The 449,816-nt window shown below is 72.3% G+C and carries 428 protein-coding genes, 8 tRNA genes, 6 pseudogenes and 3 riboswitches (2 of these 445 running past the window's edge); of the genes and pseudogenes, 207 read left to right on the top strand and 235 right to left on the bottom strand.

Annotation, left to right across the window (positions count from 1 at the left end):
* The 6 genes from trpB to pyk form a co-directional block, all read left to right on the top strand.
* Window positions 1–249 carry the end of a tryptophan synthase subunit beta gene (trpB, locus tag AC3RJ8_RS09305; protein ID WP_489715610.1) on the top strand. Its footprint begins 1,023 nt before the window's first position, so 249 of the gene's 1,272 nt are visible here — the last part of the coding sequence; the start codon falls outside the window, past its left edge; it ends in the stop codon at window positions 247–249.
* Between the two features lie 8 nt (window positions 250–257).
* Window positions 258–1,091 carry a tryptophan synthase subunit alpha gene (gene trpA / locus AC3RJ8_RS09300; protein ID WP_489712367.1) on the top strand — a complete coding sequence of 278 codons (834 nt, stop codon included), beginning with the start codon at window positions 258–260 and terminating at the stop codon, window positions 1,089–1,091.
* Complete coding sequence (gene lgt, locus AC3RJ8_RS09295) at window positions 1,088–2,098, top strand: prolipoprotein diacylglyceryl transferase (RefSeq protein ID WP_489712366.1); 1,011 nt, start codon at window positions 1,088–1,090, stop codon at window positions 2,096–2,098. Before trpA ends, lgt begins: the two co-directional genes overlap by 4 nt.
* Before the next feature lie 123 nt (window positions 2,099–2,221).
* A complete protein-coding gene (gltB, locus tag AC3RJ8_RS09290) occupies window positions 2,222–6,790 on the top strand; it encodes a glutamate synthase large subunit (protein WP_489712365.1) in 4,569 nt (1,522 codons plus the stop codon).
* Entirely contained in the window at window positions 6,783–8,261 is a 1,479-nt protein-coding gene (locus AC3RJ8_RS09285) for a glutamate synthase subunit beta (protein ID WP_489712364.1), read from the top strand. The genes gltB and AC3RJ8_RS09285 overlap by 8 nt, the downstream gene beginning before the upstream one ends.
* A 77-nt stretch (window positions 8,262–8,338) precedes the next feature.
* A complete protein-coding gene (gene pyk / locus AC3RJ8_RS09280; protein ID WP_489712363.1) occupies window positions 8,339–9,778 on the top strand; it encodes a pyruvate kinase in 1,440 nt (479 codons plus the stop codon).
* Window positions 9,779–9,861: 83 nt separating this feature from the next.
* Here pyk and AC3RJ8_RS09275 read toward each other — a convergent pair.
* A tRNA-Leu gene (locus AC3RJ8_RS09275) sits at window positions 9,862–9,935 on the bottom strand.
* A 133-nt stretch (window positions 9,936–10,068) separates the two neighbouring features.
* Here AC3RJ8_RS09275 and AC3RJ8_RS09270 point away from each other — a divergent pair.
* Together AC3RJ8_RS09270 and AC3RJ8_RS09265 are read left to right on the top strand one after the other, a co-directional pair.
* On the top strand, window positions 10,069–10,734 hold the full coding sequence (locus AC3RJ8_RS09270) for an ANTAR domain-containing response regulator (RefSeq protein ID WP_489712362.1): 666 nt from the start codon (window positions 10,069–10,071) through the stop codon (window positions 10,732–10,734).
* Window positions 10,735–10,837: 103 nt separating this feature from the next.
* Window positions 10,838–11,527, top strand: coding sequence for a GNAT family N-acetyltransferase (locus AC3RJ8_RS09265; protein WP_489712361.1), 690 nt, complete (start codon window positions 10,838–10,840; stop codon window positions 11,525–11,527).
* Between the two features lie 25 nt (window positions 11,528–11,552).
* Here the strand turns inward: AC3RJ8_RS09265 and AC3RJ8_RS09260 are convergent, their stop codons facing one another.
* Window positions 11,553–11,975 carry a hotdog fold thioesterase gene (locus AC3RJ8_RS09260; RefSeq protein ID WP_489712360.1) on the bottom strand — a complete coding sequence of 141 codons (423 nt, stop codon included), beginning with the start codon at window positions 11,973–11,975 and terminating at the stop codon, window positions 11,553–11,555.
* On the opposite strand from AC3RJ8_RS09260, the gene polA reads away from it, so the two are divergent.
* Window positions 11,974–14,739 (top strand): DNA polymerase I, encoded by a 2,766-nt coding sequence (gene polA, locus AC3RJ8_RS09255; protein WP_489712359.1) that lies wholly within the window; start codon window positions 11,974–11,976, stop codon window positions 14,737–14,739. The two genes, AC3RJ8_RS09260 and polA, sit on opposite strands and share 2 nt — an antisense overlap.
* Window positions 14,740–14,746: 7 nt before the next feature.
* On the opposite strand, the gene AC3RJ8_RS09250 is transcribed toward polA, so the two are convergent.
* Window positions 14,747–15,538, bottom strand: a complete 792-nt coding sequence (locus tag AC3RJ8_RS09250; protein WP_489712358.1) for a class I SAM-dependent methyltransferase — start codon at window positions 15,536–15,538, stop codon at window positions 14,747–14,749.
* Between the two features lie 285 nt (window positions 15,539–15,823).
* Between AC3RJ8_RS09250 and rpsA the strand changes: the two genes are divergently transcribed.
* Window positions 15,824–17,326 carry a 30S ribosomal protein S1 gene (gene rpsA / locus AC3RJ8_RS09245; protein ID WP_489712357.1) on the top strand — a complete coding sequence of 501 codons (1,503 nt, stop codon included), beginning with the start codon at window positions 15,824–15,826 and terminating at the stop codon, window positions 17,324–17,326.
* A 157-nt stretch (window positions 17,327–17,483) separates the two neighbouring features.
* On the opposite strand, the gene AC3RJ8_RS09240 is transcribed toward rpsA, so the two are convergent.
* Complete coding sequence (locus AC3RJ8_RS09240) at window positions 17,484–19,412, bottom strand: ABC transporter ATP-binding protein (protein WP_489712356.1); 1,929 nt, start codon at window positions 19,410–19,412, stop codon at window positions 17,484–17,486.
* A 35-nt stretch (window positions 19,413–19,447) separates the two neighbouring features.
* Between AC3RJ8_RS09240 and coaE the strand changes: the two genes are divergently transcribed.
* The 6 genes from coaE to AC3RJ8_RS09210 all read left to right on the top strand — a co-directional run bounded on the left by coaE (window position 19,448) and on the right by AC3RJ8_RS09210 (window position 25,842).
* Complete coding sequence (coaE, locus tag AC3RJ8_RS09235; RefSeq protein ID WP_489712355.1) at window positions 19,448–20,086, top strand: dephospho-CoA kinase; 639 nt, start codon at window positions 19,448–19,450, stop codon at window positions 20,084–20,086.
* Complete coding sequence (locus AC3RJ8_RS09230; protein WP_489712354.1) at window positions 20,083–20,712, top strand: pyroglutamyl-peptidase I; 630 nt, start codon at window positions 20,083–20,085, stop codon at window positions 20,710–20,712. The genes coaE and AC3RJ8_RS09230 overlap by 4 nt, the downstream gene beginning before the upstream one ends.
* Window positions 20,713–20,762: 50 nt before the next feature.
* The gene (uvrB, locus tag AC3RJ8_RS09225; protein WP_489712353.1) at window positions 20,763–22,871 is read left to right on the top strand and encodes an excinuclease ABC subunit UvrB; all 2,109 of its coding nucleotides are present in this window, start codon (window positions 20,763–20,765) and stop codon (window positions 22,869–22,871) included.
* A 254-nt stretch (window positions 22,872–23,125) separates the two neighbouring features.
* The gene (locus AC3RJ8_RS09220) at window positions 23,126–24,130 is read left to right on the top strand and encodes a TerC family protein (RefSeq protein WP_489712352.1); all 1,005 of its coding nucleotides are present in this window, start codon (window positions 23,126–23,128) and stop codon (window positions 24,128–24,130) included.
* On the top strand, window positions 24,127–25,170 hold the full coding sequence (locus AC3RJ8_RS09215; protein WP_489712351.1) for a TerC family protein: 1,044 nt from the start codon (window positions 24,127–24,129) through the stop codon (window positions 25,168–25,170). Before AC3RJ8_RS09220 ends, AC3RJ8_RS09215 begins: the two co-directional genes overlap by 4 nt.
* 48 nt (window positions 25,171–25,218) lie before the next feature.
* Window positions 25,219–25,842 (top strand): hypothetical protein, encoded by a 624-nt coding sequence (locus AC3RJ8_RS09210; protein WP_489712350.1) that lies wholly within the window; start codon window positions 25,219–25,221, stop codon window positions 25,840–25,842.
* A 45-nt stretch (window positions 25,843–25,887) separates the two neighbouring features.
* Here the strand turns inward: AC3RJ8_RS09210 and AC3RJ8_RS09205 are convergent, their stop codons facing one another.
* Window positions 25,888–26,184, bottom strand: a complete 297-nt coding sequence (locus AC3RJ8_RS09205) for a YciI family protein (RefSeq protein WP_489712349.1) — start codon at window positions 26,182–26,184, stop codon at window positions 25,888–25,890.
* A 114-nt stretch (window positions 26,185–26,298) separates the two neighbouring features.
* Here AC3RJ8_RS09205 and uvrA point away from each other — a divergent pair, with 114 nt between their 5' ends.
* The 11 genes from uvrA (at window position 26,299) to AC3RJ8_RS09150 (ending at window position 39,164) form a co-directional block, all read left to right on the top strand.
* A complete protein-coding gene (gene uvrA / locus AC3RJ8_RS09200; RefSeq protein WP_489712348.1) occupies window positions 26,299–29,265 on the top strand; it encodes an excinuclease ABC subunit UvrA in 2,967 nt (988 codons plus the stop codon).
* Between the two features lie 17 nt (window positions 29,266–29,282).
* A complete protein-coding gene (locus AC3RJ8_RS09195) occupies window positions 29,283–29,792 on the top strand; it encodes an OsmC family protein (RefSeq protein WP_489712347.1) in 510 nt (169 codons plus the stop codon).
* Between the two features lie 41 nt (window positions 29,793–29,833).
* Entirely contained in the window at window positions 29,834–31,855 is a 2,022-nt protein-coding gene (gene uvrC, locus AC3RJ8_RS09190) for an excinuclease ABC subunit UvrC (RefSeq protein WP_489712346.1), read from the top strand.
* Window positions 31,852–32,787 (top strand): RNase adapter RapZ, encoded by a 936-nt coding sequence (gene rapZ, locus AC3RJ8_RS09185; protein ID WP_489712345.1) that lies wholly within the window; start codon window positions 31,852–31,854, stop codon window positions 32,785–32,787. The genes uvrC and rapZ overlap by 4 nt, the downstream gene beginning before the upstream one ends.
* A gap of 60 nt (window positions 32,788–32,847) precedes the next feature.
* Complete coding sequence (locus tag AC3RJ8_RS09180) at window positions 32,848–33,795, top strand: gluconeogenesis factor YvcK family protein (protein WP_489715609.1); 948 nt, start codon at window positions 32,848–32,850, stop codon at window positions 33,793–33,795.
* Between the two features lie 57 nt (window positions 33,796–33,852).
* Window positions 33,853–34,833, top strand: a complete 981-nt coding sequence (gene whiA, locus AC3RJ8_RS09175; RefSeq protein ID WP_489712344.1) for a DNA-binding protein WhiA — start codon at window positions 33,853–33,855, stop codon at window positions 34,831–34,833.
* 244 nt (window positions 34,834–35,077) lie between these two features.
* Complete coding sequence (gene gap, locus AC3RJ8_RS09170) at window positions 35,078–36,082, top strand: type I glyceraldehyde-3-phosphate dehydrogenase (RefSeq protein ID WP_489712343.1); 1,005 nt, start codon at window positions 35,078–35,080, stop codon at window positions 36,080–36,082.
* A gap of 144 nt (window positions 36,083–36,226) precedes the next feature.
* Window positions 36,227–37,426: a phosphoglycerate kinase gene (locus tag AC3RJ8_RS09165; RefSeq protein ID WP_489712342.1), complete on the top strand. Its 1,200-nt coding sequence runs from the start codon at window positions 36,227–36,229 to the stop codon at window positions 37,424–37,426.
* Window positions 37,427–37,499: 73 nt separating this feature from the next.
* Window positions 37,500–38,267 carry a triose-phosphate isomerase gene (gene tpiA / locus AC3RJ8_RS09160; protein WP_489715608.1) on the top strand — a complete coding sequence of 256 codons (768 nt, stop codon included), beginning with the start codon at window positions 37,500–37,502 and terminating at the stop codon, window positions 38,265–38,267.
* 175 nt (window positions 38,268–38,442) lie between these two features.
* Window positions 38,443–38,688 carry a preprotein translocase subunit SecG gene (secG, locus tag AC3RJ8_RS09155; RefSeq protein WP_407317919.1) on the top strand — a complete coding sequence of 82 codons (246 nt, stop codon included), beginning with the start codon at window positions 38,443–38,445 and terminating at the stop codon, window positions 38,686–38,688.
* 161 nt (window positions 38,689–38,849) lie between these two features.
* Window positions 38,850–39,164, top strand: coding sequence for an RNA polymerase-binding protein RbpA (locus tag AC3RJ8_RS09150; protein WP_489715607.1), 315 nt, complete (start codon window positions 38,850–38,852; stop codon window positions 39,162–39,164).
* 107 nt (window positions 39,165–39,271) lie between these two features.
* Here the strand turns inward: AC3RJ8_RS09150 and pgl are convergent, their stop codons facing one another.
* From pgl to tkt, 5 genes are all read right to left on the bottom strand, one after another.
* Window positions 39,272–40,036 carry a 6-phosphogluconolactonase gene (gene pgl / locus AC3RJ8_RS09145; RefSeq protein ID WP_489712341.1) on the bottom strand — a complete coding sequence of 255 codons (765 nt, stop codon included), beginning with the start codon at window positions 40,034–40,036 and terminating at the stop codon, window positions 39,272–39,274.
* Window positions 40,033–40,968 carry a glucose-6-phosphate dehydrogenase assembly protein OpcA gene (gene opcA / locus AC3RJ8_RS09140; RefSeq protein ID WP_489712340.1) on the bottom strand — a complete coding sequence of 312 codons (936 nt, stop codon included), beginning with the start codon at window positions 40,966–40,968 and terminating at the stop codon, window positions 40,033–40,035. Before opcA ends, pgl begins: the two co-directional genes overlap by 4 nt.
* A 28-nt stretch (window positions 40,969–40,996) precedes the next feature.
* Window positions 40,997–42,538 carry a glucose-6-phosphate dehydrogenase gene (gene zwf, locus AC3RJ8_RS09135; protein ID WP_489712339.1) on the bottom strand — a complete coding sequence of 514 codons (1,542 nt, stop codon included), beginning with the start codon at window positions 42,536–42,538 and terminating at the stop codon, window positions 40,997–40,999.
* 66 nt (window positions 42,539–42,604) lie between these two features.
* Complete coding sequence (gene tal, locus AC3RJ8_RS09130; RefSeq protein WP_489712338.1) at window positions 42,605–43,717, bottom strand: transaldolase; 1,113 nt, start codon at window positions 43,715–43,717, stop codon at window positions 42,605–42,607.
* 101 nt (window positions 43,718–43,818) lie between these two features.
* Window positions 43,819–45,930, bottom strand: coding sequence for a transketolase (gene tkt, locus AC3RJ8_RS09125; protein ID WP_489712337.1), 2,112 nt, complete (start codon window positions 45,928–45,930; stop codon window positions 43,819–43,821).
* A gap of 350 nt (window positions 45,931–46,280) precedes the next feature.
* Between tkt and AC3RJ8_RS09120 the strand changes: the two genes are divergently transcribed.
* From AC3RJ8_RS09120 to AC3RJ8_RS09050, 15 genes and pseudogenes are all read left to right on the top strand, one after another.
* A complete protein-coding gene (locus tag AC3RJ8_RS09120; protein WP_489712336.1) occupies window positions 46,281–47,249 on the top strand; it encodes a heme o synthase in 969 nt (322 codons plus the stop codon).
* Window positions 47,250–47,282: 33 nt separating this feature from the next.
* Window positions 47,283–48,236, top strand: coding sequence for a site-specific tyrosine recombinase XerD (gene xerD, locus AC3RJ8_RS09115; RefSeq protein WP_489712335.1), 954 nt, complete (start codon window positions 47,283–47,285; stop codon window positions 48,234–48,236).
* 87 nt (window positions 48,237–48,323) lie between these two features.
* Window positions 48,324–49,274: a ParA family protein gene (locus AC3RJ8_RS09110; RefSeq protein WP_489712334.1), complete on the top strand. Its 951-nt coding sequence runs from the start codon at window positions 48,324–48,326 to the stop codon at window positions 49,272–49,274.
* The gene (locus tag AC3RJ8_RS09105; RefSeq protein ID WP_489712333.1) at window positions 49,258–50,127 is read left to right on the top strand and encodes a segregation and condensation protein A; all 870 of its coding nucleotides are present in this window, start codon (window positions 49,258–49,260) and stop codon (window positions 50,125–50,127) included. The genes AC3RJ8_RS09110 and AC3RJ8_RS09105 overlap by 17 nt, the downstream gene beginning before the upstream one ends.
* Window positions 50,124–50,768, top strand: a complete 645-nt coding sequence (scpB, locus tag AC3RJ8_RS09100) for an SMC-Scp complex subunit ScpB (RefSeq protein WP_489712332.1) — start codon at window positions 50,124–50,126, stop codon at window positions 50,766–50,768. The genes AC3RJ8_RS09105 and scpB overlap by 4 nt, the downstream gene beginning before the upstream one ends.
* A gap of 19 nt (window positions 50,769–50,787) precedes the next feature.
* Window positions 50,788–51,597: a pseudouridine synthase gene (locus AC3RJ8_RS09095; protein WP_489712331.1), complete on the top strand. Its 810-nt coding sequence runs from the start codon at window positions 50,788–50,790 to the stop codon at window positions 51,595–51,597.
* Between the two features lie 42 nt (window positions 51,598–51,639).
* Entirely contained in the window at window positions 51,640–52,329 is a 690-nt protein-coding gene (gene cmk / locus AC3RJ8_RS09090; RefSeq protein ID WP_489712330.1) for a (d)CMP kinase, read from the top strand.
* Between the two features lie 119 nt (window positions 52,330–52,448).
* Entirely contained in the window at window positions 52,449–54,014 is a 1,566-nt protein-coding gene (gene der / locus AC3RJ8_RS09085; protein WP_489712329.1) for a ribosome biogenesis GTPase Der, read from the top strand.
* Window positions 54,015–54,100: 86 nt separating this feature from the next.
* Window positions 54,101–54,231, top strand: a riboswitch (FMN riboswitch).
* A 127-nt stretch (window positions 54,232–54,358) separates the two neighbouring features.
* On the top strand, window positions 54,359–55,483 hold the full coding sequence (gene ribD, locus AC3RJ8_RS09080; RefSeq protein ID WP_489712328.1) for a bifunctional diaminohydroxyphosphoribosylaminopyrimidine deaminase/5-amino-6-(5-phosphoribosylamino)uracil reductase RibD: 1,125 nt from the start codon (window positions 54,359–54,361) through the stop codon (window positions 55,481–55,483).
* Window positions 55,483–56,085 carry a riboflavin synthase gene (locus tag AC3RJ8_RS09075; RefSeq protein WP_489712327.1) on the top strand — a complete coding sequence of 201 codons (603 nt, stop codon included), beginning with the start codon at window positions 55,483–55,485 and terminating at the stop codon, window positions 56,083–56,085. The genes ribD and AC3RJ8_RS09075 overlap by 1 nt, the downstream gene beginning before the upstream one ends.
* A complete protein-coding gene (locus AC3RJ8_RS09070) occupies window positions 56,082–57,422 on the top strand; it encodes a bifunctional 3,4-dihydroxy-2-butanone-4-phosphate synthase/GTP cyclohydrolase II (protein ID WP_489712326.1) in 1,341 nt (446 codons plus the stop codon). Before AC3RJ8_RS09075 ends, AC3RJ8_RS09070 begins: the two co-directional genes overlap by 4 nt.
* Window positions 57,419–57,913 carry a 6,7-dimethyl-8-ribityllumazine synthase gene (gene ribH / locus AC3RJ8_RS09065; RefSeq protein ID WP_489712325.1) on the top strand — a complete coding sequence of 165 codons (495 nt, stop codon included), beginning with the start codon at window positions 57,419–57,421 and terminating at the stop codon, window positions 57,911–57,913. The genes AC3RJ8_RS09070 and ribH overlap by 4 nt, the downstream gene beginning before the upstream one ends.
* A 120-nt stretch (window positions 57,914–58,033) precedes the next feature.
* Window positions 58,034–58,107: transfer RNA gene (locus tag AC3RJ8_RS09060), tRNA-Pro, on the top strand.
* 240 nt (window positions 58,108–58,347) lie between these two features.
* A complete protein-coding gene (locus tag AC3RJ8_RS09055) occupies window positions 58,348–59,757 on the top strand; it encodes a copper resistance CopC/CopD family protein (RefSeq protein WP_489712324.1) in 1,410 nt (469 codons plus the stop codon).
* 171 nt (window positions 59,758–59,928) lie between these two features.
* Window positions 59,929–60,039 (top strand): annotated as a pseudogene (locus AC3RJ8_RS09050) (DUF2200 family protein); the annotation flags it as partial.
* Between the two features lie 19 nt (window positions 60,040–60,058).
* On the opposite strand, the gene AC3RJ8_RS09045 reads toward AC3RJ8_RS09050, so the two are convergent.
* The gene (locus tag AC3RJ8_RS09045; protein WP_489712323.1) at window positions 60,059–60,487 is read right to left on the bottom strand and encodes a ScoMcrA-related endonuclease; all 429 of its coding nucleotides are present in this window, start codon (window positions 60,485–60,487) and stop codon (window positions 60,059–60,061) included.
* A 112-nt stretch (window positions 60,488–60,599) separates the two neighbouring features.
* Here AC3RJ8_RS09045 and AC3RJ8_RS09040 point away from each other — a divergent pair, with 112 nt between their 5' ends.
* Window positions 60,600–61,205, top strand: coding sequence for a DUF998 domain-containing protein (locus AC3RJ8_RS09040; protein WP_489712322.1), 606 nt, complete (start codon window positions 60,600–60,602; stop codon window positions 61,203–61,205).
* A 1-nt stretch (window position 61,206) separates the two neighbouring features.
* Here AC3RJ8_RS09040 and AC3RJ8_RS09035 read toward each other — a convergent pair whose 3' ends face one another.
* From AC3RJ8_RS09035 to AC3RJ8_RS09020, 4 genes are read right to left on the bottom strand one after another with little or no spacing between them, the layout of a single operon-like run.
* Window positions 61,207–61,737, bottom strand: a complete 531-nt coding sequence (locus AC3RJ8_RS09035) for a gluconokinase (protein WP_489712321.1) — start codon at window positions 61,735–61,737, stop codon at window positions 61,207–61,209.
* A 2-nt stretch (window positions 61,738–61,739) separates the two neighbouring features.
* A complete protein-coding gene (locus AC3RJ8_RS09030; RefSeq protein ID WP_489712320.1) occupies window positions 61,740–62,663 on the bottom strand; it encodes a D-isomer specific 2-hydroxyacid dehydrogenase family protein in 924 nt (307 codons plus the stop codon).
* Complete coding sequence (gene yicI, locus AC3RJ8_RS09025) at window positions 62,660–64,975, bottom strand: alpha-xylosidase (RefSeq protein WP_489712319.1); 2,316 nt, start codon at window positions 64,973–64,975, stop codon at window positions 62,660–62,662. The genes AC3RJ8_RS09030 and yicI overlap by 4 nt, the downstream gene beginning before the upstream one ends.
* 39 nt (window positions 64,976–65,014) lie before the next feature.
* Entirely contained in the window at window positions 65,015–66,016 is a 1,002-nt protein-coding gene (locus AC3RJ8_RS09020; protein WP_489715606.1) for a LacI family DNA-binding transcriptional regulator, read from the bottom strand.
* Between the two features lie 176 nt (window positions 66,017–66,192).
* Here AC3RJ8_RS09020 and AC3RJ8_RS09015 point away from each other — a divergent pair, with 176 nt between their 5' ends.
* The 6 genes and pseudogenes from AC3RJ8_RS09015 to AC3RJ8_RS08990 all read left to right on the top strand — a co-directional run bounded on the left by AC3RJ8_RS09015 (window position 66,193) and on the right by AC3RJ8_RS08990 (window position 70,585).
* The gene (locus tag AC3RJ8_RS09015; protein ID WP_489712318.1) at window positions 66,193–67,398 is read left to right on the top strand and encodes a sugar ABC transporter substrate-binding protein; all 1,206 of its coding nucleotides are present in this window, start codon (window positions 66,193–66,195) and stop codon (window positions 67,396–67,398) included.
* A gap of 52 nt (window positions 67,399–67,450) precedes the next feature.
* Complete coding sequence (locus AC3RJ8_RS09010) at window positions 67,451–68,404, top strand: carbohydrate ABC transporter permease (RefSeq protein WP_489712317.1); 954 nt, start codon at window positions 67,451–67,453, stop codon at window positions 68,402–68,404.
* Window positions 68,405–68,412: 8 nt separating this feature from the next.
* Window positions 68,413–69,228, top strand: coding sequence for a carbohydrate ABC transporter permease (locus AC3RJ8_RS09005; protein ID WP_489712316.1), 816 nt, complete (start codon window positions 68,413–68,415; stop codon window positions 69,226–69,228).
* A 205-nt stretch (window positions 69,229–69,433) separates the two neighbouring features.
* A pseudogene (locus AC3RJ8_RS09000) lies at window positions 69,434–69,802 on the top strand (hypothetical protein); the annotation flags it as partial.
* 180 nt (window positions 69,803–69,982) lie between these two features.
* Window positions 69,983–70,183 (top strand): hypothetical protein, encoded by a 201-nt coding sequence (locus AC3RJ8_RS08995; protein ID WP_489712315.1) that lies wholly within the window; start codon window positions 69,983–69,985, stop codon window positions 70,181–70,183.
* Between the two features lie 84 nt (window positions 70,184–70,267).
* Window positions 70,268–70,585, top strand: coding sequence for a flavodoxin family protein (locus AC3RJ8_RS08990; RefSeq protein WP_489712314.1), 318 nt, complete (start codon window positions 70,268–70,270; stop codon window positions 70,583–70,585).
* 77 nt (window positions 70,586–70,662) lie between these two features.
* Here the strand turns inward: AC3RJ8_RS08990 and AC3RJ8_RS08985 are convergent, their stop codons facing one another.
* Window positions 70,663–71,214, bottom strand: coding sequence for a DUF2231 domain-containing protein (locus tag AC3RJ8_RS08985; RefSeq protein ID WP_489712313.1), 552 nt, complete (start codon window positions 71,212–71,214; stop codon window positions 70,663–70,665).
* A complete protein-coding gene (locus tag AC3RJ8_RS08980; protein ID WP_489712312.1) occupies window positions 71,211–71,894 on the bottom strand; it encodes a PAS and ANTAR domain-containing protein in 684 nt (227 codons plus the stop codon). Before AC3RJ8_RS08980 ends, AC3RJ8_RS08985 begins: the two co-directional genes overlap by 4 nt.
* Window positions 71,895–72,065: 171 nt before the next feature.
* Here AC3RJ8_RS08980 and AC3RJ8_RS08975 point away from each other — a divergent pair, with 171 nt between their 5' ends.
* Both AC3RJ8_RS08975 and AC3RJ8_RS08970 read left to right on the top strand, forming a co-directional pair.
* Window positions 72,066–72,836, top strand: a complete 771-nt coding sequence (locus AC3RJ8_RS08975; RefSeq protein ID WP_489712311.1) for a PAS and ANTAR domain-containing protein — start codon at window positions 72,066–72,068, stop codon at window positions 72,834–72,836.
* Between the two features lie 37 nt (window positions 72,837–72,873).
* Window positions 72,874–73,737, top strand: coding sequence for an SDR family oxidoreductase (locus AC3RJ8_RS08970; protein WP_489715542.1), 864 nt, complete (start codon window positions 72,874–72,876; stop codon window positions 73,735–73,737).
* A gap of 267 nt (window positions 73,738–74,004) precedes the next feature.
* On the opposite strand, the gene AC3RJ8_RS08965 is transcribed toward AC3RJ8_RS08970, so the two are convergent.
* From AC3RJ8_RS08965 to AC3RJ8_RS08950, 4 genes are all read right to left on the bottom strand, one after another.
* Window positions 74,005–74,727 carry a PAS and ANTAR domain-containing protein gene (locus tag AC3RJ8_RS08965; RefSeq protein ID WP_489715541.1) on the bottom strand — a complete coding sequence of 241 codons (723 nt, stop codon included), beginning with the start codon at window positions 74,725–74,727 and terminating at the stop codon, window positions 74,005–74,007.
* 93 nt (window positions 74,728–74,820) lie between these two features.
* Window positions 74,821–75,396, bottom strand: a complete 576-nt coding sequence (locus tag AC3RJ8_RS08960; protein WP_489715540.1) for an ANTAR domain-containing protein — start codon at window positions 75,394–75,396, stop codon at window positions 74,821–74,823.
* 121 nt (window positions 75,397–75,517) lie between these two features.
* On the bottom strand, window positions 75,518–76,204 hold the full coding sequence (locus AC3RJ8_RS08955) for a GAF and ANTAR domain-containing protein (protein WP_489715539.1): 687 nt from the start codon (window positions 76,202–76,204) through the stop codon (window positions 75,518–75,520).
* 98 nt (window positions 76,205–76,302) lie between these two features.
* Complete coding sequence (locus tag AC3RJ8_RS08950) at window positions 76,303–76,980, bottom strand: GAF and ANTAR domain-containing protein (protein ID WP_489715538.1); 678 nt, start codon at window positions 76,978–76,980, stop codon at window positions 76,303–76,305.
* A 180-nt stretch (window positions 76,981–77,160) separates the two neighbouring features.
* Between AC3RJ8_RS08950 and AC3RJ8_RS08945 the strand changes: the two genes are divergently transcribed.
* A complete protein-coding gene (locus AC3RJ8_RS08945) occupies window positions 77,161–78,948 on the top strand; it encodes an ABC transporter ATP-binding protein (RefSeq protein ID WP_489715537.1) in 1,788 nt (595 codons plus the stop codon).
* A 35-nt stretch (window positions 78,949–78,983) separates the two neighbouring features.
* Here AC3RJ8_RS08945 and AC3RJ8_RS08940 read toward each other — a convergent pair whose 3' ends face one another.
* Window positions 78,984–79,253 (bottom strand): acylphosphatase, encoded by a 270-nt coding sequence (locus AC3RJ8_RS08940; protein WP_489715536.1) that lies wholly within the window; start codon window positions 79,251–79,253, stop codon window positions 78,984–78,986.
* 65 nt (window positions 79,254–79,318) lie between these two features.
* On the opposite strand from AC3RJ8_RS08940, the gene AC3RJ8_RS08935 reads away from it, so the two are divergent.
* The 5 genes from AC3RJ8_RS08935 (at window position 79,319) to AC3RJ8_RS08915 (ending at window position 85,248) form a co-directional block, all read left to right on the top strand.
* Entirely contained in the window at window positions 79,319–79,774 is a 456-nt protein-coding gene (locus AC3RJ8_RS08935) for a MarR family winged helix-turn-helix transcriptional regulator (protein ID WP_489715535.1), read from the top strand.
* Window positions 79,775–79,817: 43 nt separating this feature from the next.
* Window positions 79,818–80,246 (top strand): organic hydroperoxide resistance protein, encoded by a 429-nt coding sequence (locus AC3RJ8_RS08930; protein WP_489715534.1) that lies wholly within the window; start codon window positions 79,818–79,820, stop codon window positions 80,244–80,246.
* Window positions 80,247–80,279: 33 nt separating this feature from the next.
* Complete coding sequence (locus AC3RJ8_RS08925) at window positions 80,280–82,721, top strand: glycoside hydrolase family 3 protein (protein WP_489715533.1); 2,442 nt, start codon at window positions 80,280–80,282, stop codon at window positions 82,719–82,721.
* Window positions 82,722–82,840: 119 nt separating this feature from the next.
* Window positions 82,841–84,247 (top strand): hemolysin family protein, encoded by a 1,407-nt coding sequence (locus tag AC3RJ8_RS08920; RefSeq protein ID WP_489715532.1) that lies wholly within the window; start codon window positions 82,841–82,843, stop codon window positions 84,245–84,247.
* Complete coding sequence (locus AC3RJ8_RS08915) at window positions 84,244–85,248, top strand: hemolysin family protein (protein ID WP_489715531.1); 1,005 nt, start codon at window positions 84,244–84,246, stop codon at window positions 85,246–85,248. The genes AC3RJ8_RS08920 and AC3RJ8_RS08915 overlap by 4 nt, the downstream gene beginning before the upstream one ends.
* Window positions 85,249–85,264: 16 nt before the next feature.
* On the opposite strand, the gene AC3RJ8_RS08910 is transcribed toward AC3RJ8_RS08915, so the two are convergent.
* From AC3RJ8_RS08910 to AC3RJ8_RS08900, 3 genes are all read right to left on the bottom strand, one after another.
* Entirely contained in the window at window positions 85,265–86,056 is a 792-nt protein-coding gene (locus tag AC3RJ8_RS08910; protein WP_489715530.1) for a PucR family transcriptional regulator, read from the bottom strand.
* Window positions 86,057–86,121: 65 nt separating this feature from the next.
* Complete coding sequence (locus tag AC3RJ8_RS08905) at window positions 86,122–87,606, bottom strand: LuxR C-terminal-related transcriptional regulator (RefSeq protein ID WP_489715529.1); 1,485 nt, start codon at window positions 87,604–87,606, stop codon at window positions 86,122–86,124.
* Between the two features lie 143 nt (window positions 87,607–87,749).
* Window positions 87,750–88,646 (bottom strand): alpha/beta hydrolase family protein, encoded by an 897-nt coding sequence (locus AC3RJ8_RS08900; protein WP_489715528.1) that lies wholly within the window; start codon window positions 88,644–88,646, stop codon window positions 87,750–87,752.
* A gap of 205 nt (window positions 88,647–88,851) precedes the next feature.
* A riboswitch (TPP riboswitch) is annotated at window positions 88,852–88,947 on the top strand.
* Between AC3RJ8_RS08900 and thiD the strand changes: the two genes are divergently transcribed.
* Window positions 88,938–89,855 (top strand): bifunctional hydroxymethylpyrimidine kinase/phosphomethylpyrimidine kinase, encoded by a 918-nt coding sequence (gene thiD, locus AC3RJ8_RS08895; RefSeq protein WP_489715527.1) that lies wholly within the window; start codon window positions 88,938–88,940, stop codon window positions 89,853–89,855. (Overlaps the previous riboswitch by 10 nt.)
* A 73-nt stretch (window positions 89,856–89,928) precedes the next feature.
* Here the strand turns inward: thiD and AC3RJ8_RS08890 are convergent, their stop codons facing one another.
* Both AC3RJ8_RS08890 and AC3RJ8_RS08885 read right to left on the bottom strand, forming a co-directional pair.
* A complete protein-coding gene (locus AC3RJ8_RS08890; protein ID WP_489715526.1) occupies window positions 89,929–91,320 on the bottom strand; it encodes a hypothetical protein in 1,392 nt (463 codons plus the stop codon).
* Between the two features lie 63 nt (window positions 91,321–91,383).
* Entirely contained in the window at window positions 91,384–92,013 is a 630-nt protein-coding gene (locus AC3RJ8_RS08885) for a class I SAM-dependent methyltransferase (protein ID WP_489715525.1), read from the bottom strand.
* Between the two features lie 54 nt (window positions 92,014–92,067).
* Here AC3RJ8_RS08885 and AC3RJ8_RS08880 point away from each other — a divergent pair, with 54 nt between their 5' ends.
* The 3 genes from AC3RJ8_RS08880 (at window position 92,068) to AC3RJ8_RS08870 (ending at window position 96,486) form a co-directional block, all read left to right on the top strand.
* A complete protein-coding gene (locus tag AC3RJ8_RS08880; protein WP_489715605.1) occupies window positions 92,068–93,945 on the top strand; it encodes an ABC transporter ATP-binding protein in 1,878 nt (625 codons plus the stop codon).
* Window positions 93,942–95,777, top strand: coding sequence for an ABC transporter ATP-binding protein (locus AC3RJ8_RS08875; protein ID WP_489715524.1), 1,836 nt, complete (start codon window positions 93,942–93,944; stop codon window positions 95,775–95,777). The genes AC3RJ8_RS08880 and AC3RJ8_RS08875 overlap by 4 nt, the downstream gene beginning before the upstream one ends.
* A gap of 112 nt (window positions 95,778–95,889) precedes the next feature.
* Window positions 95,890–96,486 (top strand): QsdR family transcriptional regulator, encoded by a 597-nt coding sequence (locus AC3RJ8_RS08870; protein WP_489715523.1) that lies wholly within the window; start codon window positions 95,890–95,892, stop codon window positions 96,484–96,486.
* A 2-nt stretch (window positions 96,487–96,488) separates the two neighbouring features.
* Here AC3RJ8_RS08870 and AC3RJ8_RS08865 read toward each other — a convergent pair whose 3' ends face one another.
* Window positions 96,489–97,415 carry a LysR family transcriptional regulator gene (locus AC3RJ8_RS08865; RefSeq protein WP_489715522.1) on the bottom strand — a complete coding sequence of 309 codons (927 nt, stop codon included), beginning with the start codon at window positions 97,413–97,415 and terminating at the stop codon, window positions 96,489–96,491.
* 95 nt (window positions 97,416–97,510) lie between these two features.
* Between AC3RJ8_RS08865 and AC3RJ8_RS08860 the strand changes: the two genes are divergently transcribed.
* From AC3RJ8_RS08860 to AC3RJ8_RS08850, 3 genes are read left to right on the top strand one after another with little or no spacing between them, the layout of a single operon-like run.
* Window positions 97,511–98,500, top strand: coding sequence for a threonine ammonia-lyase (locus tag AC3RJ8_RS08860; protein WP_489715521.1), 990 nt, complete (start codon window positions 97,511–97,513; stop codon window positions 98,498–98,500).
* A gap of 37 nt (window positions 98,501–98,537) precedes the next feature.
* Entirely contained in the window at window positions 98,538–99,158 is a 621-nt protein-coding gene (locus AC3RJ8_RS08855) for an L-threonylcarbamoyladenylate synthase (protein WP_489715520.1), read from the top strand.
* 58 nt (window positions 99,159–99,216) lie between these two features.
* Window positions 99,217–100,623, top strand: coding sequence for a UTP--glucose-1-phosphate uridylyltransferase (locus tag AC3RJ8_RS08850; RefSeq protein WP_489715519.1), 1,407 nt, complete (start codon window positions 99,217–99,219; stop codon window positions 100,621–100,623).
* Between the two features lie 3 nt (window positions 100,624–100,626).
* On the opposite strand, the gene AC3RJ8_RS08845 is transcribed toward AC3RJ8_RS08850, so the two are convergent.
* The gene (locus AC3RJ8_RS08845; protein WP_489715518.1) at window positions 100,627–101,286 is read right to left on the bottom strand and encodes an IMPACT family protein; all 660 of its coding nucleotides are present in this window, start codon (window positions 101,284–101,286) and stop codon (window positions 100,627–100,629) included.
* Between the two features lie 78 nt (window positions 101,287–101,364).
* On the opposite strand from AC3RJ8_RS08845, the gene AC3RJ8_RS08840 reads away from it, so the two are divergent.
* On the top strand, window positions 101,365–102,042 hold the full coding sequence (locus AC3RJ8_RS08840) for a tyrosine-type recombinase/integrase (protein ID WP_489715517.1): 678 nt from the start codon (window positions 101,365–101,367) through the stop codon (window positions 102,040–102,042).
* 71 nt (window positions 102,043–102,113) lie between these two features.
* On the opposite strand, the gene AC3RJ8_RS08835 is transcribed toward AC3RJ8_RS08840, so the two are convergent.
* From AC3RJ8_RS08835 to AC3RJ8_RS08800, 8 genes are all read right to left on the bottom strand, one after another.
* Entirely contained in the window at window positions 102,114–102,785 is a 672-nt protein-coding gene (locus tag AC3RJ8_RS08835) for a GNAT family N-acetyltransferase (protein ID WP_489715516.1), read from the bottom strand.
* A gap of 4 nt (window positions 102,786–102,789) precedes the next feature.
* A complete protein-coding gene (locus AC3RJ8_RS08830) occupies window positions 102,790–103,347 on the bottom strand; it encodes a hypothetical protein (protein ID WP_489715515.1) in 558 nt (185 codons plus the stop codon).
* A 190-nt stretch (window positions 103,348–103,537) separates the two neighbouring features.
* Window positions 103,538–105,013 (bottom strand): lipase maturation factor family protein, encoded by a 1,476-nt coding sequence (locus AC3RJ8_RS08825; protein WP_489715514.1) that lies wholly within the window; start codon window positions 105,011–105,013, stop codon window positions 103,538–103,540.
* A gap of 29 nt (window positions 105,014–105,042) precedes the next feature.
* A complete protein-coding gene (locus AC3RJ8_RS08820) occupies window positions 105,043–106,371 on the bottom strand; it encodes a DUF58 domain-containing protein (RefSeq protein ID WP_489715513.1) in 1,329 nt (442 codons plus the stop codon).
* Window positions 106,368–107,351 carry an AAA family ATPase gene (locus AC3RJ8_RS08815; protein WP_489715512.1) on the bottom strand — a complete coding sequence of 328 codons (984 nt, stop codon included), beginning with the start codon at window positions 107,349–107,351 and terminating at the stop codon, window positions 106,368–106,370. Before AC3RJ8_RS08815 ends, AC3RJ8_RS08820 begins: the two co-directional genes overlap by 4 nt.
* Window positions 107,348–107,830 (bottom strand): hypothetical protein, encoded by a 483-nt coding sequence (locus AC3RJ8_RS08810; protein ID WP_489715511.1) that lies wholly within the window; start codon window positions 107,828–107,830, stop codon window positions 107,348–107,350. The genes AC3RJ8_RS08815 and AC3RJ8_RS08810 overlap by 4 nt, the downstream gene beginning before the upstream one ends.
* Entirely contained in the window at window positions 107,827–108,537 is a 711-nt protein-coding gene (locus AC3RJ8_RS08805) for a DUF4129 domain-containing protein (RefSeq protein ID WP_489715510.1), read from the bottom strand. Before AC3RJ8_RS08805 ends, AC3RJ8_RS08810 begins: the two co-directional genes overlap by 4 nt.
* Window positions 108,538–108,544: 7 nt before the next feature.
* On the bottom strand, window positions 108,545–109,741 hold the full coding sequence (locus AC3RJ8_RS08800) for a DUF3866 family protein (protein ID WP_489715509.1): 1,197 nt from the start codon (window positions 109,739–109,741) through the stop codon (window positions 108,545–108,547).
* A gap of 35 nt (window positions 109,742–109,776) precedes the next feature.
* On the opposite strand from AC3RJ8_RS08800, the gene AC3RJ8_RS08795 reads away from it, so the two are divergent.
* The 10 genes from AC3RJ8_RS08795 (at window position 109,777) to AC3RJ8_RS08750 (ending at window position 121,540) form a co-directional block, all read left to right on the top strand.
* Window positions 109,777–110,850, top strand: coding sequence for a helix-turn-helix transcriptional regulator (locus AC3RJ8_RS08795; RefSeq protein WP_489715508.1), 1,074 nt, complete (start codon window positions 109,777–109,779; stop codon window positions 110,848–110,850).
* Window positions 110,843–111,838, top strand: coding sequence for a helix-turn-helix transcriptional regulator (locus AC3RJ8_RS08790; protein ID WP_489715507.1), 996 nt, complete (start codon window positions 110,843–110,845; stop codon window positions 111,836–111,838). Before AC3RJ8_RS08795 ends, AC3RJ8_RS08790 begins: the two co-directional genes overlap by 8 nt.
* Before the next feature lie 5 nt (window positions 111,839–111,843).
* Entirely contained in the window at window positions 111,844–112,218 is a 375-nt protein-coding gene (locus AC3RJ8_RS08785; RefSeq protein ID WP_489715506.1) for a hypothetical protein, read from the top strand.
* 47 nt (window positions 112,219–112,265) lie between these two features.
* Complete coding sequence (locus AC3RJ8_RS08780; protein ID WP_489715604.1) at window positions 112,266–112,574, top strand: twin-arginine translocase TatA/TatE family subunit; 309 nt, start codon at window positions 112,266–112,268, stop codon at window positions 112,572–112,574.
* Between the two features lie 10 nt (window positions 112,575–112,584).
* Window positions 112,585–113,358, top strand: coding sequence for a twin-arginine translocase subunit TatC (gene tatC, locus AC3RJ8_RS08775; RefSeq protein ID WP_489715505.1), 774 nt, complete (start codon window positions 112,585–112,587; stop codon window positions 113,356–113,358).
* Complete coding sequence (locus AC3RJ8_RS08770) at window positions 113,355–114,398, top strand: diacylglycerol/lipid kinase family protein (RefSeq protein WP_489715504.1); 1,044 nt, start codon at window positions 113,355–113,357, stop codon at window positions 114,396–114,398. The genes tatC and AC3RJ8_RS08770 overlap by 4 nt, the downstream gene beginning before the upstream one ends.
* On the top strand, window positions 114,395–117,274 hold the full coding sequence (locus AC3RJ8_RS08765) for a DEAD/DEAH box helicase (protein WP_489715503.1): 2,880 nt from the start codon (window positions 114,395–114,397) through the stop codon (window positions 117,272–117,274). Before AC3RJ8_RS08770 ends, AC3RJ8_RS08765 begins: the two co-directional genes overlap by 4 nt.
* Window positions 117,275–117,337: 63 nt before the next feature.
* Complete coding sequence (locus AC3RJ8_RS08760; protein WP_489715502.1) at window positions 117,338–119,005, top strand: amidohydrolase; 1,668 nt, start codon at window positions 117,338–117,340, stop codon at window positions 119,003–119,005.
* A gap of 4 nt (window positions 119,006–119,009) precedes the next feature.
* Window positions 119,010–120,800, top strand: a complete 1,791-nt coding sequence (gene lnt / locus AC3RJ8_RS08755; RefSeq protein WP_489715501.1) for an apolipoprotein N-acyltransferase — start codon at window positions 119,010–119,012, stop codon at window positions 120,798–120,800.
* A complete protein-coding gene (locus tag AC3RJ8_RS08750) occupies window positions 120,797–121,540 on the top strand; it encodes a polyprenol monophosphomannose synthase (protein ID WP_489715500.1) in 744 nt (247 codons plus the stop codon). The genes lnt and AC3RJ8_RS08750 overlap by 4 nt, the downstream gene beginning before the upstream one ends.
* 105 nt (window positions 121,541–121,645) lie before the next feature.
* Here AC3RJ8_RS08750 and AC3RJ8_RS08745 read toward each other — a convergent pair whose 3' ends face one another.
* Window positions 121,646–121,990, bottom strand: a complete 345-nt coding sequence (locus AC3RJ8_RS08745; protein ID WP_106269305.1) for an RNA polymerase-binding protein RbpA — start codon at window positions 121,988–121,990, stop codon at window positions 121,646–121,648.
* Between the two features lie 310 nt (window positions 121,991–122,300).
* On the opposite strand from AC3RJ8_RS08745, the gene AC3RJ8_RS08740 reads away from it, so the two are divergent.
* From AC3RJ8_RS08740 to AC3RJ8_RS08720, 5 genes are all read left to right on the top strand, one after another.
* Entirely contained in the window at window positions 122,301–123,461 is a 1,161-nt protein-coding gene (locus AC3RJ8_RS08740; protein ID WP_489715499.1) for an LLM class flavin-dependent oxidoreductase, read from the top strand.
* Window positions 123,458–124,093, top strand: a complete 636-nt coding sequence (locus AC3RJ8_RS08735) for an FMN reductase (protein WP_489715498.1) — start codon at window positions 123,458–123,460, stop codon at window positions 124,091–124,093. Before AC3RJ8_RS08740 ends, AC3RJ8_RS08735 begins: the two co-directional genes overlap by 4 nt.
* A gap of 69 nt (window positions 124,094–124,162) precedes the next feature.
* The gene (gene galE / locus AC3RJ8_RS08730; RefSeq protein WP_489715497.1) at window positions 124,163–125,185 is read left to right on the top strand and encodes a UDP-glucose 4-epimerase GalE; all 1,023 of its coding nucleotides are present in this window, start codon (window positions 124,163–124,165) and stop codon (window positions 125,183–125,185) included.
* A 60-nt stretch (window positions 125,186–125,245) separates the two neighbouring features.
* The gene (locus AC3RJ8_RS08725) at window positions 125,246–125,542 is read left to right on the top strand and encodes a hypothetical protein (protein ID WP_489715496.1); all 297 of its coding nucleotides are present in this window, start codon (window positions 125,246–125,248) and stop codon (window positions 125,540–125,542) included.
* A gap of 10 nt (window positions 125,543–125,552) precedes the next feature.
* Window positions 125,553–126,350, top strand: coding sequence for a ribonuclease Z (locus AC3RJ8_RS08720; protein WP_489715495.1), 798 nt, complete (start codon window positions 125,553–125,555; stop codon window positions 126,348–126,350).
* Here AC3RJ8_RS08720 and ald read toward each other — a convergent pair.
* Complete coding sequence (gene ald, locus AC3RJ8_RS08715) at window positions 126,334–127,446, bottom strand: alanine dehydrogenase (RefSeq protein WP_489715494.1); 1,113 nt, start codon at window positions 127,444–127,446, stop codon at window positions 126,334–126,336. The genes AC3RJ8_RS08720 and ald overlap by 17 nt on opposite strands.
* Window positions 127,447–127,681: 235 nt before the next feature.
* On the opposite strand from ald, the gene AC3RJ8_RS08710 reads away from it, so the two are divergent.
* Entirely contained in the window at window positions 127,682–128,140 is a 459-nt protein-coding gene (locus AC3RJ8_RS08710) for an Lrp/AsnC family transcriptional regulator (RefSeq protein WP_489715493.1), read from the top strand.
* A gap of 15 nt (window positions 128,141–128,155) precedes the next feature.
* Here AC3RJ8_RS08710 and AC3RJ8_RS08705 read toward each other — a convergent pair whose 3' ends face one another.
* The 4 genes from AC3RJ8_RS08705 to AC3RJ8_RS08690 form a co-directional block, all read right to left on the bottom strand.
* Window positions 128,156–129,013: an alpha/beta fold hydrolase gene (locus AC3RJ8_RS08705; RefSeq protein WP_489715492.1), complete on the bottom strand. Its 858-nt coding sequence runs from the start codon at window positions 129,011–129,013 to the stop codon at window positions 128,156–128,158.
* Window positions 129,010–130,029, bottom strand: a complete 1,020-nt coding sequence (locus AC3RJ8_RS08700) for a hypothetical protein (protein WP_489715491.1) — start codon at window positions 130,027–130,029, stop codon at window positions 129,010–129,012. The genes AC3RJ8_RS08705 and AC3RJ8_RS08700 overlap by 4 nt, the downstream gene beginning before the upstream one ends.
* Before the next feature lie 141 nt (window positions 130,030–130,170).
* Window positions 130,171–131,625, bottom strand: a complete 1,455-nt coding sequence (locus AC3RJ8_RS08695) for a site-specific integrase (protein WP_489715490.1) — start codon at window positions 131,623–131,625, stop codon at window positions 130,171–130,173.
* A gap of 45 nt (window positions 131,626–131,670) precedes the next feature.
* Window positions 131,671–132,192, bottom strand: a complete 522-nt coding sequence (locus AC3RJ8_RS08690; RefSeq protein WP_489715489.1) for a GNAT family N-acetyltransferase — start codon at window positions 132,190–132,192, stop codon at window positions 131,671–131,673.
* A 66-nt stretch (window positions 132,193–132,258) separates the two neighbouring features.
* Between AC3RJ8_RS08690 and AC3RJ8_RS08685 the strand changes: the two genes are divergently transcribed.
* Genes AC3RJ8_RS08685 through AC3RJ8_RS08675 form a run of 3 tightly spaced genes read left to right on the top strand, consistent with a single transcriptional unit; the run spans window position 132,259 to window position 135,043 of the window.
* A complete protein-coding gene (locus tag AC3RJ8_RS08685; protein WP_489715488.1) occupies window positions 132,259–133,080 on the top strand; it encodes an alpha/beta fold hydrolase in 822 nt (273 codons plus the stop codon).
* Complete coding sequence (locus AC3RJ8_RS08680; RefSeq protein ID WP_489715487.1) at window positions 133,077–134,537, top strand: PP2C family protein-serine/threonine phosphatase; 1,461 nt, start codon at window positions 133,077–133,079, stop codon at window positions 134,535–134,537. The genes AC3RJ8_RS08685 and AC3RJ8_RS08680 overlap by 4 nt, the downstream gene beginning before the upstream one ends.
* The gene (locus AC3RJ8_RS08675) at window positions 134,534–135,043 is read left to right on the top strand and encodes a DUF3291 domain-containing protein (protein ID WP_489715486.1); all 510 of its coding nucleotides are present in this window, start codon (window positions 134,534–134,536) and stop codon (window positions 135,041–135,043) included. Before AC3RJ8_RS08680 ends, AC3RJ8_RS08675 begins: the two co-directional genes overlap by 4 nt.
* Before the next feature lie 31 nt (window positions 135,044–135,074).
* On the opposite strand, the gene AC3RJ8_RS08670 is transcribed toward AC3RJ8_RS08675, so the two are convergent.
* Window positions 135,075–135,851 carry an alpha/beta fold hydrolase gene (locus tag AC3RJ8_RS08670; protein WP_489715485.1) on the bottom strand — a complete coding sequence of 259 codons (777 nt, stop codon included), beginning with the start codon at window positions 135,849–135,851 and terminating at the stop codon, window positions 135,075–135,077.
* Between the two features lie 175 nt (window positions 135,852–136,026).
* Between AC3RJ8_RS08670 and AC3RJ8_RS08665 the strand changes: the two genes are divergently transcribed.
* Window positions 136,027–137,046, top strand: a complete 1,020-nt coding sequence (locus tag AC3RJ8_RS08665; protein ID WP_489715484.1) for an LLM class flavin-dependent oxidoreductase — start codon at window positions 136,027–136,029, stop codon at window positions 137,044–137,046.
* A gap of 4 nt (window positions 137,047–137,050) precedes the next feature.
* Here AC3RJ8_RS08665 and AC3RJ8_RS08660 read toward each other — a convergent pair whose 3' ends face one another.
* The gene (locus AC3RJ8_RS08660; protein ID WP_489715483.1) at window positions 137,051–137,788 is read right to left on the bottom strand and encodes a phosphotransferase; all 738 of its coding nucleotides are present in this window, start codon (window positions 137,786–137,788) and stop codon (window positions 137,051–137,053) included.
* Window positions 137,789–137,968: 180 nt separating this feature from the next.
* Between AC3RJ8_RS08660 and AC3RJ8_RS08655 the strand changes: the two genes are divergently transcribed.
* The 8 genes from AC3RJ8_RS08655 (at window position 137,969) to AC3RJ8_RS08620 (ending at window position 145,853) form a co-directional block, all read left to right on the top strand.
* A complete protein-coding gene (locus AC3RJ8_RS08655) occupies window positions 137,969–139,351 on the top strand; it encodes an NAD-dependent malic enzyme (protein WP_489715482.1) in 1,383 nt (460 codons plus the stop codon).
* A gap of 81 nt (window positions 139,352–139,432) precedes the next feature.
* Window positions 139,433–139,864: an META domain-containing protein gene (locus AC3RJ8_RS08650; protein WP_489715481.1), complete on the top strand. Its 432-nt coding sequence runs from the start codon at window positions 139,433–139,435 to the stop codon at window positions 139,862–139,864.
* A 131-nt stretch (window positions 139,865–139,995) separates the two neighbouring features.
* Window positions 139,996–140,913, top strand: a complete 918-nt coding sequence (locus AC3RJ8_RS08645; RefSeq protein WP_489715480.1) for a methylenetetrahydrofolate reductase — start codon at window positions 139,996–139,998, stop codon at window positions 140,911–140,913.
* Window positions 140,914–141,007: 94 nt separating this feature from the next.
* Window positions 141,008–142,036, top strand: a complete 1,029-nt coding sequence (gene adhP, locus AC3RJ8_RS08640) for an alcohol dehydrogenase AdhP (protein ID WP_489715479.1) — start codon at window positions 141,008–141,010, stop codon at window positions 142,034–142,036.
* A 44-nt stretch (window positions 142,037–142,080) separates the two neighbouring features.
* Window positions 142,081–142,527 carry a helix-turn-helix transcriptional regulator gene (locus AC3RJ8_RS08635; RefSeq protein ID WP_489715478.1) on the top strand — a complete coding sequence of 149 codons (447 nt, stop codon included), beginning with the start codon at window positions 142,081–142,083 and terminating at the stop codon, window positions 142,525–142,527.
* Between the two features lie 10 nt (window positions 142,528–142,537).
* Window positions 142,538–142,948 carry a VOC family protein gene (locus AC3RJ8_RS08630; RefSeq protein WP_489715477.1) on the top strand — a complete coding sequence of 137 codons (411 nt, stop codon included), beginning with the start codon at window positions 142,538–142,540 and terminating at the stop codon, window positions 142,946–142,948.
* 3 nt (window positions 142,949–142,951) lie between these two features.
* On the top strand, window positions 142,952–143,476 hold the full coding sequence (locus tag AC3RJ8_RS08625) for a nitroreductase family deazaflavin-dependent oxidoreductase (protein WP_489715476.1): 525 nt from the start codon (window positions 142,952–142,954) through the stop codon (window positions 143,474–143,476).
* Window positions 143,460–145,853 (top strand): ATP-binding cassette domain-containing protein, encoded by a 2,394-nt coding sequence (locus tag AC3RJ8_RS08620; protein ID WP_489715475.1) that lies wholly within the window; start codon window positions 143,460–143,462, stop codon window positions 145,851–145,853. Before AC3RJ8_RS08625 ends, AC3RJ8_RS08620 begins: the two co-directional genes overlap by 17 nt.
* 102 nt (window positions 145,854–145,955) lie before the next feature.
* Here AC3RJ8_RS08620 and AC3RJ8_RS08615 read toward each other — a convergent pair whose 3' ends face one another.
* From AC3RJ8_RS08615 to AC3RJ8_RS08590, 6 genes are all read right to left on the bottom strand, one after another.
* Complete coding sequence (locus AC3RJ8_RS08615) at window positions 145,956–146,333, bottom strand: ArsR/SmtB family transcription factor (protein ID WP_489715474.1); 378 nt, start codon at window positions 146,331–146,333, stop codon at window positions 145,956–145,958.
* Window positions 146,330–146,791, bottom strand: a complete 462-nt coding sequence (locus AC3RJ8_RS08610) for an SRPBCC domain-containing protein (RefSeq protein ID WP_489715473.1) — start codon at window positions 146,789–146,791, stop codon at window positions 146,330–146,332. The genes AC3RJ8_RS08615 and AC3RJ8_RS08610 overlap by 4 nt, the downstream gene beginning before the upstream one ends.
* 452 nt (window positions 146,792–147,243) lie before the next feature.
* Window positions 147,244–147,420 carry a hypothetical protein gene (locus AC3RJ8_RS08605; protein ID WP_489715472.1) on the bottom strand — a complete coding sequence of 59 codons (177 nt, stop codon included), beginning with the start codon at window positions 147,418–147,420 and terminating at the stop codon, window positions 147,244–147,246.
* 98 nt (window positions 147,421–147,518) lie between these two features.
* Window positions 147,519–148,634, bottom strand: coding sequence for a glycosyltransferase family 2 protein (locus tag AC3RJ8_RS08600; protein ID WP_489715471.1), 1,116 nt, complete (start codon window positions 148,632–148,634; stop codon window positions 147,519–147,521).
* Between the two features lie 223 nt (window positions 148,635–148,857).
* Complete coding sequence (locus AC3RJ8_RS08595; RefSeq protein ID WP_489715470.1) at window positions 148,858–149,721, bottom strand: NmrA family NAD(P)-binding protein; 864 nt, start codon at window positions 149,719–149,721, stop codon at window positions 148,858–148,860.
* Between the two features lie 196 nt (window positions 149,722–149,917).
* Complete coding sequence (locus tag AC3RJ8_RS08590) at window positions 149,918–150,235, bottom strand: DMT family transporter (protein WP_489715469.1); 318 nt, start codon at window positions 150,233–150,235, stop codon at window positions 149,918–149,920.
* A gap of 12 nt (window positions 150,236–150,247) precedes the next feature.
* A riboswitch (guanidine-III (ykkC-III) riboswitch) is annotated at window positions 150,248–150,311 on the bottom strand.
* Between the two features lie 254 nt (window positions 150,312–150,565).
* Between AC3RJ8_RS08590 and AC3RJ8_RS08585 the strand changes: the two genes are divergently transcribed.
* The gene (locus tag AC3RJ8_RS08585; RefSeq protein WP_489715468.1) at window positions 150,566–151,675 is read left to right on the top strand and encodes a tyrosine-type recombinase/integrase; all 1,110 of its coding nucleotides are present in this window, start codon (window positions 150,566–150,568) and stop codon (window positions 151,673–151,675) included.
* A 4-nt stretch (window positions 151,676–151,679) separates the two neighbouring features.
* Window positions 151,680–152,966, top strand: coding sequence for a phospholipase D-like domain-containing protein (locus AC3RJ8_RS08580; RefSeq protein WP_489715467.1), 1,287 nt, complete (start codon window positions 151,680–151,682; stop codon window positions 152,964–152,966).
* Between the two features lie 36 nt (window positions 152,967–153,002).
* Here AC3RJ8_RS08580 and AC3RJ8_RS08575 read toward each other — a convergent pair whose 3' ends face one another.
* The 9 genes from AC3RJ8_RS08575 to AC3RJ8_RS08535 form a co-directional block, all read right to left on the bottom strand.
* Window positions 153,003–153,662, bottom strand: a complete 660-nt coding sequence (locus tag AC3RJ8_RS08575) for an MBL fold metallo-hydrolase (protein ID WP_489715466.1) — start codon at window positions 153,660–153,662, stop codon at window positions 153,003–153,005.
* Window positions 153,663–153,665: 3 nt separating this feature from the next.
* Window positions 153,666–154,253 (bottom strand): MerR family transcriptional regulator, encoded by a 588-nt coding sequence (locus AC3RJ8_RS08570; protein WP_489715465.1) that lies wholly within the window; start codon window positions 154,251–154,253, stop codon window positions 153,666–153,668.
* 182 nt (window positions 154,254–154,435) lie between these two features.
* Window positions 154,436–154,942 carry a bifunctional nuclease family protein gene (locus tag AC3RJ8_RS08565; protein ID WP_489715603.1) on the bottom strand — a complete coding sequence of 169 codons (507 nt, stop codon included), beginning with the start codon at window positions 154,940–154,942 and terminating at the stop codon, window positions 154,436–154,438.
* A 92-nt stretch (window positions 154,943–155,034) separates the two neighbouring features.
* Complete coding sequence (gene ftsR, locus AC3RJ8_RS08560; protein WP_489715464.1) at window positions 155,035–155,775, bottom strand: transcriptional regulator FtsR; 741 nt, start codon at window positions 155,773–155,775, stop codon at window positions 155,035–155,037.
* Window positions 155,772–156,245, bottom strand: coding sequence for an FHA domain-containing protein (locus tag AC3RJ8_RS08555; RefSeq protein WP_407317808.1), 474 nt, complete (start codon window positions 156,243–156,245; stop codon window positions 155,772–155,774). The genes ftsR and AC3RJ8_RS08555 overlap by 4 nt, the downstream gene beginning before the upstream one ends.
* A gap of 96 nt (window positions 156,246–156,341) precedes the next feature.
* Window positions 156,342–157,367, bottom strand: coding sequence for a DUF881 domain-containing protein (locus AC3RJ8_RS08550; protein ID WP_489715463.1), 1,026 nt, complete (start codon window positions 157,365–157,367; stop codon window positions 156,342–156,344).
* Window positions 157,364–157,696, bottom strand: a complete 333-nt coding sequence (locus AC3RJ8_RS08545; RefSeq protein WP_407317806.1) for a small basic family protein — start codon at window positions 157,694–157,696, stop codon at window positions 157,364–157,366. Before AC3RJ8_RS08545 ends, AC3RJ8_RS08550 begins: the two co-directional genes overlap by 4 nt.
* Complete coding sequence (locus AC3RJ8_RS08540; protein ID WP_489715462.1) at window positions 157,693–158,556, bottom strand: DUF881 domain-containing protein; 864 nt, start codon at window positions 158,554–158,556, stop codon at window positions 157,693–157,695. The genes AC3RJ8_RS08545 and AC3RJ8_RS08540 overlap by 4 nt, the downstream gene beginning before the upstream one ends.
* A complete protein-coding gene (locus AC3RJ8_RS08535) occupies window positions 158,553–159,152 on the bottom strand; it encodes a CDP-alcohol phosphatidyltransferase family protein (protein ID WP_489715602.1) in 600 nt (199 codons plus the stop codon). The genes AC3RJ8_RS08540 and AC3RJ8_RS08535 overlap by 4 nt, the downstream gene beginning before the upstream one ends.
* A gap of 292 nt (window positions 159,153–159,444) precedes the next feature.
* Here AC3RJ8_RS08535 and AC3RJ8_RS08530 point away from each other — a divergent pair, with 292 nt between their 5' ends.
* Window positions 159,445–161,256, top strand: a complete 1,812-nt coding sequence (locus tag AC3RJ8_RS08530) for a DEAD/DEAH box helicase (protein WP_489715461.1) — start codon at window positions 159,445–159,447, stop codon at window positions 161,254–161,256.
* Between the two features lie 12 nt (window positions 161,257–161,268).
* Here the strand turns inward: AC3RJ8_RS08530 and AC3RJ8_RS08525 are convergent, their stop codons facing one another.
* The 5 genes from AC3RJ8_RS08525 to rpe form a co-directional block, all read right to left on the bottom strand.
* Window positions 161,269–161,727 (bottom strand): PH domain-containing protein, encoded by a 459-nt coding sequence (locus tag AC3RJ8_RS08525; protein WP_407317803.1) that lies wholly within the window; start codon window positions 161,725–161,727, stop codon window positions 161,269–161,271.
* A gap of 2 nt (window positions 161,728–161,729) precedes the next feature.
* The gene (hisG, locus tag AC3RJ8_RS08520; RefSeq protein ID WP_489715460.1) at window positions 161,730–162,578 is read right to left on the bottom strand and encodes an ATP phosphoribosyltransferase; all 849 of its coding nucleotides are present in this window, start codon (window positions 162,576–162,578) and stop codon (window positions 161,730–161,732) included.
* A 97-nt stretch (window positions 162,579–162,675) separates the two neighbouring features.
* Entirely contained in the window at window positions 162,676–162,939 is a 264-nt protein-coding gene (locus AC3RJ8_RS08515) for a phosphoribosyl-ATP diphosphatase (protein WP_489715459.1), read from the bottom strand.
* 90 nt (window positions 162,940–163,029) lie between these two features.
* Entirely contained in the window at window positions 163,030–163,182 is a 153-nt protein-coding gene (locus tag AC3RJ8_RS08510; RefSeq protein ID WP_489715458.1) for a hypothetical protein, read from the bottom strand.
* Between the two features lie 323 nt (window positions 163,183–163,505).
* A complete protein-coding gene (gene rpe, locus AC3RJ8_RS08505) occupies window positions 163,506–164,168 on the bottom strand; it encodes a ribulose-phosphate 3-epimerase (protein ID WP_489715457.1) in 663 nt (220 codons plus the stop codon).
* 57 nt (window positions 164,169–164,225) lie between these two features.
* On the opposite strand from rpe, the gene AC3RJ8_RS08500 reads away from it, so the two are divergent.
* Window positions 164,226–164,651, top strand: coding sequence for a DUF1761 domain-containing protein (locus AC3RJ8_RS08500; RefSeq protein WP_489715456.1), 426 nt, complete (start codon window positions 164,226–164,228; stop codon window positions 164,649–164,651).
* 36 nt (window positions 164,652–164,687) lie between these two features.
* Here the strand turns inward: AC3RJ8_RS08500 and AC3RJ8_RS08495 are convergent, their stop codons facing one another.
* Window positions 164,688–165,833, bottom strand: coding sequence for an RNA polymerase sigma factor (locus tag AC3RJ8_RS08495; RefSeq protein WP_489715455.1), 1,146 nt, complete (start codon window positions 165,831–165,833; stop codon window positions 164,688–164,690).
* An 11-nt stretch (window positions 165,834–165,844) separates the two neighbouring features.
* Entirely contained in the window at window positions 165,845–166,252 is a 408-nt protein-coding gene (locus tag AC3RJ8_RS08490; RefSeq protein ID WP_489715454.1) for a YciI family protein, read from the bottom strand.
* 177 nt (window positions 166,253–166,429) lie between these two features.
* Here AC3RJ8_RS08490 and AC3RJ8_RS08485 point away from each other — a divergent pair, with 177 nt between their 5' ends.
* A complete protein-coding gene (locus tag AC3RJ8_RS08485; RefSeq protein ID WP_489715453.1) occupies window positions 166,430–166,966 on the top strand; it encodes a GNAT family N-acetyltransferase in 537 nt (178 codons plus the stop codon).
* A 4-nt stretch (window positions 166,967–166,970) separates the two neighbouring features.
* On the opposite strand, the gene AC3RJ8_RS08480 is transcribed toward AC3RJ8_RS08485, so the two are convergent.
* The 4 genes from AC3RJ8_RS08480 to fmt all read right to left on the bottom strand — a co-directional run bounded on the left by AC3RJ8_RS08480 (window position 166,971) and on the right by fmt (window position 171,628).
* Window positions 166,971–168,251 carry a type II toxin-antitoxin system HipA family toxin gene (locus AC3RJ8_RS08480; RefSeq protein ID WP_489715452.1) on the bottom strand — a complete coding sequence of 427 codons (1,281 nt, stop codon included), beginning with the start codon at window positions 168,249–168,251 and terminating at the stop codon, window positions 166,971–166,973.
* Window positions 168,238–168,489 carry a helix-turn-helix transcriptional regulator gene (locus AC3RJ8_RS08475; protein WP_489715451.1) on the bottom strand — a complete coding sequence of 84 codons (252 nt, stop codon included), beginning with the start codon at window positions 168,487–168,489 and terminating at the stop codon, window positions 168,238–168,240. The genes AC3RJ8_RS08480 and AC3RJ8_RS08475 overlap by 14 nt, the downstream gene beginning before the upstream one ends.
* Window positions 168,490–169,109: 620 nt before the next feature.
* Window positions 169,110–170,663, bottom strand: a complete 1,554-nt coding sequence (locus AC3RJ8_RS08470) for an RsmB/NOP family class I SAM-dependent RNA methyltransferase (protein WP_489715450.1) — start codon at window positions 170,661–170,663, stop codon at window positions 169,110–169,112.
* Complete coding sequence (fmt, locus tag AC3RJ8_RS08465; RefSeq protein ID WP_489715449.1) at window positions 170,660–171,628, bottom strand: methionyl-tRNA formyltransferase; 969 nt, start codon at window positions 171,626–171,628, stop codon at window positions 170,660–170,662. The genes AC3RJ8_RS08470 and fmt overlap by 4 nt, the downstream gene beginning before the upstream one ends.
* A 37-nt stretch (window positions 171,629–171,665) precedes the next feature.
* Between fmt and AC3RJ8_RS08460 the strand changes: the two genes are divergently transcribed.
* On the top strand, window positions 171,666–172,367 hold the full coding sequence (locus AC3RJ8_RS08460; RefSeq protein WP_489715448.1) for a hypothetical protein: 702 nt from the start codon (window positions 171,666–171,668) through the stop codon (window positions 172,365–172,367).
* A gap of 18 nt (window positions 172,368–172,385) precedes the next feature.
* Here the strand turns inward: AC3RJ8_RS08460 and AC3RJ8_RS08455 are convergent, their stop codons facing one another.
* The 19 genes from AC3RJ8_RS08455 to AC3RJ8_RS08365 form a co-directional block, all read right to left on the bottom strand.
* The gene (locus tag AC3RJ8_RS08455) at window positions 172,386–173,033 is read right to left on the bottom strand and encodes an HAD family hydrolase (RefSeq protein ID WP_489715447.1); all 648 of its coding nucleotides are present in this window, start codon (window positions 173,031–173,033) and stop codon (window positions 172,386–172,388) included.
* Window positions 173,033–175,195, bottom strand: a complete 2,163-nt coding sequence (locus AC3RJ8_RS08450) for a primosomal protein N' family DNA-binding protein (RefSeq protein ID WP_489715446.1) — start codon at window positions 175,193–175,195, stop codon at window positions 173,033–173,035. The genes AC3RJ8_RS08455 and AC3RJ8_RS08450 overlap by 1 nt, the downstream gene beginning before the upstream one ends.
* 32 nt (window positions 175,196–175,227) lie before the next feature.
* On the bottom strand, window positions 175,228–176,445 hold the full coding sequence (metK, locus tag AC3RJ8_RS08445) for a methionine adenosyltransferase (RefSeq protein ID WP_489715445.1): 1,218 nt from the start codon (window positions 176,443–176,445) through the stop codon (window positions 175,228–175,230).
* 75 nt (window positions 176,446–176,520) lie between these two features.
* Window positions 176,521–177,759 (bottom strand): bifunctional phosphopantothenoylcysteine decarboxylase/phosphopantothenate--cysteine ligase CoaBC, encoded by a 1,239-nt coding sequence (gene coaBC, locus AC3RJ8_RS08440; protein WP_489715444.1) that lies wholly within the window; start codon window positions 177,757–177,759, stop codon window positions 176,521–176,523.
* 19 nt (window positions 177,760–177,778) lie between these two features.
* On the bottom strand, window positions 177,779–178,126 hold the full coding sequence (gene rpoZ / locus AC3RJ8_RS08435; protein ID WP_407317786.1) for a DNA-directed RNA polymerase subunit omega: 348 nt from the start codon (window positions 178,124–178,126) through the stop codon (window positions 177,779–177,781).
* Window positions 178,127–178,223: 97 nt separating this feature from the next.
* Window positions 178,224–178,868, bottom strand: a complete 645-nt coding sequence (gene gmk / locus AC3RJ8_RS08430; protein ID WP_489715443.1) for a guanylate kinase — start codon at window positions 178,866–178,868, stop codon at window positions 178,224–178,226.
* A 22-nt stretch (window positions 178,869–178,890) separates the two neighbouring features.
* Window positions 178,891–179,202: an integration host factor, actinobacterial type gene (mihF, locus tag AC3RJ8_RS08425; RefSeq protein WP_489715442.1), complete on the bottom strand. Its 312-nt coding sequence runs from the start codon at window positions 179,200–179,202 to the stop codon at window positions 178,891–178,893.
* A gap of 265 nt (window positions 179,203–179,467) precedes the next feature.
* Window positions 179,468–180,340, bottom strand: a complete 873-nt coding sequence (gene pyrF / locus AC3RJ8_RS08420; protein ID WP_489715441.1) for an orotidine-5'-phosphate decarboxylase — start codon at window positions 180,338–180,340, stop codon at window positions 179,468–179,470.
* Window positions 180,337–183,717, bottom strand: a complete 3,381-nt coding sequence (gene carB, locus AC3RJ8_RS08415) for a carbamoyl-phosphate synthase large subunit (RefSeq protein ID WP_489715440.1) — start codon at window positions 183,715–183,717, stop codon at window positions 180,337–180,339. The genes pyrF and carB overlap by 4 nt, the downstream gene beginning before the upstream one ends.
* A complete protein-coding gene (carA, locus tag AC3RJ8_RS08410; protein ID WP_489715439.1) occupies window positions 183,717–184,997 on the bottom strand; it encodes a glutamine-hydrolyzing carbamoyl-phosphate synthase small subunit in 1,281 nt (426 codons plus the stop codon). The genes carB and carA overlap by 1 nt, the downstream gene beginning before the upstream one ends.
* Window positions 184,994–185,548 (bottom strand): PH-like domain-containing protein, encoded by a 555-nt coding sequence (locus tag AC3RJ8_RS08405; RefSeq protein ID WP_489715438.1) that lies wholly within the window; start codon window positions 185,546–185,548, stop codon window positions 184,994–184,996. Before AC3RJ8_RS08405 ends, carA begins: the two co-directional genes overlap by 4 nt.
* On the bottom strand, window positions 185,545–186,885 hold the full coding sequence (locus tag AC3RJ8_RS08400) for a dihydroorotase (RefSeq protein ID WP_489715437.1): 1,341 nt from the start codon (window positions 186,883–186,885) through the stop codon (window positions 185,545–185,547). Before AC3RJ8_RS08400 ends, AC3RJ8_RS08405 begins: the two co-directional genes overlap by 4 nt.
* Window positions 186,882–187,883, bottom strand: coding sequence for an aspartate carbamoyltransferase catalytic subunit (locus AC3RJ8_RS08395; protein WP_489715436.1), 1,002 nt, complete (start codon window positions 187,881–187,883; stop codon window positions 186,882–186,884). The genes AC3RJ8_RS08400 and AC3RJ8_RS08395 overlap by 4 nt, the downstream gene beginning before the upstream one ends.
* The gene (gene pyrR, locus AC3RJ8_RS08390) at window positions 187,880–188,491 is read right to left on the bottom strand and encodes a bifunctional pyr operon transcriptional regulator/uracil phosphoribosyltransferase PyrR (protein WP_489715435.1); all 612 of its coding nucleotides are present in this window, start codon (window positions 188,489–188,491) and stop codon (window positions 187,880–187,882) included. The genes AC3RJ8_RS08395 and pyrR overlap by 4 nt, the downstream gene beginning before the upstream one ends.
* A 163-nt stretch (window positions 188,492–188,654) precedes the next feature.
* Window positions 188,655–189,071 (bottom strand): transcription antitermination factor NusB, encoded by a 417-nt coding sequence (gene nusB, locus AC3RJ8_RS08385; RefSeq protein WP_407317776.1) that lies wholly within the window; start codon window positions 189,069–189,071, stop codon window positions 188,655–188,657.
* Window position 189,072: 1 nt separating this feature from the next.
* Entirely contained in the window at window positions 189,073–189,636 is a 564-nt protein-coding gene (gene efp, locus AC3RJ8_RS08380; protein WP_489715434.1) for an elongation factor P, read from the bottom strand.
* A gap of 88 nt (window positions 189,637–189,724) precedes the next feature.
* Window positions 189,725–190,096, bottom strand: coding sequence for a hypothetical protein (locus tag AC3RJ8_RS08375; RefSeq protein ID WP_407317774.1), 372 nt, complete (start codon window positions 190,094–190,096; stop codon window positions 189,725–189,727).
* 4 nt (window positions 190,097–190,100) lie between these two features.
* Window positions 190,101–190,847 (bottom strand): hypothetical protein, encoded by a 747-nt coding sequence (locus AC3RJ8_RS08370; protein ID WP_489715433.1) that lies wholly within the window; start codon window positions 190,845–190,847, stop codon window positions 190,101–190,103.
* A 60-nt stretch (window positions 190,848–190,907) separates the two neighbouring features.
* On the bottom strand, window positions 190,908–191,369 hold the full coding sequence (locus tag AC3RJ8_RS08365) for a type II 3-dehydroquinate dehydratase (RefSeq protein WP_489715432.1): 462 nt from the start codon (window positions 191,367–191,369) through the stop codon (window positions 190,908–190,910).
* 131 nt (window positions 191,370–191,500) lie between these two features.
* Here AC3RJ8_RS08365 and AC3RJ8_RS08360 point away from each other — a divergent pair, with 131 nt between their 5' ends.
* Window positions 191,501–192,892, top strand: a complete 1,392-nt coding sequence (locus AC3RJ8_RS08360; RefSeq protein ID WP_489715431.1) for an FAD-binding oxidoreductase — start codon at window positions 191,501–191,503, stop codon at window positions 192,890–192,892.
* Here the strand turns inward: AC3RJ8_RS08360 and AC3RJ8_RS08355 are convergent.
* Entirely contained in the window at window positions 192,864–193,127 is a 264-nt protein-coding gene (locus AC3RJ8_RS08355) for a hypothetical protein (protein ID WP_489715430.1), read from the bottom strand. The two genes, AC3RJ8_RS08360 and AC3RJ8_RS08355, sit on opposite strands and share 29 nt — an antisense overlap.
* Entirely contained in the window at window positions 193,124–193,813 is a 690-nt protein-coding gene (locus tag AC3RJ8_RS08350; protein WP_489715429.1) for a hypothetical protein, read from the bottom strand. Before AC3RJ8_RS08350 ends, AC3RJ8_RS08355 begins: the two co-directional genes overlap by 4 nt.
* A gap of 91 nt (window positions 193,814–193,904) precedes the next feature.
* On the opposite strand from AC3RJ8_RS08350, the gene AC3RJ8_RS08345 reads away from it, so the two are divergent.
* Window positions 193,905–194,480, top strand: coding sequence for a TetR/AcrR family transcriptional regulator (locus AC3RJ8_RS08345; protein WP_489715428.1), 576 nt, complete (start codon window positions 193,905–193,907; stop codon window positions 194,478–194,480).
* On the opposite strand, the gene AC3RJ8_RS08340 is transcribed toward AC3RJ8_RS08345, so the two are convergent.
* From AC3RJ8_RS08340 to AC3RJ8_RS08330, 3 genes are read right to left on the bottom strand one after another with little or no spacing between them, the layout of a single operon-like run.
* Window positions 194,468–194,908, bottom strand: a complete 441-nt coding sequence (locus tag AC3RJ8_RS08340) for a TIGR03668 family PPOX class F420-dependent oxidoreductase (RefSeq protein WP_489715427.1) — start codon at window positions 194,906–194,908, stop codon at window positions 194,468–194,470. The two genes, AC3RJ8_RS08345 and AC3RJ8_RS08340, sit on opposite strands and share 13 nt — an antisense overlap.
* A 5-nt stretch (window positions 194,909–194,913) precedes the next feature.
* Window positions 194,914–195,267: an iron chaperone gene (locus AC3RJ8_RS08335; protein WP_489715426.1), complete on the bottom strand. Its 354-nt coding sequence runs from the start codon at window positions 195,265–195,267 to the stop codon at window positions 194,914–194,916.
* Window positions 195,268–195,310: 43 nt separating this feature from the next.
* On the bottom strand, window positions 195,311–196,690 hold the full coding sequence (locus AC3RJ8_RS08330) for an MFS transporter (protein ID WP_489715425.1): 1,380 nt from the start codon (window positions 196,688–196,690) through the stop codon (window positions 195,311–195,313).
* A 99-nt stretch (window positions 196,691–196,789) separates the two neighbouring features.
* On the opposite strand from AC3RJ8_RS08330, the gene AC3RJ8_RS08325 reads away from it, so the two are divergent.
* Both AC3RJ8_RS08325 and AC3RJ8_RS08320 read left to right on the top strand, forming a co-directional pair.
* On the top strand, window positions 196,790–197,797 hold the full coding sequence (locus tag AC3RJ8_RS08325) for an alpha/beta hydrolase (RefSeq protein ID WP_489715424.1): 1,008 nt from the start codon (window positions 196,790–196,792) through the stop codon (window positions 197,795–197,797).
* Window positions 197,794–198,603: a glycerophosphodiester phosphodiesterase family protein gene (locus AC3RJ8_RS08320; RefSeq protein WP_489715423.1), complete on the top strand. Its 810-nt coding sequence runs from the start codon at window positions 197,794–197,796 to the stop codon at window positions 198,601–198,603. Before AC3RJ8_RS08325 ends, AC3RJ8_RS08320 begins: the two co-directional genes overlap by 4 nt.
* A 57-nt stretch (window positions 198,604–198,660) precedes the next feature.
* Here AC3RJ8_RS08320 and aroB read toward each other — a convergent pair whose 3' ends face one another.
* The 12 genes from aroB to aspS form a co-directional block, all read right to left on the bottom strand.
* Window positions 198,661–199,803, bottom strand: coding sequence for a 3-dehydroquinate synthase (gene aroB / locus AC3RJ8_RS08315; RefSeq protein ID WP_489715422.1), 1,143 nt, complete (start codon window positions 199,801–199,803; stop codon window positions 198,661–198,663).
* A complete protein-coding gene (locus AC3RJ8_RS08310; RefSeq protein WP_489715421.1) occupies window positions 199,800–200,327 on the bottom strand; it encodes a shikimate kinase in 528 nt (175 codons plus the stop codon). Before AC3RJ8_RS08310 ends, aroB begins: the two co-directional genes overlap by 4 nt.
* Window positions 200,324–201,541, bottom strand: coding sequence for a chorismate synthase (gene aroC / locus AC3RJ8_RS08305; protein ID WP_489715420.1), 1,218 nt, complete (start codon window positions 201,539–201,541; stop codon window positions 200,324–200,326). The genes AC3RJ8_RS08310 and aroC overlap by 4 nt, the downstream gene beginning before the upstream one ends.
* A gap of 66 nt (window positions 201,542–201,607) precedes the next feature.
* Window positions 201,608–202,489 carry a shikimate dehydrogenase gene (locus AC3RJ8_RS08300; RefSeq protein WP_489715419.1) on the bottom strand — a complete coding sequence of 294 codons (882 nt, stop codon included), beginning with the start codon at window positions 202,487–202,489 and terminating at the stop codon, window positions 201,608–201,610.
* Window positions 202,489–203,649 carry an endolytic transglycosylase MltG gene (gene mltG, locus AC3RJ8_RS08295; RefSeq protein ID WP_489715418.1) on the bottom strand — a complete coding sequence of 387 codons (1,161 nt, stop codon included), beginning with the start codon at window positions 203,647–203,649 and terminating at the stop codon, window positions 202,489–202,491. Before mltG ends, AC3RJ8_RS08300 begins: the two co-directional genes overlap by 1 nt.
* Window positions 203,650–203,693: 44 nt before the next feature.
* A complete protein-coding gene (ruvX, locus tag AC3RJ8_RS08290; RefSeq protein ID WP_407317758.1) occupies window positions 203,694–204,194 on the bottom strand; it encodes a Holliday junction resolvase RuvX in 501 nt (166 codons plus the stop codon).
* Window positions 204,187–206,883, bottom strand: a complete 2,697-nt coding sequence (gene alaS / locus AC3RJ8_RS08285) for an alanine--tRNA ligase (RefSeq protein WP_489715417.1) — start codon at window positions 206,881–206,883, stop codon at window positions 204,187–204,189. The genes ruvX and alaS overlap by 8 nt, the downstream gene beginning before the upstream one ends.
* 82 nt (window positions 206,884–206,965) lie before the next feature.
* Window positions 206,966–207,343, bottom strand: a complete 378-nt coding sequence (locus tag AC3RJ8_RS08280) for a hypothetical protein (protein ID WP_489715416.1) — start codon at window positions 207,341–207,343, stop codon at window positions 206,966–206,968.
* Entirely contained in the window at window positions 207,340–207,723 is a 384-nt protein-coding gene (locus AC3RJ8_RS08275) for a DUF948 domain-containing protein (RefSeq protein ID WP_489715415.1), read from the bottom strand. Before AC3RJ8_RS08275 ends, AC3RJ8_RS08280 begins: the two co-directional genes overlap by 4 nt.
* 97 nt (window positions 207,724–207,820) lie before the next feature.
* On the bottom strand, window positions 207,821–208,447 hold the full coding sequence (rpsD, locus tag AC3RJ8_RS08270; protein WP_407317754.1) for a 30S ribosomal protein S4: 627 nt from the start codon (window positions 208,445–208,447) through the stop codon (window positions 207,821–207,823).
* A 189-nt stretch (window positions 208,448–208,636) separates the two neighbouring features.
* On the bottom strand, window positions 208,637–210,049 hold the full coding sequence (locus AC3RJ8_RS08265) for a replication-associated recombination protein A (protein ID WP_489715414.1): 1,413 nt from the start codon (window positions 210,047–210,049) through the stop codon (window positions 208,637–208,639).
* Between the two features lie 66 nt (window positions 210,050–210,115).
* On the bottom strand, window positions 210,116–211,915 hold the full coding sequence (gene aspS / locus AC3RJ8_RS08260) for an aspartate--tRNA ligase (RefSeq protein ID WP_489715413.1): 1,800 nt from the start codon (window positions 211,913–211,915) through the stop codon (window positions 210,116–210,118).
* Between the two features lie 123 nt (window positions 211,916–212,038).
* On the opposite strand from aspS, the gene AC3RJ8_RS08255 reads away from it, so the two are divergent.
* The gene (locus AC3RJ8_RS08255; protein WP_489715412.1) at window positions 212,039–212,512 is read left to right on the top strand and encodes a PPOX class F420-dependent oxidoreductase; all 474 of its coding nucleotides are present in this window, start codon (window positions 212,039–212,041) and stop codon (window positions 212,510–212,512) included.
* Here AC3RJ8_RS08255 and AC3RJ8_RS08250 read toward each other — a convergent pair whose 3' ends face one another.
* A complete protein-coding gene (locus AC3RJ8_RS08250; RefSeq protein ID WP_489715411.1) occupies window positions 212,513–214,111 on the bottom strand; it encodes an Rv2578c family radical SAM protein in 1,599 nt (532 codons plus the stop codon).
* Between the two features lie 111 nt (window positions 214,112–214,222).
* On the bottom strand, window positions 214,223–214,471 hold the full coding sequence (locus tag AC3RJ8_RS08245; protein ID WP_489715410.1) for a hypothetical protein: 249 nt from the start codon (window positions 214,469–214,471) through the stop codon (window positions 214,223–214,225).
* Window positions 214,472–214,663: 192 nt separating this feature from the next.
* Between AC3RJ8_RS08245 and AC3RJ8_RS08240 the strand changes: the two genes are divergently transcribed.
* Window positions 214,664–215,047, top strand: coding sequence for a VOC family protein (locus tag AC3RJ8_RS08240; RefSeq protein ID WP_489715409.1), 384 nt, complete (start codon window positions 214,664–214,666; stop codon window positions 215,045–215,047).
* A gap of 9 nt (window positions 215,048–215,056) precedes the next feature.
* Here the strand turns inward: AC3RJ8_RS08240 and hisS are convergent, their stop codons facing one another.
* Together hisS and AC3RJ8_RS08230 are read right to left on the bottom strand one after the other, a co-directional pair.
* On the bottom strand, window positions 215,057–216,424 hold the full coding sequence (gene hisS, locus AC3RJ8_RS08235) for a histidine--tRNA ligase (RefSeq protein ID WP_489715408.1): 1,368 nt from the start codon (window positions 216,422–216,424) through the stop codon (window positions 215,057–215,059).
* 49 nt (window positions 216,425–216,473) lie between these two features.
* Entirely contained in the window at window positions 216,474–217,202 is a 729-nt protein-coding gene (locus tag AC3RJ8_RS08230) for an MBL fold metallo-hydrolase (RefSeq protein WP_489715407.1), read from the bottom strand.
* Window positions 217,203–217,349: 147 nt separating this feature from the next.
* On the opposite strand from AC3RJ8_RS08230, the gene AC3RJ8_RS08225 reads away from it, so the two are divergent.
* The 4 genes from AC3RJ8_RS08225 (at window position 217,350) to ligD (ending at window position 221,670) form a co-directional block, all read left to right on the top strand.
* The gene (locus AC3RJ8_RS08225; RefSeq protein ID WP_489715406.1) at window positions 217,350–218,150 is read left to right on the top strand and encodes a peptidylprolyl isomerase; all 801 of its coding nucleotides are present in this window, start codon (window positions 217,350–217,352) and stop codon (window positions 218,148–218,150) included.
* Entirely contained in the window at window positions 218,147–219,844 is a 1,698-nt protein-coding gene (locus AC3RJ8_RS08220) for a DUF349 domain-containing protein (RefSeq protein ID WP_489715405.1), read from the top strand. Before AC3RJ8_RS08225 ends, AC3RJ8_RS08220 begins: the two co-directional genes overlap by 4 nt.
* Before the next feature lie 107 nt (window positions 219,845–219,951).
* Window positions 219,952–220,584 (top strand): hypothetical protein, encoded by a 633-nt coding sequence (locus AC3RJ8_RS08215; protein ID WP_489715404.1) that lies wholly within the window; start codon window positions 219,952–219,954, stop codon window positions 220,582–220,584.
* A gap of 9 nt (window positions 220,585–220,593) precedes the next feature.
* Window positions 220,594–221,670, top strand: coding sequence for a non-homologous end-joining DNA ligase (ligD, locus tag AC3RJ8_RS08210; protein ID WP_489715403.1), 1,077 nt, complete (start codon window positions 220,594–220,596; stop codon window positions 221,668–221,670).
* 19 nt (window positions 221,671–221,689) lie between these two features.
* On the opposite strand, the gene AC3RJ8_RS08205 is transcribed toward ligD, so the two are convergent.
* The 17 genes from AC3RJ8_RS08205 to AC3RJ8_RS08125 all read right to left on the bottom strand — a co-directional run bounded on the left by AC3RJ8_RS08205 (window position 221,690) and on the right by AC3RJ8_RS08125 (window position 237,296).
* Window positions 221,690–222,235: a dihydrofolate reductase family protein gene (locus AC3RJ8_RS08205; protein ID WP_489715402.1), complete on the bottom strand. Its 546-nt coding sequence runs from the start codon at window positions 222,233–222,235 to the stop codon at window positions 221,690–221,692.
* Between the two features lie 29 nt (window positions 222,236–222,264).
* A complete protein-coding gene (locus AC3RJ8_RS08200) occupies window positions 222,265–223,440 on the bottom strand; it encodes an ATP-dependent DNA ligase (RefSeq protein ID WP_489715401.1) in 1,176 nt (391 codons plus the stop codon).
* A 40-nt stretch (window positions 223,441–223,480) separates the two neighbouring features.
* Window positions 223,481–225,823: a RelA/SpoT family protein gene (locus AC3RJ8_RS08195; protein ID WP_489715400.1), complete on the bottom strand. Its 2,343-nt coding sequence runs from the start codon at window positions 225,821–225,823 to the stop codon at window positions 223,481–223,483.
* A gap of 50 nt (window positions 225,824–225,873) precedes the next feature.
* Window positions 225,874–226,449: an adenine phosphoribosyltransferase gene (locus AC3RJ8_RS08190; RefSeq protein ID WP_489715601.1), complete on the bottom strand. Its 576-nt coding sequence runs from the start codon at window positions 226,447–226,449 to the stop codon at window positions 225,874–225,876.
* 10 nt (window positions 226,450–226,459) lie between these two features.
* Window positions 226,460–227,560, bottom strand: a complete 1,101-nt coding sequence (gene secF, locus AC3RJ8_RS08185) for a protein translocase subunit SecF (protein WP_489715399.1) — start codon at window positions 227,558–227,560, stop codon at window positions 226,460–226,462.
* Window positions 227,560–229,491: a protein translocase subunit SecD gene (secD, locus tag AC3RJ8_RS08180; RefSeq protein WP_489715398.1), complete on the bottom strand. Its 1,932-nt coding sequence runs from the start codon at window positions 229,489–229,491 to the stop codon at window positions 227,560–227,562. The genes secF and secD overlap by 1 nt, the downstream gene beginning before the upstream one ends.
* 81 nt (window positions 229,492–229,572) lie before the next feature.
* Complete coding sequence (yajC, locus tag AC3RJ8_RS08175) at window positions 229,573–230,010, bottom strand: preprotein translocase subunit YajC (protein ID WP_489715397.1); 438 nt, start codon at window positions 230,008–230,010, stop codon at window positions 229,573–229,575.
* 64 nt (window positions 230,011–230,074) lie between these two features.
* Window positions 230,075–231,178: a Holliday junction branch migration DNA helicase RuvB gene (gene ruvB / locus AC3RJ8_RS08170; protein ID WP_489715396.1), complete on the bottom strand. Its 1,104-nt coding sequence runs from the start codon at window positions 231,176–231,178 to the stop codon at window positions 230,075–230,077.
* Entirely contained in the window at window positions 231,171–231,782 is a 612-nt protein-coding gene (gene ruvA, locus AC3RJ8_RS08165) for a Holliday junction branch migration protein RuvA (protein WP_489715395.1), read from the bottom strand. Before ruvA ends, ruvB begins: the two co-directional genes overlap by 8 nt.
* Window positions 231,779–232,378: a crossover junction endodeoxyribonuclease RuvC gene (gene ruvC, locus AC3RJ8_RS08160; RefSeq protein WP_489715394.1), complete on the bottom strand. Its 600-nt coding sequence runs from the start codon at window positions 232,376–232,378 to the stop codon at window positions 231,779–231,781. Before ruvC ends, ruvA begins: the two co-directional genes overlap by 4 nt.
* A gap of 232 nt (window positions 232,379–232,610) precedes the next feature.
* A complete protein-coding gene (locus AC3RJ8_RS08155; RefSeq protein WP_407317727.1) occupies window positions 232,611–233,372 on the bottom strand; it encodes a YebC/PmpR family DNA-binding transcriptional regulator in 762 nt (253 codons plus the stop codon).
* A 7-nt stretch (window positions 233,373–233,379) separates the two neighbouring features.
* Window positions 233,380–234,024, bottom strand: a complete 645-nt coding sequence (gene pdxT, locus AC3RJ8_RS08150) for a pyridoxal 5'-phosphate synthase glutaminase subunit PdxT (RefSeq protein WP_489715393.1) — start codon at window positions 234,022–234,024, stop codon at window positions 233,380–233,382.
* Between the two features lie 43 nt (window positions 234,025–234,067).
* The gene (locus tag AC3RJ8_RS08145) at window positions 234,068–234,928 is read right to left on the bottom strand and encodes a hypothetical protein (protein WP_489715392.1); all 861 of its coding nucleotides are present in this window, start codon (window positions 234,926–234,928) and stop codon (window positions 234,068–234,070) included.
* Window positions 234,921–235,547 (bottom strand): LPXTG cell wall anchor domain-containing protein, encoded by a 627-nt coding sequence (locus AC3RJ8_RS08140; protein ID WP_489715391.1) that lies wholly within the window; start codon window positions 235,545–235,547, stop codon window positions 234,921–234,923. Before AC3RJ8_RS08140 ends, AC3RJ8_RS08145 begins: the two co-directional genes overlap by 8 nt.
* A gap of 17 nt (window positions 235,548–235,564) precedes the next feature.
* On the bottom strand, window positions 235,565–236,098 hold the full coding sequence (locus AC3RJ8_RS08135) for a signal peptidase I (protein ID WP_489715390.1): 534 nt from the start codon (window positions 236,096–236,098) through the stop codon (window positions 235,565–235,567).
* 9 nt (window positions 236,099–236,107) lie between these two features.
* On the bottom strand, window positions 236,108–236,644 hold the full coding sequence (locus tag AC3RJ8_RS08130) for an alternate-type signal peptide domain-containing protein (RefSeq protein WP_489715389.1): 537 nt from the start codon (window positions 236,642–236,644) through the stop codon (window positions 236,108–236,110).
* Window positions 236,645–236,741: 97 nt separating this feature from the next.
* A complete protein-coding gene (locus tag AC3RJ8_RS08125; RefSeq protein WP_489715388.1) occupies window positions 236,742–237,296 on the bottom strand; it encodes an NUDIX hydrolase in 555 nt (184 codons plus the stop codon).
* 117 nt (window positions 237,297–237,413) lie between these two features.
* Here AC3RJ8_RS08125 and AC3RJ8_RS08120 point away from each other — a divergent pair, with 117 nt between their 5' ends.
* On the top strand, window positions 237,414–238,112 hold the full coding sequence (locus tag AC3RJ8_RS08120; RefSeq protein WP_489715387.1) for a hypothetical protein: 699 nt from the start codon (window positions 237,414–237,416) through the stop codon (window positions 238,110–238,112).
* 127 nt (window positions 238,113–238,239) lie between these two features.
* On the opposite strand, the gene pdxS is transcribed toward AC3RJ8_RS08120, so the two are convergent.
* The 7 genes from pdxS to thrS all read right to left on the bottom strand — a co-directional run bounded on the left by pdxS (window position 238,240) and on the right by thrS (window position 245,357).
* Window positions 238,240–239,163: a pyridoxal 5'-phosphate synthase lyase subunit PdxS gene (gene pdxS, locus AC3RJ8_RS08115; RefSeq protein ID WP_489715386.1), complete on the bottom strand. Its 924-nt coding sequence runs from the start codon at window positions 239,161–239,163 to the stop codon at window positions 238,240–238,242.
* 91 nt (window positions 239,164–239,254) lie between these two features.
* Complete coding sequence (locus AC3RJ8_RS08110; RefSeq protein ID WP_489715385.1) at window positions 239,255–239,911, bottom strand: hypothetical protein; 657 nt, start codon at window positions 239,909–239,911, stop codon at window positions 239,255–239,257.
* Complete coding sequence (locus AC3RJ8_RS08105) at window positions 239,908–241,134, bottom strand: glycosyltransferase family 4 protein (RefSeq protein ID WP_489715384.1); 1,227 nt, start codon at window positions 241,132–241,134, stop codon at window positions 239,908–239,910. The genes AC3RJ8_RS08110 and AC3RJ8_RS08105 overlap by 4 nt, the downstream gene beginning before the upstream one ends.
* Window positions 241,131–242,087, bottom strand: a complete 957-nt coding sequence (locus tag AC3RJ8_RS08100; protein ID WP_489715383.1) for a phosphatidylinositol mannoside acyltransferase — start codon at window positions 242,085–242,087, stop codon at window positions 241,131–241,133. The genes AC3RJ8_RS08105 and AC3RJ8_RS08100 overlap by 4 nt, the downstream gene beginning before the upstream one ends.
* Entirely contained in the window at window positions 242,084–242,710 is a 627-nt protein-coding gene (gene pgsA / locus AC3RJ8_RS08095; RefSeq protein WP_489715382.1) for a phosphatidylinositol phosphate synthase, read from the bottom strand. The genes AC3RJ8_RS08100 and pgsA overlap by 4 nt, the downstream gene beginning before the upstream one ends.
* 65 nt (window positions 242,711–242,775) lie before the next feature.
* Entirely contained in the window at window positions 242,776–243,336 is a 561-nt protein-coding gene (locus AC3RJ8_RS08090; RefSeq protein WP_489715381.1) for an HIT family protein, read from the bottom strand.
* A gap of 2 nt (window positions 243,337–243,338) precedes the next feature.
* Window positions 243,339–245,357 carry a threonine--tRNA ligase gene (gene thrS / locus AC3RJ8_RS08085; protein WP_489715600.1) on the bottom strand — a complete coding sequence of 673 codons (2,019 nt, stop codon included), beginning with the start codon at window positions 245,355–245,357 and terminating at the stop codon, window positions 243,339–243,341.
* 188 nt (window positions 245,358–245,545) lie between these two features.
* On the opposite strand from thrS, the gene AC3RJ8_RS08080 reads away from it, so the two are divergent.
* Window positions 245,546–246,337 (top strand): uracil-DNA glycosylase, encoded by a 792-nt coding sequence (locus AC3RJ8_RS08080; RefSeq protein ID WP_489715380.1) that lies wholly within the window; start codon window positions 245,546–245,548, stop codon window positions 246,335–246,337.
* 9 nt (window positions 246,338–246,346) lie between these two features.
* Window positions 246,347–246,883 carry a DinB family protein gene (locus AC3RJ8_RS08075; protein WP_489715379.1) on the top strand — a complete coding sequence of 179 codons (537 nt, stop codon included), beginning with the start codon at window positions 246,347–246,349 and terminating at the stop codon, window positions 246,881–246,883.
* Between the two features lie 27 nt (window positions 246,884–246,910).
* Here the strand turns inward: AC3RJ8_RS08075 and AC3RJ8_RS08070 are convergent, their stop codons facing one another.
* Genes AC3RJ8_RS08070 through AC3RJ8_RS08060 form a run of 3 tightly spaced genes read right to left on the bottom strand, consistent with a single transcriptional unit; the run spans window position 246,911 to window position 248,957 of the window.
* Window positions 246,911–248,230 (bottom strand): chloride channel protein, encoded by a 1,320-nt coding sequence (locus AC3RJ8_RS08070; RefSeq protein WP_489715378.1) that lies wholly within the window; start codon window positions 248,228–248,230, stop codon window positions 246,911–246,913.
* Window positions 248,231–248,237: 7 nt separating this feature from the next.
* Window positions 248,238–248,534, bottom strand: coding sequence for an SHOCT domain-containing protein (locus AC3RJ8_RS08065; protein WP_489715377.1), 297 nt, complete (start codon window positions 248,532–248,534; stop codon window positions 248,238–248,240).
* Window positions 248,535–248,537: 3 nt separating this feature from the next.
* Window positions 248,538–248,957, bottom strand: coding sequence for a DUF6325 family protein (locus AC3RJ8_RS08060; RefSeq protein WP_489715376.1), 420 nt, complete (start codon window positions 248,955–248,957; stop codon window positions 248,538–248,540).
* Between the two features lie 233 nt (window positions 248,958–249,190).
* On the opposite strand from AC3RJ8_RS08060, the gene AC3RJ8_RS08055 reads away from it, so the two are divergent.
* The 6 genes from AC3RJ8_RS08055 to AC3RJ8_RS08030 all read left to right on the top strand — a co-directional run bounded on the left by AC3RJ8_RS08055 (window position 249,191) and on the right by AC3RJ8_RS08030 (window position 253,052).
* A complete protein-coding gene (locus tag AC3RJ8_RS08055; RefSeq protein ID WP_489715375.1) occupies window positions 249,191–249,397 on the top strand; it encodes a hypothetical protein in 207 nt (68 codons plus the stop codon).
* Between the two features lie 149 nt (window positions 249,398–249,546).
* Window positions 249,547–250,389 carry a DUF4397 domain-containing protein gene (locus AC3RJ8_RS08050; protein ID WP_489715374.1) on the top strand — a complete coding sequence of 281 codons (843 nt, stop codon included), beginning with the start codon at window positions 249,547–249,549 and terminating at the stop codon, window positions 250,387–250,389.
* On the top strand, window positions 250,386–251,120 hold the full coding sequence (locus AC3RJ8_RS08045; RefSeq protein ID WP_489715373.1) for a class F sortase: 735 nt from the start codon (window positions 250,386–250,388) through the stop codon (window positions 251,118–251,120). The genes AC3RJ8_RS08050 and AC3RJ8_RS08045 overlap by 4 nt, the downstream gene beginning before the upstream one ends.
* 81 nt (window positions 251,121–251,201) lie before the next feature.
* Window positions 251,202–251,783: an RNA polymerase sigma factor gene (locus tag AC3RJ8_RS08040; RefSeq protein WP_489715372.1), complete on the top strand. Its 582-nt coding sequence runs from the start codon at window positions 251,202–251,204 to the stop codon at window positions 251,781–251,783.
* Window positions 251,767–252,495 carry an anti-sigma factor gene (locus AC3RJ8_RS08035; RefSeq protein WP_489715371.1) on the top strand — a complete coding sequence of 243 codons (729 nt, stop codon included), beginning with the start codon at window positions 251,767–251,769 and terminating at the stop codon, window positions 252,493–252,495. Before AC3RJ8_RS08040 ends, AC3RJ8_RS08035 begins: the two co-directional genes overlap by 17 nt.
* A 149-nt stretch (window positions 252,496–252,644) precedes the next feature.
* Window positions 252,645–253,052: an LbetaH domain-containing protein gene (locus tag AC3RJ8_RS08030; RefSeq protein ID WP_489715370.1), complete on the top strand. Its 408-nt coding sequence runs from the start codon at window positions 252,645–252,647 to the stop codon at window positions 253,050–253,052.
* Window positions 253,053–253,074: 22 nt separating this feature from the next.
* Here AC3RJ8_RS08030 and AC3RJ8_RS08025 read toward each other — a convergent pair whose 3' ends face one another.
* Complete coding sequence (locus AC3RJ8_RS08025) at window positions 253,075–255,498, bottom strand: DUF5979 domain-containing protein (RefSeq protein WP_489715369.1); 2,424 nt, start codon at window positions 255,496–255,498, stop codon at window positions 253,075–253,077.
* Here AC3RJ8_RS08025 and AC3RJ8_RS08020 point away from each other — a divergent pair.
* Both AC3RJ8_RS08020 and AC3RJ8_RS08015 read left to right on the top strand, forming a co-directional pair.
* Window positions 255,491–256,561: an FAD-binding protein gene (locus AC3RJ8_RS08020; protein WP_489715368.1), complete on the top strand. Its 1,071-nt coding sequence runs from the start codon at window positions 255,491–255,493 to the stop codon at window positions 256,559–256,561. The two genes, AC3RJ8_RS08025 and AC3RJ8_RS08020, sit on opposite strands and share 8 nt — an antisense overlap.
* A gap of 16 nt (window positions 256,562–256,577) precedes the next feature.
* Window positions 256,578–257,327 (top strand): succinate dehydrogenase/fumarate reductase iron-sulfur subunit, encoded by a 750-nt coding sequence (locus AC3RJ8_RS08015; RefSeq protein WP_489715367.1) that lies wholly within the window; start codon window positions 256,578–256,580, stop codon window positions 257,325–257,327.
* Window positions 257,328–257,498: 171 nt separating this feature from the next.
* Here AC3RJ8_RS08015 and AC3RJ8_RS08010 read toward each other — a convergent pair whose 3' ends face one another.
* Window positions 257,499–258,362, bottom strand: coding sequence for an alpha/beta fold hydrolase (locus AC3RJ8_RS08010; protein ID WP_489715366.1), 864 nt, complete (start codon window positions 258,360–258,362; stop codon window positions 257,499–257,501).
* A gap of 66 nt (window positions 258,363–258,428) precedes the next feature.
* Here AC3RJ8_RS08010 and AC3RJ8_RS08005 point away from each other — a divergent pair, with 66 nt between their 5' ends.
* Window positions 258,429–258,977: a CGNR zinc finger domain-containing protein gene (locus tag AC3RJ8_RS08005; RefSeq protein WP_489715365.1), complete on the top strand. Its 549-nt coding sequence runs from the start codon at window positions 258,429–258,431 to the stop codon at window positions 258,975–258,977.
* Between the two features lie 83 nt (window positions 258,978–259,060).
* Here the strand turns inward: AC3RJ8_RS08005 and AC3RJ8_RS08000 are convergent, their stop codons facing one another.
* A complete protein-coding gene (locus tag AC3RJ8_RS08000; RefSeq protein WP_489715364.1) occupies window positions 259,061–259,996 on the bottom strand; it encodes a zinc-binding dehydrogenase in 936 nt (311 codons plus the stop codon).
* Window positions 259,997–260,061: 65 nt separating this feature from the next.
* On the opposite strand from AC3RJ8_RS08000, the gene AC3RJ8_RS07995 reads away from it, so the two are divergent.
* Window positions 260,062–260,769 carry a TetR/AcrR family transcriptional regulator gene (locus tag AC3RJ8_RS07995; protein WP_489715363.1) on the top strand — a complete coding sequence of 236 codons (708 nt, stop codon included), beginning with the start codon at window positions 260,062–260,064 and terminating at the stop codon, window positions 260,767–260,769.
* Window positions 260,770–261,332: 563 nt separating this feature from the next.
* On the opposite strand, the pseudogene AC3RJ8_RS07990 reads toward AC3RJ8_RS07995, so the two are convergent.
* The 3 genes and pseudogenes from AC3RJ8_RS07990 to AC3RJ8_RS07980 form a co-directional block, all read right to left on the bottom strand.
* A pseudogene (locus AC3RJ8_RS07990) lies at window positions 261,333–261,789 on the bottom strand (transposase); the annotation flags it as partial.
* Entirely contained in the window at window positions 261,786–263,102 is a 1,317-nt protein-coding gene (locus AC3RJ8_RS07985; protein WP_489715362.1) for an ISL3 family transposase, read from the bottom strand. The gene AC3RJ8_RS07985 and the pseudogene AC3RJ8_RS07990, both read right to left, overlap by 4 nt.
* A 109-nt stretch (window positions 263,103–263,211) precedes the next feature.
* A pseudogene (locus AC3RJ8_RS07980) lies at window positions 263,212–264,019 on the bottom strand (IS3 family transposase); the annotation flags it as partial.
* Window positions 264,020–264,227: 208 nt separating this feature from the next.
* On the opposite strand from AC3RJ8_RS07980, the gene AC3RJ8_RS07975 reads away from it, so the two are divergent.
* Together AC3RJ8_RS07975 and AC3RJ8_RS07970 are read left to right on the top strand one after the other, a co-directional pair.
* Window positions 264,228–264,698 (top strand): very short patch repair endonuclease, encoded by a 471-nt coding sequence (locus AC3RJ8_RS07975; protein ID WP_489715361.1) that lies wholly within the window; start codon window positions 264,228–264,230, stop codon window positions 264,696–264,698.
* Window positions 264,695–265,669: a NaeI family type II restriction endonuclease gene (locus AC3RJ8_RS07970; RefSeq protein ID WP_489715360.1), complete on the top strand. Its 975-nt coding sequence runs from the start codon at window positions 264,695–264,697 to the stop codon at window positions 265,667–265,669. Before AC3RJ8_RS07975 ends, AC3RJ8_RS07970 begins: the two co-directional genes overlap by 4 nt.
* Before the next feature lie 28 nt (window positions 265,670–265,697).
* Here AC3RJ8_RS07970 and AC3RJ8_RS07965 read toward each other — a convergent pair whose 3' ends face one another.
* The 12 genes from AC3RJ8_RS07965 to AC3RJ8_RS07910 form a co-directional block, all read right to left on the bottom strand.
* Window positions 265,698–267,053, bottom strand: coding sequence for a DNA cytosine methyltransferase (locus AC3RJ8_RS07965; protein ID WP_489715359.1), 1,356 nt, complete (start codon window positions 267,051–267,053; stop codon window positions 265,698–265,700).
* 393 nt (window positions 267,054–267,446) lie between these two features.
* Window positions 267,447–268,763: an ISL3 family transposase gene (locus AC3RJ8_RS07960; RefSeq protein ID WP_489715358.1), complete on the bottom strand. Its 1,317-nt coding sequence runs from the start codon at window positions 268,761–268,763 to the stop codon at window positions 267,447–267,449.
* Window positions 268,764–268,848: 85 nt separating this feature from the next.
* Complete coding sequence (drmB, locus tag AC3RJ8_RS07955; RefSeq protein ID WP_489715357.1) at window positions 268,849–270,786, bottom strand: DrmB family protein; 1,938 nt, start codon at window positions 270,784–270,786, stop codon at window positions 268,849–268,851.
* Window positions 270,783–274,376: a helicase-related protein gene (locus AC3RJ8_RS07950; RefSeq protein WP_489715356.1), complete on the bottom strand. Its 3,594-nt coding sequence runs from the start codon at window positions 274,374–274,376 to the stop codon at window positions 270,783–270,785. The genes drmB and AC3RJ8_RS07950 overlap by 4 nt, the downstream gene beginning before the upstream one ends.
* A gap of 40 nt (window positions 274,377–274,416) precedes the next feature.
* Window positions 274,417–275,982 (bottom strand): hypothetical protein, encoded by a 1,566-nt coding sequence (locus AC3RJ8_RS07945; protein WP_489715355.1) that lies wholly within the window; start codon window positions 275,980–275,982, stop codon window positions 274,417–274,419.
* Entirely contained in the window at window positions 275,979–276,830 is an 852-nt protein-coding gene (locus tag AC3RJ8_RS07940; protein ID WP_489715354.1) for a hypothetical protein, read from the bottom strand. The genes AC3RJ8_RS07945 and AC3RJ8_RS07940 overlap by 4 nt, the downstream gene beginning before the upstream one ends.
* Before the next feature lie 712 nt (window positions 276,831–277,542).
* Window positions 277,543–277,617, bottom strand: a tRNA-Val gene (locus AC3RJ8_RS07935).
* Window positions 277,618–277,708: 91 nt separating this feature from the next.
* Entirely contained in the window at window positions 277,709–278,575 is an 867-nt protein-coding gene (locus AC3RJ8_RS07930) for an aminotransferase class IV (RefSeq protein WP_489715353.1), read from the bottom strand.
* Between the two features lie 4 nt (window positions 278,576–278,579).
* Entirely contained in the window at window positions 278,580–279,212 is a 633-nt protein-coding gene (locus tag AC3RJ8_RS07925) for a dihydrofolate reductase family protein (RefSeq protein WP_489715352.1), read from the bottom strand.
* A 44-nt stretch (window positions 279,213–279,256) separates the two neighbouring features.
* Window positions 279,257–279,640, bottom strand: a complete 384-nt coding sequence (locus tag AC3RJ8_RS07920; RefSeq protein WP_489715351.1) for a VOC family protein — start codon at window positions 279,638–279,640, stop codon at window positions 279,257–279,259.
* 27 nt (window positions 279,641–279,667) lie between these two features.
* On the bottom strand, window positions 279,668–280,474 hold the full coding sequence (locus tag AC3RJ8_RS07915) for an AraC family transcriptional regulator (RefSeq protein WP_489715350.1): 807 nt from the start codon (window positions 280,472–280,474) through the stop codon (window positions 279,668–279,670).
* A gap of 9 nt (window positions 280,475–280,483) precedes the next feature.
* Window positions 280,484–281,623: a chorismate-binding protein gene (locus AC3RJ8_RS07910; RefSeq protein WP_489715349.1), complete on the bottom strand. Its 1,140-nt coding sequence runs from the start codon at window positions 281,621–281,623 to the stop codon at window positions 280,484–280,486.
* A gap of 128 nt (window positions 281,624–281,751) precedes the next feature.
* Here AC3RJ8_RS07910 and AC3RJ8_RS07905 point away from each other — a divergent pair.
* The 6 genes from AC3RJ8_RS07905 (at window position 281,752) to AC3RJ8_RS07880 (ending at window position 282,654) form a co-directional block, all read left to right on the top strand.
* Window positions 281,752–281,824 (top strand) — tRNA-Gly (locus AC3RJ8_RS07905).
* A 60-nt stretch (window positions 281,825–281,884) separates the two neighbouring features.
* A tRNA-Cys gene (locus AC3RJ8_RS07900) sits at window positions 281,885–281,955 on the top strand.
* 1 nt (window position 281,956) lies between these two features.
* Window positions 281,957–282,028, top strand: a tRNA-Val gene (locus tag AC3RJ8_RS07895).
* 74 nt (window positions 282,029–282,102) lie between these two features.
* Window positions 282,103–282,381 (top strand): DUF2277 domain-containing protein, encoded by a 279-nt coding sequence (locus AC3RJ8_RS07890; protein ID WP_489715348.1) that lies wholly within the window; start codon window positions 282,103–282,105, stop codon window positions 282,379–282,381.
* A gap of 121 nt (window positions 282,382–282,502) precedes the next feature.
* Window positions 282,503–282,578: transfer RNA gene (locus tag AC3RJ8_RS07885), tRNA-Gly, on the top strand.
* Between the two features lies 1 nt (window position 282,579).
* Window positions 282,580–282,654, top strand: a tRNA-Val gene (locus AC3RJ8_RS07880).
* A 3-nt stretch (window positions 282,655–282,657) separates the two neighbouring features.
* Here AC3RJ8_RS07880 and AC3RJ8_RS07875 read toward each other — a convergent pair.
* The gene (locus AC3RJ8_RS07875; protein ID WP_489715347.1) at window positions 282,658–282,924 is read right to left on the bottom strand and encodes a hypothetical protein; all 267 of its coding nucleotides are present in this window, start codon (window positions 282,922–282,924) and stop codon (window positions 282,658–282,660) included.
* Window positions 282,925–282,995: 71 nt separating this feature from the next.
* Here AC3RJ8_RS07875 and AC3RJ8_RS07870 point away from each other — a divergent pair, with 71 nt between their 5' ends.
* Complete coding sequence (locus tag AC3RJ8_RS07870; protein WP_489715346.1) at window positions 282,996–283,757, top strand: HNH endonuclease family protein; 762 nt, start codon at window positions 282,996–282,998, stop codon at window positions 283,755–283,757.
* A gap of 26 nt (window positions 283,758–283,783) precedes the next feature.
* The gene (locus AC3RJ8_RS07865; RefSeq protein ID WP_489715345.1) at window positions 283,784–284,077 is read left to right on the top strand and encodes a hypothetical protein; all 294 of its coding nucleotides are present in this window, start codon (window positions 283,784–283,786) and stop codon (window positions 284,075–284,077) included.
* A gap of 9 nt (window positions 284,078–284,086) precedes the next feature.
* Here the strand turns inward: AC3RJ8_RS07865 and AC3RJ8_RS07860 are convergent, their stop codons facing one another.
* Window positions 284,087–284,320 (bottom strand): hypothetical protein, encoded by a 234-nt coding sequence (locus AC3RJ8_RS07860; RefSeq protein WP_489715344.1) that lies wholly within the window; start codon window positions 284,318–284,320, stop codon window positions 284,087–284,089.
* A 174-nt stretch (window positions 284,321–284,494) separates the two neighbouring features.
* Here AC3RJ8_RS07860 and AC3RJ8_RS07855 point away from each other — a divergent pair, with 174 nt between their 5' ends.
* Window positions 284,495–286,165 (top strand): alpha-amylase family protein, encoded by a 1,671-nt coding sequence (locus AC3RJ8_RS07855; protein ID WP_489715343.1) that lies wholly within the window; start codon window positions 284,495–284,497, stop codon window positions 286,163–286,165.
* Window positions 286,166–286,175: 10 nt separating this feature from the next.
* On the opposite strand, the gene zapE is transcribed toward AC3RJ8_RS07855, so the two are convergent.
* Entirely contained in the window at window positions 286,176–287,270 is a 1,095-nt protein-coding gene (zapE, locus tag AC3RJ8_RS07850; protein ID WP_489715342.1) for a cell division protein ZapE, read from the bottom strand.
* 38 nt (window positions 287,271–287,308) lie between these two features.
* Between zapE and AC3RJ8_RS07845 the strand changes: the two genes are divergently transcribed.
* A complete protein-coding gene (locus tag AC3RJ8_RS07845; RefSeq protein WP_489715341.1) occupies window positions 287,309–288,103 on the top strand; it encodes a dihydrofolate reductase family protein in 795 nt (264 codons plus the stop codon).
* 64 nt (window positions 288,104–288,167) lie between these two features.
* On the top strand, window positions 288,168–288,659 hold the full coding sequence (locus tag AC3RJ8_RS07840; RefSeq protein ID WP_489715340.1) for a hypothetical protein: 492 nt from the start codon (window positions 288,168–288,170) through the stop codon (window positions 288,657–288,659).
* Between the two features lie 24 nt (window positions 288,660–288,683).
* Here AC3RJ8_RS07840 and cuyB read toward each other — a convergent pair whose 3' ends face one another.
* Genes cuyB through gndA form a run of 4 tightly spaced genes read right to left on the bottom strand, consistent with a single transcriptional unit; the run spans window position 288,684 to window position 293,509 of the window.
* Window positions 288,684–289,418: a cysteate racemase gene (gene cuyB / locus AC3RJ8_RS07835; protein WP_489715339.1), complete on the bottom strand. Its 735-nt coding sequence runs from the start codon at window positions 289,416–289,418 to the stop codon at window positions 288,684–288,686.
* Window positions 289,415–290,722 carry a carboxylate--amine ligase gene (locus AC3RJ8_RS07830; RefSeq protein ID WP_489715338.1) on the bottom strand — a complete coding sequence of 436 codons (1,308 nt, stop codon included), beginning with the start codon at window positions 290,720–290,722 and terminating at the stop codon, window positions 289,415–289,417. The genes cuyB and AC3RJ8_RS07830 overlap by 4 nt, the downstream gene beginning before the upstream one ends.
* Window positions 290,719–292,053 (bottom strand): carboxylate--amine ligase, encoded by a 1,335-nt coding sequence (locus AC3RJ8_RS07825; protein WP_489715337.1) that lies wholly within the window; start codon window positions 292,051–292,053, stop codon window positions 290,719–290,721. The genes AC3RJ8_RS07830 and AC3RJ8_RS07825 overlap by 4 nt, the downstream gene beginning before the upstream one ends.
* A gap of 7 nt (window positions 292,054–292,060) precedes the next feature.
* Entirely contained in the window at window positions 292,061–293,509 is a 1,449-nt protein-coding gene (gene gndA, locus AC3RJ8_RS07820) for an NADP-dependent phosphogluconate dehydrogenase (RefSeq protein WP_489715336.1), read from the bottom strand.
* Window positions 293,510–293,652: 143 nt separating this feature from the next.
* Between gndA and AC3RJ8_RS07815 the strand changes: the two genes are divergently transcribed.
* From AC3RJ8_RS07815 to AC3RJ8_RS07790, 6 genes are all read left to right on the top strand, one after another.
* Window positions 293,653–294,234: a DUF3000 domain-containing protein gene (locus AC3RJ8_RS07815; protein ID WP_489715335.1), complete on the top strand. Its 582-nt coding sequence runs from the start codon at window positions 293,653–293,655 to the stop codon at window positions 294,232–294,234.
* Window positions 294,231–295,466, top strand: coding sequence for an HRDC domain-containing protein (locus AC3RJ8_RS07810; RefSeq protein WP_489715334.1), 1,236 nt, complete (start codon window positions 294,231–294,233; stop codon window positions 295,464–295,466). The genes AC3RJ8_RS07815 and AC3RJ8_RS07810 overlap by 4 nt, the downstream gene beginning before the upstream one ends.
* A gap of 193 nt (window positions 295,467–295,659) precedes the next feature.
* A complete protein-coding gene (locus tag AC3RJ8_RS07805) occupies window positions 295,660–296,931 on the top strand; it encodes a thiolase family protein (RefSeq protein ID WP_407317667.1) in 1,272 nt (423 codons plus the stop codon).
* Between the two features lie 5 nt (window positions 296,932–296,936).
* Complete coding sequence (locus AC3RJ8_RS07800; RefSeq protein WP_489715333.1) at window positions 296,937–299,096, top strand: 3-hydroxyacyl-CoA dehydrogenase NAD-binding domain-containing protein; 2,160 nt, start codon at window positions 296,937–296,939, stop codon at window positions 299,094–299,096.
* A 271-nt stretch (window positions 299,097–299,367) separates the two neighbouring features.
* Window positions 299,368–300,918, top strand: a complete 1,551-nt coding sequence (locus AC3RJ8_RS07795) for an MSMEG_1061 family FMN-dependent PPOX-type flavoprotein (protein ID WP_489715332.1) — start codon at window positions 299,368–299,370, stop codon at window positions 300,916–300,918.
* 81 nt (window positions 300,919–300,999) lie between these two features.
* A complete protein-coding gene (locus tag AC3RJ8_RS07790; protein WP_489715331.1) occupies window positions 301,000–301,518 on the top strand; it encodes an ATPase in 519 nt (172 codons plus the stop codon).
* A gap of 16 nt (window positions 301,519–301,534) precedes the next feature.
* Here AC3RJ8_RS07790 and AC3RJ8_RS07785 read toward each other — a convergent pair whose 3' ends face one another.
* The gene (locus tag AC3RJ8_RS07785; protein ID WP_489715330.1) at window positions 301,535–302,212 is read right to left on the bottom strand and encodes an HAD family hydrolase; all 678 of its coding nucleotides are present in this window, start codon (window positions 302,210–302,212) and stop codon (window positions 301,535–301,537) included.
* A gap of 10 nt (window positions 302,213–302,222) precedes the next feature.
* On the bottom strand, window positions 302,223–303,083 hold the full coding sequence (locus AC3RJ8_RS07780; RefSeq protein WP_489715329.1) for an SGNH/GDSL hydrolase family protein: 861 nt from the start codon (window positions 303,081–303,083) through the stop codon (window positions 302,223–302,225).
* 120 nt (window positions 303,084–303,203) lie between these two features.
* On the opposite strand from AC3RJ8_RS07780, the gene AC3RJ8_RS07775 reads away from it, so the two are divergent.
* Entirely contained in the window at window positions 303,204–304,304 is a 1,101-nt protein-coding gene (locus AC3RJ8_RS07775) for a carboxylate-amine ligase (protein ID WP_489715328.1), read from the top strand.
* Between the two features lie 79 nt (window positions 304,305–304,383).
* Here the strand turns inward: AC3RJ8_RS07775 and dxs are convergent, their stop codons facing one another.
* Window positions 304,384–306,273: a 1-deoxy-D-xylulose-5-phosphate synthase gene (dxs, locus tag AC3RJ8_RS07770; protein WP_489715327.1), complete on the bottom strand. Its 1,890-nt coding sequence runs from the start codon at window positions 306,271–306,273 to the stop codon at window positions 304,384–304,386.
* 83 nt (window positions 306,274–306,356) lie between these two features.
* Here dxs and guaB1 point away from each other — a divergent pair, with 83 nt between their 5' ends.
* The 6 genes from guaB1 to AC3RJ8_RS07740 all read left to right on the top strand — a co-directional run bounded on the left by guaB1 (window position 306,357) and on the right by AC3RJ8_RS07740 (window position 311,664).
* The gene (gene guaB1, locus AC3RJ8_RS07765; protein WP_489715326.1) at window positions 306,357–307,814 is read left to right on the top strand and encodes a GMP reductase; all 1,458 of its coding nucleotides are present in this window, start codon (window positions 306,357–306,359) and stop codon (window positions 307,812–307,814) included.
* A 4-nt stretch (window positions 307,815–307,818) separates the two neighbouring features.
* Window positions 307,819–308,511: an NUDIX hydrolase gene (locus tag AC3RJ8_RS07760; protein WP_489715325.1), complete on the top strand. Its 693-nt coding sequence runs from the start codon at window positions 307,819–307,821 to the stop codon at window positions 308,509–308,511.
* Window positions 308,512–308,521: 10 nt separating this feature from the next.
* Window positions 308,522–309,424: an aminoglycoside phosphotransferase family protein gene (locus tag AC3RJ8_RS07755; RefSeq protein WP_489715324.1), complete on the top strand. Its 903-nt coding sequence runs from the start codon at window positions 308,522–308,524 to the stop codon at window positions 309,422–309,424.
* Between the two features lie 17 nt (window positions 309,425–309,441).
* Entirely contained in the window at window positions 309,442–309,873 is a 432-nt protein-coding gene (locus AC3RJ8_RS07750; RefSeq protein ID WP_489715323.1) for a DUF1801 domain-containing protein, read from the top strand.
* A gap of 67 nt (window positions 309,874–309,940) precedes the next feature.
* Entirely contained in the window at window positions 309,941–310,315 is a 375-nt protein-coding gene (locus tag AC3RJ8_RS07745) for a PadR family transcriptional regulator (protein ID WP_489715322.1), read from the top strand.
* Window positions 310,315–311,664, top strand: coding sequence for a permease prefix domain 1-containing protein (locus tag AC3RJ8_RS07740; protein ID WP_489715321.1), 1,350 nt, complete (start codon window positions 310,315–310,317; stop codon window positions 311,662–311,664). Before AC3RJ8_RS07745 ends, AC3RJ8_RS07740 begins: the two co-directional genes overlap by 1 nt.
* 21 nt (window positions 311,665–311,685) lie before the next feature.
* Here the strand turns inward: AC3RJ8_RS07740 and AC3RJ8_RS07735 are convergent, their stop codons facing one another.
* Window positions 311,686–312,336, bottom strand: a complete 651-nt coding sequence (locus tag AC3RJ8_RS07735) for a TetR/AcrR family transcriptional regulator (RefSeq protein WP_489715320.1) — start codon at window positions 312,334–312,336, stop codon at window positions 311,686–311,688.
* Window positions 312,337–312,413: 77 nt separating this feature from the next.
* Between AC3RJ8_RS07735 and AC3RJ8_RS07730 the strand changes: the two genes are divergently transcribed.
* The 5 genes from AC3RJ8_RS07730 to AC3RJ8_RS07710 all read left to right on the top strand — a co-directional run bounded on the left by AC3RJ8_RS07730 (window position 312,414) and on the right by AC3RJ8_RS07710 (window position 322,178).
* Window positions 312,414–313,313, top strand: coding sequence for an alpha/beta fold hydrolase (locus tag AC3RJ8_RS07730; protein WP_489715319.1), 900 nt, complete (start codon window positions 312,414–312,416; stop codon window positions 313,311–313,313).
* Between the two features lie 173 nt (window positions 313,314–313,486).
* Window positions 313,487–314,395: a sugar phosphate isomerase/epimerase family protein gene (locus tag AC3RJ8_RS07725; RefSeq protein ID WP_489715318.1), complete on the top strand. Its 909-nt coding sequence runs from the start codon at window positions 313,487–313,489 to the stop codon at window positions 314,393–314,395.
* 55 nt (window positions 314,396–314,450) lie between these two features.
* The gene (locus AC3RJ8_RS07720) at window positions 314,451–315,458 is read left to right on the top strand and encodes a multicopper oxidase domain-containing protein (RefSeq protein WP_489715317.1); all 1,008 of its coding nucleotides are present in this window, start codon (window positions 314,451–314,453) and stop codon (window positions 315,456–315,458) included.
* Window positions 315,459–315,622: 164 nt separating this feature from the next.
* Window positions 315,623–319,591 carry a ThuA domain-containing protein gene (locus tag AC3RJ8_RS07715; protein ID WP_489715316.1) on the top strand — a complete coding sequence of 1,323 codons (3,969 nt, stop codon included), beginning with the start codon at window positions 315,623–315,625 and terminating at the stop codon, window positions 319,589–319,591.
* 97 nt (window positions 319,592–319,688) lie between these two features.
* Window positions 319,689–322,178: an OmpL47-type beta-barrel domain-containing protein gene (locus tag AC3RJ8_RS07710; RefSeq protein ID WP_489715315.1), complete on the top strand. Its 2,490-nt coding sequence runs from the start codon at window positions 319,689–319,691 to the stop codon at window positions 322,176–322,178.
* Window positions 322,179–322,250: 72 nt separating this feature from the next.
* Here the strand turns inward: AC3RJ8_RS07710 and acnA are convergent, their stop codons facing one another.
* Window positions 322,251–325,022 carry an aconitate hydratase AcnA gene (acnA, locus tag AC3RJ8_RS07705; protein ID WP_489715314.1) on the bottom strand — a complete coding sequence of 924 codons (2,772 nt, stop codon included), beginning with the start codon at window positions 325,020–325,022 and terminating at the stop codon, window positions 322,251–322,253.
* A 259-nt stretch (window positions 325,023–325,281) separates the two neighbouring features.
* Here acnA and AC3RJ8_RS07700 point away from each other — a divergent pair, with 259 nt between their 5' ends.
* Window positions 325,282–325,941, top strand: coding sequence for a DUF5701 family protein (locus AC3RJ8_RS07700; RefSeq protein ID WP_489715313.1), 660 nt, complete (start codon window positions 325,282–325,284; stop codon window positions 325,939–325,941).
* Between the two features lie 4 nt (window positions 325,942–325,945).
* On the opposite strand, the gene AC3RJ8_RS07695 is transcribed toward AC3RJ8_RS07700, so the two are convergent.
* The 3 genes from AC3RJ8_RS07695 to AC3RJ8_RS07685 are packed head-to-tail and all read right to left on the bottom strand — an operon-like array spanning window position 325,946 to window position 329,707.
* Window positions 325,946–326,365: a hypothetical protein gene (locus tag AC3RJ8_RS07695; protein WP_489715312.1), complete on the bottom strand. Its 420-nt coding sequence runs from the start codon at window positions 326,363–326,365 to the stop codon at window positions 325,946–325,948.
* Between the two features lie 30 nt (window positions 326,366–326,395).
* Window positions 326,396–327,691 (bottom strand): class I SAM-dependent RNA methyltransferase, encoded by a 1,296-nt coding sequence (locus tag AC3RJ8_RS07690; RefSeq protein ID WP_489715311.1) that lies wholly within the window; start codon window positions 327,689–327,691, stop codon window positions 326,396–326,398.
* 18 nt (window positions 327,692–327,709) lie between these two features.
* Window positions 327,710–329,707 (bottom strand): APC family permease, encoded by a 1,998-nt coding sequence (locus AC3RJ8_RS07685; RefSeq protein WP_489715310.1) that lies wholly within the window; start codon window positions 329,705–329,707, stop codon window positions 327,710–327,712.
* A 93-nt stretch (window positions 329,708–329,800) separates the two neighbouring features.
* On the opposite strand from AC3RJ8_RS07685, the gene AC3RJ8_RS07680 reads away from it, so the two are divergent.
* Both AC3RJ8_RS07680 and AC3RJ8_RS07675 read left to right on the top strand, forming a co-directional pair.
* Complete coding sequence (locus tag AC3RJ8_RS07680) at window positions 329,801–330,460, top strand: potassium channel family protein (RefSeq protein ID WP_489715599.1); 660 nt, start codon at window positions 329,801–329,803, stop codon at window positions 330,458–330,460.
* Window positions 330,460–331,134 (top strand): potassium channel family protein, encoded by a 675-nt coding sequence (locus tag AC3RJ8_RS07675; protein WP_489715309.1) that lies wholly within the window; start codon window positions 330,460–330,462, stop codon window positions 331,132–331,134. Before AC3RJ8_RS07680 ends, AC3RJ8_RS07675 begins: the two co-directional genes overlap by 1 nt.
* 112 nt (window positions 331,135–331,246) lie before the next feature.
* Here the strand turns inward: AC3RJ8_RS07675 and AC3RJ8_RS07670 are convergent, their stop codons facing one another.
* From AC3RJ8_RS07670 to dut, 4 genes are all read right to left on the bottom strand, one after another.
* Window positions 331,247–332,029 (bottom strand): DUF3159 domain-containing protein, encoded by a 783-nt coding sequence (locus AC3RJ8_RS07670; protein WP_489715308.1) that lies wholly within the window; start codon window positions 332,027–332,029, stop codon window positions 331,247–331,249.
* Complete coding sequence (locus AC3RJ8_RS07665) at window positions 332,026–332,394, bottom strand: OB-fold nucleic acid binding domain-containing protein (protein WP_489715307.1); 369 nt, start codon at window positions 332,392–332,394, stop codon at window positions 332,026–332,028. The genes AC3RJ8_RS07670 and AC3RJ8_RS07665 overlap by 4 nt, the downstream gene beginning before the upstream one ends.
* A gap of 7 nt (window positions 332,395–332,401) precedes the next feature.
* Window positions 332,402–333,157 (bottom strand): DUF3710 domain-containing protein, encoded by a 756-nt coding sequence (locus AC3RJ8_RS07660; RefSeq protein WP_489715306.1) that lies wholly within the window; start codon window positions 333,155–333,157, stop codon window positions 332,402–332,404.
* Between the two features lie 91 nt (window positions 333,158–333,248).
* Complete coding sequence (dut, locus tag AC3RJ8_RS07655) at window positions 333,249–333,734, bottom strand: dUTP diphosphatase (protein ID WP_489715305.1); 486 nt, start codon at window positions 333,732–333,734, stop codon at window positions 333,249–333,251.
* A gap of 43 nt (window positions 333,735–333,777) precedes the next feature.
* Here dut and AC3RJ8_RS07650 point away from each other — a divergent pair, with 43 nt between their 5' ends.
* Window positions 333,778–334,272, top strand: a complete 495-nt coding sequence (locus AC3RJ8_RS07650; RefSeq protein WP_489715304.1) for a DUF3093 domain-containing protein — start codon at window positions 333,778–333,780, stop codon at window positions 334,270–334,272.
* A gap of 176 nt (window positions 334,273–334,448) precedes the next feature.
* Here the strand turns inward: AC3RJ8_RS07650 and AC3RJ8_RS07645 are convergent, their stop codons facing one another.
* The 3 genes from AC3RJ8_RS07645 to AC3RJ8_RS07635 all read right to left on the bottom strand — a co-directional run bounded on the left by AC3RJ8_RS07645 (window position 334,449) and on the right by AC3RJ8_RS07635 (window position 336,440).
* Window positions 334,449–334,748 carry a DUF4193 domain-containing protein gene (locus tag AC3RJ8_RS07645; protein ID WP_171784121.1) on the bottom strand — a complete coding sequence of 100 codons (300 nt, stop codon included), beginning with the start codon at window positions 334,746–334,748 and terminating at the stop codon, window positions 334,449–334,451.
* A gap of 187 nt (window positions 334,749–334,935) precedes the next feature.
* The gene (locus AC3RJ8_RS07640) at window positions 334,936–335,778 is read right to left on the bottom strand and encodes an inositol monophosphatase family protein (RefSeq protein ID WP_489715303.1); all 843 of its coding nucleotides are present in this window, start codon (window positions 335,776–335,778) and stop codon (window positions 334,936–334,938) included.
* Window positions 335,775–336,440, bottom strand: a complete 666-nt coding sequence (locus tag AC3RJ8_RS07635; protein ID WP_489715302.1) for a trimeric intracellular cation channel family protein — start codon at window positions 336,438–336,440, stop codon at window positions 335,775–335,777. The genes AC3RJ8_RS07640 and AC3RJ8_RS07635 overlap by 4 nt, the downstream gene beginning before the upstream one ends.
* Before the next feature lie 165 nt (window positions 336,441–336,605).
* On the opposite strand from AC3RJ8_RS07635, the gene sepH reads away from it, so the two are divergent.
* Window positions 336,606–337,850 carry a septation protein SepH gene (sepH, locus tag AC3RJ8_RS07630; protein ID WP_489715301.1) on the top strand — a complete coding sequence of 415 codons (1,245 nt, stop codon included), beginning with the start codon at window positions 336,606–336,608 and terminating at the stop codon, window positions 337,848–337,850.
* A gap of 15 nt (window positions 337,851–337,865) precedes the next feature.
* Here sepH and AC3RJ8_RS07625 read toward each other — a convergent pair whose 3' ends face one another.
* From AC3RJ8_RS07625 to AC3RJ8_RS07610, 4 genes are all read right to left on the bottom strand, one after another.
* Window positions 337,866–338,510, bottom strand: a complete 645-nt coding sequence (locus tag AC3RJ8_RS07625; RefSeq protein ID WP_489715300.1) for a thymidine kinase — start codon at window positions 338,508–338,510, stop codon at window positions 337,866–337,868.
* Between the two features lie 25 nt (window positions 338,511–338,535).
* Complete coding sequence (locus tag AC3RJ8_RS07620) at window positions 338,536–339,744, bottom strand: alkaline phosphatase family protein (protein WP_489715299.1); 1,209 nt, start codon at window positions 339,742–339,744, stop codon at window positions 338,536–338,538.
* Window positions 339,741–340,340 carry a DUF5998 family protein gene (locus tag AC3RJ8_RS07615; RefSeq protein ID WP_489715298.1) on the bottom strand — a complete coding sequence of 200 codons (600 nt, stop codon included), beginning with the start codon at window positions 340,338–340,340 and terminating at the stop codon, window positions 339,741–339,743. The genes AC3RJ8_RS07620 and AC3RJ8_RS07615 overlap by 4 nt, the downstream gene beginning before the upstream one ends.
* A 69-nt stretch (window positions 340,341–340,409) precedes the next feature.
* Window positions 340,410–343,124, bottom strand: coding sequence for a GNAT family N-acetyltransferase (locus AC3RJ8_RS07610; protein WP_489715297.1), 2,715 nt, complete (start codon window positions 343,122–343,124; stop codon window positions 340,410–340,412).
* A gap of 160 nt (window positions 343,125–343,284) precedes the next feature.
* Between AC3RJ8_RS07610 and AC3RJ8_RS07605 the strand changes: the two genes are divergently transcribed.
* On the top strand, window positions 343,285–343,782 hold the full coding sequence (locus tag AC3RJ8_RS07605) for a hypothetical protein (protein WP_489715296.1): 498 nt from the start codon (window positions 343,285–343,287) through the stop codon (window positions 343,780–343,782).
* A 165-nt stretch (window positions 343,783–343,947) separates the two neighbouring features.
* On the opposite strand, the gene AC3RJ8_RS07600 is transcribed toward AC3RJ8_RS07605, so the two are convergent.
* From AC3RJ8_RS07600 to AC3RJ8_RS07570, 7 genes are all read right to left on the bottom strand, one after another.
* Window positions 343,948–344,190 (bottom strand): hypothetical protein, encoded by a 243-nt coding sequence (locus AC3RJ8_RS07600; protein ID WP_489715295.1) that lies wholly within the window; start codon window positions 344,188–344,190, stop codon window positions 343,948–343,950.
* 59 nt (window positions 344,191–344,249) lie between these two features.
* Window positions 344,250–345,137 (bottom strand): RHS repeat-associated core domain-containing protein, encoded by an 888-nt coding sequence (locus tag AC3RJ8_RS07595; RefSeq protein WP_489715294.1) that lies wholly within the window; start codon window positions 345,135–345,137, stop codon window positions 344,250–344,252.
* 48 nt (window positions 345,138–345,185) lie between these two features.
* Window positions 345,186–346,502: an ISL3 family transposase gene (locus tag AC3RJ8_RS07590; protein WP_489715293.1), complete on the bottom strand. Its 1,317-nt coding sequence runs from the start codon at window positions 346,500–346,502 to the stop codon at window positions 345,186–345,188.
* A 370-nt stretch (window positions 346,503–346,872) separates the two neighbouring features.
* Window positions 346,873–347,292: a hypothetical protein gene (locus AC3RJ8_RS07585; RefSeq protein ID WP_489715292.1), complete on the bottom strand. Its 420-nt coding sequence runs from the start codon at window positions 347,290–347,292 to the stop codon at window positions 346,873–346,875.
* Window positions 347,293–347,843: 551 nt separating this feature from the next.
* Entirely contained in the window at window positions 347,844–348,296 is a 453-nt protein-coding gene (locus tag AC3RJ8_RS07580; RefSeq protein ID WP_489715291.1) for a hypothetical protein, read from the bottom strand.
* 380 nt (window positions 348,297–348,676) lie between these two features.
* Window positions 348,677–349,015 (bottom strand): hypothetical protein, encoded by a 339-nt coding sequence (locus AC3RJ8_RS07575; RefSeq protein ID WP_489715290.1) that lies wholly within the window; start codon window positions 349,013–349,015, stop codon window positions 348,677–348,679.
* A gap of 101 nt (window positions 349,016–349,116) precedes the next feature.
* Window positions 349,117–354,405, bottom strand: coding sequence for an RHS repeat-associated core domain-containing protein (locus AC3RJ8_RS07570; RefSeq protein ID WP_489715289.1), 5,289 nt, complete (start codon window positions 354,403–354,405; stop codon window positions 349,117–349,119).
* Between the two features lie 25 nt (window positions 354,406–354,430).
* Here AC3RJ8_RS07570 and AC3RJ8_RS07565 point away from each other — a divergent pair, with 25 nt between their 5' ends.
* Entirely contained in the window at window positions 354,431–354,766 is a 336-nt protein-coding gene (locus AC3RJ8_RS07565) for a hypothetical protein (RefSeq protein WP_489715288.1), read from the top strand.
* A 656-nt stretch (window positions 354,767–355,422) separates the two neighbouring features.
* Here AC3RJ8_RS07565 and AC3RJ8_RS07560 read toward each other — a convergent pair.
* A complete protein-coding gene (locus tag AC3RJ8_RS07560; protein WP_489715287.1) occupies window positions 355,423–358,980 on the bottom strand; it encodes a LamG domain-containing protein in 3,558 nt (1,185 codons plus the stop codon).
* Between the two features lie 331 nt (window positions 358,981–359,311).
* Between AC3RJ8_RS07560 and AC3RJ8_RS07555 the strand changes: the two genes are divergently transcribed.
* Complete coding sequence (locus AC3RJ8_RS07555) at window positions 359,312–361,801, top strand: DNA gyrase/topoisomerase IV subunit A (RefSeq protein ID WP_489715286.1); 2,490 nt, start codon at window positions 359,312–359,314, stop codon at window positions 361,799–361,801.
* A gap of 229 nt (window positions 361,802–362,030) precedes the next feature.
* Here the strand turns inward: AC3RJ8_RS07555 and AC3RJ8_RS07550 are convergent, their stop codons facing one another.
* Complete coding sequence (locus AC3RJ8_RS07550) at window positions 362,031–362,753, bottom strand: alpha/beta fold hydrolase (RefSeq protein WP_489715285.1); 723 nt, start codon at window positions 362,751–362,753, stop codon at window positions 362,031–362,033.
* 118 nt (window positions 362,754–362,871) lie between these two features.
* Between AC3RJ8_RS07550 and AC3RJ8_RS07545 the strand changes: the two genes are divergently transcribed.
* The gene (locus tag AC3RJ8_RS07545; protein ID WP_489715284.1) at window positions 362,872–363,294 is read left to right on the top strand and encodes a GNAT family N-acetyltransferase; all 423 of its coding nucleotides are present in this window, start codon (window positions 362,872–362,874) and stop codon (window positions 363,292–363,294) included.
* On the opposite strand, the gene AC3RJ8_RS07540 is transcribed toward AC3RJ8_RS07545, so the two are convergent.
* Together AC3RJ8_RS07540 and AC3RJ8_RS07535 are read right to left on the bottom strand one after the other, a co-directional pair.
* Window positions 363,282–363,971 (bottom strand): lysoplasmalogenase family protein, encoded by a 690-nt coding sequence (locus tag AC3RJ8_RS07540; RefSeq protein ID WP_489715283.1) that lies wholly within the window; start codon window positions 363,969–363,971, stop codon window positions 363,282–363,284. The two genes, AC3RJ8_RS07545 and AC3RJ8_RS07540, sit on opposite strands and share 13 nt — an antisense overlap.
* A 17-nt stretch (window positions 363,972–363,988) precedes the next feature.
* A complete protein-coding gene (locus AC3RJ8_RS07535) occupies window positions 363,989–365,113 on the bottom strand; it encodes a GNAT family N-acetyltransferase (protein WP_489715282.1) in 1,125 nt (374 codons plus the stop codon).
* A gap of 69 nt (window positions 365,114–365,182) precedes the next feature.
* On the opposite strand from AC3RJ8_RS07535, the gene metH reads away from it, so the two are divergent.
* Window positions 365,183–368,806 carry a methionine synthase gene (gene metH / locus AC3RJ8_RS07530; protein ID WP_489715281.1) on the top strand — a complete coding sequence of 1,208 codons (3,624 nt, stop codon included), beginning with the start codon at window positions 365,183–365,185 and terminating at the stop codon, window positions 368,804–368,806.
* Between the two features lie 382 nt (window positions 368,807–369,188).
* Here metH and AC3RJ8_RS07525 read toward each other — a convergent pair whose 3' ends face one another.
* Both AC3RJ8_RS07525 and AC3RJ8_RS07520 read right to left on the bottom strand, forming a co-directional pair.
* Window positions 369,189–371,255: an ATP-binding protein gene (locus AC3RJ8_RS07525; protein WP_489715280.1), complete on the bottom strand. Its 2,067-nt coding sequence runs from the start codon at window positions 371,253–371,255 to the stop codon at window positions 369,189–369,191.
* Window positions 371,252–372,649, bottom strand: a complete 1,398-nt coding sequence (locus AC3RJ8_RS07520; protein WP_489715279.1) for an SIR2 family protein — start codon at window positions 372,647–372,649, stop codon at window positions 371,252–371,254. The genes AC3RJ8_RS07525 and AC3RJ8_RS07520 overlap by 4 nt, the downstream gene beginning before the upstream one ends.
* Before the next feature lie 310 nt (window positions 372,650–372,959).
* Here AC3RJ8_RS07520 and AC3RJ8_RS07515 point away from each other — a divergent pair.
* The 7 genes and pseudogenes from AC3RJ8_RS07515 to AC3RJ8_RS07485 all read left to right on the top strand — a co-directional run.
* Window positions 372,960–373,158: pseudogene (locus AC3RJ8_RS07515) on the top strand (transposase); the annotation flags it as partial.
* Window positions 373,159–373,390: 232 nt separating this feature from the next.
* On the top strand, window positions 373,391–374,116 hold the full coding sequence (locus tag AC3RJ8_RS07510) for an HAD family hydrolase (RefSeq protein ID WP_489715278.1): 726 nt from the start codon (window positions 373,391–373,393) through the stop codon (window positions 374,114–374,116).
* Between the two features lie 7 nt (window positions 374,117–374,123).
* Complete coding sequence (gene phnD / locus AC3RJ8_RS07505; RefSeq protein WP_489715277.1) at window positions 374,124–375,143, top strand: phosphate/phosphite/phosphonate ABC transporter substrate-binding protein; 1,020 nt, start codon at window positions 374,124–374,126, stop codon at window positions 375,141–375,143.
* A gap of 225 nt (window positions 375,144–375,368) precedes the next feature.
* Window positions 375,369–375,986 (top strand): phosphonate ABC transporter ATP-binding protein, encoded by a 618-nt coding sequence (locus AC3RJ8_RS07500; protein ID WP_489715276.1) that lies wholly within the window; start codon window positions 375,369–375,371, stop codon window positions 375,984–375,986.
* Window positions 375,983–376,807 carry a phosphonate ABC transporter, permease protein PhnE gene (phnE, locus tag AC3RJ8_RS07495; RefSeq protein WP_489715275.1) on the top strand — a complete coding sequence of 275 codons (825 nt, stop codon included), beginning with the start codon at window positions 375,983–375,985 and terminating at the stop codon, window positions 376,805–376,807. The genes AC3RJ8_RS07500 and phnE (AC3RJ8_RS07495) overlap by 4 nt, the downstream gene beginning before the upstream one ends.
* Entirely contained in the window at window positions 376,804–377,631 is an 828-nt protein-coding gene (gene phnE / locus AC3RJ8_RS07490) for a phosphonate ABC transporter, permease protein PhnE (protein ID WP_489715274.1), read from the top strand. The genes phnE (AC3RJ8_RS07495) and phnE (AC3RJ8_RS07490) overlap by 4 nt, the downstream gene beginning before the upstream one ends.
* Window positions 377,632–377,635: 4 nt before the next feature.
* Window positions 377,636–378,496, top strand: a complete 861-nt coding sequence (locus tag AC3RJ8_RS07485) for a MurR/RpiR family transcriptional regulator (protein WP_489715273.1) — start codon at window positions 377,636–377,638, stop codon at window positions 378,494–378,496.
* A 57-nt stretch (window positions 378,497–378,553) separates the two neighbouring features.
* Here AC3RJ8_RS07485 and AC3RJ8_RS07480 read toward each other — a convergent pair whose 3' ends face one another.
* Window positions 378,554–378,958, bottom strand: a complete 405-nt coding sequence (locus AC3RJ8_RS07480; RefSeq protein ID WP_489715272.1) for a type II toxin-antitoxin system VapC family toxin — start codon at window positions 378,956–378,958, stop codon at window positions 378,554–378,556.
* Between the two features lies 1 nt (window position 378,959).
* Window positions 378,960–379,232: a type II toxin-antitoxin system Phd/YefM family antitoxin gene (locus AC3RJ8_RS07475; RefSeq protein WP_489715271.1), complete on the bottom strand. Its 273-nt coding sequence runs from the start codon at window positions 379,230–379,232 to the stop codon at window positions 378,960–378,962.
* A 253-nt stretch (window positions 379,233–379,485) separates the two neighbouring features.
* Between AC3RJ8_RS07475 and AC3RJ8_RS07470 the strand changes: the two genes are divergently transcribed.
* Window positions 379,486–380,943 carry an ATP-binding protein gene (locus AC3RJ8_RS07470; RefSeq protein ID WP_489715270.1) on the top strand — a complete coding sequence of 486 codons (1,458 nt, stop codon included), beginning with the start codon at window positions 379,486–379,488 and terminating at the stop codon, window positions 380,941–380,943.
* 50 nt (window positions 380,944–380,993) lie between these two features.
* Complete coding sequence (gene arfB / locus AC3RJ8_RS07465) at window positions 380,994–381,440, top strand: alternative ribosome rescue aminoacyl-tRNA hydrolase ArfB (RefSeq protein ID WP_489715269.1); 447 nt, start codon at window positions 380,994–380,996, stop codon at window positions 381,438–381,440.
* Between the two features lie 12 nt (window positions 381,441–381,452).
* Here arfB and AC3RJ8_RS07460 read toward each other — a convergent pair whose 3' ends face one another.
* The 5 genes from AC3RJ8_RS07460 to AC3RJ8_RS07440 all read right to left on the bottom strand — a co-directional run bounded on the left by AC3RJ8_RS07460 (window position 381,453) and on the right by AC3RJ8_RS07440 (window position 383,213).
* On the bottom strand, window positions 381,453–381,794 hold the full coding sequence (locus AC3RJ8_RS07460; RefSeq protein ID WP_489715268.1) for a type II toxin-antitoxin system PemK/MazF family toxin: 342 nt from the start codon (window positions 381,792–381,794) through the stop codon (window positions 381,453–381,455).
* Complete coding sequence (locus AC3RJ8_RS07455; RefSeq protein WP_489715267.1) at window positions 381,791–382,039, bottom strand: CopG family ribbon-helix-helix protein; 249 nt, start codon at window positions 382,037–382,039, stop codon at window positions 381,791–381,793. Before AC3RJ8_RS07455 ends, AC3RJ8_RS07460 begins: the two co-directional genes overlap by 4 nt.
* Before the next feature lie 75 nt (window positions 382,040–382,114).
* Window positions 382,115–382,249: a hypothetical protein gene (locus tag AC3RJ8_RS07450; RefSeq protein ID WP_489715266.1), complete on the bottom strand. Its 135-nt coding sequence runs from the start codon at window positions 382,247–382,249 to the stop codon at window positions 382,115–382,117.
* The gene (locus AC3RJ8_RS07445) at window positions 382,242–382,898 is read right to left on the bottom strand and encodes a DsbA family oxidoreductase (RefSeq protein WP_489715265.1); all 657 of its coding nucleotides are present in this window, start codon (window positions 382,896–382,898) and stop codon (window positions 382,242–382,244) included. Before AC3RJ8_RS07445 ends, AC3RJ8_RS07450 begins: the two co-directional genes overlap by 8 nt.
* 27 nt (window positions 382,899–382,925) lie before the next feature.
* Window positions 382,926–383,213, bottom strand: a complete 288-nt coding sequence (locus tag AC3RJ8_RS07440) for a hypothetical protein (protein ID WP_489715264.1) — start codon at window positions 383,211–383,213, stop codon at window positions 382,926–382,928.
* Window positions 383,214–383,362: 149 nt separating this feature from the next.
* Between AC3RJ8_RS07440 and AC3RJ8_RS07435 the strand changes: the two genes are divergently transcribed.
* A complete protein-coding gene (locus AC3RJ8_RS07435) occupies window positions 383,363–383,995 on the top strand; it encodes a dihydrofolate reductase family protein (protein ID WP_489715263.1) in 633 nt (210 codons plus the stop codon).
* Window positions 383,996–384,016: 21 nt separating this feature from the next.
* Here the strand turns inward: AC3RJ8_RS07435 and AC3RJ8_RS07430 are convergent, their stop codons facing one another.
* From AC3RJ8_RS07430 to AC3RJ8_RS07420, 3 genes are all read right to left on the bottom strand, one after another.
* The gene (locus AC3RJ8_RS07430; protein WP_489715262.1) at window positions 384,017–384,628 is read right to left on the bottom strand and encodes a DUF6580 family putative transport protein; all 612 of its coding nucleotides are present in this window, start codon (window positions 384,626–384,628) and stop codon (window positions 384,017–384,019) included.
* Window positions 384,625–385,050, bottom strand: a complete 426-nt coding sequence (locus AC3RJ8_RS07425; protein ID WP_489715261.1) for a DUF4430 domain-containing protein — start codon at window positions 385,048–385,050, stop codon at window positions 384,625–384,627. Before AC3RJ8_RS07425 ends, AC3RJ8_RS07430 begins: the two co-directional genes overlap by 4 nt.
* A gap of 75 nt (window positions 385,051–385,125) precedes the next feature.
* Window positions 385,126–387,252 (bottom strand): DNA gyrase/topoisomerase IV subunit B, encoded by a 2,127-nt coding sequence (locus AC3RJ8_RS07420; protein WP_489715260.1) that lies wholly within the window; start codon window positions 387,250–387,252, stop codon window positions 385,126–385,128.
* A gap of 144 nt (window positions 387,253–387,396) precedes the next feature.
* On the opposite strand from AC3RJ8_RS07420, the gene AC3RJ8_RS07415 reads away from it, so the two are divergent.
* Window positions 387,397–387,612, top strand: a complete 216-nt coding sequence (locus tag AC3RJ8_RS07415) for a DUF7455 domain-containing protein (protein WP_489715259.1) — start codon at window positions 387,397–387,399, stop codon at window positions 387,610–387,612.
* 199 nt (window positions 387,613–387,811) lie between these two features.
* Here AC3RJ8_RS07415 and AC3RJ8_RS07410 read toward each other — a convergent pair whose 3' ends face one another.
* From AC3RJ8_RS07410 to AC3RJ8_RS07400, 3 genes are all read right to left on the bottom strand, one after another.
* Window positions 387,812–389,395: an RNA polymerase sigma factor gene (locus tag AC3RJ8_RS07410; RefSeq protein ID WP_489715258.1), complete on the bottom strand. Its 1,584-nt coding sequence runs from the start codon at window positions 389,393–389,395 to the stop codon at window positions 387,812–387,814.
* A 247-nt stretch (window positions 389,396–389,642) separates the two neighbouring features.
* A complete protein-coding gene (locus tag AC3RJ8_RS07405) occupies window positions 389,643–390,002 on the bottom strand; it encodes a universal stress protein (RefSeq protein ID WP_489715257.1) in 360 nt (119 codons plus the stop codon).
* Window positions 390,003–390,060: 58 nt separating this feature from the next.
* Window positions 390,061–391,209 carry a DUF4192 domain-containing protein gene (locus tag AC3RJ8_RS07400; protein ID WP_489715256.1) on the bottom strand — a complete coding sequence of 383 codons (1,149 nt, stop codon included), beginning with the start codon at window positions 391,207–391,209 and terminating at the stop codon, window positions 390,061–390,063.
* Window positions 391,210–391,307: 98 nt separating this feature from the next.
* Here AC3RJ8_RS07400 and AC3RJ8_RS07395 point away from each other — a divergent pair, with 98 nt between their 5' ends.
* Both AC3RJ8_RS07395 and AC3RJ8_RS07390 read left to right on the top strand, forming a co-directional pair.
* Window positions 391,308–391,841: a hypothetical protein gene (locus tag AC3RJ8_RS07395; RefSeq protein ID WP_489715255.1), complete on the top strand. Its 534-nt coding sequence runs from the start codon at window positions 391,308–391,310 to the stop codon at window positions 391,839–391,841.
* Between the two features lie 63 nt (window positions 391,842–391,904).
* The gene (locus AC3RJ8_RS07390; RefSeq protein WP_489715254.1) at window positions 391,905–393,011 is read left to right on the top strand and encodes a polyprenyl synthetase family protein; all 1,107 of its coding nucleotides are present in this window, start codon (window positions 391,905–391,907) and stop codon (window positions 393,009–393,011) included.
* Window positions 393,012–393,041: 30 nt separating this feature from the next.
* Here the strand turns inward: AC3RJ8_RS07390 and AC3RJ8_RS07385 are convergent, their stop codons facing one another.
* Window positions 393,042–393,425, bottom strand: a complete 384-nt coding sequence (locus AC3RJ8_RS07385) for an Rv2175c family DNA-binding protein (RefSeq protein WP_489715253.1) — start codon at window positions 393,423–393,425, stop codon at window positions 393,042–393,044.
* Window positions 393,426–393,494: 69 nt separating this feature from the next.
* On the opposite strand from AC3RJ8_RS07385, the gene pknB reads away from it, so the two are divergent.
* Window positions 393,495–395,483 carry a Stk1 family PASTA domain-containing Ser/Thr kinase gene (gene pknB, locus AC3RJ8_RS07380; RefSeq protein WP_489715598.1) on the top strand — a complete coding sequence of 663 codons (1,989 nt, stop codon included), beginning with the start codon at window positions 393,495–393,497 and terminating at the stop codon, window positions 395,481–395,483.
* Here the strand turns inward: pknB and AC3RJ8_RS07375 are convergent.
* The 3 genes from AC3RJ8_RS07375 to AC3RJ8_RS07365 form a co-directional block, all read right to left on the bottom strand.
* Window positions 395,470–396,834: a class II 3-deoxy-7-phosphoheptulonate synthase gene (locus tag AC3RJ8_RS07375; protein ID WP_489715252.1), complete on the bottom strand. Its 1,365-nt coding sequence runs from the start codon at window positions 396,832–396,834 to the stop codon at window positions 395,470–395,472. The two genes, pknB and AC3RJ8_RS07375, sit on opposite strands and share 14 nt — an antisense overlap.
* Before the next feature lie 14 nt (window positions 396,835–396,848).
* A complete protein-coding gene (locus AC3RJ8_RS07370) occupies window positions 396,849–398,075 on the bottom strand; it encodes a pyrophosphate--fructose-6-phosphate 1-phosphotransferase (RefSeq protein WP_489715251.1) in 1,227 nt (408 codons plus the stop codon).
* A 75-nt stretch (window positions 398,076–398,150) separates the two neighbouring features.
* A complete protein-coding gene (locus AC3RJ8_RS07365; RefSeq protein ID WP_489715250.1) occupies window positions 398,151–398,948 on the bottom strand; it encodes a lysophospholipid acyltransferase family protein in 798 nt (265 codons plus the stop codon).
* A 42-nt stretch (window positions 398,949–398,990) separates the two neighbouring features.
* Here AC3RJ8_RS07365 and AC3RJ8_RS07360 point away from each other — a divergent pair, with 42 nt between their 5' ends.
* Complete coding sequence (locus AC3RJ8_RS07360; RefSeq protein WP_489715249.1) at window positions 398,991–399,497, top strand: hypothetical protein; 507 nt, start codon at window positions 398,991–398,993, stop codon at window positions 399,495–399,497.
* 97 nt (window positions 399,498–399,594) lie between these two features.
* On the opposite strand, the gene AC3RJ8_RS07355 is transcribed toward AC3RJ8_RS07360, so the two are convergent.
* Window positions 399,595–400,539 carry an ROK family glucokinase gene (locus AC3RJ8_RS07355; RefSeq protein WP_489715248.1) on the bottom strand — a complete coding sequence of 315 codons (945 nt, stop codon included), beginning with the start codon at window positions 400,537–400,539 and terminating at the stop codon, window positions 399,595–399,597.
* A gap of 212 nt (window positions 400,540–400,751) precedes the next feature.
* Here AC3RJ8_RS07355 and AC3RJ8_RS07350 point away from each other — a divergent pair, with 212 nt between their 5' ends.
* The 3 genes from AC3RJ8_RS07350 to AC3RJ8_RS07340 are packed head-to-tail and all read left to right on the top strand — an operon-like array spanning window position 400,752 to window position 404,627.
* Window positions 400,752–402,560 carry an AMP-dependent synthetase/ligase gene (locus AC3RJ8_RS07350; RefSeq protein ID WP_489715247.1) on the top strand — a complete coding sequence of 603 codons (1,809 nt, stop codon included), beginning with the start codon at window positions 400,752–400,754 and terminating at the stop codon, window positions 402,558–402,560.
* A 31-nt stretch (window positions 402,561–402,591) separates the two neighbouring features.
* Window positions 402,592–404,352 (top strand): DEDD exonuclease domain-containing protein, encoded by a 1,761-nt coding sequence (locus AC3RJ8_RS07345; RefSeq protein WP_489715246.1) that lies wholly within the window; start codon window positions 402,592–402,594, stop codon window positions 404,350–404,352.
* Window positions 404,346–404,627 (top strand): Lrp/AsnC family transcriptional regulator, encoded by a 282-nt coding sequence (locus tag AC3RJ8_RS07340; RefSeq protein WP_407317549.1) that lies wholly within the window; start codon window positions 404,346–404,348, stop codon window positions 404,625–404,627. The genes AC3RJ8_RS07345 and AC3RJ8_RS07340 overlap by 7 nt, the downstream gene beginning before the upstream one ends.
* A gap of 44 nt (window positions 404,628–404,671) precedes the next feature.
* Here the strand turns inward: AC3RJ8_RS07340 and trpD are convergent, their stop codons facing one another.
* Window positions 404,672–405,736, bottom strand: coding sequence for an anthranilate phosphoribosyltransferase (gene trpD, locus AC3RJ8_RS07335; RefSeq protein WP_489715245.1), 1,065 nt, complete (start codon window positions 405,734–405,736; stop codon window positions 404,672–404,674).
* A 52-nt stretch (window positions 405,737–405,788) separates the two neighbouring features.
* Entirely contained in the window at window positions 405,789–406,178 is a 390-nt protein-coding gene (locus AC3RJ8_RS07330) for a response regulator (RefSeq protein WP_489715244.1), read from the bottom strand.
* 202 nt (window positions 406,179–406,380) lie between these two features.
* Here AC3RJ8_RS07330 and ctaE point away from each other — a divergent pair, with 202 nt between their 5' ends.
* The 5 genes from ctaE to AC3RJ8_RS07305 all read left to right on the top strand — a co-directional run bounded on the left by ctaE (window position 406,381) and on the right by AC3RJ8_RS07305 (window position 411,426).
* Complete coding sequence (ctaE, locus tag AC3RJ8_RS07325; RefSeq protein WP_407317546.1) at window positions 406,381–407,034, top strand: aa3-type cytochrome oxidase subunit III; 654 nt, start codon at window positions 406,381–406,383, stop codon at window positions 407,032–407,034.
* A gap of 68 nt (window positions 407,035–407,102) precedes the next feature.
* Window positions 407,103–407,885: a cytochrome bc1 complex diheme cytochrome c subunit gene (qcrC, locus tag AC3RJ8_RS07320; RefSeq protein ID WP_489715243.1), complete on the top strand. Its 783-nt coding sequence runs from the start codon at window positions 407,103–407,105 to the stop codon at window positions 407,883–407,885.
* Window positions 407,882–408,928 (top strand): cytochrome bc1 complex Rieske iron-sulfur subunit, encoded by a 1,047-nt coding sequence (qcrA, locus tag AC3RJ8_RS07315; protein ID WP_407317544.1) that lies wholly within the window; start codon window positions 407,882–407,884, stop codon window positions 408,926–408,928. The genes qcrC and qcrA overlap by 4 nt, the downstream gene beginning before the upstream one ends.
* Entirely contained in the window at window positions 408,925–410,634 is a 1,710-nt protein-coding gene (gene qcrB / locus AC3RJ8_RS07310; RefSeq protein WP_489715242.1) for a cytochrome bc1 complex cytochrome b subunit, read from the top strand. Before qcrA ends, qcrB begins: the two co-directional genes overlap by 4 nt.
* Window positions 410,635–410,796: 162 nt before the next feature.
* Window positions 410,797–411,426 carry a superoxide dismutase gene (locus AC3RJ8_RS07305; protein WP_489715241.1) on the top strand — a complete coding sequence of 210 codons (630 nt, stop codon included), beginning with the start codon at window positions 410,797–410,799 and terminating at the stop codon, window positions 411,424–411,426.
* A gap of 102 nt (window positions 411,427–411,528) precedes the next feature.
* Here the strand turns inward: AC3RJ8_RS07305 and AC3RJ8_RS07300 are convergent, their stop codons facing one another.
* Genes AC3RJ8_RS07300 through ctaC form a run of 3 tightly spaced genes read right to left on the bottom strand, consistent with a single transcriptional unit; the run spans window position 411,529 to window position 414,676 of the window.
* The gene (locus AC3RJ8_RS07300; protein ID WP_489715240.1) at window positions 411,529–411,930 is read right to left on the bottom strand and encodes a cytochrome c oxidase subunit 4; all 402 of its coding nucleotides are present in this window, start codon (window positions 411,928–411,930) and stop codon (window positions 411,529–411,531) included.
* Window positions 411,927–413,750, bottom strand: a complete 1,824-nt coding sequence (gene ctaD / locus AC3RJ8_RS07295; protein WP_489715239.1) for an aa3-type cytochrome oxidase subunit I — start codon at window positions 413,748–413,750, stop codon at window positions 411,927–411,929. Before ctaD ends, AC3RJ8_RS07300 begins: the two co-directional genes overlap by 4 nt.
* A complete protein-coding gene (gene ctaC, locus AC3RJ8_RS07290) occupies window positions 413,750–414,676 on the bottom strand; it encodes an aa3-type cytochrome oxidase subunit II (protein ID WP_407317538.1) in 927 nt (308 codons plus the stop codon). The genes ctaD and ctaC overlap by 1 nt, the downstream gene beginning before the upstream one ends.
* Window positions 414,677–414,961: 285 nt before the next feature.
* Between ctaC and AC3RJ8_RS07285 the strand changes: the two genes are divergently transcribed.
* Window positions 414,962–416,119: a cysteine desulfurase family protein gene (locus AC3RJ8_RS07285; protein ID WP_489715238.1), complete on the top strand. Its 1,158-nt coding sequence runs from the start codon at window positions 414,962–414,964 to the stop codon at window positions 416,117–416,119.
* Window positions 416,116–416,364 (top strand): sulfurtransferase TusA family protein, encoded by a 249-nt coding sequence (locus AC3RJ8_RS07280; protein WP_489715237.1) that lies wholly within the window; start codon window positions 416,116–416,118, stop codon window positions 416,362–416,364. The genes AC3RJ8_RS07285 and AC3RJ8_RS07280 overlap by 4 nt, the downstream gene beginning before the upstream one ends.
* A 195-nt stretch (window positions 416,365–416,559) precedes the next feature.
* Here AC3RJ8_RS07280 and AC3RJ8_RS07275 read toward each other — a convergent pair whose 3' ends face one another.
* Both AC3RJ8_RS07275 and AC3RJ8_RS07270 read right to left on the bottom strand, forming a co-directional pair.
* Entirely contained in the window at window positions 416,560–416,910 is a 351-nt protein-coding gene (locus AC3RJ8_RS07275; RefSeq protein WP_407317534.1) for a HesB/IscA family protein, read from the bottom strand.
* 74 nt (window positions 416,911–416,984) lie between these two features.
* Window positions 416,985–417,545, bottom strand: coding sequence for a hypothetical protein (locus AC3RJ8_RS07270; RefSeq protein WP_489715236.1), 561 nt, complete (start codon window positions 417,543–417,545; stop codon window positions 416,985–416,987).
* A gap of 44 nt (window positions 417,546–417,589) precedes the next feature.
* Here AC3RJ8_RS07270 and nadA point away from each other — a divergent pair, with 44 nt between their 5' ends.
* The 3 genes from nadA (at window position 417,590) to AC3RJ8_RS07255 (ending at window position 420,039) form a co-directional block, all read left to right on the top strand.
* Window positions 417,590–418,795, top strand: a complete 1,206-nt coding sequence (gene nadA, locus AC3RJ8_RS07265) for a quinolinate synthase NadA (protein ID WP_489715235.1) — start codon at window positions 417,590–417,592, stop codon at window positions 418,793–418,795.
* A gap of 30 nt (window positions 418,796–418,825) precedes the next feature.
* Complete coding sequence (locus AC3RJ8_RS07260; RefSeq protein ID WP_489715234.1) at window positions 418,826–419,419, top strand: DJ-1/PfpI family protein; 594 nt, start codon at window positions 418,826–418,828, stop codon at window positions 419,417–419,419.
* 74 nt (window positions 419,420–419,493) lie between these two features.
* Window positions 419,494–420,039, top strand: coding sequence for an acyl-CoA thioesterase (locus AC3RJ8_RS07255; protein ID WP_489715233.1), 546 nt, complete (start codon window positions 419,494–419,496; stop codon window positions 420,037–420,039).
* A gap of 95 nt (window positions 420,040–420,134) precedes the next feature.
* On the opposite strand, the gene AC3RJ8_RS07250 is transcribed toward AC3RJ8_RS07255, so the two are convergent.
* Entirely contained in the window at window positions 420,135–421,517 is a 1,383-nt protein-coding gene (locus AC3RJ8_RS07250) for a dipeptidase (protein ID WP_489715232.1), read from the bottom strand.
* A 56-nt stretch (window positions 421,518–421,573) separates the two neighbouring features.
* Here AC3RJ8_RS07250 and AC3RJ8_RS07245 point away from each other — a divergent pair, with 56 nt between their 5' ends.
* Window positions 421,574–422,209 carry a DUF3043 domain-containing protein gene (locus tag AC3RJ8_RS07245; protein WP_489715231.1) on the top strand — a complete coding sequence of 212 codons (636 nt, stop codon included), beginning with the start codon at window positions 421,574–421,576 and terminating at the stop codon, window positions 422,207–422,209.
* Window positions 422,210–422,285: 76 nt separating this feature from the next.
* A complete protein-coding gene (locus AC3RJ8_RS07240) occupies window positions 422,286–423,299 on the top strand; it encodes an aldo/keto reductase family protein (protein WP_489715230.1) in 1,014 nt (337 codons plus the stop codon).
* 86 nt (window positions 423,300–423,385) lie between these two features.
* On the opposite strand, the gene yczE is transcribed toward AC3RJ8_RS07240, so the two are convergent.
* On the bottom strand, window positions 423,386–424,240 hold the full coding sequence (gene yczE / locus AC3RJ8_RS07235) for a membrane protein YczE (RefSeq protein WP_489715229.1): 855 nt from the start codon (window positions 424,238–424,240) through the stop codon (window positions 423,386–423,388).
* A gap of 61 nt (window positions 424,241–424,301) precedes the next feature.
* Here yczE and yczR point away from each other — a divergent pair, with 61 nt between their 5' ends.
* Window positions 424,302–425,738, top strand: a complete 1,437-nt coding sequence (gene yczR, locus AC3RJ8_RS07230) for a MocR-like transcription factor YczR (protein WP_489715228.1) — start codon at window positions 424,302–424,304, stop codon at window positions 425,736–425,738.
* A 28-nt stretch (window positions 425,739–425,766) separates the two neighbouring features.
* On the opposite strand, the gene AC3RJ8_RS07225 is transcribed toward yczR, so the two are convergent.
* The 4 genes from AC3RJ8_RS07225 to AC3RJ8_RS07210 are packed head-to-tail and all read right to left on the bottom strand — an operon-like array spanning window position 425,767 to window position 427,869.
* Complete coding sequence (locus tag AC3RJ8_RS07225) at window positions 425,767–425,976, bottom strand: hypothetical protein (RefSeq protein ID WP_489715227.1); 210 nt, start codon at window positions 425,974–425,976, stop codon at window positions 425,767–425,769.
* Window positions 425,973–427,052, bottom strand: coding sequence for a quinone-dependent dihydroorotate dehydrogenase (locus AC3RJ8_RS07220; RefSeq protein ID WP_489715226.1), 1,080 nt, complete (start codon window positions 427,050–427,052; stop codon window positions 425,973–425,975). Before AC3RJ8_RS07220 ends, AC3RJ8_RS07225 begins: the two co-directional genes overlap by 4 nt.
* Window positions 427,049–427,513 carry a hypothetical protein gene (locus tag AC3RJ8_RS07215; protein WP_489715225.1) on the bottom strand — a complete coding sequence of 155 codons (465 nt, stop codon included), beginning with the start codon at window positions 427,511–427,513 and terminating at the stop codon, window positions 427,049–427,051. Before AC3RJ8_RS07215 ends, AC3RJ8_RS07220 begins: the two co-directional genes overlap by 4 nt.
* Window positions 427,513–427,869 carry a hypothetical protein gene (locus tag AC3RJ8_RS07210; protein ID WP_489715224.1) on the bottom strand — a complete coding sequence of 119 codons (357 nt, stop codon included), beginning with the start codon at window positions 427,867–427,869 and terminating at the stop codon, window positions 427,513–427,515. The genes AC3RJ8_RS07215 and AC3RJ8_RS07210 overlap by 1 nt, the downstream gene beginning before the upstream one ends.
* A 63-nt stretch (window positions 427,870–427,932) precedes the next feature.
* Here AC3RJ8_RS07210 and AC3RJ8_RS07205 point away from each other — a divergent pair, with 63 nt between their 5' ends.
* Window positions 427,933–429,435 carry a leucyl aminopeptidase gene (locus tag AC3RJ8_RS07205; protein WP_489715223.1) on the top strand — a complete coding sequence of 501 codons (1,503 nt, stop codon included), beginning with the start codon at window positions 427,933–427,935 and terminating at the stop codon, window positions 429,433–429,435.
* Between the two features lie 16 nt (window positions 429,436–429,451).
* On the opposite strand, the gene AC3RJ8_RS07200 is transcribed toward AC3RJ8_RS07205, so the two are convergent.
* Complete coding sequence (locus AC3RJ8_RS07200) at window positions 429,452–429,817, bottom strand: oxidoreductase (protein ID WP_489715222.1); 366 nt, start codon at window positions 429,815–429,817, stop codon at window positions 429,452–429,454.
* A gap of 274 nt (window positions 429,818–430,091) precedes the next feature.
* Between AC3RJ8_RS07200 and sucB the strand changes: the two genes are divergently transcribed.
* The gene (sucB, locus tag AC3RJ8_RS07195) at window positions 430,092–431,870 is read left to right on the top strand and encodes a 2-oxoglutarate dehydrogenase, E2 component, dihydrolipoamide succinyltransferase (RefSeq protein WP_489715221.1); all 1,779 of its coding nucleotides are present in this window, start codon (window positions 430,092–430,094) and stop codon (window positions 431,868–431,870) included.
* Between the two features lie 70 nt (window positions 431,871–431,940).
* On the opposite strand, the gene AC3RJ8_RS07190 is transcribed toward sucB, so the two are convergent.
* Genes AC3RJ8_RS07190 through AC3RJ8_RS07180 form a run of 3 tightly spaced genes read right to left on the bottom strand, consistent with a single transcriptional unit; the run spans window position 431,941 to window position 436,776 of the window.
* Window positions 431,941–433,257: a hypothetical protein gene (locus AC3RJ8_RS07190; RefSeq protein ID WP_489715220.1), complete on the bottom strand. Its 1,317-nt coding sequence runs from the start codon at window positions 433,255–433,257 to the stop codon at window positions 431,941–431,943.
* Window positions 433,258–433,314: 57 nt separating this feature from the next.
* Complete coding sequence (locus tag AC3RJ8_RS07185) at window positions 433,315–434,421, bottom strand: Gfo/Idh/MocA family protein (protein ID WP_489715219.1); 1,107 nt, start codon at window positions 434,419–434,421, stop codon at window positions 433,315–433,317.
* Window positions 434,422–434,481: 60 nt separating this feature from the next.
* A complete protein-coding gene (locus AC3RJ8_RS07180) occupies window positions 434,482–436,776 on the bottom strand; it encodes an MMPL family transporter (RefSeq protein WP_489715218.1) in 2,295 nt (764 codons plus the stop codon).
* Window positions 436,777–436,803: 27 nt separating this feature from the next.
* Between AC3RJ8_RS07180 and AC3RJ8_RS07175 the strand changes: the two genes are divergently transcribed.
* From AC3RJ8_RS07175 to AC3RJ8_RS07160, 4 genes are read left to right on the top strand one after another with little or no spacing between them, the layout of a single operon-like run.
* A complete protein-coding gene (locus AC3RJ8_RS07175) occupies window positions 436,804–437,262 on the top strand; it encodes a MarR family winged helix-turn-helix transcriptional regulator (protein ID WP_489715217.1) in 459 nt (152 codons plus the stop codon).
* A 10-nt stretch (window positions 437,263–437,272) separates the two neighbouring features.
* Window positions 437,273–437,989, top strand: a complete 717-nt coding sequence (gene lipB, locus AC3RJ8_RS07170) for a lipoyl(octanoyl) transferase LipB (RefSeq protein ID WP_489715216.1) — start codon at window positions 437,273–437,275, stop codon at window positions 437,987–437,989.
* 26 nt (window positions 437,990–438,015) lie between these two features.
* Window positions 438,016–439,026, top strand: a complete 1,011-nt coding sequence (lipA, locus tag AC3RJ8_RS07165; RefSeq protein ID WP_489715215.1) for a lipoyl synthase — start codon at window positions 438,016–438,018, stop codon at window positions 439,024–439,026.
* Window positions 439,027–439,037: 11 nt separating this feature from the next.
* Entirely contained in the window at window positions 439,038–439,772 is a 735-nt protein-coding gene (locus AC3RJ8_RS07160; RefSeq protein ID WP_489715214.1) for a DUF4191 domain-containing protein, read from the top strand.
* Between the two features lie 36 nt (window positions 439,773–439,808).
* Here the strand turns inward: AC3RJ8_RS07160 and AC3RJ8_RS07155 are convergent, their stop codons facing one another.
* The gene (locus AC3RJ8_RS07155; protein WP_489715213.1) at window positions 439,809–440,255 is read right to left on the bottom strand and encodes an RDD family protein; all 447 of its coding nucleotides are present in this window, start codon (window positions 440,253–440,255) and stop codon (window positions 439,809–439,811) included.
* Window positions 440,256–440,389: 134 nt separating this feature from the next.
* Between AC3RJ8_RS07155 and glnA the strand changes: the two genes are divergently transcribed.
* Window positions 440,390–441,814, top strand: coding sequence for a type I glutamate--ammonia ligase (glnA, locus tag AC3RJ8_RS07150; protein ID WP_489715212.1), 1,425 nt, complete (start codon window positions 440,390–440,392; stop codon window positions 441,812–441,814).
* A gap of 179 nt (window positions 441,815–441,993) precedes the next feature.
* On the opposite strand, the pseudogene AC3RJ8_RS07145 reads toward glnA, so the two are convergent.
* Window positions 441,994–443,174 (bottom strand): annotated as a pseudogene (locus AC3RJ8_RS07145) (ISL3 family transposase).
* Between the two features lie 181 nt (window positions 443,175–443,355).
* Between AC3RJ8_RS07145 and AC3RJ8_RS07140 the strand changes: the two are divergent.
* Together AC3RJ8_RS07140 and AC3RJ8_RS07135 are read left to right on the top strand one after the other, a co-directional pair.
* Entirely contained in the window at window positions 443,356–443,829 is a 474-nt protein-coding gene (locus tag AC3RJ8_RS07140; RefSeq protein ID WP_489715211.1) for a DUF4265 domain-containing protein, read from the top strand.
* A 525-nt stretch (window positions 443,830–444,354) separates the two neighbouring features.
* The gene (locus AC3RJ8_RS07135; protein ID WP_489715210.1) at window positions 444,355–444,861 is read left to right on the top strand and encodes a hypothetical protein; all 507 of its coding nucleotides are present in this window, start codon (window positions 444,355–444,357) and stop codon (window positions 444,859–444,861) included.
* On the opposite strand, the gene AC3RJ8_RS07130 is transcribed toward AC3RJ8_RS07135, so the two are convergent.
* Window positions 444,789–445,754, bottom strand: a complete 966-nt coding sequence (locus AC3RJ8_RS07130) for an IS481 family transposase (protein ID WP_489712705.1) — start codon at window positions 445,752–445,754, stop codon at window positions 444,789–444,791. The two genes, AC3RJ8_RS07135 and AC3RJ8_RS07130, sit on opposite strands and share 73 nt — an antisense overlap.
* A 117-nt stretch (window positions 445,755–445,871) precedes the next feature.
* On the bottom strand, window positions 445,872–446,321 hold the full coding sequence (locus AC3RJ8_RS07125; RefSeq protein WP_489715209.1) for an AAA family ATPase: 450 nt from the start codon (window positions 446,319–446,321) through the stop codon (window positions 445,872–445,874).
* 189 nt (window positions 446,322–446,510) lie between these two features.
* Between AC3RJ8_RS07125 and AC3RJ8_RS07120 the strand changes: the two genes are divergently transcribed.
* Complete coding sequence (locus tag AC3RJ8_RS07120; protein WP_489715208.1) at window positions 446,511–447,380, top strand: GyrI-like domain-containing protein; 870 nt, start codon at window positions 446,511–446,513, stop codon at window positions 447,378–447,380.
* Between the two features lie 19 nt (window positions 447,381–447,399).
* On the opposite strand, the gene map is transcribed toward AC3RJ8_RS07120, so the two are convergent.
* Window positions 447,400–448,182 (bottom strand): type I methionyl aminopeptidase, encoded by a 783-nt coding sequence (gene map, locus AC3RJ8_RS07115; protein ID WP_489715207.1) that lies wholly within the window; start codon window positions 448,180–448,182, stop codon window positions 447,400–447,402.
* A 66-nt stretch (window positions 448,183–448,248) separates the two neighbouring features.
* Between map and AC3RJ8_RS07110 the strand changes: the two genes are divergently transcribed.
* The 3 genes in view from AC3RJ8_RS07110 to AC3RJ8_RS07100 are tightly spaced (at most 49 nt apart) and all read left to right on the top strand, a layout consistent with a single transcriptional unit that may run on beyond the window.
* Window positions 448,249–448,548, top strand: coding sequence for a helix-turn-helix domain-containing protein (locus AC3RJ8_RS07110; RefSeq protein WP_489715206.1), 300 nt, complete (start codon window positions 448,249–448,251; stop codon window positions 448,546–448,548).
* Window positions 448,549–448,557: 9 nt separating this feature from the next.
* Window positions 448,558–449,364, top strand: a complete 807-nt coding sequence (locus tag AC3RJ8_RS07105; protein ID WP_489715205.1) for a DUF429 domain-containing protein — start codon at window positions 448,558–448,560, stop codon at window positions 449,362–449,364.
* A gap of 49 nt (window positions 449,365–449,413) precedes the next feature.
* Window positions 449,414–449,816 carry the start of an ABC transporter ATP-binding protein gene (locus AC3RJ8_RS07100; RefSeq protein ID WP_489715204.1) on the top strand. 512 nt of this gene lie beyond the right edge of the window, so only the first 403 of its 915 coding nucleotides appear in the window; the start codon lies at window positions 449,414–449,416; its stop codon lies beyond the right edge, outside the window.

Here is a 449,816-nt window from a genome sequence, read left to right as displayed (position 1 = left end):
GAACCGGTCACGGACGCCGAGGCCATGGAGGCCTTCCGGCTGCTGTGCCGCACCGAGGGCATCATCCCCGCGATCGAGTCGGCGCATGCGCTGGCCGGTGCGTTGCGGCTCGGACGCCGGCTGGTCGCCGAGGGACGCTCGGACCAGGTCCTGCTCATCAACCTCTCGGGCCGCGGGGACAAGGACGTCGCGACGGCTGCGCGCTGGTTCGGCCTCCTCGACGACGACGCGACGGAGGGGGACCGGTGAGCGGGACGGTGACATCGTCGAAGACCGCGGCGCGCCTGGACGAGCTGGCCGGTGCCGGCCGGGCGGCGCTCGTGGGCTACCTGCCCGTCGGGTTCCCGGACGTGCGGCGCTCGATCGAGGCGGTGACGACGATGGTCGACGCCGGCGTCGACGTGGTCGAGATCGGGGTGCCCTACACGGACCCCGTGATGGACGGTCCGGTCATCCAGCGTGCCGCCGAGGCCGCGCTGCTGGCCGGCGCGCGCGTGCGCGACGTCCTCTCCGTCGTGGAGGCCGTCTCGGAGCGGTCGGGCGGCACCGTGCCGGCGCTGGTGATGTCCTACTACAACCCGGTGCTGCGGTACGGCGTCGGTGCCTTCGCCCGCGACCTGGCAGGTGCCGGCGGTGCGGGGATGATCACACCCGACCTGATCCCCGACGAGGCGGAGGAATGGAGCGCGGCGGCCGACGAGCACGGGCTGGACAAGGTCTACCTCGTGGCGCCGAGCTCGACGCCCGAACGCCTGCGGCTGACCGCGCGGGCGTCGCGCGGGTTCGTCTACGCCGCGTCGACGATGGGCGTCACGGGCGCCCGGGAGTCCGTCGGCCGACGGGCCGAGGAGCTGGTCGCCGACACCCGCGCCGCGGGCGCCCGGCACGTGTGCGTGGGCCTGGGCGTCTCCACCGGTGACCAGGCCGCCGAGGTGGGCCGGTTCGCCGACGGGGTCATCGTCGGGTCGGCGCTCGTGCGCACCCTGTTGTCGGACGACCCGTGGGCCGAGCGGCTGGACGCCCTCGGTAGGGTGACGGCCGAGCTCGCGGCCGGAGTCGCGCGCGCCCGCACGACCGGAGGAGACTCGTGACCGTCATCGGCCAGCTCGCCGCCTCGATCCCCAGCCCGTCCCAGCACACGTGGTACCTCGGTCCGCTGCCGATCCGGGCCTACGCCCTGGCGATCCTCGCCGGGATCGTCGTCGCGGCGTGGCTGACCATGCGGCGGTGGAAGGCCCGCGGCGGTGATCCGGACGACGTGCTCGAGATCGCCTTCTGGGCCGTCCCGTTCGGCATCGTCGGGGGCCGGCTCTACCACGTGATCTCCACGCCCGACCCCTACTGGGGCGAGGGCGGCGACCCCGTCAGCGCCCTCTACATCTGGGAGGGCGGCCTCGGGATCTGGGGTGCCGTCGCCCTGGGCGCCGTCGGCGCGTGGATCGGCTGTCGCCGGCTCGGTGTGCGGTTGTCGTCCTTCGCGGACGCCCTGGCCCCCGGGCTGCTCGTGGCCCAGGCGATCGGCCGGCTGGGCAACTGGTTCAACCAGGAGCTGTTCGGCGCCCCGACCGACCTGCCGTGGGGCCTGGAGATCGATGCCGGCAACCTGCCGATCGACCCGGCCACGGGGATGCAGTATGCCGAGGGCACGCTGTTCCACCCCACGTTCCTGTACGAGATCGTCTGGAACCTCGCCGCGGCCGCACTTCTCCTCTGGCTCGACCGCCGGTACAGGCTCGGTCATGGGAGGGTATTCTGGGCCTACGTCGCGCTCTACACCCTCGGACGGGTGTGGATCGAGATGCTCCGCATCGACACCGCCGAGATGGTGCTCGGGCTGCGGCTGAACGTGTGGACCTCGATCGTCGTGGGCCTGGGAGCCCTCGTCGCGTTCGTCGTCATCGGCCGGCTGCATCCCGGTCGCGAGGACGGTGTCGCGCTGCCGGGTCGTTCCGACGCCCCGGAAGCCGATGCGCAGACCGAGACCGACGGTGACCCCGACGGCACGGCCCAGGCCGCGACCGACGTGGACACCACCGACACGACCGACACGGAAGCGTCGGCGTCCGGGCCCGACCAGGACCCGGCACCGCGCGGCTGAGGCGTCGCCGACCGGGTCACCACCCGGAGAGCGTCACCTGGCAGAGTCCGACGGGCCGACGACGTCCCGATCCACCCTTGAAGCAGACGCGCCCGCGTGCGGGCGCACAGGAGGACGGTGTTGATGACCACGCCGCAGCACTGGGTCGCGCCACCCGAGGCGCAGGGCCTCTACGACCCCGCGACGGAACACGACGCGTGCGGTGTCGCGTTCGTCGCGACCCTGCGCGGGACGCCCGGACGGGACATCGTCGACGCGGGTCTCACCGCGCTGCTCAACCTGGACCACCGCGGTGCGGTCGGTGCCGAGGAGAACAGCGGCGACGGGGCGGGGATCCTCACTCAGATCCCCGACGCGTTCGTCCGTGACGTCGTCGCGGTCGAGCTCCCGCCGGCGGGGCGCTATGCGATCGGCATGGCGTTCCTCCCGCAGGACGCCGCCGAGGCCGACGCCGCCGCCCGGCGGTTCGAGGCGATCGCCGTCGAGGAGAAGCTCGACGTGCTCGCCTGGCGCGACGTGCCGGTCACGGCCGACCTCGTCGGGCCGACGGCACGGGCTTCCATGCCGACGTTCCGTCAGGTCATCGTGGCCGACCCGGCTCGAGAGCTCGCGGGCCTGGAGCTCGACCGGCGTGCCTACCGGTTGCGCAAGCGCGCCGAGAACGAGCAGGGACTGTTCCTCGCCTCGCTGTCGGCACGCACGCTCACCTACAAGGGCATGCTCACCACGGCGCAGCTCGAGCCGTTCTTCCCCGACCTGTCCGACCCGCGCTACGCGTCCGAGATCGCGCTGGTCCACTCACGCTTCTCCACGAACACCTTCCCGTCGTGGCCGCTGGCCCAGCCGTTCCGCATGATCGCCCACAACGGTGAGATCAACACCGTGCGGGGCAACCGGAACTGGATGGCCGCTCGCGAGGGCACCCTCGCCAGCGACGCCCTCGGCGACCTGGGCCCGCTGCTCCCGGTGTGCACGGCCGGCTCGAGCGACTCGGCCAGCTTCGACGAGGTGCTCGAGCTGCTCCACCTGTCCGGGCGGTCGCTGCCCCACTCCGTCCTCATGATGATCCCGGAGGCGTGGGAGAACCACGCCGAGATGGACCCGGCACGGCGGGCGTTCTACGAGTACCACGCCAACCTCATCGAGCCGTGGGACGGCCCGGCCTGCCTGACGTTCACCGACGGCACGCTGATCGGGGCGGTCCTCGACCGCAACGGTCTGCGCCCGGGACGCTACTGGGTGACGGAGGACGGTCTCGTCGTGCTCGGCTCCGAGGCCGGCGTGCTCGACCTCGACCCGGCGACCATCGTGCGCAAGGGCCGTCTCGAGCCCGGCCGGATGTTCCTGGTCGACACCGACCAGGGCCGGATCGTCGAGGACGACGAGGTCAAGTCCCAGCTCGCCGCGCAGCGGCCGTACGCGAAGTGGGTCGAGGAGAACTCGATCTCGCTGGGATCGCTGCCCGAGCGGGAGCACGTCGCCCACTCGCCGGCGTCGGTCCAGCGCCGCCAGCGCGCCTTCGGCTACACGTCCGAAGAGCTGAAGGTCATCCTGACCCCCATGGCGAACAACGCCATGGAGCCCCTGGGCGCCATGGGGTCGGACACGCCGGTGGCCGTGCTCTCCAGCCGTCCGCGGCTGCTGTTCGACTACTTCACCCAGATGTTCGCCCAGGTCACCAACCCCCCGCTGGACGCGATCCGCGAGGAGCTGGTGACCTCGATCGGCGGCGCCATCGGACCCGAGCCGAACCTGCTCGACGACACCCCGTTGCACGCCCGCAAGCTCCTGCTGCCGTTCCCGGTGCTGGACAACGACGAGCTCGCCAAGATCGTGCGCATCGACCGTGACGCGCGCCTCGAGGGGGAGTTCCGGGCGGCGATCGTGCGCGGCCTGTACGACGTCTCCGGCGGCGGCCGGGCGCTGCAGGCGCGGCTGGAGGAGATCTTCACGGAGATCGACGCCCAGATCGAGACCGGGGCGACGCACATCGTACTGTCGGACCGCGACTCGGACGCCGAGCGGGCACCGATCCCGTCGCTGCTGCTCACCAGCGCCGTGCACCACCACCTGCTGCGCCGGCACACCCGCACCCGGATCTCCCTGGTCGTGGAGGCCGGTGACGTGCGTGAGGTGCACCACGTCGCGCTGCTCATCGGCTACGGGGCGGCCGCGGTCAACCCCTACCTCGCCATGGAGACCGTAGAGGACCTCGCGCTGCGCGGCTACCTCGGCGTCGCGCCCGACCAGGCCGTCCGCAACCTGATCAAGGCGCTGGGCAAGGGCGTGCTCAAGGTGATGTCCAAGATGGGCATCTCGACGATCATGTCGTACCGCGGTGCGCAGGTCTTCGAGGCCATCGGGCTCTCCCAGCAGCTCGTCGACGACTACTTCACCGGCACCACCAGCCGGCTCGGCGGCATCGGCCTCGACGTGATCGCGGCCGAGACCTCGGCGCGCCACGCCGAGGCCTACCCGGCCTCGGGCAACCACGCCCCGCACGAGCGGCTGACGACCGGTGGTGAGTACCAGTGGCGTCGTGACGGGGAGGAGCACCTCTTCGACCCGGAGACCGTCTTCCGCCTCCAGCACGCCACCCGGACAGGCCGGATGGAGATCTTCCGCCAGTACACGCGCCGGGTCGACGAGCAGTCCGAGCGGCTCATGACCCTGCGGGGTCTGCTCCGGTTCAACCCCGACCGGGAGCCGATCCCGATCGACGAGGTCGAGCCGGTCAGCGAGATCGTCAAGCGGTTCAACACCGGTGCCATGTCCTACGGCGCGATCAGCCAGGAGATGCACGAGACGCTCGCGATCGCGATGAACGAGCTCGAAGGCCGGTCCAACTCGGGCGAGGGCGGCGAGGACCCCGAGCGTCTCTACGACCCGCAGCGGCGGTCGCGCGTCAAGCAGATCGCCTCGGGCCGGTTCGGCGTGACGTCCGAGTACCTGACCCAGGCCGACGACATCCAGCTCAAGCTCGCCCAGGGTGCGAAGCCGGGCGAGGGCGGCCAGCTCCCCGGACCGAAGGTCTACCCGTGGGTGGCCAGGACGCGGCACTCGACGCCTGGCGTCGGCCTCATCTCGCCGCCGCCGCACCACGACATCTACTCGATCGAGGACCTGGCCCAGCTGATCCACGACGCGAAGAACGCGAACCCGAGCGCACGTGTGCACGTCAAGCTCGTGTCCGAGTTCGGTGTGGGGACGGTGGCCACCGGCGTGTCCAAGGCGCACGCGGACGTCGTGCTCATCTCGGGGCACGACGGCGGCACGGGCGCCAGCCCGCTGACCTCGCTCAAGCACGCCGGTACGCCGTGGGAGATCGGCCTGGCCGAGACCCAGCAGACGCTCGTGCTGAACAACCTGCGTGACCGGATCACGGTGCAGGTCGACGGCCAGATGAAGACGGGCCGGGACGTCGTCGTGGCCGCGCTGCTCGGCGCGGAGGAGTTCGGCTTCGCCACCGCGCCGATGGTCGTCTCGGGCTGCATCATGATGCGGGTCTGCCACCTGGACACGTGCCCGGTCGGGGTCGCCACGCAGAACCCCGAGCTGCGCCGCCGGTTCACCGGCAAGCCGGAGTTCGTGATCAACTTCTTCGAGTTCATCGCGACCGAGGTGCGCGAGCACCTCGCGTCGCTGGGGTACCGCTCGATCGACGAGGCGGTCGGCCAGGTCCAGGCGCTCGACACGCGCAAGGCCGTGGACCACTGGAAGGCGCAGGGTCTCGACCTGGCACCGGTCCTGGACCGCGTCGAGCACTCGGCCGGGTCGGCGCTGCACCGCACCCGCGAGCAGGACCACGGCCTGGACAAGGCGCTCGACCAGCACCTCATCGCGCAGGCGGCACCGGCGCTCGAGGACGCCCGGCCCGTGCGCATCGAGGTGCCCGTGCGCAACGTCAACCGCACGGTCGGCACGATGCTCGGGCACGAGGTGACCAAGCGCTACCGCGGCGAAGGGCTCCCGGACGACACCATCGACGTCACGCTGACCGGTTCGGCCGGTCAGTCGTTCGGTGCGTTCGTCCCCCGCGGCGTGACGCTGCGGCTCTTCGGCGACGCCAACGACTACGTCGGCAAGGGTCTGTCCGGCGGACGCATCGTCGTGCGCCCGGACCGGGCGGCGGTCCTCGACGGTGCCGCGAACGTCATCGCCGGCAACGTCATCGGCTACGGCGCCACGAGCGGCGAGATCCTGCTGCGGGGCCGCGTCGGCGAACGGTTCGCCGTCCGCAACTCGGGGGCGACGCTCGTCGTCGAGGGTGTGGGCGACCACGGCTGCGAGTACATGACGGGCGGCGAGGTGGTCGTGCTCGGCCCGACGGGCCGCAACTTCGGCGCCGGGATGTCCGGCGGGGTGGCCTACGTGCTGAACCTGCGCGAGGCCGCGATGAACACGGCGTCCGTCGCCGCCGGCGAGCTCGTCGTCGGACCGCTCGAGGACGCGGACTGGACCCGTGTGCAGGAGCTGCTGGCCCGGCACCACGAGGAGACCGGGTCCCCGGTGGCCGCCGAGCTGCTCGCGGACGACGGGACGCGATCGAGGTTCTCCCGCGTCCTGCCCCCGGCCTGGGCGAACGTCCGCACGGCACTGGCCGAGGCGGAGTCCGCCGGCACGCCCTTGGGAGAGGGCGAAGACTTCGACCCCTCCCTCTGGGAGCACATCATGGAGGTGGCCCGTGGCTGACCCGCGTGGATTCCTGAAGGTGCGGGAGCGCGAGCTCCCGCCGAACCGCCCCGTCGAGGTACGTCTGCGCGACTGGAAGGACGTGCACGCGCACCGCAAGGAAGGTGAGCCGCTCCTCGGTGGTCGGCTGGCCGAGCAGGCCGGCCGGTGCATGGACTGCGGCATCCCGTTCTGCCACCAGGGCTGCCCCCTCGGGAACCTCATCCCCGAGTGGAACGACCTGGTCCGGACGGACCAGTGGGCCGACGCCATCGAGCGACTGCACGCGACGAACAACTTCCCCGAGTTCACGGGCCGGGTCTGCCCCGCCCCGTGCGAGACGAGCTGTGTGCTGGGCATCAACCAGCCGGCCGTCACGATCAAGAACATCGAGGTCTCGATCATCGACGAGGCGTTCGAGCGGGGGCTGGTGACACCGCAGGTGCCGCAGCGGCTCACGGGCTCCACGGTGGCCGTCGTCGGGTCCGGCCCGGCGGGGCTCGCGGTGGCGCAGCAGCTGACCCGTGCGGGTCACACCGTGGTCGTCTACGAGCGGGACGACGCGATCGGCGGCCTGCTGCGGTACGGCATCCCTGACTTCAAGCTCGAGAAGTCGCACATCGAGCGTCGGTTGGCCCAGATGGAGGCCGAGGGCACGCGGTTCCGCACGAGCGTCGACATCGGCAAGGACATCACGTGGGACGCGCTGCGCCGTCGGTTCGACGCCGTGGTCGTCGCCACCGGTGCCACCGTGCCGCGCGAGCTCACCGTCCCGGGCAAGGAGCTCGAGGGCGTGCACCCGGCGATGGACTTCCTGACGCCGTCGAACAAGGCCGTGGCGGGAGACCCCGTCGACGGGGCGCCGCACGCCGAGGGCAAGCACGTCGTCGTCATCGGTGGCGGCGACACCGGCTCCGACTGCGTCGGTACGTCGCTGCGGCAGGGCGCCGCCAGCGTGACGACCCTGGCGATCGGCAAGACGCCGCCGTCCGAGCGACCGCCGCACCAGCCGTGGCCCACCGACCCGATCCTGTTCGAGGTCTCGACCTCGCACGAGGAGGGCGGCGAACGGACGTTCCTCGCCTCGACGGTAGAGTTCGTCGACGACGGGCACGGTGCGGTCCGTGCCCTGAAGGTCGCGGAGACCGAGTACCTCGCCGACGGTCGGCGGGTGCCCAAGGCCGGGACCGAGCGGGAGATCCCGGCGGACCTGGTGCTCGTCGCGATGGGGTTCACGGGCCCGGAGACCGAGGAGCTGGTCACCCAGACCGGCGCCGAGACCACCAGTCGTGGGCTCGTGCGTCGCGGTGAGGACTACGCGAGCACGCTGCCGGGCGTCTTCGTGGCCGGCGACGCCGGTCGCGGCCAGTCCCTCATCGTGTGGGCGATCGCCGAGGGGCGCGCGGCCGCGGCCGCGGTGGACAAGTTCCTCCAGGGGAGCACGGAGCTGCCGGCCCCGGTGGGCCCGCGCACCGTCGCCCTGAGAGGATGAGCACGAACCCGGGCGCCGTGTGGCGTCCGGGACGGCCCCGGTCGGTACCGGGGCAGTACGACGACGAGGCTGGAGACATGCGCAGAGCGAAGATCGTGTGCACCATCGGACCCGCGACGGCATCACCGGAGAAGCTCCGGGAGCTGGTGGACGCGGGTATGGACGTGGCCCGGATCAACCGGAGCCACGGCGAGCAGTCGGAGCACGAGGCCGTCTACCACGGTGTGCGCGCGGCAGCGAAGGACGCGGGGCGAAACGTCGCCGTCCTGGTCGACCTGCAGGGTCCCAAGATCCGGTTGGGACGGTTCGGTGGTGACGAGAAGCACCTCCTCGACGAGGGTGACACGCTCACCATCACCACCGAGGACGTCGTCGGTACCCGCGAGCTGGTCTCCACCACGCACAAGGGGCTGCCCCAGGACGCCCGCGTCGGCGACCCGATCCTGATCGACGACGGCAAGGTGCGCGTCCGCGTCACGGCGGTCGAGGGCCCTCGCGTCGTGACGACGGTCGAGGTGCCCGGCCCGGTGTCGAACAACAAGGGCCTCAACCTGCCCGGCGTCGCCGTCTCGGTGCCGGCGCTGAGCGACAAGGACACCGACGACCTGCGCTGGGCCCTGCGGCTCGGCGCGGACATCATCGCGCTGTCCTTCGTGCGCAACGCGCAGGACTACGAGGACGTCCGCCGCATCATGGAGGAGGAGGGGCGCGTCGTCCCTGTCGTCGCCAAGATCGAGAAGCCGCAGGCGGTGGACAACCTCGAGGAGGTCGTCGCCGCGTTCGACGGCTTCATGGTCGCCCGCGGCGACCTGGCCGTCGAGATGCCCCTCGAGCAGGTCCCGCTGGTGCAGAAGCGCATCGTCGAGCTGGCGCGTCAGAACGCCAAGCCGGTGATCGTGGCCACGCAGGTGCTCGAGTCGATGACCACGAGCCCCCGCCCGACGCGCGCCGAGGCCTCGGACTGCGCGAACGCGGTGCTCGACGGGGCCGACGCGGTCATGCTTTCGGGCGAGACGTCCGTGGGCGACTACCCGATCCTCACGGTCGAGACGATGGCCTCGATCATCGAGGCCACGGAGGAGATGGGGCGCGAGCGCATCGCGCCGCTCGGCTCGACCCCGCACACCCGCGGCGGTGTGATCACGCGGGCCGCGGCCGAGATCGGCAACGCCCTCGGCGTGAAGTACCTCGTGACGTTCACGCAGTCCGGTGACTCCGCGAAGCGCATGTCGCGCCTGCGGTCGGGCATCCCGCTGCTCGCCTTCACGCCCGTGGAGTCGGTGCGCAACGTGCTCGCGCTCACCTGGGGCACCACGACGTACCAGGTGCCGCGCGTCGACTCGGTCGACGCGATGGTCGGCCAGGTGGACCAGACGCTGCAGGCGAACGGGCTGGCCGAGGTGGGCGACCGGGTCGTCATCGTCTCGGGCGCGCCGGTCGGGGTCCCGGGGACGACGAACTCGATCCTGGTGCACAAGGTGGGCAGCCACGGGGACGGTGGCGCCCTCTCCGGCTGAGCCCCGACGCAGCCGCGGTGCCGGTGAACCGGTGCCGGACGACGAGAGCCCGGACCGCTGTGGCGGTCCGGGCTCTCGTGCTGTGCCCCGGGCGGGATTCGAACCCGCACTGGATCGGGTTTGAGCCGATTGCCTCTGCCGGTTGGGCTACCGGGGCGTGTCGGCAGCGGCCTTATCGAACCACACCGGAGGGCGAGGTGCCCAACCGGTCCGCCGCGGCTCCGTGGGTGCGCACGGTCACACCGGCACGCTGCGGCAGGAGCACGCGACGCGTGCCCGTGGGGTCTACGATGGTCCCTGTGACCGACGAGAAGCTGCCGCTCGACCTGCCCCCGCTGATCGACGCCGAACCCGAGCCGGCGCCGCCCGAGACCCCGGCGAAGCCGGCCCGACGGGCCGTCGTCGCCGAGGACGAGGCGCTGATCCGCATGGACGTCGTCGAGACGCTCCGCGAGGCGGGGTTCGACGTCGTCGGAGAGGCCGGGGACGGTGAGACCGCGGTCAACCTGGCCACCGAGCTCAAGCCCGACGTCGTCGTGATGGACGTCAAGATGCCCGAGCTGGACGGCATCTCCGCGGCCGAGCGGATCGGCAAGGCGCACGCCGCGCCGGTCGTGCTGCTCACGGCGTTCTCGCAGACCGAGCTGGTCGAGCGGGCGCGGGACGCCGGTGCGATGGCCTACGTCGTCAAGCCGTTCACCCCGGCGGACCTCCTGCCGGCGGTCGAGATCGCGATCTCCCGCTACCAGCAGATCGGTGCGCTCGAGTCCGAGGTGGCCGACCTCCAGGAGCGCTTCGAGACCCGCAAGCGCGTCGACCGGGCCAAGGGCCTCCTCATGACGAAGATGGGTCTGAGCGAGCCGGAGTCGTTCCGCTGGATCCAGAAGACGTCCATGGACCGCCGCCTGACCATGCGCGAGGTGGCCGACGCGGTCATCGACCAGGTGGGCGCCTGAGACACGTTGTGCGACTCCCTGGCGACGGCTATTGTCGCCAGGGAGTCGTGATCTTTTCGTGACCTTCGTGCCGAGGTCACCAGGAGTGTCGGAAGGAGTGTCGATGCGTGCAGCGGTCGTAGTGCGGTCCGCGAACCAGGACGACCTGCTCGAGGTCGCCGAGCTGGCGGCGAGTGCCGCTCCGGACGGTACGACCACGGCCGCGGCCGACCCGGGACGCCTGTGCGAGCACCTCAGCGTCCTCCTGGCCGCGGGCGGAGAGGTCCTGGTCGCCGTCGAGGACGACGCCGTCGTCGGCTTCCTGCTGGCCAGGGTGCTCGAGCCGCACCTCTACTCCACGGCCCCGAGCCTGTACGTCGACGCCATCCTCGTCGCCCCGCGGGCGCGACGGCACGGTGTGGGGCGCGCCCTGCTCGGCTCCGCGCTCGGCCTCGCGACCACGGCGGGCGCCGAGAGCATCTACTGCGCCCCGGCGCCGGGCGCGCGCGAGATGCACCGGTTCCTCGCCCGCCTCGGCTTCGCGCCGGCGGCCGGGCACCGCGTGGTGGCGGTGCCCGTCCTGGAGCGGCGGCTCGCCCAGGGCGGCGCACCGGGAGCCACCGTCGTGCGCCGTCGGGACGGCCGCCGGCGGCGGGACGCGACGCGTGCCGCCATCGAGGACCTGGTCGCCCGTCGTCGGCGGGCACGCGAGGCGGGCCTGCCCACCGGCCCGGTCGACCTGCGGGCCTTCCAGGTCGAGCACGCGGCGGCCGAGGCCGCACGAGGGGCCGAGCAGGCCTCCAACGCCTCCTGAGCGCCTCGGCGCCCGGTGGCCCGCGTCAGCGGGCCTCGAGCAGCATGCAGGTGAGGCGCGCGGTCGCGACCCGTCGTCCGTCGTCGTCGGTGACGACGATCTCGTAGGCCGCGGTGGTCCGTCCCCGGTGCAGGGCGGTCGCGGTGCCGTGCACCTGCCCCGAGCGCACGCCCCGGTGATGGGTGATGTTGAGCTCGAGCCCGACGGCGGCCCGTCCCTGGCCGGCGTGGCTCTGCGCGGCGACCGACCCGAGGGTCTCGGCCAGGGCGGCCGTGGCCCCTCCGTGCAGGAGTCCGGCCGGCTGGGTGTTGCCGGCGACGGGCATGCTGCCTCGCGTCGTGTCCGCGCCCACCTCCGTCAGGACGATGCCGGTGCGCTCGATGAGCGTGCCCGAGGCTGCCTGCTGCCAGCCGGTGGTGTCCTGCGGGAACGCGTCGGTGTCGGTCATGGCAGATAGGTTGGCACCCGTGACGACCACAGCGCGAACCGGCAGCTCCAGCACCGCCAGCACCAGCCCGGCCGGCGGCACCCGTCCCCGGCTGCTGCTCATCGACGGCCACTCCATGGCCTACCGGGCGTTCTTCGCCCTGCCCGACACCCTGGTGACCTCGAGCGGCCAGGTGACCAACGCCGTCTACGGGTTCTTCTCGATGCTCACCAACCTGCTGCGCGACGAGGCGCCGACCCACCTCGCGGTCGCGTTCGACGCCGGGCGGGTGACCTTCCGCACGGAGCGGTTCGCGGAGTACAAAGGCAACCGCGACGCGACGCCCGAGGTGTTCCGGGGCCAGGTCCCGCTGATCAAGGAGGTCCTGGAGGCGTTGCGGGTCCCGGCGCTGCAGCGCGAGGGGATCGAGGCGGACGACATCCTCGCCACGCTGGCGCGCCAGGGCACCGGGGCCGGCATGGACGTGCTGGTGTGCTCCGGTGACCGCGACTCCCTCCAGCTCGTCACGGACGAGGTGACGGTCCTGTACCCCAAGAAGGGGGTCTCCGAGCTGGCTCGGATGACGCCGGAGGCGGTCGAGGCGAAGTACAAGGTCCGGCCCGAGCGGTACCCCGACCTGGCGGCGCTGGTGGGGGAGACGAGCGACAACCTGCCCGGGGTGCCCGGTGTCGGACCGGGCGTGGCCGCGAAGTGGATCACCCAGTTCGGAGACCTCGACTCCCTCCTCGAACGCCAGGGCGAGGTGACCGGCAAGAGGGGCGAGGCGTTGCGCGAGCACGCCGACCAGGTCCGGCTGAACCGAGAGCTCAACGCCCTGCTGACCGACGTCGAGCTGCCCCTCGGTGTGACGGACCTCGCGCTGGCCGGGTTCGATCGAGAAGCGGTGCACACCGTCTCGGACACCTTGCAGTTCGGTGCGCTGCGCGACCGCCTCCTGGCCGTCGACCCGGCCGCCGGAGCCTCCGACGACACGAGCCCGGCGACCGGCATCGACGTCACGCTGCACGAGGGCGCGCTCGCCGACTGGCTCGCCGAGCATCGGGGCAGGGCGCTGGGGCTCGACGTGACGGGGACCGGCGGGCCCGCCGGCGGAGACGCCTGGCAGGTCGCCGTGGCGACCGGTAGCCGCGACGGGTCGGCGAGCGCGGTCGTCGTCGACCTCGCCACGGCCACGGCCGACGACGAGCAGGCGCTGACCGCCTGGCTGGCGGACGGGGCGTCACCGAAGACGGTGCACGGCGCGAAGTCGGCGTGGCACCGGCTCTCGGCACGGGGGATCGACCTGGACCTCGGCGGCGTCGTGTGCGACACCGAGCTCGCGGCCTACCTGTGCTATCCCGACCAGCGCGGCTACGACCTGGCCGATCTGGTCGTCCGCCACCTTCACCGCGAGCTGACGGCCGTGGACGAGTCCGCCCAGGGTGCCCTGGACCTCGAGCTTGCCGAGGGTCCGCCTGCCGGCAGCGAGGCCGCTCACCGCGCGGTCGCGGTCGTGGACCTCGCCGACGCCCTCTCCGACGGCCTCGACGACCGGGGTGCCCGGGGGCTGCTCGACGACGTCGAGCAGCCGCTGTCGGCGGTGCTGGCGCGGATGGAGCACACCGGCATCGCCGCGGACACCGGCTTCCTCACCGAGCTCGAACGCGGCTTCGCCGACGCGGTCGCGCGGTCGGCTGCGGAGGCGTACGACGTGATCGGCCGGGAGGTCAACCTCGGGAGCCCGAAGCAGCTCCAGGAGGTGCTCTTCGACCAGCTCGGGATGCCGAAGACCAAGAAGATCAAGACGGGCTACACGACCGACGCCGCCTCGCTGCAGGACCTGTTCACCAAGACCGAGCACCCGTTCCTCGCGCATCTCCTCGCGCACCGCGACGCCGCCAAGCTGCGCACGACGGTCGACGGGTTGCTCAAGGCCGTGCAGACGGACGGCCGGATCCACACGACCTTCCAGCAGACGATCGCCGCGACCGGCCGGCTCAGCTCCACCGATCCCAACCTGCAGAACATCCCGATCCGGACGGAGTCCGGGCGGCGGATCCGCCGGGCGTTCCGGGTCGGTCCCGGGTACGAGACGCTGGTCACCGCCGACTACAGCCAGATCGAGATGCGGATCATGGCGCACCTGTCGGGCGACGCCGGACTGATCGCCGCGTTCCGGTCGGGTGAGGACCTGCACCGGTACGTGGGCTCGCGGGTGTTCGACGTGGAGCCGGCCGACGTCACGGCGGAGATGCGGGCGAAGGTCAAGGCGATGAGCTACGGGCTCGCGTACGGGCTCAGCGCGTTCGGGCTCTCCCAGCAGCTCGGGATCGCCACCGGTGAGGCGCAGGGCCTGATGGACGACTACTTCACCCGGTTCGGCGGGGTGCGTGACTACCTGGCCGGCGTGGTCGAGGAGGCCCGCGCCACCGGGTACACCGCCACCCTCCTGGGACGGCGCCGCTACCTGCCGGACCTAACCAGCGACAACCGTCAGCGCCGTCAGATGGCCGAGCGGATGGCGCTCAACGCCCCCATCCAGGGAAGTGCGGCCGACATCATTAAGCTGGCGATGCTGGGTGTGCAGCGCGAGCTCGACGACCGGGACCTGCGGTCGAGGCTGCTGCTGCAGGTCCACGACGAGCTCGTGGTCGAGGTCGCGGCGGGGGAGCGGGACGCCGTCGAGGAGGTCCTGCGCACCCGCATGGGGGCGGCTTACGCGCTGGACGTCCCGCTGGACGTGTCGGTCGGCGCGGGCGAGACCTGGCACGAGGCCGGTCACTGATCGCCTGTCAGTCCTTGGTCGTCACGAAGACCGCGGTACCCGGCAGGAGCGCCCCGCGCTCGGGGCCCCACCCGCCCCACGTCTGGTCGTTCCAGGCCGGCCACTCGGGTTCGACGACGTCGCGCACGCGCAGGCCGGCGGCGACCACGTCGCGGACGTGGTCGCCCACCGTCCGGTGGTGCTCGGCGTAGACCACCCGGCCAGACGCCGACTCCTCGACGTAGGGACGCCGGTCGAAGTAGGAGCGGTGGGCGGTCAGCCCGGCCGGGCCCGGGTCGTCGGGGAACGCCCAGCGCAGCGGGTGCGTCACCGAGAAGACCCACCGCCCGCCGTCGCGCAGCACGCGCGCCGCCTCCTCGTGGACCCGGCCAGGGTCCGGGACGAACGGGATGGCTCCGAACGACGTGAACACGACGTCGAAGGTGCCGTCGCGGAACGGCAGGGCGCGGGCGTCCGCCTCCACGAGCGGCACCCGGGCGCCGGTGCGGGCGTCCAGCCGGGCGGCGGCGTCGAGCATCGCCGGCGCCAGGTCGGTGGCCACGACCTGTGCGCCCTGACCGGCGAGCCACCGTGAGCAGTGCGCGGCACCGGCACCGACCTCGAGCACGCGGGCTCCGCGCGGGTCGCCGAGGAGGCGTGCCTCCGCCTCGGTGAGCCCCTCGGGGCCCCAGCGGAAGCCGGCGTCGCCGAGGAACGCGCCGTGGTCGTCGAGATACTCCTCGGCATGGTCGTGCCACCACCGACGCGCGGCGTCGTCGTCGTCGGGGGCGTCTCGGTAGCCGAACCAGGTCGCGGTCATCCCGCCATCGTGGCACCCGTGACCGGCGCCGGGGCACGTGGAAGCCCGGGTGACGGGGCTCTCAGCGGCTCCGCCCGGCTGGCGTTGACCCCTCGAATGCCCGCGGATAAGATGGTCCGCGGTGCAGTGCGCCCGTGCGCGCAGACCAGTGGTCGATCGGCCGGTCGACCCGGCAGCCTGTCCGGCAACGTGTCCGGCAGCCGCCGAACGGCTGGTCGCCGTGCGATCCGCCTGCACCACGACCCTGTCCGCACTATGCCCTGTCCGCATCGGAGCAACTACTCAATGACCATCTCCACCACGAAGTCCGCCCCGCAGGTCGCCGTCAACGACATCGGCACCGAGGAGGACTTCCTTGCCGCCGTCGACGCCACCATCAAGTACTTCAACGATGGTGACATCGTGGAAGGCACGATCGTCAAGGTCGACCGCGACGAGGTCCTCCTCGACATCGGTTACAAGACGGAGGGTGTGATCCCGTCCCGGGAGCTCTCCATCAAGCACGACGTGGACCCGGGCGAGGTCGTCACCGTCGGTGACGCCGTCGAGGCTCTCGTCCTCCAGAAGGAGGACAAGGAGGGTCGCCTGATCCTGTCCAAGAAGCGCGCCCAGTACGAGCGCGCCTGGGGCACGATCGAGAAGATCAAGGAAGAGGAAGGCGTCGTCACCGGCACCGTCATCGAGGTCGTCAAGGGCGGCCTCATCCTCGACATCGGCCTGCGCGGCTTCCTCCCCGCCTCCCTGGTGGAGATGCGTCGCGTCCGCGATCTCGCGCCGTACGTCGGCAAGGAGATCGAGGCCAAGATCATCGAGCTCGACAAGAACCGCAACAACGTGGTCCTGTCGCGCCGTGCCTGGCTCGAGCAGACGCAGTCCGAGGTGCGTTCCACCTTCCTGCAGACGCTGCAGAAGGGCCAGGTGCGCCCCGGTGTCGTCTCGTCGATCGTCAACTTCGGCGCGTTCGTCGACCTGGGTGGCGTGGACGGTCTGGTGCACGTCTCCGAGCTCTCCTGGAAGCACATCGACCACCCGTCCGAGGTCGTCGAGGTCGGTCAGGAGGTCACGGTCGAGGTGCTCGACGTCGACTTCGACCGCGAGCGCGTCTCCCTGTCGCTGAAGGCGACGCAGGAGGACCCGTGGCAGACCTTCGCCCGCACCCACGCCATCGGGCAGGTCGTGCCGGGCAAGGTCACCAAGCTGGTGCCGTTCGGCGCGTTCGTCCGTGTCGAGGACGGCATCGAGGGCCTGGTGCACATCTCCGAGCTGGCCGTCCGCCACGTCGAGCTGCCCGAGCAGGTCGTCCAGGTGGGTGCCGAGGTCTTCGTCAAGGTCATTGACATCGACCTCGAGCGTCGCCGCATCTCGCTGTCGCTCAAGCAGGCCAACGAGGGCATGGACCCGGAGTCCGAGGACTTCGACCCGGCGCTCTACGGCATGGCTGCCGACTACGACGAGAACGGGGAGTACAAGTACCCCGAGGGCTTCGACCCGGAGACCAACGAGTGGCTCGAGGGCTTCGAGACGCAGCGCGAGGCCTGGGAGGCGGAGTACGCCAAGGCGCACGCCCGCTGGGAGTCGCACCGCGAGCAGGTCCGCGCCGCACTGTCGGCCGACGCCGACGCCGCGGCCGGGGACGTCGTCTCCTCCTCGAGCGGTTCCTCGAGCAGCGGTCCGTCCGCGTCGTCGTCCTACTCCTCGGCTGCCCCCGTGCAGCAGGAGGAGACCGGCGGCACTCTGGCTTCCGACGAGGCGCTCGCCGCGCTCCGCGAGAAGCTGACCGGCAACTGAGCCGACCGTCACCGGCCCGCTGAGGGTCGTTGACCTCGGTGGAGGCCCGTCACCCCCAGGGGTGGCGGGCCTCCGTCGTACCCGGTGGGTGGTGGGCCCCTGCTGGGCCTGGACGGAGCGAAGGGCGCGTCGACGGGGCGCCACGGACGACGGGACGCTACGGCGAGGACGACGGCCGGTCGTCGAGGTCCGCGAACTGCGTGCGGTACAGCTCGGCGTAGAGCCCGCTCGACGCCAGGAGCTCGGCGTGCGAACCCTGCTCGACGACCGCGCCCTCGTCGAGCACCACGATGGCGTCCGCCGCCCGGACCGTCGACAGCCGGTGCGCGATCACGAGCGAGGTACGGCCGGCCAGCGCCTCGTCGAGAGCTGCCTGCACGGCCGCCTCGGACTCCGAGTCGAGGTGCGCTGTCGCCTCGTCGAGCACGACGACGTCGGGGGCCTTGAGCAGGAGCCGGGCGATGGCCAGGCGCTGACGCTCCCCGCCGGAGAGTCGGTAGCCGCGGTCCCCGACGACCGTCTCCAGCCGCTCGGGCATCCGGTCGACGAGATCCGCGATCCTGGCCTGCTCGAGGGCACGCCAGAGCTGCTCGTCCGTGGCGTCGTGGCAGGCGTAGCGCAGGTTCCCGGCGACCGTGTCGTGGAACAGGTGGGCCTCCTGCGAGACGACCCCCACCGTCGCACGCAACGACGCGGCGGTGACGTCGCGCAGGTCCTGGCCGGCGATCCGGACGGCACCGGAGGTCGGGTCGTACAGGCGGACCACGAGCTGGGAGAGCGTCGTCTTGCCGGCCCCGGACGGCCCGACGAGCGCGACCATCGAGCCGGCGGGGACGGCGAAGGACACGTCGTGCAGGGTCGCGCCGACAGGGTCCTTGCGGACCGCCGCGACGGACTCCAGCGAGGCGAGCGAGATCTCGTCGGCCCGCGGGTAGCGGAAGGTCACGTCGTCCAGCTCGATGCCCGCCCCGTGCGCTCTGACCGCCACCCGGAGGTCACGGGCGTCTTCCTTCTCGGCCACGGTCGGTTCGAGGTCGAGCACCTCGAGGACCCGCTCGAAGCTGACGAGCGCGGTCATGACGTCGATCTGGACGTTGGACATCGCGGTCAGGGGGCCGTAGAGCCGCCCGAGGTACGCCGTCAGCGCCACGATCGTGCCGACGGTGAGCTGGCCCGCGATCGCCTGGAGACCCCCGACGCCGTAGACGACGGCGATGGCGACGGACGCGAGGGTCGTCAGCCCGATCCGGAACCAGGTCGAGTACAGGGCCCTGGCGACGCCGACATCGCGCAGCGCCCGGGCCTGCTCCGCGTATCGGGCGGCCTCGCGCTCGGGGTCGCCGAACACCTTGGCGAGATGCGCCCCGGCGACGTTGAACCGCTCGTTCATGAGCTGCCCGGCGTCGGCGTCGAGCTCGTAGCCGCGGTGCGCCAGGGCGGCGATCCGTCGGCCGAACCAGCGCGCCGGGAGGACGAAGGCCGGCAGGAGCAGCAGCGCCAGCAGCGTCAGGCTCCACGACATGACGAACATCGCCGCGAGAGTGAAGACGACCGTCAGGCCGTTGGAGACGACCGTCTGCAGGGTCGAGGTGAAGGCCTGCTGCGCTCCGAGGACGTCCCCGTTGAGCCGCTGCACGAGCGCCCCGGTCCGCGCCCGGGAGAAGAAGGCCAGGGGCATCCGCTGCACGTGGTCGTACACACTGGTGCGCAGGTCGACGATTAGCTCCTCGCCGACCACCGCGGAGACCCACCGCTCGGCGAGCGACAGCACTGCCGTCAGCAGGGCGAGACCGACCGCCGCGGCCGCCATGACCAGCACGACGTCGCGCTGCCCGTCGCCGATGCCGACGTCGATGAGGCGCCGGAACAGCAGCGGGACCGCCGCGCCGGCCGCAGCGCTCACCAGGAGGAGGGCGACGAAGAGGATCAGCCGGCCCCGGTAGGGCCGGGCGAAGGCGAGGATGCGGCGCAGGGTCTCGCGCGGCAGCCGACGGCGTCGTACCGACGCGTCCTGCAGGTAGGACCGCATCGGCCCGCCCATCCCGCCCCCGGGCCGCCCGCCGGGTGCTCGTCCGCCCATGCTCATGGCGTGAAGCCTACGGCGAGGGCAGGATGTACCCCATGTTCCGCATCGGCCTCACCGGTGGTATCGCCGCAGGCAAGTCCGTCGTCTCCCGTCGCCTCGACGAGCTGGGCGCGGTGGTCGTCGACCACGACGTCCTGGCGCGCGAGGCGGTCGCACCCGGTTCGGTGGGGCTCGCGGAGGTCGTCGAGGAGTTCGGCGACCAGGTGCTGGCGGGCGACGGTTCGCTGGACCGGCCCGCGCTCGGACGGGTGGTGTTCGGCGACCCCGGCGCGCGGGCCCGGCTCGAGGACATCGTGCACCCGGAGGTCCGCCGGTTGGCGGCCGAGAAGGAGGCCGCGGCGGGGACCGCCGACCCGAGGGCCGTCGTCGTGCACGACGTCCCGCTGCTCGTCGAGACCGGCCAGAGCGGTCGCTACCACCTGCTGGCCGTCGTCGACGCGCCGGCGGCGCAGCGCGTCGAACGCCTGGTGACCGGCCGGTCGATGACCGAGGCGGAGGCCAGGGCGCGCGTGGAGGCGCAGGCGGACGACGAGGCGCGGCTGGCCGTGGCCGACGTCGTCCTGGACGGCACCGGTGCGGAGGCCGCGCTGAGGGCGCAGGTGGACGAGCTGTGGGCCCGGGTGGCCGAGGAGGTCGCGCAGGAGCTGGACGCCGAGGAGGACGAGCGGGCGTGAAGGTCCTCGTCACGGGGTTCGAGCCCTTCGACGGCGCGGCGGTCAACGAGTCCTGGGAGGCCGTCCGGTGCCTCGAGGACCGGTGGTCGGCCGCGGGCCACCCCGAAGAGCTGGTCGCCGCCCGCCTGCCGGTCACCTTCGAGGGCGCACCCGCACGTCTGCGGGAGCTGCTCGGCGAGCACGCGCCCCAGGTCGTGGTGTGCGTGGGGCTCGCGGCGGGTAGCGACACTCTGCGGCTCGAACGGGTCGCGGTCAACGTGGCCGACGCCCGGATCCCGGACAACGCGGGCCGGTCCCCGGTCGACGAGCCGGTGGTCGACGGCGGACCGGTCGCCTACCTGAGCTCGCTGCCCGTCAAGGCCGCCCTGGCGTCCGTGCGCGCGACCGGGGTCCCGGCCGCCGTGAGCAACACGGCCGGCACCTACGTCTGCAACGCCACGTTCTACGCCCTGGCTCACGCACTGGCCGCGTCGGACGCGCGGGCGGGGTTCGTGCACGTCCCCGCCGAAGACGTCCTCCCGGCGGCCGAGTCGGCGCGGGCGCTCGCGGCGGTGGTCCGCACGGCCGCGGACCACCGCGCCGGACGGATCGACGACCTCGTCCTGGCGGCCGGCGCCGAGCACTGACCGGTGCCCGCGACGCGGCGGGTGTCAGTGGCCCGGCCTACCGTGGGGGTATGCGACCCGTGACCGACCTGCAGCGCACCGTTGCTCCCTTCGAGGTGATCTCCGATTTCGAGCCCAGCGGCGACCAGCCCGCGGCGATCGGTGCGCTCGCCGAGCGTGTCCGGGCGGGGGAGAAGGACGTCGTCCTGCTGGGTGCCACGGGCACCGGCAAGAGCGCGACGACGGCCTGGCTCATCGAGAAGCTGCAGCGTCCGACCCTCATCATGGCGCCGAACAAGACGCTCGCGGCGCAGCTCGCCACGGAGTTCCGCGAGCTGCTGCCGAACAACGCCGTCGAGTACTTCGTCTCCTACTACGACTACTACCAGCCCGAGGCGTACATCGCGCAGACGGACACCTATATCGAGAAGGACTCGTCGATCAACGACGAGGTGGAGCGGCTGAGGCACTCCGCGACGTCGAACCTCCTGACGCGGCGCGACACCGTCGTCGTGGCGTCCGTGTCGTGCATCTACGGCCTGGGCACGCCGCAGGAGTACGTCGACCGGATGGTGCGGCTGGAGGTCGGCGACGTGGTCGACCGCGACGAGATGCTGCGCAGGTTCGTGCAGATGCAGTACTCGCGCAACGACATGGCGTTCACCCGGGGCACGTTCCGGGTGCGGGGCGACACCGTGGAGATCATCCCCGTGTACGAGGAGCTCGCGGTCCGCATCGAGCTGTTCGGCGACGAGATCGAGACGATCCAGACGTTGCACCCGCTGACGGGGGACGTGATCCGCAACGAGCAGAGCGTCTACCTGTTCCCCGCGACCCACTACGTGGCGGGCCCCGAGCGGATGGAGCGGGCGATCGGCACCATCGAGGCCGAGCTCGAGGCTCGTCTGGCGGACCTGGAGAAGCAGAACAAGCTGCTTGAGGCCCAGCGGCTGCGCATGCGCACCACCTACGACATCGAGATGATGCGCTCGATCGGGACCTGCAACGGCATCGAGAACTACTCACGGCACATCGACGGCCGTGAGGGCGGCACGCCACCGAACACCCTGCTCGACTACTTCCCCGAGGACTTCCTGCTCGTCATCGACGAGTCCCACGTGACGGTCCCGCAGATCGGCGCGATGTTCGAGGGCGACATGTCGCGCAAGCGTGCCCTCGTCGACCACGGGTTCCGGCTGCCGAGCGCGATGGACAACCGGCCGTTGCGGTGGGAGGAGTTCGTCGAGCGGATCGGCCAGACGGTGTACCTGTCCGCCACCCCCGGCGACTACGAGCTCTCGATGTCCGACGGCGTGGTGGAGCAGATCATCCGGCCCACCGGGTTGGTCGACCCCGAGGTGGTGGTCGAGCCCACCACGGGCCAGATCGACGACCTGCTCGGCGAGATCCGTGACCGTGTCGACCGCAACGAGCGGGTGCTGGTCACCACCCTGACCAAGAAGATGGCCGAGGACCTCACCGACTACCTCCTGGGCAAGGACGTGCGGGTGCGTTACCTGCACTCCGAGGTCGACACCCTGCGACGGGTCGAGTTGCTGCGCGAGCTGCGCATGGGGGAGTACGACGTGCTCGTCGGCATCAACCTGCTGCGTGAGGGGCTCGACCTGCCAGAGGTCTCGCTCGTGGCCATCCTCGACGCCGACAAGGAGGGCTTCCTGCGGTCGGAGCGCTCGCTGATCCAGACCATCGGGCGCGCGGCCAGGAACGTCACCGGTCAGGTGCACATGTATGCCGACAAGGTGACCCCGGCGATGCAGTTCGCGCTCGACGAGACGAACCGCCGGCGCGAGAAGCAGCAGGCGTACAACGCCGAGCGGGGCATCGACCCGCAGCCGTTGCGCAAGCGGATCGCCGACGTCACCGACATGCTGGCGCGCGAGGACATCGACACCGCGGAGCTGTTGGCGGGGGGATATCGCAAGGCTGCCGGCGATTCCCGCGGGAAGGCCCCTGTGCCCGGGTCGCCGAAGGAGGCCTCGACGTCGGGCAACCGGCTGGCGGGCCTGGCGGCCGAGGAGCTCGCCGAGCTCATCCAGGAGCTCAGCGACCAGATGCACGCCGCCGCCGCCGAGCTGCAGTTCGAGGTGGCGGCACGCCTGCGCGACGAGATCGGCGGGCTCAAGAAGGAGCTGCGCCAGATGAGGGCGGCCACGGGCTGACGAGGAGAGGTCGGGGGTGTGCCCGCGCCCCGGCCTCACGGCCACGCACATCGGACCGTCCGTGGGCGGCTCCCGTGTCGGCGTCCGGGCCTTCCTCGTGTCGTATGCTGGGCGCTCGTTGGAGGGGAGTATCTCCCAAGCGGTGAGGTCGTCAGTACGACCGGCGTCGGTGCCGGTCCGGTCTCACCCACCCGGGACGTCCCTGGGTGAGAGAGACCTCCGGTGCCTCGTTCTGCGTACCGGAAGGATCTGTCATGGACGTCCCTGGATGGGTATGGGTCGCCACCGTCGCCGCGATCCTGGCGATGCTGGCCGTCGACTACGTCGGGCACGTGCGCACGCCGCACGCGCCGACGCTCAAGGAGTCGGCCTGGTGGTCGCTCGCCTACGTGGCGGTGGCGGTCGCCTTCGGAGGGCTCGTCTTCGCCGGCTGGGGCAGCCAGTACGGCGGCGAGTACTTCGCCGGCTACATCACGGAGAAGTCGCTCAGCGTCGACAACCTCTTCGTGTTCGTCCTGATCATGACGAGCTTCCGCGTTCCCCGGGAGCACCAGCAGCGCGTGCTGCTCATCGGCATCACGATCGCGCTCGTGCTGCGGACGATCTTCATCCTGGCCGGCGCGGCCCTGATCGCGAACTTCGCCTGGATCTTCTACGTGTTCGGCGCGTTCCTCGTGTGGACCGCGATCGCCCAGGCCCGCGCCGGGACCGATCACGACGAGGAGTTCACCGAGAACGCGGTGCTCCGGCTGACCCGGCGGGTGTTCCGGACCACCGACGACTACGTGGACCACCGGATGACCGTCCGGATCGACGGCAAGCGCTACATCACACCGATGCTCATCGTGATGGTCGCGATCGGCAGCGCGGACCTGCTCTTTGCCGTCGACTCGATCCCGGCGATCTTCGGGCTGACACAGGAGACGTTCCTGGTCTTCGCGGCCAACGCCTTCTCGCTGCTCGGCCTGCGCCAGCTCTACTTCCTCGTCGACGGCCTGCTCGACCGGCTGGTGTTCCTCAACTACGGGCTGGCCGCGATCCTCGGGTTCATCGGTGTGAAGCTGATCATCCACGCCCTGCACACCAACGAGCTGCCGTTCGTCAACGGCGGCCAGCACGTCGAGGCGATCCCCGAGATCCCCACGAGCTACTCGCTGGCGTTCATCGTGGTGGTGCTCGCCGTCACCACCGTCGCGTCCCTCCTGAAGACCCGCCGCGACCAGCGCGTCGGCCTCCCGGCCGAGAAGGGCGACGGATGACCCACGAGCTGCCCGTGCTGTTCGAGGTGGTGGCGCTCGGAGCGATCGCGCTGATCCTGGTCGCGGACCTGGCGATCGTCGGTCGACGGCCGCACGTGCCGTCGATGAAGGAGAGCGGCATCTGGGTCGCGGTGTACGTGAGCCTGGCGGTCGTCTTCGGCGTCGTCGTGCTTGCCGTCGGAGGCGCCGCACCGGCAGGCGAGTTCTACGCCGGCTGGCTGACCGAGTACTCGCTCAGCATCGACAACCTGTTCATCTTCGTCATCATCATGTCCCGGTTCGCGGTGCCGAGGGAGCACCAGCAGAAGGTGCTGATGGTGGGCATCATCGTCGCGCTCGTGCTCAGAGCGGGCTTCATCCTGGCGGGCGCCGCGCTGATCGAGCAGTTCCTGGCCGTCTTCTACCTCTTCGGCGCGTTCCTGCTGTACACGGCCGTCAAGCTGCTCGCCGGCGACGGGGACGAGGAGTACAAGGAGAACGTCGCGATCCGTCTCCTGCGCCGGGTCCTGCCGGTCGCGGACGCCTACGACGGCGCCAAGGTCCGCACGGTCGTCGACGGCAGGCGTCTGTGGACCCCGATGCTCGTGGTGTTCGTCGCGATCGGCACGACCGACCTGCTGTTCGCCCTGGACTCGATCCCGGCCATCTTCGGCCTGACGAAGGACCCGTTCATCGTCTTCACCACGAACGTCTTCGCCCTCATGGGGTTGCGTCAGCTCTACTTCCTGCTCGGAGGGCTCCTGGAGCGGCTCGTCTACCTGCCCGTCGCGCTCTCGGTGATCCTGGGCTTCATCGGGGTGAAGCTGATCATGGAAGCCATGCACGGCAACACGCTGCCCTTCGTCCACGGTGGGGAGCCGATCGAGTGGGTGCCCGAGGTGCCGATCTGGCTCTCGCTGCTCGTGATCCTCGGCTCTCTCGCCGTCGCGACGGTGGCGAGCCTGATCAAGACCCGCCGGAACCCGGTGGTCCCTGCGCAGGTCCTGGTCGAGGGGGCCTCGGCGACGTCGCCCGAGGACTCCGGTCGCGACCTGCGCTGAGCAGGTGCGACATACTGGGCCGTCGTCGTCGACCTGAGGAGATTCGCCGTGTCCAAGAGCTCGCACCCGCCCCAGCCGCCCCTCGATGGTGCGGACGGACCTCCGCCGGCCGACGGCGGGCACCTGCCGGAGTACGGCCGGTACTTGCCCGCGGACGGATCCGCAGCCCCGTCGCCGACCCCCTGGTCCGAGCATCTCGCACCGGACGGGCCGCCGCGGCCGCTGCGCCTCGCCGTCTCGCTGATGTGGGTCGGCGCGGTGCTGAGCCTGCTCGGCGCCGTCGTCGCCTTCTTCATGGTCGACACCGTGAACGCGCTGGTGGCACAGGAGTTCGCCGCCCAGGGGATGCCGGAGCTGGCCACGCCGGAGTTCCTGTCCATGATGGAGGGCGTGATCGTGGCGGGCATCGTCGCCGGCGGAGTGATCTCTGCCGGTCTCTGGTCGTGGATGGCCGTCAAGAACGGCCAGGGCAGGTCGTGGGCGCGTGTCGTCGGCACGGTGCTCGCCGGGCTGTACGCGCTGAACTTCCTCTCCGGGCTCGCCCAGGCCGACGTGGCGGGCACGGCGGTGCTGGGCGTCCTCCAGCTGGCGCTCGTGGCCACGACGGTGGTGCTGATGTGGCAGCGCGCGTCCTCGGACCACTACGCGGCGCGCTCCGTCGCCCGACCCTGAGCACGAGGGGCCCCGTGGCCCGGGCGGGTGCCCGGGCCACGGGGATCACCCCGCGAAGCCGCCGATGACCGGCGCCCATTCCCGGACGGACATCTCGGCGACGAGTCCCTCGCGCCGGAACGGATCGGTGTCGAGCAGCGCGGTCGCCTCCGCGGCCGAGGGTGCGCTCACGACGATGAGAGCACCGTCCGGCTCGCCGTCGGTGGCGGGCAGCGGCCCGGAGACCAGGACCGCGCCGTCGGCGCACAGCGCCTGCAGGTGATCGCGGTGCGCGGGGCGCGCACGGTCACGGGCCGCGGTGCTGTCGGCGGTGTAGACGTAGGTGACGGCGTAGACACTCATGGCGTCATCAAAGCATCTCCGCGCGGCGTCCGGCGGAGGTGTCCGCAGGCAGCCCGCAGCACCGTGACATGGAACACCTGTACGAGTGTCGGTGGTGGGCCGTACGATGCTGCGGTGAGCAATCGCCTCGTCGTCTCCGGTGCCCGCGAGCACAACCTCCGCAACGTCGACCTGGACCTGCCGCGGGACGCGCTCATCGTGTTCACGGGCTTGAGCGGGTCCGGGAAGTCGTCGTTGGCGTTCGACACGATCTTCGCCGAGGGCCAGCGGCGCTACGTCGAGTCCCTGTCCGCGTACGCGCGCCAGTTCCTCGGGCAGATGGACAAGCCGGACGTCGACTTCATCGAGGGGCTGAGCCCGGCCGTCTCGATCGACCAGAAGTCGACCAACCGCAACCCCCGGTCCACGGTCGGGACGATCACCGAGGTCTACGACTACCTGCGACTGCTGTTCTCGCGCGCCGGGACGCAGCACTGCCCGGTCTGCGACGAGCCGGTCCAGGCGCAGACGCCGCAGCAGATCGTGGACAAGATCCTCGACCTGCCCGAGGGCACGCGCTACCAGGTGCTGGCACCCGTGGTGCGGGGGCGCAAGGGGGAGTACCTCGACCTCTTCGCCGAGCTGCAGGCGCAGGGGTTCTCGCGGGCGCGCGTCGACGGCGAGACCGTCCAGCTCAGCAGCCCGCCGGCGCTGGAGAAGAAGGTCAAGCACGACATCGAGGTCGTGGTGGACCGGCTCGTCGCGCGAGAGGGTGTGCAGCGCCGCCTGACCGACTCCGTCGAGACCGCGCTCGGCCTGGCCGGTGGTCTGGTGATGATCGACCTGGTCGACGCCGGCGGCCAGACCGGCGAGACCGGGGACGACGCCCCGCGGCTGCTGAAGTACTCCGAGAAGCGGTCGTGCCCCAACGACCACCCGCTGAGCCTCGACGAGATCGAGCCCCGCACGTTCTCGTTCAACGCGCCCTACGGCGCCTGCCCGGAGTGCACGGGCATCGGCTTCCGGCTCGAGGTGGATCCCGAGCTCGTCGTGCCGGACACGGAGCGCACGCTGCGCGAGGGCGCCGTCGCGCCGTGGTCGCAGACCTCGTCGGAGTACTTCGAGCGGGTCCTGGGTGCGCTGGCCGAGGAGATGAAGTTCTCGATGGACGTGCCCTGGCGCGCGCTGCCGCAGCGCGCCAGGGAGGCGATCCTGCACGGGCGCAACCACCAGGTGCACGTGAAGTACCGCAACCGGTGGGGCCGGGAGCGCCAGTACTCGACCGGGTTCGAGGGAGCGGTGACGTTCATCGAGCGCCGGCACGCCGAGACGGAGTCCGACTGGTCCAAGGAACGCTACGAGGCCTATATGCGAGAGGTCCCGTGCCCGCAGTGTCAGGGCGCGCGCCTCAAGCCGGAGGTCCTCGCGGTCAAGGTCGGCTCGAAGTCGATCTGGGACGTCTGCCGACTGCCGATCGGCGACGCGAAGGAGTACCTCGACGCCCTCGAGCTGGGCAAGCGCGAGACGGCGATCGCCGGTGAGGTGCTCAAGGAGATCCATGCGCGGCTGGGCTTCCTGCTGGACGTCGGGCTGCACTACCTCACGCTGGAGCGGGCGGCGGGCACGCTCTCCGGCGGTGAGGCGCAGCGCATCCGGCTCGCGACCCAGATCGGTTCGGGTCTGGTCGGCGTGCTGTACGTGCTGGACGAACCCAGCATCGGGCTGCACCAGCGCGACAACCGGCGGCTCATCGAGACGCTCACGCGCCTGCGCGACCTGGGCAACACCCTGATCGTCGTCGAGCACGACGAGGACACGGTGCGCGCGGCCGACTGGATCGTCGACGTGGGACCGGGTGCGGGCGAGCACGGGGGCGCCGTCGTGCACTCCGGCGACCTCGCCGGGCTGCTCGAGGCCGAGGGGTCGATGACCGGCGCCTACCTGGCCGGGAGGCGGAGCATCGCGCTGCCGACGGCACGCCGGGGCGTCGACCCGGAGCGTCAGGTGACGATCGTGGGCGCCCGGGAGAACAACCTGCGCGACATCGACGTCTCCTTCCCCCTCGGGGTCCTCACCGCGGTCACGGGCGTCTCGGGGTCGGGCAAGTCCACGCTGGTCAACTCGATCCTGCACACGGTGCTGGCCAACGAGCTCAACGGGGCACGCCAGGTACCCGGCCGGCACACCCGCGTGACCGGCACGGAGCAGCTGGACAAGGTCGTGCACGTCGACCAGGGGCCGATCGGACGCACGCCGCGGTCCAACCCGGCCACCTACACCGGCGTGTGGGACCGGGTCCGCAAGATCTTCGCCGAGACGGAGGAGGCGAAGGTGCGCGGCTACGGGCCCGGCCGCTTCTCCTTCAACGTCAAGGGCGGCCGGTGCGAGGCGTGCTCGGGCGACGGCACGCTGAAGATCGAGATGAACTTCCTGCCCGACGTCTACGTGCCCTGCGAGGTGTGCCACGGGGCGCGGTACAACCGCGAGACCCTCGAGGTCCACTTCAAGGGCAGGACGGTCGCCGACGTCCTGGCGATGCCCATCGAGGAGGCCGCGGAGTTCTTCGCGGCGTTCCCGGCGATCTCGCGCCACCTGAGCACCCTGGTCGACGTCGGGCTCGGCTACGTCCGGCTCGGGCAGCCGGCCCCGACGCTCTCCGGCGGTGAGGCGCAGCGCGTCAAGCTCGCCAGCGAGCTGCAGAAGCGCTCCACCGGGCGGACCGTCTACGTCCTCGACGAACCGACGACCGGACTGCACTTCGAGGACATCCGCAAGCTGCTCGGCGTGCTGCAGTCGCTCGCCGACAAGGGCAACACCGTGCTGGTCATCGAGCACAACCTGGACGTCATCAAGAGTGCCGACTGGGTCGTGGACATGGGACCCGAGGGCGGCTCGGGCGGCGGGCTCGTCGTCGCCGAGGGAACCCCCGAGCAGGTGGCCGCCGTCGCCGAGAGCCACACCGGACGCTATCTCGCCGAGTCGCTGGCCGACCACCCCGACGTCCCGGTCGCGGCTCCGGCGGCGACCTCGCCGGCACCGGCGGGACCGGTGCGGCGACGGAACGCGAAGAAGGCGCGGGCCACCAAGCGCGACGCGGCCTGAAGCTCTACGGTGTCGCCATGGGAGCCCACCACCAGTACACGGTCGCCGTCAGCTGGCCGGCATCCGGCATCGAGCCGGGCAGCCCGGAGGCGGTGACGTCGTCGTACACCGCCTACACCCGTGCCCACGACGTCGCCGTGCCCGGCAGGCCGGGGATCCCCGGCTCGGCGGACCCTGCGTTCCGGGGCGACCCCGCTCGGTACAGCCCCGAGGACCTGTTCGTGGCGAGCCTGTCCCAGTGCCACATGCTGTGGTTCCTGCACCTGGCCGCGGAGAGCGGCCTGGCGGTCCGGGAGTACGTGGACGACGTGACGGGCACGATGCGGGTCGAGTCGCGGGGGGAGGGACAGTTCACGGACGTGACGCTGCGTCACCGCGTCGTCGTCGACCCCGGGCCGCGGGCCACCGACGAGCACGTCGCCGACCTGCACCACCGCGCGCACGCGCTGTGCTTCCTGGCGCGCAGCGTGAACTTCACCGTGATCGTCGAGCCGGCACCGCTGCACGTCGCCGAGGCCGCCGCCTGAGCGGTTCTCGGGTTGTCGGTGTCCTGACCTAGCCTGGGCCCATGGCCGACCCCGCGACCTACCGTCCTCGACCGGGGGAGATCCCGACCTCGCCGGGCGTCTACCGGTTCCGCGACGCGCATCGCCGCGTCATCTACGTCGGCAAGGCGAAGAACCTGCGCCAGCGGCTGTCGAACTACTTCCAGGACGTCGCCAACCTGCACCACCGCACCCAGCAGATGGTGACCACCGCGGCCTCGGTCGAGTGGACCGTCGTGGGCACCGAGGTGGAGGCGTTGGCCCTGGAGTACTCCTGGATCAAGGAGTACGACCCCCGGTTCAACGTCAAGTACCGCGACGACAAGTCGTACCCGTACCTCGCCGTGACGATGGGTGAGGCGATCCCGCGGGCCCAGGTGATGCGCGGCGCCAAGCGCCCCGGGACTCGGTACTTCGGGCCCTACGGGCACGCGTGGGCGATCCGCGAGACCCTCGACCTGCTGCTCAGGGTCTTCCCCGTGCGGACGTGCTCGGCCGGCGTGTACCGGCGTGCCGAGCAGTCGGGGCGACCGTGCCTGCTCGGTTACATCGACAAGTGCGCCGCCCCGTGCGTGGGGCGGATCAGCCCCGAGGACCACCACGCGCTGGCGAACGACCTGTGCGACTTCATGGCCGGTGACACGGGCAGGTTCGTGCGGCGGCTCGAGCGGGAGATGGCCGACGCCGCCGCCGCCCTCGAGTACGAGCGGGCCGCCCGGCTGCGTGACGACCTGGCGGCCCTGCGGCGCGTGACGGAGAAGAACGCCGTGGTGCTCTCGGACGCGACGGACGCCGACGTCTTCGCCCTGGCGGGTGACGACCTCGAGGCGGCGGTGCAGGTCTTCCACGTGCGTGGCGGCCGGATCCGCGGTCAGCGGGGCTGGGTCGTGGAGAAGGTCGAGGACATCACCGACGCGGAGCTCGTCGAGCACCTTCTGCAGCAGGTCTACGGGGCCGTCGGCGACGTCCGCGACCCGGCGGTCCCCGCGCCCGAGGCGCGTGCCGCCGCGCGGGACGCCGTCCCGCGCGAGGTGCTCGTGCCCGTGCTGCCGACGGACCTGGAGCAGGTCAGCACCTGGCTGGCCGGTCTGCGCGGCGCCCGCGTCGACGTCCGGGTCCCGCAGCGCGGGGACAAGCGTGAGCTCGCCGCGACGGTCCGCACCAACGCCGAGCAGGCGCTCGCCCTGCACCGCACGCGGCGGGCCGGAGACCTCACCACCCGCAGCCAGGCGCTCGCCGAGCTGCAGGAGGCGCTCGGCCTCGAGGAGGCGCCGCTGCGGATCGAGTGCTACGACGTCTCGCACACCCAGGGTTCGTACCAGTCGGCGTCGATGGTCGTGTTCGAGGACGGTCTGCCTCGCAAGGGCGAGTACCGCTCGTTCTCCGTGCGCGGGCCGGACGGCGACGGTGCGGCCGACGACACGGCCGCGATGCACGAGGTGATCACCCGGCGTTTCCGACGGTACCTCGACGACCGGCACGCCTCCGGCGAGCTCGTCGCGTCGGGCGAGGTCGGGCCGCAGGAGGAGTCCGACGAGCGGCGACGGTTCGCCTATCCTCCGCAGCTCGTCGTGGTCGACGGTGGCCCGCCCCAGGTCGCGGCAGCGGCGCGCGCGCTGGCCGAGCTCGGCGTGACGGACGTCGCCCTGTGCGGTCTCGCCAAGCGTCTGGAGGAGGTCTGGGTGCCCGACGACGACTACCCGGTCATCCTGCAGCGTGCCTCCCAGGCCTTGTACCTGCTGCAGCGGGTGCGCGACGAGGCGCACCGGTTCGCCATCGCCCAGCACCGGCGGCGGCGCAGCAAGGGCATGGTGTCGTCCGTGCTCGACGGCGTGCCGGGGCTCGGGCCGGCGCGCCAGCAGGCGCTGCTGGCGAGGTTCGGGTCGGTCAAGCGGCTCCGCGGTGCGAGCGTCGAGGAGATCGCCGAGGTCAAGGGCGTGGGCGCGCGGACGGCGCAGGCCGTGGTCGACGCGCTCGCGAGCACCGACGCGCCCGGCCCGGCGAGCACCGGCGGGGGCGACCGGACTGGCATGCTGAGCACATGAGCGAACCGTCGCCCATCACCGTCCCGCAGGGCATCGCCGCGGCCGAGGCCTCGACGCCCGCACCCCCACGCTCCGACCCCGAGGTGCTCATCATCACGGGCATGTCCGGCGCGGGCCGCTCCCGTGCCGCCGGCGTCCTGGAGGACCTCGACTGGTTCGTGGTCGACAACCTCCCGCCGCTGATGATCGTGCCGCTCGTCGACCTGATGACCAAGGCCGGGTCGTCGGTCGACCAGCTCGCCGTCGTCGTCGACGTCCGCGGCCGCGAGTACTTCCCGGAGCTCGCCGAGGCCCTCGGTCACCTGCGCGAGGGGGGTGTCAACTACCGGATCCTGTTCCTGGACGCCTCCGACGCGGTCCTGGTGCGCAGGTTCGAGAGCGTGCGGCGCCCGCACCCCCTGCAGGGCGACGGGCGTATCCTGGACGGGATCGCCGCGGAGCGCCGCGTGCTGGCGTCCATCGCCGAGCGTGCGGACGTGGTCATCGACACGACCGGGCTGTCCGTCCACGACCTGGCCAAGGAGGTGCGGGACGCGGTCGCCGTCGGCGCGGTCGACGCGTTGCGGATCAACGTGGTCGCCTTCGGCTTCAAGTACGGGCTGCCGCTCGACGCCGACCACGTCGCGGACGTGCGGTTCCTGGCCAACCCGTACTGGATCTCCGAGCTGCGGCACCTCACCGGGCAGGACGAGGCGGTGCGCAGCTACGTGCTCGCCCGGCCCGGCGCCACGGAGTTCGTCGAGCGGTACGTCGCGGCGCTCGAACCCGTGCTGGCGGGCTACCTCGCGGAGGAGAAGCGCTATGCCACGATCGCCGTCGGCTGCACCGGCGGCAAGCACCGGTCGGTCGCCATCGCGGGAGAGATCGCCGATCGCCTGCGGGCGTCGGGCCAGCGGGTGACGGTCACGGCGCGCGACCTCGGGAAGGAGTGACCGCTGAGCGTGACGACACCCGGTGCCGGGACGGAGCGGCACCACCAGGGCGCCCGTGGCCTGGGCGGGCCCGAGGGACCTCGGACGGTGGCCCTCGGCGGGGGCCACGGCCTGTCCGCCAGCCTGCAGGCGCTGCGGCTCCTGACCGAACAGCTGACCGCCGTCGTGACCGTGGCGGACGACGGCGGGTCGTCGGGTCGGCTGCGCGACGAGCTCGACGTGCTGCCGCCGGGTGACCTGCGCATGGCGCTGGCCGCCCTCTGCGACGACTCGGAGTGGGGGCGCACGTGGAGCGACCTGCTGCAGCACCGGTTCACCACCGGTGGCGACCTCGACGGGCACGCGATGGGCAACCTCCTCATCGTCTCGCTGTGGGAACGCCTGGGGGACACCGTGGCCGGCCTCGACTGGGTCGGACGCCTGCTCGGTGCACGGGGCCGGGTCCTGCCCATGGCCTCCGTGCCGCTGGTGGTGGAGGCCGACATCGTCGACCACGGCGTCGCGACGACCGTCGTCGGCCAGAGCAGCGTCGCGCGCTGCGGCGGCCGGATCGACCAGCTGCGTCTCGACCCCGCCGAACCGCCGGCGTGCCCGGAGGCGGTCCGTGCGGTGCTGGACGCCGACTGGGTGGTCCTGGGCCCGGGCTCCTGGTACTCGTCAGTCCTGGTGCACCTGCTCGTGCCGGGTCTCGCTGCCGCGCTGCACGCGACGTCCGCGCGGCGCTGCGTCACCCTCAACCTCAGCGCGGAGCCGGGGGAGACGCACGGGCTGTCTGCGCCGGAGCACCTGGCGGCGCTGCGTCGGCACGCTCCTGACCTGAGCATCGACGCCGTGCTGGCCGACCCCTCGGCCGTGGACGATCTCGACGAGCTGCACGCGGCGGCGGACGCGCTCGGTGCGCGCCTCGTCGTGGCACCGGTGGCGCGCGGCGACGGCACGCCGCGCCACGACCCGTTGCGGCTCGCCGCGGCGTACCGGGACGTCTTCGAGGGCGCCGTCGCCCGGTGAGCCGATCGACCCGCGACCTCGACGGCGCAGGTCACGGGCGCGTGGCAGGATGACGCCATGGCGCTGACGGTAGAGGTGAAGGACGAGCTGTCCCGGCACATGGTGACCCGGACGTCGTGCCGCAAGGCCGAGGTCTCGGCGATGCTGCGGTTCTCGGGCGGTCTGCACATCATCTCGGGGCGCGTGGTGATCGAGGCGGAGCTCGACACGGAGTCGGCGGCGGCACGGCTGCGCCGGGCGATCGGGGACCTGTACGGGCACACGAGCGAGCTCATCGTGGTCCGTGCCGGAGGCCTGCGCAAGAACGACCGGTACGTGGTGCGGGTGGTGCGCGACGGCGAGTCCCTGGCCCGGCAGACGGGTCTGCTGGACTCGCGGGGGCGTCCGGTGCGGGGGCTGGCCCCGGAGGTCGTCTCGGGCGGGGTGGACGCCGCCGAGGCGGTGTGGCGCGGCGCGTTCCTGGCGCACGGATCGCTGACGGAGCCGGGCCGGTCGATGTCGCTGGAGGTGACCTGCCCGGGCCCGGAGGCCGCGCTGGCGCTGGTCGGCGCGGCGCGACGGATCGGGGTGCAGGCGAAGTCGCGCGAGGTGCGCGGCATCGACCGTGTCGTGGTCCGCGACGGCGACGCGATCAGCGAGGTCCTGCGCCGGATGGGCGCGGTGTCCACGCGCCGGACGTGGGAGGAGCGCCGGGCACGGCGAGAGGTCCGGGGCACCGCGAACCGGCTGGCGAACTTCGACGACGCGAACCTGCGACGGTCGGCCCGCGCGGCGGTCGCGGCGGGTGCCCGGGTCCAGCGTGCCTTCGAGATCCTCGGCGACGAGGTGCCCGACCACCTGCGCGAGGCGGGCGAGCTGCGCCTGGCCCACAAGCAGGCGTCGCTGGAGGAGCTGGGTCAGCTCGCGGCGCCGCCCCTGTCCAAGGACGCGGTCGCGGGGCGGATCCGCAGGCTGCTCTCCACGGCGGACAAGCGGGCGATGGACCTCGGTGTCCCGGACACCGAGGCAGGCCTGTCGCCGGACCTGCTGGACCTGTGAGGCCCGTGACGCCCACTGGTCGGACCACCTGTCTCACGGGGGACCGGAGTCAGCACCCGGCAACGGATGGGTATAGGCTCCGAGGTGTCAGGTGACGACGGTGTGACCCTGGGTTTGATGTCCCGGCCATGCGTCACGGGACCTCCGGGGTGGCTCCGTGTCTACCAGCGCGCCGAGTGCGCGCGAGAGTTGGCATCAACCGTGTGCGCCGGTTCGGATCCGGCGCGCCCTGAGGAGGGCTATCGTGACCATCCGCGTCGGCATCAACGGCTTCGGCCGCATCGGACGTAACTTCTACCGGGCTCTCGTCGAGTCCGGTGCGGACATCGAGGTCGTGGGCGTCAACGACCTGACCGACAACAAGACGCTCGCGCACCTGCTGAAGTACGACACCACCCTGGGTCGCTTCGGCAAGGCCGTCGAGTTCGACGACGACAACATCATCGTCGACGGCACCAAGATCCGTGCCCTGGCCGAGCGCGACCCGGCCAACCTCCCCTGGGGCGAGCTCGGTGCGGACATCGTCATCGAGTCCACCGGCTTCTTCACCGACGCCACCAAGGCCAAGGCGCACATCGACGCCGGCGCCAAGAAGGTCATCATCTCCGCCCCGGCGAAGAACGAGGACGCGACCTTCGTCATGGGTGTGAACAGCGACCAGTACGACCCGGCCGCGCACCACATCATCTCGAACGCGTCGTGCACCACCAACTGCCTCGCGCCGCTGGCCAAGGCCCTCAACGACTCGATCGGCATCGAGCGTGGCCTGATGACCACGATCCACGCCTACACCGGCGACCAGAACCTGCAGGACGGTCCCCACAAGGACCTGCGTCGCGCCCGCGCCGCCGCGCAGAACATCGTCCCGACGACGACCGGTGCGGCCAAGGCCGTCGCCCTGGTGCTCCCGGAGCTCAAGGGCAAGCTGGACGGTTACGCCCTGCGCGTCCCCGTCATCACCGGCTCGGCCACGGACCTGACCTTCGAGGCCCCGAAGGACGTCACGGTCGAGGAGGTCAACGCCGCGGTCAAGGCTGCCGCCGAGGGCCCGCTCAAGGGCGTGCTGTCCTACGTCGAGGACGACATCGTCTCCTCCGACATCGTGACCGACCCGCACCAGAGCATCTTCGACGCGAAGCTCACCAAGGTGATCGGCAACCAGGTCAAGGTCGTCTCCTGGTACGACAACGAGTGGGGCTACTCCAACTCCCTCGTGTCGCTGACGGAGCTCGTCGGCGAGAAGCTCTGACGAACCGCCACGCCCGAGCGTGACCACGACGTCCGCGGGTGCGCGGTCCGCCCGTCCCCGTGACGAGCGGGCCGCCGCACCCGCGGACGTCGTCGTGTCACGAGCACCCCGCCACCACCCGACCTTCCTGCACGAGGTGAGCTCATGAAGACGATCGACACTCTCGGAGACCTGCGCGGGCGACGCGTCCTGGTCCGCTCCGACTTCAACGTGCCGCTGGACGGCACGACCATCACGGACGACGGTCGCATCCGTGCGGCGCTGCCCACGCTCCAGCGGCTGGCCGACGCCGGTGCGCGCGTCGTCGTCATGGCCCACCTGGGGCGCCCGAAGGGCACCCCGGACGAGAAGTACTCGCTGGCCCCGGTCGCCGCTCGCCTCGGCGAGCTGCTCGGCCAGGACGTGGCGCTGGCCACGGACCTGGTCGGGGACTCGGCCCGTGCCACCGTCGAGGCGCTGGGCGACGGACAGGTGGCCCTGCTGGAGAACGTCCGCTTCGACGCCCGCGAGACCTCCAAGGTCGACGCCGAGCGGGCGGAGCTGGCCGGCGAGCTCGCCGAGCTGGCCGACGCCTTCGTCTCTGACGGCTTCGGCGTGGTGCACCGCAAGCAGGCGTCGGTGTACGACGTCGCGCAGATCCTGCCGTCGGGGGCGGGCGACCTGGTGCTCAAGGAGGTCCAGTCGCTCTCGCGTGCCACGACCGACCCGGAGCGCCCGTACGCCGTCGTGCTGGGCGGCTCGAAGGTCTCGGACAAGCTGGGCGTGATCGCCAACCTGCTGACCAAGGCCGACCGCCTGCTGATCGGTGGCGGCATGGTGTTCACCTTCCTCGCGGCGCAGGGCCACTCGGTCGGCGCCTCGCTGCTCGAGGAGGACCAGGTCGACACCGTGCGCGGCTACCTGGCCGAGGCGGAGAAGAACGGTGTCGAGATCGTGCTGCCGACGGACATCGTCGCCGCCGACTCGTTCGCCGCGGACTCGCCGCACACGACGGTCGCTGCCGACGCGATCCCCGACGGTAAGATCGGCCTGGACATCGGTCCGGAGTCCGGCAGGCTGTTCGCGGCCAAGCTGGCCGACGCCAAGACCATCGCCTGGAACGGCCCCATGGGGGTCTTCGAGTTCGAGGCTTTCGCCGGCGGTACCCGCGCGGTCGCACAGGGCATCGTGGAGGCCACCGCCTCTGGGGCGTTCTCGATCGTCGGAGGCGGCGACTCCGCCGCGGCGGTCCGGATCCTCGGCTTCGACGAGGACGGCTTCAGCCACATCTCGACGGGTGGGGGAGCGAGTCTCGAGCTGCTCGAGGGCAAGGAGCTGCCGGGCCTGACGGTCCTGGCGGACTGAACCGAAGACCCTCCACGATCCCAACCACCACGACACGAAGGACACGACTGTGGCCACGAACCGCACGCCGCTGATGGCGGGCAACTGGAAGATGAACCTGGACCACGCCGAGGCGATCGCGGCGGTCCAGAAGCTGGCGTGGACGCTCAAGGACGCCACGCACGACTACTCCGCGGTGGAGGTGGCGGTGCTCGCGCCGTTCACCGACCTGCGCTCGGTGCAGACCCTCGTGGACGCGGACAAGCTCGAGATCCGCTACGGGGCGCAGGACGTCTCCCAGCACGAGTCCGGTGCCTACACCGGCGAAGTCTCGGCGGGGATGATCTCCCGCCTCGGTTGCACCTATGTCGCTGTCGGGCACTCCGAGCGCCGCGAGTACCACGCCGAGAGCGACGCCGTCGTCAACGCGAAGGTCAAGGCCGCGTTCGGCAAGGGCGTCACGCCGATCCTCTGCGTCGGCGAGGGGCTCGACGTGCGCAAGGCGGGCGACCAGGTGTCGTTCACGCTGGCGCAGCTCGACGCCGCGCTGGACGGGGTGCCCGCCGCGCAGGCCAAGGACGTCGTCGTCGCCTACGAGCCCGTGTGGGCCATCGGCACGGGCGAGGTCGCCACGCCCGAGGACGCGCAGGAGGTCTGCGGCGCGATCCGCACCCGGCTCGCCGAGCTGTACGACGACGGGCTCGCGGCGGGCGTGCGAGTCCTGTACGGGGGCTCGGTCAAGTCGGGCAACGTCGCGCAGATCATGGAGCAGCCGGACGTCGACGGCGCACTGGTCGGCGGGGCGAGCCTCGACCCGGAGGAGTTCGCGAAGATCGCGCGGTACCAGTCGCACGTCGCGTGAGCCCGTCGGACGGCGCGCGGCGCGCACCGTCCACCCCGAACGCCTCTCGTGGCGGTCACCCCTCGGTCATGCGAGGGGTTCGCCACGAGAGGCGTTCGTCACCTAGTCTTGAGCCCGCCGGGCAATCCCGGCACCGTCAGCCCGCCGTGAGGCGGCCGAGAACTGAGGACACCCCATGTTCGCCGCGTTGACCATCTTCCTGAACGTCGTGCTGGTGATCACCAGCGCGTTCCTGATCCTGCTCATCCTGATGCACAAGGGCAAGGGTGGGGGCATGTCCGACATGTTTGGGGGCGGGATGTCGAGCGCGGCGGGCAGCTCCGGGGTCGCCGAGCGCAACCTCAACCGCATCACCGTGGGCATCGCCCTGGTGTGGGTCGTGGTCATCGTGCTCCTCGGTCTCGCCACCAAGGTGAGCTGACGGACCAACGAGCCGCAGCGGGGGCGCGGCGTCGGGCGGCATCGGGGGCGCCGTCAGGCACGAGGATCGTCCGTGGGCATCGCCCACTGAGTCGAAGGTGAGGACGACACGTGGCATCTGCTGGACACGCCATCCGTGGCTCGCGCGTCGGGGCCGGACCCATGGGAGAGCAGGAACGTGGCGAGATCGCGCCGCGGACCGCGGTCTCCTACTGGTGTCTCAACGGTCACGAGACACGCCCGAGCTTCGCCGCCGTGGAGGACATCGAGCCTCCTGAGCACTGGGACTGCCCGCGGTGCGGCTTCCCCGCCGGCCAGGACCGGTCGAACCCGCCGGCACCGTTGCGCAACGAGCCGTACAAGACCCACCTGGCGTACGTGAAGGAGCGGCGCTCGGAGGACGAGGGCGCGGCCCTGCTGGAGGAGGCGCTCGAGACTCTCCGGGCGAAGCGCTCGGGGCTCCGACAGGCGAGCTGACGGCTGGCGGTCGTCCGGGGGCTAACCTGCCTGCGAGGTAGCCCCCGGGCCGTCCCTGGTGATCCGGCGCCCCGGAGGCCCGTGGCGCCGGGGCGGGCAGCGCGTCGTCAGGCGGCGGAGGCAGCCGCGGCGGCGTCGAGCAGCCACAGGGTGCGATCGTGTCCCACCGCGCGGACGGCGGGGACCTGAGTCACCGGGCCGTCCGACAGGGCCGCAGCGGTCTGGGCCGCCTTCTCCGCACCCGCGGCGACGACCCACACCTCGCGGGCGGCGCCGATCGCCGCGAACGTCAGGGAGACGCGTTCCGGCGGTGGCTTGGGCGAGCCATGGACACCGACGACCGTGCCGGAGGCGCCCAGGGCGGGGTGCTCGGGGAACAGGGACGCCACGTGGCCGTCAGGCCCCATGCCCAGCAGCAGCACGTCGAACAGCGGCACGTGACCGCCGTCCGGCGCGAACGACGCCAGCTCGGCGGCGTACGCCGTCGCTGCCGCTTCCGGCGTGACGGCCTCGCCCGGTCCGTCGCCGGACGAGGGCATCGCGTGGACGTGGCGTGCGGGCAGGCCCGAGGACGCCAGGAGGTCGTCGACGAGCGCCTCGCGGGCCTGGGTCTCGTTGCGGTCGGGATCGCCGGCCGGCAGGAACCGCTCGTCGCCCCACCACAGGTGGACGCCGGACCAGTCCACCGCGTCGCGCAGCGGGCTCGCGGCGACGGCGGCGAGCGCCTTGATCCCGACGGTGCCCCCGGTGAGGACGAGGTGGACCGGTCTCCGCACCGACTGGACGTCGAGCACCCGGGTGAGCAGCCGGGCCGCCGCGGCCTCGGCGAGGACGGAGGCGTCGGGGTGGACCACGACGAGTCGGGTGCTCATGCGGTCTGGTCCACGGTCTCGACGCGGTTCAGGCCCTTGCCGAGCACCTGGCCGTAGATCTCGTCGGGGTCCAGGCGTCGGAGCTCCTCGATGAGTGCCTCGGACAGCGACCGGATCGGCAGCGACATGCGGCGCTCGGGCTTGCCGGACTGGCTGATCGTCACCAGGCGGCCGTCCGGGCGGTCCAGCACGATCGGACCGCTCTTGCGCTCGAGCGTGACCCGGGTGATGGCGTCGGCCCCCGGTGTCCGGACCACCGTGGCCGGGCACCGCAGCTTCAGTCCCAGCCAGGCGGCCAGCAGGTCGAGCGAGGTGTGCTGCGCCTGGCCCTCGACCCGGACCGAGGTGACCGGCTCGTACGGGGGTTGGTCGATGGCGGCGGCGATGAGCCCACGCCACAGGGTGACCCGCGCCCACGCGAGGTCGGTGTCGCCCTCGGTGAACGAGCCGGCGAGACGTCCGAGCATGGCCACGGGGTCGGTGGCCTTGGTCGTGTCGGTGATGCGCCGCTGGGCCATGGAGCCCAGCGGGTCGGCGGTCGGGTCGTCCGGCCCACCGGTGGGCCACCACAGGACGATGGGCGCGTCCGGCAGCAGCAGCGGCATGACGAGTGTGTCGGGGTGGTCCGTCAGCGGCTCGGCGCACCGCAGGACGACGACCTCCGAGGCGCCGGCGTCACCGCCGACCCGGATCTGGGCGTCGAGCCTGCCGGCCGTGGCCCGGGCCGCGAGCGGCGCGACGACGACGACGCGGCAGGGGTGCTCGTGGCTGGCCTCGTTGGCGGCGGCCACCGCCGCCTCGACATCCTCCTCGACGGCGACGACCACCAGGGTCAGGACGCGGCCGAGCGCGACGGCGCCGCCCTCGTCGCGCAGGTGGTCGAGCCGCTTGCTGACCGCGTTCGTCGTGGTGTCCGGCATGTCGATGATCATGGGTGTGCTCCTTCGTCGTGCCGGCGGGTCAGGGACGGCGCCACGTGCGGCCGTCGCGGGCCATCATGGCGTCCGCCGACGGCGGACCCCAGGACCCCGACGGGTAGGGCTCCGGGCGGCCCTTGTGCGCCCAGTGCGCGATGACCGGGTCCAGGATCTTCCACGACAGCTCGACCTCCTCGCGCGTGGGGAACAGCGGCGGGTCGCCCAGCAGGACGTCGAGGATGAGCCGTTCGTAGGCCTCGGGGGAGGACTCGGTGAAGGAGTGCCCGTAGCCGAAGTCCATCGTGACGTCGCGGACCTCCATCGCGGTTCCCGGCACCTTCGCGCCGAACCGCATCGTGACGCCCTCGTCCGGCTGGACACGGATCACGAGGGCGTTGCTGCCCAGGTCCGAGGTCAGCGAGCTCTCGAACGGCAGGTGCGGGGCCGTCTTGAACACGACGGCCACCTCGGTGACGCGGCGGCCGAGGCGCTTGCCGGTGCGCAGGTAGAACGGCACCCCGGCCCAGCGCCGGTTGTCGATGTCCAGGCGGACCGCCGCGTACGTCTCGGTGGTGGACTCGGGGTTGAAGCCCTCCTCCTCGAGGAAGCCCGGGACCTTCTCGCCACCCTGCCAGGCCGTGGCGTACTGGCCGCGCGCCGTGTGCCGGCCGAGGTCGCGGGGGAGCCGGACGGAGGAGAGCGCCTTGATCTTCTCCGCACGCAGCGCGTCGGCGTCGAAGTTGACGGGCTCCTCCATCGCCACCAGGGCGAGGAGCTGCAGCAGGTGGTTCTGGATGACGTCGCGCGCCGCACCGACGCCGTCGTAGTAGCCGGCGCGACCACCGATGCCGATGTCCTCCGCCATGGTGATCTGCACGTGGTCGACGTAGTTGCTGTTCCACAGCGGCTCGAAGAGCTGGTTGGCGAACCGCAGCGCCAGGATGTTCTGGACCGTCTCCTTGCCGAGGTAGTGGTCGATGCGGAACACCGACTCCGGCTCGAAGACCTTGGAGACCACCGCGTCGAGCTCCTGGGCGGAGGCGAGGTCGTGCCCGAACGGCTTCTCGATGACGACCCGGCGCCACGCGTCGTCGGCCGACTCGGACAGCCCGGAGCGGGAGAGCTGCTCGCACACCAGGGGAAAGGCGCTCGGCGGGACCGACAGGTAGAAGGCGTGGTTGCCGCCCGTGCCGCGCTCGGCGTCGAGGTCCTCCACGGTGCTGCGCAGGCGCTCGAACGCCTCGGGGTCGTCGAACGACCCCTGCACGAACCGGATGCCCTCGCTCAGCTGCTTCCACGTCGCCTCGCGGAACGGTGTCCTGGCGTGCTCCTTCACCGCGTCGTGGACGATCTGGGCGAAGTCCTGGTCGTCCCAGTCGCGGCGGGCGAACCCCGTGAGGGCGAACCCGGGCGGCAGCAGGCCACGGTTGGCGAGGTCGTAGACCGCGGGCATCAGCTTCTTGCGCGAGAGGTCGCCGGTGACCCCGAAGATGACCAGCCCGCACGGCCCGGCGATCCGGGGGAGCCGGAGGTCGAGCGGGTCGCGCAGCGGGTTCTGCTCAGCAGTGATCTTGGCCGGTCTCACGGTGCCCCGTCTCTCTCGTCGTGCGTTCGTGGTGCTGAAGAGTGGCTGGTGTCGTGCCGGGTCCGCTCACGCGCCGGCGGCGTCGAGCCCGGTCTTGGTGGTGGTGAGCAGCTCGTCCCAGCTCTTCTCGAACTTGGACACGCCCTCGTCCTCGAGCCGTGCCGTCACCTCGTCCAGCGAGATGCCCTGGGCCTCGACCGCGTGCAGGGTCGCGGCCGCCTCGTCGGCCGTTCCGCTGACCGTGTCGCCCACGATCTCGCCGTGGTCCGCGAAGGCGTCGAGGGTGGCCTGCGGCATGGTGTTGACGACACCCGGCGCCACCAGCTCGGTGACGTAGAGCGTGTCCGGGTAGGCCGGGTCCTTCACGCCGGTGGAGGCCCACAGCGGGCGCTGCGGCTGCGCGCCGGCGGTGGCGAGGCGCTGCCAGCGCTCGGACGTGAAGACTTCCTGGTACGCGGCGTACGCGAGTCGTGCGTTGGCGATCGCGGCGCGGCCGCGCAGGGCGAGCGCACCGTCGGTGCCGACGTCGTCGAGCGCGGCGTCGACCGCGGCGTCCACCCGCGAGACGAAGAATGAGGCGACCGACCCGATGGGGGCGAGGTCGTGCCCGTTGTCGCGGGCCTGCTCCAGCCCGGTCAGGAAGGCGTCCATGACCTGGCGGTAGCGCTCGATCGAGAAGATGAGGGTGACGTTGACGCTGAACCCGGCGGCGAGGGACTCGGTGATCGCGGGCAGGCCCTCGACCGTGGCGGGGATCTTGATCATGATGTTGGGGCGGTCGACCGTCTCCCACAGGCGTCGCGCGGTGGCGACCGTGGCCGCGGTGTCTCGGGCGAGCCGCGGGTCGACCTCGATGGAGACCCGGCCGTCGACGGCGTCCGTGGCGTCGTAGACGCCGCGCAGCACGTCCGCCGCGGAGCGGACGTCGTCGGTGGTGATGGCCTCGACCGCGGCCTCGACGTCGGTGCCGGCGAGAGCGGTCAGCGCGCTGTCGTACGCGGTCCCCGCGGAGAGCGCGGCGGCGAAGATCGTGGGGTTGGTGGTGACGCCGACGACGTCGTGGGAGTCGACGAGGCCGGCCAGGTTGCCGGTGTCGAGGCGCTCGCGCGAGAGGTCGTCCAGCCAGATGGACACGCCTGCCTCGGAGAGGCGTCGGGTGGGTCGGTTCGTCTCGGTCATCTCAGGTCTCCTGCCTCGACACCGGTGGCTTCACCACCGTGCTCGTCACATGGTGGGCGACGACGGCGGCCGACGCCTGTCGGCCGCCGTCGCCGGGGTTCTCACTCGCCGCGGGCCTCCGTGACGGACTCGCGGGCGGCGGCGGCCACGGCCTCGGCCGTGATGCCGAACTCGCGGTACAGCGTCTGGTAGTCCGCCGACGCGCCGTAGTGCTCCAGCGAGACGCTGCGACCGGCGTCGCCGACGATGTCGCGCCACCCCTGGGCCACGCCCGCCTCGACCGACACGCGTGCCTTCACACCGGTCGGCAGGACCGACCGGCGGTACTCGGCGTCCTGACGGTCGAACCACTCGCGGCTCGGCATCGACACCACGCGGGCGGCGATGCCGTCGGCGGCGAGGAGCTCGCGCGCCTCGACGGCGAGCTGCACCTCGGAGCCGGTGCCCACCAGGATGACGTCCGGCGTGCCGTCCGTGTCCAGGAGCGTGTAGGCGCCGCGCAGGGTGCCCTCGGCACCGGCGAAGCCCTCCGTGCCGCGCGGGAACGTCGGCACGCCCTGACGGGTCAGCACGAGCCCCGCCGGGTGGTCGCGGTCCTCGAGGATGCCCCGCCAGGCCCAGGCGGTCTCGTTGGCGTCCGCGGGACGGACGACGTCGAGCCCCGGGATGGCGCGCAGCGCGGCCAGGTGCTCGACTGGCTGGTGGGTCGGGCCGTCCTCGCCGAGACCGATCGAGTCGTGCGTCCAGACGAACGTCGACGGGATCCCCATGAGTGCGGCCAGACGCACGGACGCGCGCATGTAGTCCGAGAACTGCAGGAACGTGCCGCCGTAGGGACGGGTCAGGCCGTGCAGGACGATGCCGTTGAGGATCGAGCCCATGGCGTGCTCACGGATGCCGAAGTGCAGCGTGCGGCCGTACGGGTCGCCCGGGAACTTCTTGGTGGCGTGCTCGACCGGGACGAACGACGCCGCGCCGTCCATCGTGGTGTTGTTCGAGCCGGCCAGGTCGGCGGACCCGCCCCACAGCTCCGGGAGCACGTCGGCGAGGGCGGAGAGCACCTTGCCGGACGCGGCGCGCGTCGCGATGCCCTTGGTGGACTCCTCGAACTCTGGCAGTGCGTCCGTCCAGCCCTCCGGGAACTCGCCGGCCGTGAGGCGCTCCAGGAGAGCGGCGTGCTCGGGGCTCGCCGTCTTCCACGCCGCGAACGCCGTGTCCCATGCGGCTCGCTCGTCGGCCTGGCGCTCCGCGACGGCACGCGTGTACGCGAGCACCTCGTCGTCGATGTGGAAGGTCTTCTCCGGGTCGAGCCCGAGCGCGGTCTTCATGCCGGCGACCTCGTCGGCGCCCATGGCCGAGCCGTGGATGCCACCGGTGTTCTGCTTGGTGGGGGCGGGCCAGCCGATGATGGTGCGCAGCGCGATGATCGACGGCTTGCCGGTCTCGGCCTTGGCCGCGTCCAGCGCCGCGGCGAGCGCGTCCGTGTCCTCGGCGTAGCCGGTGCCGCCCTGCGTGAAGTCCACGCGCTGGGTGTGCCAGCCGTAGGCGGCGTAGCGGGCCAGCACGTCCTCGGTGAAGGCGATCTCGGTGTCGTCCTCGATGGAGATCTTGTTGTCGTCCCAGATCACCACGAGGTTGCCGAGCTGCTGCGTGCCCGCCAGCGACGAGGCCTCGGAGGTCACGCCCTCCTGCAGGTCGCCGTCGGAGGCGACGACGTACACGTGGTGGTCGAACGGCGAGGTGCCGGGCGCGGCGTCCGGGTCCAGCAGGCCCCGCTCGCGACGCGACGCGTAGGCCATGCCGACGGCGGAGGCCAGACCCTGACCGAGCGGTCCGGTCGTGATCTCGACGCCGGGGGTGTGGCCGTACTCCGGGTGGCCAGGGGTCTGGGAGTCCCAGGTGCGCAGCGCGGCGATGTCGTCCATCTCCATGCCGTAGCCGGCCAGGAAGAGCTGCAGGTACAGCGTCAGCGACGAGTGCCCCGCCGACAGCACGAACCGGTCGCGACCCACCCAGGCGGGATCGCTGGGGTCGTGACGCATCGTCTTCTGGAACAGCAGGTACGCGGCCGGCGCGAGCGAGATCGCCGTCCCGGGGTGACCCGAACCGCACTTCTCGACGGCGTCGGCGGCGAGCGCCTTGATGGACTTGACCGCGCGCGCATCGAGTTCGTTCCACTCGAGCGGCGACAGTGCGGGGTCGAACGCGTTCACGTATGCCTCTTTCCTGCCCGAGGCGATGCCCCGGGTGCTCTGCTGCTGTGGCCGGGCGCGGCAGGCCTCGCCGTGGCGGCGAGGACGGTCGCCGGCGCAGCGGACGGACCGGTGCGCACGACGGCACCAGTGCCCTGCGGTGTGCGTCTCCACACTAGCGGGGACGGCGCGCCGGTGCGTCCACGCCTCAGGACCGTCCCACCATGTGAGCCGGGCCGACCCCGGGACAGACCCGGGCACGGGCTTATCTCACAGGCCGTCGGGATCCGGTGCGGACGAGGGATCCTGCACGTCGTCGTAGGATGGAGCCGCCCTGCCCGACCCCCCTCGCGAACGGAAGCACCACGCGCGTGAGCACCCCGAGCCGCACGACGTCCGCCTCGTCGCCCTCGCCCCGCGCCGCCGCGCGCCGCGGGGCGGATGACCGGAGCAGCGGCTGGCGGGACCGCGCGGGCGCGTACGTGGCGCTCACCAAGCCGCGGATCATCGAGCTGCTGCTGGTGACCACCGTCCCCACGATGATCCTCGCCGAGGGCGGCCTGCCCGATCTGTGGCTGGTCGTCAAGACCCTGGTCGGCGGGGCGCTCGCGGCCGGATCGGCCAACGCCTTCAACTGCTACCTCGACCGCGACATCGACGAGGTGATGAACCGCACCAAGCGCCGCCCGCTCGTCACCGGGGAGATCGCGCCGCGGCAGGCGCTCATCTTCGCCACGGCGCTGGGCGTCGTGTCGCTGGTGTGGTTCGCGTGGCTGGTCAACGTCCCTGCCGCGTGGCTGACCTTCGCGGCGATCGCGATCTACGTGGTCGGCTACACGATGATCCTCAAGCGCCGGACCTCGCAGAACATCGTGTGGGGCGGCATCGCCGGCTGCATGCCCGTGTTCATCGGCTGGGCGGCCGTCACCGAGTCGCTCAGCTGGGCGGCCCTCGCACTGTTCGGGGTCATCTTCTTCTGGACCCCGCCGCACTACTGGCCCCTGTCGGTGAAGTTCAAGAAGGACTACGCCGACGCCGGAGTGCCGATGCTTCCCGTGGTCGCCTCCGACCGCCGCGTCGCCGCCGAGATGGTCGGGCACACGGTGGCGATGATCGTCTGCTCGCTCGCTCTCGTGCCGCTGGCCGGCATGACGTGGGTGTACACCGTCGTCGCGACGGCCCTGGGCGGATGGTTCCTCTGGCTCACGGTGTCGATGTTGCGCAAGGCGCAGGGACGCGGCCGCAGCGGGCCCGGTGCCATGAAGGTCTTCCACGCCTCGATCACGTACCTGACGCTGCTGTTCGTCGCCGTCGCCGTGGACGTCTTTCTGCCGTGGTGACGTGCGCGGGCATCAGGACGGCATGATGGGCGCGTGAGCGCTCCTGCCGACCTGCTGCACCCCGCCCTCGCCACGGCGGTGCGCGACTACCTCGCGCACCTGCGGGTCGAGCGCGGCCTGTCCACCAACACGGTGGCCGCGTACCGGCGCGACCTGGAGCGCTACGCGACGTTCCTGTCCGTGACCGGGCGCACCGGGCTCGACCAGGTCGGCGAGCGCGACGTCGCCGCCTACCTGACGACGGTGCGCGAGGGGTCCGACGGCGGCAGGCCGTTGTCGGCGTCGTCCGCCGCCCGGTCGCTGGCCGCCGTGCGCGGCTGGCACCGGTTCGCCCTCGCGGAGGGATGGACCGGCCACGACCCTGCGGCCGAGGTGTCCGCGCCCACCCAGACGCGCAGGCTGCCGCACGCCCTGAGCATCGACGACGTCGCCCGCCTGCTGGCCGCCGCCTCGGCGGGCGACACGCCGGCCGGGCTCCGCGACCGGGCGCTGCTCGAGCTGCTCTACTCCACCGGTGGACGGATCAGCGAGGTCGTCGGGCTGGACGTCGACGACGTCGGGTCCGACGCGGTCGTCCGGCTGTTCGGCAAGGGCGGCAAGGAACGGGTGGTGCCCGTCGGCTCGTACGCCCGCGACGCCGTCGACGCGTACCTGGTGCGCGGACGCCCGGCGCTGGCGTCCGCGGGCGCCGGGCGCGGACGCAGCACCCCGGCGTTGTTCCTCAACTCGCGCGGCGACCGGCTGTCGCGGCAGAGCGCCTGGGCGGTGCTGCAGGGCGCGGCGGACCGGGCAGGGCTGACCGAGCACGTCTCGCCGCACACGCTGCGCCACTCCTTCGCCACGCACCTGCTGGCGGGCGGCGCGGACGTGCGCGTGGTCCAGGAGCTGCTCGGCCATGCCTCGGTGACCACGACGCAGATCTACACGATGGTGACTCCCGAGGCGTTGCGCGAGGTCTACGCCGCGACCCATCCGCGGGCGCTGTAGCCGCCGGGCGCGCGCCGCGGCGCCGAGGGGCGTCGATGTCCGCCGCGCCGCGCGCCGGACCGATGCCCCGGACACCTCCGGTGTAGCGTGACGGACGTGAGCGACGCACCCGGGGGGAGCGACACGATGACGCAGCCTGCGACGGCCGAGAGCACGTTGCCCGGGATCCCGGGCCACGAGGCGGCACAGGAGGGCGCGGCCACCGACGTGGTCGGCCGACCTCTGCCCGACTTCCCGGAACCGGCTCCGCGCACCACGCACGGGCCGGCCAGGATCGTCGCGATGTGCAACCAGAAGGGCGGGGTCGGCAAGACCACGACCACCATCAACCTCGGGGCGGCCCTGGCCGAGTACGGCCGCCGGGTGCTGCTCGTGGACTTCGACCCGCAGGGCGCCGCGTCGGTCGGGGTGGGCATCAGCCCCCACGAGCTCGACCTGAGCGTCTACAACCTCATCATGGACCGGGACGTCGAGCTGTCCGACGTCGTGCGGCCGACGGCGATCGACGGCCTGGACGTGGTGCCGGCGAACATCGACCTGTCGGCCGCCGAGGTCCAGCTCGTCGGCGAGGTCGCACGCGAGTCGATCCTGTCGCGGGCGCTGCGCCCGGCGCTGGACGACTACGACGTGATCCTCGTCGACTGCCAGCCGTCCCTGGGGCTGCTCACGGTCAACGCGCTGACGGCCGCCCACGGCGTCCTCATCCCGCTGGAGTGCGAGTTCTTCGCGCTGCGCGGCGTCGCCCTGCTGGTCGAGACGATCGACAAGGTCAAGGACCGCCTCAACCCCGACCTCGAGGTCGACGGCATCCTGCCCACGATGTTCGACTCGCGCACCCTGCACTCGCGCGAGGTCGTCGCACGGGTCCACGAGGCGTTCGGCGACACGCTGCTGCACACCGTCATCGGGCGCACGGTGAAGTTCCCCGACGCCTCGGTGGCGGCCGAGCCCATCACCGCCTACGCACCCTCCCACCGCGGCGCGGCGGCCTACCGCCAGCTCGCCCGCGAGCTCGTCGCCCGTGGCCGCACCGCCTGAGGAGCGTCGCGAGGCACCGCGAGCGGGCGCGTTCACGGTCCACCTCGACAACTTCGACGGCCCGTTCGACCTGCTGCTGTCCCTCATCACGGCCCGCAAGCTGGACGTGACCGAGGTGGCGCTGGCCGCGGTGACGGACGACTTCGTCGCCCACATCCGGGCCGCGGAGACGGCGTCGCGGGAGGCGGCGGGCCGCGGGGAGGAGCGGCCGTCGTGGGACCTGGGCGTGGCGAGCGAGTTCCTCGTCGTCGCGGCGACGCTCCTGGACCTCAAGGCCGCTCGGCTGCTGCCCGGCGTGGTCGAGGAGGACGCCGAGGACCTGGAGCTGCTCGAGGCCCGCGACCTGCTCTTCGCCCGTCTGCTCCAGTACCGCGCCTACAAGGAGGTCTCGGCCGTACTCGCCGAACGGCTGGCGACCGAGGGGCGCCGGGTGCCCCGCGCGGTGCCGATGGAGAGCCACCTGGCCGCGATGCTGCCCGAGCTCGTCTGGACGCTCGACGGCGACCGGATCGCCGCGCTGGCGGCGAAGGCGCTCGAGCCGCGCCAGGCGCCGGTGATCGGTCTGAGCCACCTGCACGCACCCGCCGTGAGCGTGCGCGAGCAGGCCGCGATCGTCGCGCAGCGGCTGCGGCGCGACCACGTGGCGACGTTCCGTGCGCTCACCGCCGGGGAGGAACGGCTCGTGGTGGTGGCCCGCTTCCTGGCGCTCCTGGAGCTCTTCCGCAACGGCCAGGTGTCCTTCGACCAGGTGGCCGCGCTCGGTGAGCTGACGGTGCGATGGACGGGCGACGAGGATGACGACGTCGGTGCGGAGTTCGAAGAGTTCGAGGGCGCCGTGGAGGGAGCCGTATGACGCAGGACACGACGACGGGGACCCTGCTCGGCGCCGCGAACGGCCCGGAGGAGGCCGACGGACCCGAGCCGGTCGACGTCGAGGACCTGCCCGGCGGGCTCGCCGCGGCGCTGGAGGCGATCCTCATGGTGGCCGAGTCGCCGGTCGCCGCCGAACGGCTCGCGGCCGCTGTCGGGCGTCCGACGGCGGAGGTCGCCCGGACGCTGGAGGACCTCGCGGCCGAGTACCGCGGCGAGGCGGGCGGTCGCCCGCGCGGCTTCGAGCTGCGCAGGGCGGCCGAGGGCTGGCGCTTCTACTCGTCCGCCGAGCAGGCCGACGTGGTGGGCCGGTTCGTGCTGGAGGGGCAGTCGTCGCGGCTCAGCCAGGCCGCGCTGGAGACGCTCGCCGTGGTGGCCTACCGCCAGCCGGTGTCCCGCGGGCAGATCTCGGCGGTGCGCGGGGTCAACGTCGACGGGGTCGTCCGCACGCTGCTCGCCCGGGGGCTGGTGGCCGAGGTCGGTCAGGACCCCCTGTCGGGTGCTGTGCTGTTCGGCACCACGGGCGAGTTCCTCGACCGGATGGGCTGGTCGTCGCTGGAGGACCTGCCCCCGCTGGCCCCGCACCTGCCGGGCGTCGAGGCGGTCGGCGACCTCACGGACTGAGTCCTGCGACAATGGGTCCATGCCCACCTCACGCCGCGGCGGCCGCCGTCGCCCTCAGCAGTCGCAGAACGCCCAGACCCCGGCGGTCGACGTCCACGTCGCCGACGGGGTGCGCCTGCAGAAGGTGCTCGCCCAGGCCGGCCTCGGTTCGCGACGCAAGTGCGAGGACCTGATCTCCGAGGCCCGCGTGGAGGTCGACGGCCAGATCGTCACGGAGCTGGGCGTGCGCATCGACCCCGACAAGGCCGTCGTCCGCGTGGACGGCATGACCGTCCAGCTCGACTCCTCCAAGATCACCGTGGCGGTGAACAAGCCGCTGGACATGATCTCGGCGATGAGCGACCCGGACGGGCGCCCCACGGTGGCCGAGCTGGTCAGGGACCGCCCCGAGCGGCTCTTCCACGTCGGTCGGCTGGACGCGGACTCCGAGGGCCTGCTGCTGCTGACCAACGATGGTGAGCTGGGCAACCGGCTCGCGCACCCCCGCTACGAGATCCCGAAGACCTACCTGGTCACGGTCGAGGGAGGCGAGGTCTACCCGCGGGTCATGAAGCAGCTCACCTCCGGCGTGGAGCTGGACGACGGGCTGGCACGCATGGACAAGGTCCGCGTCGTCGACGCGGTGCCCGGGCAGACCATGCTCGAGGTGGTGCTGCACGAGGGGCGCAACCGCATCGTGCGGCGGATGTTCGACGCCGTCGGCTTCCCGGTGTCGCGGCTGGTGCGCACCCGCATCGGCCCGATCGCCCTCGGGGACCTGAAGGTCGGCCGCTCGCGCGTGCTCGGGCGCACCGAGCTCGGCACCCTGATGCGCGCCGTCGACCTGTAGATTCCCCTCCGTCCTCCCCCCCTCGAACGAGAGCGAGCACCTGTGGTCACCATCGCCGTCGACGGCCCGTCCGGGTCCGGCAAGTCCAGCGTCTCCAAGGCTGTCGCAGCCCGACTCGGCCTGGCCTACCTCGACACGGGGGCCATGTACCGGGCGGCGACGCTGTGGTGCGTGCGCACCGACGTCGCGCTCGACCGGACGGAGGCCGTGGCCGTCGCGGTGCGGGGCATGCCGCTCGAGATGGGCGTCGACCCCGCCGCCCCGGGCGTCTCGCTCGACGGCGAGGACGTCGCGCTGGCGATCCGGACCACGGAGGTCACCGCGGCTGTGTCGCAGGTCGCGACGAACCTGCAGGTCCGCGACGAGCTGCGCCGCCGCCAACGGGAGATCATCGCGCGCGAGTCCGACGGCGGTTTCTCCGGCGGGCGGGGGATCGTCGCGGAGGGGCGTGACATCACCACCGTCGTCGCCCCCGACGCCGACGCACGTGTGCTGCTGACCGCGAGCGAGGAGGCGCGCCTGCGTCGTCGGTCGCTCGAGGTGCACGGAGCCGCGGACGCCTCGGCGGTCGACGCCACCCGCGACCAGGTGCTGCGCCGGGACCGCGACGACTCGACCGTCAGCACGTTCCACGTGGCGGCCGACGGCGTCGTGACCGTGGACTCCAGCGAGCTGGACCTGGACCAGACCGTCGACGCCGTCCTTGCCGTCGTGGAGCGCACCGCCGTCTGACGGTCGCCGGCAGGCCCGCACCGGCCGCCCACGCCGGCCAGGACGTCGACGGTGGCGAGACGCGCGTCACGTCCCCGCGGCGTCGGCGACGTCGCGCCGACCGGCGGGCACCTGGGACAATGGCTTCCATGACCACCCCCGCCGACGGCCCCGAGACCACGCCCGACGACGCCACCGACGGCCCCGTCCAGGACGTCGCGAACGTCGTCACCGAGTCCTGGGACGGGCCGCAGGGCAGCGATCTCGAGGACGACGAGGCGCGCGAGCGCGCGTTGCGCGCCGGGCTCGAGGACTTCGAGCTCGACGAGTCCGACCGCCTGCTGCTCGCCGACGAGTGGGACGAGGACGGTCTGACGCCGGCCGAGCGGGCGCTCCCGGTGCTCGCCGTCGTCGGCCGGCCGAACGTCGGCAAGTCGACCCTCGTCAACCGCATCCTGGGCCGCCGCGAGGCCGTGGTCGAGGACACGCCGGGCGTGACACGCGACCGGGTGAGCTACCCGGCGGAGTGGTCCGGGCGGCACTTCACGCTCGTCGACACCGGCGGCTGGGAGGTCGACGTCGCGGGCATCGAGTCGAAGGTGGCCGAGCAGGCGGAGGTCGCGATCTCGCTCGCCGACGCCGTCGTCTTCGTGGTGGACGCCCAGGTGGGCGCCACCGCCAGCGACGAGCGGGTCGTCGAGCTGCTGCGACGCTCCGGCAAGCCGGTCGTGCTGTGCGCCAACAAGGTCGACGGTCCCGCCGGCGAGGCGGACGCCGCCTACCTGTGGGCCCTCGGGCTCGGCGAGCCGATGCCCGTCTCGGCACTGCACGGCCGGGGGACCGGCGACATGTTGGACGCCATCCTGGACGCGCTCCCCGAGCACTCCGAGCACGGCACGCTGCGCCCGGAGGGCCCGCGGCGGGTCGCGCTGGTCGGGCGCCCGAACGTGGGCAAGTCCTCGCTGCTGAACAAGATCGCGGGGTCCGAGCGTGTCGTGGTCGACGAGACCGCCGGCACGACGCGCGACCCGGTCGACGAGCTCGTCGAGATCAAGGGCATCCCGTACTGGTTCGTCGACACCGCGGGCATCCGTCGGCGCGTGCACCAGACGAGCGGCGCCGACTTCTACGCCTCCCTGCGCACGCAGGCCGCCATCGAGAAGGCGGAGGTGGCGGTCGTCCTGGTGGACGCCGCGGTGCCGCTGACCGAGCAGGACACCAGGGTGATCTCCCAGGCCGTGGACGCCGGCCGGGCCGTCGTCATCGCGTACAACAAGTGGGACCTCATGGACGAGGACCGCCGCCCGTACCTCGAGCGCGAGATCGAACGCGACCTGGTGCAGGTCACGTGGGCGCCCCGGGTCAACGTCTCCGCCCGGACCGGGTGGCACACCGACAAGCTCGTGCGGGCGCTCGAGACCGCGCTCGACTCCTGGGACACCCGCATCCCGACGGGTCGCCTCAACGGATTCCTCGGTGAGCTCGTCGCCGAGCACCCGCACCCCGTGCGCGGCGGCAAGCAGCCGCGCATCCTGTTCGCCACCCAGGCCTCGACGCGCCCACCGCGGTTCGTGCTGTTCGCCACCGGCTTCATCGAGGCCGGCTACCGGCGGTTCATCGAGCGCCGGCTGCGCGAGACCTTCGGGTTCGAGGGCTCGCCCCTCTCGATCAGCGTGCGGGTGCGCGAGAAGCGCCGTCGTCGCTGACGGCTCCGGCCGCTCGCCCGTGTGACCTGGCTCGCACCGCCGGTCGCCCCGGGTGCGGTATCGTCGCAGGACGAACGAGCAACAGCTCGCGTGCTCTGGGGTCGGTGAAAATCCGAGCCGGCGGTGAAAGTCCGCGACCCGGCCACAGCCAGTGACCGGTTGACCAGGTGGAACTCCTGGACCGACGGTCAAAGTCCGGATGGGAAGACGCACGCGACGCCTTCGCCCGCTCGCCGGCGTGGACCCGTCCACGACCCCGGTGCCCAGCTGCACCGTGTGCCCGGCGCGCGGCGACGACGCCGTGCACGCCCCAGCGGTCCGCGACCGGACGACAGGGGCAGCACATGACCACCGCCACGGCGGCACCCACCGTGAGACCGGCCGAGGCCGCCGCGCTGCGGCGCGCCCTCGAGCTGGCGGCGACCGACGGCCTCGTCCTCGGCCCGAACCCCCGCGTCGGGTGCGTCCTGCTCCACGCCGACGGCGCCACGATCGCCGAGGGGTACCACCGCGGTGCGGGCACACCCCACGCCGAGGCGGTCGCGCTGGCCGACGCGCGAGCCGCCGTCGGGGCCCACGGGCTGCGCGGCACCACCGCCGTCGTCACCCTCGAACCGTGCACCCACACCGGGCGCACGGGGCCCTGCGCGCAGGCGTTGCGCGACGCCGGGGTCGCGCGCGTGGTCTACGCCCAGCGCGACCCCAACCCGGTGGCCACCGGCGGCGGGGACGTGCTCCGGGCGGCCGGCGTCGACGTGGTCGGTGACGTGCTCCCGACCCGGGCGCGCGAGCTCAACCCGGTCTGGACGGCGGCGATGGAGCTCGGCCGCCCTGTCGTCACGTGGAAGATCGCCACCAGCCTCGACGGCCGCACGGCCGCTCCGGACGGCACGTCCCGGTGGATCACCTCGGTCGCGGCCCGCCGCGACGCCCACCGGCTGCGCGCTCGGGTGGACACCGTGCTGGTGGGCTCCGGCACCGTGGCCGCCGACGACCCGGCGCTCACCGTGCGCGGTGCGACCGGTGCCGAGGCGGTCGCGCAGCCGCTGCGTGCGGTCATGGGCCTGCGCGACATCCCTGCGGGCGCACGGCTCGCCGCGCCCGGCCCGGACGGCACCGAGACGGTGCACCTGCGCACCCGCGACGCCCGGGAGGCGCTCGCGACCCTGTGGGAGCACGACCGCCGCCACGTCCTGCTGGAGGGCGGTGCCACGCTCGCCGCCGCGTTCTGGCGTGCGGGCCTCGTCGACGAGGTCGTGGCGTACGTAGCCCCGGTGCTGCTCGGTGCCGGGCCCGCCGTCGTCGGCGACCTCGGCATCACCACCATCACCGGCGCGGCCCGCCTCGACGTCACCGACGTCACGGTCGTCACCGCCGACCGCGACCCCGACAGCCCTGACAGCCCCGACGGCCCGGCGCCGTCCGAGAAGAACGTGCGGCTCACCCTGCGGCCGCGGAAGGAGTCCTGATGTTCACCGGCATCGTGACCGAGCTCGGCACCGTCCGCGCCCTGGAGACCACCGCCGACGCGTCGCGGCTGACCGTCGCCGCCACCGGCGTGCTGGACGGCGTGCGTCTCGGCGACTCGATCGCCGTGAACGGCTGCTGCCTGACGGTGGCGGCCTTCGACGACGAGACCTGGACCGCGGACCTCATGGCCGAGACGCTGCAGCGCACCTCGCTGGGCACGCTCGTCCCCGGCGACCGGGTCAACCTCGAGCCGGCGCTGCCCGTCACCGGCCGCCTCGGCGGGCACATCGTGCAGGGGCACGTCGACGGCGTCGGTGCCGTCGTCGCCCGGACGCCGGGCGACCGGTGGGAGGTCCTGGAGATCTCGCTGCCCGCCGACCTGGCCCGCTACGTCGTGGCCAAGGGTTCCCTCGCCGTCGACGGGGTCTCCCTGACCGTCGTCGAGGCGGGCACGGACCGGTTCACCGTGAGCCTCATCCCCGAGACGCTCGCCCGCACGACCCTCGGTTCCTGGGCGGTGGGCGACCCGGTGAACCTGGAGACGGACGTGCTGGCCCGACACGTGGAACGGTTGCTGGCGACGACGGCGGTGTCCTCGTGAGCGGCGCGGACGTCGCCCCCGGGACCGTCGAGCGCGTCCAACGTGCCCTCGCGGAGGTGGCCGCAGGACGCGCCGTCGTCGTCGTCGACGACGAGAGCCGCGAGAACGAGGGCGACCTGGTCTTCGCCGCCGAGGCCGCCACCGCCGAGCTCATGGGCTTCACCGTGCGGCACACGAGCGGCCTGATCTGCGTGGCCGCCGCCGGTGCGACCCTCGACCGGCTCTCGCTGCCGCTCATGGTCGCCGACAACCGCGACGCCTTCCGCACGGCGTACACCGTCACGGTCGACGCCGCCGAGGGCGTCACCACCGGCATCTCCGGTGCCGACCGGGCCCGCACCGCCCGGGTCCTCGCGGCGCCCGGCTCCGTGCCGGCGGACCTGACCCGCCCGGGGCACGTCCTGCCCTTGCGGGCCCGCGACGGCGGGGTGCTGGAGCGCCAGGGACACACGGAGTCAGCCGTCGACCTGGCCAGACTGGCCGGACGCGGCACCACCGGGGTGCTCGCCGAGCTCGTCCACGACGACGGCACGATGATGCGCCGGCCCGCCCTGCGCGAGTTCGCCGCCCGGCACGACCTGGCCCTGATCAGCGTGGCGGAGCTGGCCGCCTACCGGCGCGCCACGGAGTCGCTCGTGGACCGCCTCGCGGTGACCCGCCTGCCCACCCGGCACGGCGAGCTCACTGCCGTGGGCTATCGCGACCGGATCACCGGCGACGAGCACGTCGCCCTGGTCGCGGGTCCGCTCGCGGACCTCGACGACGGCGGGCCCGTGCTGACCCGGGTGCACTCCGAGTGCCTCACCGGCGACGCCTTCGGGTCGCTGCGCTGCGACTGCGGACCCCAGCTCGACGCCTCCCTGCGCGCGGTCCAGGAGGCCGGCCGCGGCGTCGTGGTCTACCTGCGCGGGCACGAGGGGAGAGGCATCGGCCTGGTCGCCAAGCTCACCGCCTACAGCCTGCAGGACGGCGGGCACGACACGATCGACGCCAACCTCGCCCAGGGGCTGCCCGTCGACTCCCGGGAGTACTCCGCGGCCGCGCACGTCCTGCGTGACCTGGGCGTGCCGTCGGTGCGGCTGCTGACCAACAACCCGGCCAAGGTCGACGGGCTGCGGGCCGGGGGAGTGGCGGTCGCCGAACGGGTTCCGCTGGCGATCCATCCGGTGCCCGACAACGTGGCCTACCTGCGGACCAAACGCGACCGCATGGGGCACGACCTGCCGAACCTTGAACCCGAGGTCGAGCCCTTCCCAGGGACCGACCCTCACCCTCGACCCCAACCTGAAGGAGACACGATGAACGGCATGACGACGGCGCGCGAGGGTGTCCGGTGAGCGGGGCGGGGGCTCCGGCCACGCACGCCGTGGACAGCTCGGACCTGCGGGTGGTCGTCATCGCCGCCTCCTGGCACCGGACGGTCATGGACGGCCTGCTCGACGGTGCGCGGCGCGCCTGCGCGGACCACTCCGTGGAGCCGGAGGTGCTGCGGGTGCCGGGCTCGTTCGAGCTGCCCGTGGCGGCCCAGGCTGCGGCAGCGGCCGGGTACGACGCCGTCGTCGCGCTGGGCGTGGTCATCCGTGGCGGTACGCCGCACTTCGACTACGTGTGCGCGGCCGCCACCGACGGCCTCAACCGCGTCGCGCTGGACCACACCGTGCCCGTCGGTTTCGGGCTCCTGACGTGCGACGACGAGGCGCAAGCCCTGGACCGTGCCGGGCTGCGAGGATCTCACGAGGACAAGGGCTACGAGGCGACCGCCGCGGCGCTCGCGACCGCCCACGTCGTCCGGTCGCTCCGCCCAGCCGTGACCGCCGACGTCCGGTGAGCCCGGACACACCGTCCGTCGTGGGTGGACGAGCAGTGCCCGGTCTGGGGTAGTATTTCGGTCGGCCCTGCGGGGCCGAACCGGACTGGTTCCCACGCTCCGGCGTGAGAGCGGTCCGGACGGGCTGTGGCGCAGCTTGGTAGCGCACTTGACTGGGGGTCAAGGGGTCGCAGGTTCAAATCCTGTCAGCCCGACAGTTTGATGTCGCTGGACACCGGCGAGGCCCGGACCCACGGATGTGGGTCCGGGCCTTCGTCGTTGGTGCCCTGGTTGCGGGTCAGCTCATCGCGGGCGACGACGGCCGCGATGAGCCCGGTGGTCGAGGTCGATCTCCGCCGGGTAGGTCTCGGTGCGTCGTCGCCGGGACCGTTCGACGCCAGGAGGCGACGCGGGTGCCCGCATCCGGGTGACCGCCACCCGTAGGATCGGGTCTCATGCTCCGAATGGTCGCCGTCGCCCTCCTCACCACCCTGCTGGTGGTCCTCGGTGCGGCCTCTGCCTCGGCCCACACGGACCTGGACACCGCCGAGCCTGCGGACGGTGCGACCACCGCGGGACCCGTGAGCGAGGTGGTGCTGACCTTCACCCGGCCGGTCACTCCGCTCGGCGACACCGTCGTGGTGGAGGGACCCGACGGCACGGTGGAGGTCGACGTGACGCAGGAGCGCGAGGGTGCGGTGGTCGTCGCCACACCGGACGCGGAGCTCACGGACGGGTCCTACGAGGTGGCCTGGAGCGTCGCGGCCCAGGACGGCCACCCGCTCGAGGGGACGTACACCTTCACGGTCGAGGGTGCGGCGCCGGCGGCGACCGAGGAAGGGGACGCGACGCCGACGCAGGAGACTTCTCCTCCGGCGCAACCGCAGGACGAGTCCGCGCCGACGCCGGTCCCGGAGCAGACGGACACCGAGCAGTCGGACCCTGAGCAGACGGCGGACCCGGGTGTCGAGGGCTTCGCCCGGGTCCTCGCACGGCTCGGCAACGCCGCCGCGCTCTGGGGGCTGCTCGTCGGGGCCGGCGGGCTGGTGTTCGCCGCCCTGGTGATGCGGGGCCCGGACCGGCGCGACGTCCCGGTCGTGCTGCGTGCCGTGCGGTGGACCGGGCTGCTCGTCCTCGTCGGCCTGTCCGTCCGTGTCCTGGCGCGGGCGGTGGTCGTGGCCGGAGGCGACGTGACGGCGGTCGGTTCGGCCGGGGCGCTCGGCGACGCCCTCGCCGGTCCCACGGGCTGGGTGTTCGGGCTCCAGGCCGTCGGTGGCGCCGCGGTCCTGGTCGGGGCCTGGCGCACCCTCGCCGGGTCCTGGGCAGCCGTTCTCGGCGTCCTGGCGATGGCCGCCGGGCAGGTCCTCGGCGGCCACAGCAACACTGGCTCACCGTGGTGGCTCGTCGTGAGCGTCGACGTGGCGCACCTGACGGCGGCCGCCACCTGGACGGGCGGCGTGGTGATGATCGGCGTCGTCCTGCGCCGGCGCCGCCAGGACGGCCGTGCGCTCGACGCGAGCCTCCTCGGCAGCCGGTTCTCCACGGTGGCCGCCCTGTCGGTGGCCGTCGTGGGTATCGCGGGGATCCTGCTCGCGTTCGAGATCCTGGACCGGCCCTCGCAGCTCTGGGAGAGCAGCTGGGGACTCTTCCTGCTGGCCAAGGTCGCCGTCGTCGCCGTCGTCGCGGCGGTCGGCGCCCACCAGTACTTCCGCGTGGTCCCGTCGCTGGAGACCCCCGGGCACGGTGCCCGGCGCGCGCACGCGGCGGGCAGCCTGCTGCAGCGCGGTGCCGGGCACGAGACCGCTCTGCTCGTGGTCGTGGTGCTGCTCACCGCCTGGCTCGTGGCGGCCTCCGTGCACGAGTGACGACCCGGCGCGCGCAACATCAGGCTCGCGACGCCGGGACACTTCCGGTCCCTGGCGGATCCGGAGCTGGTGCCGCTGCTGCTTCACGAGTTCGACCGCCTCGGTGGGCGAGGAGCATCATGGCGGGAGCTCGGACGGTCCGGGACCGGACCGGGACAGTGTCAGGTCGCCCAGGACCCGCTGATGCAGAGGATCCGCAACCTGGACAAGCTGGTCGACGAGGTGGCCCGCGGCAGGAAGATGTCGTCGATCCTGCGGGGCAGCACCACCGCGACCACCTGACGGACGGCCGGGACCAGGGCTACCCGCAGCTGTCGCAGACCCCCGTGGCGGGCAGCGTCATGTAGCACGTCGGGCACACCGGCGCCGGCTTCTCCGGCTCCTGCGTCGTCGCGGACCTGCTGGCCCGTGCGGCGCTCCGGGGCGACCGCCGCACCGGCGCGGGAGCACCGCCGCTGCCGTCCACCTCGAAGCCGTGCTTGCGCAGGAGCGCCCCGACCGCGACCTTGCCGCCCTCCATCTCCTCGGGCAGGGCGGCCCGGCCGGTCGCGTACCGGTGCGCGACGGCGAGGATCGCCATCGCGTCGTAGGTCGTGCCACCGAACTGCAGGGTGGTGCCCGGGGTCGGGCTGAACCCGTAGAGCTTGAGGAACGCCACGGGGCCGCGGTCGTCGTGCTCGGCGATGGCCGAGAGGACGTGCGGACGCGTGACGGAGGAGAAGGTGGCCATACCTTGAGGGTAGGTCACCGACCGGCACGAACCGGACGGCCCGGAGGCATCGTGACGACCGCGACAGCGGTGCTGACGCGCCGAACCGACGTCGCGGTGGCATCGTGCAGACGTGGACCGTCTCTCGGCGACCGTGGTCGTCGCGCTGCTGGCGGCGAGCGCCGCGTGCGTCGCGCTGGCGCCGCTCGCCGTGCCGGAGACGTACGACCTGGTGCGGCACTCGGTCAGCGAGGCCGGTGGCCAGGAGGTACCCGGGGCCTGGGTGGCGCGCACCGGGTTCGTGCTGCTGGGCCTGGCGGTGCTCCTCGAGGCCGCGCTCGCCCGCGAGACGTGGGGACCGTGGGGACGCTCGGCGCACGGCGTGTACGGGACGGCGATGGTCCTGGTCGGGGCGTTCTCGCACCGGCCCTGGTACAGCGCCCCGTGGGACCGGGTGGAGGACTCGTTGCACAGCGTCGCCGCGACGACGATGGGCTTCGCCTTCGTGATCGGCGTGCTGGCCGTCGGGATCCGGCGCGGGCCGCGCCCGGGACCGGTCCGGGTGCTCGACGCGGTCGCGATCGTGGCGTCGGTCGTGCTCCCGCTCGTCATGTGGACGGCGCCGGACGTGCAGGGAGCAGCACAGCGGTTGTTGTTCGCCGTCGGCTACACCTGGTTCGCCGTCGAGGCCCTGCGCCTGGCGGGCCGGGCGGCTCCGCGCCCGGACCGGGCGACCTGACTCAGCGGGCGGTCGCGGGGCGCGTGCGGTGCCAGGCCGCGGCGCGCTCCACCACGAGGTCGGGAGGTTCGGTGATGTCGATCACGAGACCCGTCTCGTCGTCCTGGAGCGGCTCCAGGGTGGCGAGCTGGGAGTCGAGCAGGGCCGGCGGCATGAAGTGGTCGTGACGGCCCAGGACACGTTCGGCCAGGATCTCGCGCGTCGCCGTGAGGTGGACGAACGCGAGGTCGCCGCCCGCGCTGCGGCGCAGCTCGTCCCGGTAGACACGCCGCAGCGCGGAGCACGCCGTCACGACGAGCTGCCCGTCGTCCGCGGCCGCAGCGATCGTGGTGCCCACGCGTCGCAACCACGGTGACCGGTCGGCGTCCGTCAGTGGGTGGCCCGCCGCCATCCGCGCGACGTTCGCGGGCGGGTGCAGGTCGTCGCCGTCGACGAAGCGGGCACCCCAGCGTGACGCCAGGAGCGTCCCGACCGTCGACTTCCCGCTGCCCGAGACCCCCATGACGACGACGCCGCGCACGTCGACCGGCACCGTCAGTACCCCGTCGCCACGTCGACGACGCCGTCGAACGGCTCGCCGGCGACGAAACGCCGCAGGTTGACGGTGACCCGGTGCCGCAGCAGCGGCTCGACCATCTCCGGGGTGTCCGCCGTGTGCGGGGTCACGAGCGCGTTCGGCAGGTCCCACAACGGGTGGCCGTCCGGCAGGGGCTCGGGGTCGGTCACGTCGAGGGCGGCTGCACCGACCTGCCCCGAGCGCAGCGCGGCGACCAGCGCCTCGGTGTCGACCAGGCCGCCGCGCGCGATGTTGACGAGAGTGGCGCCCGGCCGCAGCGCGGCGAGCTCCTCGGCACCGACGAGTGCGCGCGTCTGCGAGGTGAGCGCCGCGGCGAGCACCACGACGTCGGCCCGGGCGAGCTCCTCGAGCAGGTGCTCGCCGGTGACGACGCGGTCCGCGCCCGGCACCGGGTCGGGCCGGCGGCGTACCACGACGTTGGTGGTCCGGAAGGGCGCCAGCAGCTCGAGGAACGATCGGGCGATGCCACCCGCGCCGAGCACCAGCACCCGGGCGTCGTACAGCGACGCGCCCGCCTCGGTGCCCCAGGTACGCGCCCGCGCCCGCTCGGGGAGCCGGCGCAGGGCGGCCAGCGTCAGGGCGAGCGCGTGCTCGGCGACCGGCTCGGAGAACGCGCCCTTGGCGGAGGTCCACGTGACGGCCTCGTCCAGGAGCCCGGCGTCGAGGTAGGCGTCGACCCCGGCCGACGGCAGCTGGACCCAGCGGGTGCCCGGCGCGGACGAGAGCGTCGCGTCCAGGCCGGCCGCACCCAGCGGCCCGAACCAGAGCAGCCCTTCGGTCTGCGGGCCGACGGGGACCAGGCGCGCACCGGCGTCGGAGACTGCTCCGGCGACCCAGGCGGGGACGTCGGGCGCGGCGCTGACCGCGGGGACGCGGCTCATGCCGGCACCTCCGCCCGGCCCTGCGCGGCGGCGACCGGCTCGCCGGCGACGACCTGCAGGGACCAGCCGGACGCCTGGTCCGACTCGGCCACGAGCGTGCCGCCGGCACGTCGCACCGTGAAGGACACCGGCTCGCCCTCGGGGTTCAGCACCTCCACGGTGCGCGACCAGTCGGCGTCGGGTCCGGCGTGGACGAGCAGGGTGAGCCCGTCCAGGTGGTCCGCGTCCGGCCTGTCCTCGTGGCGGCTCAGCGGGACGACGGCACCGGGGCGCACGTAGAGCGGCACGGAGTCGTAGTCGTGGTGCTCGCGAACCCACCGTCCGCCGGTGACGCGCTCACCTGTCAGCAGCCCGACCCACTCGCCGGCCGGCAGGTACAGGTCGACATCGCCCTCAGCGCTGAAGACCGGCGCGACGAGCAGGTCCTGGCCCAGCATGTACTGACGGTCAAGGTGCGCGGCGGTGAGGTCGTCGGGGAACTCGAGCAGCATCGGACGCATCGTCGGCGTGCCCGCGCGGTGCGCCTCCTCGCCGGCAGCCACGAGGTACGGGGCCAGCCGGTTCTTGAAGCGCGCGAACGTGCGGGTCACCGCGACGGCGCTGGTGGGGTCGGCCTCGTCCTCGTCGAACATCCACGGCACGCGGTAGGAGCCGCTGCCGTGCATGCGCGAATGGCTGGACAGCAGCCCGAACGCCGTCCACCGCTTGAAGACCCCGGCGTCCGGCGTCATCTCGAAGCCGCCGATGTCGTGGCTCCAGTAGCCGAACCCGCTGTAGGCCAGGGACAGTCCGCCGCGCAGCGACTCGGCCATCGAGACGTACGACGCGGTGTTGTCGCCGCCCCAGTGCACGGGGAACTGCTGACCGCCGGCGGTGGCCGAGCGGGCGAACAGCACCGCGTCGCCGGCGCCCCGTTCCTCGGCGAGCACCTCGTGCACCGCCTGGTTGTACAGGTGCGTGTAGTAGTTGTGCATCCGCTCCGGGTCCGACCCGTCGAAGTACTGCACGTCGACCGGGATGCGTTCGCCGAAGTCGGTCTTGAAGGCGTCCACGCCCTGACGGACCAGGCGGCGCAGCTTGTCCTGGTACCAGGCGGTGGCGTCGGGGTTGGTGAAGTCCACGAGGCCCATGCCCGCCTGCCAGCGGTCCCACTGCCACACGGAGCCGTCGCGGTTCTTGACGAGGTAGCCGGCGGCCATGCCCTCGTCGAAGAGCGGCGACTGCTGGGCGATGTAGGGGTTGATCCAGACGCACACCCGCAGGCCGCGGTCGTGCAGCCGGGCCAGCATGCCCTCCGGGTCGGGGAAGACCCGCTCGTCCCACTCGAAGTCGCACCAGTTGAACTCGCGCATCCAGAAGCAGTCGAAGTGGAACAGGCTCAGCGGGATCTCCCGCTCGGCCATGCCGTCGATGAACGAGCTGACGGTCTGCTCGTCGTAGTCCGTGGTGAAGGACGTCGAGAGCCACAGCCCGTAGGACCAGGCGGGGACGCGGGCGGGGCGCCCGGTCAGTGCCGTGTAGCGCTCGAGGATCGACTTCGGGTCGGGACCGTAGATGACGTAGTAGTCGAGGGTCTCGCCGGGCACGGAGAACTGCACGCGTTCGACGGCCTCGGAGCCCACCTCGAACGAGACGTGCCCGGGGTCGTTGACGAAGACCCCGTAGCCGGCGTTGGTCAGGTAGAAGGGGACGTTCTTGTAGGCCTGCTCGCTGGAGGTGCCGCCGTCCTCGTTCCAGATGTCGACGCTCTGGCCGTTCTTGATCACGGGCCCGAACCGCTCGCCCAGGCCGTAGACGAGCTCGCCGACGCCGAGGTCGAGCTGGTCGAACAGGTAGCTCGTGCGTCCGTCCCGCTCGAGGCGGTCGGTGCCGTGGTCGACGGCCGCGCCGGGGGAGACGTCGACCCAGGCGGCGGACTTGCCGCCCGAGCGGGTGAGGGTGCGACCCGCGGCACGGAAGTCGAGCGACCACGACTTCCCGACGGACAGATGGGCGCTCAGCGCGCCCGAGGTCAGCGTGCCCTCGCCGTCGGCGACGGCGGCCTCGCCGGCGCCCGGAGCGGCGACCTCGAACCGGAACGGCTCGCCCGCGCCCTTGTGGTGGGTGTGGCGGACCCGGACGACGTTCTCCATCGGGGCCGAGACGGACGTGGTGAGCACCGGCAGGTTGAGCACGTCGCCACGCTGGCGCACGACCTTGGTCGGTGAGATCGCGCGGATCTCGCCGTCCTGGGCGACGACGCGGTCGACCTCGCGGGCGTAGTGGACGGCGACGCCGCGGCGGGCGTGCCAGAAACCGTCGGTGAACTTCATGCGGGACCTTCCGTGGTGCTGCGTCGGTGCGGGTGGGGGTCAGCGCGGCGGCGCGGTGGAGCCGGCCAGCGTCAGGTCGCCGGCGAGCAGGAGCTGCAGGGGTGGGGTGGACGGCTCGTCGAGACGGTCCAGGAGCGCCTCGAGGCTGCGCCGGCCCAGCTCGGGGCCGGGGGCGACGACGGCGCTGACCGGCGGGTCGGCGGTGGAGATGGCCTCGGCGGAGGTGGCCACGCCGAGCACCGAGACGTCGCCGGGGACCGACCGGCCGCCGGCGACGAGCCCGTTGACGAAACCGGGCAGCGCGGTCTCGTTGAGAGCCAGCACCGCGGTGACCTCGGGATGCTCGGCCAGCAGGGCGTCGGCGGCCCGGTGGCCGGAGCGGGGGTCCTGCGGGGCACGGACGACGACGGCGTCGAGCCTGCGGGCGGCGACCTCGGCGCGGTAGGCCGCCTCGGTGCGCGCGATCGGGCCGTACCCGGCCCAGGACGTCGCACCGAGGTCGCCCAGGAACAGCGCGACGTGCGCGTGGCCGAGCCCGACGAGGTGCTCGAGGCCCGTGGCCACCATCGCGTCGAAGTTCATGTCGACGTAGGGCTGCGCGTCGGGTGCGTCGGTGCGACCGATGAGCCCGAACGGGACCCCCCGGCGCTGCAGCACGGGGACGCGGGGGTCGTCGGCGGTGACCTCCATGAGCAGCACGCCGTCGACCAGGCCGCCCGAGACGTAGTCCTCGAGCTGGCCGGCGCCGGTGACGGGCCACAGCACGACGTTGAATCCGCGCTCGGTGGCCGCGGACGCGGCGGCGGTGACGATGCTGAGCGCCGCCGGGCTGAGGCGGTGCTCCAGGGCTGGGAACACCAGCGCCACGATCCGGCTGCGTTGGCTGGCCAGCGCGCGGGCGAGCACGTTGCGGCGGTAGCCGAGGTCGGCCATCGCGCCCTCGACACGCTCCCGCGTGGCGGGGGCGACCGGCTTGGTGCCGTTGATGACGAACGACACGGTCGTGGGGGAGACGCCGGCACGGTCGGCCACGTCCTGCATGGTCACCACGGCGGGCCTCCGGTTGGGTTCGGTGGGGATGTGCACTGATGATCACACATCCGAGGCGACTTGGTAAAGCGCTTTGATGTCGTCTACCGTGGCACACGGTAAAGCGCTTTGCGAACCGGATCCACCGACCGGCGCGCGAGCCTCCCCCGAGCGAAGGAGCTGCGACCGTGCGACGAATTCCCACCACTGTCGGTGCGGTGTCGGCCGCCGTCGTCCTGGGCCTGTCGGCGTGCAGCGGGCAGACCGGGGCGGACGAGGACATCCTCGTGGTGACCGACACGATGTCGGCGACCAGTGCCCCCATCTACGAGGAGATCTACGACGCCTGCGCCGCCGAGATCGGCATGGGCATTCAGGCGAACCACGTCGCCGGCTCCGGACTCATCGCGACCGTGCTCCAGCAGGCGTCGTCGCGGACGCTGCCCGACGTGCTCATGCTGGACAACCCGGACGTGCAGCAGATCGCTTCCTCGGGTGCCCTGAGCCCGCTCGGCGACTACGGGATCACCGGCGAGGGCCTGCCGCAGGGCGTGGTCGACGCCGGCACCTACGAGGGGGCGTTGTACGGGGTCACGCCGGTCGTGAACTCGATCGGCCTGTTCTACGACGCCGACGCGCTGGCCGCCGCGGGTCTGGAGCCGCCGTCCACGTGGGACGAGCTGCGCACCGCCGCGGCGCAGCTGACCACGGACCACCGGTACGGTCTCGCCTTCAGCGCCACCAACACGTTCGAGGGCACCTGGCAGTTCCTGCCCTTCCTGTGGAGCAACGGCGCCCAGGAGGACGAGCTCGACTCGGCGGCAGCCGTCGAGGCGCTGGAGTTCGTCGACTCCCTCGTCGCGGACGGGTCCGCCTCGACCAGCGTCGTGAACTGGTCCCAGAACGACGTCAACGACCAGTTCCTCGCCGGCAACGCCGCGATGATGGTCAACGGGCCCTGGAACATGCCGAGCCTGGAGGAGGCCGAGGGCCTCGACTACGGCTCGGTCCCGCTGCCGGTGCCCACGGCCGGGGACACCCTCGTCGCCCCGCTCGGGGGCGAGGCGTTCACGGTGCCCGACACCGGCGACGCCGAGAAGATGGCCCGCGCCGGCGAGTTCGTCTCCTGCGTGACCGAGGGCGACAACCAGCTCACGATGGCGACGGGCCGCGGTGCGGTCCCGGCGGACAGCGAGGTCGCCGAGCGGGCCGCGCAGGAGAACCCGACGGTGGCGACCTTCGTCGAGACGGTGCAGACCGCTCGTGCCCGCACCGCCCTGCTCGGACCCGACTGGCCGCGCGCGGCCACCCAGATCTACACCGCCGAGCAGCTCGCGCTGACCGACACCGAGTCGCCGGCGGAGGCGCTCCAGCGCGTGGCGGCGCAGGACTGATGCCCGACACACCCACCGGGCACGCCCGGACCGAACGAGAGGACGGACGACGATGACCACCACCCTCGCCACCGGACATGCCGGCGCACCCGCGCCCGCGCGTGCGGTCCCACCGGGGCGTCGGCGTGCACGACGACGCGAACGGACCACCCAGTGGCTGTTCCTCGTGCCGGCGATCGCCTACGTCCTGGTGTTCTTCGGGTACCCGATCGTCAAGAACCTCGTCATGGGCTTCCAGGACTACTCCGTCCGGACCTTCGTGACCGGCGAGGCGCCGTGGGTCGGGCTGGCGAACTACGCCGAGGTCGTGGGCAGCGGCATCTTCCGCACGACCGTGGTGAACACCGTGCTGTTCACCCTGGGCTCGATCGTCGGGCAGTTCGTCATCGGCCTGCTGTTCGCCCTGTTCTTCCAGCGGCGCTTCCCGCTGGGCAACGTGCTGCGCTCGCTGCTGCTGCTGCCGTGGCTGCTGCCGATGATCGCGGGCAGCGCCGTGTGGCGCTGGATCCTCGACCAGGACGGCGGCATCCTCAACGAGACCCTGCAGAACGTCGGACTCGGGCCGGTGCCCTGGCTCACCAGCCCGGACGTCGCGCTGGTCGCGGTGATCCTCGTCAACGTCTGGGTCGGCATCCCGTTCAACATGACGCTGCTCTACAGCGGCCTGCAGAACATCCCGGACGAGCTCTACGAGGCCGGTGCCCTCGACGGGGCCACCGGCTGGAAGGCGTTCTGGCACATCACCTGGCCGAGCCTGCGCCCGGTGGTCAACGTCGTGCTCGTGCTGGGCGTGATCTACACGCTCAAGGTGCTCGACATCATCCTGGGGCTCACCGGTGGGGGACCGGCCAACGCGACGCAGACGCTCGCCACCGACTCCTACCGCCGTTCGTTCCAGGAGTTCTCCTTCGGTACCGGGGCAGCGGTGAGCAACGTCCTCATCGTGGTCTCCCTGGTCTTCGCCGTCGTCTACCTGCGCGCGAACCGCCGCGCCGAGGATGAGTGAGGTTCGACATGTTGCAGACGACCAGACGCCGGCTGTCGTCCACGATCATCGGGATCGTCCTGCTGGCCTTCATGCTCTTCCCCGTCTACTGGATGGTGAACGTCTCCCTGCAGGGCGGCAGCACCGCGGCCAGCAGCACGTTCTTCCCCACGGACATCACGTTCGACGGTTACCGCACCGCGATCGCCGACCAGACCGGCAACCTGCTGACCAGCATCGTCGTGGCCCTCGGCGCCGTCGTGGTGTCGCTGGCCGTCGCCACCCCGGCGGCGTACGCGCTGTCGCGGTTCCGGCTGCGCGGCATGGGGATCTTCCTCTTCGCCCTGCTGCTGGCCCAGATGATCCCGGGCATCGTCATCGCGAACTCGCTGTACACGCTGTTCAACGACGTCGGGCTGCTCAACTCCTACCCCGGGCTCATCCTCGCCAACGCCACGCACGGCATCCCGTTCGCGATCCTCATCATGAGCGCCTTCATGCGGTCGATCCCGCCCGCCCTGACCGAGGCCGCCCGCGTCGACGGAGCGAGCCACTTCCGCGCGTTCTGGTCGATCATCGTGCCGGTCAGCAAGAACTCGCTCATCACGGCCGGGCTGTTCTGCTTCCTGTTCGCCTGGAGCGACTTCATGTTCGGGCTCACGCTGACCACCGGCGCGGACATCAAGCCGGTCACCCTCGGCATCTACGACTATCTCCAGGGCAACGTGCAGAGCTGGGGGCCGGTGATGGCCACCGCCGTGCTCTCCTCGATCCCCGCGATCGTGCTGCTCGTGGCCGCCCAGCGGTACATCGCGGCCGGCGCCCTCGGAGGAGCGGTGAAGTAGCGGCCGTGCGGGCAGGCCGACGGCGGACCACGATGGCAGCACCGTGCCTGCCACCGAAGGAGGGCCGCCGTGAAGGCACTGACCATCCGACCCGGTGAACCGGACTCGCTCGGGGTGACCGACGTCCCCGAACCGCCCGCCGCCGGGGAGCTGCTCGTCGAGGCGCCCGAGGGCAGCGGGTGGGACGTGGGCTCGATCGTCGCCGGCGTCGTGGCGCATCGAGCCGGACTCGGTGCTGGTCACCGGTGCCGGGCCCATCGGCCTCCTCGCGGCGCTGCTCGGCGTCGAGCGTGGGCTCGAGGTGCACGTGCCGGACCAGGTGACCGAGGGACCGAAGCCGGACCTGGTGCGTGCACTGGGCGCCATCTACCACGCGGAGCCGGTGGACGACGTGATGGCTGCCTTGCGTCCCGAGGCCGTGCTGGAGGCGACGGGCGCCAGCAGCGACGTCGTGGACGTCCTGCCCGGCACGGCCCGCTACGGCGTCGCCGGATCGCGACTGGCTCGACCGGCTGGTCACCCGCCGGGTGCCGTTCGACCGCGCGGCCGAGGCGTTCGAGCCCGGCCCCGATGACATCAAGACCGTGATCGAGCTCTGAGGAGCAACGAGGGAGCCGCTGCCTCGTCCCCGCCCCGGCGCCGCGCGCCGCAGGCCGCACGCACAGCCGGCTCCGAGCCGGTGTGCTGCTCGTGACCGCGCTACGGTGGCACCAGGCCGAGTCCAGGCCGCCGTCTCCCGGCGCGAAGGTGTCTCATGAAAGCCCTGTTCGTCAGCTGCACGCTGAAGAAGTCTCCGGAGAGGTCCAACACCGAGACGCTCGGCGCGGTGGTCGCGGGAGCGCTGACCGAGCGTGGTGTGGACGTCTCCCACGCCCGCCTCGCCGACCTGGACGTCCCGCCCGGTGTGGTCGCCGATCTCGGGCCGGGTGACGACGGGCCCCGCGTCCACGAATAGCTCATCGAGTCCGAGATCCTCGTGGTCCTCACCCCCACCTGTCTGGGACGCCCCTCCTCGATCGCCCAGCGCATGCTCGAACGCATGGACGCGATGATGACGGAGACCGCCGACGATGGGACGCCCGTCGCGTACAACCGGGTGGCGGGCGTGGTGGTGACCGGCAACGAGGACGGTGCGCACCACGTCATCTCGGAGGTGAGCGGGGCGCTCAACGACCTCGGCTGCACCGTCCCCGGGCAGGCCTGGACGTACTGGAACCAGGGGCCTGGGCCCGGCAAGGACTATGTCAGCACCGGTCACGGTCACGAGTGGTCGCAGAACACCGCGCGGCTGATGGCCCACAACCTGCACGCCGTGGCGTCCGCGCTGGCCGCTCGCCCGGTCCTGCCACCCGGCTGAAACGCCGCGCGCCAGGCCGTGCGAGGCCAGCGCCATCATCTTGTCGCTGCTTGCGCAGCGGGAAGCGTTCGTGCAGGTCAGGGCACGTCGTCTGGCTCCTTGAGCGCCTGGGCGATGTGGCCGCCGAGAAGCCCTCCGCCGCCGACGGCCACGAGGCCGGCGGCGGACAGCGCCCGGCCGAGCCGCGCGCTGCCGCGGCGGCGCGCGAGCCAGGACGAGGCCATCAGAGCGTTGCCGACCCCGTTCGCCACGGCGTGCACGGCGGCGACCCGGCGGGCCGCCGGGCTCAGGGCACCGACGTCCGACAGGCCGGTGACCACGGTCGGCACCGCGCCGAGCAACCCCAGCCCGACGAGCCGCCGGGCTGCCGCCGCGTGGCCGGGCGGTCGCGTGGCGTCGAGGAGCGCCGCGCTGATCCAGAGTCCGATCGGGAGGTCGGTCAGGACGCTGTGCACCGGATGACCGATCGAGCGGCCGCGCAGCTCGTCGTGCACACGGCCGGAGGCGGGCGTCAATGTCCGTGCGGCATGTCCCAGGGCCTCGGCCAGACGGTCGACCGAGGTCGCCCGCTCGAGGCGCTCGGCCACGGCGAAGGGCGAGGTCCAGGTGGACCGCCGGTGCGTCGTCACGCAGGCTCCTTGTCGGCCGACTCGGGGACATGCCCGGACCGCAGCCTGGTGAGGAACGCGATCACCGTCTCCCGGGACGGCTTCTCGGCCTGGCGGGCGCTGGTCATCAGCCAGCCGGCGAGGGTGCGCAGCGGGGTGTTGGTGTCGTTCGACAGCCGCTTGAGGATGCCGAAGGCGTCGTCGTCGTCCACGCCGAGCACCATCATGAGCACACCCTTGGCCTGCTCGATGTCGCGCTGGCTGCGGGCCGCGGCCTGGATCGAGGCGTCGGCCTCCTGAGCGGCGAGGTCCCGGACGCTGTGGGACAGGTCGAGCATGTACCCGTTGAGCTCGGTGACCCGGTCCTGGTCGTCACACTCTCCCTTGCCGACCGTGGCGACGACATGCCCCTTGCCGTGGGCGTCGACGATCCGGTGGATCATCGCGAACGGGCGGTCGGTGCACTGAGCCTCGTCGAGCACGTCCCGCGTGTGCTCGCGGTCGTCCGGGTGGCTGTGCGCGAGCAGCAGGTCGGCGGTGGGCAGCACCTCGCCGGGCTCGAAGCCGTGGATCCGGTACATGGTGTCCGACCACGTCCACCGTCCGCTGGCCACGTCCACGCGGAACTCGCCGACCATGGCGTCGTCGCCACGGGAGAGGAACTTCTCGAGTGCTTCATCAGGGGGGACCGTGGTCATCATGCCTCCAGGGGAATGTACAGAGCCGCTGCCTGACCAGTACCTCGAAACTACGCCGCTACTGGGGGATGGGACAACCGGTCCGGCCCGGTCGCACTTCTCGCCGCAGCGGGCTAGCGTGGCGAGCGAGGTCAAGGAGCGGCTTCGGACGACGTCCCGGACGGAGAATGACCGATGGCCCAGATGACCGAGACCTCACCGCGCGGCGGGGACCCCTTCGTGGGCCCGGAACCACAGCCGCGGGTTTCGCACCCGATCGCCGCCGAGGACCTGGAGGCCGCCCTCGCCGTCGGCACCGGGTTGCTCGTCGGCCGCTACCGTGTCGACCTGGACTCCGGCACCTGGTGGTGGTCCGACGAGGTGTGGACGATCCACGGGTACGCCCCCGGCGACGTGGAGCCCAGCCTCGAGCTGCTGCGCCGGCACCAGCACGCCGACGAGCGCGGGCGCCTCGTCAGGGAGTCCCTCGCGGCGCTGCGCAGCGGGCGCCCGTTCGCCTGCTCGCACCGGATCGTCGACGCTCACGGGCGCAACCGGGACCTGCTGGTCACCGGACAGCTCCGTGCCCGGGGCACGAGCAGCTCCCAGGTCGTCGGCTACGTCGTCGACGTCACCCCGGTGCGGCGCCAGGCCGTCGAGCAGCAGGTCAAGCGGGCGATCGACGCGGCCTACGTCTCGGCAGCGGCGATCGAGCGGGCCAAGGGGGTGCTGATGGCCGTGCACGGCATCGACGAGGACGAGGCGGAGGCGCTGCTCACCCACCGCGCGTCCGAGACCGGTGCCGGGTTGCGGCACACGGCGCGCCAGGTGATGGACAAGCTCGCGGCGGGGGCCGGCCTCGGCGACCACGCCACCGAGCAGATCGACGAGACGTTCGCCGCCGTGGTGCCGGACCAGCGCCCGCACATGCGCGACGCCCAGCTGACCCGTCGGCGGACGAGCTGAACCTGCCCGCAGCAGGACCGACGAGGAGGAGGCAGACATGACCCAGGAGCAGCAGGCGTTCCCGCCCCAGCAGCAGGACCCGCCCGGTTGGACCGGGCAGATGACGCCGAGCCCCGACCACGGTGAGGAGAGCTACCGGGGCCACGGCCGGATGGTCGGGTGCCGGGCGCTGGTGACCGGGGGCGACTCGGGCATCGGCCGCGCCGTCGCGATCGCCTTCGCCCGGGAAGGTGCCGACGTCGCGATCGGGTACCTGCCCGAGGAGCAGCAGGATGCCGAGGAGACGGCCCGCTGGGTGCGCGAGGCCGGGCGGACGGTCGAGCTCCTCCCGGGCGACATCACCGACGAGGCGACGGCCCGCTCCCTGCCCGCCCGGGCGGCGGCGGCCCTCGGTGGCCTCGACGTGCTGGTGAACAACGCCGGGTTCCAGATGGCGCGCCGCGAGTCCTTCGAGGACGTCACGACCGACGAGATCGACCGTGTGCTCAAGACCAACCTGTACGCCCTGCTGTGGGTGACGCAGTCCGCGCTGGAGCACCTGGGGGAGGGGGCCAGCGTCATCAACAACTCCTCGATCCAGGCGTTCCAGCCGTCGACCTCGCTGGTCGACTACGCCTCCACCAAGGCGGCGATCAACAACCTGACGGTCAACCTGGCCGCGGAGCTGGGACCGCGTGGCATCCGGGTGAACGCGGTCGCCCCCGGGCCGATCTGGACCCCGCTGCAGCCCGCCACGCAGCCGGAGGCCAAGCTGACCTCGTTCGGTCAGGACACCCCGCTCGGCCGGGCCGGGCAGCCGGCGGAGGTCGCACCCGCGTTCGTCTTCCTGGCCGCGCCCGCCGAGGCGAGCTACGTGTCCGGCACGGTGCTCGGCGTCACCGGCGGCAAGCCGGTGTTCTGACGCCACCGGAAGGTCGAGCACGCCCAGCGGGTCGGAGGGGTCCTGGACGAGGGGCAGCAGGTGGTCCCTCCAGCGGCGCCGCCACGGCGTCGGGCAGCAGCCCGACGCCCTGCTGCGTGCCCCAGGACGTCCCCGGCGTCGAGGAACATGCCGACCACCCCGCCGGGGACCTTCTCGACCGAGACGTTCTCGCGTCCTCGCCAGGTCAGAGCACGCCCGGTTCCTCCCGGGGTGCCGACGGGACGGTCCGGTCTTCGGTCATCGGGCTCACCTCGCTGCGGAGCGCACGTCGTGCCCCGCCTCGGGAGCACTCCGCCCGCTGTCGTCGCGGACGTCGGCCGTCACCACCCGGTGCCCGAGCAGGCCGTCGAGCCGCGCGCGCCGCCCGGCGCGGGGCTCGCCGGCGAGCTCGAGGACTGTCTGGGCGATCTCACGCAGGGGGACGTTGCGCCGGTTCGAGGCGGTCCGCAGCAGTTCGAACGCCGCCTCGGGTGCGATCCGGTAGATCGCCGTCAGGGAGCCCTTGGCCCGTTCGATCGCGCCGCGGCTGCGCGAGGAGGCCTCGATCTGGCGGGTCGCGAGGGCGCTCGCCCGCTGCTGGACCGGTTCGCTCACGTCCGTGGCGTAGCCGTGGAGCGTCGCGCCGGCCCGCGCACCGGACGCGGACGGCTCGACCTGCCCGACGACGACGACGGACCGTTCCCGGCCCGCGGCGTCGACGAGGCGGTGCAGCGCCCCGAAGGGTTCCTCGGTCGGGCGGGCGTCGCCCAGGAACCGTGCGAGCCGCGCACGGTCCGCGGGGTGGTGGTGGGCGAGCACCAGGTCCGTCGTCGGCACCACCTCGCCCGGGACGAACCCGTGCAGGGCATAGATGCCGTCGGACCACCACCACTTCTGCGTCGTGAGGTCGAGCCGGTACTGCCCGGTCGGTCGGGGGCCACGGGCGGCAGGTTCGTCGAAGGGCACGCGGAGCTCCAGTCTGCGTCTCACCGAGGAGCCGCTTCCTGACTCACCAGGGAAGAAAGGACAGACTGGGACTGCCGAACGCACGTTTGGTCCGCCGGAGCCGCGTCCTCGCGGAGGTCAGTGGCGCTGCGCCTCCTGCAGCACGGCCCGCGCGGTCTCGGTGAGCGTCGCCCCTTGGTGGCGCGCGCGTTCGAGCAGGGCGTCGTACGCGTCGGCCATCTCGAGGCCGAGGAGGTGGGCGAGGACTCCCTTGGCCTGCTCGATGGTCACCCGGCCGGCCAGTGCGCGCCGGAGGCTCTCGGCGAGCTCGTGCTCGCCCATCGTCTCCGGCTGGGCGATGACGAGGGTCAGCATGTCGGCGAACGCCTGGGCCGTGCGCCGGGTCTGCGGGCTGGGCGCCGCCGCCTGGCGCGCGAAGATGTTGAGGCCGCCGAGCACGCTGCCGTGCCAGCCGAGGGGGAAGGCGTAGGCGCTGTGGAACCCGGCGGCGACGATCGCCCGCCCGACGGACGGCCAGCGGGTGACGATCTCCTGCTCGCCGCCGGCGGTGACGGTGTCCCCGGTCGTGAGGACGTCGACGCACGGACCCTCGTCCCGCTGCGCCTGGGTAGACCTCCAGGTGGGTCGCGAGGTGGTCCGTCGCGGCGAGGATCTCGAGGCCGTCGGCGCCGGGGGCACGCACGAGCAGACCACCGACGTCACCCTGCGACAGGGCGGTGGCGTCCCGGGTGAGGCGATGCAGCAGCTCGGTGACGTCGTGCTCGTGGACCAGGGCGGACGCTGCTCTCGCGAGTCTCGGTGGGGTGCGGCAGCGTCATGGCTCCTCGGTCTCTTCGTTCTCGTCGTGGGAGAAGGTCATCCGTCGGTCGAGCACGTCGTCGGCGACTCGTGCCAGGTCGATGTCGAGCGCGTAGGCGTGCGCTCGCAGGACGGCCAGCGCGTCGTCGGGCGCGATGTGCAGCTGCGCGGTCACCATCCCGGTGGCCTGGTGGACGCGCGCCTTCTGGGTCCAGTCGAGCGTGTCCAGGTCGCTCATCAGCGAGGTGCCGACGGCGTCGGCCAGGAACTGGAGGTCCTGGGTGCTGCGGGCCAGGCCCTCGGCCGTGACGTAGAGGCTGAAGACACCGACGAGCCGGGCCCCGGCGTGCATCGGCACGGCGTACACCGTCAGCGGGCCGTCGATCGACTTGGCCGCCTCCTGGGCGAAGACCGGGAAACGGTTGGGCGAGTCCTCGATGCTGACCACCACGAGGGAGTCGTCCTCGAGCGCCTGCTGCACCGGCCCCTGGCCGAGCACGTCCTGGAGGGCGTCGATCGCGGCGAAGTCGTCGGAGGTGCTCACCGCCACGCGGTCGCCGGGCACGGCGGCGACGGTGAGCGTGCCGCCCTGACCGTGGAGGATGTCCACGCACGCCCGGCACAGCCGCGCGGCGAGCGGCAGCTCGGCGTCCGCGGTCGCCAGGGTCTGCGCGAGCAGACCCAGCAGCTCGTGGGGGCTCACCCGGTCGTCACCTCGTTCCTCCGTCCGGGCCAGTGTTTCACCGATGGCGGGTCGACGGTCGGTCGTCGGCCCGGCCAGCGCGTCCCGCGGCGGGGGGCTCACGTGCCCGCCGACCGCTCGTCGACGATGTCCCCGCTGCCGGGGGCGAGCAGCGAGCGCAGGACGGTCGTGGCGACCTCGCGCTCGCTGATGCCGCGGTCGGTCGCCGCGGACCGCATGAGCTCGGTCGCTGCCTCTTGCGAGCAATCGTTGGTCTGCATCACCGCTCCGACCGCCCGCTCGAAGAGCGTCGAGGTCGCCGTGCTGCGCAGGAGGCTCCCGGCGGCGTCGTCGAGGTCGGCGAACTTCAGCTGCAGCCGGACCGCGGACGCGATGAGCCGGGCGTACGCGTCGGCGTCGGAGACGAGACGCTCGTCCCAGGAGCCGTCGTCGCGGGCGTAGAGGTTGAGGGCCACGACGATGCCGGGCGCCGCGACCGAGGGGACGGCGAGCGCACGGGCGAAGCCTTCGTCGAGAGCCTGCTGCCGCCACCGTGGCCACCTGTCGTCCCGGACGACCGACGCCACCTCGACGATCGCACCGGTCGCCATCGCCTCGACGCACGGACCGGCGTCGGCCATCGCCTCCTGCTGGTCGCACCGTGCCGCGCCGCGGTCGCTGCTGCCGACCTGGAGCGTCATGCCGTACTGGCGCATCGTCAGGCTCGCCTCCAGGTCGCCGTCGAGCATCCCCGCGGCACGGGTCGCGCACTCCTCGAGGTAGCGGGAGATGGGCATCAGTACCTTCCTGTGGCGACCGGCGCCACGCGCAGGCCTCCCGCGTGGAGTCCCACGCCGGTCGCCGGCGGGAAGCACCGTGCTGCGTGCTGCCCGTCTTGCACGGTACGCCCCCGCCCCGCGGGGACGGGACGCACGACGTCGCGACCACGAATCCCGGCGAATCGATACGATCGACCCATGCGCCGGAAAGCCCTTACCTACGCCTCGGACCTCGAACGGGTCGACGGTGCCCACCCCGTCCGTTCGCTCCTGCGCCTGCTGGGGACGCAGCCGCGCCGGCTGACGGTCGCCCTGTACGCGTTCACCGTCAAGGAGATCCCGCTGTGGTTCCTGCCGGTGATCACGGGAGCGGTGATCGACATCGTCGCCGAGGGCGGCAGCGTGTCGTCGGTCCTGCTCTGGTTCGCGCTGGCGGCCGTTCTCCTCGTCCAGAACTACCCGCACCACATCGTCTACACCCGCCACTTCATGACGGTGGTGCGCGGGCTGGGCGCACGGCTGCGCAACGCGCTCGTCGAGCACCTCCAGGGGCTGTCGATCGGCTACTACGCGCGCTCGAGCGCGGCGCTCGTGCAGTCCAAGGTGGTGCGCGACGTCGAGAACGTCGAGCTCATGCTGCAGCAGGTGACCCACCCGCTGCTCTCGGCCCTCATGGTGCTGGTGGGTGCCGTGACGATGACGGCGATCAAGGTGCCGGAGTTCCTGCCGGTCTACGCCCTGGCGATCCCGACGGCGCTCGTCATCCGGCGCACGATGGCGCGGCGCTCGCGGTCGCGCAACGAGCTGTTCCGCCGGGAGATGGAGAGCTTCGCCACCCAGGTGGGGGAGATGGCGTCGCTGATCCCCGTGACGCGGGCGCACGGGCTCGAGCGCACCGCGACCACGCGCGTGGCCTCCGGTGCGGACGAGGTGCGCCGCGCCGCGTTCAACCTGGACATGCTCAACGGCCGGGTCGCCTCGGTGTCCTGGGTGGCCATGCAGTTCCTCGGGGTGTGCTGCCTGGTGCTCGCCGCCGTCGTCTCCCTGACGGGCTTCATCGCCATCACCCCGGGCGAGGTCGTGCTGCTGTCGACGTACTTCGGGCTCCTGACCCAGGGGCTCACGCAGGTCCTCAACCTGGTACCCGTCACCGCGCGGGGCGTGGAGTCCATGCGGTCGATCGCCGAGGTGCTGTCCGAGCCGGACCTCGAGGCCAACGAGGGCAAGCAGACCGTGGACGACGTCCATGGACGCCTGCGGATCGAGCACGTCACGCACCGCTACCCCGAGTCCGAGGAGGACGCCCTGGCCGGGGTGGACCTCGAGGTGCGCTCGGGCGAGACCGTCGCCTTCGTCGGGTCCTCGGGGTCGGGGAAGTCCACCCTGCTCAACCTGGTTCTCGGCTTCGTCCGTCCCTCCAGCGGGCGCATCCTGCTCGACGGCCGGGACATGGCCGGGCTCGACCTGCGCACGGTCCGACGCTTCGTCTCGGTCGTCCCGCAGGAGTCGGTGCTCTTCGAGGGAACGGTCCGCGAGAACGTGGCTTACGGCCTCGTCGAGCCCTCCGACGAGCGGGTGGTCGGCGCGCTGCGTGACGCCAACGCGTGGGACTTCGTCAGCGCCCTGCCCGAGGGGCTGGACACCGTCGTCGGGCAGCGCGGTGCGCGGCTCTCCGGTGGTCAGCGCCAGCGGCTGGCCATCGCGCGGGCGCTGGTGCGCGACCCGCGCATGCTGTTCCTCGACGAGGCGACCAGCGCCCTGGACCCCGAGGCGGAGGCGACCGTGCGCGACGCGCTGAACAGGCTGATGCGCGGGCGGACCACGCTCGTCGTGGCGCACCGGCTGTCCACCATCCGCCAGGCCGACCGCATCGTCGTGCTCGACCGCGGCCGGGTCGTCGAGGTCGGCGACCACGACGAGCTGCTCGCGCGCGGCGCACGGTACGCGGCTCTGCACGCCGCGCAGGAGGGCGGACTCAGCGACTGACGGGCGAGCGCCGGCCCGGCGCGCGGTGGGCGGGCTCAGCGGGTGCGGAAGCCTCGCTCGCCGCGCGCGGGCACGGCCGTGACGTCCGCGCGGGCGACGACGGCACCCGCCGGCCCGGTCCGCAGGAACGCGACGACCTCCCGGACGGTGGCCTCGTCGCCCTCGACGACCGCCTCGACGGTGCCGTCGGGCAGGTTGCGCACCCAGCCGGCCGCACCGGCCTGCCGGGCGACCTGCTCGGTGGCCCAGCGGAAGCCGACGCCCTGGACCCTGCCGTGCACGACGACGTGAAGGCTCGTGCTCATGCCCTCCACGGTAGCGGTCGGCACAATCTATTGCGCGCAGTTGAATAGCGTGCAATGGTTCTTTCATGCCGGACGCCGGAGCATCATCCGCCCTCGACCCGATGCTGTGCTTCGCCGTGTACTCGCTGGAGCGCAGGATCGGCCGGATCTACGCCGAGCTCCTCGCTCCGTGGCGGCTCAGCTACACCCAGTACGTCGTCCTGACGGTGCTCTGGGCGAACCATGACGTCCCGCTCACGGTGGGCGAGCTGGGCCGGTTGCTCGACCTCGACTCGGGGACCCTGTCGCCGCTGGTCAAGCGACTCGAGACGCGCGGCCTGGTCGCACGCCACCGTGCCGCGGACGACGAGCGGGTCGTCCTGGTCTCCCTCACCGACGACGGCCGCGGCCTGCGCGCCGAGCTGGCGGACCTGCCGCGCCGCCTGGCCGCCCGCATGCCCGCCGCCCCCGGCGAGGCCGCGGAGCTGCTCGCGCGCGTGCACGCGGCGTCCGAGCGGCTGCCCCGGCGTGCCGACCTCTGACCAGCACCACACCAGCACCACTCACGACGAGAGGAACTCCACCATGCCCACCTCCATCGCCTACACCGCCGAGGCGCTCTCCACCGGCGCCGGGCGCGACGGCCACGTCCGCTCCGACGACGGCCGGGTCGACCTCGACATGGCGATCCCCAAGCCCATGGGTGGCTCGGGGGACGGGTCCAACCCCGAGCAGCTCTTCGCCGCCGGGTACGCGGCGTGCTTCCACTCCGCGCTGCAGGCCGTCGCCCGGTCCCAGAAGGTGCGCCTGCACGACACCTCGGTCGGCGCCCGGGTGCACATCGGCCCGGACGACCAGGGCGGCTTCGAGCTGGCCGTCGAGCTTGAGGTCGTCGTCCCGGACCTCCCGGCCGACCAGGCGCAGGCGCTCGCGGACGCCGCCGAGAAGGTCTGCCCGTACTCCAACGCCACCCGCGGCAACATCGACGTGCGGGTCACGGTCGTCGAGGGCTGAACCAGCGGTGCGCGGCCGCGTAGAGTACGGCGGGTGATCGAACGAGAAGCAGGGATCGGCGCGGCCGCGCACAGCACCGACGAGCTCGCCCAGGGGCGTGTCCAGCTCCGGTCCGAGGACCGCTGGATCCCGGAGGGCATGGCAGCGGCCTGTCGCCGGGCCGCCGCCGAGGGCATCGTGCTGCTGAAGAACGACGGCGGGCTCCTGCCTGTCGCTGGGAGCGCTACCATCGCCGTCTTCGGGCGCGTGCAGCAGGACTACTTCACCGTGGGCTACGGCTCCGGCGGCGACGTGCGCCCGCCGTACCAGTGGAACCTCCTGGACGCCCTGCGCGCCAGCGACGAGGTCGACGTCGACGTCGACCTCGCCGAGCGCTACGTCGCCTGGTGCGCGGCCCACCCCGTCGAGGCCGAGCCCGAGTGGGGCACCTGGCCGCGATCGCACCCGGAGATGCCGCTGTCGGCCACCGAGGTCGCCAAGGTCGCCGAGCGCACGCCCTTGGCCCTGGTCGTCGTCGGACGGTCCGCCGGCGAGGCGCGCGAGCAGGCCCTCGAGCCCGGCAGCTTCCACCTCACCGAGGACGAGCGGGACCTCCTGCACCACGTCACGACGGCGTTCGAGCACACCATCGCCGTCGTGGACACCGGCAACGTCATCGACCTCGCCTGGACCCGGGAGTACGACCTCGACGCCGTCCTGCTCGCCTGGCAGGGCGGGATGGAGTCGGGCCGCGCCGTCGTCGACGTGCTCACCGGCGCCGTGCCGGCCGGCGGGAAGCTCACCGCCACGATCGCCGACGAGTACGCCCATTACCCGAGCGCCGGGCACTTCGGCGGCCACGAGCACAACGAGTACGTCGAGGACGTCTACGTCGGCTACCGGTACTTCGAGACGTTCGCCCCCCAGCACGTGCTCTACCCGTTCGGGTTCGGGCTCGGCTACACGACGTTCGACGTGCGCACCGCGGGCCCGCGGCACGACGACGGCACCGTCGTCGTGCCCGTGACCGTCACCAACACCGGTGCCCGCCCGGGCACCGAGGTCGCCCAGGTGTACGTGCGCGCCCCGCACGGCCTGCTCGGCCGCCCCGCACGCCACCTCGCCGCCTTCGTCAAGACCCGGGCGCTGGCCCCCGGTGAGACGCAGGAGCTCGAGCTGCGCTTCGACCTCGCGGACGTCGCCGCCTACGACGACGCCGGCCGCACCGGTCACCGCTCGGCCTACGTCCTGGAGGCGGGTCGCTACGAGGTGCTGCTCGGGACCGACGCGCGGTCGGCCACCGTGTGCGGCGACGTCGTGGTCGACACCCTGCGGGTGGTCCGGCGGCTGCGCGAGGTCGCCGCCGTGGAGCCGACGCACGCCTTCGAGCGCCTCGTGGCACGAGCCGGGCAGGACGGCGGCACCGTCGCCGGGCACGAGCCGGTCCCCGTCGCCACCGTCGGGCGCCGCGAACGGGTGCTCGCCGACCTGCCCGCGCCGGTGGAGCGCACCGGCGACCAGGGCGTCGTGCTGGCCGACGTCGCCGCCGGGCGGGCGACCCTCGAGGAGTTCGTCGCCCAGCTCGACGACGACGAGCTCGAGGCGCTGAGCCGGGGCGACTACGTCATGGACTCCGCCCTCGGCACCCCCGGCAACGCCGGCGTGCTCGGCGGCACCATCGCCTCCCTGCGTGACAGGGGCGTGCGCGCGCTGACCACCACCGACGGACCGGCCGGCATCCGGCTCGCGACCCACACCTCGCTGCTGCCCTGCGGGACCGCCCTGGCGTCCACGTGGGACCCGGCGCTGGTGGAGACGCTCTACGGTCACCTGGCCGAGGAGATGGCCGCCAAGGGCTCGGACGTCCTGCTGGCCCCCGGCATGAACATCCAGCGCGACCCGCTGTGCGGGCGCAACTTCGAGTACTTCTCGGAGGACCCGCTCCTCACGGGCCGCATGGGCGCCGCGACGGTGCGCGGCATCCAGCACGCCGGCCTGGCCGCGTGCCCCAAGCACTTCGCCGCGAACAACCAGGAGACCAACCGTGAGCACCACGACTCCCGGGTCTCCGAGCGTGCCCTGCGCGAGATCTACCTGCGCGGCTTCGAGATCTGCGTCGCCGAGGCCGCTCCCCGCACCGTCATGACCTCGTACAACAAGATCAACGGCACCTGGGGCCACTACCACCACGACCTCGTGACCACGGTCCTGCGGGGCGAGTGGGGGTACACCGGAGCCGTGATGACCGACTGGTGGCTGCGCGAGTCCGTCGACCCGGACTTCCCCGCCCTGCGCAACGACGCCTACCGGGTGCGCGCCCAGGTGGACGTCAACATGCCCGGAGCGTGGGACCGCGACGTCCAGACGGGCGACGGGTCGCTGCTGGAGTCGCTCGCCGACCCGGACGGGATCACGCTCGGCGAACTGCAGCGCACCGCGGCGAACGTCCTCCGCCTCGTGCTGTCGGCTGCGCGCGGGGACCGCGCCGTCGGATAGCATCCTGCTTACACAGATTCGCTGGGAGGCGTGGAAAGACTCGTGAGCAGACCTGCGGCATCCGCAGACAGTGACAGTACGCCGGGTACCGCCGGCTCCGGGACGATCGGCGGTGCCCGTTGCTGATCACCCTCGGGACCCTGCTCCTGGGATTCGTCGTCATCGCTGTCGTCATCGCGGCCAACGGCTACTTCGTGGCCCAGGAGTTCGCCTACATGTCGGTGGACCGTTCCCGGCTCGGCGCTCGCGCCGAGGACGGTGACGCCACGGCCGTCCGCGCGCTCGCCGTGACCCGGCGCACCTCGTTCATGCTCTCCGGCGCCCAGCTGGGGATCACGGTGACCGGCCTGCTCGTCGGGTACGTCGCCGAGCCCCTCGTCGGGGAGAGTCTCGGCGAGATCCTCGGGGTGGTCGGGGTGCCGGCCGGTGTCAGCGTGGCCGTCGGCACCGTCCTGGCGCTCGCGGCCTCGACCGTCCTGCAGATGATCTTCGGAGAGCTGTTCCCGAAGAACCTCGCGATCGCCGACCCGGAGCCCCTGGCGCTGCGCCTGGCGCGGTCCACGCAGATCTACCTGGCGGCCTTCGGTTGGCTGATCACGGTCTTCGACCACGCGGCCAACGCTCTGCTCCGGCTGATGCGGATCGAGCCGGTGCACGACGTCGACTCGAGCGCGACCGCCCGCGACCTGGAGCACATCGTCGCCGACTCGCGCCAGAGCGGCGACCTGCCCGAGGACCTGTCGATGATGCTCGACCGCATCCTGGACTTCCCGCAGCGCGACGTCGAGCACGCGATGGTGCCGCGTTCGCGCGTGGACACCGTCGACGTGGACACGACGATCGGCGAGGTGCGAGCCCGCATGGCCACGGCCCACACCCGCTACCCCGTGACCTCTGAGGAGGACCAGCCGGTCGGGGTGGTGCACCTGCTCGACGTGCTGGGCGCATCCGACGACGAGCTGCCGGTGTCGCGGATCATGCGTCCGGCGACCGTCGTGCCCACGCTCATGCTCCTGCCGGACGCGCTGGCCGAGCTGTCGGCGGTCCACGACGAGCTCGCGTGCGTGATCGACGAGTACGGCGGCTTCGCGGGCATCCTCACCCTGGAAGACCTGGGCGAGGAGGTCGTCGGCGAGCTGCGCGACGAGCACGACGTCGACGAGGACGAGGTCGTGGAGCCTGACGGGCCGGGGGTCTGGCGCATGGACGGCGACGTCCACCTGGACGAGGTCGAGCGCGCGATCGGCCACGACCTGCCGCGGGGCGACTACGAGACCTTGGCCGGGCTCGTCATCTCCGCGGCGGGGAACCTGCCGGAGGTCGGCGAGGTCGTCGACGTCGAGCTGCCGGTGGACCCGGCCGACCTGGCGCTCGAGGAACCGGTGCGCCGGGCGTTGCGCATCGAGGTGCTCGAGGTCGAACGTCGCGTGCCGGCCACCGTCCGCGTGGCCCTCGACGAGCCGCTCGACGAGAGCGCAGAGAGCGCGGAGCCCGCCACCATCCAGGACGAGGGAGAGCTCCGATGAACAACCCCTGGATCGTCCTGGCGGTCACCACGGCGCTGATCGCGCTGAGCGCGTTCTTCGTGGTCGTCGAGTTCGCCCTGCTCGGCGCGCGTCGCCACCGTCTCGAGGAGAGGGCGGCGACGAGCACCGGTGCGCGAGCGGCCCTGCGCGGGGTGAACGAGCTGACCGTCATGCTCGCCGGCGCCCAGCTGGGCATCACGGCCGCCACGTTCGCCCTGGGTGCGGTCACGAAGCCCGCGGTGGACCACTGGCTGGCCCCCGTCCTGACCTCGTGGGGCCTGCCGTCATGGCTCGCCGACTCCGCGTCGTTCGCGCTGTCGCTGCTGTTCGTCACCTTCCTGCACCTGGTGGTGGGCGAGATGGCGCCGAAGTCCTGGGCGATCGCGCACCCGGAGCGCTCGGCGATCCTCGTCTCGCCCCCGGCGCGCGCGTTCATCTGGCTCTTCCGGCCGCTGCTGCTGTGGATCAACGGCGTGGCCAACCGGCTCGTGGCCGCGACCGGCGTGGAGCCGGTCGACCGCGCCGCCGTCGGCGGGCAGGACGCGGCGACCATCCGTCACCTCGTGGAGCACTCGGCCGAGGTGGGGGCGATCGACGCCTCGATCAGGACCCCGCTGTCCGGCGCGCTCGACCTCACCACTCAGCGGGTCTCCGCGTTCGTCGCCCCCGATGCCCGCCCCACGGCGGTCGCGGCCTCGGCGACGGTCTCCGACGTGCAGGATGCCTCACGGCAGTCCGGCCACCTGCGCATCCTGGTGGAGTCCGCCGGTGGCCCTCCGGGCGTGGTGCACGTGCGCGACACGCTCCTCGAACCGGTCGACCGGCCGGTCCGGGACCTCGCGCGTCCTGTCTTCGTCCTGGCGCCTGACCAGCCCGTGCACGAGGCGTTGTCGGGCATGCGCCGCGCCGGGGAACAGCTCGCGGTGGTCATGGACGGGTCTCGGCTCGCCGGCGTCATCACCCTCGGCGACACGTTGCGGCGGGTGATACCCAGCTCGTGACGGCCCCGTGCGCAGGTCACGACACCTGGCCCGTGCGGCGCTCGTGCCACGCCGCGCGGCGGTGGGCGTGCAGCGCCAGGGTGAGGTCGACCAGGTCGCCCGGGCGGTCGATGCGTCGGCCCGTGACGCGCTCCAGCCGGCGCAACCGGTTGGTGACGGTGTTGCGATGACAGCCGAGCCGTCGCGCGGCCTCCCGGGTCGAGCCGTCCGCGGCGATCCAGTGCGCGAAGGTGTCGAGCACGACCGCGCCGTCCGGCTCGTCGGCGTCTGCCAGGGGACCGAGAACCTGGCGACGCAGCTGGTCGGCGAGGGTGGGGTCCGCGTCGAGCACGGCGACCGGCAGGTGCGATGAGAGGTCGACGTGACCACCGTCGGGCGGGCAGAGGTCCAGCGCGGTCACGGCCTGGCGGCGCGCGTCGGCGAGCCCGGCGAGACCCTCGGCGGGCATGCTCACCCCGAGGCGGACGCCGGCGGGCAGCGTCGCGCCACCGAGGTCCGCGACGTGGTCGCCGTCCAGCAGGACGATGCCGTGCTCGACCGGGTGCGAGACGTGCCAGTGCACGCGGACCCCGCCCGTGGCGACCGTCGCGCGGGCGGTGGCGCGCCGTGCTCGGCCGGGTGCCTCGAGCGCCACCACGCGGAAGCGGCCCCCGACGGGCATGCCCAGCGTGACAGCGGCACGGCGCAGCTCGGCGAGCGGGCACGAACCGTCCAGGACCGAGGCGACGAGCTGGTGCCGAGACCGGGCGGGCGTGCTGCCCACCCCCGTCCGGGACGGGGCCGGTGCGGCCGGTGCGACGTCGGGCATGGCTCCTCCTCCCGGACGACGCCGGTGTCGTCCCGTCACAGCATCGCATACCGTCTGGTCGGTCTCTAGGCGGCGCCGGGGCGCGGAGCCGTGACCCGGCGCGCGAGCTCGACGCGGGAGCGCACGCCGAGCGCGACGAAGATGTTGCGCAGGTGGCAGTCGACCGTGCGGACGCTCACCGACAGCCGGACGGCGATCTCACGGTTCGTCGCACCGTCCGCCACGCACCGGGCGATCCGTCGCTGGTGGGGCGTGAGCACCTCGAGCCCGGCCGGCGGCGGGACGCTCGTGCCGGCCGTGCCGGTGGCGTCGGGTGCCCCGGTCGCCCGCCGTTCCGCGCGGGCCAGCGCGGCCCAGGGCACGGCGCCGCAGCGGTCGAGGAGCTGGTAGGCGTCGCGCAGCCGCCGCCGCGCGTCAGCCGGTCGGCGGTGACGACGCAGCCACATGCCGTGCAGCAGCAGGGTCCGGGCGCGCTCGAAGCCGCCGCCGGCACCGAGGTGGGCGTCGTGCGCCCGACGGTAGAGATCGTCGGTCTGCTCCGGGTCCGACGCCAGCACCGCGTCGCAGCGCAGCAGCAGCGCCGGTCCCTGAGGGTCGGCGGCCGACCTGGTCCACGCGGACAGCTCAGGCATCGCGGCACGCGCCACGTCGGGGTCGCCGGCGGCGACGGCGGCCTCGACGAGTGTCGGCAGGACGAGCCCGCGCAGGGCGAAGTGCGCACCGCCGTGGGACGGGGCCAGCAGCGAGGTCAGGCGACCCGCCGCGTCGGCCGGGCGCCCGTCGGCGAGCTCCGCACGGGCCAGCGCCCACTCGGCGAGGGTGACCGGCGTGGCGAGTCCGTGCCGGCGTGCGGTCCCCAGGGCCGCGGCGGCATGGAGGGGCACGTCGGCGAGGGGGCCGAGCACAGAGGTGACCAGCGCCAGCACCGCGCGGTGGTGGGCGGCGGTGTTGACCCGGCCGGACCGACGCGCGGCGTGCCAGCCCGCGACGGCGTGGTCGCGCGCCTGGGCGTGCCGGCCGGCCCGCAGCTCGGCGTAGGCGACGTGCTCGGTGGCACGGGCGACCAGGGCAGGGTCGCCGGCTGCCCGTGCGGTGGCGAGGGCCCGGGCTCCGGCGCGGCACGCCGTGGTGACGTCCCCCGTCAGCAGGGCCGCGGTGGCCGCGAGCCGCAGCGAGTCCGCCTCGTGGGCGCCTCGCAGCTGTTCGACCACCCGGCGCAACGGCTCCGCGGACTCCTGCGGTCGTCCCTCGAGCAGCGTGTGCAGCCCTCGCAGGTAGTCGCGCGGCGGCCCGGCGTCGGGGGTGCACGCCGCCAGACCGTGGGTCACGGTGTCGCGGCAGGCCGCGAGGTCTCCGGCGGACCAGGCGGCGTCGACGGCGCCCAGGACGGCTGCCATGACGTCGCCGGGGACGGCGGTGCCGGGACGTGCCACCAGGGCGTCGCGGGCGAGGTCGAGGCTGGCACAGGCGTCGGTGGCCGGGCCGTCGGCCTGGAGCTGCTGTCCGCGGGCCAGCTCGACCAGTCCGGGCGGGGGCGCCGTCGTCTCCATGGGCCGAGGCTAGGCGGATGCCGTCCAGGCGCCAGCCGGCGTTGTGCCCGGCCCCGGCCGCCGGCAGCCGATGCTGTGCGGGGGCACACGGGCGGGTGGCCGCACGACGGTGCGACCACCCGCCCGGTCGGGGGGAGCGGAGGTCAGAAGGGGCAGGAGCTCTCGTACACCTCGACGTCCGAGAACCATCCGGTCGAGGGGCCGGGGCACAGGAACTGCGTATACCGGTCGTCGTCGTCGACGAACCGCTTGAGCCAGGAGATCGAGTACTTCGCGATCGTCGTGTTGGAGTAGTTGGGGGCGAAATGGCTCGCCCCGTCGAGCTCCAGGTAGGCCTTCGGCAGGTCGTCGTCCAGCGACTCGTAGAACGGTTCGGCGTGCGTCTCGTGGCGCGCCACCGAGTCGTTCTCGGCGCCGAAGATCAGCGTCGGGGTCGCCACGGACGACCAGTCCTTCTTCAGGTGCCACGGCGTCATCGGGATGGCGGCCTTGATCTCCGGGTTGTCGTCCACCGCGCGCAGCGTGCCGCCGCCCCCCATGGAGTGACCCATGAGTGCCAGGCGGTCCTCGTCGATGCGATCGGCCACCGGGCTGGAGCCGGTGAGGTAGTCGAGCGCCGCCTGGATCTGGTCGGCGCGCGAGTCGGGCTGGTCGTAGATCGAGTTCGTGGCCATCGTGAGCAGCACGAACCCCTGGGAGGCGAGCCGGGGGCCCAGCCACGCGATGGTGCTCTCCGTACCGGTGTAGCCGGGCGAGACCACCACTGCGCCGAAGGCCCCGTCACCGGTGGTGGTGGGGTAGTAGATCGTGCCGCCGCCGAACCCGGAGACCCAGCTCGAGACGTTCCGCTCGGAGACGGTGTAGGCCCCTCGGGTGGCCTCGATGCTCGACTCGGTCGGGTCCGGTCCGCGCTCGTACGGGTTGTCGGCCGCGTGGGCCGCGGCGCCGGAGGCGACCCCGATGCCCACGGCGACGGCGAGGGAGGCCAGGGCTCCCGTGAGACGTCGGCCCGACCGGGCCGTGCTCGGTGCGTGCTGCATGATGCGTCCTCTCTGACGGTTCTGACAGCGCTGACGGTGCCTCGCCGGCCGGTCGTCGTCGGTGACGCCGGACGCGGCGGAGCGGGTGCTGCTCGCCCAGCGTGCTGGTGGCGGCTGCACCGGGCATCGGCAGGATCGCCGGTGCCGGCCCGCCGGGGCGCGGGTGAGACACCGTCTCGGGCCGCCGGCGGCCGCGCTACGGTGGTCCGACGACACGGGGTGCGCCCGCCCGGGAGCTGAGATCACACCCGTCGAACCTGAAGCAGCCAGCACTGACGAAGGGATGTCGCGATGCCGTCGAACCCGCGCACCGTCACCACCGTGACCGCCGTCGCCACCCGAGCGGCCGTCTCCCGCCGGCCTGGCGCACCCGCGTCACGCCGGGCCGTCCCGCGGGTGCTCTCCGTCGCGGGGTCCGACCCGAGCGGCGGAGCGGGCATCCAGGCGGACCTGAAGTCGGTGGCTGCCGCCGGCGGCTACGGCATGGCTGCCGTGACGGCGCTGACCGCACAGAGCACGCAGGGGGTGAGCGCGGTGCACGTGCCGCCGCCGTCGTTCCTCGCGGAGCAGCTCGAGACCCTGTGCGCCGACGTGACGCTCGACGGGGTCAAGATCGGCATGCTGGCCACCGCCGGAGCGGCCCACGTCGTCGACGAGTGGCTCGACCGGCTCGCCGGGCCGTCGCGGCCCCCGGTGGTGGTCGATCCCGTCATGGTCGCCACCTCCGGAGACCGTCTGCTGGACGGCGACGGCGAGGAGGCCCTGCGCCGGGTGCTGGACCACGCGGACGTCGTCACGCCCAACACGGCCGAGCTCGCCGTGCTGCTGTGCGAGCCCGTCGCCACCGACTGGCGGGGGGTGCTGGGCCAGGCGGCGGTGCTGGCCGAGCGGCACGGCGTGCGCGTCGTGGCCAAGGGCGGCCACCTGGACGGGGACCAGGTGCCCGACGCGCTCGTCGCACCCGACGGGCTGGTGGTCGAGGTCCCCGGTACCCGGTTGCGCACGTCCAGCACGCACGGCACGGGCTGCTCGTTGTCGAGCGGCCTGGTGACGCGATACGCGCGCGGCGGCGACTGGGCCGAGGCGTTGCGGGAGACGAAGTCGTGGCTCACCGGTGCGATCGCTGCCGGGGCGGCCCTGGAGGTCGGTCGGGGGAACGGGCCGGTGGACCATCTGTGGGCGGCGCGCCGGGGCCCTGTGCCGGGCTGAGCCGGGCTGACTCGTGTCGGCTCCTGCGGGCCTGAGTCCTGCCGGGTGCGGCCCGGCGGGACCGCGGGATCCGTCAGTCGAACAGGTCGCCGATCTCGTCCAGGATCCCGCCGAGGACCATGCCGCCCAGCACGGCGCCGAAGGCCCCCGAGCTCCCGCGCCCCGCGGCCGTGGGCCGTCGCTCGTCCCACGGCCGCGCCGCACCGCCGCCCGCCCGCGCGAGGTCGCGGCGGGCGAGCTCGGTCGCCTCGGTGGCGAGCGCCGCGGCGCGGCGGGCGCCGTCGACCGACGACTCGGCGTCGGTGGCGGCGCGAGCTGCCGCGAGCTCGCGTGCCGCCTCGGCGAGCCGGGTGCGGGCGTCCGGCCCGACGGGTGCGCGGTAGTCGTCGACGACGGACCGGGCCGCTGCCACCTGGCGGGCGGCATCGTCGAGCGCGGGACCCCGCTGGGCGGTCGCCCGTCGGGCCCGCTCGTCGCGCTCGAGGCGGTCGCGCACGGCGTCGTCCAGGGCGGTGTTGGTCTCCCGGAGCCGTGTCAGGGTGGCGATCGGGTCGCTCGGCCCGTCGGACGGCGGGAGCGACGCCAGGGTGTCCTCGAGGGCGTCCGCGGCGGTGTCGACGGGTCCCCGACGCCGGTCCGCGGGCATCGCACGTGCTTGGGCGAGCTCGGTGCGGGACTCCGCGACCAGCGCGCCGAGCGCGGCCTCGGCGCGCAGGGCCTCGGACTCGAAGTCCTCGACGGCGGCGAGCAGACCCTCGGCGCGGTGGACGGCCTCTTCGGCCGCGCGCGTCCCGGCCACCGCCTGGGCGACCTGCTGCGAGGTGAGGCGGCGCCGCGCAGCCGCCGCGCTGCGAGCGGCGAAGTCCAGCAGCCGGGCGGCCTGCGCCGGGTTGTCCGCCACCGGCGCGAGCGCGTGGTCCGTGTAGTCGGCGCGAAGCCGCTCGACGTCCGCGCGTGCCGGATCGACGGCGCTCCGTACGGCGTCGATGCGCTCCTCGACCCGTGCGACCGCCTCCGGCGTCGCGCGGGCGGAGCGGCGCCGCTCGGCCAGGCCGGCGTGCAGGTCGTCGAGGGCCGTCCCGGCGGCACCGCAGAGTTCCACGATGCGCCCCGACCACTCCTGACGCTCGGCGTCGGTGTCGGGGACGTGGTCGTGCAGGAGCTGGTTGAGGTGGAAGGCCTCGCGCAGGTGCCCGCGCGCCCGCCGCAGCGCCGGGCCGGCGTCGGCGGTGGCCGGCTCGCCCAGCTCCGCCACGGCGAAGGCCAGCTCGTCCTCGGCCAGCCGCGCGCGCTCGTCGGTGCGGACGAGCGCCGAACCGGCGGCGGTCGTGAGGCGGTCGAGCTCGGTCCGGGCAGCCTCGTGCCGGCGCTCCCGGCGTCGCCGTCCGCGGAGCAGCAGCGCGAACCCTGCGACGACCACTAGCACCACACCCGTCACCACGCCGACCAGCTGCACGCCATCCATGCCCGGCATCGTACGGGCAGCATCGAACGTCGAGCATCGAGCACCCAGGGCGGGGTGAGCGGCTCAGCCCGGTCGGCGTGCGACGACCTCGAAGGTGTGCCAGCGCTTGGCCCCGCCGAACGAGGCCCCGCCGAACGAGGCGCCGTCGTGCTCCTGCTCGTCGACGACGTGCACGTCCAGACCATCGACGAGCCGCACGACGTCGTCCCAGCGGTGGAAGGTCAGACTCTCGGCCGCGACCGGGTCCGCCGCCCACCCGTCACGCTCACCGAGGAAGGTAGCGCCGACCCAGCCTCCCGGTGCCAACGCGGCGCGGACGCCGTCCCAGACGCGCTGAAAGCTCGACGGCAGGACGAAGGGCAAGGAGAAGGCCGCGTGGACGAGATCGGCGCTCGGCAAGGGAAGCACCTCCTGGACGCTGGCCACACGCACCTGCAGGCCGGCTCGCAGGGCCGCGGGCACCTCGCGCGCCACCAGGTCGGCCGTGGCCGGCGCTGGATCCACGGCCAGCACGCGCCAGCCCGCGCGCACGAGTGCCGCGGTCTCCACCCCGGCGCCGGCGCCCAGGTCGACAGCCTGGCGCCCGGAGCCCTGGCCGGCCCGGGCCAGCAGGTCGCGGCAGAGCCGCCGTGGCGCCCGTCCGGCCCGGCAGGCGTTGTTGCGGTCCCAGCGTGCGAGGTCGAAGCGGGTCATCGTCAGATCATGCCCCGGGCAAGCATGTCGGTGCCCGGTGAGACGATGTGGGCGATGCCCCACCACCCGCACGAACCCGCAGCGGCTGCAGACCCCGCAGGCTCCCGGCTCGGCACCGTCGCCTCGGTGCTGCGGCTGTACCCGTACGTCCGCCCCGCCCTGCCGCGCCTGCTCGCCGGCCTGGCCGCCTCCCTGGGGGCGTCGCTCGCGGCGCTCGCGATCCCCCGCGTGCTGCAGGAGCTGGTCGAAGGTCCGCTCGCGGTCGGGATCGACGCCCGCGACTACACGGCTCTGCTCTGGCCCACGCTGGCCGTGCTCGGCCTCGGGGTCGCCGAGGCCGGACTGATCCTGCTGCGACGCAACCTCGTGATGTACCCCGGCACACGCGTGGAGGCGGTGCTGCGGACCGTCCTGTTCCGCCACCTGCTCCAGCTGCCGCCGGCTTTCCACGACCGCTGGTCCGGCGGTCAGCTGCTGAGCCGCTCCATGGCCGACCTCGGGCTGCTGCGCCGATGGCTCGTCTTCGGGCTCCTGCAGCTCGTGGTCAGCATCGTGACGATTGCCGTCGGCGTGGGGATCCTCCTGGCGACCGCCGGCTGGCTCGGACTGGTCTACCTCGCCGGGGCGATCCCCGTGACGATCATCGCGTTCCGCTTCTCCCGCCGGTACCGCGTCATCGCCCGGCTCTCGCAGGACCAGTCCGGCGACCTCGCCAACACGGTCGAGGAGTCCGTGCACGGCATCCGCGTGCTCAAGGCGTTCGGGCGGGGCGAGGACGCCCTGGAGTCGTTCTCCGGGCAGGCCGAGGAGCTGCGCCGCACCGAGATCCGCAAGGCCGGCAACCAGGCGACCGTCACCACCTCCCTCCAGCTCATCCCCGAGCTGACCCTGGCCGTGTGCCTGCTCCTCGGCGTGTGGCTCGCGGCGGCGGACCAGGTCTCCGTCGGAGCGCTCGTCGCCTTCTTCCTCACCGCCGCGGTGATCAACGGGCCCGTCGTCGACCTCGGCATGACCCTGTCCATGACGCTCAACGCCCGCACCACCGTCGACCGGTTCTTCGAGGTGATCGAGACGCCCAACCAGGTGGCGGACCCTGCCGACCCCGCTGAGCTGGGTCCCGGGCGCGGGCACGTCGTGCTGCGCGGCGTCGAGTTCCGGCACGACGACTCCGCCGCGCCCGTGCTCGACGGCGTCGACCTCGAGCTCCCTGCGGGCACGACCACCGCCCTGGTCGGGCTGACCGGCTCGGGCAAGTCCACGCTCGCGATGCTCCTGCCGCGGCTGTACGACGTCACGGCCGGCGCCGTCGAGGTCGACGGTCACGACGTCCGCTCGATACGGCGCGAAGACCTGCGCCGTGCGGTCGCCGTCGCGTTCGAGGACCCCACGCTGTTCTCCGCCTCGGTGCGGGACAACGTCCTGCTGGGCGTCGACGACGACGTCCCCACCGCCACCCGGGAGGACCTCCTGCACCAAGCCGTGGACGTGGCCCGCGCCGGGTTCGTCCACGACCTGCCGCAGGGCCTCGACACCCGGGTCGGCGAAGAGGGTCTGTCGCTGTCCGGCGGGCAGCGACAGCGCCTCGCCCTGGCCCGCGCCATCGCCGCCCGGCCCCGGGTGCTCGTCCTCGACGACCCCCTGTCGGCGCTCGACGTCGCCACCGAGGAGGCCGTCACCGCACGGCTGCGCGAGGTCCTGAACGGCACGACCAGCCTGGTCATCGCCCACCGCCCGTCCACCGTGGCGCTCGCGGACCGTGTCGCCGTGCTCGCCGACGGACGGATCACCGCCGTCGGGACCCACCGGGAGCTGCTCGCCTCGGACGCGCACTACCGCTACGTGATCGCCTCGCTCGAGGAGGACTGGGACGCCGCGGACCACGACGGCCCGGCCGACCTCGCTGGCACGACCGACCCGGAGGTGACCCGATGAGACAGCGAGATCCCGGACCGGGCCGCCGTCGGGCTGCTGACGCGCACGCGGACGACACCTCGTTGCTCGACCGGGCGACGTCGGCGGCCGTGCGCCGCCGGTCGCTGCGGCTGCTCGGCGACCTGCTGCGCCCGCGGTGGCGACCGCTGGCCTGGGCGGGGCTGCTCATCGTCGTGGCGACCCTCGGCCAGGTGGCCGGTCCCTTGCTCGTGCAGGCCGCGATCGACACCGCGCTGCCCGCGCTGCGCGACGGTGACCCCAGCCGGCTCGTGGCGGTCGGTGGTACCTACGTCGTGGCCGCCGTGCTGGGCGGGGTGTGCGCCGGGGCCTACGTGCGGGCCGCCGCCCGGGTCGCTCAGAGCGTGCTCCTGGAGCTTCGTCGGCGGGTGTTCCGGCACACGCAGCGCCTGTCCCTGGAGTTCCACGAGTCGTACACCTCCGGCCGGGTCATCAGTCGACAGACCTCCGACCTCGAGGCGCTGCGCGAGCTCTTCGACGGCGGTCTGACGGGCGTGGTCTCGTCCCTGATGCTCATGGTCTTCACCGGCGTCGCGCTGTTCGTCGTGGACTGGCGCTCCGGCGTCGTGCTGGCGGTCGCCCTGGTACCGGCGTGGTGGCTGACGCGGTGGTTCCAGCGCCGTTCGCAGCTCCACTACCGCGAGCAACGCACGGCGTCGGCCCGGCTCATCGTCAAGTTCGTCGAGACGATGACGGGGATGCGGGCCGTCCAGGCGTTCCGGCGCGAGCGGGCGGTCGACGCGGACTACGCCGTGCTCGGCGAGGACTACCGCGACGCCAACCTGCGGATCTTCGGGGTGAACGGCCGGTACCAGCCGGGACTGGTCCTCATCGGGAACGTGACGGTGGCCCTCGCGCTCGCCTACGGCGGCCTGCGGGTGTTCGACGGTGCGCTGGAGCTCGGGGCACTGGTGGCCGTGCTGCTGTACGTCAAGCGCTTCTTCCAGCCGATCCAGCAGCTCGGCATGTTCTACAACGCGCTGCAGTCCGCGGTGGCCGCGCTCGAGAAGGTCTCGGGGCTGCTCGCGGAGGAGCCGACGGTCGTCGAGCCCCGGCACCCCACCCCGTTGCCCCGGGCGCGCGGCGAGGTGCGCATCGACGACGTGACGTTCGCGTACGGGCAGGGACCGGTCGTGCTGCCCGCGCTGGACCTGACGATCCCCGCCGGGCAGACGATCGCCCTCGTGGGATCGACCGGGGCGGGCAAGTCGACGCTCGCGAAGCTCGTCACCCGGTTCTACGACGCGAGCCGGGGCCGTGTGCTGCTGGACGGGGTGGACGTGCGAGACCTCTCGACGCCGGACCTGCGCCGCGCGGTGGTCATGGTGACGCAGGAGGCGTACCTGTTCAGCGGGACGGTGCGCGAGAACATCGCCCTGGGCCGACCGGACGCCACGGACGACGAGATCGAGGCGGCCGCGCGCGCCGTCGGCGTGCACGAGTTCGTCACGAGCCTCCCGCAGGGCTACGCGACCGAGGTGAACAAGCGCGGCGGGCGGGTCTCGTCGGGTCAGCGCCAGCTCATCAGCTTCGCCCGAGCCTTCCTTGCCGACCCCGCCGTGCTGGTGCTGGACGAGGCGACGAGCTCGCTCGACCTGCCGGGCGAGCGGCTGGTCCAGCGTGGGCTGCAGACGCTGCTGGCCGACCGGACGGCGCTGATCATCGCGCACCGTCTGTCGACGGTGGAGATCGCCGACCGTGTGCTCGTCATGGAGCAGGGCCGGGTCGTCGAGGACGGCACGCCGGAGGCGCTGGTGGAGCAGCGGGGACGGTTCGCGGCGCTGCACACGGCATGGCGGGACTCGCTGGCCTGAGGCATTGGGCGGGGGCCCGGGACAGTGGACGGGGTCGCTCGGTAGGCCGCGCTTGGCAGCGTACCGACTGGCCGGTATGCTTGCCGGACACTCGCAGAGAGGCAGGTGCGACATGGTGGTCGACGCTCGGACGAGCGGCGCCCGGGGGCGGGTCATCACGTACCCGACGGCGCTGCGGGCCGCCCGCCGGCAGTTCGTGGCGTCCGGAAGCCTGGCGATGGACCAGCTCACCGAGGACCTGTGGGTGAGCCGGGCCACGCTCTACCGCGTCGTCGGCAGTCGGGACCGGCTTCTCGGCGACGTCCTGTGGCAGCTGGCGGCGCGGACCCTCGAGCAGGCGAGGAAGCGTTCCGACGAGGCCGGGCAGCGGGGGGTCGAACGGCTGCTGGACGTCGCCCGGCGGTTCGACGACGAGGTCGGGGCCCACGAGCCGTTGCAGAAGTACCTCGCCGTCGACCCGGTCGACGCGACGCGCGTGCTGTTCGGCGCGACCGCCCGCGTGCACGTGCGCAACGTCGAGGCCTGGGCCGGCCTGGTCCGCAGGGAGCAGGAGACCGGCAACCTGAGACCCCTGCAGTTCTCCGTGGCCGAGACGGCGTTCGCCTTCGTCCGCATCGGGGAGTCCGTGCTCTTCGGGTCGATGCTCGCCGGGATCGAACCGGATCGCCGGCTCGGTGAGCAGCTGCGCCGGACGGTCCTGCCCGGCTGACGTCAGGCGTCGCCGCTGGCCACCAGCAGGTCCACGAGGGCACGGGCCGGGGGAGCGGGGGCGCCGACGGTCAGCGCCAGCACACGCCGGGTGGCGCCCGGCAGCCGCGTCACCGACACCTGCGGGTTGCGGTGCGCGCGCAGTGCCAGACCGGGCAGGAGGCTGACTCCTGCGCCGGCCGCGACGAGCGCCTGCACCGCCACGTAGTCGTCGGTCTCGAACGCGAGTCGCGGGGCGAACCCGGCGGCGGAGCAGCGCGCCAGAAGATCCGCGCGGCACCGTTCGCAGCCGGCGATCCACGTGTCGGCGGCATGTGCCCGCAGGGTCGTCGAGGCGTCCGCGGGCGGCGGGGTGCTTGCGGTCGCCGTGACCAGGTGCACGGAGTCGTCGAGCACGGCGGTCGCCTCGAACCGGGTCAGGTCGTCGACGCCGCGGGTGCCGTCGGCGTCGACGTGCTCGAACACGAGCGCCACGTCCACCTCCCCGGACCGCAGCGCGTCGACGGCCTCCGGCGGCTCGGCCTCCACGAGCCCGACACCGAGCCCTGGGTGCAGGTCGCGCAGGCGGGTCACGGCGTCGGGAACGATCGTGGCCAGCGCGGAGGGGAACGCCGCCAGGCGTGCGCGCCCCGCGCGCAGGCCCGCCAGCGCGTCGAGCTCGCGCTGCGCGCCCTCGACGCGAGCGATGATCTCCTCGGCGCGGTCCGCGAGGAGCCGCCCCGCCTCGGTGAGCCGCACGCCGCGTCCGGCGCGCTGCAGCAGGGGGAGCCCGGCCTCCGTCTCCAGCCGGGCGAGATGGTGGCTGACCGAGGGCTGGGCGTAGTGCAGGTCACGCGCCGCGGCCGTCACCGAACCCGTGCGGGCGACCGCGGCCAGGACGCGCAGCCTGGTGAGGTCCAGCTGGGCGGCGGGCGGCGGCACGTCGGTCATCGCACCAGCATAGGGGCCACTCATCGACGGTCGCGATGCTATTGCTCGTCAACTGGCATTGGACCGATAGTTCCCTGGGGTCGACGCTGGGGAGCATGGATCTGACACCACCGACCGTCGCCGACGTCCTGGCGGCCCAGCAGCGGATCGACGGACTCGTCGTCCGGACGCCCACGACGCACCACCCGGCGCTCGACCAGGTCGTGCAGGACGCCGGTGCACGCGGCGCGCGCGTGGTCGTCAAGCACGAGAACCTCCAGCGCACGGGGGCGTTCAAGATCCGTGGTGCGCTGAACCTGCTGCGCCAGCTCTCCGAAGGCGCCCGTCGCCGCGGGATCGTCGGGTACTCGACCGGCAACCACGCGCAGGCCCTCGCCGATGCGGCGCGCGAGGTCGGCGCCCCGTGCACGATCGTCATGCCGGGCGCGCCGAACCCCGTCAAGGAGCGCGCCGTGCGAGCGCTCGGCGCGGAGGTCCTGCTGCACGGCGAACGGCTCGAGGACGCCTGCCTGCTCGCCGAGGAGACCGCCACGGAGCGTGGCGCACGACTCGTCAGCGCGGCGAACGAGCCCGACCTCGTCGCCGGCGTGGCGACCGCGACGCTGGAGCTGCTGCAGCAGGCACCGGACCTGGACGTGCTCGTCGTGCCCGTCGGAGGCGGGTCGGGGGCGGCGGCGGCCGGTCTCGTGGCCGCGGCGCTGGCGCCGCGAGTGCGGGTGGTGGGGGTGCAGTCCACGGCCTCGCCGGCGGCTCACGACTCCTGGCGTACCGGGCAGCCGGTCAGCCGCCCCAACGGTACCCGGGCGGAGGGTCTCGCCGTCGGGCGGGGGTTCGCGCTGACGCAGCGTCTGCTCCGCGAGCACCTGGCCGACTTCCTGCTAGTGGAGGACGACATGATCACCACGGCGCAGCACGCCTACCTCACGGCGGCGCACACGGTCGCGGAGGGGGCCGGTGCCGCATCCCTGGCGGCCGTCCTGGCCCACCCCGACCGGTTCGCGGGCGCCCGGGTGGGCGTGGTGTGCACCGGGGCCAACGCGAGCGAGGCCGAGCTGCGTCGCGCTCTGCTGAGCACGTCGACCTGACCTGCGGCATGGTGGTTGCCGCGCGTAGCCTGGCCGCATGGCTCGTCTCGTGGACATCCATCCGGTCGACCCGCAGGCGCGCGCCGTGGGCCAGGTCGTCGCGGCGCTGGCGGACGGAGCGTTGGTCGCCTACCCGACCGACTCCGGGTACGCGCTCGGCTGCCGGGTCGGCCAGCACGACGGTACCGAACGGATCCGGCAGATCCGCCGGCTGGACGCCAAGCACCACTTCACGCTGGTGTGCTGCGACTTCGCCCAGCTCGGCCAGCTCGTGCGGCTGGACAACTCGGCCTTCCGTGCCATCAAGGCGGTGACCCCCGGTCCGTACACCTTCATCCTGCCCGCGACCTCGGAGGTGCCCCGACGGCTCGCCCACCCGAAGAAGAAGACGGTCGGGGTCCGCATCCCGGAGTCGAGGGTGGTCCACGCGCTGCTGCGCGAGCTCGGCGAGCCCCTGCTCAGCTCGACCCTCATCCTGCCCGGCAGGTCGGAGCCGATGACGCAGGCCTGGGAGGTCGCCGAGGAGCTGGACCGTCAGGTCGACGTGATCGTGGACTCCGGCGACGTGGAGGCGGCGCCGACGACCGTAGTCGACTTCTCGGGCGGGTTTCCCGAGGTGGTCCGGGCCGGGGCCGGGGACCCGACGCCGTTCGAGTAGCGGGCCGGCGTGCGGACCGGTCACCGCGACGTCGCCGGCGGCGGCTAGGGTGCTGGCCATGAGCGATCGCGGACTAGAGCTGGCCCGAGACAAGATGCGGACCGCGGGGGTGGCGCCCGCCGCCGTGGACGTGTTCAGCCGTTTCTACCGGCTGCTGGAGCAAGGGGAGAGCGGGTACGTCCGCGAGGACGACGTCGAGCCGCTGACGGGGCTGACGCGGCACGCCGACCTCGAGATCGACGACGCGCAGGCCTCAGACGCCCTGGCGCGCACCGCCATCATCAAGCTCAACGGCGGGCTGGGCACCTCGATGGGGATGGACCGGGCCAAGTCCCTGCTTGAGGTGCGTCGCACCGCCGAGGGGGAGCGGCTGTCGTTCCTCGACGTGATCGTCGGCCAGGTCCGGGCGGCGCGCGCGGCCACGGGGGCCCGGCTGCCGCTCGTCCTGATGAACTCGTTCCGCACCCAGGACGACACGCTGGCGGCGCTGTCGGGCTACGGTGACCTGGCCGTCGACGGGCTCCCGCTGGACTTCCTGCAGAACCGCGAGCCCAAGCTCCGCGCCGACACGCTCGAGCCGGTCGAGTGGCCCGCCGACCCGACGCTCGAGTGGTGCCCGCCCGGCCACGGCGACCTGTACCCCGCGCTGCATGCGAGCGGAGTGGTGCGTGCCCTGCTCGACGCCGGCCTGCGATACGCCTGCGTCTCCAACTCGGACAACCTCGGCGCGGCCCCGGACGGCGAGATCGCCGCCTGGTTCGCCGACTCGGGCGCCCCGTACGCGGCGGAGATGTGCCTCAAGACGCCGGCCGACGTCAAGGGCGGCCAGCTCGTCGTGCGACGGTCCGACGGGCGCATCATCCAGCGGGAGACGGCGCAGACGCACCCCGACGACCTGGACGTCTCGCTCGACCCGGAGCGGCACCGCTATTTCCACACGAACAACCTGTGGTTCGACCTGGAGGTCCTGGCGGCCGAGCTGGAGCGCACTGGCGGCGTGCTCGAGCTGCCCCTGATCCGCAACGCCAAGACCGTCGACCCGACGGACGCGGGCTCCCCGGAGGTCGTGCAGATCGAGTCGGCGATGGGCGCCGCCGTGGCGGTGTTCGAGGGGGCTACGGCGATCGAGGTCGGTCGCGAGCGCTTCCTGCCGGTCAAGAAGACCGACGACCTGCTGCTGCTGCGTTCGGACGTCTACGAGCTCACGGGCGACTACCGACTCGTCGCCCAGGTCGAGGCGCCGCTGGTGCGGCTGTCGAAGTCGTACAAGACCGTCGGGGCGTTCGACGCACGGTTCGCGGCGGGACCGCCGTCGTTGCGGCGCGCGCGAGGTCTGGAGGTCGAGGGGGACTGGACGTTCGGTGCGGACGTGACGGTGGAGGGCGACGCCGTGCTGGACGCCCCGGACGGTGGGTCCGGTTCGGTCCCGGACGGCGCCCGGGTCACGGCGGACGGGATCGCCTGAGCCCTACTCCCTGACGTCGACGACGCGCTCCGCGCCCACTGCCGGGCTCAGGCCTCCCGAGGTGGCGGCCGCGACGTCGGCGAGCAGGACGTCGATCGCCGGCCGGGGCACGAGCAGCGTGAGGCGTGCGGTGGCGGCGTAGCGCGTGGGCAGGACGACGGCGTCGTGGTCGGTGGCCCACTCTCGCAGCAGGTGCTCGAGCCGGCCGGCGTCGGCGTGCGGCGCCTCGACGGTCACCTCGACGAGGAGGCGGCGGGCGAGCACGGCCCCCGTGGCCCCGGCGGAGTCCAGGGCCGCGGACACGGCGCCGGAGTAGGCCCGCACCAGTCCGCCGGCGCCGAGCAGCACGCCTCCGAAGTACCGCGTGACGACGGCGACGACATCCGTCATCCGGCGGTGGCGGAGCACCTCGAGCATGGGGACGCCGGCGGTCCCGGACGGCTCGCCGTCGTCCGACGAACGCTGGGTCTCGGCGTGGGGCCCGAGGACCGTCGCGACGCAGTGGTGGCGTGCGCCCCAGTGCTCCGTGCGCCGCCGCCGCACGATCTCGTCCGCCTCCGCGGGTGACGCGACCGGGGCGAGCCGGGTGAGGAACCGGGACCTCTTGACCACGGTCTCGTGGTCGACGACGACGGAGAGAGTGCTGGGCAGGGGCGCTGGCATCGGCCTGAGCGTACGCCGGGGAAGTGCGCACGGCGTGTCGCCATGAAAAAGTGTGCCAAGCGCCCGACGATAGACCTCGTGACCGACGACCTGCCCCACGCCCTGACCGCCGACCCCCACCGCTCACCGCTCCCGCCCGCCCGCTATCCGCGCCCGACCGTCTCCCTGGAGGAGGCCGAGTGGGTGTGGCGGGAGCTGTCGGTCGAGGCGCTGCGCCCGGACGGCAAGCCGGAGGTCGTCCGGCTGGCGGTGATCGCCGGACTGACGCGTGCCACCGGAGCGCGCTACGGCGACCTGCTCCGTGTCCGTGCGGAGGACCTCGACCTCGATGTGCCCGGCGGTGCTCCGGGGCGGGGGCGCGTCGGCGGCCGCCGGGACCCGGGGGAGGGGAGTGCCGTGGTCAGGCACGGCAAGCACCGGACGCTGCGCCGGCACCGGCTGCCGCCCGAGGTCGTGGTCGTGCTGCGCCACTGGATGACCGTGCGGACCGAGCTGGCGGCCGAGCTCGAGGGATCGGTGCCGCGCGCGCTGCTGCTCACGGTGCACCACACGCACGACAACGGCACGACCGTCTCCAGCGGTCTGCCCATCACCCGGCAGGGTCTGGTGCTCTCGTGGAGGAGGTTCGTCCACCGCACCAACGCCCGGTGGGGGCCGACGCGCCCGCCGCTGCCCACCCGGTTCGAGCAGGTGCGGCGAGCATGGACGCAGGCAGGGCTGCCCGACCTCGGCACGGAGATCTCCGAAGATAAATAGTGTGCCAAGCGCCCACAATCGCGTGGGTCACCGACAGGGGCACGTTCGAACGCAGCCCGGAGGCCCCGGGGTCAGCCCGTCGCGATCGCGAGGAACCGGACGTGGGGCTGTGGTGTCGGCAGCTCGTGGAAGCCCAGCCGGTCGTAGAAGGCTCTCGCCGAGGAGTTCGCCGGGTCGTAGCCGAGGTGGATACCGGGGACACCCTGGACGCCGAGGGCTTCCCGCAGCGTGTCCACGAGCCGACGGCCGAGGCCGCGTCCCTGCGCCTCCGGGACGAGGTCGATGTGCAGGTGCGCGGGGAAGCCGGCCAGCTGCTCGTCGTCCAGGCTCTGCAGCATCCGCTGCGGGTGCGCGCCGTCGTGCAGGAGTGCCGCCTCGCTGTACCCGGGCTCGGCGCCGGTCGGAGGTCCCGGCTCCGGATGGCGCTGGACGAACCCGGGCGTCCACTCCTGCTCCCACCATGCGACGAACGCGCGCGTGTCGGGCACCCCGACGACATAGCCGAGGAGACGGCCGTCGTCGACGGCCAACGGGTCCGCCGTGGAGGCGTCGACATGCTCCACCACCATGAAGGCCAGCTCGGGGGAGTGCTCGACGTACGGCAGGGCGTAGACCTCGGCCATCAGGGAGTCGTCGGAGTACAGGCCGCGGGCGTCGGTGCCCGCGGCAGCGGTGCGCACGCAGACCTCGGCGACGGCCGTGCGGTCGGACGAGCGGTAGGGACGGATCTCGAGCGGTGTCATCGGGTCATCGTGGCAGCACCGACCACGCCAGCGCGACGAGCGCCGCCCCGCCGATCAGCACGAGTCCCGCGACGGTGGCACCGGACGCCGCCCAGGCCACCCCGCCGACGACCGCGGCGACGCCCAGGATCATCACGTCGCGGCTCCCGCTGCGCTGCAGGGCGGCGACCTCCACCCGCGTGCGCCACCCGACCTGTCCGGCCCACCAGCCCAGTCGCACCGTGAGGTAGGCCGACGGGACGAGCCAGAGCGTGGCGGGGTCGAACGGTGCGGCGCTCGAGCCCAGCAGGAGCAGCGCGGACCCGACCACGGCGGCGTGCGCGGGCGCGTGCCCGGGGCGCACGAGCATCCAGAACGCCGCCCCGACGACAGCGACCAGGACGAGCTCGGTCACCAGGGCCGTGCGGGCCGCCGCCGCCCAGACGAGGGCCGCCACCGCGGCCACGGCCGCCACGCGCAGCGACGCACCGGGGACCACGGGGCCGTGCTCGACCTGGACGACCGGCAACGCCCGTTCCCGGCTCCTGCGCACCCAGTCCTGGAGCTCCGCTGCCGGCCTCATCGGGCGCCTTCCGTCACGTGCACGCACCGAGGATCCCACGGCCGGTCGGTCGTGTCAGCCACGTCCCACACCGCGCGGGTGCGCACGGATGCGAGCAGCCGGCCTCCGCGGGACGCTCGGGGCGGTCCTCGCACGGAGCGCGCCGTGCCGTCCACCGGCCGGCCCCCTCTCGAGGGCACCCAAGAGGGCTTCACCGCCGCAGCATCGTCAGGTCGACCGGGTCGACGACGACGGCGACCTCGTGGCGCACCCACCACGCGCCGGTACGGCGTCGCTCCTCGGGTGTCGAGAACCGGTAGCGGTACAGGCGTGCGCGCACCCAGCGCGGACGCTCGCCCTCGAACGGGTCGCGGCGCAGCAGGCGCAGCGTCGCGCGATCGGCCTCGAGCAGGCGCAGCAGGAAACGCTCGAACCACAGCGTCCCGCCGGAGCCGAGCGGCACGAACCACAGGAGCCAGTCGAGGCGCAGGTGGTACGGAGCGACCTGCGGCGGGCGGCGGCGCACGTCGCCGGGCTTGCCCCGGAACTCGTACTCGCGCCAGTCCTGCGGCCCGGGGCGCTCCGCGAGCGAGCCCTCCACCACGACCTCGTCGCGGCGCCGGGTGACGGACCCGAAGGCGCCGTACGCGTTGACGAGACGCAGGGGCTCGAAGCTGGCGTTCATACGCTGGTGGCGCGACGCGAGATTGAGCGCGGGCCGCACCGACAACGCGGCGAGCACGACGACGACGGCGGTCACCACGACCACGTCGGCGACCGGCGGGCCCGGGGCCGCCACGCCCTGCGTGCCGACGTCAGGCAGGAACGGCACCCCGCCGAGCAGCGACGCCCACACCGGGTCGGAGATCATGGCCGCGCCGAGCACGATCGTGGCCCAGTTGAGCCAGGCGAAGTTCCCGGTGACCACGAGCCAGCCCTGCGTGAGGACCATGGCGACGCCGGCGACGCTCGGCAGGGGCTGCGGCAGCCACAGCAGCCAGGGCAGGCCGAGCTGGGTGACGTGCGTCCCGACCACCTCGACGCGGTGGCACCAGCGCGGAAGGTGGTGCGCGTGCCAGCTGAGAGGCCCTGGCATGGGCTGGGTCTCGTGGTGGTAGTCGAGCGCCGTCAGGTCCCGCCACTCGCGCCCGCCACGCCACTTGATCAGGCCAGCGCCGAGCTCCAGCCGGAACAGCAGCCACCGGGCGGCCAGGACCATGAGGAACGGCACCGGCACGGCGTCCGAACCGAACCACGCGACGAGGAACGTCATCTCGCACAGGAGCATCTCCCAGCCGAAGCCGTAGAACCGCTGCCCCACGTTGAGGATCGACAGGTAGAACCACCACAGGAGCAGCAGGACGAGCGTCGGCACCCACCAGGGACCGGCCTGGGGCAGTCCGACGACCAGGCTGGCAGCACCGACCACGCCCACCCGGGCTACCACGGCGAGCAGGCGGTCGCTGTAGCGCCAGTGGAACAGCGACGGCGCGTCGCGGAACCGCACGTGGGCCGTGAACGCCCGCACCGGTGTCAGGCCGTGGTCGCCGAGCAGGGGGCGGAACTGGCCCAGCGCCTGCAGGAACGCCAGGCACAGCAGCACCCCGACGCCGCGCTGCAGGACCTGGCGGGCGACGTCGTAGTCGCCGGTCGCCCACCAGCCGTCGAGCCAGGACCACTCGGGCATGCCACCACGCTAACCAGGCACGCGGGTGCTCACCGGCCGCGGTGCCGCTCCGCCGCCCGGACGAGCGCCTCGAAGCGGGCCGATGCATCCTCACGGGCGGTGCCGGCCCAGGCGACCACCGGTACCCCCTCGGCCGTCATCCGACGGAGCCGGTCCGCGCGTTCCATGCTGATCACCCGCCAGGCGATGCGCAGGTGGACCTCGTGGACCGGACGGATCACGGGCAGGGTGTCGACGACCACCACCCGGTGACCCTGGTCGTGCCAGGCGCGCACCATCCGCAGCGACTCGTCGTCGAGCGCGGTCGTGAAGAGGTACACGATGGCGTCGGCGGGGAGCCGTGGGGGCCGCAACCGACGAGCCGGCGTGCCCCACGGGCTGCTCGTCGCCAACCCGTGGAGCACGCGTCGCAGGTGCCGCTGCCCGGCCGCAGGGGGGAGCGGTCGTCGGCGCCGGCCGAGATCGTCGAGGCCGACTCGGTCGCCGGCGGCCACGACCACGCGCGCCACCGACGCGGCCGCATGGCGCGCGAGGTCGAGCGACGTCGGTTCGTCGACCCGCATCCCCCCGCCGCCGCGCCACGTCCGCAGGTCGGGGCCGACCTCGTCGCGCGAGTCCACCACCAGCACCGTGGTCGCCTCCGCGGTGGCATAGGTGCGCCGCACGTACAGCTCGTCCAGCGCCGGCGAGCGCCGGGCCGTCGTGCGCCAGTCGATCCGGCGGAGCCGGTCGCCCGGGGTGAACAGGTGGACGTCGCGCAGCTCGCTGCCGTCCCCGAGCCGCCGGGAGACGTGCGGGCCCGTCAGCCCGCGCAGGCGCGCCGGCAGCGGCACGCGGCCGAGCGGCGCAGCGGCGGGCAGCACCACCCGGTCGGGGCTGGTGGAGCGCCCGACGTCCTCCGTGGTCGTGCCGCCGGCACCGATGCCGCGCACGTCGACGACGAACGTCGGTTGGGGTCCGGTGCGGACGGTGGTCATGCCGAGCTCGAGCTGACGGGGACCGGCGCCCAGCAGGACGTCGACGCTCCGGTGGCCGGGTGCGGCGACGCGGGCGTGGACGACCTCGCTCCCCGCGGGCGGGTCCAGCGTCAGCGTCGCCGTCAGCTCGCCGGGGCCGGTGGGCCCGGCTCCCGTCGTCATCTCGTGGTGCGTCGACCGTGCCGGTGCCGCCCCGGTGGGCGTGCCCGGTCGTCCGGTCCACGCTGCCCCGAGGAGCACGGGCACCCCGACGAGCGCGACGTCGGGGCGTCCCGCGAGCAGGCCGACGGTCAGCAGGAGCACACCGGTGACGAGGCCGGCGACGGCGTGCGGAGTCCGCTGCCAGCCGGGGGCGTCGCGGCCGGGCGGGTCGTCGTTCACCGGCCCGAGGCCACGGTGGCCGGTCCGGGCACGGTGGCGAGCAGCTCGCGCACGACGTCGTCGGGGCGGACGGCTGCGGCCCAGGCGGTGGGGGTGAGGGTGAGGCGGTGGGCGAGGACGGGCACGGCCACGCGCTTGACGTCCTCGGGCAGCACGTGGTCGCGGCCGTCGAGGACGGCGACGGCGCGGGCGAGGAGCAGGAGGTTCTGCGAGCCGCGGGGGGACGCGCCGACCTCGAGCGCGGTGTGCTCGCGGGTGGCGGCCGCCAGGTCCACGCAGTAGGTCGCGACGTCGGGGTCGACCTCGGTGCCTTCGACGCCGGCCTGCATCGCGAGGATGGTCCCGGCGTCGACCACCTGGCGCACGGGGGCGGCTTCCTGCCGCCGAGACACGCGGCGCAGGAGCACCTGACGTTCCTGGTCGCGGTCGGGGTACCCGACGGCGAGGCGGACCATGAACCGGTCGAGCTGTGCCTCGGGCAGGGGGTACGTCCCCTCGTACTCCACGGGGTTGGACGTCGCCACGACGTGGAACGGCCGGGGCAGCGGTCTGGTGGTCCCCTCGGCGGACACCTGGCGCTCGGCCATGGCCTCCAGGAGGGCCGACTGCGTCTTGGGGGCGGTGCGGTTGATCTCGTCGGCGAGGAAGAGGCCGGTGAAGACCGGCCCGGGGCAGAACACGAACTCGCGGGTGGCGGGGTCGTAGACGCTCGATCCGGTGACGTCGCTGGGCAGCAGGTCGGGCGTGCACTGCAGGCGGGCGAAGTCGAGCCCGATCGCGGTGGCCAGGGAGCGGGCGGCGAGGGTCTTGCCGAGTCCGGGCACGTCCTCGAACAGCACGTGCCCGCCGGCGAGGACGGCCGCGAGCGCCAGCTCCAGGGCGTCGCGCATGCCGACGACGGCGGTGCCGATCTCGTCGAGGACGTCGCGTGCGTGGCGGGCGACATCGGCGACGGGGAGCGCTGGGGGCTGGTGGGTCATCGGGTGGGCCTTCCGGGTCGCGTCGGTGCGGGCGGGATGCGTTCGATGGCGTCGAGCCAGTGGTGCAGGGTGCGGGGTGCGGGTGGTCGGCGCGAGCGGATCTGGTCGGCGACGTCCGGGCCGAGGTGGGTGGCGACGGCGGTGCGGTGGGCGGGGTCGTCGAGGTCGATGCCGTGGGGTGCGAGCCGGTCGGCGGCGAGCCGGGTGACCCGTCGGGTGACGCGGGCGGAGACGTGGCCGTCGCGGGTGAGCGCGGCCCAGCCGAGGTCGGTGATGTCGCGGCGGGCGCCGTGGTGCTCGTCGGCCGGGGGTGGGGGCCAGGCGGACGGGGCGGGTTCGTCGAGGGACTGCCAGGCGTGCCAGGCGACGAGGGCGCTGGTGGGCAGCAGGAGGGCGTGGACGGGGTCGAGGGTGCCGGTGACGGCGAGCAGGAGCGCGGTCAGCAGGCCCAGTGCCTCGGGCAGGTGGCGGCGGGTCATGGTGCGCCGGGGTGGGTGTCGAGGCTGCGGGCGATCTGGACGAGGGCGGTGCGCGCGGTCGTGACGTCGTGCGGGTCGGTGGGGCGGGTGGTGAAGCGGGCGTGTTGGTAGAGGGTGCGCAGCGCGGTGACGTGCTCGGGTGAGGCGGGTGTGGTGCGCAGGACGTCCTGGGTGAACTCGGTGGGTGTCTGTGCGGGGTCGCGGGCGGTGCCGTGCTGCGCGGCGGCGTCCTCCAGTGCGACCCAGGCGGCGACGACGGCGTCGCGGGGGTGGTCTGCGGCGTCGAGGCGGGTCAGGGCGCGTGTGACCGCGTCGGCCAGGTCGGGCAGGGGGATGGTGGGGGTGGCGGAGGTGGTGAGAGCGGTGCCGGGGTCGAGGGTGTCCGGGTCGGGTGGTGGGGGTGTGTCGGCGAGCGCGGCGAGGATCTTGCGGGCGGCCGTCCACAGCAGCAGCACGACGATGATGCCGGCGAGGACGAGCAGGACGGTGGCGAGGGTGTCGTCGGGCTCGCGGGCGGCGGGGTCGGGGACGTCGACGACCTCGGGCGACGGGGGTGCGACGGGTTCGGGCTGCCTCCCGAGCCCGCCCTCGAGCAGCGAGCGGGGGACGGTGAGGCGCCAGGGGGTCGCGACGGCGGCACCCAGCACGACCAGGCCGGTCAGGGCGAGCAGGGTGGCGGGGTGGGTGCCGAGGTCGCGTGGTCTCATGCGGTCCTCAGGCGAGCAGCGTGCGGGCGTGCTGGCCGGCGACCGCGGCGGCGACGAAGGCCGCGGGGTCGGCGTCGAGTCCGCGGCCCATGGTGGACAGCCGCACGGGGCACCGGCGGAGGGCGTCGAGGGTCTCGGCGGTGGCGGCGATCTCGACGAGGCGGTGCCGTGCGCCGAGGGTGGCGGCCTGCTCGCGGATCCGGCGGGTGAGGTCGGCGCCCCAGGCCGTGAGGTCCTGGAGCTGCGCGTCGGGGCGGGGCACGACGACGTCGGCGGGTGCCAGGGCGACGCGGCCGTAGGCGGTCAGGGAGTGGTGGGAGACGCCGAGGTGTCGCTCGCGCTCGTCGGCGCCGGAGACGCGCAGCGATGCGACGGCCCGGCCGCCGAGGGTCGCGGCGGCGTTGACGGCCTCGCCGGCGGTCACCCCGGAGAAGCCCCACCGGGTGCCGGTGCCGAGGTTGCCGGGGCCCTGGGCGACGACGACGAGGTCGGCGCCGACGACGTGGCGGGCGGCGAGCAGCCCGCTGTGCACGCTGACGGCCTCGTGGTCGCCGCCGAACGCCTGGCCGACGGTGATCGTCGAGGTCAGCCAGTCGTTCTCGCGCAGCGTGGCCACGGTGCGCGAGAACGCGGCGGGCAGGGCGCCGCCGTCGGTCATGAGGTAGGCGACGCGTGGCGGCGCCGTGCCGGCGGCCTCGGCGCCCCGGCGGGCACCGGCCACGATCGCGGGCACGGCCGAGTGCAGGTCGGCGACCACCACCGGGAGCCCGGCGAGGTCGTCGGCGTCCTGCAGCACCGCGTGGTGCTCGGACTCCTGCTCGTCGACGCCGAGGACGAGGGCCTGCAACGGGGTGTACCGCGCCTTGACGAGGTGGCCGGGACCGGGCGGGGGGTCGGCGGGCACCGCGGCGGGGTCGGCCGGGGCGACCACCAGGGCGTAGCCGCCGGTGCCCAGGCCGCGTGCGAGGGCCGAGACGTTCAGCGCGAGCCGGTCGCCGACGTCGGGGTCGCCGACCAGGGTGGTGTACGCGAGGGCACGCACCTCGTCTACCGCGGTGGCGCCGTCGGGTACGGGCAGCGGTTCGCCCAGCCGCACCGTGAGCTCACGGGCACCGGGCCAGGAGCGGTTCCGGGCGGTCACGGTGCCGGTGCGCCAGGTCACGTGGTCGGCAGCGGTTCGTCGGTGGGTCGGCCCTGTCGTCACCCGGCAGAGCGTACCTGGGGCTACCGTGGTGGCCGATGGCAGGTGACGATGCGGCGGGTGGCCCGCCGACCCGACCGGACGAGCGTCTGCTGAACCTCGTCATCGCCCTGGTGAACACCTCGGCGGCGATGACGAAGCAGCAGGTGCGCTCGAGCGTGCACGGGTACGACGGGGCGCCGTCCACCGACGCGTTCGAGCGGATGTTCGAGCGTGACAAGGACACCTTGCGCGCGCTGGGCGTGCCCATCGTGACCGTCGAGGGGTCGGGGCACAGCGACGACGTCGGCTACCGCATCGACAACGAGGCGTACGCCCTGCCTCCGGTGGACCTCACGCCCGCCGAGCTGGGTGTCGTCGCCCTGGCCGCACAGCTGTGGTCCGACAAGACGCTGCGCACCGACATGTCGCGGGCGCTGACGAAGCTGGCGGCCGCCGGGGCCGGGGACGCGGCCGGGGACGCCGTCGCCGGGCTCACGCCGCGCCTGCGCGCCGCCGGGGACGCGTACGGTCCGTTGCTGGAGGCCGTCTCCGAACGGCGCGTCGTGACGTTCCGCTACCGTGCGGCCAACACCGGTGAGGTGCGGACCCGCACCCTGGAGCCGTGGCGGATCGCCGCGCGCGGCGGCGGCTGGTACGTCGTGGGCCACGACCGCGACCGCGCGGCGACCCGCGTGTTCCGCCTGTCGAGGATCGACGGTCGGGTACGCGTCGGGCCGACCGCCGGGGCGTACCCGATCCCCGAGCGGGTGGACGTCGACGCGGCGCTCGGTGCCGGCGTCGGGGTCGAGCGCACGGCCCACCTCGCCGTCGTGCCCGAACGAGCACCCGTGCTGCGGGCGCGCGCCGTGGCCGAGCACGTCGACGAGGCGGCCGTCGAGCCCGCCGAGGGGTACGGTCGCGACCTGCCGCGAGCGCCCCGGGGCCGTGACGTGGTCGCGGTGCGGTTCCGTTCGCTGACGGCTCTGGCCGACGAGGTGGCCGGGTACGGCGCGGCGGTGCTGGTGCTGGGACCGGCCGAGCTGCGGTCTGAGGTGCGTCGTCGGCTGACGGCGGCGGCCCGCCTGGACGTCGGGACGCCCGCGGGCAGGACGGGGGAGGGTGATGGCTGAGCGGGCCGACGACCGGCTGGTGCGGTTGCTGGGGATCGTCGCGTACCTGGACGGCGCGGGTCCGGTGAGCGTCGATGAGCTGGCCCGCCAGTTCAACGTCACCGCGGAGCGGATCCGTCAGGACATCGACGCGCTGTGGGTCTCGGGCACCCCGGGGTACATGCCGGACGACCTGATCGACTTCGACGCCTTCTCCCTGGAGGAGGGGCTCGTGTCGCTGACCCAGAGCCGCGGGCTGACGCGTCCGCTGCGGCTGGGTACTCGCGAGGCGGTGGCGCTGGTGGCGGCGCTGCGCGCGATGCACACCACTCCCGCGGTGCAGGCCGACGACGAACGCGCGTCCGTGGTCGCCTCGGCGCTGGACAAGCTGACCGCGGCCACGGGGGAGGCGGCGCACGCGGTGGACGTCCGCCTCGGTGGCGAGGGCGACAGCAGGGTCCTCGGTGTGCTGGCGCGGGCGGTGACGGCGGGACGTCGTGTGCGGCTGCGCTACGTCGACGCGGCGGACCGCACCAGCGAGCGGGACGTGGACCCGGTGCGCCTGGTGACGCAGGACGACGCCACCTACCTGGTGGGCTGGTGCTACCGCGCCCAGGGCAGGCGGACCTTCCGGGTGGACCGGGTGCTGGCCGCGACGCCCACGGACGTCGCGGTGGCCGGCCACGACCTCGAGGGCGACGTGGACGTGTTCGCCCAGGTGGCCGCGGACGCGGGCCAGTCGGCGCGGGTGGCGACGCTGCGGCTCGCGTCGCCGGCTCGCTGGGTGGCCGAGGAGGTGCCCGTGGAGTCCGTCACGGACCTGCCCGACGGTTCCTTCGAGGTGCGGCTGCGGGTGACGAACCCGGCGTGGTTGCGTCGGCTGCTGCTGACCAACGCCCCGGACGTGCTCGCGGTGGAGCCCGCGGACGTGGCGGCCGACGTGGCCGCGGCGGCACGCGAGGCGCTGGCGGCCGACGACGACGCGGGCGATGCGCCGCGGCTAGGCTGATCGGCATGTGGGGCTGGGTGTGGACGCTGCTGGTCGTCGGTGCGCTGGTGTTCCTGGGCTGGGTGGCCTGGGGCGTCGTACGTGCCGGCCTGCGGCTGCTGCGCGAGGCCGGGGCGGCCGGGCAGACGTTCGCGACGGCCTCGGAGCGGGTCTCGCAGGCTCTCGCGCAGGCCGAGGCCGCCCGGGCGGACACCTCACCGACGATGTTCGACCCGCCGCGCGAGCTGCACGAGCGGGTCGCCGCACGGCGCCGCGAGCGGGCGGGTCGCCGTGCGCTGCGGCGCGAGCGGCACGCGGCCACCTGGCGGGTGTGGACGGCGAGCACCTGGCTGGAGCGTCGCCGGGGTGTTTCACCACCTCCGGCGGTGGGCATAGACTGACAGCGCGTCGGCCGAGACGCGCACCGAACGCTTGGGAGTTGAAGTCCGTGGGTATCTTCCGCAACCCCGCCGTCATCATCACGCTCATCCTGCTGGTCGTGGTGCTCTTCGGCGCACGGCGTCTGCCGGACGTCGCCCGCAGCGTCGGTGCCTCGCTGAAGATCTTCAAGAAGGAGGTCCGCGAGCTGCGCGACGACGAGGACGACGAGCCGCGCCCGGACTCCACGGGACGACCGGACGCGACGTCGAGCACGTCACCGGCCTCCAGCACCGCCGCGCCGAGCACGCCGGCACCGAGCACGCCGCCGTCGTCGACGAGCACGGGCGACGGCCCGGGCGAGCCCCGAAACCTCTGAGGGGCCCCGCATGCCCCGCACCCCCCGGGACCCCGAGGGGCGCATGCCGCTGCGCGAGCACCTCGTCGAGGTGCGCAAGCGTGTCGTGCGCATCGCGCTGGGCCTGCTGGTCGGCGCCGTCCTGGGCTGGGTCCTCTACGACCCGCTGCTGACCGCGCTGGTCGAACCCCTGCAGGCCGCCGCCGAGCGGCGCGGCGCACTGATCGGCCTCAACTTCGACGGCGTGGCCACCGCCATCGACATGCAGGTGAAGGTCTCGCTGTTCCTCGGCGTGCTGGTCTCCAGCCCCTGGTGGCTGTACCAGCTCTTCGCGTTCGTCAACCCCGGGCTGACCGGCTCCGAGCGCCGGTACGTCTACGGCTTCCTCGCCGCGGCCATCCCGATGTTCCTCGCCGGGGCGGGCCTGGCCTGGTACGTCCTGCCGATGATCGTCGAGGTCCTCAACGAGTTCGTCCCCGAGGGCAGCTCCAACCTCGTCGGCGCCCAGCTCTACCTCAGCTTCGTGATGCGGCTCATCCTGGCGTGCGGCATCGCGTTCCTCGTGCCGGTGTTCATGGTGGTCCTCAACCTCATGGGCACCGTGCGCGCCCGCACCTGGCTGGCGGGCTGGCGGTGGGCGATCCTCGTGTCCTTCCTGTTCTCGGCGATCGTCACCCCCACGATGGACGTGCTGAGCATGTTCGCGCTGGCCGCGCCGATCTGTCTGCTGTACTTCGTCGCCACCGGGATCTGCTTCCTGCACGACCGCCGGGCCGACCGGCGCCGCGTCGCCCCGACCGGGTGAACGCACCTCGCGTCGACGGCTCACGCCTGGGCGTCGTGGTCAACCCCACGGCCGGTGCCGGCCGCGCCGCCCGCGCAGGCAGCCTTCTGACCGCTCGCCTGCGCTCCGCGGGACACCACGTGCACGACCTGTCCGCGCCGACGGCCGCCGCCGCGCTGACCGCTGCCCGGCGGGCCGTGGACGACGGCGCTCTGGACGCGCTCGTCGTGGTGGGCGGCGACGGCACCGTCCACCTCGGCGCCCAGGCCGTGGCCGGCACGACGACGCCGCTCGGCATCGTCGCCGTGGGCAGCGGCGACGACTTCGCCGCCTGCCTGGGCCTGCCGCACCACCGGGTCACCACAGCCGTCGAGCACCTGTGCGCCGCCCTCGACGCCGGTCTGGTGCGCCACGTCGATGCGATCGCCGTGTCCCGCCCCGGACGACCCGACCGGTGGGTGACCGGCGCGGTGTCCGCCGGCCTGGACGCAGCGGTCAACGCCCGGGCCACGGCCATGCGCCACGGCGGGCGCGCCCGGTACACGCTGGCCGCGCTGGCCGAGATCGCCGCCTTCCGCGCCTGGTCCTACTCCCTGGTCCTGCGTGGGGTGACCGACGACGGCGGCCTGCCGCTGCGGACCACCGACGGCGGGCGGAGCGCCGTGTGGCAGGGCCGCGCCGCCATGGTCACGGCCGCCAACACCGACCGCATCGGCGGTGGGATCCGCGTCGCGCCCGACGCCCGCGTCGACGACGGCCTGCTCGACGTGCTCGTGGCACCGGTGCTCACCCGCGCCGGCGCCGCCGGCATCTTCCCCCTGATGTTCACCGGACGCCACGTGCGACGCCCCGACGTGCACGTCCTGCGCGCCCGCGAGGTCACCATCGCGGCCACGCCCACGCCCGAGCCGCCGGGCCGGGCCGCACCGCTGCCCGACGCGCACGGTGACGGCGAGCGCCTCGGCCCCCTGCCGCTGACGGCCCGCGCCGTGCCCGGCGCGCTGCGCGTCCTGGTCGCGCCCGACGACCAGGGCGGGGCCCGCCGTAGGCTGACGACATGACCGCCGATCTCAGTCCCGCCGAGCGGTACGCCGCCGCTCGCGCCCGCTCCGCCCGCGACAAGGCCGACGCGATCGGTGAGCTCGGGCGCTTCCGCACGGTGGTCGACTTCGACCTCGACCCGTTCCAGGCCGACGCCTGCGCCGCGCTGGAGGCCGGGCGCGGCGTGCTGGTCGCGGCCCCCACCGGCGCCGGCAAGACCGTCGTCGGGGAGTTCGCCGTCCACCTGGCGCTCGCCTCGGGCACCAAGGCGTTCTACACCACCCCCATCAAGGCGCTGAGCAACCAGAAGTTCAACGACCTGGCCCGGCGCCACGGCGCGCAGAACGTCGGGCTGCTCACCGGCGACACCTCCATCAACGCCGACGCACCCGTGGTCGTCATGACCACCGAGGTGCTGCGCAACATGCTCTACGCCGGCTCGACCGCGCTCGAGGGCCTGGCCTACGTGGTGATGGACGAGGTGCACTACCTGGCCGACAGGTTCCGGGGGCCGGTGTGGGAGGAGGTGATCATCCACCTGCCCGACCACGTCCAGCTCGTCTCGCTGTCCGCCACCGTGTCCAACGCCGAGGAGTTCGGCGACTGGCTCGCCACCGTCCGTGGCGACACCGCCGTCGTCGTCAGCGAGCGCCGGCCCGTGCCGCTGTGGCAGCACGTCATCACCGCGCCGACCGAGCCGCGCGGGGTGCCGCGGCTGTTCGACCTGTACGCCGGGCACGTCGACCCGACCGCCCCGGGCACCAACCCGCCGATCAACCCGGACCTGGCACGACTGTTCCGCACGCACGGCCGCTCCGACGGCGACCCGCGCGGCGGGCACCGAGGTGGGCGGCGGGGCCGGGGCGACCGCGGCTACCGGGGCCGGGGTGGCAGGGCCAGCGGGCAGGGCGCCGTGCCGCAGCGCCGCACCCCGCGCCGGTTCGGGGTCGTCGAGGCGCTCGAGGCGGACGCGTTGCTCCCGGCGATCTACTTCATCTTCTCGCGGGCGGGCTGCGAGGGCGCGGTCGAGCAGTGCCTCGGGGCGGGGCTGCGGCTCACCGACGCCGAGGAGGAGGCGGAGATCCGGCGGGTCATCGACGAGCGCACGGTGACGATCCCGCCCGAGGACCTCGAGGTGCTCGGGTTCTGGTCGTGGCAGCACGCGTTGTGCCGGGGGATCGCGGCCCATCACGCGGGGCTGCTGCCGGTGTTCAAGGAGACCGTCGAGGAGCTGTTCGCGCGGGGCCTGGTCAAGGTGGTCTTCGCGACCGAGACGCTGGCGCTGGGCATCAACATGCCGGCGCGCTCGGTGGTGCTGGAGAAGCTCGTCAAGTGGGACGGCACCGCGCACCAGCCGGTCACCCCGGGGGAGTACACCCAGCTGACCGGGCGGGCGGGCCGGCGCGGGATCGACGTCGAGGGTCACGCGGTGGTGGTGGACCACCAGGGCCTGGACCCCGTGGCGCTGGCGGGTCTGGCGTCGCGCCGGTTGTACCCGTTGCGCTCGAGCTTCCGCCCGACCTACAACATGGCGGTCAACCTCGTCGGCCAGGTGGGCGCGGACCGGGCGCGCGAGGTCCTCGAGACGAGCTTCGCGCAGTTCCAGGCCGACCGGGGCGTGGTCGGCCTGGCCAAGCAGGCGCAGGCGCACGCGGACGCTCTCGTCGGCTACGAGCAGGCGATGTCCTGCGAGCTCGGCGACTTCGGTGCCTACATGGACCTGCGCCGGGCGCTGAGCGACCGGGAGAAGGAGCTGTCGCGCGCCGAGCGCGGGGCGCGGCGCGCCGACGCGGTCGCGTCCCTGGAGGGGCTGCGCCGCGGGGACGTCGTCGAGGTCCCCTCGGGGCGGCGGCGCGGGTACGTCGTCGTGCTGGACCCGGGCCGCCACGAGGGTGGGTTCGACGGGCCCCGGCCCACCGTCCTGACCCAGGAGAAGCAGGTCAAGAAGCTCACGCTGGCAGACGTGCCGGGCGGGGTGCGTGCCGTGACCCGGGTCAAGATCCCGTCCGGGTTCAACCCGCGTCGCCCCGAGTCGCGCCGCGACCTGGCCTCGTCGGTGCGCAACGCCTTGGGCGCGTTCTCCGGCGACGGCGGCAGCGGACGGGCTCCCGGCGGCGCCCGTCCCGGGCGGCGCTCCGACGCCGCGTCGGACGCGCGGGTGCAGCGACTGCGCGCCGAGCTGCAGGCCCACCCGTGCCACTCCTGCCCCGAACGCGAGGACCACGCCCGGTGGGCCGACCGGGCCTCCACGCTGCGCCGCGAACACGCCACGCTCGTGCGCCGCATCGAGGGGCGCACCGGTTCGGTGGCGCGCACGTTCGACCGCACGTGCACGGTGCTGCGCGAGCTCGACTACCTCGGCACGGACGACGCCGGTGCGGTCGTCGTCACCGACTCCGGGCGCTGGCTGCGCCGGCTGTACGCCGAGGACGACCTGCTGCTGGCCGAGTGCCTGCGCCAGGGCACGTGGGACTCCCTGCACCCCGCCGAACTCGCCGCGGCGGTCTCCACGGTGGTGTACCACGGACGGCGCGAGGATGCGGGCGACCCGTACCTGCCGGGCGGGCCGCAGGGGCGCCTGGCCACAGCGCTGGACGCCACCGCCGACGTCTGGTCGCAGATCGTCGCCCTCGAGGCCGCCCACCACCTCGAAGCGACCGGGCCGCTCGACGCCGGGCTGGCCGGCGCCGTGCACCGGTGGGCGTCCGGCAAGAGCCTGGACGCCGTGCTGCGCGGCACCGACGTCGCCGCGGGGGACTTCGTGCGCTGGTGCAAGCAGGTCGTCGACGTCCTGGACCAGCTCGCCTCCGCCGCGCCCCGGCCCGCCGTGCGCGCCGCGGCCCGCAAGGCCCAGGACGCGGTGCTGCGCGGCGTGGTCGCCTACTCGAGCCTGTGATCGTGACGCCATCGTGAGGTGGGCCGCCGCGACCCGGGAGCGTGGTGCTCTAGGCTTTCGGCCGTGACCTCCACCCTGTACCGCAACGGTGTCGTCCACTCGTCCGCGGACCCGTTCGCCGAGGCGGTCCTCGTTGACGACGGGGTCGTGGCCTGGCTCGGGGCCGAGGACACCGCGGCCGGGCTGGCCGCCCGGGCCGACGAGGTGGTCGACCTCGACGGGGCGCTGGTCACCCCCGGGTTCGTCGACGCCCACGTCCACACCCTCGAGACCGGACTGGCCCTGGAGGCCGTCGACCTCACGCCCGGGGCCGCCCCCGACCTGCCGGCCGCGCTCGACGCGCTCGCCGCGGGAGCGCGCGCTCTCGAGGCGGCCGACCCCGGCGGGGAGCAGGTCCTGCTCGCCTTCGGCTGGGACGAGCACGCCTGGCCCGCGGGGCGGGCACCGCACCTGAGCGAGCTCGACGCCGCCACGGGCGGCCGGCCCGCCCTGGCCGTGCGGGTCGACGGGCACACCGCGCTGGTGTCGTCGTCGTTCGCGGCCCGCAGCGGCCTCGACCGGGACCGCGACTGGGACGGCACCGGCGTGGTCACCGGTGAGGCCTACCTGCGGGCGCGCACCGCCGCGCACGACGTCGACCCCGCACGTCGTGCCCGCGCCTACCGTCAGGCGTTGCGCCAGGCGGCGTCGCGCGGCGTGGTGGGGGTGCACGAGATGAGCGCCCCGCACGTGGACACCCGCGCCGGACTGACCGACCTGATGGCGCTGGTCGCCGACCCCTCCGAGCCGCTACCGCACGTGGTCGCCTACCGCGGCGAGCTGTGCGAGTCGGTCGACGACGCCCGCGCCCTGCACGCGGACCTGCCGTTCCTGACGGGGATCGGTGGCGACCTGACCGTCGACGGGACCATCGGGTCGCGCACCGCGGCCATGCGCTCGCCGTACGCGGACCTGCCGTACCCCAGCGCGTCCGGCACGTCGCCGAACGGGGTGCTGTACCTGTCGGCCGACCAGATCGCCACGCACCTGGTCGCTTGCTCCCAGGCCGGCCTGCAGGGTGGCTTCCACGTCATCGGCGACCGGGCGATGGACGAGCTGGTGCACGGCCTGGAGACGGCGTCCGGGCTGGCCGACGCCGGTCTCGTGCGCAGCGGGCACCACCGGATCGAGCACGCCATGCTCGTCGACGCCGCGGCGCTGGCCGCGCTGCTGCTCTACGGGGTGGCGCTGTCGATCCAGCCCGGGTTCGACACCGCCTGGGGCGGGCCGGACGGGATGTACGCCACCCGGCTGGGAGGTCCTCGTGCGTCGAGCCTGTCGCCGTTCGCCGACCTCGCCGGCGCCGGGGTGCCGCTGGCGTTCGGCTCGGACTCCCCGGTGCGGCCGCTGGACCCCTGGCAGGCGGTCCGCGGGGCGATCAGCCATGCCGACCCCTCCCAGCGGGTCAGCGCACGCGCCGCGTTCCGTGCACACTCGCGCGGCGGCTGGCGGCTGGCAGGCCTGGACCACACGGGTGCGGGCGAGCTGCGGGTCGGCGCCCCCGCCCACCTGGCCGTGTGGCGGGCCGAGCAGCTCGCCGTGCAGTCCGCGCCCGGCCGGCTCTCGCAGTGGAACCCGGAGGCCCGGTCCGGCCAGCCGCTCCTGCCCGACCTGTCGCCCGAGGCGCCCGCACCGCAGTGCCTGCGCACCGTCCGCGACGGCGTCGTCCTCTTCGACGCGCTCGACGCCTGATCCGGTGACCGGCACCGTGACGCCCGCCGCCGAGACGGCCACCGGCGCGACCACCCCGACGCCGACCGGCCCGGCCCGGTCCGTGTGGACGAGCCGACCGGCCACCCTGCTGCTGGCCGTCGCCGCCGGGACCGCCCTGTGGGCCGCGTTCCCGGACGTCGGCGCGTGGCCGCTCGCGTTCGTCGGCGTCGGGCTGCTCTACGCGGCGCTGCGCCGGGACGACGGGCGCGCGGCGGGCTGGAACGCGCTGGTCGGGATCGTCGCGATGCTGACGTTCTGGTTGCCGCACATCTGGTGGGCGAACTTCGCCACGGACACCGTGCCGTGGCTGGCTCTCGCCCTGCTGCAGGCCTCGTTCGGGGCGCTGCTGGGCGCCGCCTGGACCTGGGCGCGCCGACTGCCCGCAGTACGGGTGGGCGTCGCCGCCGACCGGCCCGGACGCGCCCTCGCCCAGGCCGCCTGCTTCGCCGTGGTGATGGTCGCCGTCGAGCAGCTGCGGAGCGAGGCGCCCTTCGGGGGATTCCCGTGGGGCCGCCTCGCCTGGACCATGGTCGACGCTCCGACGGGGCACGCGGCCTGGCTGGGCGGGACCCCGCTGGTCTCGCTGCTCGTCGCGTTCGTCGGGGCGCTGGGGGCGCTGGTCGTCGGCCGGCTCGTGGTCGTCGGCCGGCTCGTGGTCGCCTGGCGGTCTCGGCGTGCCCCGGGTCTCGCCCGCCGCGCGCTGGTCACCGCCGGTGCCCTCGCCGCCGGGGGCGCCGCCATGGCGCTGGCACCGGCGCTGCTGCCGCTGCCGTCCGGGGCACCACCGCCCGAGCCGGTCGCCACCGCGGACCTCGACACCACCGTCGTCGACGCCGGCACCACCACGCACGAGGCCGACAGTCCCGTCCTGCTCGCCGGCGCCGTCCAGGGCAACGTCACCGAGCCCGGCCTCGGCTCGTTCGCGAACCGCGCCGAGGTGCTGAACAACCACCTGTCGGGCACCGCCGCGCTGGCCGAGCGCAGCGAGGAGCTCGACGTCGTCCTCTGGCCCGAGAACGGCTCCGACCTCGACCCGCAGGAGGTGCCCGAGGTCGCCGCGGCCCTCGACGCCGCGGCCACGGCCGTCGGCGCGCCGATCCTCGTGGGGGCCCAGGAGTTCCCGGAGTCCGGCGGCCGGTACAACGTCTCGCTGCTGTGGCAGGCGGGCCACGGCGTCACCGACCGGTACGCCAAGCAGCACCCGGCGCCGTTCGGTGAGTACATCCCGTTGCGCAGCTTCGTGCGGATCTTCTCCGACCAGGTCGACCGGGTCTCCACCGACATGCTGCCGGGCGCCGAGCCGGCCGTGGTCGACCTGCCGCGCGAGAACGCCTCGACGGTGCCGCTGGCCACCGTGATCTGCTTCGAGGTCGCCTACGACGAGATCGTCCGCGATGCCGTCGTCCGCGGCGCCCAGGTGCTGGTCGTGCCCACGAACAACGCCTCCTTCGGGTACACCGCCGAGTCGACCCAGCAGCTGGCGATGACGCGCATGCAGGCCATGACGACCGGCCGCGCCGCCGTCCAGGTCTCCACGGTCGGCGTCTCCGGCGTCGTCGCGCCCGACGGCACCCTCGTCGCAGAGACCGAGCTGTTCACCGCCGACGAGCTCGTCGCGGCACTGCCGCTGCGCACCACCCTCACCCCGGCGGTGCGGGCCGGGTACTGGCCCGCCGGCATCGTCGGGACGCTGGGCGTGCTGCTGACCGGCGCCGGCCTCGTGGCAGGGATCCGCGAGCGCCGCGCCGCACAGGCCTCCCGGGGCGGCCGATGAGGACGCTGGTGATCGTGCCCACCTACGACGAGCGTGAGTCGTTGCCCGGGCTGCTGGACCAGGTGCGCAGCGCGGCGCCCGAGGTCGACGTCCTCGTGGTCGACGACGCCTCACCGGACGGGACGGGCGAGCTCGCCGCGGCACGGGCGGCGCGCGACGAGCAGGTGCACGTCCTGCACCGCGAGGGCAAGGGCGGTCTCGGCGCCGCATACGTCGCGGGGTTCGGCTGGGGCCTGGGGCGCGGCTACGACGTGCTCTGCGAGATGGACGCCGACGGCTCGCACCGTCCCGAGGAGCTCCGGCGGCTGCTGGACCGTCTCGCGGCGGCGGACGAGCCCGGTCTGGTGATCGGCTCGCGGTGGGTCCCCGGCGGCCGGGTGGTGAACTGGCCGTGGCACCGGTTGGCGCTCTCGCGTGCGGGGAACACCTATGTGCGCGCGGCGCTCGGTGTGGGGGTGCGGGACGCGACCGGTGGGTTCCGTGCCTTCCGTGCGGGCACCCTGCGCGCGGTCGACCTGTCCGCCGTGGAGTCGCACGGGTACTGCTTCCAGGTGGACATGACGTGGCGGGTGCTGCGGGCCGGGGGGTCGGTGGCGGAGGTGCCGATCACGTTCGTCGAGCGGGTGGCCGGGGAGTCGAAGATGTCGCGGGCGATCGTCGTCGAGGCGCTGACCAAGGTCACGCGGTGGGGACTTCGCCACCGGTGGTCCGAGCTGCGTGCGTCGCTGGCGAGGCGCTGACCTGCGGTCGTCGTGGACCGAAAGAAGGTGCGGTCCTCCCTCGAGGGAGGACCGCACCTCGTCATGCGTGCAGCAGCGGATCCGCGCCGTGCGCGGGTGGTCCGATCAGGCGGAGCGGCGCAGCTTGCCGGCGCGCAGCAGTTCGAGCCGCTCGTCGAGCAGCTCCTCGAGCTCGGAGACCGAGCGACGCTCGAGCAGCATGTCCCAGTGGGTGCGCTGCGGCTTGGTCGGCTTGGCCTCGGGGCGCTCGGCGTCCCGCAGGAGCGCCTCGCCGCCGCACTGGCACTCCCACAGCGGGGGGACCTCGGCCTCGGTGGAGAACGGCAGGATGATCGTGTGGCCGTTGGGGCAGTCGTAGTGGGCCTGGAACCGCGGGGCGAAGTCCACGCCCTCGTCGGACTCCATGCTCTTGCTGCCGATGCTCATGCCGCGCAGGGAGCGGTCGGGCATGTCGTCCTCCACAGGTCGATGGGTTAGGGGCCTTGTTCTCCAACGCGCGCCTGTCGGCGGTTGTTCCGCCCGGGCGTGAAGAACCGGTGAAGCGTACCGGGTCGTCCCGGTCGGGGGCCCGGTGCAGGTCAAGGCTGGCCAGCCGGCGCCCTGCACGCAAGTCGAGACCCCGTCCGGAGGCCCGGTGTGGGTGACGTCACGCCGCCGGGGCCGGGGGAGGGTGGACGGGTCGGGAACAATCGGGCAGGAGGCCCGGTTGAGGCCGTCAGTACATGCAAACGCATGAATCTCGACGATCCTGGGGGTCACCGTGCAGTTCGGCATCTTCTCCGTCTCTGACGTCACCCGCGACCCGGTGAGCGGCCGCACACCCGACGACACCGAGCGGGTGCGGTCGATGCTGACCATCGCGCAGCACGCCGACGCCGCCGGCCTGGACGTCTTCGCCACCGGCGAGCACCACAACCCGCCGTTCGTCGCCTCCAGCCCCACCACGATGCTCGGCTACCTGGCGGGCGTGACGAAGAACATCACGCTGTCCACCGCCACGACGCTGATCACCACCAACGACCCGGTGCGGCTGGCCGAGGAGTACGCGATGCTCCAGGTGATCGCCGACGGGCGCATGGACCTGATGATGGGGCGCGGCAACACCGGGCCCGTCTATCCGTGGTTCGGCCAGGACATCCGCGACGGGATCGCGCTCGCCGTCGAGAACTACGCGCTGCTGCGCCGGCTGTGGACCGAGGACGTCGTGGACTGGGAGGGCAAGTTCCGCACCCCGCTGCAGGGCTTCACCGCCACCCCCCGACCGCTCGACGGTGTGCCGCCCTTCGTGTGGCACGGCTCGATCCGCTCCCCGGAGATCGCCGAGCAGGCCGCCTACTACGGCGACGGGTTCCTGCACAACAACATCTTCTGGCCCATGCACCACACCAAGCAGATGGTGCGCTTCTACCGCCAGCGCTACGAGCACCACGGCCACGGGCGCGCCGACCAGGCGATCGTCGGCCTGGGCGGGCAGGTGTTCCTGCACCGCGACAGCCAGCAGGCCGTCCGGCAGTTCCGGCCCTACTTCGACGTCGCGCCGGTCTACGGCCACGGTCCCTCGCTCGAGGACTTCTCCGCCCAGACCCCGCTGACCGTCGGCTCGCCGCAGCAGGTCATCGACCGGTACGGCTCGTTCGTCGAGGAGGTCGGCTACTACCAGCGCCAGATGTTCCTCGTCGACCACGCCGGACTGCCGCTGAAGACGGTGCTCGAGCAGATCGACCTGCTCGCCGGGGAGGTCGTGCCCGAGCTGCGCAAGATCGTCGAGGCCAAGCGTCCCGCCGACGACGTGCCGCTGAACCCCCCGACCCACGCCGAGCGCGTCGCCGCCGCGCAGGCCGCCGGGCGGACCGCGGCCACCCACGTCGGCGACGGCAGCGACGACGTGACCGGATCTCTCGCCGAAGGAGCACGCTCATGAGCACCGAACGCCTGCTGACCGTGGTGACGGCCGGGCTGTCCCAGCCGTCGTCGACCCGGCTGCTGGCCGACCGGCTCGCGACCGCGACCACCGACGAGCTCGCCCTGGCCGGGGTGCCGGCGCGCGTGGAGGTCGTCGAGCTGCGCGACCACGCGCACGCGATCGTCGACGCGATGCTCACGGGCTTCGCGTCCGGTGACCTGGCCGAGGCGGTGCAGCACGTCGAGCGTGCCGACGGGCTGGTGATGGTCACCCCGGTGTTCACCGCCAGCTACTCCGGGCTGTTCAAGTCGTTCGCCGACATCCTGGACCCGGAAGCCCTGACCGGCACCCCCGTGCTGCTCGGGGCGACTGGGGGTACCGAACGGCACACCCTCGCGCTCGAGTACGCCCTGCGGCCGCTGCTGACGTACCTGCACGCCGACGTCGTGCCCACCTCCGTCTTCGCCGCCACGTCCGACTGGGCGGGTGGCGGGACCCAGGGCTCCGGCGACGGCACGGCCGGGCTGCCGCGCCGCATCGCCCGCGCCGGGCGCGAGCTCGCCACCGCCGTGGCCGCCCGCGAGACGCGCGGGGAGCAGGCCGACCCCTTCGCGGACGCGCCGAGCTTCTCCGACCTGCTCGGCGGCTGACGCCACGACCCGCGTCCGGGTCGTGACCGCCACCCGGGCCGCCGTCGCGGCCCGGGTAGGCTCGGCGCCATGCGCGTTCTCGTCTCCGGCGGCGCCGGGTACATCGGCTCCCACACCGTCCTCTCCCTGATCGCCTCCGGGCACGACGTCGTCGTCGTCGACGACTTCTCCAACGCCAAGCCGGCCGTGATCGGCCGGCTCGAGTCGCTGTCCGGCACGCACGTGCCGGTCCACGCGATCGACCTCACCGACGCCGAGAAGACCGACCTGCTGTTCGAGCACGAGCGCTTCGACGCGGTGATCCACTTCGCGGGCTTCAAGGCCGTCGGGGAGTCCGTGGCCAAGCCGCTGGAGTACTACCGCAACAACCTCGACTCCACGATGTCGCTGCTCGAGGCGATGCGCCGCCACGACGTGCACCGCCTGGTCTTCTCGTCCTCGGCCACCGTCTACGGCGAGCACGCACCCGTGCCCTACCAGGAGGACTACGAGCACCTGTCGTCGTCCTCGCCGTACGGGCAGACGAAGGTCATGGTCGAGCGCATCATGTCCGACGTCGCCGCGGCGACCGACGGGCTGCGCGTCGCACTGCTGCGCTACTTCAACCCGGTCGGCGCGCACCCGTCGGGCGAGATCGGTGAGGACCCCCAGGGCATCCCCAACAACCTGATGCCCTTCATCGCCCAGGTCGCCGTCGGGCGCCGCGAGCGGCTCACGGTGTTCGGTGACGACTACCCCACCACCGACGGCACCTGCGAGCGCGACTACCTGCACGTCGAGGACCTGGCCGCGGGCCACGTCGCCGCCCTGGAGCACCTGGACTCGATGGCCGCCCCGGTGCGCGCCTTCAACCTCGGGACCGGCACCGGCACCTCGGTGCTGGAGATGCTCAAGGCGTTCGAGCGGGCGGTGGGCCGCGAGCTCCCCTACGAGGTCGGCCCGCGCCGTGCCGGCGACCTGCCGGCCTTCTGGGCCGACCCGACCCGGGCGAACACCGAGCTGGGCTGGCACGCGCGCAAGACCATCGACGACATGTGCGTCGACACCTGGCGCTGGCAGTCCGCCAACCCGCAGGGCTTCCCCGACTCCTGAGGTCGTCGCACCGTCGCCGAGCGCTTGCGCGCGGTCGGGCCCGAGCGCCACGATGGTGCCATGACCGACGACGGCCCCACCCGCCCCGACCAGCGCTGGAACCCGGGCGCGCGGTACCGGGCCGCCATGCCGGCACGGCGACAGCCGACCACCACGATCGAGCCGCTGGCCGGACGTCTGCGCCGCGGCCCGGCACGGCGCACCGCCGTCTTCGACCGTGACGTCTGGCGGCCCGAGACCGCCGGGGTGCGGCCTCAGGTCGCCGAGGCGCTCTCCGCGGCAGCCGACCGCTACCGGCGTGGCGCGGTGAGCACCAGCGGTCTGGTCCGCGCCGTGGGGCACGCCCTGGCCCTCTGACCGTCCGAGCATGTCCCGGCGCGAGCTCGTCGTCCTGGGCACCGCGAGCATGGTGCCCACCCGGACCCGCAACCACAACGGCTACGTGCTGTTCTTCGACGACACCACGATCCTGTTCGACCCCGGCGAGGGCACCCAGCGGCAGATGACGCTCGCCGGCGTGTCCGCCACCGACCTGAGCCGCATCGCGAGCACCCACCTGCACGGCGACCACTCGCTGGGTCTCGCCGGCGTGGTGCAGCGGATCTCCGGCGAGGGAGTGAAGCACCGGATCGACGCGGTCGGCTATCGTCTCGACGAGCCGGACGGCGTCTCCTTCGACCCGGCGGCCCTGGCGGCAGCAGGCGTCCCGCCCGGTCCCGACGTCGGGCGGCTGGCCCGCGACGGCGTGCTCGCGCTCGCGGACGGACGCACGGTGAGCCGGGCGCAGGTGAGCGTGCCGCGACCGGGCCAGTCGGTGGCCTTCGTCATGGACACCCGCCTGTGCGACGCCGTCCACGCGCTGGCCGACGGCGTCGACCTGCTGGTCATCGAGTCGACGTTCCTGCACCGCGACGTCGACCTCGCCGAACGGTTCGCTCATCTGGCCTGCCGTCAGGCGGCGTCGGTGGCCGCGAGCGCCGGGGCGCGCCATCTGGTGCTGACGCACTTCTCCCGGCGTTACGCCGAACCCGACGAGCTGCCGCTCGCCTTCGAGCGGGAGGCTCGTGAGGTGTTCGACGGCGAGGTGACGGTGGCCGCCGACCTGGACCGGGTGCCGCTGGCACCGCGACGTCGGGCGGGCGCGGTCGTCACAGGACGTCGCTGACGGCCACCCGGTCGAGACCGTGGGCCTCGGCCACCCCGGCTTGCGTGACGGCGCCGTCGTGGGTGTTCAGGCCGTGGGCGAGCGTCGGGTCGGCGCGCAGCGCGTCGCGCCATCCGTGGTCGGCCAGGGCCACGACGTAGGGCAGGGTGACGTTGGTCAGGGCGTACGTGGAGGTGCGTGGCACCGCGCCGGGCATGTTGGCCACGCAGTAGAAGATGCTGTCGTGCACGCCGTAGGTGGGGTCCTGGTGCGTGGTGGGGTGCGAGCTCTCGAAGCAGCCGCCCTGGTCGATGGCGATGTCGACGAGCACGGAGCCGGGCCGCATGCGGGCGACGAGGTCGTCGGGCACGAGCACCGGGGCCTTGGCGCCGGCGACCAGCACGGCGCCGATGACGAGGTCGGCGTCCAGCACGGCGTGGGTGAGGGTGAGGCGGTTCGAGGCGAGGGTCTGCACCCGTCCGCCGAGCTCGCGGTCCGCGGCGCGCAGGACGTCGGCGTCGGTGTCCAGCAGGGTGACCCGGGCGCCCATGCCGACGGCGATGCGGGCGGCGTTCATGCCGGACACCCCGGCGCCGATGATGACGACGTGCCCGGCGGCGACGCCCGGGACCCCGCCGAGCAGGACGCCGCGGCCGCCGGCGGCCTTGAGCAGGGTGGCGGCGCCGACCTGCGTGGCGAGCAGGCCGGCCACCTCGGACATGGGGGCGAGCAGCGGCAGGGAGCCGGTGGGCGTCTGGACCGTCTCGTAGGCGACGGCGGTGACGCGGCGGGCCAGCAGCTCCTGCGTGAGGGCTTTGTCGGCCGCGAGGTGGAGATAGGTGAACAGCAGCTGGTCGGGGCGCAGGCGGTGGTACTCCTCGGCCACGGGCTCCTTGACCTTGAGCACCATCTCGCCGGCGGCCCAGGTGGCGCCGGCGTCGTCGGCGATGACGGCGCCCGCGGCCTCGTACTCCTCGTCGGTCACGCCGGCGCCGAGCCCCGCCCCCGACTGGACGTGCACCGTGTGGTGGCGCGCGGTGAGCTCATGGACGCCGGCCGGAGTGATCGCCACCCGGTACTCGTGGTTCTTGACTTCCTTCGGGACCGCGATGTCCATGGTGTGCCGCCTTCGGTGTGGCTCGGGTGGGAGCGTGCTGACGCGCGCGTCGGGGTGTGACGGCGCTCACCACCAGTGTGGGGCAGAAGTTCGAGGGCTCGCCACGGATCGGAGGATCGTTCGGTAGATTGGCGAGATGGTGTCAGCTGCTTCAGCGCAGGGCCCGGAGAGGGCGGCGCGTCCGAACGATCTTCGGACGCGGGTGGGCGGCCAGTCGGGCCTCGAGCGTCGTCCCGTGGCACCCGTGCGGCTCGACGACGTCGACCACCGGTTGCTCGCGGCGCTGGCGGAGGACGCCCGCCTGGCGAACAACGCCCTCGCCCGTCGGGTCGGGATCGCCCCCTCCACCTGCCTGGCCCGGGTGCGGCGCCTGCGCGAGGAGGGCGTCGTGCGCGGCTTCCACGCGGACGTCGACCCGGCGCTGGCGGGCCGGCCGCTGCAGGCGATTGTCGCGGTCCGGATGCACGGTGCCGCCCGCTCGCGCCTCAAGGCGTTCCTGCGCGAGCTCGCCGAGCTGCCGGGCGTGATGAACGTCTACCTGCTCGGCGGCGCGCACGACTTCTTCGTCCATGTCGCCGCCCCGGACTCGGACGGCCTCAACGACTTCGTCATCGAGAACCTGTCGGCGAACCCCGGTGTGGCGTTGACCGAGACGAACCTCATCTTCGAGCACGTCCGGGCCAGCTGGTACTGAGCCGGCGGCGGCTCGTCAGCGCCCGGCCCCGGCGACACGCGTCAGCCAGCGGTGCAGCACGGTCGCGAGCGCGACCGGGGCGTCGAGCTGGATCAGGTGCCCGGCGTCGGGCACGAGGGTGACCTCGGCCCCGGGGACGGCGGCGGCCAGCCGGTCGGCCCGGTCCGGCGGGATCCAGGTGTCCTCCTCGCCCCAGACGACGTGCGTGGGCATGTCGATCTCGCCGAGGTGGGGTTCGAGCTCGGCGGTGAAGCGTTCGTCGGCCTGGGCGACCTGCCGGTAGAACGCTGCCTGCCCGACGGCGTCGCGCCAGGGGTCCAGGAGCGCGGAGGTCTCCGCGGGGCGCAGCCCACGGTGGCTGGCGCCGGCGACGTAGGCCTCGAGCGCGCCGAGGTGGACGCTCTGTGGCAGGCGGCCGAAGGTCTCGGCGTGCTCGGCCACGAGAGTGAAGAACGGCGAGCCCCAGGGCCGCAGCGCGACCACGTCGACGAGGCACAGCGAGGCGAACCGCCGCCCGTGCAGCAGGTGGGCGCGCAACGACACCGCGCCGCCGTAGTCGTGGGCGACCACGTGCGGCGCCCCGAGGCCCCAGTGCTCGAGCAGCTCGGCGAACGCCAGACCCTGCGTGCCGAGGTCGACGTCGTGCTCGGGGGCCTTGGACGAGGCGCCGTAGCCGGGCATGTCCCACAGGTGCACGGTGAACTCGGCGGCCAGCGCGCGGGCGTACGGCGCCCACAGCCACGACGACCACGGGGTGCCGTGGCAGAACACCAGGGGAGGCCCGGAGCCGAACGCGGTCCAGGCGATCTCGCGTCCTCGCCAGACGAACCGGCGGTCCAGCTCCGCTCCGCCGTCGCGCCCGGCGCCCGTCACCCCTCGCCTCCGACGTCGTCCTGCGCGCGGGTGGCGCGCGACGCGGAGTGCGCGTCGAGCGCCTGGCGCAGCCCCGCCGCCTCGCCCTCGGCCTGGGCGCGGGCAGCCGCCGCGGCGGCACGGTCGTGCTCTGCCCGGCGGGCCAGGTCCCGGGCGTCGTGCAGCTCACCGCGCAAGGCGCTGCTCTCACCCTCGAGCCGTGCGACGGCGGACTGCGCGACGGCGCGCTCGGCGTCGGCCTGGGCGCGGTCCTCCTGGGCCCGCAGGCTCGCGGACCGTGCCCGTTCCAGGGCGGTGCGGGCCTCGGCAAGGGCCTCGCGCACGCCCTCGGCGGCTCCGTGGGCCTCGGCCCGCGCCTCGGCCTGCTCGGCCCGCGCCCGTTCGGTCGCGGCGAGGCGGTCGCGCAGGTCGGCGATCTCCCGGCGTGCGCGATCGAGCTCCCCGTCGAGCGTCGCGGACCGCCCGACGGCGTGGGCGGCCTCGGCCCGCGCCTCGTCGCGCGCGGTGGTCGCCTCGGCGAGCCGCGCGGTCAGGGTCTCCACGTCGGCGCGGGTGGCCCGCAGCTCGTGGCGCGCGGCCGCACGCTGCGCCTCCGCGTCGTCCAGCGAGGCCGCCGCCCGGTCGGCATCCTCGCGGGCGGCGGCCAGCTGCTCGCGTGCCGCCGTCAGCTCGGAGGTGTGCTCCGCGCGGGCCGCCCGCACCGCCTCGGCCCACAGCGCCGTGACCCCGCGGTCGACGAGCAGTCCCACGCCGCGCGGCAGCTCGGGCAGGCGCGCCGCCTCGGCCTCGGCCGCCGCCCGGTCGGCGCGCCACCGGCGCAGGTAGGTCGTCGCGACGGCGTTCGAGCATCCGGCGCGCTCGCGCACCGTGGTGACGGTGACGGCGGCGTCCTCGGCCACGAGGGCGTCCGCGGCGGTGTACACCCGGTCGCGCGCGCTGACCGGCACGTGCTCCGGCACTGCCTCGTCCGCGGGCAGGTCGGGCGCCGGCGACGGCGGGGAGATCGTCTCGGTCATCGTCACGTCCATCGGCAGGAGGAAGAGGAGAAGTAGGGCGAAACTACTCCTACTTTTGTTGTTGTTCTACCGACACCCGCTTTTCTAAAGCGGGTGCGCAGAGATGTCGTCAACTCCGCCGACGAGCGATGTTGGTGCAGGTCAGCGCGCTGAAGTGCGCCGCAACGCCTGGACTGCGGGCACGTCGGTCAACCCCGCTGTGAGCGTGTGGTGAGCATCGGATGCTGGGTCCTGCGCCGCGAACTGCGCGGACATCGCCTCGCCCAGCCGGTCGAGGTCGTCCTCGAACAGGCCGGCGTAGGTGCGCAGGGTCAGCACCGGCGACTCGTGTCCGAGCATCCGCTGGACGGACTTGACGCTCGCACCGCCGGCGATCGCCAGCGAGGCCGCCGTGTGGCGCAGGCCGTGCAGGGTCAGGGGGGCGAAGTCCTCCGCCCCGGCACCCAGGGTGAGGCGGGCCACGACGTCGAGCCGGTGGGTCCGCGCGATCTTCGCCCCCCGGGACAGCTCACCGCGACGGCACCGGTCCTCGCCGGCCAGCACGTCCCAGGTGGCGGCGTCGACCACGCCGGTGACCGGCAGCGCGGCCTGCGCCTGCACGCGGCGCACCGCATCGACGGTCTGCGCGTCCACCACCCGGGTGCCGCGCACGCCGAGCAGCTCCTGCAGGGTGGTGACCGCCGCGCCCGCGGCCCGCACCGCGGGGCGGAAGACGTTGCGGTCGAAGCTCTCGCGACGCAGCGGTCCGCCGTCACGCCCGGTGAACAGCAGCCCGGACCCCCGGGCGGCCAGCAGCACGGACAGGTCGGCGGCGAGGACCCCGGGCACCGGCACCTCGCGGCGTGCGTGCGTCTTGGTGTCGCCGAGCAGCAGCGTGCCGTCGTCGAGCCGGGTGTAGGCGCGTTCGACCACGATGCGGCCGCGCAGCAGGTCGACGTCGCCGGTGCGCAGCGCCGCGGTCTCGCCCCAGCGCAGGCCGGTCAGCCCGGCCAGGAGCACGAGGGTGCGGCCCTGGTGGGTACGCGCGGCGTCGGCGACCCGGCGCAGCTGTTCATGGCTCAGGTAGCGGTGCGCCTTGGTCCGTGGAGCCCGGGGGAGACCGGGCACCCGGCCCGACGGCGTCCGGGCAGGGTTGGCGGTGAGCCGGCGCGAGTCGACGGCCGCGTCCAGCAGGGCCACGAGCAGGCGCACGGCGTCGCGTCGCCGAGCAGGTGAGGCGACCTGGCCGGTGCGCGGCGCGCGCATGGCGGCCGCCCAGCGCGAGACGTCGTCGTGCGTGATGCGGCGCAGCGGGGTCTCGCCGAAGGTCGGCGCCACCAGGGAGCGGAACCGCTCGCGCTCGGCCTCCAGGGTGCGCGGTGCACGATCGGCCCGCCCGGTCTGCCAGTGGGCGAACCACTCGGTGACGGTGACGGCCGAGCCGCGCGGGTCGACCCAGGTGCCGAGCTTGCCGGCTTCTTCGGCGCGGCGCGCCTCGGCCAGCGCGTCGCGCCGCGACCGGAAGGCGCGGGTGCTGCGCAGGCGCCCGTCGACGCGGAACCGGCCGACGTAGGAGGACGCGCCGGTGCGGGTGTCGCGCTTCTCCGTGTACGCCATGGCCCGACCCTAACGTCGGTACACGCCGCTGACCTGCGTCGTCGCTCAGAAAGCGGTGGCCTCGACCGGGTCCCGACCTGCAGCGGCGGTGACCGGGGCCAACGTCATGAACACGCTGTGCGGGTCCTCGGCATAGCTGCCGAACGGCTCGCACGTGACGAACCCGCGACGCGCGTACAGCCGCCGGGCCGCGGCGAAGTAGTCCTGCGAGCCGGTCTCCAGGCTGACGCGTGCGTAGCCGCGGCCCGCCGCGAGGTTCAGCAGCCGGTCGAGCACCGCGGTGGCGACGCCGCGGCCCCGGGCCGCCGGCGTGGTGCGCATGGACTTGAGCTCGCCGTGCCCGGCCGCGTCGGGGGTCGCGGCAGTCAGCTCGCTGAGCGCCCCGCAGCCCAGCAGCCGCCCGTCGTCCGTGCGGGCGGTGAGGAACATGACGTGCGGTGCGGTCAGCGCCGCGAGGTCCAGGGCATGCACGGACTCCGGCGGTGAGGTCGCGAACATGTCCGTCAGGTGCTCGTCGAGCAGTGCGCGCACGTCCGCGGCGGTGGGGGTCTCCTGGGTGATCTGCACGGGTTCATCCTGCCCGAGGGCACCGCTTCCGTGCGCCGGCGGCCGTCCGCCAACTATGGTGTGCGCGTGAGTCCTCGTGTGCTGCACAACGTGCAGGCCGTCGGCCCGGTCGACGGCGTTCCGCTCGTGCTCGCGCACGGCCTGGGCTGCGACCAGACGATGTGGCACCGGGTGGTCGACGACTTCGCCGCGGACCACCGGGTCGTGCTGTTCGACCACGCCGGGGCGGGTGGCGCGCACCGCAGCACGTTCGACCCGGACCGGCACGCCTCCCTCGAGGGCTACACCGACGACATGGTCGCCCTGCTCGACGATCTCGACCTCGGGCCGGCGGTGCTCGTGGGCCACTCCGTCAGCGCCACGATCGTGCTCCTGGTGGCCGCCCGCCGCCCGGACCTCGTCGACCGCCTGGTGCTCGTCGGGCCCAGCCCGCGCTACCTGGACGACGACGGCTACCGCGGCGGGTTCAGCGCCGCGGAGATCGACGAGCTGCTCGCCACCCTGGAGTCGAACTACCTGGGTTGGTCCGACGCGATGGCACCGGTGATCGTCGGCAACCCGGACCGGCCCGAGCTCGGCGCGGAGCTGACCGCCTCGTTCCGTCGTTCCGACCCGCAGGTCACGCGCGCCTTCGCCCGGGCGACGTTCCTGTCGGACAACCGGGCCGACCTGGCCCGGGTCCGCACCCCGAGCCTGGTGGTGCAGTGCCGCGAGGACGTGATCGCGCCCGTCGAGGTGGGACGGTACGTCCACGAGCACCTGGCCGGCTCCCGCTTCGTGCTGATCGACGCCGTCGGGCACTGCCCGCAGTTGAGCGCACCGGCGGCGCTGGTCGCGGCCGTTCGCGAGTACCTGTGCGGGCCGCCCGCTCCGCGCCCGGCGTCATGAGCACCGAGGCCCGCGACTGGGCGACCGCGCCGCTGGGTCTGCTCCACATCGATGCCGACGGCTACGTCCTGCGGGCCAACGACACGTTCGTCGACTGGATCGCGGGGCAGGACCCGGCCACCGCGGTGACCGGGCGACGGATCGGCGACCTGCTGACCGTCGGCGGACGCATCTACTGGGACACGCACGTCGCCCCGACCCTGAGCCTGACCGGTCACGTCGACGCGGTGCGCGTCGAGGTGCGCACGGACGCCGGCCCGCTGCCGGCGCTGCTCACGGCCCGAGCCGTGGCCGGTGGTGTCGACGTCGCGCTGCTCGAGGTGCGGCGCCGCGCCGAGTTCGAGCAGGAGCTGCTGCGTGCCCGGGCGGAGGCGGAGCGGGCGGCCGAACGGCTGCGCTGGGTGCAGCACGCGACGTCCGCCCTGTCTCACGCCGCCGGGACGGAGCAGGTCCGCGCCGCCCTGCTGGCGGCTGTCGGGGAGCACCCCGGCGTGGGCGAGGCGACCCTCGTGCGCACGGACCCGGACGTCCCGTCCGACGGCGTGCACCGCGGTCCGGACGGGCGGCTGAGCGTCGCGGTCGTCGGTGCGGCGGGTTCCCACGGCGACCTGGTCGTGACGGTTCGCGGCCGCCCCGCGGACGAGGTCGTCGACGTCGACGCCCTGGCCACGATCGCCCAGCAGGGCGCGGTGGCGCTGGACCGTGCACTGCTGCACGAGCGCAGCATCTCGGTGGCCCACGAGCTGCAGCACGCCATGCTGACGGTCGACCTGCCGCACCGCGACGACGTGACCGTCGTGGCCGGCTACCGGCCGGCGGACAGCGGCATGCAGGTCGGCGGGGACTGGTACGACGCGTTCTGGATCGCGCCCCAGACCCTGGCCGTCGTCGTCGGTGACGTGGTCGGGCACGGGTTGGTGGCCGCCACGGCGATGGGGCAGCTGCGCACCGCGACCCGGGCCCTGGCCGCACCCGGGCTGGGCCCGGCCGGGGTGCTCGACCGCGTGGACCGGTTCGTCGTGGACCGCGACACAGGGTTCGGTTCGACGCTGGTGTACGCCGAGCTCGACGTCGCCGGCGGTCTGCTGTCCTACGCCTGCGCCGGACACCTGCCCCCGCTGCGCGTCGCCGGCGGGACCGGCGACTACCTCTGGGACGGGCGCTCGACACCCCTCGGCGTCCACGCCGGGCGGGTGGGCCCGCCCCGCGAGCAGGGCCAGGTGCGGCTCGGGGCGGGCGACGCGGTCCTGCTGTACACCGACGGGGTGGTCGAACGTCGCGACCAGCCGCTGTCCGACGGCCTCGCCGGCCTGGCTCGCGCCGTGCACCGGGCGCCCGTCGGAGACGCGCTGGCGGCTCACGTGCTGGACGCCGGGTCGAACCCCCGCGACGACGCCTGCGTGCTCGCCCTGACGTGGTCCGGGTCGCCGGCCGATGTGCCAGGATCACGCCCATGACACCCTCCGAGCTCGCCCAGGTCAACGTCGCCCGGCTGCTGGCCCCCCTGGACAGCGCCACGCTCGCCGACTTCGTCGAACTGCTCGCGCCGGTCAACCACCTCGCCGAGACCTCACCGGGCTACGTGTGGCGCCTGCAGAGCGAAGGGGGCGACGCGACCGATGTCGAGGGCTTCCGGTTCGACGTCGACGACTCCCCGGGCGTGATCGTCAACATGTCGGTGTGGCAGGACGTCGCCGCGTTGTCGCAGTTCGTCTACGACGGGCTGCACCGCGAGGTGCTGCGCCGCCGCCGCGAGTGGTTCTCCCGGATGTCCGAGGCGTACTCGGCCTGCTGGTGGGTTCCCGCCGGGCACCGGCCGACTGTCGCTGAGGCCGAGGAACGGGTGCTGCACCTGCGCGCCCACGGACCCTCCCCGAGGGCCTTCACCCTGCAGCGCGCCTTCGACGCCTCCGGGGCACCGGTGCCGGTCGGGACGCGGGACCGCACGAGCTGTCCCGCCTGAGCCGGGCGCAGCCGAGTGCACGACGGGCGTGTCAGGGGGCGTGGACGGCCGGGTCGTCGCGCAGCACGTCCAGCAGGAGCGCCTGGACGACGTCGGGTCGCTCGAGCGCGGGCAGGTGCCCGGCCCAGTCGAGATCGACGAGCTCGGCGCCACCGATACCCGCCGCGACGTGGGCGGCGAGGTGACGGAAGTGGTCCATGTCGTGGGCGCCGGTGACCACCAGCGTGGGGACCGCGACCGCGTCGAGGTCCACGGGCACCTGGCGGGGCAGGGGAGGAGCGTCACCGGCGTCGGCGGCCAGCTGGACCTCGAACGCGCGGCGCTGCATGGCCGCGAGCGCCTCGCGCACGGACAGGTCGGCGTCGGGGCCGAGCCAGGTGTCCATGTTCAGCCGTACGGCACCTTCGACGTCCCCGGCGTCCAGAAGCCGGTCCTCCTCGGCGCCGAACGCGGCGGCGGCGGCGGTCGGCTCGATCCCGTCCAGGTCGGGGTTGAGCAGCACCAGCTCGCGCACCCGGGCCGGGTGGGCGGTGACGAGCTCGAGCGCGACGCGTCCGCCGAACGAGGAGCCGACGACGACGGCGTCGGGCACGCCGAGGTGGTCCAGGAGCGCGGCGAGGTCGTCGGCGTCCGCGTACCGCCCACCGGGCAGCGGGGTGTCACCGAAGCCGCGCAGGTCGGCCCGGAGGACGCGGAAGGCGTGGCTCAGCGCGGGCACGATCGGCTCCCACATGCGGCGGTCGGCGACGCCGGCGTGCACCAGCAGCACGGCGGGGCCCGTGCCGGCGTCGTCGTGGGTGAGGAGCACGGCCCCGACACTACGGCAGCGTCCGCGCGACGGTGCGCCGAGAGGGCCTTTGTGCTCGCCCCATGTCGGCTGAACCCACGACCATCGGTCGCGCGGTGCTGACCGCACCCCTGCGCGAGCACACGCTCGCCCACGACGCCGGGAATGCCGGCCGGGACGAGACGTTGACGCCGGTATGAAACACATCGGGTTCCTGTCGTTCGGCCACTGGACCGACCACCCGTCCTCGGCGACCCGCAGCGCCGCGGACGTGCTGACGCAGTCGATCGAGCTGGCGGAGGCCGTCGAGGAGCTCGGGGCGGACGGCGCATACTTCCGGGTGCACCACTTCGCCCGCCAGCTGGCCAGCCCCTTCCCGCTGCTGGCGGCCGTGGGTGCGCGCACGAGCCGCATCGAGATCGGCACCGGCGTGATCGACATGCGTTACGAGAACCCCGCGTACATGGCCGAGGACGCCGGCGCCGCGGACCTGATCTCGGGCGGCCGGCTCCAGCTCGGCATCTCGCGCGGTTCACCCGAGCAGGTGGTCGAGGGCTACCGGCACTTCGACCACGTCCCCGGTCCCGGCGAGGACGACGCCGACATGGCGCGACGGCACACCGCCCGGTTGCTCGAGCTGCTCGACGGCGAGGGTTTCGCCGAGCCGGCCCCGCGACCGATGTTCCCCAACCCGCCCGGACTGCTGCGCCTCGAACCGCACTCGCCGGGCCTGCGCGGGCGCGTGTGGTGGGGCGCGGGGTCGCGGGCCACCGCCGAGTGGGCGGCCGCCCAGGGCATGAACCTCATGAGCTCGACCCTGCTCACCGAAGACACCGGCGTGCCGTTCCACGCCCTGCAGGCCGAGCAGATCCAGCGCTTCCGCGACGCGTGGGCCGCCGCCGGTCACGACACCCAGCCGCGCGTGTCGGTGTCCCGGTCGATCTTCCCGATCACCGACGACCGCGACCGTGCCTACTTCGGGGCCGAGGCCGGCTCGACCGACCAGGTGGGTGTCCTCGACGGTGTCCGCGCCCGGTTCGGCAAGACGTACGCCGGCGAGGTCGATGACGTCGTGGCCGACCTCGCGAACGACACCGCCGTCGCGGCCGCCGACACCGTGCTGCTGACCGTGCCCAACCAGCTCGGGGTGGACTACAACGCCCACCTCGTGGAGAACGTCGTGGCGCACGTGGCCCCGGCGCTCGGCTGGCGCTGAGCGGTCAGACGCTCCCGCCGGGGACCTCCCCGGCGAGCACCGCGTCGATCATGCGGTGCCCCTGGGCCTCGAGCGCCTCGTCGCCCACCCGATGGGCCAGCACCACGGTGCCGATCGCCTCGCGCACCCGGGCGCGCTGCCAGGCACCGCCCTGGCGCAGGTCCGTGCCGTAGCCGTCGACGAACGCCGCGGCCAGGTCGTCGCGCCCGGCGAGCTGCTGGGCGTCCAGGGGCGCCAGGTCGGTGGCCGGCGGACGCCACGCGAACCGGCCCCGGTCGATCACCCGGGCCCGCCCGGCGTCGTCGACGACCCAGCTGCGCGGCTGGAAGTCGCCGTGCGTCGGCACCACGCGGACCGGCGGGTGCACGTGCGCGGCGATCCGCGCCCGCAGCAGACGCTCGCTGGTCGCGTCGATGCGGTGCGCGCCGTCCAGGTGTGCCAGCGCCCGGGCATCCGCGCCGGCCTCCCAGTCGCCGTCGATGCGCGATCCGACCGCGTGCACCGCCCGCAGCAGCGCCCCGGCCTGGCGGTACGTGCCCGGGTCCTGCTCGGCGCGGTGGCCCTCGACCACCAGCATCCCCGGCACCCAGGCGGTGACCAGCACCCGGCGCTCGCGGTCCGCGTGCAGCAGCCGGGGCCCGGTCGACCCCCGGGGCCGGTCGGCCACGACGTCCGCCTGGTCGAACCAGCCGGTCGGCGCGGCACGCCGGGCGGCGTCCGGCCCGGGAAGGTCACAGCTCACGCAGCGCAAACTACCCCGCCCCCGCCGTTGAGACGCCGTCGCCGCCGGTGGCGGGCCGGCGCGGACCGTGGGCGGCGGCACCGGAGCCCGGCGGGTGGGGTGATACTGGTCACCGTCCACTCGGACCGACCATCTCGGAACGACCGGGCGGCACCGTCGCCGCCGCAGAAGGAAGGCATCGTGGCGCTTCCCAGCCCCGGATACACCATCACCCTGCGCGTGCAGGTCCCCGCCTCGCAGCGCGCCACGAGCACCGTGGTCGCCGCGGTCGCCGACGCGGGCGCCGCCGTGACCGGCGTCGACATCGCGCACTCCACGCCCGAAGGGCTCGTGGTGGACGTCACCTGCGACACCGTCGACACCCGGCACGGCGAGCGGGTGGTGGCCACGCTCGAGGCGCTCGAGGGCGTGCACGTGCTCAAGTGGTCGGACTCGACGTTCCTGCTGCACCTGGGCGGCAAGATCGAGGTGGCGCTCAAGGCCCCCATCAAGACCCGGCGCGACCTGTCGCGCGCGTACACCCCGGGGGTGGCTCGCGTGTGCACCGCCATCGCCGAGAACCCCGACGACGCGCGCCGCCTGACCATCAAGCGCAACACCGTCGCGGTGGTCACCGACGGCACCGCGGTGCTCGGGCTGGGGAACATCGGTCCGGCCGCCGCCCTGCCGGTGATGGAGGGCAAGGCGGCCCTGTTCAAGCAGTTCGCTGGCGTCGACGCGTGGCCCGTGTGCCTGGACACCACCGACACCGAGGAGATCATCTCGATCGTCAAGGCCCTGGCCCCGGTCTACGGCGGGGTCAACCTCGAGGACATCTCGGCCCCGCGCTGCTTCGAGATCGAGGCCCGCCTGCGAGCCGAGCTCGACATCCCCGTCTTCCACGACGACCAGCACGGCACCGCCATCGTGGTGCTGGCGGCCCTGGTCAACGCGCTGAAGGTCGTCGGCAAGAAGCTCGAGGACGTCCGCATCGTGGTCTCCGGCGTGGGGGCGGCCGGCAACGCCATCGTCCGCCTGCTCAAGGCCCAGGGTGCCGCGCACATCGTGGCGTTCGGCCGCGAGGGTGCCCTGCACCCCGGGCGCGCCAACGGCGACCCGCACCGCAGCTGGATCGCCGAGCACACGAACCCCGACCGCTTCGAGGGCACCCTGACCGAGGCTCTGGCCGGCGCGGACGTGTTCGTCGGCGTCTCGGCGGGCAACATCCTCACCGGCGCCGACGTCGCCGCGATGGCCGACGACGCGATCGTGTTCGCGCTGGCCAACCCGACCCCGGAGGTCGACCCCGTCGAGGCCGCCGAGCACGCCGCCGTCGTGGCCACCGGCCGCAGCGACCACCCCAACCAGATCAACAATGTCCTGGCCTTTCCCGGCCTGTTCCGCGGACTGCTCGACGTCGGCGCCACCGAGATCACCGACGAGCTGCTGCGGGTGGCCGCCCTGGCCATCGCCGACGTCGTCGCCGACGACGAGCTCAACAGCGCCTTCGTCATCCCCGGCGTCTTCGACCACCGCGTGGCCGAGTCCGTCGCGGAGGCCGTGCGCTCGGTCGCGGCTCCCTGAGCCGGTGCGCCAGCCGGTCTACCCGGCCAGGCTGGTGGCCCCGCCGGGCGCACCTCCCGGCGGGGCGGCTAGCCTGACCGGGTGATCGCTCCTGCCTCGCGCCGACTGCTGTCCGCCGCCCTGCTGACCCCGGCGCTCGTCGTCGTGCTCGTCGGGGTGCTGGCGAGCTGCGGGGGCGGCGCCGGTGATGTGGCCGGGCGGTCCTTCGTCGCCACCGACGCCACCGGTCACGAGCTCGCCGCGGGCAGCCAGGTCGTGCTGGCGTTCACCGAGGACTCCGTGGGCGCCCAGCCCGGCTGCAACAGCATGTCGGCGCCCGCCACGTGGGAGGACGGCACCCTGCGGCTGACCGGTGAGATGCGCTCGACCATGATGGGGTGCTCGGAGGAGCTCATGGCGCAGGACGAGTGGTTCAGCGCGCTCCTGCGCGCCGAGCCGACGCTCACGCTCGACGGCAACACGCTCACCCTCACCGGACCGGGCTCGAGCGTCACGCTCGTCGAGCAGGACTGAGCGGCAGCCGGACGGCACCGCGCGCCGTGCGGCGCGCACCATCCGCATCGCGGAGCACGCCGCGTGCCCGCCGGGCTCTCGTGCCACGATGCCCGCACGGACCGAGCCAGGGCAGCACGCAGGAGGAGACGTTGGAACTCACCGAGCAGACGCGGCGACGCCAGGGCGGGCTGCTGCTCTTCGCCGTCACCCCACCACGGCGCACCACCAGCCCCGAGGACGCCCAGCGCATCGCCGACCGCACCGTGGAACGGCTGGCCGGTCTCGATCTCGACGCCCTGGTGCTGTACGACATCGACGACGAGACCGACCGCAACCCCGACGAACGCCCCTTCCCCTACCTGCCGACCCTCGACCCCGGCGAGTTCCGCACCCGGTACCTGACCGGTTGGGACCGCCCCGTGGTCATCTACCGCAGCGCCGGCAAGTACACCGCCGAGGAGCTGACCGACTGGCTCGGCGCCCAGGACCCCCGCCAGGTCAGCGCCGTGCTGGTGGGAGCGTCCTCCAGCGACAGCAGTGTGCGAACCACCCTGGCCGAGGCCCAGCGCCTGTGCCGTACCCACGCCCCGGAGCTGCCGCTCGGGGGAGTGGCGATCCCCGAGCGGCACGAGACAGGGGGCCGCGAGCACGAGCGGATGCGTCGCAAGGAGTCCGCCGGCGTCGGGTTCTTCGTCACGCAGGTGGTCTACGACGTCGGCGCCGCCAAGTCCATGGTCTCGGACTACCGCTACGCCTGCGCCGACGACGGACACCCGCCGGCCCCCGTGGTCTTCACGCTGTCGGTCTGCGGCTCGCGCAAGACCCTGGAGTTCCTGGAGTGGCTCGGCGTGCACGTGCCGCGCTGGATGCGCAACGACCTGCGCCACGCCGCCGACCCGTTGGCCACCTCCTTCGACCAGTGCCTCGCCATCGCCGAGGACCTGGCGCAGTTCTGCACCCGGCACGACATCCCGTACGGGTTCAACGTGGAGTCCGTCTCGATCCGTCGTGCGGAGATCGAGGCGTCCGTGCGCCTGGCCACGGTCCTGAGCGAGCGGTTGCGCTAGGCGCGGGCCCCTGCGCCTCACCCCACACCCGCTCGGGCGGTGTGGTCAGACCACAGGGTGGACGATGGAGGCATCGCCGACCCAGGAGGTCACCATGAGCATGAAGGCAGCGGTCGTCACCCGGTTCCGGGCCCCGCTCGAGATCACCGACCTCGACCTGCCCGTCCCCGGCCCCGGCCAGGCGCTCGTCGAGGTCCGCTACTCCGGGGTGTGCCACACCGACCTGCACGCCGCCCACGGCGACTGGCCCGTCAAGCCCGTACCACCGTTCGTCCCCGGCCACGAAGGCGTCGGGCAGGTCGTCGCCGTCGCCGACGACGTCACCCGCCTCGCCGTCGGCGACACCGTCGGCAACGCCTGGCTGTGGAGCGCCTGCGGCCGGTGCGAGTTCTGCCAGACCGGCCGCGAGACCCTCTGCCCCGACCAGCTCAACGGCGGCTACAGCGTCGACGGATCCTTCGGCCAGTACATGCTCGTCGACGCCACCTACGCCCCGAAGATCCCCGCCGGCGTCGACCTCGCCGCCGCCGCGCCGATCCTGTGCGCCGGCGTCACCGTCTACAAGGGGCTCAAGGCCTCCGAGGTCAAGCCCGGCCAGTGGGTCCTCGTCTCCGGCATCGGAGGACTCGGCCACCTCGCCGTGCAGTACGCCCGCGCCATGGGCATGCGCGTCGTCGCCGTCGACGTCGCCGAGGACAAGCTCGACCTCGCCCGCCGCCACGGCGCCGAGGCGACCGTCAACGCCGCCACCGACCCCGACCCCGCCGCCCGGATCGCCGACCTCACCGGTGGGGGAGCCCACGGCGGCCTCGTCACCGCCGTCGCCGGCAAGGCCTTCGGCCAGGCCCTCGGCGGGCTGCGCCGCGGCGGCACCCTCGCCCTCGTCGGCCTGCCGCCCGAGAAGTTCGGCCTGGACATCTTCTCCACCGTCCTGTTCGGTCTGACCGTGCGCGGCTCCATCGTCGGCACCCGCGCCGACCTCACCGAAGCCCTCGACCTCTTCGCCCGCGGGCTCGTCGAACCCACCTACACCGTCCGACCCCTGAGCGAGGTCAACACCATCCTCGACGAGATGCTCCGCGGCGCCATCGACGGCCGCGTCGTGCTGGACATGCACGCCTGACGACGCCCACCGCGCCCGCGCCCGCGGCATGGCAGCATCGACCCGTGAGCAACCGCACCGCCGCCGAGCAACGCCTGCGCGACCTCGCACTGCTGCGCCGCGTGCGCGACCGCATCGACCGCGAGCACGCCAGCCCCCTGGACGTCGAGGCGCTCGCGGCCGGTGTGGGGATGTCCGCCGGGCACCTGAGTCGACAGTTCAAGGCCGCCTACGGCGAGTCGCCGTACAGCTACCTGATGACGCGTCGCGTCGAGCGGGCGATGGCACTGCTGCGCCGCGGCGACCTGAGCGTGACCGACGTGTGCTTCGCCGTCGGGTCGTCCTCGCTGGGCACCTTCTCCACCCGCTTCACCGAGCTGGTGGGCATCTCGCCCAGCGAGTACCGCCGTCGGGCCCGGACCGACCGTGCGGCCGAGCTGCCGTCGTGCGTCACCAAGCGGGTCACCCGACCGATCAGGAATCGAGAAGCGGTGCCGTCCGAGCCTGTCTAGCGTGGCAGGCATGGACATCACCCTGCACACCACGTTCCTGCCGCACACCGACCCCGAGGCCTCGCTCGGCTTCTACCGCGACCTGCTCGGCTTCGAGCTCGTCCAGGACGTCGGCTCCGGCGCCATGCGATGGCTGACGTTCGTCGCGCCGTCGCAGCGCGACGTCCGGCTGGTGCTCACCCCGCCGGCGGCCGATCCCGGCATCACCGACGACGAGCGGCGCACGATCACCGAGCTGATGGCCAAGGGCTCCTACCAGTCGATCATCCTGGGCACCACGGACCTGGACGGCACCTTCGCCCGGCTGCAGGCCGCCGAGGCCGAGGTCGTCTCCGAACCTGCCGAGCAGCCGTGGGGCGTGCGCGACTGCGCCTTCCGCGACCCGGCGGGCAACATGGTCCGTATCGACGAGGTGCGCTGACCGATGGCCACCACCACGACCGCCCCGAGGCGCCCCGGCAGGATCTCCCGCTGGCTGCAGCACACGGCCAACGCACGCACTGCGGCCAAGGTCCGCACCAAGGGCGGCACCCAGATGGGCATGGAGCTGCTCGTGCTGCACACCGTCGGGCGGCGCAGCGGCGAGCCGCGGGAGAACCCGCTGGCGTTCGTCGAGGACGGCGACGGCTGGGTCGTGGTCGCCTCCGGGGGAGGGCGACGCCACCCCGACTGGTTCGACAACCTCACCGCCCGCCCCGACGACGCCGCCGTCGAGGTCCACGGCGCCCGGCCGGTGCCCGTCGGCGTGACGGTGCTCGACGGCCCGGCCCGGCAGGCCGCCTGGCAGCGCCTGTCGGAGGCGATCCGTAGTCTGGCGAAGTACCAGGCCAAGAGCACGCGCACCTACCCGGTGGTGCGGCTCACGCCACGCTCACCTCAGGACGCCGGGCCGACGACGGCGCACCGGCCACGACCAAGGAGACAGTCCGACCATGGCCAGCAGCACTGAGGCACCCTCGACCACGCGCCCCGCCGACAGCCACGACCTCATCCGCGTGGTCGGCGCGCGCGAGAACAACCTGCGCGCCGTCGACGTCGAGCTGCCCAAGCGTCGGCTCACCGTGTTCACCGGGGTCTCCGGGTCCGGCAAGAGCTCGCTCGTCTTCGCCACGATCGCCGCCGAGTCCCGCCGCCTGATCGACGAGACCTACTCCACGTTCGTGCAGGGCTTCATGCCGTCGTTGCCGCGGCCCGACGTCGACCACCTCGAGGGCATCACGACAGCGATCCTCGTCGACCAGGAGCGCCTGGGCGCCAACGTGCGCTCCACCGTCGGTACCGTCACCGACGCCAACGCCATGCTGCGCAACCTGTTCAGCCGTATCGGCGAGCCGTACGTCGGCCCGCCCACGGCGTTCTCCTTCAACATCCCCACCTCCCGTGCCAGCGGCGTGTTCAAGACGGACAAGGCGGACGGCAAGACCGACAAGAAGGTGGTGCGCGACCAGGTCTACCTCGGCGGGATGTGCCCCGAGTGCGAGGGCCGCGGGACCGTGTCCGACCTGGACCTGTCGGTCATCATCGACGAGTCCAGGTCGCTCAACGACGGCGCCATCCTGGTGCCCGGCTACAAGGCCGACGGCTGGATGGTCAAGGGCTTCGCCGAGTCGGGGTTCGTCGACGGTGACAAGCCGATCCGCGACTACACCGACACCGAGCGCCACGACCTGCTGTACCGGGACAAGGGCAAGGTCAAGGCCCTCGGCATGAACATGACCTACCAGGGCCTCGTCCCGAAGCTGCGCGAGTCGGTGTTCTCCAAGGACCCCGAGTCCCTGCAGCCCCACATCCGCCGCTTCGTGGAGCGGGCGGCCGTCTTCGGGCCGTGCCCCGCCTGCGACGGCACCCGCCTCAACGAGACCGCCCGCTCGGTCACGATCGCCGGCGCGAGCATCGCCGACGTGTGCCGCACGCAGATCACCGACGCCGCCTCGTGGGTCCGCGGCATCGACGACCCTGGCGTCGCACCCCTCGTCGGCGCCCTGCTGCACCTGTTCGACTCGTTCGTCGAGATCGGCCTCGGCTACCTGTCCCTCGACCGCCCCTCCGGCACCCTCAGCGGGGGAGAGGCGCAGCGGGTCAAGATGATCCGTCACCTCGGCTCCGCGCTGACGGACGTGACCTACGTCTTCGACGAGCCCACCATCGGGCTGCACCCGCACGACATTGCGCGCATGAACAACCTCCTGATCGACCTGCGCGACAAGGGCAACACCGTGCTCGTCGTCGAGCACAAGCCCGAGGCCATCGCCGCCGCGGACCACGTCGTCGACCTCGGCCCCGGTGCCGGGTCGGACGGCGGCACCATCTGCTACGAGGGCACCGTCGAGGGTCTGCGGACCAGCGGCACGCTCACCGGCAAGCACCTCGACTTCCGTGTCGAGGTCAAGGACGCCGTGCGCCCGCCCACGGGCGCACTCGAGATCCGCGGGGCCACCCGCAACAACCTGCGCGACGTCGACGTGGACGTCCCCACCGGGGTGCTCACCGTGGTCACCGGTGTCGCCGGCTCCGGCAAGAGCTCGCTCATCCACGGCAGCCTCGCCGACCGGGACGGGGTCGTGGTCGTTGACCAGGGCGCCATCAAGGGCTCGCGCCGCTCCAACCCCGCCACGTACACAGGCCTGCTCGAACCTGTCCGCAAGGCGTTCGCGAAGGCGAACGGCGTCAAGGCGGCCCTGTTCAGCGCCAACTCCGAGGGTGCGTGCCCGACCTGCAAGGGCAACGGCCGCATCTACACCGAGCTCGGGTTCATGGAGACCGTCGAGAGCCCCTGCGAGGACTGCGGCGGCAAGCGGTTCATGGCCGAGGTGCTCGACTACACCCTCGGCGGCAAGAACATCGCCGAGGTCCTCGACCTCTCCGTGGCCCAGGCGCACGCCTTCTTCTCCGACGGCGAGGCCACCATCCCTGCCGCACGCAGGATCCTCGCGCACCTCGAGGACGTCGGCCTCGGCTACCTCCACCTCGGCCAGCCCCTCAACACGCTCTCCGGCGGCGAGCGCCAACGTCTCAAGCTGGCCATGCACATGGGGGACAAGGGTGGCACGTACATCCTCGACGAACCCACCACCGGCCTGCACCTGGCCGACGTCGCCCACCTGCTGGGCCTGCTCGACCGACTCGTCGACGCCGGCCGGACCGTCATCGTGATCGAGCACCACCAGGCCGTCATGGCCCACGCCGACCACATCATCGACATCGGCCCCGGAGCCGGGCACGACGGCGGCTCGGTGGTCTTCGAGGGCACCCCGGCCGAGCTGGTCGCCGAGCGGTCCACGCTGACCGGGGAGCACCTCGCCGCCTACGTCGGTGCACGTCGCTGATCGGCTCGTCGTCCGGACCCGGCGACCTCGTTCCGACGCGGCCAAGGACCGCGGGCGCATCAGCGACGACGCCGGTGCCCGCCGCGGTGCTGAGGTCGACGGTCAGACCTTCGCCTCCTCGGTCTCGTCCGGGTCCTCGTCGCGGCGGCCGCGCTCGATCGACTCGGCCAGTCCCCTGATCCGGCGCAGGCGGGCGTCCCACGCCGTGCCGACCGCTGTCAGCTGGGCCACGGCTCGGCTCAGCTGGTCGGCGTCGACGCGGTAGGTCTTCTCCCGCCCTTCCGTGGTGGCACGCACGAGCCCGGCGCGAGCGAGCACCAGCAGATGCTTGGCCACGGCCTGCCGTGTCACCGGCAGCTGCGCACCCAGGCTCGTCGCGCTGCCGGCGCCCTGGGCGACCAGCAGGTCGAGCATCCGGCGCCGGGTCGGGTCGCCGACCGCGGACCAGAGCCGGTCGTCGATCGCTGCGCGCACACTCATGCGCGCGCCCCGAGCTGCTCGGCGTACTCCGGCAGTCGTGGCAGGAAGTGGCTCCAGCCCTCGACGTGGTCCGCGTAGGCCGCGGCCACCTCTGCCTCGGACCAGCCGCGCTCGCGGAACCCGGACTCGGTCATGCGCAGGCGCGTCCCGGAGCCCTCCGGCGTGAGCTCGAACTCGACCAGGAACGAGTTGCCGCGCCCCGCGGTCTCGCCCTCGTCGTGCGTCCACCGGAAGGCGAACCGGTGGTGCGGCAGCGCCTCGACCACCGTGAACCGCACCCAGCTGATCTGCTGTGCGGCGTCCCTGAAACCGATGCGCCCGGAGCCCCCGACCTCGACGGGGTAGTCCGCCTCGTCCGGCCACCAACGACGCACGTGCTCGGGGTCGCTGACGACATCGAAGACCACCTCGGGCGAGGCATCGACGTACAGGTCGCGCTCGATCGTTCCCATCTCCATGACGGATCCTCCTGCAACTAGTGGTTGCGTTAAACACTAGAGCCGGATTCACTTCAGCGCAACCGTTGGTTGCATCGGAGGGGAGGCGCGACCAGGGCAGGGCAGTGGCCGACCCGACCCGCCGCACGATCCTCGACGAGCCCACCGAGAGGTCCGGGCAGACGCTGTTCGAGATCTGCGGCCGGCTCAGCATGAAGCACCAGCTCGACATCTCGCGCCAGGATCCGGCTGGGGGACAGCGACCGGTGGCTGACCGTCGTGGCACCCGACGACCCCGAGGGCACGGAGCTGCGCCTCGAGCCCGCCGGCCACCCCGTGGTGGCGCCCTACCGCGAGGCGCTCGTCGCGGACGGCATCCCGCTCGCCCAGTTCGCCGTCGACGACGTGTGGGCGGAGTTCGAGCGCCTGCGGGGGCTCGGGTGCGGAGAGCACCCGGGAGCGCCGCAACAGCCTCAGCGGGCCTGTCCGGCGACGACGGCACGCTGCCGCCGGCGCCGCAGCACGCGCGCCGTGGTGATCAGGGCGAGCCCCGCGACGAGGAGCGTCCAGGCGGCGACGACGTGGAAGGCCGTGGCGACACCGGTGGCGGCGAGGACGGGGGCGGTCTGGGCAACGGTGGAGTGGTACATGATGAGTTCCTTCAGGTGGGCTTCTTCGGTGCCCGGGCGCGGTCGGCCGCGCCCGGTGGTGCGGCGGGCAGGGGAGTGGTGTGCGGTGGCCGCGACGTTCAGGCGGCGACCGTGACGTGGTTCCAGGTGGTCTGCCGGCGCGTGACGAACAGGGCGGCGGCGTGGACGAAGGCGCGTTGCAGCGCCAGGTCGTAGACGAGTTCCGGCAGCACGAGCGCGGCCAGGAGTCGGGCACGCGGGCCCGCGGCCCAGACCGTCACCAGCCGTTCGACGGCGAAGATCAGACCGACCGTCGCCCAGACGGGCGACAGCACGAAGGTCCCGGTGACGACCGTGGCGACGGTGAGCAGGAGGAAGGCCGTCATCATCAGCGTGCCGACGACGAGCATGAGCTGCTGTCCGAAGTAGCGGGCCGTCGTTCGGGTCAGGCCGTACGCGGCCAGGTTGTCCAGCATGCCCTTGTACCAGCGCACGCGCTGGTGGTGCAGGTCGCCGGCGGTCGGCATCAGCTCGGTCGTGCAGCTCATGGTGACGGGGGAGCGCAGCTCGTGGCCGAGGGTCCGCAGCGCCAGCGTCAGCTCCGAGTCCTCGGTGATCGCGTCACGGTCGTAGACGTCGCCGGGCCGCCCCGGCAGCGTCGTGCCGCGCGCGGCGGCGACCTCCTCGAGCGCCGCACGGCGCACCAGGGCGGCGGTCCCGGTCAGCACGGCGGTCCGGCCCGTGACGTCGACCTGGACGCCGTAGCGGGTGTACTCGTTGGCCTGGCAGTGCTGGAGGTAGCCGACCGGCGGACGACCGCGGAAGACCCCGCCGACGGCGGCCACGGCAGGCTCCGCCGCCAGGACGCCGAGGCCCTCCTCGATGAACGTCGGCGCGATCGTCGTGTCCGCGTCGAGCACCATGACGACGTCCTCGGTGACCGTGCTGATCGCCTGGTCGAGGGCGCCGGCCTTGCGGGCGGTGTTGGCCACGGTCTCCATGACCTGCGCTCCGGCCGCACGCGCCACGGCGACCGTGGCGTCGGTGCTGTTGTCGGAGACGACGAGCACACGGTCGGGCCGCCGGGTCTGGTGCGTCAGCGAGGCGATGGTCGCCGGCAGGGCGTCCTCCTCGTCGTGAGCCGGGATGATGACGACGACGCGCGGTCCGTGCTCGCGGTCAGCGTGGTCCGGCTGAGCGAGGTGGCGCGATGGGCGGTTCGACGAGGTGTGCACCGTGGGCTCCGAGGTCGACGTTCTGTGGTCGACTGAAGCCTCGACGAGCGACCTCAGGCTGCCGTCGGGAGGAGCGCAGGTCAGCGCGGGTTCTTGCTCTCGATCATCGCAGGCTCGTCAGGTGCTCAAGAAGCCCCTCGGGCCAGCGCACCGGAGCCGCAGCGCCACCGCAGGAAAAGGGGCGGGTGGTGCACCGGGAACCTTGGCCGAAAGGGGCGTGGCGTCAGGCGAAGCGACCGGCCAGGTCGGCGACCGGCGTCGGGGCCCGCCCGGTGAGCCGGAGCACCTCGTCGGAGACCGTGCTCCACCGGTCCTCGCGGACGGAGGCGAACATCGTGGAGTAGGCGTAGATCCACCAGGGTTGCTCTCCGAGGCGGGCCAGCTCCTCGACATGGACCTCCGGCGAGACGTCGGCGTAGGCCACAGATCTGCCGGCGACGTCGGTGAGGACCTCTGCCATGTCGTCGAGCGAGAGGGCGGCCGGACCTGTCAGGTCGTGGTGGCGGCCGCTGGGCGGCAGGACGGCCAGTGCTGCCAGCGCCCGCCCGACGTCGGACCGCGAGACGATGGAGACACGTCCGCTCCCGGCAGGCACGCGCAGCTCGCCGGACGACGGCGCCGGCCGCAGGAAGGACGCGAAGAACTCGGTGAACAGGGAGGCGCGGGCGAACGAGTACCCACACCGGGTCCGAGCCAGGAGCCGCTCGGTGTACCCGTTGGTGAAGGCGTAGCAGAACGGTGAGGCCGGGTCCACGTCGACTCCGCTCAGGTAGACGACGTGACCCACCCCGCAGGTGTCGGCTGCCCGGACAACGTTCTCGTGGTGGACCATCATGCGCGCGGCGTCGCCGTCGCTGGAGACGAACACCAGGACGTCGACGCCGCACAACGCGGACTCCAGCGACCTCAGGTCGTCGTAGTCCGCGTGCACGGCTGTCACGGTGTCCGAGGAGTGGACCGCCGAGACGACCGACGGACGGCGGGCGAGGGCGAGCACCTCGTGCGGGGACGACGCGCTCGAGCGGGCCAGCAGCCCGACCACCTGGTTTCCGAGCCTGCCGGTCGAGCCGGTCACCGCGATCCTCACAACGGCGAGGCTATCTGCCCGTCCACGCCGCCTCGGTGAAGACTCGCGGTCGGCACGGACGCGACGCGAAGGCCTCGGAACTCCTGCAGGAGCATCCGTAGCCAGAAGACCGATAATGTACATTATGTCATTACGGCGGAGGAGAGCGTTCGCTGCGCACAGCGAACGCTCCCCTCACAGCGGCACCCTCACGGCGTCAGTGCGTCGTCAGCTTCAGGCCCGCGACGCACGCGACGATGCCCAGGATGAGCACGATCCGCACGACGGTCACCGGCTCGGCTCCGGTGGCCATCGCGTAGCCGGCAGTCAGTGACGCGCCGATGCCGACCCAGACGGCGTACGCCGTGCCGACCGGCAGCTCGCGCAGCGCGTACGCCAGGCCGGCCATGCTGGCTGCCAGGCTCACCGCGAACACCACGCTGGGCACGAGCCGCGTGAAACCCTCGGAACGGCTCAGCGCCGTGGCCCACACGGCCTCCAGCAGGCCGGAGACGACCAGGACGATCCAGGACATGAGACTCACTCCCCGATGCCGTCTTGTCGCGCTCCGGGTACGGCACCCCTCGTCCGGGAGCCCTGTCGGACTCTGGTCTCGATGATCGCACGCCCCGGCGGCAGATCGACGGCCCGCCCGGCGACCTTGCTCACCACCTCGCCGCAGCGCGGATCGACGGCTAGACTCAAACGGACATTCGACGCAAACCATTGTGTATGCCGCAACACAGTGGTCATGCGCGACGACTCTCCGCCGTGTCGGTGCCACCACGTAGCCTGACGACGATGACGGTGCAGGTCACAGGCCTGCACTCCCCTGGTCACCCAGCAGTCGGACAGGAGTTGCCCGATGGTCGCGCCGCCACGGCTCGAACGGCTCACCGTCGCCCAGGCGGCGGACCGCTACCTCGCCTCGGTGCGCACCGAGACCGTCCGCGGCATCCTCTCCCCCGCCACCGAACGGTCCTACGCCCGCGACGTCGCCGAGCTCGTCGGTCTCCTCGGCCCCGGCCGCGTGCTCGACGACGTCACCGGCGACGACGTCGACGACGCCCTCGTGCACTACCAGTCGGGTCCCGACGGCCGGTACGCGGACCCCTCCCGCAAGGCCGCACCCGGCCGCTCCACCGCCACGGTCAACCGCTTCCGCCAGTCCGTGACCCGATTCTTCTCGCACGCCGCCCGGCACTGCTGGGTGCAGGCCGACCCCATGCAGTGGGCCTCACCACCGGCCAAGGTGCGCGAACGCCTGCGCGTGGAGCGCACCGCACTGTCCGCCTCGGCCGCCCAGGCGCTCGTCGCCACGGTCCAGGAGCCGGACCGCCCGGCCTCGTCGGCTGGCGCACGCTCCGACCAGGCGCTCGCGGCCCGCGACCGGCTCGTCGTCGCCCTGCTGATCGTCCTCGGGCCCCGCGTCTCCGAGCTCGCCCGGGCCGACGTCGCCGACCTGACGCGCGAACCCGAGGAGACTCGCTGGCGCATCGTCGGCAAGGGCGGCGCGACCCGGACCGTCGCCCTCAGCCCTCCGCTGGCAACCGCCCTGGAGTCCTACCTGACGGGCCTGCGGCCGCGGCTGGCCGCACGCCGCCCCGACGACGCCGACGCCCAGCACGCGCTGCTGCTGTCGTGGCGGGGCCGGCGGCTCGACACCCAGGCGATCCGGGCACTGCTGGCACGTGCCGTCGCGCGGATGCCCGAGCCCTACCGCCGCCCCGCCACCCCGCACGCGCTGCGCCACACCACCGCGACCCTCCTGGTGGCCGACGGCTGGGACGTCAAGGTGGTCGCCGAGCTCCTCGGCCACGCCTCCATCGCCACGACCGGCGCCTACCTCGACCGGATCGACGGCGAGCTCGCCGCAGCCATCCGGACCCATCCCCTCGCAGCCTCTCTGCGGGACGTCTCACACGCCGCCGCAGCCGAATCACCAGGCGCGACGGCGCCGACGCCGCTAGCGTGAGGGTGTGCCCAGCCCGCAGCAGCAGCAGCCTCTCGCTCTCCCGGTCCGGATCCAGGTCGACTGGAGGCGCATCGGCAAGGCGGCCCGCCGCGCCGCGATGCTCGCCGCAGCGATCCCGCTCACCGCCGGCGCCGCGGTGATGGTGACCGACAAGATCCGCGGGCAGCGCTACCCCCTCGACAAGAAGTTCCCGACCGCGGCACCGATGTCGACCGAGATCGACGGCACCACGGCGACCCTGTACACCTACGGCGACGACCTCTACGAGGCCATGCTCGAGGCCATCGAGGCCGCCCAGCACACCGTGTTCCTCGAGACCTACATCTGGAAGGGCGACGCCACCGGTGAACGCTTCAAGGAGGCGATCTCCCGGGCGGTCGCCCGCGGCGTCGAGGTCTACGTCATCTACGACGGCTTCGCGAACCTCGTCGTGCCCCAGTCGTTCTTCCACTTCCCCCCGCAGGTCCACGTCATGCGGTTCCCTGCCCTGCGCCCGGGTCTGCTCACGCTCGACGTGCGCCGTTCCGGCCGGGACCACCGCAAGATCCTCGTCGTCGACGAGGCGGTCGCGTTCGTCGGCGGGTACAACATCGGCGAGGAGTACGCCACCAAGTGGCGTGACACGCACGTCCGACTGGAGGGCCGCGCGGCGTGGGAGCTGCAGAACGCGTTCGTCGACTTCTGGAACCGGTGGCGCACTCACAGGCACCCCGTCCTGCAGGACCGAGGCGCCGAACACTGGCAGCCCAGCCTCCGGGCGGCGCGCAACGCTCCCAGCGACCTCGTCTTCCCCATCCGGGGTCTCTACCTGGACGCGATCGACCGAGCGACCAGCCACATCTACATCACGCAGGCCTACTTCATCCCCGACCGCGACATCCTCCAGGCGCTGCTGGCCGCGGCGGCCCGCGGTGTCGACGTGCGGGTCCTCGTGCCGGAGCGCTCGAACCACTCCCTGGCGGACTGGCTCGCCCGCGGCCGGTACACCAAGCTCCTGCGCGGCGGCGTCCGGATCATGCTGTACGAGGGGGCCATGGTCCACGCCAAGACCGCGACCATCGACGGTCGCTGGTCCACCGTGGGCACCGCGAACATCGACCGGCTCAGCCTCACCGGCAACTACGAGATCAACCTCGAGATCGTCGACGAGGGCCTGGCGAGCAAGCTCGAAGAGGTGTTCCGCATGGACGAGAGCAACTCCCACGAGCTCACCTACGACGAGTGGCGCGAACGCTCGGCGCTGACCAAGATCGCGGAACGGGTCCTCGAACCCCTTGAGCCGCTGCTCTGACCGCCGGACGCGGCGCACCCTCGGTGCGCACGCGCGTCAGACGTCCAGGGACTCGCCGTCGCCGAGACGGCGGTACGCGTGCTCACCACCGAGGCGCGCGGTGTCCAGCCACCGCTCGACCAGCCGGTGGCCGACCTCGCTCAGCAGCGCGTCGTGCACCGGCACGACCGTGCGGGCGCTCGCGGTCAGCGTCGCGTCGATGGCCTCCGCCAGGCGCAACCACGGCCCGGACACGGGCAGGCACAGGACGTCCAGGTCGCCGGCGGGCACGTCGAAGGAGTCACCGGGGTGGTGGACGGTGCTCCCGGCCAGCGTGACCGTGTAGGTCCGGTTCGCGATCCGGGGTACCCGCGGGTGGATCGGGGCATGCTCACCGCCACCGACGCGGACCTGCGCGCTGCCGAGCTGCAGCACCTGTCCTGGTTCCACCGTGTGCAGGCGCGCGGCAGGTGCCCCGGCGTCGAGGAGGAGATCGACGACACCCGCGGTACCGCAGACCGTCAGGGAGTCGTCGGCGTGCAGCGCACGAGCGACCGCCTCGACGTCCACGTGGTCCGGGTGCTCGTGCGTGACCAGCACCGCCGTAGCACCCACCAGCGCCGTCGCCGCCTGGGCGAACGTGCCGGGATCGAGCACGACGCGCGACCCCGCACCCGCGAGGCTGACGCAGGCGTGACCGTGGAACGTCAGTCGCACGGTTCAGCCGACGTGTCGGGCGCGCCGGCGGGCGGCGAGCTCGTCCTCCCCGTGCGGCCCGTCGCGACCGTCGTCCTCGAGCGACTCGGTCGGCATCTGGGAGAGCGTCCCCTCGATCTCGCGCCACACCCTGCCCACGGCGATGCCGAACACGCCCTGGCCGCCCTGGACGAGGTCGACGACCTCGTCGGCGGAGGTGCACTCGTAGACCGAGGCCCCGTCGCTCATCAACGTGATCTGCGCGAGGTCGTCGACGCCGCGCATCCGCAGCTGGGTGACCGCGGCGCGGATCTGCTGCAGGGACACCCCGGTGTCGAGGAGGCGCTTGACCACCTTGAGCACGAGGACGTCGCGAAAGCTGTACAGCCGATGGGTCCCCGAACCGCTGGCGGAGCGGATCGACGGCTCCACGAGGCCGGTACGGGCCCAGTAGTCGAGCTGCCGGTACGTGATGCCGGCCACCCGGCACGCCGTGGTCCCGCGATACCCGGTGCCGCCGTCCTGCTCCGACAGGTCCTCGCCGAAGAGGAGCCCTTGGGCGCCGGTCGGCACCGCGCCGACCTCGGCGCTCACCTCACCGCTGCTGTTCACTGTGCCTCCAAGATGTCGGTTCCACGCTAGGACCGCCCCCCAGGGCCGTCAACGACGTCGCACTCGAGCGGTTCGGCGTGTCGCGGACCGATGCGGACCCGTGACCGGCTTCGGCGACCGTGAACCTCTGGTCGAGGGTTCGTGTCCACGATAGCCGGGAACCTTCAGGTTGTGCTTGAAGGTCAAGGTGGTGTGTCGTCCCCGGGGTCGGCCGGCCCCCCGGGGCTCGTGAAGTCCTCGGCCGTGACGTGGTCGAGGAAGTCACGGAACTTCTCGACCTCTTTCTGCTGGTCCAGGTCGACGACCTCGACGCCGGCGGCGGCGACCACCTCGGCCGAGCAGAGCACCGGGCTCTCGGTGCGCACGGCGAGCGCGATCGCGTCGGAGGCCCGCGAGTCGAGACGCACCCCGGTCGAGAGCACCAGCTCGGCGAAGAAGATGCCGCCGTCGAGCGCGACGATCTCGACGCGCTCGAGGTCGACTCCCACGGCGCCGAGCAGGTCGCGCAGCAGGTCGTGGGTCATCGGGCGGGGCGTGGCGACGCCGGCCTGCGCCATCGCGATGGCGGAGGCCTCGCGGGCGCCGATCACGATGGGCACGGCCAGCTCGGCGGCCGTGTCGAACAGCAGCACCACGATCTCCTGGTCGCGCTGCTGCTGACGCACCCCGAGCACCTCGACCGGCACCATCGGTGCTTCGGCCCCGTCGTCACTCTCCACACCGTCCACGGTATGACGGCGCACGGATGCCCGCCCTCCAGAGCCGGGCCATGGGTGCCGGCTCACCGCAGCTGGGCCGCACCCTCGCGCACCCAGGCGCTGTGCAGCCGGGCCACCAGCTCGCCGAGCTCCGCGGCGAGCTCGGCGGCGTGCGCCCGACCGTCGGACGTCTGCTGGCTGCGGTAGGGGGCGACGACCTGGTCCACGAGACCGACGTGCCGATCGGCGGACGACCGCAGCGGGCGCAGGTGGCGCGGTTCGATACCGTGCTCGGCGAGCCGGCCCGCCAGACGCACGATCTCCGGGGCCGAGGCGTCCAGGTAGCCCGACGACGTCCGCAGCACGCCGGCGACCACCAACGAGCGCACGGCGTCCGTCGAGACGCCGGTCGCCTCGCTCACCGACTCGACGGTCCAGCGCCGGCGCGCCGGTTCGGCCGGTGCCGGTGCGGCCAGCCGGGGCACCGGGCCCGGAGCGGGCTCCCCGGCGTCCATGGCGGCGAGGCGTTCCTTGATGACCTTCAGCGGCAGGTACGAGTCGCGCTGCTCGGCCAGGACGAAGCGCAGCCTCTCGACGTCCGCCGGGCTGTACTGCCGGTAGCCTGCCGGCGTCCTGACGGGCGTGATCAGCCCCTGCTCCTCGAGGAACCTCAGCTTGGAGTGCGACACGGAGGGGAAGTCGCCACGCAGCTGACCGAGAACCTCCGAGATCCGCATCGAGGCGTGCCTCGAGATGCCCCGCGGCCACGGCTCGGGGACGTCGTCGGGCTCCGGAGCCTGCTCGGCCCCGGCCCCCAGGGTCACGGGACCGGCGCCTGGTCGTCCCGCGGCGCCTGCGGGCTCGCGTGGAAGGACATCCGGAACTTGCCGATCTGCACCTCGTCGCCGGTGCTGAGCGTGGCCGCGTCGATGCGGTCGCGGTTGACGTAGGTGCCGTTCAGCGAACCGATGTCGCGCACCACGAACCGGTCCGCCTCACGGACGAACTCGGCGTGCTTGCGCGAGACGGTCACGTCGTCGAGGAAGATCTCCGCGGTCTCGCTGCGCCCGGCGACGGTGCGGTCGGAGTCCAGCAGGAATCGTTCACCGACGGCTCCGGACCCGTACTGCACCACCAGGAGCGCCGAGTGCCGCGGCAGAGCGGCCACCGCGGCGCTCTCCTCCGCGGTCAACGGGATCCGGGGGGTCTGCTCCTCGGCGGGCGCACCGAACCTGCCGAGGTGGGCCGTGGTGTCGACACCCGAGTCGTGCGGGAGTGCGCGGGGGTCCGTCATCAGTCCTCCTGGCTGGGTCGCGCGGTCCGACGTGCGCCGTCGTCCGACAAACCTACCCCGTGAGCGGTCCCGGCGGAAAGCAGCGACGTGCCGTCGTCAGCCCTCCGGACGCTCCGGGGTCGCGTACTGCGGCTCCGCGGGCTCGCGCACGGCGTCGACCTCGATCTCCTCGTGCTCGAACGTGGTGGCCTCGGCGCCCGCGGTACGCACCGTGGCCAGCGCGCCGCCGGGGATCTCCAGTGCGGGGCTGAGGGTCGCCGGGTCCCCGATGACCGTCCACCGGTAGGGCGGTTCCAGCGTCTCGTCGTCGACCACGATGCCCTCGTCGGTGTCGCGGAACCAGGTGGAGGTGACCAGGCGGACGTCGTTGAGCTCGACGACCTCGGCGCCGGCGTTGCGCAGCTCCTCGAGCACGTTGAACAGGGTCGACGCCTCCAGCGCACCCTGCGGGTCCCGGATGACGATCTCCAGGCCCGGTCCGACGGCGGGCAGGCGGCCAGAGAGGATGCCCTCGGCGCTGGCCCGCTCCTCGGCGAGGTCGACGGCCGCCTGGGCCTGGCCGGTGCCCGACTGCAGCTCGTCGCGGGTGGACGACAGCTCGTCGACCTGCTCGACCAGCTGCTCCGACCGCTGGGTGACCTCGTCGAGCAACCGCACGAGGTCGTCCTGGCGGGCCGACGACAACGGGTCCTGAGCCGACTGCTGGACCTGGACCACCAGCGCGAACCCGAGGGCGGCGCACAGCACGGCCGCGAGCAGCTGCGACCGGTTCGCCCGTGGTCGCAGCGCCCGACCCAGAGCGCGCCACCCGCCGACCGTGGCCTCAGGACGGACGCTATCGCCGTCGGACGTCGCGCCGTCGTGGTCCTCGACCACCAGCGGCACGGCACCGGTGCCGGGACCGGGCCACGTCCCGGGCGGTAGCGGGCCGGCCGGGCTCGCCGCCGCCCCCTCGTCGGCCACGCTGTCGCGGGCGTCGTCCGCACTCTCGACCGGTCCGCCATCCACAGGGCCGGCCAGGCCGTCCGGCTCGACCGGGCCGACCTGCTCGTCGGGGACCTCGGGCGTCGCCGCACCGGCTTCCTGCGGGCTGTCCTCGCGCCGGTCCTCGCCCATGCTCATGCCTTGAACAGGTGCCGTCGGATCGCGGCCGCGTTGGAGAAGATACGGATCCCGAGCACGACCACCACCGCGGTGGACAGCTGGGACCCCACGCCGAGCTGGTCACCCAGGAACACGATGAAGGCCGCCACGAGGACGTTCGACAGGAACGACACGACGAACACCTTGTCGTCGAACAAGCCGTCGAGCTTGGCCCGCAACCCGCCGAACAGGGCGTCCAGCGCCGCCACCACGGCGATCGGCAGGTACGGCTGCAGCGCGACCGGCACGGTCGGGTGCAGGACCAACCCCGCCACCACGCCGATCACGAGCCCGACGACGGCGATCATGAGTCCTCCTCCTGAGTCTCGTCCGGACCCGGCTCCACCGGCTCCGCATAGCGCAGGCCCTGGCTGCCCACGCTCGGCAGGTCGATGTCCTCCACGACGCTCATGGACGACTCGATCCCCCACTCCGACGCCAACAGCTGGGTGTAGGCCGGGGCGCCGGTCCGAGCGTACGCGGCCTGCATGTCCTCCGGGTCACCGATCGCCCGGACCTCGTACGACGGCCCGGGCAGCGGGACGAGGTCGACCAGGATGGCCTCCCCCGCGTGCCGGATCGCCGACAGCGACGTCAGTCGCTGCCCGCCCACGCTGATGGCCTCTGCCCCCGAGGCCCACAGGGCGTTGACCACCGTCTGCAGGTCGACAGCCTGGACCCGGGAGTCGGAGGGGGCCTGGTCCGGCCCCGGCTCCGCCTCGTCGTCGCTCAGCGTGAGCAGCAGCCCGGGGCCCGACACCGCCGTCGACCCCGTCACGACCCCGTCCAGCCGCAGCTGCTCGAGCAGCCCCTGGTCAGCCTCCGACAGGGCGGCCGACTGCAGCTCCTCGATCTCGTCGTCCAGCACGACCGTCTGCTCACGCAACGCGTCAGCCGCCCGCTGCCGCTCGCCGATCTCCTGCTCCAGCAGCTCACGCGCCGACGGGCCCGCCGACGGCGCACGCAGCTCCTGAGCGGCCGTGACCGTCATGAGCCCCAGCAGCACCGCCACCAGCAGCAGCAACAACGGCCCCGCACCACGTGCCGGTACCTGACCGGAGCTGCGCCGCCGCGCCGCCTCCGCGTAACCAGGATCCAGCGGCTTCTCCATGACCTCGACCAGCAACGTCATGGACTCGTCCGGGCGCCTCGACGCCGGAGACGTCATGCCGGGCCCTCCCGGCGCTCGCGGCCACGCTCGGCCCAGACCAACCGACGCGTCTGCGCCAGGTAGTGCCAGCCGGCCAGCCAGTACAGGCCGATCCCCCAGGCGGCGAACGCCCAGCCCACCGCCCGCGAGACCGTCCCGACCGGACCCGGCGTCTGCGCCAGGAGCAGCAGCGGGAAGGCGTACAGCAGCGCGAAGGTCCCGGCCTTGCCGACCATGGTGACCGCGAGCGGTCCATACCCGTACCGGGACAGCACCGGCGCCAGGCAGGCGAGCAGCACGTCCCGCAGCACGACCAGCGCCAGCACCCACCACGGGACCACACCACGCCACAGCAGACCGATCAGCGTCACCAGGATGAACAAGCGGTCCGCCGCCGGGTCCAGCACCTGCCCGAGCTTGGTCACCTGGTTCAGACGCCGCGCGAGGAAACCGTCCAACCAGTCGCTGGCGCCCGAGACCGCGAGCACGATCAGGGCCCACACGTCCTCGCCCGAGACGATCAGCACGGCGAACACCGGGACCAGTGCCAGCCGCACCATGCTCACCACGTTCGGCAGCGTCCACACGGCCGAACCGCCCTGCCCTGCGTGCACGATCACCGCCTGAGTCCCTCGAGAGCCTGCCGGGCACATCCTACGCAGGAGCGGGCAGATCACGTCGCAGTGGGCAAACTCACCGACCTCTCCCCTGCCGGTCGGCGCTCGCGGCCCGTACGATGGGGACATTCCATTCGGAGTTCGTCGTCCTCCCGCGTGTTCGTAGGCCCTGGCAATCAAGACAGACAGCCAGCCAGGTGCAGGTGTGTGTCCGGGACCGAGCGACCGCCGTGCCGCAAGGCGTGGCAGGACTCCCACCCCGCACCCGACGAAACGGTCACCCTTCGCCATGAGCACCCCTGACTCCACGCTGCCCACCGAGCCCCAGGCCACCTTCGCCGACCTCCACCTGCCTGCACCGCTGCAGAAGGCCGTCGACGACCTCGGCTTCACCACCCCCTCGCCCATCCAGGCCGAGGCCATCCCCGCGCTCCTCGCCGGCCGCGACATCACCGGCGTCGCCCAGACGGGCACCGGCAAGACCGCCGCCTTCGGCATCCCCCTGCTCGCCGCCGTCGACCCCGGCGCCGACGTCTCGCGCGGCCACGTCCAGGCACTCGTCCTGGCACCCACCCGCGAGCTGGCCATGCAGGTCGCCGACGCCGTCGAGAGCTTCGCCACCCACCTCCCCGGCGTGCACGTGCTGCCCGTCTACGGCGGTGCGCCGTACGTGCCCCAGCAGCGCGCGCTGCGCGACGGCGTGCACGTCGTCGTCGGCACGCCCGGCCGCGTCATGGACCACCTCGAGCGGGGCTCGCTCCACCTCGACACCGTCAAGTTCCTCGTCCTCGACGAGGCCGACGAGATGCTCCGCATGGGCTTCGCCGAGGACGTCGAGAAGATCTTCAGCCAGGCGTCCGCCGAGCGGCAGGTCGCCCTGTTCTCCGCCACGATGCCCCCGGCCATCCGCGCCGTCGCCGACACCCACCTCGACAACCCCGTCCAGGTCGCCGTGTCCCGGCAGTCCAGCACCGTCACGAGCGTCGAGCAGACCTACGCCGTCGTGCCCTTCCGCCACAAGGTCGGCTCGCTCGTCCGCGTCCTGGCGACCTCGGAGGCGGACGCCACCATCGTCTTCACACGGACCCGTGCCGCCGCCGAGGAGGTCGGGGTCGCCCTCGTCGAGCGCGGCGTCTCGGCCGCCACCATCTCCGGCGACGTCGCCCAGAAGGAGCGCGAGAAGATCGTCGAGCGGCTCCGCAACGGCTCCCTCGACGTCCTCGTCGCCACCGACGTCGCCGCCCGCGGCCTCGACGTCGACCGCATCGGCCTCGTCGTCAACTTCGACATCCCCCGCGAGGCCGAGGCCTACGTCCACCGAATCGGCCGCACCGGCCGTGCCGGACGCACCGGCAAGGCGCTGTCGTTCATCACCCCGCACGAGCGGGGCAAGCTCAAGCACATCGAGCGCACCATCCGCGCCAAGCTCGTCGAGGCCGAGATCCCCTCGCCCCGCGACGTCTCCGCGCACCGCGCCCGCACCATCCTCGGCACGGTGCCCGCCCGCCTCGAGGCCGGCCGTCTCGACCTGTACACGGAGCTCCTGCGCGAGCACCTCGCACCCCGCGAGGACGGCACCACGGCCGACGCCGCCGAGGTCGCCGCCGCGCTCCTGGCGCTCGCGGTCGGGGACGACGGTCCGGCCCACCGGGCCGCGCAGGAGGAGTACGAGAAGGAGCGCGCCGAGGTCATGGGCGGCCGCACCCGGGAGACGCACCGCGCCGAGCGGGGCGACCGCGACGGCGACCGCACGCGGCGCCACCCCCGCGCGGACCGCGACGACCGCGGTCGTGGCATCCGCCGTCCGGCCGAGGGGACGCGCTACCGCATCGCGGTCGGGCACACCCACGGAGCGCAGCCGCGCGGCATCGTCGGCGCGCTGACGAACGAGGGCGGTCTGCGCGGTGGCGACATCGGCAAGATCGACATCTTCGGCAACTTCTCCCTGGTCGACATCACCAAGCCGCTCGACGACGCGACGATGAACCGTATCGGTCGCGCCAACGTCGCCGGCCGCCAGCTGCGCATCTCGGTCGACAAGGGTGCCCCGGAGCGTCGTGCGCCCCGCACGGAGCGCCGGCCCGTCCACGCCGCGCACTGATCGCCGCGGGGCTCAGGCCCCCTCGGAGGCCTCGCCGAGCTGCCGGACCAGCTCCTGCAGCCGGCGGGCCTCCGCCATCCCTCGTTCGCCGTCGGCGCGCTGGATGCCCATCACGGCCAGGGTGCCGCCGTCGGACAGGTCGAGGACGACCCACGGGTCGTTCACGGTGAGCCGCACGGCGACGATCTCGGGCCAGGCGACGCGTCGCCTCCGGATCACGTTGCGGACCGTGAGCCCGTCCCGGTCCGGGGCGGCGTGCACGCCGCCGAGCCGCCAGAGCAGCCAGACGGCAAAGATCGCGAAGGCGACGAAGGTGACGCGCGTGCCGGGCCCGAGCAGGACCCCCTCCGCGGCGAACACCCCCACCAGCAGGCTCCCGCCGGCCGCGACGACTCCCGTGACCACGACGGCGACGCGCGTCCACCACGGACGGAAGGTCCGGAAGCGGTCCCGCGCGCCGTCGCCGCTCATGGTCAGAGGCGCGAGGCGTGGATGCGGGTCACGAGGATGCCGCGGGCGCCGACGTCGTACAGCGCGTCCATGACCTGGTTGGTCTCCGAGCGACGCACCATCGACCGGACCGCGGCGGACTGGCCGTTGTGCAGCGGCGAGACCGTGGGCGACTCGAACCCTGGCGTCACGGCCACGGCCGCGTCGAGCAGCTCCGTCGGCACGTCGTAGTCGAGCAGGACGTACTCGCGAGCGGTGATGACGCCCTGCAGACGGCGCGTGAGGATGTCGATCCCGGCGGGCACGTCGTCACCGGCGCGACGGATGAGGACGGCCTCGGACCGCAGGATCGGCTCACCGAAGACCTCGAGCCCGGCGGCCCGGAGCGTCGTGCCCGTCTCGACGACGTCGGCGATGACGTCCGCGACGCCGAGCCGGACCGAGCTCTCCACCGCTCCGTCGAGGTGGACGATGGCTGCGGGTTCGACGCCCTGGCGCGCCAGGTGCGTCCGGACTAGCGTGGTGTACGACGACGCGACGCGCTTGCCGGCGATCTGGGCGACGTCGTCGATCGTCCCCGCCGGAGCGGCGAACCGGAACGTCGACCCGGCGAACCCGAGCGGCAGGTGCTCGACCGCGTCCGCGTCGGAGTCGAGCATCAGGTCGCGCCCGGTGATCCCCACGTCGACCGTGCCGGCCCCGACGTAGACGGCGACGTCCCGCGGCCGCAGGAAGAAGAACTCGACGCCGTTGTCGGCGTCGGTGAGCACGAGCTCACGGGTGTCGCGACGCTGGCGGTAGCCGGCCTCGCGCAGCATGTCGGTAGCAGGCGTGGAGAGCGATCCCTTGTTCGGGACGGCGATGCGGAGCAACGGGATACCTCGTTCGGTTCGGGCGGGACGACGGCGGTGGTGCGGTCCGGAGCGCGCGCTGCGGTCCGGCGTCGGGAACGGACGCCGGACCGGGCGCTCACAGATGCGCGTACACGTCCTCCAGGGTGAGCCCCTTGGCGACCATCAGCACCTGCAGGTGGTAGAGCAGCTGCGAGATCTCCTCGGCGGCGGCCTCGTCGGACTCGTGCTCGGCGGCCATCCACACCTCGGCGGCCTCCTCGACGATCTTCTTGCCGATCGCGTGCACGCCGGCGTCCAGCTGCGCGACGGTCCCCGACTCGGCGGGTCGGGTCCGGGCCTTCTCGGACAGCTCGGCGTACAGGGAGTCGAAGGTCTTCACCCCACCAGCCTAGACGCCGGCCCCTCCCCTCCGGGCTCGCGTTCCGGGTTGCGGGACGCGAGTCACATCTGGTTCTCGGTGCTTGGCACACTATTTTATTGGAAACGACGCGACGGGCGATTCCCGGTGATGATCGGTCGGCCAACGATCCGGCAGGCCACCGTCCGGGGCCGGCGGCACCAACCCGTCGAACGGCGTGACCGTGCGCAGCCCGAGCTCCGCGTCGTCGTGCAGGATCAGCACCGCCGCCCCCTCGACGTCGAGGGGGTCGCCCTCCGGGTACGGACCACCGCCCGTGGCACGTCTGCGGCACCGAGAGGACGTCGGCCCTCTCCCCCGCCGCCACCCCGGCGCCCGCGAGCACCTCGTCGACGTGGACCTCCCACCGGGACGCGCGGGTCCCCCAGGCCGTCTCCAGCTCCGCCTGGCCGACGAGAGCTCCGCGGACGACCAGAGCGCCCTGCGCCGCCGGCGTGTCGTGGAGAGGCCAGTCAAGGCACGACTCGTCGCCACCGGCCTCCGCGCAGCCTGTGGGCGAACCCACGGCGGACGCGCTGATCTTGCCGTCAGTGGGCGTGCCGGCTCGCCAGGTCGCGCAGCGCCTCGATCTCGGCCGGGACGTTCTCGGCGCCGAAGACGGCCGACCCGGCGACGAACACGTTCGCCCCGGCGTCGGCGGCCCGGTCGATCGTCTCGCGCGACACTCCCCCGTCGACCTGGATGTGGACGTCCAGGCCGGCCTCGCTGACGGCCTGGCGGGCCCGGCGGATCTTTGGCAGCGTCCCGTCGATGAAGGACTGACCGCCGAACCCGGGCTCGACGGTCATCACCAGGATCATGTCGACCTCCCCCAGCAGGTCGAGGAACGGCTCCACCGGTGTCGCGGGCCGCAGGGCCACGCCGGCACGCGCGCCCAGGCGCCGCAGCTCCCGGGCGAGTCGGACGGGGGCCTGCGCTGCCTCGGCGTGGAAGGTGACCGAGGCGGCGCCCGCCTCGGCGTACGCCGGCGCCCAACGGTCGGGGTCGTCGATCATCAGGTGCCCGTCGATCGGGACGGGTGAGACCTGCGCCAGGCGTTCGAAGACCGGGAGACCGAGCGTCAGGTTCGGCACGAAGTGGTTGTCCATGACGTCGACGTGCGCGTAGTCCGCGGACGCGATGAGCTGCAGGTCCCGCTCGAGGTTCGCGAAGTCGGCGGACAGGATGCTCGGGTTGATCAGGGCTGCCATGATGCCCAGCGTAGAGCCGGTGACCGGTCGGCATGTGCGCAAGCGAAGGAGCACCGCATGGTTCCCGAGATCAACTACTGGGCCGTCCTCGTCGCCACGCTCTCGCCGATGGTCGTCGGGTCGGTCTGGTACACGCCGCGCGTGTTCGGCAACCGGTGGAAGCGCCTGGCACGGGTGGACCCCGACAAGCAGGGCAGCGCTGTCGGCCCCATCGCCGTGACCGCGGTCGTCAGCTTCGTGTCCGCCTGGGTCCTGGCGGGAGCCACGTTCATCGCCTGGGAGTTCTACGGCGGCGGGTTCCTCGGTGCCGCGCTGGCGACGGCCGGGTTCCTCTGGGCGGGCTTCACCGCCGCACGGTTCGTCACCCATGACGCGTTCGAGGGCCGCCCCGCCGCGCTGACCACGATGAACGTGGCGCACGAGCTCGTGACGTTCGCCGTCATGGCGGTCATCATCGGAGCCTGGGCACCCGCCGGCGTCTGATCACCACCACCGGGATCTCAGGCCCGCTCGCCCTGCTCATGCACCCCGTCCGGCGTTGAGCCTGGCGGCCTGGCGCGTCAGGTGGTCGCGTTCCGGCACGCTCGTCGCCTGCCGCGCGGCCTCCGCGTAGCAGCGGGCGGCCGTCGCCCGGTCGCCGGCCTGCTCGTGCAGGTACGCCAGGGCGGCCCGGTAGCGGGGCAGGCCCGGGTCCAGCCCCGACAGCGCGGCCAGGCCGGCGCCGGGCCCGTCGGCCTCCCCGACGGCGACGGCGCGGTTGAGGCGGACGACCGGGTTGTCCGTCAGGCGCACGAGCTCGTCGTACCACTCCACGACCTGCACCCAGTCCGTCTCCTCGACGGTCCGGGCATCGGCGTGCAGCGCGGCGACGGCCGCCTGGGCCTGGTACTCGCCCAGCCGGTCCCGGGCCAGCGCCGCCTGCAGGATCTCGACGCCCTCGGCGATCAGGACCGTGTCCCACCGGTCACGGTCCTGGTCGGCCAGGGGCACCAGGCTCCCGTCGGCAGCGGTGCGCGCGGGCCGGCGGGCGTGGTGGAGCAGCATCAGGGCGAGCAGTCCAGCGACCTCCGGGTGGTCGGTGCGCGCCGCGAGCTCGCGCGTGAGCCGGATCGCCTCGGCCGCGAGGTCGACGTCGCCCGAGTAGCCCTCGTTGAACACCAGGTACAGCACGCGGAGCACCGTGGAGAGGTCCCCGGGTCGGTCAAGCCGGACCCTTGCGACGGTGCGCTTCGCCCGGCTGATCCGTTGCGCCATCGTCGCCTCGGGCACCAGGTACGCCTGGGCGATCTGCCGGGTGGTCAGCCCGCCGACGGCGCGGAGGGTGAGAGCGACCGCGGAGGCGGGCGTGAGCGACGGGTGCGCGCACAGGAAGTACAGCCACAGCGTGTCGTCGGCCGACGTGCCGGCGCCGGGAGCGGGCTCGGCACCGACACGGAGCTCGCGGCGTCGCCGGGACGTCTCGGCACGGGAGACGTCGACGAACTTGCGCCAGGCCACGGTGACGAGCCAGCCGCGGGGGTCCCGGGGCGGGTCGTCCGGCCAGACGCGCAGCGCCTCGACCAGGGCCTCCTGCACCGCGTCCTCCGCCGTCGCGAAGTCGGCTCCACGACGGCAGAGGACGGCGGTCGCCGCGGGGGTGAGCTCCCGCAGCAGGGTCTCGTCCACGACGGTCCCGGTCAGTCCGTCGCTGCGGCGGACTCGTCGAGGAACGGGCGCAGCTCGAGCCACTCGTGGATGGGCCGACCTCCGGCGCCCGGTGCCGCGGACAGCTCGCCGGCCAGCTCCACGGCCCGTTCGTGGCTCTCCACGTCGATGACCATCCACCCGGCGATCAGGTCCTTCGTCTCAGGGAACGGCCCGTCCGTGACGGGCGGGCGGCCCTCGCCGTCGTACCGCACGAACATCCCCTCCGGGGACAGCGCCTGCCCGTCCACGTACTCGCCCGTCCCCTCGAGCCGGGCGGCGAAGTCCCGCATGTACTGGATGTGTGCGGAGACCTCCTCCGGCTTCCACCGGTCCATCGGCACGTCGTTCACCGCGGCCGGCGCGCCTCGGTAGTGCTTCAGCAGCAGATACTTGGCCATCGTGCTTCCCTTCGTCCTGGAGCGGGCCGGTGCTGGCCGCTCTCATCCCTGGGACGGAGCTCGGCCCGCGTTCTCGACATCCCCGCACGGACCATCCTGACGGAGCTCGCGGAGAAGTGCCCTCAGCGCGGCCGCCGGGATGTGCCGCGGGCGCCGCCGCGGCACTAGTCTCGCGCCGTGGAGACACCAGAGCCCTCGGTCCCGACGACGGCGCGCGCGGTCGTCCGTCACGCCGCCGCGGACGACCTTCCCGCAGTCGCCGCCGTCCTGGAGCCGTACGTGCTGCGCACCGCGGTGACGTTCGACGAGGTGCCTCCTGGCCCGAAAGCGTGGTCCGCCCGGCTCGCCGACCTGGCAGAGCGCGGGCTGCCGTTCCTCGTCGCGGAGATCGACGACGTCGTCGTCGGCTATGCCTATGCCTCTCCCTGGCGCCCGAAGGCCGCCTACCGGCACACCGTCGAGACGACGATCTATCTCTCCCCCGCGGCCCAAGGGCGCGGAGTGGGTACGCGGTTGCTCTCGGCGCTGCTCGACGCGTGCTCGCTGGCCGAGGTCCGCGAGGTGATCGCCGTCGTCGCCGACGATCCCGCCGCGGCCGGTTCGTTGCCGCTGCACCGCCGCCTCGGTTTCGAGGTGGTCGGCGTGCTGCGCGACGTGGGCGTCAAGCACGGCCGCAGCGTGAGCACGATGCTCCTGCAGCGGTCCCTGCGCTGAGGCGTCAGTCGACCGACCGGCGCAGCGCGTCCGTGTGCTCGACGACGGTGCGCCACGCCTCCGCCGGCACGCCCGGGTGAGCCTCGCGGTCGATCTCGGTCAGCGCGGCAGCCAGGTCGTCGAGCGTGCGTGCCACGACCCGTTCGGCGCGACGGCGGGGCAGACCCCACGAGGTGCCCTCGGCGACGAGGTGCCCACCCGTGATCACGTCCATGTCCCGCTCGCCGGCGACGTCCATCGCGAAGACGCGCGAGGCGTGCGCGTGGTGCAGGTGCATCGAGACGTCGTAGGCGGGCGCCAGGGCCACCGTGCCGTCCTGGCGGCGCAGCAGGGAGATGTTCTTCGCGTGCGCGTCGGTGTTGCCGACAGCGAGGTTCAGCGCGGTGAGCGCGAGCAGCCGGTCGGGGCGGGCGCCGTCGTCGCGCAGGACCTGGGCGACACGGGCCAGCGACGGGATGGCCCGGCCGTGCTGGAACTTCCGCTCGGGGTCTCGGGTGTTGATGCCGAGGGCCTGGGCCGCGTCCTCCTGGTGGATGCGTCGCAGACCGCCGGGCGCGTCGGCGTCGGGCACGCGGTCGTAGCGGGAGACCACGATGCACCGCATGTCGGCGAACGTCTCCACGTGGGCGTCGATCGTCGTCAGGCCGATGCGCCGGGCGAGGTCGAGCGCCGCCGCCTCGGTGTCGACGAGGTCGGCGGTGGGCGAGTCTGCCGCGCGGGCGACCTTGAGGATGTGCGTGGTCGGCTGATCGGGCGACGCCCGCGACCACGTGCCGTCGGTGTGGACGAGTCCGATCTTGGGTTCCATGCCCGGCAGCGAGCTAGTCAGGTGCTGGCTGCGACCCTGCCCGCCGGCGCGGGCGACGCTTGCGTGCAGGAGCGCGGCGATGTCGGCGCCGTCCAGGGGACGACGGGGGCCGTCGCCCGGTCGCGGGACGGTCCCGACCGGCACGAACTGGAGCGCGCCGACAGTGTCGCCGCCGTAGGCGCCGAAGAAGCCCACGGGATCCTCGGGGTCGACCCCGGCATCCATGGCCATGTGGTCACGGACGCGCCCTTCGGGCATGAGCCCGTCGAGCCAGGCCGTCACGCGCGCGGGCGACGGGGCGTGGTCCGGGTCCATCGGGAGCAGGTGGGACAGCACGCGTGAGCCGTAGCCCCAGCGGACGACGGCGTCGCGGTCCCAGGTGAGGTCGACACGGGGCGAGGAGCGGCCCACATCGCGCGCGCTGAACCGGGCGACGCGGCTGCCGTAGAGCCAGGCGTCGAGCTCAGGCGTCAGCATCAGTCGCCCTCTCTTCCAGGCGCACGTCGATACCGAGCTCGTCGAAGATCTCGAACAGCCGCGTGATGTAGAGGTTGCCGACACCGGACTCGACCTCGGAGACGTACTGCCGGGTCAGCCCGAGCTCGTCCGCGAGCGCCGACTGGGTGAGGTCGTGGCGCTTGCGGGCTTGTTGGACGAAGCGTCCGAGGTCGCGCGGTCCGCGGGCTCGGGTCCAGCGGGACGTCTCGTCGGGCATGGCCCCTCCCTCGTCGGGATATTCTCACAGCAGTTGTCGCCAGGTTATCCCGACATCCGGCCTTGAGCAAGGAATACCTGGCACGAGAACTCGGCGCACCGGACTCACCGGCGTGGGTCGCCGCAGGAAGGGGGAGCGTAGCGCCCAGCTTCCTCTACACCCAGGTCATCGCAGTGACGAAGAGGGTCGAGGAGGAGGCGGTGGCCGCACCGGCAGTCCTGGCGCCCCCGGCGCTCGCGGTCCTCGGTGAACGCCTCGGGCTCTGGCTGCGCACCCGGCCACGCAGGGACGAGCCCCGTGAACGGCGTCTCCCTCTCCGCGCGGTGGGCCGCCTGTGGAGAGCGGTCGGCGACGTCGCCTCCCGCCAGGAGGGAGCACGCGGGCTGGTCTACTTCGTCCTGCTCCCCGTCCTGCTCGGCGGACTGGGTGTGGCCCTCACGATCCCGGGGTGCAACGGACGGTCTCGCACTGGGAGGGCGTCCCCCGGGCCGGCGAGACGATCGACGTGCTGTACGACCCCACCGAGCCGAGCCAGGTGACGATCGACGGCCTGCACCCCTGGGGCGAGATCGAGTGGTCGGTCGCGGCGGCCGTGCCGCGCCCGCGCGGCGTGCGTGAGCTCAGGCCGAACGGCGCAGCAGCGTCAGGTGCATCGCGTCGGTGCCGTGCACGTGCGGCCACAGCTGGACGTCCAGCCCGCCCGCTCCGCCGTCGTCGGTCCCCAGGTCGATCTCGGCGCCCGGGACGAGCACGTCGCGCACCACGGCGCGGGCGTCGAGGCGTTCCACGTCCTCGCGGCGGCGCAGCACGTCGTCCACGACGAGGCGCGTCTCGGCCAAGTGCGGCGAGCACGTCACGTACGCCACCACTCCCCCGGGCCGCACGGCCTCCAGCGCAGACGTGAGCAGCTCGGTCTGCAGACCGGTCAGTGTGCCGAGGTCGGCAGGCGTGCGGCGCCACCGGGACTCGGGCCGACGCCGCAGGGCCCCCAGGCCGGTGCAGGGGGCGTCGACGAGCACCCGGTCGTAGGCGCCGGGCTCCTCGCTGCCGACCTCCCGGCCGTCGGCGGTGCGCACGGTCTCCACCGCGCCGTTGGGCACGGCGCGCATCCCCTGGCGCACCAGCCGGGTCCGGTGCGGCTGGACCTCGTTGGCCACGAGGCGCGCACCCCGCCCGGCTGCGAGCGCCCCGAGGAGCGCGGCCTTGCCCCCGGGGCCGGCGCACAGGTCCAGCCAGCGTTCGTCGCGCCCCTCGACCGGGGTGGCGGCCAGTGCCAGGGTGACGAGCTGGGAGCCCTCGTCCTGGACACCGGCACGTCCGTCGCCCACGGCCTCCAGGGCGGCAGGGTCGGTGCCGGAGGCGAGCACGTGGGCCGTCGGCGCCCATTGGCCCGGGCTCAGGCGCGCCTCCCGGTCGCCGATGAGCAGCTCGTCGGCCTCGACGAGCCCGGGCCGCGCGACGAGCGTGACGCGTGGGGCGGCGTTGTCGGCCTCCAGCAGGTCGGCGAGCTCGCCGGTGGAGCGACCGGAACCGTGCAGAGCCTCGCGCAGGGCACGGGTGATCCACACCGGGTGCGAGCCGGTCAGGGCGAGCGCCGTGGTCTCGTCGGGGGCCTCGGCACGGACCTGGTCCAGCCAGTCGTCGAGGCTGGTGCGCCCCACGGCCCGCAGCACGGCGTTGACCATCTGCGCCGGGCCGGCACCTACGCGATCACGGCACAGCCCCACGGTCTCGGAGACCGCGGCGTGGGCGGGCACCCGCATGCCGAGGACCTGGTGGGCGCCCAGGCGCAGCACGTCGAGCACCTCGGGATCGAGCTGGTCCAGGGGTCGGCTGACGCAGCGGGACAGGATCGCGTCGTAGCGTCCGCGCAGGCGCAGGGTGCCGTAGGCGAGCTCGGTGGCGAAGGCGGCGTCGCGGCCGGTGATGCCGCGTTCGCGCAGCAGCGGCGGCAGCACCAGGTTAGCGTAGGCGTCCGAGGTGTCCACCTCGCGCAGCACGTCGTACGCGGCGGTGCGGGCGGGGTCGGTGAAGCGACGCCGCTGCGAGGGCGCCTGGGAGGTGCGGTGCCCCTGGCCCCGCGAGCGGGCGGCGCCGCGCTGGCGGCCCCGTGCGTCCCTGCGGTCGTCGCCACGGTGGTCCCCGCTCTGGCGATCACGACGGTCCGCGGTCATCGGGCACCTCCCAGGACGCCGGCGTCGACGACGGCGCGACCGGCCCCGCGCGCCCAGTCGGCGGCCACCATCGACCTCTTGCCGACCGGTTGCACGTCGCCGAGCGCGACGGCGCAGGTGGCGGTCCCGACGAGGACCTCGGACTTCGTGGCACGCAGCTCGCCCGGGGCCAGGTCGGTGACCTCCGGCCGCGGCACCACGGGGCCGAGGCCGAGGCGCGTCCGGGGTGCGCCGTCGTCGGCCCCGTCCTCGCCGGGCAGGGTCGTCCAGGCCCCGGGGGCCGGGGTGACCGCCCGCACGCGCCGGTCGACCGCGAGCGCCGGGTCCGTCCAGCGCACCAGCGCGTCGTCCCGGGTGATCTTCGGGGCGAGCGAGGCGCCGTCAGCCGGCTGGGCCTGGGGGGCGAGCTCTCCGGCGGCCAGCGCGTCGAGCGTGGCGACGAGCAGCTGGGCGCCCGACGTCGCGAGCCGGCCGAGCAGGTCGCCGGAGGTGTCCCGGGGGCGGATCGTCTCGGTGGCGGTGCCGAGCACCGGTCCGGTGTCCATGCCCTCGTCGAGCAGGAAGGTGGTGGCGCCGGTGACCTCGTCACCGGCGAGGATCGCGTGCTGGACGGGCGCGGCGCCGCGCCAGGCGGGCAGCACCGAGAAGTGCAGGTTGATCCAGCCCTGGGGTGGCACGGCCAGGACCTCGGGGCGCAGCAGGTGCCCGTAGGCGACCACGGGGGCGGCGTCGATCTCGAGGCCGCGCAGACGCTCGGCGAACTCCTCGCCGCGCGGGACGTCCGTGATCACGGGGATCCCGGCCTCCTGCGCGGCGAGGCGCACCGGGCTGGGCACCAGGCGCCGGCCGCGTCCGGCCCGGGCGTCGGCCCGCGTCAGGACGGCGACGACCTCGTGCTCGGAGTCGATTAGGGCCCGCAGGGCGGAGACGGCGGGCTCGGGAGTTCCGGCAAACAGCAGACGCACCGTGCAAGTCTAGGGCCGGGCGACACAGGGAGAGGGCATGGGTAGATCGACGGCACGGCAGGTGCGCACGGCGGGGACGACGGCGATCCTGGTCGGGGCGGTCCTCGTGGTGTCCTCGTGCGCGGGCGACGCGACGGTGTCGTTCGCCGAGCCGATGGCGGCCCACGCCACCGGCGGTGACGTCGCGTTCCGGCCGGACGCGATCACCGCCACGCTGCCGTCGGTGCGCTACGACGACGGGACGTCCGCGATGACCTTCTCCGACCTGGCGGTGGCCGGGCGGATCACCGGCTGGCAGCCGGGCCGGGCCACGGACTGGTCCACCGACGCCGGCCGCCAGGTGGACTTCGCGGACCCGGCCGACACCCGCACCGTGGTGCTCTCGCTGCAGGTGGTCGAGGTGCTGGCGGCCGACGGCGACGAGGTGGCGGTCGGCGACCAGGTCGAGGTCGTGGCCGTGCTGCCCGGGGACGCGGACGCCGAGGCCGTGGGCGAGGCGCTCACCGCGCTGGACGACGTCGTCGTGCTGGCCTCGCGCGGACCGGCCGAGCACTCCGGCGAGTGGTGGATCGGGCTCGGCGGGGTGCTGCTCGGCGACCTGGACGACGACGGCGGCCTGACCTGGCCGGTGCTGGAGGCGGCCGGCTCGGACCTCGCCCCGGTCACCGACGACGCCGGCAGCCTCGCCGCCCTGCGGGCCGCCGCGCAGCGCGCACCCCGTACCGTCACGGTCTCCTGACCGGGCGGCGCCGGCTCCTCAGCGCGCCACCGGCACGCCGAGGTCCGCGAGCGCCGTGCGCAACGCCGGGGTGTCGGTGAAGTGCACGCCATGGAACCCGACCGCGCGGGCCGCCTCGACGTTGGCGCGCGTGTCGTCGACGAACACGGTGCGCGCCGGGTCGACGTCGAACCGGTCGGCCGCGAGGCGGAAGATCGCCGGGTCCGGCTTGGCCAGGCCCACCTGCCCGGAGACGACGACGTCGCGCAACCTGCCCAGGGCGGGGGCGGCCGGCGCCGCGTGGTGGAAGGTGTCGGCCGCCCAGTTCGTCAGCCCGTACAGGCGCAGACCGGCGGCGTCGAGCTCGGCCACCAGCGCGGCGGACCCCGGCAGCGGGCCGCTCAGCGTCCCGGCGTACCCGGCGGCGTAGCGGGCGGCCAGCGGCGCGAGGTGGGGCCGCGTGGCCTCCAGGTGCCGTACCGCGTCGGCCCAGGTGCGCCCGGCGTCCTGGGCGTGGTTGAACGCGGCGAAACCCACCTCGTCCATCCAGGCGTCGACCTCGGCACGCTCGACACCGTCGAACGCGCCGTAGGGGTCCCAGCCGACCAGGACGTTGCCGAGGTCGTAGACCACCGCGTCGATCGCGTCGTCGGGCTGCCCGCCGGGGCGGGTGGGGTGGGTCGTCATCAGAGCATCTCCGCAGGGTCGAGCCGGACACGGACGGTGCCGCCCTCGCGGCGGGCGGCACGGACCGCCAGCGAGGCGCGCAGCTGGCGGGCGAGCTCGGTGCCCCGGGCCAGGGGGACGCGCACGACGACCCGCACGGCCGCCTCGAGCCGGGTGCCGTCGTCGGGCAGGTCGACGGGCCCGAGCACGGCGTCGGGTGTGGCCAGCTCGACGCGAGCGACGAGCGCGTCGACGGCGTGGTGGTCGCCGGTGACGGCGGCGACGCGCACGGCGGGCGGCAGGTCGAGCTCACGGCGTTCGTCGAGCTCGCGCTCGGCCAGCCCCGGGGCGTCGAAGCGCACCAGCGCGCTCGTGGGCGCGGGTGCGGCGTCCCCGACGAGCAGCACCTGCCCGCGCGGGGCGGGACGCACGAGGCCGGCCGCGGCCAGCCACCGGTGGGCGGCCTCGGTCGCGGTCGCCAGGCCCGTGCCGGCGGTGGCCACCGCGGCGTCGAGCAGCAGCGCCGCGGCGTACCCGTCCTCGGCGACCGGCTCGGCCCCCGGGGTGGCGACGACCAGTGCCGGGCCGGCCTCGACGCGGTCGAGCACGCCGCCGGGCGCCGACGACGCCGACACCCGCACCGGGACACCGGGGAACGCCCGGCCGAGCTCCTCGGCGGTGCGCTCCGAACCGACCCGGACGGCGCGCACCCGGTCGTGCCCGCACTCGCCGCACCGCCACGATCCGGCCAGGCGCGCGCACCACGTGCACTGCGGGGCCGCGCTCGCGCCACGCAGGCCGAGCGGACCGTGGCAGTAGCCGCAGCGGGCCGCCGTGCGGCAGCGGGCGCACGCCACGACCGGCAGGTAGCCCGTGCGCGGCACCTGGACGAGCACCGGACCCCCGGTGAGGGCGTCACGGGCGGCGCGCCAGGCCGCGCTGGGCAGCCGGGCCGCCGCCCCGGCCCCCTCGCGCGCCAGCTCGACCGACGTCAGGGCGCGCACCCGGGGGGCGCGGGCGCGCACGACGTCGCGCGGCGCGGCGATCTCCTGCGCCCAGCCGGCCGCCAGCATGGCCTGCGCCTGCACCGTCCGGCCGGGCGAACCCAGCAGGAACGCGGCGTTCTCGAGCTCGCTGCGCATCGCCAGCACGTCGCGGGCGTGCGGGTACGGGGCGTGCGGCTCGGCCAGCGGCTCCTCGCCGTCGCCCCACAGCACGACCAGGCCGAGGTCGGGCACGGGCGCGAACATCGCCGCACGGGTGCCGACCACGACCGCAGCCAGCCCGTGCCGGGAGTGCAGGAAGGCGCGGTAGCGCGGCGCGGGCCCGTCGTGGGCCTGCAGGCGCACCACGTCGGCCACGCCGGCCGTGCTCAGCGCCGCGCACACCCGCTCGACGTCGCGTCCGTCGGGGGCCACCACGAGCGCGCGCCGTCCCCCGGCCAGGGCAGCGCGCACCGCCTGCGCGATCGCCGCGGCCCAGTGCGGGGTGCGGGCGGGCTCGTCGGGCCGCCGCTCCAGCCCCGGCAGCGGCGTCCACACGGCCCGTGGAGCCTGTCCGGCCAGCACCCGGCGGCAGAACGCCTCCCCGCCCCGGTACGGCGCCCACACGTCCGTCCAGCCGTCCCCCGTGGGTGCCGCCGGCGCGGCGGGAGACGCCGGCCGGGCCGGGTCGGTCCCGGACGCGTCGTCGACGGCCGGCTCGTCGGCCGCGCGCAGCACGGCCGCCACCTCGGCCTCGACCCGTGCGTGCCGGGGCGGCACGGCCAGGCGCAGCACGTCGGAGACCGTGCCCGCGTACCGCTCGGCCACCCGGCGGGCCAGGGTCAGCACCTGCGGGGTGAGCACCGGGTCGGGCGAGACGACGCGGCGCAGCGCCACGAGGCGGCCGTCGTGGTCCGACATCGCGGCCCGGGCCACGAGGAAGCCTCCGACCTCCTGGGGGCCGAACCGGGCGCGCACCCGCACGCCGGGCACTGCGGCGTCGGCCAGCGGGGCGGGCACCAGGTAGTCGAACTCGCGGTCCAGGTGCGCCGGGGCGAGGTCGAGGATCACCCGCGCCACGGGGTCGACGTCGGCCGGCCCGGCGGGCTGCTTGGTGCGGGTACGTCGCCGCGGCCGGGGGGTCGCGACGTCGTCGAGCCCGAGCAGCGCGGGCTGCTCGGGCTCGTCAGCGGTCGTCACGAGGACATGCAACCACGGGCCACCGACTCAGCTCACACCGCGCTGCGCAGGGCGTCGACCCGGTCGGTGCGCTCCCAGGTGAACCCGTCCAGCTCACGCCCGAAGTGCCCGTAGGCGGCCGTGGTGCCGTAGACCGGGCGCAGCAGGTCCAGGTCACGCACGATCGCGGCCGGGCGCAGGTCGAAGACCTCCCGGATCGCGGCACTGATCCGCTCGGGCGCCACCGTCTCGGTGCCGAACGTCTCGATGTACAGGCCCACGGGGTGCGCCTTGCCGATCGCGTACGCCACCTGGACCTCGCAGCGCCGCGCCAGCCCGGCGGCCACGACGTTCTTGGCGACCCACCGCATGGCGTAGGCCGCCGAGCGGTCCACCTTCGAGGGGTCCTTGCCGGAGAACGCGCCCCCGCCGTGGCGGGACATGCCGCCATAGGTGTCCACGATGATCTTGCGGCCCGTCAGGCCCGCGTCACCCTGCGGCCCCCCGACGACGAACTTGCCCGTCGGGTTCACGATCAGGCGTACGTCGGCGGTGTCCAGCCCCACGGACGCGGCGACGGTGTCCACCACGGGGTCGATCACGTGGTCCGCGACCTCCCGGTAGAGCTTGTCCTGCTCGATGTCGGCGTCGTGCTGGGTCGAGAGCACCACCGTGTCGAGACTGACCGGGCGGTCGCCGTCGTAGCCGATCGTGACCTGGGTCTTGCCGTCCGGGCGCAGCCCCGCCACCGCGCCGGACTTGCGCACCTCGGCCAGCCGTTCCGCCAGCCGGTGCGCCAGCCAGATCGGCAGCGGCATCAGCGACGGCGTCTCGTCGGTGGCGTACCCGAACATCAGTCCCTGGTCGCCGGCGCCCTGGGCGTCGAGCACGTCGTCCGCCGTCGCCCGGCCGTCGTCGCCGGTGCGCCGCTCGAGCGCCGTGTCGACGCCCTGGGCGATGTCCGGGGACTGCTGGCCGATGGAGACGGACACCCCGCACGAGTCGCCGTCGAACCCGATCGCTGACGACGTGTAGCCGATGCCGCGCACCACCTCGCGCACGATCTGCGGGATCTCCACGTAGGCCTCTGTCGTGACCTCGCCGGCGACGTGCACCAGGCCCGTGGTCACCATCGTCTCCACGGCCACGCGGGACCGGGGGTCCTGGGCGATCAGGGCGTCCAGGATCGCGTCGGAGATCTGGTCGCACACCTTGTCCGGGTGGCCCTCGGTCACGGACTCGGACGTGAACAGGCGCAGCGCATCGCTCATGCGCTCAGCCTACGTCCAACAGGGCCGGGAACCAGGCATCCGACGGGCGAAAACGTCTCGACATCTGAGAATGTCTCACATGCTGGGAAACATCTCGCCGATCGCGTCCCAGAGGCCGTCCGCGACCTCGCGCTTGGACCCGGCGACGGTGGTCACCGTCTCGCCGCGGCCGTCCAGCACCGTCACGTCGTTGACGTCCGAGCCGAACCCCAGGTCCTGACCCACGGCGTTGACGGCCAGCAGGTCGGCACCCTTGCGCCGAGCCTTGGCCCGACCGTGGTCCAGCACCGAACCGGACTCGTCCCCCGTCTCGGCCGCGAACCCGACCACGACCTGTCCCGGCCGCAGCCGGTCGGTGGCCAGCTCGGCCAGCACGTCGGGGTTCTCCACCAGCTCGATCGGGGCGGGCGGTGCGCCCGCGACCTTCTTGATCTTCGCCTCCGGGGTCCGCGCCGGCCGGAAGTCCGCGACAGCGGCCGCCATGACCACGACGTCGGCGTCCGCCGCCGCGGCACGGACCGCCTCGCGCAACTCGACGGCCGACGTCACGGGCACGACCGTCGCCCCCGCCGACGCCGGCGGGCCGGTCAGGGTGTCGGGCAGGTTCGCCGCCACCAGCGTCACCTCGGCGCCACGGGCCAGCGCCGCCGCGGCGAGGGCCACGCCCTGACGACCGCTGGACCGGTTGCCGAGGAACCGCACCGGGTCGATGGCCTCGCGGGTGCCGCCGGCGGAGACCACCACGTGCCGCCCCGCCAGGTCCCGTCGGTCGCCCGGGCCGTGCGCCGGGCGACCGGCCGCCGCCAGGGCGGCACGGGCGATCTCCTCCGGCTCGGGAAGGCGCCCCGGCCCCGTGTCGGAGCCCGTCAACCGGCCGCTGGCCGGGTCGATCACCTCGACACCCCGACCCCGCAGGGTCGCGACGTTCGCGCGGGTCGCCGTGTGGTCCCACATCTCGGTGTGCATGGCCGGGGCCATGACCACCGGGCAGCGCGCCGTGAGCAGCGTGGAGGTCAGCAGGTCGTCGGCCCGGCCCGCGGCGGCACGCGCCAGCAGGTCGGCCGTCGCCGGGGCCACGACCACCAGGTCGGCCTCCTGGCCGAGTGCCACGTGCTGGACCCCCGGCACGTCGTCGAACACCTCGGTGCTGACCGGCTCGCCGGACAGGGCCTCGAACGTCGGGGCGCCGACGAACCGCAGGGCCGCCGCCGTCGGGATCACCCGCACCGCGTGCCCCTGCTCACGCAGGAGCCGCAGCAGCAGGACCGCCTTGTAGGCGGCGATGCCGCCGCTGACCCCCAGCAGGATCCTCATCGTCGTGCGTGCCGCAGGCTCAGACGATCTCGTCGCCGGCGGCGTGCTCCGACTCGACAACCTCGACACCCTGGGCGAGCGGCGGCGTGGCCGGCTGCTCCGGCGCCGGCTCGGCCGGCTCGGCGGTGAGCAGGCCCTCGTTGATCTCGCGCATGGCGATCGACAGCGGCTTCTCCTGCACGCGGGTGTCGACCAGCGGGCCGACGTTCTCCAGCAGGCCCTCGTTGAGCTGGGCGTAGTAGGCGTTGATCTGCCGCGCACGCTTCGAGGCGTACAGCACCAGGCCGTACTTCGACTCGCTGTGCGTGAGCAGGTCGTCGATCGGCGGGTCGGTGATGCCGATCGGCTCGGGAACGGTTCCAGCCATGAGTGTCACTCCAAGCAGACGAAAGGACCGGTGACGACGGCCACCGGAGAGTTTCAGGACAGGGTAGGGAGGGCGGCGTCCAGTCTACCCGCCGCGATCAAGCAGGCTGCGAGGCCGCGGGGGCCACGCCCTGGGTACGGACGCCCAGCAGGCGCGCCAGCTCGTCGGTGGCGCGCGTGACGTCGTCGTTGACGATCGTCACGTCGAACTCCGGCTCGGCGGCCATCTCGACCTCCGCCGTGGCCAGGCGACGCTCCCGCTCCGCGGCGTCCTCGGTGCCGCGACCCACCAGACGTCGCACGAGCTCGTCGTGGCTGGGCGGGGCCAGGAACACGAACTGCGTGTCCAGCCCGGAGGCCCGCACCGCGTCGCGCACCTGACGGGCGCCCTGCAGGTCGATCTCGAGCAGCGTCGGCAGGCCGGCGGCCAGGTGCTCGACGACCGGCCCGCGCGGCGTGCCGTACCGGTGACGGCCGTGCACGACCGCCCACTCCAGCATCTCGCCGGCGCCGACCATCCGGTCGAACTCGTCGGGACCGACGAACAGGTAGTGCACGCCGTGCACCTCGCCGGGCCGCGGCGGCCGGGTCGTCGCCGACACCGACAACCACACCTGGGGATACCGGGCACGGATGTCGGCCGAGACGGTGCCCTTGCCGACAGCCGTGGGACCGGCCAGCACGGTCAGTCGTGCCGGGACGGGCGAGGCGTCGTCGGACGCCGCCCCTGGGGGTGCCGGCACGCCGGCGCGTGGTGCGGAAATCTCAGCCAAACCTCTCGATGAGCGCCTGGGCCTGGTGCGGCCCGAGGCCACGGACACGGCGGGTCTCGGCGATCCCGATCTCTTCCATGATCGCCCGTGCCTTCACCTTACCGACTCCCGGGAGCGACTCCAGCAACGCGACGACCTTCAGCTTGCCCACGACGTCGTCCGTCTGGCCCTGCTCGATCACCTCGCGCAGCGAACCCTGGGAGTACTTCAGGCGGTTCTTGATCTCTGCCCGGATGCGTCGCGCCTCGGCAGCCTTCTCGAGGGCCGCCGCACGCTGTTCCGGGGTGAGTGGAGGAAGGGCCACGCAAGTCACCTACTCAATCGAATCCGACAAGACGTCGTGCTGGGATAGTGCTCCCTCGAAAGTAGCCACGACCTGCGGCGGCGGCAATCGCTGGCACGTCCGGCGCCCGGCCACCCGCCCGAATGCAGGCGAAATAGCCAGGCAAACGTGGCGAACCGGACCGACGACGGGTGAACTCCTGTGAGTCTTCCGACATCGACGCCGGTCAGCGCGCCGGGCCGCGCGGGAGAGAACGCGGGTACCGGGACGCCGCGACCGCGGGCCGTCAGCGCGAGCCGCGCAGCGCCGCCACCGCCTCGGCCGCCGACCGCCGTGCGGCCGCCAGCAGCCCCGCCGCGTCGGGACCGGCCTCCAGCACGCCCCGCGAGGACGACGCCAGCACAGTCGAGCGCGCGGCCCCGAAGACCTGTGCCAGCTCACGCTCGCCCGCCCCCTGAGCACCGACGCCCGGCGCCAGCAGCGGGCCGTTGACGGCTTCCAGGGCGGTCCCCGTGGAGCGGGCCGCGTCGCCGACCGTCGCGCCGACGACCAGCCCGACCGAACCCAGCGGCGAGGCCCCGGCGTTGTGCTCGGCGGCCTGCGCGGCCACGGAGGCCGCGACGCTGCGTCCGTCGGACCCGACGGCGTGCTGGACGGCCGCGCCCTCGGGGTTCGACGTCAGGCACAGCACGAACACGCCGCGCCCGGTGGCCGCCGCGAGCTCCAGGGCCGGCGCCAGCGCGCCGAAACCGAGGTACGGCGACACCGTGACGGCGTCACCGGCCAGCGGAGAGCCGTCGGCGAGGAACGCGTCGGCGTAAGCCGACATGGTCGAACCGATGTCACCACGCTTGGCGTCGACGATCGTCAGCGTGCCGGCCGCGCGGGCCGCCTCGAGCACCTCCTCCAGCGCGGCGAGCCCTCGGGAGCCGTGCCGCTCGAAGAACGCCGCCTGCGGCTTGAGGGCCGCCACGCGCCCGCCCAGGGCGTCCACGACGCGCAGACCGAACTCGCGCACCCCCTGCGCGTCGTCGGACAGCCCCCACTGCGCCAGCAGCGGCGCGTGCGGGTCGATGCCGACGCACAGGGGGCCGTGCTCGTCCATCGCGGCGGCCAGCCGGGCGCCGAAGGGCACCGTGCCGGAGGACGCGGCGCTCATGCCCGTACCGTCTCGGCCGGCCGGGCGTCACGGCGCGTCCGGGTGGCCGCGTCGTGCTCCTGGAGGCTGGCCACGTCGAACGGCCCGCCACGCACCGCCTCGATGGCCTGCACCGCCGCGGCGAGCTGGTCGACGGTCGTCACCATCGGCTTGTCCGCGGCCGTCGTGGCCGCCCGGATCTCGTAGCCGTCGGCGCGAGCACCCTGGCCGGAGGGCGAGTTGACCACCAGGTCCACCCGGCCCTCGGTGATGTGGTCCACGACCGTCGGTTCGCCGTCCGGGCCGACACCGTCGGAGTACTTGCGCACCGTGGTCGCCGCGATGCCGTTGCGCGCCAGCACCTGGGCGGTCCCCGCCGTCGCGAGGATCTCGAAGCCGATGTCCGCCAGCCGCTTGACGGGGAACACGATCGAGCGCTTGTCGCGGTCCGCGACCGAGACGAACACCGTGCCCGCCGTCGGCAGCCCACCGAACGCCGCGGCCTGCGACTTGGCGAAGGCGTGGGGGAAGTCCTTGTCGAACCCCATGACCTCGCCGGTCGAGCGCATCTCCGGGCCCAGCACGGTGTCCACGACATGCCCCTCGGCGGTGCGGAACCGCTTGAAGGGCAGCACCGCCTCCTTGACCGCCAGGGGCGCGCCGAGGTCCAGCGTGCCGCCGTCTCCCTCGGCCGGCAGGATCCCGTCGGCGCGCAGGTCGGCGATCGACTCGCCCACCATGACCCGGGCCGCGGCCTTCGCCAGCGACACCCCCGTGGCCTTCGACACGAACGGCACCGTGCGCGAGGCGCGAGGGTTGGCCTCCAGGACGTACAGCACGTCGGAGACGAGCGCGTACTGGACGTTGAGCAGGCCGCGCACCCCGACGCCGCGGGCGAGGGCCTCGGTGGAGCGGCGGATCCGCTCGACCTCCGCCTGGCTCAACGAGACCGGCGGCAGCACGCACGCGGAGTCGCCCGAGTGGATGCCGGCCTCCTCGATGTGCTCCATGACCCCGCCCAGGAACAGCTCGGTGCCGTCGAACAGCGCGTCGACGTCGATCTCCATCGCGTCGTCGAGGAACCGGTCGATCAGCAGCGGTGCCGGCAGCGTGCCCGGCGCCCGCGAGACCAGGGCCGCCGCGGCGGCCGCCTCGAGCGCCCGCTCCACGTACCCCGAGAGCTGCTCCGAGGAGTACACGATCTCCATGCCGCGGCCACCGAGCACGTAGGACGGCCGCACCAGGACGGGGTACCCGATCCGCTCGGCCACCTCCTGGGCCTCGGCCAGGGACCGGGCGGTCCCGAACGCCGGGGCCGGCAGGCCGGCGTCGGCCAGCACCTGGCCGAAGAGCCCTCGGTCCTCCGCCGCGTCGATCGCCTCCGGCGTCGTGCCGAGGATGGGCAGGCCGGCGTCGGCGAGGTGCTGGGCCAGGCCCAGCGGCGTCTGCCCGCCGAGCTGGACGATGACACCCTTGACCGGGCCGGCGGCGAGCTCGGCCTCGTACACCTCCAGCACGTCCTCGAGGGTCAGCGGCTCGAAGTACAGCCGGTCCGAGGTGTCGTAGTCGGTGGAGACCGTCTCGGGGTTGCAGTTGACCATGACGGTCTCGTAGGTGCCCTTGAGGGTCAGCGCCGCGTGCACGCACGAGTAGTCGAACTCGATGCCCTGCCCGATGCGGTTCGGCCCGGAGCCCAGGATGATGACCGCCTCCCGCTCGCGCGGGGCGACCTCCGACTCGGTGTCGTAGGACGAGTAGTGGTAGGGCGTGGCCGCCGCGAACTCCGCCGCGCACGTGTCCACGGTCTTGTAGACCGGGCGCACACCCAGCGCGTGCCGCGTCTGGCGCACCTCCGCCGTCCCGTGCGGGCCCAGGTCGCGCAGCTGGGCCACCTGCGCGTCGGACAGCCCGTGCCGCTTGGCCCGCCGCAGCACGTCGGCGGTCAGCTCCACGGCCTGCGCGACCTGCTCCGCCACCTCGTTCATCAGGACGATCTGGTCGAGGAACCACGGGTCGATCTTCGTGGCGTCGAAGACCTGCTCCAGCGTCGCGTGACCGGCGACGACCGCCCGCAGCGCCTGCTGCACACCGACGAGCCGGCCTTCGGTGGGACGCCGGATCTCGGCCAGCAGCTCGGCGAGCCGGTCGCCCGACGGAGCGTCCCCCGACCAGTGGAAGTCGACACCACCCTTGTCGATGCTGCGCAGCGCCTTGCCGAGGGCCTCGGTGAAGTTGCGACCCAGGGCCATCGCCTCGCCCACGGACTTCATGGTCGTGGTCAGCGTGTCGTCCGCCGCCGGGAACTTCTCGAACGCGAAGCGCGGCACCTTGACCACGACGTAGTCCAGCGTCGGCTCGAAGCTCGCCGGCGTGACGCGCGTGATGTCGTTGGGGATCTCGTCGAGCGTGTAGCCGACGGCGAGCTTGGCCGCGATCTTCGCGATCGGGAAGCCCGTCGCCTTGGACGCCAGCGCCGAGGAGCGCGAGACGCGCGGGTTCATCTCGATGACGACGACGCGGCCGGTGTCCGGCTCGACCGCGAACTGGATGTTGCACCCCCCGGTGTCCACGCCGACCTCGCGGATGACGGCGATGCCGATGTCGCGCAGCTTCTGGTACTCGCGGTCGGTCAGCGTCATCGCGGGGGCCACGGTCACCGAGTCACCGGTGTGCACGCCCACCGGGTCGACGTTCTCGATCGAGCAGACGACCACCACGTTGTCGTCCTTGTCGCGCATGAGCTCGAGCTCGTACTCCTTCCAGCCGAGGATCGACTCCTCCAGGAGCACCTCGGTGGTCGGCGAGTAGTGCAGCCCCTGGCCGACGATCCGGCGCAGGTCGGACTCGTCGTAGGCCAGCCCGGACCCGAGCCCGCCCATCGTGAAGGACGGGCGCACGACCATCGGGTAGCCGAGGTCGTCGGCGGCCGCGACCGCCTCGTCGATCGTATGGATGATCAGCGAACGCGCGGACTCGCCGCCGCACACCTCGACGACGTCCTTGAACTGCTGGCGGTCCTCGCCCTTCTGGATCGCCGGGATGTTGGCGCCGATGAGCTCCACGCCGTACTCGTCGAGGACGCCGGCCTCGTGCAGCTCGATGGCGGCGTTCAGCGCCGTCTGGCCGCCGAGGGTGGGCAGCAGCGCGTCGGGGCGCTCCTTGGCGATGATCGAGGTGAGCACCTCGCGGGTGATGGGCTCGACGTACGTGGCGTCGGCGAACTCGGGGTCGGTCATGATCGTGGCCGGGTTGGAGTTCACCAGGACCACGCGCAGGCCCTCCTCCTTGAGCACGCGGCAGGCCTGCGTGCCGGAGTAGTCGAACTCGCAGGCCTGGCCGATGACGATCGGGCCGGACCCGATGACCAGGACGGAGGAGAGGTCGGAACGGCGGGGCATCAGTTCTCCTTCTCGCCGGTGGGGCCGCCGGCCAGCGCCGCGAGGGCGGCGGGCGGGACGGTCACGGGCTCACGGGTGGTCATGAGGTCCACGAAGCGGTCGAACAGGTACGCGCTGTCGTGGGGGCCGGCGGCGGCCTCGGGGTGGTACTGCACGGAGAAGGCCGGCAGGTCGAGCGCGGTCAGGCCTTCGACCACCTGGTCGTTGAGACCGACGTGCGAGACGATCACCCGGCCGTAGGGGCCGCCGGCGTCGTGGTCGTCACGCTCGGCGTCGTACGGTGCGGTGCTCACCGCGTCCACCGGCGCGTCGACGGCGAAGCCGTGGTTCTGGGCGGTGACCTCCACCTTGCCGGTGGTGCGGTCCATCACGGGCTGGTTGATGCCGCGGTGGCCGTACCCGAGCTTGTAGGTGCCGTACCCGAGCGCCCGGCCGAGCAGCTGGTTGCCGAAGCAGATGCCGAAGAACGGGATCCGGCGGTCCAGGACCTGGCGCAGCAGGTCGATCTCGGCGGTCGCGGCCGACGGGTCGCCGGGCCCGTTGGAGTAGAACACCCCGCACGGTCCGTCCGCCGGCAGCAGGGCCTCGACCTCGGCGAAGCTGGTGGACTGCGGCACCACGTGGACGCGCACACCGCGCTCGGCCAGCCGGACCGGCGTCATGGACTTGATCCCGAGGTCGACCGCCACGACGGTGGCCACGGGGTCGGCCCCGGCGGGCAGCCCGCGCGGCTCGACGGTGTAGGCCTCGGCCGTGGTGACCTCGCGGGCGAGGTCGGCGCCGGCCATCAGCGGCGCGCCGCGCACCTCCTCGACGAGGTCGGCGACGTCGCGCTCGACGCCGTCGCGCAGGAGGCCGTCGCCGGAGAAGATCCCGGCGCGCATGACGCCGAGCTCGCGCAGGTGCCGGGTCAACGAGCGGGTGTCGACCTCGGCGATGCCGACGACGCCCTGCTCGGCGAGCTCCTCGGCGAGCCCCCGCCGTGACCGCCAGCTCGAGGCCCGGCGGGCCGGGTCGCGCAGGACGTACCCGGCGACCCAGATCTTGTGGGACTCGGGGTCGTCGTCGTTGACGCCGGTGTTGCCCACGTGCGGGGCGGTCATCACGACGATCTGGCGGTGGTAGGACGGGTCGGTCAGCGTCTCCTGGTACCCGGTCATCCCGGTGGAGAAGACGATCTCGCCGTGGGTCGTGCCGCGGGCGCCGTACGCGACGCCACGGGCGACGGTGCCGTCCTCGAGGACGAGGACCGCCGGGTCGGTGCTGGTGCTGGAGGTCACATCGTGTCCTTCGGGCTCGGGGTGGACGGGGTGATGAGGGAGCGCACGGCCTCGACGAGCCGCGCGTTGTCGGCCGTGAAGCGGGTGCGCAGGCCGGTGTCGAGCAGCGCGGCGCCGGTCTCGCCGTCGGACGGCACCTGCCAGGTGAGCACGACCAGGCCGTCGCGGCCCACGTACTTGCCGGCCATGCCGGGCGCGGTGCCCACCGCACGCAGCGCGGCCACCGGCACGAGGACGGGCGGGGCCCCGTCGCGGCCGACGACGACGCCGCCGTCGAGGACCGTGACGTGCGCGGCGCTGCGGTCACCGAGGCCGTGGGCGCCCACCCGGGCCAGCCAGTCGCCGGACAGGGTGCTCGACACGTACGTCGCCTCGAGCGGCCCGAGGCGGACCGCGCCGAGCGCGCCCTCCTCTGCCGGGAGCGCCGGGGGGCGCGGGACGAGGGGTCGGGTGCGGGCGGCCAGGCGGCGCCGACCGGTCAGCACGAGCGTGAGCAGCAGCGCGCCGATCACCAGCCAGATGCCGACGGCGACGGGCATCGGCAGGTTCATCGGGTGCTGCCCGCCGTGGCGACCGGCACGCCGTCGAGCACGGTGGCGCGACCACGCAGGAACGTGGCCACGACCCGGCCGGGGAGCTCACGGCCCCGGAACGGGGTGTTGCCGCTCGCGGTGGCCTGGGTCGCACCGTCGACGGTCCGTGTCGCGGCCGGGTCGACGAGCGTGAGGTTCGCCGGCTCGCCGACCGCCACGGGCCGACCGTGGGCCGACTCGACCCGGCCGATGCGGGCGGGGGCCGTGGACAGCACCCGGGCGACGTCGGACCAGCTGAGCCGGCCGGTGTCCACCATGGTCTGCTGCACCACGCTCAGGGCCGTCTCCAGGCCGGTCATGCCGAAGGCCGCCGCGCCCCACTCGCAGTCCTTGTCCTCGCGGCTGTGCGGGGCGTGGTCGGTCGCGACGATGTCGATCGTCCCGTCCGCCAGGCCCTCACGCACGGCCTCGACGTCGCGGGCGGTGCGCAGCGGCGGGTTGACCTTGTACGTCGGGTCGTAGGTGCGCGCGAGCTCGTCGGTGAGGACCAGGTGATGGGGCGTGACCTCGGCGGTCACGTCGATGCCGCGCGACTTGGCCCACCGGACGATCTCCACGGACCCGGCGGTGGACAGGTGGCACACGTGCAGGCGCGAGCCGACGTGCTCGGCCAGGAGCACGTCGCGGGCGATGATGGCCTCCTCGGCGACGGCGGGCCAGCCGGCGAGGCCGACCTGGGCCGAGACCACGCCCTCGTTCATCTGGGCACCCTCGGTCAGGCGCGGCTCCTGGGCGTGCTGCGACACCACGCCGTCGAACGCCTTGACGTACTCGAGCGCACGACGCATGAGGATCGGGTCGTGCACGCACTTGCCGTCGTCGGAGAAGACGCGCACGCGCGCGGCGGAGTCGGCCATGGCGCCCAGCTCGGCCAGCCGTTCACCGTCGAGCCCCACGGTCACGGCGCCCACGGGGAAGACGTCGGCCCACCCGGCCTGCTCACCGAGGCGGTGCACCTGCTCGACGACGCCGGCGGTGTCCGCGACCGGCGAGGTGTTCGCCATCGCGTGCACGGCGGTGAAACCTCCCACGGCCGCGGCCCGGGTGCCGGACGCCACCGTCTCGGCGTCCTCCCGGCCGGGTTCGCGCAGGTGGGTGTGCAGGTCGACGAGCCCCGGCAGCAGGATGTGGCCGGCGGCCTCGACGACCGTGGCGCCGTCGGCCGCGGCCGCGCCCGCGGCGGTGATCTGCGCGACGGTCCCGCCGTCGAGCACTACGTCGACGGGCTCGCCGCCGAGGGGCCGCACCCCTCGCAGGACGTAGGTGGTGGAGGCACCGGTCAGGTCTGTGCTCACAGGTCGTTCCCTTCCGCCGAGCGGTCCCCGGCCATCAGCAGGTAGAGGGCCGCCATGCGCACGGCGATGCCGTTGGCGACCTGCTCGACGATCACCGCCCGGTCGGAGTCGGCCGCCTCGGCCGAGATCTCCAGGCCTCGGTTCATCGGGCCGGGGTGCATGACGATCGTGTGCTCGGGCAGCGTGGCGAGCCGTCGCGCGTCCAGGCCGTAGTAGCGGGCGTACTCCAACGGGCTCGGGAAGAACGCTCCCGCACCGCCGGACATGCGCTCACGCTGGACCCGCAGCATCATCACGGCGTCGGGCTGCCAATCCGCCAGCGTCGCGTCGAGGTCGTAGGAGGTGCGGCAGGGCCACGCCTCCACGCCGACGGGCACGAGGGTCGGCGGGGCGACGAGGGTCACCTCCGCGCCCAGGGTGTGCAGCAGCGCGACGTTGGCGCGCGCGACCCGCGAGTGCAGCACGTCGCCGACGATCGCGACCCGCAGCCCCGCCAGGTCCGCGCCGACGCCGTCGTCGTGCGGTGTGCGCAGGCCCTGCGCACGCCCGGCGAGGTGCCGGCGCATCGTGTACGCGTCGAGCAGCGCCTGGGTGGGGTGCATGTGCATCCCGTCACCGGCGTTCAGGACGGCGGCGTCCAGCCACCCGGCGTGCGCGAGCTGGTACGGCGCTCCGGAGGCCCAGTGCCGCACGACGACGGCGTCGGCACCCATCGCGTGCAGCGTCAGGGCCGTGTCCTTGAGCGACTCGCCCTTGGAGACGCTCGAACCCTTGGCCGAGAAGTTGATGACGTCCGCGCTGAGCCGCTTGGCCGCCGTCTCGAAGGAGATCCGGGTGCGGGTGGAGTCCTCGAAGAACAGGTTGACGACCGTGCGGCCCCGCAGCGTGGGCAGCTTCTTGATCTCGCGGGACTGGGTGGCGGCCATCTGCGCGGCGGTGTCGAGCAGGCCGACCGCGTCGTCGCGGGTGAGGTCGGCCGTGGACAGCAGGTGCCTCATCGGGTGCTCCCCCGCTCGCCCGCGGCGTCCCGGCCGGCGATGACGACGGCGTCGGCGACGCCGTCGATCTCCTCCAGCCGCACGCTGACCCGCTCGCTCTGGGCGGTCGGGAGGTTCTTGCCGACGAAGTCCGGTCGGATCGGGACCTCGCGGTGCCCGCGGTCGACGAGGCAGGCCAGCCGGACCGCACGCGGGCGGCCGAGGTCGCCGAGCGCGTCCAGCGCGGCGCGGATCGTGCGGCCCGAGAAGAGCACGTCGTCGACGAGCACGACCGTCCGGTTCTCGATGCCGGCGGCCGGCAGCCGGGTGACGCCGACGGCGCGGGTGGGCTGACGACGCAGGTCGTCGCGGTACATGGTGACGTCCAGCTCTCCCACGCACGCCTCGACGTCGAACGCCGGGTCGATCTGGGCGAGCCGCTCGGCCAGGCGCCGGGCGAGGGTGACCCCACGGGTCGGGATGCCGAGCAGCACGAGGTCGTCGACCCCGCGGGCACGCTCGACGATCTCGTGAGCGATGCGGGTGAGTGCGCGAGCGACGTCGCTCGCGGCCAGGACGGTGGTGCCGTCCGGGTCTGCGTCGGAGGGCAGGGCAGGACCAGGGCTCAACGGGACTCCTTCTCCGCCTCACGGGACGGGTTTAAAGGGGGTCTGTCGGCGTCAGCCTAACGCGGGGCCCCGGGGACGACGCAGCCGACGACCACCATGTGGTCGTCGGCTGCGTCACACTCGTCGCCCCCTGGCGGGCAGGCCGGCTGCTCAGGCCGGCCGCTCAAGCCAGCAGGGTCGGCTTGATCTCGAGGAGCCTGCCCAGCAGACCGTTGACGAAGGCCGGGGAGTCGTCCGTGGAGAGCTCGCGGGCGAGGTCCACCGCCTCGTCGACGGCGACCACGTCGGGGACGTCGTCGTTGAAGAGCAGCTCGAACGTGCCCACCCGCAGCAGCGCGCGGTCGACGGCGGGCATCCTGCTGACCGTCCAACCGCGCGAGTACGTCTCCAGCAGCTCGTCGATGCGCTCGCGGTGCGCCACGACGCCTTCGACGAGCTCGACGGTGTACTGGGGCACCGACGCCTCGGCGTGCGGTTCGATCACGCGGTCCTGCAGCAGCACCAGCGGGTCGACGGTGCGCGCCTCCGCCTCGAAGAGGATGTCCGCGGCGCGCTTGCGCGCCTTGGTCCGAGAAGCCACGTCAGTCGGTCACACGGCCGAGGTACGACCCGTCACGGGTGTCGACCTTGACCTTCGTGCCCTGCTCGAGGAACAGCGGGACCTGGATCTCGGCGCCGGTCTCCAGCGTCGCGGGCTTGGTGCCGCCGGTGGAGCGGTCGCCCTGCAGGCCGGGCTCGGTGTAGGTGATCTTGAGCACGACGGACGACGGCAGCTCGACGTACAGCGGCTGACCGTCGTTGGACGCGATCATGATGCTCATGCCCTCGAGCATGTAGTCCTTGGCGTCACCCACCGTGGCGGCCGGCACCATGATCTGGTCGTAGGTGTCGGTGTCCATGAACACGAAGTCGGTGCCGTCCATGTACAGGTACTGGAAGTCGCGACGGTCGACGTTCGCCGTCTCGACCTTGGTGCCCGCGTTGAACGTCTTGTCGACGACCTTGCCCGAGAGCACGTTCTTCATCTTGGTCCGGACGAACGCGCCGCCCTTGCCCGGCTTGACGTGCTGGAACTCGAGGATCGACCACAGCTGCCCGTCGATGCGCAGCACGGTGCCGTTCTTGATGTCGTTGGAGGTAGCCACGTTCTTGTTCGTCCTCGGCAGGGTCTCGGGGTCAGGCACGGGGCCTGTCGGGAAAAGCGTTCGGTGCCCACAGAGGGCCCGGAACATACTACAGCGCGTGGACGACGGCGTGGCCCGCCAGACCGACGGCCGCGGCCCACACCAGCGAGGCGAGGGTCCCGACGACGAACCGTTCACCGGCGACCGGGTGCTCGCGCAGCTCGGGCAGCCGGCCCAGCGCCTTGACGGCCACGACGACCGCGACGCCCTCCGGGTAGCCCGCGAGGATCGTGCCCGTCATGGCCAGGCGCTCCAGCAGCCCGATCCACGTGCCGTTGCCGAGCACGGCCAGCGCCTCGGCCTGCGCGGAGGGACCCGACTCGGCGTGCCGGAGCACGAGCGGCACGAGCCACGCCCCGAGCCCCACGCTCAGCACGAGCGTCACCACCGAGACGCCTGTCACCGCCAGGACCTGCCCCACCGTCTCACCCCTCCGTCTCGTCCGGACCTCCGCCCGGATCGTCGTCCGGATCGTCGCCGGTTCCGTCATGCGGCCCGTCGTCGCGGTGGTCCACGGTCGTCGCGGCAGCGTCGGCGGCACGCAGCAGTCGCGCAGCCAGCGGCCGCGCGGCCACCTCCTCGGCCCAGAGCGCCGTGCGCAGCCGCTGGCTCACCGCCTGCTCGCTCACACCCAGCTGGGCCGCCACGGCTCGCTGCGGAGCATCGTCGCCGCGGTGCTCGGCGAGCATATCGACCGCCTCCCACCCGGCCCCGGACCGACGCGCCGCGACAGCGCCCAGGAGCCGCAGCAGAGCCTGGGCGTCGCCGGCGATCGTGCCGGCGGGCTCCTGCGGCGGCCCGACGACGGAGATCGGCACCGAGCCGCCCCTGCCCTTCGCGTCCTCGACGGCGGAGCGCGCCCGGACGAACGCCGGCCCGGCGGCGGCGCGAGAGTTCTCGGGCAGCGGCTGGTCCACACCCCCGACCCCGACGCCGACCGACCAGCCGCCGTCGCGCAGCACGTCGCCGACCACGACGACCGCGAGTCGCGCCCCGTGCTCGTCGGCCGCCAGCACCGCCTGGACCTCGTCGCCCACGGTCCGTTCGAAAGGCAGCACGACGCCGCGCGCGGCTCCGTCGGCAGCGGTCGTCGCCCGCAGGCGCTCGAGCAGCGCGGGCACCAGGTCCCCCCGCGTGGTGCTCGCCTTCTGGTCGATGGTCAGGACGATCATGATTCAAGGTTATAACCTTGATCGTCAATCCTCAATACTCTGGGCTTGAGTGAGGGCGATCTAGCCTGCCAGCTTGTTTGCGATGGCTTCCAGGGCGAGGCGGTACGAGTCGAAGCCGAACCCCGCCACCGTCCCGGTCGCGATGCCCGCCACGACGGACAGGTGCCGGAACGACTCCCGCGACGCGGGGTTCGACAGGTGCACCTCCACCAGCAGGAGGTCCGACGTCGTCACCTGCGCGGCGGCGTCCCGCAGGGCATAGCTGTAGTGGGTGAAGGCTGCAGGGTTGAGCACCACGTGCGACCGGCTGTCGACCGCCTCGTGCAGCCACCCGACGAGGGTGGACTCGTCGTCGGTCTGGCGCACCTGGGCACGGAGTCCCAAGTCGCTCCCCCAGCGCGCGGCCTCCCGCTCGAGGTCGGCCATGGACGCGTGCCCGTAGATCTCCGGCTCGCGCACGCCGAGGCGGCCGAGGTTGGGACCGTTGAGAATCATCACGGGCGCGCCGTCGTCGACTGTCATGGACCCGAGCGTACTCAGCACGACGCCGCGCACGACACGCCGCCCGAGCCTTGACCTCGAGTCGGCTCGAGGTATCAGCCTGTTGCCGTCGAACCGATCCGCGCCCTCCCTGACGCACCCCAGGAGCCTCGATGACGACCAGCCCACCGCCCCTCACGACCCTCCGCGCCGCCCTCGACGGCACCGCCACCGTCCTGACGCCGGAGACCGACGGCTTCACCGCCGCCCACCAGCTCCGGCTCGGCGGGGTCGACGCCCTGCCGGGCGCCGTCGTCCGTCCCACCGACACCGCCGGCGTCGTCCGTGCCGTACGGTTCGCGGCCGACCACGGCCTCGAGCTCGCGGTCCGCTCGGGCGGGCACTCCGCGCTCGGTCGCGGTCGGCAGGACGGCGCTCTGGTGCTCGACATGCGTGACCTGCACGCGATCGAGGTCGACCGCGCCACCCGGACCGCGACCGCCGGCGGCGGCATCACCGCCGGCGCCTACACGGCCGCGACGGCGGAGCACGGGCTGGTCACACCGTTCGGCGACACCGGGACGGTCGGCGTCGCCGGCATCACGCTGGGCGGCGGCGTCGGCTTCCTGTCCCGGCGGCTCGGCATGACCGTCGACTCTCTGCGGTCCGCCCAGGTCGTCACGGCCGACGGCGCGGTCCGGGTCGCCTCCCCCGAGTCGAACCCGGACCTGTTCTGGGGGATCCGGGGCGGCGGCGGGAACCTCGGCGTCGTCACCGAGCTGACGTTCGACGTCCACGAGCTCGGCACCGTCGTCGGCGGGCCGCTGATCCTGCCCGGCACACCGGCCTCCGTGGCGGGAGCGGTCGCGCTGCTGCGGGCGGCACCGCGCGAGCTCGCGGCCATCGTCATGGTCATGGTCGCCCCGCCGATGCCGTTCCTGCCCGCCGAGGCCCACGGCCGCCTCATCACCATGGTCAACCTCTGCTGGTCCGGTGACGTCGGCGATGCCGACGCGGCTGTCGCCCCTCTGCGCGCCCTCGGCGAGCAGGAGGGCGGCGTGATCGCCGACATGGTGGCCCCGGGCCCGTACCCGGGTCTTCTGGTGGGGCCGGAGGGGCCGCCGATGGCGATGCGCAACCGGTCGTTCTTCGCCGACGCCCTCGACGAGGCCGCCGCCACCGACCTCCTCACCTCCCTGGAGACGAGCACGGCCATGATGCGCGCGGTGCAGCTGCGCGTGCTCGGCGGCGCCGTCGCCGACGTCCACCCGGACGCCACGGCCTTCGCCCACCGCGACGCCGCGATCACGGGGGTCGTCGCCGTGGCGGAACGGTCGTCCGCCGAGGTCGCCCGGCACGCCGGCTGGGTGTCCGACCTCGCCGACCGGCTGCGTGCCGGCCGAGCGGGCGCGTACGTCAACTTCGTGCCCGACGGGGACCCCGCACGGCTCGATGACGCCTACCCGGGCGAGACCGGCCGCCGGCTGGCCGAGCTCAAGGCGGTCTACGACCCGCACAACCTCTTCCGCGGCAACCTCAACGTCCCTCCGGCCCCGGGCTCCTGAGACCGGCGGACGGCGGGTCGAGGGCGTCCGACGCGGCGTCGGCGGAGACCAGGTCGGCCATCGTCACGACGCGGCCCGGCCGGGCCTCCACGACTCGTTGCGCCGCCAGGGCGGTGAGCAGACCTGTCGCGGCGGACTGCCCGGTCTCGGCAGCGACCCGTTGCTCGCCGGTCCGGCGTGCGGTGACCTGGAGACTCCAGTCGGCCGTGCCGAGGGGCGGCGCGGAGCTGATCAACCAGCGGCCACGACCGGTCCGCCGACCAGGGCGGCCACCGCGGTCGCGGTGCTGCTGGAGAACGTCAGCCAGGTTCGCACGGCTCGGTCCGGGACGAGCACCTGGTCGCCGAAGTCGGCGCGCAGGTACGTGCGCACCCGCCGGTCCGGCCCGGCGACCCGGTGGGCACCGACCAGGTTGCGGACCCTGCCGCCCTCCGGCGGTTCGTGGACGTCCGTGCCGACGAGCCCCGCCGTCCACGCCACAGCGGCCTGGCCGTGCTTCTCCCCCGAGCCCAGCATCACGGCGACGTCGATCTCGTCGCCACGACCGGTGTCCAGCGCGGTCGCCAGCACGGTGGACAGCCCGGGGACGAGGCCGGCACCGAGCACGACGGACACCCCGGCAGGCGCCCCGCGGCGCAGGGCGTCGAGGTAGCGGGCCGTGGCGCTGATGTCGACGAGGGCGGCTCCGGCGAGCGCCCCGGTGATCCGCGGGTCCTCCACCCCGGAGCAGTTCACGACCACGTCGTGACCGTCGGCCGCCCGCCGCAGCCGGTCGAGCCCGTCGGTGGCGCGCAGGTCCACCCTCGCCCCGCCGTCACCTCCGGTCCGGCCCGCGGGGGTGACGGCGTGCCCACCCTGTCGCAACGCGGCGCTCGTGCGACGTCCGACGGCGCCGCGCGCTCCGAGGACGAGTGCCTTCACGACTTTTCTCCAAACGATCGGTTGGTCATGCTCGCCACGCTACTCCAACCGAGCGTTTGGCGTCTAGCCCCGGCACGCCTACCCTGAGGACATGCCCTGGGACACCGCGCGCACGCGACGCCTGCTCCTGGAGGCCGGTGGCCGGCGCTTCGCGGCCACCGGGTACGCCGGGACCTCGGTGGCGGACGTCAGCCGCGACGCCGGGGTCAACAAGGAGCGGCTCTACGCGTACTTCGGCAACAAACGTCAGTTCTTCGACCAGGTGCTCGTGCACCGCCTCGACGGGCTGCTCGACGGGCTGGAGATCACCGGCAGCGGCCCGGACGCCGTCGGCGCGTGGACCGCTCGGCTCTGGGACCGCTACACCACCGATCCCGACGTGGCGCGGTTGCTGGCCTGGGAGAGCCTCGAGCTCGACGCGCCCGCCGCCGCGACGCACCGGCTGTCGGTCTGTTCCGCCGTCGCCGAGCGCCTGCACACCGCCGTTCCCACCACCGACCTCCCCGCCGCGCGCCAGCTCCTGCTGTCCGTCCTCGTCCTGACCACCGGGGCCTGGACGCTGGCCGGCATCGGCGCGCTCGCCGCCCCGGGCGACGACGTCGCCGCGCGGCGGCGTGCCGTGGTGGGGCACGCCACGGCCCTGGCACGCGCCGCTCAGCCCGGCTGAACGGCCGTCCAACCGGTCCACCGGGCGACCCGCACCCGCACGAGCGGTCCGGAGGGCCAGCGCCGGCGGTACGGCGCGTAGCGGTCCGCGAGCGCATCGAGGGCCGTCTCGCGAGCGGCACCGTCCGTCTCGATCGTCGCCGGCCCGTCGGCCCGCACCCACCACAACGTCGACCAGTCCTCGTCGTAGGCGTCCACCAGCAGCGAGGCGCGGGGGTTGTCCACGAGGTTGTGCAGGCGGCGCAGGTCGGTGGTCGTCTTGGGCTTGTGGTCGATGGCGGAGACGAGGTGGGTGCCGTCCTCGGCGTCCAGGGCGGCGAAGGTCACGGGGACCACGTGCGGGACGCCGTCGGCATCGGCCGTCGCGAGGTGGGCGTGGCGCGCCGCCGCGACGCGACGGCGGCACTCCGTCCTGTCGAGCGCGGGCACCGGCGCTACGACCGCATCGCGTCGATCTCGTCGCGACGCAGCCCCACGAGACGGTCGACGACGTGGTCCGGCAGCGGCCGGTCAGGCTGGAAGCCGATCGACCCCTTGGTGACGTGGTACCCCCGGAGGTCGTCCGCGAGCGCCTCGATCACGGATGGGCTGAACGGGTAGACGCCGACGTGCTTCTTCGTCTCGACCACGCTGATCAGCGGGCTGCCGCCGTAGCGCAGCGCGGGCATACCGTAGCCGGTGCCTTCCTCGGCGTCGGGTACGAGCGACCGTGCTCGCGCTAGGATGCGGCCGACCGCCTCCTGCGCGGCACCGTCGAGGGACTCGACGTACTCGCTGACCTCGCCCATGGCCCCATGATGCGTCATGGGGCCCGACGGCGCCCGCGCGCAGTCAGGCGCCGGCGCGGTCGGTCACCACGAGCATGAGGACCAACCCGGTCAGCAGGACGGCGACGATGCCGAGCACGCCCCAGATCGTGGCTCCGGTCAGCGCGATGACCGTGCCCCACAGCATCGGCGTCAGGAACGACACGGCGCGCCCCGTGGTGGCGTACAGCCCGAAGATCTCCGACTCCTGGCCGACGGGCGTCAACCGGGCCAGGAACGACCGGGAAGCGGTCTGTGCGGGCCCGACGAAGCAGGTGAGCGCCAGCCCGGCCACCCAGAACACGACGGCACCGAGAGGGTGCAGCGCGACGACGACGAGGCCACAGGTCACCAGTGCGGCGAGCGACCAGACGATGACCCGGCGGGCGCCGAGCCGGTCGTCGAGGCGGCCCGCGACGATCGTGCTGGCCCCGGCGAGCAGGTTGGCGGCGATGCCGAAGAGGATGACCTGGTCGTCAGCGAAGCGGAACGACACGGCCGCCACGATCGCGCCGAAGGTGAAGACGCCGGCCAGCCCGTCGCGGTAGACGGCGCTGGCCAGCAGGAACCAGAACGTGGTGCGCGACGTGCGGAACAGCCGGACGACGTCGTGCCACAGCTCGACGTATCCGGCGAAGAAGCCGACCCGGGGCCGGTCTGCCGCCGGCGGCGCCTCGGGGACGTTGCGGAACAGGGGCCAGGCGAACGCGACCGCCCACAGGCCGCAGCCGACGGCGATCGCCCGGTAGCCGAGCCCGTCGTCGGTGGGCATCCCGAAGAAGTCGAGCTGCTGCGCGACGACGACCACCACGAGCGCGACGATGCCGCCGACGTACCCGAGCCCCCATCCGAGCCCCGAGACCTTGCCGATCGTGCGGGGCGTGGACACCTGGGTGAGCATCGCGTTGTAGTTCACGCCGGCGATCTCGCTGGCGACGCTGCCCAGCGAGATCAGCGCCGCGCCCAGCACGAAGTAGGCGGGGTCGGCGCGCACGAGGCCGAGGCCGAACATGCACACCACCAGCAGGATGGTGCCGGCGCCGAGCCATGCCTTGCGCCGCCCGGTGACGTCCGCCCGTCGGCCCAGCACCGGAGCGAGGAGCGCGACCAGGACGCCGCCGACGGCGATCCAGCCGCCCAGTGCGCTCGTCAGGCCCGCGAGCGCCCGCTCGTAGGCCGGGTCGTCCTCGCCGAGTGCCACGACGGCCGGGTCGACGAACGAGTCCTGCGTGAGGTACAGGGCGGTGAAGACGAAGGTGAGCACGACCGTGTTGAACGGCTGGGTGGCCCAGTCCCACAGGGCCCAGGACCGCACGCGACGGCGGCGTTCGGCCGTCGGCAACGCCTCGAAGGGGTGGTCGCCGGACGCAGGTCCCGACGGCTTCGTCGGCGTGGGGTCGCTCATGGGCGCCGAGTCTGCCGCATCCGGGTGAACGGCGGGTAGCGGCTCGCGGGCTCGGCCGTCACCGCGCGGACCTCGTGCCCGGCGACGTACGGTACCTGCGTGCCAGCGCTGCCCGACGTCCCGCCGCCCGACGAGCCCGCCGGGCTGCCCGCCTGGGAGCCCGACCCGCTGCTCGACGGCTTCGTCTCCGCGCCTGTCGGGCCCGCGACGCTCGTGCGGCGTACCGAGCGCCCGGCCGCGCCGCGGGGCGTCGTACTGCACGTGCACGGCTACAACGACTACTTCTTCCAGGAGCATCTGGCGGACGCCCTGCACGAAGCGGGGCACGTCTTCTACGCGGTGGACCTGCGGCGTGCCGGTCGTTCGCTGCTGCGCCCGGCGGCCGACGCCGGCGCCGAGGCGGGGATGCCGCCCCACTTCACCACGTCCCTGCGGGAGTTCGGCGTCGACCTGGACGCGGCGCTGCGCCAGGTCCGCGCCGCCGAGCCGGACCTGCCGGTCGCGGTGCACGCCCACTCCACGGGTGCGCTGACCACGTCGATGTGGGCGCACGCGCGCGGGGTGGACGGGCCCGACGCCGTCGTACTGAACTCGCCGTTCCTGGACCTGGCCGGTTCCTGGCTGTCCCGACAGGTCAACACCGGCGTGCTGGGGGTGCTCGGCCGGCTGCGCCCGCTGGCGGTCGTGAGCACCCACCCCTCGGTCTACGCCACCTATCAGCACGTGGACAACGGCGGGCGGTGGCGCTTCGACACGCACCTCAAGAAGCCCGAGGGACAGCCGGCCCGTGCCGCGTGGCTGCGGGCGGTGCGCCGCGCGCAGCTGCGTCTGGCCCGCGGCCTGGACCTCGGCGGTCCCGTGCTGGTCGCGCGGTCCGCGGCCTCGGGCCCGGACAGCCCCGACAACCCGGGCCTCGACCGGCAGGACACGGTGCTCGACACGCGGCAGATCGCCCGGCTCGCGCCGCGGCTGGGCCGTGACGTGACGCAGGTAGTCGTCGACGGTGGGGTGCACGACCTGGCCCTCTCGGCGGACGGCCCGCGCCGGGAGTACCTGGAGGCCCTCATGGGCTTCCTCGCCGATCGGCTGCCGGCGGTGGCGGCATGAGCGCCGCCGCACCGTCCTCGCACCCGTACTTCGGTGTGCCCGGGCCCACCGTCCGTCCACCGGTCGCGGCCCTGGCGCACCGCGGCTTCTCCCACGGCGACGCGAACCTGGAGAACTCGATGGCGGCCTTCGCCGCGGCGGTCGAGCTCGGCTACCGGTACGTGGAGACCGACGCCCACGGCACGCGCGACGGGGTGGCCGTCGCCCTGCACGACGAATCGCTGGACCGCACCACCGACGGTTCGGGCCTCGTGGCGGACCTGCCTTGGGACCAGGTCCGCACGGCGCGCATCGGTGGCACGGAGCCCGTGCCGCTGCTGGCGGACGTCCTGGGCACCTGGCCGGACCTGCGCGTCAACATCGACGTCAAGGGCGACTCGGGCATCGAGGCGGTCGCGGCGGCGATCGAGGCGACGGGGAGCCACGACCGCGTGTGCGTCACGTCGTTCTCCCCCCGGCGCCGCCGGGACACGTTGGACCGGTTGTCCCGGCCCGTGGCCACCAGCGCGGGGCGCGGCGAGGTGGTCGGCTTCCTGGTGGGCGCCCGGCTGCGGGTCCCCCCGCTGGTGCGCCGCGCCCTGCGCCGGGTCGACGCCCTGCAGGTGCCCGTGGCCGAGGACGGCGTGACCGTCGTCGACGCCCGGACGGTCGCCGCGGCGCACCGCGCCGGGCGGTACGTGCACGTGTGGACGGTCGACGAGCCCACCGAGATGCACCGGCTCCTCGACCTGGGGGTGGACGGGCTGGTCACCGACCGCGCCGACCTGCTGCGCGACGTGCTCCGTGACCGCGGGCTGTGGGTATGAGATCTACCGTCCGCGACGGGGATCGGCGGGAGATCTCCTCCCCACAACGCTCGGCGCTCAGGGGGTGAGCTGGACCGGCACGCCCGGGTTGCCCGCGGGCGGCTCCTTGGAGATCTCCGCGTAGGCGGCGGCCAGGACGGTGGGGTCGGGGCCCTCGAGGCGCACCGGCTTGGCGACGTCGTCCAGGACGACGAAGCGCAGCAGGTCGCCGCGGGCCTTCTTGTCGCGGCGCATCGCGGCGAGGAGCTGGTCCCAGCGGTCACCCCGGTACGTGGTGGGCAGCCCGACGGCCGTGAGGATCTCGCGGTGCCGGTCCACGACGGCGTCGTCCAGCTTGCCGCCGAGGCGCCCCAGCTCGGCGGCGAACACCATGCCGACGGCCACGGCGGCCCCGTGGCGCAGCTGGTAGCGCTCGACGAGCTCGATCGCGTGGCCGAGGGTGTGCCCGTAGTTGAGGATCTCGCGCAGCCCCTGCTCGGTGAGGTCCTCCCCCACCACCCGGGCCTTGACCCGCACCGAGCGCTCGATCAGCTCGGTCAGCACGGCCCAGGTCTCCTCGGAGGCGTCGGCGCCGGCCCACTCGCGCAGAGCGCCGGCGTGCTCCGCGGCGAGCTCCAGGATGCGCTCGTCGGCGATGAAGCCGGTCTTGATCACCTCGGCGAGTCCGGCCACCAGGTCCCAGCGGTCCAGGGACTCGAGCGCGGCCAGGTCGCACAGCACACCGGCCGGCGGGTGGAAGGCGCCCACGAGGTTCTTGCCCTCGGCGGTGTTGATGCCCGTCTTGCCGCCGACGGCGGCGTCGACCATCGCCAGCAGCGTGGTCGGCACGTGCACGACCTTGATGCCCCGCAGCCACGTGGCGGCCACGAAACCGGCCAGGTCGGTCGTCGCGCCACCGCCGACCGACACGATCGCGTCGGAGCGGGTGAAGTCGGCCTGACCCATCACCTGCCAGCAGAACGCGGCGACCTGGGCCGTCTTCTGCTCCTCGGCGTCGGGCAGCTCCGCGGCGAACGCTTCGTAGCCCTGCGCGACCAGGTCCTCGCGGACCGCGTCGCCCGTGGCCTCCAGGGACGCCGGGTGCATGACCAGCACCCGACGCACCTCCGGCCCCAGCAGCGCGGGCAGCTCCCCGAGCAGGTGCCGTCCGACGACCACCTCGTAGGGCTGGTCACCGTTCACCGTCACCCGGACCGTCATGCCTGTACCTCCTGGTGGATCTGGTCGGCCGTCTCGTGCGCCGTGCGCCCGTCGGAGTGCACGTGCACCGTGGCCAAGCGTTCGTACGTGGGCCGGCGCGCCTCCATGAGCTCGGCCCAGCGCGCCCGAGGGTTGCCGACGAGCAGCGGGCGGGCCTGGTTGAAGCCGACCCGGGGAGCCGCATGGGCGAGCGAGACGTCCAGGAAGACGACGACGCCGCCGCCCGCCGCGTAGCCCTCCAGCGCGCTCTGGGTGTGGGAGTCCATCACCGCGCCGCCGCCGAGGGCGAGCACGCCCGCGTGCGTGGCCAGCGCCGTCGTGACGGCCTCGCGCTCCAGCGCACGGAAATGGGGTTCGCCGTCCTCGACGAAGATGTCCGCGACGGTCTTGCCCGCCGCGTCCTCGACGTCGGTGTCGGTGTCCCGGAAGCCCGTGGCCATCCGCCGCGCGAGGATCGTGCCGACCGTCGTCTTGCCGCTGCCGGGCGGGCCGATCAGCACCAGCAGCGGCTGCGCCTCGGTCATCGCAGCAGCTCCGGGATGGCGGCGAGGTAGGCCTCGGCGTTGCGGCGGACCTCGGCCACCGAGTCGCCGCCGAACTTCTCCAGCACGGCCTGTGCCAGCTCGAGCGCCACCATCGCCTCGGCGACGACGGCGGCCGGCGGCACGGCGCACACGTCCGAGCGCTGGTGGTGGGCCGTCACGGCCTCGCCGGTCGCGACGTCGACGGTGGCCAGGGCGCGCGGCACCGTGGAGATCGGCTTCATGGCCGCCGAGACGCGCACCACCTCGCCGTTGGACATACCGCCCTCGATCCCGCCCGCCCGGTTCGAGCGGCGCCGGATCCGGCCGTCGCCGTCACGCTCGATCTCGTCGTGCGCGGCCGAGCCGCGGCGCTGCGCGGTGCGGAAACCGTCGCCGACGGCGACGCCCTTGATGGCCTGGATGCCCATGAGCGTGGCAGCCAGGCGCGCGTCGAGACGGCGGTCGGAGTGGGCGTAGGTGCCGAGACCGGTCGGGACGCCGTAGGCGAGCACCTCGACCACGCCGCCCAGGGTGTCGCCGTCCTTGCGGCACGCGTCGATCTCGGCCACCATCGCCTCGCTCGTGGCGGCGTCGAAGCAGCGCACCGGGTCGGCGTCCAGCGCCGCGACGTCGTCCGGCGTGGGCAGGTCCGCGTCCTCGGGGACCTCGACGGGCCCGATGGACGTCACGTGGCTGACGAGGCGGACGCCGAGCGCCTGCTCGAGGAACTTCGCCGCGGCCACGCCGAGCGCCACCCGGGTGGCCGTCTCACGGGCGCTCGCACGCTCCAGGACCGGGCGCGCGTCGTCGAACCCGTACTTGCGCATGCCCACCAGGTCCGCGTGGCCGGGGCGCGGCCGGGTCAGCGGACGGTTCCGCGCGATCTCGCGCTCGTCGCCGGTGCCGGCGTCTACCTTGAGCGCCTCGGGCGGAACCGGGTCCGCGGACATCACGTCGACCCACTTGGGCCACTCGGTGTTGCCGACCTCGATGGCGAGCGGACCGCCCTGCGTGACGCCGTGGCGCAACCCGCCCAGGACCCGCACGGCGTCCTTCTCGAACTTCATCCGCGCGCCACGGCCGTAGCCGAGGCGACGGCGGGCCAGGGCGTCCTGGATGTCGGAGGTGACGAGCTCCACCCCCGCGGGCAGACCCTCCATCACCCCGACGAGGGCCTGACCGTGCGACTCTCCCGAGGTCAACCAGCGCAGCATGGTCGCGATTCTTTCACGCCCGTCCCGGTCCGCGGGACGGGCGGCCGGATGCCGGACGCCCCGTGCTCAGGCGGCCCCGGCGGCCAGGACGCCCTGCAGGGCGGCGTCCATGGCCGCCACGGGCCCGGGACGACCCGTCATGAGGCGCACCTGTTCCACGGCCTGGTGCAGCAGCATGCGCTCGCCGCCGACGACGGTCCCGCCGTTCGCCGACCACGCCTGGGCCAGGGCGGTGGGCCGCGGGTCGTAGACGACGTCGAGCAGCACGCCGCCCGGCCGCACGCCCTGCCCCTGCAGGGCGTGCGCCACCGGGTCGGCGGCGTGCGCCGGCATGGTGGACACGACCACGTCGGCCCGGGCGAGCGCCGCCGACGCGGCGACGGGCTCGAGCACCTCGAAGCGCGGGGTGACGCCCATGCGCGCGGCGGCCTCCTGCAGCCCGGCGGTGCGCGCCATGCTGCGCACGAGTACGAGCGGGCTCGTGCAGCCCAGCTCGCCGAGAGCGGCGAGCGTCGACGCCGCCGTCGCTCCCCCGCCGAGCACGACGGCGTCACGAACCGGCACCTGACGGGTGCCGTGCCGCTCGGCGAGGCCTTCCCGGACGGCTTCGACCAGGCCGTGCACGTCGGTGTTGGTCCCCATCAGCGTGACACCGCACTGCGACGGGGCGACCAGCACGGTGTTCACGGCGCCGACGGCCCCGGCCAGCGGGTCGACGTGATCGACCAGGTCCATCACGGCGTGCTTGAGCGGCATGGTCACGCTCAGCCCGGCCCAGCCGAGATCGAGGCCGCGCACGAGCTCGGGAAGACGGTCGACGGTGGTGTCGACGGCCGAGTACTGCCAGCCCTCCAGGCCCAGCGCGTCATAGGCGGCGGTGTGCAGCACCGGTGACAGGGAGTGGCCCACGGGATGGCCGATGACGGCCGCACGGCGCGCGGCGGACATCAGTAGCCGTTCTCCTCTTCCCAGGTACGAAGCTCAGCGACGTTCTCGTTGTGCTCGGTGTTCGTCTCGGCGAACTTCGTCTCACCCGTCTCGAGATTGACGGTTACCCAGAACACCCAGCTGCCCTCCGGCGGGTCAACGACTGCTTCGACGGACGCCGCACCAGGGTTGGCGATCGGCCCCGGCGGGAGACCGTAGTGCACACGCAGGTTGTAGCGATTTGACGAGTCTTCGAGGTCCGACTGCGTCAGGTCGAGCCCCGACTTGTCGAGCCCGTAGGCAACTGCGGCATCGATGCCTAGGCTGATCTGGCGCTCGAGCCGGTTCTCGATGGCGCGGGCCATCTTTCCGCGGTCCTCGTCGACCTTCGCCTCCCGTTCCACCAGCGAGGCCTTGGTCAGCACGTCCTGGCGGTCGCCGTTGTCCACCCCGAGGGAGTCGAGCTCGGCCTTGGTCTGGTCCACCATCGTGGCCAGCAGGTCGACGGCGGTGTCGTCGGGCTGCACGTTGTAGGTCTTGGGGAACAGCCACCCCTCGGGGCTGTCCCCCGCCGCCTTGGGCAGACCGATGGCCTTCGGGTCCCCCAGCGCCTCCTCGAGCTCCTCGCGCGAGAACTCCGTGACGGACGCGACGCGGTCGACCACCTGCTCGACGGTGTAGCCCTCGGGGATCGTGACCTCGGTCTCGACCTTCTCGTTGGTCAGCAGCGCCTCGACCGCGCCCGCCGCGCTCATCTGCGTGTACAGCTCGTACGTGCCCGGCTGGATGCTCGAGGCCGCGGGCGAGCTCTCGAACGCCTCGGTGAAGGCGCCCGTGCTGGCGACCACGTCGGCCTCCGCCAGGACGGTCCCCATCATCGAGCCGGTGGCTCCCTCGGGGATGATGACCTGGACCGGGTCCACGCCGGGCCCCTCGTAGTCCTCCGGCGCCCCGCCGAGCCCCATCGTCAGGTCGAGCCCGCCGAGCGAGCCGCTGATGCGGTCCCAGAAGAAGTACCCACCGGCACCGAGCAGCGCGAGCACGAGCACCAGCACGGTGGCCGTGCGCTGCTGACGGCGACGGCGACGCTTGCGCGCGGCCCGCTTGCTCGCCGCGGAGCGGCCCCGCGACGGGAGGGCCGCGGGCCGTTCTGCCGTCGATGGCTCGAAGAGGTCCGTCACGCCGGAATCATCCTTCGGTCGTTCGTCCAGTGGTCATCAGTACCTCACGGCTCGACGTGCTCGCCGGCCCGACCGGCCGTCGCCCGCTCCACGTCGAGTGCGTGTTGCAGAATGATAACGGCTGCCGCCTGATCGATCACTGGTCTATGCTTGGCAGTTTTCTTGCCTGCCGCACGCAGGTGGGCGTGAGCCGTCACCGTGGTCATTCTCTCATCGACCAGGTGCACCGGGACAGGGGCGATCTCGCGGGCGAGTCGCACCGCGAACCCCCGGGCGTCCGCGGTCGCCGCACCCTCGTGGCCCGACAGGTGGCGCGGCAGCCCCACGTAGACGACCGCCGCGAACCTCTCGGTCGCCTCGGCGGCGATGCGCGCGACGTCGGCGGTGACGGTCTGACCGCCCTCCGCCGACGTCGGCACCTTGAGGACCCGTGGGACCGTCTCCACGGGAGAGGCGATCAACCCGTCCGGGTCGGAGGCTGCCAGACCGATCCGGGCCTTGCCGACGTCGACACCGAGCCGGGCACCGCGCGGCAGGTCAGGCACCGACGGTCTCGCGCACGCCCGCCAACACGCCCTCGAGCGCCTGCGGCACCGCCGTGGCGTCCGAGCCGCCACCCTGGGCGAGATCCGGCTTGCCGCCTCCGCCACCGCCGAGGACCTTGGCCGCGGACTTGACGAAGTCCCCGGCGCGCAGCCCGGCGTCGCGGGCGCCCGCGTTGGTCGCGACCACCACGAGCGGACGGTCGTTCGCGACCCCGGCCACGGCGACCACCGCGGGGGCGGCGTCACCGAGCCGACCGCGCACGTCGAGCGCGAGCGCCCGCAGGTCGTCCGCCGAGCCGACCGTGCCCGCGTCGTGCGCGACCACGCGGACGTCGCCCACGTGCGGCGCACCGGAGGCCAGCGAACCGGCCACCGCCAGGAGCTGGCCCTGCCGCAGGCCGGCCAGCTCCTTCTCGGTCTCCTTCAGTCGCGCCACGAGCGACCCGACGCGCTCCGTGAGCTCGTCGGGGCGCGCGTTGAGCATGCCCGTCAGCTGGCCGACCAGGGCGTGCTCCTTGGCGTGGAAGCCGTACGCCCCGTCCCCCACGAGGGCGTCGACGCGACGCACGCCCGAGCCGATGGACGACTCACCGAGCAGCGCCACCCGCCCGAGCTCGCCGGTAGCACGCACGTGGGTACCGCCGCACAGCTCGCGCGACCAGTCGCCGCCGATGGACACGACGCGCACGTTGTCGCCGTACTTCTCGCCGAACAACGCCATCGCGCCCAGCTCGCGCGCCGCCGAGAGCGACATCGTCGCCTCGGTGACCTCGAGGTTCTCCGTGAGCCGGGAGTTGACCCGCTCCTCGATCTCGGACAGCGCCGAGGACGGCACCGCCGAGGGCGAACGGAAGTCGAACCGGATGCGGCTCGGGGCGTTCTCCGAGCCGGCCTGGGTCCGGTCCGGGCCGACGAGCTCGTGCAACGCCTTGTGGATCATGTGCGTGGCCGAGTGCGCGCGGCTGATCGCCAACCGACGACCCGCGTCGATCGTGGCCGTGCCCGGGTCACCGACGGTCACGGTGCCCTCCACGAGCCGCCCCCGGTGCACGGACAGGCCCGCGACCGGGCGCTGGACGTCGTCGACCTCGACGATCGCTCCCGTGTCCAGCGCGATCGTGCCCTGGTCGGCGAGCTGGCCACCCGCCTCCGCGTAGAACGGGGTGCGGTCCAGGATGATCTCGACGTCCGCCGGGGCGGTCGCCGTCGGCGCCGGGACGCCGTCGACCAGCAGACCCTCGACGTGCACCGCGGCCTGGGTGTCCGTGTACCCGAGGAACGCCACCGGGGAGCTGAGGTCCTTCTGCAGCGACTCGTAGGCGCGCAGGTCGGCGTGGCCGGTCTTCTTCGCCAGGGCGTCGGCGCGCGCTCGCTGCTTCTGCTCCGTCATCAGGGAGCGGAACGCCTTCTCGTCGACCTGGACGCCCTGCTCGGCCGCCATCTCGAGCGTCAGGTCGATCGGGAACCCGTAGGTGTCGTGCAGCCGGAACGCCTCGTCGCCGCCGAGGACCGCCGGACCGCCGTCGGCCTGCTTCTTCGCGCGGGAGACCGCGGTGTCCAGGATCGTGGTGCCCGAGGTCAGGGTGCGCCGGAACGCCTCCTCCTCGCCATAGGCGACCTGGCTGATCCGGGCGAACTCGGTCTCCAGCTCCGGGTAGGAGGCCTTCATCGCGTCCTTCGACACCGGCAGCAGCGCGGGGAGCGCCTCGTCCTCGACACCGAGCAGGCGCACCGAGCGCACCGCACGGCGGATCAGTCGCCGCAGCACGTAGCCGCGCCCCTCGTTCGACGGGCTCACGCCGTCGCCGATGACCATGAGCGCCGAGCGCACGTGGTCGGCGACGACGCGCATCCGGACGTCGTCCTCGCCGTCCGCGCCGTACCGCTTGCCGGACATCTCCTCCACGGTCTGGATGACGGGGTAGACCTCGTCGATCTCGTAGAGGTTCTCCTTGCCCTGCAGCAGGTAGGCGATGCGCTCCAGGCCGGCACCGGTGTCGATGCTCTTGTGCTCGAGCTCACCGAGCAGCGGGTAGTCCTTGCCCTGCCCCTCGCCGCGCACGAACTGGTCGAACACGAGGTTCCAGATCTCCAGGTACCGGTCGCCGCCGGGGTCCACGGTGCCGCCCTCGGCCTCGGGCCCGTAGGCCGGGCCACGGTCGTAGTGCCACTCGGCACAGGGTCCCGCCGGTCCGGGCTGACCGGTGTCCCAGAAGTTTTCCTCGCGGGGCAGGCGCACGATGTGCCGCGGGTCGAGCCCGACACCCTGGGTCAGGGCGTCGTAGGCCTCGTCGTCCTTCTCCCAGATCGTGACCCACAGCCGGTCGCCGTCGAGGCCGTAGCCGCCCGATGCCTGGTCGGAGGTCAGCAGGTCCCAGGCGAAGTCGACGGCCTCGCGCTTGAAGTAGTCGCCGAACGAGAAGTTGCCGTTCATCTGGAAGAACGTGCCGTGCCGGGTCGTGCGGCCCACGTTCTCGATGTCGTTGGTGCGGATGCACTTCTGCACGCTCGCGGCGCGCGGCCACGGCGCCTTCTCGGTGCCCAGGATGTACGGGATGAAGGGCACCATGCCGGCGATCGTGAACAGGATCGTCGGATCCGGCGAGACCAGGGGGACGCTCGGCACGATCGTGTGCCCCTTGGACTCGAAGTAGTCGAGCCAACGCTTGCGGATCTCGGCGGTACGCATGATGTCCTTCGTGAAGTGGTCGAATGTGCCCGACGACGGTCAGGCGGCCCTGCCCAGGATTATCCCCCGGCACGGGCGCGGCTCAGAACGAATACCCGAGCTCGTCCTCGTCGGCCTCGATCTGGGCCTCCGGGTCGGCACCGGCGTCGCCGGCGCGCGCGGCGTGGCGGCCGCGGGACGTCTCGCGCGCGGAACGCACGTCGTCCGGGTGCGGCTGGCCCTCGGCCAGCAGCGCCGCGACCAGCTCGGCCTCGCGCGCGTCCCGGGCGGCGGCGAACTCGGCACGGAACGAGCCCAGGAACGTCCCGGTCCGGCGTGACGCCGTCCGACCGAGCTCCGCCGCACGGTCGACGACCGCCTCCGGGGTGTAGCGCGCCACGACGCGACGGCCCTGGCGGATCACGACGACCGTGACGGTGACCCCGACCCCGACCCCGACCCAGAACAGGCGACGGATCACCGGGCGTCACCGCCGTCGTCGGAGGCCTGCCGGCGCCAGGCCCTGCCGAACGCCTGCCGCACCCCGTAGGAGAAGGCGGCGACCTTGACCAGCGGGCGGCCCAGCGTGGAGGCGTACAGCCCGGTGAGCGCGGACACGTTCTCGCTGACCTGTGCCGCGGACGTCGTGATCGTGTCGACCTTGACGAGCTGGTCGTTCGTGGAGGCCACCGTGGTGGCCGCCTCGTCCAGGATCGGCACCGAGTGCTCGGTGAGCTCGCGGATGGAACGCGTCGTCTCGTCGAAGGCCTTGCCGAGCTTGACCAGCGGAACGGCCAGGAATCCGACGAGCAGCACGAACGCGAAGGCGGCGACCAGGCCCGCCACGTCCCCAACGGACATCAGTCATCTCCTCGATCGGGTGCTCGGCCACCCTATACGGCGGACGCCCCGCTCCCTGGTGGGGGCGGGGCGTCCGGCGTGCCATGGTGCAGCGGGATCAGCGAGCGTAGTACTCGACGACCAGCTGGACCTCGCAGGTGACGGGGACCTCGGCGCGCTTCGGGGCACGCGTCAGCGTGGCCGACAGCTTCTCCAGGCTGACGTCCAGGTAGCCCGGGAGCTCCGGCAGGACGTCGCGGTGGGCGCCGGCGGCGGCGACCTGGAACGGCGTCGTGGCCTGCGACTTGGCCTTGACCTGGAGGGTCTGGCCGGGCTTCACGCGGAACGACGGGCGGTCCACGATCTTGCCGTCCACGAGGATGTGGCGGTGCGTGACGGCCTGGCGCGCCTGCAGGATCGTGCGGGCGAAGCCGCTGCGCAGGACGAGGGCGTCCAGGCGGGTCTCGAGGTCCTCGACCATGACCTCACCGGTCAGACCGGGGTGCTTGCGGGCGACCTCGTAGACCTTGAGGAGCTGCTTCTCGCGCAGCGCGTACTGGGCGCGCAGACGCTGCTTCTCGCGCAGACGCACCGCGTAGTCGGACTCGGTGCGGCGGCGGGCGCGGCCGTGCTCGCCCGGGGGGTACGGCCGCTTCTCGAAGTGCTTGACGGCCTTCGGCGTCAGCGGGATGCCGAGCTTGCGGCTCAGGCGCACCTGGCGGCGCGACTTGGTGACTGCAGTCACAGTTGCTTCCTGTCCTGTCGTGGGATGGTGAGGTCACACCCGAGGCACACCGACCACGAGGGCCGGAGGTGTCGGGTGCGGGACCAGCCGACGGAACCTTCCGCGATCGAACTGACGGACGGTTCCCGGGGCCGAGGTCCCAGGCGGTCGCCGCGAGGGCAACCGAACCATCCTAACGCATCCCGCGTCCTACCGGTCGCCCCCGCGCAGGATCGCCCGGACCCGCTCGAGCCGCTCGGCGACCTGCCGCTCGTACCCCCGGTCCGACGGCTCGTAGTAGCGGCGCCCGACCAGCTCGTCCGGGAGGTACTGCTGGGCCGCCACGCCGTGCGGCTGGTCGTGGGAGTACACATACCCCTTGCCGTGCCCCACCTGCTCGGCACCCGCGTAGTGCGCGTCGCGCAGGTGCGCGGGCACGACGCCGGCCCGGCCGGCACGGACGTCCTCCAGCGCAGCACCGATCCCGGCGTAGGCGCGGTTCGACTTCGGCGCCGAGGCGAGGTGCACCACCGCCTCGGCCAGCACGATCCGCCCCTCCGGCATCCCGATGAGCTGGACCGCCTGCGCCGCCGCCACGGCCGTCTGCAGGGCGGACGGGTCGGCCATGCCGACGTCCTCCGCCGCGGAGATGACCAGCCGGCGGGCGATGAACCGGGGGTCCTCCCCCGCCGCGATCATCCGGGCCAGGTAGTGCAGGGCCGCGTCGACGTCGGAGCCGCGGATCGACTTGATGAACGCGGAGATCACGTCGTAGTGCTGGTCGCCGTCCCGGTCGTAGCGCACGGCGGCGACGTCGACCGCCCGTTCCACGGCCTCCAGGTCCACGGTGACCGGCGACGCAGCCGCGCCACCCTGGCCCGCACCGTCGTCCCGCGCGTCGCTGAGCACCGCCCCGGCCGCCGCCTCCAGGACCGTCAGCGCCTTGCGGGCGTCCCCGCCGGCCATGCGCACCAGCTGGTCCTCGGCGTCGCCGGCCAGCACGACGGCGTCGCCGAGCCCTCGCTCGTCGGCGACGGCGCGGCGCACGAGGGCGCGGACGTCGTCGGCCGTGAGCGGCTTGAGGGTCAACAGGAGCGAACGGCTCAGCAGCGGGGAGTTGACCGAGAACGACGGGTTCTCGGTCGTCGCGGCCACGAGCGTCACCCAGCGGTTCTCGACGCTGGGCAGCAGGGCGTCCTGCTGGGTCTTGGAGAAGCGGTGCACCTCGTCGATGAACAGCACCGTCTCCTCGCCGCCGGTGGCGAGCCGACGGCGCGCGTCCTCGATCACCTGACGCACGTCCTTGACCCCCGCCGTCACGGCGGACAGCTCCACGAACCGCCGGCCGGAGCTCGTGGCCACCAGGTAGGCGAGGGTGGTCTTGCCCACGCCGGGCGGGCCCCAGAGGATCACGGACCCCGGGGCCGCCCGGTGCGCCGAGTCGTCGGACGGCCCCACGAGCCGCCGCAACGGCGATCCCGGCACCAGCAGGTGCGCCTGGCCGGCGACCTCGTCGAGCGTCGCCGGCCGCATGCGCACGGCCAGCGGCGCCCCGGGGCCGCCCGGGCGGTCCGTCACCGGGGTGCCGTGGGCGCCGGTCGTCGTGGAGTCGAACAGGTCCATGGGAGCAGCCTACGGAGCCGCGCCGACACCTCTGCCGGCGCGGTCCCCGAGCCGTCGTGCCCGGCGTCAGCCGTCCTGGTCGGCCTTCTCCGCGACCGCGTCGACGCCGGCCTCCTTGCGCTGGTCCGCGGAGATCGGTGCCGGAGCCTGCGTCAGCGGGTCGTACCCGCCGCCGGACTTCGGGAACGCGATGACGTCACGGATCGACGGCGAGCCCGTGAGCAACGCCACGATGCGGTCCCACCCGAAGGCGATGCCGCCGTGCGGGGGCGCGCCGAACTTGAACGCGTCCAGGAGGAACCCGAACTTCTCCTGCGCCTCGGCGGGGCCGATGCCCATGACGTCGAAGACCCGCTCCTGGACGTCGCGCTGGTGGATACGGATCGACCCCCCGCCGATCTCGTTGCCGTTGCAGACGATGTCGTAGGCGTACGCGAGCGCCTTGCCCGGGTCGGACTCGAAGCGGTCCAGCCACTCCGGCTTCGGCGAGGTGAACGCGTGGTGCACCGCCGTCCAGGCGGAGTTGCCGAGCGCCACGTCGCCCTCCTCGGCGGCGTCCCCGGTCGGCTTGAACAACGGTGCGTCCACGACCCACACGAACGACCACGCACCGTCCTGGACGGCCTTCTCGATCTGGCCCGTGCGGTGGGCGATCTCCACCCGCGCGGCGCCGAGCAGGGCGCGGGACTCCGCCGTCCTGCCGGCGGCGAAGAAGACCGCGTCGCCAGGGCGCGCGCCGGTCGCGACGGCCAGCCCGGCCCGCTCGGCGTCCGACAGGTTCTTGGCGACCGGGCCGCCCAGCGTGCCGTCCTCGGCGAACGTCACGTAGGCGAGGCCGCGAGCGCCGCGCTGCTTGGCCCAGTCCTGCCAGGCGTCGAACTGGCGGCGGGGCTGCGAGGCGCCCCCGGGCATGACGACGGCGCCCACGTACTCGTTCTGGAAGACGCGGAACGGCGTCTCGGCGAAGTACTCGGTGAGCTCGACCAGCGGGTTGGCGAACCGCAGGTCCGGCTTGTCGGTGCCGTACAGGCGCATCGACTCGGCGTAGGTGATGCGCTCGATCGGCGTCGGGACCTCGACGTCGACGAGCCGCCACAGCGCCACGAGGATCTCCTCGGTGAGCGCGATGACGTCGTCCTGGTCGACGAAGCTCATCTCGACGTCGAGCTGGGTGAACTCGGGCTGGCGGTCGGCGCGGAAGTCCTCGTCGCGGTAGCAGCGCGCGATCTGGTAGTAGCGCTCGAGCCCGCCGACCATGAGGAGCTGCTTGAACAGCTGGGGCGACTGCGGCAGCGCGTACCAGGACCCGGGAGACAGGCGGGCCGGGACGAGGAAGTCCCGCGCGCCCTCGGGGGTGGAGCGGGTCAGCGTCGGGGTCTCGACCTCGACGAAGTCGTGCCCGTCCAGGACCCGGCGCGCGGCCTGGTTCACCTGGGAGCGCAGACGCAGCGCGGCGGCGGGCCCGGGGCGGCGGATGTCGAGGTAGCGGTGCGCGAGGCGCGCCTCCTCGCCGATGACCTCGGTGTCCGCGAGCGCCGTCGAGACCTGGAACGGCAGCGGTGCGGACTCGTTGAGCACCACCACCTCGGCGGCGATGACCTCGATCTCGCCCGTGGCGAGGTTCTCGTTCGCGTTGCCCTCCGGACGGCGGGACACCTCGCCGGTGACCTGCAGCACGAACTCGGCGCGCAGCGGGTGTGCGACGGCCTCGTCACGGATGACGACCTGGGCGATGCCGGAGGCGTCACGCAGGTCGATGAAGGCCACTCCTCCGTGGTCCCGGCGGCGATCGACCCAGCCCGTGAGGGTGACGGTCTGGCCGATGTGCTCGGCCCGCAGTGAGCCGGCCGTGTGGGTGCGGAGCACGAAGTGGTCCTTTCGAACGGGGTGGTTGTCGGCCGCCGGCGCCTTGCGGCGGTCCGGCGTGGGCGTGCGCGACGCCCGTGCCATCCTACTGGGGCACGGCACCGCCACCGCGAGGAGATCACCATGGCCCGCCAGATCGCGACCAACACCACCGTGGCCCGCGACGAGCTCGTCGAGTTCCTGCGCTCGCGCCGCAACGGGGTGCTCGTGACCACCCGGCGCGACGGCCGGCCCCAGCTCAGCCCGGTCACCTACGGGATCGACGCCGCCGGCCGGATCGTGGTCTCCACGTACCCGGAGCGCGCGAAGGTGACGAACCTGCGCCAGCGTCCGCAGGCCTCCTTCATGTCTCAGGGCGAGGACTTCGGTGACGCCTGGGTGCAGGTGGACGGCACCGCGGAGGTCCTCGACCTGCCGGAGTCCGTCGAGCCGCTGGTGGAGTACTACCGGGCGGCCGCCGGACAGGAGCACCCCGACTGGGACGAGTACCGCGCCGCGATGGTCGAGCAGGGCAAGTCGGTGGTGCGGATCACCATCGAGCGGTGGGGCCCGGTCGCGACCGGCGGCTTCCCGGCACGCCTGGTCGACGAGGGGTAGTCAGAAGAGCACCTGCTCGACGCCCGAGCCGGCCACCTCCAGCCCACCGCCGTCGCGCGGCATGCCAGCCACGGCCCCGCCCGCGGTGGGCCCGACCATCGACCCCGCGGGATAGTCGCCCTCGTCGTGCGGACGGAGCTCTCCGTGCCGGCCGGTGGTACCGGACCCCGACCGGTGCCCGGACCGGCCGAACCCGCGCTCGTCGAGGAGGGGTCTCACCCGCTCCCACAGCCACTCGCGGTAGGCCTGCAGGGCGTAGGTGCCGCGTGTGAAGACGCGTTCGTACCCGGCCACGAGGTGCGGATGGTCCTGCTGGAGCCACTGGAGGTACCACTCGCGGGTGCCGGGCTTGAGGTGGAGCGGGACGACGGTGACGCCGGTCGCCCCGGCGTCGGCGACGGCGTCGAGCAGGCGTCGCAGGTGGTCGGTGGAGTCCGTGAGCCAGGGCAGGACGGGCGCCACCATGACCCCGCACGGCAGACCGGCGTCGCGCACCGCCCGGACCAGGTCGAGCCGGGCCCGGGGCGTCGGCGTGCCCGGCTCGACCGCCTGCTGCAGCTCTTCGTCGACGAACGCCAACGAGACGCCGAGGCCCACCTCGACGCGCTCGGCCGCGGCGGTGATGAGCGGCAGGTCACGTCGCAGGAGCGTGCCCTTGGTGAGGATCGAGAACGGCGTGCCCGAGTCCGCGAGCGCCGTGATGATGCCCGGCATCAACCGGTAGCGCCCCTCGGCACGTTGGTACGGGTCGGTGTTGGTCCCGAGCGCGACGGCCTCGCGCCGCCAGGACGGCCGGGCCAGCTCGGCGCGCAGCACGTCGTCGACGTTCGTCTTCACCACGACCTCGGAGTCGAAGTCCTTGCCGGCGTCCAGGTCGAGGTACTCGTGCGTCGGACGGGCGAAGCAGTTGTGGCTGATCACGCCGTCAGCGACGAAGTCGCCGGTGCCGGTCGTGATGTCGACCATCTCCTGGTCGTACCCGAGGTTCTCGACGCCGACGACCCGAAGTCCGGGTGACGACCCCACGGACTGCCCGACGACCGTCGCCCGGGTGCCCGTGAGGTGGTCGTCCATCGTGAGGAACGGCCGCCGCGGCGTCCAGGGCTCCGGCCCTGCGACGTGCGCCCACCCGCGGTCGCGGGTCAGGAACCGGTGGTCCCCGCTGCTGAGCAGGACGGTCCCGTCGGCGAGCGTGACCCGGTACGCCCGCTTGACCGTCGACCATCTCGCGAGGACCTCCGTGACGACGTAGCGGCGGTGCTCGCCGTCGGACTCGGTCCCGACGACCCGGTCTCCGACCCGGACCTCGCCGACGGGCCGCTGCCGACCGTCGGCCAGGAGGACCGGGGTCTGGGGCCCCAGGCAGTAGCGGCACGCATGACTGCACCCTCGGTAGGGGTTGACCGTCCAGGTGAACGGCATGCGGGACGCTGCCGGCACCTTGGACAGCGCGCTCTTGGCCAGCACCTCGTGGAACGTGATGCCGGCGAAGTCCGGCGTGCGCACGGTGCGCACCAGGCCCGCGCGGGCGAGGCCGGTCCGGTCGAGCCCGGGCAGGGCGCCGTCGTCGGCGGTGATCGATTGCGCGTCCCATCTCACGCCGCTATTCGAACACCCGTTCGATCAAGAGTCAACGGCGCGCCGGACATCTCCGGGGCGTGCGACGCCACGCACGGGCCGTATCGCTTGAGGTCCCCGCGGTAGACGACCTCACCGGGCACGCGGAGCAGCGTCTGGGGCCGGACCTTCCACCGCGGAGCGGTACAGCTCGTCGTCGATCCGCTCGCGCTTGAAGCAGCCGACGAACGGGTTGTCCGCCCGTCGGCGCCCGAAGCTGAACATGCGCTCGAGGCGCGGGTCCAGGGCGAGGGCCGCGTGGGTGACCTCGGCGCCCGTGACGAGCCGGATCGCCCGGGACAGGACGGTGGTGCTGCGCGACAGGACGACGTCGACGTTCACGGTCGGGACGATACGTTAGCGGAGAGGCTGTCAGTGCAGGTCAGGGCCGTTTTCAGGGGCGATCTCAGGGGTGGTTCAGGGTCGGCGGCCGCCACCGTCCGGGCGACCACCGATCACTTTTACCCGTCGGGACCGTCCACCCTCCCGAGGCCGGCGCCCGGCATCGCGTCACCCGTACCCCAGGAGGCACTCATGCTCACCGTCCGCCACGCGTTCAGCGGCTTCTCCGTCGACGACCTCGACGCCGCCGAGAGCTTCTACCGCGACACGCTCGGGCTCACCGTCCGGCGCACCCCGATGGGCCTGGAGATCGACGCCACGGGCGGCTCGCCCGTGTTCGCCTACCCCAAGGGCGACGCCCACGAGCCCGCCTCGTTCACGATCCTCAACCTCGTCGTGCCCGACGTCGGCGCAGCGGTCGCCGAACTCGGGGGGCGCGGTGTGGAGCCCTTGCGCTATCCGGACTTCCCGTACGACGAGGACGGCGTCGTCCGCAGCACCGATCCCGCTCAGGGCCCGACGATCGCCTGGTTCGCCGACCCTGCCGGCAACGTCCTGTCGCTCATCGAGGAGTGAGCCGCGCGCTCAGCCCGCGGCGGGCACGACGCGCGGCCGCAGGTCGGCCGTGGGCGGCTGCCACGTCGCCGGGTCGGCGCCGGTCTGCTCGCCGGACCGGATGTCCTTGACCTGGTGCTCGTCACCCGGGAACCACACGAAGGGGATCCCGCGGCGGTCCGCGAACCTGATCTGCTTGCCGAACTTCGCGGCCGACGGCGCCACGTCCGTCGGGATGCCACGGGCGCGCAGCGCGGCGGCCACCTCGTCGGAGGCGGCCCGGGAGGCTTCGTCGGAGACGGCGACGAGCACGGCCGTCGGGACACCGCGGGTCGCGGTCACCAGCCCGGCCGAGAGCAGACGCGACACCAACCGCGAGACGCCGACCGACAGCCCCACACCCGGGTAGGTGTTCTTGCCGTCCGAGGCGAGCGTGTCGTAGCGGCCGCCGGAGCAGATCGAGCCGAGCTCCTCGTGACCGACCAGCACCGTCTCGTAGACGGAGCCCGTGTAGTAGTCGAGGCCGCGCGCGATCTTCAGGTCGGCGACCACGACGCCGGGCGCCCGGGTCGATGCCGCCTCGATCAGGGCAGACAACTCGCGCAGCCCTTCCTCCAGCAGCTCGGTCCGGGCGCCGTGCCGGTCCGCGAGCGCTCGCACCCGTTCGATCACGTCGAGATCGGTCCCGCTGATCCCCGCCAGGTCGAGGCACGCCCCGGCCTGCTGCGTGCCGACGCCCTGCTCGGCCACCAGCAGCTCGGCGACCCGCTCGGCACCGACCTTGTCCAGCTTGTCGATCTGCCGCAGCACGCCCTCGACGTCCTCGATCCCCAGCCCGCGGTAGAAGCCCTCGGCGACCTTGCGGTTGTTGACCAGCACGCGGACCTCGGGGACACCGATGTCACGCAGCGCCCCGAGCGCCTCCGCCATGACCAGCGGCAGTTCGACCTCGAAGTGGTACGGCAGCTCACCGGCACCGACGACGTCGATGTCGGCCTGGGCGAACTCGCGGAAGCGGCCGTCCTGAGGACGCTCGCCCCGCCAGACCTTCTGGATCTGGTAGCGCTTGAACGGGAAGGCGAGCCGGCCGGCGTTCTCGAGCACGTACCGGGCGAACGGGACCGTCAGGTCGAAGTGCAGCCCGAGCTGCTTCTCGCCGCGCCCGGGGTCGGCGGCCCCGTCCTCACCCTCGGCCTGGAGCCTGCTGAGCACGTAGACCTCCTTGGAGGTCTCCCCCTTGCGCAGCAGCTGGTCCAACGGCTCGACGGCCCGCGTCTCGATGCCGGCGAACCCATGCAGCTCGAAGGTGCGGCGCAGCACGTCGAGCACGTGCTGCTCCACGACGCGACCGTCGGGGAGCCATTCGGGGAATCCGGAGAGGGGCGTGATGCGAGCCATGCGCCCGATCTTCCCAGATCCGGGCCCGTGGTGCGGACGCGTCCGGGGCTCAGCCGCCGAGGAACGGGTTGGTCGCGAGCTCGTGACGCACCGTCGTCGTCGGCCCGTGGCCGGGCACGACGCCCAGCTCCGGGTCGAGTCCGGCGACGACGCCGCGCAACGTGGCGAGCATGGCGTCGACGTCCGCCCCGGGCAGGTCGGTGCGCCCGACGCCGCCGGCGAACAGCACGTCGCCGCTCAGGACGACGCCCGGTCGCGCGCCGCCATCGACCACGAAGAGAGTTGACCCCTCCGTGTGGCCAGGGGCGTGCAGGGCCCGCAGGTGCACGTCCCCCGCCACGAGGTCCGCCGCGACCCCCTCGAACGTCTCGATCCGGGCCGGCGCCCGGTAGTCGCGCGGGGTCCGACCGAAGTCGCTCAGCGCCTGGGTCAACGCCTCGCTCACCGCGGCCGCCGGTCCCGCCGCGCCGCCCGCGAGCCCGATCGTGCCGAACGGGTCAGTGATCCGGTACGCGTCCGCCTCGTGCAGCCGCAGCGGCACGTCGTACGTCTCGCAGACCTCGGCGGCGTCCCACGTGTGGTCGACGTGCCCGTGGGTGGCCAGCACCGCCCGGGGGACGAGGTCGTGCTCGTCCAGCAGGCGGGCCACCCCGTCGGCCGTCCCGGCACCGGCGTCGACGACCACGCAGTCCCGGCGTCCGTCGGATCGCACCTCGTCGGCGACCACGACGCAACAATTCGTCCCGAACACCGGGGCGACGACCACGCGAACGTCCATGGCGCTACCGTAGCGGCCGGGACCTGCCGACGGCCCCGCGGTGCCCTCCGGCGGCGGACGCTCGGGCGGTTCGGCGGCGCCACGCGCCCTAGACTGTCGCACGCGCACGATTCCGTGCGAGGACGGACGAAGAGGGGACGAACGACGGTGGCGCCCAGCAAGCGCGAGCGCGAGTACGCCCGCAAGCGGCAGGCGAGGTGGGACGAGCGGCAACGCGCCCGGCGCGAACGACGCCGCCGCGTCGGCGTGATCGTCGCGATCCTCGCCGTCTTTGCCCTGGTCGCGGGTGGCGCCGTGGTCCTGGCCGGCCTGCCGTCGTCGTCCACCGACGCCACGACGGACGGGACCGGCGCCGAGTCGACGGCGACGTCCGGGTGCAGCCCCGTCTCGACGGACCCACGCGAGGGTGGCGAGCTGCCGGACCCCTCCGCGGCCGAGGACCGGACCTGGAGCGCGTCGGTCGACCTGTGCGTCGACGGGGCGACCGAGACCGTCGACCTCGAGCTCGACGGCGAGCAGGCGCCACAGGCCGTCGCCAGCTTCGTCTCGCTGGCCCAGCAGGGCTACTTCGACACCACCGCGTGCCACCGCCTCGTCACGGAGGGGATCCACGTGCTGCAGTGCGGCGACCCGACGGCCACCGGCACGGGCGGCCCGGGCTACTCCTACGGCCCGGTCGAGAACGCCCCCGCCGACGACGTGTACCCGGCCGGGACCCTCGCGATGGCACGCCGGGGCGGCGACCCCGCCTCGATGGGCTCACAGTTCTTCCTCGTCTACGAGGATTCCACCATCCCGTCCGATGCCGCAGGCGGGTACACGGTGTTCGGCACCGTGACGTCCGGTCTGGACACCGTCCAGGCAGTCGCTGACGCGGGCACGACCGACGGGGCCGCCGACGGCTCCCCGGCCAGCCCCGTCATCATCGAAGGAGTTGAGACCCAGTGAGCGAGAGCATCCCCGGCTCGAACGGCCCCGACGACGTCGAGGGTCCCGCCGAGCAGGAGCAGGCCGAGACTCCTCCCACCGACCCGCCCACGGGCGACACGGAGGCTGCCGAACCGTCCGCGGAGACCGGCGAACCGTCCTCCGAGACCGACGAGCAGCCCGCCCCGCGCCCGCCGGAGCCGGGACCGACAGCAGCAGAGCAGGACGCCACGGAGCATGACGCCGCGGAGCAGGCGGCGCCCGAGGCCGCAGCCGACAAGCCGGCGCCCACGGCGGAGACATCCGAGCTCAGCACGCCCAAGCCCAGCACGCCCAAGCCCAGGACGCCGAAGCCCGGCGCGCCGAAGCCCTCGGCCATCCGGCGAGCCCGGCCCACGGCCTCCCCCGCCGCCGCAGCGCCTGCACCAGTGGCACCGGTCGTCCACGACGCGGTCGAGGAAGCGACCGCCTCCGGGTTCGGCCGCGTCGACGACGACGGGACGGTCTACGTCCGCGAGGCCACCGGCGAGCGAAGCGTCGGTCAGTACCCCGGCGTGTCCACCGACGAGGCTCTGAGCCTCTACGTGCGGCGCTATCTCGACCTGGCGGCGAAGGTCGCCCTGTTCGAGACCCGCCTCGACAGCGCCGACCTGTCCGTGCGCGAGATCGACCAGACCCTGTCGAAGCTGTCGGAGGAGACCGCGGAGCCGGCCGCCGTCGGCGACCTCGACGCACTGCGCACCCAGGTCGACGCGCTGCGCGGACGTGCCGCCGAACGACGCCGGCAGCTCGAGGCCGAGCGGGCGGCGGCCAAGGACCGCGCGATCGAGGCCCGCACGGCCATCGTCGAGTCGGCCGAGAAGATCGCGTCGACGGACCCGTCCAAGATGCAGTGGCGCCCGGCCGGCGAGGAGCTGCGCACGCTGCTCGAGCAGTGGAAGGACGCGCAACGTCACGGGCCGCGCATCGACCGGCCGACGGAGGAGTCCCTCTGGAAGCGGTTCAGCCACGCGCGCACCGCGTTCGACCGCGAGCGCCGGCACTTCTTCGCCGAGCTCGAGCAGCGCAACGCCGCCGCCAAGCGCACCAAGGAGCAGCTCGTGGCCGAGGCGGAGTCTCTCCAGCACTCGACCGACTGGGGGGCGACCGCGGCCGCCTACCGCGACCTGATGACGCAGTGGAAGGCGGCGGGTCGGGCGAACCGCAAGGACGACGACGCGCTCTGGGCCCGCTTCCGGTCGGCGCAGGACACGTTCTTCGGGGCGCGGGACGAGGCGAACGCCGTCATCGACGCGGAGTACGCCGAGAACCTGAAGGGCAAGGAACGGCTCCTGGCGGAGGCCGAGGCGCTGCTGCCGGTGACCGACCTGGCGTCGGCGAAGTCCGCGCTGCGTGACCTCCAGGACCGCTGGGAGGACGCGGGCAAGGTACCTCGCGGGGACATCCAGCGGGTCGAGGGCCGGCTGCGCGCCGTCGAGAGTGCCGTGCGCGAGGCGGAGGACGCCCGCTGGAAGCGGACGAACCCGGAGACGCAGGCCCGCGCCGAGGGCGCCGCCGTGCAGCTCGAGGACGCCATCACCGCGCTCGAGGCGGAGCTGTCCGCCGCGCAGGAGGCCGGCGACCGCCGCACGGTCGACGAGCTCGAGGCGGCGATCGCCGCTCGCCGCTCGTGGCTCGAGCAGGTCGTGCAGGCCGCGGAGGACTCGCGCGGCTGAGGCACGGCGGCCGTCCACAGCCGGGCGGCGGGCACGACGGGCGAGGGCTGCGGTGCGCTAGGTTCGCACCGCAGCCCTCGCCCGTCGTCGTGGAGGAGGTGACCGAGGTGCCCGCGTCCCCGCCGACCGCCGTCCGGTCGTTGCGTGAGCTGTCGGCCCCTGTCCGGACGACGCACGCCGTCGTCCGGCCCGGCGACGTGGGTGGCTCTGCCGCCTGGCAGACCCTGGTCCGGGGGGGCTGCCTGCAGGTCGTGCGCCACGACGCGGCCTGCCCGCCGGGGATGTCGGTCGGTCCCGCGGTGCGCGCCGGTCTGCTGGCGGACGAGGTACCGCCGGGCGCCGTCGTCACGGGGCGCACCGCGGCATGGGTCCACACCGGGCACGGCGACGGCGAGGTCCTGGACCTGACCTACCCGGCCGGGCGGCACCAGCCCGACCGTCCGCCCGGCGCCCGCCTGTGGCAGGGCCCCCTCCTGCGCAGCGACACCACCACGCTCGGCCAGGTGGGCGTGACGACACCGGACCGCACCGTGGTCGAGCTGGTGCTGCACGATCCTGACCCGGTGCCTGCCGTGCTCGCCCTCGTGCGCCGGGCCGGTGCCGATCTGGCACGAGCGCGACGCTCCCTGGAGCTGCGCACACGGGCCGTGGGCAGGCCACGGGCACGGGGGCTGCTGGACGCCGCCGAGACGGCCCTCGCCCGGACGCCCGGAGCGGCACCGACCGACCACCCGGCGTAGCGTGTCGCCATGGCCTCCTCGAACGCCGTCGAGCTCGACGCCGCCGGACGCAGCGTGCGTATCTCCAGCCCCGACCGCGTGGTCTTCGCGGACGCCGGACTGACCAAGCTCGACGTCGCGGAGTACTTCCTCAGCGTGGGCGACGGGATCCTGGGGGCGTTGCTGCACCGTCCCACGACGCTCGAACGGTGGCCCAAGGGGTACTTCGAGGGAGCCGTCATGGCCACCCGGTCCGACAGCCACGGCGACGCGTTCTACCAGAAGCGGCTGCCGAAGGGCGCCCCCTCCTGGTTGGAGACGGCGCGCATCGCCTTCCCGAGCGGGCGCACCGCGGACGAGGTGGCACCGCACGAGCTGGCGGCTGTCATCTGGGCGGCACAGATGGGCACGCTGACCTTCCACCCGTGGCCCGTCCGGCGCACCGACGTCGAGGCGGTCGACCAGCTGCGCATCGATCTCGACCCGCAGCCCGGGACGACCTTCGACGACGCGGCGACGGTGGCACCGCGCCTTCGCGAGGTGCTCGAGGAGCTCGACCTCGTCGGCTACCCGAAGACCTCGGGCGGGCGCGGGATCCACGTGTTCGTCCCGCTGTCGCCGGTGTGGTCGTTCGTCCAGGCCCGCCGCGCGACCATCGCGATCGGCCGCGAGCTGGAACGACGGCTGCCCGACCAGGTGACGACCCGCTGGTGGAAGGAGGAGCGCGGCGAGAAGATCTTCGTGGACTACAACCAGATGGCCCGCGACCGCACGATCGCCTCCGCCTACTCGATCCGTCCCAACCCCCGTGCCACCGTCTCGACGCCGCTCGAGTGGGACGAGGTCGGCACGGTCCACCCCGACGAGTTCACCGTCGCGACCGTCCCCGCCCGCTTCGCCGAGCGGGGGGACCTCTTCGCTCCCCTCCGTGCCGACCGGGACCCCGCGCTCGACTGCTCGCTGGACGCCGCTCTGGAGCTGGCGCGACGCGACGAGGAGGAGCACGGGCTCGGCGACCTGCCGTACCCGCCCGAGTACCCGAAGATGCCGGGCGAGCCGAAGCGGGTGCAGCCGAGCCGGTCCAGGAAGAGCACGGCGGCCGACTGATCGGTCCGCGACCCCTGCCCTAGCGTGCGTACCGCAACACCACGGTGCCGTCGGGGAAGCGGCGCTCCTCCTCCAGCCGCAGGGCGCCGTGCCCGCCGGGCGGCAGGGCGGCGAGCCCACCACCGACCAGCTGCGGCAGGATGATCAGGTCCACCTCGTCGACGAGCCCGGCCTGCCAGGCCACGGCCGCCGTCGTCGGGCCGCTCACCACCACGACACCGTCGGTCGCCGCGACGACCTCCCGCACCCGACGTGCCGTCAGTCGTGGTTCGAGCGTCGTGCGCGGCGCCTCGACCCTCGTGAGCGTGTCCGAGCACACGATCTTGTCGGTCCGAGCCCACAGCGCCGCATAGTCCTCCTCTTCCGCGACGCCGGGAGGCCAGTCGTCCCAGACCTTGAGCGTGTCGTACATGTGCCGGCCCAGCATCTGCACCTCGACGTCGTGCTCACGCTCGTTGATCCAGGCGAGCACCTCCCGGCTCGGAGCCGACCAGGCGATGTCCCCGCCGGTGTCGGCCGCGAATCCGTCGACCGAGCTGATGATCGAGTACCTCAGTGTTCCCATGCCTTCCCGACCGGCCCGGTCCACGGGACTCATCGCTCCGACGTGCCCGGAGCTCCGGGGAGCAGGTCTGCCAGGTCGTAGCCGACCGGTTCAACGAGCTGGTCGTACGTACAGCTCGCCGGGCCACGGTCAGGACGCCAGCGCTTGAACTGGGCGGTGTGCCGGAACCGGGCGCCTTCCATGTGGTCGTACCCCACCTCCAGGACGCGCTCGACCCGCAGCGGCGTGAAGGACAGGTCCTTGCCCGCGCTCCACCGCGACTGCGCGCCGGGTCGCCGCTGTCCCGCGCCGCCCTGCGCCGCGGGGTCCTGCGCCGCGGGGTCCTGCCAGTCGGCCCACGGGTGCTCCGCCGCCTGCGGGGACTGCGGACCGAGCGCCAGCGGGAGGAGCTCGTCGTACAGCTCGGCACGGCGGGCGGCGGTGAAGGACGCGGCCACCCCGACGAACTGCAGCGTCGGCCCGCCGTCCACACCGTCGCGGTACAGCCCCAGGAGCAGCGACCCCACCAGCGGTCGCTGCGGCGTCGAGGTCTTGTGCTCGCGCAGACCGGCCAGCACGACGTCGGCGGTCCGGGCGTGCTTGATCTTGAGCCAGCCCCGCTTGTTCGGCTGGTACGTGCCGTCGGCGGGCTTGGCGACGACACCGTCCAGCCCCGCGCCCTCGAACGTCTCCAGCCATCGCCGCGCGACGGCGGCGTCCGTCGTCCGCGGGGTGGCGTGCACCTGGGGTCCACGCAGGCCGAGACCGTCCAGCCGGTCCAGACGCTCGGACAAGGTCCGGTCGCTCAGGTCCTCGTCGTCCGCGGCGAGCACGTCGAAGACCACGAGGCTGGCGGGTACCGACGATGCGAGCAGGCGCACCCGCGACTCTGCGGGATGGATCCGCTGGCTGAGGGTGTCGAAGTCGAGGCGGGCGACGTCGTCGTGCTCCCCCGGCGGGCGCGCGACGACGATCTCACCGTCGACGACGCACCGTCGCGGGAGCTCGGCACGCACGGCCTCGACGACCTCGGGGAAGTAGCGCTGCATGGGCCGGGTGTTGCGCGAGTCGATGCGGACGTCGTCGCCGTCGCGGTAGACGATCGCCCGGAAACCGTCCCACTTGGGCTCGTACACCCAGCCGGCCCCGCCGTCGGGCTGGTCGGGCACGGTGGCGACCGAACGGGCCAGCATCGGCCGGATCGGAGGGTCCAGGGGAAGATCCATGGTGGCGAACCTACGCCGTGGGGCTGTCCTCCGCGCGGGCTCAGGCGTCCGCGGGGGCCTCCGGCGCGACGCTGCCCACGTCGGCCGCCTTCGTCCCGGTGATCCGGTAGACGTCGAACACACCGTCGATCTTGCGTGCCGCGGCCAGCACCTGCTGCAGGTGCGCCGGCTCGGCCATCTCGAAGACGAACCGGGAGATCGCGATCCGGTCGGTCGAGGTCGACACGGTGGCCGACAGGATGTTGACGTGATGGTCGGAGAGCACGCGGGTGACGTCCGACAGCAGCCGTGACCGGTCGAGCGCCTCGACCTGGATCTGGACGAGGAACATCGTGTTCGCCCCGGTGGTCCACTCGACGTCGACCAGCCGCTCCGGCTGGGACCTCAGCTGGACGACGTTCGCGCAGTCGGCGCGGTGAACGCTCACACCAGCCCCCCGGGTGATGAACCCGACGATCTCGTCGCCGGGCACCGGGGTGCAGCACTTCGCGAGCTTGACCCAGATGTCGTCGACGCCCTTGACGGCGACCCCGGGGTCGCCGGTCGACCGCGAGCGACGCGTCGGCTGACCGGGCCGGGCCACCTCCGCGGTGTCCTCCGCGGTGCCGTCCTCGCCGCCCAACGACTTCACGAGGGACTCGACGACGTGCTGCGCCGAGACGTTGTTCTCACCGACCGCGGCGTACAGCGCCGTGACGTCCGCGTACCGCAACTCGTTGGCCAGCCCGACCAGCGTCTCGTGGCTCAGCAGGCGCTGGATCGGCAGGTTCTGCTTGCGCATCGCCTTGGTGATCGCTTCCTTGCCGCGCTCGACCGCCTCCTCACGCCGCTCCTTGGTGAACCACTGGCGGATCTTGTTGCGCGCCCGGCCGGACTTGACGAAGGCGAGCCAGTCCTGGGACGGACCCGCCGTGTCGGCCTTGGAGGTCAGCACCTCGACGACGTCACCGTTCTGCAGCGGCGAGTCGAGCGGCACGAGCCGTCCGTTCACCCGGGCACCCATGGTGCGGTGCCCCACCTCGGTGTGAACCGAGTAGGCGAAGTCGACCGGCGTGGCGCCCGCGGGCAACGCCATGACCTCCCCCTTGGGGGTGAACACGTAGACCTCTGCCGCACCGATCTCGTAGCGCAGCGAGTCCAGGAACTCCCCCGGGTCCGCCGTCTCGCGCTGCCAGTCGACCAGCTGTCGCAGCCAGGCCATGTCGTTGGCGCGCGGATCCTTCGGCGCGTCCTTCGCGGCCCGCGCGGACTCCTTGTACTTCCAGTGCGCCGCGACGCCGTACTCCGCCCGCCGGTGCATGTCGTGGGTCCGGATCTGAATCTCCACCGGCTTGCCGCCGGGCCCCACGACCGTCGTGTGCAACGACTGGTACATGTTGAACTTCGGCATCGCGATGTAGTCCTTGAACCGGCCCGGCACCGGGTTCCACCGCGCGTGCAGCGCACCCAGCGCCGCGTAGCAGTCCCGCACCGAGTCGACCAGGACCCGCGTCCCGACCAGGTCGTAGATCTCCGCGAAGTCGTGCCCGCGCACTATCATCTTCTGGTAGATCGAGTAGTAGTGCTTCGGCCGACCCGTCACGGTGGCGCGGATCTTGGCGCCCCGCAGGTCCGCGGAGATCTGCTCGCGCACGACCCCGAGGTACTCCTCGCGGGCCGGCGCCCGTTCCGCCACCAGGTGCACGATCTCGTCGTAGACCTTGGGGTACAGGGTCTGGAAGGACAGGTCCTCCAGCTCCCACTTGATCGTGTTCATCCCGAGACGGTGCGCCAAAGGCGCGTAGATCTCGAGGGTCTCGCGCGCCTTGCGCGACGCCGAGGAGCCCGACACGTACTTCCACGTGCGCGCGTTGTGCAGCCGGTCGGCGAGCTTGATGACCAGCACGCGGATGTCCTTGGCCATCGCGACGACCATCTTGCGCACCGTCTCGGCCTGCGCGGCGTCCCCGTAGGTGACCTTGTCGAGCTTCGTGACACCGTCGACGAGCATCGCGATCTCGCTGCCGAAGTCCCCGGTGAGGTCCTCGAGCGAGTAGTCCGTGTCCTCCACCGTGTCGTGCAGCAGGGCCGCGGCGAGCGTCGCGCCGTCGAATCCCAGCTCGGCGAGGATCGTCGACACCGCGACCGGGTGCGTGATGTAGGGGTCACCGGACTTGCGCTGCTGACCGCGGTGAGCCTTCTCCGCCGTGGCATACGCGCGCTCGAGCATGCTCAGGTCGCTCTTGGGGTGGTTCGTCCGCACGGCCTGCAGCAGCGGTTCCAGGGCCGGTGTGCTCGCCGGCGCGCCTCGCACACCCAGCCGCACGAGGCGGTTGCGCACACGGTTGCCCGTGCCGGGGCGAGGCGCCTCCGCGGCGCGCTTGACCTGCGTCTCGTCGCTCACGGGCACCTCCTTCCACCAACGCCGACCAGGCGACGTCCGGGACGGCAAGTCTACGACCCCACTCGCAGCAGGGTGTCGACCGTCCTTCCGGCGAGCCGTTCCCGCCCGCCCAGACCGGCGAGCTCGAGGAGGAACGCCAGCCCGGCGACCTCGCCGCCGCACCGCTCGACCAGGTCGGCGGCCGCACGGGCGGTCCCACCGGTGGCCAGCACGTCGTCCACCAGGAGAACACGGGCACCCGGCCGAAGTGTTCCCGCCCGCAACTCGATCGACGCGGAACCGTACTCGAGGTCGTAGTCGACGCTCTCCACCGGCGGCGGCAGCTTGCCCGCCTTGCGCAGCGGCACGAACCCGACGCCGAGGCGCGTGGCGAGCGGCGCACCCAGGAGGAAGCCGCGCGCCTCCATGCCGGCCACGACGTCGATCCCACCATCGGCCTCGGCGAGCACGGCGAACGCCTCGATCACGTCCGCCAGCGCCGGCCCGTCCGCCAGCAACGGGGTGATGTCCCGGAACACGACGGGCGGGTGCGGATAGTCCGGCACGTCGCGGATCAGCGCGCGGACCTCGGCCGCCCTGACCGGGCCGAGCCCGGCCAGGGCGACCAACGAGATGTCGTCGCTCAGACCCGCGACCTCACCGGGCACGCTTGCGCCTCGGCTGCGCAGCGTTTCCCTGGTGGTGGCCGGGGATCAGCTGCGAGCGACCGGCGGCCGCCGCCGCGAGCTCGGCCTCCTCGCCGCCCGACGCGGCCATCTCCTGGCGGGCCGCGAGGACCCGCTGCGTGTGCTCGCGGTACTTGGGCTCCCGCTCGCGCAGCGCCACGTCCAGCGGCGTCGCCAGGAAGATCGACGACGCGGCGCCGACGGCGATGCCCACGAACAGGGACAGCGACAGGTCGCGCAGCGTCCCGGCGCCCAGCCACAGCGCTCCGAGGAACAGGATGCCGGCGACCGGCAGCAGCGCCACCACCGACGTGTTGATGGAGCGGACCAGCGTCTGGTTGACGGCCAGGTTGGCGCGCTCGGCGTAGGTGTTGCGCGACTGGTCGAGCACCCCGGTGGTGTTCTCGCGCACCTTGTCGAACACGACCATCTTGTCGTACAGCGAGAAGCCGAGGATGGTCAGGAAGCCGATGATCGTCGAGGGCGTGACCTCCCACCCGACGAGCGCGTAGATCCCCGCCGAGATGAGCAGGTCGGACAGCATCGCGAGGATACCCGCCACCGACATGCGCCACGCCCGGAAGTAGACGGCCATGAAGGCGGCCGCCAGCAGGACGAAGACGACGACGCCCCACAGGGCCCGCTCCGAGACCGACTCGCCCCAGGTGGGGCCGACGAAGGACTGGTCGACGTCGGCCACGTCGACGCCGTAGCCGTCCGCCAGCGCCTCCGCGATGGCGGCGCCCTCGGCGTCCTCGACGATGTCGGTCTGCACCCGTACGGCGCTGCCACCGACGACCGCGACGCGCGGCTCGTCCTCGGGCAGCACCTGCTGCACGGCGTCGACCGCCACGGACTGCTCGGTCGAGCTCGTGTTGTTGACCGTGAACTCGGTACCACCACGGAAGTCGATACCGAGAACGAGGGGCTTGACGAACAGGATCAGGATCGAGGCGAGCCCGAGGACCGCGACGATCGAGAACCAGATCCTGCGCTGGGCGATGATCGGGTAGGAGCGACGACCCGTGTACAGGTCGTTGCCCCACTGGGCGAAGGTCATGCTGCCGGCCATCAGCGGTTCTCCTCGTTCTCGCCGGAGCCGGCGTCCTCGGTACGTAGCGCGCCTGGTGAACCGTCCGGTGGTCCGTCACCGGCTTCGGCGGTCGCCCTGCGCTCGGCAGCCCGTCGCTCGGCGATCGTCAGGCGCCGCCCCGACGGGTCGGTGGTGGGCACCGGCCGGGTGCCCGCACCTGCGAGGGCGGGCTCCGGCGTCTTGTCGGCGGGCGACGGCTCGGTGGCGGTCGGTGCGGGTGCCGAGACCCGGCCCGCGCCGACGTACCGTGTCCCGACGGCCCGCAGCCGGTCGGGCGAGAGCCCGGACCAGGAGTGCCCGTCGCGGAAGAACGGGACCTTCGTCAACAGCTGCAGCATCGGGTGCGTGAACCAGAACACCACGGCGATGTCGATGATCGTCGTCAGGCCGAGCGTGAAGGCGAAGCCCTGCACGCCACCGACGGCCAGGAAGTAGAGCACGATCGCGGAGATCAGCGTCACCGACTTGGCGGCGAGGACGGTGCGCTTGGCCCGCCGCCAGCCGCGCTCGACCGCCATGGCCATGGAACGTCCGTCGCGCATCTCGTCGCGGATACGTTCGAAGTAGACGATGAACGAGTCCGCCGTGAACCCGATCGCGACGATCAGACCGGCGACACCGGCCAGCGAGAGCCGGTAGCCGATCCCCCAGGACAGCAGGGCGATCGACAGGTAGGTGATGACACCCGCCACCAGCAGGGATCCCACCGTCACCAGCCCGAGCGTCCGGTACTGGAAGAGCGAGTACACGACGACCAGGGCCATGCCGACGAGGCCGGCGAGCAGACCGTTGCGCAGCTGCTCCGAACCGAGGGTCGCCGAGATGGTCTCCTGGCTCTGCACCTCGTAGGCGATGGGCAACGAACCGAAGCTCAGCTGGTTGGCCAGCGTCGCCGCCGAGTCGCGGGTGAAGTTGCCCGAGATCTGCGGACGCCCGTCGGAGATGATGACGCCGGGATCGAGGGACGGCGCCGAGATCACGAGGCCGTCCAGGACGATGCCGAACTGGTTGCGCGGGGGCTCGAGGCCCTGCAGGCGCTCCGTCGTCTCACGGAACTGCTCGGTACCCTCGGCGTCCATCTCGATGAAGACGCCCCACTCGTTGGTGACCGAGCCGTTCGGGCCCGGGACCAGGCCCGAGCTCGCCGTGGTGACGTGCGTCCCGTCGACCTCCATCGGTCCCAGGACGTACTTCATGAAGCTGCCGTCGTTCGAGCAGGCGACCAGGACCTGGTCCGGGTCGTCACCGCCGCCGCCGACCAGGTTGTTCGGGTCCGTGCAGTCCAGCGCGTCGAACTTCTCCTGCACGGCGGGGGTGATCTGCGCCAGGTCGGAGGGGTCGGTCGGCTCGATCTCGGCGGCCTCCTCGGCGATCCGGGCGTCGACGTCGTCCTCGGCGCCGTCCTCGGTCGCCGCCTCGTCCTCCGTGGCGGCCTCGTCCTCGGTCGCGGCCTCGTCGTCCGTGGCCGTCTCGTCGGCGGGAAGGCCCATCGCGTAGGTGAGCACGGGCCGGAAACGCATCTGCGCCGGCTGCGACACCAGGTCGATGGTGGCCTGGTCCACCTCGCCCGGGATGCTCACGACGATGTTCTCGCCACCCTGGTTGACGATCTCGGCCTCGGCGACACCGGAGGAGTCGATGCGCTGGCGGATGACGTTGATCGACTCGTTGATCGACTCCTCGGTGATCTCCGAGCCGTCGGTGGAGACCGGCGTCAGGATGATCTGGGTGCCACCCTGCAGGTCGAGGGCGAGGCCCGGGGTCATGCTCGCGCCGCCCGGGTCCTCCTCGGTCTGAGGATCGAGGTAGACCCCGGCGAGCAACGCCGCGAACGGCACCACCATGGACAGGATCGCGAAGACCACGAGCGTGCGTACCGGACGCGATCGCTGCGTGCTGGAGTTGGCCACTTGGTTCTCTTCCCGTGTGCGCGCGGCCGCCGTGGCCGACGCGTGATGGCGCCGGCCGGGCGGACCCGGCCGGCGCAGAGGTCACTTGTCCTCGGTCTCGCCGTTCTCCCGGCGCTTGCCCTCCCTGTACTCCCGCTGCGCGGTGTCCAGGCCGGAGAGGTCGTCAGGAACGTCGACGTTACCGTCTGCGGAGGCGATGCTACCTGCATCGTCCGCAGCCTCCGAGGTCTCGGCCCCGTCGTCCTCGGTGTCCTCGACCGGGGTGTCCATCCGCTTCGCGATCGCGGCGCGCAGCCAGCGCGTCTGGGTGCCCGGCGTGGACTCGATCGTGATGGTGTCGGCCTCGTCGTCGATCTCGACGACGGTACCCACCATCCCCGACCCGGTCATGACCTCCTGACCCGGTGCGAGCGCAGAGCGGAACTGCGCCTGCTGCTTCTGCTGCTTGCGCGTGCGCGAGCTCATGAAGAACATGAGCGCCGCCAGCACGACGAAGAGGATGATGATGGAGGGGTCCACGTAGCGTCAGTCCTTCAGCCGGGGTGCGGGTGTCTACTCAGTCTAGAGGTCGCTCGACGCGGCCTCAGACCTCGTCGAACAACGTCCGCGACCGCCCCGTGGTTCCCGGTTCCACCGTCCCGCTGCCGGACGCCCAGGTGCCCGCAGGCGGTTCGAGCCCGAGATGAGCCCACGCCTCGGCGGTCGCGACCCTCCCCCGGGGAGTGCGCGCCACCAGCCCCTCGCGCACCAGGTACGGCTCGGCCACGGTCTCGACCGTCTCGGGCTCCTCGCCGACGGTCATCGCCATCGTGGTCAGCCCCACGGGCCCGCCGCCGAACCGGCGGCACAGCGCGTTGAGGACCGCGCGGTCGAGCCGGTCCAGCCCGATCGGGTCGACCTCGTAGACCTCGAGCGCCGCCCGGGCGGCGCGCAGGTCGAGGACGCCGTCGCCGCGCACCTGCGCCCAGTCGCGCACCCGCCGCAGCAGCCGGTTCGCGATCCGCGGCGTGCCGCGCGAGCGGCCCGCGATCTCGTGCGCGGCCTCGTGGCGGACGTCCACACCGAGCAGGCCCGCGGACCGCAGGATGACACGCTCCAGCTCGCCCGCGGCATAGAAGTCCAGGTGCCCCGTGAAGCCGAAGCGATCGCGCAGCGGCGCGGGCAGCAGCCCCGAGCGGGTCGTGGCCCCGACCACCGTGAAGGGCGGCAACGCCAGCGGGATCGCGCTGGCGCCGGCACCCTTGCCGACCACGACGTCGACGCGGAAGTCCTCCATCGCCACGTACAGCAGCTCCTCGGCCGGACGGGCGAGGCGATGGATCTCGTCGATGAACAGCACCTCGCCCTCCTCGAGCGAGGACAGCACGGCGGCCAGGTCGCCGGCGTGCTGGATCGCCGGTCCGCTGGTGACGCGCAACGACGTGCCGAGCTCCGCGGCGATGATCATGGCCAGGGTCGTCTTGCCGAGACCGGGCGGCCCGGACAGCAGCACGTGGTCCGGGGCGGCGTCACGAGCGAGCGAGGCCTGCAGCACGAGGGAGAGCTGGTCGCGCACCACCTGCTGGCCGACGAACTCGTCGAGCCTCTTGGGCCGCAGCGCGGCCTCGGCGGCCCGTTCGACGTCGTCCGCGCCGGAACCGACCAGACGTTCGCCGAGCTCGGACGGGTCGATCGCGCCCTCAGCCACGAGGGCCCAGCCGTCGCAGCGCGGCACGCAGCGTGCCCGGGACGTCCGCCGCGGCCACGACGTCGGACCCCGCGTCCGCCAGCACCTTCGCCACGGCGTCCTCAGCGACCTTCGACGACCAGCCGAGACCGGTCAGCGCGTCCACGACCTGCCCCCGGGAGTCCGCCGCGGCCACGACGGTGGTGGCGCCGTCGACGGCCCCGGGCGCCCCCAGCTTGCCCGTCAGCTCGAGCACGATCCGCTGGGCGCTCTTGGCCCCGATGCCAGGCACCCGGCGCAGCGACGCGGTGTCCTCGGCGGCGATCGCACGCCGCAGGGCGTCGGGGGTGAGCACGGCGAGCATCGCCAGCGCGATGCGCGGGCCGACGCCCGAGACGGACTGAGCGGTCTCGAAGACGTCGCGCTCGTCGGCGTCCGCGAACCCGTAGAGGGTCATCGAGTCCTCGCGGACCACGAGGGTCGTCTGCAACCGTGCTGGTTCACCGGGGCGGAGCCCGGCCAGCGTCGCGGGAGCAGCGTGCACCAGGTACCCGACCCCCTGCACGTCGAGCACGGCGCGGTCGAGCGACACCTGGGCCACGGTGCCGGCCAGGGATGCGATCATCGAGCCGCCTCCTTTCCTCGAACACTCGTACGGTACCGCGACGCGGTCCGCGTCCCGCGTTCCGCCGCCGCCCAGGCGCGTTGCGCCGGCGTCACCTCGTGGCGGTCCCCACCCTGGAGGGCCCCGGCCGGGCGCCAGAGGTGCGTGATCGCGAGCGCCAGGGCGTCCGCGGCGTCGGCCGGCTGCGGGGCGGTACGCAGCCGCAGGATGCTGACCACCATGCGTTGCACCTGCTCCTTGCCGGCGCGCCCCGACCCCGTCACGGCGGCCTTCACCTCGCTCGGAGTGTGCAGCGCGACGGGGACCCCGCGCCGGGCGGCAGCCACCATCGCGAGACCGGCGACCTGCGCGGTCCCCATCACCGTGCCCCGATTGTTCTGCGCGAAGACCCGCTCCACGGCCACCACGTCGGGGACGTGCTCGTCCAGCCAGCCGTCGAGACCGTCCGCGATCTCGAGGAGACGCAGGTCGGTGCTCGTCTCGGGCGCGGTGCGCAGCACACCGACACCGACCAGCTCGGCCCGACGGCCCGGCCGGGAGTCGACGACTCCCACTCCGCACCGGGTCAGGCCCGGGTCCACTCCCAGCACTCGCACGGCGTTACTGTCTCACGCTGCACCGACAGTTCCCGGGAGGGCACGCGTCAGTCCCAGCACCACCGGTTCCGACCGACGCTGCACTCCCCTACGGGTGAGCACCTCGTCCCTCGGCACGCACCCTCCGGCGCGCTCCGCGTCAGTCGTCCGCACCACCCGGTCCGCCCGACGCTGCACTCCCCTGCGGGCGAGCACCTCGTCCCTCGGCACGCACCCTCCGGCGCGCTCCGCGTCAGTCGTCGGCGTCGAGGGCCGCCATGACCTCGTCCGAGGCGTCGAAGTTCGCGTAGACGTTCTGGACGTCGTCGCTGTCCTCGAGGGCGTCGATCAGGCGCATGATCTTGCGCGCCCCCTCGACGTCCACCTCGACCTGCATCGAGGGGTGCCAGACGGAGTCCGCGGAGTCGTACTCCATCCCCGCCTCGACGATCGCCGTGCGCACGTCGACGAGGTCCGTCGCCTCGCTGAGCACCTCGATGTACTCGCCGAGGTCGGTGACCTCCTCGGCGCCGGCGTCGAGCGCCGCGAGCATCACGTCGTCCTCGGTGACGCCCTCGGCCTTGGGGACGACGACGAGCCCCTTGCGGGAGAACAGGTACGACACCGAGCCCGGGTCGGCCAGGTTGCCGCCGTTGCGCGTGAACGCCGTGCGCACCTCGGCCGCGGCCCGGTTCTTGTTGTCCGTGAGGCACTCGACGAGCACGGCGATGCCGTTGTTGCCGTAGCCCTCGTACATGATCGTCTGGTAGTCGACGGCGTCGGCGCCCTCACCGGACCCACGCTTGACGGCGCGGTCGATGTTGTCGTTCGGCACCGAGGACTTCTTCGCCTTCTGGACGGCGTCGAACAGCGTCGGGTTGCCCGCCATGTCGCCGCCACCGGTGCGTGCCGCAACCTCGATGTTCTTGATCAGCTTCGCGAAGAGCTTGCCACGCTTGGCATCGATCGCGGCCTTCTTGTGCTTGGTCGTGGCCCACTTCGAGTGACCGGACATGACCTGACTAACTCCTTCGCGATCCGTGGACAAGACGGACGAACAGCGCGTGCACCCTTCCGTCCCCGGTGACCTCCGGGTGGAAGGCGGTGGCGAGCAGTCGTCCCGAGCGTGCTGCCACGATCCTACCGGCGGCCGCACCCGCCTCCGTCCCGTCCGTCGCGCGGTCCGGGATGCGGGCCAGCACTTCGACCCCCGGCCCCGCCTCCTCGATCCACGGTGCGCGGATGAACACGGCGCGCACGGCGTCGTCGTCGGGACCGTCGGTGACTCCGCTGACGTCGAGGTCAGCCTCGAAGGAGTCGACCTGCCGGCCGAACGCGTTGCGCCGGACGGTCACGTCCATGCCGCCGACGGTCTGCTGGCCCGCGATGCCGCCCACCAGACGATCGGCCAGCAGGATCATCCCGGCGCACGAGCCGTAGACCGGCAGGCCGGACGCGACGGCGTCGCGGAGCGGCTCGTGGAGCTCGAAGATCCGCAGCAACTTGTCGATGGTCGTGGACTCGCCACCGGGCAGCACCAGGCCGTCCACCGACTCGAGCTCGGCGCGGCGACGGACGGCGACGCTGCGGGCACCGGCGGCCTCGAGGGCCCTCTGGTGCTCGCGGACGTCACCCTGCAGGGCGAGGACTCCGATCGTGGCAGGCACCGGCACATGGTACGGGCCCGTGCTGCACCGCCACGCACGAGCCTCATCCACACAACGCGACTCCGGCGATGGTGTACTCCCGTACGTTCGACGGCGGCGACGTCCATGCGCCGCGTTCCGCTCGCACCCACGCAACGCCCCCCTCGATCAGCGCGCTGATCGTCTCGCTCCGGTCCGAGGTGGCCGTCGTCTGCGAGCCGTCTGACCCGAAGTGCAGGACGTACCCGGTCGCCTCAGGAACTTCGGTCCAGGTGAAGGACACCGATTGAACGCCCAGGACGTCACAGTCCAGCTGTGGGGAGCTCAACGAACCGAGGCTCGACGGGCCGCCCTGGATAGTCCCCTCATCCGTCCAGTCGCTACCGACCAGCGTCGCCGACAACGCCACGGCGAGCCTTCCGGTCGCCCCTTGGGTGTCCGACGGCGCCGTGTCCGAGACCTCGGCGGCCAGGCACAGCTCTGCCGTGCCACCCGGAGCCACCTCGGTGGTCGGCCCGGCACCGGACGAGCAGGAAGAACCCGCCGCCGTCCCACCGAAACTTGCCGTGGTGACGAGAGCCTGCTCCAGGTCGTCAGCGACGACGACCTCGGCCGTGATCACGGCTGCCCGGCTGCTGCCGTTGCGCACGGTCACGACGTCCGCATAGCCCTCGCCTGGGAACGCATCACGCAGGCGGAACGATGTCAGCTGGACGGTGCCGCCCGGGCCGTCGAGCCCGCCTCCGATCCGGTCGACCTGGACGTCGACCTCCGCCGTGGTGATGACTCCTGGCACCGCCACCTGCACCGCGGTCGACCATCGAGCCCAGGCCAGTCCAGCCACGACGACGGAGACGACGAGGACGAGGACGAGAGCGCTGACAACACGGGCTCCTTGCCACACTGCACCTGGACGGTCAGCCATCGACCCTCCCCCGACGCCGGATACCGATGCGTGCGACCACGCCGACAAGCGCCATCGCGCCGGCCACCGCCAGCAGTACCGCACTACCCGCACCGGTGCGCGGGAGCACCGCGACACCCGGCGGCCGCTCCTGCGCGCCGCCGACACCGCTCGCGGAGAGCTCGACCGACACCGCGAGCCACGCCGTCGACCGCTGGGTGAGATTTCCTGCGTCATCGGCGAACGCCACCTCGACGTCGACCGGCACCACCTCGTCCTCGCCGATCGAGAGCGGAGCACTCGACTCCGCGGACCACGGTGTCCCTGCGATCCGCAACCGCAGATCGATCGCATCGACGAGATCCGCGTCCCCCTCGACGCCCACGGTGACTCTCCCCCGGGCATCGCTCCCCCCGGTGTGCCGGATCAAGAGCGAGGTCTCCTCGACGTCGCCCGGCACCCACCGGCGTGCCTCGTCCAGCAGCGGCGTCGTCAGGCTCTCGGCCCACGCGTCTCCGTCGGTGCTCAGCAGCACGGCCCCCAGGTCCGCCCCGCTCTGCTCGTCCGGCGCGGCGTCCGCCGCTGGAGCCAAGAGCACTAGCCCAACGCTGGCGGCAACCGCGGTGAACATGCTGGTCATCCGGACGCGCCCTCCCATCACACCTCACCACCGGTGCGCCGCCCCCGCAGTTCCGCGACGAGGAGGAAGCCCGCGTAGCCCAGCAGACCCACAGCCACCACCGTTCCGATCGACTCCCTCTGCTGTCCCGAGGCAAGGCTGGACAGGTACCCCAGCCGTGGTACCGCATACCAGACCGTCCCGCGGACCTGCACGGCCCGGACCGGGCGCGGGTCGGAGGCCTCGTTGGCGTCTCCTCGGGTGACGAACGAGGGTTCCCCACCCACGGTCGTGCCCACGCCGACGACCCGGTGCGTCACCACAGCCCGTTCACCGGATTGCAGCTGGTACGTGATCACGTCGCCCGTCCCGACGTGCGTCGGTTCGACCGGGCGCACGACGACGAGTGTTCCGACGCTGATCGCTGGCTCCATAGAACCGGTCATCACGACGTATGGTGTCGCCCCGGCAAGGCGCGGCACGACCACCCCGAGCAGGAGCGCGGCACCGCCGACCACCACCACGAGCAGAGCCGCACCGCGACCGGCGAGCCTGACTGCGCTGCGCACCACCAGCCCCGATCACGGCACGACGTGCGCCTGCGTCACCTGGACGGTCACGGCCTCCAGCGAGGCCTCGAGCGACTGCGTGTCGTTGCCGGCGCCCTCGTCGAAGACCGCTTCGAGGGTGACGACCAGATCGTCCGCTGTCCCTACCGGAACCGGATCGGTCAGCGGAAGCGTCAGTTCGGCTCCGTCGAGCGTTGCAGACGTCACCGAGAGGTCGAGCGCCGTGGTGAGGGCGTTGCTCGTTGCCCAGGCAGGGTCGCTGACCGTGATATCGCCGAGGGCAAGGTGATCCCCGGTGCCCTCGACCGTAAGGGTGCACGCGGACGTGAGTGTGTCGCCGGGCACGATGCCCACGGACACCGGAAGACCGTCATCGAGCAACCACTCTTCGCAGGCGCCGTCGGTCATCGAGAGGCTACCGGAGGTGACGTCCGTCCCCGTGGCGGCACCTTCGGCCGTCCAGAAGGCGAGAGTTTGCGCTCCTCCCACCAGCAGCAATGCAGCCGCACCTGTGGCGACAGCCGCCTTCGTCAAACGGTTCATGCTCATCCCCCACTCGTTGATGCCGACCACTCCGTCGGCTTGGACAAGGAACCCTCACGTCCACGGTAGATGATTACCTCGGGCAGCGCGCGGTGGTGGGGGGTCACGAATCGTCGTGCTCGGTGCCGAGGTGGCGCACCACGCCGTCCCAGCCGTGCGCGAGGGCCTCCACGACGTCGGGCAGCACGGTCGGGAAGACCTCGATCCGCTCGGCGCGCAGCTCGGCGACGCTCAGCCAGCGCATCTCGTCGAGGACGTCGCGCTCCTGTGCGGTCCACCCGGCGTCGGTGGGCTCGTGCCGTGAGACCCGGGCCACGAAGAACACCTCGTCCTGGTGGCACGTCTCGGCGAAGAAGTGGAAGATCCCGGCGCGGGTCATCACCGGGCCCTCGAGGTCGTCCTCGGCGAGCTCGAGGCCGGCCTCCTCGCGCACCTCGCGCACCGCTGCGGCGGCATCGGACTCGCTCGGCTCGATGCCGCCGCCGACGGTGAACCACCAGGACCGGTCGGGCTGGTCGGCGTCGTGCCCGCGCACGAGCAGCGCCCGGCCGGCGTCGTCGAGCACGATGACGCGGGCGGCCCGCCGGTGCCGCAGGCCGTCCTCCCCGAGGACCCAGTCGGGCCCGAGCGAGGACGAGACACTGGCGCGGGTCGGCATGCGGTTCAGCATAGATGCCCGGCGCGGAGCGCGGCCGAGCGGCCGGCACCGTCCACCGGCCGGCCGTGTCAAGACCTGCGAGAATGCGTCGTCGTCGAGCAAACTGTTGGAGCCCTGGTGATCCACACCTTCCACCTCGCCGAGATGCCGACCGTCCGCACGGCCCGAGCGCTGCTGCGGCCGCCGTCGAGCTCCACCACGCCGGGACTCGACCACGCCGAGTGCCTGGCGCTCATGCGCCTGGGGGCACCCGTCGTCTCCCCGGGCCGGCTGCAGCTGCGACGGATCGCCGTCTTCGCGCAGTGGCGTGACGAGGAGGCCGTGGAACGCTTCCTGTCCGACGACGAACTGGGCCGTCACCTGGCGGCCGGGTGGCACGTCCGCCTCGAGTTCCTGCGGCGCTGGTCCAGGCTCGCAGCCCTGCCCGACCTGCCCGCACGCACGGGCGACGGGGACCAGGACGAGCCCGTCGTCGCGGTGACCGTCGCGCGGATGCGGCTGCCCGAGGTGCCCCGGTTCATCCGGTGGGGCCGGCCGGTCGAACGCCAGGTGCGCGACGACCCCGGCACCACCCTCGCGCTGGCCGCCGTCCGGCCTCCACGCACCATCGCCACGTTCTCCGCCTGGCGCAGCGTGCGCGAGATGGAGGAGATGGTGCACGGCCGCTCCGGCCTCCCGGCGGCCCGACGGCACGCGGACGCCATGGTCGAACGTCGGCGGCGCGACTTCCACCACGAGTTCGCGGTGCTGCGCTTCCGCCCGCTCTCGGAGCACGGCAGCTGGCAGGGGCGCACCAGCATCGTGCCGCGCCGCTGACGACGCCTCTGCGGAGGACGGGCGGAGGAGGCGCGGCGGTTCCGGAGACAGCGAGGCTCCGCGGACATCACGTCCACGGAGCCTCGCCCGGTCCGTCAGGGCGGACCGACGCCCTCGGGGCGGACCGTCACCAGCCGCGCGTGGCGAGCCGGACGGGCTCCGGCTCCTCCTCGACGTTGATGCCGACCATCGCCTCACCCAGCCCGCGGGAGACCTTGGCGATCACGTCGGGGTCGTCGTGGAACGTGGTGGCCTGGACGATCGCCTTGGCACGGGCCGCCGGGTCGCCGGACTTGAAGATGCCGGAGCCGACGAAGACGCCCTCGGCGCCGAGCTGCATCATCATCGCGGCGTCGGCGGGGGTGGCGATGCCACCGGCGGTGAAGAGCACCACGGGAAGCTTGCCCGTCCGGGCGACCTCCGCGACGAGCTCGAACGGCGCCTGCAGCTCCTTCGCGGCGACGAACAGCTCGTCCGTGGGCAGCGAGGTCAGGTTCCGGATCTGCTGGCGGATCTGGCGCATGTGCGTGGTGGCGTTCGAGACGTCGCCCGTCCCGGCCTCGCCCTTGGACCGGATCATCGCCGCGCCCTCGGTGATGCGGCGCAGCGCCTCACCCAGGTTGGTCGCACCGCAGACGAACGGGACCGTGAAGGCCCACTTGTCGATGTGGTGGGTGTAGTCGGCGGGGGTCAGCACCTCGGACTCGTCGACGTAGTCGACGCCGAGCGACTGCAGCACCTGCGCCTCGACGAAGTGCCCGATGCGTGCCTTCGCCATGACGGGGATCGACACGGCCTCCACGATGCCCTCGATCATGTCGGGGTCCGACATCCGGGCGACGCCGCCCTGGGCGCGGATGTCCGCGGGTACCCGTTCGAGCGCCATGACGGCGACCGCACCGGCGTCCTCGGCGACCTTGGCCTGCTCGGGGGTGACGACGTCCATGATGACGCCGCCCTTGAGCATCTCGGCCATGCCCCGCTTGACGCGGGCCGTGCCCACCTCGCCGACGCCGTTCGTGCCGGCCGGGGTCCCGGTGGTCTGGCTCAACGCAACCTCACAGAGTTCTTGCGAGCACCTCCCGGCGTCTCACCGGGCGTGCCGACGTGGTCCACGTCGTGCCTCCCATCCTACGGGGGCATCAGATGGCGTCGATCCCGTCCGGCATCTGGTCGTCCAGCTCCACCGTCTGCGGCCAGGGGGCGCGCCCGGCCAGCCGCAACCACCGCGCCCGGCGCGGACGACGGGCCCGCTGCGCCTGGGCGACGGCCTCGTTGTGGAACCGGCGGGCGAGCTGGGCCCGGTACCAGGCGCCCGCCAGGTCGCCGACGAGCTCCTCGCCCGGGCCGGAGGACCGCAGCCCCGCCACGGTGTCCGCGTCGGCGAGCACCGAACGCAGCGTCACCGACAGCTCGGACTCGCTGCGCTCGCGCTCGGCCGGCAGCCCGGTCAGGGCGAACGCTTCGGCCGGCGACGGACCACCCACGACGGCGACGCTCTCGGCGTCCGCGGGCGGACCCGGCACGCCCTCCTCCTCCGCCGCACCGGGCGGCTCGCCCGCCGTCGTCACCGCGAAGGCCGCGTCGGCGAGCAGGACCGAGCTGGCCGGGTCCAGCAGCCCGGACGACGCCAGGTCCAGGGACGTCCGCACGCGGCGGTCGAGCTGTGCCTGCAGCGCCAGCCGCGAGGCCACGACCTTGTGGTGCAGCCGGTCCAGCCGCGACGCCGCGACCCACACCCACCACAGCGCCAGCCCGAGCAGGACCACCGCGAGCAGCGCGACCTCCGACCAGCTCATCGCTCACCTGCCACGTCGGCCCGCGGGCGTCGGCCGAGCAGCCACGACGAGCGCTCGGCCCGCAGGTCCCGCCGCACGGTCCCCGTCCCGAGCGCCTCCGTCGCGGCGACCGCCATCTCGTACACGGCCAGCACCTGGTCCGTCACGGTCGCCCAGTCGAAGCGGCGCACGAAGGTGCTCGCGCGCTCGCGCCGTGCACCGGTGTCCGTCGCGTCGGCGAGCGCGGCGACCACGGAGGCCGCCAGGTCGTCGGCGTCGCCGGTCCGGAACAGCCTGCCTGCCGTGCCGTCGTCGAGCACCCGCCGGAACGCGCCGAGGTCGCTCGCGACGACGCCCGTGCCGGCGCTCATGGCCTCGACGAGCACGATGCCGAAGCTCTCCCCGCCGGTCTGCGGAGCCACGTAGAGGTCCGCAGACCGCAGCAGCGCGGCCTTGTCGTCGTCGCTGACACCGCCGAGCCACTCGAACGCGGCACCGTGCGGCCCGAGCGCGGCCTCGGCGGCCGCGCGGCCGGAGTCTCCCTTGCCCGCCACGAGGAACCGCGTCCCGGGCACCTCCGCGAGGATCGCGGGCGCCGCGGCGGCCAGGACCTGCAGGCCCTTGCGGGGCTCGTCGAGCCGCCCGAGGAACGCGACCGTCGGGGCCTGCGGGGTCCCGCGCCAGCGCGCGTCGCGGGGGCCGACGGCGAACCGGTCGACGTACACCCCGTTGGGGATGACGACGGCGTCGCCGCCCAGATGGTCGATGAGCGTCCGGCGCGCGTCCTCCGAGACGGCGATGCGGGCGGAAATCTTCTCCAGCGACTGCCGCAGCAGCGGGTGGGCGACCTGCAGTGCCCGCGAGCGCACCTGGGAGGTGTGGAAGGTCGCCACGACCGGTCCCTCGGCGACCCACAGGGCGAGCATCGACAGCGACGGGGTCATCGGCTCGTGCAGGTGCAGCACGTCGAAGCTACCGGTGTCGATCCACCGGCGCACCCGGGCGGCGGCGCGGGGGCCGAACGCGAGCCGGGCGACGGAGCCGTTGTAGCGGACCGGGACGGCGCGCCCGGCCGGGGTGACGACGTCGGGCACCTCCGTATCGTCGTCCGCGGGCGCCAGGACCGAGACCTCGTGCCCGGCCGCTCGCAGCGCCTCGGCGAGGTCGCGCACGTGGAACTGCACGCCACCGGGGGCGTCGAAGGAGTAGGGGCACACGATGCCCACGCGCAGCGGCCGCATCATGCCTCCCCGGCCGCGGCGCGTGTGCGCGCGTACCGCTGCGGGTCGAGGTCGTCGACGAACACCTTCTGCAGCATGTGCCAGTCGGCGGTGTGCCGGGCGATGTACTCGCCGAGGACGTCCGTCCAGGCCTGGGTGAGCCGGGCGACCTGGGCCCGCCGGCTCCCGCCGTCGGGCGGGTCGACGGGCGCGTGGAACCGGATCACGATGCCCCAGGGGGTGCGCGCACGACGACGGCGCTCCCCCGCGAGGCGCTCGTGCCGGATCCCGACGGGTATCAGCGGTACGCGCGCGGCCACGGCGAGTGCCGCGGGCCCGGCGGCGACCCGGGCACGGTGCCCGCACAGGTCCACCTCGACACCGCTGGCCGTCAGGTCACGGTCGGACAGCAGCGGCACGAGCCGGGGGCCGTCCTCCGCGCCGCGGACCAGGCCCTTGAAGACGCCGTCGTCGCCGAGCGGCAGCACGTCGATCCCGATGGAGCGCCGGAAGTCGACGAACTGCTCGAACAGGGCCGGGGGCTTCAGCCGTTCGGCGACTGTCAGCACCGGCGCGATGCGCGGTGACGCCCACGCCCCGGCGAGGTCCCAGTTGCCGAGATGGGCGAGCGCGAGGGACATCGCACCGCCGGCGTCGGTGATCGCGGTGACGTGCTCGAGGCCTTCGACCCGGACACGGGCGGCGAGCTGCTCCGGCGTGGCGCCCTGGAGCGTGAACGCCTCGCGGAAGTACCGCAGGTAGCGCCGCATCCCGTCGCGGGTGAGCCGTCGGACGGCCCGCTCGTCCAGGTCGGGGCGCACCCGGGCGTAGTTGGCCTCCATCCGGCGCACGCCCGCGCCGCGGCGCAGCCAGGTCACGTCGGCGGCCACGTCGAACGCGGCCCGCAGCAGCGGTTCCGGCACCTTCGGTGCGTGGCGCCAGGCGAAGGTGTAGGCGGCGGCGAGGTCGACCATCACGCCTCCTCGGTGGTGGGCAGGAGCTGGCTGCGGACGGTCAGCACCCGCTGGGCGACCGTGACCAGGCTGGCGAGCGCGAGCAGCCCGAGCACGACGACCAGGACGGCTACCGGCAGGCCCAGCTGGACGAACGCGGTGGGGACCAGGGCGACCACGAGCCGGTCGGAGCGCTCGGCGATACCGACGGCCGCCGTCGCGCCGACGGACTCGGCCCGGGCACGGGCGTAGGGCACCACCGAGCCGAGTACCAGGCACGCCAGGGAGACCATGGTCCCCGCGACGGCCCAGGGCTCGTCGGGGTGCAGGGCGAACCACAGCGTGAGGCCCCCGAACACCGCGCCGTCGGAGACGCGGTCGAGCGTCGAGTCGAGGAAGGCCCCCCACGGACCGCTGCGACCGCTGAGCCGGGCCATGACGCCGTCGAGGGAGTCCGTCAGGACGAAGAGGCCGAGGAGGAGCGCGCCGAGGGTCAGGTGACCGGTGGGCAGCAGGGTCAGCGCGAGGGCGGTGACGATCACGGTCCCGGTGATCGTCACGGCGTCCGGCGACACCCCACGGCGGAGCAGCAGCCGCGCCAGAGGGGTGAACAGGCGCTGCATCGTGGCCCGCAGGCGGCCGAACATGGGTGCTCCTCGTCTCGTCGTGCGTGCCGGCGGCCCGGCGCGGCCAGGCTAGCGCCCGGCGCCGGTCAGCGGGTGGGCCACGCCGCGGCGAGCCGTGCGCGGGTGTCCGCGAGCAGTTCGGGCAGTGCCTTGGTCCGTCCGACGACGGGCAGGAAGTTCGCGTCGCCGAGCCAGCGCGGGACCACGTGCTGGTGCAGGTGCGCCGCGATGCCGGCCCCGGCGGCCTCCCCCTGGTTCATCCCGAGGTTGAAGCCAGCGGGCGCGTAGACCTCGCGCAGGACGCGCATCGCGGTCTTCGTCATGGCCGCCAGCTCCGACGTCTCGTCGTCCGTCAGGTCGGTGTAGTCGGAAACGTGCCGGTAGGGCAGCACCATGAGATGACCACCGTTGTACGGGTACAGGTTGAGCAGCGCGAAGCAGTCCGCCCCGCGGGCGACGACGAGACCCTGCTCGTCGTCGCCCGCGGGGATGCGGCAGAACGGGCACTCGTCCGGCGAGCTGTCGGCCGGTTTGTCCTGCCCGCCGATGTACACCATCCGGTGCGGCGTCCAGAGCCGCGCGATGTCGTCCTCCGGCGGGCCGAACCGGTCCGCCGGCTCGACACGGGGCTCGCCCCGCGCGCCCACGCTCAGACCTGCTCGCGGTCGCGGACCGCCGTCACGATCCGCTCGACGGCGTCGGCCACCGGCACGCCGTTCTCCTGCGTGCCGTCGCGGAACCGGAACGAGACCGCGCCCGCCTCGGCGTCCTCCCCGCCCGCGATGAGCACGAACGGCACCTTCTCCTTGGCGGCGTTGCGGATCTTCTTGCCGAAGCGGTCGTCGGAGGTGTCCAGCTCGGCACGGATGCCCTGCGCGCGGAGCTGCGCGACGACGTCTCCGAGGTAGTCGTCGAAGGCGTCGGCGACGGGCACGGCGAGCACCTGGACCGGCGCGAGCCAGGCCGGGAAAGCGCCCGCGTAGTGCTCGAGCAGCACCGCGAAGAACCTCTCGATGGACCCGAACAACGCACGGTGGATCATGACCGGACGCTGGCGGGTGCCGTCCGCGGCGGTGTACTGCAGGTCGAACTTCTCCGGAAGGTTGAAGTCGAGCTGGATGGTCGACATCTGCCAGGTCCGGCCGATGGCGTCCCGCGCCTGGACGGAGATCTTGGGGCCGTAGAACGCGGCGCCGCCCGGGTCCGGGACGAGCTCGAGGCCGGAGGCGGTGGCCACCTCCTCCAGCGTCCGGGTGGCCTCCTCCCAGCTGTCGTCGTCGCCGACCGACTTCTCGGGGTCGCGGGTCGACAGCTCGAGGTAGAAGTCGTCCAGGCCGTAGTCGCGCAGCAGGTCGAGCACGAACGTCAGCAGCGAGGTGAGCTCGTCGCGCATCTGCTCGCGGGTGCAGTAGATGTGCGCGTCGTCCTGGGTGAAGCCGCGGGCCCGGGTGAGGCCGTGCACGACGCCGGACTTCTCGTACCGGTACACCGTCCCGAACTCGAACAGCCGCAGCGGCAGCTCGCGGTACGAGCGGCCCCGCGCGTCGAAGATCAGGTTGTGCATCGGGCAGTTCATGGGCTTGAGGTAGTAGTCCTGGCCCGGCTTGCGCACGGTGCCGTCGTCGTCGAGCTCCGCGTCCAGGTGCATCGGCGGGTACATGCCGTCGGCGTACCAGTCGAGGTGCCCGGAGGTCTCGAACAGCTTCGACTTGGTGATGTGCGGGCTGTTGACGAACGAATACCCGGACTCGACGTGGCGCTTGCGCGAGTACTCCTCCATCTCCATGCGCACCATGGCGCCCTTGGGGTGGAACACGGCCAGGCCCGACCCGATCTCGTCGGGGAAGCTGAACAGGTCCAGCTCGCTGCCCAGGCGGCGGTGGTCGCGACGCTCGGCCTCGGCGAGCCGCTCGAGGTGCGCCTTGAGCTCGTCCTTGCTGGGCCAGGCGGTGCCGTAGATGCGCTGCAGCTGCGGGTTCTTCTCGCTGCCGCGCCAGTAGGCCGCCGCGGAGCGCATGAGCTGCACGCCGTTGCCGATGAGCTTGGTGCTCGGCAGGTGCGGACCGCGGCACAGGTCCGACCACACGACGGTCTCGCTCTCGCGCCCGGCGCCGCGGACGTTGTCGTAGATGGTCAGCTCCCCGGCGCCGACCTCCACCGAGACGCCCGCGTCGTCGCCGGCGCTCGCCGCGCTGCCCTTGAGCCCGATGAGCTCCAGCTTGTACGGCTCGTCCGCCAGCTCGGCGCGGGCCTCGTCCTCGGTGACGACCCGGCGGCGGAACGTCTGCCCCTCCTTGATGATGCGGGCCATCGCCTTGTCGAGCTTCTTGAGGTCGTCGGGCGTGAACGGCTCGACGACGTCGAAGTCGTAGTAGAAGCCGTCCTTGACGGGCGGGCCGATGCCGAGCCGGGCGTCCGGGTTCACCTGCTGCACGGCCTGAGCCAGCACGTGCGCGGCGCTGTGGCGCAGCACGGCCAGACCGTCGGGCGAGTCGACCGTCACGGGTTCGACCGCGGTCCCCGGCACCAGCTCGCGCGACAGGTCGAGCAGCTCACCGTCGACGCGCATCACGACGACCTCACGTCGGTCCGCGAAGAGCTCGGTGCCCGTCGTCGGCTCCGTCACCGTCACCGTGGTGGTCCCCTCGACGGGTGCGGGCGATGACAGCGGCGCGGCGGCGTCGGACACGACAGTGCTCCTCAGGTTCGTTCGTGGTTCAGCGGACGCTCAGCGCCGCCGAGGGCGCCGCCGTGACGGCGACGCCCCCCGATCGTACCGACCCGGACGGCCGGGCCGTCGCCGGCGGCAGCGGCGAGCGCTCGCGGCGGGGAGCTCCGCCACCGCAGGATGGGTGGATGAGCTGTGCGCCCGACGACGACGGATACCCGGCCACCGTGCACGCGGCCGACACCCTCGGGGCGGTCGACCGTCTCGTGGTGGGCTGTCGCGCGTGCCCCCGGCTGGTCGCCTGGCGCGAGCAGGTCGCGGCCGAGCGGCGCGCCGCGTTCCGTGACCAGACCTACTGGGCGCGCCCGGTGCCCGGGTTCGGCGACAGCGCTGCTGCGGTCGCCGTCGTCGGCCTGGCGCCCGCGGCCCATGGTGCCAACCGCACGGGTCGCATGTTCACCGGGGACCCCAGCGGGGACTTCCTGTTCGCCGCGCTGCACCGCACCGGGTTCGCGAACCAGCCCCGGGCGACCGGACGCGACGACGGCATGCGGCTCGATGGGCTCCGCCTCGTGGCCCCCGTGCGCTGCGCTCCCCCGCAGAACCGGCCGACCCCGGCCGAACGTCGCCGGTGCGCCCCGTTCCTGGCCCGCGAGCTCGAGCTGCTCGCGCCGACGCTGCGGGTCGCCGTCGCCCTCGGGGCGCTCGGCTGGGACGCCCTCCTCGCGTCCCTCGGCGAGCAGGGCTGGGCCGTGCCGCGACCCCGTCCGCGGTTCGGCCACGGCCAGGAGCTCACGCTGCGCCGGTCCGACGGCGGGACGGGGCGGGAGCCTGCTGCGCCCGCGGCGATCACCGTGCTCGGGAGCTACCACGTCTCGCCGCACAACACGTACACCGGGCGACTGACCGCCGCGATGCTCGACGAGGTGCTCGGGCGCGCGGCGCAGCTGGCGGGCCGTACCGGACCAGGTGCCGGATAAGGTCCTGCCATGACCGGCCGACCGACCCGTGTCGAACCCCCGCTGCGCGCCGACGAGGCCACCACGCTGCGCACGTTCCTGGACTACCACCGCGACACGCTGCGCTGGAAGACGGCCGGGCTCAGCGCGGCGCAGCTCGGCACGCCGCTGCCGCCGTCGACGATGACCCTGGGCGGGCTGCTCAAGCACCTCGCCTACGTCGAGTCGCAGTGGTTCCAGGTCGTCCTGGCCGGGCGCGACGCGCTGCCGCCGTTCGACAGCGTCGACTGGAGCGACGACCCGGACTGGGAGTGGCACTCCGCGCACGCCGACTCCCCCGACGCGCTGCGGGCCCTCTTCGACGCGGCTGTCTCCTCCTCGGACGAGGTGCTCGAGCCCGCACTCGCCGCGGGCGGGCTCGACACGCTCTCCGCCCGCGAGAGCCGGCACGGCGACGGCCGGTTCTCCGTGCGCTGGATCCTCACCCACATGATCGAGGAGTACGCCCGCCACAACGGCCACGCGGACCTCCTGCGCGAGGCCCTGGACGGCGAGACCGGCGAGTAGGTGTCCCGGCCGCACGGACCGGCCGGGTCAGCCGCCCCGGCGCTCCTTGACGATCACCTGCTCGAAGACGAACGCCACGACCACCGCGATGAGCACGACCGGCGCCATGGCCGCGGCGTTCGGCCCGAGCAGCAGGATCACCAGCACGGCCGAGGAGACCGGGAACGGCAGGATCGACGCCGTGGCCGCCGCCATCCCGGCCGCCACCGCCGGCACGACGCCGTATCCGGGCAGGCCGGACACCAGCACGCCGGCGGCCGCACCGAGCAGCAGCGCGGGGAAGATCAGACCTCCTCGCAGGGCGCCGAGCGAGACCCCGTAGGCGATCGACTTGAAGAGCAGCAGCGCCACCAGGGCGGCCAGCGACCACGCGTGCGCGTCGGCCACCAGCGGTTCGAGCAGCCCCTGCCCGGAGAGCGCGACCTCCTCGGGTGACCGCCCGGTCAGCAGGGAGTAGGCGACCGTGCAGAGCCCGACGACGAGCGCCGCCGCGAGCGCCGTCCCCGCCGGGCGTCGCTCGGCGACGCGGGCGACCCACCGCCCGACGTGGTGCACCTGACGCACGCCGACGGCGATGACCACGGCCAACGGGACCGTCCAGAGCACGTCGCCGAGGTCGGGCCGCTGCGGCCCGTCGACCTCGGGCAACGACAACGAGGAGATGCTCAGTCCCGTCCACGAGCCCATGCCGGTGAAGACCAGCGCTCCCACGCCGGAGGCGAGGAGGCACGGGAGGATCACCCGGGCCAGCTTCGGCCCCGCCAGGCCCACCGCCTCCAGGACGAAGATGGCGGCGACCAGCGGGCTGCCGAAGATCGCTGCCAGTGCCGCCGAGGCACCGGCGACCGTGAGGAGCGCCTGGGCCGTCGGGTCGGCGGCTCGGGCGATCGGGCGGACCAGGAGCAGCGCCACGGCCGACCCGAGGGCGAGCAGCGGGGCCTCCGGCCCGAGGACCACCCCGAGCGGCAGGCCGCCGAGGGCGGCCAGCAGGATCCCGGGGACGTGGGACGCCGGCACCGCGCCGAGCCCCAGCCCGTCGACGGGCACATGACCGCCGCGGCCCGGCAGCCAGCGGACCGCCACCCCCACGAGCAGCCCGGCCAGGAGCAGCCAGGGCAGCGCCCACCACCACGGTGGGACGTCGAGACCGACGGCTTGGGGCAACGACTCCCAGACCGCGTGCTCGAGCGCGTGCAGGAGCGCCAGGAAGCCGAACGCGACCAGGGAGACCGGGATGCCGATCCCCGCGGCGATCAGCAGCAGGCCGACGTAGCCGCGCGTGCGGACGGCGTCCTCGGGTCCCTCGGTGCGGTCCGGCTGCGTCTGGCCGTCGGGGTGCGCGGACACGGCCGGCTCAGCCGAGGATCTTGGCCTTGGCGGCCGCGAACTCCGTGTCCGTCAGCAGCCCCGCGGTGCGCATCTCGCCGAGCTTCTGGAGCTGGGACAGAGTGTCGTCGGCGGGCGGCGCCGCTGGCAGCTGCTGGGCGTACTGGGCCTGCTGCGTGTCGTAGGCCTGGGCGCTGGCTCGCTGGTCGGCCCGCGCGTTGGCGCGGTTGTTCATCGCCCGGCTGGTGGCGGAAGCCGTCCCGGTGATGACGGCGGTCCGTGCCATGGTCCCGAGCAGTCCGGGGCGTCCCATCCTTCGGGGCATGTGTCAGTCCTCCTCTGCAATGACGCCGGCCAGCTCTTCCAGGGCGGCCGACGGGACAGTGGTCATGTCGATCAGGGACCCGCCGGCCTCGCGCAGCGCCGTCGTCAGCCCGGTCGCCCACGTGTGCTCGAAGACGAGCATCCCGACGGCCGCCCCCGGGGCGAGGTCGTCCGCGATCGCCTCGACGTCGTCCTCGGCGAGGTACCCGCTCGGCTCGCCCACCAGCTCCGCCAGGCCGTCGGCGGCGTCCGCGGCCTCGAGCCACTCGACCGAACCGTCCTCGCCCTTGCGGATCGCCAGCATGTCCAAGACGTTGATGGTGCCGGCCTCCGAGAGCCGGACGAGCTCGGCGACGATCTCGCCGGAGAAATTGCTGTGGGGGAACTCCACCAGGAGGAGCTCCACAGGTGCGGTGACTTCCATGTCCTGCCTCTCGATCGGACGGAGCGCGTGCACGCCGGTGAGCGACGGCTCGGTCCGCGCGCCAGGTCGTCACGCGAACACGCTGGTCACCCGCCCCGATCATCGAGCCGACGTGCCGCCATCGCAACAGGAGGCGCGGCGTGCCGCACGCCCCCGCGGACGTCGTGTGAGGTGACTGTGAAGGTGGCCGCGTCGGACGGGGGCCGCCGCTCGCCTCCTCGCACAATGGCCGGGTGCGTACGACCGACACCCCCATCTTCGATGCGCTGGCCCGCGAGTTCGAGAACCAGCGTCCCCTGATCCACGTGGCCTCCGCCCTGGGTGCCGATCCCCTGGGCGACCCCTTGACGCGCACCCGTGCCGCCGACGTCTCCTTCGTGTCCTCCGCGAGGCGCGGGCCGCTGCCACGGCGCGGACGTGCGGAGGGCTCGCCGTCCTGACCGGGCACCGTCCGGAGCAGGAACCAGGCGGCGGTCCGGAGAAAGTTCGACCGTGGTGCATCCGCCGGAGCCTCCGTGCCCGAATCCCTGGTGACCGACTCATGCAGTCCTCGTCCCTCACGGACGAGGCGCGACAACCAGGAGGACTCATGCGCACCACCCGACTCACGGCGACGTTCGGCGTCACCGCGCTCGTCGCTGCCGGAACGGCCTTCGCCCTGCCCGCGCACGCCGCGGAGGGCGACGCGATGCTCTCCGTCCTGCACGGCGTGCCGGACACCACCGTCGACGTCTACGTCAACGGAGAGCTCACCCTCGACGACTTCGAACCGGGTGACCTCGCCGGGCCGCTGGAGCTCGCGCCGGACACCTACACGGTGGCCGTCACGGCCGCCGACGCCGAGGACGACTCCGAGCCGGTCATCGGCCCCGTCGACCTTCCGCTGGAGGGCGGCATGAGCTACACGGCCGCAGCGCACCTCGACGCGGAGGGCTCGCCGACGGCGACGCTGTTCACCAACGACACCTCGGAGATCGCTGCGGGTGAGGGGCGTCTGACGGTCCGGCACGTCGCGGGAGCGCCCGCCGTCGACGTCCTCGCCGGTGACGAGCCGGTCATCGAGGGCCTGGAGAACCCCGACGAGGAGGTCCTCGAGCTGCCCGCCGGGACCGTGCCGGCTGCGGTCGCCGCGGCGGGAACCACCGATCCGGTCGTCGGACCGACGGACGTCGACGTCGCCGAGGGCGTCAACACGATCGTCTACGCCTGGGGCTCGCTCGACGACGACTCCCTCGCACTGGCCGTGCAGACGGTCGACGGGATGCACTCCAGCCCCGCCGGCGTCGACGCCGGGACCACCGGGGCGGCCGCGGTGCAGCACCACGGCTGGTTCAGCCCCGTGGTCGCCGGTGCCCTCATGGCACTGATCGCCGGGCTCGCCATCATGGTGGGCGTCAGGAACGCGGTCCGGGTGGGCCGCGAGCGCCGGTGACGACCGGCCGCCGCCGTGCGGCGGACCGGGTCTCGCGCCCGCTCCGCCGCACGGCGGCGGCCGCGCTCCTGGCGGCGGCCTTCGCCGTCGTCGGGGGCACGGCCTTCCTGTCGAACGACGACGAGGGCGTCGGGTCGGAGATCCCCCGGTCCGTCCCGACGGACGAGCGGCGCGTCACGCCCACCGCACCCGCCGTCCCGGCCGAGCCGGACGCCCCGTCCCCGGAGCGGTCCGCGCCGGCCGGGACGGCCGACGTCCCGGTCGTCGACGCGGCACCGCAGGACTCCCCGGCGGGCGCCGCGCCCGCCCGGCTGCGCGTGCGCGGCCTGCTCGACGTCCCGGTGCGGCCGGTCGGGGTCGACCCCGACGGATCCATGGAGCTGCCCGCGCGCGGAGACGTGGCCGGGTGGTACCGCTTCGGACCGTCGCCCGCGGACGACGCCGGGACCGTCGTGCTCGCCTCGCACGTCGACACGATCGACGGGGTCGGCGCCTTCGCCGGGCTGACCGCCGTGACACCCGGCGACGTGGTGGTGGTGACCGACGAGGACGGTGCCCGCCACCGGTACACCGTCAGCGGCGTCGAACGCTTCTCGAAGGAGGTGGTGCCGCTGGACGAGATCTTCGACCGCACGGGAGAGCGTCAGCTCGCTCTGATCACGTGCGGCGGGCGCTGGGACGCCCAGGCAGGGCACTACGAGGACAACCTGGTGGTCACGGCGGTGGCATGATGACGCCGTCGGTTCAGCACGCTAGGTTGTCCGCAACGGGCATCGCCGACCGGCGACGCCGCGTCCGACCACGGAGGATCTGTGACGACTGGGGCCGAGGGTGCTGCACCCCCGACCACCGACGACGACGTGGCCGCACGGTTCGCCACCGGTACGGAGGAAGGGCTCGCCGCGGCATACCGCCGGTGGTCCCCGCTGATCCACACGGTTGCGCTGCGCTCGCTGGGCGAGGCGTCCGACGCCGAGGACGTCACGCAGCAGGTCTTCGTGGCCGCCTGGCGATCTCGTTCCGGCTACGACCCGGGACGGGCCCGGCTCTCGACCTGGCTGCTGGGCATCGCGCGGCACAAGATCGCCGACGTCCACGCGTCCCGGGAACGGATCCGCAAGCAGCAGCAAGCCGCCGAGGCCTTCGCTCCGAACCCACGGGGAGAGGAGGACCCGGTCGGTCCCGGGGTGGTCGACCGCGCGGTCGTCGCCGACGAGCTCGCCAGGCTCGGGGACCCGGCCGGCACGATCTTGCGGCTCGCGTTCTACCAGGACCTGACGCACACGCAGATCGCCGAGGAGCTCTCGTTGCCCCTCGGTACCGTCAAGAGCCATATCCGACGAAGCCTGACCAGGCTGCGGACACGATGGGAGGTGGATGGTGCAGCACGTTGACCCGGAGGTCCTCGCGCTCGTCGCGCTCGGCGAGGACGGTGCCGCCTCCCGCGACGACCACGCCCACCTCACCGACTGTGCCGTGTGCCGCACGGAGATCGACTCACTCGCGCAGGTCGCCTCGGTGGCACGCGCCGACGACGCCGGCCTCGTCGCCCCCCCGCCCGAGGTCTGGGACCGGGTGCGCGACGAGCTGGGCCTCGCCCAGGACGACCCGCAGCCGGCGACCGTCGTCGACCTCGCCGCACGCCGCCGTCGTCCGTCGCCGCTGTGGGCTGCCGCAGCAGCGAGCGTCGCCCTGGTGGTCGGTGTCGGCGGCGGGGTCGTGTGGGAGCGGTCGCGGGCCCCCGAGGCGCCGACCGTCGTCGAGCCCGTCGCCGTCGCCGAGGCCCAGCTCGAGCCGTTGCCGGACTGGCCGTCGTCGGCCGGGCGGGCCGTGGTCGAGGAGGACCCCGAGGGGAACCTCGAGGTCGTCGTGACCGTCGACGACGCGGGCGCGGGCGACGGCTACCGCGAGGTGTGGCTCCTGGCCGATGACCTCAGCGGCATGGTGAGCCTCGGCGTCCTCAGCGGGAGCTCGGGGACGTTCCCCGTCCCCGCCGGCCTCGACCTCGGGACCTACTCCCTGGTCGACGTCTCCGAGGAGCCGTTCGACGGCGACCCGACGCACTCCGGCGACTCCGTCGTGCGCGGCGGTCTCGCCAGCACCTGACCGGTCCAGACCTGCTCTGACCAGGCCGGACCGGCCCGGCACGGCGCTCTCCCGGAATCTCTGACCGGGCCGGAGCGTTGAGAAGAACAGCACATCGTCCGCGTCCCGGCGCGGGCCTCAGGCCCCCGGGACCCATGGAAGGGGGCCGTATGCCTCGCATCCGTATGCCCAAGCGCATCGAGTTCGAGAACGACGCCGGTGAGACCGTCCGCTACGTGCGGCACGGTGACGGTGGCTACGTCTCGCCACAGGCAGACGTCGCCCCGGACGCCGTCGTCGGCCGCGGCACCTACGTCGAGCGCGGTGCCCGGGTCGAGGCCGGGGCTCGCCTCGGCGAGGTGACCTGGGTCGACCACGACGCGGTCGTGGGCCGCGGCGCCCGGGTCGGCAGCAGCGTGCACCTGGGACCGGGCTCGTCCGTCGGGGCCGGCGCCCACGTGGCCGACCACGTCCACCTCGGGCGCGGCGTGCGCGTCGAGGCCTCCGCCACCGTCGAGGCCGAGGCGTCGGTGCCGGACGGCGAGATCGTCCGGCACCGCTACGCCCAGGCCGCCTGACCGCGACCGTTCGCGCCGCCGCCTACCCCTGCTCCCCCTGGCGGCGGCGCAGCCGCACCAGGACGTAGCCGATACCGACCAGCATCAGCGCGAGGAGGGAGGCCCCGGCGAGGTCGGCACCCGTGCGCGGCAGGAAGCCCGGTCCCGGCGTAGCGCCGCCCGGTGTGGCGTCGTAGGTGTTGACGACGTCCACACCGACGGTCGACATGCCGGCCACGGGGACCTGGAACGCGCCGGACGTCGGCACCTCGCCCGCCGGGTCCGCGGTGGTCGAGTCGTCGGCGACCGTGATCGCCACCGATCGGGCGCCGCCCGCGTCGGTCTCCGCCAGGGTGCACGTGGCCCCCTGCGGCAGGTCGGCGTAGACGGCCGTCCAGTCGCCGGCGGCGCTCAGCTCGCGGTCGGCTCCCCCGGGCACGTCGATCGCGACCTGCTCACCGTCCACGTTGCGGGTGCAGTCCAGGCTGACCACGAGCACGTCCCCGGCGTGCTCCTCCGCGCCGTCTCCCGCGAGCGTCTTGGTGACGGCGACCTGTCCGACGTCGAAGGTGTTCGTCACGTCGACAGCCGCCGCCCCCGACTCGTCGGGCGGGACGACGACGGCGCCGGGCTCAGCGCCGTCCGTCACCACGGCGACGACCGTCGAGGTCGCGCCGCCGGTCCCCGTCTCGGTCACGACGCACTCCGCGTCGACCGGGAGCCCGTCGTAGACGGCGGTGCCGCCGGCCTCCACCTCGCGCGTCGCCCCGTCCGGCACCTCGATGGACTCGCCCTGGAAGGTGCAGGCGAGCGAGACCTCGAACGGCCCCGACCCCCAGAGCTCGGCTCCCTCGCCGTCGACGGTCTTGTCGACCTCGACGGACCCGACCTCGAACGTGTTGGTCACCGTCACGACGCACTCGGCACCGACGGGCAGGCCGTCGTAGGTGGCTGGCTCGTCCGGCGTCACCGTGCGGGTGGCACCGCCCGGCACCTCGAGCTCGGATCCTTCGAAGGTGCAGGCGAGCGACACCTCGAACGGCGCGGTGACGAACTCGGCGGCCGGCCCGTCCACGACCTTCTCGACCTGGATCGACCCGACGTCGTACGTGTTGGTCACGACGACCTCGACGGGGTCGAGGACGCCCGCCGCGCCGTCCACCACGACGGGGTCGGGGTCGACGGTCACCGTGGTCGCCCCGCCGGTCTCCGTCTCGGTGACCGTGCAGGTGGCCCCGTCCGGCAGGCCGAAGTACAGCCCGGGGAACCCGGGGCCGAAGGCGCGGACGCCGCCGCCCGGGATCGGCACCTCCCCGCCCGTCGACGTGGTGCAGGCCAACGTCACCTCGTACGGGAAGTCCTCGAACGGGACCTCGGCGAGGTACTGCTCGACCAGGTCCAGCAGCTCGGCGAGCGTGTCCGGGTCGATCGGCCCGTCGGGCAGCTCGGGCAGGGGCGGCAGGTCGGGCATCGGCGGGGCGTACGCCGCGCCGTCGCCGTCGACCGCCTTGCGCACCACGAGCGGTGCCGTGTCGAAGGTGTTGGTCATCGCGACCGTCACCGTCGTGGGGGCGCCGTCCTCGGCCGGCGGCACGACGACGTCGGCGCTGGTGCCGTCCACCGGCTCGCCCCCGTCGACGCTCACCGTGGTCGCGGTGGCGCCGAAGGTGTCGGACTCGGTGACGGCGCACTCGGCACCCACCGGCAGCCCGTCAAACATGGCGGGCTCACCCGGCAGGAACTCTTGCGTGGCACCTCCCGGGACGGGGATCTCTACCCCCTCGTATGTGCACGCGACCGTGACCTCGAACGGTCCCGGGCCGTAGAGGGCACCGAGGCCCTCCAGCTCCTTGTCCACCTCGATGGCACCGACGTCGAAGGTGTTGGTGATGATCACCTCGGCCGTCTCGTCAGCACCCACCGTGACCGTGTCGGGCAGGACGACCGCGCCGGTCGCGCCGCCGTCGTCCGTCTCCGTGATCGTGCACTCCGCGCCCGCGGGCAGGTTGGCGATCTCGGCATCGAGCGGTCCTGCGCCGCCGAGGACGACCTCACCGTCGTACACGGCCCGCGGATCGCCCGGGCCGTCACCGTCGTCGTCGTAGGTGCACGTCACGGCGATCGTGAACGGGCCGGTGCCGTACTGCTCCGCCCCCTCGCCGTCGACCACCTTGAGCAGGTCGATCGCGCCGACGTCGTAGGTGTTCGTCAGCACCACCTCGTTGGTGCCCTCGCCGAGCACGTCGGGCAGGAGCGTGAGATCCGTCGACGGGCCGTCGGTGACCACGGGGTCCTCTCCCGGCTGCTGGACGGTGATCGTCACCGACGAGGCGTTGCCCGTGCCGGTCTCGGTGACCGTGCACTCGGAGTTCACCGGCAGGCCCATGAGCTCCACCGTCTCGCCGTCCTCGATCGTGACGACCATCGGGTCGTCCGGACCGTAGCCCTCGGCGTACACGGTGTTCACCGGCCAGTACGCCGAGACCGAGGAAGAGGCCGACCGCTGGTACGACGACCAGGAGAACAACCGCCGCACGCCGGACCTCCTGCCCCGCGACGAGGTCGCCCGCGCGATCAACACGGAGGTCAAGGAGGGCCGGGGCTCGCCGCACGGCGGCGTCTACCTCGACATCGCCAGCCGCATGCCGGCCGAGGAGATCAAGCGCCGCCTGCCCTCGATGTACCACCAGTTCAAGGAGCTGGCCGACGTCGACATCACCGCCGAACCCATGGAGGTGGGGCCGACCTGCCACTACGTCATGGGTGGCATCGAGGTCGACCCAGACACCGGCCGGTCCAGCATTCCCGGGCTGTTCGCGGCCGGCGAGTGCGCCAGCGGGATGCACGGCTCCAACCGGCTCGGCGGCAACTCGTTGTCCGACCTGCTGGTCTTCGGGCGCCGCGCCGGCCTCGGCGCGGCCGAGCACGTCGAGGGCCTCGAGCGCCGTCCGGTCGTGGGCGAGGAAGCCGTCCGGCGAGCCGCAGCGACGGCGGTCGCGCCCTTCGAGCCGTCGGTCGGCGGCACCGCCGAGAACCCGTACACGCTGCAGACGGACCTGCAGCAGGTGATGAACGACCTCGTCGGCATCATCCGCACGCACGCCGAGATGGCCGAGGCTCTCGACCGCCTCGAGGCGCTGCGCGGACGGGTGCGCGATGTCGTCGTCGAGGGTCATCGTCAGTACAACCCTGGCTGGCACCTCGCACTGGACCTGCGCAACATGCTCCTGGTCGGCGAGGCCGTGGCGACGTCGGTGCTGCTGCGCACCGAGAGCCGCGGTGGCCACACCCGCGACGACTACCCCGACCTCGACGCCACCTGGCGCCGGCGCGTGCTGGTGACCCACCTCGGCGACGACGTCGACGGCGGTGCGAACGATCCCGTGGTCCCCCGCGTCGTCGTCTCACCCGCCGAGCGCACGCCGATGCGCGACGACCTGCTGGCGCTCTTCGAGCTCGCGGAGCTGGAGAAGTACTACACGCCGGACGAGCTGGCCGCGCACCCCGAGCGCACCGGGGGCACGGCATGAGCGCGAGGAGCACAGCATGACGTTCACGGGACGGTTCCGGGTCTGGCGCGGCGACGCCGACGGCGGCGCTCTGCGCGACCACGAGGTCGAGGTCAACGAGGGCGAGGTGGTCCTCGACGTCCTGCACCGCCTCCAGGCGACGCAGACGCCGGACCTCGCCGTGCGCTGGAACTGCAAGGCGGGCAAGTGCGGGTCGTGCTCGGCGGAGATCGACGGGCGGCCTCGGCTGCTCTGCATGACGCGGATGTCCGTGTTCGCACCGGACCACGTCGTGACGGTGACTCCCCTGCGGACCTTCCCCGTGATCCGCGACCTCGTGACGGACTTGTCGTTCAACTACGCCAAGGCGCGCGAGGTCACGGCGTTCACCCCTCCGGCCGGGCTCGAGCCCGGCGAGTACCGCATGCAGCAGGTCGACGTCGAGCGCTCCCAGGAGTTCCGCAAGTGCATCGAGTGCTTCCTGTGCCAGGACACGTGCCACGTGGTCCGTGACCACGAGGAGAACAAGGAGTCGTTCGCCGGGCCCCGGTATCTGCTCCGCATCGCCGAGCTGGAGATGCACCCGCTCGACGTCGCGGACCGCGTGGACGCCGCCCAGGACGAGCACGGACTCGGCCGGTGCAACACCACCAAGTGCTGCACCGAGGTGTGCCCGGAGGGCATCAAGATCACCGACAACGCCCTGATCCTGATGAAGGAGCGCGTCGCGGACCACCGGTACGACCCTCTCGTGTGGCTGGGGCGCACGATCTCGCGCCGCCGCTGAGGATCGCCGGGTGCGTGCGAAGAGACCCTCGACCGGTGTCTCCGCCGGTCAAGGGCCTCTGCTCGGTGTGGGCGCTACCGGGTTCGCACCGCATTCCGCCGTCGTTGTCTGCTGGCGTTCGCTCGCGGTCCTGGACGCACTCGGTGGCGCCGTCGCCCGGTCGACCCGTGGTCAGGAGTGGCGGGAGAGGAATCGGCGCATCAGGGGCGCCACCTGATCGAGCGCGCTCTCGAGCAGGAAGTGTCCGCCGTCGAGCAGGTGGATCTCCGGGTCGTGGGCGTGGTGGCGGAATGCCTCGGCACCCTCGGGGCCGAAGATCTCGTCGTTCTCGCCCCAGACGGCGAGCACCGGCACGCGGGAGTCGCGCAGGTACTCGTGGAGGTCAGGGTAGAGCCGGACGTTGGTGACGTAGTCCCGGAAGAGCGCGAGCTGGGCCCGGTCGTTGCCGGGCCGGGCGATGAGTGCGGCGTCGTGCCGCCAGGTGTCCGGGCTCACGACGGCCGGATCGGGAACGCCGTGGGTGTACTGCCACCGGATCGCATCCTCACCGAGGGCCGGGCGCAGCGCGGCCTCGGTCTCTGCGTCGGGCTCGGCGGCGTACGCCCACACGCTCTCCCAGAACTCGTCAACGAAGCCCTCTTCGTAGGCGTTGCCGTTCTGGCTGACGATGGCCCAGACGCGGTCGGGATCCTTGAGCGCGAGGCGCCACCCGATCGGTGCCCCGTAGTCCTGGACGTAGATCGCGTACCGGTCGACGCCGAGGGCCTCGAGGAGCTTCGAGGTGTGCGCGGCCAGAGCGTCGAAGGTGTACCGGAACTCGTCCGCCGGCGGAGCGCCGGAGAGCCCGAACCCGATGTGGTCCGGTGCGATCACGTGGAAGTCGTCAGCCAGCTCCGGGATGAGGTGGCGGAACATGAACGAGCTGGTGGGGTAGCCGTGCAGCAGCACGACGGTGGGAGCGTCGGGGTCGCCTGCCTCACGGTAGAAGACGTTCAGACCCTCGACCTCCACGAAGCGGTGGTAGGTGTTCACCACGACGCCCTCCTGTCTAAACTGGTTTCGGTGGTTAGATCAGTAGATCACCGAGCATCTAACTTGTCAATGGTCCTGTGGAGGTTAGAAATGATGACGACCGACGATCACGGCGGCGCGCTGCTCGCCTTGCTGAACTCCACGCCCGTCGAGGGCGGAGCCCCGACGGACCTCCTGTCCGACGCGGCCCACGCAGCAGACCTCGCGCGCCGCTTCGGCGGAGAGGGAACGACGAGCGAGGTGCGCGAGCTGGTCCGTGCCCGGGACGGCCTCCAGGACGCCGCGCGCACCGGCACGATCGGTGTCGAGCTGGACCAGATCCTTCGAGACGTCGAACAGGAGCCGTTGCCCCTCACCCCCCACGGCTTGCGCTGGCAGCTCGCCGGTCCTGCTGCGAAGCTGCCTGCGGCGCGCGCGATCATCGCTTGGGCCGAGGTCACCGCAGAGCAACCCGGCAGGCTCCGGCCGTGCGGGAACCCCGACTGCCGGAAGTTCCTCATCGACCGCTCCAAGGGCAACACCGCACGGTGGTGCTCCATGGCCACCTGCGGCAACCGCATGAAGGCGCGGCGTCACTACTCACGGCAACAGAGCCCGTCCGAGACCGGGCGTCCATGACCGGGGCTCCTTGCGGCGCGACGTCAGGTTCTCGCAGACGGTGAGGCCGGCGGCACGCGCTCGAGACCTTCCGTCCCGCTCAGTCACTCATCGGCGACCACGTCGACGACCGCCTTCCCGTGCAACGAGCCGGTGTGCAGCCGTTCGATCACCTCCGCAACTCGGGTCCACGGCCCGCGCCACGCGATCGACGGGTGAAGACGCCCCTCGACGAGGCGTGCACTGAGCCATGCGAGGTCGGGCGCGAGGGGCGAGCCGTCGAGCTGGTGGAACGTGACGATGCTGCGGTTGTGTCGGGACGGATCGGCGATGAGGGCGCCCACCGGGAACACCTCCGGCTGCGACGTGACATGGCCGAGCGCGACGAGCACGCCGTCGCGTCCGAGCCGGTCGAACGCCTGCACCAGCAGGTCACCGCCGACGCAGTCGATCACGCCGTGCACCTCGCCGCGATGCTGCCCCGGGGTGGCCAACACGTCGGAGGCGCCCAGGCGCCGCAGCTCGGCCCCGTACCGGTCGGGTGAGGTGGTGACGGCCACCACGGTGGCGCCACCGAGATGCGCGAGCTGCACGGCGTACCGCCCGACTCCTCCCGTCGCTCCCGTCACCATGACCGTGCGCCCGAGGATCGGGCCGATCCGCCGCAGCGCACGCAGGGCGCTGTTGGCGGCCACGGGAAGGGTGCTCATCTCGCCGAGATCGGCAGCGTCAGGCACCACGCCCAGCATGGCGGCCCCCACCGCGCGGTATTCCGCCGAGCCTCCTGCCTCACCGAGGCTGATGACCGGAGTTCCGACACCGGGGCCGGAACCGTCGGCGGCGGCCTCGGCGACATTTCCGGCCGCCTCCCAGCCCGGCACTGCGCCGTCGGGCAACGACTGTGCGGTAGCGATGTCTCCGTAGTTGATCGTGAACGCCGCCACGCGCACGACCGCCTCCGACGCACGCGGTTGCGGTGGTGGGGACTCTGCGAGACGGACCCCCGCGGGGTGTGCAGAGTCGACGATGATCGCGCGCATGCTGCCTCCTTAAGTGCCTCTGTGTGCCACATGATACTCAGGGACAGTCCGGTAGCGTCTGTCGCATGCTGAGGTACGAGGTAGCCGACGACGCCGCGACAGGACTGCGCGAGCGCAAGAAGCGCGCCACCCGACGCGCTCTCGTCGTCGCGGCGCTCGAGTCGTTCACGCGGGAGGAGCCCGACCGTGTCACGGTCGACGACCTGTGCGCCCAGGCGGACGTGTCCAAACGCACGTTCTTCCGGTACTTCTCGAGCAAGGAAGACGTCGCGATGACACCTCTGAAGGACATGTGGCGCGCGTTCGCGCGACGACTGGCCGAGGAGGCCATGCCGGGGGACGAAGACACCCCGCTTCTGCTGTCGCTGAGCGATGTCCTCGCCGAGGCCATCAGGGAACAGGAGCGGGCCGGCAGCGAATGGACACGGTTCACACGGGCAGCGCTGCTGCTCGACCAGACCTATTCCTCCTTCGCCGCACACAACCTGCAGTTCTGCGACCGCACCGTCGCGCAGGTGTTGGCGATCCTGAGTCCTGAGCCCGGCGCGACCGCCGACGAGGAGAGGCTGGTGCTGCTGCTGGACATGCTGGTGGTCGCATCACGCAGTGCACAGCGTGCATGGATGCCCCGCACCGGGCCGAAAGCCGACGCGAACGGCCTCATCGACCTGGTGCGGGAGCGGGTGTCTGTTCTCCCCGACAGCCTTCGTCTGACGACGGGTTCGGTGAGACCGGTCACCGTCCAGGGCCGGGGCCACGACACGGGTTGGTGACATGACGCGCGGTGCCCACCTCGCCACGATGACCGAGGCACCGGTCGCGGCGCCGCCGTCAGTCACGCACCGTCTGTGCGTCACAGAGCACGCGCCGAGTCCGCCGGTGTCCGCACGCGCCCACCGCCGTTCACGCGGCCCACTTCCAGGCAAGACAAGAGGCCCTCCGACCGAGCGTTTCCGCTGGTCGGAGGGCCTCTGTGCTGGTGGGCGATACTGGGTTCGAACCAGTGACCTCTTCGGTGTGAATGAACTCAGACCTGTGCGAGCGGGCTCAGATCGTTGAGATTCCGCCCGTGGGGGTCCGCCGGCGTCCTCCTATAGTCGGGCCCGTAAGCCAGCAGTTGAGCCAGCAATCGACCCCTGCGAACTGAGCCGTCAGTGGGCGACCGGCCACGGAGTCCGACGATGGCAGACGGCCACGGAAGCCTTGCTCCCCCGCAGCTCCTCCCCGTAGTAGTCCGACTCCGCGCCGTTCAATCACGGCGTACCCGAATCTGGAGTTGTTCGGCAACGGGCTGCACTGAGTCGCCCCGGCGTGTCCGGAGACTTGGTGGGTTGCGTCAGGCCGCTTCGGCTTGGCGCTTTCGGTGACTGTAGTAGAACGCTTCGACCTCGATGGGTGTGAGGTCGTCGATCGAGCCGTGGGTGCGCTCGGTGTTGAACCAGTGGACCCAGTCCAAGGTCTCGATCTCCACGTGGTCGCGCCCCCCTCCAGGGGCCTTCGCGGTGGACGAGCTCGGTCTTGTAGAGCCCGATCTGGGACTCAGCGAGGGCGTTGTCGTAGGCGTCGCCGACCGAGCCGACCGAGGCGTCGATGCCGTGCTCGACCAGCCGGTCGGTGAACGCGATCGAGGTGTACTGGGACCCGGCATCGGTGTGGTGGACCAGCCCGGACAGGTCGGTCACGCCGGCGGTGCGGCGGGTCCACATCGCCATCTCCAGGCAGTCCAGAACCAGGTCGGTGCGCATCGAGGTGGCGGCACGCCAGCCCAGGATCCGGCGGGAATAGAGGCTCAACGCAGTTGAGGGTGTAGTCGCGGTCTGAAGCCGCCGGCTTCCAGGAGCGAGCGGGCGATGTAGTGGGTCAGGTTGCGGAACCCGAGGGCGGAGCGGCGTAGGTGTTCGAGGCGCCCGTTGATCGCCTCCGTCGGTCCGTTGCTCGAGCCGGGAAGGTCGAAGAACGCGAGGACGTCGGCGGCGCGCTTCTTGAGGGTCCGGCCGAGGGTGACGAGCTCGCTCAGGGCCGCCGGAACGCCGCGGGCCACCGAGTCGATCACGGCGGTCATGAGAGCGCGGCCGTGTGCGCGGTCGGGGTGGCGGTAGGCGGTGATCATGCGCTGGTAGATGCCCCAGGTCGCCTCGACCTCGACGTGCTCCTCGGTGGCGAACAGCGCCTCGATCCTGGTCGTCTGCTTGTCGGTGAGCAGGTCGGCGCCGGTGTGCAGGGTCCGCCGGGCGCGGTAGAGCGGGTCCTTGGCACGGCCGCGGTGGCCGTGCAGATCGAGCTGGACTCGGCGGCGGCAGCGGTCCAGCGCGTCACCGGCCAGGCGGACCACGTGGAAGGGGTCCATCACCGCGACTGCGTCGGGCAGCTCCTCGGCCGCAGCGGTCTTGAAGCCGGTGAACCCGTCCATCGCGACCACCTCGACGCCGTCGCGCCAGGTCTTCGGGCGGGCGGCGAGCCAGGTCTTGAACGCGCTCTTGGAGCGCCCTTCGACCATGTCCAGCAGGCGGGCCGGTCCGGTGCCGTTGCGGATCGGGGTCAGGTCGATGACCACGGTGACGTACTTGTCCCCGCGGCGAGTGTGCCGCCAGACGTGCTCGTCGACGCCGACAGTGGTGACGCCGTCGAAGCGGGCCTCGTCGTCGATCAGCAGGCGGCGTCCCTCGGCCAGGACGGCGTCGTTCGCGGTGTGCCACGACACCGCGAGGGCCTCGGCTACCCGCGCCACGGTCAGGTGCTGAACGACGAGCCCGACCAGGGCCCAGCGCACCGCCGCCCGCGACAGCTTCGCCCGCGGCTCCGCCGCCGCCGTGGTGTCCTGACGCCACACCCGGGCGCAGCCCGAGCAGCGATAGCGGCACACCCTGATCAGCAGCGTCGTCGGCCGCCACCCGAACGGCTCGTGCGCCAGCCGTCGGGTCACCGTCCCTCGCGGCGTGGCCTCAGCGCCGCACCCGCGGCAGAACGCGTCGTCATCGCGGGCGAGGACACGACACTCCAGCACCGCTCGGTCAGGCTCCAGATGTTGCCCGACCACAACGAGGCCGAGCTCGTCCAGGCACGCGAAGGTCGTCAGGTCAGGGGCAACGAAGGTAGCGTCAGGCACGTCGAGGTCTTCTGGATGGGTGGCGTAGGAACCCCCATCATCAGGGGACCTCGACCCATCCCCGCCCCAGCTCAGCCAGCCAGCGCTACACCCTCATCTGCGTTGAGCCGGAATAGACGTCGAAGACGAACGCGACGTAGACCATGCCCGACCAGGTGGGCACGTAGGTGAAGTCCGCGACCCACAGCTGGTCGGGAGCGAACGCCGCGAAGTGCCGGTCCACGAGGTCGGCGGGTCTGGCCGCCGTGGTGTCAGCCACGGTGGTGACCGGACGCCGGCCCCGCACGGCGCCGGTGACGCCCAGCTCGCGCATGAGCCGTTCCACGGTGCAGCGGGCGACCTCGTGCCCGTCGCGGCGCAGCCGCAACCACAGCTTGCGGGCGCCCAGGATGCCGCGCTTGGACCACTCGGCCCAGATCACGGCTTTCAACTCGGCGTCGCGCACCGCCCGCTTGGACGGGCCACGATCGCGCGCCTCGTAGTATGTCGACGGGGCGATCTTGATGCCGTGCTCACCGAGCACGGCACAGATCGGCTCGACTCCCCACCGCAGGCCACCCTCGCGGCTGCCTTGTGGCTGGCGACGAACGCCACTATCTCGTCGAGGGCCGGTCGAGCTCGGCCGCGAAGAAAGCCGACGCCGCCTTGAGGATCTCGTTCGCTCTGCGCAGCTCGGCATTCTCGCGCCGCAGCCGCTTGAGCTCCGCGGACTCCTCGGTACTGACCCCGGGCCGCTGACCCGAGTCGACCTGGGCCTGGCGCACCCACTTGCGCACCGATTCCGCGGTAGTGACCCCCAGCCTGGTCGCGACCACACGGATCGCTTCGTACTCCGAGCCGTAGTTCGGCCGCACCTCAGCGACCATCCTCACCGCTCGCTCACGCAGCTCCGGCGGGTACTTCGAGGGACGTGCCATGACCATCATCCTTCCAAGGAATCTGGTCTCCGGACACGCCGGGGCGACTCAGTACCAACGCCGTGGTGGGCCTTTTCCGGACCCGCCTCATCCGCCCAGCGAAGTTACAAGCGACTGCCAGTAGCCTTCGAGGGTGAAGATAGGGGCGGCGTAGTCTTCCCGCCTAACCGGTGATGCCCTGCAACCGCCTGAATGAGAGGCTCAAGCCATGGTGGAACAGGTTTCGTGGGCGTCGACGCCGGGGCGGCGTCGGAACATGCAGGCGAACAGAAGTCGCGACACGGCGCCTGAACTGGCGGTTCGTCGACTCCTCCATGCGCACGGGTACCGCTACCGTGTGGACTTCGCACCTCTGTCAGGACTGCGTCGGCGGGCTGACATCGTCTTCACCAGGGCCCGGGTATGCGTTTTCATTGATGGTTGCTTCTGGCACGGCTGCCCCCACCACGGACGTTCGGACTTCTCTCACAACGTCGACTACTGGCCCGGGAAGATCGCCGGCAACATGGCTCGTGACGCCGACACCAACTCGCGCCTGGCTGCTGCGGGCTGGACCGTCTTGCGCTTCTGGGAGCACGAGCCTGCGGAAGCGGTGGTCGCCCAGATCGAGGACGTGCTCACGCTGGATCCGAGCAGGGATCGCACCGACCCTGACCTGCCGCTACGCTCCTCTTCGTGACAGATGCGCTCTTCCCAAGCCCTTCGGGGCCACAACTCGACCCCGACGGGCCCAGAGATGCGGTGATCGAGGCGTTCCGCGCTGCAGATCCGGATGGCACTCGAGCCGCAGCCGTCTTCCGCAAGACCTTTGACCAACTCTACGACGGCCAGCACACTGGCCGTTTCCGTTGGGATCAGCTGTTCAAGACCGAGAAGACCCACTACGGCACGCTGCTGGAGATCAACCTCCGCCGCGAGTTCGACGATGTGATCGACGACGGCGAGTTGCTGGATTACCGCGTCCGCGGTGAGGACATCGACTGCAAGTACTCCCAGAAGATGGGCGGTTGGATGCTGCCTCCGGAGAGCTTTGGCCACCTCCTGCTCGTCGCTCACGCCGATGACGCCGGCGGGACATGGAGCCTTGGTGTCGTGCGCGCGAACGACGAGAACCGCCGCACGAGCCAGAACCGCGACGGCAAGACGAGTCTCAATCCGCGCGGTCGCCAGCAGATCGTCTGGCTCCACCAGGAAGCGGAGCTGCCACCCAACGTCCTGCTCGGATTGGACGACCAGACGCTCCATGCCGTCCTTGCGCCCAGGAGTGGGCAGGGCCGGGTCAACGAACTGTTGAGGCGAGTCACCAACGTCCGCGTCGGGCGGAACACGATCGCGACTCTCGGGCAGCAAGCCGACTACATGGCGCGGGTGCGCGACAACGGGCACGGAGCGAGGACGATCCTACGGCAGGAGGGATATCTGATCCCTGGTGGCGACTACGACGTCCACAAGCGCGTCGCACACGACCTCGGCATCACGGTCCCCCAACCAGGTGAGATCGTCAGTACCCGAGTGGTCCCAGCGGCCGACAACGAGACTCCAGTTGCCGAACTCGACGGCCGCCGGTGGCGGGCTGCTCGCCCGGACGAGCCCATGCTCGAACCAGCACCGAGGCTCCCGGAGACACGCCGACGCCCCAGGGGAGGCTAGCGCGGCCCACGGGACGCTGGGCAGAGGATTAGCTGATCCTCGATCTCGCGGCCTCGAACGCTGCGTGACGCACATGGTCCTCCTGACCGACGAACCCCTTGAATGCGCCCAGCGCGTACGTCCGTTCGTCGCCAGAACCGTCGTGCTTGATGTCAAAGTCGCGCGAGAGTATTCCGAGCCGCTGTTCGATGTCCCGGGCGCCGACCACGCCGCCGGTCGCCTTGTCGATCTGCTGGACTGTCAGAGGGCGTTCAGCGTCCTTCAGGGCGAGGTAGATCGGGTCATGCATGGCTTCGGCCTCGGCCTGGGCGAAGTCCTTTCGGACCCCTTCGTGCTTGAGAGCCGCAGCAATCGCCCCGCCGACTGCACGGGCAACCGGTGGCGGGAAGGCGTTGCCGATTTGACGATAGCGGCTGGTTTTTCGACCCGTGAACTTCCATCGATACTCTGGCTCCGGCCCCCACCCCTGTAGGCGCGCCACCATCTCTGTGGTCAATTTCGGAATATAGTTCCTGTCGTGATTGGGGGTCGGCGGTGCATCGTCGATACCAAGACCGTTGACTCCGAGTGCCGCCCACGCCCGCTTGGCACGGGTGGGGCCGAGATCTGCTCCGCCGTGCTTCTTCGAGCCACCGACGATGGTTGGAGCGATCCCCTTCGCTCTGTCGGCCCAATCCTCAGCACCGGGCCATTCGTCGTCCTTCATCAAGTCGAGCAGCGCCGAGCCGACCGTCCCGATGTACGGGGTCGGCTCGGGCCAGTTGAAGTACCTCGCGTCCTCTTCCCGCAAGGCAACGAGGATAAATCGTGGGCGCAACTGCGGGACCCCGAAGTCCCGCGCCTCGAGGAGCTTCCAGTCCGACCAGTACCCCAGCTCTGCGAGGCGGTCCTTGACGTGCTGGCGGTAGCCGGAGAACCGGGGCATGGACAAGCCTCTGACATTCTCGAGGAGCACCGCACGCGGCTGCATCCGGCCGGCGAGTTCGATCGCCCAGGCGAACAGGTCGCGTTCGTCGCTGGTCCCCAACTGCCTTCCGGCGATCGAGAACGGAGGGCACGGGACACCACCAGCAAGCAGGGAGAGGCCCTCGCTGTACTCGTCTGGATTCCAGACGCCCTCATCAGCGACGTCGCCAACCTTGACCTCCCACTCAGGGCGGTTCGCCTTCAGGGTCGCAGCGGCGTTCTCATCCAGCTCAACTGCGAGCCGGTGCTCGAAGCCAGCGAGTTCCAGGCCGAGGGCCTGCCCCCCAGCGCCTGCGCAGATCTCAACGACCGTCAGACCGCTCACAATCATCTCCTCTTCGGTCCCACCGAGGCTAGTCCACGGCGATGCTGACACCCGCCACCGACACGGATCCCGGCGCGGGAGGTTGGCGGCCATACTGCCGACTCCGCTCAGCGCGGACGACGTCCAGCGCGCTCGGTTGTGGGTAACTCCCGGCGGGAGCAGGCTGTGAATAACCGAGGACCCGTGCCTGGTCGTAGCGACGACCGCAACCGCAGTCCCCTAAGGCACTCGGTCGAGGGGCAACGCTACCCTTCGCCAGGCCCGGCCAGAGCCACTCCATGAATCGCCCTGGGTCTGATGGAGGCTCTGGTGTGCCCCAGCCCAGGCCGGGTCGGCGCTGTGGCTGCGCAGCTCGTCCCACGAGTCCCGGACCTGCTGGTCGTCCACCGCTGTAGCACGTAGGTAGACCAAGGTGGATTCCCTGTTCCTGGCACTCCACGCCGAGCAGGTGTCGGGTCTGTCAGCGTGCGATGTCGGAATAGAGGCTCAACGCAGATGAGGGTGTAGTCGCGGTCTGAAGCCGCCGGCTTCCAGGAGCGAGCGGGCGATGTAGTGGGTCAGGTTGCGGAACCCGAGGGCGGAGCGGCGTAGGTGTTCGAGGCGCCCGTTGATCGCCTCCGTCGGTCCGTTGCTCGAGCCGGGAAGGTCGAAGAACGCGAGGACGTCGGCGGCGCGCTTCTTGAGGGTCCGGCCGAGGGTGACGAGCTCGCTCAGGGCCGCCGGAACGCCGCGGGCCACCGAGTCGATCACGGCGGTCATGAGAGCACGGCCGTGTGCGCGGTCGGGGTGGCGGTAGGCGGTGATCATGCGCTGGTAGATGCCCCAGGTCGCCTCGACGGGCACGTGCTCCTCGGTGGCGAACAGCGCCTCCAGCCGGTTCTTCTGCTTGTCGGTGAGCAGGTCGGCGCCGGTGTGCAGGGTCCGGCGCGCCTTGTAGAGCGGATCGTTCGCGCGTCCACGGTGGCCGTGCAGATCGAGCTGGACCCTGCGCCTGCAGCGGTCCAGCGCGTCACCGGCCAGGCGGACCACGTGGAAGGGGTCCATCACCGCGGTCGCGTCGGGCAGCTCCTCGGCCGCAGCGGTCTTGAAGCCGGTGAACCCGTCCATCGCGACCACCTCGACGCCGTCGCGCCAGGTCTTCGGGCGGGCGGCGAGCCAGGTCTTGAACGCGCTCTTGGAGCGCCCTTCGACCATGTCCAGCAGACGGGCCGGTCCGGTGCCGTTGCGGATCGGGGTCAGGTCGATGACCACGGTGACGTACTTGTCCCCGCGGCGAGTGTGCCGCCAGACGTGCTCGTCGACGCCGACAGTGGTGACGCCGTCGAAGCGGGCCTCGTCGTCGATCAGCAGGCGGCGTCCCTCGGCCAGGACGGCGTCGTTCGCGGTGTGCCACGACACCGCGAGGGCCTCGGCTACCCGCGCCACGGTCAGGTGCTGAACGACGAGCCCGACCAGGGCCCAGCGCACCGCCGCCCGCGACAGCTTCGCCCGCGGCTCCGCCGCCGCCGTGGTGTCCTGACGCCACACCCGGGCGCAGCCCGAGCAGCGATAGCGGCACACCCTGATCAGCAGCGTCGTCGGCCGCCACCCGAACGGCTCGTGCGCCAGCCGTCGGGTCACCGTCCCTCGCGGCGTGGCCTCAGCGCCGCACCCGCGGCAGAACGCGTCGTCATCGCGGGCGAGGACACGACACTCCAGCACCGCTCGGTCAGGCTCCAGATGTTGCCCGACCACAACGAGGCCGAGCTCGTCCAGGCACGCGAAGGTCGTCAGGTCAGGGGCAACGAAGGTAGCGTCAGGCACGTCGAGGTCTTCTGGATGGGTGGCGTAGGAACCCCCATCATCAGGGGACCTCGACCCATCCCCGCCCCAGCTCAGCCAGCCAGCGCTACACCCTCATCTGCGTTGAGCCGGAAAAGAACCCGAGGTCGGGCTCGTCGAAGGTTCCGATCACCAGGCCTCGGTCGAGGAACCGATTGAACTCCTCGCAGCTGGTCTCTGGGACGAGCGCGCACCCGTGGCAGGCGGCCAGGTTGCACGAGTCCGTCCCCTGACCGTGCTTGCCCGCGTCCATGCAAACCGGGTCGGTGGAGCACCAGGTCGCGTCGCCGAGCGATGCCTGCAGGACCTTGTTGAGGTTGCTGGGCGCAGACATGCGCACCAAGCCTCCCATGGTGCCTTCCGAGTCGCCGGCAGCGGTGTAGATCAGCAGACCAGCCATCTCCTTGCCCGGCGCGTCGGAGACGTAGAGCCGTTCACGTAGAGAGGCCGAACTGTAACCGCAGGCGAAGACCAGCTCGTTGATCAGTAGGTGCGCCAGGGTGTGCAACATGACGAAGCGTGGGGAGAAGTCCCTCAGAAGTAGACCCCGGTTGGAGGCCGCGACCCCATAGTGGTCGGTGATCAGCTGCGCTCGAGCCTTGACCTCGGAACGTTCCTCCCACACTTCCAGTCGCTCGGGGTCCAACTCAAGGTAGATGCCTTCTCCCCTGACAACGTAGGCGGGTAGCCAGTCGTGCTCACGGTCGAGCTTCTTGCGTCGCAGCATCTGCTTGCCCTCTGCCAGTCCGAGAGGCGTGTCCGTGAGACGGGTGAAGCCGCGGAGGGCACGGGTCTCGCGCAGTGTCTCTACTGACCGGACCCGGCTGACCACCTCGGCAGCATCGGGGTGCACCCCTGGATCGCTGGCGGTGAGGTCGTCATCCTTGGGCGTCTGTCGGATCTGCTCGTACTCGGGATATCGCCAGCTGTCGTCTGCGGTCAGCAGGTCGACGTCGCTGGAGGGCGGCATGTCCGTGGGAGCCTGTCCACCAATGCCGAAGCGCTCCTTGTAGAGGGCATAGGAGTCTTCCACGCTGACCCCATCGACGAGCTCGGCAGGCAGTCGCTTGACGAGCTTCTTGTGCAGGGCGGCAGGATCGATCTCGCTGCTGCCCGCGTCCGCGTCCTCATAGAAGTCGAGGAGGATACTCTGGACCTTCGGGTTCTTCAGGAGCTCCTTGACCTCAGCGGGCACGGCGCCGGCCTCCACGGGCAGGTAGATCGAGGACTCAACCTTGGGAAAGTAGATGTTCCCGGCACCTCGCAGAGCGCCGCGAACGTTCTGGCCACAGAGGCCGTTGCCGTCCTCCGCCAGCCACGGAGCCGACCCCTTGCACAGGAACTCGTTGCCCTGCCCGCCGACCAGCTCCCGGCTGAGGTAAGTCGCCACGGTCTCCTGGCTCCCGCCCTGCATGATGCCCTGCAGCGAGCGGCGCTTACCGCACTCACAAGCCACGACTTGCCCTTCGAGCCCGCCACCGTACGAGCGCAACCTCAGGGTCTTGCGGCAGGCCGGGCGCAGGCTCCGGTGGACCCATTCGGAGAAGGGGAAGTCGGCCAGGTGACCCTCGGAGCACGCCATGACGAACGGGACCTGGGCCATGCGCGGGGGGCGCTTCCAGTCGTTGTGCTTGGAGTCTCTACATTCGACGCGCCCGGTCCGGTTCAGAGTGCTGGCCTCCAAGCGCCTGCAGTACATACAGAAGTGCACCAGGGGGAAGCGGAGCGCGGGCACCTTCAGCCCCGTGTTCCTGGAGTCGTTGTCCCCGGAGTAGTACGGGCGAAAGTCCGGGGGAAGGCGGAACTCGGAGACGTGAAGCTGCTTTTCCAGGCGCCAGTCGCTGGCCTGGAACTCCTCGGGCTCATAGTTCGGGTCCTCCTTGGCGGTCGGGTACCAGTGGTCCAGTCCTGCGGTGATGACCGAGGTTCCGTTGACGAGCATGCTCATCGCTCCGACCCCGAAGGGGGTGACGAGCTGTGTTCGCCGGATGTCTCCCGTGCTCACTTGGCACCTCCAGGTTGCAGTTCGGGGTCGTTCTCGATGTAGGTGTTGCCCTTGCGGATGTCCAGGCGGCACTCGGCGTCCACTGTCCGCATGCTGCTGGGTGTGTCCCAGGTGAGAATCTGTTTGTCACCGTCCTTCGGGAGGGTGCCCGCAAACCGGATGAGCCCGTTGTCAGGGTCTCCGAATCCGACGTTGGCGTCCCAGACGGTCCTGCCGCCCTTGCGCCATTTAGCAGCGCGCTGCTCGGCCTCAGCCTGGAGGTGCGCGACGTCGTCCGTCTCGACGTAGGTGCCCTCCTCGACGGTGTATGCGCGGGCCTTGAGCAGTTCGACAGCCTCCCAGTACTTCTCCTCGGGGAAGGGGAAAGGCTGCGCGGCGTCGGAGGTTTGCCTGATGTAGGCAATGACGGCTCCGTGAAGGGCACGGCGTAGCACCGGGGTGGCGAACGGGGTGACCGAAGTCGGTTCCACCTGGGCGTACAACTGCTGGTGGTAGGTCCGGAACCGCTCGTAGTGGCTGCGGTCTCGCGGCCTTCCTGCTCCGTAGAGCGTGATGACCAGCCCGGGGCTGACCCCGGGGTTGCGCCCCACGCGACCGCTGACCTGTATGTACTGGGCGGTGGTCTTGGGCTGGCCAATGATCGTCATCAGGCCAAGGCGGTTGATGTCGACACCGACCTCGATGATGTTCGAGGCCAGGCACACATCCACGCACCGGGGCTCGCCGTAGGGCACCTGGAGCTTCTCGATCGCCTTGGGGATCTCGTCCGGGCGGCGTCGGGAGGTCAACTCCATATAGTTGCGCAGGTAGTGGAAGTCCCCGTCGATGTGCTTCCTGAGGCCGTGGAGGTGGTCGGGGATGTCGGACTCCAGCAGCGACAGGGTGTTGCCGAGCTCGCGCAGGCTGTTGAGGAAATTCAGATTGGTCCAGTACCCGTCGCGCGGGCTGGGCCCACCGTCCTCTGACTTTTCCGGGATCTGCTCGCGCCCCAGTGCGGTGGCGGCCGCGACGCGGACCTGGACGGTCTGCATCGACCCCAGGGACGCACTCATGACACCCAGATACTTGCGCCCAGGCTTCTTGCTGCCATCCGGGGCACGGTCGGGCTCGGCGAAGAAGGACCGGCCCTCCTCCAAGCCGTGCGGCGGGAACAGCGCGACGTCGCTGCGCCCGTAGAGATTGCGGATCTGCTCCTTGTAACTGCGGATCGTCGCGGTCGCCGCGATGATCTTTGGCGGAACGGGTGGTCCTGCGGGGCGGTGGTCGGTGCACAGGTCATTGATGATCGCCTCGTACATGCCGACCATCGACCCCAGCGGTCCAGAGATCAGGTGCAGCTCGTCCTGCAGGACCAGGCTGGGCGGGGAGACGTCAGTGCGGCTGCCGTCGGACTCCAAGCCGAAGATCGCCCTGGCCTCAGGCTTCCACGCCAGCATCGCGAACTTGTCGACGGTGCCGATGAGAATCGAGGGCGGGTTGGCGTAAATGTCTGCGTCCACAACCTGGACCGGCATTGGGCGGTCGGCGTAGTAACAGTCATCGTCGGCGCACTCGAAGACGACCTGCTTGCCCTGCTGCACGTACCCAGCGATCTTCTGCCCGTTCTTGCTCGCCTTCCCATAGGGGCCCATCTGGGTGCCGCACCACGGGCAGCGCAGGAGCAGGAACTTGTTCTGCGTGTTCACCTCCTTGCCCAGCGCAGTCCGGCTCCTTGTGGCCTGGTCCCAAGTGTTGGGGGTCGAGGTGCCACCGAGCCAGATACCGATGCGGAAGGGCTCCGTCCCGAGCCGGTCCCGGTTCGGGGTCGCCACTCCCTCCGGTCGGCGGGAACGCAGCTCTTCCAGCACGCAGACCAGGGAAGCGGCGCGCAGAAACTGCTGGGCGGTCAGTAGCCGCAGCGTGTATCGCATGATCGTGTCGGTGCCGGCGTCGTTCGGGTCCCGCAGCCGTCGCGCCAGCAGGCTAACCGCAGCGGCTCCCAGGTAAGCCTCGGTCTTACCGCCACCGGTGGGGAAGAAGATCAGGTCGACGAGCGCGCGCTTGGGATGCGCTGGATTGGTCAGTTCCGGCAACGAGGCAAGGATGAATGCGATCTGGAAGGGCCGCCAGGTGCCCTTGCGCGCAGGGATCCGGACGCTCTGCAGGTCGCCAACCTCAGGGTGCGCCCCCACCGGAGCGGTGGTGACGTTCTTGCCTCGACCATGCTCCTCAAGCTCGCGCAGCGGCAGGCTCGAGCGGATCTGTTGGAACAGCATCGCCTCGTTAGCCCACCGGAACGCCTGGGCGACGTCTGGCTCCTCCTGGACGGTCTTCCAGCCCTCCTGCATGCGTGCCAGGGCCCGGTCGGCCTCCTTCATGTGCCGGAGGGCCGGGGCGTGCATCCGCTCGGGCAGGCTGGGAATCAACGCATTCTGCTCGACAATCCAGGCCTCGTACAGGCTCAGGACCTGCCTGACCTGCTGCGCACCGTCATCGTTCCCCAGTGCAAGGTCGCGCATGCTGACCGTCACCGGGACCCGCTGGCCGTTGTCGTCGGTCGCAAATATGTCGGGGGTGAGGCTCTCGACCTCATAGGCGGGCAGCGCGTCGGTGGCCACCCACGAAGGAGTCTCAGGGTTGCTCTCATCCCAGCGGGCGGCGCACCCGTGCCCGACAGCGTAGGTTCGATGGTTGCGGTTGAGCAGGTCGAGCGACTGCTCCTCCTCGTCGAGGTCTTTGCGCTCGGCCTCGTGGTAGGCAACCAGGCAAGCCTTCCCCTGGGTGGTGACCGTGAACCCGGCCTGGAAGATCGCGTTTGCGTCGCCGACACCGGCACTGCGGTTGACCAACGCAACGGTGACGATCCGTAGGTCTGAGTCTCCGTCGCCAGGAACGGGGCGGCTGAAGACCTCGAGGGACGGCCGCACGGTGGGTTCGTCGCCCTCGTAGGAGATCTCAGCCCGGTGGAGCCGGCGGTTCTGCGCCTGCAAAGTTTGACCAGGCAAGGTCACATTGCCCTTGAACGGACGGCGCAGCCACCACGTCTCCTCGTGGGTGTCCGTGCTCTGGCCCTTCCTCGGGATACGGGCAGTAACCTTGGAGTATTGGGCGCCCGAGATGTCAACGACGAGACTGGAGTCCGTGCGGATACGGCACTCGAAAGAAATCGCCATCGCAGAGGGATTGAATCCGTTCGCGTCGGTCAGATCGAGGTCGTCGTCCAATGCTCCGCGGACAGGCCGCTTGGACTCGACCTCCTCCTCGCCGGTCGACATGGCCTCCTGCCCGACCTCGTCCGACTCGACTGCAATACTCGTGACGCCGTCCAGCTCCGCGTCCTGGGCCTCTTTCTCGACCGTGGGAGGTGCAGTCATGGCCTCGGGATAGAGCACCCCGACTCCGTACCGGCGCAGCGGCTTATCCTGGGTGAGGACTTCTTCCTTGCTCGTCTCGTCATGAAACTGGCCTGAGGCCTCCTCCCGCGTGGCGAAGACCACCTTCCCGTCAGAGCAGTCGATCGCCTTGCCCTCGGGGGGCTCGCCCTCGATCGGGCCGACGAGCTCGCGCCGGACCGCGTCTTCCACCACCTGGCGTGCTTGCACACCGTTCACAGTTCTCTTCCTCCTGGCCCCGGCCTCGAGGCGGTCGTTGTCACTGCAACCATCGGCCCGCGTCGTCAGCCCGGAGAACCCGGACTTCGTACCGTGGCTTGATCTCGTCGTGCGGGGAAACTGCGAGCACCCGGGCCGCCGTCAACCCGGGCTCTCCCGGTTCCGGTGCGGACAGCAAACGGTGCCCGTCCCGCGTCAGGTGCGCCAGGTCGCCACCAGTGACCGACCTCCCGATCTGCGTCTGCACCTTGTGACTCTCGGAACGGAAGGCACTTCGTAGCCTGGTGGCGTTGCGGTACTCGGGCCCGTCAGCCGCGAGGTCTAGCCATTCCAACAGCAGACGGAAGTCGTCGTTGCGCAGCGGTCGGGTGAGTTCCTCGCTGGTCCATGCCACTGCCTCGCCTGCTGCCTGCACGCCGTGGTCTTCTAGGGAGCGAACGACTTGTTGCTCTCCCCAGGAGTCGATCCGCCCCCGCAGCTTGCTCTTCCAGTACTGCTGGGTCTCCTGGACCATGCTGAGCTCCGGTCCGAGGGAGGCTCGGGCACGCTCGTGTAGGTAGGAGTGCTGCGACTTTCCGGCGCTGCGCAGCAGCAGGTAGATCTCCGTACGGGCGAGCTGTTCTGGGCTGAGGTCCCGGAAGGTGGCGACGGCGAGATATACGACGTTCTCCCCCGCCGGTTGGTAAGGGTCCAAGGACCGGATCCGGTCTCCGTCGTCGATCCAAACCGAGTAGCCGCCGCTGAGCAGAACCTTGCGTGCGCGCACCTCGTCGGGCCGAGGGGTTCGTCCTCCGTCTTGCGGCGCCTTCCAATAGACCGACGGTTCCAGCTCGGTCTCGTCGGGCTGTACCTCAGCAGCTCCTTCGGCCTCGGAAGCGCGTGCCGGTAGAGGGGCCGGACGCTTGGGGCCCGTTTCGCGCACCGTGACCAGGATGGGCTTCTCCGCGTACTCCGACAGGCTGGTGGTAGGGATGCTCCGGTCACCGAACCAGTTCGGGACGATGAAGGTCACCTCAGAGGTCATCGGCGCTGTGACCATCGACGAGTGGAAGAACCGCGGAGGGCCGACGATCAGGGCGACAGAGGCCCCGAGGGGCTCCCTGCGCAAGTCTCCAGGAGTGAGCACCCTCGCGCCCAGCGGAGCGATCCAGTCGCTGATGGCCTCGGCCGCGTGTCTACTGCCGGCGACCACAAAGCAGTCCTCGGCAGTGAAGTCTTCGACCGCCTGCCACAGCAGCTCGCCCACAGCGGACTGCTGTCCGCGCAAGGCGACAGCGGCTGCGAGCACCTCGTCGAGCACACTGCTGGCCGCGACGTTCGGACGGATCCGTGCTACCTGCACACCCAGGGCGTCGACATGCTCGGCGAGCATGCGGCTGTCCTGCTCAGGGTGCAGCAGCAGTTTCCAGCGCAGCGACTTGGCCGCGCCGAGAACGTCAGCCCAGACCTCGGGGGCGTCGTCCTCGGAGGTACGGACGACGGTCCGCACGGCCTGCGTGTACCGGTAGCCGAGCGGGTCTTCTGCAAGCTGGACCTCGACCCCATACTTGAGGACGGAAGCGACGTCGGCGTACCGCTTGTTGAGGTTCTCGATCCGGCTGCTCACCAGGTCGCCATCCTTCTCTTGACGGTGAAGGCCATTGCTTCCACCCCACCCGGGGTGGTCCAATTCAGCGCGCCCTCTTCCAGCGGCCTCCCGCGGGGATTACGGCGCCCGAGGACGAGGTCGGCCGCGGTCTCGTCGACGACGGACCGATCCAGTACGCAGATGACGACGCGAGCCTCGATCTGGTTGAGGTACCGGATCGCGGCGGTCCCATCGAGGATGACCCCCTCAACCTGCTCGTGGATGTCCGCGTCGGCAAAGTCCGCCGCGGGGTAGATCTGCGTACCCACCGAGGGTGCCCCCGCTCCGGAAGGGAGAAGGACATCACGGACACATGTCGGGTCCCAAGGGCGTCCGCTGACTCCGATGTAGGAGCCGAGGTCTTCCTCTAGCCAGGACCGGGTGCCAACGATCGCCAGGTCAGCAGCGGGGTTGGCCAATCGCTGGTCCCACACCCGGTCGAGGTCGACGTACCTGGAGAAATCTCCCGGATCGGGGCGGAGTCCGGCTGCGTCTTCCACCGGATGGTCTAAATGGGCAACAGCACGGACGGAATCGAGTTGATAGGTTCCCTGCGTGGTGACCACACGTTCCTGACCGCGGACGGTCTGCAGCTTCCGGAACGTCCCGGTCACGATCTTTCCGGAGGTGACTAGGCGCACAGGTGCGCCGACCGGGACGGCCTCGAGGGACGACAAGGGCTTCGGTGTACTGGCGCAGGTCCACCCGGCTCCCAGGAGCACCGATGTGAAATCCCGCGCAGGCACCGATAGCGCGATCACGAGTTGCCGGTCCTCGGGTAGAGAGGTCCGGGCGAACCGGGCGACGTTCACGCCCAGGACGAACATCCTGCCTGCCCACTCCGTGGGCACACCAGAGGTCTCCTCAGGCCCATCTGACAGGATCAACTGTCGTCCGAGCGCGCCGGGCGCCGGCACTTGAGCCACTGGGCCACCTCTCTGTCGATCGCTGCCTGAAGACTAAGAGACACCACCGACACACCTCCGGTCGCAAGTCGCTAGGGGGCGTCCGGCGGTGGCGCCTTCAGGCCGGAGGCGGCGCCTGCCCTTGTCGGTGGCCCGATGGACGGCCAGGACGTGTTGGTCTCTCAGAAGCGGGCGCTGCCGGAAGCACCCAACCCTCGCTGCTTCACCAACTGCTTCACGAACCGCCCGTGCACCAGCGGACGCCAGCGAATCTCCACGGGCACAAGTCCGCCGGTCAGCGTGCGCCTCTGCAGGTAGTTATTGATTCGGGACGAAGAGGTCGCAAGCGTCGACCTGGTCACCCGCGCTAGCAGCTCTCGGGTGGCCCCCGGTGAAGGTTCGCACGACGCTCGACGTCGCCGCACGGACCGAGCACGCCACCGGGCCGAGCCCCAAAGCACCCGATGCCGGACCACCGCACGGACGGCCGTCGATGCCGTCAGCCACCGCCCGAGTCCACCCCCGTTCGGGGAGATAAGCCAGCAGTTAAGCCAGCAGAGCCGATCCTCAGACCTCGCGGACAAGACGAGAGGCCCCCGACCGAGCGTTTCCGCTGGTCGGAGGGCCTCTGTGCTGGTGGGCGATACTGGGTTCGAACCAGTGACCTCTTCGGTGTGAACGAAGCGCGCTACCACTGCGCCAATCGCCCGAGTGCGAGGTCGATAGTAGTCACAGTTCGGGCGTCGGACCAAACCGCGGGTGTGCGGTGTGGCGCACACCGCACACCTCGACGGTCCAGGTCACGGGTCGAGGCGCTCGCGGCAGAGCTTCTCGAACAGCTCGCGCGCCGCCCGCGAGACGTCCCCCACTGCGACGTCCACGCCGTCCAGCCACGTGACCGGCTGCACGTTGCGCCCGGAGGACGTGAGCACCAGCTGGGCGGCACCCGCCGAGACCTCGTCGAGCACCGTGAACGGCAGCTCGCCGGCCCGGGCCTCCCGGACCGGCAGTCCGGCCTCGGCACCCCACTCCAGCAGCAGCTCCCGAGTGATGCCGGCCAGCGCCCCGGAGTCGAGCCGGGGGGTGACGAGCTCGCCGTCCCGCTCGACGAACACGTTCGAGCCGGTGCCCTCGCACAGGTCGCCGACGGTGTTGGGCAGGATCGTCTCGTCGGCGCCCTGGTCCTTGGCGTGCGCGAGGGCCACGACGTTCTCGGCGTACGACGTCGTCTTGAGCCCGGCGATCGCCGAGCGTTCGTTGCGGGGCCACGGTGAGCGCACCGAGCGAGACGCGGGGGCCATGACCGACTCCTGGGCGGCCACGACGACGGTCTGGGCGCCCTCCACCCGCCCGGAGCCGAGCGGACCCACGCCGGCGGTCACGGTGATGCGCAGCCTGCCGTCGAACACGCCGCGCGCCGCGACCGCCTCCTGGAGGACCGCCGTGACGCCGTCGCGCACCTTCTGCTCGTCCGGGGCCTCGAGCCCCAGTCCCTTGGCGGATCGCACGAGCCGCGCCAGGTGCCGGGTCAGGGCGAACGCCCGCCCGTCGAGCACCGTGCACGTCTCGAAGACGCCGTCTCCCACGGTGATGCCGTGGTCGACCGCGCTCATCGCGGCCTCCTCGGCACCGACCATCCGACCCTCGGCCCAGATGACAAGACTCATGGGGTCAGTCTGCCCGACGGCGGTACGTCAGGTGCGTCACCTCGGGCGTGCGCCGCGCGCCGACCGCCTCGAGGTCGACCCGGCCCACGCCGTCGAAGAGCCGAACCGCACCCGGGATGTCGAGCACCACGGGCGTGACGTGCAGCCGCAGCTCGTCGATCAGGCCGGCCGCCAGGCAGGCGTTGACCGTGGAGGCGCCACCGGCGACGGCGACGTGCCGCCCGTGCGCCGCGTCGCGGGCGCGCGCAAACGCCTCGTGCAGACCGCCGGTGACGAAGTGGAACGTCGTCCGGCCGTCCATCGGCAGCGGCGCACGTTCGTGGTGCGTGAGGACGAAGACCGGTGCGCGGTACGGCGGGTCCTCGCCCCACCACCCCCGCCAGCCGAGATCCCACGGCCCGCGGTCCGGGGAGAACATGCCGCGGCCCATGACGTAGGCGCCGGCTCCGAGGATCCCTGCGATCTCCTCCGGATGGTCGGACGCGTGGTCGAACATCCACGAGTGCAGGACCTCACCGCTACCGACCGCGTCCCCGAAGGGGCGCTCGCGGGTCGGGTGCGGTCCGGCGGCGTAGCCGTCGAGCGAGACGGACAGGTCGCAGGTCACCGCGGGCGCACGTCGGGTTCGGCTCGTCATGGACGGGTCGACCGTGCTCGCACCACGAACTCATCGGCCCGAGGTCAGGACGGCCGGTAGCTCCCGAAGCTCCACAGGTTGCCTTCGGGGTCGGCGACCGTCGCCGAGCGCCCGCCGTAGTCCTGGTCGGCCGGCTCCTGGACGGCCTGGCCACCGGCCTCGACGGCCGCCCGGAACGCGCTGTCGACGTCGTCGGTGACCGCGTAGGTCGCTCCTCCGCCCGGCTCCACGGGCCACGACGGGCTCGCACGGTGCGTGCCGAGCATGAGCCCGCCGCCGCCCGGCCAGGTCAGCTCCGCGTGCTCCACGACCTTCTCGTCCGCGGTCGAGCGGTGCACCGCACCGACGGTGAACCCGACGGCGCGCAGCCACGCCAGGGCGGCATCGGCGTCGCGGTAGCGCAGGGTGACCCACAGGCTTGTCGTCATGGTGTACCTCCTCGTTCGTCCGTGACCTCAGGCTCCCTCACGACCCACGACGACGTCTTGAACGAACGGGAGCTCTTCACGTAGCCACGTCGTCGGTGTGCACCCCGCCAGCCTGGTCCAGTCCCGGGTCAGGTGGGCGTGGTCGGCGTACCCGGCCGCCGTGGCGACGTCGGCGAGCACCACCCGTCCCGCGCGCCCACGACGGGTCAGCAGCTCGCGTGATCGCGCGAGCCGGGCCAGACGGCGGAAGTCTCGCGGCGCGAGGCCGCACTCCCGTCGGACGAGGTCCTGCAGGTGCCGGCGCGACCAGCCCGTCCGCCGCGCGACCCGGTCCACGTGGCCGCCCTGCGCCAGGCCACCGAAGACGTCGCGGAGGCCGGGGGCAGGGTCCACGTCGCCACGTCGCGCTAGCACCGCCAGCAGCGCTCCAGCCACCGTGAGTGCCGCGGGGCGCCCACCGTCCGCGAGCGCGTCGGGCAGGTGCGCGAGGTCCGGGGCGACCGCGTCGAGATCGACGAGCTGCCCGGCCAGCTCGCCCGCGGGGACCCCGAGCAGCGCCCGGGTCCCGAGGAGCGTGAGCCGCACGCTGACACCTCTGAGCCGTCCGTCGTGGCGGATGCCGGCCGGGCCGGTGTGCAGGCCCGACACGCACGACAGCGCCCGGAGCCGGGACGCGGGGGCGCTCTCCCACCGCACGTCGAGCGGCTCGGTCCGGGCCAGCTCGAGGACCGGCGCGGTCCCGGGCACCCCGCGGTGCCGCCCGGGAGCGCCCACGTCGAGGTCGTACGCGACGATCGATCGCACGTACGGCGCGAGCGGCAGCGGGACGACCACGCGTCCACGCTATGCCTGCCGGTCGCTCCCTGCCGACGCGAGCCGCACGAGCCGCGACGCCTTGAGCTCGGTCTCACGCCACTCCGCGGCCGGGTCGGAGCCCCAGGTGATGCCGGCCCCGGTCCCGAACCGCAGCACGCCGTCGTCGTGCGGCCCGCGCTCCCACCAGAACGTCCGGATCCCGACGGCGAGCTCGGCCCGGTCGCCGTCCACCCAGCCCACGGCGCCGCAGTACGGTCCGCGGGCGGCGGTCTCCAGCTCGTCGATGACCTGCAGCGCCGAGGACTTGGGCGCCCCGGACACCGACCCGGGCGGGAACGTGGCACGCAGCACCCGGCCCCACCGGTCCGGGTCCTCGGCGACCCCGGGGGTCAGCGCACCGCGGACCCGCGAGACGAGGTGCACGAGGCCGGGGTGCTCCTCCACGCCCAGCAGCTCGGTGACGTCGACGGTGCCGGGCTCGCAGACCCGTTGCAGGTCGTTGCGCACGAGGTCGGTGATCATGACGTTCTCCGCCCGGTCCTTGTCGGTGAGACCGTCGGGCGTGCGCGCCGTCCCCTTGATCGGCCCCGAGGCCAGCGCCCCGCCGTCGAGCGACAGGTAGAGCTCGGGCGAGGCCGACACCACCCAGACCGGGTCGACGCCGGACGCCGCCGGGACGTGGACGGCCGCCGCGTACGGGGCGGGGTTGCCGGCGGCGAGACGAGCGGCCAGGTCGGCTGCGGCCGGCTCGCGCGGCACGGAGCCGTCCCGCACGACCGGCAGCGGCGCCTGCAGCACCCGGCAGACGTTGGCCTGGTAGACGGTGCCCTCGCGGACGTGCCCGCGCACGCGGCGCACCGCGGACTCGTAGGCGTCCCGGTCCATCGAGCTGTGCCAGCTCCCCGGCTCCGGCCCGCGCCACGTGTCGCCCGACGACGTGGTGCCAGGCGCCGAGCCCGACGGCGCACCGGCCGGTCCGCCGTCGGCCACGCGGGCGAAGCGCCAGGCGCGCGCACGGCCCCCGCGACCGAACGCCTCGAAGTCCACGACGACGAACCACGGGCCGGGCTCGGCGAGCCGGTGCGGTGCGCGCTCGAGATCGATGCACTCCACGACGTCGACGGCCAGCCGGCCGGCGAAGGAGGCCCAGGAGGTCGGTTCGTCCACGCAGCGAACGGTATGCCAGCAGGTCGCCACGACACACCGCCCGGGGCGATTGGACGGATTCGGGATGGGTCAACTAATGTTGCCCACGCGCCGGAACGCCGGGGAGCGATCCCCTGATGTCCGGTCGTGCGGATGTAGCTCAGTTGGTAGAGCACCACCTTGCCAAGGTGGATGTCGCGGGTCCGAGTCCCGTCATCCGCTCGGAGGCCCACTCCCTGCCTCCTCGGCGACGAGGAAGCGGGAGAGCACACGTCTTCTCCTGGTGGGTTGGCCGAGAGGCGAGGCAGCGGCCTGCAAAGCCGTATACACGGGTTCGAATCCCGTACCCACCTCGGGCGATTGGCGCAGCGGTAGCGCGCTTCCCTGACACGGAAGAGGTCACTGGTTCGATCCCAGTATCGCCCACGCACGACGAAGGCCCGGACCGGTCGGTCCGGGCCTTCGTGCGTTCCGCACCGGTGCGGCGTACCGTCACGAGCATGTGCCGGAACATCACCACGCTGCGCGGCCTGGAGCCGCCCGCCACGCCCGAGGAGATCGAGGCGGCGGCCGCCCAGTTCGTCCGCAAGGTCACCGGGGTGTCCACCACGGCCGCCGCGGCGACGCGCGAACCGTGCGAGGCGGCGGCCGCGGAGATCGCCGACATCGTCACACGGCTGCTGGGAGACCTGCCGGCGCGGCGGCAGCCGCCGCCGACGGTCCCTCCCCTGCGCCGCCCCGAGGTGCAGGCGCGCCTGGCCGCCCGAGAGTCCGCCTGAGAGCCGCGCCCACGACGGAGGCGCAGGTCACACACCCGGCGATTGGACCGGCACGCGGTCGGTCCAGTAATGTTCCACAGGCGCCGGAACACCGGGGAGCGATCCCCTGAGGTCCGGCAGTGCGGATGTAGCTCAGTTGGTAGAGCACCACCTTGCCAAGGTGGATGTCGCGGGTCCGAGTCCCGTCATCCGCTCCACGGGCGATTGGCGCAGCGGTAGCGCGCTTCCCTGACACGGAAGAGGTCACTGGTTCGATCCCAGTATCGCCCACCACCCCTACCGGCCCCGCAAGGGGTCGATGGTCGAACCGTCGCCGCGTTGCGACGTCGGCACAATGCTCAGCGATCCGTCGCTCTCGAGGACGACCGCGGCGAGCGCGTCGTATCCCCCGTAGCCCGCCCGACGCGCCGCCTGTGCCAGTGTCGAGCCCAGCGCGATGGTGACCACGAGGTCGAAGGCGTTGAGCTTGGACAGCGTGCGCTTCCCGGTCACCCGCAGCAGCACGACCAGGGCGAGATACGTCGCGGTGCCGACGGCGAGCACCCGCCACACCGCGCGCCCGGAGCGCCGCCGCGCCTGCGACAATCAGGGCGAACCTCACGAAGGAGTCGTCCGTGTCCCGTCCGTCCTCCCGCACGTCCACGCGGGCACGTCGCCGCGTGCCGCTGCTGGTCCTCGCCCTCGCGGTCCTCCTCACAGCCGGTGTCGTGACGATCGGCGATCTCGCCCGCGGCGCCGGAGGTCCGTTCGCCGCCCTGGTGGGCGGCACCGACGTGGCCACCGGCGCACCAGGGTCGGCGCTGGCCGCCGTCGACGACCTCACGGTCAAGGGCCGAGCACCGAAGACCGGCTACGACCGCGACGAGTTCGGGCCCGCGTGGGCCGACGTCGACCGCAACGGGTGCGACACCCGCAACGACGTCCTGGCGCGCGACCTCACCTCGGTGACGTTCGAGACTGGGACGCAGGAGTGCGTCGTGCTGACCGGCTCGCTGGTCGACCCGTACACCGGGTCCGTCATCGACTTCCGGCGCGGTCGGACCACGTCCACGGCGGTGCAGATCGACCACGTCGTCGCCCTGTCGGACGCCTGGCAGAAGGGCGCCCAGGCCCTGGACGAGGAGGCGCGCCGCCAGCTCGCGAACGATCCGTTGAACCTGCTCGCCGTCGACGGCCCCACGAACGGCGCCAAGGGCGACGGCGACACCGCCACCTGGTTGCCACCGAGCACCGACTACCGGTGCGAGTACGTGGCCCGCCAGGTCGCGGTGAAGATCCGCTACGAGCTGTGGGTCACGGGGGCCGAGCGCGACGCCATGCAGCGCGTGCTCACGACGTGCCCGGACGAGCCCCTGCCGGCGGGCTCGCCGTCCTGACGTCCGTGGCGGGTATCCTCGCCGTCGTGGAACCCGACCGTAGCGCCGAGAGCCCGCCGGCCGTGTCCGCCGCCATGCACCGCGCCAAGGTGCGTGCCCGCGCGTCGCACGTGACGGTAGGACAGGCCCGGCACCACGACGACGGGTCCGTCGAGATCGACTGCTCGTGCGGCATGGTCCTGTGCAACGGTCCGCAGTGGTCGTTGGACGAGCACATCCGCCTGCACCGCGCCGAGGCCCGCTACCTGGCGGTCAGCGAGGTGGCCCCGGCGGGCATGCCGAGGCTGATCGAGGTCAGGACCGACCGCCGGCCACGCTGAGGGATCTCCTCAGAGCTCGTCCGGGTCGTCCCAGGAGTGTCCGCTCGAGGCGCCCTCGTGCGCCTGTCGCTCCGACTGGGACAGCGAGGTCGGCGCCTTGGTCGCGTCGCCTCCCAGCCGGGGGTCGCCGTGCGGGTCGGTGAGCGACCGGCGGCGAGGCGCGATCCGAGCCTGCGACGCGATCGACTCGTCGAGGAGGTGCCGGCCCCGTGTCGGGCTGCCCTCCCCCTGTTCTGTGCTCATGTCTCAGGTGTACCAGCGCGACGGTGTCCTCGCTTGCGCTTGGCACACTTTTTTGCACCTTGGAACGAGGCCGGCACGACGCCGTCACGCCATCGCCATCTCGGCCACGGGTGCGGACGCGCCCCGCACCGGACGGTCGCTCCACCCGTGCACCGACGGGGCTAGGGTGTCCGCGTGACCGCCGCCGATCCTCCCGACGAGGCCGCGTTCGCGCCCGGTACCCGCGCACCGCAGGCCCGGACCAGGGAGCGCTGGCCCGGGCGCCTCCCCTTCGTCTGGGCGCCCCGTGCGCACACGGTCGAGGTCGTCCTGCCCTGCGCGGACCGCCCCGCCGACCGACGCGCGATGCGCCTCGTCGGCGCCCACGAGCCCGGCTACTGGCGGGCCGACGACCACCTCCCGCACGGCACGGAGTACGCGTTCTCCATCGACGGCGGCCCCGCCCTGCCCGACCCCTGCAGCACGCTGCTGCCCCACGGCATCCACGGCCCCAGCCAGGTGCTGGACGACGACTTCGCCTGGCACGACGCGGCCTGGCGCGGGGTCGACCTCACGCGCGGCGTCCTGCTGCACCTCGACATCGCCACCGCGACCGCCGACGGGACGCTCGACGCCGCCGTCGAGCTGCTGCCCGCCGTCGCCGCCCTCGGGGTCGACGGTGTCGAGCTCGCACCGATCGCCGCCTTCGACCCCTCGGTCGGGCCCGAGGCCGGTGTGCGGCTCTTCGCCGTGCACGCCCCGTACGGCGGACCCGCCGCGCTGCACCGCCTCGTCGACGCGGCTCACCGCCACGGCCTCGCCGTCGTCCTCGACCTGCCGCACCGCTGGGCCGTCGCCGACACGCTGGGACTGCATGCGTTCGGCCCGTACGCGAGCGGCGCCCGCATCGGACCGCGGTCCGGCGCCTCCCCCGGGCGCGACACGCCGCGGATCAACCTCGACGGCTCAGGCAGCCGGGGTGCCCGCGACTTCCTCGTCGCGGACGCCTGCCGCTGGCTCGCCGACTTCCACGTCGACGGTCTGCTGCTGGACGTCGAGGCACTGGTGGACCGCTCCGCGATGCCGTTCCTCGGCGAGCTCGCCGAGGCGGTCCAGTCCGTCGCCGCCCGGTCCGGTCGACCGCGCACCCTGCTCATGGACGGCCCCGGCCGCAGCGACCGCCTCACCACCGTCGTCGGGGGCATCCTCGCCGGGCGGGACCTGCCCGCCCGGGCGGACGAGCTGCTGGCGATCGCCGACGAGGCCTTCCCGCCCGGAGCGACCGGCAGCCGGGGGCCGGCGGCGTTCCGACGTGCCCACCGGGCGACCGCACGGTCGGCCCCCGTGCTCGTCGGCGACCTCACCCGGCTCCCGGCCGCCGTGCCGGCGCTCCCCTGGTCGGGCACCGCGAGCGAGACCCCACCGCACCTGCCACCGGTGTCCGACGTCGACTCCCGCGCCGCGCTGCTCGCCTTCGCCACGCTGGCCGGAACCCCCCTGGTCCTCGACACCCAGCACGTCCCGGTCGCACGGCACGACGCCCCGGCCGAACGACTCGTCCGGTGGACCACCCGCCTCCTGGCGCTGCGCCCGTCCTCGCTCGCCGACCTCGCGCTCCCGGTCGAGCCGAGCACGGCGGCCGGGCTGCTCGTGGTGCGCCGCGGCGACAGCGCTCTGGTCCTGGCCACGTCCGGCGACGCCGTCGAGGCCGACCTCGCCACGCACCTCGGCGCGGCGGCCGAAGAATGGCGGATCGCGGCGTGCTGGCGTCCCGAGGCGACCCGGCTGCTCGCCGGACGGCTGCACCTGCCGGGCCGGTCCGTCGTCGTGCTGCGTCGCGACGAGGGACAGACCGCCCCGGCCTGAACGCCCCGGCTCAGTCCGCGGCCAGGCGCCGTCCCTCCTGGGCGAGCGCCCCCAGGCGCGACAGCGCGCGGTAGTACTTCTTGCGGTAGCCGCCGGCGAGCATCTCCTCGGTGAACAGCGACCGTTCCGCGGCCCCGTCCACCCCGGCCAGCAGCACGGGGACGTCCCGGTCGTAGAGACGGTCGATCAGCACCACCAGCCGCAGGGCGACCTCCTGGCGCGTCACGGCACGCACGCCGGTGAGCGCCACCAGCTCCACGCCGTCCAGCATCGCCCCGTAGCGGCTGGGGTGCACCGTGGCCAGGTGCGCGAGCAGGTCGGCGAAGTCGTCCAGCACCGCGCCGTCCCGGGCTGCGGCCGCGGCACGGACCGCTTCGGCTGGCAGCGGCTCCGCGTCGGTGACCACCGCACGGTGCCGGTAGTCCTCGCCGTCGACGCGCAGCACCTCGAACCGGTCCGCGAGCGCCTGGATCTCGCGCAGGAAGTCCTCCGCGGCGAACCGGCCCTCCCCCAGCGCGTCGGGCAGCGTGTTGGAGGTGGCGGCCAGGGCCACACCGCGGTCGGCGAGCTCGCGCAGCAGACGAGACATCAGCACCGTGTCGCCCGGGTCGTCGAGCTCGAACTCGTCGATGCAGACGAGCTTGCGCGTCGACAGGGCCTCGACCGTGGGCAGGAAGCCGAGCGCCCCCACCAGGTTCGTGTACTCCACGAAGGTGCCGTACACGGCGCTGCCCGTGCCGGCCGCCGACGTGACCGCGTGCGCCAGCGACGTGAGCAGGTGCGTCTTGCCGACGCCGAACCCCCCGTCCATGTAGACCGCGGGGGCGGGCCGACGACGGCCGAGCAGGGCGCGCAGCCCGGTCGGAGCGGGGGCCGCGATCTCCGCCGCCACCTCCTCCAGGCGTGCGAGGGTCCGGGCCTGGCTGGGGTGCTCGGGGTTCGCGCGGTAGGTGGCGAAGCGAGCCTGGTCGAAGTGCGGCGGGGGGACGAGGTCCGCCAGGAGACGTCCCGGCGGCACCGTCGGCCGCACGGACACGAGCGAGCCCGGGGTGCGGTCGTGGGTGCCCGACGGGGAGGCGGAGGCCGAGGACTGGACTGCGGTCACGGTTCTCCAGCCTACGTGCGCGCCGTACGCTGACCGCTGTGAGTTCAGACACCCCGTCCCTGCGCCTGCTGCTCCCCTCCCCCGAGGACCTCCCGGCGGACCCGGCCGAGCGACGGCTCGTCGAGCTCTGCACGCCGCCCGCGGGCCGCCACGTGCGAGCGAACATGGTCGCGAGCGTCGACGGCGGGGCATGGGGGGAGGACGGCCGGTCCGGGTCCATCAACGACGCCGCCGACTGGCGGGTGTTCCGGGTGCTGCGCGCGCTCGCCGACGTCGTCCTGGTCGGGGCGGGCACCGCACGGGCGGAGGCCTACACCGACCTGGAGCGGCCCCGCGGCCTGGCCACCCTGCGCGACCAGCCCCTGGAGCTCGCGCTGGTCACCCGGACCGGACGCGTGCCCGACACCCTACTGGCCGGCGGTCGCCCGCCGTGGGTCCTCACGGGATCGGCGGGTGCTGCGACGGCGGCGGCAGCCGTCGGCAGGGACCGGGTCCTCGAGGCGGACGACGACGGTGCGGTCGACCTGGCGGCCGGCACGGCCGCGCTGGCGGCACGAGGGTTGTCCCACGTGCTGTGCGAGGGCGGACCGCACCTGCTCGCCGCGATGCTCGCCGCCGACCTCGTCGACGAGCTGTGCCTCACGACCACGCCGCAGCTCGTGGGTCCCGGGCCCGGACGCGTCGTCGCGGGGCTGCCCGACGTCGATGCGCCGGACGGGCCCGCCGGTCCGGCGGGCCACGTCGCCTCCGCGGGGCGGCGCCCGGCGCGGCTGGGCCACCTGCTCGCGGCACCCTCCGGCACCCTCGTGGCGCGCTGGGAGCTGCGAGCGTGAACCGGTCGGCGCGTCCCGGCACCACCGGCAGGCACCCGCACCCGCCGTGCCGTAGGTTGCTGGCATGCCTGACGCACCCTGGACCGTCGTGGTCCTCACCGAAGACGCGCTGACGTCGGCCGACGTCGAGCACATCACCTCCCTGCACACCGGCGACGACGTCGCCTACCGCGTGCTCGTGCCCGCGGACACCGAGCACAACGTGGTGGCCTCCGTGCTGGACCATCTCGGGATGCTCGAGCTGCGCGAGGCGTGGGACGACATCCTCGGCCGCGAACCGAGCCCCGAGCAGGCGACGGCGACCGCGGAGGAGCAGGTCGCCGGGTCGGTGGAGCTGCTGACGGCGCACGGGGCCGCCGCCACGGGCGAGGTCACCGAGGACGACCCGCTGCCCACGCTGCGGCACGCCGTCGCCGAGGGCGGGGACGAGGTCGTGGTCGTGACGTACCCGCACGCCGTCGAGGACACCTTCCACACCGACTGGGCCTCGCGGGCCCGCGAGGAGCTCCACGTGCCGGTGCTGCACCTCTACGCGGGCACCTCCGAGCTCGGCTGAGCCCTCCGGCCGGTCGGGGCGCGGTCAGCGCACGCGGTGCCCCGCGCGGACGATCGTCGCGCGGACGAGCTCGTCCATCGAGTCCAGGAACGGTGGTTCGTCCAGCAGCCCGTGGTCGACGGCCGCCACGGACAGCTCGGTGCAGCCCAGCACCACGACGCCGGCTCCGCGCTCGACCAGCCGTGCGGCCACCGCACGCAGCGCGTCCGGGTCCGCGGGGTGCCCCGCCTTGACCTGGTCGTAGATCACCGCGTTGACCAGGTCCTGGTCCTCGCCGGTCGGCGTGACGACCTCGATGCCGTACGCCGCGAAGGCGTCCGCGTACACCCCCGAGGCGACCGTCCCGGCGGTGGCCAGCAACCCGACCCTCGTCAGGTCCGGGTCGCGCCGACGCGCTGCGGCCACCGTCACGTCGACGATCGACACGAACGGCACGGTGATGGCGTCGAGCACCTGCTGGGTGAAGTAGTGCGCCGTGTTGCACGGCATCACCAGGAAGCTCACGCCGAAGTCCTCGAGGCGACGTGCGTCGCGTGCGAGGACCGGACCCGGGTCGAGCGTCGAGCGGCCCACCACGAAGTCCGTGCGGTCCGGCACCGTGGCGTGGTTCAGCACCACGAGGTCGACGTGCTCCTGGTCGCGATCGGCGTCCGTGAGCTGGACGACCCGTTGCAGGAAGTAGGCCGTGGCGAGCGGACCGACGCCGCCGATCACCCCGACCGGCGGCGACGGCGCCTCCACGGGCTCCGGTCCGGTCACACCGACCCCTTCGACGGACCGTGCCAGGCCAGCCGCCGCGCCTCGGCCAGCGGGTAGTGCCGCGCGTACTTGCGCCACTGGTTGAGCTGGGCGACGCACAGGTAGGCGATGCGGCGCGGGTCGGTCTCGGCCCGGTACCACAGCGGGTTCGTCGAGCGTCCCCGCCAGGCGAGCCGGCGTGCCTCGGCCCGGACGTCGCCGTCGAGCACGTACCGCCGCAGCAGGGCGCCGGGGAGCACCGTGTACAGACGCCGGGCCTCGAGCTCGCCGGTGGCCGAGAGCGGGACGTCGGGGCCGAGGACCGCGCGGGGGTCCGGGTCGAGCCCGAGCACGTGCTCGTGCACCGAGAACTTCACCGCGTGGGCGCCGGCGGCGGCGATGTAGAAGTTCGAGCGGCCGAGCCGGGGGTTCAGCTCGAAGAACACGTACCGGCCGTCGCGCGGGTCGTACTTCAGGTCGAAGTTCGCGAAGCCGGTCCAGCCGACGTGCTCCAGCAGGCGCGTGGCCTGCTCGACCACGTCGGCCTGCGTCTGGGTGATGATGCCGGCCGGGTTGCCGAGCGCCCCCGGCGTGTGCTCCTCGAGCAGCACGTGGCCGAAGGCCGAGAAACGCACCTTGCCGTTCGCGTCCGAGTAGCAGGTCAGGATGCGCATCCCTGAGTCGTCCCCCGGGATGTAGTCCTGGATGACGAACGACCCCACGTACCCCGCGTCGCGCACGCGCGCCAAGAGGTCCAGCAGCTCGGCCCGGGAGTCCACGAGGAAGACCTTCTTCTTCCCGGCGAACTCCACGTCGTGGTAGGCGGCCGTGCTCGCCGCCTTGGCGATGACGGGGAAGGTCAGACCGGAGGTGTCGGGCTCGGCGCCGACGGCGCCCTCCCCCGCGATCTTGTGGATGACCGTCGTCGGGTGCGCGATCCCGAGCTCGGCGCACAGGTCGCCGAAACCCTCCTTGTCGGTGAGCCGCAGGAGCAGCTCCTCGCCGACGTACGGCACCGTGTAGCGGTCCTCGAGCCGGTCGCGGTTCTCCACGAGGGTCCGGACCAGCCAGTCCGCGGAACCCATGACGATCAGGTCGGCGTCGGTGTGCTGGTCCGCGATCGAGCGCAGCCGCGCCACGATCGCGTCGGGCTCGTCGATGCGCGGCTCGGCGACGTGGTGCAGGATCCTGGAGTGGCGCACCAGACCGGTCGACATGCCCGACACGACGACCGGCTTGACGCCGTAGGCCTCGTGGAAGGTCCGTGCCAACGAGTAGGCCCCGATGTCGCCACCGAGGACGACGGGCTGCAGCCGGCGGCTCATCGGTTCCCCCGTCCCGCGGACGGCCGGGCGGCCGTGGCGGCCTGCGCGGCCGCGAAGTTGGCCCGCAAGGCACTGAGCGGGTAGTAGCGGCGGTACTTGCGCACGTGGTTGACCAGCGCGGTCAGCACGTAGAACCGGCGGCGCGGGCTCGCGTCGGCGGCGTACCGCAGCGGGTGCACCGAGCGCCCGGTGCGCATCAGGCCGACGACCCGGGCACGCAGCCCGTCGTCGAGCACGTAGCGACGCAGCAGTCTCTGGGGCACGACGGCGTAGAGCACCTCGCGCCGTGCGGTCACGAGCTCGCGCCGCTGCCCGAGGATCACGTCGTCCACGAGCACCTCGGTCGGGTTCTGCCCGCCCGCGGTGAGGTAGTAGTTGTTCCGGCCGATGCGGGGGTTCTGCTCGAAGAACTTGTAGACGCCGTCACGCGGGTCGAGCTTGACGTCGAAGTTCGCGAAGCCGCGCCAGCCCGTGTGCTCACAGATCCGCTGGGCGGCGTCGAGGATCTCGGTGACCGGCTCGACGATCATCGCCGACGGGTTGCCGCGCGCGGCGGGCGTGCGCTCCTCGAGGAGGACCCTCGCCGAGCAGCGCAGCGTGACCCGCCCCGACGTGTCGGAGTACGTGGTCACCGAGCGCATCTGCGTGTCGTCGCCCGGGATCATCTCCTGCACGAGGAAGCGGCCACGGAAGCCCGCGCCCCGCAGCGACCGCCAGAGCTGGTCGAGCTCCTCGGGCGTGGCGATCTCGTAGATCTTCTTCTTCCCGGCGAACCGCACGTCGTGGTAGTCCGCGCTCGACGCCGGCTTGGCGATGACCGGGTAGTCGAAGGTGACGGGCTCGGGCCGCCAGCCGTCGTCCTCGGCCGTGGCGAAGTCCTGGATCACGGTCTCGGGCGTGGGGATGCCGAGCTCGGTGCACACCGCCGAGAACTCGGCCTTGTCGCAGATCCGGTCGATGAGGTCGACGTCGGCGTAGGGCAGCACGAAACCCGCGGTCTCGAGGACCGTGCGGTGGTGAGCGAGGATGCGCACCACCCAGTCCATGTTGGACTGCAGCAGCAGGGGCTCACGGTGCCCGGCGGCCCGCCGTCCGGTCGCCACCTGCTCCAGGGTCGCGACGATCTCGGCGGGCGCGGTGCCGGACAGCACCGTGTCGATGAGCTGCGAGTGCGCGATGGGTCCTGGTTCGGCGAAGGCCACCACCGTGGTGCGCAACCCGTACTGCTCGTGGAAGGAACGGGCCAGGCCGTACACACCGATGTCCGACCCGACGATCACGGGGTGGAACCCGGGGCCGGCGGCCCCGGGTCCCGCGGGGGAGCTGGTCACGAGAGTGTCAGCCCTCCGTCTCGGTACGGTCGGCGGACCACTGGGTGTGGAAGGTGCCCTCGCGGTCGGTGCGACGGTAGGTGTGCGCACCGAAGAAGTCGCGCTGCGCCTGGATCAGCGCGGCCGGCAGGCGCTCGGCGCGGACGCCGTCGTAGTAGGCCAGCGAGGAGCTGAACGCCGGCGTCGGCACACCGTTCTGCGCGGCCCCCGCGACGACGCGGCGCCACGCCGCGAGGCCGTTGCCGACGGCGTTCGTGAAGTACTCGTCGGCGAGCAGCAGCGGCAGGTTCTCGTCGCGCTCGTACGCCTCGGTGATGCGGTTGAGGAACCGGGCGCGGATGATGCAGCCGCCGCGCCAGATGCGGGCCATCGCACCGCGGTCGATGTCCCAGCCGTTCTCCGCGGAGGCGGCCGCGATCTGGTCGAAGCCCTGGGAGTAGGCGACGACCTTCGAGGCGTAGAGGGCCAGGCGCACGTCCTCCACGAACCGGGCACGGGAGGCGTCGTCCGCGCCGACCTCCCAGTCCTGGGTGTGCGCCGGCAGCGCGGCACGGCCCGCCTCGCGCTGCGGCACGGAGCCGGACAGGGCCCGGGCGAACGTCGCCTCGGCGATGCCGGTGATGGGCACGCCGAGGTCCAGACCGTTCTGCACGGTCCAGCGGCCGGTGCCCTTCTGCTCGGCCTGGTCCAGCACGATGTCCACGAACGCCGAGCCGGTCTCGGCGTCGACGTGCTGCAGGACGTCGGCCGTGATCTCGATGAGGAACGACTCGAGGTCGCCGGAGTTCCAGTCGGCGAAGATCTGGCCGATCTCCGCGGCCGACGCGCCCAGTCCCTGCTTGAGCAGGTCGTACGCCTCGGCGATGAGCTGCATGTCGGCGTACTCGATGCCGTTGTGCACCATCTTGACGAAGTGGCCGGCGCCGTTCGGCCCCACGTAGGTGCAGCACGGCGTGCCGTCGACCTTCGCGGAGATCGCCTCGAGGATCGGCCCGAGCGACTCGTAGGACTCGCGGGTGCCGCCCGGCATGATGGACGGGCCGAGGAGCGCGCCCTCCTCGCCTCCCGAGACGCCGGTCCCCACGAAGTGCAGGCCGCGGGCGCTCAGCGCCTCCTCGCGGCGGATCGTGTCCGGGAAGTGCGCGTTGCCGGCGTCGACGACGATGTCGCCCTCCTCCAGCAGCGGCAGCAGCTCGTCGATGACGGCGTCGGTCGCGGCGCCCGCCTTGACCATGATGACGACCTTGCGCGGCCGCTCGAGCGAGGCGACGAAGTCCGCCATCGACTCGGACGGCACGAAGTCGCCCTCGTGACCCGCTTCCTCGACCAGCGACTGCGTCTTGCCGTAGCTGCGGTTGTGCAGGGCCACGGTGTAGCCGTGGCGGGCGAAGTTGCGCGCGAGGTTGCGACCCATCACCGCGAGTCCGGTGACGCCGATCTGGGCACGTGCTGTCATCGATTCCTGCTTCCTCGTGAAGATCGTGTCCGGGCGTCTCGTCGTGGTCCACCCGGGAGGCCGCGAACAGCCTAGTCGCCCGCGTCGTGCGACACGCCCACGCGCCGGGATCCGGACACCGGCGGGCGTCGTACGGTGTCCGGGTGAGCGGATCCCAGCATGACGTGCCGGAGCGGTTCGCGGCCGCCCTGTCCTCGCTGCGCGGGCGTCGCCTGCGTCCGGAGGTCCGGCTGGTGGAGATCCCCGGCCCGCAGCGCGTGGCACCGTTCTCGCTGGCGCTGGAGGGCGAGGTCCACCTGGACGACGTCGAGATCGCCACGGGCAGGTTCGTGGGCCTGCACGACCCGGACGGCCAGGAGGCGTGGCGCGGCGACTTCCGCGTCGTGACGCTCGTGCGCACGCGCCTGGAGGTCGAGCTCGCCACCGAGGAGATGCTCGGCGACGTCGCGTGGACGTGGGTGACGGAGAACCTGGAGGAAGCCGGCGTGGGGGCTGTCGCGGCCGGTGGCACCGTCACGCGGGTGCTCTCGCAGAGCTACGGCGAGCTCGGGGGCACGCCGCCCGCCGTCGACCTGGAGATCCGGGCGTCGTGGACCCCGACCGACACCGACCTCGGGGCGCACCTGGAGGTCTGGGCGGACCTCATGTCGACCGCCGGGGGCCTGCCCCCGCTGCCGGACGGCGTGACCGCGCTCGACGTGCGGCGCCGTACGGTAGGTCCATGAGCGCCGCCCTCCCCGCCGATGCCGCCGACGACGTCGAGATCGCCCCGCTGACCGAACCGTCCGACGGCGTCGGCCCGGTGGTGGACACCCCGGCGGCGTTCGCACGGGTCGTGTCGGCGTTCGCCGCCGGCACCGGGCCCGTGGCCGCCGACGCGGAGCGGGCGTCGGGCTACCGGTACGGCCAGGCCACCTACCTGGTGCAGGTGCGTCGCGCGGGTGCGGGCACGGCGCTCGTCGACCCGGTCCCGCTGCCGGACCTGTCGGCGCTCAGCGAGGTCGCGGGCGACGCCGAGTGGGTGCTGCACGCCGCGTCGCAGGACCTGCCGGGGTTCACCGAGCACGGGCTGCGCCCGGCACGTCTCTTCGACACCGAGCTCGCCGCACGCCTGCTCGGGATGCCGCGCGTGGGCCTGGCCGCGGTCGTGGCGGACACCCTCGGGCTGGGCCTGGCCAAGGAGCACTCCGCGGTCGACTGGTCGACGCGCCCGCTGCCCGAGGACTGGCTGCGGTACGCGGCGCTCGACGTCGAGGTGCTGGTGGACGTGCGCGACGTGCTCGCCACCCGCCTGGACGAGGCGGGCAAGAGCGAGTGGGCGGCCCAGGAGTTCGAGCACGTGCGCACCCTGCCTCCCCCGCCCCCGCGGGTGGAGCCCTGGCGGCGCACATCGGGCACGCACACGGTCAAGGGGCGGCGCCGGCTCGCCGTCGTGCGCAGCCTCTGGGAGGCGCGCGAGGCGAACGCCCGCCAGCGGGACGTCTCGCCCGGCCGTGTCCTGCCGGACCGGGCGATCGTCGCGGCGGCGAAGGCGCTGCCGCGCACCGTGCCCCAGCTCGTGGCCCTGCCGGAGTTCGCGACCAAGGGGGCCCGACGCCGCGCGCCGGCCTGGCAGCAGGCGATCGACGCGGCGCTGGCCCTCGACGAGGACGCGCTGCCCACGACGCGGGGCCCACGGACCGACGCCCCGCCGCCGCCACGCGCCTGGGCCGATCGAGACCCGGTCGCAGCGCGGCGCCTGGACGCGGCCCGCGACGTCGTCGCAGAGCTCTCCCGGCAGCACACCGTGCCGGCCGAGAACCTGGTGCAGCCGGACGCCCTGCGCCGCCTGTGCTGGACGCCGCCCGAGCCGGCCGGGGCGACCGAGATCGCGGGCTTCCTGCGTGACCGGCGGGCGCGGGAGTGGCAGATCGAGCTACTCGCCCCCCGGCTGGCGGCCGTGTTCGCCGCCGTGTGACCTGCCGTGTGACACCACCCTCGGACGACTCGGCACACACAGCGCGACGGTCCTGAGACCCGGTCTCAGATGGTCTATGCTCTTCCTGGTACTCGCGGTAGCGTGTACCCGAGCCCCGGGTGATCCTCCGGAGGCTCCGAGCGACGATGCTCCCGGCACCGTCGGACCGACCACCGCAACGGACGGAGCTGCCATGACCGTGGCCCCCCAGGCCCCCGGCACGACCCGCGACCCAGCCCGACGCGCCCTGCGCGACGTGGTCTTCGTCGAGGGGGTGCGCACCCCCTTCGGCAAGGCCCGTCCCGACGGCCTCCTCGCCGAGACGCGTGCCGACGACCTCGTCGTCAAGGCCCTGCGTGAGCTGCTGCGCCGCCACCCCGGGCTCCCCCTCGACCGCATCGACGAGGTCGCCGTCGCCGCCACCACCCAGCAGGGCGACCAGGGCCTGACCCTCGGCCGCACCGTGGGGCTGCTCGCCGGGCTGCCGTCCTCGGTGCCCGGCTACGCGATCGACCGCATGTGCGCGGGCGCCATGACCGCGGTGACGACGACGGCGTCGAGCATCGCCGTCGGCGCCTCCGACGTCGTGGTGGCCGGCGGGGTCGAGCACATGGGCCGCCACCCCATGGGGCTCGACGCCGATCCCAACCCGCGGTTCATGTCCGAGAAGCTCGTCGACCCGGAGGCGCTCAACATGGGCGTCACGGCCGAGAACCTGCACGACAAGTTCCCGCACCTGACCAAGGAGCGGGCCGACGCGTACGCGGTCGACACCCAGGCCAAGTACGCCAAGGCGCTGGCGAACGGCGACATCGGGCCGGAGATCGTGCCCGTCGCCGTCCGCTCGGCCGAGCAGGGCTGGGGGCTGGCCACCGCCGACGAGCTCCCCCGGCCGGAGACCACCATGGAGGGCATCGCCGACCTCAAGACGCCGTTCCGCCCCGGCGGACGGGTCACGCCGGCCACCTCCTCTCCGCTCACCGACGGCGCCACCGTGTCCCTCCTCGCCGCCGGCGAGACCGCCGACGAGCTCGGCCTGCCGGCCGCCATGCGCCTCGTCTCCTCCGCGTTCGCGGGTGTCCCGGCCGAGATCATGGGCTACGGCCCGGTGCCGGCCACCGACAAGGCGCTCGCCCTGGCCGGCCTGACCATCGACGACATCGGCCTGTTCGAGATCAACGAGGCCTTCGCGGTGCAGGTGCTGAGCTTCCTGGACCACTACGGCATCGCCGACGACGACGAGCGCGTCAACCGCTACGGCGGCGCGATCGCCGTGGGCCACCCGCTGGCCAGCTCGGGCGTCCGGCTGATGATCCAGCTCGCCCGGCAGTTCGCCCAGCACCCCGAGGTCCGCTACGGCATCACCACGATGTGCGTCGGGCTCGGCCAGGGCGGCACCGTCGTCTGGGAGAACCCCCACCACGCCGACTACTCGGGCCATGTCCCGGCCACCACGGAGGTCTGAGCACGATGACCGAGAACACCACCGAGGCCACCCGCGACCAGCGCCGCGCCGAGCGCGTCACCCACACGCTCGTCCGCGATGTCAGGCTGCCCGACGGCGGCGGCACGCTCGCGCTCGTCACCCTCGACAACGGCCTGGACCACACCAAGCCCAGCACCCTCGGAGCGGAGGGGCTCGCCGAGCTGACCGCGGCGCTCACCTCGCTGCAGCAGCGCGCTGCCGCCGGTGAGATCGTCGCCGTCGCCGTCACCGGCAAGCCCTACTTCCTCGCCGCCGGCGCCGACCTGCTGGGCGTCAGCGCGGTGACGTCCCACGAGCAGGCCCTCGAGCTCGGCCGGGCGGGCCACGACGCCTACGAGCTGCTCCACACCATGGGCGTGCCGACGTTCGCCTTCGTCAACGGCCTCGCCCTCGGCGGCGGCCTCGAGGTCGCGCTCAACTGCGACTACCGCACCGTGGCGTCCGACGCCGCGGCGCTCGGCCTGCCCGAGACCGGTCTGGGACTCGTGCCCGGCTGGGGCGGCGCCTACCTCGTCCCCCGCCTGGTCGGCATCGAGAAGGCCGTCGACGTGGTCCTCTCCCGGCCGGCCGCCAACAAGCCCTTCAAGCCCGCCGAGGCCCTGGAGATCGGGCTGGTCGACGAGCTGTTCGAGGCCGCCGACTTCCTCGAGCGGTCCATCGACTGGGCCGCCCGCGTGCTGCGCGGCGAGGTGACCCCCACCCGCCGCGAGCTCGACCCGCAGCCCGTCTGGGACGCCGTCGTGCAGGGCACCCGCCAGAGTCTCGACGCCACGATCGCGGCGTCCCGGCCCGCCCCCTACCGGGCCCTCGAGCTCCTGGCGGGCGCACGGAACGCCTCGCGGGCCGAGGCGTTCGCCGCCGAGGACCAGGCGCTGGCCGACCTCATCATGTCCGACGAGATGCGGGCGAGCGTCTACGCGTTCCAGCTCACGTCGGCCGGCAAGAAGCCGAAGGGCGCCCCGGACAAGTCCCTGGCGAAGCCGGTGACGCGCGTCGGCATCGTGGGCGCGGGGCTGATGGCCGCCCAGATCGCCCTGCTCGTCTCCCAGCGCCTCGGCGTGCCCGTCGTCATGCGCGACCTGGACACCGAGCGCGTCGAGAAGGGCCTCGGGTACGTGCGCTCGACGGTGGAGAAGCTGGTGGGCCGCGGGCGGATGAAGCCCGAGGTCGGGATGCGGATCGTCGCCAGCGTGTCCGGTACCACCGAGATCGACGACCTCGCCTCCTGCGACGTCGTCATCGAGGCGGTCACCGAGGTCATGAGCCTCAAGAAGAAGGTCTTCGCCGAGCTGGAGGGGATCGTCGGCGAGGACACGGTCCTCGCGACCAACACCTCCGCCCTGTCGGTCACCGAGATGGCGTCCGACCTGCGCCACCCCGAGCGGGTCGTCGGCATCCACTTCTTCAACCCGGTGGCCCAGATGCCGCTCGTCGAGGTCGTCCGGGCCGAGCGCACCTCGGACGAGGCCCTGGCGACGGCGTTCGCCATCACCAAGAAGCTGCGCAAGACCGCCGTGCTCGTCGCGGACCGCCCCGGCTTCGTCGTGAACCGACTCCTCGTGCTGGTCATGGGCAAGGTCGTGGAGGCCGTCGAGAACGGCACGTCGGTCGAGGTCGCGGACACCGCGCTCGCCCCCCTCGGCTTCCCGATGCCCACCTTCGAGCTGTTCGACCTCGTCGGCCCCGCCGTCGGGCTGCACGTCCTGACCTCGCTGCGCGAGGACCTGGGCGACCGGTTCCCCCGCTCGGCCGGCCTGGAGAAGATCGTCGCCGACGGCACGCGCGTCGTGCTCGACCGGCCCGGACGGGGCCTCCCGCAGCCGGTCGACCCTGCGATCCAGTCGGTGTTCGGCGAGGCGCTGCCCGCCGGGACCGAGGGCCGTGCGGGCACGCCGGTGCTGGACGCCGCCGGGGTGCTGGACTCGGTGCTCACCGCGCTGACCGTCGAGATCGGTCACATGCTCGACGAGAACGTCGTCGCGGACCCGTCGCAGATCGACCTCTGCATGATCCTCGGCGCCGGGTGGGGCTTCCACACCGGCGGCATCACGCCGTACCTCGACCGCACGGGGTACAGCGAGCGGGTGCTCGGCCGCCGGCTGCTGCCGGACGGCGTCGCGAACGTTCCCGGAGCCGTCGCCTGAGCCGGAGACGCAGTGAAGGGTGAGGGCCGAGGCACGAGGCACTCGCCCGGAGCGCAGTCGCAGGCTCGGGCGACAGAACGTGCCGCCTGAGCCGGAGACGCAGTGAAGGGTGAGGGCCGAGGCACGAGGCACTCGCCCGGAGCGCAGTCGCAGGCTCGGGCGACAGAACGTGTCGCCTGAGCCGGAGACTGACCCGAGAGCACGCACGGTGGCCGGTCCCACGTCGGGGCCGGCCACCGGCGTCTGCGCGTGGCCGGAAAGTCTGACCGGCGTGAGCAGCCACGGAGGGACCCCGGTCACGACCGTCGAAGAGCTCGAGCAGCACGTCGGGGTCCCGATCCCTCGCGTGCGCGACAAGGTGGACGACCGGCTGCGGGAGGACCACCGGCGCTGGCTCGCGCAGAGCCCCCTGTGCTTCGTCGCCACGGCCGACGCCGACGGGCGCGCCGACGTCTCGCCCAAGGGCGACCCGGCCGGGTTCGTGCACGTGCTCGACGACGTCACGATCGCCGTCCCGGACAGGCCCGGCAACAAGCGTGTCGACGGGTTCCGCAACGTGCTCGTCAACCCGGAGGTCGCACTGGTCTTCGTCGTGCCGGGTCGCGGCGACACGTTGCGTGTCAACGGCACCGCCCGGCTGCTGCGCGACGTGCCCTACGCCGAGCGGATGCAGGTCAAGGGGCATGTCCCGTCGCTGGTGCTGGAGGTGAGCGTCCGCGAGGTGTTCATGCACTGCGCCAAGGCGTTCCTCCGCTCGCGCACGTGGGGACCCGGAGTCGTGGGCGCCGGACGCCGTCCCGCGGCGGGCCGTCCTCGCCCACCGGCTCGAGGCGCCCGAGGTCCCGCTGGCCACGCTCGACGAGCACTACGGTCCGGCGTACGCCGAGCGTCTGTACGGCTGACGCGTCCGGCGGCAGGTCGGGCCGGGTCTGGCACCGGCCGGAGGCTCGGGAGTATGGTCGGAGGCAGGCGGCGCGTTCCGCCTCACCCTCGGACCGGCGCTCGCGCCGTCGGGACCGCCTCGGCGGTGAGGGCAAAGGGGACCTCGAGTGCTCGACGCGTCGCACAGGACGTCCGTGTTCCGGTGCGGCACCGGTGGGCGCGAGGCGCAGGTGGCGCACCCGTGAGCACAGGAGTCCTCATGACCACCCAGGAATCGTTCAAGCGTCGCGTCCGCGAGCGCATGGTCCGCACCGGCGAGCGCTACGCCGCCGCCCGACGCCACCTGCTGTCCTCCCCCGCCTCGGAGGCGAGCGGCTGGGTCAGCGCACCCGAGCTGTCCGACGAGCGCGTCCGCGAGGCCACCGGCCTCGGCTGGGACGCGTGGGTCGCCCGCATCGACGCCGGTCCCGGCCGCTCGGCGTCGCACCCCGACATCGTCGCGTGGGTGACCGAGCGTGCCGACTTCTCCGGCTGGTGGGTGCAGACGGTGACGGTCGGCTACGAGCGCATCACCGGGATCCGGCTGCCGGGTCAGATGCCGGACGGCACGTTCACCGTCAGCCGCTCGAAGCTGCTCGGCGCCGACCGCGCGACGGTCCGCGCCCGGCTCCTGGAGGACGGCGGCCCGGACACGCTGGTCCCGGGGCTCACCCTCGCGCCACGATCTCGGCCGGGCGTGAAGCGGCCGCGGTTCGCGCTCACGGAGAGCGGCCCGGACGGCGACCTGGACCACGGTGTCCTCCTGCTGTCGACGGACGCCGTCGACGACCGTTGCCGGCTGACGGTCACGCACGAGAAGATCGCCTCCCCGGCCGAGGCCGAGCAGTGGAAGAAGTTCTGGGCCGAGTGGCTGAGCACGCTGGCCGAGGCGGCGAGCTAGGAGTCTCCGCTCCCGCCTGGACTGATGAGGTCCGGAGTATTCGCGTGTGCTCCGGGCCCCGTCGCCCTAGCGTGGCGTCCCGTGGAGTCGCAGCTTCTGCTCATCGGCGGCAGGTCCGGCGTCGGCAAGTCGTCCGCGGCGTTCGCCCTGCACGACCTCCTGGCAGCGGACGGCGTCGCGCACGCCGTGGTCGAGGGCGACGCCCTGGGGCTGGCCTGGCCCGCGCCGTGGGAGCACCGGGTGGCCGCACGCAACCTCGCCGCCGTCTGGGGCACGTACCGCGCGCTGGGACACCGGCGCCTGGTCTACACCAACACCGTGTCCGTGCTGGAGGCCGACGAGCTGGCTGCCGCCATGGGCGACCGCCCCCGGGTGACGTCGGTCCTGCTGACCGCACCGGACGCCGTCGCCCACGAACGGCTCGGGCGGCGCGAGCAGGGACAGTCGCTGCTGGCCCACGTCGAGCGGTCGGACCGGGCGGCGCGGACCCTGGAGAGCCAGGTCGACGCCCGGACGCACCGGCTCAGCACGAGCGGCAGGAGCGTCGCCGAGGTCGCCGCCGTCCTGAGGGAGATCTGGCTCGGTCCGCCCGCTCGGTAGCCGTCGACGGTCCCGCCTACGCCGACCGTCCGACCATGCGGGCGGACGCACGAGCCGCGGCGAGCACCTCAAGCGTCGTGGCCGCCGCGACGTCGGGCTCGGCGCCGTCGGCGCCGTCCCAGGTGCGCCCGTGGGACACCCATCCGGTGCGCACACCGGCTGCCTGCCCGACCGCGACGTCCGTGTGGCCGGCGTCGCCGACCATCCAGACGTCGTCCCGGTCGGCGTCCGCTGCCCCGAGCCGCTCGAGCGCGATCTCGACGATCCGCGGGTCGGGCTTCTCGACACCCTCCTCGCCGGAGACGACGACGGCGTCCACGTGCGCTGCGACCCCGCAACGCGCGATCTTGCCGCGCTGCTGGTGCGAGACGCCGTTGGTCACCACGGCCACGAGGTCTCCGGCGGCGCGCAGCGCGTCGAGGTCGCCCAGGACGCCGTCGTAGGCTCGCACGTGCTCGCGGATGCCCGTCCGGAACCTCTCGACCGCCGCGGGGACGTCGTCGGTCCAGCCGAGCCGGTCGATCAGCTCGCGCGCGACGTCCGCCTTGGGCGCGAACCCGCCGTCGTCGGCGGTGACGATCGCTGCCAGGTCGGCGTCCGTGCCGCCGTCGGCAGCGACCGCCGCGGCCGCCCACGCGGCGAACGCGTCGTCGCGGGAGACGAGGGTGTTGTCGAGGTCCAGGAGCCAGATCATGTGCGGCAGGCTACGCGGACCGGCGCCAGGGCCGTCGCGGCGTCCCGGCGAGCGGGTCCGGTGGTCGGTGCCCGGGCGGCAGCTCGTCGCGCTCGCCGAGCGCGACGAGTACCGATGGCGTCAGCTCCTTGGCCGTGCGGCGGTAGCCCACGGCGCTGGGGTGGAACCGGTCGAGGCTGAACGCCTCGTCCGGGGAGGAGACGAAGAACGGGCCGACGACGGTGGCCAGCGACACCGTGTAGGCGCCGGCGCGCCGCGCGGCGACGGACTGCGCGGCGGCCAGCTGCCGCGAGGCGCGCGACCCGAGCGTGCGCAACGGCTGCGGTACCGGGCGCAGCGCCCCCAGGTCCGGGCACGTGCCGACGACGACGGCGCTCCCCCGGGCCTGCAGCCGCTCGATCGCGTCGACCAGGTGCCGCACGGAGATGAGGGTCGGGACGCGGTGGGTGACGTCGTTGCCGCCGACCACGACGACGGCGACGTCCGGCCGGTAGTCGTCCTCCAGCCCGTCGAGCTGGGCGCCCAGGGCGGAGGACTCCGAGCCGACGACGGCCGCGCACCGCAGCCGGACCGGCCGCTGCAGAGCGGTGCCCACCCGGCGCGCGATCCGGGCGCCGAGCGTGTCCTTGCGGCGCTCTGCCCCCAGACCCGCGGCGATGGAGTCGCCGACGACGAGCAGCTCGAGCGGTTCTCCGCCGTACTTCTTGCGCCAGACGCGGTCGGCGTCGGGGGCGACCTCCCCGAGAGCCTTGCCGATCCGGCGGCGCGCCACCGCCGCCTGGCGCCGGAGCACCTCGACCGCCACGGCTGCCGTGGCCGAGACGAGCAGCGACACCGTCAGCACGGCCAGCGTGGTGCGTGTGCGACCCATGGGTGCTTTCAACCAGACGCGGGTGAACACCCGGTGACCGGCCGCCGACGTGTCGGCGGCCACGTGCCGACGGCCACGTGTCGGCGAGCGTCCAGCCAGCCGAGGCACCATGATGCCGACATGACGAAGCCGCGCACCATGGGTGTCGAGGAAGAGTTCCTGCTGGTCGGCCCGGACGGGTCCCCCGTCGCCAAGGCCGCCGCGGCGCTGGAGGCGGCAGGGCACTCGGTCAAGGGCGGCGGGACGGGTGCCCTCGAGCCGGAGTTCATGGAGGAGCAGATCGAGACGGCCACCCACCCTCAGGCGTCCCTGGTCGAGCTGGCCGACGAGATCCGGGCGGGGCGCGCGCGAGCGCAGACGGCCGCGGACCGCGTCGACGCACGGGCGGTCGCCCTGGCGACCTCCCCGGTGCCGTTCACCGGCACGACGGTCTCCCGGCTGCGCTACCAGGAGGCCCGGCGCGTCTTCGGGATGACGGCGCGCGAACAGCTCACCAGCGGGTGCCACGTGCACGTCGCCGTCGACGACGACGAGGAGGGTGTCGCCGTCGTCGACCGGATCGGTCCCTGGCTCGCGACGGTGATGGCGCTGAGCACCAACTCCCCGTTCTGGCAGGGCGAGGACACCGACTACGCCAGCTTCCGCTCCCAGGTCTGGACCCGCTGGCCGACGGCGGGGCCCACCCGCCGGTTCGGCACGCCCGAGCGGTACCACGCAGCGGTCGAGGCGCTCGTCGCCACGGACACCGTGCTGGACCAGAACATGGTGTTCTTCGACGCCCGCCTCTCTCCGCGCTACCCGACGGTGGAGGTCCGCGTCATGGACGTCTGCCTCGACCCGGACACGACGACGCTCCTCGCCGCGCTCGTCCGCGGTCTGGTCGAGACGGCGGCCCGCGAGGCGGCCGACGGTCACGAGGCGCCCGACCTCGGCGTCGAGCTGTTGCGGACCGCGGCCTGGCGTGCGGGCCGTTCCGGCCTCGCCGGCGACCTCGTCTCCCCGCTCACGTGGCGCCCGGCGCCGGCGCACGACGTCGTCGGCCAGCTCGTCGCGCACGTGCGGGACGCACTGGCCGACTCCGGCGACCTGCAGGTCGTCACGGACCTGCTCGGCAAGCTGTGGTCCACGGGCGGCGGCGCCGCGCAGCAACGGGCCTGGTTCGTCGAGTCGGGCGACCTGCACGGCGTCGTCGAGCGGGCGCTGAAGGTCACCCACTCCTGAGGGCGCCGGGCGACGCTCCTCCAGGGCCGCACGGTCCCGCGCGAGCTCAGTCCTGCGCGGGCACCGTCGTGCCGCGAGCTCAGTCCTGCGCGAGCGCGGCCAGCACGTCGCGCACGGTGTCCTCGGCGCGCAGCCGCTGCGCCGTGACGATCTGGTCCCGGGAGGCGTGGTCGAGGAACTCGACCGGCAGCCCGCGGTGCACGAACGGTGTGCGGACCCCGTGCTCGGCGGCACGCTGGGCGAGCATCGCACCCACCCCGCCGTCGACCACGCCGTCCTCGACGGTGACGACCAGGTCGTGCTCGCCCGCCATCTTGACCAGGCGCTCGGGGACCGGCAGCACCCACGTCGGCGCGACGACGTCGACCTCGAGCCCGTGCGCGGCGAGCGACTCCCCGGCCGCGAGCGCCGAGCCGACCATCGAACCCACGCCGACCACGAGCACCTTGCGGCCCGCGGGCGCGCCGGCACCCGGGGTGTGGCGCGCGACGACGTCGACGCCCTCGAGCTCCTCGACGGCCTCGATCGGGTCGCCGAGCGCCCCCTTGGGGTACCGCACGACGGTCGGGGCGTCGTCGACGTCGACGGCGGTGCGCAGCGCCGAGCGCAGGGTCGCCTCGTCGCGGGGCGCGGCCAGCCGCAGGCCCGGCACGATGCGCAGCATCGCCATGTCCCACATGCCGTTGTGGCTCGCGCCGTCGTCACCGGTGATACCGGCTCGGTCGAGCACGAACGTCACGCCCGCCTTGTGCAGGGCGGCGTCCATGAGCACCTGGTCGAAGGCGCGGTTGAGGAAGGTGGCGTAGACCGCGACGACGGGGTGCAGCCCGGCGAACGCCATGCCCGCGGCGGACGTGACGGCGTGCTGCTCGGCGATGCCGACGTCGAACGTCCGCTCGGGGAACTCCTCGGCGAAGGGCGCCAGGCCCACCGGGTGCAGCATGGCGGCCGTCAGGCACACGACGTCGCTGCGACGCCGGCCGATCTCGACGATCTCGTCGGCGAACACCTGCGTCCAGCCGAAGCGCGACGGCGCCACGGGCAGGCCCGTCTCGGGGTGGATCTTGCCCACGGCGTGGAAGCGGTCGGCGACGTCCTCCTCGGCCGGGGTGTAGCCCCGCCCCTTCTCGGTCATGACGTGCACGATCACGGGCCCGCCGAACGCCTTGGCGCGGCGCAGCGCCGCCTCCGTGGCCGCGGTGTCGTGACCGTCGACCGGGCCGATGTACTTCAGGCCCAGGTCCTCGAACATGCCCTGCGGCGCGACGACGTCCTTGAGGCCCTTCTTCAGACCGTGCAGCCACTCGTAGGCGAACCGGCCGGGCGCGCCGGTGCGGTGCAGGGTGCGCTTGCCCCAGCCGAGGAACGCCTCGTACCCGCGGGTGACCCGCAGGGTGTCCAGGTGGTTGGCGACGCCGCCGATGGTCGGCGAGTAGGAGCGGCCGTTGTCGTTGACGACGATCACGAGGCGGCGGTCGGCGTCCGCGGCGATGTTGTTGATGGCCTCCCACGCCATGCCGCCGGTCAGGGCCCCGTCACCGATGACGGCGACCACGTGCCGGTCGAGGCGCCCGGTGACGGCGTTGGCCTTGGCGATCCCGTCGGCCCAGGACAGCGCCGTCGAGGCGTGCGAGTTCTCCACGACGTCGTGCTCGGACTCGGCGCGGCTCGGGTAGCCGGACAGCCCGTCACGCTTGCGCAGCGCCGTGAAGTCCTGGCGGCCGGTCAGGAGCTTGTGCACGTAGGACTGGTGGCCGGTGTCGAAGACGAAGGTGTCCCGCGGCGAGGCGAAGGCCCGGTGCATCGCGATGGTCAGCTCGACCACACCGAGGTTCGGGCCGAGGTGCCCGCCGGTGCGCGAGACGTTCTCCACGAGGAAGTCGCGGATCTCGGTCGCGAGCTGCCGCGTCTGGGCGGGGCTCAACCGACGCACGTCCGCGGGCGTCCCGATCGTGCTCAGCAGCCCCATACGTTCCTCCCACTGGTCATCAGGACACTCTATCGCCGCGACGGTGACGCTCCTGTGCACGTCGTGGGCGGTAGATTCGAAGGGTGCGCTTCCTCGACGGCCAACGGCCCACCACCGACCTGACCTACGGCGACGTCTTCATGGTCCCATCGCGCTCCGACGTGACGAGCCGGTTCGACGTCGACCTGTCCACCGACGACGGCACGGGGACCACCATCCCCCTCGTGGTCGCCAACATGACCGCCGTGTCCGGGCGCCGCATGTCCGAGACGGTGGCGCGGCGCGGCGGGATCGCGATCCTGCCGCAGGACGTCCCCGTCGAGGTGGTGGCCGACGTCGTGGCGGACACCAAGTCGAAGGACCCGGTGATCGAGACCCCGGTGACGGTGGCTCCGACCGAGACGGTGGCGACCGTCCTGAGCCTGCTCGGCAAGCGGTCGCACGGCGCCGCCGTGGTGGTGGACGACGGCCGGCCCGTCGGTGTCGTCACGGAGGCGGACTGCCTGGCCGTCGACCGGTTCGCCCGCGTCGCCACGCTCGTCGCGGACGACCTCGTGACGCTCGACGCCGCGCAGGTCGAGTCCGACGGCCTCGAGGCGACCTTCGAGCGGCTGCACGCCGCCAAGGTCCGGCTCGCGCCGGTCGTGCGCGACGGCGTCCTGGTGGGCGTGCTGACCCGCAAGGGCGCGGTGCGCTCCACGGTGTACTCCCCCGCCCTCGACGCGCAGGGTCGCCTGCGGGTCGGCGCCGCCGTCGGGATCAACGGCGACGTGGCGGCCAAGACGCGTGAGGTGCTCGCCGCCGGCGTCGACGTGCTCGTGGTCGACACCGCGCACGGCCACCAGGACAAGATGCTGGCCGCGCTGCGCGAGGTGACCGCTGTGCGGGCCGACTTCCCGCACGTCCCCGTCGTGGCCGGCAACGTCGTCACGGCCGACGGGGTGCGCGACCTCGTCGAGGCGGGCGCCGACATCCTCAAGGTGGGCGTGGGCCCGGGCGCGATGTGCACCACCCGGATGCAGACCGCCGTCGGGCGTCCTCAGTTCTCCGCGGTCCTCGAGTGCGCCGAGGCGGCACGCGGGCTCGGCAAGCACGTCTGGGCCGACGGCGGGGTGCGCCACCCGCGCGACGTCGCGCTCGCGCTGGCCGCCGGCGCGTCGCAGGTGATGATCGGCTCCTGGTTCGCCGGGACGTACGAGTCGCCCGGCGACCTCCACGAGGACGGCTCCGGGCGGCAGTACAAGGACTCGTTCGGGATGGCCTCGGCGCGCGCCGTCGCCGCGCGCACAGCAGGTGCGGGCACGGCGTTCGGACGGGCTCGCAAGGCCCTGTACGAGGAGGGCATCTCGACCGGGAAGATGTATCTCGACCCGGAGCGGCCGGGCGTGGAGGACCTACTCGACGAGATCACCTCGGGGCTGCGCTCGAGCTGCACGTACGCGGGAGCCCGCACGCTGCCCGAGTTCGCCGAGCGCGCCGTGGTGGGCGTGCAGTCGGCTGCCGGGTACGCCGAGGGCATGCCGCTGGCCACCTCCTGGTGACCTCGTGAGCGCCCCCACCGCGCGCGAGCAACTCGCCGCGCTGGCCGACGACGGGTCCTTCGCCGGACCCTGGCGTCATGCCCAGGGCGAGATCGACCTGTCGGCCGCCCGCCCTGCCGCCGTGCTGGTCCTGTTCGGCGTGCTCGACGCCCTCGCGGCCGACCACGACGCGCAGGCCTTGGCCGTGCACCGCGACCTGGACGTCCTGCTGCTGGCACGGGCGGCGACGCTGCGCTCGCACGCGGGCCAGGTGGCGTTCCCGGGCGGTCGCGTCGAGCCGGACGAGGGCGTCGTCGAGGCGGCGCTGCGCGAGGCCACCGAGGAGACCGGGGTGGACACCGCCGGCGTCGAGGTGCTCGGCACCCTGGAGTCCCTGCCGATGCCGGTGAGCAACCACGTGGTCACCCCGGTGCTCGCGTGGTGGTCGCGGCAGTCCGCCGTCGGCGTCGTCGACCCGGGCGAGTCCGCGCACGTCTTCCGGGCTCCGGTGGCCGACCTGCTGGACGCCTCGAACCGGGTGACCACCGTGCTGCGCCGCGGAGGACGCCAATGGCGCGGCCCGGGGTTCCTGGTGGACGACGGCGACGCGGAGCACCTCGTCTGGGGGTTCACCGCCGGCATCCTCGACGCCCTGTTCGACCACCTCGGCTGGACCGAGGACTGGGACCGTGCCCGCGAGCTGGACCTCGACGCGTGAGCGACCACCGATGAAGGCAGACCTGGACGTCACCGTCGACCTGGTGCGCGGCCTGCTCGTCGAGCAGCACCCGGACCTGGCGGACCGGACGCTGCGCGTCGTGGCCAACGGCTGGGACAACGTCATGCTGCGGCTCGGAGAGGACCTGGCCGTCCGCGTGCCGTGCCGCGAGGTCGCCGCGCACCTCGTGGAGCACGAGCAGCACTGGCTGCCGGTGCTGGCTCCGCGCCTGCCGGTCATGGTGCCCGTCGCCGTCCGGGTCGGCCGCCCGAGCCCTGCCCTGGACTACCCCTGGTCGTGGTCCGTGGTGCCGTGGATCGCCGGCGTGCGCGGGGCAGACGTCCCGGTCGGACGGCGACGCCGGATCGCCCGACCGCTCGCCGCCTTCCACCGCGCGCTCCATGTCCCCGCGCCGCCGGACGCGCCGGTCAACCCGGTCCGCGGCGTCGCGCTGCCCACGCGCGACGCGGCGCTGCGGGACCGTGTCGAGCGCGGCGTGGTCCCCGACGGCGAGCAGGTGCTCGCGCTGTGGGCCCGCCTGGTCGACGCACCGCCCAGGGGCGGGCCGCCGGTGTGGATCCACGGCGACCCGCACCCGGGCAACCTCGTGCTGACCGACGCCGGCACGGGCGGCGAGCGGGACGCGCTGGCCGCCGTCGTCGACTTCGGCGACATGACCTCCGGCGACCCCGCCACGGACCTGGCCGCCGCGTGGCTCGTGCTCGACGCCGCGGGCCGCGCGGCGTACCGCGACGCCCTGGCGGACCGCTACCCGCAGGACGACCCCGTGTGGCTCCGTGCCCGCGGCTGGGCGCTGAACATGTCGACGTCGATGCTCGAGTCCGGTCCGGAGAACGCGTGGGTGCGCCGCATGGGCGAGGAGTCGCTGGCCCGGGTGCTCGACGACACCTGACCAGCCAGACTGGTCCCATGACGGGACCAGAGGTACCGCAGGACGTCCGCGAGCTCGTCGACGCCGTCGAGCACCCGGTCCGGCGCCGCGACGCCGAGACGCTGCTGGGCCTCATTTCCCGTGCGACCGGGCAGGCTCCGCACTGCGACGGGAGCATCATCGGCTTCGGGCGGTACCACTACGAGTACGCCTCGGGCCGCTCCGGGGACGCGGTGGCCGCAGGGTTCGCACCCCGCAAGGCACGCACGGTGATCTACCTCATGGACGGCATCGAGGCCCACCGGGCGGACCTCGACCGGTTGGGTCCGCACCAGCACGGGGTGGGCTGCCTCTACCTCAAGGATCTCGAGCAGGTCGACCTGGCCGTGCTGGAGCGCATCGTCGCGGACTCCTACCGCACTCTGACGGCCGGCACCTACGGCCTGCGCGCCCGGGAGGGCGGAGCCTGACGCAGGCGGCTTGCCACCCCTAGATCTGCGAGGGTTTAATGCCTAGCAGATCGAGGGATGGAGACCCATGCACATCGACAAGGACCTCGTCGCAGCCTCCGCGACACCGCTCGTGCTCGGCATCCTCGCCGACGGCGAGTCCTACGGGTACGCGATCGCCAAGCGCGTCGCCGACCTCTCCGGCGGCCACATGGAGTGGACGGACGGGATGCTCTACCCCCTGCTGCACCGCCTGGAGCGCAACGGCCTCATCGACGCGAGCTGGGGCCGGTCCCCCGCGGGACGCCGGCGCAAGCACTACGCCATCACCCCGGCGGGCCGGGAGGCGCTGGCCGAACGACGAGCACAGTGGGACGTCGTCAGCGCCGCGCTGACCCAGGCGTGGCAGGCCGTCGCACGCCCACTGCCGGGCGGCCCCGCCACGGCCGGAGGGCTCGCCTGATGGACACCGCCACCAGCCTCGAGACCCAGATCGCCCGCTGGCGCGACTACGTCCACCGGCACCGCGCCATCGCCCCGGCGGACGTGGACGAGATGGAGGACCACCTGCGCGAGCGGGTCACCGACCTCACAGCCACCGGCCTCGACGACGACGAGGCGTTCCTCGTCGCCGTCAAGCGCCTGGGCCGCCTGGACTCCGTCTCCCGCGAGTTCGCCCGCGAGCACTCCGAGCGGCTGTGGAAGCAGCTGGTGCTCGTGCCCGACGCCCCGGACGGCGACGGCTCGGCGACCGGGCGCCGCGAGCTCCTCGTCGTGCTCACGCTCGCCGTCGGCGCCGGGGTGGCGGTCAAGCTCGGGACGACCTTCTGGGCCGAGACGGTGCTGCTGCGCAACGTGGGACTGCTCGTGGCACCGTTCCTCGCCGGCTACCTCGCCTGGAAGCGGCGCCTCACCGGACGCACGCTCGGCGCGCTGGGCACGGCTTTCGTCGCGCTCGGCGTCGTGCTGAACGCCTACCCGTTCGAACCGGCCGGCTCGACGGCCGCTCTGGCGGCCGTCCATGCACCGGTCGTGCTCTGGTCGCTGGTCGGACTGGCCTACATGGGCGGACGCTGGCGGTCCGCCGACCGCCGCATGGACTTCGTCCGCTTCACCGGCGAGCTGGGGATCTACCTCGCGCTCATCGCGCTCGGCAGCGGGGTGCTCGTCGGGCTGACCTTCGGGTTGCTCGGCCTGGTCGGGGTGGACCTCGAGCCCACCCTGGAGCGATGGCTCCTGCCCTTCGGCATGCCCGGCGCGCTCCTCGTGGCCGCGTGGCTCGTCGAGGCGAAGCAGGAGGTCGTGGAGAACATCGCGCCCGTGCTGACGCGGATCTTCACCCCGCTGACCACCGTGATGCTGGTGGTGTCGTTCGTCGTCCTCGTCTCAGCCGGCGGCCTGACCACCGTCGACCGGGAGCTGCTCATCCTGCTCGACGCGGTGCTGATCCTCGTGCTCGCGCTGCTGCTGTACTCGATCTCGGCGCGTGACCCCCTGACCCGGCCCGGCCTCTTCGACGGGCTGCAGCTCGCGATGGTGACCGCCGCGCTCGCCGTCGACGCGGTCGCCCTGACGGCGATGCTCAGCCGCATCGCGGAGTTCGGCGCCAGCCCCAACAAGATCGCGGCGCTCGGGCTGAACCTGCTCCTGCTGGTGCACCTGGTGCGCACCGGCTGGTTGCTGGTGGGGTTCTGCCGCCGACGGCGGGGCTTCGGCTCCCTGGAGGCGTGGCAGACCGACTACCTGCCGGTCTACGCGGTCTGGGCCGCGGTCGTCGTGGTCCCCTTCCCCCCGGTGTTCGGGTTCGCCTGAGCGCGCCGGTTGCCCTGCTCCTCAGACGAGCAGAGCAGGGTCGGCCTCGCGCACGAGCAGCACGGCGCGGATCGCCGTGCTCGCCCGCTCGTACACCGCATCGTCGGCGAACAGCAGGGAGCGGTCGTTGGCGGCGCCCAGCAGGGCGTTGACCTCGAAGGCGACCTGCACGGCGTCGGTCCCCGCGGCGAGCTGACCGGCCGTCGTGGCGAGGCGGGCATGGTGGGCCAGGTAGCCGTCCCACTGCTCCTGCACCGCCACAACGGCGTCCCGGACCGGGCCGGGGTCACGCCCGTCGATCTCGACCTCGGCCGCACGGAAGAAGCAACCGCCGGCGAACACGCGGGAGCGCGAGTAGGAAGTCCAGGACCCGACGAGCGCCCACAACCGGGGCAGCCCGGGATCCGCGACACGCGCCGGGACCACCACCTCGTCGACGAACACGCTCCGCGCATGGTCGATCACCGCGAGCTGCAACCCCTCCTTGGAGCCGAACAGCCCGGCGATCCCGCTCTTGTTGACCGGAGCCGCGGCGGCGAGGGACCCGAAGGTCAGGCCCGCGAGCCCTTCGACGGACGCGACCTGCACGGCCTGGTCGAGGACGGCCCGGCGAGATCGGTCCCCCCGGGCGCGGCGGCCGTCGGGCGCTGCGAGCCGGTCGGTCGACGTCATGGCACTGATTGTACGACCGTTCGCACGATGATACTGTGCGAACGGTCGTACAGTTATAGTCGCTCCCGGAGGTTCCCGTGCCCCTCGTCCCCCGCCCCGTCCGCGCCGGCTTCCGGGTGCTGGGCACCCTTGCCCCGCCACTCGCCGTCGAGCTCGGCGTCCTCGCCATGCGACGCGTCGGCCCGCCCGCCCGCATCCGACCTGCCGACCAGGCGGTGCACGACGCCGCGCGCCGCGACGTCGTCCACGTGGACGGCGAGCACGTCGCCACCTACGCCTGGGGCTCGCCCTCCGCTGCCCCGGTACTCCTCGCCCACGGCTGGCAGCTGCGCGCCTCCCGCTTCGCCCGCCTGGTCGAGGCACTCGAGGCCGCCGGTCTGCAGCCGGTGGCCTTCGACGGCGTCGCGCACGGCGGCTCCACCGGGAGACGCACCCAGGCCGTCCAGCACGCCGCCGCCATGCGAGCCGTGCAGGAACGGACCGGCCCGGCGGTCGCCGTCGTCGGGCACTCCCTCGGCGCGACGGCCGCCGCCCTCGCGCTGCGGGACGGCCTGGCGGCCGACCGGTTCGTCTCCGTCGCCGCTCCGACCGGTTTCGAGTCCGTCATCGGCTCCTTCGTCCGGCAGTCCGGGCTGCCGGCTCGCCTGCACGACCGGCTGGCCTCCCGCGCCGGGAGCGTGATGTTCCGCGGCGTGACGGATCCGCGGACGACCCTCGACCTGACGCGGCACCCGGTGCCCGCCCGCGTGCCCACCCTGTTCGTGCAGAGCACCCCTGACTCGATGAACGACCCCGACAACGCCCGGCTGCTGCACGCGGCGCACCCCGGCAGCGAGCTGCTGCTCGTCGACGGACTCGGCCACAACCGTCTGCTGGACGACCCGGGGGTCCTGACGGCCGTCGTGGACCACGTCACCGCGAGCATTCCGACGACTGATCCGGCGAGCAGCTCGGCGGGGGCACGACCCGCGCGATAGTTGCCTCTAGACACCCTTTCCGTCGTCAAAGATGCCGCTCTCCGCGCATCTTTTGGTTGACAGTCGACAGAAGTCCTCCTAGTGTCGCAGTCGTGCTGTGGCGTGCGTCACTGCCGCCCTGCACCGCACCGCCAACGCCGACGGTGCGTCGCACGCGCGAAGGGAAGACGACGATGTCGAAGGCACCCTCTGTCGGCCGCAGGCTCCGCCCGGCCGCCGCCACGGCCGCCGGGCTGGCGCTCGCCCTCTCGGCGGCGGGCAGCGCCGCCGCGGCCCCGCCGGACGACGCGGGACGGACGGTGCCGGCCAGCAAGATCTCCATCCAGATGTTCAGCCTCATCCCCTGGGTCGCGCAGGACGGGCTCGACTCCGTGCTCGGAGAGCTGGCCGACATGGGTTACCAGAACATCGAGCCCTTCGGCGGCAACTTCGCGGGATACACCGCCGAGGAGTTCCGCGCGCTGGTCAAGAAGCACGGGCTGAAGGTGTCGGCGTCGCACAACAGCACGAACGAGGCCACCTGGGACGAGACGCTCGCCTACTCCAAGACCATCGGCCAGCACTACGTCGGCTCCGGCGGCTTCGCCGCGCCCGGCATCGGCAGCTACGAGGACACCCTCGCCACCGCTGCCACCCTGAACCGCCTCGGCGAGGCGGCCTCGAAGCAGGGGCTGCACAAGATCTTCGGTCACAACCACCAGCAGGAGTTCACCACCGTCTACGCCGATCCCGTCACGGGCGAGGAGAAGTCGGCGTGGGAGATCATCGCCGACCACACGGACCCGCGCTACGTCACCTTCGAGGTCGACGTCCTGTGGGCGTACGACGCCGGCGTCGACGTCGTCCAGCTCCTCGAGGAGTACGGCGACCGCATCGAGCTGCTCCACGTCAAGGACGGGTTCCTCAACGGCGACGCCCGGGCGACCTTCGCGGACGTCGGCGAGGGCGAGCTCGACTGGGAGCCGATCCTCGAGGCGGCTCACGGCAACGTGCGGTACTACACCGTCGAGTACGACATCGCTCCGGACGGGCGGGAGTTCGCCCAGGACAGCTTCGAGTACCTCACCCACCTGACCTACTGACCTCTCGGGCGGGCCGGGGTGCTCGGCCCGCCCGACGTCGTCGAACGGAGAATCGATGTCCCTCACCGACAGCGCTGTCAGCAGGCCACAGGGCCTCTCCCGGCGCTCGATGCTCACCGCCGGCCTGGTCGCTCCCGCGGCGGCCGCCCTCACGGTCGGCGCCGCTGGGGCCGCCGAGGCCGCGCCACGCCCCGGCGGCGCCCAGGGCGAGACCCGGCGGATCACGATGTACGCCGAGGAGCTGCCCGGCGGCCAGTACGGCTACGGACTGGCCCCCGGCGAAGCCTCCATCCCCGGCCCGGTGCTCGAGATGTGGGAGGGCGACACCCTCGAGATCGAGCTGGTCAACACCACGGACCGGACCCTGTCGATCCACCCCCACGGGGTCAACTACACCGTCGAGTCCGACGGCAGCCCCATGAACGACTCGGTCACCGCACCGGGCGAGACCCGCACCTACACCTGGAGCACCCAGGCGCCGTCCAAGGGGCCGGGTGGGCTCTGGATGCCCGGCAGCGCCGGCTACTGGCACTACCACGACCATGCGCTCGGGACGGCGCACGGGACCGAGGGCGTCCGCAAGGGCCTCTACGGCGCGCTCGTCGTGCGACGCAAGGGCGACGTGCTGCCGGACCGGCAGCACACGGTGGTCTTCAACGACATGACGATCAACAACCGGTCGGCGCCCGACGTCCCCGTCCTCGAGGCCAACCTGGGCGAACGGGTCGAGTTCATCGCCATCGGGCACGGCGACATGTACCACACGTTCCACGTCCATGCGCACCGCTGGGCGAACAACCGCACCGGCTACCTCGAGGGCCCGAAGGACCCCAGCCAGGTCATCGACAACCGGGACCTCAACCCGGGCGACTCGTTCGGGTTCCAGGTCGTCGCCGGAGCCGGCGTCGGCCCGGGCGCCTGGATGTACCACTGCCACGTCCAGTTCCACTCGGACGGCGGCATGGCCGGCGTGTTCCTCGTCCGCAACGCCGACGGCAGCATGCCCGACGGGGCGCAGAACGCGCTGGACCGCTACCACCAGCACGGCGGAGGAGGCCACTGAGAAGTCAGCAGACCGCGTCACCGGACGACGGTTGTCCCGTCCCGGGCACGACCCGACGACGACCGTCGATCACGAGCAAAGGAGCAGTGATGGAACGGACTTCACGAGAGCGAACCCTCCACCGCGGGCCCACGACGGCCCTCCGCACGCGCAGAGCGGTGGCCGTGACGGGCACCGCGGCCCTCCTGGTCGGGCTGACCGTCGTGCCCGGCACGGCCGCCTCGGCCCCACCCTCCCCGGCACCCGCCGCGGAGGACTCCGCCGACCGGTCCCAGCCCTCGGCACGAGCCGCGGGCCTCGACGCCGCCGGCACGATCACCTCGGACCGGCGGGTGCTGGTCTTCCACGGTGCGCCGGACGAACAGGTCGACCCGGTCGGGGTCGCCTCGGAAGCGATCGGCGAGCTCGCCGCGGAGCACGGCTTCGACGTCGAGGTGACCTCCGACCCCGCCGACTTCACGGTCGACCACCTGACGCAGTATCGCGGCGTGGTGTTCCTGTCCGCCGAGGGCACCGAGTTCGACACCGATCAGGAGGCGGCGCTTCAGGCGTACGTCCAAGCCGGCGGCGGGTTCCTCGGCGTCCGCGACGGCGCCCGTGCCCAGGAGCGGTCGCAGTGGTTCACCGGCCTGATCGGCACCCGGCCGGTGGGCAACCTGCCGGACCCGGCAGACGTCGCCGGCGTCACCGCCAGCGCCGAGAACCCGCCCAACGAGGTCGCCGCCAACCTGGTCGACGGCGACTCGAGCACCAAGTGGCTGGCGTTCGAGCCGACCGCGCAGATCGACCTCGAGATGACCGAACCCGTCGAGGCCTCGCGCTACGCACTCACGTCCGCCAACGACTTCGACGGACGTGACCCGCAGAGCTGGATCCTCCAGGGCTCCGACGACGGCGAGTCCTGGACCGACCTCGACACCCGCACCGACGAGGACTTCTCCGACCGGTTCCTCACGCGCGACTTCGAGATCACCACCGACGGGACGTACGAGCACTACCGTCTCGACATCACCGAGAACGCCGGTGACGGGCTCACCCAGCTCGCCGAGCTCGAGATCTTCGACGCGGCCACCGAGACCGAGCCCGAGCCGGAGATCCCGGTGCAGGAGGCGACGGTCGAGCTGGTGGACCGTCTGCACCCGGCCAACGACGGGCTGCCCCTGGAGCTGACCCGCTCGGACCGGTGGCTCAACTGGGCCCCGAACCCGGCCGGCGAGGTGCACACCGTCGCGCAGGTCCAGGAGTGGGACTACGAGCCCGGTGACGGGGCCAACGGCGCCTTCCACCCGGTCTCGTGGTGCCACGACTACGACGGCGGCCGGTCGTTCTACACCGGCATGGGCGGCACCGCGGAGAGCTACGGCGAGGACGAGTTCCGCAGCCACCTGGCCGGCGCGCTGCTCTGGACGACGGGAGCCGTCCGCGGCGACTGCCAGGCGACGATCGGCTCGAACTACGAGGTCGAGCGCCTGACCGGGCAGAACGCCGACGGCGAGCTCGACCAGATCGGTGAGCCTCACGGGGTGACGGTCGCGCCGGACGGCGGCGTGTTCTACATCGGTCGCGGCGCGTGCCCGAGCGGCCCGATCGTGCCGTGGGAGGACCCCGACGTGGGCCTGGGCTGCGGCACCATCCACCGGTGGGACCCGGAGACAGGGGATCCCACGCTGCTGACCACGCTCGACGTCATGGGCAACCGTGGCAGCGGCAGCGAGCTCGTCAAGAACGAGGAGGGCCTGCTGGGCCTGACGCTCGACCCCGAGTTCGACGACAACGGGTGGGTCTACGCCTTCTGGATGCCCCACGAGTCGATCGACCGCGAGCGCCGCGTCGGCGAGCGGACCGTCTCGCGGTTCACCTACGACGCCGACGAGCAGACGATCGACCAGGCCACGCGCGTCGACCTCATGGCGTGGGAGACGCAGATCCACAGCTGCTGCCACGCCGGCGGCGGCATGGACTTCGACGACGAGGGCAACCTCTACATCGGCTCCGGCGACAACAACTCCTCCGGCGGGTCGAGCGGCTACTCCGGCAACAACTGGACGCAGGAGTTCGCCGGCATCTCCTTCCAGGACGCGCGCCGCACGTCCGGCAACACGAACGACTACAACGGCAAGATCCTGCGGATCCACCCGGAGCCGGACGGGACGTACACGATCCCGGAGGGCAACCTCTTCCCGGAGGGCGACTACCCGGCCGACAAGACCAAGCCGGAGATCTACGTGATGGGCGTGCGCAACATCTCGCGCCTGGCGTGGGACTCGCAGAACGACTGGCTCACGGCCGCCTGGGTGGGGCCGGACGCCTTCTCTCCGGACCCGGAGCTGGGACCGGCGAAGTACGAGACCGCCACGATCATCACGTCGGCCGGCAATCAGGGCTGGCCGTACTGCATGGGCAACCGCCAGCCGTACCGTGACCGGAGCAACGAGGACGCGAGCGTCCTCACCGGCTGGTACGACTGCGACGACCCGCAGAACAACTCGCCGCACAACACCGGTCTGGTCGACATCCCGCCGGTGCGCGACAACATGATCTGGTACTCCCCCAGCGGCGGCGGGCCGGTCTTCCCGATCGGTGACGACGGCATCCCGTCGTACGCGGAGGACGAGGCCACGTACACCCTGCCGTTCCTGCGGGGCGGCGGCCAGGCGGTCATGAACGGTCCGACCTACCACCGGTCCGAGGTGGACACCGACAGCGGTGTCGCCTGGCCGGAGCACTGGGACGGCAAGTGGTTCCTCGGCGACCAGTCGAACTCCAGCAACCGGATCGCTCTCACGGTCGACCCGGACACGGTGGACGAGGCCGGTCCCCCGGTCTTCGCGGAGGACCTGCGCCGGATCATCCCCGGGGGTGGGGCCGGCGACGAGGTGCAGAGCTGGATGGACGCGAAGTTCGGTCCGGACGGTGCGCTGTACATGGTCGACTACGCGGGCGGGTTCTTCTCCCTGCACCCCAACCAGAAGCTGGTCCGGATCAGCTACACCGGCGGGCCGGCGACCCCGGTCCCCGCCGGGACGGCGACGAGCGTGCAGAGCGACCCCCTGACGGTCGCCTTCACGGGCAGCCGGTCGGGTGGCGTGTCCTACGAGTGGGACTTCGGTGACGGCAGCACGTCGACCGAGGCCGACCCGCGGCACACCTACGAGCGCGTCGGCAGCTACGCCGCCACGCTGACCGTGACTTACGCGGACGGCGAGACCACCACGGTGGACGTGCCGGTCGAGATCACCTGTGCGGTCCCGGACGACCGGGACACGGTGTGGTTCGGCGAGAGCGACTCGGGCGTGGCCAACCAGGACCTGGGTGGCTGCACGATCGCGGACCTGTTCCGTGACGAGGCCGAGTGGGACGACCACGGCGCGTTCGTGGACCACGTGAACGACGTGGCGAACCAGCTCAAGTCCGACGGCGTGATCAGCGGCAAGGACAAGGGCGCGCTGACCCGCACCGCGGCGAGGTCGGACATCGGCAAGAAGGGCTCCACGGGGTACCGCTGGCTGTTCGACGGCACCGCTGCCTCGCTCGACGGCTGGCGGCAGGCACCGGGTGGCGACTTCGCGCTGCAGCCCGACGGGTCCCTGCGGTCCTCCGGCGGACTCGGCATGTTCTGGTACGAGGCCGAGGAGTTCGGCGACTTCTCCGTGAAGCTGCAGTTCCGCGACGTCTCCGAGGGTGACCACTTCGCCAACAGCGGCGTGTTCACCCGCTTCCCGGACCCGCGGCAGCCGCGCGAGGAGCGCCCCGAGTGCGGGCAGCTCACCGACGCGGAGGCGTGGATCGCCATCTACTGCGGCCAGGAGATCCAGATCTACGACGGCCCCTCGGGGGAGCCGCAGAAGACCGGGTCGGTGTACAACTTCGACCCCGTCGGGCTCGAGGACGCCGGCGTCACCGAGAAGGGCGTGTGGAACGACTACGAGATCCGCGTGGTCGGCCAGCAGTACACGATCATCCGCAACGGCGTGGTGATCAACGAGTTCGACAACTCACCGGGGACGGAGTCGTCGCGGGCAGGTGACCCGCCGACCGACCTGCGTCAGTTCGCCAGCGGGTTCCTGGGCCTGCAGAACCACGGCGACGCGGACCTCATCGAGTTCCGCAACATCCGGGTGATGGACCTGTAGGCCATCAGCCCTGGCCCGGTGCGGGAGGTCCGCCTCCCGCACCGGGCCGTGCCCGGCGGCCGCGCGCCGCCGCCTCCCGACCGACGAAGGAGAACCGATGAACCCCCCAGATCTCGCCCGAGAGCGGCGACGCCCCGTCCGCGAGGCCGGCCGGCGTGGCCGCCTCCTTGCGGGCGCAGCCACCGGCGCGCTCGTCGCGATGACGCTTGTGCCCGGCCCCGCCAGCGCTGCAGAGAACAGCACCGCGACGGCGGCGCCGGAGCGCTCCGCCACCCAGCAGTCGACGCAGCAGTCGACGCAGTCGGCCGACCAGCTCGCCGAGCAGGTGCTGACCTTCACCGCGAACAACAGCGTCACCGAGTACTCGTCCGCGCCCGCGACGGCGACGGCGGGTACGGCCACGATCGTCTTCGACAACAGCCTCGACGCGGGCAACACGATCGGCATGAGCCACACGCTGACGTTCGACACCACGACGCCCGGGTACAACCACGACGTCTCCCTGGACATCCTCGCCAACCCGTTCGACGCGAACGGCGGGCGCCACGAGGCCGAGGTCACCCTGACGCCCGGCACCTACCGGTACTTCTGCGCGATCCCGGGCCACGGCACCATGGTCGGTGAGCTCGTGGTCACCGGCGGCGGTGACGAGGACACGACCGCACCCACCGTGACCGCCGACGTCACGGGTGAGCAGGACGTCGACGGCAGCTACATCGAGTCGGCGACGGTGGCCCTGGCCGCCGAGGACGCCGGGTCGGGCGTCGCCTCCGTCGAGTACGACCTCGACGGCGCCGGCTGGACCGACTACACGGCACCGTTCGACGTCACCACGACCGGCGAGCACACAGTGGCCTACCGCGCCACCGACGAGGCCGGCAACACCTCCGAAGCCGGCTCGGTGACCTTCACGGTGGTCGAGGCGACCGCCGAGGACACGGTCCCACCGGTGGTGACACCGCAGGTCGACGGGGAACCCGACGGTGACGGCGGGTACGTCGGCTCCGCGACCGTCACCCTCACGGCCACCGACGACGCCTCCGGCGTCGAGTCCGTCGAGTACGACCTCGACGGCGCGGGGTACGTCGACTACACCGAGCCCGTCGTGCTGACCGAGCCCGGCATGCACATGCTGAGCTACCGGGCGACCGACGGCGCCGGGAACACGTCGCAGGCGCAGATGCTGCACGTCACCGTCGTCGCTCCGGACACCACGGCACCGACGGTCACGGCCGAGGTCACCGGCGAGCACGACGCCGACGGCGCCTTCGTCGGAGCCGCTTCGGTGGCGCTCTCCGCGGCGGACGACTCCGGCGTGGAGTCGGTCGAGTACGACCTCGACGGCGCCGGCTGGACCGCGTACACGGCCCCGTTCGACGTCACCACGACCGGCGAGCACACGGTGGCCTACCGCGCCACCGACGAGGCCGGCAACACCTCCGAAGCCGGCTCGGTGACCTTCACCGTGGTCGAGCCCACCGTCGAGGACACCACGGCGCCCGAGGTCTCCTCGGCCGTCACCGGTGACCTCGACGACGACGGCGCCTACGTCGGCTCGGCGACCCTCACCCTGACCGCCACCGACGACGCGACCGGCGTCGAGTCCGTCGAGTACGGCCTCGACGGCGCCGGCTGGACCGCGTACACCGAGCCCGTCGTGGTCGACGAGATCGGCGAGCACACGGTCCGGTACCGCGCGACCGACGGCGCCGGCAACACCTCCGCGCCCGGCTCGGCCACGTTCACGGTCGCCGAGCAGGCCGCCGAGGACACCACCGCACCGGAGGTGAACGCCGACGTCGCCGGGGAGCAGGACGCCGACGGCGCCTACCTCGGCTCGGCGACGGTCACGCTCACCGCGACGGACGAGGAGTCCGGCGTGGAGTCGGTCGAGTACGACCTCGACGGCGCCGGCTGGACCACGTACGATGCCCCGGTGGTCCTCGACCAGGTGGGTGAGCACACGCTCGGCTACCGTGCCACCGACGCGGCCGGCAACACCTCGGAGGCGGGCACCGTGTCGGTCACCGTCGTCGAGGACGACGCGCCGACGGACACCACTCCCCCGGAGGTCTCGGCCGAGGTCACCGGCGAGCAGGACGCCGAGGGCGCCTACCTCGGCTCGGCGACCGTGACGGTCACCGCCACCGACGACGACTCCGGCGTCGCGACCGTGGAGTACGCGCTCGACGACGGGGCCTTCGCGACGTACGAGTCCCCCGTGACGGTCAGCGACCCGGGTTCGCACACGGTGCGGTTCCGGGCCGTGGACACGGCCGGCAACACGTCGGACGAGGGCGCGGTGTCGTTCCTGGTTGCTCGCGACGGCACGGACGCGTGCCCCGCGTCCGACGAGCGGCCGACCGTCGTCGTCGGCGACATCGTCACCCAGGTGCCGAACGTCGACGTCGGCAACGGCTGCACCATCAACGACCTCATCGACTCCGAGGCCGACTACGCGAACCACGGCGCGTTCGTGACGCACGTCCGCGAGACCGCCGACGACCTCGTCGCCGACGGCCACGTGGCCAAGAAGGACCGGTCCGAGCTGATCCGCTCGGCCGCACGGTCCGACGTCGGGAAGTAGCCCCTCCTGGCACGACGGCGCCCCGCCGCTCCTCGAGGGAGCGACGGGGCGCCGTCGGCGGTGCGTGGGTCCTCAGCCCTTGACGAGGTCGCGCAGCACGTACTGCAGGATGCCGCCGTTGCGGTAGTAGTCCGCCTCACCCGGGGTATCGATCCGGACGACGGCGTCGAACTCGACGGTCGTCCCGTCACCCTTGGTCGCCGTGACGGCGACGGTCTCCGGCGTCGTGCCCTCGTTCAGGGCGGTGACGCCGCTGATGTCGAAGGTCTCGGTGCCGTCGAGCCCGAGCGACTCCGCCGACTCACCGGCCGGGAACTGCAGCGGCAGCACACCCATGCCGATGAGGTTCGACCGGTGGATGCGCTCGAACGACTCGGTGATGACGGCACGGACACCCAGGAGCGCCGTACCCTTGGCGGCCCAGTCGCGCGACGAGCCGGAGCCGTACTCCTTGCCACCGAGCACCACGAGCGGGGTGCCCTGCGCCGCGTAGTCCTGCGCGGCGTCGTAGATGGTGTCCTGCTCGTCCTTGACGAAGTTGTAGGTGAAGCCACCCTCGACGCCGTCCAGCAGCTGGTTCTTCAGGCGGATGTTCGCAAACGTCCCGCGGATCATGACCTCGTGGTTCCCACGGCGCGAGCCGTAGGAGTTGAAGTCGCGGCGCCCGACGCCGTGCTCCGCCAGGTACTTCCCGGCCGGGCTGTCCGGCTTGATCGCACCGGCCGGGGAGATGTGGTCGGTGGTGACCGAGTCGCCCAGCTTGGCCAGCACGCGGGCACCCGCGATGTCCGCGACCGGCTCCGGCTGCGCGCCCATGCCCTCGAAGTACGGGGGCTTGCGCACGTAGGTGGACTCGGTGTCCCAGGCGAACGTGTCGCCCTCCGGGGTGTCGAGCGCGCGCCAGCGGTCGTCGCCGGCGAACACGTCCGCGTAGTCCTTGGTGAACATGTCGCGGCTGATCGACGTCGCGATGGTCTTCTCGACCTCGTCCGGCGTCGGCCAGATGTCACGCAGGAAGATCGGCTTGCCGTTCTCGTCGCGCCCCAGCGGGTCGGCGTCGAAGTCGAACTCCATGGTCCCGGCCAGGGCGTAGGCGATGACCAGCGGCGGCGAGGCCAGGTAGTTCATCTTGACGTCCGGGTTGATCCGGCCCTCGAAGTTGCGGTTGCCGGACAGCACGGAGACGACGGCGAGGTCGTTCTCCTGGACCGCCTCGGAGATCTTCTCGTCCAGCGGGCCGGAGTTGCCGATGCAGGTCGCGCACCCGTAGCCGACCAGGTGGAAGCCGAGCTTCTCCAGGTACGGCCACATGCCGGCCTTCTCGTAGTAGTTGGTCACGACCTGCGAGCCCGGGGCCATCGAGGTCTTGACCCACGGCTTGGCCTCGAGGCCGGCCTCGACGGCCTTCTTGGCCAGCAGCGCCGCGGCGAGCATGACCGACGGGTTCGACGTGTTGGTGCAGCTCGTGATCGAGGCGATCGCGACGGCACCGTGGAAGAGGTCGAACTCCTTGCCCTCCGAGTCGGTGACGGGCACCGTGCGGCGCACCTGGCTGTGCGTGGAGGGCGAGTCGGAAGCCGGGAAGGACTCCTTCTCGGCCTCGTCCACCGAGTCGATGACGTCCGAGGCGTAGTTCGGCAGGTCACGGGCGAACGCCGACTTCGCGTTCGACAGCTCGATGCGGTCCTGGGGGCGCTTCGGTCCGGCGATGGAGGGCACGACCGTCGACAGGTCGAGCTCCATGTACTCCGAGAACGTCGGCTCGACGTAGTCGGACGACGACGGGTCCAGCCAGAGACCCTGCTCCTTGGCGTAGGCCTCGACGAGCGCGAGCTGCTCCTCGGAACGGCCGGTCAGGCGCAGGTAGTCGACCGTGACCTCGTCGATCGGGAAGATCGCCGCCGTCGAGCCGAACTCCGGCGACATGTTGCCGATGGTCGCGCGGTTGGCCAGCGGGACCTGACCGACGCCCGAGCCGTAGAACTCGACGAACTTGCCGACCACACCGTGCTGGCGCAGCATCTGGGTGATCGTCAGCACGACGTCGGTGGCGGTGACGCCAGCGGGGATCTCCCCGGTGAGCTTGAAGCCGACGACGCGCGGGATGAGCATCGACACGGGCTGGCCGAGCATGGCCGCCTCGGCCTCGATGCCGCCGACGCCCCAGCCCAGCACGCCGAGGCCGTTGACCATCGTGGTGTGCGAGTCGGTGCCGACACAGGTGTCCGGGTACGCGCGGAGCACCGGTGCCTCCCCGTTCACGGAGACCTCGCGGGTCATGACCGTGCGTGCCAGGTACTCGATGTTCACCTGGTGGACGATGCCGGTGCCGGGCGGGACGACCTTGAAGTCGTCGAACGCCGTCTGGCCCCAGCGCAGGAACTGGTAGCGCTCGTGGTTGCGCTGGTACTCGAACTCGACGTTGCGCTCGAAGGCGTCGGCGCGGCCGGCGACGTCGATCTGCACGGAGTGGTCGATGACCATCTCGGCCGGGGCCAGCGGGTTGATGCGGGTCGGGTCGCCGCCGAGCTCGGCGACGGCCTCGCGCATGGTGGCCAGGTCCACGACGCAGGGGACACCGGTGAAGTCCTGCATGATCACACGGGCCGGCGTGAACTGGATCTCGGTGCTGGGCTGGGCGTCCGGGTCCCACCCGGCCAGCGCGCGCACGTGGTCGGCGGTGATGTTGGCGCCGTCCTCCGTGCGCAGGAGGTTCTCGGCGAGGATCTTCAGCGCGTACGGGAGGCGCTCGAGCCCCTCGACGGCCGACAGCCGGAAGATCTCGTACGAGCTCCCCGCGACGTCCAGGGTTCCCTTCGATCCGAATGTGTCCACGCTGCTCACTGCGGCTCCTTCTACGGGGGCTCTCCGGCGCGGGCACCGATCGTGCCGATGGTTCCGACGCCGTGCTTTCGGGGGCTCCACCCAGCGTACGCACAGGCCGCCGGGCTGCACCCAGCATAACCCATATATCTTGACGTCAAGATACTTAGGGGCGCCTCACCGGGCAGCACGCGGGGTGCACGGCGGGAGAAACACGCCGGGAACACCGTGCCGCCGCCGAGCGTTGTCACCGCGCCCACCGCCCCACGGAAGGACCCGGATGCCCACGACGCTCCCGCCCCTCACCACGCAGGCCGACCTCCTCGTCGAGCTCGGGCTCGTGCCCGCCGGCATCCTCGAGGCCGGCACGCTGCGGTCCGCTGCGGCGGACCTCGCCCGACGCACACCCGAGGGCTCGCTGCTGGTGGTGCACCCGCGCCACCTGCCGCCGTCGGCCCTCGCGCCGCACCTGCGCCGGTCGGTGCGTACCCGCGGCGGGACGGTCGACCGGGACGGGTTCGTCGTCGTGGACATGGCCGACGTCGACCGGTTCGCCCCCACCGGGCTGACCGAGCCCACCACGGACGCCTACGCCGTCGTCGGCCCCGACCGCGGCGACGACCTCGCCAACTGGTCCCCGGCCGAGGCCGTGCCCGAGATCGACGGACGCGGGCGCTCCGCGCTGACGCTGGCCGAGGGCCTGCACTGGGTCCTCCAGGCGCCCGACGCGCTGGAGCGGAACCGGTGCTTCATGACCATCGGCTCGCGGCTGCGCAAGGACGACGGCTCGTTCGACGCCCGCACGCCCGCGGTCTGGATCTCGAACGGCACCGGCCGCGACGGCAGCGAGCGCCGCGGGGCAGCCAAGGTGGGCTGGTGCTGGTGGGGCAACCGGCACACGTGGCTCGGCATCGCCTCGGCGACGTCGCGCCAGACCTGAGCACTCACCCGTCCAGCACGAGCTCCACCTCGATCCCCGCGAGGTCGACGCCGTCCGGGACCGCGACGACGCTCGTCGACCAGGCGAGATCGGCGGTGCACGCACCGGTGCTGGTGCGCAGCACGACCGTCACGCGGTCCCCCACGGCGGTGACCTCGCGGGGCACCCACGGGCACGACGAGCTGCCCGCGGTCCAGACGGCGATCTGGCCGGAGTCGGGGGCGAGCCGCCACCCGGGCTCGGGGTCGAGCAGATCCGCCACGACGCCTGCCGGCAGGCCCGCGTACGTCCGGATCGCCACGGAGTCCGCTCCCGGCCCCGACGGCCGGGCGAGCAGCGCGACGAGGACCGCCGCCACGACCACGGCCCCGATCACCGCCAGCCGCAGCGGCAGCCAGCGCCTCGGAGCATCCTGCTCAGCCATGGCTCAGACCGTACCGGGCCGGCCGGACGGTCAGCGGTCCAGGACGGCCACGCACTCCACGTGGTGCGTGTGCGGGAACAGGTCGAAGGCCCGCAGGCTCGACAGCGAGTACCCCCGCTCGCCGAGGAGGCCGACGTCGCGGGCCAGGGCCGCCGGGTCGCACGCGACGTAGACGATCCGGGCCGCGGCGAGGTCGGCGATCGCGCCGACGACGCCGCGCCCCGCTCCGGCCCGCGGCGGGTCGAGCACCACGACGTCCGCGGCCCCGAGCCCGGGGGCCTCGGCGTCGGTCCCGCCGGCGAGCACCTTGTCGACCGCGCCGTGGCGCAGGTCGACGTGGTCCAGGCCGTGCACGTTGCGGCGGGCGTCCTTGACGGCCTGCTCGTCACCCTCGACGGCGACGACGCGCCCACCGGGGCCGACGGCGGCGGCGAGCGGCACGGTGAAGAGGCCGGCGCCGGAGTAGAGGTCGAGGACGGACCGTCCGGACACGTCGCCGACGGCGTCCAGCACGGCTGACGCGAGGACGGCCGGGGCCTCCCGGTGCACCTGCCAGAACCCGTCGGCCGCCACCCGGTAGCGGTGCTCGGTGCCGCCCAGCGACACCGACTCGGTCACCGACCGGCGCGCGTTGGGACGGAAGTCGGGCCGCCCGCGACGCCACGGCGTGCCGTCGACCAGCATCACGGGGTCCGCGCCTCCCGCCGGCGCCACGAGCTCGATCCGCTGACCGCGCCGCCACCGGCGGGTGAAGACCCCCTCCGTCGTCGCGAGCGCCGTCACCTCCGGCGTGCCCAGCGGCATCTCGGTCAGCGGCACCACGTCGTGGGACCGGAACCGGCGCATCCCGGCGCGGCCGTCGGCGTCGGTCACGAGCTCCACCCGCGTCCGGTAGCCCAGGCCCTCGCGCTCGTCGTCGCCGGGAGCGGCCTCGACGGTGACGTCGACCTCCAGGCCCGCGAGCCGCTGGAGCTGCTCGGCCACGACCGACTCCTTCCAGCGGCGCTGCGCGGGCAGGGCGACGTGGGCGAGCTCTCCCCCGCCGGCACCACCGGGCCCGGCGGCCGGCCAGCGGCTCTCGACCCGGTCGGGCGACGGCTCCAGGATCTCCACGGCGTCGGCCCGCCAGAACTTCTTGCCGCCCTCGGTCACCCGGGCGCGCACGGTCTCACCGGGCAGGGCGTGGCGCACGAAGACCACGCGGCCCTCGTGCCGGGCGACGCAGTGGCCGCCGTGCGCGACGGGGCCGACGTCGAGCCGGAGCTCGAGGCCGACGTCCGGGTCGGTCGGGCGGGGGCGGGGGGACGAGCGGCGGGGTCGGGTCACCGCCCCATTGTCCCCCGCTCAGAGCCGTGGCCGGCCGTCGACCTCGTCACCCTCGAGCCCGGTGTACCCCGCGGACGAGGAGAGCTGCCAGGGCACGGACGCGACGACCACGCCGGGGGTGAAGAGCAGCCGTCCCTTGAGCCGCAGCGCCGACTGGTTGTGCAGCAGGTGCTCCCACCAGCGCCCGACGACGTACTCCGGGATGTAGACCACCACCAGGTCGCGGGGCGACTCGCTGCGCAGGGAGCGCACGTAGTGCAGCACCGGGCGGGTGATCTCTCGGTACGGGGAGTCGAGCACGCGCAGCGGCACGGGCAGGTCCAGGGCCTCCCACTGGCGGTGCAGCTCGGCGATCTCGTCGGCGTCCACCCCGACGGTGACGGCCTCCAGCGTGGAGGGCCGCGAGGCCCGCGCGTATGCCAGCGCCCGCATGGTCGGCTTGTGCACCCGGGAGACGAGCACGACGGCGTGGACGCGGCTGGGCAGTGCGCGCGCCCCGGACAGGTCGTCGAGCGCGAGCTCGGACCGCACCCTGGTGTAGTGCCGCTTGATGCCACGCATGAGGAGGAACAGGACCCCCATCGCCCCGACGGTGATCCACGCCCCGTTCGTGAACTTCGTGACCAGCACGATGGCCAGGACGGCGGCCGTCAGGACGAACCCGACGCCGTTGAGCACGCGGGACCACTTCATGCCCGCGCGGACCTTGCGGCTCGGCTCCTTGCGCAGCTCGCGCGACCAGTGCTTCAGCATCCCGAGCTGGGAGAGGGTGAACGAGACGAACACGCCCACGATGTAGAGCTGGATGAGCGTCGTCACCTCGGCGCGGAAGACCAGGACGAGCACGCCGGCCGCGACGGCGAGCGTCACGATGCCGTTCGAGAACGCCATGCGGTCGCCGCGCGTGTGGAGCTGGCGCGGCAGGTAGCCGTCCTTCGCCAGCAGCGAGCCCAGCACCGGGAACCCGTGGAACGCCGTGTTGGCCGCGAGCAGGAGCACCAGCGACGTGACGCCGATGGTCACCGCCGCGACCACAGGCAGGCCGCCGAACACGGTCTCGGCGAGCTGGGCGAGGACCGGGTGCTGCTCGTAGTCGTCGCCCACGGGTGCCCCGTCGCGGGTGAGCTGGGTGGCGGGGTCCTCCACGAACTTCACTCCCGTCGCCTGGGCGAGGAACAGGATCGTCATGAGCATGACGGCGGAGATCCCGCCGAGCAGTGCGAGGGTGGTCGCGGCGTTGCGACGCTTCGGCCGCTGGAAGGCCGGCACGTCGCTGGTGATCGACTCGACACCGGTCAGCGCGACGGCGCCCGAGGCGAACGCCCGGGCCACCAGGAAGGCACCGGCGACACCGAGCAGGCCCTGCTCGTAGCCGGCCGCGGGCACGAGCTCGAGGTCGGCGCTGGCCGCCTGCGGCATGTCCCCCGACCAGTACCGCACGGCGCCGACGACGGCGAGCACGCCGAGCGTGCCCATGAAGCAGTAGATCACCACCACGAACACCCAGGCCGACTCGCGCACGCCGCGCAGGTTCACCACGGTGAGCGCGGCGACGAGGGCGGCCGCGACGATCGGCTCGTGGCCGCGCGCGGCCGGCACGAGCACCGCCAGGTACTGCGACGCCGCGGACAGGGACACCGCCACGGTGAGCACGTAGTCGAGCATCAGCGCGGAGGCGACCCCGATCCCCGCCGTCGGGCCGAGGTTGGTCGTGGCGACCTCGTAGTCGCCGCCGCCGGACGGGTAGGCACGCACGATCTGACGGTAGGACGCGACGACCACGAGCAGGACGACCACGACGACGAGCCCCACCCACGGGGAGAACGCGGTCGCCGCGATCCCGGCGAGCGCGAGCATCAGCAGGATCTCGTCCGGGGCGTACGCCATCGAGGACAGCGCGTCGGAGGCGAAGACCGGCAGGGCGACGCGTTTGGGCAGCAAGGAGCGCTTCGAGCTCTCGCTGCGTAGGGGCCGCCCTACGAGCAGCCGCTTCGCGGCGTCTGCGATGTCCGACACGGTGACTCATGCTATGCCCGTCCCGCCGTCCCGGCGCAGGTCGGCACACCGGCGGCCAGGGGTATAGCGTTCCGTGGTGTGCACTTCGTGATCATGGGATGCGGCCGCGTGGGCTCCTCGCTCGCGCAGGAGATCGAGTCGCGCGGCCACTCGGTCGCCGTCATCGACCAGAACCCCGACGCCTTCCGGCGGCTCGGCCCCGACTTCGCGGGGCACCGCGTCACGGGCGTCGGCTTCGACCGGGAGACCCTGGCCCAGGCCGGGATCGAGGACACGTACGGGTTCGCCGCCGTCTCCGACGGCGACAACTCGAACGTGCTCGCCGCCCGCGTGGCGCGGGAGAACTACGGCGTCGAGCACGTCGTGGCGCGGATCTACGACCCGCACCGCGCGGAGATCTACCAGCGGCTCGGCATCCCGACCGTCGCGACGGTGCGCTGGACCGCCGATCAGGTGATGCGCCGGATGCTCCCGCTGGGCGCGACGGACGAGTACCGCGACCCCTCGGGGGCCGTGCGGCTGGCGCAGGTCGACTACCACCGGGACTGGCTCGGCAAGTCCGTGCGTCGCATCGAGGCGACCACCGGTGCGCGGGTCGCCTTCCTGACGCGGTACGCCGAGGCGCGGATCGTGGCCCCGGACACGCTGCTGCAGGAGAACGACGAGCTGCACGTGCTCATGCACGCCGACGACGCGGCCCGCGTCGAGCGGCTGATCACGCACACCCCCGGGCCTGAGGAGGAGCTGGACTGATGCGGGTCGTCATCGCCGGAGCGGGGTCGGTCGGCCGGTCCATCGCCTCCGAGCTGCTCGCCAACGACCACGAGGTCGTCCTGGTGGACAAGAACCCCGCGGCCATGCGGGTCTCGCAGGTGCCCGAGGCGGACTGGCTGCTCGCCGACGCCTGCGAGACGTCCTCCCTGGACGGCGCCGACGTGTCCTCCGCGGACGTGGTCGTGGGCGCGACGGGCGACGACAAGGTCAACCTGGTGTTCTCGCTGCTCAGCAAGACGGAGTTCGCCGTCCCGCGCACCGTCGCGCGGGTCAACAACCCGCGCAACGAGTGGATGTTCGACGAGTCCTGGGGCGTCGACGTGGCGGTCTCCACGCCCCGCATCATGACCGCCATGGTCGAGGAAGCCGTCTCGGTGGGCGACCTGGTGCGGATCTTCACGTTTCACCAGTCGGGTGCCGACATCTTCGAGGTGACACTGCCCGAGGAGTCCCCGCTGGTGGGCCTGCGCGTCAGCGACGTCGTGTGGCCGCCGGACACCGTCCTGGCCTGCGTCGTCCGCGGGATCCGGCCCTTCAGCCCGACGGCGGACGACGCGCTCGAGGCCGGCGACGAGCTGATGTTCGTCACGGGTCAGGAGGCCGAGCCGGCCTCGCTGCAGCGACTCGTCGTGGACGGCCCCGAGCTCGGCTGAGACGGAGGTGACGCGCAGGGTGGGGACCGAGGGACGAGGGACCCGCCCGGAGCGGAACCGCAGGCTCAGCCGACAAGGACTCGGCTGAGACGGCTGAGCCCGGCTGGGCGGGTCAGGTGGCGGCGGGCTCCCGGCCGCCGGTGTGCGCACCGCGCACCACGACCCAGGTCAGCCACAGCACGAGGCCCCACAGCGGCACGCCCAGCACGAGGTGCATGGTGCCGAGCCAGCCGACGTCGCCGCCCAGGTAGAGCGGGACCTTGACGGCGAGCCGGATCGCGAACAGCCCGACCCAGAACCAGCTCGCGACGGTGTAGCGGCGCACCAGGTCGGGGTCGGACCGCCACGCGGCCAGCGCGGCGAACGGACTCTCCGGCGTCTCGCCGTCGGCCGCGGTGCGGTCGTCGGCCGCGGTGCGCCGTGCGGCGGGGTCCGAGAACCCCGACCGGATCGCCTCGACGACGAGGCCCACGAGCGGCCAGCGCACGGCGATGGAGACGACGAAGGCCAGCAGGTAGGCGGCGTTGGTCCACAACCCGACGGCGTAGAAGTCCTCGGCATCGCCCGATCGCCACGCCCAGAACACGCCGACGGCGATGCCCAGCACACCGCCGAGCGCCTGCGTGACGGGTGTGCGCTGGACGAGCCGGGCCGCGACCGCGACCACGGCCGCCCCGGCCGACGCGAGCAACGACGGCGTCAGGTCCTGGGTGACCACGTAGACGACGACGAAGACGAGCCCGGGCAGGATCGCCTCGACGACCCCTCGGACGCCGCCGACGGCCTCGGCGAAGGAGAAGGAGTCCGCGGTCAGCGAGCGCATGCCGCGGGCCGGTGAGGTCCGCTGCGGGGTGCCGTCGTCCACGGGCGCCGCGTGCTCGTCGTCGCGGCTCATTCGCCAGCCCGCGCGCGCAGCTCGTAGCGAGGGTTGAACATGGTCCGGCGCCCGTCGCGGTCCGTCACCATGCCCTCGACGCGCAACCGGCGTCCGGGTTCGATCCCGGCGATCTGCCGCCGGCCGAGCCACACCAGGTGCAGCGTGCCCGAGCCGTCGTACAGCTCGGCCTCGACGCTGGGGACGTTCTCGCGCGGTCGCAGGACCACCGAGCGCAGGACGCCGGCGGCCGAGCAACGTTGACGGGGCCGCAGGTCGTGCAGGGGGCGGCACCCGGTGACGAGCGCGGCGGCGGTGCGCTCCTCGTCGGCGGCGACGTCCTCGGTCGAGGCGAACGCCGTGCGGACCTTGCTGCGCAGGGACATGGCGGCGTCAGCGGATCTCGGTGATCTCCGGCCCGCGCGTCAGCGGGTCGAAGGTGGGGGCCTGCGGTTCGGCGTCGGCGGGCTCGCCCTCGGTGTCCGGCGTCGCGCCGTCCTTGCGGGCCTGCTTCGGCAGCGTCAGGGTGAGCAGGTCCCGTGGGGGCCGGGGGTTCGAGTCGCGCACCACGACGATGTTCGCGAAGACGGACTCCAGCGGCTTGGCGGCCTCGGCGTCGACGGCGGCACGGCCGGAGAGCACGCCGCGCAGGAACCAGCGCGGCCCGTCGTGACCGATGAACCGGGCCGGACGGACCGCGGGCTTTCCCTCGGGCGTCTTGGCGGGGATGCGCGCCATGAGCTCGCGACCGAACGTGCCCGGCACGTCGTCGACGGTCCCGCCCTGCTTGGTCAGGGACGCGCCGATCTCCTCGCGCACCTCGTCCCAGATGCCGCCGGTCTTGGGTGCGGCGAACGCCTGCACCTGCAGCACCGACCCCTGCAGGGACGCCGCGACACCGGTCACCTTCTGCGACTTCTTGTCGACCTCCATCCGGAGCTGCAGACCGGGCAGCACCGGCAGCCAGACCGCGCCGAGGTCCACGCGGGCGCCCATGGCCGTGACCTGCGTGGAGTCGTACGGCCCGCGCCCGGCCTTCTCGTCCGTCGGCGCCGCGGCCTCGGACGTCTCGTCGGGGACGGGAGCGGCCCCGTCCGCGGTGACGGCCTCCGTCGGCTTCGTCGACGCCTTGCGCCGGAACAGACCCACCAGGGATCTCCTTGTCTCGTCGATCGGGACGGCGCACCGCCGTCCTGTCTCCAGGTTAGACCGACCGCGGCGCAGGTCGGCAACGCGCAGGTCAGCCGGTGGCGAACCCGCCGCTCGAGCCGAAGCCGCCGTCGCCGCGGTGCGAGCCGGGAAGCCGCTGCGCCACCATGAACCGCGCCCGCTCCACCCGCTGGACCACGAGCTGGGCGATCCGGTCGCCCCTGCTCAGGCGGACGGTCTCGGAGGCGTCGGTGTTCGCCAGGACGACCTTGATCTCCCCGCGGTACCCGGCGTCGATGGTGCCGGGGGCGTTGACGACCGTGATGCCGTGCTTCGCCGCCAGGCCGGAACGCGGGTGGACGAACGCCGCGAAACCCTCGGGCAACGCCATGGCCACGCCGGTCGGCACGACGTCGCGGGCGCCGGGCGGCAGGACCACGTCCCGCGTGGTCACGAGGTCGGCCCCCGCGTCGCCCGGGTGGGCGTAGGCCGGCACGGGGACGCCGTCGTCCAGGAGCGTGACGAGCACGTCGAGGGTGCTCGGGTCGGTCACCGTGGGGCTCGCGTTCTCAGGCACCGGGGCAGCCTATCGGACACCCTGGGCCTGCGATGATGTACGCATGAACGACGCGTCCCCCCGACCGGCCGGCACCACGGGGTCGGCACCGCGACCGGTGTACCGCGAGCGCCTCCTGCCCGGTCCGGGGGCGTGGATCGCCGCCGTCGGCCTCGGTGTCATCGTGGCCGTGGTGGTGCTGCCGCTCGCTCCCCTGGTCGCTCCGGGGGCGGGGGTCCTGGTCGCGGCGGGGACGATCGCCGCGCTGGTCGTCACCGCGCCGGTGATCGAGGTCTCCGACGGCGAGCTGCGCGCGGGCAGCGCGCAGATCCCGGTCGGCCTGCTGGGTCCGGTGACGCCCGTCTTCAGCGCCGAGGAGATGCGGGTGCAGCTCGGCCCGGAGCTGGACGCACGCGCCTACGTGTGCCTGCGGAGCTGGGCGCGCACGGGCCTGCGGGTGGAGCTGGTGGACCCGCTGGACCCGACGCCGTACTGGTTGGTCTCCACGCGTCGCCCGGACGACCTGGCCGCGGCGATCGAGAAGGCCGCCGGCGTCTGAGACCGTGCGGCCCCAGCGGGCGAGCGGGCACGCGGGCACCGGGCGGGCATCGGGCCCCCGGCACGACGCGGGCAGCAGGCGGGCACCGGGCCCCCGGCACGACGAAGGCCGTCATGTCGAGGACATGACGGCCTGGGTGTCGGGACGTCGGGACGGGCCCGGTGTCAGGTCGACCGTCAGGCAGCGCACTCCGTGCAGATCATCTGGCCCTTCTTCTCGTAGGCCAGCTGGCTGCGGTGGTGCACGAGGAAGCAGCTCGAGCACGTGAACTCGTCCGCCTGGCGGGGCAGGACGCGCACCGCAAGCTCCTCGCCGGACAGGTCGGCGCCCGGAAGCTCGAACCCTTCCGCAGCCTCCGTCTCGTCCTCGTCGACGACACCCGACGACTTGTCGGAACGACGCGCCTGGAGCTCCTGGATGGAGTCCTGCTCGTTGTCCTCTTCGTTCTTGCGGGGTGCGTCGTAGTCGGTTGCCATCTGTGGTGTCACACTCCGTGGATTCGGTGGCGGTACGCGCTGATAATGCGTGGCGGGTGGGTTTTGTTCCCGGTCGGCCCCCGGATTCTGCACCATTCGTGGCGGGCACGCGACACGGCGGCGTGTCGCGCCGGTCACATCAGGGCTGACCAGCGCAGACACTCACCGATTTCAGCCAAGGACGGGGTCAGACGGGACGGTCCGCGTGTGCTGCCTCGAGCAACGCCACGAGCTCCGCCTGGCGGGCGGGCGAGCCGGCGACGGTCATGAGGCTCGTCGCCGGGGCGCCGTGCAGACCCGTCAGGGCCGCGCCCGCCTCGACGGCGACGAGCCCACCGGCGGCGACGTCCCAGGGGTTGAGACCTCGCTCGTAGTAGAGGTCGAGCGATCCCTCGGCGAGCAGGCACAGGTCGATGGCGGCCGCACCCAGCCGACGGATGTCTCGCACCTTCGGCAGCACCTGGGTCAGCACCTGCGCCTGCTGGGCGCGACGAGCGGCCTCGTAGCCGAACCCGGTGCCGACCAACGACGTCGCGAGCGAGGGCGCCTCACGCACCCGCAGCTCCTGCCCGTCCTTGTCCGCGCCCTGTCCGCGGCCCGCGGTCCACGTCGCGCCGTCGACGACGGAGTGCACGGCCCCGGCCAGCGGTGTCCAGGTGGCTGGGTCGGGCGCACCGGCCACCACCGCGACGGACACCGCGTAGGAGGCGACGCCGTACAGGTAGTTGACGGTCCCGTCGATGGGGTCGAGCACCCACGTCAGGCCGCTGGTGCCGGGCACGTCGTCCCCCTCCTCGCCGAGGACGGCGTCGTCGGGGCGGCGGGCCGCCAGACGGCGGCGCAGGAGCTCCTCGGAGGCACGGTCCATCTCGGTGACCGGGTCGACCTCGGTGGACTTGGTGGCGGCGACCCGGACCTGGTCGGGGCGGCCGCCGCGGATCATCGCGCCGGCCTCGAGCGCGAGGGCGCGGGCCAGGGAGCGCAGGTCGGTGATCTCGGACGCGGACGGGAGGGCAGGCTGAGAGGTCACCCGTCCATCCTGCCCGACTCGCGTCCCCACCGGCCGGTCCATCCACCGCCGACGTGCGGGACGACCCAGCCGAGGGCGAGGGACAGCAGCCGGAAGCCCAGCACGAACACCACGACGCACAGCGCCGTCCACCACGTCCACCAGCCGGTCTCCCACAGCACGACGACGGCACCCGCCCCGAGGATCGCCGGGACGGCGTACAGCTGCCGGTCGGCGAAGATCAGGGGCGTCTCCCCCACGAGCATGTCGCGCAGCACCCCGCCGCCGATGCCGGTCAGGACGCCGACGACGAGCGACGCGAGCAGACCGGCGTCGAGCTCCAGCGACTTGGTCGTGCCCTGGACCACGAACAGCGACAGGGCGGCGGCGTCGAGCACGACGACCGAGCGGCGCAGCCGCGCCAGGCCGGGGTGGAGCACGAAGGTGACCAGCCCGGCGGCCACCGCCGCGACGACGAGCCGCCAGCTCGAGATGCCCACGGGCGGTGTGTCGCCGATGAGCAGGTCGCGCAGGATGCCGCCGCCCAGACCGCACACCCAGGCCAGCACGAGCACGCCGAACAGGTCGAACCGCTTGCGCACCGCGGCGAGGGCGCCGGAGACGGCCGCGACGAAGACCGCCGCGACCTCCAGGTAGTTGACGCCGGCCACCAGGTTCTCCACGCGGGCCATCCTGTCAGGGCCCAGGCCGCGGGCAACCGGCCGGGGCGCTCTTGGCCGCTGCCCGGGGATTCGCGGCACACCGACGCGCCTGCGCGCAGCGGGCGGTCACGGGTGGCACTCTCGAACGAGCGGGCCCGCCAAGCCGGGCGGGCGTGAGGAGGAACCATGGCCGAGCTCGAGCTCGTGACGTTGCACGAGGACGCCGAGCGCCTGGTCCTGCGCGGCCCCGACGGCGTCGAGCACACCTTGACGATCACCGAGGCCCTGCGGGCGGCGGTCCGTCGCGACCGACCGCGCACCGAGGCGCTGCAGGCCGAGTCCGCCGCCACCCTGCGCCCGCGGGAGGTGCAGGCACGCCTGCGCGCCGGCGCGACGGCGGAGGAGCTGGCCGAGACCTCGGGTCTGCCCCTGGAGCACGTGCGCCGGTACGAGTGGCCGGTCATCACCGAGCGCGACCACGTCATCTCCCAGGTGCGCAACCATCACGTCGACCCCGAGGGCAAGACCGACCTCGGCGACCTGGCCGACAGCCGGCTGGCCGCGCGGGGCGTCCGCCCGGAGGAGGCGGAGTGGACCGCCTGGCGCGAGGGCAGCGCGCCGTGGCAGGTGCAGGTCCGCTTCACCGCCGGCGAGCGCGAGCGCAGTGCCCGCTGGTCCTTCGACCCCAAGGGCCGCGTGGTGATCGCGCTCGACGACGAGGCACGCTGGCTCGGTCAGCCGGACGACCCGGTCTCGCCCGAGATGCTGGGCGTCCCCGGCGTCGTCGACCGCCGTCGGCCCGCGCCCCCGGACCCGGCGGGCGACGCCACGGCACGCCTGCTCGACGACCTCGCGGGTCGCCGCGGGCAGCGACCCGCGCAGCGGCCACGACGCAGCGACGCGGGCCCGCAGGACCAGGAGCTCGCGCTGGACCTCGGGTCCACGCCCGGACTCGACGACGGCGCGAGCATCGTCGACCTCGGCGCCCGCCGGGACGCGCAGCGCGCGGCACAGACCGACGGCTCGGGCTCGGCCGACTCCGCTGCGGACCCCGGCGGGTCCGTGCCCGACACCGCCGACCCGCCCGCGGAGGAAGACCCTGCACCGACCGTGGGTGCGCCGTCCGCGACGGCCGACGACGTCGAGACGTCGCCGTCGGAGACCGCACCGGAGCCCGCACCAGGCCCCGCCCCCGAACCGGCGGAGCCCGCACCGACGAGCACGCCGCACGCCGCCCCGGACACTGCGCCGGACACTGCGCCCGAACCCTCTGCCGACGACCGGCCGGTCCCGGCCCCCTCGGCGGTGGTCGCCGACGTCCCCGCCCCGCCCCGGGCCGGCAAGGCCGGTCGGCGCCCGTCGCGCAAGGGTCGTGCGCAGGTGCCGAGCTGGGACGAGATCGTGTTCGGCGGGGCGCGCCCGTCCTCCTGAGCGCCGGCGCCCGCGTCAGCGCACGTCGAGCAGCGTGTCCGTCGACGGCGCGAGACGCCGGGCGGTGTCGGCGGTCATCCGTCGCATGTGGTGGCGACGGCACAGCACCTCGTAGGCGATCTCCGCGCCGGAGCTGACGTCACCCACCACGACCTGGTCCCCCTCGACCACCATCACCCCGTCCACGGTCCGGGCGTTGTGCGTCGCCCGCGCCCCGCACCAGCACAGGGACTGCACCTGGAGCACCTCCATGCGGTCGGCGAGCTCGACGAGGCGCGCCGACCCGGGGAACAGCCGCGTGCGGAAGTCGGCGGTGATCCCGAACGCGAAGACGTCCATCTCGATCTCGTCGACCAGGCGTGCGAGCTGCTCGACCTGGGCCGGCGAGTAGAACTGCGCCTCGTCGCACACCAGGTAGTCCACCACGTGGCCGTGCTGGCGCTCGGCGGTGATGACCTGCCAGAAGTCGGTGTCCTCGGTGACCTCGCGCGCGTCGACCTCGAGCCCGAGCCGCGAGGACAGGCGGGCGGCCCCCGCGCGGTCGTTGCGGGTGAAGATGATGCCGTGGCGTCCGCGGGCGCGGTGGTTGTGATCCGTCTGCAGGGCCAGCGTCGACTTGCCGCTGTCCATGGTCCCGGAGAAGAAGACGAGCTCGGCCATGTCCAGATCCTGTCAGAGGGGACGGTCAGTGGGAGACGAGCAGCGGGACGACCATCTCGGTGGGCGTCAGCGACCCGTGCACGCCGGGCATGCGCCGGGCGTTGGCGGTGTGCAGCCGGGAGTCGACGACGGTCGCGTGGCCGCGCGCGGCGACGAGGACGTCGCCCACGGCGGGCAGCACGTGCTCGGCGACCGGGCCGAGCCAGCCGGCGTCGATCGCGTCGTCGCGCAGCACGACGACGGCATCGTGGCCGAGGGTGTCGGCCCAGCGTTCGGCGATCGCGGCCGGGTCGGCACCGGGAGCGGCGTAGACGTGGGTCATGCGCGGCTCCCCGCCGAGCAGGGCGACGCCCTGGTCGAGCGCCGGTTCGGTGGCGACGTCGTGCTGGCGGGCGGGGTCGGTCGCCACCTGCCCGTGGTCGGCGGTGATCAGGACGAGCGTGCCGGCCGGGACGCTCGCGGCGAGACGGCGCAGCTCGGCGTCGGTGCCCTCCAGCGCGTCGCCCCACTGCCACGAGTCGGGTCCGTGCTGGTGACCGACCGCGTCGACCTCGCCCTGGTAGAGGTAGACGAGCCCGTCGTCGCGCAGCGCCCGCAGGGTCGCGTCGACCCGCTCGGCGAACGTCTCGGCGACGACGTAGCGCGGCCCGCGCAGGGCGGCCCGCGTCATGCCGGAGCCGGCGAACTTGCCCGGCCCGGGTGCCACGACGCTGACCCCGGCGCCGACGGCCTCGAAGACGGTCGGCTCCCGCTGCAGGTCGGCCGGGTCGGTGCGCAGCGGCGCGGAGGTCTTGGGCTCGGGCCGGTACGGGTCGGACTGCTCGTTCCAGGAGACCATCGTGGCGAGCCCGCCGGTGGCGGGGTTGCGCTGGGTGTAGCCCAGCATGCCGGTGAGCCCCGGGCAGGTGCCGGTGCCGAACGTGGCGAGCGCGGCCGCCGTCGTCGAGGGGAAGCTGGTCACCAGCGAGCGGGCGTCGGGGAGCAGGCGGCGCAGGAACGGCGCGTGCCCGCCACGCTCGGCGAGGTTGTGCAGCCCGAGGCCGTCGACGAGGACGACGACGACGCGGCGCGCGGACGGCAGCCCCAGCGCGGCCGCGCAGTCGGCCGACCGCAGACCGGTGCTGGTCGTGACGTCGATACCGAGGGTCCCGGCGGCGGCGGGCAGGACGGCCGCCAGCGAGTCCGTGCCGTAGGAGGGCGCGACGAGGTCACCGGGCAGCGCGAGGGGTGTCATCGGGCGGTGCGCCCGCCCACCCCGGTGGCGGCCGAGAGCTCGCGGGCGAAGGCGGCGGCGCGGCGCACGGCCTCGCGTCCCTCGGCGGCGTCGGAGACCCGCACGACGATGTCGTCGGGCGTGAGCTGCCCGGTGTACCCGTGGTCGGCCTCGCAGTTCGGGTCGGGGCAGGTCGCGGGTTCCAGGTCGAGGCGGGAGACGGCGCCCCAGCCGACGGCGAGGGTCAGCTCGGCGGCGCTGTCCCCGGGGCGGTGGTCGGCCGGCTCGGCGACGACGTGCGTCAGCACCACGGACCGGACCTCGCCGAGCGGCACCGCCTCGGTGGTGGCCGCCGCGGAGGACGGGTTCGCGGCGTCGCCCTCGTGGTCGTCGACGTGCGCGGCGACCAGACGCGTCGGCGTCAGCGCGAGGACGGTGAGGTGGCGGCGGACCTGGCTGTCGAACGTCGTCTCGGCCTGGACGAGGTGGGCCAGGACCGGCTCGTCGGCGAGTGCGACGTCGATCACGTCGTTGACCAGGTCCGGGTAGTACCCGGCCCGGAACACGTGGGTGGTCAGGTCGTCACGAAGGTTCTTGCGAGTGGTCGCGGAAGGCACCGGACCATCTTCCCACTCCTGGCCCCACCGCGTGACCCTCTGGGCCCGTCGGCGCCGTCTCGCCCGCGGTCAGCCCGGCAGGGCGCGGCGCAGGGAGTCCGCGCGGCGGCCTGCCGGGCGCAGGCGCACCTTGGCGTGCAGCACCGAGGCCCCCTGCCCCGCGACCACCACGGGGTACAGCTCCAGGGAGGCCAGCTCGGGCAGGTCGTCGGCCATGACGGAGACGCGGGCGAGCACGTCCTCGAGGGCGTCGACGTCCGCGGGCGGCGCTCCCCCGTACCCGTACAGTCGCGGTGCGGCGCGCACGGTGCTGACCATGGCCGAGACGTCGACGTCCGTCAGCGGCGGGATCGCGTGGGCGACGTCGTCGAGCAGGTCGACGGCGTCCCCCGCCAGCCCGAACGAGACCATCGGGCCGAACAGGGGGTCCTCCGCCGAGCGGACCACGCAGGCGACGCCCGGCGGCGCCATCGACTGCACCTCGAACTCCGGTTCCTCCTCGCCCAGCACCGACGTGGCGACGCCGTGCAGGCGCGTGACGTCGTCGCGCAGGACGTCCGCGTCGGTGATGTCGAGGCGCACTCCCCCGAGGTCGTTGCGGTGCCGCAGCGCGGAGGAGGTGCTCTTCAGCGCGACCGGCCAGCCGAGCTCGTCGGCGGCGGCGACCGCCTCGTCGCCCGTGCGGACGCAGCGGGCCGGCCACAGCTCGATCCCGTAGCAGGCCAGCAGCTCGGTGGCCTGCTCGAGGTCGAGGTCGCGCCCGTCGGAGTCCACGAGCCAGCGCTCCACGAGACGGCGTGCCCGGCGCGCGTCCACGCCGTCGGGCACCACGTAGTGGCCGCGCTCCTCGGCGCGCGACCCGGCGTGGTCGACCACCTTGCCGAGCGCGACGACGGCGTCCTCGGGCGTGGAGAACGCGGGGATACGCACGGTACGGCCGTCGGGCGCCTCGGCGGTGAGCTCGTCCGGCATGCCGTGCAGCCCGAGCATGGAGGCGACGGTGGTGCGCCCGGTGCGGGCGGCAGCCTCCGCCACGGCCCGGGCGATGGCGCCCGTGCGGGGCTGGACGACCGGCACGTCCACGACGACGACGGCGTCGCACGCGCCGGGGGCGTAGAGCGCGTCGACGGTCTGGGCGATCTGCTCCTCGCGGGCGTGCGGGCGCAGGAAGTCGCTGGAGGCGGCGACGATCAGGCCGGCCGACGCCGCCGCCTCCGCCACGAGGGCGGCCAGCGCCGCCGACGACGCGAGGATGCCCACCCGGTTGCCGGCGGGCAGGGGCTGGTGGGCCAGCACCTGGGCGATGTCCATGAGCTGGTGGGTGTTGGCGGCCTGGATGACGCCGGACTGGCGCAGCAGCTCGTCGAGCAGCCGCCGTGGTGCGTGCGTGGCCCGCACCGCGTGCCCGGGCGGGACGACCTGCCCGGACCGGCCCGCCGTCGTGACGACCACCGGTTTGACGGCGGACAGCCGCCGAGCGATCCGGGAGAACTTGCGCGGGTTCCCGATGGACTCCAGGTACAGGCACACGACCTCGGTGGCGTCGTCGTCCTGCCAGTACTGCATGAGGTCGTTGCCGGAGACGTCGGCGCGGTGTCCCGCCGAGACCATCGAGGAGACGCCGAGCCCGCGGCGCTCCAGGGTGGCGGCCAGGGTGACGGCGGCGGCCGCGGACTGGCAGAACAGCCCGACGACGCCCGCGCGCGGCGGGTGCAGGGCGAGGCTGGCGCGCAGCGCCGCACCTGGAGTGGTGGTGAGCACCCCGTAGGACACGGGGCCGACGACTCGCATCCCCGCGGCGTGGGCGACGCGCAGCAGCTCGCGGCGGCGTTCCATGCCGTCGGTGCCGACCTCCGCGTACCCCCCGGACAGCACGACGACGCCGCGCGCCCCGGTGGCGGCGAGCCGCCGCACGACCTCGACGGCGCGGTCGGGGGTGACGGCCAGCAGGGCGAGGTCGACCTTTCCGACGGCGTCCCACCCGGTCGCGTGCTCCACGCCGTCGGGGGCGTCGCCGGGCGGGTCGAGGACGACGAGCTCGGTGTCGCCGGGGTCGTTGCGCTGGGCGTCCAGGACGCGGCGGGCGAGCAGCGCCTCCGGGCTGCCGTCGTCGTGCCCCTCGGCACCCGGCCCGACCAGCAGGACCCGACGCGCCGAGAGCAGGCTCGCCATGGAGCGCGCCTCGGCACGGTGCTCGCGGTCGGCCATGACGGCGCGGGAGCGCTCGGTGGGGTCGAGGTCGATGCCGACGGAGACGATGCCGTCGTCCAGGTGCTGGCTGATCTCGTAGCCCGCGTCGCGGAAGACGCCAAGCATCGAGCCGTTCTGCGGCAGGACCTCCGCGGTGAAGCGCCGCACGCCTCGCTCCCGCGCGGCGGCGGCGACGTGCTCGAGCAGCACCGAGGCCAGGCCCTTGCCCTGTACGGAGTCGGCGATGTTGAAGGCGACCTCCGCCTCGCCGTCGGTGATGACGTCGAAGCGCGCGACGCCGAGGACGTCGTCGCGCTCGGTGCCCTCGTCGTCGGCGCCGGGGCGGACGGCCACCAGGGCGACCCGGTCCTGGTGGTCGAGGGTGACCAGGCGGGCGAGCTCGCGGTCCGTCAGCCGCTTGATCGGCGCGAAGAACCGGAAGTACGCGGACCGCTCCGACTGGCCCTCCTGGAACCGCTGGATCGCGTCGGCGTCGTCGGGGCGGATCGGGCGCACGTGCATCGTGGTCCCGTCGCGCAGCACGACGTCGGCCTCCCACTCGACCGGGTAGGGGGCGGGGCGCTGATCCTCCATCCGAGCAGGCTATCCGGTGCCGCGGCGAGGCACCCGGGCAAACCCGCACGTCACGGCTGTGCCGGGAAACTCACAGGTGGACGGCAGCCGCGGTCCAGGTGGGGCGAGCACGGTGGGCCCAGCGGCACGGCACCGGGCCGAGTCGGGAGGGAGGAGCATCATGCGCAGGTGGGTCGTGCGGGCGGTGGCGGTAGCCGGAGCGTTCGGGCTCGTGTCGTTCGGGGCGGGGGCGGCGGCTGCCGCGGTGACCCTTCCCGAGAACGGGCGAGCCGTCGTGGCCGACGAGGACCGGGAGGTGGCCTTGGCCGACCTGGTGCGGCTGGACGCGTTCGAGGCGCCGGTCGTGGGCGGATCGGGCGGGCTCGCTGACGGCGAGATCATCGACCTGGCGGCTGCTGCTCGCGTGATCGGCGTCTCTCCGGCTCGGCTCGACGTCACGCTGGCGCGCGAAGGGGCGACGCTCGCCGGCGTGGCCGCGCGGCACGGGGTGGCGTCCGAGGAGCTGGTGGACGCCCTCGTGGCAGATGCCGCCCGGCGGCTGGACCAGGCGGTGCTGGCCGGCGGGGTCACCGCGGTCGAGGTGGCCGAGCGGCGGAGCGCCCTGGCGGTCGTCGTGCGCGACGCCGTCGAGGCCGACCGGTCAGTGGGTCCGGTGTAGCCGAGCAACGGCGCCTCGTCTGCGACGGGCGATCCAGCGCGGGACGCGCAGGCCCGCCAGGGCGAGCAAACCTCCGACCACCATCAGCACCCACGCGAGCGTCTCACGGTCCGACGCGGGGTCCAGGAGGAAGAACAGCCCGATGCCGACGACAACCGCTCCAGACTATTGGACATCGCCGAACAGTCCAATCGCAATTATCGCCACACCTACGACGACCCCAACACTGCCGACAATTAGCATCCTTTTCGGCATATCGAGACCTATGCTCATTCTTTGAAAGGCTTCTTCAGAAAGATCCTTTTCGGCGACTCGCTCGAACCACTGGCCCACCTTTCTATGGTATACCGCCATTAACCCACCAATCAGTACCGCAGCAATGCCTACGAGAACCACTTCTACAGTCACACATTCTCCTTTTATCATCGACTAGACGCGGTCGCACAGCGAGACTTTATGGCACACTTTCACCACAGCCACGTATACCTGGACCTCAGGGAGGCGCCGTATTGTGCGCCGACGCCAGCAGTAAGACCGCCTGATCCTCCATCGGGAAGCCACCTTTCATCGAGAGACAAAAATCCGCCAACGTTCAGTATGGACCATACGTTTGTAGAACCGGCGACCCCGAAGTCCCCGCCGGGCTCAACGCCTGACCCAATACCGATTCCCGCACTCGCTCCCCTCTCGGGCCCGAATCCATACCCAGCCGTAACGTATCCCCCACGACTCAGGTCGTAGCCGACTTCAAATTCTGCGCATGCAAAAAAACATGCGTCAAGACCTACGCCAACATTCTGCACTTTCCGAAGCGCATCACCAACCGGGGCAAGTGCATCCCCTAGGGCGCGTTCTACCGTGTACTCCTCACAAAGAGCAATCGGTGCTACGGTGGCAAGACATGCGCTTTGGTCCATCAGGCCGCCCAGTGGAATATACTCGAGGACGCTCCATTTCTTCTCGTCCGCAATCGGCGGTCGCACACGGTCATCTTGTCGACCGCCCCCAAGTGCGACACTTCGAGTTTCGAGCCCTCCGGACCTGGTCTCGACGGGTGGTTCTACTTCTTCCTCTGGCGGTGGCGTGTTGTTCTTGGACTTCTTTTGCGTCATGTGCCTGATCGCGGAGGCGCGGTCCTTGGCGCTCTCGCGCAGTCCGCTGCCACCCGTGGGGAGCATACCGGTCGGGTCGTTCCAGGTAGTCGGGTTGTTATTCGCGTAGGCGTAGCCGTGCCACTGCTGGGGGTCGGTCAGGTCCATGACGGGGTCGACGGAGATGAAACGGCCAATGAGCTGGTCGTAGTAGCGGGCACCGATCTGCATCAGCCCAGTGCTGTCGTCGACGACCTTGTTCATCAGCCCACGCCCCGCTGGCGGCGCTTCACCCGCGCGGAGATTGCCGGCTCAACGCAGATGAGGGTGTAGTCGCGGTCTGAAGCCGCCGGCTTCCAGGAGCGAGCGGGCGATGTAGTGGGTCAGGTTGCGGAACCCGAGGGCGGAGCCGCGTAGGTGTTCGAGTCGGCCGTTGATCGCCTCCGTCGGTCCGTTGCTCGAGCCGGGCAGGTCGAAGAACGCGAGGACGTCGGCGGCGCGCTTCTTCAGGGTCCGGCCGAGGGTGACGAGCTCGGTGAGTACGGCCGGGACGCCGCGAGTCAGGGAGTCGATCACCGCGGTCATCAGCGCGCGGCCCTGTGCGCGGTCGGGGTGGCGGTAGGCGGTGATCATGCGCTGGTAGATGCCCCAGGTCGCCTCGACGGGCACGTGCTCCTCGGTGGCGAACAGCGCCTCCAGCCGGTTCTTCTGCTTGTCGGTGAGCAGGTCGGCGCCGGTGTGCAGGGTCCGGCGCGCCTTGTAGAGCGGATCGTTCGCGCGTCCACGGTGGCCGTGCAGATCGAGCTGGACCCTGCGCCTGCAGCGGTCCAGCGCGTCACCGGCCAGGCGGACCACATGGAAGGGGTCCATCACCGCGGTCGCGTCGGGCAGCTCCTCGGCCGCAGCGGTCTTGAAGCCGGTGAACCCGTCCATCGCGACCACCTCGACGCCGTCGCGCCAGGTCTTCGGGCGGGCGGCGAGCCAGGTCTTGAACGCGCTCTTGGAGCGCCCTTCGACCATGTCCAGCAGACGGGCCGGTCCGGTGCCGTTGCGGATCGGGGTCAGGTCGATGACCACGGTGACGTACTTGTCCCCGCGGCGAGTGTGCCGCCAGACGTGCTCGTCGACGCCGACAGTGGTGACGCCGTCGAAGCGGGCCTCGTCGTCGATCAGCAGGCGGCGTCCCTCGGCCAGGACGGCGTCGTTCGCGGTGTGCCACGACACCGCGAGGGCCTCGGCTACCCGCGCCACGGTCAGGTGCTGAACGACGAGCCCGACCAGGGCCCAGCGCACCGCCGCCCGCGACAGCTTCGCCCGCGGCTCCGCCGCCGCCGTGGTGTCCTGACGCCACACCCGGGCGCAGCCCGAGCAGCGATAGCGGCACACCCTGATCAGCAGCGTCGTCGGCCGCCACCCGAACGGCTCGTGCGCCAGCCGTCGGATGACCGTCCCTCGCGGCGTGGCCTCAGCGCCGCACCCGCGGCAGAACGCGTCGTCATCGCGGGCGACGACGCGACACTCCAGCACCGCTCGGTCAGGCTCCAGATGTTGCCCGACCACAACGAGGCCGAGCTCGTCCAGGCACGCGAAGGTCGTCAGGTCAGGGGCAACGAAGGTAGCGTCAGGCACGTCGAGGTCTTCTGGATGGGTGGCGTAGGAACCCCCATCATCAGGGGACCTCGACCCATCCCCGCCCCAGCTCAGCCAGCCAGCGCTACACCCTCATCTGCGTTGAGCCATCAAACCTCTCACACTCCGGACGGAATTCCAGGAGCCCGGTCGACCCTCGCGTCTGGAGTCCACGCAGCACCACTCACACCGCACGGGATCGCCTCAAGTCGTCCGGGACTGGCATCTGGGCGTCGCCGCAAGAACGTCCGTCGCAAGTTGGCCCGTCGCACGACGAATCCACAGTGACACTCGTACCTATCCGCGTCGCGGAGCTCCGAGTACGTCGGCCCACCTGATCGCACACCAGAGGCTCATGCACATCAGGCGTCTACTCGCCAGCGGATCGAATCGCCTCAAGGCGGGCACGTTCCTGAGCGTGGGTGAGTGGATCCTCCCAGCAGAACCTCACGATAGCGCCAGTTTTCGCATCAACTTCACAGACACCATTCAGCCCACGATTAATGTTCGTGGTCGTATACCCCCACGTCTTCTCGACCAATATTCTCCGCTCAAGCGCGACTCTGGCCCCGATGGCGTACAGAACGGACAAGATCGCCAAGGCGAGCACGGCCGCCAGCGCTGGAGATTCCGCATAGCCTACCCCTGACACCATAAGGCCTACAAAAAAGACCATAAAGAGAGCGGCCACCAATCCGCCTGAAACTATGAGATGGTAGGCGATAATTCTAGCTGGAACTCCCGGAGCCTGATTAAACCTCACGCCTGGCGTCCACTCCTCGCCTTCCATCACCACGGCCTCCTACTGATCGCGTCACCGAAATTGGCCGAGATCCCCATGGACGCAAATCCGATCCCCGAAGAAAGCGTTGTCGTCGTTGCTTCGAAGTTGATAACCTCATCCACTGGCACTCTCGCAATAGAGCTGATTCCTCGCGCCGTGAACCCTAGTCTGCCTGTGACAGTTCCAGTGCACGCGGGGTGTTGTGCACCCGGGCCAGGAATGCGAGGTCAACGGTGGAAGCAATCAAGGCTATCGAACATCGCCAAACAATCCAATCGCAAACACTGCCACGCCTACGACGACCCCGACGCTGCCGACAAGTAGCATCCTTTTCGGCATATCAAGACCTAGGCTCATTCTTTGAAAGGCCTCTTCGGAGAGATCCTTCTCGGCGACTCGCTCGAACCACCGACCCACTCCTCTGTGCAGTGCCATGACCGGCGGCAGTCGGCACCACAGCAATTGAACTCGCCCCCGTGACCCGCTCAACTGCGAAGAGTCACTAACGATGCATCGATCACAGCTTTTCTTCCCCCACAAAGGATGATAGTTCGTCGTCAAGAATTCGGGCAGTAGCTGCCGTCGCCGTACCGGTCGCGATACTCGTCCGCGCTCAGCACGCTCCCCTCGACCTTATAGCCGTCGGTCGGCAAGTTCGCAGCATCCTCCCGGGAGGCGCCGCCACCGATACGGCGCTCCATTCCTTCGTAGGCGACATCAATTCCCATCCGGAACGGCAACTGATATTCGCCCTCAACTTCTTCCCAGGAATGGTCATCAAGCGTCAGAATGTCCGGTTGCGCCTTTGCGTGGTGACGCCCACGCCATAGTACGGTGCCCGATTCTGCCGTCCTATGCCTCACCTCTACCTCACGAATCCCATAGCCCGGACACTGGGGAACGATCACTTCGATACGGTCACCCACCTGCCGGATTCCGATCGGCGGAGTGTCCACGGCCGACCAGGGGCAGCCGGTCAGCACGAATGCAACGGCGGCAGACCATGCCATCGCAATGGACGCGCGCGACCACCGACTCAGCACGCGTCACCCACAGCACTCAATCCTGCTTCTATCTCGTAGACATTGGAACAAAGCATTGAGACCGCTAGAGAAGTACGTCATCCGGAAGGGCCACCTCGCGTTCAGCCCACTGGTCAACATGCACCAACTCATGCCCTATGACTGCGGTTCGCAGTTCATCGGGGGCCTTACTCGTGACCAGGGTATCGCCATACGTCGTACCGCCACGAGGCAACCAACCTGTCGTGCAGACTCGGAGTCTCTCGAGCGTGTCACATGTCCCGCCGGTGTTCATTGAACGTCGACTCGATGGGCATATCCGCCGTCCCCCTCGGATCGTACCGAGTGTTTCCTGAACATTTCCCGCGCTACTTGAGCACGAAGTATGCGGCGAACATCACCCCAAATCCACCAAAGAAGAGAATGACGGCATTGCGCTTCATTCTGCCTAACTCGCGAGCACTCGGACTTTCAGTAGGTCGCCGTTCACCATCAGCAACTTGGAGCTCGTCCGCCTGACCTTTATCGGCCCCCTCGTGATGCACCTCCTGATCATAGAATGCAATGAGCGTCGGGTTTAGTCGCGAACCAATCAGTATCGAAATGTTCAGCCAAGACCCAATCAGCCATCCGATGTCGGGATAGTCGTCAAGCAAGTTTAGGCGGAACGTACCGAGAAGCGTAAGCGGCACCAGTGTCAGAAACATCCAGATGCGCTCCCGATGGGGGTCCCCCCGCGGCGGCCATGCTGCGATGACCAACAAGGCCACGAATGTTAGGGCGTAGAACCATGGCGTATTGAAGAACACTAGTCGGCACCTAGCTTGTAGCTTACGCCATTAACGAGCGCGTTAGATTTCGTTTGCAATATGGTCCGATATGCTCTTCCGTCGTTGCCCCGCGATGCCTTTGAGATCCGCTCCAGCGCACCGTCGACCCCACCAATTTTCCCAACAGTATTGTTGTACGTTTGCGCCGCGCGAGCGACATGGCTAGTGCTCCCTGCCGCAGCCTTGACACTAATACGTCCAGCTCCTCCCAGCGCCAAGCCAGCGGCAGTCGACGCCGCAGTAATGGCTGCACTCTTGCCGTCTCCCGCAGCGAGGTAGGCGCCACTAGCTAAGGCGCCTGCGGTGAGTGCTACGGCACCACATACGGCACACATCCATCCCGGCACCCACCCAGCAGCGGAACTCACAAGACTCAAACCGTCGGCAGCTTTGATCAACCCGTCTTTGACCCCATCTGAGGTCACCCATTCTTTCGCCTTTGAGAATCCGCCCTTTAATTTGTCAGCGAGCGAGGGCTTCTTGGGCGGACTTGGTGTGACCGTGGGTGGTGGTGACGCTGGCGTGACAGTCGGTGGCTCATCTCCGCCCGAATCTCCTTGGCCCCCACCAGTGCCACCGCTTGAACCATCGGTTGCCTCCGGCGCTGGCGGGGGGTCGTTCTTCTTCTTGTCCCACAGCTTCTTCGTGGTCTGGTAGTCGCCATCGATCAAGTTGAATGGCGGCAAAAGGCCCGTCGGGTCATCCCAGGTGGTCGGGTTGTTGTTCGCGTAGGCGTAGCCGTGCCACTGCTGCGGGTCCGTCAGGTCCATGATCGGATCGACCGAGACAAACCGGCCCAGGAGTTGATCGTAGTAGCGAGCACCGACCTGCGTCAGCCCGGTGGTGTCGTCGACGACCTTGTTCATCAGCCCACGCCCTGCCGGCGGCGCTTCGCCTGCGCGGAGGTTGCCGAACGGGTCAGTCAACGTCTTGACCAGCTGCCGGGTGGTGTTGTGCACCCGAGCCAGCACCGTGCCGTGATGATCCGTCACCAACGACTCCACGCCGCCGAGTCCGCCATCGGTTCGCACGGCGACGGTCGCACCAGCGAACGAGTAGAACCGCGTCGCCTCAACCGCCCCAGCCGAGGTCACGGTCGCCTCCTGGCCACCCGGCAAATACACGGTTGTCCGATCGTCCTCGGTGCGCACCACGCGGTCACCATCCGCGGTGTAGACGAACTCCGCAGAGGCGCCATCGCCTGTGACCGCCTCAAGCTTGCCCTCGGCATCCCAGACCAGTGTCTGCGTCTCACCCTCGGGGCCCGGGCGCTTCGTGGTGTTGCCCGCCTCGTCGTAGTCATACGACCACGTGCTGGCTCCGGCCAACCCCTCGTCGACCTCCACGGCCGCGACCGCATGCGGACCACCCGTCGGCTCGTAGGAGTACGCATACTCTGCAGCGATACCCTGCGCATCCCGCTCGGTCACACTCGCACGGTTGCCGAGCTCATCGAACGTGTAGGTGTTCCAATACGCACCCGGGCCCCCGAGCGTCGTCGACGCCGTCGGCGCGTCACCACAAGCAGCCACCGACGGCGTCCACGCCTCGGTGAGGCGACGCAGCCCGTCATACGAGAAGCACTGCGCATCGAGGGTGCCGATCCCCGGGGCGTCGACCATGGAGGTCACGTTACCCGCGGCGTCATACGAATAGGCCAGATCCACGTCCGTGCCCGACGTGCGCTCCCGACGCAGACTGATCCCCGCCAGACGCCTGGTCGCCTCCTCATACTCATACGAGACATACGTGCCGTACGTGTTGCCGACGTCCAGCAGCTGGGTCTCGCCCAGCGGGGTGTACCGCGAGTTCGCAACGTACGTCCCCCACCCGAAGCCGCCACCGGCCCACTCGGGCATCGACGCGTCGTCGTAGTACGTCGTGACCGTCTCTCCACGCAGGTTCCCGACCTCTGGCACGCGCTGAGAGGCCACCTGACCGTCCGCCGTGTACGCCACGGCTGTGGTGTACGTGTGCCCCGCGAGGTCACCGAGACCGTCGGCCTCAGGTAGCGCCATGTACTCCTCGGTCGCCCGACCGCGAGAATCGTAGGCGCTGACGCCAGTCCGGATGTCGCCCAGCGCCTCATCGTGGCGCACGGAGTACGACAACTGACCCGGCCGGACGGTGTCATGGACCCGCGACGTCAGCTTCTGGGTCGTGGCACCGTCGACCTCGTGCGTGGCGGTCACACGGTCCAGCGCGTCATAGGACGTGCGCACCGTCACCCCACGGGCGTCCGTGACCTCGAACGGTTTGCCCGTCGAGGTGTACGTCGTCGTCGTGGTTCCGGCGTCCGGGTCGTTCTCGGAGATCTCCCGGCCCAGGATGTCGTAGACATACGTCCACTCGTTGCCCTCGGGGTCGGCGACCTTGGTCAGGTTGCCTGCCCTGTCGTGGGTGTACCGGGTGGTGAGGTCTCCATGGGTGCCGGCACTTGTGTGCTGTGTCAGGGATACGACCCTTCCCTGAGCGTCCTCGACGGTCGTGGTCGGCGTATCACCCTCCGGGGGTGTCACCGTCGTCGATGCGCCGTCGTACTCGGTGACCGTGGCCCAGCGCAGTTCCTCGGCTTCCAGGAAGGTCTCACGCGTCACCCGACCCGCGCCGTCGTACGTCGTGTCGGTCTGCGACGGGTACGGCGAAGCACCCACGGCGAGGAAGGTGTCACGCACCTGCTCGGTCGAGAACCACGGGCCAGACTTGGTCACGGCCCGTCCGGCCTTGTCGTACCGGGTGTCTGTGGCGACGAGGCCCGGATGTCTGGCCGACTTCGACTCGGCCTGAGCCTGCACCTGACGCCCCAGACCGTCGAAGATCGCCGACGACGCGTGGTAACCGTCTCCGGCCGCGTTGAGGGTCTTCGACACGACGCCAGAGACCGAAGCCCGCACCCGGTAGGTGTGCTCCATCGACGGCGACTCCGCCGTCGGCCGGTCCGGGAGCCACACCTTGCGCAGCCGCCCCAAGCCGTCGTAGGAGGCGGCTGTGACGCCGCCGGCCACATCAGTGACCTCGGTCGGCACGCCCCACGCTGGGTCGATCCCGGTCGACTGGACATGCGGGGACAGCTCCCCAGCACCGTCCGGGTCCGGGCTCGTGACCGTGGTCTGGGTCGCGGTGCCTGTGGCCGGCGCATAGGCCGTGGTGGTCTTGTTGCCGTTGGTGTCCCAATGCCCGGTCACGCGCCCATAGTCGTCGTACGAGGTGCGCGTCTCGAGCACCTCGTCCAGGCCATGCACGGTGCTCCGCGTCGCCAGGCCCTTCGTGGGCGCGGCGCTCAGCGACGAGTTGCCGTCATAGAAGGTGCGCTCGTCGCCCAGCAGTTCGCCGGAGTCGTTCGCCTGCGTGCACGACGACGTTCCTCGTTCCAGGACCCGCGAGACCCGGTCCAGCAGGTGTTTGGACGTGTTCTGGGCGTAGGCGTAGGTCGTGCAGGTGTCGTCGGACGACGTCGAGATGTCGCCCGCGTCGTGGACGCGCTGCACCAGCCCCGACGCGCCGTCGTGCTCCGTCGTGGTCCGCGTCGTGTGCACGGGATCGCCGGAGGCGTCGTACGTCGTCGTCTCCTCCACGCGGGTCGCAGCCAACGAGGCCTTGACACCGTCGGCGTTCTCGCCAGTGACCGACCGCCACGGCGTGGTGACCGTCCGAGTGACTGGCGTCTGCCCGTTCAGCTGGGTGACCTCGCGGGCCATGCCCACGAATCGCTTGCGGTCGGTGACGCCGTCGAGTTCCCCGCCCATACCCCGGAAGTACCTCGTCGATGTCCTCTCTGCGGACGCGCCTTCCCCGGCCGTGACCACCACTTCTCCGTAGCCCCTGAAGTCTGCGAAGGTCCGCTGCTTGGGCCGCAGGAGTGCACCCGACGTCTTCGCCCACGCCGCACCACCCTCGTAGGAGTAGGTGGTGCGCACCGCTGGGTCCGGCGTTGCAACGCCCGGGCTCTCGCTGATCGACTCGGTGACGTACTTGTGGAACCAGTCGAAGTCGCCGTCGCCCTCGGTGTCCACCGGGAAGCAGCGCAACGTGTTGTCCGCCGGATCAAGATCCTTGGTGTTCGTGGTGGTGCATTCGGGCTCGGAGTAGCCCACGCTGATCACCCCGCCGAGCTCGGTACGGATCGTCTCGATCCGATACCGGTTCAGAGGCGGGCGCCCGAAGCCGATGTCGATGCGATTCTCCATCGGGGCCGCGAAGCGGAACTGCACCTCTGGCAGGACCTCGCTGCCCGTCCCGGCGGACTGCTGCACGGAGTTCAACCACAGCACCGCGTTCGTCGAGTCCTCGTTCTGGGGGAACTTGTGCTTCAGCTCCCAGGAGTCGACCGACCGCCACGACGACCCGTCGCGCACCTGCGTCGTGACGTCCACCAGGCGCTTCGTCGTGAAGAACACGGGTGCCTGGACGTCCGCGCACGAGTCCGTCGAGGTGCAGATCAGGTCCGTCGGGACGTCCGGCCATTTGTTGGCGTTGTCCTGACGGTCCCCGGTGCAGTCGAACGTGCTGTTCGGGAGACAACGCTCCACGGCATCGAAGAGCACGCGTGCCGGGGCTGGAGCCGAGTTGCCGGTGTTCGTGCCGTACTCGATGCGCTTGAGGTAGCCGCCACGGTCGTAGGAGATGGTCGACGCATTCAGGTTGCGGCCGTACCGGTTGGTCTCCGAGGTGTAGTAGTAGTGGATCTCGTTGCCCGTGGGATCGACGACCTTGTCGAGGTTCCAGCGCCACCCCTGGCGGGTCGATGAGCTCCCGAACGTCTCGGCATGGCCCGGCTCGTCCGGGTGGTTGCCGTACACCGGCACGGTCCAGGCAGAGTCCTGCCCGGCGTCCTCGCGCCCGAAGTAGTACTGCACGCCGTCGGTCGTGGTCACGACCCAGTACTCGCCGTCGACCGTGCCGTTCGTGCCACCGGTCTTGACCTGGATCCGGGTGCCGTCGTCATCACGCGGGATCCACTCCCCGGTCGCCTCGTCACGGATCAGCTCCGACGACAGCCCACCGAAGGAGATCGTGGCGTTCTCTGGACCCCAGCACAGGTCGGCAGTCTTGCGATTGGTGTTGTTCGGCTCGACGCCGTCCTTCGCGCGAGTGTCGTCGGCGCACGGCACGTAGGACCGTTCGATGAAACCGGGCCACATCTCCCAGCCCTCACCGATCCACGACGTCTGGTTGTTCGCACCGGCGGTGCGACCATCGACGCTCGCCGCGTTGTAGGACAGGGCGAGATCCGGCTCGAGCCCCCCGGGCGCGGGCGGGACCCGCATCGGGTATTCCCAGGTGAAGGCACCCGTGGCACCCGTGACAGCCCACTGCGAGGACGAGCTGAGAGATGTCGCCGACCAGTCCCCGGCGCCACCCTCGACGTCGGCCGACAGGGCGAACCGGTCGCCTCCGCTCGGCTCGGCAGACATCGTGGTCGCCGCCGCAAGCCCGGACGGTTCAGTGATCGCGGGTGCGACGTCGACGGTGGCGGACAACCGACCGTTCTCGGTGTCGTTGACCGACTCCACCGGCTGGATCTGGCATCCGTCCGCCTCCGGCGTCGTCTCAAAGCACTCCGGGATGCGCACCAGCTGCAAGCGCGAGGCCCAGTCGCCGCCCGAGGCTGCGGCGAAGGCCGTGTAGTCGATACCCACCTGCACGGTGCGCACCGCGGTCGGCTCGCTCAGCAGCGCAGGCTCCTCCGTCGACGGCTCCTCGCCCTCTGTCGTGACCGAGGAGTCGACGATGTCGAGCACGAGACCTGTCATGCCCAAGGCTTCCGACTCCGCCTGGTCCGCGAGCGCCACCGTCACCTGCTCCGGCGCCTCCGCACCGGGCACGGCAGCGACCGTCATCGGAACACCGCCGAGGTCGAACGCGGCTCCTTCACCGAAGCTCTGCTCCCCTTCGCCCTCTTCGGGTTCGGAGAGTGTCTGCGCCTGGGTCGGTGCCGGCGGCACCTCCACGGTCTCGACGTCGGGGTCCGGGAGGTCCGGTGCTTCCAGGGGGTCGTCGGAAGCGTCAGGCAGCGCGGTCTCGTCGACCGAGGCCACCGAGACCGGCATCACGTCGAACTCGTCCAGGCCGGCCTCAGCCTCGTCGAAACCCTTCTGCCGTGCTTCCAGGGCATCCTGCTCCGCTTGGGCCGTCAGGACGAGCTGCACCGTCGGCTGCCCGGCACTCGCTGGGTCGAGACCGACCAGGAGCGCCATAGCGGCCGCCAGCAGGATGGTCGCACCCGAGGCCGCGGCGGCCCGGCTGCGCGAGATCTTCGTCGTCGTTCGCATCATCGCTCCGGTTCAGCCGTCGATCTCGGTGGTCGGGTCCAGGGCGCCGTCATTCCCCGCGAAGTCCAGCGCCTCGGCCCCCTGGCAGATGCGCCGGATCTTCGCCTCGGCGACCACCTGGCCCTTGAAGACGCGCACGTTGTCGATCTGGCCGTCCCAGAAGTCCTGCTCGTTCCCCGAGACCTTTCCGCGCCCGACCGTCAGTGCGCCGGCGGCCTTCCAGTCGATCGGCCCCACCTGCGTCGGTGCTGCCTTGGCCGGCTCCCCCCGGGCAGGGCGCGACGGGGTCCCGGCCTCACACACCCACAGGTCCGCCTGTCCGGTCGATGCGTCGTAGGCACCGGTGAGGTGGACCCATTCATCGGTGCGCACCGGTTCCTCGGACCGCACGTAGGTGGTCGCAGCGCCGTCGGACGTGTTCATGCCGAACAGCCAGCAGCCGCCCGACGACGTGGGACAGCCCGAGCTCTCGGGCCGGTAGCCCAGCCGGAAGCCGCCCGATCGCGTCCCGTCCTGAGACACGGCGGTGCCCCAGCTGTCGGCTGCGTCCCCGTCGAGATAGACGTGCGCGCTGATGACGAAGGACTCCCGGTTGTCGATCACCGGGCTGGCAGAGGCAGCGACCGAGGTCGACCCGTCGCCCTGGAACGCCCGGTCCCCCGCCCGCGAGCCGAAGACCTCGTGGGGACCGGACAGGTCACGTCCTGCGCCACCGGAAAGCGTCAGGTCGTCCTGGTGACCGTCGGCCGTGGACGAGTCGATCGCCTTGCCCGACGACTCGTCGAACGTCCAAATACCGTCCTCACGCGCCTCCGCGACGACGATCCGGTGCGAGCGACCCGAGCTGTTCCACCCCGAGCGGTCCACCGCTCGCACGTACAGCGTGGTGGTGCCGGCCTCGGTCGGTGTGTAGGTGATGGTGACCGACCCGCCCGACGAACCAGGGGCGGCCGTCTTGTTGTAGGCGGCGGTGCCGAAGCTGTACTCGTACTTCGTCGTGTCGGACGAGCCGTTCGCGCCGAACGTGAACCGTCCCGGGACGCCGACTCCACCGGTTTCCGCATCCGCGAGATAGCGGGCGTGTCCCGCCTGCGCCGTCGCTGCCGTGATCGTCGGGACGTTCGGCCTGGCCGTGTCGACCTTGAACTCGCACTGGCGCCACGAGCTCCACGTCTCATACTGGTCACGTGCGCGCACCGTCCATCCGTAGGTGCGCCCCTCCTTGAGAACCCCCGCGGGGACCTTGACCGTCGTCTTGGAGCCGGTCCCCGACGACTCGAGCCCTGTCCAGCCCGCCGTCCAGACGCGCCGCGACGTGTCGTACACGGCGTCCTCGTAGATCGAGAACCAGAACTCGACCTTGTGGCTGTCCGGGTCGGACGTGTACGCCCCGAGAGTCGGCGTCGCGGACCGGTACCAGTTGCCGCACGTCATCGCCGGGGAGACACCAGAGGCAACAGGAACACTGGGCGCCCGGTTCACCTTGAAGGTGCAGGACGCCACCGCGCTCTTCTCGTTGTACCCGGGCTCATACCCGTAGACCTTGAACACGTAGGTCCGTCCCGCGACGAGCTTTCCCGCAGGCACCCGCACCACGTGCTCCGAGCCCGACGCCTTCTTCGCCGTGCGAGCAGGGTTCCAGATCACGCTGTCGCCGTACCAGAGATTGAAATCTGCCTGCAACGACTGCCCGTCGGGGTCCGAGTACGTCGCCCGCAGCTGCGGGGTCAGCCCGTCGATCACCGCTGTGCCCCCGCACGATCCACCGGCTGGCGACGGGTCTGTCAAGCGCAAGTTCGTGGGCTTGCTCGGCGGCCGGTCGTACTCGATCTGGAGGCGCGCCGTGTGCACGTTGAACCGGCGCCAGCCCACCATCGAGCTCTCGTCGTACATCTTCATGCCGAGGTAGACCCGCCCGTACTCGCCGCCGACCGAGTCCTTGACCGCCTTCGTCGCGTCCCAGAACACGTGGTCCGGCTCACGGATCTCGTCGGGGTAGTTCGAGTTCACCGGGCACGGTGACGTCCTGCTGGACGGCCCCGGGTACGGGTACCGGGAGTCGGACCTCTCGCCCGCCGTCGCCTGGTTGTTCCAGTTCGTCGACGACGTGACGTTGTCGTTCATGCGCCACAGCTGCGCGCTCTTCGGCGTGCAGTTGTACGAGTGGCGGTTCCACATCCTGAACTCGGCACTCACGACGTGGGATCGGCTCAAGTCCTTCAGGACCGGCATCTGGGTGTAGTTCCAGAACATCCGTTGCACGTTGTACCGGTCGCACGACGACTCGACGCCGGGGTCACAGAGGCCCAGACCCTGGTGCCCGTCCACGTTGTAGAGCCCCGAGTACGTCGGCCAACCTGATCGCACGGTCGACCACTTGTTCCGGTTCCCGGTGATGGTCGGGTCGATCTGCACCGGGTACACCGTGGCCTCGTCGCGCAGCATCGCCACGTCGGCCGAGACCTCCACCGAGTCGCCGTTGACCTCCATCGGCATCGGTACGACGTCGTCGCCGTCGACGGGCGACACGACGCGGTCCGTCTCCTCCCACAGATGTGCCAGTTCGGTCTCCGCCAGCAACGGCGTGACGTCCCGCGCGTCGAACGACGACAACGCGCTGGGCGCAGCGTCCGTCTCCGCGGGCTCTTCGGCACGTCCTGGGTCGCCTCCGGCCGAGTCCCACTGATAGGCGGGCAGCACCTCCAGCGTCGGGACTTCGACGTCCCCGCCTTCGGTCACGATCCTGACGCCGGGATCGTCGGCCCCGAGCTCGACGAGCTCCAGGCCTTGACCGGCCGAGATCGCGAAAGTGAGGCCGGAATCGTCGGTCGCCGCCAGCACGGCTTCGGCAGCCTCCGCAGAGTCCAGCACGAGCACCGGGGTCAGGCCGGTCGCGTCGGGCGCGACCCGCACCACCAGCTGCGCGCCTGCGATGTCTGCGCCACCTGTGTCCAGCACCGGATAGGTCGCGCGGTTCTCCTCCACCGACGGGTCACCCAGCCCGACCGACACGGACAGGTCGACGTTGCCGTCATCGGTCGTCAACGACGCGAGCACACCACCGGGCTCCGTCGAACCGGTCAGCTCCATCTCCACCACCGGCGACGCCACCCGGAGCGTGCCGTCGCTCGCTGTCTCGAGGCGTGGGTCCACCGGCTCCCACCGGCCGTCGACGTCGGTGCGCTCCGCCACGATCGTCGTGTCACGCACGAATCGCCCTTCTGGGGTGGCGTAGACCGTGTCCCAGGGCGACAGCTCGTCCAGGATCAGCACGTCGTGACCGCAGCTGGAGGCGATCCAGAAGGCATCAGCCGCCGTTGTGGCCTCGTGAGAGCACTTCGGCGGCTCCGGCGGTTCGTCCCACTCCTCGGCGTCCGCGTCGACGCCGGGCGCATCGGGCCCTTCCGCCTCGATGTCAGGCACGACGCCGGTGGCGGCGTCGGCTGCGTCTTCGAGAAGATCTCCGACCGTCGCGCTGGACTCGACCCATGGCTTGTCCACCGCCTCGGTGTCCGGAACAGCCGCTCCGGCGTCCGTCGCGACGAACACCATCGCTACGGCCACCGCCACGGCAGGCCGCCATCGGAGACGGGAGATCTTGCCAACCTGCCGTGAACCAGCCATGACGTGCTGCACTGCACACTCCGGTCATCGTCGATAAATCAGACACTTTGCTGGTAGGCGAAGGTAACGAGATGACCACCCTGCGTCAAGGATATGTTCAGGTTCTGTGTCGTGGACGGCCGGCCGGTGTTGTTCCCGGCCGTCCGAGAAGGGCGCCTCCGGCCCGCCTGCGCAGGACTCCCCTGCACTGGCGCTACGCTTCCCTCGAACGTCCGTACGGGGCCGGTGTGCCGCCGTCGGGCACCGCAGCCGAGAACAACCCAGGGAGCCGCACCGCATGGCGCGCAAGAAGGCCGCACCCGTCGCCGACGAGCCGTTCGACGAGAAGATCGTCGACATCGACGTCGCCGCGGAGATGGAGACGTCGTTCCTCGAGTACGCGTACTCCGTCATCTACTCGCGTGCGCTCCCGGACGCGCGGGACGGCCTCAAGCCGGTGCACCGCCGGATCCTGTACATGATGGCGGACATGGGGCTACGCCCCGACCGCTCGTACGTCAAGTCCTCCCGCGTCGTCGGTGAGGTGATGGGCAAGCTGCACCCGCACGGCGACGCCGCGATCTACGACGCGCTGGTCCGCCTCGCGCAGGACTTCTCCATGCGGCTCCCGCTGGTGGACGGCCACGGGAACTTCGGTTCGCTCGACGACGGCCCTGCCGCGCCCCGGTACACCGAGGCACGGCTCGCGGCCCCCTCGATGGCGATGACGGCCGGCCTCGACGAGGACGTCGTCGACTTCATCCCGAACTACGACAACAAGCTCACCCAGCCCGAGGTGCTGCCCTCGGCGGTGCCGAACCTGCTGGTCAACGGCGCGTCAGGCATCGCCGTGGGCATGGCCACGAACATGCCGCCGCACAACCTCGTCGAGGTGATCGCCGCGGGCCAGCACCTGCTGAAGAACCCCGAGGCGACCCTCGAGGACGTCATGCGGTACGTCCCCGGCCCGGACCTGCCCACCGGCGGCAAGGTCGTCGGGCTCGACGGCGTCCGCGACGCCTACCGGACGGGCCGCGGCTCGTTCCGCACCCGCGCCACGGCCCGCATCGAGAACGTCACGCCGCGCCGCAAGGGCATCGTCGTCACCGAGCTGCCGTACACGGTCGGCCCGGAGAAGGTCATCGAGAAGATCGCCGACGGCGTCAAGAACAAGAAGATCCAGGGCGTCACCAACGTCCAGGACCTCACCGACCGCTCCCACGGGATGCGGCTGGTGATCGAGGTCAAGACGGGGTTCGACCCCGAGGCCGTGCTCGAACAGCTGTACCGGACGACGCCGCTCGAGGACTCGTTCGGCATCAACAACGTCTCCCTGGTGGACGGTCAGCCGCGCACCCTGGGCCTGCTCGACCTGCTGCGCGTGTGGGTCGACCACCGCGTCGACGTGGTGCGCCGCCGCTCGGCGTTCCGGCTCGCCAAGCGCAAGGACCGCCTGCACCTCGTGGAGGGTCTGCTCGTCGCGATCCTCGACATCGACGAGGTCATCCAGGTCATCCGCACCTCCGACGACGCCGCCACCGCGCGTGAACGCCTGCAGTCGGTGTTCGACCTGTCCGAGCCGCAGGCCTCCTACATCCTCGACCTGCAGCTGCGCCGCCTGACCAAGTTCTCCCGGATCGAGCTCGAGACGGAGAAGTCGGAGCTGGAGAAGGAGATCGCCGCCCTGGAGGAGATCCTCGGCGACGAGGCCAAGCTGCACGCCGTGGTCTCGGACGAGATGGGCGAGGTCGCCGCCACCTACGGCACCCCGCGCCGGACGGTGCTGCTCGACTCGGCCGGGGGGACGGCGTCGTCGGCCGCTGCGACCCCCGCCGCGCGGGGCCGCAAGGCGCCCGCGATCGACCTGGAGATCAAGGACTCCCCCACCCGGGTGCTGCTGTCCGCGACAGGCCTGCTCGCCCGCACCTCGGGCGAGGCTGCCGACGTCCCGGTCGAACGCGCCGGACGGCGGCACGCCCACGACGCGCTGCTCGGCGACGTCGCGACGTCGACCCGCGCCGAGATCGGCCTGGTCACCACCGCCGGGCGGCTGCACAAGGTCTCCGCGCTGGAGCTGCCGGCGCTGCCCGCGACGGATGGCCCGCCCTCGCTGTCCGGCGGGGTGCCGGTACGCGAGATGGTGACGCTGGAGCCGGGCGAGGAGGCGCTGGCGGTCGTGTCGCTCGCCGAGGACGCGCCGACGCTCGCGCTCGGGACCCGCCACGGCGTCGTCAAGCGACTCGCGGCCGGCGACGCGCCGCGCAACGGGGACGTGTGGGACGTCATCGCGCTCAAGGACGGCGACGCCGTCGTCGGTGCGGCACCAGCGGCCGACGACGACGAGCTGGTGTTCGTGTCCTCGGACGCGAGCCTGCTGCACTTCGACGCCTCGGCCGTGCGCCCGCAGGGGCGGTCCGCAGCAGGCATGGCGGGCATCCGGCTCGGCGCCGGTCAGCGCGCCGTGTTCTTCGGCGTCGTGCGGGCGGCGACCCGCGACCTGTACACCGTGGTGACGATCGCTGGAACCGCCGACGCCCTGCCAGGCACCGGTGGGGCGTCCGCCAAGGTGACGCTATACGAGCTGTACCCCGGCAAGGGCCGCGCGACGGGCGGGGTGCGGGCGCACCGCTTCCTCAAGGGCGAGGACTCCCTCGTCCTGGCCTGGGTCGGCGAGGGTCCGGCGCGAGCCGTCGGCTCCGGCGGTCAGCCCGCCGAGCTGCCGGAGGAGAGCCCGCGCCGCGACGGCTCGGGGACGCCACTGGCCAGCCCGGTCGCAGCGATCGGCTGATCCTCGGTCGGCGACACGGCTCGCAGAGGGTCACGCTCGACGGGCCCACTGACCGCATCCGCACTCGGGACAGCCACGCCCTGGCGCGTTGCACCGTCGACGTCCTTGCTGGGGCGCGCAGAGCGGCCGTGACGCTGGCCGTCCACGGGGATCGTCGCCGATCCCCGACCTGCACGTCCCGCATCGGGCTGTCGACCTCGTCGAGGAGACGACCGGACGGTGGCGGTGATCAGCGCGAGACGGCCGTGGCGATGGCCTCCCCCAGCTCGACCGGACGGGTAAACATCGGCCAGTGACCGGTGGGCAGGTCGACGATCTCGTAGTCGTGCATCGCTGCCAGCTCGGCGGTGTACGGCGAGCCCGCACCGATGAAGTGGCGGTACATCGAGCTCGGGCTGTCGAACCCCTCGAACGCCTCGCTGGCGATGACCGTCGTCGGCACCTCGTAGCGCCGTTCGTCCCTCAGCACGACCGGATCGGAGGCCACGCGGGCCGGCGTCGGGATCGCCATGGCTCGGAACCGCTCCCGCAGGTCGTCGTCGAGGCCCACGAGATCCGGCTCGTCGAACACCGACCAGTCGGGCAGCGGGACCTCGTCGCCGACCACGGGCAGCTCGTCGTTGATGACGCTCCCGTGCCCCATCGGCACGGCGTCCACGTAGACGTTGCGGGCGATGCGGCCGGGGCGGCGGTCAGCGACCGCATGGACGACCGCTGCCCCGCCCGAGTGGCCCACCAGCACCACCGCGGCCTCGGCAGGCAACGCGTCGACCGCGGCGGCGACCGCGTCGACGTGGTCCTCCAGGGTGAGGCCGGACCGGTCGTCGTCGACCGAGGCCATGCCGGGCAGCGTGACCGGGTGGACGGTGTGCCCCGCGGCCACGATCGGCGGGGTGACGGCGTCCCAGGCGGACGCGTTCAGCCAGAATCCGGGTACCAGGATGATGTCCATGGCCCTGAGCGTAGGTGTGACCACCGACACAGCGACCGGAACCCGATCACCCGTCGAAGTGACGCCCACGTGGCGGAACGCTCGTCTCGACGGCTCGCCCGGATGCTTGGATCGACCTGTGTCCGACGACGAGTTCTCCGCCGATCCGGCCCGCCTCGACCGTGCCCGTGTGCACCAGCTGCTGAGCGAGCACGCCTACTGGGCGACCGGCCGCACCCGGGAGGCGCAGGACGCCGCGATCGCGGCGTCGCGCAACTACGGGATCTACACGGCGGCGGGCGAGCAGATCGCCTACGCCCGCGCGGTGACCGACGGCGTGACCTTCGCCTGGCTGGCGGACGTGATCGTCGACCCCGCCCACCGCGGGCGCGGACTGGGCACGCGGATCGTCGACGGCGCCCTGGCGGATCTCGACACGCTCGGCCTCAAGCGCGTCCTGCTCAAGGCCTCCCCGGAGGCCCGTGCCGTCTACCTCCGCGCGGGGTTCACCGAGCTGGACGAGCCGGAGACGTGGCTCCAGCGGCGGTCTCAGCCGCGCTGACGCGCCACGACACCGGCGACAATCAGCACCTGGCCCAGCACGTAGGTGGCCATAATCCAGAAGCCGGACAGCGACGGCACAGCGTCCGCGAACTCGCCGAGCGCGATCATCGCGTCGGAGAAGAGGAACAGCAGCCCACCGAGCCAGGCCAGGCGGTGCACGCCGGTGGCCAGCACGGCCATCGTGGTCAGGCAGAGCGCGTAGACGACGACGGCGATCCCCAGCACGCCGGGCGCGCCCGGCAGGCACAGGGTCAGCAGCGTGACGGCCAGGAACACGTAGACGGCGGCGGCCGCAGGGTGGCGCACCAGCACGGACTCGCGCCACGACGGCCAGAAGGCGGCCACGTAGACGACCTGGGCGCAGAGGAACGCGCCGACCATCGCCAGGTACGCCGCGTCGCCGGTGAACCCGTCCGGCAGGGTGTCACCGACCCAGGAGAATCCGAGCGCGATGAGCGTCAGGCGGACCATATGCGACCGGGGTGCCGCCGTCGTGCACCAGAGCGTGGCAGCGAGCGCCGGCATGAGGAACCACTGGGTCGTCTCAGCCACGACGCCGGCGCCGAGGAGCTGTGCCACCAGGTGGACGGTGGTCAGCACGGCGAGGAGTACGGCCGCGAGGCGCGCGGAGCGCGTGGCCAGCAGGGGGCGGTCGGCCCGGTCGGCGGTGGTCATCAGCCGGATCGTAGCGGCTACAGCTCGATCGAGAGCATGCGCGAGGAGTGGACCACCTCGAACCCGAGGGCCGCGTACATGCCGTGCGCCCCGGAGGGGTTGGCGGTGTCGACGTCGAGGCCCGCGTACTCCATGCCGTCGGCGGCGAACGCCCGCATGCCGGCAGCGAGCGCCGCGATGCCTGCCTTGCGCCCGCGGTAGGCGCGGCGGGTGCCGAGCAGCTCGGTGTACCCGAAGGTGTACCCGCGAACCGTGAAGTCCTCGTCGAACCGGGCGGCCATCTCGTAGGCGACGACCAGCGGCTCGCCGGCCCGCAGCGCCGCCGCGGTCTCGGCGTCGGTGTCCGGGTCGGCGAGGAGCGTGTCGACGTCGGGGGCGTCGTCGACGACGAGGAAGGACCACTGCGGCACGAAGGCCGACCGACCGTTGCGCCACTGCTCGACGGTCTGCGGTTCGCTGCCCCAGTGGTCGCGGAAGGCGTCGTTGTGCGCCAGACGCGCGGCGTCGTCGTACGCGTCGCCGAACGGCACGAGGCGCAGCGAGCCGGCGAGCGCGACGTCGGGCAGCGGGGCGGCCTGCAGGTCGCGCAGGTCGCGGCGCATCTCGGTGTAGAACCGGCGCGGGGCGAGGCCGGCTCGCTCGTACAGGTGGAGCTTGGCGGCGGGGCCGTCGTCCTCGGCGAAGACGCCGAGGCGGGCGGGCAGGTCCTTGCCGGACGCCGCGAGCACCTGGCGGCCGCGGGCGAGCTGCCAGGCGAACAGCTCGCGGCCGATGCCCTCGCCGCGGCGATCAGGGTGCACGCCGCCGAAGAGGAACGCCCGCACGGTGCGGGTGTCGCCGGGCATGGACTCGACGAACCCGTAGGCACGCAGCACACCGTCGGCGTCGAACCCCAGCACGGAGTCGGTGTCGAACCGGCGCCACGGGGCGGCGAACGTCTCGGTGATCTCGTCGAGCGTCTCGCGGTAGGGCTCGGCGTCGGCGGCGGCGATGGTGTTGCGCAGCTCGAGCAGCGCCGGTGCGTCGGTGGGGACGGCGGGGCGCCACGTGAGTCCGCCCGCCGTGAGCGGCGGCAAGGTCGCCGGAGCGTCCGCCCGGTCGGCGATCGGGGCGAGGGGTGTCGAGGTCTCCGCTGCGGCCATGCCCCGAGCGTAGGTCTCACCACGCAGTCGCCGCACCAGCATTTCCCGGCCCGCGACTACGCTGGGGCGGTGACCTCGACGCTCGATCTCTCCGCCGCAGACGCCCGTTCCCACGCCCTGCGGGAGGCCCTGCACACCCGGGTCGTGGTGGCCGACGGCGCCATGGGCACCATGATCCAGGCGGCCGACCCCTCGATGGACGACTACGAGCAGCACGAGGGCTGCAACGAGGTCCTCAACGTCACCCGCCCGGACCTCATCGGCAGCCTGCACGACGAGTTCCTCGAGGTGGGCGTCGACGCGATCGAGAGCAACACCTTCGGCGCGAACTGGTCGAACCTGTCCGACTACGGCATCGACGACCGGATCCGCGAGCTGGCCCGGGCCGGGGCGGCGATCGCCCGTGAGCGCGCCGACGCGTTCACGACGCCGGACCACCCGCGCTGGGTGCTGGGTTCCATGGGGCCCGGCACCAAGCTGCCGTCGCTGGGGCACACCACGTACGACCACCTGCGCCGCACGTTCGCGGAGCAGGCCGCCGGGCTCCTGGAGGGCGGCGCGGACGCCCTGCTGGTCGAGACCAGCCAGGACCTGCTGCAGACCAAGGCGGCCGTGACGGCCTGCCACGACGCGATGCGTCCGGTGTCCGAGGGCGGCGCCGGCCGCAGCGTGCCGGTCATCGCCTCGGTGACCGTCGAGACCACCGGCACGATGCTCATGGGCTCGGAGATCGGGGCGGCCCTGACCACCCTGCAGGCGGTCGGCGTCGACGCGATCGGCCTGAACTGCGCCACCGGCCCGGACCAGATGAGCGAGCACCTGCGCCACCTGGCCCGGCACGCCGAGGTGCCGGTGACCTGCATGCCCAACGCCGGGCTGCCGGAGCTCGGCCCGCACGGCGCCGTCTACCCGCTTTCGCCCGAGGAGCTGGCCGCCGCGCACACGCAGTTCGTCGAGGAGTTCTCCCTCGGCATGGTGGGCGGCTGCTGCGGCACGACGCCGGAGCACCTGCGCCAGGTGGTCGAGGCGGTGCGAGGGCGCGAGCTGCGACCGCGCGAGGTGGAGCGCGAGAACGGCGTCGCCTCGCTGTACTCGCACACCGACCTGTCGCAGGACGCCTCGTACCTGGCGATCGGCGAGCGCACCAACGCCAACGGCTCCAAGGCGTTCCGCGAGGCGATGCTGGAGAGCCGCTGGGACGACGTCGTCGACATCGCCCGTGCCCAGACCCGCGACGGCGCGCACCTGCTGGACGTGTGCGTCGACTACGTGGGGCGCGACGGCGTCGAGGACGTCCGCGAGGTCGTCTCGCGCCTGGCCTCTGCTTCCACGCTGCCGCTGGTGATCGACTCCACCGAGCCGGAGGTGATCCGTGCCGGGCTGGAGCTCGTGGGCGGGCGCGCCGTGGTGAACTCGGTGAACTTCGAGGACGGCGACGGGCCCGGATCGCGGTTCCAGCGCGTCATGCCCGCGGTCAAGGAGCACGGCGCCGCCGTCATCGCCCTGACCATCGACGAGGAGGGGCAGGCCCGCACCGCGGACAAGAAGGTCGAGATCGCCTCGCGGCTCATCGACACCCTCGTGGACGACTGGGGCATGCGGGTGGACGACATCATCGTCGACACCCTGACGTTCCCCATCGCGACCGGTCAGGAGGAGACGCGCCGCGACGCCATCGAGACGATCGACGCGATCCGCGAGCTCACCCGCCGCTACCCCGGCGTGCACACCACGCTCGGCGTCTCCAACGTGTCGTTCGGGCTCAACCCGGCCGCGCGCACGGTGCTCAACTCGGTGTTCCTGCACGAGGCCGTGCAGGCCGGGCTGGACTCCGCCATCGTGCACGCCGCGAAGATCCTGCCGCGCACCGCCATCCCGGACGAGCAGTGGGAGGCCGCGGAGAACCTCGTGTGGGACCGGCGGGTCTACGACGACGAGGGCAACCTGACCCACGACCCGCTGTCCCACCTGCTGGAGACCTTCTCCGGCGTGGACTCCGCGGCCCTGCGCGACCAGCGCGCCGCCGAGCTCGAGGCGCTGCCGGTGGGCGAGCGGCTGGAGCGCCGCATCATCGACGGCGCCCGCAAGGGGCTCGAGTGCGACCTCGAGACCGCGCTGGCCGACGGCATGAAGGCCCTCGACATCGTCAACACCCACCTGCTGGGCGGCATGAAGGTGGTCGGCGAGCTGTTCGGGTCCGGGCAGATGCAGCTGCCGTTCGTGCTGCAGTCCGCCGAGGTGATGAAGGCAGCCGTGGCGATCCTCGAGCCGCACATGGAAAAGGTCGAGGGCGCCGAGGAGCAGTCCAAGGGCACGATCGTGCTGGCCACCGTGCGCGGCGACGTGCACGATATCGGCAAGAACCTCGTGGACATCATCCTGACCAACAACGGCTTCACCGTGATCAACATCGGCATCAAGCAGCCGATCTCCGCGATGATCGAGGTCGCCGAGGAGCACGACGCCGACGTCATCGGTATGTCCGGGCTGCTCGTCAAGTCCACCGTGGTCATGAAGGAGAACCTCGCCGAGCTGGAGTCGCGGGGCCTGGCGAAGAAGTGGCCGATCCTGCTCGGCGGCGCCGCCCTGACGCGGACGTTCGTGGAGGACGACCTCGCCTCGCAGTTCCCCGGCGTGGTGCGGTACGCCCGCGACGCGTTCGAGGGGCTGCGGCTCATGGAGCCCCTCGTGGCGGTGGCGCGCGGGGCGTCGGTCGACGACGTCGGTCTGCCCGCGCTGCGCAAGCGTCGGCACAACGTCGTCAAGGTCACCGAGACCGCGCCCGAGGACCTGCCGGCGCGCTCCGACGTCGCCGACGACAACCCGGTGCCTGCTCCCCCGTTCTGGGGCACGCGCGTGGTCAAGGGCATCCAGCTCGCCGACTACGCCGCGTACCTCGACGAGCGCGCCACGTTCATGGGCCAGTGGGGCCTCAAGCCGGGTCGCGGCGATGACGGCGCCTCCTACGAGGAACTCGTCGAGACCGAGGGGCGGCCGCGCCTGACCGAGTGGCTCTCGACGATCCGCCGGGACCAGGTCATGGACCCCACCGTGGTATACGGGTACTTCCCCGTGTGGTCCGAGGGCGACGACATCGTGGTCGCGCACCACGGGCCCGGGATGAATGGTCCCTCCGGGGAGATCGGGGCGCCCGACGGCGGATCTGGCGGTCCGGTGGGGACCGAGCGGTTGCGCTTCACCTTCCCCCGCCAGAAGCGCGACCGGCACCTGTGCCTGGCCGACTTCATCCGGCCGAAGTCGTGGGTCGAGGAGACCGGGCAGTTCGACGTGCTGCCGATCCAGCTCGCGACCGTCGGCGAGCCCGTGTCCGCGTACACGGCGAAGCTGTTCGAGGCGAACAAGTACCGCGAGTACATGGAGCTGCACGGGCTGTCCGTGCAGCTCACCGAGTCACTGGCTGAGTTCTGGCACTCCCGTGTGCGCTCCGAGCTCGGGTTCGGCGACGAGGACCCGCAAGACGTCGAGGGCATGTTCAAGCTCGAGTACCGCGGGGCGCGGATGTCTTTGGGGTATCCGGCGTGCCCGGACATGGAGGACCGCCGCAAGGTGGTCGAGCTGCTGCGGCCCGAGCGGGTCGGCGTGACGCTCAGCGACGAGCTGCAGCTGCACCCGGAGCAGTCGACCGACGCGTTCGTGCTGCATCACCCCGAGTGCAAGTACTTCTCCGTATGAGCTAGGACGGGGGCACCAGCGCGGCCAAGACGGCCGTAACTCGCGGCGATACCTGACAGGACACAATCAGTCCCGTGCTGGCCGCTTCGCCTAACCGCGAGGACCTCGATCGCGAGCACCCACGTCACTGGTAGCAGCCGGATCTGGCGCAATGTCCGCCACCCGCTGCCTCTCGAAGCACCGACCTCCACGGAATCCAGCGCCCGCGCCCCGACGCGGTCCAGCAGGTCGCGCGCCAAGTCGCGGAACCGCCCCTTCAACCGGAAACTGCTCAGTGGACTCGGGACAAGTCCAGTCGCACGTGAAGGCCTCGCCGAGCACCGTTTCACGAAGGGCGGCGGCAGGCCGGTCGGAGAACCGCACTCTCCCTGTCGGTGAACGGTCACAGATGGTCACCATGCCAATGCCCGACTACACGATCGATGTGGTCAGGCAAGTCGACTAGTTTGTCGGCGTCGCCCCAGGTGTTGATGAAGTCGGGGTCGTCGCTCTTCGGGGGGTCCTCGACATCGCGGACTCGAACAGCGACGGGAACACCAGTGCTGACGCCTGTCACCAGCGCGTGCTGTTGCGCGAGACTCGGCAACTGGTCGAGGAGTGCCCGTGAACTGAGAGCGGTGGCATTACGAAGGAGACTCTGGTCTGCTTCGTGTGTGAGCCGATGAGCGATCACGGTACCGCATTGGGCCACCACGGTCTCGCTAAGTTCACTCGGGCGCTGGCTCGCGAGCAGCAATGACAGCCCGAACTTGCGGCCTTCCTTGGCGATTCGCTCAAAGACCGGCGCCGACCGACCTGAATCACCGTTCGGCCCATGGCTCGCAGGGATGAATCTATGGGCCTCTTCGAGCACCAGCAGGAGCGGATGCTCAGCGCGGGGTTGGCTCCTGACTGCAAAGTCAAAGAGAAGGCGCCCGAGTAGTGCCGTGACGTTCTCCAGCACATCGTTGGCGACGAGACTCAGGTCGAATATTGTCACTGAAGGCCCAGCGGTGTGAGCCGCGTTCTGCGAGTGGAGGTGTGCGGTGGCCGGCCAGTCCGATGTGGCGTCGCCGCCAGTCGGGTCGATCCCCATCAGCGCCTTCAAATAAGCGCCCAGCGGATCGGTGTGTTCTTCGATCCTGGTGATGAAGTCGTATCTCCCGTCCGCAAGCAACCGACTCAGGCGCATCTGAAGGGTTGCTACGTACTGACCAATCCTGCTGTCCACGGCCTGCTCCAACTGGACGCGGGTCGGCAAGAAGTGATCGCACAGCGCTTGGAGCGAGTAGAAAACGGGGGCGTCAAAGTCGGCGCCTGCACTTACGCTACCAAGTCCAAGTTCGTTCAGCGCATCCGTGACCTGGTCGTTCAGAATCGTCGCCAGTTTGGCGAGCACGTCACGGTGTTCTGCGGTCAGGACCTGGTAGTTCACGTTGTCCCGGAGTGCAAGTTTGGCGATAGCCTTGGGCACGATATCGGCCATCCGCTCCCACTGAGCCTTCACCGGGGAGTCTCGGCTTGCGTTCTTCGTCAGTACCACGGCGAGGGACTGCAGTTGCTTGGCCGCTGGCGCTTCTGAGTTCATCGCATTCTTAGCCAGCGCGTCGAGAATCCCTAGCGTTGTTCGGACATTGTCGAGCTGGTCAGCATCCGTTCCCTTCGCACTTCCCGCAAGTCGGGCGTCCGCGATAGCGCGCTGAAGGACGGGTGCTTGAACGCCTTCACTCGCACGTAGAAGGTTGAGGTGTTCCTCGTTGTTCATGAACCAGTGCGGCAGAAACAATCCAGAGTCCGTCCCAGGATTGGGCCCGAGGATCAGCGGTCGCGTATTCTTGCCACGCGGAGCCGAAGCGGCAAACGACTGTGCATACTCACCATTGATATCGAAAATGACGATGTGCCCATTCGGAATATCGTGATCGAGCAGGCCGTCAATGACTGCGGTGACAGTGCACGACTTTCCAGACCCAGTAGAGCCGACGACGGCGCAGTGATGGCCGAGGAGCAGATTGGCGTCGAGGTGGACTTCCTGCTCGGCGGCGACCGCCGACGTCCCGATACGTAGAGAAGCACGTCCCCTCGGGAGAAAGATGTTCTTGACCTCCTCAGGCGTCGCTGCCTGCACAGGCGCATGGAGCGGTGGGTATCCGGTGAGTCCCGACTTGAACGCGCTTCCTTCGAACCGGCCGACAACGGTAGCTTCGAGTTCATAGGCCGCCGCATCGTCTTGGCTGATGAGCGCACCGTGCGTCTTCGTCTCCTTCCGTCCGCTGATGTGGACGGCACTGACGATGCCGACTACGCGATGGGCGCCCGCGGGCACCGTAATGTAGGAGTTGACGACGCCGACAGTCTGAAGCCCATCGGGCCCAACCTTCGTAAAACCCGTGGATCCGACGTCGAGGGCAACGCGAATAGTCGTACTGCGAACATCGATGACGCGCCCGATAACCCCAGTGCCAGTCACCGAGGCTCACTCCCCGGTATGGGCATGACGCTGCCGCGCGCAGCTTGCTCAAGGGCTTCGATCAACGATGCAACCGCGGTCGGCGCCTCCCCCTGAGGCGAGGCGCCGGGCAACAGGCTGGCGAGTTCTGTGAACTTTCCTGGCTGCCCGGTGAGCACTGCGATACGCGAGTCGCTGGCCTTGGCAAGGGCTGCGATCGCCGTCGACTTCGTCGTGATACCGAGGTCGTCAATCTTCCTATGCTGAGAATCCGGCGTCAACAGAGCCATGCCAGTGTCGTCGAGCACCGCATAGGGGTCTGCAACGAAGACGTTGAGCGCGGTGTTAGTGGCGAGACTCCGAAGTAGGAGGCGATTTATATGTGCGTCGGCGAATCCGTAACCAGCGACGATCACAGCAGTGTCCTCTTGCTGAACTGCATCACCCAGTAGCCTTAGAAGATCCGAGTACGGGTAGGCGAGAGTGTCCCCCTCCTTCGAGGAAGTCGGGTAGATCAGCACGAGCCCGTCGTCCGCAACTGAGGCATCGCATTGCCGGACTTCCAGCGACTCGAGCCCCGTCAGGCGATCTCGATCGGTTGACGATCGCCAGTTGAGGCTCCCATGGACTTTGTGCAGGTAGAGCGCCCCATCTGCGCGGGCGAGCACCGATTTCGTCGTCGTCTCAACGCGATGGAAGTCAAGACCGTAGAACGCGAGATTGAGCCGACGATCGATCGTCCCACTGAAGCCATCAACGTAGGGGTATCCCAACTCGTCGAGGGCACGCTCGATAATCAGATCATAATTTGTGGTGAAGACTTGCGGCCGAGGCAGGTTCGCCCTGCGATTGCGAACGATCCTCGACAGGAAGGTGCGGTGGGCGAGGAGTGGGTCGGTGTCGAACGGCGGGTCGAGCCGATTCCCCTCCTTCGGCAGGCGGCACGCCTCGGCAAGCGCTCGGTTGACTCGATGCCTGAGGCCGTCGACCTGATCCTTCGGGTAAAGCTTGGCGCCTGGCCCCGACCCAAGGGTCACCGAATCCTGCCCGGCCTGAGTAGCGAGCGATGAGGCGAGCTGGAGCCCGTTCAGGAGCCTTTCCAGGTCGCCGCTGTCCTCGGGGTTGATCGTGGCGAGCAGCGCCTCATCCTCGACTGTAGGCTCACCGCCGGCTTCCACAATGAGCTCGATGACCTGCTGGTTCGTCATACCCCGCGTTCTCGGCGAACCCAAGTGGAACGACGCGCCGGACCCTAGGAGAACCACAAGGTTCTTCACCTGCAAGAGAGAGGCAAGGTGTTCGCGGACAGCCTGCGGCTCGGAGGTAGCGATCACCTCCTTCACCGTGCCACCGACGACGAATAGGCCCCTTGGCCCCGCAGCCTCCGGCGCTTCACTTGCGGTGTCGACAGCCATCAAGCTTCCTTGTCGTTGATGCGGCTCGGGCGATCATACTCATTAATCTACGGGACCTCCCGGCACGGCGCGTGCGTCTTCGCCACCGGAACACTTCGCGAGCGAGGCGATGGCGTTGTCCACCCTCCTGAGAAAGTCGTCGTACGAGATTATGTCCGTCACGTTTGAGTGCGAACGGTGGGCAAACTCAAGACGGGAGTGACCCTATAGTCGGCCGGACACCAGGGCTACTTGCGGAACGGCGCCTGACCCGGTCAGGCCGAATTTCACCCGCTCGGTCCAGCCTCGATCCTCATCGAGGCAATGAGGAGTCGCTCGTCTCGGGCATACCCTACGCCGCTGGCGCGAGGCGCTCCTGGCCTACTTCACTGTCAGCCGAGCTCAGTACGGGCCCCACCGAGGCCATGGACGGCATCTTCGAGCTCCACCGCGGCCTCGCACGTGGATACCGCAACCGCGACAGTTACCGGCTACGCATGCACCTCGCCAGTGGAGGACTCACACGGTGATTCCCACCGGATCGGCGATTCGCCGTCATGGCTTGCAAAGCTAGCGACATGGTCGAGGGCGCGTTCACGCTCGCGACGCTACCGATCGCACGGTTCCTGCACTACCGATCGCGCATTCCGTAGTGGACGACGGGTTCCCGCGGCCGCCATCCACCGTTCACCTCCTCGCGACCCATCCGTTCACACGGCCTGCCTACCGTGAACGCATCGTCCATCCGAGGAGGCAGCCCGCGTGACCCCGACCATCCTGTTCGACTTCGACGGCACCATCGCCGTCGGTGACGGCCCCGTGCTCGCGTTCGCCCGGCATGTCGCCGAGCACGCTGGGCCCGGTTACCTCGAGCGGGTCATGGCCACGTTGCGCGAGCACGACGCCGGCACGGCGACCGGCTTCCGCGACGGGTACGACGTTGTCGGCTCCTTGGCCCGCGCCGACGGTGTCGCCCCCGCCGCACTGCAGCACGCCTACCTGGCCAGCCGCAGCGCCCTCGGAACCCCCGAGGCATCCGTCGACGCCGCCCCCGGACTGGCACAGCTCCTGGACGCACTCCCCCACGGCGTCCGCGTCGTCCTCGCCACCAACGCCCCCGGCGTCGGCGTCGAGCGTCTGCTGACCACGTGGGGCGTCCGCGAGCGCTTCGCCGACCTGCACTACGAGGTCGGCAAGCCGGTCGGGCTGACGCCCCTCGTCGAGGCCGCGCTAGCCACGGGACCTGTGCTCGCCGTCGGGGACATCGTGGAAAACGACCTGGCCCCCGCCGCGGCGCTCGGAGCGGCGACGGCGCTGGTCGGCCCCGCAGCCGCCACGCCGCCCGCCGACGTGACCATGCACGCCCGGACGCTCGACGCCCTCGCGCCCGCCATCACCGCGTGGGCCCACACGGCCACCACGGCAGCCACCACAGCCCTCCCCCCGGAACCCGTGCCGACCGGCACGGCCGACTCCCTCGAAAGGTAGCCCTCTCATGCGCAAGTCCTTGCTCGCTCCCGGCGCCGCCGCGGCGCTCGTCCTCGCGCTCGCCGGTTGCGCCGGTACCGATGCCGCCGGCAGCGCCGACGACGAGACCGGATCCGGCACCGAGTGGCCCGAGTCCATCACCATGTCGCTGGTGCCGTCGGTCGAGGGTGAGAACCTCGCCGAGGCGCTCGACCCGCTGACCACCTACCTCTCCGAGGGTCTCGGCATCGAGGTGGAGGGCGTCGTCGCGAACGACTACACCGCCACGGTCGAGGCGCTCGGCGCCGACCAGTCGCAGGTGATCATCACCGACGCCGGGTCGCTCTACCAGGCGACCGAACGCTACGGCGCGGAGCTGATCCTGCGTGACGTCCGCTTCGGCGCGACGTCCTACGCCGCCGTCGCCTACACGAACGACCCGGACACCTACTGCGAGGACGAGCCCGTGCTCGCCACCTACGAGGCGAGCGGCGTCGAGCTCTCCTACTGCAACGGCCTGGAGGAGGCCGGCGCCGCGGCGACCGGTCAGGGCCCGGCCGCCACCGACGTCTTCGGCGACCTGGCCGGCGCGAACGTCGCGCTGCAGGCCGCCACCTCCCCCGCGGGCTACCAGTACCCCGTGGTGCTGATGCGTGAGGCGGGCCTGGACACCGACGCCGACATCACGCAGGTCCCGGTCGAGGGCAACAACAACGCCGTGCTCGCCGTCGCGAACGGTGACGCCGAGGTCGGCTTCGCCTACTGGGACGCCCGCACCACCGTGGTCGAGGAGGTCCCCGACATCGCCGACAAGGCCGTGGCCTTCGCCTACACCGAAATGATCCCCAACGGTGGCGTCGCCGTCACCGACAGCCTGCCCGACGACCTCGTCGCCGAGCTGACCCAGCTCATGGACGACTACGCGGACTCCTCCCCCGAGGCCGCCGACGTCATGTTCGAGCTCGTCGGCCTGTCCGACTGGACGGCCGAGACCGCCGACGACGAGATCACCCGCTACGGCGAGGTCCTCGAGCAGTTCGCCGGCTGACCAGGAGCATCACCGTGACTCTCGACACCCAGGCGGCGGAGGCCGGGCCCGCCCCGGCCTCCGCCGCGTGGCCGATCCGCCTCGACGGCGTCTCGGTCACCTACCCCAACGGCACCGCCGCCCTGCGCGACGTCTCCCTGACCATCGAGGCCGGCGAGATGGTCTCGGTCGTCGGCCTGTCCGGCTCCTGGCAAGTCGACCCTGATCCGCACGCTCAACGGCCTCGTGCCCGTCACGAGCGGCACCGTCACCGTCGGCCCGCACACCGTCACCGGCCTGTCCGGCCGCCGTCTGCGGCAGGTGCGCGGGCACGTCGGCATGATCTTCCAGGGCTTCAACCTCGCCACACGCGTCGACGTCTACCGCAACACCCTGGTCGGCCGCTTCGCGCAGGCAGGCGCCCTGCGCGGGCTCCTCGGCGTCCCGACCGCGCACGACCGCGACGTCGCCCTCGCGGCACTGGACATGGTCGGCATGCTCGACAAGGTCTGGACGCGCGCCGGGTCCCTGTCCGGAGGGCAGCAGCAGCGCGTCGCCATCGCGCGGGCGCTGTCCCAGGAGCCCAGCATCATGCTCGCCGACGAACCCGTCGCCAGCCTCGACCCGCCCACGGCGCACGCCGTGATGGGCGAGCTGGAACGCATCAACGCCGACCACCACCTCACCGTGCTGGTCAACCTGCACCTCATGGACCTCGCCCGGCAGTACACGCGCCGCATGATCGGCCTGCGCGGCGGCGAGGTCGTCTACGACGGCCCCGCCGCCGAGGCCACCGAGGCCGACTTCGAGCAGATATACGGCCGCAGCATCCGCCCGCAGGACCGCCTCGGGGACCGGACATGACCCCCGGCACGACGGCGGAGCCCGCCACCCGCTTCGACGTTCCGCCGCGCCCGCGCACCTGGCCGCGCCGCGCGGTGATCGTCTCGGCCCTCGCGGCGTTCACCGTGGCGACCTGCCTGCCCGCGATCGGCGGCGTCGAGATCGACCTGGGCGCCATCGCCCAGAACTGGCGCCGCGGGGCCGCCAACCTCTCCGCGCTGCTGCAGCCGAACTGGGCGTTCGTCCCGCGCACCATCCAGCCGATGCTGGAGACGCTGCAGATGGCGTTCGTCGGCGCTGCGATCGCCGCCGCGCTGTCCGTGCCGCTCACCCTGTGGGCCGCGCGCCCCACCAACCCGCACACCCCGACCCGCACGGCGGTGCGGGCCGTGATCAACGTGATCCGGGCCGTGCCCGACCTCGTCTGGGCGACCGTCCTCGTCGCCATGGTCGGTGTCGGCGCGCTGCCCGGCCTGCTCACTCTCGTGCTCTTCGACGTCGGGATCGTCGTCAAGCTCGTCTCCGAGGCCATCGACTCCACCAACCACCCCTACCTCGAGGCGGCCCGCGCCGGCGGCTCCACCCACCACCAGATGAACCGCAGCATCGCCCTGCCCCAGAACGCCCCGCTGTTCGCCAACCAGTGGCTCTACGCGCTCGAGCTGAACGTCCGCATCTCGGCAATCCTCGGCATCGTCGGAGCGGGCGGCATCGGGCGGCTCCTCGACGAACGGTTCGGGTTCTTCGCCTACGGCGACGTGTCGGTGATCATCCTCGAGATCCTCGTCGTCGTGCTCCTCATCGAGGCCGCCTCCCACCTGCTGCGCCGGAGACTCGCATGAGCACCATGCTGCAAAGCACCACCGCCACGACGAGCCCCGCCGTCGTCCTGCCCCCGCGCCCGTCACGGCTCGGGCAGACCGTCGCCACCGCCGTCGTCGGCGTCGTGCTCCTCGTCGCCACCGCCACCCTAGACGTCGAGTGGGCCGACCTGCGCGGCCTGCCCGCCGCCGTCTGGGACTACGGCATGCTGATGTTCGCCGACCCCGACTGGTCGCGCCTGCCGCGCGCCCTGTTCGAGATGTGGCGCTCGATCTCCATGGCCTGGCTCGGCGCGATCCTCTGCGTCGTCGTGTCGATCCCGCTCGGCATCCTCGCCGCCGACGGCGTGGGACCGGCCTGGCTGCGCCTCACCCTGCGCGGCGTCTTCGCCGTCATCCGCGCCGTGCCCGAGGTCAACATCGCGCTCATCCTGCTCACCGTCACCGGGCTGACCCCGTTCACCGGGGCGCTGGCACTGGGCATCGCCGGAATCGGCACCCAGGGCAAGTGGACCTACGAAACGATCGAGACCTTGCGCGACGGCGCGGCCGACGCGGTCCGGGCAGCGGGTGGCGGCCGGACCGCCGTCATCCGCTGGGCGCTGTGGCCCGCCGCCCTGCCCGCACTGCTGTCGTTCGCGCTCTACCGGTTCGAGATCAACATCCGCATGTCCGCCGTGCTCGGCATCGTCGGCGCGGGCGGCATCGGGCGCATGCTCGCGAACTACACGAACTATCGTGCGTGGGACACGGTCGGCATGCTGCTGATCGTGGTCGTCGCCACGACGATGGCCGTCGACGCCGTCTCCGGCGCGCTGCGCCGTCGCATCATGGAAGGGCCCTGACGCCGTGACCTGGACCGGATCCATCGACGCGCCGCTGACCGCGCGGATCGTCGCCCTCGCACCGTCGATGCATCCCGGCGAGCGCCGCGCTGCCGAGGCGATCGCCGCCGACCTCGGTGCCGCCGTCGAACGCTCCGCGCAACAGGTGGCCGACGACGTCGGCGTGGGCCGCGCGACCGTCGTGCGCGCCGCACAGACGCTCGGGTACGAGGGCTACCCACAACTGCGGGTGGCCGCGGCACGCGAGCTCGCGCTGCGCACCGAGCCCGACGGCGCCCCCGACGGGACGATGCTCGGCACGCTGCGCGAGTCCGTCGCCCGGTTCGCCGCCCGCCTCGGCCACACCGTCTCGGGCCTCACCGAGGAGGTGCTGCAGGAGTTCGTCCAGCGCCTCGACGACGCCGGGCGCGTGCTCGTCGTCGCGAACGGGCTCTCCTCGCCGCTCGGCCTCGACCTCGTGCTGCGGCTGACGTCGGCCGGCCGGCCCGCCGAGCTGCTCCAGGACGCGCTCGCGCAACGGATCGCCGCACGCCAGCTCGGACCCGACGCCGTCTGCCTCGTCGTCTCCGGATCCGGCACCAACGACGCGACGCTCGCGGTGATGCGCGCCGCGCACGACGGCGCCACCCCGGTCCTGGCGATCACCTCGTTCGCGCAGTCCCCCGTCGCCCAGCTCGCCGACACGGTGCTTGTCGTGCCGCCGGTCAACGACTCGTTCCGTGACGAGCTCGTGCACACGTCCCGGGCCGCACTGATGCTGGTGACCGAGGCGCTCGTCGAGGCGCTCGTCACCCGGCGTGGCGACCGCGGTCGCGACGCCCGGGCCGTCGCGCTGGGGGAGCTCGGCTCGACGATCCAGGAGTAGTCGGCGGGGTCCGCGAGGTGGCTGCAGGACATGGGTAGATCGAGCGTCGGCGCTCTGCTATTCGGCGGGATCGACGACGGTCAGCCCCAGGCCGACGGCGACCTCCTTCATGCGAAGATCGTGCGTCACCACGGTGATGCCGTCGGAGGCGAGCAACGTGGCCGTCCCCAGATGAATGGCGTCCAGCGAGCGAAGGTGCTGCCCGGTGCTGATTGTCGAGGCGGCGCGCACCACGTCGTCGTCGATGTCGATCAACCACAGCGCCGACAGCACCGGCACGCTCAGTGCCAGCGAGAACCGTTCGCGCTGGAGTACGCGAGACATCTCCACCTGCAGGAGCTTGGACGAGTAGATCTCCTCACCCGCGTTCCGCGCGGCCGTCCACCATGCGCGCACTGCCGCGCTGCCCGGGTCATCCAAGATCATGCGGAGCGCGATCGACGAGTCGATGTACGCCACCACGTCAGTAGTCGCCCTTCGACTCGTCGATGAGCTGGTCCAGCGAGAGGCCGGACCTGGCCGCGACGAGATCAGGTAGCGGCGTATCAGGCGCCGACGGCGGCGTGATCCGCCCCTCGGCCTTCTTGCGCTCGAGCCACGTCGCCTGGTCCGTCGCGGGCACGAGGCGTGCCACCACACGCCCGTGCATCGAGATCTCCAGCTGCTCACCCTCCTGCACCTCACGGAGCACCCGGGAGGTCTGCTGGTTGAGCTGGGTGATGCTGATCACTCGCATGGCTCCAGCGTCCCACAACGTAGAAGGTCCTTCTACTGTCCACTCCACGCTACCGATCGCACGGTTCCTGCACTACCTCCTGCACTACCCCGGCCATCCTGTTCGACTTCGACGGCACCCTCGCCGTCGGGGAGATCATGGCCGCCACGCCACCCGCCGACGTGCCCATGCACGCGCAGACCCTCGATGCACCCGGCGAACTTGGCTCGACGATCCAGGAGCAATACTACATACATGGATGTATGATACGTCCATGACCGCTCACCCTCGGGCTCCTTTCTACGGCCGCTCCGACGTCGTCAGCGCCTTGACGAAGCATCTCGATGCTGTGCGAAACCACGGGCAAGGGCGCATCGTCGCGGTCCGCGGCCGGCGCCAGGTGGGGAAGTCCACTGCGATCGAGACCTTCGTGCGCCGTACCGACGTGCCCTACGTCTTCGCTGCAGGGACGCTCGGCGCACCGACGCGCACGCAGGTCGCCGAAGCGACCGAGGCTCTCACGTCGTCGACCCGGCCGCTCTCCGGCGTCGAGATGGTCCAGGGCCTCTCCCTGAGCACCTGGCGCGACTGGTTCCGCGCGGTCGAGGTCGCAGCGCGTCAGGGACCCGTCGTCGTCGTGCTCGACGAGTTCCCCTGGGCCGTGGCCGCCGACCCGTCCCTCGAGGGCACTCTCCAGAACCTCTGGGACCAGACGCTCGAGGCGCTGCCGGTCCTGCTCATCCTCGTCGGCTCCGACGTCGCGATGATGGACCGGCTCGCCGAGTACGGCCGAGCGCTGTTCGGGCGCCTGCGACCGCTCGTCGTCGACCCCCTCAACCCGGCCGAGATCGCGCAGGCACTTCCCCACGCCACCCCGGCCGAGGTCTTCGACGCCACGCTGGTCACGGGCGGCTATCCGCGCCTCGTGACCGACCTCGCACGGTCCGGAGGCAACGTGTCGCACTACGTCGCCGACTCCTTCGACGACCTCTACAGCCCGCTCGTCTCGACCGCCCGGTTCACGTTGGACGCAGAGTTCCCCGACTCCCCCGCTGCTGCGCGGGTCCTGGCGGCGATCGGCGCCGACGAGACCACCACGCCGCGGTTCAACGACCTGATTCCCGCCGGCCTCGAGGACTCCGAGGTCACGCGCTACCAGACCAGCACCACCCGGGCCCTCCGTGTCCTGGCCGACGAGAAGCGTCTGGTCGTCAAGGAGACGCCGGCCTGGTCATCCTCGACCGGGCGCCTGCGTCGCTACCGCGTCACCGACCCCTACCTGCGGTTCTGGTTCCGCTACGTCGAACGCAGCCTCGAGCTCATCTCCCGCGGACGGGCCGACCACGCCTTCGCGCGGTTCGAGCGCGACTGGTCCTCCTGGCGTGGCCGCAGCGTCGAACCCCTCGTCCGCGAGTCAGTCGCGCGTCTTTCCCCGGACGACACCACGCTGGAGAGCATCGAGGACGTCCGGGCCTGGTGGACCCGCGACGGGCAGACGGAGGTCGACCTCGTCGGCGTGTCCCGCGAGCGCACCGTACTGCTCGGGACCATCAAGTGGCGCCCCGGCGGTGAGATCTCCCGACGCGAGATCACGCACCTGCGCGGCGTGATCGGCACGGTGCCGCGCAGCGGCGACGCCCTGATCGCCGCCATCAGCCCCGAAGGGCTGCCGGTCGACGGCGCCGACCTCACCTTCAGCGCGGCAGACCTGCTCAATGCGTGGCGTGCCTGACAACGACAATCCGCGTGACCCGCCGCCCGATCCGGCGGCACCATGGAGACATGCCCTCACCGACCCGCTCCGGACTCGCCGTCAGTACGTCGCTGACCATCCCTCGGGCCGAGCTGACCGAGCGGTTCTCGCGGTCCTCCGGCCCCGGCGGGCAGGGCGTGAACACGACCGACTCCCGCGTGGAGCTGTCCTGGGACGTCGGGCGCTCGGCGGTGCTGAGCGACGTTCAGCGGGAGCGGCTCGTCGCGCGGACGGGTCATCGTCTGGTCGACGGCGTCCTCACCGTGACGGCGTCCGAGCACCGTGAGCAACGGCGCAACAGAGAAGCAGCCGCGCACCGTCTGGCAGCGCTCGTCGCCGACGCCGTCGCCCCTCCCGGCCCGCAGCGTCGCGCGACCCGGCGGACCCGAGGCTCCCAGGAACGGCGCCTCACCACGAAGAAGCAGCGCTCCACGACGAAGCGGCTCCGCTCGTCCCGGCCGTCGCGGGACGACTGAGCGAATCGGCGCCTACAGACCCACGACGCGACGAAGCCCGGTATCGACGGCACGGAGCAGGTTGTCGGGCAGCACCGCGCCCGTCGGATCGACGACGCTCCGGTCGACCGTCGTCGGCTGCGAGACGTTCACCACGGAGTCCTTCGGCAGCCCCGCGGCGACTGCCGGCACGAACACGTTGCCGGGATGGCGCGCCAACGCCGTATTCGATGTCATGGGGAGCACGACGACCGTCGCGATCAGCGACGCGTTGTACTGGTCGGACTGCACGACGACGGCGGGCCTCCTCTTGGCCGGAGCGCTTCCCTGCGGCTCACCGAAGTCGATCCAGCACACTTCGCCGCGCCGGATCACCACTCGTCCGTGCCCTCGACCAGTCGGGAGTTGGCAGCCTGCCGCCACTCAGCGGCTTCATCGCCAGGCTGCCCGACATCGTCGATCGCGGCATCGATCTGCCTCGTCAGATCGGCTTCGCTGAGCTCGTCCGCATAGCGCTCCGCGGCACGTCGGTAGAACTCCGACCGTGTCATGCCGTGCCGACGAGCAACATCGTCGAAGCGTCCCGCTGCGTGGTCCGGGAGGCTGATCGCTGTCTTCATGACGCCAGGGTATAACTTCTTCTACTCCACAGCGATACCCCCAGCACGATCAACGCGCGCTGGATGCACAGACCGTCAGCGAGCGCCGTCGTCGTCGTGGGACACCGGCTCTCCGGAAGCCGGGACCTCACACGCGCCCGTCACCGGGTCGCACACCGCGGCGTCGTCGGCCGCGACGAACGTCAGCGGCTGCACGTCCGGCTCAGGCATCGACCTGCTCCCACGCCTGGGCGATCGCCTGACCGTAGGCCTCGGTCGGCACGGCACCGGGGATGCCGAGTCGGCGCCCGAGCACGGTGAAGGGCACGCCGCGAGCGCCCAGAGCGATCGCCTCCTCGTGCTCGGCACGGACGGCCTCGGCGTACCGGTCGTCGGCGAGGACGTCGCGGATCTCGGACTCGGGGATACCGAGCCCGGTGCCCAACCGGACCAGGGCGTCGGGGGCGAACGCCCCGTCCTGCCCACCGAAGAGCGCGCCCTGCATCGCTGTCATGTACTGCCAGCCGACGCCGTGCTCGTTGCCGAGGTGCACCAGGCGCAGCATGTCCAGGGTGTTCTGGACGGGATGGTTCGGTGCGTAGGCGAGCCCCTCAGCCCGCGCGAGCTCGGCGACCTGCGCCTCCATCTTCTCCGCCTGCTCGACGGGCAGCCCCTTCTTCGCAGAGAGGTAGTCGACCACCGGTGTGGGCTCCGCCGGGAAGTCCGGGTCGAGCTGGAAGGTGCGGATCCGCACGTCGATGCGGTCGGCGTGCGGCGAGTCCTTGATCGCGGCCTCGAGCCGCGCGTCGCCGATGTAGCACCACGGGCACAGGACGTCGGACCAGACCTCGATCTGGAGGCGGGTGTCAGGGGAAGTCACGGTCCGTACAACTCCTACAGCACTCGTTCATTCCGTCGCTGCACGGACATCGTGCGCGCCCGACCGTGACCAGATGGTGGTCGGTGAGAGGTACCGGACCAGGAGCACGACGTCCCACGACTCGGCCTCGGGCCCGATCAGCAGCGGCCCGCAGGGGCCCTGGTGCAACACCTCTGCTCCGGTCGGCTGCCTGTGGACCGCGGCCTCCTTGCCGTACCGCGCGTACGTCTTCGCACCCGACACCGGGTCCGCGGGAGCGAGATCCGGAGCGTGCGAGTAGTCCGCCAGGTCGGGGAACCGCAGCAAGTTGAGCATGGTGACGGGCTCGTCGGCAGGCAGTGCGTCGACCTGGGCCAGCTGGTCGGCGGTGGCGTCGACGGTGCCGTCGTCGGCCAGTCGATGAGTTCGACCCGACCGGCAGGTCTACCGGCCCGTCGGCACCGTTCGGAAACCAGGAGGACACCATGAGCACCATCCAGATCCAGCTGTTCGCCACCCTCGATCTTGTCGGGCAGGCACCCGGCGGGCCCGAGGAGGATCCGGCAGGCAGCTTTCCTTTCGGCGGCTGGCAGGCGCCCTTGTTCGATGACGTCACCGGAGCCGAGATCTCGGCCGCACTGGAGGGCACGGACGCTCTGCTGCTCGGTCGGCGGACCTACGACATCTTCGCCGACCACTGGCCGCACCAGGAGGGCGGCCCGGACGACGACGTCGCCACACTGTTCAACCGCATCCCGAAGTATGTCGCCTCCCGCGCCACGCCGGAGCTGACGTGGGCCGGGTCCACACAGCTCGGTCCCGATCTCGCCCGTGCCGTGCGGGAGCTTCGCGACCGGCACGAGGACATCAAGGTCATCGGGAGCCTGGACCTGGTCCAGACGCTGCTGCACGAACGACTGTTCGACGAGCTGAACCTGTGGATGTACCCGATCGTGCTCGGCGTCGGCAAGCAGGTGTTCGACGGTGGCGAGGTCCCGGCCAACCTCACACTGCTGGATCCGCCGACGGCGAGCCCCCGCGGCGTGGTGCACCTGCGCTACGGGCTCGCGGACGGCACCCCGGGGACGGGAGACCTGGGCGCTCCAGAACCTCGGTGACCGGGCGGGCTCGATCAGGTGTCAGGCGCGCCCGGTCGCGGTCCCGAGGACGTGCACGCGCTCGAGGCGCTCGACCAGCGCGACGACGGCGGCCGCGACCGGCAGCAGCACCAGGTTGCCCAGCAGCATGGGGCGCAGGAACGGCAGGCCCGCCACGTAGCTGGCCAGCAGCCCGTCGAGACCCGCCGGGTAGAACGTGCCGCGGCCCTGCAGCCAGACACCGAAGTTGGTCCACAGGTAGAAGCCGATCGAGCTGCCCGCGCCGAACGCCACCGCGGCGAGGAACCGGCGTCCGCCCGTCGCCCGACGGGTCCACCAGGCGGCGACACCGATGGCCGCCCACGCCGACCAGGTGAAGACGAGGATCGCCGAGTTGCTGAGGAAGACGTCGCTGACGGCCACGACGACGAGCGGCGCCAGCATCGCGAGGCGGTGGCGCAGCAGCCCGGCGGCGGCGAACGCCGCGAACGTCGACAGCTCGAGGTTGGGCGGGGCTCCGAGGTCGTCCTTGACGAGCCGCCACACGATCGCCGCCACGACGAGGAGCACGGCGACGGCCGGACGCCACCAACGCTCGGCGAGGTCGCCCAGGCCGAGGTCCGGCGTCGGCTCGTCGGTCGCGGCGGACCTCACTCGATCTCCTCGAGCTTCCACTGGATCTGCTGGCCGTCCTCGGTCTCGAGCGAGCCGGCGCCGACCTCCGCCATCTCACCGTCGACGGACAGCGCCCAGAACTCCTCGCCGTCCTCGGCAGCGTGCCCCTGGATCGCGGTGACGAAGGCCATCTCGCCCTCGCCGCTCACCACGGCGTCCGGGTCGTGCACGAGGAGCAGGTCGAGCGCCGTCTGGCCGTCCTCGCCCGCGTACGAGAACTCGGTGACCTCTCCCGCCGCGGTCTCCTCGCCACCGGCGTCCGCCTCCGCCGAGGCGGGTGCGCTCGCCTCCGGGGTCGCCTCGTCGTCTCCCGCGCAGCCGGTCACCAGGCCGACGCAGAGCAAGCCCGCCGTGGTCGCGGCGAGCAGGCGGGACGAGGTCTTGTGCATCAGGGTCTTCACATCCCAGAGCCTATCCGGCGGTGCCACCAAGGCACGCACCGTGCCGGGATCCGGACAGCGATGGCGTCCGGCGTCTCAGGCGTCGATCTGCGAACGGTCCAGCGCGTGCGCCCCGGCCACGATGAACTCCTTGCGGGGGGCGACATCCGAGCCCATCAGGAGCTCGAAGACGCGCTCGGCCGCCTCGGCATGCTCGACGGTCACCCGGCGCAGCGTGCGGTGGCGGGGGTCCATGGTCGTCTCGGCGAGCTGGTCGGCGTCCATCTCCCCCAGCCCCTTGTACCGCTGGATGTCGTCCTTGTAGCGGCGCCCCGCCTTGTCCAGCTTGCGCAGGGTGGCGTTGAGCTCCGCCTCGGAGTAGGTGTACAGGTACTCGCCCTTGCGCCGCCCGGCGCCGAGCACCTCGATCCGGTGCAGCGGCGGGACGGCGGCGAACACGCGGCCGTCGGCCAGCAGCGGACGCATGTAGCGGTAGAACAGCGTCAGCAGCAGCGTGCGGATGTGCGCGCCGTCGACGTCGGCATCCGTCATCAGCACGATCTTGCCGTAGCGCGCCGCGTCCAGGTCGAAGGACCGCCCCGAGCCCGCCCCGATCACCTGGATGATCGCCGCGCACTCGACGTTGCGCAGCATGTCGCTGATCGAGGCCTTCTGGACGTTGAGGATCTTGCCGCGGATCGGCAGCAGCGCCTGGAAGTCGCTCGAGCGGGCCAGCTTGGCGGTCCCGAGCGCGCTGTCACCCTCGACGATGAACAGCTCGGAGCGTCCGACGTCGTCGCTGCGGCAGTCGGCCAGCTTGGCCGGCAGCGAGGAGGACTCCAGGGCATTCTTGCGCCGGGAGATCTCCTTCTGCTTGCGCGCGGTGATGCGAGCGCGCATCTCGGCGACGACCTTCTCCATGAGCAGCGACGACTGCGCCTTCTCGTCGCGCTTGGTGGAGGTCATCAGCGCCTTGAGCTCGTTCTCCACCACCCGGGAGACGATCTGACGCACCGGCGCGGTGCCCAGGACCTCCTTGGTCTGGCCCTCGAACTGCGGCTCGGCGAGGCGCACGGTCACCACGGCCGTCAGGCCGGCGAGCACGTCGTCCTTCTCGATCCGCTCCGAGCTGTCCCGTGTCGAGACCTTCAGCCGGCGCGCGTTGGCCTCGACCTGCTTGCGCACGGTCTTGAGCAGCCCCTGCTCGAACCCGGTGCGGTGCGAGCCACCCTTCGGGGTGGCGATGATGTTGACGAAGGTGCGCAGCTCGGTCTCGTACCCGGACCCCCATCGCAGGGCGATGTCGACCTCGCAGTCGCGCTTCACCTCCTGCGGCGACATGTGCCCCTTCGCGTCGAGCACGGGCACCGTCTCGGTGAACGACCCCGATCCCTTCAGCTGCCACGTCGAGGTGACCGGGGTGTCCGGGGCCAGGAACTCGACGAAGTCCACGGCACCGCCGGAGTGCTGGAAGACCTCCTCGTGCGGACCGTTCTCCCCGGGCGTGCCGGGCAGCCCGCGCTCGTCGCGGACGAGGATCTCCAGGCCGGGCACGAGGAACGTCGTCTGGCGGGCGCGCGTGACCAGCTCGTCGTAGGCGAACACGGCCGACTTGGGGAAGATCTGCCGGTCGGCCCAGTAGCGCACCCGGGTGCCGGTGGCCTTGCGCGGCGCCTTGCCCACCACCGGCAGCTCGCTGTGGTCGACGAACGGCTCGAAGGGAGCGTCCGGCGTCGGACCCGTCGCCGGGTCGTCGAACAGTCCAGGCTCGCCGCGGTGGAACGTCATCCGGTACGTCTTGCCGGACCGGTCCACCTCGACGTCGAGCCGCGCGGAGAGCGCGTTGACGACCGACGCGCCGACGCCGTGCAGACCGCCGGACGCCGTGTACGAGCCGCCACCGAACTTGCCGCCCGCGTGCAGCTTGGTGAACACGACCTCCACACCCGACAGCCCCGTCTTGCTCTCGCGGTCCACCGGGATGCCGCGACCGTCGTCCTCGACCGTCACCGAGGTGTCGGCGTGCAGCACGATGCGGATCTTCGTGGCGTGGCCGCCGAGCGCCTCGTCCACGGAGTTGTCGATGATCTCCCACAGGCAGTGCATCAGGCCGCGGGAGTCGGTGGACCCGATGTACATGCCGGGTCGCTTGCGGACCGCCTCGAGGCCCTCGAGGACGGAGAGGTGTCGTGCGGTGTACCCGGACTCGGAGGTGGCTGTCACGCGCACGAGGGTAGTCCAGGATGCCGACACGCCCGCGCAGGCGCTCCGCCGTCGGGCCCCGGTGTGACCCACGCCGTGATCGCCGGGAGCGAACCGAGGCCCCCGCACGGGAACAACCCGCGCCCAAGATGGTTTGATGGAGTCGTGAGCACAACGACCGAACCGACGACCCAGCCGCTGACCGCTGCCGACCGCTGCGACCGCTGCGGGGCCCAGGCCTACGTGCGAGTCGTGCTGCCCGTCGGAGAGCTCCTCTTCTGCGGACACCACGCCCGTGCACACGCCGACGCCTACCAGTCCGTCGCCGAGCACGTCCAGGACGAGACCGACCGCCTGCACGCCGAGCACGGCGCAGGCTGACCTACCGCGTTCCCGCGCCGACCGGCGTCGGGCGCCCCGAGAACAGCGCGAAGGCTCCGCACCGGATCGGTGCGGAGCCTTCGTCGTCCCCGACCGCACGCCCGCGCCGCGTCATGCCGCGCCTCGTTGTGGGTATGAAGAATGCAGGTCTTCCGTCGGGAAGCCTGCATTCTTCATACCCACAACCGGGGGGTGGGGGTCAGTCGAGGTAGTCGCGCAGGACCTGCGAGCGCGACGGGTGCCGCAGCTTCGACATCGTCTTGGACTCGATCTGACGGATGCGCTCGCGCGTCACGCCGTAGACCTTGCCGATCTCGTCGAGCGTCTTGGGCTGACCGTCCTGCAGGCCGAAGCGCATCGAGACCACGCCGGCCTCCCGCTCGGACAGGGTGTCCAGCACCTGGTGCAGCTGCTCCTGGAGCAGCGTGAACGACACCGCGTCGGACGGCACCACGGCCTCGGAGTCCTCGATGAGGTCACCGAACTCGCTGTCGCCGTCCTCGCCGAGCGGGGTGTGCAGCGAGATGGGCTCGCGGCCGTACTTCTGCACCTCGACGACCTTCTCGGGGGTCATGTCGAGCTCCTTGGCCAGCTCCTCCGGGAGGGGCTCACGGCCCAGGTCCTGGAGCATCTGGCGCTGCACACGGGCGAGCTTGTTGATGACCTCGACCATGTGCACCGGGATACGGATGGTGCGGGCCTGGTCGGCCATCGCGCGGGTGATCGCCTGGCGGATCCACCACGTGGCGTACGTCGAGAACTTGTAGCCCTTGGTGTAGTCGAACTTCTCGACCGCGCGGATCAGACCGAGGTTGCCCTCCTGGATGAGGTCCAGGAACAGCATGCCGCGGCCCGTGTAGCGCTTGGCGAGGGAGACGACGAGGCGCAGGTTGGCCTCGAGCAGGTGGTTCTTGGCACGGCGGCCGTCGTGCGCGATCCACTTGAGGTCGCGCCACATGCGCCGCTCGTCGGCGCTGGCCTTCGACCGGTCGAAGTCGGCGTAGTCGTTGCTCAGGCGCTCCTCGGCGAACAGGCCGGCCTCGATCCGCTTGGCGAGATCGACCTCCTGCTCGGCGTTGAGGAGCGCGACCTTGCCGATCTGCTTGAGGTAGTCCTTGACCGGGTCCGCCGTGGCGCCCGCGGTGACGACCTGCTGGGCCGGCTGGTCGTCGTCGTCGGTGTCCGAGACGACGAAGCCGCCGCGCTCGTCCTCCTTCTTGCGGCCGTTGCGCGGCAGGGCGGTGATCCGCTCCGGCACCTGCTCCGGCTCGTCGTCGTCCTCGACGGGCACGCCGTCGGGCTCGGGCGCCGGCTTGTGCGCCTTCGCCGCGGCCTTGCGCGTCGTCTTCGCCGCCGGGGCCTTCTTGGCGGCGGTCTTCGCGGGCGCCTTCTTGGCAGCGGTCTTCGCCGTGGCGGACTCCTCCGGCGCCTCGTCCGCGGACGCCTCCGACGCCGACCGCGTGGTCGTCGTCGGCTTGCTCGCCGCCGAAGCCTTCTTCGCGGCCGGTGCCTTGGCGCGGGCCTCGGTCTTGGTCGCGCCGCTGCTGGTCGACGCCGCGGCCACCTTGGTGGCGACGGGCACACCGATCTCCACGCCTGCCGTGGCGAACGCGCGCAGCACGGCCTTCAGGCGCTTGGGGTCACCCACCGCGGCGGTCTCGCACGCGGTGCGGAAGCTCTCCGCATCGACGCGACCGTTCGCGGTCCCGTGAGCGAGCAGCTCGGAGAGGGCAGAGTTGTCGAACTCTCGGGGCAGCGGGGGGTTCTGCGCAGTGGACGCCACAAACCGACCTTTCGGCATTCGAGGGGGCGGTGAACCGCCCGTGTCAGCCGGGGACGATGGCCTCTCGGCTCGAGCGGATACCTATATTGTACCGGCGCGAACTGGGAGCCGGTGGAGAACACGACTTCGGTAGCGTGTCCTGAGCCACGATCCCGGGGCAGGGACGGGGTGATGTCAGGGTGAACGCCAGGTTGCCAGGCGCCTATTCCCGGGCACGACGGCGCCACGCGGCCGCCGTCGGAACGTCTCAGGGCTTGACCGCCAGCACCGGGCAGGGCGACTCGAGCAGGATGCGCTGAGCGCCGGACCCGAGGATGAGCTTGCCGACCGGGCTGCGCCGTCGCAGGCCGATCACGATGAGCTCGCCGTCCTGCTCGGCGGCGGTGCGGACCAGGTCCTCGGCGAGGTCGCCCGTGCCCGGCACGACCCGGTGCTCCACCCCGGCGTCGTCCAACCGGGCGACGAGGGCGTCCAGCTCCTCGGAGGCCGGCGCCGAGCCGGCGCTCACGACGAGGAGAGGCTTCTCACGTTGCCGCGCCTCCGAGACCGCGGCGACGAGCGCTTCCCTGCCCTCGGGAGTTCCCAGGTGTCCCACGACGATCGCCATGGTGGCACGCTACCGGACGGCGCCCACCGCCCGTGCGGTCTGCGGTCGGTCGCGGTGCTCAGTGCGCGCGTCCGGCGCCCGACCGGATCCATCCGGGCGGCAGCGCCGAGGACACCACGCAGTGGACGAGCCGGGCGAGGCGGTAGCTCTCGTCGACCTCCAGCGCCTCGGTGACGCGGTAGGAGGCCCGTGGTCCGTCGCCGGCCCACCAGGCGAGGAAGGCCAGCAGCGTCAGGCCCGGCGCCCGCAGCCGCTGCGGGACGTGGGCGTCGACCTGCTCGAGGACGGCGCGGGCCCGGGCCAGCGCCTCCGGGTCGGGCGCGACGGCCACCGCTGGGTCGATCACCCGGCCCATCGCCCGGGCGGTCGCGTCCTCGGCCTGGTCGTGGCCGTCGGCCCAGGTGGTGGCACGGGCGGCCTCCTCGCCGCCGGGGAGCAGCGTGAGCAGGGCGACGTCCCGGACGGCCCGGTCCGCGAGCGCCGCACCGACCTTGCCGAGCAGGGCGGGACCCAGCGCCGCGGCGCCGGTGTCCGGACCACCGTCGAGGTCCACGCAGCGTAGCGCGCGACGCCAGGTCGCCACCGCGTCGTCGCGCCACCGCCCCCGGTCGGTGTCGTCCGCGGCGCGTGCGTAGGCGGCCTCGCTGCGTCGCGCGGCGCGTCCTGCGAGGTTGCGGGGCTCGTCGGCCGCACGCGGCGTCCCGTAGGCCTCGCGGGCCGAGGACGCGACCACGTGGCCGGCCAGGACGTGAGCCGTGCCCACCTCGCTGCTGTCGAGCGCTGTGAGCGGGTGGCCGGGGTCGGGGCAGCAGGTGGGGTCCTCGCAGCCGAGCCCGCGGTAGCCCTGCGGCGTCACGAGCCAGGCGTCGACGTCGACGAGCGGCTCGACGGCGCCGAGCACGACGTCGAGCACGTCGGCGGCGGCACCGACGTCGTCGGCCGTGTAGAGCGCGAGCACGCAGCGCGCGGGGCGGGACTGGGCGACGGCGCGCGCCAGCGTCCGCGCCCCCGTGGCCGCGCCGGGTCCGCGCAGGTCGTCGAGCCCGGTGCGGGCGACGAGCCCCAGGAGGCCGTGCGCGGTGGTGCAGGCGAGCACGACGCTCTCGGTCGGCCGGAAGCCGAGCCGGTACGGGACGGCTGCGAGCACGTCGTGCGGTGACCGCAGCGGGATGGTCGAGGGGTCGGGCAGCTCCAGGCTCGTCGTCATGCCTTCGAGGAGAGCGCAGGACGCTCGCGCACCGCCGTCGGGCCGGGCCGTGTTGGGGACCGTGCGGACTGGGGGTGGGCACCCACTACCGTGAAGCCGTGCTCACGACCCGTCAGCGACGCGCCCACCGGGCTGCGCTGTTCCTCGCGCTCGGTGCGGTGGCGGTGAGCGGCTGCGCCCCGGACCCCGCCGACGACCCGTCCCCCGGAGCGGCCGTCGAGCAGGAGGGACCGTCGCCCACCGCGATGCCGTCGTACGACCCGGCGACGGCGGTCGGCGGCTACGCCCCCGGCTTCCCGACCGACCTGCTCGGCGCGCCGGAGGGCGCCGACCTGCTCGCCAGCTCCGCCGTCGCGGTCGACGACGGTCTGCTGGACGTCTCCGTGAACCTGTCGACCCAGCTGAGCACGCAGGAGGTCGTCGACCGGTACGCCGAACGGCTGGACGAGGCGGGGTTCGACGAGTCCGAGACGGTCGACGTCTCCGCGCTCACCGTCCAGACGGCCTACACGCGCACCAAGGGCAAGAAGAAGCCCCGCGTGGAGACGGTCCTGCTCGGCGTGCTCGACGACGGCGAGCGCCGTCTCGTCTCCCTGTCCGGCACCGTCGTCGACGACCGCGACGAGGGGTAGCCCCCGCCAGGAGCGGGCCCATCAGGAGCGGGCCGGGTCCGTCTCGACACTAGGCTGTGGACCATGTCTGCCGCCTCCGACCTGGTCGAGATCGAGAACCTGCGCCGTGACGTCGACGTCGCGCTGGAGCGCCACCTGACCCGGCTCGTCGCCGAGGTCTCCGCCGTCGGACCCGGCACGACCGCACTGACGGACCAGGTCTCGACCCTCCTGGAGGGTGGGAAGCGGCTGCGTGCCGCGTTCTGCTACTGGTCGTTCCGCGCGCACGGCGGGGCGTCCGACGGCCCGGCCCGCGACGCCGTCGTGCGCGTGGGTGCCGCTCTCGAGCTGTTCCAGGCCGCCGCCCTGCTGCACGACGACGTCATGGACGCCTCGGACACCCGCCGCGGGCGTCCGACGGCGCACCGCGTCTTCGAGGCGCGGCACATCGAGCAGCGCTGGACGGGAGACGCCGGACGGTTCGGCACGGCCGCCGCGATCCTGCTGGGCGACCTGTGCCTGGTCGCCTGCCACCGCGAGGCGGGCTCCGCCTTCGACGTGCTTCCCCCCGCCGTGGCGACGGCGGCCCGGGACCTGTTCGACGCGATGACGAGCGAGGTCGTCGTCGGCCAGTACCTCGACGTGCTGGTGCAGGCCGAGACGTGGGGCGACGACCCAGCGGCCGACGAGGAGCGGGCTCGGCTCGTGCTGCGCGCCAAGTCCGCCCGCTACTCCGTCGAGCGGCCGCTCGCGCTGGGTGCGGTGCTGGCCGGCGCGTCGTCGGACCGCGTGGAGGCCATCAGCGCGGCGGGCCTGCCCCTCGGGGAGGCCTTCCAGCTCCGCGACGACCTCCTCGGCGTCTTCGGCGACCCCGCAGTGACGGGCAAGCCCGCGGGCGACGACCTCCGCGAGGGCAAGCGCACCGTGCTGGTCGCCCGCACGCTCGCCCACGGCGACGACGAGGCGCGGCGCCTGGTGACGAAGCACCTCGGCGACCCGCGGCTGACCGACGAGGACGTCGCCGCGCTGCGGGCGGCCATCACCACCTCGGGTGCGGTCCAGGGGGTGGAGGGGCTCATCGACGAGCTGGCCGCGGCGGGGCTCGCGGCGCTGGCCGCCGCCGACCTCGACCCGCAGGGCCGCGAGGTGCTCACCGGTCTCGCGCGGGCCGCCGTCGACCGGGCTGCGTGACGGACCGGTCCGGCGCGCGGAACCGTCGGGTCAGGCCAGGGCCTGGGCGACCCGGCGGACCTGAGCACGCCGGCCCGAGCGCAGCGCCTCGATCGGCGAGGTCCCGAGCGACTCCTCCGGGGTGAACAGCCAGCGCAGCGCCTCGGCGTCCGAGAAGCCGACGTCCGACAGCAGGATCACCGTGCCACGGAGCGTCTCGAGGATCTGCGGCTCGCCGTGCTCTCCGGTCACCACGAACGCCGCGGGGACCTGGAATGTCTTGCGCTGACCACGCTTGACACCGATCACGTGCCGGGAGGCGACGAGGCCGCGGGCCCGGCTCGGCTCCACACCGATCGCGTCGGCGAGGTCGGGAAGCGTCAGCCAGTCGCCGACGAGGTCGTCCAGGGGCAGGTCCTGCGGTGCGTCACTCACGGCGTCAGCCTAGCCCGCCGCGCCTCCGGGCCGAGCGCGGCCGCCCCTCCTAGAATCGCTGCCGTGGCCATGGTGACGTCCGATCCCCTCGTCGGCCGCCTGGTCGACGGGCGGTACGAGATCGTCGCGCGCGTGGCCCGCGGCGGGATGGCGACCGTCTACCGCGCCCAGGACCGCCGGCTGGGGCGCGAGGTGGCGGTCAAGGTCATGCACGCCCACCTCGCCGAGGGCGTCGAGGGTGCGAGCTTCGTCTCGCGGTTCCGCCGCGAGGCCCGCGCCTCGGCCCGCCTGTCCCACCCGGGGGTCGTCGCCGTGTACGACCAGGGCGTCGACGGCCAGACGAGCTACCTGACGATGGAGTACGTCGCGGGGACCAACCTGCGCGGCGATCTCCAGGAGGGCCCGCTGACCGTCGGCCGGGCGCTGGACGTCGCCGAGCAGGTCCTCGCCGCGCTCTCGGCCGCCCATCGCGTCGGGCTCGTCCACCGCGACGTCAAGCCCGAGAACGTCCTCGTCGACGACGAGGGCAGGGTGAAGGTCGCCGACTTCGGCCTGGCCCGCGCCGTCACCGAGGTCACCTCGACGGCCACCGGGACGATCCTCGGCACGGTCGCCTACCTGGCGCCGGAGGTCATCACCTCCGGCGGGTGCAGTCCCGCCACCGACGTCTACGCCGTCGGCGTGCTGCTGCACGAGATGCTCACGGGCACGCTGCCCTACCCCGGCGAACCACCGATCCAGGTGGCGTTCCACCACGTCCACGAGGACTTCCCGGCGCCGTCGCAGCGGGTGGAGTGGCTCGCCCCGGAGATCGACGAGCTCGTCGCCGCGTTCACCGCACGCGACGCCGACCGCCGTCCGGCGCACGCCGGTGCGGCGCTGGCCGCCGTCGTCGGGCTGCGCGCCGTGCTCGACCCGGCCGTCCTCGAGCGTGCCGCCGACCCGCCCGAGCGTCCGGACGCGGACCCGGCGGGCTCCGAGCCCGGCGGGAGCGGCCCCACGGGCCTCGACGACCTGGCGGCCGACGACGCCGTCGACGAGATCCCCACGGGGTTCTTCGCCGACGTCTCGGTGCACGACCACCCCACCGAGCACCTGGTCGACTCCCCCACCAGCACCCTGGAGCGCCACGACGCCGACGGCGGTCGGACCGCCCGACCGCGACGCCGTCGGGCCGTGCTCACCTGGCTCGTCGTGCTCGTGCTCGTGCTCGGCGGCGGGGCGTCCGGCACGTGGTGGTGGCTCACCGACGGCCCGGGAGCCTGGACCAGCGTGCCCGCCGAGCTGGTCGGCTCCGCCGAGGAGGACGCCGTCGCGACGCTGACCGCGCAGGGCCTCGAGGCGTCCACGACCGAGGCGCACGACGACGAGGTCCCGGCCGGCGACGTCGTGGCCACCGACCCCGCCCCCGGCGACCGCGTGCGCAAGGACGGCAGCGTCACGCTGACCGTCTCGCGGGGCGTGCTGATGCTGCCGGTACCCGACGGCCTGGTCGGGGCGACCCAGGAGGAGGCCGCCGCGGCGCTGCAAGCCGCCGGGTTCGACGTCGGCGACGCCCGGACGGCCCACGACGACGACGTCCCCGAGGACGAGGTCCTCGACGTGTCGGTCCCCGAGGGTTCCCAGCAGCCGCACGACACCGTGGTCCGCCTGACCGTCTCGGACGGCCCGGCGCCGGTCCGTGTCCCCCAGGTGGTGGGCCGCAGCCAGGACGGGGCCGAGTCCGACCTCGCCGACGCCGGGCTCGAGGTGGCGTACGGCGACCCCGAGCCCTCCACGGACGTCGAGGAGGGGCGCGTGCTGAGCCAGGACCCCGAGCAGGGCACGACGGCGCGGCGTACCGACACCGTGACGCTCACCGTCTCCGCCGGCCCGCCGGACGCCGAGGTGCCCGACGTCGTCGGCCTGTCGAGCGAGGAGGCGACCACCGCGCTGGAGGACGCCGGGTTCGAGGTCGACGTGAACCGCTACCTCGGCGGTCTGCTCGACACCGTCCGGTTCCAGGACCTCGACGGCGAGGCGCCGGTCGGGTCGACCGTCACGCTCACCGTCTGGTGAGCATCTCCGCGACCTGGAAGGCCGTCTCCAGCGACTGCTGGTGGTTGAGCCGCGGGTCCACGAGGGTCTCGTAGCGCTCGGCCAGACCGGCGTCGGAGATCTCCTCGCTGCCGCCCAGCACCTCCGTGACGTCGTCGCCGGTGAGCTCCATGTGCAGCCCGCCCGGCACCGTCCCCAGCGCACGGTGCACCTCGAAGAACCCGGTGACCTCGTCCAGCACGTCGGTGAACCGCCGCGTCTTGTAGCCCGACTCCGAGGTGATGGTGTTGCCGTGCATCGGGTCGGTGACCCACGTGACCGCCACCCCCGCGGCCGTGACCTTCTCCACGACGTCGGGCAGCACCTCACGCACCCGGCCCGCCCCCATGCGGGCGACGAACGTCAGGCGCCCCTCGCGGTTCTCGGGGTTGAGCCGGCGCGCCAGCGCGATCGCGTCGTGCGGGCTCGTCGTCGGGCCGAGCTTGACGCCGATCGGGTTGGCCACGTGCGACAGGAACTCGACGTGCGCGCCGTCGAGCTGACGGGTGCGCTCGCCGATCCACAGGAAGTGCGCGCTCGAGGCGTACGGCCGTCCCGTCCGGGCGTCGACCCGGGTCAGCGCCCGCTCGTAGTCCAGGATCAGCGCCTCGTGGCTGAGGAAGAACTCGACCGTGCGCAGCGCGTCGAAGTCGGCACCGCAGGCGTCCATGAAGCGGATCGCGCGGTCGATCTCCGTCGCCGTGCGCTCGTAGCGGGCGTAGGCGGGGTTCTGCATGAACCCGCGGTTCCACTCGTGCACGCGGCGCAGGTCCGCGTAGCCGCCCTGGGTGAAGGCGCGCACGACATTCGCCGTCGCCGACGAGATCCGGTACGCCTGCTCGAGGCGCGCGGGGTCCGGGATCCGCGACTCCGGCGTGAAGGCGTGGCCGTTGACCATGTCGCCCCGGTAGCACGGCAGGGTCACGCCGTCGCGCGTCTCCTCGTCCGACGAGCGGGGCTTGGCGTACTGACCGGCGAGCCGGCCCATCTTGACCACAGGCGTGCTCGCCCCGTGCGTCAGGACGACGGCCATCTGCAGGATCGTGCGGACCTTGTTGCGGATGCGCGTGGCGTTCGCGTCGGCGAAGGTCTCCGCGCAGTCACCGCCCTGCAGGAGGAACGCCTCGCCGCGGCCCGCCGCCGCGAGCCGTTCGGTGAGGGTGTCCGCCTCGGCGGGCACCACGAGCGGCGCCGCGACCGACAGCCGGTCCGCGACGGCGGCCAGCCGGGCGGTGTCGGGCCAGACCGGCTGCTGCCGCGCCTCGAGGCCGCGGAACCGGTCCAGGCCGTCCGGGTCGGTCCCCGGCGCGACGGAGTCGACGGCGCTGCTCATGGTGCCCGACCGCCTCAGTGCTCGGCCGGCTGCGCCGGGACGAGGGACTGACCGATGCCGGCCAGCAGCTCGCCGAACCACTCGGTGTGCACGTCGAAGGCCTTGCCCCCGGCGATGCGCGGGAACGCGATCGCCTTGAGCCGGTCGCCGTCCTCCTCGTCGTGGCCGATGACGCCGGCCTCGCCGCGCAGCGCGCACTCGACCGCCAGGTCGGTCATCGACTTGATGAGACGCAGGTCCTCGGCGTTCGCGGCCGCGGCGCGGGAGTAGTAGCCCGACTTCTGGACCATGACCTTCTCGGCGCCCAGCTTCTCGGCGAACTGCTTCGCGAACCACTGACCCGGGTTGATGGTGTCGAGCTTGACGTGCCCGAACGGGTCGCGCTGGACCTCCTCGCCCGCGGCCTCGAGCTGCGCGACGATCTCATGCATGCCCGCACCCTCGGACAGGAAGATGTTGACGTTGCCCTCGCGGTCCATGATCGCCTTGAGGCGCTCGGCCTCACCGTCGATGTCGAGCGCCAGCTCGGGCAGGAACACGGCGTGCACGTCCCAGCGCTCCCGGGTCAGGCCCAGGGCCGGAGCGAACTCCTGCGCGTCCAGCCACTTACGGTACTCCGCGGCCGCGGCGGCCGTCAGCCACCCGCAGTGGCGGCCCATGACCTCGTGCACGATGAGCATGCGCGGACCCGAGCGGTGCTCACCGATGACGTTCGCGGCGAACCCGGCGGCCTCCTCGGCGGCGGTCCACGCCCCGAGCGACTGCTTGATCGGCACCACGTCGTTGTCGATGGTCTTCGGCAGCCCCACGACGGTCAGGTCGTAGTCGTTCTCCGCCAGGTAGGCCGCGAGGTCGGCGGCCGTGGTGTTCGTGTCGTCGCCACCGATGGTGTGCAGCACGTCGACGCCGTCCGCCTGGAGCTGCTCGGCCGCCACGTGCAGCGGGTCCTGACCCTCCTGGACGAGCCCCCGCTTGACGCAGTCGGCGGCGTTGGTGAGCTTCACCCGGGAGTTGCCGATCGGCGAGCCGCCGAACCGGTGCAGGACGCCCGCCTGGCGGCGGCCCTCCTCGTCGATCTCGATCTTCGTCCCGGTGAGCAGGCCGTGGTAGCCGTACTGGTAGGCGATGATCTCGATCGACGGGTCGAGCTCGGTGTAACGCTCGATGAGGCCTCCGACGGCGGAGGACAGGCAGGGGGCGAAACCACCGGCGGTCAGCAGGGCCACACGACGGACCGACATGAGGGGCTACCTCTCGTTGGGGGATGAACAGCGCTGCCCATCCTATGAGGCCGCGAGCGTGGCCGTGACGACGTCTCAGCCCGCGAGGTCCTGCGCTCCCGCCGTGGGCGGCTCCGGCTCGGCGCGCGTCACGGGCGGTTCCGGCTCGGCCCGAGCCGGGCGCGACGTCCCGGGCGTGGCGTCGACCGGCAGCCCCTGCGCGAGCCGCACCTTCGCCGTCGCCGCGTAGACGTCCACGTACTCCTGCTCGCTGAGCCGCAGGATCGCGTACATGATCTCGTCCGCCACGGCCCGCAGCACGAACCGGTCGGACTCCATCCCGCGGTAGCGGCTGAAGTCCAAGGGCTCGCCGAAGACCACGCCGATCGGCCGCGGCTTGGGCACCACCCGCCCCAGGGGCTGGGCGACGTCGGTGCCCACCATCGCGACCGGGACCACCGGGGCGCCCGACTCCAGCGCGAGCCGGGCGACACCCGTCTTGCCCCGGTAGAGGCGACCGTCGGGGCTGCGCGTGCCCTCGGGGTAGATGCCGAACAGGTCGCCCTCGTCGAGCACCCGCAGGCCCGTGCGCAGCGCGGCCTCGCTCGCCTTGCCGCCGGAGCGGTCCACGGGGATCGTGCCGACGCCACGCATGAACCCGGCCACCAGCCGGCCCTTGAGACCGCGTCCCGTGAAGTAGTCCGACTTGCCGAGGAACTTCACCTGCCGTTCCAGCACGATCGGCAGCACGAACGAGTCGATGACGGCCAGGTGGTTGCTCGCGAGGATCGCACCGCCGGCGTCCGGCACGTGCTCCACGCCCCGGGTCCACGGGCGGAACGCCAGGCGCAGCCACGGCCCGACCAGCACGTGCTTCATGATCCAGTAGAACAACGGTCCTCCTCGCGGCGTCGCCGACGACAATAGAGTGGTCCCATGGCCTCACCGAACCGGGACGCGGAACCGGACGACCTTCCGGACGCTGACGTCGACGCCCGTTGGTCCGACATCGTCGCACGTCTGGGCGACGTGGAGCAGTCCGGGTTCGTCGTCGAGGACGCGGAACGACCCGCCCGGTCCGACGACGACACCCCGCCACCGCCCGACCCTCCCGTGGCGTCACTGTCCAGCGGCCCCCGCGACTGGCCCACCACACCGGAGGTCGAGGCGCTCGAGGAGGCCGACGACCACTTCGTGCCGCCCGAGCCCGAGCCCGTGGCGCACCGCGACCCCCTGCTGACGCTCGCGTGGACGGTCGCGGTCACCGTGCCCGTCCTGACGGTCGTGGGCGTGGTCGTGGTCGCGATGCTGCCGGACCTGCGGGTCCCGGGCTGGCTCGGGCAGGCCGGCGGCGGGGCCTTCCTCGCCGCGGTGGCCGCCCTGGTCTGGCGGATGCCGCACCGGCGCGACCCGGACGACGACGGTCCCGGCGCCGTCGTCTGAGGCGGAGGCGCGGCGAGGGTGCGGGCCGAGGAACGAGGCACTCGCCCGCAGCCGAGCCGCAGACTCGGACGACGTCGGCCCGGGCGCCCCGGCGCGGTCAGCGACGCGCCAGGTCGGCGGCGCCGATGATGCCCGCCTCGTTGCCCTGCTGCGCCAGCTCGATCTGCGCGACCGGCCGGTGCCCGAGCGCGGAGAGCTGCGACTCGTAGGCCTTGCGCACCGGCGTGAGCAGCAGGTCCCCCGCCGCGCCGACGCCGCCGCCCAGGACGATGAGCTCCGGGTCGAGCAGCGCCGCGACCGACGCCGAGCCCTCACCGATCCACCGGCCCAGCGTGGCGAGCAGCTCGATCGCCAGCTCGTCCCCGTCCTGGGCGGCCTCCGTGATCTGCGGCCCGGTGATGTCCGCCGGGTCCCCGCCCGCGAGCTCGACGAGCCGGCCGGCGCGATCCGGCGTGGCCGTGGCCGCCTGGCGCGCGTCGCGCACGAGCGCCGTGCCCGACGCGTACTGCTCCCAGCAGCCCTCGTGCCCGCACCCGCAGTAGTGACCGCCGGGCACCACACGCATGTGCCCGACCTCCGCCGCGACGCCCCACTTGCCGCGGACCAGCTCGCGGTCCACGACGACGGCACCCCCGAGACCCGTGCCGATGGTCAGCAGCAGCATGTCCGTGGCCGAGCGCGCCGCGCCGAAGCGGAACTCCGCCCACCCGGCGGCGTTGGCGTCGTTCTCGACGACGACGGGCACGTCGAGGTCCACCAGGTCGCTGACCCGCTGGGCCAGCGGGTACTCGCGCCAGGCGATGTTCGGCGCGAAGAGCACCGAGCTGCGGTCCGGGCTCACGAACCCCGCGGCGGCGAGACCGATCGCGCCGATCTCGTGCTCCGCGGCGAGCTCGGTGCACGCGTCGGCGATCGCCCGGTCGATGCTCGCGACGTCATCGGCGGCGGTGTCCCGCCGGACCTTGGCCAGGATGCGACCGGCCTCGTCCACGACCCCGACGGCGATCTTCGTTCCGCCGATGTCGACTCCGATGGCGTGCATGCGTCAAGTCCTCACGTTCGATCTCGGGGACGCCGGGCCGACGGAGTCCGTCGCACCGGCACGGTCGGCACGCCCGCGCGCGCCGGGGACAACACTACCGACCCGGGACCGCACCGCACGCACCGTCCACCAGGTGGTGCGAGGCGTGACCGCGGCACCTGTGCGACCCGGTATCGTGACCGCCACGGACGAGCCCTGCCACTGGAGTCAGCATGGACGAGATCACCACCCCGCAGCTCGTAGAGCTGCCCCCGACGTCGAACCTCAACGACCTGATCACCGACAGGGTCGCGAAGGACCCGGACGCCCCGATCATCGAGCGCCCCGCCGGCGACGGCTGGGAGAGCCTGAGCAACGCCGCCTTCGACGCCGAGGTCGTGGCCGTGGCCAAGGGACTCGTCGCCAAGGGCGTCCAGCCGGGCGACCCGGTCGGCATCATGTCCCACACGCGCTACGAGTGGACCCTGCTGGACTTCGCCGCGTGGGCGGCCGGGGCGGTGCCCGTCCCGGTCTACGAGACCTCCGCGCCCGAGCAGGTCGAGTGGATCGTCACCGACGCCGGCGTCACGGTCCTGGTCGTCGAGGACGCGACGCTCGCGGCCGTCGTCGACCAGGTCTCCGGCTCCGCGCCCACGCTGCGCGAGGTGCTCTCGATCGAGGACGGGGCGATCGCGGACCTGGTCGCGGCCGGTGCCGACGTCGACGACGCCGAGATCACCCGCCGCCGGGGGCTCGCCGGGCTCAACGACGTGGCCACCATCATCTACACCTCGGGCACGACGGGCCGCCCGAAGGGCGCCGAGCTCACCCACGGCAACTTCGCCTCGCTCGCCACCAACGCCGTCGCCGCCGTGCCGGAGGTCTTCGCCGCCGGTGGCCGCACCCTGCTCTTCCTGCCCCTGGCGCACGTCTTCGCCCGGTTCATCGAGGTGCTCGCGATCGCCGGCGGCAGCGTGCTGGGCCACTGGGCGGACGTCAAGACGGTCACGGAGGGCCTCGGGACGTTCAAGCCGACGTTCGTGCTCGCCGTGCCGCGCGTGTTCGAGAAGGTCTACAACTCGGCGGAGCAGAAAGCCGCGGCGGGCGGCAAGCTGAAGATCTTCCAGTGGGCCACCGCCACCGCGATCGAGTGGTCCCGCGCGCAGGACACCGGCGGTCCGTCGCTGTGGCTCAACGTCCAGCACAAGGTCGCCGGCAAGCTGGTCTACGGCAAGCTCCTGGCCGCCCTCGGCGGACAGGCCCGCTACGCGGTCTCCGGCGGCGGGCCGCTCGGAGAGCGTCTCGGACACTTCTTCCGGGGCATCGGTCTGACCATCCTCGAGGGCTACGGGCTGACGGAGACCACCGCGCCGACGAGCGTCAACCGGCCCGCGGCGAACCGGATCGGGTCCGTCGGCACCCAGCTGCCCGGCTGCGGTGTGCGCATCGCCGAGGATGGCGAGATCCTCCTCAAGGGCGTGCACGTCTTCCGCGGCTACCGCGGCAACGCCGAGGCGACCGCCGAGGCGTTCGACGGCGACTGGTTCCGCACCGGCGACCTCGGCACGCTCGACGACGACGGGTTCCTGTCGATCACGGGTCGCAAGAAGGAGATCATCGTGACTGCCGGCGGCAAGAACGTCGCGCCGGCCGCGCTCGAGGACCGGATCCGCGCCCACGCGCTGGTCAGCCAGTGCGTCGTCGTCGGGGACAACCGGCCCTTCATCGGCGCGCTGATCACCCTCGACCCCGAGGGTCTGCCGGGCTGGCTCAAGATGCACGACAAGCCCGCCCTCAGCGTCGAGGAGGCCCGGACCGACCCCGACGTCCTCGCCGCGCTCGACGCCGCCGTCGCCCGGGCCAACCAGGCAGTCTCGCGGGCGGAGTCGATCCGCAAGTTCGCCATCCTCGCGGAGGACCTCACGGTCGAGAACACCTACCTCACCCCGTCGCTGAAGGTGAAGCGCTCGGTCGTCCTGGCCGACTTCTCCGACGACGTGGACGCGCTCTACGTCGACGACCGCGACCAGTCCCCCGCCTGACCTGTCGGTGGCGGGGGCTACGGTCCCCGCCATGTCGATCGCACCACCACCCCAGGCCGCGACGACGGCGGTACAGCCGTCGTTCGCGGACCTGGGGACGCCGCTCCAGGACGTCACCTTCGTCGTCGTGGACCTCGAGACCACCGGCAGCCGGGCGAACAACGCCGGCATCACCGAGATCGGTGCCGTCAAGGTCCGCGGCGGCGAGGTGGTCGGCGAGTTCCAGTCGCTGGTGAATCCCGGCCGGCCGGTCCCGGCCTTCGTCGCGCGGCTCACCGGCATCACCACGGCGATGGTCTCGACCGCACCCGACATCGACCTGGTGCTGCCGGGCTTCCTCGAGTTCGCCCACGGGTGCGTGCTGGTCGCCCACAACGCGCCGTTCGACGTCGGCTTCCTGCGCGCGGCGTGCGCCGACCTGGGCTACACCTGGCCCGGGTTCGCCGTCGTCGACACGCTGCCGCTGGCCCGGCGGGTCGTCTCGCGCGACGAGGCCCCCAACCACAAGCTGTCCACACTGGCCCGGCTCTTCCACGCCCGCACCTCGCCCGACCACCGGGCGCTCGCCGACGCCCGTGCCACCGTCGACGTGCTGCACGCGCTGCTCGAACGGCTGGCGCCGCTCGGCGTGACGCACCTCGAGGACCTCGCCACCGCCGCCGACCCTGTGCCGGCGGACGTGCGCCGCAAGGCGACCCTGGCTGACGGGCTGCCCACCGCACCGGGGGTCTACCTCTTCCGCGGCCCGGACGACGAGGTCCTGTACGTCGGCACGTCGACCAACATCCGCCAGCGGGTGCGGTCCTACTTCACCGCCGCCGAGAAGCGCCGGCGGATCACGGAGATGGTCCGCATCGCGCACGCCGTCACCCCCGTCGTCTGCGCGACGCCGCTGGAGGCGCAGGTCCGCGAGCTGCGGCTCATCGCCGAGCACGCACCGCGGTACAACCGGCGCTCGAAGCACCCCGAGCGGCAGTCGTGGGTGCGGCTGACGGACGAGGCCTACCCCCGGCTGTCCGTCGTCCCGGAGGTGCGCGGGGACGTGCCGCACATCGGACCGTTCACCTCGCGCCGTGCGGCGGCCGCCGCCGTCGAGGCCGTGCACGACGCGATCGGCCTGCGGCAGTGCACGCAACGGCTGCCCGCGGTCGCCCGCGCGCCGCGCAGCCCCTGCGCCCTGGCGGGGCTGGGGCGCTGCTCGGCACCCTGCACCGCGACGACGGGGCCCGACACGGACTACGCGGCCGTCGTCGAGGCGGCCCGGGCCGCGCTGACCGGCGACCCGGGCGCCGTCGTCCGGGCGCTCGCCGAGCGGGTGGCTCGGCTGGCCGGTCAGGAACGCTTCGAGGAGGCCGGGCAGGTCACGCACCGGCTGCGGACCTTCGTGCGTGCCGCCGCCCGCTCGCAGCGGCTCGACCCGTTGAGCCGGTGCGCCGAGCTCGTCGCCGCCCGGCCGACGGCGGCCGGCGGCTGGGAGCTGATCGTCGTGCGGTACGCCCGCTTCGCCGGCACCGCCGTGACCGGACCGCACCAGGACCCGCTGCCCGTGGTCGACGCGCTGCGGGCCACGGCCGAGGTGGTCGAGCCTCCGCCACCGCCCGCACCGGCCTGCCACCCCGAGGAGGCGGCGCTCGTCCTGGACTGGCTCGACCAGCCCGAGGTCCGGCTGGTGCACGCCTCGGACCCGTGGACGTGCCCGGTCCGCTCCGCGGTCGCCCACGCCGACCTCGAGGACGTCTCGGCATCGGTCGCGCTGGCGCTGCGCGGCCCGGATACGATGGCGGCATGCTGACCGCGATCGTCCTCATCGACACCGTGCCGGACCAGATCCCCGAGGTCGCCACGCAGGTCACGAACCTGCGGGGCGTGAGCGAGGTCTACTCCGTCACCGGCAAGGCGGACCTGGTGGCGATGGTGCGGGTCGCGGAGCACGACGAGCTCTCGGCCGTCATCGCCGACGGCATCAGCAAGGTCGCCGGCGTGCTGCGCACCGAGACGCTCATCGCCTTCCGGGCCTACTCGAACGTCGACCTGGAGCAGGCCTTCGCGCTCGGCCTCGACGACTGACCACACCCTTCGCGAGACTGCGTCTCACAGGGCGCCCGCGCCCGTCAGGCCTGGGTCGCCGCCACCCACCGCTCCACGACGTCGGCCGTCCCGCCGTCGTCGATGCTCCGCGCGGCGTGCCCGAGCCCGTGCCCGATCCGCTCGACGAGCGTCCCCTCCGCGGTGCCGGGCAGCGTGCCGTCCGCGACGAGCGCCGCCGCCGCGTTGAGCAGCACGGTCTGACGCACCGGCCCCTGGTCGGTGCCAGTGAAGACCTCCCGGGCGACCTGGGCGTTGTGCACGGCGTCCGCGCCGCGCAGGTCGTCGATGCGGAGGCGATCCAGGCCGAGGTCCGCCGCGGCGTCGAGACGCTGCTCGACGACCTCGCCGTCGCGCACCTCCCACACCGTCGTGCCGCCGGTGGCGGCCAGCTCGTCCAGGCCGTCGTCACCGCGGAACACGAGGGCCGACGTGCCGCGGGAGGCGAACACGCCGGCCATCAGCGGGGCCATCCGGGCATCGGCACAGCCGACCGCCGTGGCCCCCGGCTGCGCGGGGTTCGTCAACGGGCCCAGGAAGTTGAACGCCGTCGCGACGCCCAGGTCGCGGCGGGCCGTGGCGGCATGACGCATCGACGGGTGGAACATCCCGGCGAAGCAGAACGTGATCCCGACCTCGTGGGCGATCTCGGCCACCCGCTCGGCAGGCTGGTCCAGGCGCACGCCCAGCGCCTCGAGGACGTCCGCGGAGCCCGACGACGACGACGCGGCGCGGTTGCCGTGCTTGACGACCCGCACGCCGGCCCCCGCCACCACGACGGCCGCCATCGTGGAGATGTTGACGGTGTGGTGCCGGTCGCCGCCCGTGCCGACGAGGTCGAGCGTGGGCCCGGCGACCTCGATCCGGACGGCGTGCGCCAGCATGGCGTCCGCGAGCCCGGTCAGCTCTGCCGCTGTCTCGCCCTTGGCCCGCAGCCCGACGAGGAAGCCGGCGAGCAGGGGAGCCGGCACCTCCCCGGACATCACCTGATCCATGGCCCAGGCGGTCTCCTCGACCGTCAGGTCCGCACCGGAGATCAGCGCGGAGAGCACTCCGGGCCACGTGCGTTCGGTCGGGGCACTCAGGGTCACGGCACTCACTCCAGCGAGACGGGTCGGCACGGTCGCGGTCGGTGGCGCCGGCTCACGCAGCCTGCGACAACGTCTCCGCGACGGCCCGCTGCACCACGAGGGCGTCGAGCGGGCGCGGCACCACGGAGTCCGCGAGCGACCATGATGCCAGCCACGCGTCCTGCGGCCGTCCGGTGAGGACGACGACGGGCGGGCAGTCGTAGACCTCGTTCTTGAGCTGGCGGCACAGGCCCATCCCACCGGCCTTGTCCGCCTCGCCGTCGAGGACGATCAGGTCGAACCGGCGACTCTCGGCGGTCGGGACGAGCTGCTGCGCCGTCGCGACCTCCGTCCAGGCGATGTCGGGCGCCCCGGCGTGGAGCCGGGGACCGACGGCGAGGCGCACCTGGTCGCGCACGGTGGCGTCGTCGCTGTACAGGAGGACACGGGGGCCTGTCGTCATCGAGCATCCCTTCGCAGACGTTTGATGGCATCGTGGCACAGGTGCGTCACCTCGGTCACCGACGAGCGGTGGTCTTTTCGTGGCGGTCTGCAGCGATCCGTCATCAACCGGCGCCTCGACGGCACGATTCTGCAGATTCGGTGAACCTGATCTCCACGATCCGACCCCCTCGGGTCCTCGAACCCGCCTCACGTCAGCCATAATGGCTGATGTGTCGACTGCAACGGCTGCTGCCCCCCACGCCCATCAGCACGTGACCGTCAACCGACCGAACCCTGTCTCGGTCGGGACGATCGTGTGGCTGGCCAGCGAGCTCATGTTCTTCGCCGGCCTGTTCGCCATGTACTTCACCGTGCGCTCGGTCATGCCCGAGGCGGAGTGGGACGCCCAGGCGTCGCACGTGTCCCTGATCTTCCCGTTGGTCAACACGTGCATCCTCGTCGCCTCGTCGATCACCTGCCAGGCAGGTGTGCTGGCCGCCGAACGGTTCCAGCCCGCGCGCACGGGCTCGCTGCTCCAGGTGGGTCGCTGGGGCATGAACGAGTGGATGACGCTGACCTACATCATGGGCGCGATTTTCGTCTCCGGGCAGATCTTCGAGTACGCGGAGCTCGTCCACGAGGGGCTGACCATCTCCTCGAGCGCCTACGGCTCGGTCTTCTACCTGGCGACCGGCTTCCACGGCCTGCACGTGGTCGGTGGCCTCATCGCCTTCCTGTTCCTGCTGGGCCGGTCCTTCCGCGCCAAGCGCTTCACCCACCACGAGGTCACCACCGGTCTCGTCGTGTCCTACTACTGGCACTTCGTCGACGTGGTGTGGATCGCCCTGTTCCTGGTGATCTACGTCCTGAAGTAGTCATCGGGCGGCACGGACGCCGCCCCTCCCGACCCTGCACCATCCACCTGCGAGACGAGGACATTTTCGTGAAGGCACTCGCCGCCCGCCGGCACCACCGGGCCGCTCCGGTCGTGCTGCTGCTGCTGGCGCTGCTGGTCACGGGCGGCTTGTACGCCGTCCTGGCGCCCACTCCGGCCACCGCCGAGACAGCCAGCACAGCGACCGACGTGGAGGAGGGCCAGCGGCTCTTCCAGGCCAACTGCGCCACCTGCCACGGCCCGAACGCCGAGGGCACCTCCGAGGCACCGTCCCTCGTGGGCGTCGGAGCCGCCGCGGTCGACTTCCAGGTCTCGACCGGGCGCATGCCCATGCAGATGAGCGGGCCCCAGGCCGCCGCGAAGCCGCCGCAGATGAACCCGGAGCAGACCGCGGACCTCGCGGCCTACGTCGCCTCGCTCGGTGCCGGTCCGGCCATCCCCACGGACGAGCAGGTGGACGCGTCGCTCGGCGACTCCTCGAACGGCGCCCTGCTGTTCCGCACCAACTGCGCGATGTGCCACAACGCCGTCGGTGCCGGTGGTGCGCTCTCCGAGGGCAAGTGGGCACCGCCCCTGGACGACGTCTCGGAGCGGAACCTCTACCAGGCCATGCTGACCGGTCCGCAGTCGATGCCGGTCTTCAACGACGCCAACATCGAGCCCGAGGAGAAGCGCGACATCATCGCCTACCTCGTCGAGCAGCGCGACGGTTCCGCCGGCGGCCTGACGCTGGGATCCCTCGGTCCCGTCAGCGAGGGCCTGTGGGCGTGGGTCGTCGGTCTCGGCCTGATGATCGGTGCAGCTGTGTGGATCGGAGCGAAGTCCTCGTGAGCGAGAACCAGAACCCCAACACCGGGCAGGAGGTCACGAGCGCCTCCGCGACCGCCCCCGACCGTTTCGAGGACCCGGGCGTCCCGGCGCACAAGCAGCGTCTGACGGACACGAACCCTCACGCGACCAAGCGCAACGAGCGCATCATCGCGCTGATCTTCGGGATCTCCTGCCTCGGCGCGATCGCCAGCGTCGTGTCCTACTTCGCGGTGCGCCCGGACGGGACCACCGAGGGCACGCGCTTGTCGACCGTTCTCCTGGGCGTCACGATGGCGATCTCCCTGCTGGGCATCGGCATCGCCGCGATCCACTGGGCGAAGTCGCTCATGAGCGACCACGAGCACGTGGACGAGCGCCACGACCTGGCCAGCTCGCCCGAGGTGCGTGCGGTCGCCGTCCAGCACCTCGCCGACGGCGTGGAGGACTCCGGCATCGCCCGTCGTGGTGTCCTCAAGGGCGCCGCGGTCTCCGCACTGGCGCTGTTCCCGCTGACCTTCGCCGTCCCGCTGATCTCGAGCGTCGGCGGCGACTGGGACGTGTCGAAGTTCCGCCACACGATCTGGGACCGCAACAAGCGGCTCGCCTACGACCCCTCCGGTCGCCTCATCAAGGCTGCCGACCTGACGGTCGGCTCCGTGGCGCACGTCATCCCGGAAGCCTCGCAGGAGGAGATGCAGTCGCACGAGTGGATCACGGAGAAGGCCAAGGCCGTCGTGCTCCTCGTCCGGCTGAACCCCGAGGACCTCCGCTCCGACCAGTCCCCCGAGGGCGAGACCTGGAGCTACGACGGGATCGTCGCCTACTCGAAGATCTGCACCCACGTGGGATGCCCCGTGGCTCTGTACGAGCAGCAGACTCACCACCTGCTCTGCCCGTGCCACCAGTCGACGTTCGACATGGCCGACGGCGCGAAGGTCGTCTTCGGTCCCGCGAACCGGCCACTGCCGCAACTTCCGATCACGGTCGATGACGAGGGCTACCTCATGGCGCAGCACGACTTCGTCGAGCCCGTCGGCCCGAGCTACTGGGAGCGTCTGAAGTGAGTACCGACACCAGCCCCTCCTCCGCGACCGAGACGCCGGCCACACCGGCCGGCAAGGCCGCCGACTACCTCGACCAGCGCACGAGCGTCGGCTCCGCGGTCAAGGAGTTCGCGCGCAAGGTCTTCCCGGACCACTGGTCCTTCATGCTCGGCGAGATGGCGCTCTTCTCGTTCGTCGTGCTGCTGCTGACCGGCGTCTTCCTGACGATGTTCTTCGATCCGTCGATGGCGCTCGTCGAGTACCACGGCGCCGGTCCCGAAGCGATGCAGGGTCAGCTCATGTCGGTGGCGTTCGCCTCGACGCTGGACCTGTCGTTCGAGGTCCGCGGCGGTCTGCTCATGCGGCAGATCCACCACTGGGCGGCGCTGGTCTTCATGGCCTCCATCGTGGTGCACATGATGCGCGTGTTCTTCACCGGCGCGTTCCGCAAGCCGCGCGAGATCAACTGGCTCGTCGGCACCGTGCTGATGATCCTCGGCCTCGCCGCCGGGTTCTCCGGCTACTCGCTGCCCGACGATGTGCTCTCCGGCAACGGTCTGCGCATCACCGACGGCGTGGTGAAGTCGATCCCGGTGATCGGTTCGTACACGTCGTACTTCCTCTTCGGCGGCGAGTTCCCGGGCGAGCACATCATCCCGCGACTCTTCACCGTGCACATCCTGCTCGTGCCGGCGCTGATCCTCGCGCTCATCGGTCTGCACCTGTTCCTCATGGTGCTGCACAAGCACACCCAATACCCGGGTGGCGGCCGCACGGACAAGAACGTCGTCGGCTACCCGCTGTTCCCGGTGTACGTCGCCAAGATGGGCGGCAACTTCTTCATCGTCTTCGGCATCCTCGCCCTCATGGGCGCGACGATGAGCATCAACAACGTCTGGAACTACGGGCCCTACGACCCCTCCCCCGTCGGGGCGGGCGCCCAGCCCGACTGGTACATGCTCTTCCTCGAGGGCTCGCTCCGGCTCATGCCGGGGTGGGGCACCGAGTGGGTCATCTTCGGATACACGCTCTCGCTGAACGTGCTGATCCCTGCGGTCGTGATCCCGGGCCTGCTGTTCACTTTCCTCTTCGTGTACCCGTTCGTCGAGGCCCGTGTGACCGGCGACAAGCGCGAGCACCACGTCCTGGACCGTCCGCGCAACGTCCCGGTCCGCACCGGCCTGGGCGTGGCCTTCCTGACGGCGTTCATCATCCTGGCGCTCGCCGGGTCGAACGACCTCATCGCCACGCACTTCGGGATGTCGATCAACCAGATCACCTGGGCGTTCCGGATCCTGTTCTTCGCCGGTCCGGTGTTCGCGTTCTGGGTCACGAAGCGCATCTGCCTGGGTCTGCAACGCAAGGACCGTGAGCTGGTGCTGCACGGCCACGAGACGGGCCGTATCGTCCGCTTCGCCAACGGTGAGTACATCGAGGTGCACCGCCCGCTGGACGACCAGGAGCGCTGGCTGCGCGTCAACTACGACGCTCACCGGCCCCTCGAGATCGAGCCGGCCACGGACGCCCGCGGTGTGAAGCGTCCCGGCTACAAGAAGGACAAGCGGTGGCAGAAGCTGTCGAAGTTCTTCTACGAGGACCGCGTCGAGCCGGTGACGCCGGCCGAGATCGCCGCCGCGCACGCGCACGGTGAGCACGACGAGGTCGAAGCCGCCCCCCACTCCCCCGAGCTCGTCTCGGGGGCCGAGAACGCCGATCGGGAGCACTGAGTCTCCTGAGCAGATAGATCACAGGGACCCGCGTATCCCCCGCCGTGACGACGGGAGGGTGCGCGGGTCTCTTGGTTCTGCTGCGCCGGTGGATTCTCCACCGGTTCGGCGCCGACCACTCGGCACCCCTGTGGTGCCCGACCTGACGGAAGGTACTTGAGCATGGCTGTCTACACGCTGCCTGACCTGCCCTACGACTACAGCGCGCTCGAGCCGCACATCAGCGGCAAGATCATGGAGCTCCACCACGACAAGCACCACGCCGCCTACGTGGCGGGGGCGAACACGGCGCTGGAGAAGCTGGCCGAGGCCCGCGAGTCCGGCGACCACGCCACGGTGAACCTCCACGAGAAGAACCTCGCGTTCCACCTCGGCGGGCACACCAACCACACGATCTTCTGGCACAACCTCTCGCCCGAGGGCGGCGGCGAGCCCGAGGGCGAGCTGGCCGAGGCCATCAAGGACCAGTTCGGCTCCTTCGCCGCCTTCCAGGCCCACTTCGCCGCCACCGCGACCGGCATCCAGGGCTCCGGATGGGCCGTGCTCGGCTGGGACTCCCTCGGTCAGAAGCTGCTGATCTTCCAGCTCTTCGACCAGCAGGCCAACGTCCCGGTCGGCATCGTCCCGCTGCTCATGCTCGACATGTGGGAGCACGCCTTCTACCTCGACTACCTCAACGTCAAGGCCGACTACGTCAAGGCGTTCTGGAACATCGCCAACTGGCGCGACGTCGCCGCCCGCCTCGACCGCGCCCGCGCCCGCACCCAGACCACCGGACTCCTCACCGCGTGACACCTCGCTGAGGCCGCCGGCAGGTCCGACAGGTCCGGCAACGATGAAGAGGCCCGGTCCCACGCTCTGCGTGGGACCGGGCCTCTTCGTGCGCCGGGCGGATCAGTGGGCGTGCTGCCCGCGGCTGAACTCGAACACCCAGCCGACCAGGCCGACCAGGCCGACGATGAGGCTGATGTAGAAGACCCACCAGCCCACGGCCAGTCCGAGGAACGCCACCGCGGCACCGGCGCCGAGCACGAGCGGCCACCAGGACCAGGGGGCGTAGACGCCCTGGTCGCCGGCGCCCTGGTCGATCTCGCCCTGTTCGTCGTCCTCCGGACGCGGGTCGATGTGGCGGGCCTGCAGCGCCAGGTAGGCACCGATCATCGCCATCAGGCCACCGACGAGCGGGATGCCCAGATAGCCGACGGGCTCGGTCCAGCCACCGAAGAAGCCGTAGAGGACACCGACGACCACGAAGAACGGCGCCAGCCAGACGAAGAGCCGGATCTCGATCTTCACTTGGTCGTCTCCTCGTCCTCGGGTCCGTCGACCGCCGTCGGCGACTGATGCTTCTCGGGGTAGTCGTTGATCTGTCGTTCCTCGACGAGCTCCGCCTGGCCGCGGCGGTCAGCACCGCCGTAGACCTGCTCCAGGCCGTCCTGGTTGACGTGGGGGTCCTCCATGGCGGCGACCTCCGGGTGGTGCAGGTCGAAGGCCGGCGACTCGGAACGGATCCGGGGCAGCGACGTGAAGTTGTGCCGGGGCGGCGGGCACGACGTCGCCCACTCGAGCGAGCGGCCGTAGCCCCACGGGTCGTCGACCTGGACCCGGGGAGCGTTACGCCAGGTCGAGTAGACGTTCCACAGGAACGGGAGCGTGGAGGCGGCGAGGATGAACGCGCCGACGGTCGAGAGCTGATTCTCCCACGTGAAGCCCTCGTCCGGCATGTAGTCGGCGTAGCGACGTGCCATACCCTCCACACCCAGCCAGTGCTGCACCAGGAAGGTCATGTGGAAGCCGATGAACAGGATCCAGAAGTGGATCTTGCCGAGCCGCTCGTTGAGCATCCTCCCGGTGAACTTGGGCCACCAGAAGTAGAAACCGGCGAACATCGCGAACACCACGGTGCCGAAGACGACGTAGTGGAAGTGCGCCACCACGAAGTAGGAGTCCGAGAGGTGGAAGTCCAGCGCGGGGCTCGACAGGATGATGCCGGTCAGGCCGCCGAAGAGGAAGGTCACGAGGAACCCGATGGACCAGAGCATCGGTGTCTCGAACGTCAGCTTCCCGCGCCACATCGTGCCGATCCAGTTGAAGAACTTCACACCGGTCGGGACCGCGATGAGCATCGTCATGAAGGCGAAGAACGGCAGCAGCACGGCGCCGGTGACGTACATGTGGTGCGCCCACACGGTGACCGACAGGGCCGCGATCGCGATCGTGGCGTAGATGAGGCCCTTGTAGCCGAAGATCGGCTTGCGGCTGAAGACCGGGAAGATCTCCGAGACGATGCCGAAGAACGGCAGCGCGATGATGTACACCTCAGGGTGCCCGAAGAACCAGAACAGGTGCTGCCACAGCACCGCTCCCCCGTTGTCCGGGTTGAAGACCTGCGCGTTGAAACGGCGGTCGGCACCCAGCGCGAAGAGCGCCGACGCCAGCGGCGGGAACGCCATGAGCACGAGCAGGCTCGTGACCAGCGTGTTCCAGGTGAAGATCGGCATCCGGAACATCGTCATGCCGGGCGCGCGCATGCAGATGATCGTCGTGATGAAGTTGACGCCACCGAGGATGGTCCCGAACCCGGCCAGCGCCAGGCCGAAGACCCAGAGATCTCCTCCCAACCCCGGACTGAACGTGGTGTTGGACAACGGCGCGTAGGCGAACCATCCGAACGACGCCGCACCCTGCGGGGTGAAGAAGCCGGCCGCGGCGATGAGCCCGCCGAAGAGGAACAGCCAGTACGCGAACATGTTCAGCCGCGGGAACGCCACGTCCGGCGCACCGATCTGCAGCGGCATGATGACGTTCGCGAAGCCGGCGAAGAGCGGTGTCGCGAAGAGCAGCAGCATGATCGTGCCGTGCATCGTGAAGAGCTGGTTGTACTGCTCCTTGCTCTGCACGATCTGGATGCCGGGCATGAAGAGCTCGGCGCGGATGAGCAGCGCCAGGATCCCGCCCACGGCGAACCAGAAGAACGACGTGATCAGGTACATGTAGCCGATGGTCTTGTGGTCGGTGGAGGTGATCCACTTGACCACCGTTCGGCCCAGGGTCTGCCGCTCGGAACGGAGGCCGGGAACGACCTCGGCTCCGTACGCGGTCTCGGTGGTGGCCATCAGCCCTCGACCTCCGGAATGGTTTCTTCGCTGGTGAACTCACCGTGCTGCTGGCGGTTGAGGTCCAGGCCGAGCTCGCCGGTCTGCCCCTTGGCCTCGAGCTCCGCCATCTGGGCGTCGTACTCGGCGCGGTCGACGACCTTGACGTTGAAGAGCATCCCGGAGTGGAACTCGCCGCACAGCTCGGCGCACTTGCCGGCGTAGGTGCCCTCCCGCTCGGGGACGACCTGGAACGTGTTCGTCCGCCCGGGGATCATGTCCATCTTGAACAGGAACGCGGGGATCCAGAAGGAGTGGATGACGTCGCGCGAGTCGACGGTGAACTCGACGCGCTCACCGACGGGGAGGTACAGGGTCGGCAGGTTCTGGGAGGTGCCGGGCTCGCCGTCGACCTCGTCCTCGGCGGTCTGCGCCCCGGGGTCGAGCAGTTGCTGGCCCGACTCGTAGACACCCTCGTCGAGGTAGTTGAAGTCCCAGCTCCACTGCTTGCCGATGACCTGGATGTTGACGTCCGGTTCCTCGGACGTGGTGTCGAGGACCGCGGTCATGTCCCGGTTCGTGTAGAAGAACAGCACGAGGACCATGAGCGTCGGCACGATCGTGTACATGATCTCGAGCGGCATGTGGTAGCGCGTCTGCACAGGCAGGCGGTGGTCGTCGCGGCGCTTGCGGTAGGCGGCGACGCACCACAGCATCAGCCCCCACGTGATGACGCCGACGGCGAGCGCGGCGACCCAGGAGCCGACCCACAGGTCGGTCATGCGCCCGGTCTGGTTGGTCACCTCCCCGTCGCTGTATCCGGGAAGGTATCCGCGCTGGGCGGCATCGTCGGCGCAGCCGGAGGCAAGCGCCACGACGGCGACCGCGACGGCGGTCGCACGCAACGCCAGGGCCCGCCGGGTGCGAGTGGGGCTCTTCGGGTGCAAGGGAGGCCTTTCACGTCTCGTCCGACCGCCGCGCCCTCGCTCAGGGCGCACGGGTAGGACCTTCGTCCTCGATGGGAGCAGCCTAGCGCGACCTTCACGCTTTCGACGCCAGAAGCGCCCCGTTCCTACGTGACGACAAGCGGGCTCCGTGTCGCCATCCCGGCTGTTCGCGACATGGTTCCGAGGCGTGTCAGATCATCGCGTCGCTGGCGGCCCCGGTCGGCGCCACGGCATCATGGACGTGCGCTCCGCGCACCGTCCCAGCACCGCACCGAAGGGCTCCGTGTGACACACCCCACCCCCACCGACGGGCGGTCCCACCTGGACAACGGCGGTCGGGCACCCTGGCACCCGCTGGCTCGCCAGGCGTTCCTCCAGGCCCTCGACGACGGCTGGGCGGACCCGCGCCGCCTGCACACCGAGGGTCGTCGCGCCGCCGCGCTGCTGGACGGCGCCCGGGAGGCCGTCGCCGACGTGCTCGGCGCCCGGACGGAGGAGGTCCGCTTCACGCCCTCGCACACCGCTTCGCTGCACTCCGCGGTGGCGCAGGTCGCCCGGGCCCGACGGCGGCACGGCCACGACGTCGTGGTCGGCGCCGTCGAGCGGGCCGCCGTGCTGCACGCCGCCGAGCACTCCGCCGGTCCGGCGGGACGGCGGGTGATCGTCGCGGTCGACGGGTACGGGCGGGCGGACGCCGACGCGTTCGTCGAGGCGCTGCGGCACGACGGCGTCGCGCTCGCCGCGCTACAGCACGCCAACGGTGAGGTCGGCACCACCCAGCCGGTCGAGGCGGTGCACGAGGCCGCCCGGGCGGCGGGCGTGCCGCTCGTCGTCGACGCGGGAGCGAGCCTCGGCCACGCCGTCGTCGGCCCCGCCTGGGACGTCCTCACCGCCGACCCGGCCGACTGGGGCGGCCCCGCGGGCATCGGCATCGCCGCGGTCCGGCACCGGACCCGCACCGTCGCCGACGGGCCGGAGGACCCCGAGCCGTGGGCACCGGGCGGCATCAGCGTGCCGGCCGCCTTCGCGGCCGCCGTGGCGCTCCAGTCCGTCGTGGCCGACCGCGCCGAGGCCGACGGCCGGCGACGCGCCCTCGTCGACCAGATCCGCGCCCGGGTCGCGAAGATCCCCGACGTGGAGGTCGTGGGAGACCCGTCCGACCGGCTGCCGCACGTGGCGACGTTCTCGTTCCTCTACGTCGACGGTGAGGCGCTCGTCTCCGAGCTCGACCGCGCCGGGTTCGCCGTCGGTTCGGGCTCGGCCTGCACGGCGAGCACGCTGGAGCCGTCCCACGTCCTCGCGGCCATGGGCGTGCTCACCCACGGCAACGTGCGGATCGCGCTGGACCGGTCCACGGACGCCGCCGACGTGGAGCGGTTCCTCGACGTGCTCCCGGGCGCCGTGGCGCGCGTCCGCGACATGCTGGGGGTGCAGGGCCTGTGAGCGCCGAGGAGGGTCACGTCGTGGACGCCCGCGGGCTCCGGTGCCCGCTGCCGGTGATCCGGCTCGCCGCCCGCGCCCAGGGTCTGCCGACCGGCACCGAGGTGACGGTGCTCGCCACCGACCCCGCCGCCGAGCACGACGTCCCCGCCTGGGCACGGCTGCGGGGGCACACGTACGTCGGGGCCCGCACGCACGAGGCGGACGGCCGGCCCTGGTGGGCACTGACCGTCCGCCTCGGGGACTGACTGCTCGGGAGCGCTCGGCTCAGCCGACGCCATATCGGCTGACCCTGCGGTTCCGCTACGGGCGGGTACCTCGTTCCTCGGGGACTGACTGCTCGGGAGCGCTCGGCTCAGCCGACGCCATATCGGCTGACCCTGCGGTTCCGCTACGGGCGGGTACCTCGTTCCTCGGCCCCCACCCTGCGCTGCACCTTCGGCTCAGCCGAAGGAACCGCCGCAGGCGCAGGACTCGCCGGCGTTCGGGTTGTCGATCGTGAAGCCCTGCTTCTCGATGGTGTCGGCGAAGTCGATCTTCGCGCCGTCGAGGTACGGGACGCTCATGCGGTCCACGACGACCTCGACGCCGTCGTAGTCACGCAGGGCGTCCCCGTCGAGCAGGCGCTCGTCGAAGTAGAGCTGGTAGATCAGGCCGGAGCAGCCGCCGGGCTGGACGGCGACGCGCAGGCGCAGGTCGTCGCGCCCCTCCTGCTCGAGGAGGTTGCGGACCTTGTTCGCGGCGACCTCGGAGAGCTCGACGCCGTGGGTGGCGATCTCGGTGGTGTCGGTCATGCTTCCTCCAACAGGTTGGCCGGTGCGGCTGTTCCCGATCCTACGCCGGAATCGTGGCGGGTCGATGACTCACGTCACAGCCGGCCCCACTCCGGGGCCCAGGTGCGGGCAGCCCGCGCCACCGCACCCGCCTGCCACGGATCGCCCACCTCGTGCACCCCGGCGACGCCGGCGGCCGCCAGCTCGCGCCGGGTCACCTGCGAGCGCCCGGCGAGCACGACGACGGGGACCGCGTGGGGCGATGCGGCCCGGGCCGCGTCTGCCACGGGCCCGTCGTGCAGCGCTGCCCCGTCCAGCACCCGGACGTGCACGACGACGAGGTCCGCGTCGGCGGCACGTTCCATCAGCAGGGCCACCTGCGGCGCGGGGGCAGGGGGCCCGACGCTGGCGAGCCCGAGCGACGTCGTGGGGACGAACACACCCGTCGACGGACCGGGGCCGTCGGGTGGGGCGGGTGGTGCGGGTTCGGCGGCGGGGACGACCAGCGGCTCGGTGGTGCAGCGCGGCGCCGCCTGCGACCACGCGGCCGCGACGGCCGCCGCGGCGCCCGAGCGGGTGTCGGCGCGGCCGTCGTCGGCCGGGACCGCAGGACCGTGGGAAGGGGCGCCGGACGCGGCGACGATGAGCGCGTGCACGGACCCGATCGTGGCACATCCCGGCGTCGTGGGAAGATGAGCGCGTGAGCACTCTGCTGAACGAGACGTCCACCTTCGTCGAGCCGGCACCGTCACCCCTGCTCCTGCTCGGGCAGGGCCGCGACCTCGCGTCCGAGCGCGGTGTCGAGTGCACGGGCGCGCTCCCGTCGCCGTCGGACCCGGACCTGGTCGAACGGGCACGAGCCGCGCGCGAGGCCCTCGGGAGCCGCGCCTTCGTGCTGGGCCACCACTACCAGCGCGACGAGGTCATCGACTTCGCGGACGTCACCGGCGACTCGTTCAAGCTCGCCCGCGAGGCCGCGGCGCGGCCCGAGGCCGAGTTCGTCATCTTCTGCGGCGTGCACTTCATGGCCGAGTCCGCCGACATCCTGACCTCCGACGCCCAGCAGGTCGTGCTGCCCGACATGGCGGCCGGCTGCTCGATGGCGGACATGGCGGAGATCTCGCAGGTCGAGGAGACGTGGGCCGTCCTGGAGGACGCCGGCGTCGCGGCCGACACGATCCCCGTGACCTACATGAACTCGACGGCCGCCATCAAGGCGTTCACGGGGCGGCACGGGGGCACGGTGTGCACGTCGTCGAACGCGCAGGTGGCGCTGCGCTGGGCCTTCGACAAGGTCGGGGGCGTCGACGGCACCGGGAAGGTGCTGTTCATGCCGGACCAGCACCTCGGCCGCAACACCGCGGTGCTCCAGCTGGGCATGAGCCTGGACGACTGCGTCGTGTTCGACCCCCGCAAGCCCGGCGGCGGCCTCACCGAGGCCGAGCTGCGCGACGCCCGCATGATCCTGTGGCGCGGCCACTGCTCGGTCCACGGACGGTTCTCCGAGCGCAACGTCACCGACATCCGGGCCGCGGTGCCGGACGTCACCGTGCTGGTGCACCCGGAGTGCAAGCACGAGGTCGTCAACGCCGCCGACATGGTGGGCTCGACGGAGTACATCATCAAGGCGCTCGAGAACGCCGAGCCGGGGTCGTCGTGGGCGATCGGCACCGAGCTCAACCTCGTGCGGCGGGTCGCCGCCGCGCACCCGGACAAGCAGGTGCACTACCTGGACTCGACGGTGTGCTTCTGCTCGACGATGAACCGCATCGACCTGCCGCACCTCGTCTGGGCGATGGAGTCGCTCGTCGAGGGCCGCGTGGTCAACCGCATCGTCGTGGACGCCGAGGACGCGCACTGGGCCCAGGTGGCCCTCGACCAGATGCTGGCGCTGCCAGGGGTCTGACCGACCTGACAGAAGGGCGATGACCGTGCGATGAGCACCGACGGGGGGCTGCACGTCGGCATCTTCGTGTTCGACGAGGCCGACGAGCTGGACGTCGTAGGGCCGTTCGAGGTCTTCACCGCCTGGTCGGGCTGCTCGGAGCTCAGACCGCACGTGAGCACGTTCTCCTGGACGGGCGACGGGGTGCGGCTGGCCGGGGGCCTGCGGATGCTCCCGCACCGCTCGGCGGACGACGTCGGTCCCCTGCACCTGCTCGTCCACCCCGGCGGCTGGGGCACGCGCAGCCTGCTGGAGGACTCCGCGCACCTGGAGTGGCTGCGTGCCGTGCGGGCGCAGACCCCGATCGTGGCCAGCGTCTGCACGGGGGCGCTGGTGCTGGCCGCCGCGGGACTGCTCGCCGGCCGGCCGGTCACCACGCACCACGACCACTACGACGACCTCGCGCGCCTCGACCCGAGCACGGTGGTCGACTCCGAGGCCCGGTTCGTCGACGACGGAGACGTCGTCACCTCCGCAGGAGTGTCGGCCGGGATCGACATGGCCCTGCACCTGGTGACCCGGCTGGAGTCAGGCACGGCGGCCGCTGTAGTCCGCCACGTGCTGCAGTACGACGCCCCGAGGTGACGGCGTCCGCGGCGACGGCACCACCGTGGCGACCGATACCTGATACCGCGCGTCGCCGATATATTGTGGCGCCCATGACCCGGATGCTGCACCTGGCCAAGGCCTCCCTGCTCCCCCGCCGGCCCGTCGTCGGACGGGGCCTGCTCGACGCGTCGACCACGGTGCTGCGGGTGCACCCGGGTGACCTCGACATGTACGTCCACGTCAACAACGGCTCGTACCTGCAGATGATGGACGTGGCGCGGTCGAACCTCATCGCCGACCTCGGCGGGTTCTCGCTGCTCCGGTCCCAGGGCTGGTACCCGGTGGTGGCGGCGTCGACGATGACCTACAAGCGGTCGCTGCAGCTGTTCGAGAAGGTCACCATCACCACGCGCGTCCTCGGCTGGGACGCCCGCGTGGTCTACATCGAGCAGGTCTTCACGCGGGCCGGCACCTTCGCGGCGCGCGGCTGGGTCGCCGGCCGGTTCCTCGGCAAGGACGGATCGCGCGTCGCCCCGGCGGACGTGGTCGCGCTGCTCGGGGGGCAGGGCGAGGTGCAGGGCCCCGCCCTGCCCGACGACGTCGCCGCCTGGGCCCGGTCGGTCGATGTCGCGCACCGCGAGGCCGACCGGGCCTGACAGCTACCGATGGCCCGCTGTGTTCGGCATTTCCTGTCGTGTTCGGCAACTTGAACTGCCGAACACGACGCGAACTGCCGAACTGGGGCACCAGGTCAGCCGACGTGCGCGAGCCGGCGCAGCAGCAGCGCCTCGGCGAGCACGACCGTGCGCAGCTCACCCAGGTGCACCGACTCGTTGGCGCCGTGGGCGCGCGAGTCCGGGTCCTCCACGCCGGTGACGAGCACGGCGGCCTCGGGGAACGCCTCGAGGAGGTCGGCGATGAAGGGGATCGACCCACCGACGCCGATGTCCACCGGTGCGGTCCCCCACGCCGCGGAGAACGCGCTGCGCGCGGCCCGCATCGCCGCGGAGTCCGCCGGCGCGCCGAACGCCTTGCCCTGCTCACCAGGGGTCCACGCGACCCGCGCACCGAACGGGGCGTGCGACTCGAGGTGGGCCCGCAGCGCCTCCTCCGCCTCCTTCGGCTCGAGGCCCGGCGGGATCCGGACCGAGATCTTGGCCGCGGAGCGCGGGGCGAGGGTGTTCGAGGCCTGGGCCACCGAGGTCGCGTCGATCCCGATGACGGCGATCGCCGGCTTGGTCCAGAGCCGTCCGGCGATCGTGCCGGTCCCGGCCAGCTCGACGCCGTCGAGCACCGAGGCGTCGCCGCGGAAGTCGGCCTCCGCGTAGTCGACCTCCGGTTCGCCGGCGCCGGTGAGCCCGGCGACCGCCACGTCGCCGGCGTCGTCGTGCAGGGTCGCGACGAGCCGCGCGAGGAGGATGTTCGCGTCCAGGACCGGACCGCCGAACATCCCGGAGTGCACGGCGTGCTCCAGCACCTCGACCGAGACGACGCCGTCGACCAGCCCGCGCAGGGACGTCGTCAGGGCCGGCACGCCGACCTTCCAGTTCGTGGAGTCCGCCACGACGATCACGTCGGCGGCGAGCAGCTCGTGATGGTCCGCGAGGAACCGGGCGAAGCTGGGTGACCCCGACTCCTCCTCCCCCTCGACGAACACGGTCACGCCCACGCCGAGGTCGTCGCCCGCCGCCTCCAGGGCGCGCAGGGCTCCGACGTGGGCCATCAGACCGGCCTTGTCGTCGGCCGCGCCGCGACCGAACAACCGGTCGCCGACCTGCGTCGGCTCGAACGGTGCGGTCTCCCAGGCGGCGGCGTCCCCCGGCGGCTGGACGTCATGGTGCGCGTAGAGCAGGACGGTCGGCTCGCCCGGCCGTGCCGGACGACGGGCGACGACGGCAGGGGCGCCCGCCGTGCCGTCGGGCCGGTCGGACCTCAGCACGCGGACGTCGGGAAGCCCGACTCCGCGCAGCAGGTCGGCCACGGCGCCCGCGCTGGCCGCGACGTGGGCCTGGTCGAAGGCCGCCGCGGAGACGCTCGGGATCCTGACCAGCGCCTCGAGGTCCGCCTGGACGGCAGGGAACAGCTCGTCGACGTGGGCGCGCAGGGCGGCCACGTCCGTCTCGGTGTGGTTCACCCCTCCACGCTACCGGGGCGTCACCGCACGGCCCCGCGCTCGACTACCCTGGTGGCGTGATCTTCCGCAAGCCTGACACCGCCGACTCCGCTGCCACCGGCTCGTCCGACAGCCCCTCCGTCGCCGACCCGGCGATCACGCCGGCCGGCAAGGGCCGGCCGACGCCCAAGCGGCGTGAGGCTGCGGCGAAGAACCAGCGCCCCCTGGTCCCGAACGACCGCCGGGCGGCGCGCAAGGCGAGCAAGGAGAAGGCGCGCGAGGAGCGCACCCGCGAGTACAAGGCGATGCAGACGGGCGACGAGCGGTTCATGCCGGTCCGCGACAAGGGACCGGTCCGTCGATACGTCCGCGACTACGTCGACGCCCGCTGGAACCTCGGAGAGTTCTTCCTGCCGGTCGCCTTCGCGTTCATCTTCCTCAACCTGCTGGTGATGCAGAACCCGACGCTGGGTGCGTTGGTGCTCCTCGCCCTGTACGCGGTCGTGTTCATCACCCTGATCGACGCCGTGATCATGTGGCAGCGCCTCAAGCGCAAGCTGCGCGACAAGTTCGGCACCGCGGGCGCCGACGGGACGAAGACGTACGACGTGCCGCGCGGGACGATGATGTACGCCGTCATGCGAGCCTTCCAGCTCCGCCGCTCGCGCCTGCCGAAGCCGATGCACAAGAAGCACGGCGTCTGGCCGCAGTAGCTGGCGAGTGCGGCCGGTGTCGGACGATCCGGCGCCCGGGGTCGAATCGATGCGACCGGCGGCATAGGGTGACGGCATGGTCAACTACCGGTACCTCGGCAACAGCGGTCTCAAGATCACCGAGATCACCTACGGCAACTGGCTCACCCACGGCTCCCAGGTCGAGAACGACGTCGCCACCCAGTGCGTGCACGCCGCCCTCGACGCAGGGATCACCTCGTTCGACACCGCGGACGTCTACGCGAACACCAAGGCGGAGTCCGTCCTCGGGGAGGCGCTGAAGGGCCAGCGCCGCGAGTCGCTCGAGATCTTCACCAAGGTCTACTGGCCCACGGGGCCCGGCGGCCCCAACGACACCGGGCTGTCCCGCAAGCACGTCATGGAGTCGATCAACGGCTCCCTGCAGCGCCTCGGCACGGACTACGTCGACCTCTACCAGGCGCACCGGTACGACGTCGAGACGCCGCTCGAGGAGACGATGCAGGCCTTCGCCGACATCGTCCGGCAGGGCAAGGCGCTCTACATCGGCGTCTCGGAGTGGACCGCCGACCAGATCCGCGCGGGTGCCGAGCTGGCGAAGGAGCTCGGCTTCCAGCTCATCTCCTCACAGCCGCAGTACTCGATGCTGTGGCGGGTCATCGAGGACGAGGTCGTTCCCGCCTCGCAGGAGAACGGCCTGTCCCAGATCGTCTGGTCGCCGATGGCGCAGGGTGTCCTCTCCGGCAAGTACGTGCCGGGCAAGGAGCTGCCGGCCGGGTCGCGCGCCACCGACGAGAAGGGCGGCGCGAAGATGATCCAGCGGTTCATGCGCGACGACGTCCTCGAGCGCGTCCAGGGCCTCAAGCCCGTGGCCGACGAGCTCGACCTGTCGATGGCGCAGCTCGCCGTCGCGTGGGTGCTCCAGAACGACAACGTGGCCGCCGCGCTCGTCGGCGCCTCCCGACCCGAGCAGGTCGCGGAGAACGTCAAGGCGTCCGGCGTCGAGATCCCGGCCGAGCTCATGGCGCGGATCGACGACGTCCTGGGTGACGTGGTCGAGCGCGACGCCGGCAAGACCCTCGAGGGGATGCCGACGACACGCGTCGCCTGACGACGCCGGTCCCGCGAGCGTCTCTGGTCGTCCGGAATCGACGTCTGATTCCTGACGGACAGAGACGCTCGCGGTCGTCGCGGGCCTCAGAGGGTACGGCCGTGCTCGCCGAAGGAGTCCAACGCGCGGGCGATCTCCCGCGCACGGCGACGCACCCGCTCCTCGCGGGCGGAACGCTCGCCCTTCCCGTCCGGTCCGTCGGACGGCGGCGCCGTCGGCACAGGCGGTGCGGCAGGACGGGGCACGCGCGGCGACGTGCGTGCGGGCCGGGGACCGCTGAGCCCGTCGGGGACCAGCCAGCGCCACCGCGCGGCGGCCTGCACCACGACGCCCACACCGAGCGCGAAGGCGACGGTGGCCCAGCCGAGCGTCCCGCCGAGCAGCCAGCCGACGGCGACGACCGTCGCCTCGATACCGGTCTTGATCGCGCGCACGGACCAACCGGTGCGCGCCACGAGCCCGGTCATGAGCCCGTCGCGAGGGCCGGGGCCCAGGCGCGCCCCGACGTAGGCGGCGGTGGCCACGCCGTTGAGCACGATCCCGCCGAGGGCGAGCGCGACCCGGCCCACGGTCCCCGGGTCGGGCAGCAGCACGTCGAGCAGCCGCAGGCTGGGCTCGATGGCGACGGAGATGATCACCACGTTCGCGACGGTCCCGATCCCCGGGCGCTGCCGCAGGGGGACCCACGCGGCGAGGACCAGCAACGACGTCAGGGCGACGGTCACGCCGAACGACCATCCGGTGGTGCGCACGACCCCCTGGTGGAGCACGTCCCAGGGCATGCCGCCCTGTCCGGCGTGCAGGAGCATCGCCATCGAGAACGTGAAGACGAGCAGCCCGACGACGAGCTGGACGCCTCGCCGGGCGGGGGTGAAGCCAGTTCGGGTCGCGGCCGGTGCCGGCACGCCGGCGGTCGTACGAGGAGTCGTCGGAGCAGTCATACCCCCCACCATCGGCGACATTGGCTTTGCATTCCATGGCCAATCGAGCAAGAGTGGATCCATGAGCCTGTCCGCGCCGCCCACCACGGCGGTCCGCCACTTGTCCGCCGCCGCCGCGTCGCGGCTGCTCGGCGCCTGGCACGCGTCCGGACCGGCCTACCTCGCCCTGGCCGACGCGCTGCGCGCGGCCGTCCTGTCGGGAGCGCTGGCACCGCTGACCAGGCTGCCCAGCGAACGTGAGCTGGCCCGCGTGCTCGGCCTCTCCCGGACGACGACGTCGGCCGCCTACGACCGCCTGCGCGAGCTCGGCTTCGCCACGAGCCAGGTCGGCTCCGGCACCGTCGCGGTCCTGCCCCGTTCCGCCGGCCTCCCGGTGCGCCCCCAGGCGCCCGCCGGCGACGGGCCGCTCCCGCCGCTGTCGGACCCGTCCGGACCGATCGAGATGTCCCAGGCCACGCCGTCGGCCCCGGACGCCCTGCACGGCGCCTACGAGCGCGCCCTCGAGACGCTCCCCGCCTACCTCGGTACTGGTGGCTACTCCCACCTGGGCCTCGACGTCCTGCGCGAGGCCGTCGCGCAGCGTTACACCGACCGGGGCGTGCCCACCAGCCCCGACCAGGTGCTGGTGACCACGGGCGGGCAGCAGGCCATCGCGCTGCTCGCGACGACGCTGGTCGGTCGCACCGAGCCGGTGGTGGTCGAGTCCCCCACCTACTACCACGCCATCGAGGCGCTGCAGCGGGCAGGCGCCCGGTGCGTCGGCGTGCCCGTGGGCGACGTCGAGTCGCTGGCCTCCGCCGTCCATCGCACCCGTGCGCGCCTGGCCTACCTCGTGCCCGACTTCCACAACCCCACGGGACGGACGCTCACCGCCGAGGAGCGCGAGACGGTGGCGCACCTGACCGACCGCTACGGCGTGACCGTCGTGGGCGACGAGACGCTCACCGACCTCGACCTCGACGGCGGCACCGTGCCGGGGCCGTTCTGCGGGGACGGCACCGACAACCGGCTCGTCTCGGTGGGGTCCGCCTCCAAGTCGTTCTGGGGCGGTCTCCGCATCGGCTGGGTGCGCGCAGACCCGCAGCTCGTCCAGCGGCTGGCCCGGACCCGCCAGGCGCTCGACATCGCCACCCCGGTGCTCGAGCAGCTCACGGTCGTGGAGCTGCTCGCCCGTCGCGACACGATCCTGCCGGCACGCGTGGCGGGCCTGCGGGAGCGGCGCGACCTCCTCGTCGGGCTCGTCCGCGACCGGTTCCCCGCCTGGGACGTCCCCTCCCCCGCCGGCGGGCTCTGCCTCTGGACCGGGATCGGCCGGCCCGCCGGCCAGGCCCTCGCGGCCGCGGCCGTCGCCGAGGGTCTACGGATCGGTGCCGGCCCGCAGTTCACCCCGGACGGGTCCGCGCAGGACCGCGTGCGGCTCGTCTACACCGGGTCGCCCGAGACGCTCACGGACGCGGTGGACCGGCTCGAGCGAGCCTGGCGCCGCATCGTGGGCTGACGGTGGGGCACTCTCCGGTCGCCCCGGCTCAGGGGATGCGCAGCTCGATCGCGGGGGTCGCCTGGGCGCCGTCGTGCAGCAGCGTCGCCGTGGCGGCCCCGGCCGCCGCGAGCCGCCGCCAGTGCTCCCCGAGCCACTGCTCGGCGTCGTACTGGGCGGTGAACACCGGGCTCGACGACGGTTCCAGAGGCCGTCCGTCGACGTCCGTGAGCGCCCATTCCCACCGTGGCCGGATCACGCGACCCGCCCCGCACTCACGGAACCGGCCGACCGGGTCAGCGCACGGTTCAGGCGCGAGGGCCACAGCGGCCCCTCGTAGACGAACGACGTGTAGCCCTGGACCAGGTCCGCCCCTGCCCGCAGGTAGGCGCGGACGTCGTCGGCGTGCGTCACTCCACCGACACCGATGACCACCGGGTCCGGCCCGAGCCGTTCCCGCAGGCGCGCCACGACCTCGAGCCCCCGGGGCAGCAGGGTGGGCCCGGACAGACCGCCCGAGCCACGGTCGTGGCCGATCGTCGTGTTCACGGCCACCACGCCGTCGAGACCCAGCTCGGCGGCGAGGTCGGCGACCGCGTCCACGTCGGCGTCCGCCAGGTCCGGAGCGATCTTGACGAGGAGCGGGGTGCGCCGCACCCCGGCCGTGGCCGTCGCCTCGTCGGCCGCCTGCCGGGCGGCGGCCAGGATCGGCCGCAGCTCGGCCGTGGTCTGCAGGTCGCGCAGCCCCGGCGTGTTCGGCGAGGAGACGTTGACCACCAGGTAGTCGGCGTGCGCGGCCAGCAGCCGGGCGCACGCCGCGTAGTCGGCGGCCGCGTCCTCGGCCGGCGTGCTCTTGTTCTTGCCGATGTTGACGCCGACGACGGCGGCCCGCCCCGCTGCGGTCGACCGCAACCGACGCAACCGTTCCGCCATCTCCAGCGCGCCGTCGTTGTTGAAGCCCATCCGGTTGCGCACCCCGCGCAGGTCCAGCTCGCGCCACATGCGCGGAGCCTCGTTGCCCGGCTGCGGACGAGGCGTGACGGTGCCGACCTCGACGAACCCGAACCCGAGCATCGTCAGCCCGCGGACGGCCCGGGCGTTCTTGTCGAAGCCGCCGGCCAGGCCGAAGGGCGCCGGGACGGTCCGGCCCAGCACCTCGACACTGCCCGGACCGCCTGCCCCGCGCCCGAGGTAGGGCGCCAGCGCTCCCTGGATCACGTCACGCAGCACGGGGACGCGGCCGGCCCTCTCGATCGCGCGGAACGCCAGCTCGTGGGCACGCTCCGGATCCATGCGCCGGAAGAGGCCGTGGAAGAGCAGGGAGTACGGGGTCATCGAGCCTCCGTCGATTCGTCCGGCGCGGTCACGGGTCGTTGTCGTCCAGGGCGAGTGTGCCAGAGCCACCACAGGCCGACGAAGGGCAGCACCAGGGGAACATAGCCGTACCCCTGGCCGAACGCCGACCAGACGGTGTGCTCGCCGAAGAGCTGCGGGGCGATCAGGGACACGGTGCCGACCAGGAGCACACCGGTGGCCTCGACGACGACGGCACACCAGGCGACCGTCCGCCACCACCCGCGCCCGCCCCGGGCGAGCGCCAGGGTCGCCACGACGTAGACCACCGCGGCGAGCAGCGAGAGCAGGTAGGCCGCCGGGGCCTCGCCCAGCTTGGTGGCGACCTGGTACGAGGACCGGCCGAGGGCGGCCAACGCCAGGATGCCGTACACCGTCACGAGCAGCCGTCCGAACCCGCGGCCGGTCGCCCTGGCGACGGGTTCCCGAGGCGACACGCCCATCAGCTTCCTCCCCAGATGATCCAGAGGCGCCACTGCAGGAACGCCACGGTCAGCGAGGCGACGCAGAGCACCACCGACGACCACCGGGTGCGCTCGGCGAACGCCCAGACGGCGGCCAGCGGCAGCAGGAGCGCCGCGGTGAGCAGGTATCCCCAGAACAGGGCGCCGTCGACGGCGTGGCCCCGGGCCTGGAGGGCGATCGCGACCACCGCCTGGACGACCAGGACCGCCTCGACGGCACCGGCTCCGAAGAGCTGGCGCAGGATCACGGCCCGGTCGCGCACCGCGAACCACGCCGCCCACCCGGCGAGCGCGACGCACAGCACGACGGACAGCGCGAACAGGGGAAGGACCACGTCCGCAGACTACCGGCAGCCTCGCGGCGCCATGACGCCGAGCACCGCGTTAACCTGGTCCGCGTGGCTGACCTCACCCTGACCGGCAAGAAACCGTCCACCATCGCTGCCGACGCCCTCGTCGTCGGGACCTGCTCCACCTCCGACGGCGTGGCCGTCGTGGCGGACCAGCTGCCCGCGCGGCTCGTCGAGCAGATCGAGTCCCTGGCTCCACGCCTCGGCGTCACCGGCGCGCTGCAGGAGGTGCGGACCGTGCCGGCCGGCAGCGACGTCGCCGCCGACGTGCTCGTCCTCACGGGCCTCGGCGAGCGCGAGCCCGACGGCACCTTCGACCACGAGACGCTGCGGACCGCCGCCGGCGCGGCCGTGCGGACCCTGGCCGGAGCCGCGGACGCCGTCGTCGCGCTGCCCGCGGTCGACGAGGCCGAGCTCGGTGCCGTCGTCGAGGGCGCGCTGCTCGGCGCCTACGCCTACACCGCCTACCGCGACGAGAAGGCTGCCGGCAAGCTGACGCCGGTCACGCGCCTGCAGGTCGCGACGAGCATGTACCGGTCGGCGCGGGCGAAGGCCGTGACCGCCCGGGCCGAGGTGCTCGCCGCCGCCGTGCAGGGGACGCGCGACCTGGTGAACTGCCCGCCCAACGACCTCTACCCGGCGGCGTTCGCCGACGCCGCGAAGGCCGCCGTGAAGGAGCTCGGCGCCCGGGGCGTCAAGATCACCGTGCTGGACGACAAGCAGCTCGTCGCCGGTGGCTACGGCGGCATCGCCGGCGTCGGGCAGGGCTCCTCGCGCGGCCCTCGCCTCGTGAAGCTGACCTACGCGCCGTCGAAGGCGACGAGCAAGGTCGCGATCGTCGGCAAGGGGATCACGTTCGACACCGGCGGCATCTCCCTCAAGCCACCGGCCGGCATGCTCACCATGAAGTCCGACATGGCCGGTGCCGCCGCGGTGCTGCACACCGTCGTCGCGGCCGCCCGGCTCGGTTTGCCGGTCGCCGTGACCGGCTACCTGTGCCTGGCCGAGAACATGCCGAGCGCCACCGCGCAGCGCCCGTCCGACGTCGTCACGATGCGCGGCGGCAAGACGGTCGAGATCACCAACACCGACGCCGAGGGCCGGCTCGTCATGGCGGACGGTCTGGTCGCCGCGGTGGAGGACGGTCACGACGCCGTCCTGGACATCGCCACCCTCACGGGCGCCCAGATGGTGGCCCTCGGCAACCGGACGTCGGCGGTCATGGGCTCCGACGCCGTGCGCGACGAGGTCAAGGCGGCCGCGGACACCGTCGGCGAGCCGTTCTGGCCGATGCCGCTGCCCGCCGAGCTCAAGGCGGGGCTGAAGTCGAACGTGGCCGACATGGTCAACGCCGCGTCGGACCGCGCCGGCGGGATGCTGTTCGCCGGGCACTTCCTGGCCGAGTTCGTCGGGGACACCCCCTGGGCGCACCTCGACATCGCGGGCCCGTCGTACAACGAGAAGGCGGCGCACGGCTACACGCCCGTCGGCGGCACCGGGGTCGGCGTGCGGACGCTGCTCGGCTTCCTCGAGGGACGCGCCGGCGCCTGACCGGCGCGGCCGGGCGTCAGCGGGAGCCTTGGCTCCGCCGGCGCTCGGCCCGCTGGGCGGAGTTCCAGTCCCGCATCCGCTGGGGGTAGCCCGTGAAGCGCACGTTGTACACGGGAACTCCCAGCGACCGGGCCACGTCGAAGCCGGTCCGCTCGTCCGGGACCCGACGGCGCGTCCACTCCCCCGTCGTGGCGACGAGCAGGACCGTCGCCGGGGTCTGCGCGTTCGGCGGCTCCACGTAGGCCTCGACGCCCACGCGGGAGCCGACGAACTCCTGCAGGTGGGTCACGGCAGCAGCGCGTCCGCCCCCCGACGGCGCGGCGGCGGACGACGGCGTGACGGACCGGCCGAGCAGGCGGTCCATCGCAGACCTCAACGACATGTCGCGAGACTACCTCTGCCCGCGGGGAGTGAGCACGGTCACCCGGGAGACGACACCGAGGGCCACGACGCCACGAAACGTGGCGATCCGGGCCAGATGTACCGAGCGTCACAGTTCTCGCAGGGTGGCCACGATTGGGGCCGGACCCCAGGAAGTGACAAGATGAGGCCCAGTGAACCAGGAACGCGGCAACCGGAGAGGTTTCGACCGGATCACCGGTCGACCGGCCTCGGCACGTCGCCTGACCCACTGATCGAAGGAGACTCCACAGGTCATGTCTGAGAACGTGCAGCTGCCGGCACTCGGCGAGTCCGTCACCGAGGGCACCGTCACCCGTTGGCTCAAGTCCGTCGGCGACACCGTGGAGGTCGACGAGCCCCTGCTCGAGGTCTCCACCGACAAGGTCGACACCGAGATCCCCTCGCCCGTCGCGGGCGTGCTGGAGCAGATCCTCGCCGAGGAGGACGAGACCGTCGAGGTCGGCGCCACCCTCGCCGTCGTCGGCGACGGCTCCGGTGGCGGCGGCGGTGCCGCGTCCCCGGCGGAGGCCGAGCCGGAGAAGCCCGCCGAGGCCGAGCAGCCCGAGCCGGAGCCCGAGCCCGCCGCGCAGGCTCCCTCCGAGAAGCCCGCCGAGTCCGCTCCGCAGCCTGCTGCGGAGGCCGGGGACGGCGGTGGCGAAGGCACCGAGGTCACCCTGCCCGCGCTGGGCGAGTCCGTCACCGAGGGCACCGTCACCCGCTGGCTCAAGTCCGTCGGCGACTCGGTCGAGGTCGACGAGCCCCTGCTCGAGGTCTCCACCGACAAGGTCGACACCGAGATCCCGTCCCCCGTGGCCGGCACCCTGCAGAAGATCGTCGTGGACGAGGACGAGACCATCGAGGTCGGTGCGGTGCTCGCGCTCGTCGGCTCCGGCGCCGCCCCGGCGGAGACGTCGCAGCCGGAGCCCGCCCAGGCGCCCGAGCCCGCGCCGTCGTCGCCCGCCGCCGCCGAGTCGGCACCGGCCGCGACGCCCGCTCCCGCCCCGGCCGCAGCCACGCCGGAGCCCGCACCCGCCGCGTCGACGCCCGCTCCGGCCAAGGCCACCGAGTCGCCCGCCCCCGCCGCGGCCGCCGGGGGCAAGAGCTCCTACCTGACCCCGCTGGTGCGCAAGCTGGCCGCGGAGAAGGGTGTCGACGTCTCGACGGTCCAGGGCACCGGCGTCGGTGGCCGCGTCCGCAAGGAGGACGTGCTCGCCGCTGCGGAGAAGGCCGCCGCACCGGCGCCGGCCCCCGCCGCGTCCGGCGCTCCGGCATCGGCCCCGAAGAAGCCGACGGTCCCCGAGGTCTCGCCGCTGCGCGGCACCACGGAGAAGATGTCGCGGCTGCGCAAGGTCGTGGCGGACCGCATGCTCGAGGCGATGCAGACGCAGGCTCAGCTCACCACGGTGGTCGAGGTCGACGTCACGAAGGTCGCCAAGCTGCGCAAGGCCGCCAAGGAGTCCTTCAAGGCTCGGGAGGGCGCGAACCTCACGTTCCTGCCCTTCTACACGCTCGCCGCGGTCGAGGCGCTCAAGGCGTTCCCGAAGGTCAACGCCTCGATCGACACCGACAAGGGCGAGATCACCTACCACAGCTCGGAGAACGTCGGCCTGGCGGTCGACACGGAGCGGGGCCTCATCGTCCCGGTGATCAAGAACGCCGGCGACCTCAACCTGGCCGGCATCGCCCGCCAGATCGGTGACCTCGCCGCGCGGACCCGGGCCAACAAGGTCGGCCCGGACGACCTGAGCGGTGCCACGTTCACCATCACGAACACCGGTTCCGGCGGTGCGCTGATCGACACCCCGATCGTGCCCGTCGGCCAGGTCGCGATCCTCGGCACCGGCACCATCACGAAGAAGCCCGTCGTGGTGACCGGCCCGGACGGCGAGGAGACCATCGCGATCCGCCAGATGGCCTACCTCTTCCTGTCCTACGACCACCGTCTGGTCGACGGCGCCGACGCCGCCCGCTTCCTCGCCGCGGTCAAGAACCGTATCGAGGAGGGCGCGTTCGAGTCCGAGGTCGGTCTCTGACCTGACCGAGCACCACCGAGGGCGGGTACCGCGAGAGGGAGTCTCCCTCGCGGTACCCGCCCTCGGTGCGTCAGGCCACCTCCGCGACCCGCCAGCCGTCGTCGGTCCAGGCGAGCCGCAGCGTCGCGGTCCGTGGTCCGTCGGCCGGCACCCGGGTGGTCCGGCCGTCCACCGTCTGGTCGTGCTCCTCGACCACGTACTCCACGGCGACCTCCGCCGTGCGCGCGTCCGACCGGAGCGTCCGGGAACCCAGCACGTTCACCTGGACACCGTCGACCTCGACGCCTGACGCCTCCACCTGCTCGAGGCGTTCGACGGCGGCCTCCGCGGCGGGCGAGCCGGCCAGGACGACCTCGTCCACGGGGCCTGCCTGCGCGAGAAGCTCCACCCGTCGACGGGTGAGCTCGGCAGCGGCCGCCGCCGGGTCGCCCTGCTCGACGACCGGGTCCCGCACGTCCTCCGCTCCGGCCGGTGCATCGCTCTCCGCGTCCGACGCCGCGGCTGCCGGTGCGTCGGACGCTGCGGCTGCCGGTGCAGCCGCCACCGCCGGCTGCCGTCCCTCCGGACCTCCGGCGTGCAGCACGAGGGCCACCGCCAGCCCGGTGCCGCCCAGCACCACGGCAGCGCCCACCGCGGACCGCACGACGCCGGACCGGCGCACCGATCGCCCGCCCCTCGGCCTGGTACGCCGAGCGCCCACCGCCCGCCGACCCCTTGCGGCCCGGCGCGCGGGCCGGTGCCGGACCGACGTCGGCCGCCCGGCCTCGCGGTCGCCGCCCCGGCGGCCCAGCGCCGCGGCCGCCAGCAGCGCGGGTTCGGGGAGCCGCACGAGCCCTGGCGGCACGGCCTCGTCCACCCGTGCCGCCAGGGTGCCGGCCGCGGGCCGCACGTCAGGGTCACCGGCGAGCGCCGGCGCGAGCGCGGCACGCAGCGCCACGGTCGCGTCCGCGTCGGGGTCGGCGACGAGCGCGTCGACGAGCCGGGCGAGCGCGTGCACGTCGTCGGCCTCCGTCGTCGGCCCGGCGGGCACGTCCGGGCGGGGTCGCAGGCGTGGCCGTCCGTCCACCCCCACGAGGATGTCGCCCTCCTCCAGCGGGCCGTGCACGACGCCCGCGCTGTGCAGGGCGGCGAGCCCCTGCGCCAGGGCGACGGCGATCCCTGCCGCTTCCGTGGCGTCGCACCGGTCACGGACGGCGAGCACGGTCGGCAGGGCCGTCGCCGTGCCGGTCCCCCGGGAGACGCGAAGCGTCCCGTCCGGGTTCTCGACCACGTCCCCGACCGGCTGGACGCAGGGGTGGTCGACGGCTGCGAGCGCCCGCAGCCTCTCGAGCAGGGTCGTCCGGTCGGCGGCGCCGGCGCGAACGGTCAGGACGTCGTCAGTCTGCACGGGTCCATGGAACACCGGACGGGCACGCCCGCGCTCCGGTCGTCCACAGGCTGCCGGTCAGAGGGCGATCTGGCGCCCTTCCCGGGCGGAGGTGCGGGCGGCGTCGAGCACCTCGGCGGTGCGGACGGCGTCGGCCGGGTCGACGGGGGCCGGAGCGTCCCCGGCGAGCCAGGGGGCGAGCGCCCGGTAGAAGTCGGCGTGCGAGCCCTCGGCGGTGGGGACCGGCTCGCGGTCCCTGCCCCGCGTGAGCCAGCCGTGCGATCCGGCCGGGGCGTCGTCGTCGAACAGCTCGAGGGGCGAGGCGTCCTGCTCGAACGTCGTGACCAGGTAGGCGCCGCCCGTGCCGAGCACCCGGGTGCGGGGCCCGGGAGCGCCCACGACCGAGCCTGCCCACAGCCGCGAGACGACGGCGTGCGGGCTGGCGGCGAGCCCTCCGCCGGGCGCGTGGCTCAGGACGAGGAAGACGTCGTCCTCGGTCGGTGTCGTCAGCGCCCGGGTCTGCGCCCAGACGCTGGTGACGGGACCGAAGAGCTGCGTCGCGGAGTCCACGAGGTGCGGGCCGAGGTCCAGCAGGAGGCCGCCGCCGGCGGTGTCGTTCTCCTTCCACCGCTTGCGGGGCACGGGACGCCACCGCTCCCAGCGGCGCTCGAACGTGTGCACGTCCCCGAGCCCGCCCCGGGCGAGGAGCGCGGCCAGCGTGCGCTGCTCGGTGTCCCAGCGCCGGTTGTGGAACACGGTGAAGGGTGTCCCGGTGGCTGCCGCCTCGGCCACGACGGCGCGTGCCTCGTGCGCGTCGACGCCGATCGGCTTGTCGAGCACGAACGGCACGCCGGCGCGGGCGAGCATGGCCGCCTGCTCCGCGTGCAGGGCCGTCGGGCTGGCCAGCACGACGGCGTCGTAGCGCGAACGCATCTCGACCAGCTCGGCGAGGTCGCCGAGCAGCCGCGCGCCGGGCCAGTCGCCCGCGGCCTGGTTGCGTCGCCCGGAGTCGCGCGTGAGGACCGCCGTGACCGTGTGCCCTGCCTCGGCCGCGAGCCGGGCGTGGATCTCGCGTCCCGCTCCCCCGTACCCGACGATCGCCAGGCGCAGCGGCGGGTAGGTCGTCGTGCCGTCGTCCGCCGCGCCGCCGGTCGCCGCATCTGTCGTGTCCCCGTGATCCACCATGGGGACCATGGTGCCCGACGGCGGGCCGCTCGGCCGGTCAGCGCGCCGCGCAGCCGCCCGTCAGCCGTGCCGCGGCGCGCCGCGCAGGAAGCGACGCGAGGGCCACCACACCCGGTCACCGATGTCGCGGACCAGGGCGGGCACCAGCAGGCTGCGCACGACGAGGGTGTCGACGAGCACGCCGAACGCCACGATGAACGCGAGCTGGGCGAGGAAGAGCAGCGGGATGACGCCGAGCGCCGCGAACGTGGCCGCCAGGACCACGCCGGCCGACGTGATCACGGACCCGGTCACGGCCAGGCCCCGCAGCACCCCCTGCCGGGTGCCGACGCGCAGGCTCTCCTCGCGCACGCGGGTCATCAGGAAGATCGAGTAGTCCACGCCGAGGGCCACCAGGAAGCAGAAGGCGTACAGCGGCACGGACGGGTCCGCGCCGGGGAAGTCGAAGACGTGGTTGAACAGGATCGCGGCCACGCCGAGCGCCGCTCCGAAGGACAGCACGTTGGCGGCCATGAGCAGCACGGCGGCCAGCACGGAGCGCAGCAGCAGCATGAGGATCAGCAGGATGACCACGAGCACGACGGGCACGATCACCTGCAGGTCGCGCTGACCGGCGAGCTGGGTGTCGAGGCGCTCTGCGGCGGCCCCGCCGACGAGCGCGTCGGGCGAGACACCGTGGACGGACTCGCGCAGGGCGGAGACGGTCTCGACGGCCTCCTGGCTGTCGGAGGGGGCCGACGTCGTCACGTCGACGCGCACCAGGCCGTCGACGACGAGGGCGTCACCCTGAGCCGGGGCCCCGGGAGCCGGAGCCGGTTCGTCGGTCACAGGGGCGGCGGCCGCGACACCGGCCGTGCCCTCGGCCTCCTCGACGACGGCGTCGAGGTCGTCCTCGGGTGCGACGACCGTGGCCGGCTGTGCGGAGACGCCGTCGAAGTGGCGGGTCAGCGCCTCCTCGCCGTCGACGGAGTCGACCTGGGTGAGGAACACCTCGGAGTCACCCGTGCCGTCGGCGTCCAGGGTCGGCACGAACGCCGCGCCCGCCGCCAGCACCAGGGCGGTCACGATCCACACCGGTCGGGCGTGCCGGCCGACGAAGGTCGCCACGCGCGACCACAGCCCGTGGCCAGCGACGTCGACCCGGCCGTCGTCGGCGGCCCCCTCGGTCGCCTCGGTGGGTCGTCCCGTCTCCCCGGACCGGACCTCGTCCTGCGTCACCGCGTGCGGGACCCGGGGCCAGAACACCCAGCGGGCACGCCGTCCACCGACGAGCAGCAGCGCCGGCAGCAGCGTCAGGGCGGACAGGAAGGCGGCGACGATGCCGATCGCGGCGACGGGCCCGAGGCTGCGGTTGGACGAGAGGTCGGACAGCAGCAGACACAGCAGCCCGGCGACGACGGTTCCGGCGCTGGCGGCGATCGGTTCCACGGAGGCGCGCACGGCACGGCGCAGGGCCGTGTACGTCGACCGGACGTGGAGCAGCTCCTCGCGGTACCGGGCGACCAACAGCAAGGCGTAGTCCACGGACGCCCCGACGACGAGGATGGACAGGATCCCCTGGGACTGACCGTTGAGGACCAGGATGTCGTTGGCGGCCAGGTGGTAGACCGCGAGGCCGGCCAGGCACAGGGCGAGCACGGCGTTGAAGATCACCACGAACGGCAGCACGGGCGAGCGGTAGACCAGCGCGAGGATGACGAGCACCGCACCGAGCGCGACGAGCAGCAGCACCGTGTCGATGGCGCCGAAGGCGTTGACGAGGTCGGCGACGAACCCGGCGGGCCCGGTGACCCAGGAGTCCATGCCGGTGCCCGCGAGGCCCCCGTCGGCGGTGTCGCTGCCCTGCAGGTCGCGCAGGGCGTCGATCGCGAGCTGGGAGACGCTGGACTCCTCGGCGCCGGCGTCCTGCTCGGCGAGCTGCGCGTCGAGGGAGACGACCACGAGCGCGGCCTCACCGTCCTCGGACGGGACGACGACGGGGTCCGCGATGCTGGCGTCCCCGACGGTGGCGGGCTCGTCACCGCTCGTGCCCTCCAACGGTACGCCGGGGACGGCGTCGGCGAACGCCTGGACGTCGGCGAGCTGGTCCTGGCTGAGCGACGAGCCGTCGGACGTCTCGGCGACCACGAGCGCCGGGAGCGCCTCGTCGTCGGTGAACTGCACGGCGAGCTCGGCGGCCTCGGTGGACTCCGCGCTCGCGGGCAGGAAGGCCGCCGAGTCGTTGGCCTGGACGCTGCTGAGCTGTCCCTGCGCCTGGCCCCCGAACGCACCGATGGCCAGCCAGACACCGATTGCTGCCAGAATGACCAGTCCACGGAGGGCACCCGTCCACCTATTACTCAGCATATTGAGCATTCTCCACCCGAAGGGGATCCTGGGCAAGTGACCGACCCGACGAGCGAAGAACCGGCCGACTGGCCCACCGGGCGGCTGCTGTTCACCGTCGTGCGCCGCATCGAGCACGAGTGGAACGAGCACCTGTCCGGCTGGGAGCTCAACCATGCCGGGTTCCCCGTCCTGCTGCACCTGATGGGCGGTCCGCGCACGCAGCGCGAGCTGGCCGCCGTCTCCGGCGTGACGGAGCAGACGATGAGCAAGGTGGTCGCCCGGCTCGAGAGGTCCGGCTACGTCACGCGGACCACGGACCCGCACGACCGCCGCCGTCGGACGGTCATGGTCACCGGCGCGGGGATGGCCGCGGCACGCGAGGCGGGGCGCATGCAGCCCGCCGAGGACCTCGCGCTGCAGGGTCTGGACGAACGCCAGGCGAGCGAGCTGCGCGACCTGCTCGTGACGATGGTGCGCGCCCAGCGCCGCGAGGACCGGCCCGACGCGGAGTAGCCTTCCAGGCATGGACGTCGTCACGCTGCCGGGCCGCACGGACTACCGCGCCGGCTGGGACCTGCAACGCCGCACCCACGCGTCGGTGCGGGACGGGGCCCCCGGCGTGACCTACCTGCTCGAGCACGACAGCGTCTACACCGCCGGGCGGCGCACCCGTCGCGACGAGTACCCCACCGACGGCACCGAGGTCGTGGACGTCGACCGCGGCGGCAAGATCACCTGGCACGGTCCCGGCCAGCTCGTCGCGTACCCGATCGTCGCGCTGCGATCGCCCGTCGACGTGGTCCAGTATGTGCGCACCCTCGAGTCCGCGGTGATGGCCGTGTGCACCACGCTCGGCCTCGAGTCCGTCCGTGTCGAAGGACGCTCCGGCGTCTGGTTCGCCGCCGACGACGGCACACCGGACGGGCCCGACGCCGCGACGCCGCGACGGGAGCGCAAGGTGTGCGCGATCGGGGCGCGCGTCGCCCGAGGGGTGACCATGCACGGCCTGGCGCTCAACTGCGACGCCGACCTGACGGCGTTCGACGCGATCGTGCCGTGCGGGATCGACGACGCCGACGTGACCTCGCTGTCCGCCGAGGCCGGGCGCGCGGTGACCGTCGACGAGATCCGGCCGCTGCTGGCGTCGGCACTGGTCGAGCACCTGTCACCGCTGGTGACGGAACTCACGGCCACCCAGCAAGACATCCACCCCGCGCCCGCGAGCACCGCCGTAGGGTGAGTCGCGTCTACGAAGGGACCGACGTCGTGACCATCGCACCTGAGGGCCGCCGCATGCTGCGGGTCGAGGCCCGCAACGCCACCACCCCCATCGAGAAGAAGCCCGAGTGGATCAAGACCCGGGCGGTGATGGGCCCCGAGTACAAGGAGCTCAAGGGACTCGTGAAGGGCGGTGGCCTGCACACCGTGTGCGAGGAGGCCGGCTGTCCCAACATCTTCGAGTGCTGGGAGGACCGCGAGGCCACGTTCCTCATCGGCGGCGACCAGTGCACCCGGCGGTGCGACTTCTGCCAGATCGACACGGGCAAACCCGCCGACTTCGACGCCGACGAGCCGCGCCGCGTGGCCGAGTCCGTGCGCGAGATGGGCCTGAGGTACTCGACCGTCACCGGCGTCGCCCGCGACGACCTGGCCGACGGCGGCGCCTGGCTGTACGCCGAGACGGTCCGCCAGATCCACGCGCTCAACCCGGGCACCGGCGTCGAGCTGCTCATCCCCGACTTCAACGCCATCCCGGAGCTGCTCGACCAGGTCAACGAGTCCCGGCCCGAGGTGCTCGCGCACAACGTCGAGACGGTGCCGCGGATCTTCAAGCAGATCCGGCCCGCGTTCCGCTACGACCGGTCGCTGTCGGTGCTGACCCGTGCCCGCGAGGCCGGCCTGGTCACCAAGTCGAACCTCATCCTCGGCATGGGCGAGACGATCGACGAGGTCAAGCAGGCGCTCGAGGACCTGCACGCCGCCGGGTGCGACCTCATCACGATCACCCAGTACCTGCGCCCCTCGCTGCGCCACCACCCCGTGGACCGCTGGGTCCGGCCCGAGGAGTTCGTCGAGCTGAGCGAGCACGCCGAGGCGGTCGGGTTCCTCGGCGTCATGGCCGGCCCGCTCGTGCGGTCCTCGTACCGCGCCGGGCGCCTGTGGGGTCAGGCCATGACCAAGCGGGGACAGTCGGTCCCGGAGGCGCTCGCGCACCTCACCGAGCCGACGACCGCACGCCAGGAGGCCGCGAGCCTCATGGCCTCCCGAGCCCAGTAGACTCACCAACCATGGCCCGCACCAAGTCCGGCGCCGGCGACTCCGCCGACGCGCCCACGAAGAAGCAGAAGAAGCCCAAGAAGCAGCGGTGGTACCACCAGGTATGGGCCGCCTACAAGATGACGAGGCGGCAGGACCCCCTCGTCACCTGGATCATGCTCGCGGTCTTCTGCGGCATCCTCGCGCTCGCGCTGCTCATCGGCTTCCTCACCGGCCACCCGATCTACGCGACGGTCATCGGCCTGCCGTTCTCCCTGCTGGGCGCGATGTTCGTCCTCACCCGCAAGGCTGAGCGCGCCGCGTACACCCAGATCGAGGGTCAGCCCGGCGCCGTGCGCGCCGCGCTGGGCACCGTGCGCGGCGGCTGGAGCTTCGAGGACGAGCCCGTCGCGGTGAACCGCCAGCAGGACCTCGTCTTCCGCGGCATCGGACGCCCCGGCGTCGTCCTCGTCTCCGAGGGGCCGCCGCACCGCGTCCAGCGCATGCTGGACGATGAGCGCCGCCGCACCGCCCGCGTGCTGCAGAACGTGCCCATCACCACGCTGCAGGTGGGCAACGGCGAGGGTCAGATCCCGCTGCCCAAGGTGGCGCGCAAGGTGCAGAAGATGAAGAAGACCCTCACCCGCGCCGAGGCCTCCGAGGTCGGCAAGCGCCTCAAGGCGCTCGGCGGCGTGCGCCTGCCCGTCCCCAAGGGCGTCGACCCGATGAAGGCGCGCCCCGACCGCAAGGGGATGCGCGGGCGCTGAGCACGCCCCTCGCACGGCACGCAGCGGCCGGCACGGTCATCGACGCACGATGACGGTGCCGGCCGCTCTGTCGTGCATGCCCCGGCCGTCGGCGTCCCACACGACGGCGGGGATCACCAGGCAGAGCAGCACCGTGCGCACGGCTCCCCGGCCGAACCCGACGACGTGCGGCTCGGCGATGCCGAGGCGCCGCACGCGCAGGCCCAGCAGCCGGTGGCCGATCGTCGACCCGACGGACGAGACGAGCAGGAAGTTCATCAGCCCGAAGATCGCCAGCGTGACCATGGGGTCCCGGTCGAAGAAACCGAAGCTGATGGCCTCGGCGACGGCCCAGTCGAGGCAGAGGGCCACGACCCGCCGCCCCAGGGGCGCCCGCGAACCGGCGCCCGAGGCGGGCAGACCGAGCCGGTCGCGGTCGCCCGTCTCACCAGGCGGGACACCTCCGCCGGTCAACCACGACCCAAAATCGCCACGTGAAGCCATGCGATCAGCCTACGCGCGGCCACCAGCGGGTTACGTAACATCGCCGAAACATTCGCGCTATGCAAGGGTAACCCTGCCGCCCTAGCGTCAAGGGCGCCGAGCGACCTGGCACCGTCTCACCAAGGAGAGCCTGCATGTTCACCAATGCCGAGGAGGCAATCGCCTTCACCCGCAACGAGGGGGTGGAGTTCATCGACGTCCGGTTCATCGACCTGCCGGGCGTGATGCAGCACTTCAACATCCCCGTCGGGCAGTTCGACGAGGACTCCTTCACCGAGGGCCTGATGTTCGACGGCTCCTCGATCCGAGGCTTCCAGGCGATCCACGAGTCGGACATGAAGCTGGTCCCGGACGTCACCACGGCGTACCTCGACCCGTTCCGCAAGCGCAAGACGCTCATCATGAACTTCTCGATCGTGGACCCGTTCACGGACGAGCCCTACGGTCGCGACCCGCGCACGATCGCCGCCAAGGCCGAGGCCTACCTGCGCTCAACCGGCATCGCGAACACCGCGTTCTTCGCCCCCGAGGCCGAGTTCTACATCTTCGACGACGTGCGCTTCGCGACGTCGGCGAACTCCAGCTTCTACCAGATCGACTCCGTCGAGGCCGCATGGAACACCGGTCGCGAGGAGGAGGGTGGCAACCTCGGGTACAAGACCCGCTACAAGGGTGGCTACTTCCCCGTCTCGCCCAACGACCAGTTCGCGGACCTCCGCGACGAGATCTGCGCCGCGCTGGCCCAGGTCGGTCTCGACGTCGAGCGTGCGCACCACGAGGTGGGCACCGCCGGCCAGCAGGAGATCAACTACAAGTTCAACACCCTGCTGCACTCCGCCGACGACCTGATGAAGTTCAAGTACGTCGTCAAGAACGTCGCCTGGCAGGCCGGCAAGTCCGTGACCTTCATGCCGAAGCCGATCTTCGGCGACAACGGCTCGGGCATGCACTCGCACCAGTCGCTGTGGCTGAACGGCGACCCGCTGTTCTACGACGAGAAGGGCTACGGCGGCCTGTCCGACATGGCCCGCTGGTACATCGGCGGCCTGCTCAAGCACGCCCCGTCGCTGCTGGCGTTCACCAACCCGTCGGCCAACTCGTACCACCGGCTCGTGCCCGGCTACGAGGCCCCGGTCAACCTGGTCTACTCGGCCCGCAACCGCTCCGCGTGCATCCGCATCCCGGTCACCGGCAACTCGCCGAAGGCCAAGCGCGTCGAGTTCCGCGTGCCGGACCCGTCGGCCAACCCGTACCTCGCGTTCGCCGCCCAGCTCCTCGCGGGCATCGACGGCATCAAGAACCGCATCGAGCCGCCGGCACCGGTCGACAAGGACCTCTACGAGCTCCCGCCCGAGGAGCACGCGGAGATCGCTCAGGTTCCCGCCTCCCTCGGCGAGGCCCTGGACAACCTCGAGGCCGACCACGACTTCCTCACCGAGGGCGACGTGTTCTCCGAGGACCTCATCGCCACGTGGATCGACTACAAGCGCACCCACGAGATCGACCCGATCCGTCTGCGCCCGCACCCGCACGAGTTCGAGCTCTACTACGACATCTGATCCGTGGGTAGACGGCCGTCGTTGGAAGGTGTCGGTAGGTGTTGGAATCGTTGAGATTTCGGGCCTCCCAGACGATGGTTGACTACGGGCACTGAGGGTCGATTTCGACTCTCATGTGTACCGGATGTGTACCGAGGCCCCGTCACTTCCTGGTGACGGGGCCTCGGACCGTTACGGGCTCAACGCAGATAAGGGTGTAGCCGCGGTCTGAAGCCGCCGGCTTCCAGGAGTGAGCGGGCGATGTAGTGGGTCAGGTTCCGGAATCCGAGGGCGGAGCCTCGCAGGTGCTCGAGGCGGCCGTTGATGGCCTCGGTGGGTCCGTTGCTGGTGCCGGGCAGGTCGAAGAACGCCAGGATGTCGGCGGCGCGCTTGGTCAGGGTCCGGCCGAGCGTGACGGGTTCGGTGAGGGCGGCCGGAACGCCGCGGGCCAGGGAGTCGATGGCGGCGTTCATCAGGGCGCGGCCCTGGGTTCGGTATTCGTGGCGGTAGGCGGTGATCATGCGTTGGTAGATGCCCCAGGTCGCCTCTACCTCGATGGCGAACTACGCCTCGAGCCGGTTCTTCTATTTGTCGGTGAGCAGGTCGGCACCGGTGTGCAGGGTGCGCCGCGCCGCGTAGAGCGGGTCGCCGGCTCGTCCGCGGTGACCGTGCAAGTCTTGTTGGACCCGTCGTCGGCACCTGTCGAGTGCGTCGCCGGCGAGGCGGACCACGTGGAACGGGTCCATCACGGCGACCGCGTCGGGTAGTTCCTCGGCCGCGGCGGTCTTGAAGCCGGTGAACCCGTCCATCGCCACGACCCCCACCCGGTCGCGCCACGCCTTGGGCCGGGCGGCGAGCCAGGTCTTGAACGCGCTCTTGGAACGGCCGGCGACCATGTCGAGCAGGCGGGCCGGTCCGGTGCCGTCGCGGATCGGGGTCAGGTCGATGACCACCGTGACGTACTTGTCTCCGCGGCGGGTGTGGCGCCATACGTGCTCGTCGACTCCGATGACGGCGACGCCGTCGAACCGGGCCTCGTCATCGATCAGCACCCGGCGGCCCTCAGCCAGGACGGCGTCGTTGGCGGTGTGCCATGCCACGGCGAGGGCCTCGGCCACGCGCGCGACCGTCAGGTGCTGTACGACCAGACCCACGAGGGCCCAGCGCACGGCCGCCCGGGACAGCTTCGCCCGCGGCTCGGCCGCCCTCGAGGTGTCTTGCCGCCACACCCGCGGCAGAACGCATCGTCGGCGCGCGCCATGGCACGGCACTCCAGCACGGCCCGGTCGGGATCGAGATGCTGCCCGATCGCGACGAGGTCGAGCTCGTCCAGGCGCGCGAAGGTCGTCATGTCAGGGCGGTGGAAGGTAACGTCGCTCACGTCGAGGTCTTCTGGTTGGGAGGCGTAGGAACCCCCATCATCAGGGGACCTCGACCACGTCCCAGCCACCAACGCCATATGTCGCCCTGCGCACCTCGTGCAGAAGCGTGTCGGACTGCCCGGTCGAGCCGCCGGCGGGAGTCGAGTGCCATCGACCTCGCAAGACGTGGAGACTTACCGGATGAGTGCAACAACGGAGAAGTTCTCAGTTCACGACAAGCCGGCCTGGCGCGAGCGCGCGAACTTCATCGTCCATGCCGTACTGCCCGAGCAAGGACGCTACGAACAGCTGTGGTGCCGCCAGGTCAGCGACGACACCTTCGAGGTGTGCTGCATCCCGTTCTTCCTGTATGACGTTGCATTGGGAGACCTGGTGCAGACGGCTCCGCAGGCGGAGCGTGAGTACGTCGTGGCAGGAGTGCTGCGCCGATCCGGTCGCTACGTGTTCCGTGTCTACTTCGCGGGCCCGATGCTGGGGCACAGAGAGAGTGTGGTGGATCAGCTGACCTCGATGGGAAGTCTCCTTGAGTGGTCGTCGGCGAGCTTGCTAGCCGTGGACGCGCGCGATGCCACGCATGCTCAGGAGATCGCCACCTATCTGACTGAGCGGGAGAGCCAGGGCCACCTCGTCTACGAGACCGGAAGAAGCGCCTGACGCTCGCGAGCTTGCCCGGCGAGACCATCAACAAGCCCGGCTGCCGCGGGGTTGGGCGGAACCCCGCTATCGCGACGCCGCCTGTCTACACCCTCATCTGCGTTGAGCCCCGTTACTGAGCGTATCCAGGTGGCCACGGCGCCAGGAGAACAGCGACCTGAACCTCTCCGCCAGCTACAACGTCAGCAACCCACCGTCGCACCTCGACTGGTGGGTCTACCCCGCGCTTTGACAGCTCGCCGTCCAGCGCCGCTCTTACTTCAGCGACAGGCCGACCGGCGTACATCGGCGCGAGCAGGTTTGCAGCGAGCTGCGTCTGCTTCACGCCTTCCGACACCATGCTCGTGACGCTACGCGCGACCATCACCGCTCACCACTGCGACGTATCGGTCAGTCGCCACGCAACTACGGTCGCTACGGCCATGGTTGCATCGTTCTGACAGATCAGCCGTCCGTTTGCGACATGTGCCCGGGGCGACGGTCATCGCAAGTATCAGGGCGCGCTGATCGAGCCTCTCGACACGTATGAGCACTGACACTGAGTACCTCGGCGACGTCTGGTGGAGCCGCGACTTCCCGGTCCTGAAGGAGGCGGTTCTGGACCTCGACGCGGGGAAGGGGCGCCACGAATGTGATGCGATCGCGGCCCGGGCGGGCGTGACGGGCGGTGACGCGCGCTCATCGTTCCTCGCGCTTGAGCGTCAGGGACTCGTCTCGCTACACAAGGCCGGCAGCAAGCCGGTCTTCGTGCGCGACGTCAGCGGACGGGCCTACGATCTCACCGGCGCACACCCGTCCCCCGAGGCTGCCACAGACAGACTCATCGCTGCGCTCGAAGCTCGGGTTGCCAACGCCACCCCAGAGGAGCGCCCGAAGCTGCAGAGCCTCCTGGCGAGCCTGGGCGGTATGAGTCGCGACGTGCTCGTGCGACTGGTCGGCGACGCGCTAGGTGTACCCGGTCATGAGGTTGGTGCCAGCCGACTGGTCGGGGGTAGGCCGTCGAGGGCTTGGTGGCGGCGTCGGGTGTTGTAGTACTCGATCCAGGGTGCCAGGGCTGCGGTGCGTTCGTCGTTCGAGGTGAAGACCTGCCGGTAGGCCCATTCGGTGGCCAGGGTGCGGTTGAGGCGTTCGACCTTGCCGTTCTGCCAGGGGCAGTGCGGCTTGATGAACTTCTGCCGGATGCCGTGGGCGGCGCAGATCTCGCGCAGGGACCAGCGGTAGGCCCAGGCGTTGTCGGTCATGAGGCGTTCGATCCGGGTGATGCCGTGGGCGGCGAAGTAGACGATCGCACGGTCCAGGAACGCGGCGCAGGTGGTGCCCTTCTCGTCGGTGAGGATCTCGGAGTAGGCCAGGCGGGAGTGGTCGTCCACGAGGGAGTGGACGTAGTCGTAGCCGGTCCCGTTCTTGCGGTCCCGGTTGTCCCCGGCGCCGCGCCCGTGGGCACGCCAGCCGCCACCGTCGGGGATGCGGCCGAGCTTCTTGACGTCCATGTGGACCAGCTCACCGGGTCGGTCTCGTTCGTAGCGCACGGCAGTCGTCTTCGAGGCGCGCAGGAGTTCGCCGGTCATCGGGTCCAGCAGCGCCAGGTGTGGCATGCCGTGACGGGCCAGGATCCTCGAGACGGTCCGGGCCGGCACCCCAAGCTCGGCCGCGATCTGGTCGCGCCCGCGCCGCTCGGCCCGGCGCATGGCGACGACCCTGGCCTCGACCTGACGTGGGGTCCTGGTCGGGCAGTGGTGCGGGCGCGAGGACCGGTCGGCCAGGCCGGCCTCGCCCTCGCCTGCGAACCGGTGCAACCAGTAGCGGACACACTTGCGCGAGACGCCCATCGCCGCAGCGATGTGGGCCTGCTTCCAGCCCCGGCGGCGACGCTCGACGATCAACATCCTGCCGCGAGCGGTCAGACGGGCATTAGCGTGGGACACGAGGACCTCCGGGTTGTGAAGACTTCAGACATCTCCACTAAGCCCGGAGGTCCTCCCTCTCGCCAACCGGAACTGGCACCAACCTCATGACCGGGTACAGCTAGGTGGACTGCTCCCCTAGGCGGACTCCCCCGCTGCGCTCGGCGGCATCACCTTGCCGAGCGTGTCGAGCAGCACCAGCCCGTTCGGGCAGATCTCGAGCCAGGTGTCGAGCATCGGCAGGATCTCCGCCGGTGTCGCGCTGGTGAAGTACTCGAAGCCGGCCGGGATCGGTTCGCCGTCGAGTAGCTGACGCGAGCGGGCCTGCATCCGGCGGTCGCCGTCCTCGAGGGCTGCGTACAGCACGGGGCGCTTCTCGACGTCGATGTGGCCGAGGGCGCGGCCGCCGCAGGCGACCGAGAGGCCGACGCCGAGCACGAACCAGGACTTGCCGAGCTTGGGCGGGCCGACGACGAGACCGAAGCCCTCGGCGCCGAGCCCGCGCACCGCCCACTGCATCGGTGGGAACACCTGTGCGTCGAGCCAGGCGCCGTTGCGGATACTGGCGAGCAGACCGTCAGTGGTCACCCATCCTCCAATGGTGGGTTCGGACCGGAGGGGCCCACACAGGTCACTGCGACGTCACCACGAAGGCCCCGCCACTGGCGGGGCCTTCGTCGTTCCGCAACGCCATACCGCGATGATCGAACCGGTCCGCGATGATCGGGCGCGGACGCCTCCCGTTCCCGGAGGCTGGTCCGCGGAAGGAGGTCCGACATGTTCGCAGCGCTGAACCACCTGATGGACGCCGTCGAGGAGGCGGCGGCAGAGCAGGTCGACGTCGCCGCGGTGGCGGCCGAGCACGGGACCACCGAGCACCACCTGCGACGGATGTTCTCGTCGCTGGCGGGCATGCCCGTCTCGGAGTACGTCCGCCGTCGGCGCATGACCGTCGCAGCGGCCGACGTGGCGGCGTCGTCCGACGACCTGCTGACGCTGGCCGTCCGGTACGGCTATGGCTCGACCGAGGCGTTCGGACGCGCGTTCCGCGCCGTCCACGGCCTCGGTCTCAGCGCGGCGCGGCGCGACGGGGGCCCCTTCCGCAGTCAACAGCAGCTCAGGTTCCGCCTGACCGTCAAAGGGAACAGACCCATGCACGTCCGCCTCACCGAACGGCCCGACGTCCGCCTCGTCGGACACGCCACCCGGGTGCCGCTCGTCCACGAGGGCGTCAACCCGCACATCCAAGAGCACGTCGCCGCGATCCCCGCGGAGGAGCACCTGCGACTCAAGGAGATGAGCAACACCTCCCCCGCCGGGATCCTGCAGGTCAGCGACGAGCTGGAGCAGGACAGCCCGGAGGGCACCGAGCTGACCTACCTGCACGGCGTCGCCGTCAGCGACGGCACGCCGGTCCCCGACGACCTGGACAGCATCGCCGTCCCCGCCGGGAGCTGGGCGGTGTTCACGACCCAGGGGCCGCACCCGCAGGCGCTGCAGGAGGCCTACGCGGCCACCGCGTCCGAGTGGTTCCCGTCGAACCCGTGGCGGCTGCGTCTCGGACCGTCGATCGTGGCGGTCCTCGAGCACGACGAGGACTTCACGACCGCCACCTGCGAGATCTGGCTGCCCGTGGAACGCGCCTGACCGAGCAACGCGGAGATCCTCACGGTGCCGACGGCGTCGGCACCGTGAGGATCTCGGCCCCGTCGTCGGTGATCGCGATGGTGTGCTCGCTGTGCGCGGTCCGGCAGCCGGTCGCGCTGCGCAGCGTCCAGCCGTCCGGGTCCGTGACGAGCTCGGAGGTGTCCTCCATGACCCACGGCTCGAGGGCCAGCAGCAGGCCCGGCCGCAGCCTGTACCCGCGGCCGGGCCGCCCGGTGTTCGCCACGTGCGGGTCCTGGTGCATCGTCGACCCGATCCCGTGGCCGCCGAACTCCGTGTTGATCGGGTACCCGGCCTCGGACAGCACGGTGCCGATGGCGTAGGAGATGTCACCGATGCGTGCCCCGGGCCGGGCCGCGGCGATACCCGCCGCCAGCGCACGTTCCGTCGTCTCGATCATCGCGACGCTCGCCGCGGGCGTCGAGCCACCGACGACGAAGCTGATCGCGGAGTCTGCGGCCACGCCGTCGAGGATGACGGCGAGGTCGAGCGTCAGGAGGTCGCCGTCACGGAGCGTCGCGTCGTGCGGTCGGCCGTGCAGCACGGCGTCGTTCACCGCGGTGCAGACGTAGTGACCGAACGGGCCACGCCCGAACGAGGGCTCGTAGTCGACGTAGCACGACGTCGCGCCTGCGTCGTCGATCATCGACCGCGCCCACCGGTCGATGTCCAGCAGGTTCGTCCCCACCACGCTCCGGCTCTTCAGCGACTGCAGGATGTCGGCCACCAGGGCTCCGGCGTCCTTCGCGCGGGCCAGCTCGGCAGGGTTCAGGATCTCGATCACGCAGGGCCTCTTCCACGATTGCAATAACTATCCCGGCCATACTATCCCGGTACTACAATCGGCAGCATGGTCAGGTTGCCGCTCACTGCTGAGGACGTCGAGCGTGGACGCCGCCTCGGCGCCCTGCTCCGTCGCGCCCGAGGAGACCGTTCGATGCTCCAGACCGCGTTGGACGCACGTGTCTCTCCGGAGACGCTCCGGAAGATCGAGACCGGTCGCGTCGCCACCCCGGCCTTTCCCACCATCGCAGCGATCGCCGACGTCCTCGACCTCTCCCTCGACGAGGTCTGGGCCGAGATGAACGCACCCGCGCTCGCCGCGCCGCCGTCCCGCGCTCCAGGCAGCCGCGAGCGCGTGGCGTCGTAGGACCTCACGATGCGGTCCGGCGGCATCGACCTCTCCACCGACCCCCGGAAGACCGGCGTCGCGACGATCGAGTGGCACGCCCACGGATCACGGTCGGAAGCGCGGCTGACGGAGCTCGCACTCGGAGCGGACGACGACGACCTCGTCACGCTGGTCGACCGCGCCGACAGGACCGGCATCGACTGCCCGCTGGGCTGGCCGACGGCGTTCGTCGACTTCGTCGTCGCGCACCGCGACGGCGGCCTCGACCTCGACGTCCCGCACAGCCGCGCCCCGCTCCTGCAGCGGGCGACGGACCGGCGCGTCGTCGAACACGTCGGCGTCAGGCCGCTGAGCGTCTCCGCCGAGCGGATCGGCGCCACCGCCATGCGGTGCGCGGCCGTGCTCGCTCGCCTGGTCCGCGCGGGTACGGCGGTCGACCGGACCGGAGGATCGGGCGCCGTCGTGGAGACGTACCCGGCGGCGGCACTGAAGATCTGGGGGCTGCCGTACCGGAGCTACAAGGGTGCCGAGCCGGCCAACGTCGCGGTGCGCGCCGACATCATCGACCAGGTCGAGACAAACATGCCGTGGCTCGACCTCGGCCAGCACACGGCGCTCTGCCATGAGTCCGACGACGCCCTGGACGCCGTCGTGTGCGCCGTCGTCGCGGGCCTCGTGCTGCTCGACCGCTGCGAGCCCGTGCCACCCGACGCCGTCCAGGACGGCTCGCACCGAGGGGTGGATCGCGCTCCCGCCGGCCAGTCTGTCGGACGACCCGCCGCTCATCCCTTCGGCTCGGCGCCGTCAGGGTTCACCCTGAGAATTCCCTGGTAAGCGCCCGACGGGCTATCCGCGGTCGTCCCGCGTCGCTAGCGTGAGGCGCGTGCCAGTCATCTCCACGGAACGACTCACCAAGAGGTACCCCCGGGTCACCGCGCTCGACGCGCTGACCATCGACATCGGCGACGGCGTGACGGGTCTGGTCGGCGCCAACGGCGCGGGCAAGTCGACGCTGCTCAAGATCTTGCTGGGCCTGACCGCACCGACGTCGGGATCCGCCACCGTGCTGGGGCACGACATCGCCGCCGACGGGCTCGCCCTGCGCAGCCGCGTCGGGTACATGCCCGAGCACGACTGCCTGCCCGGCGACATGTCGGCGACCGAGCTGGTCGTCCACCTGGCCCGCATGTCCGGGCTGCCGACGTCGGCCGCCCGCGAGCGCGCCGCCGACACGCTGCGCCACGTGGGTCTCTACGAGGAGCGCTATCGCCCGATCGGCGGCTACT

The organism is Isoptericola sp. MSGPD8_1_ISO-PGPR-S23-394, assembly GCF_058072785.1.
Note: the sequence above shows the minus strand (reverse complement) of the source record. Positions and strands in the feature narration are given on the sequence as shown.

Excerpts from the sequence above, each read along its gene's own strand:
- gltB (WP_489712365.1), top strand. The coding sequence starts at position 2,222 with ATGACCACGCCGCAGCACTGGGTCGCGCCACCCGAGGCGCAGGGCCTC.
- pyk (WP_489712363.1), top strand. The coding sequence starts at position 8,339 with ATGCGCAGAGCGAAGATCGTGTGCACCATCGGACCCGCGACGGCATCA.
- AC3RJ8_RS09270 (WP_489712362.1), top strand. The coding sequence starts at position 10,069 with ATGGTCCCTGTGACCGACGAGAAGCTGCCGCTCGACCTGCCCCCGCTG.
- AC3RJ8_RS09265 (WP_489712361.1), top strand. The coding sequence starts at position 10,838 with ATGCGTGCAGCGGTCGTAGTGCGGTCCGCGAACCAGGACGACCTGCTC.
- polA (WP_489712359.1), top strand. The coding sequence starts at position 11,974 with ATGGCAGATAGGTTGGCACCCGTGACGACCACAGCGCGAACCGGCAGC.
- AC3RJ8_RS09260 (WP_489712360.1), bottom strand. The coding sequence starts at position 11,975 with ATGACCGACACCGACGCGTTCCCGCAGGACACCACCGGCTGGCAGCAG.
- AC3RJ8_RS09250 (WP_489712358.1), bottom strand. The coding sequence starts at position 15,538 with ATGACCGCGACCTGGTTCGGCTACCGAGACGCCCCCGACGACGACGAC.
- rpsA (WP_489712357.1), top strand. The coding sequence starts at position 15,824 with ATGACCATCTCCACCACGAAGTCCGCCCCGCAGGTCGCCGTCAACGAC.
- AC3RJ8_RS09240 (WP_489712356.1), bottom strand. The coding sequence starts at position 19,412 with ATGAGCATGGGCGGACGAGCACCCGGCGGGCGGCCCGGGGGCGGGATG.
- coaE (WP_489712355.1), top strand. The coding sequence starts at position 19,448 with ATGTTCCGCATCGGCCTCACCGGTGGTATCGCCGCAGGCAAGTCCGTC.
- uvrB (WP_489712353.1), top strand. The coding sequence starts at position 20,763 with ATGCGACCCGTGACCGACCTGCAGCGCACCGTTGCTCCCTTCGAGGTG.
- AC3RJ8_RS09220 (WP_489712352.1), top strand. The coding sequence starts at position 23,126 with ATGGACGTCCCTGGATGGGTATGGGTCGCCACCGTCGCCGCGATCCTG.
- AC3RJ8_RS09215 (WP_489712351.1), top strand. The coding sequence starts at position 24,127 with ATGACCCACGAGCTGCCCGTGCTGTTCGAGGTGGTGGCGCTCGGAGCG.
- AC3RJ8_RS09205 (WP_489712349.1), bottom strand. The coding sequence starts at position 26,184 with ATGAGTGTCTACGCCGTCACCTACGTCTACACCGCCGACAGCACCGCG.
- AC3RJ8_RS09195 (WP_489712347.1), top strand. The coding sequence starts at position 29,283 with ATGGGAGCCCACCACCAGTACACGGTCGCCGTCAGCTGGCCGGCATCC.
- uvrC (WP_489712346.1), top strand. The coding sequence starts at position 29,834 with ATGGCCGACCCCGCGACCTACCGTCCTCGACCGGGGGAGATCCCGACC.
- rapZ (WP_489712345.1), top strand. The coding sequence starts at position 31,852 with ATGAGCGAACCGTCGCCCATCACCGTCCCGCAGGGCATCGCCGCGGCC.
- whiA (WP_489712344.1), top strand. The coding sequence starts at position 33,853 with ATGGCGCTGACGGTAGAGGTGAAGGACGAGCTGTCCCGGCACATGGTG.
- AC3RJ8_RS09165 (WP_489712342.1), top strand. The coding sequence starts at position 36,227 with ATGAAGACGATCGACACTCTCGGAGACCTGCGCGGGCGACGCGTCCTG.
- tpiA (WP_489715608.1), top strand. The coding sequence starts at position 37,500 with ATGGCGGGCAACTGGAAGATGAACCTGGACCACGCCGAGGCGATCGCG.
- secG (WP_407317919.1), top strand. The coding sequence starts at position 38,443 with ATGTTCGCCGCGTTGACCATCTTCCTGAACGTCGTGCTGGTGATCACC.
- AC3RJ8_RS09150 (WP_489715607.1), top strand. The coding sequence starts at position 38,850 with ATGGGAGAGCAGGAACGTGGCGAGATCGCGCCGCGGACCGCGGTCTCC.
- pgl (WP_489712341.1), bottom strand. The coding sequence starts at position 40,036 with ATGAGCACCCGACTCGTCGTGGTCCACCCCGACGCCTCCGTCCTCGCC.
- opcA (WP_489712340.1), bottom strand. The coding sequence starts at position 40,968 with ATGATCATCGACATGCCGGACACCACGACGAACGCGGTCAGCAAGCGG.
- tal (WP_489712338.1), bottom strand. The coding sequence starts at position 43,717 with ATGACCGAGACGAACCGACCCACCCGACGCCTCTCCGAGGCAGGCGTG.
- scpB (WP_489712332.1), top strand. The coding sequence starts at position 50,124 with ATGACGCAGGACACGACGACGGGGACCCTGCTCGGCGCCGCGAACGGC.
- AC3RJ8_RS09095 (WP_489712331.1), top strand. The coding sequence starts at position 50,788 with ATGCCCACCTCACGCCGCGGCGGCCGCCGTCGCCCTCAGCAGTCGCAG.
- der (WP_489712329.1), top strand. The coding sequence starts at position 52,449 with ATGGCTTCCATGACCACCCCCGCCGACGGCCCCGAGACCACGCCCGAC.
- ribD (WP_489712328.1), top strand. The coding sequence starts at position 54,359 with ATGACCACCGCCACGGCGGCACCCACCGTGAGACCGGCCGAGGCCGCC.
- AC3RJ8_RS09075 (WP_489712327.1), top strand. The coding sequence starts at position 55,483 with ATGTTCACCGGCATCGTGACCGAGCTCGGCACCGTCCGCGCCCTGGAG.
- AC3RJ8_RS09055 (WP_489712324.1), top strand. The coding sequence starts at position 58,348 with ATGCTCCGAATGGTCGCCGTCGCCCTCCTCACCACCCTGCTGGTGGTC.
- AC3RJ8_RS09045 (WP_489712323.1), bottom strand. The coding sequence starts at position 60,487 with ATGGCCACCTTCTCCTCCGTCACGCGTCCGCACGTCCTCTCGGCCATC.
- AC3RJ8_RS09030 (WP_489712320.1), bottom strand. The coding sequence starts at position 62,663 with ATGAGCCGCGTCCCCGCGGTCAGCGCCGCGCCCGACGTCCCCGCCTGG.
- yicI (WP_489712319.1), bottom strand. The coding sequence starts at position 64,975 with ATGAAGTTCACCGACGGTTTCTGGCACGCCCGCCGCGGCGTCGCCGTC.
- AC3RJ8_RS09020 (WP_489715606.1), bottom strand. The coding sequence starts at position 66,016 with ATGCAGGACGTGGCCGACCGTGCCGGCGTCTCCCCCACGACCGTGTCG.
- AC3RJ8_RS09010 (WP_489712317.1), top strand. The coding sequence starts at position 67,451 with ATGACCACCACCCTCGCCACCGGACATGCCGGCGCACCCGCGCCCGCG.
- AC3RJ8_RS09005 (WP_489712316.1), top strand. The coding sequence starts at position 68,413 with ATGTTGCAGACGACCAGACGCCGGCTGTCGTCCACGATCATCGGGATC.
- AC3RJ8_RS08995 (WP_489712315.1), top strand. The coding sequence starts at position 69,983 with ATGAAAGCCCTGTTCGTCAGCTGCACGCTGAAGAAGTCTCCGGAGAGG.
- AC3RJ8_RS08990 (WP_489712314.1), top strand. The coding sequence starts at position 70,268 with ATGGACGCGATGATGACGGAGACCGCCGACGATGGGACGCCCGTCGCG.
- AC3RJ8_RS08980 (WP_489712312.1), bottom strand. The coding sequence starts at position 71,894 with ATGATGACCACGGTCCCCCCTGATGAAGCACTCGAGAAGTTCCTCTCC.
- AC3RJ8_RS08975 (WP_489712311.1), top strand. The coding sequence starts at position 72,066 with ATGGCCCAGATGACCGAGACCTCACCGCGCGGCGGGGACCCCTTCGTG.
- AC3RJ8_RS08970 (WP_489715542.1), top strand. The coding sequence starts at position 72,874 with ATGACCCAGGAGCAGCAGGCGTTCCCGCCCCAGCAGCAGGACCCGCCC.
- AC3RJ8_RS08950 (WP_489715538.1), bottom strand. The coding sequence starts at position 76,980 with ATGCCCATCTCCCGCTACCTCGAGGAGTGCGCGACCCGTGCCGCGGGG.
- AC3RJ8_RS08945 (WP_489715537.1), top strand. The coding sequence starts at position 77,161 with ATGCGCCGGAAAGCCCTTACCTACGCCTCGGACCTCGAACGGGTCGAC.
- AC3RJ8_RS08940 (WP_489715536.1), bottom strand. The coding sequence starts at position 79,253 with ATGAGCACGAGCCTTCACGTCGTCGTGCACGGCAGGGTCCAGGGCGTC.
- AC3RJ8_RS08935 (WP_489715535.1), top strand. The coding sequence starts at position 79,319 with ATGCCGGACGCCGGAGCATCATCCGCCCTCGACCCGATGCTGTGCTTC.
- AC3RJ8_RS08930 (WP_489715534.1), top strand. The coding sequence starts at position 79,818 with ATGCCCACCTCCATCGCCTACACCGCCGAGGCGCTCTCCACCGGCGCC.
- AC3RJ8_RS08915 (WP_489715531.1), top strand. The coding sequence starts at position 84,244 with ATGAACAACCCCTGGATCGTCCTGGCGGTCACCACGGCGCTGATCGCG.
- AC3RJ8_RS08910 (WP_489715530.1), bottom strand. The coding sequence starts at position 86,056 with ATGCCCGACGTCGCACCGGCCGCACCGGCCCCGTCCCGGACGGGGGTG.
- AC3RJ8_RS08905 (WP_489715529.1), bottom strand. The coding sequence starts at position 87,606 with ATGGAGACGACGGCGCCCCCGCCCGGACTGGTCGAGCTGGCCCGCGGA.
- AC3RJ8_RS08900 (WP_489715528.1), bottom strand. The coding sequence starts at position 88,646 with ATGCAGCACGCACCGAGCACGGCCCGGTCGGGCCGACGTCTCACGGGA.
- thiD (WP_489715527.1), top strand. The coding sequence starts at position 88,938 with ATGCCGTCGAACCCGCGCACCGTCACCACCGTGACCGCCGTCGCCACC.
- AC3RJ8_RS08890 (WP_489715526.1), bottom strand. The coding sequence starts at position 91,320 with ATGGATGGCGTGCAGCTGGTCGGCGTGGTGACGGGTGTGGTGCTAGTG.
- AC3RJ8_RS08885 (WP_489715525.1), bottom strand. The coding sequence starts at position 92,013 with ATGACCCGCTTCGACCTCGCACGCTGGGACCGCAACAACGCCTGCCGG.
- AC3RJ8_RS08880 (WP_489715605.1), top strand. The coding sequence starts at position 92,068 with ATGCCCCACCACCCGCACGAACCCGCAGCGGCTGCAGACCCCGCAGGC.
- AC3RJ8_RS08875 (WP_489715524.1), top strand. The coding sequence starts at position 93,942 with ATGAGACAGCGAGATCCCGGACCGGGCCGCCGTCGGGCTGCTGACGCG.
- AC3RJ8_RS08870 (WP_489715523.1), top strand. The coding sequence starts at position 95,890 with ATGGTGGTCGACGCTCGGACGAGCGGCGCCCGGGGGCGGGTCATCACG.
- AC3RJ8_RS08865 (WP_489715522.1), bottom strand. The coding sequence starts at position 97,415 with ATGACCGACGTGCCGCCGCCCGCCGCCCAGCTGGACCTCACCAGGCTG.
- AC3RJ8_RS08860 (WP_489715521.1), top strand. The coding sequence starts at position 97,511 with ATGGATCTGACACCACCGACCGTCGCCGACGTCCTGGCGGCCCAGCAG.
- AC3RJ8_RS08855 (WP_489715520.1), top strand. The coding sequence starts at position 98,538 with ATGGCTCGTCTCGTGGACATCCATCCGGTCGACCCGCAGGCGCGCGCC.
- AC3RJ8_RS08850 (WP_489715519.1), top strand. The coding sequence starts at position 99,217 with ATGAGCGATCGCGGACTAGAGCTGGCCCGAGACAAGATGCGGACCGCG.
- AC3RJ8_RS08845 (WP_489715518.1), bottom strand. The coding sequence starts at position 101,286 with ATGCCAGCGCCCCTGCCCAGCACTCTCTCCGTCGTCGTCGACCACGAG.
- AC3RJ8_RS08835 (WP_489715516.1), bottom strand. The coding sequence starts at position 102,785 with ATGACACCGCTCGAGATCCGTCCCTACCGCTCGTCCGACCGCACGGCC.
- AC3RJ8_RS08830 (WP_489715515.1), bottom strand. The coding sequence starts at position 103,347 with ATGAGGCCGGCAGCGGAGCTCCAGGACTGGGTGCGCAGGAGCCGGGAA.
- AC3RJ8_RS08825 (WP_489715514.1), bottom strand. The coding sequence starts at position 105,013 with ATGCCCGAGTGGTCCTGGCTCGACGGCTGGTGGGCGACCGGCGACTAC.
- AC3RJ8_RS08815 (WP_489715512.1), bottom strand. The coding sequence starts at position 107,351 with ATGACCCACCAGCCCCCAGCGCTCCCCGTCGCCGATGTCGCCCGCCAC.
- AC3RJ8_RS08810 (WP_489715511.1), bottom strand. The coding sequence starts at position 107,830 with ATGACCCGCCGCCACCTGCCCGAGGCACTGGGCCTGCTGACCGCGCTC.
- AC3RJ8_RS08805 (WP_489715510.1), bottom strand. The coding sequence starts at position 108,537 with ATGAGACCACGCGACCTCGGCACCCACCCCGCCACCCTGCTCGCCCTG.
- AC3RJ8_RS08795 (WP_489715508.1), top strand. The coding sequence starts at position 109,777 with ATGGCAGGTGACGATGCGGCGGGTGGCCCGCCGACCCGACCGGACGAG.
- AC3RJ8_RS08790 (WP_489715507.1), top strand. The coding sequence starts at position 110,843 with ATGGCTGAGCGGGCCGACGACCGGCTGGTGCGGTTGCTGGGGATCGTC.
- AC3RJ8_RS08785 (WP_489715506.1), top strand. The coding sequence starts at position 111,844 with ATGTGGGGCTGGGTGTGGACGCTGCTGGTCGTCGGTGCGCTGGTGTTC.
- tatC (WP_489715505.1), top strand. The coding sequence starts at position 112,585 with ATGCCCCGCACCCCCCGGGACCCCGAGGGGCGCATGCCGCTGCGCGAG.
- AC3RJ8_RS08765 (WP_489715503.1), top strand. The coding sequence starts at position 114,395 with ATGACCGCCGATCTCAGTCCCGCCGAGCGGTACGCCGCCGCTCGCGCC.
- AC3RJ8_RS08750 (WP_489715500.1), top strand. The coding sequence starts at position 120,797 with ATGAGGACGCTGGTGATCGTGCCCACCTACGACGAGCGTGAGTCGTTG.
- AC3RJ8_RS08745 (WP_106269305.1), bottom strand. The coding sequence starts at position 121,990 with ATGCCCGACCGCTCCCTGCGCGGCATGAGCATCGGCAGCAAGAGCATG.
- AC3RJ8_RS08735 (WP_489715498.1), top strand. The coding sequence starts at position 123,458 with ATGAGCACCGAACGCCTGCTGACCGTGGTGACGGCCGGGCTGTCCCAG.
- galE (WP_489715497.1), top strand. The coding sequence starts at position 124,163 with ATGCGCGTTCTCGTCTCCGGCGGCGCCGGGTACATCGGCTCCCACACC.
- AC3RJ8_RS08725 (WP_489715496.1), top strand. The coding sequence starts at position 125,246 with ATGACCGACGACGGCCCCACCCGCCCCGACCAGCGCTGGAACCCGGGC.
- AC3RJ8_RS08720 (WP_489715495.1), top strand. The coding sequence starts at position 125,553 with ATGTCCCGGCGCGAGCTCGTCGTCCTGGGCACCGCGAGCATGGTGCCC.
- ald (WP_489715494.1), bottom strand. The coding sequence starts at position 127,446 with ATGGACATCGCGGTCCCGAAGGAAGTCAAGAACCACGAGTACCGGGTG.
- AC3RJ8_RS08700 (WP_489715491.1), bottom strand. The coding sequence starts at position 130,029 with ATGACCGAGACGATCTCCCCGCCGTCGCCGGCGCCCGACCTGCCCGCG.
- AC3RJ8_RS08695 (WP_489715490.1), bottom strand. The coding sequence starts at position 131,625 with ATGGCGTACACGGAGAAGCGCGACACCCGCACCGGCGCGTCCTCCTAC.
- AC3RJ8_RS08680 (WP_489715487.1), top strand. The coding sequence starts at position 133,077 with ATGAGCACCGAGGCCCGCGACTGGGCGACCGCGCCGCTGGGTCTGCTC.
- AC3RJ8_RS08675 (WP_489715486.1), top strand. The coding sequence starts at position 134,534 with ATGACACCCTCCGAGCTCGCCCAGGTCAACGTCGCCCGGCTGCTGGCC.
- AC3RJ8_RS08665 (WP_489715484.1), top strand. The coding sequence starts at position 136,027 with ATGAAACACATCGGGTTCCTGTCGTTCGGCCACTGGACCGACCACCCG.
- adhP (WP_489715479.1), top strand. The coding sequence starts at position 141,008 with ATGAGCATGAAGGCAGCGGTCGTCACCCGGTTCCGGGCCCCGCTCGAG.
- AC3RJ8_RS08630 (WP_489715477.1), top strand. The coding sequence starts at position 142,538 with ATGGACATCACCCTGCACACCACGTTCCTGCCGCACACCGACCCCGAG.
- AC3RJ8_RS08625 (WP_489715476.1), top strand. The coding sequence starts at position 142,952 with ATGGCCACCACCACGACCGCCCCGAGGCGCCCCGGCAGGATCTCCCGC.
- AC3RJ8_RS08620 (WP_489715475.1), top strand. The coding sequence starts at position 143,460 with ATGGCCAGCAGCACTGAGGCACCCTCGACCACGCGCCCCGCCGACAGC.
- AC3RJ8_RS08615 (WP_489715474.1), bottom strand. The coding sequence starts at position 146,333 with ATGAGTGTGCGCGCAGCGATCGACGACCGGCTCTGGTCCGCGGTCGGC.
- AC3RJ8_RS08610 (WP_489715473.1), bottom strand. The coding sequence starts at position 146,791 with ATGGAGATGGGAACGATCGAGCGCGACCTGTACGTCGATGCCTCGCCC.
- AC3RJ8_RS08605 (WP_489715472.1), bottom strand. The coding sequence starts at position 147,420 with ATGTACCACTCCACCGTTGCCCAGACCGCCCCCGTCCTCGCCGCCACC.
- AC3RJ8_RS08590 (WP_489715469.1), bottom strand. The coding sequence starts at position 150,235 with ATGTCCTGGATCGTCCTGGTCGTCTCCGGCCTGCTGGAGGCCGTGTGG.
- AC3RJ8_RS08585 (WP_489715468.1), top strand. The coding sequence starts at position 150,566 with ATGGTCGCGCCGCCACGGCTCGAACGGCTCACCGTCGCCCAGGCGGCG.
- AC3RJ8_RS08565 (WP_489715603.1), bottom strand. The coding sequence starts at position 154,942 with ATGGTGCCGGTCGAGGTGCTCGGGGTGCGTCAGCAGCAGCGCGACCAG.
- AC3RJ8_RS08555 (WP_407317808.1), bottom strand. The coding sequence starts at position 156,245 with ATGACGGACCCCCGCGCACTCCCGCACGACTCGGGTGTCGACACCACG.
- AC3RJ8_RS08550 (WP_489715463.1), bottom strand. The coding sequence starts at position 157,367 with ATGAGCATGGGCGAGGACCGGCGCGAGGACAGCCCGCAGGAAGCCGGT.
- AC3RJ8_RS08545 (WP_407317806.1), bottom strand. The coding sequence starts at position 157,696 with ATGATCGCCGTCGTCGGGCTCGTGATCGGCGTGGTGGCGGGGTTGGTC.
- AC3RJ8_RS08540 (WP_489715462.1), bottom strand. The coding sequence starts at position 158,556 with ATGACGTCTCCGGCGTCGAGGCGCCCGGACGAGTCCATGACGTTGCTG.
- AC3RJ8_RS08530 (WP_489715461.1), top strand. The coding sequence starts at position 159,445 with ATGAGCACCCCTGACTCCACGCTGCCCACCGAGCCCCAGGCCACCTTC.
- AC3RJ8_RS08525 (WP_407317803.1), bottom strand. The coding sequence starts at position 161,727 with ATGAGCGGCGACGGCGCGCGGGACCGCTTCCGGACCTTCCGTCCGTGG.
- rpe (WP_489715457.1), bottom strand. The coding sequence starts at position 164,168 with ATGGCAGCCCTGATCAACCCGAGCATCCTGTCCGCCGACTTCGCGAAC.
- AC3RJ8_RS08500 (WP_489715456.1), top strand. The coding sequence starts at position 164,226 with ATGGTTCCCGAGATCAACTACTGGGCCGTCCTCGTCGCCACGCTCTCG.
- AC3RJ8_RS08490 (WP_489715454.1), bottom strand. The coding sequence starts at position 166,252 with ATGGCCAAGTATCTGCTGCTGAAGCACTACCGAGGCGCGCCGGCCGCG.
- AC3RJ8_RS08480 (WP_489715452.1), bottom strand. The coding sequence starts at position 168,251 with ATGCTGACGCCTGAGCTCGACGCCTGGCTCTACGGCAGCCGCGTCGCC.
- AC3RJ8_RS08475 (WP_489715451.1), bottom strand. The coding sequence starts at position 168,489 with ATGCCCGACGAGACGTCCCGCTGGACCCGAGCCCGCGGACCGCGCGAC.
- AC3RJ8_RS08470 (WP_489715450.1), bottom strand. The coding sequence starts at position 170,663 with ATGACCGCGGACCGTCGTGATCGCCAGAGCGGGGACCACCGTGGCGAC.
- AC3RJ8_RS08460 (WP_489715448.1), top strand. The coding sequence starts at position 171,666 with ATGGGTAGATCGACGGCACGGCAGGTGCGCACGGCGGGGACGACGGCG.
- AC3RJ8_RS08455 (WP_489715447.1), bottom strand. The coding sequence starts at position 173,033 with ATGACGACCCACCCCACCCGCCCCGGCGGGCAGCCCGACGACGCGATC.
- metK (WP_489715445.1), bottom strand. The coding sequence starts at position 176,445 with ATGAGCGATGCGCTGCGCCTGTTCACGTCCGAGTCCGTGACCGAGGGC.
- coaBC (WP_489715444.1), bottom strand. The coding sequence starts at position 177,759 with ATGAGGATCCTGCTGGGGGTCAGCGGCGGCATCGCCGCCTACAAGGCG.
- rpoZ (WP_407317786.1), bottom strand. The coding sequence starts at position 178,126 with ATGGCTGGAACCGTTCCCGAGCCGATCGGCATCACCGACCCGCCGATC.
- pyrF (WP_489715441.1), bottom strand. The coding sequence starts at position 180,340 with ATGAGCGCCGCGTCCTCCGGCACGGTGCCCTTCGGCGCCCGGCTGGCC.
- carB (WP_489715440.1), bottom strand. The coding sequence starts at position 183,717 with ATGCCCCGCCGTTCCGACCTCTCCTCCGTCCTGGTCATCGGGTCCGGC.
- AC3RJ8_RS08405 (WP_489715438.1), bottom strand. The coding sequence starts at position 185,548 with ATGAACCTGCCGATGCCCGTCGCCGTCGGCATCTGGCTGGTGATCGGC.
- AC3RJ8_RS08395 (WP_489715436.1), bottom strand. The coding sequence starts at position 187,883 with ATGAGGCACCTGCTGTCCACGGCCGACCTCACCCGCGACGACGCGGTC.
- AC3RJ8_RS08370 (WP_489715433.1), bottom strand. The coding sequence starts at position 190,847 with ATGATCGTCCTGACCATCGACCAGAAGGCGAGCACCACGCGGGGGGAC.
- AC3RJ8_RS08365 (WP_489715432.1), bottom strand. The coding sequence starts at position 191,369 with ATGACAGTCGACGACGGCGCGCCCGTGATGATTCTCAACGGTCCCAAC.
- AC3RJ8_RS08360 (WP_489715431.1), top strand. The coding sequence starts at position 191,501 with ATGACGACCAGCCCACCGCCCCTCACGACCCTCCGCGCCGCCCTCGAC.
- AC3RJ8_RS08345 (WP_489715428.1), top strand. The coding sequence starts at position 193,905 with ATGCCCTGGGACACCGCGCGCACGCGACGCCTGCTCCTGGAGGCCGGT.
- AC3RJ8_RS08335 (WP_489715426.1), bottom strand. The coding sequence starts at position 195,267 with ATGGGCGAGGTCAGCGAGTACGTCGAGTCCCTCGACGGTGCCGCGCAG.
- AC3RJ8_RS08330 (WP_489715425.1), bottom strand. The coding sequence starts at position 196,690 with ATGAGCGACCCCACGCCGACGAAGCCGTCGGGACCTGCGTCCGGCGAC.
- AC3RJ8_RS08320 (WP_489715423.1), top strand. The coding sequence starts at position 197,794 with ATGAGCGCCGCCGCACCGTCCTCGCACCCGTACTTCGGTGTGCCCGGG.
- aroB (WP_489715422.1), bottom strand. The coding sequence starts at position 199,803 with ATGACGGTCCGGGTGACGGTGAACGGTGACCAGCCCTACGAGGTGGTC.
- AC3RJ8_RS08310 (WP_489715421.1), bottom strand. The coding sequence starts at position 200,327 with ATGACCGAGGCGCAGCCGCTGCTGGTGCTGATCGGCCCGCCCGGCAGC.
- aroC (WP_489715420.1), bottom strand. The coding sequence starts at position 201,541 with ATGCTGCGCTGGTTGACCTCGGGAGAGTCGCACGGTCAGGCCCTCGTC.
- AC3RJ8_RS08300 (WP_489715419.1), bottom strand. The coding sequence starts at position 202,489 with ATGTCCGCCGCGCGCCGTGCGGCCGTCATCGGCCATCCCGTGGGCCAC.
- alaS (WP_489715417.1), bottom strand. The coding sequence starts at position 206,883 with ATGCGTACCGCCGAGATCCGCAAGCGTTGGCTCGACTACTTCGAGTCC.
- AC3RJ8_RS08275 (WP_489715415.1), bottom strand. The coding sequence starts at position 207,723 with ATGTCCGTTGGGGACGTGGCGGGCCTGGTCGCCGCCTTCGCGTTCGTG.
- AC3RJ8_RS08265 (WP_489715414.1), bottom strand. The coding sequence starts at position 210,049 with ATGGACCTGTTCGACTCCACGACGACCGGCGCCCACGGCACCCCGGTG.
- AC3RJ8_RS08255 (WP_489715412.1), top strand. The coding sequence starts at position 212,039 with ATGGCCCGCCAGATCGCGACCAACACCACCGTGGCCCGCGACGAGCTC.
- AC3RJ8_RS08240 (WP_489715409.1), top strand. The coding sequence starts at position 214,664 with ATGCTCACCGTCCGCCACGCGTTCAGCGGCTTCTCCGTCGACGACCTC.
- hisS (WP_489715408.1), bottom strand. The coding sequence starts at position 216,424 with ATGGCTCGCATCACGCCCCTCTCCGGATTCCCCGAATGGCTCCCCGAC.
- AC3RJ8_RS08230 (WP_489715407.1), bottom strand. The coding sequence starts at position 217,202 with ATGGACGTTCGCGTGGTCGTCGCCCCGGTGTTCGGGACGAATTGTTGC.
- ligD (WP_489715403.1), top strand. The coding sequence starts at position 220,594 with ATGGCCTCCTCGAACGCCGTCGAGCTCGACGCCGCCGGACGCAGCGTG.
- AC3RJ8_RS08205 (WP_489715402.1), bottom strand. The coding sequence starts at position 222,235 with ATGGGAACACTGAGGTACTCGATCATCAGCTCGGTCGACGGATTCGCG.
- AC3RJ8_RS08200 (WP_489715401.1), bottom strand. The coding sequence starts at position 223,440 with ATGGATCTTCCCCTGGACCCTCCGATCCGGCCGATGCTGGCCCGTTCG.
- secF (WP_489715399.1), bottom strand. The coding sequence starts at position 227,560 with ATGGCCGGCAGCATGACCTTCGCCCAGTGGGGCAACGACCTGTACACG.
- ruvA (WP_489715395.1), bottom strand. The coding sequence starts at position 231,782 with ATGATCGCATCCCTGGCCGGCACCGTGGCCCAGGTGTCGCTCGACCGC.
- AC3RJ8_RS08155 (WP_407317727.1), bottom strand. The coding sequence starts at position 233,372 with ATGTCCGGTCACTCGAAGTGGGCCACGACCAAGCACAAGAAGGCCGCG.
- AC3RJ8_RS08145 (WP_489715392.1), bottom strand. The coding sequence starts at position 234,928 with ATGGCTGACCGTCCAGGTGCAGTGTGGCAAGGAGCCCGTGTTGTCAGC.
- AC3RJ8_RS08140 (WP_489715391.1), bottom strand. The coding sequence starts at position 235,547 with ATGACCAGCATGTTCACCGCGGTTGCCGCCAGCGTTGGGCTAGTGCTC.
- AC3RJ8_RS08130 (WP_489715389.1), bottom strand. The coding sequence starts at position 236,644 with ATGAGCATGAACCGTTTGACGAAGGCGGCTGTCGCCACAGGTGCGGCT.
- AC3RJ8_RS08125 (WP_489715388.1), bottom strand. The coding sequence starts at position 237,296 with ATGCCGACCCGCGCCAGTGTCTCGTCCTCGCTCGGGCCCGACTGGGTC.
- AC3RJ8_RS08110 (WP_489715385.1), bottom strand. The coding sequence starts at position 239,911 with ATGAGCTGGTCGGAGGTCGCGCTGCTCGCGGTGGTCCTGCTCGGGCTG.
- AC3RJ8_RS08105 (WP_489715384.1), bottom strand. The coding sequence starts at position 241,134 with ATGATGCGGCCGCTGCGCGTGGGCATCGTGTGCCCCTACTCCTTCGAC.
- pgsA (WP_489715382.1), bottom strand. The coding sequence starts at position 242,710 with ATGTTCGGCCGCCTGCGGGCCACGATGCAGCGCCTGTTCACCCCTCTG.
- AC3RJ8_RS08080 (WP_489715380.1), top strand. The coding sequence starts at position 245,546 with ATGAGCTGTGCGCCCGACGACGACGGATACCCGGCCACCGTGCACGCG.
- AC3RJ8_RS08075 (WP_489715379.1), top strand. The coding sequence starts at position 246,347 with ATGACCGGCCGACCGACCCGTGTCGAACCCCCGCTGCGCGCCGACGAG.
- AC3RJ8_RS08065 (WP_489715377.1), bottom strand. The coding sequence starts at position 248,534 with ATGCCCCGAAGGATGGGACGCCCCGGACTGCTCGGGACCATGGCACGG.
- AC3RJ8_RS08060 (WP_489715376.1), bottom strand. The coding sequence starts at position 248,957 with ATGGAAGTCACCGCACCTGTGGAGCTCCTCCTGGTGGAGTTCCCCCAC.
- AC3RJ8_RS08050 (WP_489715374.1), top strand. The coding sequence starts at position 249,547 with ATGCGCACCACCCGACTCACGGCGACGTTCGGCGTCACCGCGCTCGTC.
- AC3RJ8_RS08035 (WP_489715371.1), top strand. The coding sequence starts at position 251,767 with ATGGTGCAGCACGTTGACCCGGAGGTCCTCGCGCTCGTCGCGCTCGGC.
- AC3RJ8_RS08030 (WP_489715370.1), top strand. The coding sequence starts at position 252,645 with ATGCCTCGCATCCGTATGCCCAAGCGCATCGAGTTCGAGAACGACGCC.
- AC3RJ8_RS08015 (WP_489715367.1), top strand. The coding sequence starts at position 256,578 with ATGACGTTCACGGGACGGTTCCGGGTCTGGCGCGGCGACGCCGACGGC.
- AC3RJ8_RS08005 (WP_489715365.1), top strand. The coding sequence starts at position 258,429 with ATGGTCCTGTGGAGGTTAGAAATGATGACGACCGACGATCACGGCGGC.
- AC3RJ8_RS08000 (WP_489715364.1), bottom strand. The coding sequence starts at position 259,996 with ATGCGCGCGATCATCGTCGACTCTGCACACCCCGCGGGGGTCCGTCTC.
- AC3RJ8_RS07995 (WP_489715363.1), top strand. The coding sequence starts at position 260,062 with ATGCTGAGGTACGAGGTAGCCGACGACGCCGCGACAGGACTGCGCGAG.
- AC3RJ8_RS07975 (WP_489715361.1), top strand. The coding sequence starts at position 264,228 with ATGGTGGAACAGGTTTCGTGGGCGTCGACGCCGGGGCGGCGTCGGAAC.
- AC3RJ8_RS07965 (WP_489715359.1), bottom strand. The coding sequence starts at position 267,053 with ATGGCCGCCAACCTCCCGCGCCGGGATCCGTGTCGGTGGCGGGTGTCA.
- AC3RJ8_RS07940 (WP_489715354.1), bottom strand. The coding sequence starts at position 276,830 with ATGTTCGTCCTGGGCGTGAACGTCGCCCGGTTCGCCCGGACCTCTCTA.
- AC3RJ8_RS07930 (WP_489715353.1), bottom strand. The coding sequence starts at position 278,575 with ATGAGTCTTGTCATCTGGGCCGAGGGTCGGATGGTCGGTGCCGAGGAG.
- AC3RJ8_RS07925 (WP_489715352.1), bottom strand. The coding sequence starts at position 279,212 with ATGACGAGCCGAACCCGACGTGCGCCCGCGGTGACCTGCGACCTGTCC.
- AC3RJ8_RS07920 (WP_489715351.1), bottom strand. The coding sequence starts at position 279,640 with ATGACGACAAGCCTGTGGGTCACCCTGCGCTACCGCGACGCCGATGCC.
- AC3RJ8_RS07890 (WP_489715348.1), top strand. The coding sequence starts at position 282,103 with ATGTGCCGGAACATCACCACGCTGCGCGGCCTGGAGCCGCCCGCCACG.
- AC3RJ8_RS07860 (WP_489715344.1), bottom strand. The coding sequence starts at position 284,320 with ATGAGCACAGAACAGGGGGAGGGCAGCCCGACACGGGGCCGGCACCTC.
- AC3RJ8_RS07840 (WP_489715340.1), top strand. The coding sequence starts at position 288,168 with ATGCCTGACGCACCCTGGACCGTCGTGGTCCTCACCGAAGACGCGCTG.
- AC3RJ8_RS07830 (WP_489715338.1), bottom strand. The coding sequence starts at position 290,722 with ATGAGCCGCCGGCTGCAGCCCGTCGTCCTCGGTGGCGACATCGGGGCC.
- gndA (WP_489715336.1), bottom strand. The coding sequence starts at position 293,509 with ATGACAGCACGTGCCCAGATCGGCGTCACCGGACTCGCGGTGATGGGT.
- AC3RJ8_RS07810 (WP_489715334.1), top strand. The coding sequence starts at position 294,231 with ATGAGCGCCGCCCTCCCCGCCGATGCCGCCGACGACGTCGAGATCGCC.
- AC3RJ8_RS07805 (WP_407317667.1), top strand. The coding sequence starts at position 295,660 with ATGACCGTGGCCCCCCAGGCCCCCGGCACGACCCGCGACCCAGCCCGA.
- AC3RJ8_RS07800 (WP_489715333.1), top strand. The coding sequence starts at position 296,937 with ATGACCGAGAACACCACCGAGGCCACCCGCGACCAGCGCCGCGCCGAG.
- AC3RJ8_RS07785 (WP_489715330.1), bottom strand. The coding sequence starts at position 302,212 with ATGATCTGGCTCCTGGACCTCGACAACACCCTCGTCTCCCGCGACGAC.
- AC3RJ8_RS07780 (WP_489715329.1), bottom strand. The coding sequence starts at position 303,083 with ATGGGTCGCACACGCACCACGCTGGCCGTGCTGACGGTGTCGCTGCTC.
- AC3RJ8_RS07775 (WP_489715328.1), top strand. The coding sequence starts at position 303,204 with ATGACGAAGCCGCGCACCATGGGTGTCGAGGAAGAGTTCCTGCTGGTC.
- dxs (WP_489715327.1), bottom strand. The coding sequence starts at position 306,273 with ATGGGGCTGCTGAGCACGATCGGGACGCCCGCGGACGTGCGTCGGTTG.
- AC3RJ8_RS07755 (WP_489715324.1), top strand. The coding sequence starts at position 308,522 with ATGAAGGCAGACCTGGACGTCACCGTCGACCTGGTGCGCGGCCTGCTC.
- AC3RJ8_RS07750 (WP_489715323.1), top strand. The coding sequence starts at position 309,442 with ATGACGGGACCAGAGGTACCGCAGGACGTCCGCGAGCTCGTCGACGCC.
- AC3RJ8_RS07745 (WP_489715322.1), top strand. The coding sequence starts at position 309,941 with ATGCACATCGACAAGGACCTCGTCGCAGCCTCCGCGACACCGCTCGTG.
- AC3RJ8_RS07740 (WP_489715321.1), top strand. The coding sequence starts at position 310,315 with ATGGACACCGCCACCAGCCTCGAGACCCAGATCGCCCGCTGGCGCGAC.
- AC3RJ8_RS07735 (WP_489715320.1), bottom strand. The coding sequence starts at position 312,336 with ATGACGTCGACCGACCGGCTCGCAGCGCCCGACGGCCGCCGCGCCCGG.
- AC3RJ8_RS07725 (WP_489715318.1), top strand. The coding sequence starts at position 313,487 with ATGTCGAAGGCACCCTCTGTCGGCCGCAGGCTCCGCCCGGCCGCCGCC.
- AC3RJ8_RS07720 (WP_489715317.1), top strand. The coding sequence starts at position 314,451 with ATGTCCCTCACCGACAGCGCTGTCAGCAGGCCACAGGGCCTCTCCCGG.
- AC3RJ8_RS07710 (WP_489715315.1), top strand. The coding sequence starts at position 319,689 with ATGAACCCCCCAGATCTCGCCCGAGAGCGGCGACGCCCCGTCCGCGAG.
- AC3RJ8_RS07700 (WP_489715313.1), top strand. The coding sequence starts at position 325,282 with ATGCCCACGACGCTCCCGCCCCTCACCACGCAGGCCGACCTCCTCGTC.
- AC3RJ8_RS07695 (WP_489715312.1), bottom strand. The coding sequence starts at position 326,365 with ATGGCTGAGCAGGATGCTCCGAGGCGCTGGCTGCCGCTGCGGCTGGCG.
- AC3RJ8_RS07680 (WP_489715599.1), top strand. The coding sequence starts at position 329,801 with ATGGGATGCGGCCGCGTGGGCTCCTCGCTCGCGCAGGAGATCGAGTCG.
- AC3RJ8_RS07675 (WP_489715309.1), top strand. The coding sequence starts at position 330,460 with ATGCGGGTCGTCATCGCCGGAGCGGGGTCGGTCGGCCGGTCCATCGCC.
- AC3RJ8_RS07670 (WP_489715308.1), bottom strand. The coding sequence starts at position 332,029 with ATGAGCCGCGACGACGAGCACGCGGCGCCCGTGGACGACGGCACCCCG.
- AC3RJ8_RS07665 (WP_489715307.1), bottom strand. The coding sequence starts at position 332,394 with ATGTCCCTGCGCAGCAAGGTCCGCACGGCGTTCGCCTCGACCGAGGAC.
- AC3RJ8_RS07650 (WP_489715304.1), top strand. The coding sequence starts at position 333,778 with ATGAACGACGCGTCCCCCCGACCGGCCGGCACCACGGGGTCGGCACCG.
- AC3RJ8_RS07645 (WP_171784121.1), bottom strand. The coding sequence starts at position 334,748 with ATGGCAACCGACTACGACGCACCCCGCAAGAACGAAGAGGACAACGAG.
- sepH (WP_489715301.1), top strand. The coding sequence starts at position 336,606 with ATGGCCGAGCTCGAGCTCGTGACGTTGCACGAGGACGCCGAGCGCCTG.
- AC3RJ8_RS07625 (WP_489715300.1), bottom strand. The coding sequence starts at position 338,510 with ATGGCCGAGCTCGTCTTCTTCTCCGGGACCATGGACAGCGGCAAGTCG.
- AC3RJ8_RS07620 (WP_489715299.1), bottom strand. The coding sequence starts at position 339,744 with ATGACACCCCTCGCGCTGCCCGGTGACCTCGTCGCGCCCTCCTACGGC.
- AC3RJ8_RS07610 (WP_489715297.1), bottom strand. The coding sequence starts at position 343,124 with ATGGAGGATCAGCGCCCCGCCCCCTACCCGGTCGAGTGGGAGGCCGAC.
- AC3RJ8_RS07605 (WP_489715296.1), top strand. The coding sequence starts at position 343,285 with ATGCGCAGGTGGGTCGTGCGGGCGGTGGCGGTAGCCGGAGCGTTCGGG.
- AC3RJ8_RS07595 (WP_489715294.1), bottom strand. The coding sequence starts at position 345,137 with ATGAACAAGGTCGTCGACGACAGCACTGGGCTGATGCAGATCGGTGCC.
- AC3RJ8_RS07585 (WP_489715292.1), bottom strand. The coding sequence starts at position 347,292 with ATGGAAGGCGAGGAGTGGACGCCAGGCGTGAGGTTTAATCAGGCTCCG.
- AC3RJ8_RS07580 (WP_489715291.1), bottom strand. The coding sequence starts at position 348,296 with ATGGCATGGTCTGCCGCCGTTGCATTCGTGCTGACCGGCTGCCCCTGG.
- AC3RJ8_RS07575 (WP_489715290.1), bottom strand. The coding sequence starts at position 349,015 with ATGTTTCTGACACTGGTGCCGCTTACGCTTCTCGGTACGTTCCGCCTA.
- AC3RJ8_RS07570 (WP_489715289.1), bottom strand. The coding sequence starts at position 354,405 with ATGCGGGTCCCGCCCGCGCCCGGGGGGCTCGAGCCGGATCTCGCCCTG.
- AC3RJ8_RS07555 (WP_489715286.1), top strand. The coding sequence starts at position 359,312 with ATGGCGCGCAAGAAGGCCGCACCCGTCGCCGACGAGCCGTTCGACGAG.
- AC3RJ8_RS07550 (WP_489715285.1), bottom strand. The coding sequence starts at position 362,753 with ATGGACATCATCCTGGTACCCGGATTCTGGCTGAACGCGTCCGCCTGG.
- AC3RJ8_RS07540 (WP_489715283.1), bottom strand. The coding sequence starts at position 363,971 with ATGACCACCGCCGACCGGGCCGACCGCCCCCTGCTGGCCACGCGCTCC.
- AC3RJ8_RS07535 (WP_489715282.1), bottom strand. The coding sequence starts at position 365,113 with ATGGCCGCAGCGGAGACCTCGACACCCCTCGCCCCGATCGCCGACCGG.
- AC3RJ8_RS07520 (WP_489715279.1), bottom strand. The coding sequence starts at position 372,649 with ATGGCTGTCGACACCGCAAGTGAAGCGCCGGAGGCTGCGGGGCCAAGG.
- phnD (WP_489715277.1), top strand. The coding sequence starts at position 374,124 with ATGCGCAAGTCCTTGCTCGCTCCCGGCGCCGCCGCGGCGCTCGTCCTC.
- phnE (WP_489715275.1), top strand. The coding sequence starts at position 375,983 with ATGACCCCCGGCACGACGGCGGAGCCCGCCACCCGCTTCGACGTTCCG.
- phnE (WP_489715274.1), top strand. The coding sequence starts at position 376,804 with ATGAGCACCATGCTGCAAAGCACCACCGCCACGACGAGCCCCGCCGTC.
- AC3RJ8_RS07475 (WP_489715271.1), bottom strand. The coding sequence starts at position 379,232 with ATGCGAGTGATCAGCATCACCCAGCTCAACCAGCAGACCTCCCGGGTG.
- AC3RJ8_RS07470 (WP_489715270.1), top strand. The coding sequence starts at position 379,486 with ATGACCGCTCACCCTCGGGCTCCTTTCTACGGCCGCTCCGACGTCGTC.
- arfB (WP_489715269.1), top strand. The coding sequence starts at position 380,994 with ATGCCCTCACCGACCCGCTCCGGACTCGCCGTCAGTACGTCGCTGACC.
- AC3RJ8_RS07455 (WP_489715267.1), bottom strand. The coding sequence starts at position 382,039 with ATGAAGACAGCGATCAGCCTCCCGGACCACGCAGCGGGACGCTTCGAC.
- AC3RJ8_RS07450 (WP_489715266.1), bottom strand. The coding sequence starts at position 382,249 with ATGCCTGAGCCGGACGTGCAGCCGCTGACGTTCGTCGCGGCCGACGAC.
- AC3RJ8_RS07440 (WP_489715264.1), bottom strand. The coding sequence starts at position 383,213 with ATGCTCAACTTGCTGCGGTTCCCCGACCTGGCGGACTACTCGCACGCT.
- AC3RJ8_RS07435 (WP_489715263.1), top strand. The coding sequence starts at position 383,363 with ATGAGCACCATCCAGATCCAGCTGTTCGCCACCCTCGATCTTGTCGGG.
- AC3RJ8_RS07405 (WP_489715257.1), bottom strand. The coding sequence starts at position 390,002 with ATGGCGATCGTCGTGGGACACCTGGGAACTCCCGAGGGCAGGGAAGCG.
- AC3RJ8_RS07400 (WP_489715256.1), bottom strand. The coding sequence starts at position 391,209 with ATGACGACGAGCCTGGAGCTGCCCGACCCCTCGACCATCCCGCTGCGG.
- AC3RJ8_RS07390 (WP_489715254.1), top strand. The coding sequence starts at position 391,905 with ATGTCTGCCGCCTCCGACCTGGTCGAGATCGAGAACCTGCGCCGTGAC.
- pknB (WP_489715598.1), top strand. The coding sequence starts at position 393,495 with ATGGTGACGTCCGATCCCCTCGTCGGCCGCCTGGTCGACGGGCGGTAC.
- AC3RJ8_RS07375 (WP_489715252.1), bottom strand. The coding sequence starts at position 396,834 with ATGAGCAGCGCCGTCGACTCCGTCGCGCCGGGGACCGACCCGGACGGC.
- AC3RJ8_RS07370 (WP_489715251.1), bottom strand. The coding sequence starts at position 398,075 with ATGTCGGTCCGTCGTGTGGCCCTGCTGACCGCCGGTGGTTTCGCCCCC.
- AC3RJ8_RS07360 (WP_489715249.1), top strand. The coding sequence starts at position 398,991 with ATGGCCTCACCGAACCGGGACGCGGAACCGGACGACCTTCCGGACGCT.
- AC3RJ8_RS07355 (WP_489715248.1), bottom strand. The coding sequence starts at position 400,539 with ATGCACGCCATCGGAGTCGACATCGGCGGAACGAAGATCGCCGTCGGG.
- AC3RJ8_RS07350 (WP_489715247.1), top strand. The coding sequence starts at position 400,752 with ATGGACGAGATCACCACCCCGCAGCTCGTAGAGCTGCCCCCGACGTCG.
- AC3RJ8_RS07345 (WP_489715246.1), top strand. The coding sequence starts at position 402,592 with ATGTCGATCGCACCACCACCCCAGGCCGCGACGACGGCGGTACAGCCG.
- AC3RJ8_RS07340 (WP_407317549.1), top strand. The coding sequence starts at position 404,346 with ATGCTGACCGCGATCGTCCTCATCGACACCGTGCCGGACCAGATCCCC.
- AC3RJ8_RS07330 (WP_489715244.1), bottom strand. The coding sequence starts at position 406,178 with ATGACGACAGGCCCCCGTGTCCTCCTGTACAGCGACGACGCCACCGTG.
- ctaE (WP_407317546.1), top strand. The coding sequence starts at position 406,381 with ATGGCTGATGTGTCGACTGCAACGGCTGCTGCCCCCCACGCCCATCAG.
- AC3RJ8_RS07305 (WP_489715241.1), top strand. The coding sequence starts at position 410,797 with ATGGCTGTCTACACGCTGCCTGACCTGCCCTACGACTACAGCGCGCTC.
- ctaD (WP_489715239.1), bottom strand. The coding sequence starts at position 413,750 with ATGGCCACCACCGAGACCGCGTACGGAGCCGAGGTCGTTCCCGGCCTC.
- AC3RJ8_RS07275 (WP_407317534.1), bottom strand. The coding sequence starts at position 416,910 with ATGACCGACACCACCGAGATCGCCACCCACGGCGTCGAGCTCTCCGAG.
- AC3RJ8_RS07260 (WP_489715234.1), top strand. The coding sequence starts at position 418,826 with ATGAGCACCGACGGGGGGCTGCACGTCGGCATCTTCGTGTTCGACGAG.
- AC3RJ8_RS07255 (WP_489715233.1), top strand. The coding sequence starts at position 419,494 with ATGACCCGGATGCTGCACCTGGCCAAGGCCTCCCTGCTCCCCCGCCGG.
- AC3RJ8_RS07240 (WP_489715230.1), top strand. The coding sequence starts at position 422,286 with ATGGTCAACTACCGGTACCTCGGCAACAGCGGTCTCAAGATCACCGAG.
- yczE (WP_489715229.1), bottom strand. The coding sequence starts at position 424,240 with ATGACTGCTCCGACGACTCCTCGTACGACCGCCGGCGTGCCGGCACCG.
- yczR (WP_489715228.1), top strand. The coding sequence starts at position 424,302 with ATGAGCCTGTCCGCGCCGCCCACCACGGCGGTCCGCCACTTGTCCGCC.
- AC3RJ8_RS07220 (WP_489715226.1), bottom strand. The coding sequence starts at position 427,052 with ATGACCCCGTACTCCCTGCTCTTCCACGGCCTCTTCCGGCGCATGGAT.
- AC3RJ8_RS07215 (WP_489715225.1), bottom strand. The coding sequence starts at position 427,513 with ATGGGCGTGTCGCCTCGGGAACCCGTCGCCAGGGCGACCGGCCGCGGG.
- AC3RJ8_RS07200 (WP_489715222.1), bottom strand. The coding sequence starts at position 429,817 with ATGTCGTTGAGGTCTGCGATGGACCGCCTGCTCGGCCGGTCCGTCACG.
- sucB (WP_489715221.1), top strand. The coding sequence starts at position 430,092 with ATGTCTGAGAACGTGCAGCTGCCGGCACTCGGCGAGTCCGTCACCGAG.
- AC3RJ8_RS07185 (WP_489715219.1), bottom strand. The coding sequence starts at position 434,421 with ATGGTGGATCACGGGGACACGACAGATGCGGCGACCGGCGGCGCGGCG.
- AC3RJ8_RS07180 (WP_489715218.1), bottom strand. The coding sequence starts at position 436,776 with ATGCTCAATATGCTGAGTAATAGGTGGACGGGTGCCCTCCGTGGACTG.
- lipB (WP_489715216.1), top strand. The coding sequence starts at position 437,273 with ATGGACGTCGTCACGCTGCCGGGCCGCACGGACTACCGCGCCGGCTGG.
- AC3RJ8_RS07160 (WP_489715214.1), top strand. The coding sequence starts at position 439,038 with ATGGCCCGCACCAAGTCCGGCGCCGGCGACTCCGCCGACGCGCCCACG.
- AC3RJ8_RS07155 (WP_489715213.1), bottom strand. The coding sequence starts at position 440,255 with ATGGCTTCACGTGGCGATTTTGGGTCGTGGTTGACCGGCGGAGGTGTC.
- glnA (WP_489715212.1), top strand. The coding sequence starts at position 440,390 with ATGTTCACCAATGCCGAGGAGGCAATCGCCTTCACCCGCAACGAGGGG.
- AC3RJ8_RS07140 (WP_489715211.1), top strand. The coding sequence starts at position 443,356 with ATGAGTGCAACAACGGAGAAGTTCTCAGTTCACGACAAGCCGGCCTGG.
- AC3RJ8_RS07135 (WP_489715210.1), top strand. The coding sequence starts at position 444,355 with ATGAGCACTGACACTGAGTACCTCGGCGACGTCTGGTGGAGCCGCGAC.
- AC3RJ8_RS07120 (WP_489715208.1), top strand. The coding sequence starts at position 446,511 with ATGTTCGCAGCGCTGAACCACCTGATGGACGCCGTCGAGGAGGCGGCG.
- AC3RJ8_RS07110 (WP_489715206.1), top strand. The coding sequence starts at position 448,249 with ATGGTCAGGTTGCCGCTCACTGCTGAGGACGTCGAGCGTGGACGCCGC.
- AC3RJ8_RS07105 (WP_489715205.1), top strand. The coding sequence starts at position 448,558 with ATGCGGTCCGGCGGCATCGACCTCTCCACCGACCCCCGGAAGACCGGC.